General features: G+C 53.5%; 362 protein-coding genes, 3 tRNA genes, 1 pseudogene and 1 riboswitch. Of the genes and pseudogenes, 183 read left to right on the top strand and 183 right to left on the bottom strand.

Features of this window, described 5'->3' with window-relative positions:
• From CRO05_RS08055 to CRO05_RS07970, 18 genes and pseudogenes are all read right to left on the bottom strand, one after another.
• Positions 1-1,146: bifunctional DNA primase/polymerase (locus tag CRO05_RS08055; protein WP_143860898.1), on the bottom strand; the 1,146-nt coding region annotated here is incomplete at its 3' end.
• Positions 1,133-1,369 carry a hypothetical protein gene (locus CRO05_RS08050; RefSeq protein WP_097066561.1) on the bottom strand — a complete coding sequence of 79 codons (237 nt, stop codon included), beginning with the start codon at positions 1,367-1,369 and terminating at the stop codon, positions 1,133-1,135. The genes CRO05_RS08050 and CRO05_RS08055, both read right to left, overlap by 14 nt.
• Positions 1,370-1,371: 2 nt before the next feature.
• Entirely contained in the window at positions 1,372-1,503 is a 132-nt protein-coding gene (locus CRO05_RS16000) for a hypothetical protein (protein WP_255405866.1), read from the bottom strand.
• Entirely contained in the window at positions 1,500-3,560 is a 2,061-nt protein-coding gene (locus CRO05_RS08045) for a DNA polymerase (RefSeq protein ID WP_097066560.1), read from the bottom strand. The genes CRO05_RS16000 and CRO05_RS08045 overlap by 4 nt, the downstream gene beginning before the upstream one ends.
• A complete protein-coding gene (locus CRO05_RS08040) occupies positions 3,557-3,889 on the bottom strand; it encodes a hypothetical protein (RefSeq protein WP_097066559.1) in 333 nt (110 codons plus the stop codon). The genes CRO05_RS08045 and CRO05_RS08040 overlap by 4 nt, the downstream gene beginning before the upstream one ends.
• A 73-nt stretch (positions 3,890-3,962) precedes the next feature.
• Complete coding sequence (locus CRO05_RS08035) at positions 3,963-4,556, bottom strand: ssDNA-binding protein (RefSeq protein ID WP_097066558.1); 594 nt, start codon at positions 4,554-4,556, stop codon at positions 3,963-3,965.
• A gap of 39 nt (positions 4,557-4,595) precedes the next feature.
• Positions 4,596-5,684, bottom strand: coding sequence for a DUF2800 domain-containing protein (locus CRO05_RS08030; RefSeq protein WP_097066557.1), 1,089 nt, complete (start codon positions 5,682-5,684; stop codon positions 4,596-4,598).
• Complete coding sequence (locus CRO05_RS08025; protein ID WP_097066556.1) at positions 5,681-5,923, bottom strand: hypothetical protein; 243 nt, start codon at positions 5,921-5,923, stop codon at positions 5,681-5,683. The genes CRO05_RS08030 and CRO05_RS08025 overlap by 4 nt, the downstream gene beginning before the upstream one ends.
• The gene (locus tag CRO05_RS08020) at positions 5,920-6,219 is read right to left on the bottom strand and encodes a hypothetical protein (RefSeq protein ID WP_097066555.1); all 300 of its coding nucleotides are present in this window, start codon (positions 6,217-6,219) and stop codon (positions 5,920-5,922) included. Before CRO05_RS08020 ends, CRO05_RS08025 begins: the two co-directional genes overlap by 4 nt.
• A complete protein-coding gene (locus tag CRO05_RS08015) occupies positions 6,216-6,827 on the bottom strand; it encodes a hypothetical protein (RefSeq protein WP_097066554.1) in 612 nt (203 codons plus the stop codon). The genes CRO05_RS08020 and CRO05_RS08015 overlap by 4 nt, the downstream gene beginning before the upstream one ends.
• 62 nt (positions 6,828-6,889) lie before the next feature.
• Positions 6,890-8,230: a DEAD/DEAH box helicase gene (locus CRO05_RS08010; protein WP_219909423.1), complete on the bottom strand. Its 1,341-nt coding sequence runs from the start codon at positions 8,228-8,230 to the stop codon at positions 6,890-6,892.
• A 190-nt stretch (positions 8,231-8,420) separates the two neighbouring features.
• A pseudogene (locus CRO05_RS15815) lies at positions 8,421-8,723 on the bottom strand (dATP/dGTP diphosphohydrolase domain-containing protein); the annotation flags it as partial.
• A 174-nt stretch (positions 8,724-8,897) separates the two neighbouring features.
• Positions 8,898-9,152 carry a hypothetical protein gene (locus tag CRO05_RS07995; protein WP_097066550.1) on the bottom strand — a complete coding sequence of 85 codons (255 nt, stop codon included), beginning with the start codon at positions 9,150-9,152 and terminating at the stop codon, positions 8,898-8,900.
• Complete coding sequence (locus CRO05_RS07990; protein WP_143860897.1) at positions 9,149-9,760, bottom strand: hypothetical protein; 612 nt, start codon at positions 9,758-9,760, stop codon at positions 9,149-9,151. The genes CRO05_RS07995 and CRO05_RS07990 overlap by 4 nt, the downstream gene beginning before the upstream one ends.
• Positions 9,688-10,179, bottom strand: a complete 492-nt coding sequence (locus CRO05_RS07985) for a hypothetical protein (RefSeq protein WP_097066548.1) — start codon at positions 10,177-10,179, stop codon at positions 9,688-9,690. Before CRO05_RS07985 ends, CRO05_RS07990 begins: the two co-directional genes overlap by 73 nt.
• A gap of 115 nt (positions 10,180-10,294) precedes the next feature.
• Positions 10,295-10,573 carry a hypothetical protein gene (locus CRO05_RS07980; RefSeq protein ID WP_097066547.1) on the bottom strand — a complete coding sequence of 93 codons (279 nt, stop codon included), beginning with the start codon at positions 10,571-10,573 and terminating at the stop codon, positions 10,295-10,297.
• A 24-nt stretch (positions 10,574-10,597) separates the two neighbouring features.
• On the bottom strand, positions 10,598-10,852 hold the full coding sequence (locus tag CRO05_RS07975) for a hypothetical protein (protein ID WP_097066546.1): 255 nt from the start codon (positions 10,850-10,852) through the stop codon (positions 10,598-10,600).
• Complete coding sequence (locus CRO05_RS07970; protein WP_143860896.1) at positions 10,849-11,112, bottom strand: hypothetical protein; 264 nt, start codon at positions 11,110-11,112, stop codon at positions 10,849-10,851. The genes CRO05_RS07975 and CRO05_RS07970 overlap by 4 nt, the downstream gene beginning before the upstream one ends.
• Before the next feature lie 209 nt (positions 11,113-11,321).
• Between CRO05_RS07970 and CRO05_RS07965 the strand changes: the two genes are divergently transcribed.
• Positions 11,322-11,912 (top strand): helix-turn-helix transcriptional regulator, encoded by a 591-nt coding sequence (locus tag CRO05_RS07965; RefSeq protein WP_097066544.1) that lies wholly within the window; start codon positions 11,322-11,324, stop codon positions 11,910-11,912.
• A 58-nt stretch (positions 11,913-11,970) separates the two neighbouring features.
• On the opposite strand, the gene CRO05_RS07960 is transcribed toward CRO05_RS07965, so the two are convergent.
• The 4 genes from CRO05_RS07960 to CRO05_RS15495 form a co-directional block, all read right to left on the bottom strand.
• Positions 11,971-12,408 (bottom strand): hypothetical protein, encoded by a 438-nt coding sequence (locus tag CRO05_RS07960; protein ID WP_097066543.1) that lies wholly within the window; start codon positions 12,406-12,408, stop codon positions 11,971-11,973.
• A 382-nt stretch (positions 12,409-12,790) separates the two neighbouring features.
• Positions 12,791-12,994, bottom strand: a complete 204-nt coding sequence (locus tag CRO05_RS15300; RefSeq protein ID WP_143860895.1) for a hypothetical protein — start codon at positions 12,992-12,994, stop codon at positions 12,791-12,793.
• Positions 12,995-13,329: 335 nt separating this feature from the next.
• Positions 13,330-13,611, bottom strand: coding sequence for a hypothetical protein (locus CRO05_RS07950; protein WP_097066541.1), 282 nt, complete (start codon positions 13,609-13,611; stop codon positions 13,330-13,332).
• Between the two features lie 397 nt (positions 13,612-14,008).
• Positions 14,009-14,182: a hypothetical protein gene (locus CRO05_RS15495; protein WP_159462707.1), complete on the bottom strand. Its 174-nt coding sequence runs from the start codon at positions 14,180-14,182 to the stop codon at positions 14,009-14,011.
• A 124-nt stretch (positions 14,183-14,306) separates the two neighbouring features.
• On the opposite strand from CRO05_RS15495, the gene CRO05_RS07940 reads away from it, so the two are divergent.
• From CRO05_RS07940 to CRO05_RS07795, 29 genes are all read left to right on the top strand, one after another.
• A complete protein-coding gene (locus tag CRO05_RS07940; protein WP_097066539.1) occupies positions 14,307-14,807 on the top strand; it encodes a hypothetical protein in 501 nt (166 codons plus the stop codon).
• Between the two features lie 257 nt (positions 14,808-15,064).
• Positions 15,065-16,516 carry a terminase gene (locus CRO05_RS07935; protein ID WP_143860894.1) on the top strand — a complete coding sequence of 484 codons (1,452 nt, stop codon included), beginning with the start codon at positions 15,065-15,067 and terminating at the stop codon, positions 16,514-16,516.
• 470 nt (positions 16,517-16,986) lie between these two features.
• Positions 16,987-17,193 (top strand): hypothetical protein, encoded by a 207-nt coding sequence (locus CRO05_RS07920; RefSeq protein ID WP_143860893.1) that lies wholly within the window; start codon positions 16,987-16,989, stop codon positions 17,191-17,193.
• The gene (locus CRO05_RS07915; protein WP_097066534.1) at positions 17,193-18,842 is read left to right on the top strand and encodes a portal protein; all 1,650 of its coding nucleotides are present in this window, start codon (positions 17,193-17,195) and stop codon (positions 18,840-18,842) included. The genes CRO05_RS07920 and CRO05_RS07915 overlap by 1 nt, the downstream gene beginning before the upstream one ends.
• Positions 18,842-19,129: a hypothetical protein gene (locus CRO05_RS07910; RefSeq protein ID WP_097066533.1), complete on the top strand. Its 288-nt coding sequence runs from the start codon at positions 18,842-18,844 to the stop codon at positions 19,127-19,129. The genes CRO05_RS07915 and CRO05_RS07910 overlap by 1 nt, the downstream gene beginning before the upstream one ends.
• On the top strand, positions 19,122-19,997 hold the full coding sequence (locus tag CRO05_RS07905; RefSeq protein ID WP_097066532.1) for a hypothetical protein: 876 nt from the start codon (positions 19,122-19,124) through the stop codon (positions 19,995-19,997). The genes CRO05_RS07910 and CRO05_RS07905 overlap by 8 nt, the downstream gene beginning before the upstream one ends.
• 31 nt (positions 19,998-20,028) lie before the next feature.
• Positions 20,029-20,208 (top strand): hypothetical protein, encoded by a 180-nt coding sequence (locus CRO05_RS07900; protein WP_097066531.1) that lies wholly within the window; start codon positions 20,029-20,031, stop codon positions 20,206-20,208.
• A 123-nt stretch (positions 20,209-20,331) separates the two neighbouring features.
• A complete protein-coding gene (locus CRO05_RS07895) occupies positions 20,332-21,228 on the top strand; it encodes a phage capsid protein (protein WP_143860892.1) in 897 nt (298 codons plus the stop codon).
• Positions 21,229-21,284: 56 nt separating this feature from the next.
• On the top strand, positions 21,285-21,797 hold the full coding sequence (locus CRO05_RS07890; protein WP_097066529.1) for a hypothetical protein: 513 nt from the start codon (positions 21,285-21,287) through the stop codon (positions 21,795-21,797).
• 48 nt (positions 21,798-21,845) lie between these two features.
• Positions 21,846-22,043: a hypothetical protein gene (locus CRO05_RS07885; RefSeq protein ID WP_097066528.1), complete on the top strand. Its 198-nt coding sequence runs from the start codon at positions 21,846-21,848 to the stop codon at positions 22,041-22,043.
• A gap of 13 nt (positions 22,044-22,056) precedes the next feature.
• Positions 22,057-22,404 carry a hypothetical protein gene (locus CRO05_RS07880; RefSeq protein WP_097066527.1) on the top strand — a complete coding sequence of 116 codons (348 nt, stop codon included), beginning with the start codon at positions 22,057-22,059 and terminating at the stop codon, positions 22,402-22,404.
• Positions 22,401-22,868 (top strand): hypothetical protein, encoded by a 468-nt coding sequence (locus tag CRO05_RS07875; RefSeq protein ID WP_097066526.1) that lies wholly within the window; start codon positions 22,401-22,403, stop codon positions 22,866-22,868. Before CRO05_RS07880 ends, CRO05_RS07875 begins: the two co-directional genes overlap by 4 nt.
• Positions 22,868-23,173 carry a hypothetical protein gene (locus tag CRO05_RS07870; protein WP_097066525.1) on the top strand — a complete coding sequence of 102 codons (306 nt, stop codon included), beginning with the start codon at positions 22,868-22,870 and terminating at the stop codon, positions 23,171-23,173. Before CRO05_RS07875 ends, CRO05_RS07870 begins: the two co-directional genes overlap by 1 nt.
• Positions 23,173-23,559, top strand: coding sequence for a hypothetical protein (locus tag CRO05_RS07865; RefSeq protein WP_097066524.1), 387 nt, complete (start codon positions 23,173-23,175; stop codon positions 23,557-23,559). Before CRO05_RS07870 ends, CRO05_RS07865 begins: the two co-directional genes overlap by 1 nt.
• A 1-nt stretch (position 23,560) precedes the next feature.
• Positions 23,561-24,325: a LamG domain-containing protein gene (locus tag CRO05_RS07860; RefSeq protein WP_097066523.1), complete on the top strand. Its 765-nt coding sequence runs from the start codon at positions 23,561-23,563 to the stop codon at positions 24,323-24,325.
• A complete protein-coding gene (locus CRO05_RS07855) occupies positions 24,322-25,029 on the top strand; it encodes a hypothetical protein (RefSeq protein ID WP_097066522.1) in 708 nt (235 codons plus the stop codon). The genes CRO05_RS07860 and CRO05_RS07855 overlap by 4 nt, the downstream gene beginning before the upstream one ends.
• Before the next feature lie 207 nt (positions 25,030-25,236).
• A complete protein-coding gene (locus CRO05_RS07850) occupies positions 25,237-25,812 on the top strand; it encodes a hypothetical protein (RefSeq protein ID WP_097066521.1) in 576 nt (191 codons plus the stop codon).
• Positions 25,812-28,076, top strand: coding sequence for a hypothetical protein (locus tag CRO05_RS07845; RefSeq protein ID WP_097066520.1), 2,265 nt, complete (start codon positions 25,812-25,814; stop codon positions 28,074-28,076). The genes CRO05_RS07850 and CRO05_RS07845 overlap by 1 nt, the downstream gene beginning before the upstream one ends.
• The gene (locus CRO05_RS07840; protein WP_097066519.1) at positions 28,073-28,504 is read left to right on the top strand and encodes a hypothetical protein; all 432 of its coding nucleotides are present in this window, start codon (positions 28,073-28,075) and stop codon (positions 28,502-28,504) included. The genes CRO05_RS07845 and CRO05_RS07840 overlap by 4 nt, the downstream gene beginning before the upstream one ends.
• 1 nt (position 28,505) lies before the next feature.
• Positions 28,506-28,994: a hypothetical protein gene (locus tag CRO05_RS07835; RefSeq protein ID WP_097066518.1), complete on the top strand. Its 489-nt coding sequence runs from the start codon at positions 28,506-28,508 to the stop codon at positions 28,992-28,994.
• The gene (locus tag CRO05_RS07830; RefSeq protein ID WP_097066517.1) at positions 28,995-30,527 is read left to right on the top strand and encodes a hypothetical protein; all 1,533 of its coding nucleotides are present in this window, start codon (positions 28,995-28,997) and stop codon (positions 30,525-30,527) included.
• On the top strand, positions 30,524-34,240 hold the full coding sequence (locus tag CRO05_RS07825; RefSeq protein WP_097066516.1) for an LPD38 domain-containing protein: 3,717 nt from the start codon (positions 30,524-30,526) through the stop codon (positions 34,238-34,240). Before CRO05_RS07830 ends, CRO05_RS07825 begins: the two co-directional genes overlap by 4 nt.
• 36 nt (positions 34,241-34,276) lie before the next feature.
• Entirely contained in the window at positions 34,277-35,317 is a 1,041-nt protein-coding gene (locus tag CRO05_RS07820; protein WP_097066515.1) for a hypothetical protein, read from the top strand.
• Complete coding sequence (locus CRO05_RS07815) at positions 35,318-36,475, top strand: glycosyl hydrolase family 28-related protein (RefSeq protein ID WP_097066514.1); 1,158 nt, start codon at positions 35,318-35,320, stop codon at positions 36,473-36,475. It begins immediately after the preceding gene.
• Positions 36,476-36,482: 7 nt separating this feature from the next.
• Entirely contained in the window at positions 36,483-36,659 is a 177-nt protein-coding gene (locus tag CRO05_RS15490; RefSeq protein ID WP_159462706.1) for a hypothetical protein, read from the top strand.
• Positions 36,652-37,149 carry a glycoside hydrolase family 24 gene (locus tag CRO05_RS07810; RefSeq protein WP_097066513.1) on the top strand — a complete coding sequence of 166 codons (498 nt, stop codon included), beginning with the start codon at positions 36,652-36,654 and terminating at the stop codon, positions 37,147-37,149. The genes CRO05_RS15490 and CRO05_RS07810 overlap by 8 nt, the downstream gene beginning before the upstream one ends.
• Positions 37,134-37,454: a hypothetical protein gene (locus CRO05_RS07805; protein ID WP_097066512.1), complete on the top strand. Its 321-nt coding sequence runs from the start codon at positions 37,134-37,136 to the stop codon at positions 37,452-37,454. The genes CRO05_RS07810 and CRO05_RS07805 overlap by 16 nt, the downstream gene beginning before the upstream one ends.
• Positions 37,455-37,580: 126 nt before the next feature.
• Positions 37,581-38,471: a hypothetical protein gene (locus CRO05_RS07800; protein WP_097066511.1), complete on the top strand. Its 891-nt coding sequence runs from the start codon at positions 37,581-37,583 to the stop codon at positions 38,469-38,471.
• A gap of 11 nt (positions 38,472-38,482) precedes the next feature.
• Positions 38,483-38,857 (top strand): hypothetical protein, encoded by a 375-nt coding sequence (locus tag CRO05_RS07795; protein ID WP_097066510.1) that lies wholly within the window; start codon positions 38,483-38,485, stop codon positions 38,855-38,857.
• A gap of 77 nt (positions 38,858-38,934) precedes the next feature.
• Here the strand turns inward: CRO05_RS07795 and CRO05_RS07790 are convergent, their stop codons facing one another.
• Entirely contained in the window at positions 38,935-40,083 is a 1,149-nt protein-coding gene (locus CRO05_RS07790) for an integrase family protein (protein ID WP_097066509.1), read from the bottom strand.
• 300 nt (positions 40,084-40,383) lie between these two features.
• On the opposite strand from CRO05_RS07790, the gene CRO05_RS07785 reads away from it, so the two are divergent.
• The 4 genes from CRO05_RS07785 (at position 40,384) to CRO05_RS15485 (ending at position 43,078) form a co-directional block, all read left to right on the top strand.
• Entirely contained in the window at positions 40,384-41,499 is a 1,116-nt protein-coding gene (locus tag CRO05_RS07785; protein ID WP_097066508.1) for a cupin domain-containing protein, read from the top strand.
• Positions 41,500-41,855: 356 nt separating this feature from the next.
• Positions 41,856-42,089 carry a hypothetical protein gene (locus CRO05_RS07780; RefSeq protein WP_090877269.1) on the top strand — a complete coding sequence of 78 codons (234 nt, stop codon included), beginning with the start codon at positions 41,856-41,858 and terminating at the stop codon, positions 42,087-42,089.
• A gap of 154 nt (positions 42,090-42,243) precedes the next feature.
• The gene (locus CRO05_RS07775) at positions 42,244-42,456 is read left to right on the top strand and encodes a hypothetical protein (protein ID WP_097066507.1); all 213 of its coding nucleotides are present in this window, start codon (positions 42,244-42,246) and stop codon (positions 42,454-42,456) included.
• A 382-nt stretch (positions 42,457-42,838) separates the two neighbouring features.
• Entirely contained in the window at positions 42,839-43,078 is a 240-nt protein-coding gene (locus tag CRO05_RS15485) for a hypothetical protein (RefSeq protein ID WP_159462705.1), read from the top strand.
• 346 nt (positions 43,079-43,424) lie between these two features.
• Here the strand turns inward: CRO05_RS15485 and CRO05_RS07760 are convergent, their stop codons facing one another.
• Positions 43,425-44,192 (bottom strand): MBL fold metallo-hydrolase, encoded by a 768-nt coding sequence (locus tag CRO05_RS07760; RefSeq protein ID WP_097066752.1) that lies wholly within the window; start codon positions 44,190-44,192, stop codon positions 43,425-43,427.
• Positions 44,193-44,568: 376 nt separating this feature from the next.
• Positions 44,569-46,824, bottom strand: coding sequence for an EAL domain-containing protein (locus CRO05_RS07755; RefSeq protein WP_097066505.1), 2,256 nt, complete (start codon positions 46,822-46,824; stop codon positions 44,569-44,571).
• Between the two features lie 608 nt (positions 46,825-47,432).
• On the opposite strand from CRO05_RS07755, the gene CRO05_RS07745 reads away from it, so the two are divergent.
• Positions 47,433-47,837 carry a phage holin family protein gene (locus CRO05_RS07745; RefSeq protein ID WP_097066503.1) on the top strand — a complete coding sequence of 135 codons (405 nt, stop codon included), beginning with the start codon at positions 47,433-47,435 and terminating at the stop codon, positions 47,835-47,837.
• 57 nt (positions 47,838-47,894) lie between these two features.
• Here the strand turns inward: CRO05_RS07745 and bioD are convergent, their stop codons facing one another.
• From bioD to bioB, 5 genes are all read right to left on the bottom strand, one after another.
• Positions 47,895-48,593 (bottom strand): dethiobiotin synthase, encoded by a 699-nt coding sequence (gene bioD / locus CRO05_RS07740; RefSeq protein WP_097066502.1) that lies wholly within the window; start codon positions 48,591-48,593, stop codon positions 47,895-47,897.
• A gap of 19 nt (positions 48,594-48,612) precedes the next feature.
• Positions 48,613-49,503, bottom strand: coding sequence for a malonyl-ACP O-methyltransferase BioC (gene bioC / locus CRO05_RS07735; protein ID WP_097066501.1), 891 nt, complete (start codon positions 49,501-49,503; stop codon positions 48,613-48,615).
• Complete coding sequence (locus tag CRO05_RS07730; protein WP_097066500.1) at positions 49,504-50,331, bottom strand: alpha/beta fold hydrolase; 828 nt, start codon at positions 50,329-50,331, stop codon at positions 49,504-49,506.
• 20 nt (positions 50,332-50,351) lie between these two features.
• Positions 50,352-51,509 carry an 8-amino-7-oxononanoate synthase gene (gene bioF / locus CRO05_RS07725; protein ID WP_097066499.1) on the bottom strand — a complete coding sequence of 386 codons (1,158 nt, stop codon included), beginning with the start codon at positions 51,507-51,509 and terminating at the stop codon, positions 50,352-50,354.
• Positions 51,510-51,570: 61 nt separating this feature from the next.
• Positions 51,571-52,608 (bottom strand): biotin synthase BioB, encoded by a 1,038-nt coding sequence (gene bioB, locus CRO05_RS07720; RefSeq protein WP_097066751.1) that lies wholly within the window; start codon positions 52,606-52,608, stop codon positions 51,571-51,573.
• Between the two features lie 178 nt (positions 52,609-52,786).
• Between bioB and CRO05_RS07715 the strand changes: the two genes are divergently transcribed.
• Both CRO05_RS07715 and trmL read left to right on the top strand, forming a co-directional pair.
• Entirely contained in the window at positions 52,787-53,503 is a 717-nt protein-coding gene (locus CRO05_RS07715; protein ID WP_097066498.1) for a ComF family protein, read from the top strand.
• A 26-nt stretch (positions 53,504-53,529) separates the two neighbouring features.
• Positions 53,530-53,994, top strand: a complete 465-nt coding sequence (gene trmL, locus CRO05_RS07710; RefSeq protein ID WP_097066497.1) for a tRNA (uridine(34)/cytosine(34)/5-carboxymethylaminomethyluridine(34)-2'-O)-methyltransferase TrmL — start codon at positions 53,530-53,532, stop codon at positions 53,992-53,994.
• A 25-nt stretch (positions 53,995-54,019) separates the two neighbouring features.
• Here trmL and CRO05_RS07705 read toward each other — a convergent pair whose 3' ends face one another.
• The 5 genes from CRO05_RS07705 to CRO05_RS07685 all read right to left on the bottom strand — a co-directional run bounded on the left by CRO05_RS07705 (position 54,020) and on the right by CRO05_RS07685 (position 57,321).
• Positions 54,020-55,021, bottom strand: a complete 1,002-nt coding sequence (locus CRO05_RS07705) for an NAD(P)H-dependent glycerol-3-phosphate dehydrogenase (protein WP_097066496.1) — start codon at positions 55,019-55,021, stop codon at positions 54,020-54,022.
• A complete protein-coding gene (locus tag CRO05_RS07700; protein ID WP_097066495.1) occupies positions 55,018-55,503 on the bottom strand; it encodes an SH3 domain-containing protein in 486 nt (161 codons plus the stop codon). The genes CRO05_RS07705 and CRO05_RS07700 overlap by 4 nt, the downstream gene beginning before the upstream one ends.
• A 384-nt stretch (positions 55,504-55,887) precedes the next feature.
• Entirely contained in the window at positions 55,888-56,391 is a 504-nt protein-coding gene (gene secB / locus CRO05_RS07695) for a protein-export chaperone SecB (protein ID WP_097066494.1), read from the bottom strand.
• Positions 56,392-56,643: 252 nt separating this feature from the next.
• On the bottom strand, positions 56,644-56,901 hold the full coding sequence (gene grxC, locus CRO05_RS07690) for a glutaredoxin 3 (RefSeq protein ID WP_097066493.1): 258 nt from the start codon (positions 56,899-56,901) through the stop codon (positions 56,644-56,646).
• Positions 56,902-57,321, bottom strand: a complete 420-nt coding sequence (locus CRO05_RS07685) for a rhodanese-like domain-containing protein (RefSeq protein ID WP_235001329.1) — start codon at positions 57,319-57,321, stop codon at positions 56,902-56,904. It abuts the gene before it with no gap.
• A 333-nt stretch (positions 57,322-57,654) separates the two neighbouring features.
• On the opposite strand from CRO05_RS07685, the gene gpmA reads away from it, so the two are divergent.
• The 4 genes from gpmA (at position 57,655) to CRO05_RS07660 (ending at position 62,342) form a co-directional block, all read left to right on the top strand.
• On the top strand, positions 57,655-58,413 hold the full coding sequence (gene gpmA / locus CRO05_RS07680) for a 2,3-diphosphoglycerate-dependent phosphoglycerate mutase (RefSeq protein ID WP_097066492.1): 759 nt from the start codon (positions 57,655-57,657) through the stop codon (positions 58,411-58,413).
• A 145-nt stretch (positions 58,414-58,558) separates the two neighbouring features.
• Entirely contained in the window at positions 58,559-59,803 is a 1,245-nt protein-coding gene (locus CRO05_RS07675) for a murein hydrolase activator EnvC (protein ID WP_235001328.1), read from the top strand.
• A gap of 38 nt (positions 59,804-59,841) precedes the next feature.
• On the top strand, positions 59,842-61,290 hold the full coding sequence (locus CRO05_RS07670) for a S41 family peptidase (RefSeq protein WP_097066491.1): 1,449 nt from the start codon (positions 59,842-59,844) through the stop codon (positions 61,288-61,290).
• A gap of 299 nt (positions 61,291-61,589) precedes the next feature.
• The gene (locus tag CRO05_RS07660) at positions 61,590-62,342 is read left to right on the top strand and encodes a HesA/MoeB/ThiF family protein (protein WP_097066489.1); all 753 of its coding nucleotides are present in this window, start codon (positions 61,590-61,592) and stop codon (positions 62,340-62,342) included.
• Between the two features lie 37 nt (positions 62,343-62,379).
• Here the strand turns inward: CRO05_RS07660 and slmA are convergent, their stop codons facing one another.
• The 6 genes from slmA to CRO05_RS07630 form a co-directional block, all read right to left on the bottom strand.
• Positions 62,380-62,991: a nucleoid occlusion factor SlmA gene (slmA, locus tag CRO05_RS07655; RefSeq protein WP_097066488.1), complete on the bottom strand. Its 612-nt coding sequence runs from the start codon at positions 62,989-62,991 to the stop codon at positions 62,380-62,382.
• 125 nt (positions 62,992-63,116) lie between these two features.
• The gene (gene argB, locus CRO05_RS07650; protein WP_097066487.1) at positions 63,117-64,004 is read right to left on the bottom strand and encodes an acetylglutamate kinase; all 888 of its coding nucleotides are present in this window, start codon (positions 64,002-64,004) and stop codon (positions 63,117-63,119) included.
• A 123-nt stretch (positions 64,005-64,127) separates the two neighbouring features.
• On the bottom strand, positions 64,128-64,454 hold the full coding sequence (locus CRO05_RS07645) for a P-II family nitrogen regulator (protein ID WP_097066486.1): 327 nt from the start codon (positions 64,452-64,454) through the stop codon (positions 64,128-64,130).
• Positions 64,455-64,464: 10 nt separating this feature from the next.
• Positions 64,465-67,590, bottom strand: coding sequence for an efflux RND transporter permease subunit (locus CRO05_RS07640; protein ID WP_097066485.1), 3,126 nt, complete (start codon positions 67,588-67,590; stop codon positions 64,465-64,467).
• 4 nt (positions 67,591-67,594) lie between these two features.
• Positions 67,595-68,767: an efflux RND transporter periplasmic adaptor subunit gene (locus tag CRO05_RS07635; RefSeq protein WP_097066484.1), complete on the bottom strand. Its 1,173-nt coding sequence runs from the start codon at positions 68,765-68,767 to the stop codon at positions 67,595-67,597.
• Entirely contained in the window at positions 68,764-70,299 is a 1,536-nt protein-coding gene (locus tag CRO05_RS07630) for a TolC family protein (RefSeq protein WP_097066483.1), read from the bottom strand. Before CRO05_RS07630 ends, CRO05_RS07635 begins: the two co-directional genes overlap by 4 nt.
• 274 nt (positions 70,300-70,573) lie before the next feature.
• Between CRO05_RS07630 and nhaR the strand changes: the two genes are divergently transcribed.
• On the top strand, positions 70,574-71,506 hold the full coding sequence (gene nhaR / locus CRO05_RS07625) for a transcriptional activator NhaR (protein ID WP_097066482.1): 933 nt from the start codon (positions 70,574-70,576) through the stop codon (positions 71,504-71,506).
• 34 nt (positions 71,507-71,540) lie between these two features.
• On the opposite strand, the gene htpG is transcribed toward nhaR, so the two are convergent.
• On the bottom strand, positions 71,541-73,460 hold the full coding sequence (gene htpG / locus CRO05_RS07620; RefSeq protein ID WP_097066481.1) for a molecular chaperone HtpG: 1,920 nt from the start codon (positions 73,458-73,460) through the stop codon (positions 71,541-71,543).
• 156 nt (positions 73,461-73,616) lie between these two features.
• Here htpG and CRO05_RS07615 point away from each other — a divergent pair, with 156 nt between their 5' ends.
• Complete coding sequence (locus tag CRO05_RS07615; RefSeq protein WP_097066480.1) at positions 73,617-74,732, top strand: sorbosone dehydrogenase family protein; 1,116 nt, start codon at positions 73,617-73,619, stop codon at positions 74,730-74,732.
• 65 nt (positions 74,733-74,797) lie between these two features.
• Here CRO05_RS07615 and CRO05_RS07610 read toward each other — a convergent pair whose 3' ends face one another.
• From CRO05_RS07610 to CRO05_RS07425, 38 genes are all read right to left on the bottom strand, one after another.
• Positions 74,798-75,358, bottom strand: a complete 561-nt coding sequence (locus CRO05_RS07610; protein WP_097066479.1) for a nuclease — start codon at positions 75,356-75,358, stop codon at positions 74,798-74,800.
• Positions 75,359-75,475: 117 nt separating this feature from the next.
• A complete protein-coding gene (nuoN, locus tag CRO05_RS07605) occupies positions 75,476-76,918 on the bottom strand; it encodes an NADH-quinone oxidoreductase subunit NuoN (protein WP_097066478.1) in 1,443 nt (480 codons plus the stop codon).
• A gap of 36 nt (positions 76,919-76,954) precedes the next feature.
• On the bottom strand, positions 76,955-78,439 hold the full coding sequence (locus CRO05_RS07600) for an NADH-quinone oxidoreductase subunit M (protein WP_097066477.1): 1,485 nt from the start codon (positions 78,437-78,439) through the stop codon (positions 76,955-76,957).
• A gap of 78 nt (positions 78,440-78,517) precedes the next feature.
• The gene (gene nuoL / locus CRO05_RS07595; protein ID WP_097066476.1) at positions 78,518-80,473 is read right to left on the bottom strand and encodes an NADH-quinone oxidoreductase subunit L; all 1,956 of its coding nucleotides are present in this window, start codon (positions 80,471-80,473) and stop codon (positions 78,518-78,520) included.
• 71 nt (positions 80,474-80,544) lie between these two features.
• On the bottom strand, positions 80,545-80,850 hold the full coding sequence (nuoK, locus tag CRO05_RS07590; protein ID WP_090877190.1) for an NADH-quinone oxidoreductase subunit NuoK: 306 nt from the start codon (positions 80,848-80,850) through the stop codon (positions 80,545-80,547).
• A 54-nt stretch (positions 80,851-80,904) separates the two neighbouring features.
• Complete coding sequence (locus tag CRO05_RS07585; RefSeq protein ID WP_097066475.1) at positions 80,905-81,510, bottom strand: NADH-quinone oxidoreductase subunit J; 606 nt, start codon at positions 81,508-81,510, stop codon at positions 80,905-80,907.
• 191 nt (positions 81,511-81,701) lie between these two features.
• Complete coding sequence (gene nuoI, locus CRO05_RS07580; protein ID WP_090877185.1) at positions 81,702-82,190, bottom strand: NADH-quinone oxidoreductase subunit NuoI; 489 nt, start codon at positions 82,188-82,190, stop codon at positions 81,702-81,704.
• Between the two features lie 14 nt (positions 82,191-82,204).
• Positions 82,205-83,305 (bottom strand): NADH-quinone oxidoreductase subunit NuoH, encoded by a 1,101-nt coding sequence (gene nuoH / locus CRO05_RS07575; RefSeq protein WP_097066474.1) that lies wholly within the window; start codon positions 83,303-83,305, stop codon positions 82,205-82,207.
• 22 nt (positions 83,306-83,327) lie between these two features.
• A complete protein-coding gene (nuoG, locus tag CRO05_RS07570) occupies positions 83,328-85,754 on the bottom strand; it encodes an NADH-quinone oxidoreductase subunit NuoG (protein ID WP_097066473.1) in 2,427 nt (808 codons plus the stop codon).
• A 95-nt stretch (positions 85,755-85,849) separates the two neighbouring features.
• Complete coding sequence (gene nuoF / locus CRO05_RS07565) at positions 85,850-87,127, bottom strand: NADH-quinone oxidoreductase subunit NuoF (RefSeq protein WP_097066472.1); 1,278 nt, start codon at positions 87,125-87,127, stop codon at positions 85,850-85,852.
• On the bottom strand, positions 87,124-87,600 hold the full coding sequence (gene nuoE / locus CRO05_RS07560) for an NADH-quinone oxidoreductase subunit NuoE (RefSeq protein WP_097066471.1): 477 nt from the start codon (positions 87,598-87,600) through the stop codon (positions 87,124-87,126). Before nuoE ends, nuoF begins: the two co-directional genes overlap by 4 nt.
• 28 nt (positions 87,601-87,628) lie before the next feature.
• Complete coding sequence (locus CRO05_RS07555; protein ID WP_097066470.1) at positions 87,629-88,882, bottom strand: NADH-quinone oxidoreductase subunit D; 1,254 nt, start codon at positions 88,880-88,882, stop codon at positions 87,629-87,631.
• 27 nt (positions 88,883-88,909) lie between these two features.
• Positions 88,910-89,527, bottom strand: coding sequence for an NADH-quinone oxidoreductase subunit C (locus CRO05_RS07550; protein WP_097066469.1), 618 nt, complete (start codon positions 89,525-89,527; stop codon positions 88,910-88,912).
• Positions 89,528-89,535: 8 nt separating this feature from the next.
• Entirely contained in the window at positions 89,536-90,012 is a 477-nt protein-coding gene (locus tag CRO05_RS07545) for an NADH-quinone oxidoreductase subunit B family protein (protein WP_097066468.1), read from the bottom strand.
• A 4-nt stretch (positions 90,013-90,016) separates the two neighbouring features.
• Positions 90,017-90,373, bottom strand: coding sequence for an NADH-quinone oxidoreductase subunit A (locus tag CRO05_RS07540; protein ID WP_090877169.1), 357 nt, complete (start codon positions 90,371-90,373; stop codon positions 90,017-90,019).
• 83 nt (positions 90,374-90,456) lie between these two features.
• Positions 90,457-90,541: transfer RNA gene (locus CRO05_RS07535), tRNA-Leu, on the bottom strand.
• 104 nt (positions 90,542-90,645) lie between these two features.
• Positions 90,646-91,026 (bottom strand): preprotein translocase subunit SecG, encoded by a 381-nt coding sequence (gene secG, locus CRO05_RS07530; RefSeq protein WP_097066467.1) that lies wholly within the window; start codon positions 91,024-91,026, stop codon positions 90,646-90,648.
• Positions 91,027-91,044: 18 nt separating this feature from the next.
• Positions 91,045-91,800 (bottom strand): triose-phosphate isomerase, encoded by a 756-nt coding sequence (gene tpiA / locus CRO05_RS07525; RefSeq protein ID WP_097066748.1) that lies wholly within the window; start codon positions 91,798-91,800, stop codon positions 91,045-91,047.
• A gap of 248 nt (positions 91,801-92,048) precedes the next feature.
• Positions 92,049-92,858 (bottom strand): phosphate ABC transporter ATP-binding protein PstB, encoded by an 810-nt coding sequence (gene pstB / locus CRO05_RS07520; RefSeq protein ID WP_097066466.1) that lies wholly within the window; start codon positions 92,856-92,858, stop codon positions 92,049-92,051.
• On the bottom strand, positions 92,852-93,775 hold the full coding sequence (pstA, locus tag CRO05_RS07515; RefSeq protein WP_097066465.1) for a phosphate ABC transporter permease PstA: 924 nt from the start codon (positions 93,773-93,775) through the stop codon (positions 92,852-92,854). Before pstA ends, pstB begins: the two co-directional genes overlap by 7 nt.
• 106 nt (positions 93,776-93,881) lie before the next feature.
• Positions 93,882-94,790, bottom strand: coding sequence for a phosphate ABC transporter permease subunit PstC (gene pstC / locus CRO05_RS07510; RefSeq protein ID WP_097066464.1), 909 nt, complete (start codon positions 94,788-94,790; stop codon positions 93,882-93,884).
• 506 nt (positions 94,791-95,296) lie between these two features.
• Positions 95,297-95,908 carry a NapC/NirT family cytochrome c gene (locus tag CRO05_RS07505; protein ID WP_097066463.1) on the bottom strand — a complete coding sequence of 204 codons (612 nt, stop codon included), beginning with the start codon at positions 95,906-95,908 and terminating at the stop codon, positions 95,297-95,299.
• Entirely contained in the window at positions 95,908-96,615 is a 708-nt protein-coding gene (gene cycA, locus CRO05_RS07500; protein WP_097065777.1) for a cytochrome c-550 CycA, read from the bottom strand. The genes CRO05_RS07505 and cycA (CRO05_RS07500) overlap by 1 nt, the downstream gene beginning before the upstream one ends.
• Positions 96,616-96,922: 307 nt before the next feature.
• On the bottom strand, positions 96,923-98,038 hold the full coding sequence (gene haoB / locus CRO05_RS07495; protein ID WP_097065776.1) for a hydroxylamine oxidation protein HaoB: 1,116 nt from the start codon (positions 98,036-98,038) through the stop codon (positions 96,923-96,925).
• A 15-nt stretch (positions 98,039-98,053) separates the two neighbouring features.
• On the bottom strand, positions 98,054-99,769 hold the full coding sequence (locus tag CRO05_RS07490; protein ID WP_097066462.1) for a multiheme c-type cytochrome: 1,716 nt from the start codon (positions 99,767-99,769) through the stop codon (positions 98,054-98,056).
• A 515-nt stretch (positions 99,770-100,284) separates the two neighbouring features.
• Complete coding sequence (locus tag CRO05_RS07485; protein ID WP_097066461.1) at positions 100,285-100,665, bottom strand: hypothetical protein; 381 nt, start codon at positions 100,663-100,665, stop codon at positions 100,285-100,287.
• A 70-nt stretch (positions 100,666-100,735) separates the two neighbouring features.
• The gene (sucD, locus tag CRO05_RS07480) at positions 100,736-101,623 is read right to left on the bottom strand and encodes a succinate--CoA ligase subunit alpha (protein ID WP_097066460.1); all 888 of its coding nucleotides are present in this window, start codon (positions 101,621-101,623) and stop codon (positions 100,736-100,738) included.
• Positions 101,607-102,815 (bottom strand): malate--CoA ligase subunit beta, encoded by a 1,209-nt coding sequence (locus tag CRO05_RS07475; RefSeq protein ID WP_097066459.1) that lies wholly within the window; start codon positions 102,813-102,815, stop codon positions 101,607-101,609. The genes sucD and CRO05_RS07475 overlap by 17 nt, the downstream gene beginning before the upstream one ends.
• Before the next feature lie 426 nt (positions 102,816-103,241).
• Positions 103,242-104,192 carry a CoA ester lyase gene (locus tag CRO05_RS07470; RefSeq protein ID WP_097066458.1) on the bottom strand — a complete coding sequence of 317 codons (951 nt, stop codon included), beginning with the start codon at positions 104,190-104,192 and terminating at the stop codon, positions 103,242-103,244.
• A gap of 315 nt (positions 104,193-104,507) precedes the next feature.
• A complete protein-coding gene (gene mltG, locus CRO05_RS07465; protein ID WP_097066457.1) occupies positions 104,508-105,497 on the bottom strand; it encodes an endolytic transglycosylase MltG in 990 nt (329 codons plus the stop codon).
• A gap of 18 nt (positions 105,498-105,515) precedes the next feature.
• Complete coding sequence (gene fabF / locus CRO05_RS07460) at positions 105,516-106,763, bottom strand: beta-ketoacyl-ACP synthase II (RefSeq protein ID WP_097066456.1); 1,248 nt, start codon at positions 106,761-106,763, stop codon at positions 105,516-105,518.
• A gap of 32 nt (positions 106,764-106,795) precedes the next feature.
• Positions 106,796-107,032, bottom strand: a complete 237-nt coding sequence (acpP, locus tag CRO05_RS07455) for an acyl carrier protein (protein ID WP_074793778.1) — start codon at positions 107,030-107,032, stop codon at positions 106,796-106,798.
• A gap of 182 nt (positions 107,033-107,214) precedes the next feature.
• The gene (gene fabG / locus CRO05_RS07450; RefSeq protein ID WP_097066747.1) at positions 107,215-107,958 is read right to left on the bottom strand and encodes a 3-oxoacyl-ACP reductase FabG; all 744 of its coding nucleotides are present in this window, start codon (positions 107,956-107,958) and stop codon (positions 107,215-107,217) included.
• A 91-nt stretch (positions 107,959-108,049) separates the two neighbouring features.
• Complete coding sequence (fabD, locus tag CRO05_RS07445; RefSeq protein WP_097066746.1) at positions 108,050-109,000, bottom strand: ACP S-malonyltransferase; 951 nt, start codon at positions 108,998-109,000, stop codon at positions 108,050-108,052.
• Positions 109,001-109,218: 218 nt separating this feature from the next.
• A complete protein-coding gene (locus CRO05_RS07440) occupies positions 109,219-110,178 on the bottom strand; it encodes a beta-ketoacyl-ACP synthase III (protein ID WP_097066455.1) in 960 nt (319 codons plus the stop codon).
• On the bottom strand, positions 110,175-111,236 hold the full coding sequence (plsX, locus tag CRO05_RS07435; RefSeq protein ID WP_097066454.1) for a phosphate acyltransferase PlsX: 1,062 nt from the start codon (positions 111,234-111,236) through the stop codon (positions 110,175-110,177). The genes CRO05_RS07440 and plsX overlap by 4 nt, the downstream gene beginning before the upstream one ends.
• Positions 111,237-111,295: 59 nt before the next feature.
• On the bottom strand, positions 111,296-111,475 hold the full coding sequence (gene rpmF / locus CRO05_RS07430) for a 50S ribosomal protein L32 (RefSeq protein WP_097066453.1): 180 nt from the start codon (positions 111,473-111,475) through the stop codon (positions 111,296-111,298).
• 25 nt (positions 111,476-111,500) lie between these two features.
• Complete coding sequence (locus CRO05_RS07425; RefSeq protein ID WP_097066452.1) at positions 111,501-112,001, bottom strand: DUF177 domain-containing protein; 501 nt, start codon at positions 111,999-112,001, stop codon at positions 111,501-111,503.
• 261 nt (positions 112,002-112,262) lie between these two features.
• Here CRO05_RS07425 and CRO05_RS07420 point away from each other — a divergent pair, with 261 nt between their 5' ends.
• The gene (locus tag CRO05_RS07420) at positions 112,263-112,859 is read left to right on the top strand and encodes a Maf family nucleotide pyrophosphatase (protein WP_181319823.1); all 597 of its coding nucleotides are present in this window, start codon (positions 112,263-112,265) and stop codon (positions 112,857-112,859) included.
• Entirely contained in the window at positions 112,856-113,563 is a 708-nt protein-coding gene (locus CRO05_RS07415; protein ID WP_097066451.1) for an SAM-dependent methyltransferase, read from the top strand. The genes CRO05_RS07420 and CRO05_RS07415 overlap by 4 nt, the downstream gene beginning before the upstream one ends.
• A gap of 14 nt (positions 113,564-113,577) precedes the next feature.
• Here the strand turns inward: CRO05_RS07415 and CRO05_RS07410 are convergent, their stop codons facing one another.
• Positions 113,578-114,528: a S49 family peptidase gene (locus CRO05_RS07410; protein ID WP_097066450.1), complete on the bottom strand. Its 951-nt coding sequence runs from the start codon at positions 114,526-114,528 to the stop codon at positions 113,578-113,580.
• A gap of 186 nt (positions 114,529-114,714) precedes the next feature.
• Positions 114,715-115,734 (bottom strand): RluA family pseudouridine synthase, encoded by a 1,020-nt coding sequence (locus CRO05_RS07405; protein ID WP_369831615.1) that lies wholly within the window; start codon positions 115,732-115,734, stop codon positions 114,715-114,717.
• Positions 115,735-116,158: 424 nt separating this feature from the next.
• On the opposite strand from CRO05_RS07405, the gene CRO05_RS07400 reads away from it, so the two are divergent.
• Entirely contained in the window at positions 116,159-119,059 is a 2,901-nt protein-coding gene (locus CRO05_RS07400; protein WP_097066448.1) for an Rne/Rng family ribonuclease, read from the top strand.
• 86 nt (positions 119,060-119,145) lie between these two features.
• Here the strand turns inward: CRO05_RS07400 and CRO05_RS07395 are convergent, their stop codons facing one another.
• The 5 genes from CRO05_RS07395 to glnE form a co-directional block, all read right to left on the bottom strand.
• Positions 119,146-119,646, bottom strand: a complete 501-nt coding sequence (locus tag CRO05_RS07395) for a low molecular weight protein-tyrosine-phosphatase (protein WP_097066447.1) — start codon at positions 119,644-119,646, stop codon at positions 119,146-119,148.
• A gap of 108 nt (positions 119,647-119,754) precedes the next feature.
• A complete protein-coding gene (locus CRO05_RS07390; protein ID WP_097066446.1) occupies positions 119,755-121,131 on the bottom strand; it encodes a phosphomannomutase/phosphoglucomutase in 1,377 nt (458 codons plus the stop codon).
• Positions 121,132-121,250: 119 nt separating this feature from the next.
• Positions 121,251-121,457: a zinc-finger domain-containing protein gene (locus CRO05_RS07385; RefSeq protein WP_097066445.1), complete on the bottom strand. Its 207-nt coding sequence runs from the start codon at positions 121,455-121,457 to the stop codon at positions 121,251-121,253.
• Between the two features lie 61 nt (positions 121,458-121,518).
• A complete protein-coding gene (locus CRO05_RS07380; protein ID WP_097066444.1) occupies positions 121,519-122,439 on the bottom strand; it encodes a branched-chain amino acid transaminase in 921 nt (306 codons plus the stop codon).
• Between the two features lie 155 nt (positions 122,440-122,594).
• Positions 122,595-125,417 carry a bifunctional [glutamate--ammonia ligase]-adenylyl-L-tyrosine phosphorylase/[glutamate--ammonia-ligase] adenylyltransferase gene (gene glnE / locus CRO05_RS07375; RefSeq protein ID WP_097066443.1) on the bottom strand — a complete coding sequence of 941 codons (2,823 nt, stop codon included), beginning with the start codon at positions 125,415-125,417 and terminating at the stop codon, positions 122,595-122,597.
• A 230-nt stretch (positions 125,418-125,647) separates the two neighbouring features.
• Here glnE and CRO05_RS07370 point away from each other — a divergent pair, with 230 nt between their 5' ends.
• The 3 genes from CRO05_RS07370 (at position 125,648) to tldD (ending at position 132,127) form a co-directional block, all read left to right on the top strand.
• Positions 125,648-129,502 (top strand): YhdP family protein, encoded by a 3,855-nt coding sequence (locus CRO05_RS07370; protein WP_235001327.1) that lies wholly within the window; start codon positions 125,648-125,650, stop codon positions 129,500-129,502.
• Positions 129,503-129,787: 285 nt separating this feature from the next.
• Complete coding sequence (locus CRO05_RS07365) at positions 129,788-130,633, top strand: carbon-nitrogen hydrolase family protein (RefSeq protein ID WP_097066743.1); 846 nt, start codon at positions 129,788-129,790, stop codon at positions 130,631-130,633.
• 33 nt (positions 130,634-130,666) lie between these two features.
• On the top strand, positions 130,667-132,127 hold the full coding sequence (gene tldD / locus CRO05_RS07360) for a metalloprotease TldD (protein ID WP_097066442.1): 1,461 nt from the start codon (positions 130,667-130,669) through the stop codon (positions 132,125-132,127).
• Between the two features lie 159 nt (positions 132,128-132,286).
• Here tldD and CRO05_RS07355 read toward each other — a convergent pair whose 3' ends face one another.
• From CRO05_RS07355 to CRO05_RS07340, 4 genes are all read right to left on the bottom strand, one after another.
• Positions 132,287-132,706 (bottom strand): RDD family protein, encoded by a 420-nt coding sequence (locus CRO05_RS07355; RefSeq protein ID WP_097066441.1) that lies wholly within the window; start codon positions 132,704-132,706, stop codon positions 132,287-132,289.
• Positions 132,707-132,840: 134 nt separating this feature from the next.
• The gene (locus tag CRO05_RS07350) at positions 132,841-133,224 is read right to left on the bottom strand and encodes a DUF3106 domain-containing protein (protein ID WP_097066440.1); all 384 of its coding nucleotides are present in this window, start codon (positions 133,222-133,224) and stop codon (positions 132,841-132,843) included.
• Positions 133,206-133,589 (bottom strand): DUF3619 family protein, encoded by a 384-nt coding sequence (locus CRO05_RS07345; protein ID WP_097066439.1) that lies wholly within the window; start codon positions 133,587-133,589, stop codon positions 133,206-133,208. Before CRO05_RS07345 ends, CRO05_RS07350 begins: the two co-directional genes overlap by 19 nt.
• Entirely contained in the window at positions 133,586-134,158 is a 573-nt protein-coding gene (locus CRO05_RS07340; RefSeq protein ID WP_097066438.1) for an RNA polymerase sigma factor, read from the bottom strand. The genes CRO05_RS07345 and CRO05_RS07340 overlap by 4 nt, the downstream gene beginning before the upstream one ends.
• Positions 134,159-134,933: 775 nt before the next feature.
• On the opposite strand from CRO05_RS07340, the gene CRO05_RS07335 reads away from it, so the two are divergent.
• The 6 genes from CRO05_RS07335 to CRO05_RS07310 all read left to right on the top strand — a co-directional run bounded on the left by CRO05_RS07335 (position 134,934) and on the right by CRO05_RS07310 (position 138,772).
• The gene (locus CRO05_RS07335) at positions 134,934-135,419 is read left to right on the top strand and encodes a redoxin domain-containing protein (RefSeq protein ID WP_097066742.1); all 486 of its coding nucleotides are present in this window, start codon (positions 134,934-134,936) and stop codon (positions 135,417-135,419) included.
• Between the two features lie 16 nt (positions 135,420-135,435).
• Positions 135,436-136,080 carry an energy transducer TonB gene (locus CRO05_RS07330; RefSeq protein ID WP_097066741.1) on the top strand — a complete coding sequence of 215 codons (645 nt, stop codon included), beginning with the start codon at positions 135,436-135,438 and terminating at the stop codon, positions 136,078-136,080.
• Positions 136,081-136,085: 5 nt separating this feature from the next.
• Positions 136,086-136,850: a MotA/TolQ/ExbB proton channel family protein gene (locus tag CRO05_RS07325; protein ID WP_090881220.1), complete on the top strand. Its 765-nt coding sequence runs from the start codon at positions 136,086-136,088 to the stop codon at positions 136,848-136,850.
• Complete coding sequence (locus CRO05_RS07320; RefSeq protein WP_097066437.1) at positions 136,850-137,269, top strand: biopolymer transporter ExbD; 420 nt, start codon at positions 136,850-136,852, stop codon at positions 137,267-137,269. The genes CRO05_RS07325 and CRO05_RS07320 overlap by 1 nt, the downstream gene beginning before the upstream one ends.
• A gap of 107 nt (positions 137,270-137,376) precedes the next feature.
• Entirely contained in the window at positions 137,377-137,895 is a 519-nt protein-coding gene (locus CRO05_RS07315; protein WP_090881226.1) for a FecR domain-containing protein, read from the top strand.
• A 169-nt stretch (positions 137,896-138,064) separates the two neighbouring features.
• On the top strand, positions 138,065-138,772 hold the full coding sequence (locus tag CRO05_RS07310) for a type 1 glutamine amidotransferase (RefSeq protein WP_097066436.1): 708 nt from the start codon (positions 138,065-138,067) through the stop codon (positions 138,770-138,772).
• Between the two features lie 30 nt (positions 138,773-138,802).
• Here CRO05_RS07310 and CRO05_RS07305 read toward each other — a convergent pair whose 3' ends face one another.
• From CRO05_RS07305 to CRO05_RS07280, 5 genes are all read right to left on the bottom strand, one after another.
• The gene (locus CRO05_RS07305; protein ID WP_097066435.1) at positions 138,803-139,288 is read right to left on the bottom strand and encodes a YajQ family cyclic di-GMP-binding protein; all 486 of its coding nucleotides are present in this window, start codon (positions 139,286-139,288) and stop codon (positions 138,803-138,805) included.
• 94 nt (positions 139,289-139,382) lie between these two features.
• Complete coding sequence (locus CRO05_RS07300; protein ID WP_369831603.1) at positions 139,383-140,624, bottom strand: argininosuccinate synthase; 1,242 nt, start codon at positions 140,622-140,624, stop codon at positions 139,383-139,385.
• Between the two features lie 171 nt (positions 140,625-140,795).
• Positions 140,796-141,719 carry an ornithine carbamoyltransferase gene (gene argF / locus CRO05_RS07295; protein ID WP_181319821.1) on the bottom strand — a complete coding sequence of 308 codons (924 nt, stop codon included), beginning with the start codon at positions 141,717-141,719 and terminating at the stop codon, positions 140,796-140,798.
• A gap of 90 nt (positions 141,720-141,809) precedes the next feature.
• On the bottom strand, positions 141,810-142,982 hold the full coding sequence (locus CRO05_RS07290; protein WP_097066433.1) for an aspartate aminotransferase family protein: 1,173 nt from the start codon (positions 142,980-142,982) through the stop codon (positions 141,810-141,812).
• Between the two features lie 329 nt (positions 142,983-143,311).
• Entirely contained in the window at positions 143,312-145,291 is a 1,980-nt protein-coding gene (locus CRO05_RS07280) for an aminotransferase class I/II-fold pyridoxal phosphate-dependent enzyme (protein ID WP_097066431.1), read from the bottom strand.
• Positions 145,292-145,436: 145 nt separating this feature from the next.
• Here CRO05_RS07280 and CRO05_RS07275 point away from each other — a divergent pair, with 145 nt between their 5' ends.
• Both CRO05_RS07275 and CRO05_RS07270 read left to right on the top strand, forming a co-directional pair.
• Positions 145,437-146,840 (top strand): nodulation protein NfeD, encoded by a 1,404-nt coding sequence (locus CRO05_RS07275; protein WP_097066430.1) that lies wholly within the window; start codon positions 145,437-145,439, stop codon positions 146,838-146,840.
• A gap of 15 nt (positions 146,841-146,855) precedes the next feature.
• Positions 146,856-147,623, top strand: a complete 768-nt coding sequence (locus CRO05_RS07270; protein ID WP_097066429.1) for a slipin family protein — start codon at positions 146,856-146,858, stop codon at positions 147,621-147,623.
• A gap of 96 nt (positions 147,624-147,719) precedes the next feature.
• Here the strand turns inward: CRO05_RS07270 and rpsT are convergent, their stop codons facing one another.
• Positions 147,720-147,983, bottom strand: coding sequence for a 30S ribosomal protein S20 (gene rpsT / locus CRO05_RS07265; RefSeq protein WP_097066739.1), 264 nt, complete (start codon positions 147,981-147,983; stop codon positions 147,720-147,722).
• Between the two features lie 323 nt (positions 147,984-148,306).
• On the opposite strand from rpsT, the gene murJ reads away from it, so the two are divergent.
• Entirely contained in the window at positions 148,307-149,845 is a 1,539-nt protein-coding gene (gene murJ / locus CRO05_RS07260; protein ID WP_097066738.1) for a murein biosynthesis integral membrane protein MurJ, read from the top strand.
• Positions 149,846-150,142: 297 nt separating this feature from the next.
• Here the strand turns inward: murJ and CRO05_RS07250 are convergent, their stop codons facing one another.
• Positions 150,143-150,397: a hypothetical protein gene (locus tag CRO05_RS07250; RefSeq protein ID WP_143860890.1), complete on the bottom strand. Its 255-nt coding sequence runs from the start codon at positions 150,395-150,397 to the stop codon at positions 150,143-150,145.
• On the opposite strand from CRO05_RS07250, the gene CRO05_RS07245 reads away from it, so the two are divergent.
• Complete coding sequence (locus tag CRO05_RS07245) at positions 150,381-151,175, top strand: VacJ family lipoprotein (protein ID WP_097066426.1); 795 nt, start codon at positions 150,381-150,383, stop codon at positions 151,173-151,175. The genes CRO05_RS07250 and CRO05_RS07245 overlap by 17 nt on opposite strands.
• Positions 151,176-151,337: 162 nt before the next feature.
• On the opposite strand, the gene htpX is transcribed toward CRO05_RS07245, so the two are convergent.
• From htpX to xseA, 5 genes are all read right to left on the bottom strand, one after another.
• The gene (gene htpX, locus CRO05_RS07240) at positions 151,338-152,216 is read right to left on the bottom strand and encodes a protease HtpX (RefSeq protein WP_097066425.1); all 879 of its coding nucleotides are present in this window, start codon (positions 152,214-152,216) and stop codon (positions 151,338-151,340) included.
• Between the two features lie 157 nt (positions 152,217-152,373).
• On the bottom strand, positions 152,374-152,880 hold the full coding sequence (locus CRO05_RS07235) for a disulfide bond formation protein B (protein ID WP_097066424.1): 507 nt from the start codon (positions 152,878-152,880) through the stop codon (positions 152,374-152,376).
• Positions 152,873-154,087: a class I SAM-dependent RNA methyltransferase gene (locus tag CRO05_RS07230; RefSeq protein ID WP_097066423.1), complete on the bottom strand. Its 1,215-nt coding sequence runs from the start codon at positions 154,085-154,087 to the stop codon at positions 152,873-152,875. Before CRO05_RS07230 ends, CRO05_RS07235 begins: the two co-directional genes overlap by 8 nt.
• A gap of 40 nt (positions 154,088-154,127) precedes the next feature.
• A complete protein-coding gene (locus tag CRO05_RS07225; RefSeq protein WP_097066422.1) occupies positions 154,128-154,502 on the bottom strand; it encodes a DUF423 domain-containing protein in 375 nt (124 codons plus the stop codon).
• 232 nt (positions 154,503-154,734) lie between these two features.
• Positions 154,735-156,078 (bottom strand): exodeoxyribonuclease VII large subunit, encoded by a 1,344-nt coding sequence (gene xseA / locus CRO05_RS07220; RefSeq protein WP_235001326.1) that lies wholly within the window; start codon positions 156,076-156,078, stop codon positions 154,735-154,737.
• 293 nt (positions 156,079-156,371) lie between these two features.
• Between xseA and CRO05_RS07215 the strand changes: the two genes are divergently transcribed.
• The 4 genes from CRO05_RS07215 to CRO05_RS07200 all read left to right on the top strand — a co-directional run bounded on the left by CRO05_RS07215 (position 156,372) and on the right by CRO05_RS07200 (position 159,065).
• Positions 156,372-157,007 (top strand): MotA/TolQ/ExbB proton channel family protein, encoded by a 636-nt coding sequence (locus CRO05_RS07215; protein ID WP_097066736.1) that lies wholly within the window; start codon positions 156,372-156,374, stop codon positions 157,005-157,007.
• 184 nt (positions 157,008-157,191) lie between these two features.
• A complete protein-coding gene (locus CRO05_RS07210) occupies positions 157,192-157,608 on the top strand; it encodes a biopolymer transporter ExbD (RefSeq protein WP_097066421.1) in 417 nt (138 codons plus the stop codon).
• 240 nt (positions 157,609-157,848) lie between these two features.
• Complete coding sequence (locus CRO05_RS07205; RefSeq protein ID WP_090881284.1) at positions 157,849-158,028, top strand: Trm112 family protein; 180 nt, start codon at positions 157,849-157,851, stop codon at positions 158,026-158,028.
• Between the two features lie 83 nt (positions 158,029-158,111).
• Entirely contained in the window at positions 158,112-159,065 is a 954-nt protein-coding gene (locus tag CRO05_RS07200; RefSeq protein ID WP_097066420.1) for an ADP-ribosylglycohydrolase family protein, read from the top strand.
• A gap of 166 nt (positions 159,066-159,231) precedes the next feature.
• Here the strand turns inward: CRO05_RS07200 and CRO05_RS07195 are convergent, their stop codons facing one another.
• Positions 159,232-159,459 (bottom strand): sulfurtransferase TusA family protein, encoded by a 228-nt coding sequence (locus tag CRO05_RS07195; protein WP_090881291.1) that lies wholly within the window; start codon positions 159,457-159,459, stop codon positions 159,232-159,234.
• Between the two features lie 355 nt (positions 159,460-159,814).
• Here CRO05_RS07195 and argJ point away from each other — a divergent pair, with 355 nt between their 5' ends.
• Complete coding sequence (gene argJ / locus CRO05_RS07190; protein ID WP_097066419.1) at positions 159,815-161,053, top strand: bifunctional glutamate N-acetyltransferase/amino-acid acetyltransferase ArgJ; 1,239 nt, start codon at positions 159,815-159,817, stop codon at positions 161,051-161,053.
• A 183-nt stretch (positions 161,054-161,236) separates the two neighbouring features.
• Here the strand turns inward: argJ and CRO05_RS07185 are convergent, their stop codons facing one another.
• The gene (locus tag CRO05_RS07185) at positions 161,237-161,767 is read right to left on the bottom strand and encodes a hypothetical protein (protein WP_235001325.1); all 531 of its coding nucleotides are present in this window, start codon (positions 161,765-161,767) and stop codon (positions 161,237-161,239) included.
• Positions 161,768-162,172: 405 nt separating this feature from the next.
• On the opposite strand from CRO05_RS07185, the gene CRO05_RS07180 reads away from it, so the two are divergent.
• A complete protein-coding gene (locus CRO05_RS07180; RefSeq protein ID WP_097066418.1) occupies positions 162,173-163,072 on the top strand; it encodes an ATP-binding protein in 900 nt (299 codons plus the stop codon).
• Positions 163,073-163,083: 11 nt separating this feature from the next.
• Positions 163,084-164,034 carry a Nudix family hydrolase gene (locus tag CRO05_RS07175; RefSeq protein WP_097066417.1) on the top strand — a complete coding sequence of 317 codons (951 nt, stop codon included), beginning with the start codon at positions 163,084-163,086 and terminating at the stop codon, positions 164,032-164,034.
• Between the two features lie 20 nt (positions 164,035-164,054).
• Here CRO05_RS07175 and yacG read toward each other — a convergent pair whose 3' ends face one another.
• Positions 164,055-164,249, bottom strand: a complete 195-nt coding sequence (gene yacG, locus CRO05_RS07170) for a DNA gyrase inhibitor YacG (protein ID WP_181319817.1) — start codon at positions 164,247-164,249, stop codon at positions 164,055-164,057.
• A gap of 461 nt (positions 164,250-164,710) precedes the next feature.
• Here yacG and petA point away from each other — a divergent pair, with 461 nt between their 5' ends.
• The 6 genes from petA (at position 164,711) to CRO05_RS07140 (ending at position 168,495) form a co-directional block, all read left to right on the top strand.
• Positions 164,711-165,289, top strand: a complete 579-nt coding sequence (petA, locus tag CRO05_RS07165; RefSeq protein WP_369831602.1) for a ubiquinol-cytochrome c reductase iron-sulfur subunit — start codon at positions 164,711-164,713, stop codon at positions 165,287-165,289.
• On the top strand, positions 165,290-166,537 hold the full coding sequence (locus CRO05_RS07160; protein WP_097066415.1) for a cytochrome bc complex cytochrome b subunit: 1,248 nt from the start codon (positions 165,290-165,292) through the stop codon (positions 166,535-166,537).
• Positions 166,534-167,271, top strand: a complete 738-nt coding sequence (locus tag CRO05_RS07155; protein WP_097066414.1) for a cytochrome c1 — start codon at positions 166,534-166,536, stop codon at positions 167,269-167,271. Before CRO05_RS07160 ends, CRO05_RS07155 begins: the two co-directional genes overlap by 4 nt.
• Positions 167,272-167,326: 55 nt before the next feature.
• The gene (locus CRO05_RS07150; protein WP_090881315.1) at positions 167,327-167,926 is read left to right on the top strand and encodes a glutathione S-transferase N-terminal domain-containing protein; all 600 of its coding nucleotides are present in this window, start codon (positions 167,327-167,329) and stop codon (positions 167,924-167,926) included.
• Positions 167,923-168,348: a ClpXP protease specificity-enhancing factor gene (locus CRO05_RS07145; protein ID WP_097066413.1), complete on the top strand. Its 426-nt coding sequence runs from the start codon at positions 167,923-167,925 to the stop codon at positions 168,346-168,348. The genes CRO05_RS07150 and CRO05_RS07145 overlap by 4 nt, the downstream gene beginning before the upstream one ends.
• A gap of 71 nt (positions 168,349-168,419) precedes the next feature.
• A tRNA-Thr gene (locus tag CRO05_RS07140) sits at positions 168,420-168,495 on the top strand.
• A 256-nt stretch (positions 168,496-168,751) separates the two neighbouring features.
• Here the strand turns inward: CRO05_RS07140 and CRO05_RS07135 are convergent.
• From CRO05_RS07135 to ppsA, 9 genes are all read right to left on the bottom strand, one after another.
• Positions 168,752-169,729 (bottom strand): putative phage abortive infection protein, encoded by a 978-nt coding sequence (locus tag CRO05_RS07135; protein WP_097066412.1) that lies wholly within the window; start codon positions 169,727-169,729, stop codon positions 168,752-168,754.
• Positions 169,730-169,861: 132 nt separating this feature from the next.
• Positions 169,862-170,422, bottom strand: a complete 561-nt coding sequence (locus CRO05_RS07130; RefSeq protein WP_097066411.1) for a hypothetical protein — start codon at positions 170,420-170,422, stop codon at positions 169,862-169,864.
• A gap of 410 nt (positions 170,423-170,832) precedes the next feature.
• Complete coding sequence (locus CRO05_RS07125) at positions 170,833-172,026, bottom strand: reverse transcriptase/maturase family protein (RefSeq protein WP_097066410.1); 1,194 nt, start codon at positions 172,024-172,026, stop codon at positions 170,833-170,835.
• Complete coding sequence (locus CRO05_RS07120; protein WP_097066409.1) at positions 172,019-172,273, bottom strand: hypothetical protein; 255 nt, start codon at positions 172,271-172,273, stop codon at positions 172,019-172,021. Before CRO05_RS07120 ends, CRO05_RS07125 begins: the two co-directional genes overlap by 8 nt.
• A 662-nt stretch (positions 172,274-172,935) precedes the next feature.
• The gene (locus CRO05_RS07115) at positions 172,936-173,643 is read right to left on the bottom strand and encodes a transposase (RefSeq protein WP_097066408.1); all 708 of its coding nucleotides are present in this window, start codon (positions 173,641-173,643) and stop codon (positions 172,936-172,938) included.
• Positions 173,644-173,884: 241 nt separating this feature from the next.
• Positions 173,885-174,064 carry a hypothetical protein gene (locus CRO05_RS07110; RefSeq protein ID WP_097066407.1) on the bottom strand — a complete coding sequence of 60 codons (180 nt, stop codon included), beginning with the start codon at positions 174,062-174,064 and terminating at the stop codon, positions 173,885-173,887.
• A gap of 71 nt (positions 174,065-174,135) precedes the next feature.
• Positions 174,136-175,647, bottom strand: coding sequence for an amidase (locus CRO05_RS07105; protein WP_097066734.1), 1,512 nt, complete (start codon positions 175,645-175,647; stop codon positions 174,136-174,138).
• 134 nt (positions 175,648-175,781) lie between these two features.
• Positions 175,782-176,396: an undecaprenyl diphosphate synthase family protein gene (locus CRO05_RS07100; protein ID WP_097066406.1), complete on the bottom strand. Its 615-nt coding sequence runs from the start codon at positions 176,394-176,396 to the stop codon at positions 175,782-175,784.
• A gap of 48 nt (positions 176,397-176,444) precedes the next feature.
• Entirely contained in the window at positions 176,445-178,835 is a 2,391-nt protein-coding gene (ppsA, locus tag CRO05_RS07095) for a phosphoenolpyruvate synthase (protein WP_097066405.1), read from the bottom strand.
• 126 nt (positions 178,836-178,961) lie between these two features.
• Here ppsA and CRO05_RS07090 point away from each other — a divergent pair, with 126 nt between their 5' ends.
• Entirely contained in the window at positions 178,962-179,846 is an 885-nt protein-coding gene (locus tag CRO05_RS07090) for a pyruvate, water dikinase regulatory protein (RefSeq protein ID WP_339390086.1), read from the top strand.
• 64 nt (positions 179,847-179,910) lie between these two features.
• Here CRO05_RS07090 and CRO05_RS07085 read toward each other — a convergent pair whose 3' ends face one another.
• Positions 179,911-180,528, bottom strand: coding sequence for a hypothetical protein (locus tag CRO05_RS07085; protein WP_097066404.1), 618 nt, complete (start codon positions 180,526-180,528; stop codon positions 179,911-179,913).
• A 329-nt stretch (positions 180,529-180,857) separates the two neighbouring features.
• Here CRO05_RS07085 and CRO05_RS07080 point away from each other — a divergent pair, with 329 nt between their 5' ends.
• Positions 180,858-182,183 carry an aminotransferase class V-fold PLP-dependent enzyme gene (locus CRO05_RS07080; RefSeq protein WP_181319816.1) on the top strand — a complete coding sequence of 442 codons (1,326 nt, stop codon included), beginning with the start codon at positions 180,858-180,860 and terminating at the stop codon, positions 182,181-182,183.
• On the opposite strand, the gene CRO05_RS07075 is transcribed toward CRO05_RS07080, so the two are convergent.
• The 3 genes from CRO05_RS07075 to CRO05_RS07065 all read right to left on the bottom strand — a co-directional run bounded on the left by CRO05_RS07075 (position 182,168) and on the right by CRO05_RS07065 (position 186,805).
• A complete protein-coding gene (locus tag CRO05_RS07075) occupies positions 182,168-184,630 on the bottom strand; it encodes a phosphoketolase (RefSeq protein ID WP_097066403.1) in 2,463 nt (820 codons plus the stop codon). The genes CRO05_RS07080 and CRO05_RS07075 overlap by 16 nt on opposite strands.
• Before the next feature lie 26 nt (positions 184,631-184,656).
• The gene (locus tag CRO05_RS07070) at positions 184,657-185,766 is read right to left on the bottom strand and encodes an acetate/propionate family kinase (protein WP_097066402.1); all 1,110 of its coding nucleotides are present in this window, start codon (positions 185,764-185,766) and stop codon (positions 184,657-184,659) included.
• 142 nt (positions 185,767-185,908) lie between these two features.
• On the bottom strand, positions 185,909-186,805 hold the full coding sequence (locus CRO05_RS07065) for a universal stress protein (RefSeq protein WP_097066401.1): 897 nt from the start codon (positions 186,803-186,805) through the stop codon (positions 185,909-185,911).
• A 456-nt stretch (positions 186,806-187,261) separates the two neighbouring features.
• Between CRO05_RS07065 and CRO05_RS07060 the strand changes: the two genes are divergently transcribed.
• The 9 genes from CRO05_RS07060 to CRO05_RS07020 all read left to right on the top strand — a co-directional run bounded on the left by CRO05_RS07060 (position 187,262) and on the right by CRO05_RS07020 (position 195,727).
• Positions 187,262-188,161, top strand: a complete 900-nt coding sequence (locus tag CRO05_RS07060; RefSeq protein ID WP_097066400.1) for a Tim44 domain-containing protein — start codon at positions 187,262-187,264, stop codon at positions 188,159-188,161.
• Positions 188,162-188,174: 13 nt separating this feature from the next.
• Positions 188,175-188,756 carry an SCP2 domain-containing protein gene (locus tag CRO05_RS07055; RefSeq protein ID WP_097066399.1) on the top strand — a complete coding sequence of 194 codons (582 nt, stop codon included), beginning with the start codon at positions 188,175-188,177 and terminating at the stop codon, positions 188,754-188,756.
• Between the two features lie 65 nt (positions 188,757-188,821).
• The gene (ubiB, locus tag CRO05_RS07050) at positions 188,822-190,336 is read left to right on the top strand and encodes a ubiquinone biosynthesis regulatory protein kinase UbiB (protein WP_097066398.1); all 1,515 of its coding nucleotides are present in this window, start codon (positions 188,822-188,824) and stop codon (positions 190,334-190,336) included.
• Between the two features lie 283 nt (positions 190,337-190,619).
• A complete protein-coding gene (locus CRO05_RS07045; protein WP_097066397.1) occupies positions 190,620-191,705 on the top strand; it encodes an ABC transporter ATP-binding protein in 1,086 nt (361 codons plus the stop codon).
• Positions 191,698-192,609, top strand: coding sequence for an ABC transporter permease (locus CRO05_RS07040; protein WP_097066396.1), 912 nt, complete (start codon positions 191,698-191,700; stop codon positions 192,607-192,609). The genes CRO05_RS07045 and CRO05_RS07040 overlap by 8 nt, the downstream gene beginning before the upstream one ends.
• Before the next feature lies 1 nt (position 192,610).
• On the top strand, positions 192,611-193,411 hold the full coding sequence (locus CRO05_RS07035) for an ABC transporter permease (protein WP_097066395.1): 801 nt from the start codon (positions 192,611-192,613) through the stop codon (positions 193,409-193,411).
• Entirely contained in the window at positions 193,408-194,526 is a 1,119-nt protein-coding gene (locus CRO05_RS07030; protein ID WP_235001324.1) for a PotD/PotF family extracellular solute-binding protein, read from the top strand. Before CRO05_RS07035 ends, CRO05_RS07030 begins: the two co-directional genes overlap by 4 nt.
• 152 nt (positions 194,527-194,678) lie before the next feature.
• Complete coding sequence (locus CRO05_RS07025; protein ID WP_097066393.1) at positions 194,679-194,990, top strand: ferredoxin; 312 nt, start codon at positions 194,679-194,681, stop codon at positions 194,988-194,990.
• A gap of 47 nt (positions 194,991-195,037) precedes the next feature.
• The gene (locus CRO05_RS07020; protein WP_181319814.1) at positions 195,038-195,727 is read left to right on the top strand and encodes an alpha/beta hydrolase; all 690 of its coding nucleotides are present in this window, start codon (positions 195,038-195,040) and stop codon (positions 195,725-195,727) included.
• Positions 195,728-196,105: 378 nt separating this feature from the next.
• Here CRO05_RS07020 and CRO05_RS07015 read toward each other — a convergent pair whose 3' ends face one another.
• The 4 genes from CRO05_RS07015 to CRO05_RS07000 all read right to left on the bottom strand — a co-directional run bounded on the left by CRO05_RS07015 (position 196,106) and on the right by CRO05_RS07000 (position 200,592).
• Positions 196,106-196,630, bottom strand: coding sequence for a beta/gamma crystallin domain-containing protein (locus CRO05_RS07015; RefSeq protein WP_097066392.1), 525 nt, complete (start codon positions 196,628-196,630; stop codon positions 196,106-196,108).
• A 320-nt stretch (positions 196,631-196,950) separates the two neighbouring features.
• Positions 196,951-198,222 carry a glucoamylase family protein gene (locus tag CRO05_RS07010; protein WP_097066730.1) on the bottom strand — a complete coding sequence of 424 codons (1,272 nt, stop codon included), beginning with the start codon at positions 198,220-198,222 and terminating at the stop codon, positions 196,951-196,953.
• 102 nt (positions 198,223-198,324) lie between these two features.
• Positions 198,325-199,785, bottom strand: a complete 1,461-nt coding sequence (locus CRO05_RS07005) for a beta-xylosidase (RefSeq protein WP_097066391.1) — start codon at positions 199,783-199,785, stop codon at positions 198,325-198,327.
• Positions 199,786-199,962: 177 nt separating this feature from the next.
• A complete protein-coding gene (locus CRO05_RS07000; protein WP_159462704.1) occupies positions 199,963-200,592 on the bottom strand; it encodes a pentapeptide repeat-containing protein in 630 nt (209 codons plus the stop codon).
• A gap of 270 nt (positions 200,593-200,862) precedes the next feature.
• Between CRO05_RS07000 and CRO05_RS06995 the strand changes: the two genes are divergently transcribed.
• Positions 200,863-201,066: a DUF2905 domain-containing protein gene (locus tag CRO05_RS06995; RefSeq protein ID WP_097066389.1), complete on the top strand. Its 204-nt coding sequence runs from the start codon at positions 200,863-200,865 to the stop codon at positions 201,064-201,066.
• Between the two features lie 170 nt (positions 201,067-201,236).
• On the opposite strand, the gene CRO05_RS06990 is transcribed toward CRO05_RS06995, so the two are convergent.
• Positions 201,237-204,353, bottom strand: coding sequence for a transglycosylase domain-containing protein (locus CRO05_RS06990; RefSeq protein WP_235001323.1), 3,117 nt, complete (start codon positions 204,351-204,353; stop codon positions 201,237-201,239).
• Positions 204,354-204,862: 509 nt separating this feature from the next.
• Here CRO05_RS06990 and CRO05_RS06985 point away from each other — a divergent pair.
• The 9 genes from CRO05_RS06985 to CRO05_RS06945 all read left to right on the top strand — a co-directional run bounded on the left by CRO05_RS06985 (position 204,863) and on the right by CRO05_RS06945 (position 216,578).
• Complete coding sequence (locus CRO05_RS06985) at positions 204,863-205,675, top strand: carotenoid biosynthesis protein (protein ID WP_097066729.1); 813 nt, start codon at positions 204,863-204,865, stop codon at positions 205,673-205,675.
• 513 nt (positions 205,676-206,188) lie between these two features.
• On the top strand, positions 206,189-208,063 hold the full coding sequence (locus tag CRO05_RS06980) for a TonB-dependent receptor (RefSeq protein WP_235001322.1): 1,875 nt from the start codon (positions 206,189-206,191) through the stop codon (positions 208,061-208,063).
• Between the two features lie 127 nt (positions 208,064-208,190).
• Positions 208,191-209,360, top strand: a complete 1,170-nt coding sequence (moeB, locus tag CRO05_RS06975) for a molybdopterin-synthase adenylyltransferase MoeB (RefSeq protein WP_097066386.1) — start codon at positions 208,191-208,193, stop codon at positions 209,358-209,360.
• 204 nt (positions 209,361-209,564) lie between these two features.
• Positions 209,565-210,008: a Mov34/MPN/PAD-1 family protein gene (locus CRO05_RS06970; protein WP_097066385.1), complete on the top strand. Its 444-nt coding sequence runs from the start codon at positions 209,565-209,567 to the stop codon at positions 210,006-210,008.
• A gap of 131 nt (positions 210,009-210,139) precedes the next feature.
• A complete protein-coding gene (locus CRO05_RS06965) occupies positions 210,140-210,412 on the top strand; it encodes a MoaD family protein (protein ID WP_097066384.1) in 273 nt (90 codons plus the stop codon).
• A 51-nt stretch (positions 210,413-210,463) separates the two neighbouring features.
• The gene (locus CRO05_RS06960; protein WP_097066728.1) at positions 210,464-212,383 is read left to right on the top strand and encodes a CoA transferase; all 1,920 of its coding nucleotides are present in this window, start codon (positions 210,464-210,466) and stop codon (positions 212,381-212,383) included.
• On the top strand, positions 212,380-214,044 hold the full coding sequence (locus CRO05_RS06955; RefSeq protein WP_097066383.1) for a class I adenylate-forming enzyme family protein: 1,665 nt from the start codon (positions 212,380-212,382) through the stop codon (positions 214,042-214,044). The genes CRO05_RS06960 and CRO05_RS06955 overlap by 4 nt, the downstream gene beginning before the upstream one ends.
• Positions 214,044-215,252, top strand: a complete 1,209-nt coding sequence (locus tag CRO05_RS06950; protein WP_097066382.1) for an acyl-CoA dehydrogenase family protein — start codon at positions 214,044-214,046, stop codon at positions 215,250-215,252. Before CRO05_RS06955 ends, CRO05_RS06950 begins: the two co-directional genes overlap by 1 nt.
• A gap of 48 nt (positions 215,253-215,300) precedes the next feature.
• The gene (locus tag CRO05_RS06945) at positions 215,301-216,578 is read left to right on the top strand and encodes a CynX/NimT family MFS transporter (RefSeq protein ID WP_235001321.1); all 1,278 of its coding nucleotides are present in this window, start codon (positions 215,301-215,303) and stop codon (positions 216,576-216,578) included.
• On the opposite strand, the gene CRO05_RS06940 is transcribed toward CRO05_RS06945, so the two are convergent.
• Positions 216,501-217,322, bottom strand: coding sequence for an alpha/beta fold hydrolase (locus tag CRO05_RS06940; RefSeq protein WP_097066380.1), 822 nt, complete (start codon positions 217,320-217,322; stop codon positions 216,501-216,503). The two genes, CRO05_RS06945 and CRO05_RS06940, sit on opposite strands and share 78 nt — an antisense overlap.
• A 191-nt stretch (positions 217,323-217,513) precedes the next feature.
• Here CRO05_RS06940 and CRO05_RS06935 point away from each other — a divergent pair, with 191 nt between their 5' ends.
• The 7 genes from CRO05_RS06935 (at position 217,514) to CRO05_RS06910 (ending at position 225,134) form a co-directional block, all read left to right on the top strand.
• Positions 217,514-218,911, top strand: a complete 1,398-nt coding sequence (locus tag CRO05_RS06935) for an alginate export family protein (protein ID WP_235001320.1) — start codon at positions 217,514-217,516, stop codon at positions 218,909-218,911.
• A gap of 12 nt (positions 218,912-218,923) precedes the next feature.
• Positions 218,924-220,105, top strand: a complete 1,182-nt coding sequence (locus CRO05_RS06930; protein WP_235001319.1) for a glucuronyl hydrolase — start codon at positions 218,924-218,926, stop codon at positions 220,103-220,105.
• Between the two features lie 59 nt (positions 220,106-220,164).
• Entirely contained in the window at positions 220,165-221,475 is a 1,311-nt protein-coding gene (locus CRO05_RS06925) for an amidohydrolase family protein (RefSeq protein ID WP_097066378.1), read from the top strand.
• 141 nt (positions 221,476-221,616) lie between these two features.
• Positions 221,617-221,925, top strand: a complete 309-nt coding sequence (locus CRO05_RS06920; protein ID WP_097066377.1) for a cytochrome c — start codon at positions 221,617-221,619, stop codon at positions 221,923-221,925.
• Between the two features lie 41 nt (positions 221,926-221,966).
• Positions 221,967-222,107, top strand: a complete 141-nt coding sequence (locus tag CRO05_RS15480) for a hypothetical protein (protein ID WP_159462703.1) — start codon at positions 221,967-221,969, stop codon at positions 222,105-222,107.
• Positions 222,108-222,122: 15 nt separating this feature from the next.
• A complete protein-coding gene (locus tag CRO05_RS06915) occupies positions 222,123-222,611 on the top strand; it encodes a DUF1499 domain-containing protein (protein WP_097066376.1) in 489 nt (162 codons plus the stop codon).
• Positions 222,612-222,722: 111 nt separating this feature from the next.
• Positions 222,723-225,134 (top strand): penicillin acylase family protein, encoded by a 2,412-nt coding sequence (locus CRO05_RS06910; RefSeq protein WP_097066375.1) that lies wholly within the window; start codon positions 222,723-222,725, stop codon positions 225,132-225,134.
• 33 nt (positions 225,135-225,167) lie between these two features.
• Here the strand turns inward: CRO05_RS06910 and CRO05_RS06905 are convergent, their stop codons facing one another.
• Positions 225,168-225,686, bottom strand: coding sequence for a macro domain-containing protein (locus tag CRO05_RS06905; RefSeq protein ID WP_097066726.1), 519 nt, complete (start codon positions 225,684-225,686; stop codon positions 225,168-225,170).
• Positions 225,687-226,002: 316 nt separating this feature from the next.
• On the opposite strand from CRO05_RS06905, the gene CRO05_RS06900 reads away from it, so the two are divergent.
• Positions 226,003-227,256, top strand: a complete 1,254-nt coding sequence (locus CRO05_RS06900) for a PQQ-dependent sugar dehydrogenase (protein WP_097066374.1) — start codon at positions 226,003-226,005, stop codon at positions 227,254-227,256.
• Positions 227,257-227,562: 306 nt separating this feature from the next.
• On the opposite strand, the gene CRO05_RS06895 is transcribed toward CRO05_RS06900, so the two are convergent.
• Both CRO05_RS06895 and CRO05_RS06890 read right to left on the bottom strand, forming a co-directional pair.
• Positions 227,563-228,033 carry an ArsI/CadI family heavy metal resistance metalloenzyme gene (locus CRO05_RS06895; protein ID WP_097066373.1) on the bottom strand — a complete coding sequence of 157 codons (471 nt, stop codon included), beginning with the start codon at positions 228,031-228,033 and terminating at the stop codon, positions 227,563-227,565.
• Positions 228,030-228,407, bottom strand: coding sequence for a helix-turn-helix transcriptional regulator (locus CRO05_RS06890; protein WP_097066372.1), 378 nt, complete (start codon positions 228,405-228,407; stop codon positions 228,030-228,032). Before CRO05_RS06890 ends, CRO05_RS06895 begins: the two co-directional genes overlap by 4 nt.
• 311 nt (positions 228,408-228,718) lie before the next feature.
• Between CRO05_RS06890 and CRO05_RS06885 the strand changes: the two genes are divergently transcribed.
• From CRO05_RS06885 to CRO05_RS06875, 3 genes are all read left to right on the top strand, one after another.
• A complete protein-coding gene (locus CRO05_RS06885; protein WP_097066371.1) occupies positions 228,719-229,759 on the top strand; it encodes a phytoene/squalene synthase family protein in 1,041 nt (346 codons plus the stop codon).
• A 119-nt stretch (positions 229,760-229,878) separates the two neighbouring features.
• Entirely contained in the window at positions 229,879-231,561 is a 1,683-nt protein-coding gene (locus CRO05_RS06880) for a hypothetical protein (protein ID WP_097066370.1), read from the top strand.
• A 237-nt stretch (positions 231,562-231,798) separates the two neighbouring features.
• Complete coding sequence (locus CRO05_RS06875; protein ID WP_235001318.1) at positions 231,799-232,089, top strand: hypothetical protein; 291 nt, start codon at positions 231,799-231,801, stop codon at positions 232,087-232,089.
• Between the two features lie 170 nt (positions 232,090-232,259).
• Here the strand turns inward: CRO05_RS06875 and CRO05_RS06870 are convergent, their stop codons facing one another.
• The 8 genes from CRO05_RS06870 to CRO05_RS06835 all read right to left on the bottom strand — a co-directional run bounded on the left by CRO05_RS06870 (position 232,260) and on the right by CRO05_RS06835 (position 241,718).
• Entirely contained in the window at positions 232,260-233,459 is a 1,200-nt protein-coding gene (locus tag CRO05_RS06870) for an ABC transporter permease (protein WP_097066368.1), read from the bottom strand.
• A gap of 39 nt (positions 233,460-233,498) precedes the next feature.
• On the bottom strand, positions 233,499-234,719 hold the full coding sequence (locus CRO05_RS06865) for an ABC transporter permease (RefSeq protein ID WP_097066367.1): 1,221 nt from the start codon (positions 234,717-234,719) through the stop codon (positions 233,499-233,501).
• Positions 234,720-234,773: 54 nt separating this feature from the next.
• Positions 234,774-235,244, bottom strand: coding sequence for a thermonuclease family protein (locus CRO05_RS06860; protein WP_097066366.1), 471 nt, complete (start codon positions 235,242-235,244; stop codon positions 234,774-234,776).
• Between the two features lie 250 nt (positions 235,245-235,494).
• Positions 235,495-236,166 (bottom strand): ABC transporter ATP-binding protein, encoded by a 672-nt coding sequence (locus CRO05_RS06855; RefSeq protein WP_097066365.1) that lies wholly within the window; start codon positions 236,164-236,166, stop codon positions 235,495-235,497.
• 100 nt (positions 236,167-236,266) lie between these two features.
• Positions 236,267-237,421 carry an efflux RND transporter periplasmic adaptor subunit gene (locus CRO05_RS06850; protein WP_097066725.1) on the bottom strand — a complete coding sequence of 385 codons (1,155 nt, stop codon included), beginning with the start codon at positions 237,419-237,421 and terminating at the stop codon, positions 236,267-236,269.
• A 137-nt stretch (positions 237,422-237,558) separates the two neighbouring features.
• Positions 237,559-238,719, bottom strand: a complete 1,161-nt coding sequence (dinB, locus tag CRO05_RS06845; RefSeq protein ID WP_097066364.1) for a DNA polymerase IV — start codon at positions 238,717-238,719, stop codon at positions 237,559-237,561.
• Between the two features lie 50 nt (positions 238,720-238,769).
• Positions 238,770-241,271: an ABC transporter permease gene (locus CRO05_RS06840; RefSeq protein ID WP_097066363.1), complete on the bottom strand. Its 2,502-nt coding sequence runs from the start codon at positions 241,269-241,271 to the stop codon at positions 238,770-238,772.
• 72 nt (positions 241,272-241,343) lie between these two features.
• A complete protein-coding gene (locus CRO05_RS06835; RefSeq protein ID WP_097066362.1) occupies positions 241,344-241,718 on the bottom strand; it encodes a helix-turn-helix domain-containing protein in 375 nt (124 codons plus the stop codon).
• 153 nt (positions 241,719-241,871) lie between these two features.
• Between CRO05_RS06835 and CRO05_RS06830 the strand changes: the two genes are divergently transcribed.
• Positions 241,872-242,582: a glutathione S-transferase family protein gene (locus CRO05_RS06830; RefSeq protein WP_097066361.1), complete on the top strand. Its 711-nt coding sequence runs from the start codon at positions 241,872-241,874 to the stop codon at positions 242,580-242,582.
• Between the two features lie 505 nt (positions 242,583-243,087).
• Here the strand turns inward: CRO05_RS06830 and CRO05_RS06825 are convergent.
• The 7 genes from CRO05_RS06825 to CRO05_RS06790 all read right to left on the bottom strand — a co-directional run bounded on the left by CRO05_RS06825 (position 243,088) and on the right by CRO05_RS06790 (position 254,639).
• Entirely contained in the window at positions 243,088-244,710 is a 1,623-nt protein-coding gene (locus tag CRO05_RS06825; RefSeq protein ID WP_097066360.1) for a dihydroxyacetone kinase subunit DhaK, read from the bottom strand.
• 44 nt (positions 244,711-244,754) lie between these two features.
• The gene (atzF, locus tag CRO05_RS06820) at positions 244,755-246,638 is read right to left on the bottom strand and encodes an allophanate hydrolase (protein ID WP_097066359.1); all 1,884 of its coding nucleotides are present in this window, start codon (positions 246,636-246,638) and stop codon (positions 244,755-244,757) included.
• A 2-nt stretch (positions 246,639-246,640) separates the two neighbouring features.
• Positions 246,641-250,300: an urea carboxylase gene (uca, locus tag CRO05_RS06815; RefSeq protein WP_097066358.1), complete on the bottom strand. Its 3,660-nt coding sequence runs from the start codon at positions 250,298-250,300 to the stop codon at positions 246,641-246,643.
• A gap of 89 nt (positions 250,301-250,389) precedes the next feature.
• Positions 250,390-251,079 (bottom strand): urea amidolyase associated protein UAAP2, encoded by a 690-nt coding sequence (locus tag CRO05_RS06810; RefSeq protein ID WP_097066357.1) that lies wholly within the window; start codon positions 251,077-251,079, stop codon positions 250,390-250,392.
• Positions 251,076-251,807: an urea amidolyase associated protein UAAP1 gene (locus CRO05_RS06805; protein WP_097066724.1), complete on the bottom strand. Its 732-nt coding sequence runs from the start codon at positions 251,805-251,807 to the stop codon at positions 251,076-251,078. The genes CRO05_RS06810 and CRO05_RS06805 overlap by 4 nt, the downstream gene beginning before the upstream one ends.
• A gap of 66 nt (positions 251,808-251,873) precedes the next feature.
• Positions 251,874-253,367 carry an APC family permease gene (locus tag CRO05_RS06800; protein WP_097066356.1) on the bottom strand — a complete coding sequence of 498 codons (1,494 nt, stop codon included), beginning with the start codon at positions 253,365-253,367 and terminating at the stop codon, positions 251,874-251,876.
• A gap of 252 nt (positions 253,368-253,619) precedes the next feature.
• Positions 253,620-253,738, bottom strand: a riboswitch (guanidine-I (ykkC/yxkD leader).
• 223 nt (positions 253,739-253,961) lie between these two features.
• On the bottom strand, positions 253,962-254,639 hold the full coding sequence (locus tag CRO05_RS06790; RefSeq protein WP_097066354.1) for an O-methyltransferase: 678 nt from the start codon (positions 254,637-254,639) through the stop codon (positions 253,962-253,964).
• Between the two features lie 401 nt (positions 254,640-255,040).
• Between CRO05_RS06790 and rnk the strand changes: the two genes are divergently transcribed.
• Together rnk and CRO05_RS06780 are read left to right on the top strand one after the other, a co-directional pair.
• Positions 255,041-255,454 (top strand): nucleoside diphosphate kinase regulator, encoded by a 414-nt coding sequence (gene rnk / locus CRO05_RS06785; RefSeq protein ID WP_097066353.1) that lies wholly within the window; start codon positions 255,041-255,043, stop codon positions 255,452-255,454.
• Positions 255,455-255,867: 413 nt separating this feature from the next.
• Positions 255,868-257,403 (top strand): alginate export family protein, encoded by a 1,536-nt coding sequence (locus CRO05_RS06780; protein ID WP_235001317.1) that lies wholly within the window; start codon positions 255,868-255,870, stop codon positions 257,401-257,403.
• 130 nt (positions 257,404-257,533) lie between these two features.
• Here CRO05_RS06780 and CRO05_RS06775 read toward each other — a convergent pair whose 3' ends face one another.
• Entirely contained in the window at positions 257,534-258,061 is a 528-nt protein-coding gene (locus CRO05_RS06775; protein WP_097066351.1) for an adenine phosphoribosyltransferase, read from the bottom strand.
• A 163-nt stretch (positions 258,062-258,224) separates the two neighbouring features.
• Here CRO05_RS06775 and CRO05_RS06770 point away from each other — a divergent pair.
• The 19 genes from CRO05_RS06770 (at position 258,225) to dnaJ (ending at position 285,847) form a co-directional block, all read left to right on the top strand.
• Positions 258,225-258,316, top strand: a tRNA-Ser gene (locus CRO05_RS06770).
• Between the two features lie 456 nt (positions 258,317-258,772).
• Complete coding sequence (locus CRO05_RS06765; protein WP_235001316.1) at positions 258,773-259,249, top strand: chemotaxis protein CheW; 477 nt, start codon at positions 258,773-258,775, stop codon at positions 259,247-259,249.
• Between the two features lie 8 nt (positions 259,250-259,257).
• The gene (locus CRO05_RS06760) at positions 259,258-260,757 is read left to right on the top strand and encodes a CheR family methyltransferase (protein ID WP_097066350.1); all 1,500 of its coding nucleotides are present in this window, start codon (positions 259,258-259,260) and stop codon (positions 260,755-260,757) included.
• Positions 260,750-261,394, top strand: coding sequence for a chemotaxis protein CheW (locus tag CRO05_RS06755; protein WP_200814308.1), 645 nt, complete (start codon positions 260,750-260,752; stop codon positions 261,392-261,394). The genes CRO05_RS06760 and CRO05_RS06755 overlap by 8 nt, the downstream gene beginning before the upstream one ends.
• Positions 261,395-261,492: 98 nt before the next feature.
• Positions 261,493-262,968: a methyl-accepting chemotaxis protein gene (locus tag CRO05_RS06750; protein WP_097066349.1), complete on the top strand. Its 1,476-nt coding sequence runs from the start codon at positions 261,493-261,495 to the stop codon at positions 262,966-262,968.
• A gap of 5 nt (positions 262,969-262,973) precedes the next feature.
• Complete coding sequence (locus tag CRO05_RS06745; RefSeq protein WP_097066348.1) at positions 262,974-265,325, top strand: response regulator; 2,352 nt, start codon at positions 262,974-262,976, stop codon at positions 265,323-265,325.
• Between the two features lie 10 nt (positions 265,326-265,335).
• Entirely contained in the window at positions 265,336-266,403 is a 1,068-nt protein-coding gene (cheB, locus tag CRO05_RS06740; protein WP_097066347.1) for a chemotaxis-specific protein-glutamate methyltransferase CheB, read from the top strand.
• Positions 266,393-269,365, top strand: coding sequence for an EAL domain-containing protein (locus CRO05_RS06735; RefSeq protein ID WP_097066346.1), 2,973 nt, complete (start codon positions 266,393-266,395; stop codon positions 269,363-269,365). The genes cheB and CRO05_RS06735 overlap by 11 nt, the downstream gene beginning before the upstream one ends.
• A gap of 506 nt (positions 269,366-269,871) precedes the next feature.
• Entirely contained in the window at positions 269,872-271,578 is a 1,707-nt protein-coding gene (locus CRO05_RS06730; RefSeq protein WP_097066345.1) for a tyrosinase family protein, read from the top strand.
• 83 nt (positions 271,579-271,661) lie between these two features.
• Positions 271,662-272,021 (top strand): hypothetical protein, encoded by a 360-nt coding sequence (locus CRO05_RS06725; RefSeq protein WP_143860889.1) that lies wholly within the window; start codon positions 271,662-271,664, stop codon positions 272,019-272,021.
• Between the two features lie 76 nt (positions 272,022-272,097).
• Entirely contained in the window at positions 272,098-274,077 is a 1,980-nt protein-coding gene (locus CRO05_RS06720; RefSeq protein WP_181319808.1) for a multicopper oxidase family protein, read from the top strand.
• 328 nt (positions 274,078-274,405) lie between these two features.
• Positions 274,406-275,362 (top strand): DHH family phosphoesterase, encoded by a 957-nt coding sequence (locus tag CRO05_RS06715; protein ID WP_097066343.1) that lies wholly within the window; start codon positions 274,406-274,408, stop codon positions 275,360-275,362.
• Positions 275,363-275,476: 114 nt separating this feature from the next.
• Positions 275,477-277,105: a bifunctional aminoglycoside phosphotransferase/ATP-binding protein gene (locus CRO05_RS06710; protein WP_097066342.1), complete on the top strand. Its 1,629-nt coding sequence runs from the start codon at positions 275,477-275,479 to the stop codon at positions 277,103-277,105.
• Between the two features lie 236 nt (positions 277,106-277,341).
• Positions 277,342-278,067 (top strand): hypothetical protein, encoded by a 726-nt coding sequence (locus CRO05_RS06705; RefSeq protein WP_097066341.1) that lies wholly within the window; start codon positions 277,342-277,344, stop codon positions 278,065-278,067.
• Positions 278,064-279,305 carry a glutamate-cysteine ligase family protein gene (locus CRO05_RS06700; RefSeq protein WP_097066340.1) on the top strand — a complete coding sequence of 414 codons (1,242 nt, stop codon included), beginning with the start codon at positions 278,064-278,066 and terminating at the stop codon, positions 279,303-279,305. The genes CRO05_RS06705 and CRO05_RS06700 overlap by 4 nt, the downstream gene beginning before the upstream one ends.
• A gap of 58 nt (positions 279,306-279,363) precedes the next feature.
• Positions 279,364-280,086: an N-formylglutamate amidohydrolase gene (locus CRO05_RS06695; RefSeq protein ID WP_200814307.1), complete on the top strand. Its 723-nt coding sequence runs from the start codon at positions 279,364-279,366 to the stop codon at positions 280,084-280,086.
• Positions 280,087-280,160: 74 nt separating this feature from the next.
• Positions 280,161-282,062, top strand: coding sequence for a molecular chaperone DnaK (dnaK, locus tag CRO05_RS06690; protein ID WP_097066338.1), 1,902 nt, complete (start codon positions 280,161-280,163; stop codon positions 282,060-282,062).
• Positions 282,063-282,119: 57 nt separating this feature from the next.
• Positions 282,120-284,543 carry a Lon protease family protein gene (locus CRO05_RS06685; RefSeq protein WP_097066337.1) on the top strand — a complete coding sequence of 808 codons (2,424 nt, stop codon included), beginning with the start codon at positions 282,120-282,122 and terminating at the stop codon, positions 284,541-284,543.
• A 215-nt stretch (positions 284,544-284,758) separates the two neighbouring features.
• Positions 284,759-285,847: a molecular chaperone DnaJ gene (gene dnaJ / locus CRO05_RS06680; RefSeq protein WP_339390145.1), complete on the top strand. Its 1,089-nt coding sequence runs from the start codon at positions 284,759-284,761 to the stop codon at positions 285,845-285,847.
• A 166-nt stretch (positions 285,848-286,013) separates the two neighbouring features.
• Here the strand turns inward: dnaJ and CRO05_RS06675 are convergent, their stop codons facing one another.
• From CRO05_RS06675 to CRO05_RS06650, 6 genes are all read right to left on the bottom strand, one after another.
• The gene (locus CRO05_RS06675) at positions 286,014-287,378 is read right to left on the bottom strand and encodes a nicotinate phosphoribosyltransferase (RefSeq protein WP_097066335.1); all 1,365 of its coding nucleotides are present in this window, start codon (positions 287,376-287,378) and stop codon (positions 286,014-286,016) included.
• Positions 287,375-287,950: a nicotinamidase gene (locus CRO05_RS06670; protein WP_097066334.1), complete on the bottom strand. Its 576-nt coding sequence runs from the start codon at positions 287,948-287,950 to the stop codon at positions 287,375-287,377. The genes CRO05_RS06675 and CRO05_RS06670 overlap by 4 nt, the downstream gene beginning before the upstream one ends.
• A gap of 37 nt (positions 287,951-287,987) precedes the next feature.
• Positions 287,988-288,575, bottom strand: coding sequence for an HPF/RaiA family ribosome-associated protein (locus tag CRO05_RS06665; protein ID WP_097066333.1), 588 nt, complete (start codon positions 288,573-288,575; stop codon positions 287,988-287,990).
• Between the two features lie 100 nt (positions 288,576-288,675).
• On the bottom strand, positions 288,676-289,116 hold the full coding sequence (locus CRO05_RS06660; protein ID WP_097066332.1) for a universal stress protein: 441 nt from the start codon (positions 289,114-289,116) through the stop codon (positions 288,676-288,678).
• 17 nt (positions 289,117-289,133) lie between these two features.
• Positions 289,134-290,561, bottom strand: coding sequence for an RtcB family protein (locus CRO05_RS06655; protein ID WP_097066331.1), 1,428 nt, complete (start codon positions 290,559-290,561; stop codon positions 289,134-289,136).
• A 1-nt stretch (position 290,562) separates the two neighbouring features.
• Positions 290,563-290,979 (bottom strand): archease, encoded by a 417-nt coding sequence (locus tag CRO05_RS06650; RefSeq protein ID WP_097066330.1) that lies wholly within the window; start codon positions 290,977-290,979, stop codon positions 290,563-290,565.
• 245 nt (positions 290,980-291,224) lie between these two features.
• Here CRO05_RS06650 and polX point away from each other — a divergent pair, with 245 nt between their 5' ends.
• The 3 genes from polX to CRO05_RS06635 all read left to right on the top strand — a co-directional run bounded on the left by polX (position 291,225) and on the right by CRO05_RS06635 (position 294,625).
• On the top strand, positions 291,225-292,979 hold the full coding sequence (gene polX / locus CRO05_RS06645) for a DNA polymerase/3'-5' exonuclease PolX (RefSeq protein WP_097066329.1): 1,755 nt from the start codon (positions 291,225-291,227) through the stop codon (positions 292,977-292,979).
• Positions 292,980-293,124: 145 nt separating this feature from the next.
• The gene (locus CRO05_RS06640; protein WP_097066328.1) at positions 293,125-293,754 is read left to right on the top strand and encodes a phosphoribosyltransferase; all 630 of its coding nucleotides are present in this window, start codon (positions 293,125-293,127) and stop codon (positions 293,752-293,754) included.
• Positions 293,755-294,124: 370 nt separating this feature from the next.
• The gene (locus CRO05_RS06635) at positions 294,125-294,625 is read left to right on the top strand and encodes a hypothetical protein (protein WP_097066327.1); all 501 of its coding nucleotides are present in this window, start codon (positions 294,125-294,127) and stop codon (positions 294,623-294,625) included.
• A gap of 75 nt (positions 294,626-294,700) precedes the next feature.
• Here the strand turns inward: CRO05_RS06635 and nrtS are convergent, their stop codons facing one another.
• Entirely contained in the window at positions 294,701-294,928 is a 228-nt protein-coding gene (nrtS, locus tag CRO05_RS16110) for a nitrate/nitrite transporter NrtS (protein WP_097066326.1), read from the bottom strand.
• Between the two features lie 264 nt (positions 294,929-295,192).
• On the opposite strand from nrtS, the gene CRO05_RS06625 reads away from it, so the two are divergent.
• The 3 genes from CRO05_RS06625 to CRO05_RS06615 are packed head-to-tail and all read left to right on the top strand — an operon-like array spanning position 295,193 to position 299,651.
• Positions 295,193-295,903, top strand: a complete 711-nt coding sequence (locus tag CRO05_RS06625) for an ABC transporter ATP-binding protein (RefSeq protein WP_097066325.1) — start codon at positions 295,193-295,195, stop codon at positions 295,901-295,903.
• Complete coding sequence (locus CRO05_RS06620; RefSeq protein ID WP_097066324.1) at positions 295,900-298,485, top strand: FtsX-like permease family protein; 2,586 nt, start codon at positions 295,900-295,902, stop codon at positions 298,483-298,485. The genes CRO05_RS06625 and CRO05_RS06620 overlap by 4 nt, the downstream gene beginning before the upstream one ends.
• Complete coding sequence (locus CRO05_RS06615) at positions 298,485-299,651, top strand: lipocalin-like domain-containing protein (RefSeq protein WP_097066323.1); 1,167 nt, start codon at positions 298,485-298,487, stop codon at positions 299,649-299,651. The genes CRO05_RS06620 and CRO05_RS06615 overlap by 1 nt, the downstream gene beginning before the upstream one ends.
• A 425-nt stretch (positions 299,652-300,076) precedes the next feature.
• Here the strand turns inward: CRO05_RS06615 and CRO05_RS06610 are convergent, their stop codons facing one another.
• Positions 300,077-300,982, bottom strand: coding sequence for a LysR family transcriptional regulator (locus CRO05_RS06610; RefSeq protein WP_097066322.1), 906 nt, complete (start codon positions 300,980-300,982; stop codon positions 300,077-300,079).
• A gap of 185 nt (positions 300,983-301,167) precedes the next feature.
• On the opposite strand from CRO05_RS06610, the gene CRO05_RS15475 reads away from it, so the two are divergent.
• From CRO05_RS15475 to CRO05_RS06590, 5 genes are all read left to right on the top strand, one after another.
• Complete coding sequence (locus tag CRO05_RS15475) at positions 301,168-301,323, top strand: hypothetical protein (protein WP_159462702.1); 156 nt, start codon at positions 301,168-301,170, stop codon at positions 301,321-301,323.
• A 123-nt stretch (positions 301,324-301,446) separates the two neighbouring features.
• Complete coding sequence (locus CRO05_RS06605; protein ID WP_097066321.1) at positions 301,447-302,262, top strand: methane monooxygenase/ammonia monooxygenase subunit C; 816 nt, start codon at positions 301,447-301,449, stop codon at positions 302,260-302,262.
• Positions 302,263-302,412: 150 nt separating this feature from the next.
• Complete coding sequence (locus CRO05_RS06600) at positions 302,413-302,985, top strand: hypothetical protein (protein WP_097066320.1); 573 nt, start codon at positions 302,413-302,415, stop codon at positions 302,983-302,985.
• A gap of 97 nt (positions 302,986-303,082) precedes the next feature.
• Complete coding sequence (locus CRO05_RS06595) at positions 303,083-303,556, top strand: helix-turn-helix domain-containing protein (protein ID WP_235001315.1); 474 nt, start codon at positions 303,083-303,085, stop codon at positions 303,554-303,556.
• A gap of 149 nt (positions 303,557-303,705) precedes the next feature.
• A complete protein-coding gene (locus CRO05_RS06590) occupies positions 303,706-304,521 on the top strand; it encodes a glutathione S-transferase family protein (RefSeq protein WP_159462701.1) in 816 nt (271 codons plus the stop codon).
• A 169-nt stretch (positions 304,522-304,690) separates the two neighbouring features.
• Here the strand turns inward: CRO05_RS06590 and djlA are convergent, their stop codons facing one another.
• Positions 304,691-305,464 (bottom strand): co-chaperone DjlA, encoded by a 774-nt coding sequence (gene djlA, locus CRO05_RS06585; protein WP_097066317.1) that lies wholly within the window; start codon positions 305,462-305,464, stop codon positions 304,691-304,693.
• A 358-nt stretch (positions 305,465-305,822) separates the two neighbouring features.
• Between djlA and CRO05_RS06580 the strand changes: the two genes are divergently transcribed.
• The 3 genes from CRO05_RS06580 to ettA all read left to right on the top strand — a co-directional run bounded on the left by CRO05_RS06580 (position 305,823) and on the right by ettA (position 310,158).
• The gene (locus CRO05_RS06580) at positions 305,823-306,560 is read left to right on the top strand and encodes a glutathione S-transferase N-terminal domain-containing protein (protein WP_097066316.1); all 738 of its coding nucleotides are present in this window, start codon (positions 305,823-305,825) and stop codon (positions 306,558-306,560) included.
• Positions 306,561-307,432: 872 nt separating this feature from the next.
• Positions 307,433-308,338: a class I SAM-dependent methyltransferase gene (locus CRO05_RS06575; RefSeq protein ID WP_200814304.1), complete on the top strand. Its 906-nt coding sequence runs from the start codon at positions 307,433-307,435 to the stop codon at positions 308,336-308,338.
• A gap of 155 nt (positions 308,339-308,493) precedes the next feature.
• Complete coding sequence (gene ettA, locus CRO05_RS06570) at positions 308,494-310,158, top strand: energy-dependent translational throttle protein EttA (protein ID WP_097066315.1); 1,665 nt, start codon at positions 308,494-308,496, stop codon at positions 310,156-310,158.
• 98 nt (positions 310,159-310,256) lie between these two features.
• Here ettA and CRO05_RS06565 read toward each other — a convergent pair whose 3' ends face one another.
• Positions 310,257-310,565 (bottom strand): hypothetical protein, encoded by a 309-nt coding sequence (locus CRO05_RS06565; RefSeq protein WP_097066314.1) that lies wholly within the window; start codon positions 310,563-310,565, stop codon positions 310,257-310,259.
• Between the two features lie 205 nt (positions 310,566-310,770).
• Positions 310,771-311,994: an FAD-dependent oxidoreductase gene (locus tag CRO05_RS06555; protein WP_097066312.1), complete on the bottom strand. Its 1,224-nt coding sequence runs from the start codon at positions 311,992-311,994 to the stop codon at positions 310,771-310,773.
• Positions 311,995-312,180: 186 nt separating this feature from the next.
• Between CRO05_RS06555 and CRO05_RS06550 the strand changes: the two genes are divergently transcribed.
• Positions 312,181-313,140: a formylglycine-generating enzyme family protein gene (locus tag CRO05_RS06550; protein ID WP_097066311.1), complete on the top strand. Its 960-nt coding sequence runs from the start codon at positions 312,181-312,183 to the stop codon at positions 313,138-313,140.
• A 55-nt stretch (positions 313,141-313,195) separates the two neighbouring features.
• On the opposite strand, the gene murA is transcribed toward CRO05_RS06550, so the two are convergent.
• Positions 313,196-314,446, bottom strand: a complete 1,251-nt coding sequence (gene murA, locus CRO05_RS06545) for a UDP-N-acetylglucosamine 1-carboxyvinyltransferase (protein ID WP_097066310.1) — start codon at positions 314,444-314,446, stop codon at positions 313,196-313,198.
• 345 nt (positions 314,447-314,791) lie between these two features.
• Here murA and CRO05_RS06540 point away from each other — a divergent pair, with 345 nt between their 5' ends.
• The 8 genes from CRO05_RS06540 (at position 314,792) to panC (ending at position 322,686) form a co-directional block, all read left to right on the top strand.
• Positions 314,792-315,181 (top strand): RidA family protein, encoded by a 390-nt coding sequence (locus CRO05_RS06540; protein WP_097066719.1) that lies wholly within the window; start codon positions 314,792-314,794, stop codon positions 315,179-315,181.
• A 26-nt stretch (positions 315,182-315,207) separates the two neighbouring features.
• Positions 315,208-317,292 carry an ATP-dependent DNA helicase RecG gene (gene recG / locus CRO05_RS06535; protein WP_097066718.1) on the top strand — a complete coding sequence of 695 codons (2,085 nt, stop codon included), beginning with the start codon at positions 315,208-315,210 and terminating at the stop codon, positions 317,290-317,292.
• Positions 317,293-317,329: 37 nt separating this feature from the next.
• On the top strand, positions 317,330-318,115 hold the full coding sequence (locus tag CRO05_RS06530) for an ABC transporter ATP-binding protein (RefSeq protein WP_097066309.1): 786 nt from the start codon (positions 317,330-317,332) through the stop codon (positions 318,113-318,115).
• Between the two features lie 165 nt (positions 318,116-318,280).
• A complete protein-coding gene (gene pcnB / locus CRO05_RS06525) occupies positions 318,281-319,687 on the top strand; it encodes a polynucleotide adenylyltransferase PcnB (RefSeq protein WP_097066308.1) in 1,407 nt (468 codons plus the stop codon).
• 4 nt (positions 319,688-319,691) lie between these two features.
• A complete protein-coding gene (folK, locus tag CRO05_RS06520; protein WP_235001314.1) occupies positions 319,692-320,210 on the top strand; it encodes a 2-amino-4-hydroxy-6-hydroxymethyldihydropteridine diphosphokinase in 519 nt (172 codons plus the stop codon).
• On the top strand, positions 320,207-320,848 hold the full coding sequence (locus tag CRO05_RS06515; RefSeq protein WP_097066306.1) for a deoxynucleoside kinase: 642 nt from the start codon (positions 320,207-320,209) through the stop codon (positions 320,846-320,848). The genes folK and CRO05_RS06515 overlap by 4 nt, the downstream gene beginning before the upstream one ends.
• A gap of 192 nt (positions 320,849-321,040) precedes the next feature.
• On the top strand, positions 321,041-321,832 hold the full coding sequence (panB, locus tag CRO05_RS06510) for a 3-methyl-2-oxobutanoate hydroxymethyltransferase (RefSeq protein ID WP_097066305.1): 792 nt from the start codon (positions 321,041-321,043) through the stop codon (positions 321,830-321,832).
• A 14-nt stretch (positions 321,833-321,846) separates the two neighbouring features.
• Positions 321,847-322,686: a pantoate--beta-alanine ligase gene (panC, locus tag CRO05_RS06505; RefSeq protein ID WP_097066304.1), complete on the top strand. Its 840-nt coding sequence runs from the start codon at positions 321,847-321,849 to the stop codon at positions 322,684-322,686.
• 180 nt (positions 322,687-322,866) lie between these two features.
• Here the strand turns inward: panC and CRO05_RS06500 are convergent, their stop codons facing one another.
• On the bottom strand, positions 322,867-323,502 hold the full coding sequence (locus tag CRO05_RS06500) for a hypothetical protein (protein WP_097066303.1): 636 nt from the start codon (positions 323,500-323,502) through the stop codon (positions 322,867-322,869).
• 459 nt (positions 323,503-323,961) lie between these two features.
• Here CRO05_RS06500 and CRO05_RS06495 point away from each other — a divergent pair, with 459 nt between their 5' ends.
• Entirely contained in the window at positions 323,962-324,738 is a 777-nt protein-coding gene (locus CRO05_RS06495) for a Crp/Fnr family transcriptional regulator (RefSeq protein WP_097066302.1), read from the top strand.
• Between the two features lie 102 nt (positions 324,739-324,840).
• Here CRO05_RS06495 and CRO05_RS06490 read toward each other — a convergent pair whose 3' ends face one another.
• Both CRO05_RS06490 and CRO05_RS06485 read right to left on the bottom strand, forming a co-directional pair.
• On the bottom strand, positions 324,841-327,699 hold the full coding sequence (locus tag CRO05_RS06490; protein WP_097066301.1) for an aconitate hydratase: 2,859 nt from the start codon (positions 327,697-327,699) through the stop codon (positions 324,841-324,843).
• Positions 327,700-327,859: 160 nt separating this feature from the next.
• Positions 327,860-328,624: an SDR family oxidoreductase gene (locus CRO05_RS06485; protein WP_200814303.1), complete on the bottom strand. Its 765-nt coding sequence runs from the start codon at positions 328,622-328,624 to the stop codon at positions 327,860-327,862.
• 420 nt (positions 328,625-329,044) lie between these two features.
• Between CRO05_RS06485 and CRO05_RS06480 the strand changes: the two genes are divergently transcribed.
• Together CRO05_RS06480 and CRO05_RS06475 are read left to right on the top strand one after the other, a co-directional pair.
• Entirely contained in the window at positions 329,045-329,773 is a 729-nt protein-coding gene (locus CRO05_RS06480; protein WP_097066300.1) for a triacylglycerol lipase, read from the top strand.
• A gap of 12 nt (positions 329,774-329,785) precedes the next feature.
• Positions 329,786-331,255 carry a hypothetical protein gene (locus CRO05_RS06475; RefSeq protein ID WP_097066299.1) on the top strand — a complete coding sequence of 490 codons (1,470 nt, stop codon included), beginning with the start codon at positions 329,786-329,788 and terminating at the stop codon, positions 331,253-331,255.
• 42 nt (positions 331,256-331,297) lie between these two features.
• Here the strand turns inward: CRO05_RS06475 and CRO05_RS06470 are convergent, their stop codons facing one another.
• The 5 genes from CRO05_RS06470 to CRO05_RS06450 form a co-directional block, all read right to left on the bottom strand.
• Positions 331,298-332,749 carry a bifunctional 2-methylcitrate dehydratase/aconitate hydratase gene (locus tag CRO05_RS06470; RefSeq protein WP_097066298.1) on the bottom strand — a complete coding sequence of 484 codons (1,452 nt, stop codon included), beginning with the start codon at positions 332,747-332,749 and terminating at the stop codon, positions 331,298-331,300.
• Between the two features lie 183 nt (positions 332,750-332,932).
• Positions 332,933-333,304, bottom strand: coding sequence for an MliC family protein (locus tag CRO05_RS06465; protein WP_097066297.1), 372 nt, complete (start codon positions 333,302-333,304; stop codon positions 332,933-332,935).
• A gap of 130 nt (positions 333,305-333,434) precedes the next feature.
• Positions 333,435-334,592 (bottom strand): 2-methylcitrate synthase, encoded by a 1,158-nt coding sequence (gene prpC / locus CRO05_RS06460; RefSeq protein ID WP_097066296.1) that lies wholly within the window; start codon positions 334,590-334,592, stop codon positions 333,435-333,437.
• Positions 334,589-335,479, bottom strand: coding sequence for a methylisocitrate lyase (gene prpB, locus CRO05_RS06455; RefSeq protein WP_097066716.1), 891 nt, complete (start codon positions 335,477-335,479; stop codon positions 334,589-334,591). Before prpB ends, prpC begins: the two co-directional genes overlap by 4 nt.
• Before the next feature lie 16 nt (positions 335,480-335,495).
• Positions 335,496-336,491 (bottom strand): malate dehydrogenase, encoded by a 996-nt coding sequence (locus CRO05_RS06450; protein ID WP_097066295.1) that lies wholly within the window; start codon positions 336,489-336,491, stop codon positions 335,496-335,498.
• 366 nt (positions 336,492-336,857) lie between these two features.
• Here CRO05_RS06450 and sdhC point away from each other — a divergent pair, with 366 nt between their 5' ends.
• The 23 genes from sdhC (at position 336,858) to tatC (ending at position 359,653) form a co-directional block, all read left to right on the top strand.
• Positions 336,858-337,235: a succinate dehydrogenase, cytochrome b556 subunit gene (gene sdhC / locus CRO05_RS06445; RefSeq protein WP_097066294.1), complete on the top strand. Its 378-nt coding sequence runs from the start codon at positions 336,858-336,860 to the stop codon at positions 337,233-337,235.
• Positions 337,229-337,576: a succinate dehydrogenase, hydrophobic membrane anchor protein gene (gene sdhD / locus CRO05_RS06440; protein ID WP_097066293.1), complete on the top strand. Its 348-nt coding sequence runs from the start codon at positions 337,229-337,231 to the stop codon at positions 337,574-337,576. Before sdhC ends, sdhD begins: the two co-directional genes overlap by 7 nt.
• Before the next feature lie 40 nt (positions 337,577-337,616).
• Complete coding sequence (gene sdhA, locus CRO05_RS06435; RefSeq protein WP_097066292.1) at positions 337,617-339,380, top strand: succinate dehydrogenase flavoprotein subunit; 1,764 nt, start codon at positions 337,617-337,619, stop codon at positions 339,378-339,380.
• A 208-nt stretch (positions 339,381-339,588) separates the two neighbouring features.
• On the top strand, positions 339,589-342,114 hold the full coding sequence (locus CRO05_RS06430) for a glycogen/starch/alpha-glucan phosphorylase (protein WP_097066291.1): 2,526 nt from the start codon (positions 339,589-339,591) through the stop codon (positions 342,112-342,114).
• A gap of 146 nt (positions 342,115-342,260) precedes the next feature.
• A complete protein-coding gene (locus tag CRO05_RS06425; protein WP_097066290.1) occupies positions 342,261-342,956 on the top strand; it encodes a succinate dehydrogenase iron-sulfur subunit in 696 nt (231 codons plus the stop codon).
• On the top strand, positions 342,953-343,183 hold the full coding sequence (locus tag CRO05_RS06420; protein ID WP_097066289.1) for a succinate dehydrogenase assembly factor 2: 231 nt from the start codon (positions 342,953-342,955) through the stop codon (positions 343,181-343,183). The genes CRO05_RS06425 and CRO05_RS06420 overlap by 4 nt, the downstream gene beginning before the upstream one ends.
• 44 nt (positions 343,184-343,227) lie before the next feature.
• Positions 343,228-344,529: a citrate synthase gene (gltA, locus tag CRO05_RS06415; protein WP_097066715.1), complete on the top strand. Its 1,302-nt coding sequence runs from the start codon at positions 343,228-343,230 to the stop codon at positions 344,527-344,529.
• 31 nt (positions 344,530-344,560) lie between these two features.
• Entirely contained in the window at positions 344,561-347,428 is a 2,868-nt protein-coding gene (locus CRO05_RS06410) for a 2-oxoglutarate dehydrogenase E1 component (protein ID WP_097066288.1), read from the top strand.
• A gap of 17 nt (positions 347,429-347,445) precedes the next feature.
• Positions 347,446-348,762, top strand: a complete 1,317-nt coding sequence (gene odhB / locus CRO05_RS06405; protein WP_097066287.1) for a 2-oxoglutarate dehydrogenase complex dihydrolipoyllysine-residue succinyltransferase — start codon at positions 347,446-347,448, stop codon at positions 348,760-348,762.
• Between the two features lie 78 nt (positions 348,763-348,840).
• Entirely contained in the window at positions 348,841-350,301 is a 1,461-nt protein-coding gene (gene lpdA / locus CRO05_RS06400; RefSeq protein WP_097066286.1) for a dihydrolipoyl dehydrogenase, read from the top strand.
• Positions 350,302-350,506: 205 nt separating this feature from the next.
• Complete coding sequence (gene hisG / locus CRO05_RS06395) at positions 350,507-351,151, top strand: ATP phosphoribosyltransferase (protein WP_097066714.1); 645 nt, start codon at positions 350,507-350,509, stop codon at positions 351,149-351,151.
• 58 nt (positions 351,152-351,209) lie between these two features.
• Positions 351,210-352,523 (top strand): histidinol dehydrogenase, encoded by a 1,314-nt coding sequence (gene hisD / locus CRO05_RS06390; RefSeq protein ID WP_181319880.1) that lies wholly within the window; start codon positions 351,210-351,212, stop codon positions 352,521-352,523.
• A gap of 87 nt (positions 352,524-352,610) precedes the next feature.
• On the top strand, positions 352,611-353,702 hold the full coding sequence (gene hisC / locus CRO05_RS06385; RefSeq protein WP_097066285.1) for a histidinol-phosphate transaminase: 1,092 nt from the start codon (positions 352,611-352,613) through the stop codon (positions 353,700-353,702).
• Between the two features lie 12 nt (positions 353,703-353,714).
• Positions 353,715-354,302 (top strand): imidazoleglycerol-phosphate dehydratase HisB, encoded by a 588-nt coding sequence (gene hisB / locus CRO05_RS06380; RefSeq protein WP_097066284.1) that lies wholly within the window; start codon positions 353,715-353,717, stop codon positions 354,300-354,302.
• A 26-nt stretch (positions 354,303-354,328) separates the two neighbouring features.
• Complete coding sequence (gene hisH, locus CRO05_RS06375; RefSeq protein ID WP_097066283.1) at positions 354,329-355,039, top strand: imidazole glycerol phosphate synthase subunit HisH; 711 nt, start codon at positions 354,329-354,331, stop codon at positions 355,037-355,039.
• A gap of 32 nt (positions 355,040-355,071) precedes the next feature.
• Positions 355,072-355,842, top strand: a complete 771-nt coding sequence (gene hisA, locus CRO05_RS06370; protein WP_097066282.1) for a 1-(5-phosphoribosyl)-5-[(5-phosphoribosylamino)methylideneamino]imidazole-4-carboxamide isomerase — start codon at positions 355,072-355,074, stop codon at positions 355,840-355,842.
• 246 nt (positions 355,843-356,088) lie between these two features.
• Positions 356,089-356,847: an imidazole glycerol phosphate synthase subunit HisF gene (gene hisF / locus CRO05_RS06365; protein WP_097066281.1), complete on the top strand. Its 759-nt coding sequence runs from the start codon at positions 356,089-356,091 to the stop codon at positions 356,845-356,847.
• 47 nt (positions 356,848-356,894) lie between these two features.
• Positions 356,895-357,284, top strand: coding sequence for a phosphoribosyl-AMP cyclohydrolase (gene hisI, locus CRO05_RS06360; RefSeq protein WP_097066280.1), 390 nt, complete (start codon positions 356,895-356,897; stop codon positions 357,282-357,284).
• The gene (locus tag CRO05_RS06355) at positions 357,281-357,607 is read left to right on the top strand and encodes a phosphoribosyl-ATP diphosphatase (RefSeq protein WP_097066279.1); all 327 of its coding nucleotides are present in this window, start codon (positions 357,281-357,283) and stop codon (positions 357,605-357,607) included. The genes hisI and CRO05_RS06355 overlap by 4 nt, the downstream gene beginning before the upstream one ends.
• A gap of 9 nt (positions 357,608-357,616) precedes the next feature.
• The gene (locus CRO05_RS06350) at positions 357,617-357,970 is read left to right on the top strand and encodes a histidine triad nucleotide-binding protein (RefSeq protein WP_097066278.1); all 354 of its coding nucleotides are present in this window, start codon (positions 357,617-357,619) and stop codon (positions 357,968-357,970) included.
• 11 nt (positions 357,971-357,981) lie between these two features.
• Positions 357,982-358,200, top strand: a complete 219-nt coding sequence (gene tatA / locus CRO05_RS06345; protein ID WP_097066277.1) for a Sec-independent protein translocase subunit TatA — start codon at positions 357,982-357,984, stop codon at positions 358,198-358,200.
• Between the two features lie 122 nt (positions 358,201-358,322).
• Positions 358,323-358,769, top strand: a complete 447-nt coding sequence (tatB, locus tag CRO05_RS06340) for a Sec-independent protein translocase protein TatB (protein ID WP_097066276.1) — start codon at positions 358,323-358,325, stop codon at positions 358,767-358,769.
• A gap of 86 nt (positions 358,770-358,855) precedes the next feature.
• Positions 358,856-359,653: a twin-arginine translocase subunit TatC gene (gene tatC, locus CRO05_RS06335; protein ID WP_097066275.1), complete on the top strand. Its 798-nt coding sequence runs from the start codon at positions 358,856-358,858 to the stop codon at positions 359,651-359,653.
• Positions 359,654-359,784: 131 nt separating this feature from the next.
• On the opposite strand, the gene CRO05_RS06330 is transcribed toward tatC, so the two are convergent.
• Positions 359,785-360,978, bottom strand: coding sequence for a Do family serine endopeptidase (locus CRO05_RS06330; protein WP_097066274.1), 1,194 nt, complete (start codon positions 360,976-360,978; stop codon positions 359,785-359,787).
• A 56-nt stretch (positions 360,979-361,034) separates the two neighbouring features.
• Between CRO05_RS06330 and CRO05_RS06325 the strand changes: the two genes are divergently transcribed.
• The 6 genes from CRO05_RS06325 (at position 361,035) to CRO05_RS06300 (ending at position 368,323) form a co-directional block, all read left to right on the top strand.
• On the top strand, positions 361,035-361,784 hold the full coding sequence (locus CRO05_RS06325; RefSeq protein ID WP_097066273.1) for a Nif3-like dinuclear metal center hexameric protein: 750 nt from the start codon (positions 361,035-361,037) through the stop codon (positions 361,782-361,784).
• Between the two features lie 358 nt (positions 361,785-362,142).
• Positions 362,143-363,858: a multiheme c-type cytochrome gene (locus CRO05_RS06320; protein ID WP_097065775.1), complete on the top strand. Its 1,716-nt coding sequence runs from the start codon at positions 362,143-362,145 to the stop codon at positions 363,856-363,858.
• Positions 363,859-363,873: 15 nt separating this feature from the next.
• A complete protein-coding gene (haoB, locus tag CRO05_RS06315; protein ID WP_097065776.1) occupies positions 363,874-364,989 on the top strand; it encodes a hydroxylamine oxidation protein HaoB in 1,116 nt (371 codons plus the stop codon).
• A gap of 307 nt (positions 364,990-365,296) precedes the next feature.
• Positions 365,297-366,004, top strand: coding sequence for a cytochrome c-550 CycA (cycA, locus tag CRO05_RS06310; protein ID WP_097065777.1), 708 nt, complete (start codon positions 365,297-365,299; stop codon positions 366,002-366,004).
• Entirely contained in the window at positions 366,004-366,618 is a 615-nt protein-coding gene (locus tag CRO05_RS06305) for a NapC/NirT family cytochrome c (RefSeq protein WP_097066272.1), read from the top strand. The genes cycA (CRO05_RS06310) and CRO05_RS06305 overlap by 1 nt, the downstream gene beginning before the upstream one ends.
• A 178-nt stretch (positions 366,619-366,796) precedes the next feature.
• Positions 366,797-368,323 carry a PLP-dependent aminotransferase family protein gene (locus CRO05_RS06300; protein WP_097066271.1) on the top strand — a complete coding sequence of 509 codons (1,527 nt, stop codon included), beginning with the start codon at positions 366,797-366,799 and terminating at the stop codon, positions 368,321-368,323.
• Between the two features lie 255 nt (positions 368,324-368,578).
• Here CRO05_RS06300 and CRO05_RS06295 read toward each other — a convergent pair whose 3' ends face one another.
• The 3 genes from CRO05_RS06295 to CRO05_RS06280 form a co-directional block, all read right to left on the bottom strand.
• Positions 368,579-369,856: a methane monooxygenase/ammonia monooxygenase subunit B gene (locus CRO05_RS06295; protein WP_097066270.1), complete on the bottom strand. Its 1,278-nt coding sequence runs from the start codon at positions 369,854-369,856 to the stop codon at positions 368,579-368,581.
• The gene (locus tag CRO05_RS06290; protein WP_097065283.1) at positions 369,857-370,681 is read right to left on the bottom strand and encodes a methane monooxygenase/ammonia monooxygenase subunit A; all 825 of its coding nucleotides are present in this window, start codon (positions 370,679-370,681) and stop codon (positions 369,857-369,859) included.
• A 268-nt stretch (positions 370,682-370,949) separates the two neighbouring features.
• A complete protein-coding gene (locus CRO05_RS06280) occupies positions 370,950-371,759 on the bottom strand; it encodes a methane monooxygenase/ammonia monooxygenase subunit C (protein ID WP_097065285.1) in 810 nt (269 codons plus the stop codon).
• Positions 371,760-372,531: 772 nt separating this feature from the next.
• Here CRO05_RS06280 and gluQRS point away from each other — a divergent pair.
• A complete protein-coding gene (gene gluQRS, locus CRO05_RS06275; RefSeq protein ID WP_097066268.1) occupies positions 372,532-373,443 on the top strand; it encodes a tRNA glutamyl-Q(34) synthetase GluQRS in 912 nt (303 codons plus the stop codon).
• Positions 373,444-373,643: 200 nt separating this feature from the next.
• On the top strand, positions 373,644-374,801 hold the full coding sequence (locus CRO05_RS06270) for an NAD(P)/FAD-dependent oxidoreductase (protein WP_097066267.1): 1,158 nt from the start codon (positions 373,644-373,646) through the stop codon (positions 374,799-374,801).
• Between the two features lie 94 nt (positions 374,802-374,895).
• On the opposite strand, the gene CRO05_RS06265 is transcribed toward CRO05_RS06270, so the two are convergent.
• From CRO05_RS06265 to rplF, 15 genes are all read right to left on the bottom strand, one after another.
• Positions 374,896-375,345, bottom strand: a complete 450-nt coding sequence (locus tag CRO05_RS06265) for a DUF2806 domain-containing protein (protein WP_097066266.1) — start codon at positions 375,343-375,345, stop codon at positions 374,896-374,898.
• Positions 375,346-375,434: 89 nt separating this feature from the next.
• Positions 375,435-375,749, bottom strand: coding sequence for a hypothetical protein (locus tag CRO05_RS06260; RefSeq protein WP_097066265.1), 315 nt, complete (start codon positions 375,747-375,749; stop codon positions 375,435-375,437).
• A 245-nt stretch (positions 375,750-375,994) separates the two neighbouring features.
• On the bottom strand, positions 375,995-376,393 hold the full coding sequence (rplQ, locus tag CRO05_RS06255; protein ID WP_097066264.1) for a 50S ribosomal protein L17: 399 nt from the start codon (positions 376,391-376,393) through the stop codon (positions 375,995-375,997).
• Positions 376,380-377,384 carry a DNA-directed RNA polymerase subunit alpha gene (rpoA, locus tag CRO05_RS06250; protein WP_097066263.1) on the bottom strand — a complete coding sequence of 335 codons (1,005 nt, stop codon included), beginning with the start codon at positions 377,382-377,384 and terminating at the stop codon, positions 376,380-376,382. The genes rplQ and rpoA overlap by 14 nt, the downstream gene beginning before the upstream one ends.
• A 34-nt stretch (positions 377,385-377,418) precedes the next feature.
• Positions 377,419-378,045, bottom strand: a complete 627-nt coding sequence (rpsD, locus tag CRO05_RS06245) for a 30S ribosomal protein S4 (RefSeq protein WP_097066262.1) — start codon at positions 378,043-378,045, stop codon at positions 377,419-377,421.
• 11 nt (positions 378,046-378,056) lie between these two features.
• Positions 378,057-378,446 carry a 30S ribosomal protein S11 gene (gene rpsK / locus CRO05_RS06240; RefSeq protein WP_004181016.1) on the bottom strand — a complete coding sequence of 130 codons (390 nt, stop codon included), beginning with the start codon at positions 378,444-378,446 and terminating at the stop codon, positions 378,057-378,059.
• 46 nt (positions 378,447-378,492) lie between these two features.
• Positions 378,493-378,873 carry a 30S ribosomal protein S13 gene (gene rpsM / locus CRO05_RS06235; RefSeq protein WP_090882122.1) on the bottom strand — a complete coding sequence of 127 codons (381 nt, stop codon included), beginning with the start codon at positions 378,871-378,873 and terminating at the stop codon, positions 378,493-378,495.
• A gap of 53 nt (positions 378,874-378,926) precedes the next feature.
• Positions 378,927-379,040: a 50S ribosomal protein L36 gene (gene rpmJ, locus CRO05_RS06230; protein WP_074633734.1), complete on the bottom strand. Its 114-nt coding sequence runs from the start codon at positions 379,038-379,040 to the stop codon at positions 378,927-378,929.
• Between the two features lie 16 nt (positions 379,041-379,056).
• On the bottom strand, positions 379,057-379,275 hold the full coding sequence (gene infA / locus CRO05_RS06225; RefSeq protein ID WP_011380144.1) for a translation initiation factor IF-1: 219 nt from the start codon (positions 379,273-379,275) through the stop codon (positions 379,057-379,059).
• A gap of 17 nt (positions 379,276-379,292) precedes the next feature.
• Entirely contained in the window at positions 379,293-380,621 is a 1,329-nt protein-coding gene (gene secY, locus CRO05_RS06220) for a preprotein translocase subunit SecY (protein ID WP_090882124.1), read from the bottom strand.
• A gap of 17 nt (positions 380,622-380,638) precedes the next feature.
• Positions 380,639-381,070, bottom strand: coding sequence for a 50S ribosomal protein L15 (gene rplO, locus CRO05_RS06215; RefSeq protein ID WP_097066261.1), 432 nt, complete (start codon positions 381,068-381,070; stop codon positions 380,639-380,641).
• Positions 381,071-381,259, bottom strand: a complete 189-nt coding sequence (rpmD, locus tag CRO05_RS06210) for a 50S ribosomal protein L30 (RefSeq protein ID WP_097066260.1) — start codon at positions 381,257-381,259, stop codon at positions 381,071-381,073. It abuts the gene before it with no gap.
• Positions 381,256-381,798, bottom strand: a complete 543-nt coding sequence (rpsE, locus tag CRO05_RS06205; RefSeq protein ID WP_097066259.1) for a 30S ribosomal protein S5 — start codon at positions 381,796-381,798, stop codon at positions 381,256-381,258. Before rpsE ends, rpmD begins: the two co-directional genes overlap by 4 nt.
• 13 nt (positions 381,799-381,811) lie before the next feature.
• Positions 381,812-382,168: a 50S ribosomal protein L18 gene (rplR, locus tag CRO05_RS06200; protein ID WP_097066258.1), complete on the bottom strand. Its 357-nt coding sequence runs from the start codon at positions 382,166-382,168 to the stop codon at positions 381,812-381,814.
• A gap of 11 nt (positions 382,169-382,179) precedes the next feature.
• Complete coding sequence (gene rplF, locus CRO05_RS06195; RefSeq protein WP_097066257.1) at positions 382,180-382,713, bottom strand: 50S ribosomal protein L6; 534 nt, start codon at positions 382,711-382,713, stop codon at positions 382,180-382,182.
• Positions 382,714-382,721: the final 8 nt, after the last annotated feature.

The raw sequence follows: 382,721 nt of genomic DNA, 5'->3' as shown, positions 1-382,721 counted from the left end.
CCATAAGTTATAAAAGCGATCCGGAGCTTGTTGCCCCGGCATAAACACGATTCCCGCGTAGCTGCGGCGGCCCTTCGACTCAAGCCAAAGCTGCGAGATTGATTGTTCTTTCTTCCCGACGACCATCTTTTTGTTGGCGAAGTCGGCGTGGAACGCCCCGAGCGATAGGTGATCGAGCTTGTATTTCCCGTTCGCGTCGGTCGTTTCCCAAAGCACCTGCGCCCCGCCGCCCGCCAGCACGAAAGCGTAACGGTCGTTCAAGGCTTCGATGGGGTCCTTCAGTTGGGGCGCACCTGGCGGGGTGGGAACCGGTTTAAACTCGGCTTCGGGCGCGGCTATCCCTTGCGGCTCGTGGCCGTACTCGTACGCGTTGCGCACCTTGACGAGAAGCGCGACATACGCCCACGGTGGGGAGCAGCGCTCGTTCCAGTGGTCATACATTAACTGCGCGCAACCACTCTCGTTTATTCCCAAGTCCTTGCAGCGCGCAGCAACCCGGTACGCTGTCTCGTCGCCACCCTGCCCTTCGATGGACAATGGCGCTTCGGTTTCCAAATACTTGATTACTCGGGTGGCGGCGCGATCATGATCCACGCCTTCCACGATTGATGCTTCGACGGTGGATTTTTCCTTTACTGCCCGGCACCGCTCAATGAGCCAGTCGGGGGCGTCAGCGATTGGGGTGTCGTCAATTGTGTACGCTCCGCTTCCGATAACACTTCCTGCGCCGACAATGTAAGATCCCCCGCTTCGGATATCGAGGCCTTTACCAAGTACATTCGCGCCTGGGCGGACGGGTGCGTCGCTCGCAAATATAAGGTGTCTACCTCCATTTGCAGTCCTTTGAGCGAGGGTTTCTGGTAGTTCAAATCCCTCGAGTTCGAGCTTGAGTAATGTTTGTTCTCCATTTTTTCCATCCTTTACGTCAACATCGACAACGATAAGCGCCTTATCGTCGCCGAACTTTTCGGTGAATATTCCTATGTTCGCGTCAGTGTTATCGAACCAACCAACCAGCGCCGTAACACTCCGTGTCGCGCTCTCCTTGAAGTGCATGCCCTTGGGCGGCGTCTTGCGGTCGGACAGCAAAGGGAAAATGTGAAAGCCCATCTTCGCCAGCTTTACGGCGTAATCAATACTCTTCATCGTCGTCACACCTCGCTATTTGCTTCGCCTGCCATTGCGCTTTCTGGTAGTCGTCCCTGCACGCGGCGTCGCACCACCGCCGATCGTCGTCAATATCCGTCTCGCAACTCAGGCACATGCCTATTCCCTTTGGTGTGGAAACGTCCTGTTGTTGCTGTTTCCTCAACGCAAGGTCCAGGAAAAATTCGGCGGTTTCGTTGCCTTGATCTATTTCGTCAGCCATGATTATTTCCCACTGGCAATCGCGAAAGCCGCGACACCGAATAGCACACAAACCACAATGGCCGCGATATCGTTCACCCCGTAAGATGCGGCCAACCAGATATTCCCCACCACAAACCAAGTTTCTTTGCTCATTTTCTATACCTCTTTCCTCTCCATCCTTCGACTGCAACCGGCAGCCCTTCGGCCCATGATGGGGTTTTCGCCATGTGTTCGTTCACTGCGTCCAGCATCCCGTCCGTTGCATACTCGTCCGGTATCTCGATGACGGCCTCATCATGAACATGTAAAATTACTGGCAGGTTCGTTTCTTCCAACCGCACAATCGCTTCGGCCAACACGTCGCGGGCTAGAGCCTGCGTAACATTTTCCGAAATTTTTCCGCCGTAGGTGTGTGTCTCAACCCACTTGTTTGTTGTGCCATCCACGGTCATGTAGTGAACGCATTCTTTCATCGCGCCCCAGGGCGTTTCCTTCGGCTTCAGCTTCGGGTACGGGTAGGTGAGAACACGCTTGCTCGGCAATTGGCAGAACAGGAACGAGCCTTTGACCTTGAACTTGATCTCGCGGCCCTTCGGCCCTGCGGTAAGCGTGTGGCCGGGATTCATTACCGCGTCGGTGGCTGCGTTTTCCAGGTCGTACCAATACTGCTTGATACGTGGGTGGGCTTCACGCCATCTGTTCTTGATGTCGTCCACTTCGTCGTCGCTCATCTTCGGGGGGTTGTAGGCTTTCTCCATCGTCCGCCAGGCACCGACGCCGCCGCCGAAACCGAACGCGAGCTCTTCCACCTTACCCACTTGCCTGCGCGGGTCCTTCTTGTTGATAGTCTTGTGGTCGAGGCCGAACGATTTTGCATACGTGAGAATGTAAAGATCCGGCCCAATACCCGCGTCGTATTCACGGAAGGCGTTCAGCTTCCACTCTTCCCCGGCGAGCCATGCCAATACGCGGCCTTCGATGTTTGCAAAGTCGGCGGCTATAAGCTCATGGCCTGGCGCTGCGGTAATCATTCCCCGCAGGCAATCGGATATAACCGACATGGCGGGGCCGTAGAGTAGTTCGATTCTTTGTATTGCGGCTTCAGGATTCAGACGCGGCAGGAATTCAAGCACTTCATCGATCTCTTCCTGGGATAGCTTCGGGCGGGGCATATTCTGCGGCTGGATTCGGCGGCCCGCCCACCGGCCTGTACCGGCACCGTGATATTGCAGAATGTTCTTGACGCGGCCATCGTGGGAAATGGCGGAAAGCATGGATTTCAGCTTTGCCGTGGATGACTTGGCGTATTCCTGCCTTATCGATAGTGCCTTACGTACTTTTTCAGGCAGAGTGTCCAAGGCGAGTAAATCCAATATATCCGCTTTCGCAAGAGATCCAACTTCCACACCGTTAGCCGCAACCCACCGCGTAAGCGCCGCGACTTCTGATGGGACGGATACCGCGTTGCCAGTAGTTTCGCGTATTGCCACGGCCAAACGTTTTTGCTCGTACTCAACCACTCTAATCGCCGCTTCGATTGCTGGCTTATCAACATAGACCCCCCTGTTGTTTATCTTGTAGTCAAGCGCCCAAAGCTTTTGCTCGGAATCGGAAAGCTGCAACACCCGCTTTTCAAGTTCGCGCTCCACTCGCACGTCCTGCTTGCAATAAGCGTAAAGGGTTTCCAGCTTTTCCGGCTCGTCCCACCAATGGATTTTTTCGTGCGCCCACGTGCCGCCCTGCCCTTTCGGATCTTCAGGCATTTGGCGCGGGCGGCACATTTGCATCATGAGCCGCGAGCCCTTCATATCCTTTTGCTCGCTGATACCGACGGCGGCCGCCGCTTTTTCGAGGCTGCCGGGTAGCGCCATGCTGTATGCCATAGCCATCGTGCAACGCACTTGCTCGGGCTTGAGTTCCGGCCACCCGTAGCGGGGAACCATTATGTTGTTCCAGATCGCAAGCTCGAAGGCGGCGTTGTGGGCCATAACGATACCGCCGCTTTGAACGTGCATAGCCACAAAGCCGGTAAAGTTAGCGAACTCGCCGAATGGTTCGCCCATCCGCCAGATTTGCACATCACCGGCGCCCAAGCAGTAAGCCATGCACCAAACATCGGTGTCGGGGTGGCGCGAGTAGATATCAATTCCTACGGCTGGCAGTTCGATCGTGCTGCGCGTTTCAAAATCGACGTGAAGGGCTTCGCTCATATCGGCAGCCTCAACATGTAGAAGCTATCCCGATCGTTTACCAATAGGACGTCCCGCTCTGGCTTGTTCCCAAGCACAGCGTCTTTATAGTCCTTCTCGCTCCACTGGTTTCCGCCAGACCAATGACTGCCCTCTTCTTCGTAGCCGCAGGACAAACATATTCGCAGGGGGTTCAGGCCCCCACTGAAAGCCAGTGACTTCCAAGGCGTCTCAGCTACTCGATGGTGTTTGCACTTCGCCTGAACCTCAGTTTTCACTGCGGCCAACCGCTTTTTCGCTCCGCGAAGGCCCGACATCGCCGCCGCGATTCTAATATTCAGTTTTTGCATTTCTACTCCATCAAAAAGAGGAACGCTTTACAGCGTCCCTCATTACCTCAATATGTTGAGAATATCACAACGCCTAGTCGTCGAAAACGCCTGCGCTGGTCTTTACCTCACCAACAGGGGTGAAGTCTTGCGATGGAGCAGTGCGCCCACCCAACGGTTCGCCTTCGCGCATCTTCTGTATGTTGCCCAGGCCGAACGACGCGCCGCGGTTGCCCTTCTGGTCGTAGCCGAACGCACGAACCGAAGCGCGAGCGTAGCAGCCGGAATAGAAGTGTTGCGGTTCGATGATGTCCTGGACCTGATTGTCCACCAGGCCGGGCTTGCCCTTGTCAGCGTTCTGCTTAAAAGTCATGAACACTGCGTCGGGATCTTCGTAGCCAGCCGGGATAACCTGCTTGCCGTCCTTAAAGCTCCACCGCTCTTTGCACTTACGGAAGGGGCTTTTCAGGGTGGCGGGCCAGTTGGCTTTATTTGCGCCGAACTTTTCCATCAGTGCATCTTCTGCGGCGGATTTCAACGCCGACAGGTCCGCGCCCTTATCGAAAATGGCGACGACGGAATATTCCATGTTGCCGTTAAGATCGTTTTTCTGCGGTTTGAAAACGTGTGCGTAGGAGACACGGAATTCAGGGGTTAAAACGTTTGCCATACATACCTCTTCAATCATTTACAACAGTTTGCCCGGAAAGCGTCCGGGTATCGCTTGTTACCCTTCAACTACCGAAAACTCTTCTTTGGCGTTCGGCTTGACCGACGGGCGTTTGTCGCTTTCCGGCGCGAGTGTGTGGCCGCTGGATTCCGCTACCACCAACTCGTCTATAAACCCTTTGCCTAACAGCTTTTCCAACTGCGCGGGGGATTTAATGGCGGTTTCCATAAAAGCGGAAGTCGCCACCCCTTTGCCCTGCAACGCGGTCATGGCGTCGCCTTCATTCCGCCATTTGCGTGTCGCTCGCTTCGCCACCAGCTTGTAACCGGGCGGCGTGCGCCCTGCTTCAGCTTCAGCGTAGGCAAACTCATCGACTGCTTTCAGCCACGCCTTGACAACTTCGCGGGAGTCAAGGGCCAGTTTCAGCTTCGCGGGGTCGTACGATAGAACGGGGCTGAACTCCATCTTCGCCACGGCTTGAGCTTTGTTCTGAAGCGAGGGGCAAGTACCCGCCGCGGGGCAGAATCCACACCAGCTACCCGGCACAAGCGGCGCGTCGGGTTTTTCGGTGGCGAGTGCGTAGTCCTTCAGGTCGGTTTTGAAGTCCAACAAGTCGATAGCATCAATCACCTGCGAACGAATCGGGCCGTCCGGATGGGCACAACGCGGTTGAACGATTACCATCTCAACCGTCATCGGGCTGAAGCCGCACGTCACGAGAGCACCCAGGGCGTAATACATTAGCTGCGGGTTATCCGTAACCTCGACCTGGATACCAGCGCCATACTTGAAATCAATTACCATCAAGCGTTTAGTCGCGGGTTTCCAGATAACTGCATCGGCGGTCCCGAAGCAACCGGCGTGTATCTTCGTCAGGTCGAATTGATGCTCAACGAGCAACGTATCGCCCGGATCGACGTGATCGCGCACGAAGTAGCCATATTCAAGCACCGCTTCGTGCATTACCTCGTCGTCAGCGGCTACCCCCTTGCCTTCCAGAAAATCGGCGGCCATGTCGTGCGCTTTGGTGCCCTCTTCCGCGTACTTCGATGAGCGTGATTCAATGCCTTCGGAAGCTTTAACGCTTCCAGGGCACATGCTCCACCGGTACATCGAGCTTGCGCCTATTTTGGAATGGGCCGTCATGCCGGCACCTGCCCGTGGCGTTTCATGTCTTTGTACATCGCACGGGCGCAGTTATCTTGCAGCTTGATCGTGCCTGTTTTCAGAAAGCGGCGGAAAACCGGCTTGCCGTCCTTGCCGAGTTCACCTGTGGGTTGCGCAACTTCACGCATCCCGCCCGGCATTTCGTAGCTCGCGCCTTGCACGCCGATATTGTTGCGGCGTAGAAACTGGCGTATCTTTTTGGCTGCGCGGTGGCTCATACTTCCACCTCGACCCAGTTGGTTAACCAGCGGACGAAGGTGGCGCATCCCTCTACAACCACTGCCCCATCATCGTTGCTTACAACGCCGGTGAAGAAGCCTCCAAAGTGAATTTGTTTGTGTAGCGCCACCCGGTACCGAAGGGTTTCCGGCTTGACGCGGTACTCCATAGCGGGTACCCAATGAGGGGCGCTATCAATTCGATAGTCAACCCACTTACCGCGTTCTTTAATTTGTATCTGCGCCCCGTCGGCCCAAGCTTTGATTACCACTGCATGTACGTGCGGCGTTCTCATGACAGCGCCTTTTCGCACAGTGCCACGGCTTCAGCGAACTTATCTTCCGGCACTTCTTTGATCTTGCGCGCGCCGAATTTACCTATGATTTCGCTCACGTGGGCGAGCCCTTCATCGCCGCCGATCTTCGCGGCTACGGCTTGCAGCTTCGCCTTCATGTCGTCAAAGGTAACGACAGAGGCGGCAGGCGCGGACATTGGCGTGCCCGTTGTGTCGCCCGCCGCCTCTTCCGGCGATTTCATCTCAGGAGGAGTGCCTGAGACTTCGCTGGCGCTGTTGTCCACCTGCGCCTGGGAATCCGTAACTGATACCGCTTGCGCCACGGGATCAGGCGCCTGTGTAACCTTGCGTGTTCGTTTTTGTTTCGGTGCTTCGGGTGCTGCGGCTTCGGCGGTTGTCGTGATCGTGACTTCCGGTTGCTCGCGCACGGGGAGAACTTGTGAGAGTGATTCTTGGATTGAACCCGTTGGGGCCGTTCCTTCAGGTATATGGATGGCTATCGGCGCCATTGTCTGTACGGGCAGAGGCTCCAATCCGCGGCCGAATGCCTTAAGAAGTGCTTCCAAGTCCGGCCCGTTATCTGCTTTTATGGTTACTTCGTATGTCATCTTTTTGCCTTTTCGTTTTGTATGAGGTTGAGATAATACTACTGTGTTGAGAAAATCACAATCTAATCTTCAAAAGGATTGATAACTTCTTTTTTCGTATCCTCATCGAATAGCCGTGTGGTATCCCGGGTCTTGCGTTTTAGCACTTGTTGCACTTTTTCGTCGGTCGAGTTCGCCAGCGCGAAGAACCGGCAACGCACCGGTTTGGTCTGCCCTATGCGATGTACCCGCATGGCAGCCTGGGCGTTATCCGCCGGCACCCAACTCGACTCGACAAACCCCACTTCATGCGCGGCAGTCAAGGTAATTGCAATGCCCGCCGCGCGTATGTTGCCGATGAAAACACGGCATTTGGGGTCCTTCTGGAATTTCTTTATGTTCTTGTCCCGGCGATCGGGATCCGTGCCGCCGAACAGCGTAACGGGCTTGAAGTCCTTCAATCGCTCCTGCAAATCGACGATTACATCGCGGTGCCAGGCAAACAAGACAATCTTGTCGTACGCTTTGGCCGCGAGTTCGGCCTTGATGATTTCCGCAATTGCCGGGGTTTTCTGTAGCCCGACGTAGCGGCGAGATTTTTGCACGCGGTCTTGTAAAGCCCCGAGCGCCGTTATCAGGTCCGTGCCCATCTGCGCGACTTTCGCAATGGAATCGACAGCGGCTTGCTGTTCGGCTATGTCCTGGCGCATCTTGGCCTCGGGCGTCACGCCCGCCGCGACTTCAGGATACCAGCGCATGAAATCGACCTCGGCCGCCTCGACAACCACGTTTGTATAGAGTATTGGGGGTAAATCTTTCAGCACTTGGTCTTTCCTTCTTCGCAGGATGAACGGGGCGATGAGCGCCTTGAGTTCATCAATATTTTTCGATCCCTTGATAGCATCCCGCCAAATGCAATGACCGCCCGGCGTACGTACGGCGACACGTTCAACGATGCAATATCTTTCCAGAAAAGACTCGTAAGAGAGCTTTGTGAGCCCAAACACGTAGCACATGATCCACAACTCGCCATTGTGGTTTGGGGCGGGCGTCCCGGACACAAGCCAGGTTCGCCGCGCCTTATGGACGAGCCCGTCCGTTCCAAGGACAATTTTGGAGCGGGCGGCGTCAGTGGCTTTAAGGTAGTGGCTTTCATCAAGAATCAGTACGTCCCAACTCACGCTCAATAGCGCGGAACTTATCTTTTTGTTCAGGAGTAAGTCGTATGAACAACTCAACCCATTTATAAAATTGGTCGTTGCCGCCCCGGACTCCACCACTCCAATACTCAGCTTTCGCGTCGAGAACTTCGCGAACTCGCGGATCCAGTTCACTCGAGCTACCGCCGGACACAGCACCAGTATTTTCAACGCCTGTATGTGATCGCAAGCTGTTATCGCTTGTGCCGATTTCCCCAGGCCCATTTCGTCCGCCAGCAGCGCGTATCTCTTCTCCGATAGCCAGTTCGCCCCGTAAATCTGGTAGGGGAATAGAGTCGTCGATTGTGTAGTGTCTTGGGTCATGGTCTTTAAAGAGGTCCTTCAGGTGCTTGACGGTCTTCTCTGCTTGTTCGATCAACGCGCCGATGGGCGCCCGAGGCGGCCGGTCGTCCGTGAGCTTCCCGCACAGTTCAGCGTCAAGCAGTATTCCGGCGCACGCTATTACACTGGCAAGGTGCTTTACCCGTGTGGTCTGGTCGTAGTCCTCGCCGTTCCACCATTTCATCAAATGGCGTTCCGCAGCCGCTTTATAAATGCTTGCACGGACCCCGGCGATTCGCCAGTTATAGCGCCCGTATTTCAAGGCGCCTTCTAGGTGGGCAAGCGCTACCTCGGCTTTAATCGTATCGGGCGCGAGGTCCAGGGGCAGCTTTGAACTGCCCACTATATCTTTGGGGTTTGTGGGTTTAGTTTCCATTGGCGGCATCGTCATTCAGTGCGTCACTAATAGCTTGAATTAGCGTGACATTATCCATGCGGTTAATTTCTTGATCCGCGTATTCATCCGGGTACGCAAAACCTCCTCGCTCGCAAAGGCCGTGTTTCCTGGCCGCGTGTACGTATGGCGCTCGTATCATTTCCAAAAGATCCATTATTTCCTCCCCATAAATTTATTGTGTACCCACATACTAGCGACGATACCGAAAGGCCCGCCGAGCAGGTACGCGGCTATTTCAAGATGCGCTTCAGTACCCGGCACAAGTTTCAGAATCGCCAGGTTTCCGGTGCCTATCAGGAAACTGGTAAAGAACGCCGCCTTCGGGTGCCCTTTATTAACATTGAGGCTTTGAAAACCCAATGCGAAAACAGCAACGAAGGTGGCGATAAAAAGCAGGAGGGCGTTCACTTGTTCAGTTCGGCGCGGAGGTTTTCTAAATCCCTGCGCCGCTCATCTGCATTTCCGTGATCGCACGATTTCAGGTATTGCCGCGCCGCATTCCTCAGTCCGTCGTTGGCGGGGTGGTGCGCGTAACCAGCATCAAATCCTGCGTTAAAGAACGCTTCATCTCGGCCATAAAATTCACCGCCGTTGTTATATTGCTTAAATGCAGCACGTTTCACATGCCACGCTACCGGCTCAACCTCTGGCGCATCTTTTGCGTAGTTATCCGCTATGGATTGGTATACAGCCATATCTTCAGGCGATGCGGGCTTATGGTGGAAAGGCTCAACCTCTGGCGCTGGCGGTGTCGGGGCGGCAGCAATCATCGCCTGGTGAATTTTCTTGATGACGGTCCACGGCACGTTAACCTTGCGAATATGTTCGTTCCCGTCTTCGTCCAACTCAGGAAAGGGAACGTGGAACTCACCTATCAATGCGGCCTTCATTCCATTCTCGGCTGTTAACTTTGTTGGCACTAATTTCCATCCTTCCGGTATCTTCATCTCATTTTGCTCCTGTATAAAGCCAGTAGAACCGCCTCGGCTCTCCCATCCTGTTTTTTTAATGCCCACTTATCGCTGTGCTGCGGAAATACCATCGACGCGCGGCGGCGGGATATATCCTTGTCTGCTGTCAATTTCATTTCCCGTTTCCAGGTGGCGGGGCGCACAAGTGTCATGGGTATCAAGGCGCTGGCCACTATGGTTTGCGCCACTCCGCAGCCAAACCCAAAATTAAATGAGCTTGATACCCCTTGCCCTGGCATGGCGTGCGGATCTTCGATAATCGCTTCCCGTATCCGGCTCGCGTTTACGTCTATCCACCGGGCGAGCGCGTACAGGTCCAGGGTTTTCTTTTTCTTGCCGTTCACGGTTACGTTGTGTATCGGCATGTCCAGCACTTCAATGTCTGAAGTTTCCGGATCGAACAGGGCAAGCGCTCCGGACAAGCCGGGGTCTATGCCAAGAATATATTGGGGTTTTATATGCATGATGTGATAAACCCAACCACGAAGGCAAAGGAAAACCAGACGATGGCTAAAAAACCCCAGGCAAGCGCTTTCTGCCCCATTGGAATTCGCGTTTGCCTGCGCCAGTATGGGGCGTTCACGCCGTAACCTTGATACCTTCGAAACGACGAGCCCTAACTGCGGGCGCCGTATCGACGAAAACAGGTACGAGAACCGGATCGAGTTCGCTTTCTTCGGCCACAAAGGGTTTGGTTCCAAGGCCATCGATTACGATGTGATAGCCGGAAACCATTAACCCGCGCTCAGTTTTAAATTTGTCCGGGGTGGAAAGAACAGTGGCCTTGCGGCCCACCATGCTTTCACCCCCGATAGGCCTAGATATGACCACCCGCTGCCCTACTTGATATTTGCTCACTTTCCGGTTCTCCTGTTGCTGCGGTTAATAAGGCTTGACCGGGTTGATGGAATTGCCGTAAATATCCCGGTGGTTCCTTTCGATCTGGTCAAGCTGTTGTTGATATCTCAAGTCTGACTCGACACGATTCAGTCGGCGGCTTTGCTCCCGCTGGCGAAACTCTGCCTCGTTGCGGTCCGCTTCCTGTTGGTACCTTGTTGAGTCGTCCGGGTAATTGTAGTCATAGGCTGATGCGCTTGACGCCACGATTAAGGCGATTAAAAGGGCTGTGTTTTTCATTTCAAATCTCCGTACAGGTCATCCGCGGTTATAAGTATGCCTTCCAGTCGCGCGGCCCGGATAACTGCGTCCAGGGCGCTTGACGGAATCTTACCACCAGTGCCGCCGCGAGTCTTCGGATATGTCCAGCGATAGATAACCGCCGGGGATCTGAGTTGATGTGTATCGCCGAGAGCTTGAAGCGCCCGTGCAAGACCGCGAGCGCCGCCAAACTTGGCTATAATCCTGTCTGCTTGAGTCTTCGCCGCTTGCGTCATCATTTCATAAACCTTTATGTTACGTGTTTCGCAAGATGTTACGAAAATCACAACTAATTGTCAAGCAGTATCGGTGAAACGATAGTCCAAACGGACTAGTTGACGCCTTCACGGTTTCTGTGTATCATCCGCTCATGTTTCGAAAATCGAAACATATTAACAAAAAGAATTGATAAATCAACAACTAATAACACCTGCCAGGAGTGCATATAATGCCACAACCCATTGATACCACTTGGTTTAGACACAGAATTGAGGATAAGAAAATATCTCAACGGAAACTGGCCGTGAAGCTGGACCTCGATCCTGCCGCTGTAAGTTTGATGATTCGCGGCAAGCGCAAGATGTCGCTTGAGGAAGCCGCACGGCTATCGGAAGTTTTCGGCGTACCCGTGGAAGAGGTTATGGAGCGTGGCGGCATTGAGCCACCTAAAGCTTTGGAGGGGAAGGTGCCTGTAGTGGGATGGGCGGATAATCAGGGCTTGGTGCATATCGAGCAGATCGAAGGGCCGTTGTTCGTGCCTTCGCCACCTGGCGTGGGTGATAACGCCTCTGCGCTGCGCTTGCTGGACGGGTGGGTAGTCTATTACACTCGGAGCGACAGGTTAGAACCGGAGGCCGTAGGACGGCTTGCAGTGATTCAAACGGCAGAGGGTGGTCCAAGGTACATGCGGATTTTAAATCGCGGCTACGAGCCTGGAAAGTGGAATCTGACGCCATTCCGGACGCCTCGGGGAGATGCTGAGAAAGTGGACGGGGTCAGGATCGATTGGGCGGCCCCTGTTTCATGGATCCGGACTTGATTCGGTTATGGGTCGGGAAAGACGAGGGCGCCTTGAGCGCCCTTTGTTTTGTGTGATGCTACAACGGCAAACCTTTACGAAGCGACACGGCTAACGCGCTGGCCTGGTACCCACCTGGCGCGCCATTAGAGCCGCCTACCCGATGCGCGAGTCCCAACCCTTTTAGCCTCTTTATGTGAACGCCCAGGTTTGGCGTCTCCGCGAGCCGCGCCAGATCCACCGCAAAAACCCTGCGCTCATGCCTGGCCAGCAAGACCTCAAACACTCGGGCGGTGACAGGCCATTTTGTATGTAGCTCCTGTATCGGGTTGGGCTCCGCACCGCCTTTGCGTTGATAAACACCGCGGCACACGCGGTGCAGATACCCATCGCGGTCGAGTAGCCGCGCTTGCTGACTTACCAGTTGCGGGCCTAGCTTCAGTTTGTATCTGGCTTCGAACCGTTCTCTAACGTCCGTCAACCGGATAACGCCTTCATCCTGTAGCGTGGAAAGCATGAAATCGCGTAGCTTTACGGATCGTATACGTGGATTCTCCCTTATGTTCCGTACCAAAGAGGAACTTCGCTGCATTTCGCTTACCTCAACATGTTGTTTAAATCAACAATATATCCTGAAATTCCTATTCAGTCCATTATTAATGGGGTTCAGTCCGGCAGGAAAAACAGACGCAATAGCCACCGGGCTGCGGCCATAAGGTAATAACCTATTATATCTATTCTTATTTTAACTATTTAAAATAAGAAATACAGGAACAGAGATACAACTCCTTGAAAATTAAAGCCGATTTTTGTACCAAAATGTTCCCCTTGTTCCAGCAAAGGGCAAAGAAAAAGCCCGGTGGCTATTAACCGTCCGGGCTGAGTTCGTGGCGCTGTTGTTATAAGGTGTGCGCTTTTCGGGAAAACGCCATCCACGCGATAACGCCGCCGCACTGGCAGCGAATCAAACCTCTTGTTTCGCGTGTTACGGTGTAACCTGCCTTCCGCCAGGATTTGATTAATTGCGCCGCCCATTGTACGTTCATTTTAGCGTCTGCCGCCATCGGCGCGCTACCGTAGGCCCATTTAAAGTTTCTTGACATTTCCGTTTCCCCTTTTGTTTATTTGTTGAATACGAATTCAACAGATTTTAGATTGTTGAGCCTGTCAAACGCAGCAATATACCGTGATGGGCTACTCGTCCATCTAGTGGGTATATTCGCCATTGTGCGGGTATCTCGTCGCTGCCTTGTGTACGGTATCTCGCTTTTGCGCGGTACTGTTCCGCTTGCTACGTGTTGCTGATAATTTGCGACCTTAGCCGGGTCGATCTCTTCGCCGTAAAAATCAATCAAGATTTAACCTCCGTTTTTAGTCAATGATAAAACCGCATCTCATTGAGGCCGCCGCATCGCGGCAGCCGCAACAAGCTACGGTTTCACAACCGGACGTGATTTAGCGGCTCACCACCTGGGCGCAAAGCTTCACCTAGCCCTCGCACAATGTCAGTGGTCAAGGTGGCTTGGATAGCGCCGTCCGCGTCTAACGACGCGTCTATCGCTTGCGCTACCTGGTAAGTAATATCCTGGATTTTCCCATCCACCACCACAAACGCGGAAACATGCTTGACCTTCACGCCGGCGTAACGCAACACGGTATAAACTGTATCGCCCGGCTTAATAATCAATCTCAACGCTGCGAGTGCTTCAGATTTAGTCATTTTATTTTCCTCTAGTTTATCGATGTGAAAGCCACATCCTGTTGCGCCCATCTCAATCTGATAGGCGCAACAAGCTGCGGTTTTACAAATCTTTTTTACGGTCCACGTCCACCACTGTGTAAAGCGCACCCAAGTCCTCCCTAACCCATCGCGTCCCGGACTCTAGGTAGCCACCGTTACCGTGGCGCGTTCTGGGCGGAATCAATCCCGCGTCCGCCATAGCTGATAAGGCTGTTTCTAAGCATTGATCCCCGTAGCCGTAGCTGAACGGGACGGTTAAAATCTGCGCACCGTCTTTGTGGACTCTGACGCTGTGGTACGTATTGCCATACGTTTTTTGGAACCAGCGCCGACACTCAATGTGGTAAGGCATGTTGTTTTATCCTAATGTTGTGTATTAATCAATTGCAGGCGCGAGACTAATGGCCTTTTTGCTGTAGAGATCATATTTACCGTTGGCGAAATCTATCTGGTAAAATGTTTTATTTGAAACACGATCCTTTATAACGTGAGCGATAACCCCGCGTTGGCCGGTCTTGTTGATCACTACCTTGTCGCCTGATTTCAGCATATTGTTTTCTCCGTTTGGTTAGTTAGCGATTCGAATTATACACAATGTTTCGATTATTGCAACATATTTCTTTAATCTCATTATTCTATTGCCAAAACCCCAATATATTGATAGATTTACAAGAATGAACCGCACAGATCAAGCCAAACTTGTATTGCAGACTTTCATGGAAGGCGGCACGTTGAAAGCCGCGTTAATCCAACACGGTATGAATTCAGGTGATTTCCACCGTCAATTAGTAACCCATTCTGACCTGGCGGCTCAATACACACGCGCAAAAGAGATTCTTAGCGATTTAATGGCGTCTGAGACCCTGAAAATAGCTGACGACACATCTATAAACCCGCAGCACGCCAGGAATCAGATCGACGCGCGCAAATGGCTTGCAAGTAAATGGCACCGCAATACTTATGGTGAGCGTGTCGAGGTTGATATCAAGCAAACCGTGGATATATCCGGCGCCCTAATAGAAGCTAAACGCCGGGCACAGCGACTCAGTAGCGACTCAACGGATGTAGAAGATATACAAGCTATTGATTCTACTGCGCTATTGACTGATAAAACCTCTGATGTAATATCAGTCGAGCCGATCAAGACACCGATTGCCAACCCTTTCGATGACTGACGGGGGGTGCCACCAGGGGGTGGGGGCTGTCCCTCGCTGCCGCTCGGGAATTCTCGGGACCCATTGACACCGGCAAAATAAAATTTTAAAAATTTACGGACATTTAAGACAATGACATTATTTCTCCTGGGCGTGGCCGTGGGGTTCCTGTTCTTCCTGGCGCTGGACAGCGAATGAAATACTCAGCCAAAGACGAACAGTCCCTTATGACAGAATTATGGGACCCCCAACTGGCCGATGACCCTGAAGCCTTCGTGATGTTCGCGTACCCGTGGGGTAAGGAAGGCACACCGCTCGAGCACATCAAGGGGCCGCGAACGTGGCAACGCGAAGACTTGCAGGAAATTGGGGAGCACATAAGGAACCAGAAGCTCACCAAGGATATTGGCAACATACCCGCCATGTTCCGCAAGGCCACGGCGTCGGGGCGCGGATCGGGCAAGTCGGCTTTCCTCTCGTGGCTGTGCGACTGGATGATGACAACCCGCATCGGCTCCACGTCGATCGTAACCGCGAACACCGAGGCGCAGCTTGAGTCCCGCACGTTCGCCGAGATTGGCAAGTGGACGACACTACTCATCAACGAGCACTGGTTCGAGCAGGGCAAGCGGTACTTCCGGCCGGCGGAATGGTTCAAGAAACTGCTGCACGACCAACTGAAGATCGACACGAATTACTATTACTGCCAGGGTCAAACCTGGTCGGCTGAAAAGCCCGACGCATTTGCCGGGGTGCACAACCACAACGGGGTGCTTCTCCTGATGGACGAAGGCAGCGGTATCGATTCTTCCATCTGGAAAGTGTCGGAAGGATTCTTTACCGAACCGATCATCGACCGCTACTGGATGGCGTATAGCAACCCACGGGCCAACAGCGGCGCGTTCTTCGATTGCTTCCATTCAGCCAAGAATTTTTGGAGACTGCGGCAACTCGACAGCCGGACAGTCGATGGCGTTGACCCCAAGGCGTATGAAGGGATTATCAATCAGTACGGTGTGGATTCCGATGAAGCCCGCGTCGAAGTCTACGGCCAGTTCCCGATACAGGGTAACAACCAATTCATATCAAACGCACTGGTGCAGGCGTCGCAGGAGCGGGAGATACCCTACGACCAAGGCGCGCCCCTAATCATGGGGGTGGATATTGCGCGCTATGGCAACGACTCGACCGTTATCCGTTTCAGGCAAGGACGTGATGGCCGCAGCATACCGGCGGTGCGGATGAAGAACATGGATCTTGTGTATCAGACAAATGAAATCGCGCACTGGATCGACAAGACAAACCCCGATGCGGTAAACATTGACGCTGGTAATGCCGGGGCCGGGATCATCGATATGCTCCGCTCACGGAAGTACCGAGTGAATGAGGTATGGTTTGGCTCGTCGGCGTCAAGCAAAGAGTGGGCGAACAAGCGCACCGAAATGTACGCCAGCATCAAGGCATGGCTGCCGGGTGGGGCGCTTGATACGGACAGCGCCCTCTTCCGCGACCTGACTGCGCCTGAGTACCACTTCCACGGGAAATCACAGGATGCGGTAATGCTTGAATCGAAAGACTCAATGAAGGCGCGCGGGCTCCCTAGCCCGGACGATGGCGACGCCTTTGCGCTCACCTTCGCGGTGAACGTGGCGCGGCGGGATATTCGGGCGTCGAGGTACGCGTCCCGTGGCCGCCAGGCACAAGACGTTGACTACAATCTGTTTGGCTGATATCATGCGATTTACACTATATGTTTGGAATTACACATGCACCACAAACGCGGCAAACCTAAGAATGCGCGGGCGGGTTGTCTTATGTGTAAACCCCACAAGATGAATGGATACCACAGGGGCCGGGGATTGGAGCAGCAAGGGAAGACAGGCTTCAGCAACCAGCGTAAAGAATATTTGGCGGGGACGGATATGCGCGACACCTGGGATTTTTAGATGGGCGGCTTGTTCAGCAGCCCAAAGCTACCGGCGCCCGAGCCCGTACCCGATCCGCCTGATCTTGAAGATAAAGCGGCGCAGGCTGCTTCCGATGAGGAGCGACGACGCCGGGGTAATTCCGGTCGCGCGTCCAACATTTTCACAAATCCACTAGGGGAAGAAGACGGCCCCGCTAAAAAATTCCTGGGGGCTTGATGGGCGCAATGTTACGGCAGTCAGTGTCGAACCCTCTCGGGCATATCGGAAAGAGCGTGCCACAGTCTATCTCGAACGGCCTTTTCAGTCACATAACAGGGGATCGCCAGCCGACGCAAGCCGCGCAACCCCAAACAGTTTCGGCGGTTGAGGGATTGACGCCCGAGCCGCCCGGAGAAGAGCGCCGGGGCAAGGCGTCCACCATTCTTGCCGGGTTCCTCGGCGACACATTGAATTCATCCCGCAGGTTCCTGGGAAGGTAATGTCAAAGCTCAGCGACGATGAAATAGCCGACGAAATCATTCGCCGTCACGAAAAGGCGATAAACGAACGCGGCACGCTTGACTCACATTGCGAGGAAATAGCCGAGCGCATATTGCCTAATTACGCCGGTTCGTTCGTCAATCGCGGCATGACTCGTATTGAAGGCCAGAAACGCACCGAGACGATGGCGGACGCCACTGGCGGCCTTGCCCTGGGGCGATTCGCGTCGGCGATGGAGTCTATGCTGACTCCACGCAATTCGACGTGGCACCGGGCGATCCCGAGCAACGACGACCTGTTGAAAGACCGGCGTGTGCGGTTGTGGTTCGAGAACCTGACCCGTGCGTTGTTCAAATACCGGTACGCGCCCAAAGCCAATTTTGCATCGCAGAAGCGCGCGGACTACCTGGCGCTTGGCGCTTTCGGCACGGGCTGCCTGTACGTTGACCGGCTGGTTGACCGTGTTGAAAAAGGATTGAGGTACAAATACATCCACCTGGGAGAAATCTTCTTTATGGAGAACCACCAGGGGATAGTGGATACCGCTTACCGGAAGTTCGAACTCACGGCAAGGCAGGCATTGCAGCAGTTCGGTGAATCAAAACTTCCTGAAGAGATTGTCAGGCACGCAAAAGATACCAACAAATGCGACCAGAAATACTGGTTTATCCATTGCGTGCAGCCGCGCAGTGATGCAGAGGGATACGACCCCGAGCGCAAGGACGAACGCGGTTTTCCGTTCACGGATTACTACGTTTCCCTGACACGGAAGAAGCTGGTACAGAACGGCGGGCACACGACTTTCCCATACGCGATAAGCCGCTACGATGTGGCTCCTGGCGAGATATACGGCCGCAGCCCCGCAATGTCAGCGCTACCTTCGCTGAAAGTGCTTAACGAGCAGAAGAAAACGGTGCTCAAGCAAGGCCACCGCGCGGTGGATCCTGTGTTGCTCGCCCACGACGACGGTGTGCTTGATACGTTCTCGATGAAGCCCGGCGCGGTCAACTTCGGCGGCGTCAGCGCGGAAGGCCGGGCACTGGTGCAGACATTGCCGGTGGGCAATCTGTCCCTTGCAAAAGAGATGATGGAAGCAGAGCGTGCCGTCATCAACGATTTTTTCCTCGTCACGCTGTTCCAGATTCTTGTTGACACGCCGCAGATGACGGCGACGGAAGTATTAGAGCGGGCGCGTGAGAAAGGCGCGCTGCTGTCCCCGACAATGGGGCGGCAGCAGTCCGAATCATTAGGCCCAATGATCGAACGCGAGATCGACTTGCTGGCTATGCAGGGCCTTCTTGAGCCGATGCCCGATGCGCTGCGGGAAGCAGCGGGGGAGTTCTCCATTGAATACGACAGCCCGTTGTCCCGTGCGCAGAAAGCCGAAGAGGCGGCGGGCCTGTTCCGCACCGTGGACTGGATGGCGGGCGTAATCAATATCACCCAAAACCCGGAACCACTGGACCACATCAATTGGGATGTGGCGGTGCCTGAGATACTGGATATACAGGCCGTGCCCGAGCGGTGGAAGCGGTCGATGGATGAGGTATTACAAATGCGCCAAGGGCGCGCCCAGGCTGCGCAGGAACAGCAGATGGTGGACGCGGCGCCAGCACTGGCGTCTGTTGCGAAGGGAGTAGCGCCTTAATGCTGGCGGAACAACTTGAAAGACTGAAAGATTTTTTGAAAGGACGCGCTGGTAGTTACCGGCGCGTGTTCAATAAAGAAAGCGTAGATGTAGACGCAGTGCTTACCGACCTGGCTAAGTTCTGCCGGGCCAATGCGTCTACCGCCCATCCGGACCCGCACATGGCGGCAAGGCTGGACGGGCGGCGCGAAGTGTGGCTGCGCATATCCGAGCACCTGAATTTGTCCACTGAGGACTTGTACCGCCGCTACAGCGGCTCAACTTTGAAAGGCCCTAACAATGACTGATGTAACTCCTGTTGCACCCGCCGCCGACCCCGTTGCTACCATTGCCACGGCCCCGACGGGCGCCACGCCGCCGGTAACAACCGCAGCGCCGGCACCCGCTACCGATTGGACTTCAAGCATTGCCGACGAGTCCGTTCGCTCCTGGGTGACGGCCAAGGGTTTCAAGGACCCGGCGGCGCTGGCGCAAAGCGCGCTCAATCTGGAAAAACTGACAGGCGCCCCGGCTGATCGGATCATCAAGCTGCCGACTGACGCCAATGCTGCCGAGTGGGACCAGGTGTACAACAAACTCGGACGCCCCGAGACAGCCGACAAGTACGACATTCCCGTGCCTGAAGGCGACAACGGTGAGTTCGCCAAGACAGCGAAAGAGTGGTTTCACAAAGCCGGATTATCCGCAAGCCAGGCCCGCACGCTCGCCGAGATGAACAACAATTACATCGCCGAACTGAACAAAGCCCACACGGAAAAAACGCAACAGGCGCACGAAGCCGAGATGGGGCGGCTCAAGACTGAATGGGGCGGCGAGTATCAGTCCCGCGTGGAACTGGTGGACCGTGCGGCTGAGTCCTTTGGCATGTCCAAGGATCAACTGCTTGCGCTCAAGCAGACAATGGGGCCAGCGGCCGCGATGAAGTTTCTGCATAACATCGGCGCGAAGGTTGCCGTGCCTGCCAACGGACTTGTCAGCGGCGAAGGCGGCGGCAGTTTTGGCGGCGCGACACCCGAACAGGCGCAAGCCCGTATTTCTCAACTGCGGCAGGATAAGGCGTTCATATCGCAGTTCAACAGCAAGGACGACAAGACACGCTTCGATGCGCGGGCCGAGATGGATCGCCTGCACCGCATAGCCTATCCGCAAGGTTAATTTATTGACGTTCTCACAATATGGTGCGATAATGCCATCATTAGAAGAAGTAAGAATTGAATGTTTGAAGCTGGCTCATGCACATAGCAGGGAAGCAACACAAGTCATTGAGCGGGCAAAGATTTACGAAGGATACGTGGTAGGGGCGGCGGCCAAGGGCAAAACCCTTGGGCTGCCGGGCAAAACCGGAAACTCACAATCACCCAAGTGAGCCGGTGGACAGGCGGGGAAAGACCCGCCGCAGCCTGCGGTAAGGCAAGAAGTCGGCCCCGTCTTTGATGGGCAAGCCCTTCGAAAAACAATTTTCCATTAATCGTTTTTTGTAGAGGTTATCGTGTCCATAAATATCCCGTCTCACTATGTAATGCAGTTTGGCACCAATGTCAATTTGCTGTTGCAGCAAAAGGGCAGCAAGCTCCGCAGCCTGGTTACTTCCGGCTCTTATGTAGGCAAGCAAGCTTCGCCTGTCGATCAGATCGACAAGATCGAGGCACAACGCGTCACCAGCCGATTCGCCCCTATGGGCCGTGTCGATGCAGGCGTCGATCGCCGGTGGGTTTATCCGGTTGATTACGACCTGCCGCAAATGATCGACACGTTCGATAAATTGCGCCTCATTACCGATCCAGAATCCTTCTACGTCACCAACGCGGTATACGCGATGGGCCGTAAGATGGATTACGAAATCATCACCGCTTTTCAAGGCGCAGCCAAAACCGGCGAGCAAGGCGCTACCAGCACTTCGTTCGATAGCGGCAATGAAATCGACGTTGCGGTCGGCGGCTCCAACTCCCGTTTGAATGTGCAGAAGCTCCTGGCCGTTCGAGAAGTGGCCCGCAGCAAGCACATAGACTTCGACGAAGATCCGCTCTTCTGCGGACTTACCGCCAAAGACGAGAGTGCGTTGTTGCAGGAAATACAAATTACTTCGGGCGAATTCAATGGCAACGACAAGCCAGTGCTGCGCGATGGCAAGCTCGAAAGGTTCCTCGGCATCAACTTCGTGTACTGCGAACTGGTGGAAACCCACGCCGCGGGAACCAACGAAGTCAACGTGCCGGTTTGGGCGAAGAGCGGTATGCATTTGGGCGTGTGGCAAGAAGTGCAAGCCTCAGTGTCAAAGCGTAACGACATTCAAGGTGAACCGATGCAAGCGTATGTTATCGGCACCTTCGGTGCTACCCGCCTCGACGAAGACAAAGTTTTCAATATCAAATCGTATCGCGCATAAGAATGAGCGCCGGGGGGAACCTGGCGCGCGTCCTTGTCAAACTCTAAGAGGTAATCATGGCTATTGATCTAACTTTGAAGTCCACGGCGATAACCAACCGTCAAGCAACACCCCCGGTGTTGAATAACCCTGGCATCGGCGGACCTGGAATCGCCAAGGAAGTGAACGGGTACCTGGCTTCGCTGCCGGCGTCTCTGAGCGTCACGTCCGTTATCCGCATGGTGCAAGTGCCTTCAAACGCGGTTGTGTCGTCCGTGCGGTTGTTCTCGGCCGCGCAAACTGCCGGTGCGTTCGACATCGGCGTGTACCGCACGAACAGCGACGGCGGCGCGGTGGTTGACGTTGACTTGTTTGGTTCGGCGGTATCGGTGGCCGCGGCGGTGGACGGCACGGAAGTATCGAACGAATCCACCAACTACACAATCGCGAAGCGGAATCAACAACTGTGGGAAGCCGCGGGGTTGACAGAAGATCCCAAGTGCGACTTCGATATCGCGCTGACCTGCGCCACTACGGCAGTTACAACCGGCTTGGGCGCTATAGGTCTGAACGCCCGCTACGTATTGTAAACCAAGAGGTAAGGGGCTTCGGCCCCTGCCTAAGTTAAGAGGCATCAAATGGCAGATCGTTATTACAGCGTGGTGCTCGGTGAGCACACAATCGACAAGGTAACGGAAGGTGCGGCTTCCGTGGCGGGTGACGCGATTGAAGTTCGCGTGACTTACGACGCTACCGGGATGTCCAAGCAGGCCGCCCTCTTCGGACTGCGCGCAATCGAGGACTACATCAAGAAAGACGCATTCCCGCCCGCCTAAAAGGGGTTGACCAATGGCTGAAAAAGCATTAACCCGTGACGATTCGGGTAACACTTCAACGATAACCTGGACGGGGCTTGCCAATGGCGACACGGGCGCGCCTCTGGTTTCTTTCGACCACGCCGATATGTCAGCGCAAGTGGACGGCACTTTCGGCGTCGGCGGATCTGTGACCTTGCAGGGCTCAAACGACGGCGCAAACTGGTACGCCCTTACCGATCCCCAAGGGAACGCGATTACCAAAACAGCGGCGGGGCTTGAGCAAGCGACGGAGATCGTCAAGTACGTGCGCCCGAGTGTCACAGCGGGCGACGGAACGACGAGCCTTACCGTTGTGCTCTTTATGAGGCGCGGACGATGAGTGAATTGAATACCGCGCTGGTGGAAATCCAGCGCATGACGAAAGTATTCAAGGCGTTCCAGGAAGCTGAAAACGCCTTAAAGGTTTTGGCCGGGTACGAGCAAAACGTGATGGAACTCAAAGCCCACGTGGCTTCACTGCACGAACAGGCGACTCGGGTTCAGGCCGAAACGAACAAAGCGGAAGGTAACCTACTGGCGGTGAGAGCCGACGCAAGAAAGATTATCGCCGACGCCAAAGCCAAAGCCGACGCATTGATTAAGAAAGCCGACGCCGAGCTTGTGCAACGGCGCGAGAAGGCCGATGCGGTTTTCCTGGATACACGCGACCGCACGGCGGAACTGGAAAAGAACAACGCAGAGTTGAGAGACAGTATTGAGGTTAAGAAAGTGGAACTCGACTCTCTGGAAGCGAAAATCGCCAAAGCGCGTGCGGCGATCAATGAACTCGCGGCCGGGATCTGATGGCTACTTACGACGAACTTCTCTCCGCTTCCGGAAATACAGCGCTGATCAACAAAGTGCGTGTCGCTGTGGTTGTGGCGGCGACAGACATAATGCTTGAAGCGGAGACGGTCGCGAACCATGTAAACCGCTTGGCCTGGGCTAAGACGGTATTCGGGGACCCTGCGGCCGCCGGATTGAAAATGATGTGGCCGGTACTGGCTCAGAACAAGTCTGCAACCCTGGCTGTTATTACCGGGGCTGATGACGCAACGGTACAAACGGCGGTTAACAGCGCGGTAAACGTGTTTGCGCAGGGGGCTTAATGGCATTAACGAAAAACGCTCGAACACTAGTCGCATCGGCAAGCAACGCAGCCGGAGCAACAACGAGAGGAAGGGTTGATCTTAACGCGGCTCAAGGCGGGGGCATCCTCACAATCAAGATAACAAACGGCGGGACGGGGCCAACCGTTCAGTGTTTGTGCAATATCCTGATAGCGCATAACTCAACCCTTCCGGCCGCCGCGTCTGCGGGCGCCGATTGGAAAACAATAGCGTCTTACGGCGGGGGAACAAAGGCAAGCGAGGTTACTGAAATTGGTATGCCGATTGACCCGGCTGTTATGTGCCTTGAGGTTGAATTCACCGGCAACACCGGCCAAGCGGTAACAGTTGAGGCTTTCTTGAGCGAGCTAACAACGGCGGTCTAAAATGGGCGTGATCCAACTACAACAGAGGCATATAACGCAGCCGCAGTACTCTCCGCCGCCCTCCCCGGAGTACGCCGACGCGGTGATACTTTCTCCGCTTCAGATTGATGGGCGGAATATTGCCAACAGCAACCACTTTAGCCCCTTCCTCTCTGGAATTACCTCTATAGTCCGGGATCATGGTCGCGCCACGAATTTTTCGAGTACGGGCTACTACCGAAGCGACAAAGCGATTGACCCGATTGGGAAGAAGTTCACGATATTTGCGTGGGTTCGCCCTTCGAAAGTTCACAATTCCTACTTTCGGTTTCTTTCTACCGGTTACACCGGAGGCATTTATCTAGGCTCTGATTCTTCCGGAAAATACATGTTCACGGTGAACAGTTCGGCGCTTGACGTGAACGTGGGTGGGCAACAGGTAGTCGGTAAACGGGATTTTGTTCTCGGTGTGTTCGACGGGTCCAGCGCAATACTCTATGTCAACGGTAGGGAGGTAAGCAGGCAGGCCGCTACTGCCGCCACTACCTCACAGTATCTTGGTGTGGGAGCAGACTATGACGGAGATAGTAACTGGTCGGGAGATGTAGACACGATAGGGCTCTTCTATCGAGCTTTCTCTGCCGGAGAAGTTCTGGCTCTATACGTAGACCCTTGGCAGATATTCAAAGCGCCGGCGAGAAGGTTATGGGCAACCAGCGCTGCGCCATCAAGTTTCAATCCGGCATGGGCGCGCAATAGCAACGTAATGATAGGCATGACACGATGAAGAAGAATGTTGCTTCCCAGGTTATTGATGCTCAGATGTGCAGCGCAACGGATGGTAGCGACTTCACCGGCACGGTGACCGTATCGGTAAAAGGGGATGGAGGCACGCTGACAGCGGGCGGCGGCACGGTTACTCACAAGGGTAGCGGTCTGCATCAATACCAGCCAACACAGGCGGAAACGAATTACGATCATGTCTCCTTTCAATTCAAGGGAACGGGTGCGCTAACAGCAGCCGTGCAGGCATTCCCAACTTTCCCGCAAACCGGCGACAGTTTTGGTCTAATCGGAGCCACGGGCTCGGGTTTAACCTCACTAGCCACGCAGGCCAGCGTCAACATTATTGACGATTTTCTCGATACCGAAATAGCCGCTATCAAAGCAAAAACCGACAGCCTTACATTCACTGACGCGGGCAAGGTAGACGCCACGCTACAGACAGCCGCCGACTTGAAAGCGGTTGTAGCGAACCGCGTAGCCGACCACATAATTCGCCGCAGCTTGACAACCGCGCTAGCCTCGGCCGATGGCGATGCAAAAGGTTTCCGGTCCCTGGGCGGAGCGGTCGCTAAACTTGTGAACAAAGTGGCTATCAGCGGCGCGAACCTAGTCACGTACGAGCCCGACGATCTGACGACTCTTGGCACTCAGGCGATTACTACGGACGCCGCAGCGGAGCCAATAACTTCAGTGGACACCGCATGATATGGCGGGCGGCTTTAGAAGCGTACTCGAGTTGTCGGGCGTGTGGCTATCAAAGCGCACTACCGCAGCACCGGGTGGGTTTAGGAGTGTGCTTGAGTTGTCTGGTGTGTGGGTAACAGGTTCGAACGGGGTAGCCCCCGAGCCTGAGCCGACTCCAACGGTATCGGAATGGATTGTTAGTGCTCGTCGCAGAAGTAGGAGATAGAGATGGCGGTATCCGACGTATCAATAGCGAACCTCGCGCTACAGAAATTGGGCGCGGCCCGCATCACGTCTTTGACAGAGGACAGCCGCAATGCGCGGTCGATAAACAACTGCTATGAACTGGTGCGCGATCGGGAGCTACGCGCGCACAAATGGAATTTCGCTGTCAAACGCACAACGCTTGCGCCGGATGCGACGGCGCCTGATTTCGATTTTGGCTATGCGTTCACGCTGCCGTCGGATTGCTTGCGCATCCTGCCCCCGTCGCGTCACGGCCTCGACTGGAAAATAGAGAATCACGGCGGTTCCGCGGCCATACTCACAAACGACGGCGACACCCTGGAAATACTCTATATATCCAGTGTGGAAGATCCTACAGTATTCGACCCGCTGTTCGTTGACGCTTTCGCGGCAAAGCTGGCTTGGCATATCTGCGAAGAACTGACGCAATCGAACCAGAAAAAAGCAGACGCATTTAACGAGTACAAGATGGCGATACGGGAAGCGCGGCAGGCCAACGCCTTCGAGAACATTTCCGAAGACGCGCCTGAAGATCCTTGGTTGGCGGTGAGGCGGTAATGCCGAAGGTCAGCCCGATCCAGAGCAGTTTTAACGGTGGGGAAGTGTCCCCTTTGTTGTTGGGCCGTGTCGATTTCGACGCGTACAAGAACTCGCTGGCGCGGTGCCTGAACCATGTGCCTTACGTCCAGGGCGGACTCACGCGCCGTCCCGCTACCTATTTCAGCGACGAGGTCAAGGATTCGAGCAAGGCCACCCGTGTTGTGGCCTTCAAGTTCTCGACCACCCAAGCGTACATAATCGAGTTTGGTGACATGTATGTGCGCTTCAAGCGCAACAATGGGCCTGTCACGGAAACAGGTTTGACGATAACCGGAATAACGCGTGCGAACCCCGCCGTGCTGACTTACACAGGTACAGACCCAGCCAACGGCAACCACATGGATCTGGCGGGTATCGTAGGCATGACCGAACTTAACGGGCGCCGCGCGACCGTGGCGAATGTCAACGCTGCGGCTAATACGTTTGAGTTGTCCGGTGTAGACTCCACTGCGTTCACCGCGTACAGCAGCGGCGGGACGGCGTCAAGGGTTTATACAGTAGCAACGCCATACGCCGAAGCGGACCTGTTCCAGTTGAAGTTTACGCAGTCCGCTGACGTGCTCTACATCACGCACCCAAGCTACGCACCCCGCAAGCTGACGCGCACCGGGCATACGGCCTGGACGCTGACAGCCATTACATTTCTTGACGGGCCTTATCTTACGACCAACCCGACGGCGACGACGATAACCCCGAGTGCAACAACAGGTGCTATCACCCTCACTGCGAGCGCAGCAATTTTCACTGCGTTAACCGATGTGGGCAGGGTTGTCCGCATCAAGCACGGCGGCACGTGGGGCTACGCCCGTATAACTTTTGTGGGGTCCCCGACGTTTGTAAATGCCGACGTGGTGAACGCATTCGGCGCTACGACCGCCAGCGCTTCATGGCGCCTGGGGCTCTACTCAGACACCACCGGCTACCCTTCCTGCGTGACGTTCTTCGAGGACCGTTTGTTCTTCGGTGGCAGCAGTTCAGACCCGCAGCGCGTTGACGGGTCCAAGTCGGGCGACTATGAGAACTTCGCGCCGACCGCAACCGATGGCGTGGTGGCTGCCGACAACGCCGTGGCCGCGACAATGAATAGCGACGACGTGCAGGTTATACGCTGGATGAAGGGCGACGAAAAGGCGCTGCTGGTAGGGACGGCAGAAGGGGAGTGGATTATTCGGCCCTCATCGCAAAGCGAGGCGTTATCACCCACGAATATAACCGCCAAGCAGTCAACGGCGCACGGCAGCACAAACACACAGGCCGTGCGCGCCGGTAAAGCCGTCTTGTTCATACAGAAGTCAGGGCGCAAAATTCGTGAACTTGCGTACGTGTATGAGGTTGACGGGTTCCGCGCTCCGGACATGACGATATTATCCGAGCACATAACACGCACGGGTTTGAAGGAACTTGCTTACCAGCAAGATCCGCAGTCAATTGTGTGGGCCGCGCGTAACGACGGCGTGCTCGCAGGCATGACCTACGAACGCGACCAGAAAGTTCTCGGCTGGCACAAGCATGAACTCGGCGGGTATTCGGACGCAGGGCATACCGAAACGGCGCTTGTGGAATCTGTCGCGGTTATCCCCGCAGCAGACGGCACACGCGACGAATTGTGGATGGTGGTTAAACGCTACATCAACGGCGGGGTCAAGCGGTACGTTGAGTACATGACGAAGCTGTGGGAGCAGGACGATACTCAGGCCAACGCCTTTTATGTAGATTGCGGGCTCACTTATAACGGTTCGGCCACCACGTCGATTAGTGGATTGCACCACCTGGCGGGCGAAACAATTCAATGCCTGGTGGACGGGGCAACGCACCCCGATGTTACAGTGACTGCAAACGGGGGTGTTACACTTGCCCGCGCTGGAAGCGTCGTGCAATTAGGATATAATTACAACAGCGACGGGCAAATGTTGAGACTCGAAGCGGGAGCGGCGGACGGCACGGCGCAAGGAAAAACGCAACGGACGCACAAGGTTGTTATCCGTGTGCTTGATAGCCTGGGCCTGAAAGTCGGCCCGAGCTTCGACAATCTAACCCGGTTGGTGTTTCGCACATCGGCCAACAACGCGGGCCAGGCCGTGCCTTTATTTACCGGCGACGTTGGGGATTTCACATGGGAAGGCGATTATAGCAACGAGAATTACATCTGCTGGCGATGGGACCAGCCGCTACCAGGCACCGTGCTCGCGATCATGCCGCAGTTGCACACTCAGGACAGATGATATCGTTTCTACCGTTCAAGGCTGAGCACATCGCACGGCTGAACCTGCAACCGGCACAAGAGCATTTACGGCCCTACATAAAGATCGACGAGCTTAAATCTTTGGAAGGCGACACCGCGTTCACACTGTTAAAGGAGGGTAAACCGGTGTTGTGCGGCGGGGTGACGCCTCTGTGGGAACAGCGGGGATTGATGTGGTCATTTGTCGGTGACGATATGACTAAACGGGACTTCGTCGAAATACACTACTTGGTAAAATATTACATAAACACGCTTGAATACAAAAGGTTGGAAATGTATGTTGATGTGGATTTCAAAAATGGGCACCGATGGGCGAAGGCGCTCGGGTTTGAAGTGGAGGCGCCTTGTATGGCAGCCTTCCACCCGAACGGAACCGCGAGTGCGATGTATTCAAGAGTGAGGGCCTGATATGGGATTGATTGCCGTAGGTGTGGTGGCTGCACTGGCGGGTGCGGGCATGTCGGCCATGGGCGCAATGAGCCAGGCCAAGGCGCAAAAGGACGTGGCGCTGTACAACGCGCAGATCGCGCAACGCAACGCTACCATATCCCGCCAGCAGGCGTCGAGGGATGCGGCCGCGCATAACCGAAATGCGCGAAGGCAGATAGGCGCGATGCGAGCGGCGTATGGCGCTTCGGGAATAGCGATGGAAGGTTCACCGCTGGACGTACTCGCGTCAAGCGCCGCGGAAGCCAAGCTGGATGAAATGAACATCAAGTACAAGGGTGAACTCAAGGCGATAGGTTTTCAGGACGAAGCCACGCTCGAACGTTTCAGCGGCGAGAACGCCATGAAGCAGGGTAGGATGGAAGCCGCGTCGGCTATCATCGGCGGGATAGGTAGTGCGATCAACATGGGCGCGAAGGGCGCGTCAATGGGCGCCGGGGGAGTAGCTTAGATGCCACGGATTAAAGAATACGAGACAAGCGTTTCGGCGGCTGCGGACATACCCGGCCGCCGTGCAAGGGAGAGTGACTTCGGCGGACCCGGAATGTTCCGGCTCGGCCAGGCTGTCCAAGGCGCGGGGCGGGATATAGGCAGTGCCGGCCTCATGATAAAGGAGCGCGAATCACAGGAGGAAGTGACAAACGCGCATGTCGCAGCGGCGGAAATAAACGCTGAATGGACAGCCAAGCTGACTGAGCTCGGCAACACGGCGCAGCCGGGGGACGATGGTTGGGCGGATAAGTTTCTGGAAGAGTTTGACGCGCACATAGGTGCGCAGGAAGCGAACTACACGACGGCAAACGGCAGGCGCACGTTCCGGCAGGCTGCGGGGCAGCTTAAAGGCCATTTCACTAAGCAGGCAATGGCGGTTCGGGGCGAGCTTGCGGGCATACACGCCAAGCAGCAATACCAGAGCACCCTTGATTCGCACCGTAACGTACTGGTCAACGACCCTACCCAATTCGACAGGTTGCTTGCGTCCGCACTGGGCTCACTGAACGACCCTGATGGCTCGTACTCGCGGATACCCTCGGCGCAACGGGAACCGCTGCTTCGGTTGACCAAAGAGCAGATGGCCATGTCCGCCGTGCAGGGCGTCATAAATTTGTCGCCGCAACTTGCGCTGAAGCAATTAAGCGACGGCCGGTGGGATCAATTTCTTGACGCCGACAAGCGCGTGATTCTTGAGCGACACGCAAATGTCGCGCTGAATGCGGAAGAGGTCGAGGCCCGCCGTGTTGAGGCGCTTGAAATAAAGGCGCGCAAGGAAGAGGAGATCGCGACGCAAGAGGAAATTGTACAGGCAATGGCGAACGGCACATTGACCACCAAGATGATTCTCAACTCCAAGCTGGCGCCCACGGGCGGCGGCAGTAAAGAGCACTTCCTGAATGTGCTGCGCACGCGAAATAAAGAAGTGGTGGAAGCACCTATAAAGACCGTCCCGTCTGTCATGCTCGACTTGTTCAGCCGTGTTCATGCGCCGACTGACGACCCGCGCAAAATTACCGACGAGGCCGAACTGAACAATGCATACATTAAAAAGCAATTGTCCTTCGAGGATTTCACACGACTGCGGAAGGAAGTCGCCGACGCGCGAACACCGGAGGGGGAAAAGCTCGGGAAGCGGCGCAACGATTTCATGAGCGGTATATCCCCGCAGATCGACAAGTCCAACCCAATGATGGGCAAGATCGACGCGAGCGGCAAGCAACAGGTTTATGAGTTCGGATTCTACGTTGACCAGCAAGTAGAGGCGTACCGGAAAGCGGGCAAGAATCCTTACGACCTGTTCGACCCGTCTAAGCCTGACTTTCTCGGGAAGCCGCAGGTGTTGTCCGGTTTCCAGAAAACCATGCAACAGTCGATGGCTGAGTATTCAAACAGACTGCGAAGCAAGCCCACAGCGCTCATGGCGGAAGACCGCGCCCGCAAGCCGGGTGAAACACCGGAGCAGTACCTAGCCCGCATGGGGTCTAAATGACAGCCACGGCACGAATAGACGAACTGAAAGCCGCAGGATTTTCCGATGAAGAAGTGGGCGATTGGGCGGTGGGTAAGCGCAAGGAACTGTCTCAGGCGGGATTTAACGACGGCGAGATCGACACCTATTTCGGCAAACCGCCCTTCGATCCAAAGCCGCTCGTCAAGATGTTTAACGACAATCACGTGGAAGCGAAGAAACCGGCAGCCGAAGGCGGCGAACCCAAGCCCGTTACCTCTTTCACGGAAGCCATCGAAGCGGGCTGGCAAATGTCCGTCACGGGGCTTGTAGCGCGCGGCGAGGCACCGGACAAAGCATTGGCCGCCGACGCGCCCAGGGCGTCCCGTATTGCTTCCGGCGCGGCAACGCTGGCGGGTGATCTCCCCGCAATGATCGGTGGCGCGGCGTTGGCGGCAGGTGGTGGCCCGGTGATAGGCGCTGCCGGTGCGTTCGCCCTGCCCGCCGGTTTGCGCGCGACACTGATGGATGCTTACACCAAAGGCGAATTCAATACCTTCGGGGAGTTTTGGGACCGTGCCTCGGGCATATTCATTGATACCGCCAAAGGATGGTTAACTGGTGCGGCCACCGGCGGCGCCGGCGCTGTGGCGGGCAAGGCACTGGCGGCTGCGGCTCCTACCGCGCGAGCGGCGGGTACATTCGGGGCTGAAGTTACAACGATGGTATCGGTCGGCAGCGCGCTTGAAGGCCATGTGCCGAACGCGAATGACTTTATTGACGCGGCGATCATGGTTGGTGGGCTAAAGGGGTCGATGAAAATGTCGGCCAAGCTGCGCGACGTTTACCGCGAAACAGGCCGGAAACCGGACGAAGTCTTGGCCGATGTGCAAAAAGATCCGACCGTGGCGCAAGACCTGGCGGCGACGAATGTAGCGGTGCCCCGGTCGTACGCAAAGCAAGCCCCCGATTTTCCGGCAAAAGCCGGCGTAACCGACTTGAAAGTCGCTGGTTCAGAGTTGGCGGTAAAAGATGTAGTGGAGCAAGGGCGAGGGTCGAGTGGTTTCAAAGGCAAGCAACAAGGCGTCGAGGACGTGGATTATGCTTCTGACTCAACGGCAAAAGCCCGTGATGACGTGCTCGGCAAGATAAGCGTCGGGGGGCACAACCCAAAAGACCCGCTATCTTTTGAACGGCTTTACACGATGGTAATTGACGATCTCAACCCCATAAGGGAAGCGGTCAAAGAGGCATCCAACGGGAAGCTACCAACAAGTCAGGATCCGTACCAACTCGCCAGGCTTACGCGGGGCACGTTTGGCAAGGCAGATCAGATGTTGGAACACGGGACATTTCGTTTTGATAGCTACCGCAATAACGGCGAGTCATTAAAAGCCATACTAGACCCTGTGAAGGACGACCTCAATGCTGTCCGGGCCTACGCCGCAGCGAAGAGGTCGCTCGAACTGGACGGCAGGGGAATCAAGTCGGGCATTGATCTAGCTGCGGCCAAAGAGGTAGTTAATTCTGCGGGCGTAAAGTACGAGCCGATATTAAAAGGTATGGTGGACTACCAAAACCGACTCGCCGAGTATCTTAAAGACTCGGGCGTTATATCCGACAAAGCGCTTGAAGCAATGAAAGCGGCGAATAAAGATTACGTACCATTCTTCCGCGTGCTAGACGGCGGGGAGGTTGGCGGCACCACGTCCGGCAGGGGCTTGACGACGAAGGACCCGGTTAAGAAAATTAAGGGGTCGGAACGGGTCATAGTTGACCCCATCGAATCGATAATAAAAAACACGTATTTATACATATCCCTCGCCGAAAGGAACGCGGTAGGCGCTAAGTTTATTGAGATGGCGAATAAATCGGGCAGGCCTGAAGATTTTTATGTGCCGTCCGAAAGCTCCGAAAGCACCGTCCTAGCCACCGCCCCCGGAACTTCTATCGCGCTGAAGGCTACCACACCGGTAGACCACGCGACCGCAGAATTTCTAAGACAACACGGCTTGTCTGAGGCTGCGCCTGAACTCGGGGAGTTCGTGAGCGCCGCGAAGTCCGTCACCGGCGCGGATGAAATAGCGGTGTTCACGAACGGAAAACGGAAGTTATACAAAGTTGATCCCGAAGTGGCGAAGGCGTTCAAGGCTGCGGACAGTGAAACCGTGGGGATTCTCACGAAGATACTGGCAGTACCGGCGCAAACGCTTCGGGCCGGATCAGTGCTATCCCCCGACTTCATGATGCGCAATCTTGTGCGAGATCAGTCTTCCGCGTTTGTCCTATCCAAAGCCGGGTACCTACCGGTGTTCGATATGGTGAAGGGCGCCATGTCGATTGCGAAGAGGGACGAGCATTTCCAGAACTGGCTTAAATCCGGTGGCGCAAACTCGGCACTCGTGGCTGTCGATAGGCGTTATCTGCAAGAGCATATATTCAAGTTGTCAGGCGATACCGGTTTAGCGTCGCGCGCATGGAACGTGGCGAAGTCGCCCCTTGAGATCCTGCGCATCAGTTCAGAGCTTATCGAGGATTCCACGCGGCTCGGGGAGTTCAGAAGGGCCGCCGGAACCGACACGTCCAAGGCGAACATACAGGCCGCAGGCATGGCGTCAAGGGAAGTAACCCTTGACTTCGCCCGCATCGGTTCGAAGATGCGGGCCATGAATATGATTAGCGCCTTCCTGAATGCCCATGTCCAAGGGCTTGACAGGACGGTGCGCGCCTTCAAGGAAAACCCCGTCGCCAGTACGGTGAAGACGGGTGCGAGCATCACCCTGCCCTCGATCCTGCTCTACATGGCGAACAAGGACGACCACCGCTGGAACGAGATACCCCGTTGGCAGAAGGACCTATTCTGGATCATCATGACTGACGAGCATGTATACCGGATACCGAAGCCGTTTGAATTGGGGATCATTTTTGGCAGCATACCTGAACGGGTCATGGAGTCGTATTTCAACGACAACCCCGACGCGTTCAAGGATATGGAGAATACGATAAGCCAGGCGTTTTTGCCCAATATGATACCCACGGCGGCCGCCCCTGTCATCGAACAGTTCTCGAACCGCAGCCTGTTCTCGGGCAACCCGCTCATTCCGTCGCACATGGAGGGCATTCTGCCTGAGTATCAGTACAACGACTACACGACAGAAACCACCAAGGCGCTCGGCGCGTTGATTGGGTCGTTCCCCGGCCTCAAGAAGAAATCAATATCCGACGAAGACACGCTCATCGGCGGCACGGCCCGTGCGCTGACAACGCCTGTGCTTATTGAGAACTATCTCCGCGCATGGTCCGGTGGCCTGGGTGTATACGCATTGCAGATTGCGGATAAAGGTCTGCGTGAATCAGGTGTGTTACCTGATCCTGAAAAACCTGCCGCCACGCTTGCGGATATTCCCGTCATAAAGGCTTTCGTGGTTCGCTACCCTTCAGGCACAGCGCAGTCGATACAGGACTTCTACGACACATACAGCGAGCGCAAGAAGTCTTTCGAGACAATCCGGCGCAAGGCCGCCGAAGGCGATGTTGAAGCTGTCGAAAAGACAATGGCGTTCGATAAGAATGCAATGGTGCAACTTGACGGTGTGAAGGAGACGCTAACCGAGCATTCGAAACTCATAAGGCTTATCCACAAGAACCCCGATATACCCGGCGATGAGAAGCGCCAGATCATTGACACGCTTTATTTCCGCATGATCGAACTATCGAAAGCCGCAAATGAAGAGTTGAATTCTTTACCCAACTAGGTTGCGATATTCAGACCATAATGGGATAATCACATCATGACTATCACATCAACGACCAACCGGAAAGAGTACACGGGGAACGGAGCGACAACGTCGTTCTCGTTTCCGTATTACGTTTTGGCTGCGGCGGATCTCAAGGTCTATCAGAACGGCGTACTCAAGACGCTTACCACGCATTACACGCTTTCAGGCACGGCGCCATACACCAGTGGCACTAACGTTCAATTCGTGACGGCGCCCGCGAGCGCAGACGAGATTGTGATTCTTCGGGATCCGGCTATAACGCAGCCACTCGACCTGGTGGAGAACGACCCACTTCCGGCCGAAGAACTCGAAAAGGGTTACGACCGCCTTACGATGGTGGCGCAACGGCTTTCCGAGCGCACAGATAGATCGTTTCACCTATCCGACACCGATGTTTCCGGCGCGTCCCTTGAACTCCCGGAGCCAGTGGCGGGGCGCGTTATTGGCTGGAACTCGGCAGCGGACGGGTTGGAGAATAAAGTGTCTGTCGGCGCGGTAGAAGTGACAACGTTCATGGAAACCCTGCTTGACGACGCGGACGCTGCGACGGCACGGGCCACTATCGGCGCGGTCGGGTTAACCGGTAACGAAACTATCGGCGGGAATAAAACATTTTCAGGGGTTACGGAGATAGGCGGCACCACCACCAACGACAACGCGGCAGCGGGGCAAGTCGGAGAATATCTAAGCTCAGTGGTGCTAACACCCGGCGTCAGCCTCACTTCCGCAGTGGACAAAAACGTAACCAGCTTGACGCTCACCCCCGGCGATTGGGACTTGAGCGGCGTTATTGTTTTCCTCACGTCGGCTTTAACATCGATTACCACGTTGGTGGCTTCTTCCAGTACGACAACAAACACAACCGACGTGAACCATTCCGATTCACACGCGACCAGCGCATTTGTCCCAGGCTTGATAAACCTCGGCGTGTCCGTCCCGGTTCGGCGCGTTTCAATCGCAGCACCGACAACGTATTACCTGGTGGCCTCGGCGGCCTTCAGCGCAGACACACTTACCGCTTTCGGGCGCATACAAGCAAGGAGAGTTAGATAGATGAAGCTCGGGTTGATTGACATACCGGCTGCGAACGCAGCGAACAACGCCGCCATTCAGGTAGCAATCGAAAACACGCTATCCAGGGATGGCACAGGACCTAACCAGATGGGCGCGAACCTGGACATGGGCGGTTTTGCGATTTTGAACTGCCCAAGCCTGACTCCATCTTCAGGAGGCGCCACAGTCAGCGTGAAGGACGCGGCGTTTGGCGCGGTGGGCGATGGCGTGACAGACGATGCAGCAGCGATTAACGCGGCGATCGCGCACGTCAAGTCCACTGGCGGCGGGGAAGTGTTTATTCCCCGAGGCACCTACCGGATAGGCGCGACGATAAGGTATCTGGCCGGGGTAAGCATTATCGGCGAGAGCATGGCGTCCACCACCTTACTATGGTTTCCGTCTGATTCGGCGGGTGGCGTAATGCTCGACACATCGAACGAATCGCTCCACCGGGTTACGTTCCGCGAGCTGCATTTCACCAAAGACGTGTCCGTGACCACCCCTGTTACCGGAATACTCGGCGGCTCCACCTTGACGAACTACAACTCGGCGGTGGGTTTCTTCGAGAACCTGCTGTTCGCTAAATTGAAATACGGCATACGCGGAAACGCAGAACCTACCGGCGTTGGGATTTTCGACTGCCACTTCAGGAACATATGGTGTACGTCCTGCTTCTATGGCTTGCAGTTATTCGGCTCGGGGAATCGGATAGAACAGCCCCGCATGACCTACTGCGACACGGGTATCGTGCTGGACTACCTGAACCCCGAATCGTACGACGGGCACACGATATCAGGCGGCGTGTTCGTCAAGAACAACTACGACTTCGGAATTCCCACCGCTTCGGGGATTCGCCCCACCGTTATCACGGGCACGTGGTTTGAGCAATCGACTTACGGAATCATCAACATTATCAACATGGATACCCGCGTAATGAATTTGAGCTTCATCGGGTGCCAACTGTCCACAAGCTGCGTTGATAGCCTGTTCAATGTTTGGGGCGCCCTGGGAACAATCTCGGTGGATAAATGCACCCTTATTTCCGGCGGCGTAGGGACGGCTCAAAACTTCGTAGCCCCTTCGTCTGCAAACGGGCGCCTCCTTGTTACCAACTGCCAGAAATACGACTCGGCAGGCGTCGGCTCTTTTCTGTAATTCAGTCATGAACGACAACGTCCACCCATCTGTAAAACTGGCCGTCCTTTGGGTCGTCGCCCTTTTCGAGAAAGTACAGGCGTTGTTGCCGAGCATAATACTTTGGGGCACGGCGATATATACGGTGTTGCAGGTGGCGTGGATGTTCAAGAAGTTTTGGGACAAGTTCAAAGGCGATGACTAAGTTCCGCGCAGCCGTAGCAGTCCTGGCGTTTTCAGCGGCCGGCGCCGTTGGGCTGGCGTTGGATGAGTACTACACCAGCGAGGCCATCATCCCCGTCCCTGGCGACGTTCCCACTCTGGGATTCGGCAGCACGAAAGGCGTCAGGATGGGCGACACAACCACCCCGCCAAAAGCTCTGCGCCGGTTCATATCCGAGATCAAGACGGATTACGAAGGACCCCTCAAGAAATGCCTCACCGGGCAGTTGTCGCAATCGGAATACGACACGCTGGTAAAGGAGTCGTACAACGCTGGCGCTGGTGCGATATGCCGGGAGATCGCCCCGAAGTTCAACGCAGCCAAAACCGAAGAAGATTACGCCGCAGCCTGTGATTCATTCATCGGGTGGCGTGAGACGGTCAAAGGCAAGAGTTGCCGGGTCCGTGCGAACGATTGCTACGGGCTGGTCGTTCGGCGCAAAGCTGCAAGTGAGTCATGCAAGAAGTCCTGAAGCCCATCGAGTTCGCCTTCCGCGATGCGGAGCTAACGCTTCAATGGGCCGAACCCACCAGCCGAGTGGGTTATATCCGCGTCCATCGAGACGCAAATAATATCCCCGGCCCGACGCTCTACACATTGGCGGTCGAGCTTTATGCCGATGGCACATACGAATTCAAGCTGCTTGAGAAATTCCTGCGCGGTCCGTTCGGCGAGGAAATGAAGCGGTTTAATGCCTATATGGAATCTCTCGGGTACGTTGGGCGGTGGCGCAGATTCAAAGAAGGTAAGCCGCCCAAGATCGTAGAAATTGCCTAAAAACCGAGCGATTGTAAGCCCCTACAATCGATTATTTTTACCCCGCTGGTACCTAACCCTATGCGCGCTGCCTGTTCTGAAGAAGAATTTATAGCACTCTGGCATAAACACCCTTCCATTTCCGAGATGGCGAAAGTCCTGGACGTGAGCGAGCGAAATCTGCACGCCCGCCGTCGCCGCATAGAAAACAAACGCAAGATAAAGCTCGGCAGTGACAAGCCGCAGAGTCCCGACATGAAAATAACCATGCCCGCGGATAGCGTGCGGGTCCAGGTGGAAATGGAGAACGGCGTAATCATCGTGGGATCTGACAAGCACTATTGGCCGGGGCTTGTTTCGACAGCGCACCGGGCCGCCGTGTCCGCGATCAAAGGCATGAAGCCCAACATGTACATCACCAATGGCGATGCATTCGACGGGCCTACGGCCGGAAGGCATGGGCGCATCATGTGGGAAGCCCGGCCATCGGTTAAGCAGGAACTCGAAGCTGTACAGGACAGGCTCGCCGAGATAGAGAAAGCGATGGGTAACGGCGCGCTACATTGGAATTGGGGCAACCACGATCAGCGATTCAACACGAAGCTATCAGCCATGGTCCCGGAATTCGAGGGCGTGCCAGGCTTTAACCTGAAGGACCATTTCCCCAGGTGGAAGTTTGGCATGTCGCTCATGGTCAACGGCCACACGATGGTTAAGCATCGGTGGCACAACGGTATCCACGCCGCTTACAACAACGTGTTGAAGTCTGGCACGTCCGTAGTCACGGGCCACCTGCACGCGCTGCAAGTCCGGCCATACACTGATTACAACGGGACGAGATACGCGGTGGACACTGGAACGCTGGCCCACCCGTTCGGGCCGCAGTTCACCTACGCTGAAGACAGCCCGGCCAATCACCGATCGGGCTTTGCGGTGTTGACGTTTCACAAAGGCAAGCTCATGCCGCCCGAGTTGTTGGAAGTGATCGACGAGGAAGCGGGTCTTGTCTTTTTCCGTGGCGTTGCATTCACAGTATAGGAGATTGGCGTATGCCACTTTTAGCGTGGTATGGACTGGTCGCGGCCCTGATATTCGGGGCTGGCGCTGCGGCCAGTTGGAAAGTTACATCGGACCACTACGAGGCAAGAGCGGCGAAGGATGACCGGGTGGCGCTTGAGGATTTTGAAACGGCCGTCCTGGGCATGAACCAATTATCGGCAGCGTTGGAGGTATCTAAAGGTGAAAGCAAAATCGTTTACAAAACCATTGAAAAAAGAATCCCGCGGCTTGTTGAGCGCGCTGTGTATCTGCGTGAGTGTGTTGACGATGACGGGTTGCGCCTCATCAACGAAGCCATCGCGGGCAAACTACATACCGGCGAACCTGTTAAGCCCCTGCCCGCCCCTGACGCCACTGGAAAATAAAACTGGCGCAGCCATTGTAAGGAAGTTCGTTGAGGTCGGCGAACTGTACAACAACTGCGCCATGGGGAAGGCGGCTCTTATTGAGGCTGTGAAGAAGTAAGCAGCTTCTCCATCCGGTCAGCGATCCGGGCACTGGAAGCCATAGCGGGATCCTCCATCAGCTTCGCGTATATCTTCGTGGTCTGCGCGGACTGGTGCCCAAGCAACTCCCCAACCATGCCCGCATTCTCCCCCGCTGAAAATCCAACGGTGGCGAATGTGCGCCGCAGGTCCCGCGCCCACAAATCTTCGCAACCCGCAGCCTTACGTATCCGAGCCCACAACGCCGTAGGCGCCGCCGCAAGGCCTGTGATGGTTCCGAGGTTCTTAGGTAGCTTGTCTATCACGCGCATGGCCTGCGGGGGCAGGAACACCACCCTGTCGTGGCCTGTGCTGTCCGATGTTTTACCGTGCAGCCGCAGGATACCGTGGACAGACCCATCCTTCTCTATGCGCTCGATCTGCGACGGCAACGCTTTTGCGATCTCGGAAGGCCGAGCGCCTGAGAACATGATCAAATATATGAACGCGACCGACCGCAGGTTTCTTTCGGATTCTGCATCAAGCAGCCTGGATATTGCGACAAGTTCCGCTGGCGTTGCGTAGCGGCGTCTCTTTCGCTCGGGGAATCTCTCAACCAGGGTACACGGGTTGGACCCGGCAGCGCGCCAGCCCAAGCGCTCGGCCGTGCTCAACATTTTGGATATGAAGGTGACGATCCGATTCGCCGCGTATGGTGACTTCTTCATTGTGTTGCGAAGGTTTAACACGTCTTGGTAGCCCACCGCCCGCACACGCATTTTGCCCAGGCGTGATCGAACATGGGCATTGTAAGCCCACCCTATCTGTTTGTCCCAAGCGCGCCCTTTGTTCCACACTTCTTTCATGCAGTAATCAAACAGGGCGTCCATGGTGGGCTCACCCTTCTCACGGTCCCTCGCCGCTTTAGGGTCGTTGCCCAAGGCTACTTCCGCCAAGATGTCACGGCCCATATCCCGCGCCTGCGCGAGTGTTATAATCCCATACACGCCGAGCTTTGGCCGCCGCTCGTCGCCGAGCTTTGTCCGGTAGTACATATAAAAGCCCTTGCTGCCGTTCTTGTTGATAACATGCAGCCCTTTTACCGCGTCGTCTCGTATGGTTTTTCCGGCATCCAATGCGTCGATTGCAGTGTTCGTGAGTTTCATTTCAAGTCGCTCCTGAGTCGTGTTTTTCGAGAATCAATATTGTGCGAATCGCATCATAGTGTTACTGATACATCACTGTCAACCCCTGCACCACCTGAAATTGTTAAGTGATTGTAAAATCACAACATGTTAAGTGGTTCGAAATCAGCCTCACGGATCTCGACAAGATGTTCATGCGAGGCAGATAAGCTGAACGGCTGATCTGCGCCTGATCTTGCGCTTGAGCTTTCCAATCTGGCACGTTGATTTGGCAGGCAAGGCCGGTTTTAACGATAGCGCTTGCAGCGCCTGGAATCTGCTATGAAAACCAAGCTGCTGGGGAATATTTCCCCCAGGAATTTTCTCCGAGATTACTGGCAGAAAAAGCCTCTGCTCATACGTGGAGCCCTACCGGGATTTCAGGGGCTTCTGACTCCCACGGACCTTATCGGTCTCGCCTGCCGCGACGATGCGCAATCGCGGCTGATTACGCAAAAGAATGGAAAATGGGAGGTCAGACATGGTCCTTTCACATCTCGCATTTTTTCGCGTCTGCCAAAGAAAAACTGGACACTGCTGGTACAGGATGTCAACCACTTTCTGCCCGAAGCCCGCGAATTGCTGCTGAAATTCAATTTTATCCCGCATGCTCGGCTCGATGATCTAATGGTGAGCTATGCGCCCGAGGAGGGAGGGGTAGGGCCCCATTTCGATTCATACGATGTGTTTTTACTGCAGGGTATGGGGAGCAGGTATTGGCAGATATCAGCCCAGCAGGATAAGACCCTGATCAAGGATGAACCATTAAAAATCTTGTGTGATTTCAGGCCGGAGCAGGAATGGATGTTGGAACCGGGCGATATGCTGTATCTACCGCCGGGCTACGCACACAACGGTGTGGCGGCAGATCGCTGCATGACCTATTCCATTGGCTTTCGGGCTCCTGCATATCAGGAGCTCGCTACTCAGTTTCTCATTTATCTGCAAGACAATAGCGTGATTGAAGGCATGTATCACGACCCCGACATCAGCTTTCAATCCCGCCCTGGTCGCATTAGTCCGGACATGTTGCGCCAGGTGGGCGCCGCGCTTGATAAAATCAAATGGAGTTGTGCTGATATAGAATGTTTTCTGGGAATCTATCTCACCGAACCTAAACCTCATGTTTTTTTTACACCGCCATCACAACCCATGACGCAACAAGCGTTCGTATATCAGGTTAGAGACGGAAAACTACAACTGGATCTTAAAAGCAGGATGCTATGCAGCGGAAAAAGTATTTTTCTGAATGGCGACGCCTATACGGTTGGCTTCCAGGCACGCCGATTATTGGGAAAATTAGCTGATTGCCTTGCGTTGCCAACTGCAGAAGATCTCGATGACGAGTCTCTTGCCCTTCTTTATCAATGGTATCTTTATGGTTATGTTGAAATATGAACGTATGGGAGTGATACCTGCAGCAGATTTCGTCAATTCTGCTTTTCTCAGTTACAGGGTGAGAAGTCCGGATGGTTTTTGCCAGGGTCTTTAAATTTTCATAGAGGCCTATTTCCAGAGACACAATTCGTAGCGACAAATGTTTAGCCGCGGTTCTGAATGAGTTGACAGCGGCCGGTTTCAGGAGAATTACTGTTATTAATTTCGGCTCCGGGATACAACGACTAGACAACATTTATTAATTCTGCTATTAAGATAGTGGCTATATAGAATAGGTGGTCTCTCAAAATTTGAATGGCCGAAATGTTTGATAATTACTTGTTGTTCGTTATAAATCTATAAAGGAGATTAAAAAAATGAAGTACTCGCTCCTCGCTGCCGCCCTGATAACACTATCATTAACCGCGTGTGACCAAATGAGAGAGAAAAAACCTGGTGAAGGGAAACCGGGGCAATACCCTCCCAGCCTCTGGGAAAAACGTGAAGGACAGCTTAGTGATGCAGATATTGAAGCAGCACAGAAAGAATCTGAAGCTGCTGGGACGGAGGCAAAGAAAAATGAACCGCCGAAAGAAGAACCCAAGTACTAATGTCAACAAGCATGCTTTAAAAAACGCCGTCCTTCGGGGCGGCTTTTTTTTCGGATCTTTCCGGAGGAAGTCGTTCAACGTATCCTCGATTTGAATGACACAAACGCTTTTGTTACACTATGGAACTTCTCTGAAACGATAGGATGGCTAAATAATGAAATACTCTCTCCTTGCTGTTGCCGTGATGGCATTGACGCTGACCGCTTGTGAATACAAAAAACATCCTATGGACAAGCCGCCCCCCTCTGCTTCGGTTGAACGTGAATCGGCACCAAATTTTGACGATCTTGATAAACCTGGCGATGAGGCGGCAGGTACTCAGGATGCAGGCAGTGCTGGAGTCAAGAAAGAAGCACCCGGTACGTAATTGACAGCGATAGCTAGTTTTTATTGCTCTTTTTTATTGACCGATTAAACCCGATAAATTGCCGAACTCAACGACAAGTTTCGCAAATTTCGATTGGTCAGGGTTATTTTTGCTATATAATATGACCCGTCACAACCTATTTCCATTTTATTTAAGGACGCCCCTATAATGAAACTTTCACTCCTTGCCGCCGCTTTGATGGCACTTGCCCTCACGGCATGCGACAGACCAAAACAAGCACTGCCCGAGAATTCGACGACTTACGGAACCAGAACCGAAGAAGGTACAACCTTGGATCAAGAACGTGGTCCCGCCGGTGCAGAAGCACCAGCCACTAAGGCTCCGGACGATAAGGTTTCCGCCGCACCGGCTGCAGAGGAAGATGAATACTCCGGGCAAGCTGTTCTTCCTGGACACGCGCTTGATGGCAATGGCAATCCCCTCCCGCCGGGACAAAGCGCCATCCCCGCAGGTCATTAATAAAAAAATAGTACGTGGCAAAAAAGCCATCCTCAGGGATGGCTTTTTTTATTGCTTTAAAGGCTTTAAAGAATGCAATAACTTCGGCATCAACCTCATTCTCAAGCTTGCAGTTGAACGACGCGGGCGTTTCATTATATAATTAACGCTTTGTTACAAATAACTTAGAGGTAATAGATAATGAAACGCACGCTCCTCGCTGCTATCTTGGCTGCCATAACGGTGACTGCCTGTGGTAAGCCGAACCAGGCGCTTCCCGAACAGGAAAAAGGGAACTTCGCAAAAATTACTTCGCCATCCGGTGCCTCGGATAAGCCTGCTGCCCCATCAGATGAGACTGCCCCCGCTGAGGCCAAAGAATAATAAGACGGACGTTCTCAAACCGAATTTCAGTAACAGCCCCGGATTTCAGCGGGGAAGGGGCTGAAAATAATCCCGGAATGCCAAAAAAGCCGCCCCGCAGGGCGGCTTTTTTGTGCCGGTGCGAATCAGATCAGCTGACGCCAGCCGAAACCATCACTCTGGTCGGCAACACCGATCCAGTCTATTCCACAGTTTAACGCACGGCTCAACATAGTCTGAGCAAGCAGTGGAGTATTGTTTTTCTGGCTCAGATGAGCGGCAATTACGTGCTGAAGACGGCTGCAATCGAGACTTGCTAGAAGATTCGCTGAGGCAGAGTTCTCAAGGTGACCAAAACGCCCTCCAACACGTTGCTTGAGGCTGTGGGGATAATTGCTGTTCGCGAGCATCTGCGCATCATGATTGCATTCCAGCACAAGTGCGTGGCAGTGACTCAGGATCGATTCGATGTGGGGTGTCGAACAACCGGTATCGGTCAATACGCCCAGTCGCAACGCGCCATCACCGAATACAAATTGTGCCGGTTCCTGGGCATCATGCGGAACCGGATAAGGCTCGATCTCGATATCTCCAATGGAAAATCGCTGGTACCCCCCTATAATGTTAAGCATGGGTAACAGATCAAACTTCTTCTCCACGCTGCGCAACGTACCGTGGGTCAACCATACCGGAGTACCGAATTTGCGCGCGAACCGCGCTACCCCGCAGATATGATCGCTATGCTCGTGAGTCACCACGATTGCGTCGATCATGCCGGGCTCTAGGCCGAGCCGGGAGAGACGAATAATGGTTTCCTTGAGCGTAAATCCACAATCCAGTAGTAATCGGGTATCCGCCACCTCGACGACAAGACCGTTACCCTGTGAACCGCTACCTAAACAGGCAAAGCGCATGCTTGGTGAAAAAGAGAAATTTTTGAGAGGCGCTCTGGAGCGTATGAAGGTATATTCTATCCGATTCTGCCTCAACAGCGCATTGCTCTTCCTGGCAGCCTGTCGGACTTGAAGAATCGAAGCGAAAAAGTGACTGGGTGAGGACAGATTTTGAGGGTTTTGAAGGCCAATAGTTATTCTATTGGAAAAAGCGGCGAAATATGGACCAGCCATATGCTTTTGCAGCCGATTTCCTTTAAGTCCGACAGGCTGCAAGCTAACCGCACGCTTTTTGAATACTGGCTGTCCAGCCTGCCCTGCCTTACTCGATCATATGACAATATATTAACCGGGCCTTATGCAGGGTTATCGTATCAATCAAATAGTCTGGCATCCATTACAGGATGAGAGATTGCGCCGGCTTGAGAAACCTGTTTCCATGCAAAAATAATTCGGAAATCTCATTCGCGGGAAGCGGACGCGCAAAATAGTAACCCTGAATTTCGTCACATCCTCGTTCGCGTAGAAAATCAAGTTGTTCAACTGTTTCTACACCCTCGGCAACCACCCTGACATCAAGACTATGCGCCATTTCGATGATCGCTGTCGTAATTGCAGCGTCTGCGGGATTCGTGGTGATTTCCGCGATGAAAGAACGGTCAATTTTCAGCACGTCGATTGGAAACCGCTTTACGTAGGCGAGGCTCGAGTAGCCAGTCCCAAAATCATCAATTGAAATTTGAATCCCCAACACCTTAAGCCTCTGTAGAACACCGGTCGTTTTTTTTGCATGCGTCATCAAAGAACTTTCAGTCAGTTCCAGTTCCAGCAAATCAGAATCGATGCTGTTCTCTCTAAGCGCCCTTTCGGTTTGCAATTCAAATTCGAGCAATTCCGGATGCACATCGTTTTGCCGGGTGGCGCGAATAACGTCCTCGCTTAGTGTACCTTGTGAAAACTGCCTGCCGGATACGTTGACGGACACGGGAATTTCTCCAACCCCCAAAAGCCGCCATTCGGCGATCTGTTTACACGCGCTCTCGATAACCCAGGCCCCCACCCGATTGATCAATCCGGTTTGTTCGAGGACCGATATGAACTCCAGGGGAGCGATGAATCCGTGTCCTGGCCGCTTCCATCTTATCAGTGCCTCGACGCCTGTAATCCTGCCCGTCGAGAGATCCACCTTCGGCTGATAATGTAAAACAAACTCATTTCGATCGAGTGCATGCCGCAAGGCATTTTCCTGATTAAGCTTTTCGATCGCTCGCGCGTTCATTTCGGCCGTAAAAAAGCGGTAGGTATCCCTGCCCGCTTCTTTTGACCGATACATGGCTATGTCGCTATTTTTGGCAAGTGTATCCGCATCAAGGGAATCTGTCGGATAAACACTGATTCCAATACTCGCGGTTACGATGATTTCATGGCCTTGCAAACTGAAAGGCCGGCGTAATGCTTCTCTGATTTTACTTGCAACGACTCCCGCGTTCCCTGAATTGTCAGGAGTTACCAGAATGCACCCGAACTCATCGCCACCCACCCGGGCGATCATATCGGTAACACGTAGACATTCCAATAAACGAAGACTGAACTGACGCAGCAGCTCATCCCCGATTGCATGTCCCAGGGTGTCATTTATATTCTTGAAATTATCAATATCAAGAAATAGTACCGAAATGATCCGGTTATTCATTTCTGCTTGCTTGATAAGCTTCCGGAGCGACTCGTCAAACAGATTACGGTTGGGAAGATTGGTGAGCGCGTCATAATGCGCGAGCTGCAGTAGCCGCTGATCAGCTTCTTTGCTATGCGTGATGTCATCCATAATCCCCACAACGCGGTGCACACCCGCCAAATCCTTTATCGGAAAGGTACGTGTACGCACCCAGCGTATTGTATTGTCCGAAAGCAGCAACCGGTAATCATGGTCCACGCCCCCATGCGATAACTCACCTGTTTCGCGGATAACACGCTGCACATCTTCAGGGTGAACCGCCTCAAAAAATTTCGCCAGTTTGTCGCCACGAGCGACACGCAGCCCAGTCATTTTTTCCCATGCGGGATTAATATAGCGAAACGTTTCGTCATGGATATCCCAAACCCAGAAGACTTGAGGAAGATTACCGGCAAGCTGATCGAACAGCTCTTCCGTTTCGCGCAAGGGGGCGGTCCGTTCGCTGAGCGTGGTTTCCAGACCTGCAACAAATTGCTGCAACTCTTTCTGCAACAACCGGATCTCCAGAACGTCTCGGATATGCGTTAATACCTCGAGCCGATCAAAGGGCTTGGTTATGAAACCTTTAGCTCCGGCCTGCAACGCACGCTCTTTATGCTCTGGCTGGGCAGTGATCACCAGAACCGGAAGGCAACCACTGGATTCAATTTGCGGCCCGGTTTTCCCTTCGATTTCCGATTCGATCAACTTGAGACCTTCCATTACCTCGAATCCATCCATTTTTGGCATCATCAAATCGAGCAGGATGAGATCGTATCGGTTGGTGCGATGGAGATTGCAAACCTCAAGCGGATTCACTGTAGAGGTGACCGACGCGTAGCCCGCGCTGGACAACATGCCGCGGATCAGTTCGACATTACCCTTCCTGTCGTCGACGATCAAAATGCTGGCATTAAAAATATCCGAAGAAGTGGTCATTGAATTCCGGTTGAAAAATTAATTAAAACTGCGAATAAATGCTTTAACCCTTTACTGTCCATCCTATTTGGGAGATTCCCTTCTCGCTCAACACCATGGCCCATGCGATGTATGGCATCACATTCCCTGTAGTAACCTTTATCCGCCCCAGACAGAAAAATGATATCGATTCCCCTTTCCCTGGCGACGAGATAAACAATTGCTCGAACGCATCATAGTCCTGTTCAGGCGGAGCAACAATTCTTGTTACAAAGCCATCATTCACAATCTGCAAGCCAGAGATCAGTCATAGAAGACGCTATTCAAGATAAGTAAAGATAAGCAGAATTCGTGCCAGTATTTAAAGCACTGTTTTTTGGTCATGTAGCGGTTTTTGCGGGCAGATGAGAATATCTATTGTAAAATTTGCCGATAAGAAGGCCGACGGTTGTGTCATGTCTACCGGCAATCTTTCAGGTAACCTTCGGTATCCTCAAATAGCCAAGAACCAGGTACAAGAATAATGATAAATGGAAATCCCGCGGCGTGAATATCAGATCTATCCGCGCCGGTTATTTAATAATAACGTGTTCGACATTCGGTGGATTGAATAAATCCGGGACTGGGCAATGCTGGACAACGTAATGGCGTTTTTGGCCCATTGGGGAATAACTGCGCTCTCGCTTTGGGTGGCGAGCTTCATTTTTCACGGTATTTCGTTTGCCAATAAAAAATCCCTGCTGATATCGGCGCTCCTGCTAGGTTTTGCTAATGCTGTAATCAGGCCGGTCATCATCATACTGACGATTCCGCTGACACTGATCAGTTTCGGGTTCTTTTTGCTGGTTATTAATGCCCTGATGCTGCTTCTGGTATCGACGCTCGTTCCAGGGTTCAGGATTTCGGGGTTCTGGACAGCATTTTTTGCGAGTATCGTCATAACCATTCTTGGCATATTCGTAGGTATGCTCATATTTCAATCAGAAGAAAATTTGCTCAACACTCCCCCTGCGCACCAAGGTGTAATGGTCTGAATACCCGATTATGCTGCATGGTTATGAGAGCGGTTCTCCGACTCCGCATGAGGCGGATTAATGGGAAGATGAGTTGATACAAAAGCCATCTGGTTCCATTTTCGCAATATCCAGCAACGCCGACAATTTCCTGGCGTCGGGATTTTGTTCGAATGGCAGCACCCCCAGCAATGGGCAATCCAGCCGCTGTTCCAACGCAAGTACATTCTCAGCGAACACGGCCATTTGCGGTTCGATACAGTTCGCCACCCATCCAGCAAGCAGCAGCCCGGTTGCCCGCACAGCCTGGGCGGTCAGCAGCGCATCGCTAAGACAGCCAAGTTGCATCCCTACCACCACTATAACCGGCAGACCCAAAGCCTGTGCCATGTCAGCGCCGTCCTGACGGTCATTCAACGGTACGAGAAAACCGCCAGCGCCCTCAACAATCACGACATCGGCGACTTTTTGCAATTCCAGGTAGGCTTGGCGGACGACGTTGATGTCGATGTTGACGCCTGCCAGGCTTGCCGCGATATGCGGCGCAATCGGCGGATTTAGCGCATAAGGATTCACCTGTTCTCGCGGAGCGGCGACCGTGCTTGCCGCTGCGAGCGATTCCACATCATTCCATTTTCCATTCTCGCGGCCGGCCGCAACTGGCTTCATCCCCACGGTAGTCTTGCCGCGCGCACTCAAGGCATGGAGCAAGGCGCAGCTGGTCAGGGTCTTGCCCACCCCCGTGCCGGTACCGGTGACGAAATAACCTTTCGTCATAAGATGCGTGTCGAATCTCTCATAGCAGGCCGAGCTGCCGTCTTGTCTCGGGCGTGAGTATGTCTTTGCGTGACTGTACCTTCCAGGCATGGCCGTAAACCACTTCAAAAGTCGCGGGCAGTTTTCCTTCCAACCGCAGGGTTTCGTAATGGCTTATCGCCTTCTGCCATGCAGTCCTGCCGGTAAGCCCTCGCCGCCTCCCCTGAGTAACATTATGAGCGCCGATGGCTTTTAGGTCCTGCATCACACCCATCACATCGTCATAGGTCAGCGTGATATATTCCATATCCATGACAGGTGTAGCGAAGCCGTTATGCACCAGCATGTCGCCGATGTCGTGCATGTCGGTGAAACGATTGACGTGACTGTAACCATCCATGCTGCGGAATGCCTGGCGCAATTCTTTCAAGGTATCGGGCCCAAAAGTGCTGAACATGAACAAACCGCCGGTTTTCAGGACCCTGTGCACCTCGGCAAATGTCTGCTTGAGGTCATTGCACCATTGCAGCGTCAGATTGGACCATACAAGACCCACGCAGGAATCTATAAGGGGCATCTGCTCTATGTCCCCGCCTATGTAGCTGGTCTGATTGCCCGCTTGATTCCCCCAAATCGCCAAAAATTTCCGCCACCCCGAGACTGCAGGGCGCGCCTGGATGTGCATTGCCGGGGCGATATCGATTGCCAGCATCCGGGCAGCCGGGTAGCGCGTGAGCAGCTTGCGTGTACCGTAACCCGTGCCGCTCCCGGCATCGAGAATGACATCAGGGACATATTTGATGTAATCGAGACGCGACAGCATTCGGTCGCACACTTCGCGTTGCAGGATTGCCGCCTGGTCGTAAGTCGCCGCTGCCCGCCCGAAAGCGCTGCGCACCAGGCGCTTGTCGATAGTATGATCGTAGGTCACTTAATTGCCCAACCGTGACAGCCGAACCAGACTGTCCGCAAATTGATCAGGATAAGATAAAAAAGGAACGTGGCCGCAGTTCGGCAGCATGATGAGTTCTGAATTTCGCAATTGCTGATGCATCCATCTTGCTGCATCAGGATGGGTGATAGCATCGTTCTCGCCATGAAAAATTAAAACCCTCTGATTGATATTCTTTATTTTCTCCCGCAGATCGCTAGATAACAGAACCTGTAATCCCGCCTCCAGCGCGGTCGTATCCGGGTCCCCTCGTTCCAATAAGTTCTTGCGTAGCTGCGCTAACACACGGGTATCGCTGCCACCGCTCACTTGCAAGGTAAGAAACCTTTTCATAGTCGTTCTGTAATCCCGCTTCAGATTCTGCGTGAATAACTGTAGCGTCGCGGCATCCATCCCCCCATCCCAGTCGTGTTGCGAGCTTTCATGTGGATCTTTGCATTTGACAAAGCAGGGTGTCGTGGAAATCAATGCGATTTCCTTGACACGCAAAGGTTCGCGCAGTGCAAGTTCGATTGCGATCTGCCCACCCAGCGACCATCCGCAAACAATACAGTTCGCCGGTAAAACACCTGCGATCATATCAACAATGTGCTTCAGCGCGCCGCCTTGCAAACCCGATACGCGAGCCGGAATGAACCCCGGACCGAACCCCGAGCTGAAACCGTGCCCAGGCAAATCCACGAGATGCAGGCGGAAATGCTGCGCCAGATCATCGCGTACGTCCCGCCAGACGCCGCTGTGCATGGCCCAGCCATGCAGCATAACGAGATCGGGACCGACGCCAATGGATTCAACATGAAGGCTCATCGTTTATATGCACAAGCTCATCAAATTTGGCTGTCCAGCTCTTTCAGAGCGGTTGCGAGGCGTGCGATGTCTTCCATCTTATGCGTCGCGGACAGCGAAATCCGCAGCCGCGATCCGCCTTGCGGAACCGTAGGCGAGCGGATTGCCGGAACCAGGATTCCTCTCTCCCGCAACGCGTCACTGATCCGCAACGCTTTTTCATTCTCGCCAATGATCAAAGGCTGGATGGGAGTAGCCGATGGCAGCAGCTTCCAGCGCAAAGGATGCAATTCCTGTTTTAGCGTTGCGATAAGTTGTGCCAGCTTTTCTCGCCGCCATTCCTCGCTTTCGATCAACTCCAGGCTTTTCAGCAAGGCGTGAGACAATAACGGCGGCGTTGCTGTGGTATAGATGTAGCTTCGTGCCTGCTGAATCAGGGTTTCGATAACCTCTGCTTGTGCAGCAACGAAAGCCCCGAATACGCCTGCCGCCTTGCCAAGGGTTGCCATGTAGATGATGCGTGGCGAACTGACATTAAAATGGGCCAGAATTCCCCTCCCCTGCGGTCCAAGCAAGCCAAAGCCGTGCGCATCATCAAGCATCAGCCACGCATCGTATTTTTCGCACAATGACAGCAGGTCGGGAACTGGCGCAATATCCCCATCCATGCTGAACACGGCGTCGGTTATCACCAGTTTTCTTTTGGCAGGTGACACGGAAAGCTGACGTTCCAACGCATTCATGTCGAGGTGCGGATAGCGGCTAAACTTCGCACGGGAAACAAGTACGGCATCGTTGAGTGAGGCATGGTTGAGCTTGTCGCCAAATACTGCATCGCCACGGCCCGCCAGCGCCGTCACCACCCCTGCATTTGCCATATATCCCGTCGAGAATAATAACGCGCGGGGAAGCCCCGTAAGGCTCGCCAGCGCTTCCTCCAGCGCGTGGTGCGCCAACGAATGCCCACTGATAAGATGGGAAGCCCCTGCTCCGACTCCATATCGGCGGACGCCTTCGCAGGCTGCTGCGATTAAACGGGGATGGTTGGCGAGACCGAGATAATCGTTGCTGCAAAACGCGATATATTCCCGCCCATCCACCGAGACCCGCGTATTCTGGGCGCTTTCCAGCGTCAGACGACGGCGATACAGCTTTTTCCTTTCCCGGCTGCGCAGGTATTCAGTGAGATCGTTGAGCATTCCGGTGTTAACCCGATGGGGGCCGGGCGAAACGGATGGATAACACGGATGGGGCGTGGGATTATATCGAACGGAGCCCCAGTTTATGGAACAACGCCTTGTCCCTTTCAGCTTCCGGGTTGCCGGTGGTAAGCAATTTATCACCGTAGAAAATGGAATTGGCTCCAGCCAGAAAACACAGTGCCTGCACCGCATCCGACATTTCCTGCCTGCCGGCCGAAAGCCTTACCATTGCTTTGGGCATGGTGATGCGCGCGGCAGCAATAGTGCGCACAAATTCCAGCGGATCGAGCGCCGCAGTGCCATGAAGCGGCGTGCCTTCCACCTGCACCAGATGGTTGATGGGAACGGATTCGGGATAAGGATCGAGATTGGCCAGTTGGCCGATCAGGCCAGCACGGGCACGCCGCGTTTCGCCCATGCCGACAATGCCGCCGCAGCAAACGTGAATTCCCGCGCTGCGAACTTTCTCCAGGGTATCCAGCCGATCCTCGTAATTGCGGGTGGTAATGATTTCATCGTAAAATTCCGGCGCTGTGTCGAGGTTATGGTTGTAATAATCGAGCCCGGCTTGCCTGAGTTGCTCTGCCTGGCCTGACTTCAACATGCCTAAGGTGGCACAGGTTTCAAGCCCCAGCGCTTTTACGGCGCTAACCATTTCCACCATTTTTTCGATGTCGCGCTGCTTGGGCCCACGCCACGCTGCGCCCATGCAAAAACGCGACGCCCCCTGCGCTTTTGCGGCGGCAGCCGTTGTCACGACCTCATCGAGGGACAACATATCCTGATTTTCCACACTCGTGTGGTAGCGCGCCGCCTGAGGGCAGTAGCCGCAGTCTTCTGGGCAGCCGCCAGTCTTCACTGAAATCAATGTGGAAAGCTGCACTGCATTGGCATCGTGATATTGGCGATGAACCAATTGCGCGCGATGAATCAGGTCGCTGAACGGCAAATCCAGCAGTGCCTCAATGCGGGAAACATCCCAGCGCAGCGGTTCGGCAACCGTACCGGGCGGTTCAGCGAGTCTATCGGTAAGTGTGTCAGCTGCACCCGAACCTGTTTCCAAAGCGGCAGTTATGTCGGAAGTAAGTTGGCTCATACCGTATTTATGATGCTTTATGTTTTGCTCAATGATTAACTGAGTGATTAACTGAGCCATCGACTGAGCGATTGACTGAGTACCTGCGCTACAATGAACGAAAAAGAAGGGAGCAGGAAAAGCGCCGAGTCAATCTCATCCTGGAGAATCGCACCTATCATCACGGATTGCATCGTCGTTGTCAATTTTTTGCAGGAAATTTTTGAACAGTCGATTAAATATTAAGCAGGCGCTATTAAGCAAAAGTTGCCTGCTCTGCGGCGGTGCCGCTCAAAGTGACTTTTGCTCGCCGTGCGGGGACAGCCTGCCTCATTTACCGCCACATTATTGCCCTGTCTGTGCATTACCTGCGACGGAATCGCGCGTGTGTGGCGCTTGCCTGGCTAATCCACCCGCGTTCCATCTTGGTCTGGCAGCAGTGAATTATGCTTTTCCGGTAGACGCGTTACTTCACTCCCTCAAATACCAGAAAAATCTTGCCATAGCACCCGTGCTGGCTGATTTGCTGGTAAGGCGGATAGACGCCGGCGCATTGCCGGATTTCATCGTGCCGATGCCACTCCATCCTGTGAGGTTGCGTGAACGGGGTTTCAATCAGGCGCTCGAGATTGCCCGGCGCGTATCGAAAAGGTTGGACATTCCGCTACTGCCCGCCATCTGCCGCCGTGTCAAGGATACTCCCTCCCAGACGGGACTGCCATGGAAGGAACGCGGGAAAAATATCCGGGATGCATTCGCCTGCGAGACTGATCTTTCAGGCAAGCGCATCGCTATGTTGGATGACGTGATGACTACCGGTTCAACCCTGAATGAACTGGCAAAGATACTGCGCAAATGCGGCGCTGCTCACATAAGCGGATGGGTAGTGGCGAGAACGCTTTCCGGTGATTCGTAAAAGCGCTTTGAGAATCCAGACCGGCCATGCTCGATGTAATCCTCTACCAGCCTGAAATCCCGCCCAACACCGGTAATATCATCCGTCTGTGTGCCAATACGGGTTCAAAGCTGCATCTCATCAAGCCGTTGGGCTTTATCCTGGAAGATAAACAATTAATTCGCGCCGGACTTGATTACCATGAGTTCGCCAGCGTGATGGTTCACGCAAGCTGGACCGAATGCGTCGAGCACCTGCACGGGCACCGCCTTTTTGCGGTCTCTACCAAGGGAAAACGACGCTATGATCTGGCTGCCTATGCGAGCGGCGATGCATTTCTTTTCGGGGCGGAAAGCCGCGGATTGCCAGCGGAAATATTGGACAGTTTCCCGGAACAACGCAGAATCCGCGTACCCATGGTATCTGATAGCCGTAGCCTCAATTTATCCAATACGGTTGCAGTCGTGGTCTACGAAGCGTGGCGGCAAATGAGATTCGAGAAAGGCATATAGAATCTTAAAAAAAACCGTTCCCGGTTCAGTAATTTTCTGTCTTCGGTTCGCGGTTGAGCAGCGTTTCCACCGCCACTCTTGCCGGCACGCCATCATCGAGTATGCTGCATACAGCCTTCGTAATTGGCATCTCCACTTTCAGTTCCTGACTAAGCCGCAACACTTCCCGCGCCGTGTGAACGCCTTCGGCAGTGTGTCCCAATTCCAGCAGTATGTCTGGTAACGGATGGCCTGCTGCAAGCGCCAGCCCCACCCGGCGATTGCGGGACAGATCTCCGGTGCAGGTGAGTATCAGATCTCCCACTCCGGTTAACCCCATAAAGGTTTCCATGCAACCGCCCAGCTTCAGGCCCAACCGGGTTATTTCCGCCAGACCTCGCGTAATCAATGCTGCCCGGGCGTTGTGACCAAACTCCATGCCATCACAAATGCCTGCGGCAATCGATATGACATTCTTGACCGCACCGCCCGTTTCTACGCCCACGACATCCTTGGACGAATAAACCCGCAGCCGGTGGGTGTGCAATTGGGCAGCAACGTTTCGCGCAAATTCCTCGTCATGAGATGCCACAGTCAGAGCCGTAGGAAGCCCCTGCGCCACTTCATGGGCAAAACTGGGACCTGACAATACCCCGTAAGGCGCTACGCCGGCATATTCCTCTTCCGCCACCTGATGGGGTAACCTCGCAGATTGTGCCTCGAATCCCTTGCATCCCCACACCACCGGAACGGTTTTTCCGCTGGCGGCAACCCCCTGCAATGTCTCGCGTAACCCGGAAACCGGAACAACGATCAGAGCAAGTTCCGCGACCTCAAGGGCCGCACCGAGGTCTGAGGTCAATCGCAGTGAATCAGGCAAAGGGAAAGCGGGAAAATAGCGCCGGTTAACGCGCTGGGAAGCAAGCTCGGCAATATGACGTGGATTTCGCGACCATAAAGTCACCTGATGGGAAGCGTTGGAGTTGACGCTTAGACTGATGGCCAGCGCCGTGCCCCACGCCCCCGCGCCCAGGACGGTTATTCTCACGAACCCCAGACCTGATTGGTCCTGATGTAGCCCTGCTGCCCGTCGGGGTGACGTACCCTGACCCAGCCATTTACCGCGGGCTCAAGCAATTCCATGATGACGTTTTGCTGCGCCTTGAATACAAGCGCGGAATTTACATTCGCAGTGTGATAAGCCTCTGCCAGCGGTACGTTAACAATAACATAGCGCTGTTCGCTCAAGACTTTTTCTTCCACCCAGGCAAGAGTGCCTTCACTATCGCGAATCTTGACCCAGCCTTCGACTTTTACAACCGCCTCTACTGGCAGGTTGCGGCTCGCGACGTACAATTTGACCGCCTTGAGAGACGGCGCGTCATACATGATTGCAGCGTTATCGTTTATCGAAAAAAAATCGAACGCCGCGACGGCATGCGCCGAAAACATCAACGCCACCATTCCCGGCACTGCGCGGCCCAGGCTCTGCGGCAATCGTTTCAGCAATGCGGCACACACAAACTTCATGTTTAACCTAAATCCGGTAGTTGGACGGGGTGGAGTGTGCGATTTTTGGGGTGCGGGGCAAGGCGCAATGACGCGGAATGGTGCGACCGCGCAGGGCGGAGCAGTGCCTTCCGCAGGAAGGTGCGACTCCGTAGCGGAATGCGGACGCCATGAAACGCGGTCGCGGCATCCCCTGCGCTGCCCGATCCCCGCTTTGCGGGGCCCCTCGTGCGACGCTTCGAGGCGCCCCATTCCAAGGAGTTGCAACGCAGCCATGTGCCGCAAAAACCGTGCAATCCGCCCCGTAGCGGACACGTCCAAAAGATGAAGATCAAGTGATACAAAAAGCTTTTGTGGATCATAACCCTAAACTGAAAAATGAGCGGTCAACTGCCGGATTTAGGTTTAATGCGTCACTTTTTGTGTTTCTTCCGCCTTTTCCGGTGTTGCAGCCTTCTGCTCAGCCTGCTGTTTTCCCTGATAGTAAAGCGCTTCGAAATTCACCGGGTTTAAAATGACAGCATGAAATCCGGCACGGGTCACAGTATCAGAAACGGCTTCACGCAAGTATGGAAAAAGTATATTGGGGCACGCAATGCCCAACACGGGGTCCATGTCAGCTTCCGGCACATGGCGAATCTGAAAAATACCCGCCTGCTTTACTTCCACCAGAAACATTGTTTTCTCCTTGACCTTCGCGGTGACGGTTATTGTCAGCAATACTTCATACATGCCTTCGTCGATACGTTCACCTTTGGTATGCAATTGTATATTTACCTCTGGTGTCTCGCGCTCAAGAAAAATTCCAGGCGCATTGGGTATCTCCAGGGAAAGGTCTTTGACATAGAGTTTTTCAATGGTGAAAACCGGCTGCTGCTGCTGATTATTTGTATTTGTATTGGGTTCCATAAGGGTAATCCGGAAAAGGAGTAATCAAAAATACAGCGTAAAGTATCTGCATCGCAGAGGTAAAAACTATCCCGAAACCGAAACAGCCGGCACGCTATGCAGGCTGCACATTGTATTCAGGTCGTACAAGGCATGAACGGCATAAATTTAACGGCGTTTCGGAGAGCACCTGGAAAGTAACATGGGCGAGTATTGTATTCGCCGCACTGATGCTGCCAACCAGCGTATCCTGCTTCTTCGCAAGCGGTGCCATCAAGTGGTCAGGAGCTTTACCAATCCATTGCTGCGATCGAGCTTTGCCAGATCGTCATAACCCCCTACATGGGTCTCGCCTATGTAGATTTGGGGCACCGTACGGCGCCCGGTTTTTTTTATCATCTCGTCACGTCGCGCAGGTTCCAGGTCAACACGAATTTTTTCTATTTCCTTCACTCCCCTGGCACGCAACATTCGCTCCGCCATTATGCAATATGGACAAAAAGCGGTGGAATACATGACTACCCTAGTCATTTAACCCCCTCTTTTGTTTTTCACTATCGGTAAATTCGCCTGTCGCCATACATCGATACCACCCGCCAGGGTGCGCACATGGGCAAACCCATTACTGCGCAGGAGCGCGCCGGCTTTGCCGGTAGAGCTCACGCCGCTTCGATGTATCAATATAATGGGCTTATCCTTGAACTTCTCAAGTTCCTGAAGGCGCTGTTCGAGTTTGTCTCCGGGGATATGTCTTGAGTTGGGGATGTGGCCCGCTTCATATTCACTGGCTTCGCGAACGTCCAATACCAGCGCGTCCTTGTAATTGATGAGTTGAACCGCGACCATTGTATCCACCTCCTTACCGGAGCGGCGCAACAACGGCCATAACAGCATGCCGCCGCTCGCCAGGGCAGCTATGATCAGGGCAATATTACTCTGCAGGAATGACACGTACACGCTCCTTTATATACTTAACCGGGGATTTTATCAGAGACGGGAACGTTGCGGAATTCTCGTTCCGGGCGAAGACGGGAATATAACCTTCGTGAGCCCTTCGTCAACCGTCCGACGGCGGGACTCATCCGATGACCGGATTTGCGAGCGACATTAAACACGTTAAAACAATCTATTACTGCATATAGGAGTTTGGGGGAAACTTTCACTGCCGCCCCCGCCCAGCCCTTCTCCACTTTTCCGTGCTGCATCCGCATCCAAAATACTTTAAAATACACGATATTTCAAATTGCTTCGCGAAAAATCTCATCCTTTTTATAAAAGAAAAACATGATAAAACTCGTTCTCCTGCGGCACGGAGAAAGCACATGGAATAAGGAAAACCGTTTCACCGGCTGGACAGACGTGGATTTAACTCCGAAAGGCCTGGATGAAGCCAAAAATTCCGGACGCCTATTGCGCGAAAACGGGTTTACGTTTGATATTGCCTACACTTCGGTATTGAAGCGGGCTATTCGTACCTTGTGGATCGTGCAGGATGAAATGGATCTGATGTGGATCCCGGTTAATTTGACATGGCGGTTGAATGAACGGCACTATGGCGCACTGCAAGGCTTGAACAAGCTTGAGACAGCACTCAAGTATGGTGAAGAGCAGGTCCTTATCTGGCGGCGCAGCTATGACACCCGTCCGCCCGCGCTAACGCCGGAGGATGACCGCTATCCGGGATTCGATCCCCGCTATGGGAATCTGTCAAGTCACGATATCCCATTGACCGAATGCCTCGAGGATACCGTGGCAAGGTTCCTGCCCTATTGGAACGAAATCATCGCGCCCCAGGTCAAATCCGGGCAACGTGTGCTCATTACCGCTCATGGCAATTCGCTACGGGCCCTTGTGATGTATCTGGACAATCTTTCAGAGCAGGATGTCATGGAGCTCAATATCCCTACCGGTGTTCCGCTTGTGTATGAGCTTGACAACGACAGCCTGAAACCTTTCCGAAGCTATTATCTCGGTGACCAGGCAAAGATTGAACAAGCGATGCGGGTTGTCGCAAATCAAGGAAAAATATTACCTCAGCCATGAGTTTTTCGCTCATCCATTGCTTTACACTCGTCCATTGCTATTGATACACACGTTACGTACGATAGCCTTCATTGTAGTTCGTCAGTTTTCCCAAGGTGAATCTATATCGCTTCGGCGTGTATGATTTCTTTTGGTAAAGATACGTTTGAAAATCTCATTCCTGACCGGTATTAATCTTTGGCTGAATATGATTCGCAAGTTGATGCTTGCCTGCGCATTGATCCTGTCGCACACGCTTTATGCCGCGCCCAAGGACGCCCCCAAGGTTGATAAGGAAGAACTGAGACAATTACGCGATCGAATCAAAACCTTACAGAAAGAACTGGCAGATACGGAAGAATCGAAATCGGAAGCGGCGGACGCACTTCGCGAATCGGAACAGGCCATCAGTGCCGCCAATCGAAAATTGGCGGCACTCAAGCAAGAGCAGGATGAGGCCAATGACAAGCTCGGTCAATTAAAGGCACAATCCGGGCAGGTCGCCAAAGACATTGAGGCGCAACAATCGCGATTAAGCAAATTACTTTACCGTCGCTATGTCGATGGGGGCGGACAGAAGGAGTACCTGGGCCTCTTGCTTAATCAGCAAGACCCCGATGAAATCGCGCGTAATCTGCATTACTACGGTTATCTGTCTCGCGCCCGCATGGAAGATATAGATGCTCTCCGCATAAATCTTCAACGGCTTGATGAGCTTGCCAGCCAGAGTCGTGAAAAAACAGCTGAAATCGCGGCGATTCAGGCTAAGCAGGCAGGGCACAAGAAACACCTTGAACAACAAAAAACCGGGCACGCAAAACTGCTCCTGCGAATTTCGTCGCAGGTGGATCAGCAGCGGCGGGAAATCAGCAAACTCAAGCGCGACGAAGATCGTCTCGCCCGGCTGGTGGACAAAATCGCCAAAATGCTGGCACGCAAAAAACGTTCCCCCCGCCCTGGCCCTGCTCCCCTTAGCAATGACAGATTACCGGATGCATCGACACAAGGAAGTTTATTCTCATCATTGAAAGGCCGCTTGAGTTTGCCCGTACGCGGGGAACTTGTGAACCGCTTTGGCAGTCCACGTGCTGATGGCGGAATTACCTGGAAAGGGCTGTTCATCCGTTCGACTACCGGTGAGAACGTCAAGGCCATTGCAGGGGGTCGCGTAGTTTTTGCCGATTGGCTGAGAGGTTTTGGTAATCTGATGATTGTGGATCATGGTGGTAGTTACATGAGTCTATACGGCAATAACGAAACCATCTATAAGCAGGTAGGAGATTCTGTTCGCAGCGGCGATACCATTGCGACGGTCGGAAACAGCGGTGGCAATCCGGATTCCGGCTTATACTTTGAATTGCGTCATCAGGGTAAACCGTTTGACCCTTTGAACTGGGTCAGAATAAAATGAGCAATGCAACACTTTGACAATCAATGGAGAAACGTTTAATGGGTGACAAGATGCGACAATTCGGCTTGGTTGTTTCCGGGGCGATCGTCGGCGTGATGCTCAGTCTCAATTTTTCTGCGGTCGCCAATAAGGAAACTCCGGAAGTCGCGCACCCGCTTCCGGTCGAAGAGCTCCGGGCGTTTACCGAGGTATTCGGCCGTATCAAAAGCGATTACGTCGAGCCGGTGGGAGACAAGAAACTGATCACAGAGGCGATCAACGGCATGTTAACCGGCCTCGATCCCCATTCAGCCTATCTGGATACCGATGCCTTCAAGGAACTGCAAATCGGCACACAGGGCGAGTTTGGCGGCTTGGGTATTGAGGTCAGCATGGAGGATGGGTTTGTTAAAGTCATTTCCCCGATAGAAGATACGCCAGCCTTCCGCGCAGGCATCAAGCCGGGTGACCTTATCATCAAGCTGGACGATACTGCGGTCAAGGGACTCTCGCTTACCGATGCAATCAAGCGCATGCGTGGCAAACCGGATACCCCTATTACCCTTACCGTGTTGCGCAAGGGTGAGACCAAGCCGCTGGTGTTCCCCATTGTACGAGCGGTCATCAAAATCCAGAGCGTCAAGTCGAAGCTGATCGAACCAGGCTATGGATATATCCGTATCACGCAATTTCAGGAGCAAACTGGCGAAAACCTGATCAAGGCCATCGACAAATTGTTCAAGGAGAGTTCCGTGCCAATGAAAGGGCTGGTGCTGGACCTGCGTAACGACCCCGGTGGATTACTTAACGGCGCCGTCGCGGTGTCTGCCGCCTTTCTGCCGCCCGATTCGCTGGTAGTGTATACCGACGGTCGTACCGATGATGCCAAGATGAAGCTCAAAGCCAGTCCGGAATTCTATCTGCGCGATAAAAGAAACGATTATCTGAAGCAATTGCCGCGGGAAATCAAGACTGTGCCAATGGTTACCCTGGTAAATGGCGGCTCGGCCTCTGCTTCGGAGATTGTCGCGGGTGCTTTGCAGGATCACAAGCGTTCCGTCGTCATGGGCACTCAGACTTTCGGGAAAGGATCGGTCCAAACCATCCTGCCGCTTGGCAACAACACGGCTATCAAGCTTACCACTGCACGTTACTATACGCCCAACGGACAATCCATCCAGGCCAAAGGGATTACCCCCGATATCCTTGACGAGGCGGCGAAGGATGAAACCGAGCGTTTGCGCGAAGCTGATCTGGATCGCCATCTATCCAACGGAAAACCGGAGGCCAAGGAAGAAGCCAAATCCGAGACCGAGGCTGCAAAGGCCGCACCCAAGCCTGCAGCAAAAATACAAAAACCCGAGAACGGAGAGGTCAAAGACAAGAAACAGGAGCCACCGGCGGAATTTGGTTCCAGCGGTGACTTACTGCTGACACAGGCTATGAACTATTTCAAAGATGGCGCAACAGCCAAGAACTCGGCAAACTCGGCAAAAATCGTGAATTGATTTCAATCTGTGATTATTTTGACGCGAAAAGCAATCTGGATTTTTGCGAGGGGAGAGTGTGATACCTCTCTAAGCAGGTTTGCAGGTTTGCAAGTTTGTTGAGGAGCGGTTTCTGGCAAAATTTCAGGACGGGTTAGAAGCCATCGGAGAAGCTTAACTATGGAATTCTCATGCGGCGCATTGCGCGGCATGAGAATTCCATCTCCGTCAATATCATTCCATACCCCCGAGTATTCCGCATACTGCCTCACAAGCCGCCGTTCCCCCTGCCGTCAAAATCGTGAACTTGCTCAGACATAATGAATGATGACCAGCTGCTGCGCTACAGCCGTCACATCCTGTTGCCGCAGATTGGCATATCGGGGCAAGAAGCCTTAACCCGATCCCATGTGCTTATCGTTGGCGCGGGCGGATTGGGCTCGCCTGTCGCGCTATACCTTGCTGCCAGCGGTGTCGGAACACTGACGATCTGTGACAGCGACACGGTTGATCTGACCAATCTTCAGCGGCAAATCGTTCATAGCACTGATCGCATCGGAGCTCCCAAGACCCATTCCGCCAAACAGACGCTTTCCGAAATCAATCCGGAAGTCAAAGTGATTGCGCTGAACGAGCGTATGGATGAGAAGAGGCTGCTGCAACTGGTCGAGGATGCCGATGTCGTTGTCGACGCTTGCGATAATTTCCCCACTCGCCATGCCATCAATCGTGTCTGTACGATCAGCAAAAAACCGCTTGTATCAGGGGCCGTGGTACGTTTTGATGGCCAAGTCGCGGTATTCGATCTGCGCCATGCGCGCAGCCCGTGCTACCACTGCCTGTTTCCGGCGAGGGGTGACAATGAGGATATGCGGTGCGCAGTGATGGGCGTATTTGCGCCCCTGGCAGGTGTCATCGGTAGTGTGCAGGCAGCGGAAACGCTAAAAATCCTGCTCGATATTGGACAAACCCTGGATGGCCGATTGCTGTTACTCAACGGCTTGTCAATGGAATGGCGCTCCATCAAGTTGAATAAAGACGCCGCCTGCAAAGTTTGTGGCACCGGCGAATGATCTGGCATAACGGACGTCCGTCCATTACACCAGAATTTCAACCACCCGCCGGAATCTCAAACCTGAACATCTCGCTTGAAAGTATCATCTTGCATTGATCCTCCCAAAACTCCATGGGATCGCGCTTGAAGCCGCTTTTAGCAAATTGGTGCCAACGCCCTGCTACATAACACATCAGCATGTTTGCTTGAGCCGATACGTCCAGATCCGCCACAATTTCCCGCTCTCCGGCAGCGAAGCGCAGCGCCTGTTTCAGCGTCGCTTCCAGCCGGTCGTGAAGTTGATTGATGCGGGTTTGCAACCGGTCATTCTCGTTTATCAGCGCATCGCCGATCAATACCCGCGTCATGCCCGGATTCTTCTTCGCGAAGCCGAGCAATAGTGCGATGATTCCTTCAACTTGCCTGATGCCGCTTTTCTCTTCCTCTGTCAGCTTATTGATAAGGCTGAACAGGGTTTTCTCGATGAACTCGATCAAGCCGTCGAACATCTGGGCCTTACTCGCGAAGTGACGATAGAGCGCCGCCTCGGAAACATCAAGTTTGGCCGCCAGCGCTGCTGTGGTGATTTTTCCGGCACGGGGCTCTTCCAGCATCCGAGCCAGAACCTGCAAGATCTGATCTTTTCTTTCGCCAGGCTTGGCTGCCATAAATCCTCGCTTCGCTTCGATAATTTTAATTTCAATATAACTTCAGGACCCACCCCCTTCTGATTCACCCCTTCTGTCAGCAGTCGCCGCGGTGCCTTTTGGAAGGGGGTGCGTAATATTGAAACTCATACAGCCGCCCTTATGAGCGTACCCACGCCTTCATCCGTCATCACTTCCAGTAATAACCCATGCTCCACACGCCCGTCAATGATGTGACAGGATTTGACCCCCTTTTTCACTGCATCCAGTGCAGACCTGATTTTCGGTATCATGCCACCCGAGATGGTCCCGTTGGCAAATAACTCATCCACTCTCTGCGCAGTCAACCCGGTCAGCAAATTGCCGTCCTTGTCCAGCACGCCGCGCGTGTTGGTGAGTAGTATCAGCTTTTCAGCGTTCAAGACTCTGGCAAGCTCCCCCGCAACCAGATCGGCGTTGATATTATAGGATTCGCCATTTTTGCCTACGCCGATGGGGGCAATCACAGGGATGAAATCACGTGTTTCTAGTAGTTCAATCAGAGCAGGATTTATGTTTTCGATTTCCCCAACCTGGCCGAGATCGATCCACTCATGCACTTTCTCTTTGTCCTGCATAAGCATTTTTTTTGCACGAATGAAGCTGCCATCCTTGCCTGTCAGACCGACTGCAAGACCACCGTGCTGATTGATAAGATTGACAATCCCCTTATTGATCAATCCAAGTACCATTTCCACCACATCCATCGTTTCAGCGTCGGTCACGCGCATTCCCTGGATGAATGCGCCTTGCTTGCCGACCCGCTTCAACATATCGTTGATCTGAGGCCCTCCCCCATGAACGATCACGGGATTCATGCCTACGAGTTTCAGCAGCACTACATCGCGAGCGAAACCCTGTTTAAGATTTTCCTCGACCATCGCGTTACCGCCATACTTAATGACAATGGTCTTACCGTGGAAGCGCTGGATATACGGCAGCGCCTCGGCCAGGATTTTAGCTTTATCTTTTGCGGACGACTGGGATAGCGACATGTTTCTTATCCATAAAACTGTATTTTAATTTCTACTTGAGGTATTTCGGTAAACAGGTGGGGCGCGAATAGGTGGCGATTTTACTTCCTGCTGCCGGCATCGTGCATAAAAGTGTCAGGGAATTTAGAGGGGGCTGCCGTCACGAATGCGGCGAGCTGTTTCAACGGGCAGTGACCAGACGATGCCGTCCCCGATAAGACCGGTTTGACACTCGCGCACCACCACATCAATGATCGAATCCACCATGTCATCGGTGGCAACCGTATAAATCATGACTTTCCCCGCGAAGTCGGTCAGTTCTTCCTGCAGTGTGGGATTATTAATGAGGGCCGGCGCAGTGAAGCCTTTCACCTCAATCACAGTCAGACCGGGAAAACCTGGAATCTCACGCAATGCCCGGCGTAAGGCATGCAGACGATCAGGGCGGAATACAGCACGAATCTCTTTCATATTGTTCTCCTCAGACTTCCATTGGCTTCTCGTCGAACCAGCGGTACAGGGTTGGCAGCACCACCAGCGTCAATAAAGTCGAGGTGATCAGTCCACCGATTACCACGACGGCAAGTGGACGTTGCACTTCGGAGCCTGGACCTGTGGCAAAGAGAAATGGCACCAGACCCAGCATAGCAACAGTAGCAGTCATAAGTACCGGGCGAAAGCGCTGCTCGCACCCCTTGATCACCGCGTCCACTACGCTGGCACCTTCATTACGCAGTTTTCGGATATACGAGATCAATACTACGCCGTTCAACACGGCAATGCCCCAGAGCGCGATAAAGCCCACCGACGCTGGCACCGAGAGATACTCACCCGTGACAAAAAGCCCGATGACGCCGCCAATGGAAGCAAATGGTAGTACCAGAATGATGAGCGCGGCAAGCTTGACCGAGTTGAACAGCACAAATAGCAAAAAGAAAATTGCCGCGATAGTAAGCGGAACTATTACGGAGAGCGTCGCCATGGCACGTTCCATATTCTCAAACTGTCCACCCCAGACAAAGTAGTAGCCTTCGGGTAGTTTCATTTCCTTGGCGGTACGATCCTGTAGTTCGGCAACAAAGCCGGCAATGTCGCGGTCATGTACATTAACACCAATAACCACCCGCCGTTTTGCGTACTCACGCGAGACTATCGCCGGACCGTCGACCACTTTTATATCAGCGACAGAACTTAGTGGAACCAATGCGCCACCCCTGGCCATCCGGCCGCTAGGCCCCGCCTCTCCTCTGGGGCGAAGCAAGAGATCACGAATGGCCTCAACGTCGCCGCGAAAATGCTCGGGGAAGCGCAACAGAAGCACAAAGCGCCGCTCACCCTCGAAAACTTTGGTGACCGCCTTGCCCCCGATTGCTGTTGCGATCAACTCATTCACGTCGGCTACATTGAGACCGTGGCGGGCAATTGCACGGCGGTCGATGTCGATCGTTAATTCCTGCTGACCCGACAAGCGTTCGATGCGGATGTCACGTGCCCCGCGCGTTGACTTGATGATGCGTGCTACCTGCTCCGACAACCTGCGCAACTCTTCCAGATCGTCGCCAAATATTTTAATCGCCATCTGCGAACGCACTCCGGTCACCATCTCATCCACCCGCTGCGCGATTGGCTGCGACAGGGCGATATTCACACCGGGCAACACCTTCAGGGCCTTGCGAATGTCCTCCTCGATCTCATGCTGGGTGCGGCCGGAACCCTCCAGGTCCAGTGCCGCGATCGGATCAGACTCGTTCTGAGACGCGGGATCAGCAGGGGATTCACCACGGCCAAGCTTGGACACTACGCTCTTCACTCCAGGCACCGCTGCGATCAGTTTCATCGCCTCCATCTCCACCTCGATCGCTTTCGGTAGCGAAATCGAAGGGACACGAATAATAACGGGCGTCACCGCACCTTCCTGCATGATTGGGATGAAGGATTTACCCAAAAGCGGAAAAAGCGAAAAAGACATGACGAGCAAACCCACGGCTATAAGAATAGTGGTTTTCTCATGGGCTAACGCCGAGTCCAGCAGGGCATGATAACGCGCCTTGAGGAACGCAATGACTCTGGTATCTTTATCGGCCCCGCCCTTGAGGATGTAGGCGCAGAGTACCGGTGAAAGCGTCAGCGAAACGATAAGCGACACCGCCAGTGCAATGGCGATAGTGAATGCAAGCGGGCTGAAAGTCTTGCCCTCCATGCCTTGCAGCGCCATCAGCGGCAGGAATACGAGAATAATGATGCAGATGCCGAAGATAACCGGTGTACCGACCTCGACCACAGCGTCTACAATAGTCAGGAGCTTGGATTCGCGCGTGTCGCCAGCATGACCCAGACGGTGGTAGACGTTTTCCACCACAACCACAGTAGAATCCACCATCAGTCCGATGGCGATAGCCAGCCCCCCCAGCGACATTAAGTTGGCTGTTATCCCCTGGTCGTTCATTACCATAAAGGTAATCAACGGCGTAATAATGAGGGTGGCCACTACGATCAGGCTGGAACGGACATCTCCCAGGAAGATGAACAATATTACAATCACCAGCAAAATGCCTTCGATCAGTACCTTGCTCACTGTCCATAAAGCGTCATTGACGAGGTCGGTTCGGTCGTAGAATGGCACGATCTGGAGCCCGCCCGGCAATACACCACCCTCATTGATATCGGCAACTTTTGCCTTTAGCCGCCCGACAATCTCCTTGGCATTCCCGCCGGCCAGCATCATTACAATACCAGCCACGGATTCGGTGTAGCCGCCCTTGATACTCGCTCCCTGGCGCACCTCCTCCCCGAATTTCACCTCGGCCACGTCACGCACATATACCGGCACGCCATCCCGTTCCTTAAGCACGATATTGCGGATGTCGTCCAGTGTGCGGATCAGGCCAACACCGCGGATGAGGTACTGTTCCGCATGCAGCGGCAGTATGTTGCCGCTGGCGTTTGCATTGTTGCTCGCGACGGCCTGGTCGACTTGCGTCAGTGTCAAATCGTAGTGGCGCAGCCGGTTCGGATCGACCAGCACGTGGTATTGCTTGACGTAGCCCCCGATGGAATTGATTTCTGCCACACCCGGGGTCGCCCGCAGCAGCGGCCGCACCACCCAATCCTGGATCGTCCGCCGTTCCGTCAGCTCTTCGACAGACAGCGCGCGCTTGCCGTCGTCGGGATGCTCGAGCGTATATTGGTATACCTCGCCCAGGCCGGTCGTTACTGGCCCCAGTACCGGATTGATGCCCGGCAGCAGCGTGGGCGATACTTCGATCAGCCGTTCCATCACCAGTTGGCGCGCAAAATAAACGTCGGTCTTATCGGTAAACACCAGAGTAATTAGCGACAGCCCGCTCTTGTTTATAGAGCGCATTTCAACCAACCCCGGCAGACCGATCATTGCGAGTTCCACGGGGACCGTGACGAGCCGCTCGATCTCCTCGGGACTGCGGCCGACCGACACGGTAGCGACCATTACCTGAATATTGGTCACATCAGGGAAGGCGTCGACCGACAGGCTCTTCGTAGAATAGAGGCCCGCGCCGCACAGGGCTAGCGCGACCACTACGACCAGCAGTCGCTGCTTAAGCATAGCGCGCACTATTGAGGCAAGCATAGGCTTATTCCAATTCGGCGAGCTTGCGCTCGTTGTCTAAATGAAAAGCACCGTCCACCACAATGTTCTGCTCCGCGGTAAGGCCGCTTAGCACAGGGCGCATGTCAGCCACTTCAGGTCCCAGTTCGACTGGAACGCGGAGGAACCGATTGTCGCCTTGAGCGAGAAACACATAATCTTTATTGGCCTCTCGCACCACGGCTGTTTCGGGTACCACCATGCTTTCATGCGGGTTGTCTACAATGTGCATGCTAGCCAGCATGTCGGGCTTCAGCCTGCGCCGCGGGTTCTCGACGATTGTGCGCACCATTACCGTGCGGGTCATAGGGTTTACGGTATCGGCGACGAATATGATCAGGCCGTCGAAGCTGACATCCCCCAGCGCGGGCACCTTGATCTCGACATGTTGGCCGACTTGCACATTACGAGCTATCTGCTCCGGCACGTCGCCTACCACCCAGACAGAGGATAGATCGGCCACCGCAAATAGTAGATCGGCCGGTTGCACTACTTGGCCGGTGATGACATTCCGCGCAATAACGATGCCGCTCTTCGGTGTATCGATGGTAACGGATGGCAGAATATGCCCTTCCTTTGCCAGTTCTTTCAGCGCACCGCTGTCCACACCCAGCAGTCGCAATCGATCAGTGGCTGCGCCCAGTTCCGCACGCGCGACCTCAAGTTCTGACTCGCGCCGTTCCACTTCGGCGATGGGGATCACGTCTGCGGCCAGCAAAAGATGCGCACGCTCGGCCGCTTTTTGAGTCAGTGCAGTTCGCGAAAACGCGCGCAAATAAGCCAGTTGTGCCTCGGTCAATTCCGGGCTGGAAATACGCGCAAGAGGATCACCGGTATTAACACTTTCACCCAGCATTACGTATAGGTTGATGATGCGCCCTGTCACGTAGGACCCGATACGAACGAGCCTGTCCTCGTCCACCTCGACCTGGCTTGGAACCTGCATCTTATCGGCGAGAGCGACCATCGCGGGCTTGCCGATCGTGATACGTGGCACCATTTCCGGCCTGATCGTAATAGCGTTGATGTCCTCCTTCTCCTGCTCCTGCTGCTGCGCAGCTTCTTTGCCGGGGGAAGCAGCCTTCTCGCCACCGCCACATCCCCCAGCAAGCAACATGGCAATTACAATGGCGCCGGTGACCCGGATTGTAGTTTTCATTCGAGGACTTGCTCCCTAGGATAATAAGCTCGCAACCGGTCAATTTCAGCGGCGGCGGCCTGTAAATCAAAGCGTGCCTGCAACGACTCCGCTAATATTCCTCGCAACACGCGCTGGGTATCGAGCACTTCGATCAGGGGTCGCTCGCCCAAACGGTAAGCCGCCTGGGCAACGCGCAAGGCCGCCTCCGCTTCCTTGATTATTCCTCCTTCGAACATCTCCACTCTGCGCTGCGCAATTTGCAGGGCCTGCCAAGCGGATTCGAGTAGCTGACCGATCTCGAAACGGCGGTATTCCAGCGTTTCCCGCACCCGCGCGGAGTCTGCCACAGCCGCATCGATTTCGCCGCGCCGACGGTATAACAGGGGAACCGTCACCCTTAGTCCGCCCCTGTTGTCGGTGTATTGAGCATCCTGATAATTGCTGTATACGACATCCACCGAGGGCAGCACCATGGCGCGTTCCTGATCGATTCGGCGGCGGCTCCGTTCCGACTCCGCCAGCAAACGCAACACATCCGGATTGACCGCTGGCACTTCCTCACGCAGTTCAGCCAAGGGGGGCAGATTGACTGGATCGAACAAGGATGCGTCTATTGTAAAATCAGGCTTCAATGCGCCTGCGGTTAATTGCAGAAGCGCAATGCGCGCGCGCTGCGCATTCAATACCGCCGCTTCTTGACGGCTGGCGGCATTCAACACTTCAGCATCGGCTCTGATCAGCTCGAAGCGCGCCGTTTCGCCCACATCCACGCCCACTTTGATTCGCCGCCGCACCTCCTCCATCAGATTGTGAATACTTGCCTCCATCCGCGCTATTTCCTGACGGAGCAGCAGTTCATATGCGCGCACCCTCAATTGCGCCGCCAGGTCTGCGCGGACCTGGTCAAAGCTCGCACGGCTGGCCTCCACACCCGCCTCGGCCGAATCGATGCGCGCACTACGCACAAATGGATTTTCAATGGGCTGACTGATGGTCACCTGCCGCGTGTTCGTTCCCGGATTCGCCGCCGGGATTCGCGGATCTTGAGGCCCGCCTATCACGCTTACTTGCGGATTAGGGTAGGCAGCGGCGCCGACGACACCCGCACCAGCCATGTCTACTTGAAATGCTGCCGCGCGAACCAGACCGTTGGCTTGCAACCCCAGCCTTTGCAAGGCCTCGATGGAGAGCGAACCCTCAGGCACGGCAGAAGCCGGTACGGAAGGGACGACGACGGTAGGTGTCCTGGCAGAAGGTTCGGTAGAAGGTACGCCAGTGGACGGCACAGTCGGTATGGATCCGGACGGCAGGGATGGCGCCGGCGGATAAGGTACGGTTGCGGGTATAGCGGTACCAGGCACGGGCGGGAGTACCGGGGTAGGGGCAGGCGCGGGTGCAAATACAGGTGCGGGTGGCGAAGGTGCGGGTGCGGATGGACGCGCAGGTACGGTAATCTCAGGTATGGTTGCAGATCCTTGAGCTGAGGCGGGCGTAAATGGTAAAACAAGGATGAGACCTGGCAAAATACAATAAAAAGGTGTTATACGCATTTACTACCTTTGGTTGTTCTAAAGCAATGCTTGCTTCAATCGCCTTGAATGAGCCGAAAACTCCTCAAACACGATGACCCGAATCTCGGCAGCAAGCATTTCGGCATCAATCACAAAATTTCCAACTGCAAAAAAATAATGTCCAGCTTCTATTAATAGAGGAGATAGAGTTTTAGTCTAAATGAGAATTTGCATCAAGAAAAGTAGTATCTCGCTGATGGTATAATCGGTTTTTACGAAGTATGTAATTGCCAAATCACTGAGTCCAGTCCTGATGCTCAACTACAAGCAGCTGCATTATTTCTGGGCCGTCGCAAAGGCAGGCAGCATTGTCCGGGCGAGCGAACGCTTGAATCTTACCCCCCAAACCCTGAGCGGCCAAATCGGATTATTGGAAGAGACGCTGGGGGTAGCGCTTTTTTTGCGCGTCGGCAGGCGCCTTGAATTAACTGAAACAGGCAGACTCGCGCTTTCCCACGCTGATGAAATCTTTCAGATCGGAAACGAGCTGGAAGAGGCTTTGCGCAGCCGCCCGGAAAGCCACGCTATTCCATTGCGCGTTGGGGTCGATGATGCGGTTCCAAAGACCATTGCCTATAAGTTGTTAACTCCGGCAATGGCGCTCGCCGAGCCGGTGCGCATCGTTTGCCGGGAAGACAAACTGGTGCGTCTGCTGGTGGAACTGGCGATCCAGCGTCTGGATCTGGTCCTTGCTGACCGGCCCATGCCGGCTGGGACTAATGTAAAAGGCTACAGTCATAAGCTGGGCGACTGTGGTATCACGTTCTTTGCCGAGCCACGGCTAGCAGCACAGTTCAGGCAAAAATGGCCCCGTATTCTTGATGCGGCCCCTTTGCTCATTCCCGGCAAGGAGGCCGCCGTGCGAATACCGCTGATGCGCTGGTTCGATGTTCGCCAACTCCGGCCGCGTATCGTGGGGGAATTTGACGATAGCGCGCTCATGCAGGCCTTCGGCCAGGCCGGCATCGGCATTTTCATCGCGCCATCAGTGATAGCCGACGAGGTGCAGCGCGAACATGGCGTTACCATTATCGGTCAGACAGACGAGGTCACCGAGCAGTTCTACGCCATTTCTATGGAGCGTCGCCTTACGCACCCCGCCGTCGTCGCCATCAATGATACTGCCCACAGAGAACTATTCGCGAATCTGTATCCCCGCTCGGATCCGATACATTCCACAAAATAGGCTCAGCAGAGAAAGCCCTTCATTCTCACCAGCGCTATTTTCCATTTGCCGTGCTTAGAAACAGCTCGTTGATCCGCTTCACGAAACCCGCTGGGTCATCGAGTTGGCCGCCTTCGGCCAGCAATGCCTGATCGAATAAAATATGGCTCCAGTCAGCGAAGTGGGTTTCCTCCGATTTCAAACGTTGTATCATCACATGATAAGGGTTGATTTCCAGGATGGGCTTGGCATGGTTCACTTTCTGTCCGGCCGACTTCAGCAGTCGCTCCAGGTTTCCCCCCATGTCGTGGCTATCCGCCACGAGACAGGCAGGAGACTCGGTCAGGCGTAATGTCACACGGACATCCTTCACCTGGTCGCCGAGAGCGCCCTTTATTTTCTCGGTAAGCTCCTTGTATTCATCCGCTTCTTTCTCCTGTTCCTTCTTTTCCGCTTCGTCTTCCAGTTTACCGAGGTCTAGGCTGCCTTTGGCTACGGATTGCAACTGCTTACCCTCAAACTCCGTCAGGTTAGCAACCAGCCACTCATCCACGCGATCGGACAGCAATAAGACCTCAATGCCTTTCTTGCGAAAAACCTCCAGGTGCGGGCTGCTTCTGGCTGCCTTGAGACTTTCAGCCGTAACATAATAAATTTTTTCCTGCCCTTCCTTCATACGCGCAATATAGTCGCTAAACGACACTGCTTGCTCGTCAGAGTCGATATGAGTGGAGACGAAGCGCAGCAGCTTGGCGATACGTTCACGGTTAGCGTAGTCTTCCGCGACGCCCTCTTTGATAACCTGCCCGAATTCTTTCCAGAAGGTCTTGAATTTTTCCTTTTCACTTTCCTGCTCGCTTTGAGCCAGGTCTTCAAGCAGGCCCAGCACTTTTTTTACCGCCCCGGCACGTATGGCCTCAATGTCCTTGGATTCCTGCAATATCTCGCGCGAAACATTCAGCGGCAAATCGTTGGAGTCGATCACCCCGCGCACGAAGCGCAAATAATTTGGCAGCAACTGTTTCGCATCATCCATGATGAACACCCGCCTGACATAAAGCTTGATGCCATGGCGGGAGTCACGATCATACAAATCAAAAGGAGCCCGTGAGGGAATGTACAGCAGCTGCGTATATTCCTGCTTGCCCTCTACCCTTGCATGAAGATAGGCAAGCGGCGGCTCGAAATCATGCGCCACATGCTTGTAGAATTCGTCGTACTGCTCCGCCGTGATCTCGCTTTTGGGGCGCGCCCACAGCGCATTTGCCTGATTGACGGTTTCGTCTTCATCAGTCATTACATTTGCACTTTTTTCCTGAGACCACTCCTCTTTTTTCATCACGATGGGCAGCGTGATATGGTCTGAATACTTGCGGATGATAGAGCGCAGCCGCCACCCATTGAGCAAATCATCCTCACCCTCGCGCAAATGCAGGATGACTTCCGTGCCACGATCTGCCTTCTCCACTGTCTCAAGCGTATAATCCCCTTCACCGCCGGATTCCCACCGTACACCGTGTTCGGACGTCAAGCCGGCACGGCGCGTGATAAGCGTCACCTTGTCCGAAACGATAAATGCGGAATAAAAACCGACACCGAACTGGCCAATCAAGTGTGCGTCCTTGGCCTGATCACCGCTTAATGAACTGAAGAATTCGCGAGTCCCGGATTTGGCGATAGTACCTATATGGTCTATCACCTCTTGTCGCGACATGCCAATACCATTATCCGCGATGGTGATAGTGCGAGATGCTGCATCAAAGCTTACGCGGATCTTCAGCTCTGAGTCAGACTCGTACAATGCGCCATCGGTTAATCCTTCGAAGCGTAGCTTATCAGCGGCATCCGATGCATTGGAAATCAGTTCGCGCAAAAAAATTTCCTTGTTACTATACAAGGAATGAATCATCAGCTTGAGCAACTGCTTTACTTCCGTCTGAAAACTTAAATGTTCTTTTGTAGCTGTGGCTTCCATGGTTTCCTCTCTTAAAAAAATGCAAGTATATAATTGAGGGCAGATTAAGAATTTTCAAGGTGCTCAGCATCAACAAGCAATTCGTCGTTCATTGTTTTCCATTCTGTTCCCTGCCATTCTGTTCCCTGGATGGCCATATAAATCGGAGTCTGATCTATGCCCGTCGTGAAAGCTCTTACCTGTTTCATAACCATGTGTATGCTCTGTTTTGTCTTGCCTGCGGCCGCACAAGACCAATCCCGTGAATTGCCGCTGGACAAGATAAAGCTGCCTCCCGGTTTTTCCATTGAAGTGTGGGCGGAAGCACCCAACGCGCGCGGACTGGCAATCGGAAAAAATGGCACAGTATTCGCAGGCTCGATGGCGGAGGGCAAGGTATACGCCATTACCGAAACTGGCGGAGCACGCCAGGTCAAAACCATCGCCAACAGGCTCAACCTCCCGGTAGGAGTAGCATTTCGCGATGGTTCACTATACGTTTCCGCAGTCGATCGCATTCTGCGCTTTGACGACATCGAACAAAAACTCGATCAACCCGGCAAACCGCACGTGGTGACAACCAGATTTCCCCGCGAGAAACACCATGGAGGCCGATACATTGGTTTTGGACCTGATGATCTGCTATATGTGGCGGTCGGCGCGCCCTGCAATGCCTGTGAAACGGATCCGGATGAGTTTTCGCTGATTTCACGTATCAAGCCCGACGGCACCGATTATGAGGCCTTCGCATATGGGGTGCGGAATTCGTTGGGGTTCGATTGGCATCCTGAAACAAAGGAATTATGGTTCACCGACAATGGCCGTGACTGGATGGGCGATAACATACCGCCTGACGAACTCAACCGGGCACCAAGTAAAGGCATGCATTTCGGATATCCCTACTGCCATGGCGACGATATTTTAGATCCTAAATATGGCGCGAAGCGCGATTGCCGCAAACTTGTTCCGCCCGTAGCCAAATTCGGAGCGCATGTAGCAACGTTAGGGATGCGCTTCTATACAGGCAAAATGTTCCCCTCGGAATACCGCAACAGCATTTTTGTTGCCGAACACGGGTCGTGGAATCGCCGCAATAAAACTGGTTATCGCCTCAACCTTGTACGGATAAAAAACAACAAGGTGGTAAAACAGGAAGTGTTCGCTGAAGGCTGGCTGGAAAAGGAAAACGCGTGGGGAAGGCCAGTGGATGTGCTGGTCATGCCCGACGGCGCGCTGCTCGTTTCTGACGATTATGCTGGGGTGATTTATCGCATCAGCTATAAGAAACTTTAAGGAACCATGAATAAGCACTCAGGAAGCGACTTGCTGCAGGCTGGGAGGTTTACTCAATGAAAGGATTAGGCGACTTGCGGGTGGCCTACAAATGTTTCGAGGTCAAGCTCATAAGTCTTCGCCTTGTATTGCTGGCCGTACTTGGCTAGATACACAATTCCCACATCCGCTTCGAGAATAGATTTTATCTGCGCCAAGCAGGTCAGCTGCGCAGGCGCGACATTATCACCTTCCTTCTTGATTTCAAGGAACAGGGTCGGGCCGGATTCCATGTAGAGGAACAAGTCGGGTTCGCCTTTGCCGCCGGCATACCCAGATAGGGCACGCTGGCGCCTAAACTCTGCAAGCTTTTGTTTTGCGAATATTTCTTCTATCTTCTTGCGTCCCTCTAGGACCTTCGGGTTATTTGGCTCCCATTCACCAAGCGCATAGAAACGATAGCCTAACCATCGCGCCTTCATAAAGTAATTCAGTACGAAGTACTCACCAAAGTGGTATGTAGGCTGATTGAAGACATCTCCTGGTGGGATGTGCCCTTCAAGCAGCTTCTTCTTCTCTCCTATCTTCCAGGCAGTGAGATCCCCACCGGGATATTCGATGACCGTCTCAGTTATCCCTATCTTCATCGCGTAGTCCAGATTGCTTAGCTTTGTGAGTAAGGTAGTTTTGTACCCCTAACTTTGTCTCTCGCTTCCTAACTTGACGTCATGAATCGAAAGCACATCAGTCTCAACCTTGGCGCATTACATTGACTGTTGAATAGCATAAGCACACAACGCAATCAATGCCTGGGGAAAAAGCCCAAACCCGAGCATCGCCAACCCATTCGCGCTGAGCAATACTTTGACGTCAACCTGCGGCACTATGGGCACATCTGTTTCAGGTTCGTCGAAGTACATCAGCTTCACGATTCGCAGGTAATAAAACACGCCGATCAGCGAAAGAAGTACCGCCACCACCGCCAGCCAGACATAGCCGACGCTCAGCACCGCTTGCAATACCGACAACTTGGCATAAATACCCACCGTTGGGGGAATGCCGGCCATTGAAAACATCAGCAGCAACATGATAAACGCATACCATGGATTGCGCCGGTTGAGCCCTTTGAAGTCGTCGAGCTTTTCAGCCTCGAATCCCTCGCGCGATAAAAGAATGATCATGCCGAATGTGCCCAGCGTCATCAGCACGTACACCACAACATAGAACATTGCTGCACTGTAGCCATTCCCATCCGCGCCGATAATGCCGAGCAACATGAATCCCATATGCGAGATGGTGGAATACGCCAGCATGCGCTTGATATTGGTCTGGGCAATGGCGGCAAGATTGCCGATCACCATGGACATAACCGCCAGAATGATGAGCATTCCCTGCCAATCCGCCGCCATTCCCCCCAGACCTTCCGCCAGCAGACGCATGACAAAGCCGAACGCCGCCAGCTTGGGCGCAGAACCGACAAACAGGACAACCGCTGTTGGTGCTCCCTCGTAAACATCCGGAACCCACATGTGAAACGGCGCCGCACTCAACTTGAAACTGATACCGGCAACAATGAATACAAGACCGACCACCAGTACCGCATGGTTGATTGAGCCGGTCTGAATCACTTCGACGATGCGGGGAATATCAAGCGATCCGGTCGAACCGTATATCATGGACATGCCATACAGCAAAAAGCCGGAAGCCAGCGCGCCAAGGACGAAAAATTTTATCGCCGCTTCGGTTGCGCCAACCGAGCGTCTCAACGCCACCATCGCGTATAGCGACAATGACAGGAGTTCCAGTCCCAGGTAGAGAGTCAGGAAATGACTTGCAGAAATCATCACCATCATACCCAGTGTTGCGAAGAGGGCCAGACCGAAAAACTCGCCGCTGAGCATACCCCTCAGAGAAATATAATTGCGCGAATACACCAACACGGTGGACACCGTTATGTACACGAGCATCTTCAGTATGTCGGCCATGGCATCGTCGACGAACATTCCGGAAAACGTATATACGACGCCAGGCGCAGAAGTGGCAAAAGTGATAAACATGCAACCGAGCAACGATATCTGCGACAACAGGTACGCGACCGAGGATTTTTTCTCGCCCCAGGCAAGATCGGCCAGTAACACCACGCATACCATGACCAGCAGGAATATCTCCGCATAGGCAGGCGCGAAATCAGGCTGGGTAAAATTCATTATCATCCTCGAACAAGCAGGGCCATCTTATTTAAACTACAACTTGCTGCGACTGACGTGCGCAAGCAAATCATCTACGGTGGTATGCATCACTTCCATCAACGGTAACGGGTAGAGGCCCATCCCCAGCACAGCTGCCGCCAGAACCGCGAGTATCAGAATCTCGCGCCTGCCGATATCCTGCATCCCTTCCACAGCCGGATGTACCACCGCACCGAATATTACGCGCTTGTACATCCAGAGCGTGTACGCCGCTCCGGTTATAAGCGTGGTGGCGGCGAAGAACGCGTACCAGAAATTGACCTTCACGGCAGCCATGATGACAATGAATTCGCCGACAAAACCACTGGTGCCGGGCAACCCGGAATTAGCCATGGCAAACAGCATGAAGAATGCAGCGAATATCGGCATTCTGCTGGCGAGCCCCCCGTAGTCGGCTATCTGGCGCGAATGGAGCCGGTCATACATCACTCCAACGCATAGAAACATGGCGGCGGATATAAACCCATGCGAAATCATCTGCACCATCGCACCCTCGATCCCGTAAGAATTGAACAGGAAAAAACCAAGCGTGACAAATCCCATATGCGCTACCGATGAATAGGCAATGAGCTTTTTCATATCTGCCTGCACCAATGCAACAAGACCGATATAAACGACCGCAATCAGTGACAACGCAATCATCATGCCTGAAAGGGACTGGCTCGCATCCGGCACGATCGGCAGTGAAAAGCGCAAGAAACCATAACCACCCATCTTCAGCAGTATTGCTGCCAGCACTACCGACCCACCCGTGGGTGCTTCCACGTGGGCATCCGGCAGCCAGGTATGAACCGGCCACATCGGCACCTTGACCGCGAATGCCAGCAGGAAAGCGACAAATATCAGAATTTGCGGCGCCAGTGGTAGTGGGAGCTTGTGGTAATCAAGTATCGAAAAACTGCCGCCGGAAACCTGATAGAGATAAATGAATGCCACCAGCATCAGCAGGGAACCCAGGAGCGTGTAAAGAAAAAACTTGATTGCGGCATACACGCGGTTGGGGCCGCCCCACACGCCAATGATGAGAAACATCGGGATCAGCGAAGCTTCCCAGAAGACATAGAACAAAATCGCATCGAGTGATGAAAACACCCCGTTGACAATACCTGACATGATAAGAAACGCGGCCATATATTGAGACACGCGTTTGCTTATCACCTGCCATCCGGCCATTATCACCAGCGGGGTAGTGAAGCAATTCAGCAGGATCAGCGGCATGGCAATTCCATCCACGCCAAGATGATAATGAATATTGAAGCGCTCGATCCAGAGGTTATATTCGACGAACTGCATGGCATTTGTTAACGGATCGAACTGCGTATAAAGCGGGATTGCAACCAGAAAACCCGCTACCGCACCGATGAGCGCGATCCACCTTGCCAAGTGGGCATTGCGATCGCCGCCCGTCGCAAGCACACCAATGCCGGCAAGAATAGGCAGCCAGATGACAAGACTTAACAGGGGAAGACCAAACAACATGTTTATTCCATTTTATTCATTAGCGTGCAGCGGATGCGGCTAAAGACCGCAATAATATTTTTATTGTATTTTGTTGCCCTATGATACGAACAACCACAAGCTCATCAGTATAAAAACACCAACGATCATGGTGAACGCATAGTGATAGATATAGCCGGACTGGAAGCGGCGCACCAGCATGGCGGTTCCGGCGACCACTCGCGCTGTCCCATTAACGAAGAATCCGTCAATCACTTTTGCATCGCCGAATTTCCACAATCCCCTGCCGAGTGCACGGGCACCTCCCGCGAAGAGCCAGGAATAAAATTCGTCGATGAAATATTTACGGTCGAGCAGTGTGAAAAGAGGTCCGGCAGCCTGCTTTATTTTTCCCGGCAAATCGGTTTTCACCATATATAGATACCAGGCAGTGAAAATTCCACCGATGGAGAACCAGAATGGCAAGGTAGACACCGCGTGAGTCATCATCCCGAATATGCCACGAAATTCCGCTGACATTCTCGCCATGGCCTCATGCTGAGGCATGATTTGTATGGTGCTGCCAAAATAATCTCCAAACAACATCGGCCCGATAAGCCAGCCCGCACCGATCGAGGGTATTGCCAGGGCAACGAGCGGCAGCGTCACCACCCAAGGCGATTCATGCAGATGTTCTTCAGTATGATGGTCCATCCGAGGCTTGCCATGAAACGTCATGAACAGCAGGCGAAAGGTGTAAAACGCAGTAACGAATACAGTGGTGACCGCGCAGAAGTAAGCGAAGCCGGCACCGGGAATATCGGCAAAGTGTGTCGCTTCGATGATGGCGTCCTTGGAGAAGAAACCCGAAAAACCAGGTACTCCGGCGCTGGCCAATGCAGCGATGAACATTGTCCAATATGTGATTGGCATATACTTCCTGAGTCCGCCCATTTTCCGCATGTCCTGCTCGTGATGCATGGCGATAATGACGGAGCCTGCGCCCAGAAACAGCACCGCCTTGAAAAAAGCATGGGTCATGAGATGAAAAATGCCGGCGGAATAAGCCGATGCGCCGAGGGCTATCGTCATGTAACCCAGTTGTGACAATGTCGAATACGCCACCACGCGCTTGATGTCGTTCTGAACAATCGCCACCAGCGCCATGAATAGCGTGGTGATGCCACCGATCACCAGCATGAACGATAGCGCCGTTTCGGTTAACTCAAACAGCGGCGACATGCGCGCCACCATGAAAATACCCGCGGTCACCATCGTAGCGGCATGGATCAGCGCGGAAATCGGCGTTGGACCCTCCATTGAATCAGGCAGCCATACATGTAACGGAAATTGCGCTGATTTACCCATTGCACCGACGAAGAGCAAAATACAGATCGCGGACAAGAGCTCCCACTGCGAGCCGGGAATGATTTCGATCGTCTGCGTCACGATCTGCGGCGCCTGGGCGAATACGGACGCATAATCGAGCGTGCCGAAATATATCAGTACCAGACCGATGCCGAGGAGAAAGCCAAAATCGCCGACGCGATTGACCAGGAACGCTTTCAGGTTGGCATAAATTGCGGTGGGACGCGTATACCAGAATCCGATAAGCAGATAGGAAACCAGTCCCACCGCCTCCCAGCCAAAGAAAAGCTGGAGAAAATTATTGGACATCACCAGCATCAGCATGGAGAAGGTGAATAGCGAGATATAGCTGAAAAAGCGCTGGTAGCCAGGATCCTCGTGCATATATCCGATCGTGTAGATATGCACCATTAAAGAAACAAAGCTCACCACAATCATCATTGTGGCCGAGAGTTGATCGATCAGAAATCCAACCTCGAAACGGGTGTCGCCGGAGGTCAGCCAAGTGTAAACACTACCGTTATAGATGTTTCCCTTCAGCACATCCAGAAAAACGGTGACGGACGCGGCCACGCAAACGAGCATCAACAAGATGGTAATGCGATGACTCCATGCGGGACCGATCAGGCGCCCGAGTAGCCCGGCAACAAGCGCCCCGGCCAGAGGCGCCAACGGCACCAATAGATATAGTTTTTGCATCTCAGTCATGAAATTCAGTTTTTGTTGTTTGAATCGCCAATACCCGACCCTGGGACGTCCCTGGGTTCTCGCCCTGAAAGCTATCCTTTAAGTTTATCCAGGTCATCTACATTGATGGTGTGCAGGTTGCGAAACAGCACCACCAATATCGCCAGGCCAATGGCGGATTCTGCCGCGGCCACGGTAAGAATGAAAAACACGAAAATTTGCCCCGCTGTATCCTGCAGATAGTGGGAGAAGGCGACAAAATTCATGTTTACCGCCAACAGCATCAGTTCAATTGCCATCAAGAGGATAATCACATTTTTCCTGTTGAGGAATATCCCCACAATACTGATGGCGAACAGAATCGCACCGAGAACCAGGTAATGGGATAATGAAACCAAACTGCGCCCCCTTTTAGGACAATGTCAAAATACGCCTGACTATGTAATTACTTTTTATTCTTTCTTTTCGGATGGCATCGTCACCATACGGATCCGGTCTTCGCGCTTCACCGCAACCTGCTTTGCCACATCCATCGCTTTGTTGCCGGTACGGCGCCGCAGCGTCAGCGCTATGGCGGCTACTATCGCCACGAGCAGAATGACAGCCGCCAGCTCAAAGGCGTAAACATATTCGGTATAAATCAGGCGCCCTAGCTCTTTGGTATTGCTGTAATCAGCAGCGCGCGATGGCGGAGCCGGCATTTCATCAATGCCGAACTGCTTGCCCATCAGCACCATGGCCATCTCAGCCGACATCAGCAAGGCGAGCAACGCTCCAAACGGAAACCATTTCCAGAATCCTTCACGTAATTGATCAAGATTGATATCCAGCATCATCACCACGAACAGGAACAACACCATCACGGCGCCCACATATACCAGTACCAGCGTAATCGCGAGAAATTCCGCCTGCAGCAGCAGCCATAATCCTGCAGAGGTAAAAAAAGCCAGCACCAGCAACAATGCGGAATGCACCGGATTGCGCGCAGTAATGACACCGAGAGCTGACGCCACCAGCACTGCCGAGAAAAAATAGAAAATTATATCCGCAAAACTCATGTGGGTACTTCTATAAGTTCGATGTTCCAGGAGTCGGGTTAACGTAGCGTAACCCGACGGGGCCGCTCATTTGCCAACGCATTTTGTAGGTCGGGCCAGTTCTGTAGGCCGGGTAGCGTAACCCGACGAAACCTCTGATACTCGCAAATCCGAATTCAGAGAGCATGACCGTGTGCAATTAACCAGAAGATTCATCGGTAGCCGGCATCTGCCGCCCTATCCTTTGCTATCTGTTCCTCATACCGGTCTCCCACCGCCAGCAGCATCTCCTTGGTATAGATCAAATCACCGCGTTTCTCGCCGTGGTATTCCAGGATGCGAGTCTCAACGATCGAATCGACGGGACAAGACTCTTCACAGAAGCCGCAAAATATGCATTTTGTCAGGTCTATGTCGTAACGCGTGGTACGCCGGGTTCCGTCATCGCGCTGCTCGGATTCAATGGTGATTGCCAATGCCGGACACACCGCTTCGCACAGCTTGCAAGCGATACAGCGCTCTTCACCGTTCGGATACCGGCGTAACGCATGGAGCCCGCGAAAGCGCGGCGACTGAGGCGTTTTTTCTTCGGGAAAATGCACGGTGATTTTACGTGCAAACATGTATCGCCCGGTTAGCATCATCCCTTTGAGCAGTTCAAATAACAGGAAAGTACGGAAAAAATCCTTGATACGGTTCATGGCTTTCTCCTGTCTCAGTGGAACCACAAATTAAGCGGGAATGCGCTCAGGATCGACGATGGGAGCTGCATCACCAGACCTAAGAGCAGTATCCAGACCAACGTGATAGGAATGAACACCTTCCAGCCAAGACGCATGATTTGATCATAGCGGTAGCGTGGAAAAGTGGCGCGGAACCAGAGAAAACAAAACAGTAAAAATGCTATTTTTAAAACCAGCCAGATAAAACCGGGAATCAGCGTAAATGGTGCGATGTTGACCGGCGGCAGCCATCCTCCCAGGAATATGATACTGGCAAGCGTAGCCACCAGGATCATGTTGGAATATTCCGCCAGAAAGAATACTGTAAAGGCCATGCCGGAATACTCGACGTGGAATCCGGCTACGATTTCCGATTCACCCTCGGCCACATCGAACGGCGCGCGGTTCGTTTCCGCGACGCCGGAAATGAAGTACACCAGAAACATGGGAAATAACGGAAGGAGATACCAGTTAAGGAAGCTCCCGCCCTGCTGACCCATGACGATATCTCCCAGATTCAAACTCTGCGACATCATCAGCACACATACCAGGGCAAAACCCATTGCCAGCTCGTACGAAACCACCTGCGCGGCGGAACGCATCGCGCCGAGGAACGCATACTTGGAGTTGGACGCCCAGCCAGCGATGATAACCCCGTAGACGCCCATGGAAGTCATGGCCAGAATATAAAGCAGAGCCGCGTTGATATCGGCCAATACCACTTCAGGAGAAAATGGCACGACCGCCCAAGCCGCAAGTGCGGGGGCGAATGTCAATATCGGCGCAAGCACAAACAGGAATTTATTCGCGCCGCTGGGGACGATGATTTCTTTCATCACCGCCTTGACCGCATCTGCAATGGGTTGCGCCCAGCCTCCCAGCCATGGAATGCCAAAGAACGTCACCCGGTTGGGCCCCACGCGCATCTGCATGAAGGCGATGATCTTGCGTTCAGCAAACGTGAGATAGGCCACAGCCAGCATTAAGGGCAACACGATGGCGAAGATCAACAGCACGTTCTTGGTCACAACGAACAGGGCCGGGCCCCACTCGGCGCCGAAAAAATCTCCGAATAATTGTTGCGCGTATTCCATCAGATTATCCTGGTTTCTTCCGTCACAGTCTTTCCACCACGATTTCACCGAACATTCCACCCAGGGCCGCTGTCAGCGGATGTGCGGAAGCCACGCGCACGCAATTGGCGGGCAGCTTATCGTCCTGCGCGGCCGCCAGTTGCACTTCGCCTTCTCCCTGCTTCAACCGGACGTTGTCGCCAGTTTGTATACCAAGCTTGTCCATAAGATCACCGGGCATCCAGGCCTTCGGCACACCTGCGTCACTCGTGCGCTGCAGCGATTCAGCACGGCGCACGATAGGATCGGCCTGATAAATCGGCACTTCGCCGATTCGCTGGATTTCAATGCCCTTCGGCCCGACGTCCCCGACGACGAAACCGCTGAGATTATTATTCAGACGAACGCCGACATCGGTTCCGGCCGGCAGGATATCCGCACGCACCTGCTCCGGCGTTTCGTAATCAAAGCCATCCAGTTGCAGCATGTTGCCCAGCACTCGTACAACCTTCCATGCTGGACGCGTTTCTCCGAGGGGCGCCACAACCCCATTGAAACTTTGCACGCGGCCTTCAGTATTGATGAAAGTGCCGGAGGTCTCGGTGAATGGCGCGACAGGCAGCAATACATCGGCGTAATCGCCTTGAAGGACGGCATGGTTTTTGTATGCGGCCATCACAACAACAAGCTCGGCCGCACCCAGGGCGTTCATTGTCTGGCGGGGGTCGTAGCTATCCAATTCCGGTTCCATATTCATCAGAATATACGCCTGGCATGACTCCCCCGCAGTAGCCGCCGCTCCGGCAGTGCGCATCCCGAGCATTTGCGAAGTATTGAGGCTTTCTGATCGCGGCTGACTGCCGGTTGAGTCGCCCAAGGCAACCCGGTCAGGAATTGCCCCGGCAATATAGGCGCCGACGCTGTTGGCGGCCTCGCCTAACATACCGAATTGCGCGTCGGCAATTTGCGCGATATGCTGCGCCAGCGCGTGAATATCCGTGTATTGCGGATGATGTTGAGCCAGGTTGCCGAGGAAAACAGCAGCAGGTTTATTATCGATGAGGCTGGCTGCGATCGAACGCGCAGTATCACTCACGTTAACCGTGCTTAACGCATTCTTTGCGTCGTCAGGGATTTCCACATTCTTTGACTCGGCGACGGCTTTCAGAACCTGGGCAAGCATGGCTGCCATGTCGGCAGGTGCGACAATGGCGCGATTCGCCAGCTTGGTAAACAGATCATCATCTACTGGATTGATCAAGTTCAATCGTGCGCCATGTTTTACCGCCTGGCGTAAACGCTGTGCAAGGAGAGGATGATCCTTGCGCAAGGTGCTGCCAATAACCAGCGCTGACTCAAGGCGGGAAACATCCGCGATGCTCATTCCCAGCCATGGCGTACCTTGCATATGATCATCCGCACGAAAATCGGATTGCCGCAGACGATGATCAATATTTCCGCTACCGAATCCTCGCACGAATTTTTGTAGCAGATAGAGTTCCTCCAGCGTGCTATGAGGAGAAACCAATGCGCCGATACTTTGCGCGCCATGTTTTTCCTTTACGGCTTTCAATCCGTTGGCGACGAATTCAAGCGCCGTTTGCCAGTCGCATTCCTGCCACTGGCCCTCGCGCTTTATCATCGGCTTGCTCAGGCGCTCTTCCGAGTTTAATCCCTCGTACGAGAAACGATCTTTATCCGACAACCAGCACTCGTTGATTTCCTCGTTCTCACGTGGCAAGACCCGCATTACACGGTTCTGTTTCACCTGGACCACCAGATTGGAGCCGAGACCGCAGTGAGGACTCACGGATTTTCTGCGTGATAATTCCCATGTGCGCGCTGAATAGCGGAATGGCTTACTGACGAGCGCCCCTACCGGACAGAGATCAATCATGTTGCCCGACAGCTCAGAGTCCACCGTACGGCCGACAAATGACAGGATTTCAGCGTGCTCGCCGCGGCCCGCCATGCCGAGCTCCATGATACCGGCAATCTCCTGCCCAAAGCGTATGCAACGCGTGCAATGGATGCAGCGAGTCATGTCGGTGGAAATCAGCGGCCCCAGATTTTTATTCGCCACCACCCGCTTGGCTTCCGTATAACGTGATGAACTTGCGCCGTAACCCACCGCCAGATCCTGCAGTTGGCATTCCCCGCCCTGGTCGCAAATGGGGCAATCCAGCGGATGATTAATCAGCAGAAATTCCATCACGCCTTTCTGTGCTGTCACCGCCTGTCCGGAATGGGTCGATACCTTCATGCCTTCCATGGCGGGAGTCGCACAGGCGGGCAAGGGCTTGGGCGCTTTTTCCACCTGTACCAGGCACATGCGGCAATTGGCGGCGATGGAGAGCTTCTTGTGATAGCAGAAATGAGGAATGTATATGCCCAGCTGATTGGCGCCGTCCATGACGGTGCCATTCTTGGGCACAGACACCGGTTTACCGTCGATTTCGAAATTGATCATTGGATAAATACTCTCGGCTTAACGAATCGGCTTAGCGAGTAAACACAGACAGGAAAAAAATATATCGGCTTCGCCCATGCTATTCGCCACCCACGCTATACCAGGCATTTCTTGTGCTCGATATGGTATGCAAACTCGTCACGAAAATGCTGAATCATGGCGCGCACCGGCATTGCCGCTGCATCGCCCAACGCGCAGATGGTGCGCCCCTGAATATTGTCGGCAACATTGTTGAGCAGATCCAAATCCTCCATTCGCCCCTTGCCGGTTTCGATGCGATGCACAACACGGTAGAGCCACCCGGTTCCTTCCCGGCATGGCGTGCATTGACCACACGATTCTTCATAATAAAAATAGGACAGCCGTTCCAGCGCCCTCACCATGCAGGTGGTGTCATCCATAATGATTACCGCGCCTGAACCCAGCATGGATCCCGCTTTGGCAATGGAATCATAATCCATGTCTGTCTGCATCATCACGTCCCCCGGTAGTACCGGCATGGATGAGCCACCAGGAATGCAACCTTTCAGTTTTCGCCCCCCCCGCATACCGCCCGCCATCTCCAGCAGCGTGGCGAACGGCGTACCCAGCGGCACCTCATAGTTGCCCGGCTTGTTGACATGGCCGGAAACGGAGAAAAGCTTCGTCCCACCATTGTTGGGCTTGCCCAGTTGCAGAAATTTGTCGCCACCATTGCGAATGATCCAGGGCACGGAGGCGAATGTTTCAGTGTTGTTGATGGTGGTAGGCTTGCCATAGAGGCCGAAGCTTGCAGGGAAAGGTGGCTTGAAGCGCGGTTGGCCTTTCTTGCCTTCCAGCGATTCCAGCAGCGCGGTTTCCTCGCCACAGATATAGGCGCCGTAACCATGATGATTGTATAACTGGAAACTGAAATCGGAACCCAGAATGTTATTTCCAAGCAATCCCGCCTCTCGTGCTTCGTCTACCGCTTCTTCCATGCGCTCATAAGTATCCCAGATTTCGCCATGAACATAGTTGTAGCCGGTCCTGATGCCCATTGCATAAGCGCCGATCATCATGCCTTCGATCAGGATGTGCGGGTTGTGCTGCATGATGTCGCGGTCCTTGAAGGTGCCGGGTTCGCCTTCGTCCGAATTGCACACCAGGTACTTGTCGCCTTCGTACTGCTTGGGCATGAAACTCCATTTCAGCCCAGTGGGAAAACCCGCACCACCGCGACCCCGCAATGCGGATTTCTTGACTTCCTCGATGACCTTTTCCGGCGGGATCTTTTCGTTCAGAATTTTTCTAATCGCGGCATAACCCTCGCGCTGCTCATAATTTTTGAGGCGCCAATTGTCCGGATCCGATGGATTCACTCCGGCCAGCAGTACCTGTGTAGGCTGGGTCATTTGCTCAACTCCTCCAGCAATTGGTCAATCGAGCCGTTGGACATGAAACTGCACATGCGTTTGTTGTTGACCAGGAGTACAGGCGCGTCACCGCACGCCCCCATACACTCGCCTTCTTTCAAGGTGAATTTACCGTCAGCAGTCGTCTCGTTGAAATTGATACCCAATTTTTGCCGGAAATGCGCCACGGCCTCATTCGCGCCGGATAACGCGCAAGGCAGATTCGTACAGATAGTGATCTTGAATTTGCCCAGCGGCTGCAAATTGTACATATTGTAGAAGGCCGCCACCTCATATACCGCGATTGGCGGCATTTCAAGGTAATGGGCGACAAAATCCATTATTTCGGTGGTCAGCCACCCTTTCTCATCCTGAGCGATGGCGAGCGCCGACATTACCGCTGATTGCTTTTGATCGGCGGGATATTTGGCGATTTCACGGTCGATTTTTTTGATGGACTCGGCGCTTAACATCTTGATAACTGTTTAACTGTCAATGACGTCATCTGTCTATTTCACCGAACACAATATCCTGCGTACCGATAATGGCTACAACATCGGCAATCATATGTCCGCGCGACATTTCATCCAGCGCCGCCAGATGAGCAAAGCCTGGCGCACGGATTTTCAGGCGATAAGGCATATTGGCGCCGTCCGATACCAGATAAATGCCGAATTCCCCTTTGGGATGCTCAATCGCGGCATAGGTTTCACCAGGGGGCACGTGAAAACCCTCGGTAAAAAGTTTGAAATGATGAATTAACTCTTCCATATTCTGTTTCATTTCAACTCGTGGAGGCGGTGCAATCTTATGGTTATCTGTTATGACCGGACCGGGATTCTTTCGCAGCCAATCGACACACTGCCTGATGATGCGGTTGGACTGACGGAATTCCTCAATGCGGACCAGGTAGCGATCATAGCAATCGCCATTGACGCCCACGGGTATGTCGAAATCCATTTGATCGTAAACTTCGTAAGGCTGTTTTCTCCGCAAATCCCATTCCACCCCTGAACCGCGCAGCATGGGACCGGTGAAGCCAAGCGCCTTGGCCCGTTCCGGCGAGACCACACCAATGCCGACAAGACGCTGTTTCCAGATACGGTTGTCGGTAAGCAGGGTTTCATACTCATCTACATAGGTAGGAAACCGGTTGGTAAAATCTTCGATAAAATCCAGCAGCGAACCGCTACGATTTTCGTTGAGTACCCTGGTGCTTTTTTCGTTATGGATTTTCGACGCCTGATATTGCGGCATCGATTCCGGAAGATCCCGATAGACCCCGCCAGGACGGTAATAAGCAGCGTGCATTCTGGCCCCAGACACCGCTTCATAAACATCCATCAGGTCTTCCCGGTCGCGGAACGCATACAGAAATACCGTCATCGCGCCCACATCCAGCGCATGGGCACCCAGCCATAAAAGATGATTGAGTATCCGTGTGATTTCGTCGAACATCACGCGGATATATTGCGCACGCATCGGCACCTCGAGTTGAAGCAGCTTCTCGATGGCCATTACATAAGCATGCTCATTACACATCATGGAAACATAGTCCAACCGGTCCATGTACGGAACCGATTGAATGTAGGTCTTGTATTCGGCCAACTTTTCGGTCGCGCGATGCAGCAACCCGATATGCGGGTCAGCGCGCTGAATGACTTCACCGTCAAGCTCCAGCACCAGGCGCAGCACACCGTGCGCCGCCGGATGCTGCGGACCGAAGTTCATGGTGTAGTTGCGTATCTCAGCCATGTTTAAGCAACCTATGCCACAGTGACTTCATTCACTATCCCCATAATGCTCTTCCCGAATAACACGCGGTGTTATCTGGCGCGGTTCGATACTGACCGGCTGATAGATTACCCGTTGCTGATCGGGGTCATAACGCATCTCGACGTTACCGCTTAATGGAAAGTCCTTTCGAAACGGACTGCCAATAAAACCATAATCGGTAAGAATACGGCGTAAATCCGGATGGCCGGTGAAAACGATACCGTAAAGATCGAATGCCTCGCGCTCGAACCAGTTAGCGGACGGCCAAATGTCTATCACCGAATCCAGAACCGGGAATTCATCATCATCCGCAAACGCCTTGACCCGGACCCTGTGGTTATGGTTGATGGAGAGCAGGTGATATACAACGGCAAAGCGCTTGCCCGTCCGCTCGTTATCGCCGACAAACTCGGCGCCATAGCCCAAATAATCCAGACCACATAAATCGATGAGCATTTCAAAACCCAGTTCGGCATGATCGCGCAGGGTTTTCATCGCTCCCGATAAATCAGCAGGAAGCACAGATATGGTGAGCTCGCCCAGTTGTTCACTGGCATTGACAAGTTTATCTGCCAACACATTCTGAAGGCAAAGGGAGAGCGTTTCCAGACGAGGCGACGACATATGATGACTCAACGGGCGATGGTATTGGTGCGGTGGATTTTATTCTGCAACTGAATAATCCCATAGAGTAACGCTTCCGCCGTGGGTGGACAGCCGGGGACGTAGATGTCGACCGGCACGATGCGGTCGCAGCCACGTACAACAGAATACGAGTAATGATAATAACCGCCGCCGTTGGCGCAGGAACCCATGGATATTACCCAGCGCGGCTCAGCCATCTGGTCGTATACCTTACGCAGTGCTGGGGCCATTTTATTGCACAAAGTGCCGGCAACAATCATCACGTCCGATTGGCGCGGACTTGGGCGGAATACGATTCCAAAACGGTCGAGGTCGTAACGCGACGCGCCAGCCTGCATCATCTCCACTGCACAGCAGGCGAGACCAAAAGTCATGGGCCACATGGACCCGGTACGTCCCCAGTTGATAACCGAATCCAGGCTCGTGGTGACAAAACCTTTTTCCATTGTACCGTTAGCACTCATGACCTTAATCCCATTCCAGGGCGCCCTTGGTCCACTCGTAGATAAAACCCACGACGAGGATGCCGAGAAAAACCATCATTGCGATAAAACCGAAGAGACCAATCTCGCTCAATACAACCGCCCATGGAAACAGGAACGCAATCTCCAGATCGAATAGAATGAACAGGATGGCTACCAGGTAATAGCGTACGTCAAATTTCATGCGCGCATCTTCGAACGCTTCGAAACCGCACTCGTACGGGGATAATTTCTCGCTGTCGGGACGGTTTGGACCAAATAACCAGCCAAACCCCATGGCCAAGGCGCCTACGGCAAGACCAAGCAAAATGAACAGCAGAATGGGAAAGTAATTTTCGAGCATATGCAATCAAAAGTATAGAGCTGGAGAAGCAGGCACACCTCTACTCATGTGTGTGACCTGATTCTCCGCTTATTCCATTTCAATGGTGCCGACGGCGAGAGTCGAACTCGCACAGCTTTCGCCACCGCCCCCTCAAGACGGCGTGTCTACCAATTTCACCACGTCGGCGGCTTAATTCGAGTTCCGGTCAGAAGCATAATCTTGATTAGAACGCAGCTTTAATTGATTGTTCAATCAACTCATCATTAAAGCTCGATTAACTCATCATTAAACTATTCCGGTATTTCTGTAGCTTTGGAAGCTCCTCCATCCGCGGGAATTTCAGGGGCAGCCTGTGAGGACTCCGCGGGCTGCTGAGTCGGCTGAACGGGCTTGTCCGACTGCACGGGCACTTCTTTATCCATGACTCCCCCGTCTTCCGTCTTGTGGCTGGAAAGATAGGTTAGCCCCAGACTGGTCATAAAAAATACTGCGGCCAGCACACCGGTGGTCCTGCTCAGGAAATTTGCCGAGCCGCTGGCGCCAAACAGGCTTCCTGAAGAACCGCTGCCGAAGGCGGCGCCCATATCAGCCCCTTTACCGTGTTGCAGCAGAACCAGAACAATTACGCTCACGGCCGACAAGAGGTGTAGTACCCAGATGACTGTTTCCAAAACCTACTCCAAAATGATTTAGTTTTTAGCCGCGCGACAGATGGTGATGAATTCATCGGCAACAAGTGAAGCACCGCCAATCAGACCCCCATCAATGTCGGGCATGGCAAATAGTTCCGCAGCATTGCTCGCTTTGACGCTGCCGCCATAAAGAATTTGCAGTTCAGTAGCAACCCCGCGATTATTAGCGGCGATTCTGCTGCGAATGAATCCATGTACGTCCTGGGCCTGCTGCGGTGTAGCGGTTTTACCGGTACCGATAGCCCATACAGGCTCATAAGCAAGTACAGACCTCGCCAGTGCATCTATCCCCATCAGGTCAATTACCGCGTCCAGTTGCTCTGCCACCACCTGCTCGGTAACCGCGGCCTCGCGCTGATCAAGGGTTTCGCCAATGCACAGAACAGGTATCAGGCCGGCTGTCTGCGCCGCCTTGAATTTCAGCGCTACGGTATGATTATCCTCACCATACAATGCGCGGCGTTCCGAGTGACCGACAATGACGTAGCGACAGCCGAAATCCGTTAACATGGCCGCCGAAACTTCGCCCGTATAAGCGCCTTTGTCATGCTGACTCAAGTTCTGAGCGCCCCAGGAAACAGCGGAATGCTGCAATACCGACTGCGCCTGCGAAAGATAGGGATAAGGCACACAGACGGTTAGACCAACCCCGCTCAGCCCTTCCGTTCCGGCAACAATCGCATCAAGCAGCTCCCGATTCTGTATCGTTCCGCCGTGCATTTTCCAGTTACCCGCAACCAGCTTCGAACGCATAGCCATAAAGGAGCCGCCTTTGACTTGAAAGCTGCGAATGTTACCCGTGAATGAATACGGGGTCAATCACGACTAACAACATCGCCCGAGAACAAAAGCCCCGAAGAAAATAAAACGACGTGGGCGAAGACAAGCAGACAAAAATGGTGTAGGGATAGCCGTGGGTATGGAAGAGCCGACGGAAGAGCCAGCGGAGCGCGTCGGTCAACACGGCAAAAAGAAACTTATCGATAGATCGGTATATGAATCTATCCGAAACGTCCGGTAATGTAATCTTCCGTCTGTTTATTTTTGGGTTTGATGAAAATCGTGTCAGTAACATCAAACTCAATAATCTCACCAAGATACATATAAGCGGTGTAATCCGAAACACGTGCCGCCTGCTGCATATTGTGGGTAACGATGAGAATCGTAACCTTATCTTTCAGGTCAGTGATGAGTTCCTCAATGCTGGCTGTAGCAATCGGGTCAAGCGCGGAAGTAGGTTCGTCGAACAACAGGATTTCTGGATCGGTTGCAAGCGCCCGTGCGATGCACAGGCGTTGCTGCTGACCACCGGAAAGATTATAGGCAGGTTGATTCAGGCGATCTTTCGCTTCGTCCCATAGCGCTGCGCCGCGCAGCGCTTCCTCCACTTTCTCGTCCAGTACGGCACGCTGTCTGACGCCCCGCACCCGCAAACCATAAGCAACATTCTCGTAAATGGACTTCGGGAAAGGATTCGGCTTCTGAAATACCATGCTGATGCGCATCCGTACTTCAATCGGATCGACATCACGGGAAAGTATATTGATATTGTCGGGATGCAAAATGATTTCGCCCACGTAACGATTCCCGGGGTAAAGGTCGTGCATACGGTTGAAGCAGCGTAGAAACGTGGATTTGCCGCATCCGGATGGGCCGATTAGTGCCGTCACCTTTTTTTCATGCAACATCATATTGACGTTTTTAAGCGCGGAGAAGGCGCCATAATAAAAACTCAGGTTTCTGACTTCTGACTTGTACTGAGCATGCGGGGCATCGACAGTAGAATTTTCGCCGGCCAAATTCTCTACCATTTGAGATTCTTGCGCATACGGTAGCGTAAATAGATGGCAATTGCATTCATGGCAAGGGTCATCACTACCAGCACCAACCCTGCCGCCGCGGCATTAATCTGAAACGCTTCTTCGGGCCGCGATACCCAGTTGAACATCTGGATTGGCATTACGGTGAATGGCGCCATCAGCCACTCGAAGGATACAAAAGGAAACTCGGCTTTCACTGGCGACGGCGGCAAAAAAGCGATAAAAGTCAGCGCGCCAATAGTGATGATCGGCGCTGTTTCGCCAATAGCGCGAGCCAGGCCAATAATAACGCCAGTTAAAATACCGGCCGCGGAATAAGGAAGCAGATGATCCGAAACGGTCTGCCATTTGGTCGCGCCAAGTGCGTAGGCGCCCTCGCGGATGACCACGGGAATGGCGCGTATCGCCTCTCGGGTCGCCACGATCACCACTGGCAGGATCAATAATGCCAACGCCAGGCCGGCCGAAAGAATACTTTGACCAAACCCGAATTGATGTACAAAGAGGCTTAACGCCAGCAGTCCGTAGATAATGGATGGAACGCCAGCAAGATTGGTAACATTGATTTCGATGATTTCGGTAATGATATTTTTGGACGCATATTCTTCCAGATAAATCCCCGCGCCGATGCCCATTGGCACGGCCGCCGCGGCTGTTACCAGCATGACCAGAGTTGTACCCACCCAGGCGGAAAGTATGCCTGCTGACCCGGGGCGACGCGATGGAAAGGACGTAAAAAAATCCCAGGACAAACGCGGGAGCCCGTCGATAAGCATGTGAGCGAATAAAGCCATGAATGTCAGTACCGCAATCATCAGCGCAAATATGCCGACGATCATGAAAATCAAGTCCCACAACTTATGGCGTGCAATGATGGCACGGATCTCGCCCAGGTTTTTATCCCTCATCAACTGGCCCGGGGAAAGAGATAAACCTGCTCATCGGCAAGTCAGGAATACAAGGAAAGCACATGGGGCTAATTGTGAGTACAAGTAACGATCTTGGTTGATAATTTTAATATACTTCACGGTAACGTTTACGCAGAACATGGCCGATGATATTGAATATCAACGTTAACAGCAGTAGCGTAAGCCCAGCGGCAAAAATAGTCTGATAACCAATGCTACCATGGGGCAGATCGCCTAGACTTACCTGAACGATATAAGCGGTAATGGTAGCTGCTGGCTCCATCGGATTCCAGGTAAGATTTGGCTGCATGCCAGCGGCGATAGCCACCACCATCGTCTCGCCCACCGCCCGGGAAATTCCGAGAATGTAGGCAGCGGCTATGCCCGAAAACGCGCCGGGCATCACTACCCTGATAGCCGTCTGGAATCGGGTCGCGCCCATCGCATAAGAACCTTCACGCAAGTGCATGGGTACGGCACGCATCGCGTCTTCAGCCATGGAACTCACATAGGGAATGATCATGATGCCCATCACCAACCCTGCGGAAAGAAGACTGAAGCCAGGCAATTCGGGAAATATTTTCTGCAGTAGGGGTGTCACAAACAATAATGCGAAATAACCGTACACGACAGTCGGGACACCGCCCAACAACTCGAGAAATGGCTTGGCCATTTCTCGAACAGCGAAAGGCGCAAATTCCGAAAGATATATCGCAGTAATCGTGCCCAGGGGAATGGCAACCAGAAGCGCGACGGAAGAACTTACTACCGTACCGGAAATCAGAGGGAGTATGCCGTAGTGTGCGTTATCGAACAACGGCGTCCACTCGGTATCGGTGAAAAATTCCCAAAGCGAAACGTGTTCAAAAAACACAATCGACTCTTTAACCAGCATCGCGACGATAGCAATGGTGATCGCCACCGAGACAAACGCCATCAGGAACAGCAACGCTTCAATAAAACGCTCACCCAGATGACGGCGATAGCTATATCCGAGTCTTTTAGGCTGAGTCATTTCGTCGGACTGTGCTGTTGCCGGCAATGCATTTTAAAAGGAACGTTCCCTGAGCAGGTTACATATTACGCGGGGTATATTACAGTTTTGTGACATTGAAATGGCATAAAGGCCGGGATAAGCCCTTGGCCTATTCAAGGATTGACAAACGGAGGGTCAATAATGAGAGGATCTTCGTTTAAAACATTCCGATTGGCGCTTATTCAGCTTCGAAAAGTCCGCCTGCAGACAAGTTTACAATCTGACGCCCGATTATCGGGCAGAACTCCCGCAGCACCGTAATCAGCGCTATTTCGGTGGGTTTCCCTTAATCAAGTGGTCGTAGGCAGAATCCAAAAAATAGATAATAGCGGTTTATTACGATAGCAGTCAGACCTAAAGCTGGACTTGCTGGCGGCGAATCCAGCTTTAGGTACCGTTAATTGATGTGACGCGAATTTATCTGCAGATCACCAAAACACTGATTCTGAACGAACAGCGGGATGGGTCAGACTCCATCTATCAACTCACTCCTCCTCATCCTCATCCTCTTCATCCTCCTCGTCCTCATCCTTCGATGCGGTTTTGAGGACCAGCTTGCCCTGCTTGATGCTCTCGTTGAGGTCGGTTTCGGGGGCTTCCTTGTGCACCAGGTTCTGATGGCAGTCGATGCAGGTAGCACCTTCGGTCTCCATCTTCTTGTGCGCCGCCTTGGCGTCGGACCCCGGCGGCTGCGGATTCCTGTGGCATTCGCGGCAGGTGCGGCTATCCCATTTCTTCAGGTTCATGCGCGCATCGTGCGCCATGATCAGCCTGCGCTCGTTGAATTTCTCTACTGTGGAATAGTCCTCGGCAAACTCCATGTACAACTCACGCGCCCCATCCACCACATGGGTCGCCACCGCCAGGTGGAAGTTCTTGAAGCCCTGCGGGATGTGGCAATCCTTGCAGCCCGGGTTTGCCCCCAGGGCGCCATAGTGCGAGGAGCTTCTCAGCTCCTCCGCCGGATAGGTCATGGAATGACAGCTCGTGCAGAATTCGGTGGTGGAGACGGCGGCCTCGCCGCCGAATACCACCGCCACCATGACGATCCCAAGTATTGCACCCGTGAGCAGGGTGCCGCCTGCCTTTATGCCCATTAGTCTTCCGAGCCTTTCTCGCCAACCTTCGCCTTGGACTGGAACTCGTCATGATACTTGAACTTCGGATCCCCCGTGAAGGTGCCGTCCAGCTTGTAGTGCTCGTGCATGGCCTTGGTGTCCTTCACGTATTTGTCGAAGTCGAAGGTGTATTTCTTGTCCACCGCCGGGGTGAAAGGCGTGTAGGGCTTCTTCGCACCCTTCCATGGGCTGCCTTCGTAGTTCAGGTGGCAGGCATTGCAGCTCTCTTCAAAGGCGAAGTCCTGTCCGGCGTCGGCCAGGGTCTGGCGCGGGGCGGTCTTCTTCGATTTCTCGAAGGCGGCCCCGGCCTTGCGGTGGATGCCGCGATACTTGGAGCCGGGACCGTGGCAGGATTCGCAGCCCACGCCGGTGGTGAATTTGCTCGGGTCATCAAGCGTGTAGCCGCCTTCCTTGCCCCAGCCGTCAACATGGCAGCCGACGCAATCCTTGTCCTTGGTGTAGTCCTTGGCGGGATCGAGCTTGGCCTTCTTCTTGGCCTCGGCCTTGGTGTTGGGCTTTAACGATTCCATGGCCTTGGCGTGCGCCGTATCACCCCATGATTGCGCCTGGCTCTTGTGACAGGAACTGCATTTCTTGCGGCCTTCAAACGACTGGGCGCTCGCGCTCCCGGATATAACCGCAAACATGGCTGCTGCGGCTAGGGCTAGTGTCATGCGATAGCTCATGGTTTCTCCTTTTTCTTTCGGGCAAGTATATCCGTTGGTTATCCGCGATGTCCGCTGGATCCGTTATATCCGCGGCAGGCGTTGTGATATTACAACAAACTGGTGCAAACTGCTTACGGAAACGTGATTTATAGCCAACCCTTTTGTATTGAAACGTGATGTTACGGCAAACCTGTTATTCCCATACTGTATCTCCGGTTTATATAAACGGGTAGCACCAGTACCATGACTCTTTCTGGTACCACTGGTACCGCACAGGGACGACCGGGGAACGGTCAGGGGATGCTTAGGGGACGCTAGGGAACATTCAGCCGCCGGCGGGAGACGGGGATTCGCTGCTTGCGGGTGGGATCTTGTAGACCCAGTAGCCGCCCTGCTGGTAGATGAGTTGCACGGCGGTCAGGTCAAGCGGCTGGGATTCGGTGAAGGGCAGCATCTGGGCGATCAGCGTGTTGAGGCTTTTGACATCGCGCAGGAAGTAGCCGCGCACCAGTTTGTCGGACAACGATTGCAGGGTGTAGGTCTTGAACTCGTTTTCCAGCATCCAGTTCTTGAGGTAGCCGATCATGCCGTGCATGTTGCCTTCCATGGGGAAGTTCTTGTAGGCCATGTCGAACTGCTCCGGGCGCATGATGCCCAGCTTGTAGAGGTCGGTGACGTGGATGGCGATGTAGGCTTCACGCGCGGTGGTTGCATCGCCTCCGGCTTTATCGGCCTTGTCAGACTTGGCGGATTTAGCGGCTTCGGCGGCAAGTTCGCGCAGGATGGCAGCACCCGCTTGCGGTTCGGCCAGGAGGGCGTCGGCAAAGCGCTGGAATCGGCGCTGCTCGTCCGCACTGGCGGTCGCATCCCAGAATGCCTGTTCGTATTTCTGGATGGCGTCAATGCGGTTGCGCCAGTGGGCGGGTACGATCAGCGGCTCGCCCACGCGCTGGGTGAACAAGGTGTCGCGTCCGGCCAAGAGATTGATCTGGCGGGAGGTGTCCCACCAGGCCAGGATGAGTGCGTCCTTGGCGGCATATTTGTTGATGGCGCCCGCCAGGGCGGTCAGTTCACTGAGTTTGCTGTCAGTGGTCAGGAGCAGTTCGCTGGTGCGGTTTTCCCAGTCGAGCCGCACAGGTGCGCTGTTGCCCTGCCGGGCAATATGGGTCACCGCCAGTGGCTGGTCGACCTCTTCGGCATAGACTTCATATTGGGCGATGGTGAGATCGGGCCAGGCTTCCAGTCCCAGCTGGCTGAATTTGTCGATGCTGCCTTCTTCCACCAGTTGGTAGCGATAAGGGGCGGGACCGGGGTTGAACCAGAGCCAGGCAAACCAGAGGAGCAAAAGAATTCCTCCCGTCACCAGGAGGATGCCCAGTGAGGGGAGGAGTTTACTGTTGCGCCGCGCCGGGTGGGCGCGGCTGGTGGATGAGGCGATCAAACTTGTTATCGAACCTTACTCGCGCTCGTTCTTTTCACGACGGCGCCAGCCTGCCAGGGCGAGCGTGCCGGCCAGGAGCATGCCGCCACCCAGGCCGCCGAGCGAGATCTTGTCATCGGCGCTGTTGAGGTCGAAGAGTCCGGCGCTGCGCTTGGATTCCATCTTGGCCACCCGTGCCTGCAGGGCCGCCATTTCACGGATCTTGGTGTTCTCGTCCATGACTTCGACGTAGTCGCGGTTCATCGGTCCCCAGCCTTCGGTGTAGGTCCAGCCGCCCGGGTTGACGTGCGCCAGTCCTACGTGCAGTTTAGGCAGGTTGTTCTCGCCCATCTCCAGCACTTTGAGTTCGATGGCGGCCGGGTTGTTGTCCTTGGACCAGTAGAGCTGGGTGAAGCCGGCAAACATTTCCTTGTCAGGCGGCAGCGGGGTCGGACGGTTGGTCTTCTGTCCGGTCAGCAGGCCTTCCTTGTAGAGCTTCTCGGTCACGGCGTGCGCTTCCTTGTACTTGGCCAGGCCATGCAGCGTGCCCTTGTCCATGAATTCCAGGTAGGAGCGGGCAAAGCGCTCGGAGTGGCACTGGGTACAGGTCTTGACCCAGGAGTCCAGCCGCTCTTCGGACCATTCGCTGGTGATGTTCTCGGCAATGCCAGGTACCGCGGGGTAGTTGGCCCAGCGGATCTTGCGCACGACGTTGTGGGCGTATTTGCCTTCATATTCGAAGTGGCAGCCGGCACAGGTCGGGGCGGTCTGGCCGCCCTTGGCGTAGGCGTCCTTCAGCGGTACGTTCCAGTTCCACTTGTTGCCCATGATGGCCACGGTCTTGCCGTGCTTGCTCATGGAGTAGGCTTCCCAGTTGTTGTGGTCTACCCCGCTGTGGCAGGTGGCGCAGGTCTCCGGCTGGCGCGATTCGGCCGCGGAGAATTCATGCCGGGTGTGGCAGGAGTCGCACTTGTTCTGGTTGGTGTGGCACATGCTGCAGCCTTCGGCTATCTCGCGTTGCGGCATGGAGGCAAATACCGCGACTTCTACGTTGGCCTTCCAGTCCAGCGCATGCGAGGGACGTCCCTGCGGCCATTGCTTGTTCGGCCAGATGAGGGTGTCGCGCTCGGATTCGCGTTCGGCAAATTCCTGCAGGTGACACGTGCCGCATACGTCAGCCGTGGGCATGCGCAGGTCTTTCATGTGATCGGCTTTCTTGGTGGTGTTGATGTCGACGTGACAGTCGATGCAGCCCACTTCCTTCAGCTTCTCGTTCGCGCCCAGCCGACCCATGGAGCGCAGGTTCTTCTCCACGTCTTCCAGCTTGGCTTTCTTGTAGTAGATCGGGTCTTCCGGCTTTAAGTTGCGAACCTTGTCCAGGTTGGCGTGCGTGCTCTTCTTCCAGGCGTTCACCCACACCGGGGATTCGTCCGTGTGGCATTTGACGCATTCGTCCCGCGCCGCCACTTCTTTCATCGAGGTCGGCGGTTTGTAAAAAGAGGCAGGGTCAAAGTACATGCTCATGGGAATCGGCTCCCAGTATTTGGCCAGCGTCCCGCGTCCCGCACCTTGCGCCGGGTCCTTGTAGCGCTTCACCAGCGCTTGATGCAGCTCTTTGGGCGAGGCCGATTGCTCCAGCTTCAGCGCTTTGTACGTCTCTTTGGGAACGCTGGGAAAGTCCGCATATGCCGACGCCGCCATTAGCGCGCCGCATGTGAGCGTGACCAGCCTCAGCCAAGGCTTGACTACCATTTTGCTCTCCTTTACTCCGTAATAATTGTTGTGCTTCGGTATCTCTGGCTATAGCCCGTCTGCCCCTTGCTACCCGCAAATGCAGGCCATCCCTCGCCACGATACCGTTTTGTCTGTTAAATCCCCAGGGCAATCCCCAGGCCCTCCCTGAAACACCGCGTAGCCTAAACTCATGACTACTTCGTGTCAAGAAAAATGAGGCGTGATGTAGAGAACAAATAAGCCGTGCGGCTGCCCGGATCTGTCAAAAATACGATCTGCCGGCTATGTGTCCGCTGATGAAGAGATAGAGAGGGTATAAAAAATATATATGGGCTACGACGACACAAAGAGATGCGCAGGGCGAGATTTAAAGACCTGCAATTAGGGGGTATACGATGGCCGATGATGGCCGATGTTATTACCTGCGGCTGATGGCCGCAGGAATGGGGAAGACAGCCGATAAAGCTGGGGCGAATCTTTGGGCTATTGTCTGCTCATGCCTGACATTTGATGAAATACTGTATTGGCCTTGATCAAGTTGTCGCCAGCCAGAATACGACGCCTGCAAGCAGGCAGACCAGTGAAATACAAGCAACAAGCAGAATTTTTACTCGAACTCGAAAAACTTCGATGGCTTGGATGATAAGTGCGTTTTGTTCAGCAAGCGATTTGATCAGCTCAGCGGATGATCTTTGTTCATCACTCAATTCAACGATTTTTGCTTCTAGCAGACGAATCCGTTTATCCAGATTAATCGACCCGTCGCTTGCCGACCAATTGGGAGTTGCTGAAAAATCACTTTTGTCAGTCTTTGTTTCCGCAAAAAGATGCTTTGCTGCTTTGACAATTTGCGGCGCGGATTCCAGTACGCTTCCCCATGGAATGATCTTTAACGCGGTCATCCAGATTGCCATGTCTCAGCCTCCATTCAATCACATCTGATAAATATCATGAGCCGCATAAGACTCCCATACACTCATAGGCTTACATCCTGGCCAATACCTCTGCAACGGTGTCGCCAATAGCCGAAGGCGTGGGGCAGATTGTGACACCAAGATCTCTTAACACAGAAACTTTCTCCGCGGCACTTTCGCCTGCCGACGAGATGATCGCCCCTGCATGCCCCATCCGACGACCTTCCGGTGCAGTTAAACCTGCGATATAGGCAATGACCGGTTTGCTCATGTAATTTTTGGCAAAAATACCGGCTTGAACTTCCTGCGATCCGCCGATTTCGCCGATCATTACCACTACCCTCGTTTCAGCATCCTCCTCGAACCTCTCCAGAATATCACGATGGGAACTGCCGATAATCGGATCTCCACCAATACCTACTGATGTTGATATGCCGATGCCCAGCATCCTCATCTGATCAGCTGCTTCGTAGCCTAGAGTCCCGGAACGGCCGACAATTCCGACATCACCTTTCATAAAGATATGTCCCGGCATTATCCCCAGCATTGCCCGGCCCGGACTAATCGTACCTGCACAGTTCGGACCGGTCAGCACCATTCGTTCTTCGATAGGAAAACGACGCAAGAAGTTCTTGACAGTCATCATGTCTTGCGTAGGAATACCATCAGTAATCGCTACACAGTATTTAATGCCCGCATCGGCCGCTTCCATGATTGAGTCCGCGGCAAATGCCGGCGGCACAAATACAATACTGGCATCCGCACCGACTTGTTGCACAGCTTCTTTCACTGTATTGAAGACGGGTCTGGCCAGGTGTTGCTGACCCCCTTTGCCGGGAGTTACCCCCCCTACTACATTGGAACCATAGTTGATCATGTCCTGCGCGTGGAAAGTACCAATTTTGCCGGTAAAGCCCTGGACTATGATACGTGTACTCTCATTAATCAAGATCGCCATTTGTTTTCCCTTCGCGTTCTTTCGCAATTACTTCATTACGAGCCCGGACAACTTTGCCCGCCGCTTCCGCTAACGTTCCTGCCGTGATAATGGGCAAACAACTGTCAGCAATGATCCGCTGGCCCTCTTCAACATTTGTGCCTGATAGACGGACAACCAGCGGGACTTTGATATCAATGTTCTTTACTGCGTGCACGACGCCTTCCGCGATCCAGTCACAGCGGTTAATTCCGGCAAATATATTGACTAATATAGCTTTAACGCCTTTATCAGCCAATACAAGACGAAACGCTTTTTCCGTACGATCAGCAGATGCACCGCCACCCACGTCAAGAAAATTCGCAGGTTCGCCGCCGGCCAGTTTAATCATATCCATGGTCGCCATCGCCAAACCGGCGCCATTGATCATGCAGCCGATGTCCCCATCCAGGCCGATATAACTCAAGCCATGATCGGTAGCTGCCATTTCACGTGGATCTCCCTGGGTTTTATCGCGCAACTCGGCAATCTCATGACGACGAAACAGAGCGTTGTCATCAAAACTCAGTTTTGCGTCAAGTGCGATGAGTTCACCGTTGCCGGTAATAACCAGCGGATTAATTTCCAGCATGTTCGCATCAAGATCTCGCAATGCGCGATAGCAACCTCTTATGGTTTTTACGGCATGACTTAATTGTGTGGCTTCCAACCCTAAAGCAAAAGCCATCTCCCGTGCCTGGAAATCCTGGAGGCCGACCGCGGGTTCAATGTAAATTTTTTTAATTGCATCAGGATCTGTTTTAGCCAATTCCTCAATTTCCATTCCGCCCTGGGCGGAACCCACCATGACGATGCCTTCAGAGCTCCGATCAATCAGAAAGCAAAGGTACATTTCCTTGACAATTTGCGTCCCTGATTCAACATAAACCCTGGAACAGACTTTACCCGTCGGGCCGGTTTGATGAGTTACCAGTTGTTTTCCCAACAGTTCTTCCGCGGCCGCTTTAACTTCGTCATGCGTTTTGCAGACCTTGATACCCCCGGCCTTACCGCGCGCGCCTGAATGAATCTGTGCTTTTACTACCCAGACATTTCCGTCGATTTCCCTGGCCCGCTGCACACTTTCCTCAGCACTGTAGGCCAAACCACCTTCCGCGATCTTAACGCCATATTTCGTCAAAATCTCCTTCGCCTGATACTCGTGTATATCCAACGCATCACCTTATTTTGTTTATAAAATAGTTTATCCGGATCTCTCTCGAGGACCGCTGAGCCTGGAAACAGATCAAGTCACCTCAATCGAGAAATCCGGTCATCTCAACTGGCGGAGCGCCGAACTGAAAAAATGCGATTATGTTGCGGGGCTGGAGCCTGCGTCATAATGCTGACCTCAGCTGAAAACAGATAGAAACGTCTGATAGGCGCCAGCTTCTTCTTTCAGGCTGAACGCCCCACGGTTGGGAAGCGGCTGTGTATTTCATGGAATGCCGCGATGCAGTTGAATTTTCCGCAGATATTGTTTCCTGCATTTTCCGTGAGTATTCCGACGACTATCCCCTTATCTGCCCCTTTATCTATCTCTGAGCCATTCCGATGAGTCAAGAAACAAAAGGCCGCTGACGCGGCCACGAGAAGCGAACTATGCGCCTTTTGCGCACATCGCTTCCGCCATTTTAACCACATTATTGGCCATTCTTGCCGAAGCGGCGTCGATCAACCGGCCGTCCAGTGCTGCCGCGCCTTTACCTTGAGACGCCGCTTCTTTCAGGGCAGCCAGAATGCGTTGTGCTTTCTCGATTTCCGCAGCAGGTGGCGTGAATATTTCATTTGCAAGTGCGATTTGTGATGGATGGATAGCCCATTTACCTTCGCAGCCTAAAGCGGCGGCTCTTCTAGCTGCCAGTTTAAAGCCATCGGGATCCTTGATATCCCCAAAAGGGCCATCAATGGGACGTAAACCATACGCACGGCAGGCTACGGTCATGCGACTGATGGCAGCATGCCACTGATCGCCTGGATAGTCAGGATTGAGCCCACCTATATTGGTTGTTCTGGCCCGATTACTCGCGGCGTAATCGGCTACACCGAAATGTAGCGCTTCAAGTCGGCCCGATGCGCCATTTCGGGCGATATCTTCCACATTTGCCATACCTAAAGCTGTTTCGATCAATGCTTCAACACCGATTCTTTTTTTCAATCCCTGTTGCATTTCCAATTGATTCAACATGGCTTCAACCATATAGACATCAGCATAAACACCTACTTTCGGAATCAATATTGTGTCGATCCCATGACCAGCCTTTTCGACCAGATCCACTACATCACGAACCATGAATTGTGTATCCAACCCGTTTATACGTACAGAGATTGTTATACCATGGCCTCTCCAATCCAGATCGTTGAGCGCTTCGATAACATTTTTGCGTGCCGTCAGTTTGTCGTCGGGCGCAACCGCATCTTCAAGATCGAGAAAGATGAAGTCTGCGCCGCTTTTCAGCGCTTTCTCAAACATCCCCGGATTCGAACCCGGAACAGCTAGTTCGCAGCGTTGCACGCGTAAAACTGACGCTTCATATAGAGTGTGGCTCATTCGTTTTCCTGATTGAATTATTAAATTGGGGGCTAGCTAGTGTAGCTGGCTCGGTTTGGAGGCGGCGGGGATCTACGATATATCCAGCCTCGGCTGAGCAAAGGAGCAACCCGGCCGGTTTTTTTATTTATTCGATAACACTATTCTACTTTTGAAGACGTGAATGTTCAATTTTTACTTTTACCGGACGGAAAAGGTGGACAGCAGGACGGGAATTTGCGCTATTGAATGGGTAAACACGATCTACCGGGCGCGAATTTTTTTAACAGTCGCGAGCCAGCTATTCATTACGCATAAACACCCAGCCCATGCGTACTATCGCTTCTGGTATTTGGATACCGCGCGATTGTGATCGATTAAATGACGGGAAAAGTGTGATTCCCCATTCCCTTTCGCAACAAAATATAGCGCATCGGTCTTGGCGGGGTTGAGTACCGCCAGTATGGAGGCGAGTCCTGGCAAAGCAATGGGGGTTGGCGGCAGGCCGCGGCGGGTGTAGGTATTGTATTCCTGATCGGCTAAAAGATCTTTTTTGCGAAGATTGCCATCAAACTTGTCACCAAGCCCATAAATGACTGTGGGATCAGTTTGCAGCAACATGCTGGATCGCAACCGATTGACAAATACGCCTGCGACCATGCTGCGGTCGCTCTCCCTGCCAGTTTCTTTTTCAACGATTGAAGCAAGAATCAAGGCCTGATATGGGTCCGCCAACGGCAAATCTGTGGCTCGCTCGGCCCAGGCGCTGTCAAGATGGTTCCGCATCGCATGATAGGCGCGTTTCAATATTGCCGCATCACTGCTGCCCCGCGCGAAAAAATAAGTATCGGGGAAAAACAATCCTTCTGCTGCTGTTTCGGTTGCGCCGATCAGCCGCAGAATCTCCAGATTAGTCAAATTGACGGTATCGTGCCGGAGGGCTGGGTGCTCATCCAGGGTTTGCCTGAGCTGGGAAAAAGTCCATCCTTCTGTGAATCTGATCTCGCTTTGGTTTATGTCGCCCTTGGTAATGCGCTCAAGCAACTGCAGGGGCGAAATGTTCGCAGCAATCTCATAATCGCCCGCCTTGACTGACGATGCAACCCCCGTTATCCGCGACAGCAGGACGAATGACCAGGCGTCACGCAAAATGCCAGCGTCGGTTAGTTGCGTTGCAATGCTTTTTAAGCTGCTGCCCGGTTTGATGGAAAATTCATAAGGAACGACGGGAAGCTGAACGGCGGTATTGACATGATAAACAAGCCATCCACCGAACAGAAAAAACCCGGCAAGGGCGAGATGAGTCAGACGTTTTAGCGTGCGCATGCGCTATAACGGCAAAAATCAGGTTTTACGAAAAATCAGTGTACCATTCGTGCCGCCAAAGCCAAACGAATTCGACATCGCGACGTCGATTTTCATTTTCCGCGCCTTATTGGGAACATAATCCAGATCACATTGCGAATCCTGATCGAAAATATTGATAGTAGGCGGTGAAATCTGATGATATATGGCGAGAGCACTGAATATGGCTTCTATCCCCCCCGCAGCGCCAAGCAAATGACCGGTCATGGATTTGGTGGAGTTCACTACGAGCTTTTTGGCATGCTCACCAAAGCAGCGCTTCACGGCCACCGTTTCTGAAATATCCCCCAGCGGTGTGGACGTGCCGTGAGCGTTAATATAATCCACCTCATCGGCATTCATCCCCGCATTTCTAAGGGCATTGGTCATGCAACGTGCGGCGCCCTCCCCGTCTTCCAGAGGTGCGGTCATATGATAGGCATCCGCGCTCATGCCGAAGCCTGCCAGTTCAGCATAAATCTTGGCGCCGCGGCGTTTGGCGTGCTCCATTTCTTCCAGCACCAGAATTCCGGCGCCTTCACCCAGAACAAAGCCGTCCCGGCCCTCGTCCCACGGCCGGCTGGCAGTCGCCGGGTCGTCATTGCGGGTTGACAGGGCTCGCGCCGAGGCAAAGCCGCCAATGGCGAGTGGCGTTACGCAGGACTCTGCGCCGCCGGCGACCATCACATCCACATCTCCATATTCAATCAGGCGAGCTGAATCGCCTATGCAATGTGTGGCGGTGGTACAGGCTGTGACGATAGCGAGATTTGGGCCCCTGAAACCAAACATAATCGACAGATTGCCTGCAATCATGTTAATGATGGTACTAGGAATAAAGAATGGAGAGATTTTGCGCGGGCCGCCCGCATGATAAGCGTCATACGTATTCTCGATCATCGGCAGACCGCCGATGCCGGAACCGATGTTGACACCGATACGTTCGGAGTCAAGAGAGGTGCCAGCTAAATCCCCCAGGCCCGCGTCCCTGACCGCCTGAATACCTGCCGCCATGCCATAGTGGATGAAGACATCCATCCGGCGTGCGTCTTTAGCAGAAAGATAATGCGTAACGTCAAAATCCTTGACTTCCCCAGCTATCTGGGAAGCAAACGCGGAAGCGTCGAAACGGGTTATTCGGGTAACGCCCGATTTCCCGGCGAGAACGTTGTCCCACGCATCTGGAACGGTGTTACCGACAGGCGAAATCATGCCCAGTCCGGTGATGACTACCCTACGCTTGGACAAGATGGCTCCGATATTGGATTGCTTGAAGCAAATCAGTTGGTGTGAGAATTAATGTAGTCTATAGCCTGTTGAACGGTATTGATTTTTTCTGCCTGTTCGTCGGGAATTTCGCACTCGAATTCTTCTTCCAACGCCATTACCAGCTCTACGGTATCAAGTGAATCCGCACCCAGATCATCGACAAAAGACGACTCGCTCTTGACGTCGGCCTCATTCACACCAAGCTGCTCAGCCACGATTTTTTTTATACGCTGTTCTACATTTTCCATCTAGGGACCTCTTCTCCGGTAAGAAAAACGCCGCCATTCTAGCAAGTTTTCGGTATTAATAAAATCCGAACGCTTGGAAGCTCAAAAGCAAACAAACTGGCCTGTGAACTTCCTCCGTCGATTTATATTCGACAGATTGAATGGCGCAAGAAATTTATGAAAGTTATGACAATATTTTTCCATTAATCCATATACATTCCGCCATTGACGTGAAGCGTCGCACCAGTAATATACCCTGCGGCTGGCGAGGCAATAAAGGCGACTGCCGAAGCTATCTCCTCCGGGCGCCCCAATCTGCCCAGTGGCACCTGCTGGAGCAAGAGTTGCTGTTGTTTCTCGGTAAGCGAACGGGTCATGTCCGTCGCCACGAAACCAGGCGCAATGCAATTGACCGTGATATTGCGGCTGCCCACCTCGCGTGCCAACGATTTACTAAAACCGAATATTCCGGCTTTGGCGGCCGCATAATTGGTCTGGCCCATATTACCGGTGGCGCCCACCACCGAGGAGATATTGATTATGCGCCCATAACGGGCCCTCATCATCGCTCTCAGTACAGCACGGCTTAAACGGAATACGGATTTGAGATCAGTTTCCATGATTTCATCCCATTCCTCATCTTTCATGCGGAGAAGCAAATTGTCACGGGTAATGCCGGCATTATTCACCAATATCGCGATATCCCCGAATTCCTCCTCCACCCCTTTAAGAACACTTTCAATCTGAGCGGTATTATTTACGTTCAGGGTCACGCCAGTACCTTTGAGGCCCGCCTCTTTCAGGTAGCGACTAATAAATTGAGTGCCACCCTCAGTGGTTGCAGTACCAATCACGGTAACGCCCTGCCTGCCCAACTCAAGCGTGATGGCCCGTCCAATGCCGCGGCTGGCCCCGGTTACGAATGCTATTTGATCTTGCAGCATCATCTTCCAGTTCGTTCGATCACGATCAACACGGATAAACTCTGCGCACCAGATGCCGCCAAGCCATATCCATCCCATATCCTCATATATGCAATTACCCTACTATGCTTTTAGCATGATGAAGCGCTGCGCCGTCCGCCAGTGCCAGACTCTGCAAATTTGCATCTATTCGCTTGTTGAGCCCAGTCAACACTTTGCCGGGCCCGCATTCCACCACATGGGTAACGCCAGCAGCGGCAAAAGAACGAATGATTTCCGTCCAGCGGACCGGACTGGACAGTTGCCGTATCAGAATTTTTTTTATGAATTCCGGGTCTTCGTGTTGTTGCACATCCGCATTGTGCAACAACGGGATTTTTGGCGGCCGAAGCGCGACAAGTTTTAACCGCTGTTGCATTCTGCCGGCCGCTTCGCTCATTAAAGAACAATGCGAAGGTATGCTCACAGGCAACATTAGCGTTCGTTTCGCGCCCTTTGACCTGGCCAGTTCCATCCCTTTCAGTACCGCGTTTTTGTGACCCGCGATCACCATCTGCCCGGGTGAATTAAAATTGGCCGGTTCCAGCAATTCGCCATTTGAATAATTTGTCACTTCATCGCAGACTGATCGCAACACCTCATCGTCAAGTCCCAGAATTGCCGCCATCGCACCGACGCCTTCCGGTACTGCCTGTTGCATTACCTCGCCCCGAAAACGCACCAGTGGCAGTGCATCGGCAAAGGTCAGGGCTTCGGAGGCAACCAGTGCGGTATATTCGCCCAAACTGTGGCCAGCCATGAATACCGGTTTCATATCCCCAAGGCTTTGCCAGGCACGATATACCGCCATGCCGGCGATCAGCATCAACGGTTGGGTATTGACCGTCAGATTAAGTTTATCTGTCGCGCCCTCATTAACCATCGCCCAGAAATCCTGCCCGAGAATATCAGATGCTTCGGTGAAGGTTTCACGCACAATGGGAAAATCGGCATATCCGTCCATCATGCCTGCCGCCTGCGATCCCTGGCCAGGAAAAACGCAGGCAAATTTTACGGAAGGACGCATTGTTGATTGCATATTCTATTGACTGGAACCGACCGGTAATTCGCCAGCGTTATTCAGCGTTATTAAGGGAGGGTGAAAACGGGATAATAATGCCGCACCGGATTTAAAAGAAACTTGACAGACATTTGGCATGCGTATGACGGCAAAATATATGGGAGAGCTGATCAGACCGCAAGATGGAGCGCGCTTGCGGGATTCTCCCAGGGACAGGATGTTGTTTACCAGCAAACTAATACCGCTCCCCAGGTAAATCCTCCTCCCACACCTTCCATAAGCACGTGCTGACCGGGTTTGATGCGCCCATCGCGTACGGCCGTATCCAGCGCCAGTGGAATGGACGCAGCGGAAGTATTGCCATGCTTCTCTAAGGTAGCGACCACCTTTTCCATCGGTATGCCCAGTTTTTTTGCCGTGGAAATAATGATGCGGATATTGGCCTGATGAGGAATCAGCCAATCGATATCGGACGCCTTTAAATTATTTTCAGCCAGAGCCTCGTGCACGACTTCTTCCAGAACTTTTACCGCAAATTTGAAGACCGTATTCCCTTCCATCATGACGAACGGCCTGCCTTGAACCGTGCCACCGCAGACGCCGCCGGGCGCCGTCAGGATATTCTTATAGCTGCCATCAGCGTGCAAATGGCTTGAGATTATTCCCGGACGATCACTGCGGGAAAGTACTACGGCACCCGCGCCGTCGCCAAACAACACGCAAGTGCTGCGATCGCTCCAGTCCAATATGCGTGAATAAACTTCCGTTCCAACCACCAGCGCCGTCCGGTATTTACCAGCACGAATAAACATATCCGCGGTGGCCAGCGCATAGACAAAACCACTGCATACCGCCTGTACGTCAAATGCCGCACAGTCCTTCACGCCGAGCTTATCCTGCAAAATACAAGCGGTGCTGGGGAAGATCACGTCCGGGGTGGTAGTGGCGACAATAATCAGATCGATCTCTTCGGCGGAGACGCTCGCCGCTTTCATCGCCTCGCGGCTGGCGTTGAGTGCCATATCACTCGCCATTTCGTTGTCCGCAGCGATGTGACGCTGTGCAATACCGGTGCGACTGCGTATCCACTCGTCGCTGGTATCCACCATCCGCTCGAGATCCTGATTAGTGAGAATTTTTTCCGGTAAATAGCTGCCCGTCCCGATGATCCTGGAGTAAATCATGCGGGGCTCTCTTCCGTCAGGGGTGGAGAATATTTGTCCGGGTTTTTACCGTGATACGGCAACTGCGCCACGCGCTCGCTTATATGACGCAACATTCCGCCGCGAACCTCATCCACAGCCCGCGCGATGGCGAAACCGAACGCGTGGCTATCAGCCGAGCCATGGCTTTTGATGACGATGCCGCGCAACCCCAGCAAACTGGCGCCATTGTATCGGCGGTGATCCACCCGCCGCTTGAATGCATTAATGACCGGCAAGGCGACCAGTCCCGCAAATTTAGTGAGAAGATTGCGTCCGAATTCTTCGCGCAGGTAAGTGGAAAGCATCTGTGCCACTCCTTCAGAAGTTTTCAATGCTACATTTCCAACGAAGCCATCACACACAACCACGTCCGTCGTTCCTTTATAGATATCGTTACCCTCGATATTGCCGTAGAAATTCAGTCCGCTGCCGCGCAGCAGTTCCGCCGCCTGTTTCACCACTTCGTTACCTTTGATCTCTTCCTCGCCTATATTCAGCAAGCCGATGCTGGGCTTCTCCTTGTTGTCCACTGTGGAAACCAGAGTTGCCCCCATGACAGCGAATTGAAGCAGATGCTCCGCGCTACAATCCACGTTTGCGCCGAGATCAAGGACATAGGTGTGTCCCTTTATTGTCGGTAATACCACCGCAAGAGCCGGCCGGTCGATCCCGGGAAGCGTTTTCAGCACAAACCGTGAAGCGGCTATCAATGCGCCGGTATTACCCGCGCTGATGCAGGCCTGGGCGTCGCCGCTTTTTACCAGGTTGAGAGCAACACGCATTGAAGAATTTTTCTTGCCGCGTAATGCCAGGGCGGGCGACTCGTCCATACCCACGACTTCGCTTGCGGCATGAACGCTCAACCGGGACCCGGGCGCAACCTTGACGGCCCGCAATTCCGATTCGATGACATCGGGCAGCCCTACCAGAATGATATCGATTCCGGGGTTACGATGAAGATAATCGACGACTGCAGGAACTGTCACATGAGGGCCGTAATCGCCACCCATGCAGTCTACAGCTACGGTAATATTCAATTTTTGAGGCCCTTGAGGCCGGGATCAACTTCGGTACCCCCAGAAAGATGGGGCGAAATTTAATCTCCTTTTGTTTTGACGACCTTTCTGCCGCGGTAATAACCGTTAGGACTGATGTGGTGACGCAAATGCACTTCGCCGCTGCTGGAGTCCAGCATCAACGGCGGATTGGTCAAAAAATCGTGCGAACGGTGCATGCCGCGCTTTGACGGGGATTTCTTGTTTTGTTGGACTGCCATAACATTCAGCTCCTTAAATTATTTTTCAATGCAGGTTTTTCAACGCTGCCAATGCGGCAAAGAGAGGTTTTTCCCCTGCTGCATCATTGCTACGGGTCTTATCGATCGAGCATTGATTTTCTCCATGACGTGGAGAAATTGGCAAGCTCAGGATTATTTCATCCTCAATCAGTGACAGAACATCCATATCCGATATCGCTAGAATACAGTCAACCGATTCATCCTCATCAAGGCGGGACAGCTCATTTTCATTTTGTGCCAGAAGCAGATCCGTTTGCAGATCCAGCGCATGTCCAAATTCGCCCAGGCAACGCTGGCACTGGAGGTTTATCGATCCGTGAACTACGATTTGCAGGACCGGTCTGGCATCTCTGTTCAGAGTACCCGTAACCGCATACTGTAACTCGCCGTCATTACCAATCAGATAATCCTGCAAACGCTCGAGTTCGGAAAGCGCAATTTTACCATGATGCGCGCCAGCATTTCTGGCAAAATCAAGAGGGTCTATGATGAGCCGTACCGGCATAAGGTGGAAGTCTTTTTTATAAAATCAAAGCAAGGTTGAGGGTATGCGCTTTGCGCATGCCTCGCTGTTCACTCATATTGTTTTTATCGCATACTGCAGGATTCAATTATTAATGGTTCGCCCTCGGCATCCCTTTCGTTTCGCTCAATTAACACTCAATTGATAAAAGTGCGCTTTTGGTATTAAAATCCCGGGGGCACGTATACGGCGCGCATAATATATTTTTTGCCCCTCGGTGTCAAAAACCTCCAAGAATAAACCTTGAAAACACAACAAATTGGCCAGCAGCTTGTATTGGGATCCAGTTCCGTTTATCGTCACGAACTACTTCAGCGCCTGCAAATTCCTTTTGAAGTCTGTAACCCGAAAGTAGACGAAACCCCGCTGGCTGGAGAGACGCCTGATGTTACCGCTCTCCGACTGGCCGCAGCAAAGACTCACGCGGTTGCGGTCACCCATCCCGATGCCCTGATTATCGGCGCTGATCAGGTAGCGGTGCTGGAAGGCATACAGTTCGGCAAACCGTTAACCCGCACGAACGCGGTGCGCCAGCTCCGTGCCGTTCGGGGAAAGGAGGTTGTGTTTCATACGGCGTTGAGCCTTTTTAACAGCCGCACAGGCGATATGCAGACCAGGCTCGTCCCTTCTCGTGTCAAATTTCGCAATTTAAGCAATCAACAGATCGATAATTATCTCGATAGGGAACAGCCCTATCACTGCGCAGGAAGCGCCAAGGCCGAGGGATTGGGAATTGCCTTGATCGAACGCATCGTCAGCGATGACCCAAGTGCGCTGATCGGGTTACCGCTGATCGCGCTAGTGGAAATGCTATCGCGGGCAGGTGTCGAGATAGTGTGAGTTCGGGCATTCTCTATCTCATTCCCGCTCCCTTGGGCAAAGGTGATATTGCCTGGACAATTCCCGCCGCCGTCCGGCAATGTGTGGCAGGGCTTGATCGTTATATAGTAGAGCATCCAAAAACCGCGAGGCAATTTTTAAAACAGATCGATTGCGTCCTGCCGTTACAGAGGATCAGCATGCAGGTACTGGATGAACATACCCAAGCCAAGGAATTTGAAAATCTGCTCTCGCCCCTCCTCGAAGGGAGCGACATTGGGCTATTATCGGAAGCCGGTTGCCCGGCAGTAGCAGACCCGGGGGCGGGACTGATCCGTCTTGCTCACCAAAAAAAAATTCGGGTGGTCCCATTGGTGGGACCATCCTCAATACTGCTGGCACTGATGGCCTCTGGGTTGAACGGTCAGCGCTTCGTGTTCCACGGTTATCTACCTGTGGAAACCAGCAAACGTGCCAAAAAAATCATTGAGCTGGAAAAAGACTCGATAGTACGTGATCAAACACAGATATTTATCGAAACCCCATACCGCAACCAGAAACTGCTGGAGTCGATTACTTCTTGCTGCCGCGATGACACCAGTCTCTGTATTGCCTGCAACCTCACCCTGGCGGACGAATACATTTCAACCAAGGCAATCAGGGAATGGAAACATGCCTTGCCTGATATCCATAATAAGCCCGCTATTTTTTTACTCCAGGGCTAACTACCAAATCGCAATCACCGCAAACCCCAGCCGATTCCCGCGCTGATCAATGCCTCTGCTGTTACCGCGCCAAAACGCCGCGCGAAGCGCTCGGCAAATCCTTCCCGCGTCGTGTAATCAACAATGGTTTCCGCCTTGATGACTTCCCGCGCGACGTAGTCCGCGCTACCCGTGGCGTCGGCAAGCCCCAGTTCTATACTTTTCTGACCGGTCCAGACCATGCCGCTGAAAATCTCCGACTCTTCCTTCAAGCGTTCACCTCTACCTTCCTGCACTACCTGAATAAATTGCTTGTGGATATCATCCAGCATTTTTTTGGCATATTTCTCCTGTTCGGTATTGGTTGGAGAGAACGGATCAAGAAAAGCCTTGTTTTCCCCCGCCGTGAGTAACCGACGCTCGACGCCAAGCTTTTCCATTGCGCCGGTAAAACCGAAGCCATTCATCAGCACCCCGATAGAACCGACAATGCTGGCCTTGTCCACATAAATCCTGTCGGCAGCGGCGGCAACATAATAACCACCTGAAGCACAGACGTCCTCTATTACGGCATAAAGAGGGATTTCAGGATACTCGGCACGAAGACGGCGAATTTCGTCGTTGATATAGCCCGCCTGAACCGGACTGCCGCCGGGACTGTTGATGCGCAGAATCACACCCTGTGTTTTTTCGTCCTTGAATGCCTGCTGCAGGCCTGCATTGATATTATCAGCACTGCTAAGGCTGTCCGGGGAAATTACGCCCCGCAGGTCGACCAGGGCTGTGTGTTTGCGGGACATGGAGATTTCGTCGCCACCAAGCCAGCCCAAACCAAAAAATAGAAGAATAAACAAGTAGATAAAAGCAAGTGACTTGAAAAATATGCCCCACTGACGCGCTCTGCGTTGTTCCTGCAAGGAAGAGAGAGCCAATTTTTCAAGTACCTGCTTCTCCCAGCCCTCATTACGACTTTCCGAATCAGCCATGTTGTTTCAATCCTTCAAGTGAAGTAAAGCAGAAAAGCGCATGGTGCGCCGCATCAGCAACACGGCGCTCCTCATCTATTTTCTCATACTGTGCGCTTTTCTCTTGCATGAGTCAGCGATGGAAACCGGTCCCTTCGGGTATCCCGGGCGGCGCAGGAGTCAGGCACACGACTACCATTATTGACATTATGAACGCAACCGCTTGTCAACAGCATCCAAACCAAGCAGAAATTCCGATAAGTCGTTCGCTAGCGGCGCTTCAAGATGAAGCTTCTTACCAGTAACGGGATGAGTCACCTCGACCTGGAACGCGTGCAGGAACATGCGTCCCAGAACTGGGCGGTGAACGCCTTTGGCAAGTTCCTTGTTCAATGCGAAGTCGCCATACTTATCATCGCCCGCTATGGGGAAACCGAGATGAGCGAGATGCACGCGAATTTGATGAGTACGGCCAGTTTTCAGTTCCGCTTCCAGCAGGCTGAAGTCCTGCCAGGATTTCTTCAGATTGAAAACGGTATGAGCTGTTACTCCTTCCTTTTTTTCCCTGGCATCGGCAATCACGGCTACGCGCCGCTCCCCTGTGGATGTTACGTATTTATTGAGAGACAGCTTCACACTTTGTCGTACATTGCGCCACTTGCCTTTGACGAGCGTCAGGTAACGCTTTTCCATCATGCCTTCGCGGATCTGCCGATGCAACTCAACCAGCGCGGCCCGGCTTTTGGCAAGGAGCAGGATTCCCGAGGTTTCCCTATCGAGACGATGGACCAGTTCCAGAAATTTCCAGTCGGGGTGCTGGGCACGCAATTGTTCGATGACACCAAAGCTTACGCCGCTTCCACCGTGCACCGCAACACCAGCGGGCTTATTGATGACGATAAGAACTTCGTCCTCAAATAATATGTCGAACGGAATAAATCGGCTCTTACTCAGTTTCTTTCGAGGCGGAAAACTTCTTTCCACCGTCCTCACCGGCGGTATTCGTACAGCGTCACCCGGTTGAAGATGATAGTCTGCGCCAATGCGTTTGCTGTTAAGCCGGACCTGCCCACTGCGCAATAGCTGGTAGATATGACTTTTGGGCACATCTTTCAGGCGCTTGATCAGGAAATTGTCAATGCGCTGACCTTCGCTGTCCTCACCTATAATTTCGGTAACCGCAGCACTTAGAGGAAATTCTTTGCCTAAATGCTTAATTCTACTTATACTTACCAATTGGGGTTCCAGCCTATCCTTTATCCGGTGCGTAAAGCGGCGCTGTTGATGGGATTTTTGTCCGAGGGATAAGGGCACAACCCCGAATCTGGTTAACGTCGCTCACCAATAAAGTAGCGATAGTAATGGATACGCGCTCAAAGCACACGTCGATTTCAGTTTTCAGTTTCGTAGCGCCTGCTCGCGGGCAGCCATAGTCGAAGCCTGATTGAAACTTAATTTTCTGGTTCTGCTTGCCAAAAAAAGCAGGACCATAGTGACAAGCCAGAGAAATAGTCATCTTAAAGTCATTCTAGACAAAGCATTCCGACACCATGACCAAGTTACCTGACTAAAAGCTCTCGTATACGTGCGCAGGACGCCTTGTCCTCGCACGTAGGCTGTCTACCCGTGACCAGAGCGCGGGAGGCATAAAATGAAACGCATGTTATTTAATGCGACACAGCCGGAAGAACTGCGTGTCGCCATTGTCGATGGTCAAAAACTTATTGATCTCGACATTGAATCCGCCGGCAAGGAACAACGCAAGAGCAACATCTACAAAGCTGTTATAACCCGTCTCGAGCCTAGCCTCGAAGCCGCTTTCGTCGAGTACGGCGGCGAGCGGCATGGCTTTCTGCCATTCAAGGAAATTTCCCGCTCTTATTTCAAGGAAAGTCCGGACTCAGCCCGTGTCCGCGTTCAGGACGCGCTTCATGAAGGCCAGGAACTCATTGTTCAGGTCGACAAAGATGAACGTGGGACGAAGGGAGCCGCACTCACGACCTATATTTCCCTGGCCGGCCGTTATCTGGTTCTAATGCCCAACAACCCACGCGGCGGCGGTGTATCACGCCGCATAGAGGGTGAAGACCGTGCGGAACTGCGTGACGTCATGTCGCAACTGACCATTCCGCCTGGCATGAGTATTATAGCCCGCACCGCCGGAATAGGGCGTAGCGAAGAAGAGTTGCAGTGGGATTTGAATTATTTGCTGCAACTGTGGCGTGCCATTGAAGATGCTTCCAGCAGTCAAAGTGGCGCTTTCCTGATTTATCAGGAAAGCAGCCTGGTAATACGCGCCATACGCGATTATTTTCATCAGGAGATTGGCGAAATCCTGATTGATACTGAAAGCATCTACGAACAGGCATGCCAGTTCATGAGTCACGTGATGCCGGCTAACGTCGGCCGCGTCAAGCTCTACCGCGACGATGTGCCACTATTCTCACGTTTTCAGATCGAGCATCAGATTGAGACTGCTTATTCGCGCCAGGTAACGCTGCCTTCCGGCGGCGCCATCGTTATTGATCACACCGAAGCACTGGTGTCAGTTGATGTGAACTCGGCACGTGCCACTCGTGGTACCGATATCGAGCAAACCGCGCTGAACACGAACCTGGAAGCCGCCGAGGAAATCGCGCGGCAACTACGCCTGCGTGACCTGGGTGGACTCGTTGTGATTGACTTTATCGATATGGAAATCGCTCGCAATCAGCGTGAGGTAGAGAACCGTCTGCATGACGCATTGCGTTACGACCGCGCACGTGTGCAAATGGGTAAGATCTCCCGGTTTGGTTTGCTGGAATTATCCCGTCAGCGCTTGCGCCCTTCGTTGGGCGAGAGCAGTTACATTTCCTGCCCACGTTGCCATGGTACCGGTCACATTCGCGGCACTGATTCCTCAGCGTTGCATATCCTCAGGATTATTCAGGAGGAAGCGATGAAAGAGAATACAGCCGTACTTCATGTCCAGGTACCGGTTGATGTGGCCACCTACTTATTAAATGAAAAACGTGCGGAAATTCATGCGATTGAAGCTCGGTTGAAGGTAAGCGTAGTACTGATTCCGAACGTCCATCTCGAAACGCCAAACTACAACATTACCCGCCTGCGCCATGATGACGTGAAACTTGGCGAAATTCAGACCAGCTACCAGTTGGTTGAAAAGCCAGTACAGGAAATTTCATTGCCGTCAACTTCACAGGAAATCAAACCGGCCCGGCAACAAGCCGCAGTACGAGGCATTACGCCATCACAGCCCGCTCCGATACGTGAGCGAATCGCGCAGCATGAACCCGAGCAGGTCCCCCTTCTGGACAGGATTTTTAACTGGTTCAAACAGATGGGAGCAGCAGAAAAAAACCGGCCGGAACAGATAACGGCCACCCCACAGCGTCCGGAGCGGGTACGCGGACGAAGGGATCGTGGACGGGAAGGACGCGACAGTGAACATGAAAAAACACCACGTGTTGCCCAGCCTGGCCGCGACGACCGGGTGGAGCGTCGCGGTGAAGTCGGTGGTACTACCACTACCGCCGGCGTTGCCGTCGGGGCTTTGAAACAGGCTCGGGAAGCTGCGCCTCAACGCCCGGAACGTGGCGAAGCAAAGCCACAGGGTGAACGCTCCGCTCAAAAAAAGCACCTGCGGCCACCGCGCGAAGAGAAAATCCGGACCGAACTCAAGCTATCGCCAGAAGAGCAGCCTGCGGCTGAAGATATCCCGCAGCAGCAAGGTGAAGACAGCGGACGCCGCCGCCGCCGTGGTGGAAGGCAGCGTGACCGGGGGGAACGTTCAGAGCGGCCTGCTCGTGAAAATAAGCAGGGAATATCGAAAGACGCCCGTCCCCAGCAGGAAGCTGACCAGGTAATGCGTGACGAAAGCTCCTTATCGGAGGCGCCTTCCACCCCGATACAGGAAACGTCGGCGCTTATCCTTACTCTCCCTCCGCTGCAGGGGGTAGAGGCATCTTTGGAAGCAGCCGGCAAGCCACATTCCGAATCGCACGTAGATGAAACCGAGCCGGTTACTGCACGGCCGTCAACCGCTAAAGCACCGGTAGTGCCGATATTAACTGAGCCGGAAACTGAGCCACTTGAGCAGCAACCGGTTCAGAAGCCCATTCAGGAACCTATCCAGGAGCGCCCTCGGGAGCACAATGAGGAACCCGCCGAGGAACCTGACGAGGAATCTCGTGAGGAACCCAAAGAGGAACCAGCGGCAGCAAACCTGCCCCCCGCTATTACAAACGTACCGGGGCCGTCCGAGGACGAAATTGATAAAACAAAAAGCGGGATCGCCGTGGCTGAAATCGAAGCAGGCGTTTCTGTGCCCGAGCAGCTGGAAGCCCAGCCGTCTCGGCCTATGCCTGTGATCGAACCGCTGAACTTGGCTGCAAGCGGTCTTATCATGATTGAAACCTTACCGGAAAAAGTAAAACCGGCGGAAACCGGTGCAGGGGGAGAACCCACACCGCAGCGGCGGCGGAAAAGAACTCCCCCTCCGGCGGTAATGGAGCAGGATGAGCCGCTGGTGCAGGTCGAAACACATAAGTAAAATCAGCATCCTTAAAAAAGGGCGGGATAATACCCGCCCTTTTTTAATATCACCATGGCCGCTCATCCACAGTGGTATAAGTCCCGCTATTTTTCGTTACAAATCCGGTTGAGCAATCCTCGCCCCGCTTCCTCCACCATGTTCAGCACGTGCTCGAAACCCTGACTTCCTCCAAAGTAAGGATCAGGTACTTCTTCCACACCCTTGGAAAACCTTTCACTGTACTGCATCAGCAATCCCAGTTTATGGCTGTACTGAGGTGGGCATTCCCGTTCAAGTACGGCAAGATTGGCTCTATCCATCGCCAGGATGTAATGAAAAACCTCGAAATCCTTTTCGTGTACCTGGCGCGCGCGCAACTCCTTCGTATCATACCCTCGCCGCCCCGCCGCTTTCTGAGCCCTCTCATCCGGCGGTTGGCCAACGTGATAATCATGAGTACCCGCAGAATCGATGTAAATTGCTTTTTCAAAGCCTGCGGTCTTGACCTGTTGCCGGAACACAGCCTCCGCAGTGGGAGAACGACAGATGTTGCCCATGCAGACAAACAGAACGCTGGTTTTAGTATTTTCTCCCCAATTCATCATGATATTAATAAAGTCTCATTTTTCAACGTATATACCCAACCTTCCAGAATACTCGATTTGATACTGCGCGACCTACTGACAGGCCGAAGCAGGACCTCCACGGTCTATCTAGTATGGCAGTTTCGCATCCGGTTTGATCTGTAAAATAACCCGGCAAAAATCCCGCTGTATTCGTTTTAACGCTGCCTCATTGTCTGCTTCGAAGCGTAGCACAATCACCGGCATCGTATTGGATGAGCGCGCCAAGCCGAAGCCATCTTTGTATTCGACCCGCAACCCATCGGTGGTGATGACGCGTTCCGGACCATCAAAGCGCGCGGTTTTCAATAATTCTGCGATAACCGCGTAGTTTTCCCCCTCTTCCAATTTGATCTGCAGCTCCGGTGTGCTAAGCGCGTCGGGAATTTCGTTTAGCGCAACGTTGATATCGGCTTTGGAACTGAGCAGCTCCAGCAGACGTGCGCCTGCATAAAGCCCATCATCGAATCCGAGCCAGCGTTCGTTGAAAAATATGTGACCGCTCATCTCCCCGGCAAGTAACGCACCGGTTTCTTTCAATTTTCCCTTGATAAAGGAATGTCCTGTTTTCCACATGATAGGCTCGCCGCCGTGCTGCTCGATCCAGGGCGCCAGGTTGCGGGTACACTTCACATCGAAAATAACCCGTCCTCCCGGATTTCGGGCCAATACATCGGCAGCAAACAGCATCAACTGGCGATCGGGATAGATAATAGTGCCGCTCTTGGTAACCACGCCTACACGATCGCCATCACCGTCGAACGCAAGCCCTATTTCCGCATCGGTGGTTTTAAGGGCCTGGATCAGGTCTCGCAGGTTTTCAGGTACGGAGGGATCGGGATGATGATGGGGAAAGGTCCCGTCGACTTCGCAAAACAATTCAGTGACCTCGCATCCCAGTCTACGGTACAAGCTTGGCGCATAAGCACCGGGGACACCGTTACCACAGTCGACAATAATCTTCATGGGGCGCATCAGCTTGACATCGCTGGTGATGCGCTGAAGATATGTTTCGGCAATATCATGCTTTTGGTAATCGCCATTCCCGTAAACGAAGTCATCATTTTCGAGACGCTGACGCAAGGCCTGGATGGATTCCGCCGCAAGGGTTTCGCCGCCCAGCACCATTTTCAACCCGTTATATTCAGGCGGATTGTGGCTTCCGGTCACCATCACACCGGAATAATTGCACAGTGTATGAGCAGCAAAGTAGAGCATGGGGGTGGCCACCATCCCCACATCTATTACATTAATGCCGCTTTTTTGCAAACCCCTCCCCAGTGCCTGCGCCAGTTCCAAACCCGACAATCTGCCGTCGCGGCCTATCGCTATCGCTGCAAGCCCGCGGGCCCGTGCTTCGGATCCGATAGCCTGACCAATGGCTTCGACGATATCCGCGGTCAGTGTTTTTCCGAAAATACCTCTGATATCGTAGGCCTTGAAAATTTCGTGCGGGAGTTTTTGCATGAGATAAGCGTGAGGTTGGTACAATAATCCGGCGTAGCTCAATCAATATCAATAACGAGCAAGCAGCAACTACGGCTCGTTTCGGCTTCCTTAAGTTCTGGTATTCAAATAATTGCTGGTCAGTGATGACCTGCCACTGCACCACCCTGAAGCGTGTAACGTGTTCCGCAGTAGGGGCACAGTGCCTCGCCTGTATCTTCTATCGGCAGGAATACGCGGGGATGCGAATTCCATAACAGCATGGACGGCATCGGGCAATGAAGGGGCAAATCATCAGCAGTAATTTCGATTTGACGCTGTTTGTTATTGTTAGCCTGGTTCTGCATCAGCTGTTTCCTCAGTGGTAATACCGGATATGGATCAGATGTCGATATGATCAGCCGCAGATCAGACGTAAGTAAGCCAGTCGGCATGATTCGCGGTCTTGCCGCTGACACAGTCGAAAAACATGGCTTGCAGCCTAGCCGTGACCGGACCGCGCCTCCCCTCGCCTATCCTGCGGTTATCAAGTTCACGAATCGGGGTCACTTCCGCTGCGGTACCGGTGAAAAACGCCTCGTCAGCACAATAAACCTCATCACGGGTGATTCTTTTTTCGATTACGGGAATTCCGATTTCTCCCGCAAACTCTATGATGGAAGCGCGCGTAATACCTTCCAGACAGGAAGTCATGTCGGGGGTATAAAGCTTGCCGCGCTTGACGATGAATATGTTTTCGCCAGCCCCTTCAGCCACGTAGCCGTCCACATCCAGTAACAACGCTTCGTCATAGCCGTCATTGGCAACCTCCTGGTGGGCTAATATTGAATTAGCATAGGTGGTGACCGACTTGGCGCGACACATGTTAACGTTGACGTGATGACGCGAAAATGAGGATGTTTTGACGCGAATGCCGTTTTCCAGGCCTTCGATACCCAGGTAGGCCCCCCATGACCAGGCAGCGATAGCCACATGCACCGAAAGCGTTCTGGCTGAAATTCCCATGGCTTCCGATCCATAAAAAACAATCGGCCGGATATAACACGATTCCAGCTTGTTCTGCCTGACCATATCACGCTGGGCTTGCATCAGCGTCGCCTTGTCATAAGGCATTTTAATCATGAAAATATGTGCCGAATTGAACAGTCTATCGGTATGTTCCTGCAGACGGAAGATCGCGGGGCCCCGAGGGGTCTGGTAGGCGCGCAGGCCCTCGAATACACCCAGGCCGTAGTGAAGGGTGTGGGTAAGCACATGTGTGGTTGCGTCGCGCCACGGGATTATTTTTCCATCGCTCCAGATTACGCCGTCGCGGTCAGCCATTGACATTCAGAAGACTCCGGAGAGAATTTAGATTCGCATATTCTAACCCATTTTCATGTGAAAAATGGGGCGCAGGTGGCACTTCATACAAGTGAGGTGACCCCAGGCATCTCTGTTGCGCAACAAAAAACCCGGCGAGGGTAGACGGGATTAACGAGTGACTAAAAATGGGCTGTGCCAAACACCTCATCCCATAACCGCAACACTGCTGTAAAGCCCTCTCTCACATAATCTGTTTCAACCCGCGCAAACTTTTGTGATTTGCTGTCCGGTGGGGGTATTCCCGTCAGACCCGAATCCCCGCTCAATCGTAGCCGATGCTGCACGCGCCGGAATTCCCGATAGGCGCTGAGCGCATGTTCGGCGGTGTCCATCTGGATAAGTCCCAGTTTTCCCGCGAGTTTCAACAGCGCAATGTTACCAAGATTGCTGGTCAATTCCGGGTACTTGGAAGCGTGGCCGAGAATCAGATATTGCACGATGAACTCAACATCAATAATGCCGCCACGATCATGCTTGACGTCGAACAGTCCGCTCGAATTCGGGTGGGCGTCGAGAATTTTTTGCCGCATCGCCAGGACCTCGCTCTTCAGTACCGCCAGTTCTCGCCGTTGGCAAAGAACTTCCTTGCGAATACGCTCGAAAGCTTCTCCTACATGAATATCCCCGACCACAAACCGGGCCCGTGTCAGCGCCTGATGCTCCCAAACCCAGGCCTGGTTTCGCTGATATTGCTCAAAAGCCTGGAGGGAGCTTACCAGCAATCCGCTACTGCCGTTAGGGCGCAAACGCAGGTCGGTTTCATACAACAGTCCAGCCGAGGTGTAACTGGTAAGCCAGGAATTGATGCGCTGACTCAGTCTGGCATATATCTCCGGTGCATCGGGATGAGTATCGTCATACAGAAAAATGATGTCGAGATCCGATGCATAACCCAACTCCTTGCCGCCGAGCTTGCCATAGCCAATGATGCCGAAAGCGGGCTTATCCCGATGCTTCCTTCTCAATCCGGACCAGGCGAGATGCAATACGTTGTCAAGTACCAAATCTGCCAACTCGGTTAAATGATCGCTCAAGGTTTCCAGCGGTAGCAATCCTTCTACATCCCTGGCCAGCAATTGAAATACCTGGGCGTGGTGAAAATGTCGCAGCACATCCATCTGCTGCTCGGTGTCATTGCCTCTGATACCGGCAGCATCATTTAATTGCTGAATTAATCTTGCTCTGGATCGGGGCCAGTCGGGCATACTTTGAAAATCGTCGGGATTAAGCAACTCGTCCAGCAAAATTGGATGCTGGCTCAGATATTCACTGGCCCATTCACTTGCGCTGGCAAGTTTGGCCACCCGTTCCAAGGCCTTGGGATACTCTCGCAGCAGCGCGAGATAGGCCGCGCGCCGGCTCACGTTTTCCAGCAATTGCAGTAAACGCTCCAGCGTGACATCCGCGGGCATAAACTTGGCCGACACTTCGATCAAGGCTGGTATAAGTGCATCGACTCGCTTTTTGCTGGATTCCGGCAATTGCCGATAGCGCGCGCCGTTACGAAACTCCTGCAAACGTCCAAGAATTGTCTGGGGACTGGAGAATCCCATTGAAATCAGTTGTGCGGCGGCTGCTCCGGATTCGATCCCGTCATCGTCCCCTGCGTCCTCGCCGCCTCCACCGTCCCCGCTGTCCCTATCCTGCCACAACCACGCAAGCCCATTAGGGGTTTGCGATTCCCCCGGAGCAGCAAATACCCTCTCAAAATGGCGGGCGGCATTGCCGCGATGGCTATCGAGTTGCTCCAGAAACTCGTCATAGCAGGAAAAACCCATGGAAGCGGCTATCGATGACTGATCCGCCGGAATTTCCGGCAGCATCTGCGTTTGTTGATCGTCCAGATACTGTATGCGATGTTCCAGTTTGCGCAGGAAGCAATAAGCTTCCGAGAGTTCTGTTACCGCCTTTTCCGATAACTGCTGTTTTTCCCGCAGCCGGCCCAATACATCAAGTGTGGAGCGGATGCGTAAATCGGGGTCACGTCCGCCGCGGATCAATTGAAATAACTGGGCAATGAACTCGATTTCACGAATGCCGCCTGGTCCGAGCTTGATATTCCCGGACATCTCGCGGCGATTTACCTCCTTGCGTATTTGCGCGTGCAGACCCCGCATGGATTCGTAGGCGCCGAAGTCGAGATATTTCCGGAATACAAACGGTTGCGTTATCTGTTCCATGAGGACGAGTCTTTCCGCATGCGGACCGGCTATTACACGGCTTTTGATCCAGGCGTAGCGCTCCCATTCGCGCCCCTGGGTAATGAAGTACTCTTCCAGCATGGAGAAGTTCATTGCCAACGGGCCACTTTCGCCATAGGGGCGCAACCGCATATCCACGCGAAAAACATAACCGTCCGGCGTAATGTCGTTGAGACTGGCAATCAGCTTGCGCCCGAGGCGAGCAAAAAAATCATGATTGGAAACAGATCTGTATCCTGTGGTATCGCCATCTTCCGGATATACGAAAATCAAGTCCACATCCGAGGAAACGTTGAGCTCGGCACCGCCCAGCTTGCCCATGGCGACTACCAGCATTTCCTGAACCGTGTTTTCCGCACTCCTCGGCTGGCCGTAACGGGCGGGATCGGTCAACCAGGTCTGAAGATGCTCGAGCGCAAAGCTGATAGCGAGCTCTGCCAGGTCGGTCATAGTGGTCACAACCTCGACAAGACTGGCCAATCCGCCGAGATCCCGTGTGGCCAGGCGCAGCATTACCCGCTTGCGCAAGCGGCGCAAAACGCGATGAAGGCATTCTTCGTCATTGGCGATATTGCAGGCCGCATTCAGAAAGGCCTCCATTTCCGCCCGCAGAAACGGCCGCTGCAAACCTTCCTTGAGCTCAGCGAGTAACTCGGGCTCGCTCTCCACCAGACGCTGGATGTAACGGCTGAATGGCAGGATTGACTCGATTATTGCTTCGGCTGGATGATCGCCATGCATGGTTGAGAATTCGGGTTACAATAAACTGAAAAACCGGTATTCGAGTGGCATGTTTCTGCCTATCCGCTGTCCGCTATCCGGCCTGTCCGAAGGATTGAACAAAGACCGGGTGCCTGTATCTAAGCGTTTTATCACTGCCGCTCGCTGTTTCATATCCAGGCTTTGAACGACTGCGCCGTCCGCAATGATAGAAGTCGCAGCGTCCGAAGTCTATAAACCGGAACTATTTATTGAACCCATCAGTAACTTCACCTCTTGCACGACGGGGCAGCTTTTTGTTCCGGTTGTTGACGTGGGTGCTGATCGCTGTTGCGGCCTGTTTTTCCCTGTTACTGTTATCACTACGCTACTGGCTCCTGCCCGACATAGAGCAGTACCGTGAAAACATCGCTTCCGCCATCAGCCAGGCTTCCGGCCAGCACATCACCATAGGTGAGATCAGTGCAAACTGGGATGGATTTCGCCCTCATATGATGCTGGGTGCCGTAAAGGTACATGATCGAGAGGGCGATATTACGCTGCTGCTGCACCGTCTGGAAGGCACAGTTTCGTGGCGTTCAGTATTACACGGCGAGTTGCTCTTTCGCGAAGTCGCGATCGAACAACCCGACCTGATCGTGCGTCGCGATGCCGCAGGTGTGATCCATGTTGCAGGATTCGCACTCGACAAGGAACTGACTGCAAGCGAAGACGGTTTTTCTGATTGGCTCCTGAATCAGAGACGAGTCACGATCAATAACGCCAGCATCCTCTGGCAGGACGACCAGCGCGGCGCAGCCGAACTGGAACTGCTAGTCAATTTGCGCCTGGAGAACCGTGGCGATCGCCATCGGTTTGGTATGCATGCCACCCCTCCCGCCGAGCTTGCCGCACGACTGGACATGCGCGGTGATTTTACCGGCGAGTCCTTAATTAACTCGGAATTATGGCGAGGCCGACTGTTCATGCAAATAAATCGTGCCGATATTGCCGCCTGGCGTATCTGGCTGCCCTTTCCCCCGGAAATCAAGTTGAATCACGGCGTCGGGGCGCTCCGTCTGTGGGCTGGAATTGACGGCGAAGGCATGACGAAATTGACAGTTGATATGCGCCTGCATGATGTTCAAGCCCAGTTGGCCCCGGATCTCCCCGAATTGAACCTTGTCCGTTTGCAAGGTAGAGTCGGGTGGAAAAAAATAAACGAAGGAACGAAAAAAGGCGCAGAATTTTTCGCACAAAAATTGCGAACTTCCGTGTCCGGAAGGCGGGAACAGGAATTACAGCCCGTAAGTTTTTTGCTGCAAACGATTCCTGCTTATGGCGAAAAATCGGGTAGCGGAAAACTGATTATCGATGACTCAAAATTGGAAATTCTTGCAGGCCTGGCTCAATACCTGCCAATCAATGCATCGTTGCGCGAGCAACTTGGCAGAGTCTCCCCTCGCGGAGATATTCATTATATGCGCGCGCAATGGAACGGTGAGTTGCCAAGGCCTTCATATTTCAGCACAAAAGGGAGTTTTACCAACCTGAGCCTGAGGAAATTGGAACCCCTGCCTGCATTCAGCGGTATTACCGGTAGTATCGATATTACCGAGCGAGGCGGCACACTGAATCTAAACTCTCAAAATGCCATACTGGAACTGCCTGATGCATTTCGCGAGCCGCTGGCGTTGGATACCTTCACCGGGCAGGCGAACTGGAAGATCCTGGCAGATAAAGATTCGACCGCGTTCACGTTCAATAATATATCGTTTTCCAATGCCCGCGCTGCCGGGCTAGTCTACGGAAATTACCGTACCACGCCTGATGGCCCGGGTATCATTGACCTGACTGGCCATTTGACGCGGGCGGATGCACGATATTTACTGGATTACATGCCGGTGGGAGCAAATCGTTACTCTCGCGACTGGCTTGAGGAATCGATTGTCGAGGGGAAGTTTCTTGATTCACGGCTCAATCTCAAGGGCGACCTGGCGCGGTTTCCTTTCGCCGGTGATGATAATGGAGTTTTCAGGCTGCATGCGAAAGCATCAGGAGTGACGCTCGATTACATCCCCGGATGGCCACAGATAGAAAACATATCGGGAGACTTGCATTTTCACGGCAGCCGCATGGAATTCGATGCGTCACAAGCAGATATCTTCGGCACGACATTAAGCAAAGCGAAGTTGCGTATTGCCGACATGACTGCCGCCGATGCAATGCTGAGAAGCGAAATTGAAGCAAATGGCCCTACCCGGCAATTCCTGAAATTCGCCGCGGCGAGCACGGCCGACAACTACGACAACAGCCTTGTTGACAAGATCGGCATTACTGGAAATGGAAGGTTGCTGCTCAAGCTTGATATTCCCCTGCATCGCCCAGAGGCAACCACCACGGCAGGTAATTATCAATTCATCGATAATCAGATTGATGCTGGCCCGAATATACCCAATCTGGATGGTATTAATGGCGTACTGACTTTTAACAGCGCTGGGATAAAGGTTGAAAATATAACCGCCCGACTCCTCGGTGGACCCGTGCTCATCAGTTCCATCGATAAGCCAGATGGAAGCATGCAGTTATCAGCCATTGGCAGGATTAACCTGGACAATCTATCTCAGCCGCCACAGGGAAGGATTACGGGCGCCGCGCCATTATGGAGGCGTCATTTGCGCGGCAGCACGGATTGGCGAGCCACTGCCCATATGCGCGACAAGTTGGTGAACGTATCCCTCGAATCATCGTTGCATGGCATTATGTCGGAGTTACCCGCGCCTTTCTCCAAGGCCGCCGGCGATGCTGTACCTCTGCGTTTCGAAAGAAAAGCCAGCGGCCCGGATATGGATGAACTGAATCTGAGTGTTGGCAACCTGGTTGCTGCAGCAATCAAACGTGTCCGGGACGATACCGGCGAATATCATGCTGAGCGGGGTACAGTGAATTTCGGTCCCCCCCCTGTTGCTTTGTCCGAAAATTCCGGCATATCGATGACCGGCACGGTACCGCTGCTGAATGTGGATCGCTGGCGTCGTTTGCTGAAGGAGTTCAATAATGAACCGGGACCTTCTTTCGGCCTGACCGGCATCAACCTTCACATTGGCGCACTCGACTTTCTGGGCAGGCGCCTGAATGATGTCACGCTGAAAGCCGACAAGGAGGACATGTTCTGGTATTCCACCATAGCAAGCAATGAGATCAACGGTGGTGTCACCTGGAACCCGTCCGGTAATGGCAAGATCGTGGCCCGACTGAACAGGCTGATCGTCCCCTCGGCCTCTCCTCGTCACGATCCGGGCGTGACGGCACAAGCGCAGCAGGTAAAAAACCTGCCCGCGCTTGATGTCACGGTAGATAATTTTCTAGTCGACGAGATGCAACTGGGCAAACTTGAACTGATAGCTGATCAGCATGGCCGGAATTGGCACATTGAGAAATTGCACATAACGAATCCGGACAGTTCAATAATGGTGCGGGGCGTATGGCGGAACCGAACGGTACCATCCCGCGTAGAGGCTACTCTCACGTTGCAAGCCGACGATATCGGCAAGTTCTTGACGCGCCTCGGCCATCCTGATCGCGTAAAACGCGGCAGCGGTAGCCTTGAGGGCATGTTGTCGTGGCATGGCGGCCCTCAGTCAATAGATTACGCTACCTTGTCCGGGAACTTCAAGCTGAACGCCAGACGAGGACAGTTCCCCAAATTCGAGCCCGGGATTGGCAGATTATTTGGCATTTTCAGCCTCCGGGCGCTGCCGCGAAGGATCACATTGGACTTTCATGATGTGTTCAGCGAGGGTTTCGGGTTTGACGACATCTCCGGGGATGTAAAAATTACCCGAGGCGTGGCATTTACCGAGGATCTCCGAATCGAAGGGCCAGCTGCAAAGGTCATCATGAACGGCGAGATGAACCTTGAAGCGGAAACGCAAAAATTGCATATCAGAGTCACGCCGTCATTCGGCTTGGCCACTCCGGTTGTCGGAATGGCAACCGTGATTGCAAGCACGGCATTGCAAAACCCGACTACCTCCAACGAATATAATATTACCGGTACCTGGGCCGATCCGGTCGTCACCAAAATCCCACGGCATGCGCATGAGTCGATCGAACACGCCCCATAATGTTTACAGCCTCGCACCAGCACAATTGGATGAGGTTCTGGGGAGAGGTACTGAAAGGGCTCGAAATAGGGATTCATCTGCCACGGACATCCAGGCAAAAACAACGGGAGTCAAAAATGATGGTGCGTGATCAACGCCATAACGTTTTAAGGGTTTATATGAGCGTCATTTTAAGTTACTCTGTTTTCCTGCAGTCAGGGCACCTTTTTACGTGGCGCCGAGTACCGGAGTACAAATGGCCTGGTGCTTATTATCGCTGCCCATGAATTAATTTATGTCATAAATATGCTTGAGAACCCAAATACTTGTCAGGCGCCCGACGGTTCTATTCGTGTTGCCGCCATTCAGATGTCAGCGGGGCCAAATATACTCGGCAATTTGGAGGAAGCCGGCCGACTGCTTGCCATCGCCGCCGCGCAGGGGGCAAAGCTGGCGGCACTGCCGGAATATTTTTGCATCATGGGCATGAAAGATGCCGATAGGGTAGCGGCGCGCGAGCAGGTTAATAGTGGGCCCATACAGCAATTCCTGAGCAATATCGCGAAGCGGCTCGGCATCTGGCTGGTGGGCGGTTCCGTACCCCTGGAGTCCTCGAATCCGGACAAGGTACGAAATAGCTGCCTGGTGTATGATGACAAAGGACAGCAGGTCGCGCGCTACGACAAGATACATCTATTCGGCCTGGAGCTTGGGAACGAACGCTACGCGGAGGAAGAAACGATCGAAGCGGGTTGCTGCGTCGTTGCCCTGGACTCGCCTTTTGGCCGCATCGGCCTTTCCATTTGTTACGATCTGCGGTTTCCCGAGCTCTACCGATCCATGGGTAAAGTGGATATTATTTTCGCTCCAGCGGCTTTCACCGCAACTACGGGCAAGGCTCACTGGGAAACCCTGATTCGTGCCCGCGCTATTGAAAATCTTGCCTATGTCGTTGCGCCCGCTCAAGGGGGTTATCATATCAATGGACGGGAAACCCACGGAGACAGCATGATCGTCGATCCATGGGGCGTCGTGCTCAATCGCCTTCCGCGCGGATCAGGAGTCGTGATCGCGGATATCAATCCGGAATACCAGGCCAGCTTGCGCAATAGCTTGCCGGCATTGAGTCACCGTACCTTGCATCACTGTTGAATCTATCGCCGTTTTTTTTGTCTACCGGATATCATGATTACAGAATCCCTCATCCAGCCCAACGATCTCTTCGCCACCGCCAATAATTGTTTACTCGCGCCTCACCAGATAGATGCGGCCGGGTTACAAAAAGTATTTGGCCAGATGCTTACGCACCATGTCGAGTACGCCGATCTGTATTTTCAATATAGCCGTGCCGAAGGCTGGTCGCTGGAAGAAGGCATAGTCAAATCCGGCAGCTTTAATATTGATCAGGGCGTTGGCGTCCGCGCCGTAAGTGGGGACAAGACAGCGTTCGCCTATTCGGACGATATCAGCATGCCTGCCCTTGCCTCGGCAGCCCAGGCCACCCGGGCCATTGCCCGTCAGGGTATAGAACAATCGGTACAAGCGGTCAGACACAGCAAAGGACGTGAACTTTACCTTCCAGAGGACCCCATCGCGAGCCTTAAAGACACGGACAAGGTGGCATTGCTCGAAAAGCTGGAGGGTTATGCCCGCGCCATTGACAAGCGTGTTATCCAGGTTATGGCATCTCTGGCGGGAGAATACGAAGTGGTGCTGGTGGCGCGCAGTGATGGCCTCCTGGCGGCTGATGTGCGACCTCTTGTGCGAATCTCGGTGCAAGTGATCGCCGAAGAAAACGGCAATCGTGAGCAAGGGGTGGCAGGTGGTGGCGGACGTTTCGACTACGCCTATTTTACCGACGACGTGCTGCGCGACTATGCTGCCAAGGCAGTGCATCAGGCTATTGTCAATCTGGACGCAAAACCCGCGCCCGCCGGAACCATGACCGTAGTACTTGGCGCCGGCTGGCCCGGCATACTGTTGCATGAGGCGATCGGTCATGGACTTGAAGGGGATTTCAACCGCAAGGGAAGTTCCGCATTCGCTGGACGTATCGGCGAACGCGTTGCTGCAACAGGCGTTACGGTGGTGGATGACGGCACGATTGCGCGACGGCGCGGGTCGCTTAATATTGATGACGAAGGAAATCCCACGCAATGTACGGTATTGATCGAAAACGGGATACTCAAGGGTTATTTGCAGGATAGCCTTAATGCGCGGCTCATGAATGTGCCCGTGACGGGTAACGCAAGACGGGAGTCGTTTGCTCATATCCCCATGCCGCGTATGACCAACACCTATATGCTGAACGGCGACAAAAGCCCTGAAGAGATCATTTCTTCAGTGAAACATGGTTTATATGCGGTGAATTTTGGCGGTGGCCAGGTGGATATCACCAGTGGAAAATTCGTGTTTTCCGCAGCGGAAGCATACATGATAGAAAACGGAAAGATCTCCTATCCGGTAAAGGGCGCGACCCTCATAGGCAACGGTCCCGATGTGCTTACGCGCGTTTCGATGATTGGCAATGATATGTCGCTCGACCCCGGCGTCGGTACCTGCGGTAAAGAAGGCCAGAGCGTGCCAGTGGGAGTTGGTCAGCCAACGCTGCGCATAGATGGGCTAACGGTAGGAGGAACTGCTTAAGGAACGTTTGAATAAGTCCGGATTTACTGCCAGTTCGTTGCCAAGCGAGTGCTCCGGACTTGTTCGGAATGTCAAGAAAGGCTATCTGCGCTATCTCCAGGCCAGCCGGGACGGCGGGAACCCTGAACTCCAGTTTCCCGGCACTCATCCGATTCCACCTCATTCCTCAATTCTCACGATCCTCGTGCCTGCGAGCCGGTCGTGCAGGAATAGGCCATCCCGATCGAATAATGCCCAGATTATCCCGCTGCCGAAGAAAAAAATCCCGATTACTGCAAATAAATAACGCGCAAGCGCCTGCTTCAGATAAAGCCGTTCCCCAGCAGCGGTGACCACACGGAGCTTCCATGTCTGCATGGGCAGTGTTTGTCCGCCATGGGTCCAGAACCAGGTGAAATAAATACCGGCTACCAGCAGGAGGTAAAGCTGGAATGCAGGGCGAAAAAAAATAGAACCGGTATCCCGGAATACAAGATGAAAAGCGAAACTGGCAATAAATAGAACCGCAACCAGAATCAGTAATTCATAAAGCATGCTCAGCAACCGCCGCCCCAATCCAGGTGCGGAAGTTTTTACCATTGTGGGACACTCATTCAGAAGCGCTTTCGTCTTATCTTATTTATGGTGATCAAATGACAGAGAACGGCGGGAAGACACAAAGGAACCGCGCTGCTCGCCAGCTATTGTCCCTCCAGCCTATGGACCTTTTCGGCCTATTGCCCCTTTCCGACTTCAGGCAGCTGCTCATATTCGCGCCATTTCTGCTTTATTTCACGACGCTTGTCTGGCGGCATTTTTTTGATCGTCTTATACTTTTCACGCACCAGTTCGCGCTGCTCAGGAGTTAGCGAATACCAGTCGCGCATCCGTAATTGGGCACGCTGCTGCTCTGAAGGTGTCATTTCCGGATAGCGTTTAGCAATGCCTAGCCACTTCTTCTTTTTTGCAGAGTCCATGTCGTTCCACTCTTGGGCAAGCGGAGCCAGAACTTCCCGTTGCTGAGGCTTCAGCTTCTCCCATGAAGGCTGGCCAGCTTCAGACAGGGCAGATAATGACAAGCATAGCCAGAACGCTGCTGCTAGTAATGATCTAGCCATGTATCGAACTCATCGTCGAGATAAGCGTTTATAGGCAGATCATCGACAAGTAGCATTATGTCAATATCCTCATTTTCATCGCTCTGCTGGAGAGTCTGCCAATAGGCGATACTTGCCAGGGCAAACAGCAGCGCGATCGCCGATAGCAGCTTGGCAGTTCTGGAATACCAATCGTGCCCACTTCTGGCAGAAGCGCCCTGCCCGCTATGCCCGTGGTCGACACCAACCACTGTCTCCCTTATATGGTAATTCTCAAGGGAAGCTCTGCGCGCAGATTCAAGGCGGTTTAAGGTGCCCTGCTTCATGTCATCCAGACCGCGATCCAAAAGTCGCGCTATTTTTGTCCCTATTTCCGGCTCATTCATAGCTCAATTCCATCTTTTTTCAGCAGGGTAGCAAGAGCATGGGCTGCGCGCGAGCAGTGAGTCTTTACGCTTCCTTCAGAACATCCCATAATCTTTGCCGTTTCTGTAACATTCATCTCCTCCCAGTAACGCAGGAGAAAAGCTTCTCGTTGACGCGCCGGAAGGGTTTTAATTGCCTTCTCCAGCAGACCAATAAGTTGTGATTGTTCTAATTGTTCATGCGGTTTGCCAAAATTGGACGCCCCGTCCGACTGCAAAGTTTCGAGTAGATCGTATTCGTCATTCTCTGTTTCGCGATTGCGAGGCATGAACGATGAAAACAGGGTAGTCCATAAGGAGCGAGTTTTCTGCCGCCGGTAAAAGTCGCGTATGGTATTTTGCAGAATCCGCTGAAACAGGAGGGGCAGTTCTTCCAATGACTTGGCGGCATACTTCTCGACGAGCTTAGTCATGGAATCCTGAACAATATCCAGCGCCAGATGTTCGTCTCGTACCGCGAACAATGCCTGCTTATAGGCGCGCCGTTCGATTTCAGCCAGAAAATTGGACAATTCCTGTTGAGTAGCCAGGACAATTTGCCTATGGGAAGATAAAAAAGCAGAGGCTTCACGCCCCGCCGCAATGTTAGCAAATTTTTTTCGATTTGCCGGAACAGTTTGCCAAAAAAAGTAGAGTTGTATGCTTCTGGTATGCCGGTAACAGAGGACCGAATTACCAGTCGACTCCAGCCGATACGGCTAGTTTGGCGCCTCTTCAGCGACCTCATTTATTCGGGAACGAATTCAGCGTAAGAGGACTAATGATTTATTAGCGGCTTCATGAGGCTGGAGGTTAGACTGAATCTGTAATCAGGCGATTCTGTAACCGGACTTTGCAACACAGCTACGAGCACGAACCAAGTGCCTGAATTCCCAGTTGTAGCATTGTCTCCGGCGCTTTATGCCATTAGACCCTGCGACAATTTGTCGCATTGTTATGACAACTTGTCGCATCTATCATGGTAGTGTAAATGGGGGACAAATGAGGATATGGTCAGGGAAAAAAACCACAGCATAACAATATTACTATACGTAGATTTGCGGGTTAGTGGTAAAATTTTAACGTGGATTGCGACTGATTCTTAATTAGATTTACATTACTAGTGTTCTGTATTTTCAAATCCAGGTTCCGGCTGTTCGCCAGAAGCAACAGGAAGCGAGACAACGCGGCCGGAATGGTTCGGTATCGCTATTCCTTTAACTACTGGACTGGAAGCCGATCATGAAACATGCAGCCTTTTTACCATTTATTCCAGGCCGACGCGGAGATACCATTTTGCATATTCAATTCGGCGGAGGCCGTCCTATGATACGTCGTTTAGCCTTTGTGCTGATGCTGATTTTCATGAATGCCGCCGGCGCAGCCGAGAGCGTTCGTCCTTTTACGGCAGGAAGCCTGCAGCAGGTGCTTGCCCCTCGTGAAGGCAAGCCTTTCGTTCTCGTTTTGTGGTCGCTCGAATGTCAATATTGCCCGACCGAACTTAAAATGCTGAGCGAACTCAAACGCACGCATCCCAAGCTGGACGTCGTACTGGTCGCCACCGATGCGGTAAGTGATACGCCGCAACTCGCCGCTCGAACGGAAAGCTACGGGATGAGCAAGGCCGAGCAATGGGTCTTTGCAGAGGAGATGCCGGAACGTTTGCGTCTTGAAATTGACAGTCGCTGGTACGGGGAGGTGCCGCGGACTTATTTTTATGACCGAAAACACCAGCGCGAGGTCAAGACCGGCTTGGTCAACAGGAAATATGTCGAAGAATGGCTGGCTCGCAATGCCGTACCTGGCTCGTGACATTGAACACAAAGCAATGAAGTACAATCCCGCCTTTTTGCCCGGCCTGATTTTCGTCCTTGCAATTCATGGGGCGCTACTTTACTACTTGTTCAAGCAGGAGATAATTCCCCCGCCAAAACAACTGGTGACACTGATGGTCGATTTCATTCCTTCATCCAGGCCGAAGGAAGAATCCAAACCTGAGCCGCCTCCTCCCGTACCCAAGCCTCAACCGGTGAAGAAGCCGAAATCACGCCAATTGGTGGCGGAAACACCAGTATTGTCCAAGAGTGAGCCAGTGGCGCCTCCTCCTCCGGCAGAACCAGAGCCAGAGCCGATGGTGGAAGCGCCTCCGGCGCCTCCTGCCCCACAGATGCCGGCAGGACCCGTCACATTGTCCTCCGAATTATCTGTCGGATGCCCGCAACTAAACGCACCTGCTTATCCCGCGCTTTCCCGCCGGCTTGGCGAAGAGGGAAAGCTGGTGTTACGAGTGGAACTGGATGAAAAAGGTCATGTTAGCGTAGCACAGGTAGCCAATAGCAGTGGTTTCAAACGTCTCGATGAGGCTGCCATGGCCGCAGTGAAAACCTGGCGCTGCAATCCGCCCATGCGCAATGGCCAGCCGGTCCGCGCCATTGCGCTGCAACCCTTCAACTTTGTACTCCAAGGAGATTGATTCAAATGGAAAAAGGTCTCGGTTTCTCAAATTTTCTCGCCCAGCTCGATGGCGTGGGCATCAGTGTACTTTTACTGCTGCTTGCGCTATCGGTAGCGAGCTGGTACCTCATACTCACCAAAGGCATTTCCAATTTTCTGGCGGGAAGGCGCGCAGACGCCTTTCTCAAGCGTTTCTGGAGCGCGAGTTCTCTACAGGAGGTGAACTCTACGCTGAAGGAAGGGTCCGACGATAACGCGTTTGCTCAACTCGCCCAACAGGCGATGGACGCGGCGGTCGACTCTGAAAAGCACGGGTTGCAGAAACTGGCCGCCGCGGGTGGCGCCAGCGAGTTCATCACGCGCGTATTACGCAACGGGCTCGACCAGGAAGCGACCCGCGTGGAAAATGGACTCACAGTGATTGCCTCAGCCGGTTCGGCCGCACCGTATATCGGCTTGTTCGGGACGGTATGGGGTATTTACCACGCGCTTGTGCAGATCGGACTGTCCGGCCAGGGAACACTGGACAAAGTAGCCGGTCCGGTAGGTGAAGCACTAATAATGACGGCGCTGGGACTGGCTGTTGCGATTCCGGCGGTATTGGCATATAACACATTTGTGCGGCGTAATCGAATATGGCTGGCGCGTCTTGATGCATTTGCACATGATCTTTTCGTCTTGATCGCAGTCGGGACCAAAACCAACAGCTCTGCCGGGGATGAACGGTCCTTGCGGGTAGTTGCACCTATAGTTTCCCCCGCAGTTGCTCCCACTGAACGGAGGTCGTAATGGCATTTGGCAGCATGAACAGCAGCAATCGTCAGGCACCAATGTCCGAAATCAACGTGGTGCCGCTGGTTGACGTAATGCTGGTATTGCTGGTGATCTTCATCATCACGGCGCCATTGCTGACGCACTCGGTTAAAGTCGATTTACCGAAAGCATCCAGCAGTCCGAATATCACGCAACCAGACCATATCGAATTCGCGCTTCGCGAAGATGCCAGCCTTTACTGGAATGGTGAAACGATTACCGTCGACCAATTGGCGCCGCGCTTTACCGAAGCGGCGCAACAGAATCCCAATATTGAACTGCATATTCGCGCCGACGGGCGCGTAGACTACGAACATGTGGCACGGGTGATGTCTACTGCAGCAAAAGCCGGCTTAGTACGAATCGGGTTTGTTACCGATCCCTCAAAACAGTAACGCTGGCCGGAGTATGGCGAGAATTGGAGCATGATGTCAGCCGCGAGAAACTCAAGCATTGGCATACGATGTGACAAGCGCCTTGTGACCTCAAGGGCAAGGATTATATGGCTCTAGCCGCTCGCACCCGATGGCGAAGCTTCCTGCTGCATGGTTCCATTGCCACCACGGCTCTCGGTCTGGGTTTAATGTCATGGTTCATTGCCAAACCATTGGCAACCCGCATCCACCAGACCATACCAGGAGAACGGTTGACCGTTACCGCCACGCCGGGGATCGACATCAGTCTGGATGCCGACAGCAGCGTTACTGTCAGCAATGCCGAGCCTCCCCAGATCGAATTGCTGCGAGGCAATGCTTATTTTGACGCCAAGGGCCAGGGTGCCGGTAAGTTGCAGCTGAAAGTGGGCACAACGTACATCAGGGATATCGGAACCCGCTTCAGTGTCCGCAAATCCGCGAACGGCGGCACTGTTGCCGTGGCTAATGGACAGGTAGAGATCCTGGTAGAGAGCGGAACATACCTGATTGGGGCTCACGAAGGAGCGGACTTTGATGGCGTACGCGTTACCGGTCAACGCATGATTGCGGATGCAGATGTGGCGCCATGGAAGCCTGGCCTATAGTATCCTGCATTCGCTGGTCCGCTGACCCAGACAATTTTCTCGATCCTCCCTATCCGTTGTTGACATGCGCTCAGTCCTGGACAAGCCCCATCCCTATGGCCTACTTCTGCCGACGTCGAGAATCAGAGGGCTGTCAGCAAGTGCGTAAACTGAAAGCCGGCGCATTTCAATGAAACCCGTTGCAATTTTCAGGCATTTTCCCATCGAAGGTCCGGGCTATCTGGCCACTTTCCTCGATTCTCATTCTATCCCTTGGCAGCTCGTCAAGGTCGATGCCGGCGAGTTGCCCCCTGCCAGTACCGATCATTTTAGCGGACTGGTATTCATGGGCGGCCCCATGAGCGTCAACGATGATTTGCCATGGGTCGAGCCGGCGCTTGCATTAATTCAGCAGGCCGTGACGAATGATATTCCTGTGTTAGGCCATTGTCTTGGCGGGCAATTGATGTCGAAGGCCTTGGGAGGGATCGTCAGGAGAAGCGCGGTCAAGGAAATCGGCTGGGGTGAGGTTAGCGTCGCCGATAATCCTGTCGCACGCTTGTGGTTTGGAGAGTTGCCTGTATTTGAGGCGTTCCATTGGCATGGCGAAGAGTTTACCGTTCCGGAGAACGCCACCCTTCTGCTTTCCAGCCCCTATTGCGAAAACCAGGCATTCGCTATGGATGGCCATCTGGCGCTGCAATGCCATGTGGAAATGACTGAAGAGATGGTGAAAGCGTGGTGTAAAACAGGTGCCGCGGAAATCGCCGCTAATTCGGGACCATCGGTAGAATCGACAGAAGCAATCCAGATGGACCTGGTTGAGCGAGTATCGGCACTGAATCGGGTCGCTCGTCGCTTGTATGAGAAATGGATTTCAGGTCTGGGGGTGACGTGACAGAACTCGCTGCGAGCGAAATGTAGACCGTCATTCGCGGAAATTCTGGAATTGAAGCGGAAATTCAGTAACGGATTTCTTGACCAGCTGTATTGCTTCCTGCAACGTGTCGCGCTTGGCGCCCGAGACGCGTACCGCCTCTCCCTGAATGCTGCCCTGCACCTTGAGCTTGCTGTCCTTGATGAGCCTGATGATTTTTTTTGCCAGCTCGCTTTCCACTCCCGTTTTAACGGTGACCTGCTGTTTGACTTTGTTACCGCTGATTTTTTCCGACTGCGCTTTGTCCAGACAGCGGACATCAACATTGCGCTTGGCGAGCTTGGCCGTCAGAATATCCAGCACCTGGCTCAGTTTGAATTCATCATCGGCAAAGACAGTAAGTATGTAATCAGCCTGTTCCACACGCGCATCCGATCCCTTGAAGTCGAACCGGGTGCTGACTTCCTTATTCGTCTGGTCGACTGCGTTTCTGATTTCCTGCTTGTCAACTTCGGAAACAATGTCAAATGATGGCATGCGTACTCTCCTTGATTGGCTGAAGACATGCTTGGCTTAATTCCTTGCGAATGCGAAAAAAGGTTATCCGGTTATCCCATTCGCGGTCCGGTGATCATTTGCTATTTTTCAAATTTGCGGCAATACGCATCCGCAGCGCATTCAGCTTGATGAACCCCGCCGCATCCGTCTGGTTGTAAGCACCCTGGTCGTCCTCAAAGGTAGCGATGTGGGGGTCGAACAGTGAATCGGTCTTGGAGTCCCGTCCCACCACTATCACATTTCCTTTGTAGAGTTTCACCCGTACCCAGCCGTTTACATGAGCCTGGGATGCATCAATCATTGTTTGCATCATTTTACGCTCCGGGCTCCACCAGTAACCGTTGTAAATAAGCTCGGCGTAGCGGGGCATCAGCTCGTCTTTCAGATGAGCCACTTCCCGGTCGAGGGTAATAGATTCTATTGCACGATGGGCCCTCAGCATAATGGCGCCGCCAGGGGTCTCGTAACACCCGCGGGACTTCATGCCAACGTAGCGGTTCTCGACCAGATCCAGGCGGCCGATGCCATGCTTGCCGCCCAGCTGGTTCAGTTTGGCAAGTACGCAAGCCGGGGAGAGGTCTTCACCGTTCAAGGCCACGATATCGCCCTGCCTGAACTCCAGATCGACGTATTCCGCCTTGTCTGGCGCATTTTCAGGCGATACGCTCCAGCGCCACATGGACTCCTCAGGTTCCTGCGCTGGGTCTTCCAGGATACGGCCTTCATAGGAAATATGAAGCAGATTGGCGTCCATGCTGTATGGAGAGCCGCCCTTTTTTTTCATCTCCACCGGGATGCCGTGCTCTTCGGCATAACTCAGCAGCTTTTCGCGCGACGTGAGATCCCATTCGCGCCATGGCGCGATCACACGGATACTGGGTTCAAGTGCGTAATAGCCGAGCTCAAAACGCACTTGGTCATTGCCTTTTCCCGTGGCACCATGAGAAACCGCGTTTGCACCGGTTTGCTGGGCGATTTCAATCTGCCGCTTGGCAATCAGCGGACGTGCGATACTGGTGCCAAGCAGATACTCACCCTCATAAACCGCATTGGCGCGAAACATGGGGAAAACGAAATCACGCACAAACTCTTCACGCAGATCCTCGATGAAAATTTCCTTCACCCCCAGTTGCCGGGCCTTTGCGCGAGCAGGCTCCACTTCTTCACCTTGTCCAATATCCGCGGTGAAGGTGACAACCTCGCACTGATAGGTATCCTGTAGCCACTTCAAAATCACCGACGTATCCAGCCCACCGGAGAACGCCAGGACAACCTTGTTAATTTCTGGCACATCAGCTTTGTTCATTTTTTCCATGCTTGGCTCGTAGATATAAATTCGAAGAGGATGACGGGTGACCCGTCGTTTTGCCGCCTCCAAAATGAAGTTTGCGGAGAATCCATGTTCCTTTGAATCTGTTTGGTCCGGGTTGACTGCTTACTCTGCGGAGAAGAAAGTGAAATGTAAACTGCTGGAAATTTTGAGAGATCAGGTTTCTTCCAATCTTCCCAGCAACAAGTATTCAATCAGCGCCTTTTGGGTATGCAGCCTGTTCTCAGCCTCTTCCCATACTATCGACTGCGGGCCATCGATGACCTCCGCCGCCACCTCTTCACCGCGGTGAGCAGGCAGGCAGTGCATGAACAGTGTATCTTTCCTGGTGCAGGACATCATTTCCGCATCCACCCGAAACTCTGCAAAATCTTTCTTCCGCTCCTCGGTTTCCGCCTCGAATCCCATGCTGGTCCAGACATCCGTGGTAACGAGATCAGCCTCTCTCACCGCGTCATGCGGATCGGCGAACTCCTCATAGTGGTCGGTGCCGTACAGCCCGGCACGTTCCGGTTCCACTTCGTAGCCTCGGGGAGTCGAGACGTGCACGTTGAAACCGAATACCTCAGCCGCCTGAAGCCACGTATTGCAAACGTTGTTCGAATCTCCTATCCATGCCACGGTCTTGCCGGAGATACTGCCACGCTGCTCAATAAAAGTAAAAATATCGCCCATGATCTGGCATGGGTGATATTCATCCGTCAGGCCATTAATTACGGGGACCCGTGAATGCGCCGCGAAGCGCCGGATAATGTCGTGCTCATAGGTACGAATCATGACGATATCGACCATGCGCGAAATTACCCGCGCGGCATCTTCTACGGGCTCGCCCCTGCCCAACTGGGTGTCCCGCGTGGAGAGATAGATTGCCGCACCGCCCAGCTGATGCATACCCGCCTCAAACGAAAGCCGTGTGCGGGTCGAATGCTTGTCGAAAATCATTGCCAGCGTACGATCCTGCAATGGCCAATACCGCTGGTATTGCTTGAACTCATGCTTGATCCAGCGCGTACGCTCGAACAGATACTCGAATTCCTCAAGGGAAAAATCGTTGAACTGTAGAAAATGCTTGATCTGCATAATGTTCTAAACCGTAAAGTGAATCGAATCGCCGAAAACATAAACCCGAGGTGCCTTTCACGGCTCACTTTCGGGGTTTGCAAATTGTTGTCAAGCCACCAGGAATTCCTTCATGATACCGGACAAAATTGCTACCACCTCCTCCGCCTCGCTCCGTTGGATTACCAAGGGCGGTAGCAGACGCACTACCTTATCTGAGGTCACGTTGATGAGCAGTCCTTTTTTCAACGCTTCTTTTACGAGATCGCCACACGGTCTGGAAAGTTCGATGCCGATCATCAATCCCTGGCCGCGTATTTGCACCACATCGGGCAGGCCGGCTAATTGCGCTTTGAACATGCTGCGCATGAAGTCGCCCTGCTCCATCGCGTTTCCCAGCAAATCCTGTTCTTCGATGACTTTGAGCGTGGTCAGCGCAGCCGCACAGGCTAGCGGATTGCCCCCGAAAGTGGATGCGTGATTGCCAGGCTTGAATACTTTCGCCGCAGTGCCTTTGGCGAGGCAAGCGCCGATGGGTACACCCGACCCCAAGCCCTTGGCGAGCGTTATCACATCAGGAGTAATGCCGCTGTGCTGAAACGCGAACCAGTTGCCGCTTCGGCCGATCCCGCATTGCACTTCGTCCAGCATCAGCAGCCAGCCGTTTTGATCGCAGAGATGGCGCAGGCCTTGCAGATAGTTCGCCTGCGGCACATTGACGCCCCCTTCTCCCTGGTAGGGTTCAACCAGTATGGCTACAACATTCTTGTTATGCACGCCTGCTTGCGCCACCGCTTCCAGGTCGTTGTATGGCACTCGCGCAAAACCGGTGAGCAGCGGTTCAAAACCCGCCTGTACCTTGCGGTTACCACTTGCTGTCAGGGTTGCCATGGTGCGTCCGTGAAAGGATTTTTCCATCACGACAATGGTGGGCAAATCTATATTTTTGCCATGTCCATATAATCTTGCCAGCTTGATCGCGGCTTCGTTTGCTTCGGCGCCCGAATTGCAGAAAAAACCGCTATCCATGCCGGACAGCAGGGCCAGCCTGCTGGCTAGCTGTTCCTGTCTCCCAATATGGTAAAGATTGGACGTATGGATAAGCATACCGGCCTGGTTGCAAATTGCTTTCACAAGCTCCGGATGACAATGTCCCAGTCCGCATACCGCCACACCGGCAAGCGCGTCCAGATAGCGCCTGCCCTCTTCGTCCCACAGCCAGACGCCTTCCCCTCTTACGAATGTAACAGGTAGCTGCAGATAAGTGTTCATCAAATTGGACATATAAGAAGTCTCTGAATGAATGCTCTGTGGAGCGAGTAATTAAAAGTCGAGTTGCCCGTGGAACTGACAACTGAGTTGAAAAATCGGCAAAATTACGCCGGTCAAAGGGCAGTCGGCGAAGATCGTAGCGCGATCCACAATGCCAGAGCGTGTAATGTGGCGAATGTCCGGTTTTGCCGTAGCCCGCACGGGATGATACTGTGTCCGAGGGGACTTGTTCAGAGGATCCATAGGTAATGCCCGCGTTTGCCAGGGGTCGGAAAGCGGCACGGCGGCATAAGCCGCCGTGCGCATGATGGATAGCTTGTCGTGCAACTCGTTATATTTACCTATTTAACCAGCTTTTTCAAGCCTTTTTCCTCAGCGGCGGTTAGGAGCCTCAAACAAGGCAGATAGCCGTCGTAAACAATTCCGTGCACTTCCACGCGTTTTTGAGAGCGCAACATGCTAACCAGGTACTGCACGATCTCGTGCGTAATGATCTGCCCTGGCACCAGAACTGGAATACCCGGTGGATAGGGAGTAATCTGGTCTGCACAAATCCTCCCTTTCAAATCATCATTTATGCGCTCCTGTTCATCCAGTAGCGGCACCCGTTCGCCCCCGGAATAAAATGCGTCGCGCGGCAGGTATTTGAGATCGGTAAAAACGGGGATCTCCGGGATCTGGTAGAGACGTCTAGGCGCACGACCTTCGCGTGCAATGCGCATCAGCGCATCATAAAGACGCGACACCTTGCTACGGGTAGTGCCAATAGTAAGAAGCAGAGTGAGGGTATTAAAGGTGGATTTCTCCACTTGAATATTGTATCGCTCGAACAATTCCCGGATTAAGTCCTCCACAGTGAAGCCGCAACGGGAAATATCGACGGTAACCTTGGTGGAATCGAGCTGAATATTGTCTTGCTTCACCTCATCAGGCAGTAGATCAGCAAGTTCCAGCACCCGAAATACGCCGGTTGAATTGATCTGAGCTCGCACTTCCTTCGCCAGTTCCAGGGTGCGCGACAGCAGCTTGTAACCTTCCAGCGTCGCTTGTTTGCGCGCTACGTCAAGGCTTGCAATCATGCTGTACTGCGGACTGGTAGAAGTATGCATGTTGAAATTTTCGCGAAACAGATGCTCGTTGAACTCAGGGTCATTGATGTGGATCATGCTGGACTGAGAGAAAGCCGATAGCACTTTATGTGTGCTTTGGGTGGCGTAGTCCGCGCCCGCCTCCAGCGCGGTCGGACGGAAAGCGGGATGAAAACGGGCGAATCCATACCAGGCTTCGTCGATGATTACCTTGATGCCCTTGGCGTGGGCTGCCTCGATAATGGGGGGCAAATCATAACGCAGGCCATCGTAAGTACAACTGGTGAGTATCAGGGCTTGTGCATCGGCATGTTCTTCGATTGCATTGAACAGGGTCTGTTTGGGTACCGGACCGTAAACGCCGAATTTCTTGTTTACCGACGAGTCGAGATAGATCGGATTAGCGCCCGATAATACGACTCCGTGATGCACGGATTTGTGGCAATTCCGGTCCAGCAACAGTTTTTCGCCAGGGGCGAGCAGCGTCTGGAATATCACCTTGTTGGCGGTGGAAGTACCGTTGGTGGCAAAGAATGTGCGACGCGCCCCGAATGCCTTTGCTGCGATCTTCTGCGCTTCCGCGATGACGCCGGTTGGTTCCATTAGTGAATCGAGCATCGGCACCGACACAGACAGGTCGGCGCGGAAAATATGCTCACCGATAAACTCGTAAAAATCGCTGGCCCAGGGACTGTCGCGCAGCGAATCGCCCGAGGAATGTCCCGGCGTGTGCCAGGCATCCTTTGCCATCAATACATAATTTTTGAGCTGGTCATAAAAAGGAGTGCGCGCTTTTTCCTGAAGCTGGGCGTTGAGAATACGATACATACCTCGATAGTCACGTTCCTCGCGGTAAAAATAGCCATCGACGGTTTCCGAAAAGAGCGCATCCACCACTTCATCCTCTTTCTCCTGCGCGATCAGGATGTAGATATCAAGTTCGGGACGAAAACGGGTAATTTCCTGCACCAGCTTCAAGGCTGTCATTTGCAGGTTACGGGAACCCTTTTCTCCGTTTTTCAGGGTATAAAGCGTATCGTCCACCAATACCGACTGAATGTCGCCGTCATCCTCAATGGCTTGCAGCGCTTCGCGCGCAGTGGTAACGCCAGAAAAAGTAATGCCTAATGGGTTTTCGAGGGATTTGGCAGCAGCATTCAGGCCCTTGATCAGTTCCTTCAGTATCAGTTTCTCGTCATTGATAATGAGAATTCGGCTTATTGGTCGCTTCATGAACGCTACTTCTTGATAGAAAAATCGCTTTATGCGCTAAAACAACGTTGATTGCAAGTTTCGGAACCACGAATAAGTCAATAAACCTGTAGATCGTATTGTTTAGCCAAACGCAGGCGAGACGGAAACCGTCTATAGTAAAATCATGAAACCATTCGTCCCTACTCTGCCTGATGGCGTGGTAGCGTTTCTGCTTCTGTTGCCGACGCTGGTTCTGGCTGCCCCGGTAGTGGTACTGAAAGTAGACGGTCCAATTGCTCCGGCCAGCGCGGACTTCATTCAACGCGGGCTCCAACGCGCTGCCGACGAGCGAGCGTCACTCATTGTATTGCAGCTCGATACACCAGGCGGTCTCGATACTTCAATGCGGCAGATCATACGCGGCATACTCGCTTCATCCGTGCCCGTGGTGGTTTTCATCGCGCCGAGCGGAGCTCGGGCAGCGAGTGCCGGAACCTATATCCTGTATGCCAGCCACATTGCTGCGATGGCGCCGGGCACCAATCTGGGTGCGGCCACACCGGTACAGATCGGGGGCTTGCCCGAGCCGCAGCCTGAGCCTGAGCCTGAAGCTAGGCCAAAGTCATCACCCGGCTCGCCTGCAACGCAGCCAGACGAGCATCCCGGGCAGAATGTAGCAAAAGACGAGAAGGCATCAAAAAAAGATGCAATGTCGCGCAAAATTATTCAGGACGCTGCCGCATACATCCGCTCGCTTGCGCAGATGCGCGGGCGCAATGCGGAATGGGCTGAACGCGCTGTGCATGAAGCAGTAAGTCTATCAGCAACAGAAGCGCTGAATCTCAAGGTCATCGATTATGTCGCCGCCGATGTGCCGGATTTGCTAAAGCAGATGAACGGCAGGCAAGTGAATGTACTTGGTCAGACCCTTGTTCTCGATACAGTTTCAGCCACAGTGGAGATCGTCGAGCCGGACTGGCGGACACAGCTCCTGGCTATCATCACCAATCCGAGCGTGGCATATATACTGATGCTAATCGGTATTTACGGATTGTTCTTCGAATTTTCCAATCCCGGCTTCGTGTTGCCCGGCGTGGCAGGCGCCATCTGCCTGCTCATTGCCATGTATGCCTTCCAGTTGCTGCCGGTGAGCTATGCCGGCCTTGCCCTGATCCTGCTCGGTATCGCATTCATGGTGGCGGAAGCCTTTCTACCCAGCTTCGGCGCGCTCGGCATCGGCGGCGTTATTGCTTTCGCCGTCGGTTCGCTGATGCTGATCAACAGCGATACGCCTGGCTATGGCATTCCCTGGCCCTTGATTGCCGGAATATCCATAGCCAGTGCATTATTCCTGATTTCTGTCATTGGTATGGCGCTGAAGTCACGGCACAAACCCATTGTCAGCGGACGAGAAGAGTTGATCGGCGCCGTGGGAGAGATGCTGGAGGATACGCCGAATCAAGGTATGGCGCGTATCCGCGGCGAACTGTGGAGCGTGCGGTGTGCCCGGCCTCTGGTCCGCGGACAGAAAGTGCGTGTAACAGGAATCGAGGGTCTGGTTTTACACGTAACCTTGGCAGAGAATTAACCAAAGGAGATGATCATGCTCAATTTAGGTTTTGGCACCCTCGTCATTATCCTACTGGCATTGTTTACGATATTTCGCATCCTGCGTGAATATGAGCGCGGCGTGGTGTTCCTGCTCGGTCGCTTCTACAAGGTAAAAGGTCCAGGTCTGATCGTGATAATTCCGGGCATTCAGAAAATGGTGCGCGTTGACCTGCGCACGGTGGTTATGGATGTGCCCAGCCAGGATGTTATTTCACGTGACAATGTCTCGGTGAAAGTGAATGCCGTAGTGTACTTTCGCGTGGTCGATCCGCAAAAAGCCATTATTCAAGTGGAGAACTTTCTTGCCGCGACCAGCCAATTTGCGCAAACCACTCTGCGCTCGGTATTGGGCAAGCATGAGCTTGATGAAATGCTGGCGGAACGTGAGAAACTCAATATGGACATTCAAAAGGCCCTTGACATTCAGACCGATGCATGGGGTATCAAGATCTCCAACGTCGAGATCAAGCATGTGGATATTGATGAATCGATGATCCGGGCCATCGCCCGCCAGGCGGAGGCAGAACGCGAGCGGCGCGCAAAGGTGATTCATGCCGAAGGCGAATTGCAGGCATCGGACAAATTGATGCAGGCAGCGCAGATTCTGTCCCAGCAAACGGGAGCAATGCAACTGCGCTACCTTCAGACGCTCACGTCTATCTCTAGCGACAAATCCAATACCATCATTTTTCCAATCCCGATGGATTTGGTAGTGGCGCTAACGGATGCCGTCAAGAATCGCAATCCCAGCGCGCCCTGACGTTGTTGTGCGACCTTACCGGATATTATATGAAGAGTTCAGGAGTAATAAAAAAGCCCGGGGAGCGCCCGGGCTTTTTTATTGAGATGTAGATGATCAGGCCATCGCCTTGATCGCGGCCGACAGCCGGCTTTTATGGCGGGCAGCCTTGTTCTTGTGGATGATCCCCTTGTCGGCGATGCAATCTATGGTACCGACGGATGCCTGAAATGCAGCTTGTGCAATGGCTTTGTCGGTAGATTCGATACCCTTTCTTACATGCTTGATCGCTGTTCGCAACTGGGAGCGCAAACTCGTGTTACGGTCGCGTTGACTGACGTTCTGTCTTGCACGTTTTCTGGCTTGTGCACTATTGGCCATGAAAATTCCTCGAATTAACTGTTTCGCAAATTTTTCGAATGATACGGATGTTCCCGGCATATTGCAAGGATAACCAGGAGTATTCTGCATCCTTGACGATTCGGAAACACCTGCCGGAGCGCCAGGGATAAGTAATGCAGGCTTTCATGCCACTAACTCAGCCATCGGTCTCAGTCATTGATGCGCCTCCTTATAATCATCCCGATTTTCGAGCAATGCGCTCCAAGGAGAATTTATTCAAGTCCTCAAGTACTTATGGCAACTGTTCGAATTTTCACCTGTTAAGCAAACCAATAGCGCTATTCAGGTTAACATACTCATCCATGAATCTGCTTAACGCCCTCGCTACTGTCAGCGGAATGACGCTGATTTCCCGTATCCTGGGATTCGTGCGGGATGTGCTTATCGCCCGCATCTTTGGCGCAGGCATCGCAACCGATGCCTTTTTTGTGGCCTTCCGCATTCCGAACCTGCTGCGTCGCCTTTTTGCCGAGGGTGCGTTTTCCCAGGCATTCGTGCCCATACTTGCCGAATATAAAAACCGCCGCACGTTCGAGGAAACACGGGAGCTGATCAACCACGTTACGACATTGCTTTCGATCGCTTTATTTTTGGTTACGCTGATCGGAGTCCTTGCTGCACCGCTGGTAATTTACGTGAGTGCGCCGGGGTTTACGGGCAACCCCCAGAAATTTGCACTGACAGTCGAACTGCTGCGCATCATATTTCCCTACATTCTGTTCATCTCGCTTGTATCGCTGGCAGGAGGCATACTCAACACCTACGGCAAATTTTCCATACCCGCGTTAACCCCCGCATTGCTGAATCTGTCATTCATCGGTTGTTCGCTGTGGCTTGCCCCGCTACTGGACCCGCCGGTACTGGCGCTTGCATGGGCAGTATTCATTGGCGGCGTGCTCCAGCTCGCCTTCCAGGCGCCATTCCTCATGCGTCTCAAGTTAATGCCGCGCCCGCGCCTCAAATCCCCAGATACCGGCGCATGGCGAGTTATCAGGCAAATGGGGCCGGCGGTGTTCGGCGTATCGATCGGCCAGATCAGTTTACTGATCAACACGATATTCGCGTCCTTTCTCGTCACCGGCAGCGTGTCCTGGCTCTACTATGCGGACCGGTTGATGGAATTTCCTGCCGGCCTGTTAGGCGTGGCGCTCGGGACGATATTGCTGCCGTCACTGTCCCGGCATTATGCGGATAACAGCACTGAGGAATATTCCCGCCTGCTGGACTGGGGTCTACGTCTGACCGTGCTGCTAACCCTGCCCGCTGCATTGGCATTGGCACTACTTGCGACTCCGCTTATCACCACCCTCTTTTATCACGGTGAATTTTCCGTCAACGATGTGTGGATGACGCGCAATGCATTAGTGGCTTATAGTTTGGGGCTGCTGGGGCTGATTCTGGTAAAAGTGTTGGCCCCTGGATTTTATGCGCGGCAAAACATCCGCACACCGGTGAAAATCGCGGCGATCACGCTTGTCGCCACCCAGTTGATGAACCTCGCGTTCATTATACCGCTGCGCCACGCCGGACTGGCGCTTGCCATCGGTCTGGGCGCATGCCTTAACGCCGGATTGCTCTACTACAAGTTGCGCAGCCATAAGATTTACCAGCCACAGCCGGGCTGGCTCATTTTCATGACAAAAATATTGATGGCGCTGGCAACGATGGGTGGCGCCCTGTGGTTTGCCTCGGGCAGCGACGCATCATGGCTCACAGACTCTGCTTTCGAACGCGCAACGCGACTGACAGGGGTGGTGGCCATCGGCGCGATAAGTTATTTCGGCATGTTATGGCTACTTGGTTTCCGCTTGAAGAATTTTGCACGACGCGGCGAACTTTAACGGGGAACCGGCGAATTTGAGCATAAATGCTGGAACCACGTCTTTTACTCATGGCAGCTCCGTCGGCGTTCATCCAGATTGCCGTGCCCGCTTCCCGCGCTTACGCCCCATTCAATCAGGGCAAAAACCTCGTTTAACAGATTCATGCGCACGGTAGTTACGGTTTTTAAGGACCGACGATTAGTGAAAAGAAACATAAGAGAAACAATGTTTCCTGCTAGAAAAAATTTGCGCGCCCAGCCGGGATTAGCCATATAATGGCGCTCACCTTATTCACACCATCAACTGCAAAACCATTTATCTCTCGACCATGGCTCGCTTCCTCAGACCTTCATTATCACTGATACTCCTGGGATTTTTTCTTAACGGCTGCGCTACGACCAACAAAAACACCACGACTGATACAAACACGGCAGCGAATACCAGCACGAGTGAAAACCCGAGTACTTCGGTTGACAAGAACACTACGACCGACACCACGACGACCACGACCACTACTACGGCGAGCGCAAGCGCCGCAGCTGAGACAAGCCCCATGGTCAGCACGAGCACGAGCGCTCCTGCTGATCCGGTCGCGTCGGTCAGCAATAGCGGTCCAACCAATGATGGAAAAGAAGCACGGGAATCGTTTAACGGGCCAGTATTCAAGAATGCAGCCCCGCCCGCTACTTATCCGGCTTATAGTAAACAAGATCCGTGGGAACCAATGAATCGCTCGGTATTCAAGTTCAACGAGTCGGTTGATGACTATGTGTTCAGACCAATAGCGAAAGGTTACAGGTGGGTGATGCCGGATCCGCTCCAAATCGCAGTAGGGAATGTCTTTTCCAATTTGAACGATATTCCCGTTACCATCAATAACCTCCTGCAACTCAAGTTCAGCAATGCCATGACGAGCAGTACGCGGCTGCTGCTCAACAGCACTTTCGGCCTTGCGGGCATCGTCGATCTGGCCAGCGACATCGGTTTTGAAAAGCATGATGAAGATTTTGGACAAACGTTAGGGCATTACGGAGTCGCGAGCGGACCTTATGTAGTACTGCCTTTTCTTGGCCCCAGTTCGACCAGAGATGCGGGTGGACGTGTCCTGGACATAGCCACCGATCCTGTTTTTGTAGGCAGCTTCTTCGTCGCCCCTTTTATAGGCCCGATAGTTGGAAGCAGCAGAGCTGCCGATACACGCGCGGGTTTGCTTAAATCCGAGAAAACGCTGGATGAAGCTGCATTGGATAAATACGAGTTCATACGCGATGCCTACCTCCAGCGGCGGCGCAACCTGGTGTATGACGGCAATCCGCCCAAGAGCGAAGAGGATGAAGATATCAACTGATTCGAGGCTGAGCGATTGATAGTTCTCTCTTCGATAAATCCGGTCAAGTTTGCAGTTTGCACTGAGTATAACGGGCCGGGAAATTAGCACGAAAAAAAGGCGGGAGCATATACTGCTCCCGCCTTTTTGACTTACAGAATCCCGATACCACCTGATACCCGATCAGGTCATCTCACGCAACGCAGCGATACGTACCTCAAGTGGCGGATGCGACATGAATAGGCTTTTGACGCCACCGCCTCCTCCCGAAATTCCAAATGCCGCCAGCCGATCCGGCAACTGTGTGGGTTCATGCCGTTGTTTAAGGCGCTCCAGCGCGGCAATCATCTTGTTACGGCCGGCCAATTGCGCCCCGCCTGCATCCGCGCGGAACTCACGCTGCCGGCTGAACCACATGACTATCATGCTGGCAAGTATTCCCAGCACCATCTGGGCCACCAGGGTTGTGATCAGGAAAGCCGGACCATGTTCCCTTTCGGTTTTGAATACCACCCTATCCACAAAATGCCCGATTACCCTGGACAGAAAAATCACAAAGGTATTGACCACGCCTTGAATCAAAGCAAGCGTCACCATATCGCCGTTAGCGACATGACTTATTTCATGTGCCAGTACACCTTCAATTTCATCCTTGTGCATGTTCTGCAGCAGGCCGGTGCTTACTGCCACCAAAGCCTCATTGCGGTTCATCCCGGTAGCAAAGGCATTGACGTCGGGCGCGTCATAAATCGCCACCTCCGGCATGCCAATACCGACAAGCTCAGCCTGGCGCCGAACGGTCTCAACTAACCAGCGCTCGGTCGGATCGGAAGGGTGCTCGATCACTACCGCGCCGGTCATCCGTTTCGCGCTCCATTTGGACATGGCGAGCGAAATCAACGAGCCACCAAAACCAATCACAGCAGACATGATCAGCAATGAATTGAAATCTATACCGCCCTCTGCGTCGAGCATGCGGTCCACGCCCAATATCCGCAGGGTAATACTCAGAACCAGCAAAATTGCCAGGTTGGTTACTATAAATAGAAAAATCCGTTTCATGGGTTAATTCCGCTCTCTCGTATCAAAGGTAGATCATAAGTATGGGCGGGATGTTCAATTTTCAAGCCCGGGCAATCTCATCCGAGCAAATAGCTCTCCATTCGCGTTTTCCGGCACTTATTGTCAAATTCCCGATGTAGTATTTCCAGTCACGTCATTAGCGCCTATTGCGGCTGGCAAGCAAAACGTAAATCGCAAGACCACCAAAGACCATGAGAAAAATTGCCGACCAATCCGGAAGAGTGAGTGACGCGAACTTCCAGGTTACGTCCGCGCAATCCCCATTCGCTTCAAACATGCCTGGCCACCATTGCGCAAGCGGCAAGGCGTTCAAAAATGCTTCTTCCGGGCTGATACCACATTCGAATGCCTCCGGATAGCGAACCAGCCACGCATGACGCAATGCAACTGCCGCGCCGGCGAATGCAAAGACCGCCATCAGGCCGCTGTAAATCCGTCGTCCTATTGCATCGGGGGAGTGGAAAAACGCCAATAGCGCAGTTAAACCCACCAGCCAGTAGGCGATGCGTTGCACGACGCAAAGCGGGCAGGGCAAAAGATTTTTTACTAACTGAAGATAAAGGGCATAACCGACCAGGCCTGTACAGCCCAGAAATATCAATAGAAATATTACCCTTGTTCCTGACTTTGTCGGATTAACCATGCCTGCTTTTGACAGTCTGATCCAGGGGCGTCATTATGTCCTTCGTAACGTCGGCTTTTCTCACTCTGCGCATTCCGCCCGCAACCATTTTATATTCCAGCAAGCGGCATTCCAGCGCGCCATTGAACAGAGGGATGCGGCGCGCAGGTGTTAAACGGATGGATTTTGGCAGAAGCGGATCCGCAGTGACGATATAAACAGTCCATCCGCTGAATTTTTTCTTCAGCGCATCCCCCAGTTTCGGGTAAAACTCCATAAGCTGTTGGTGTTCCCCTATGCGTACACCATAAGGGGGATTGGTCACAAGAAAACCGGAAGACGCAGGAGCAGAAATTTCCAGCACGTTCGCCTGCTTGAGGGTAACCAGTTCAGCAAACCCCGCATCGGATAAATTTGCGCGGGCAGTAGCCAAAACATCACCGTACAAGTCGCTGCCGAATATTGGCTGGGGTATTCTCGGCTTTTGCCGAGCTATCGCGGCTTCCTTAAGCTGGTCCCACCGATCTTTATCAAATTTCGTCAGCTTTTCAAAAGCAAAACTGCGCCCCGCTCCTGGCGCGATATTCAATGCGATCTGTGCGGCTTCAAGCAGGAACGTGCCACTGCCACACATCGGGTCAAGCAGCGGAATGTCGGGCTGCCAACCTGTCAGCGACAAAATCCCGGCGGCGAGATTTTCTCTTATCGGAGCCTCCCCAGCGTTTTTTCGAAGACCACGCTTGAATAAAGCGTCGCCGGAGGTGTCAAGATACAAAGAAAATCTTTGGGCATTCAGAAAGCCGTGAATGCGGATATCCGGCTGCACCGTATTCACGCTGGGGCGGCAACCCGCCGTCTCGCGGAATTTATCGCAAACCGCATCCTTGATCTTGAGCGTGACAAACTCCAGACTGCGCAATGGGCATTTGATGGCCGCGACCTTAACGCGGATGGTAAGCGCCGGATCGAACCATTCTTTCCAGGGTAATGCGTGAGTTGTTTCGTACACATCGGCTTCGCTGGAATACAGTTCGCTCGCAACCTGCCAGAGAATGCGGCTGGCAATGCGGCTTTCCAGATTAGCCCGGTAGCAGATCGTCCAGTCGCCCTGGAACTGCACCCCGCCATCGTGTCCGGTTACGAAAGAGGCGCCAAGCCGCTCCAGCTCGGAGACGAGCGCGGACTCCAGCCCGCGCGGACAGGGAGCGAAGAAATAGTGGAGCGTCACAACGGTCCAGGTATGACAACAATGACCACTGAGCCGGGAGTTATTTCGCGGTCCATGCTCCATAGGCGAGCAACGCCCAACCGCTCAGGAATGCAACCCCGCCCAACGGCGTGATGGCGCCAAGTCCGCGTATTCCCGTCAGACTCAGGGCGTAAAGACTCACGGAAAATAGAACAATTCCCGCAAGCATCAGCCAGCCCGACAATACTATCGGTTTGGATGCTGGAAAGTGCAACAGCATGAGACCAACCAAGACAAGACCCAACGCGTGATAAAAATGATACTGCACGCCCGTTTGATATACTGCAAGCATGTCGGCAGCGAGTCTTTGTTTCAAACCATGCGCGCCGAACGCGCCGAAAGCGACACATAGAAACGCGTTGATAGCGCCTAGCATGATGAAGGTTCTTGACATTGGAGGTAAACGTTCCTGATGAGAGGGAGCTAAATAAAACTCGATGAACCCGCAAGGGCCGCATGAGCTTAACGGACTTAACGGACGCGAGCATGAAAGGCGGCTTATGCCAGCGAGCCGTGATCCATATGGTACTTGAGAAGCTATACAGATGGTCTGGCGAATTCCAAGTCTGCATCACCGTTGTCAAAATGTCCACAATGATCGCAGGTTTTTTGGGATCAATCAGGAGCTACTCACCTTTCTCTGTCACGGACGCCTTGCTCCATCCTTTGGCAAACACCACCTGGATGGTATCACCAGCATTGATCTCATCGCTTTTTCGGAGCACCGCCCCGTCAGCCGCATAGGTAATACTGTAACCGCGCTCTAACACCGATTTCGGGTTAAGGTGGGCAAGGTCTGCCTGCCGGCGCTGCAAGCTCATCATGAGCGTTTCCATTCGAACGGCAACGGCCCGGCGCAAGCGCAGGCTGAGCTCGCGCTGGCGTTCATCCAGACGCGATATGTCCGGCCCGGCTGCAATAATGCGCTGTTCAAGCTCACGCAAACGCCACTTTCTGCTCTCGGAAATCCGCAGCCAGGAGCCAGCAAGTCGCTTGTGTAAACGCTGAAGATGCGCAATCCGGTCATCAATTCGCCTTCCTGGGTGTATCAGGCGGCATTCGAGCATATCCATATACTGCATGCGGCCTTCAATATCACGCTGGGCAGCGCGATGCATGCGACCCCCAAGAATTTCGCCAAGGCGGATCAATTCTTCACGATCCGGACAGACGAGCTGAGATGCGCCGGTAGGCGTGGGTGCACGAATGTCAGCCACAAAATCAGCAATGGTGAAATCCGTCTCGTGACCTACTCCACTGATGATGGGAACGAGACAAGCGGCGATTGCGCGTGCCACTACCTCCTCATTAAACGCCCACAAATCTTCGATAGAGCCGCCGCCGCGGCATAGAATCAGAACATCGCATTCAGCGCGGTTTGCAGCGTTTTGAATAGCCGCGGCTATTTTTACGGAAGCGCCCGTGCCTTGTACCGGTGTAGGGTAAACGATCACGGGCACGGAAGGCATACGCCGCTGCAGGGTGGATAGCACATCATGCAGTGCAGCGGCGGCTGGAGATGTAACGACACCGATCTGCTTCGGGAATAGCGGGAGCGGTTTTTTGCGGTCGGAGTCGAACAGTCCCTCGTTTCCGAGTTTGGCCTTGAGTTGCTCGAAAGCTTCGAACAAAGCGCCTTGTCCGGCGCGGCGAATGTGCTCGACACTCAGCTGAAAATCCCCGCGCGCAGGATATAACGTCACCAGCGCGCGCACCTCCACTCGCATGCCGTCCCTGGGCTGCCAGTCGAGGTACTGATTTTTATCCCTGAACATGACGCAGCGCACCTGGGCGTCCGCGTCCTTGAGCGAAAAATACCAATGGCCCGAACCGTAGCGTTTGATATTCGAAATTTCGCCGGCAACCCATAACAGCGGGAAAGCCTGCTCCAGCAAGTCTTTGGCGCTACGATTTAATTCGCTCACGCTCAGAATCGTCCGGGCAAGCTCCATTTCCATAATGAAATTCATCTTGACATTCTACAATAATCCACACTTGTCACGAAAAATGCATAATTGCAGCGGGCAAACCCGCATGAACGCTAGGGTTGAGATTAAGTACTTGTTTTTTAACGGTTTTACTTAAGTTCAAAAATTAATCTAATCAGAAAAAGTTGTTATGGCAGGGCGACTTAATGCTTCTATTTGCAAATTACCCACAAACTTATCCACAGCTATTGTGGAAAAGAAAAAACGACCCCATCCTTGCCGAAATCATGGAGGCAAGCTACATTACGGCTCTGATTTGTGCTGAGAGGTAATTGGTGTTCGCTTTGATTCAAGCTGCCGGTTGGCCGATCTGGCCGATCATTTTGGCTTCCATCGTCGCTGTCGGCATTATTGGCGAACGCATGTGGGCTTTGCGCCTGAGTATGGTAACACCGAGAGATCTGTTGTCCAAAGTCGTACAAGAGTATCGGAAAAGCGGCGTCAGTACCGATATGCTGGCGCGTCTGCAGAAACACTCTCCTCTGGGCCAGATTTTTGCCGCAGGGTTGAGGAATGACAAAAGCACGCGCGAAGTCATGAAAGAATCCATTGAAGAAGCCGGTCGCGCTGTCGCTCACGATCTTGAACGATATCTCACCACGTTAGGAACCATTGCCTCCCTGAGCCCGCTGATGGGTCTGTTTGGGACGCTGGTTGGCATGATTGAAATCTTTGGCGCGAATTCCCCTACTAGCGGCAGCAATCCGGCACAACTCGCTCACGGTATTTCCGTGGCACTCTACAACGCCGCATTCGGCATTTTGGTAGCCATCCCCAGCATCATGTTTTACCGTTATTTCCGTGCTAAAGTGGATGCGCTGGTGATAGAAATGGAATTGCAGGCGTTGAAACTGGTAGAAATCGTTCATGGCGAGCGCCAAGTGGATTTCCGGCCCGGCAAGGAAAGTTAACGCTGCGGCACTGTTTACAGGACAAGCATTTTTATCAATATCTCATCCGGGGACGAACGGGTTAATTTGCACAACTGCAAAAGGACAACTGCAAAACCGAAGCAGAACTGGCAGTTCAACTTTCGGTTTTCAGATATAGCCTTATTTTCGTTTACGTTCATCTATCGCGATACGGCTAAACAGCATGAATTTCCAGCGTGGCAGGCAAAAAGAAGAACCGGAAATCAATTTGGTGCCAATGATCGACGTATTGCTGGTAATTCTGATTTTTCTCATGATTACCACCACTTACTCGAAATTCTCCGAACTGGAAATCAGTCTGCCGCAGGCTACCTCCGACAAACCCAGTGAGCGTCCGAATGTCATTGATATCTCGATAAGCGCGGCCGGGAACTATACGGTCAACCGTACAGCCATTGAACACTCCAGTACCGAACGGCTCAGTGAGGAATTACGTGCAGCCGCAGGCGATCGTCCCGACCCGGTGATTGTCATCAATGCGGATGCCCAGGCCACACATCAGTCCGTTATAACAGTGATGGAGGCCGCGCGACTGGCGGGATACAATCACATCACGTTCACGACCGAGAATCCCAGATAGCCCCGCTGGTAATATTGGGCATACCATTTCATCCAGATAAGGGATCAGGCGGTGCGAGGGCAAAGTACAACAATTCTGCAATCGCGGGACACAACCGATAGAATGAAAGCGGCCAGTACAGATTCTTCGCTGATGGGGGTTGCGTCAGTGTTCAGTGCGTGGCCTCATGTGGCTACTGCGGGTCTGCATGAAGCAGGAGCGTATGGATTGACGTAATCGTATTAAAGTTGAGGAAAACTTATGGATTCGAAATTGCTCGATATTTTAGTATGCCCTTTGTGCAAGGCGCCGCTGCTATACAGGAAATCCGAAAATGAGCTGATCTGCAAGGGGGACCGGCTGGCTTTCCCAATCCGGGATGGCATTCCTGTAATGCTGGAAGATGAGGCGCGAAGGCTGCCGGTGGAAGAAGAAATTTAGCCTCAAAAGTAGCTTCATAAAAGTATCTGACCAGGTAATGTAAAACCAACTGACGTGTGCTGGGGCAGAAAAGGAATTTTAAAATGAAGAACGCTAATACCGCTGCCGTTCTTGGCGCACTTGTTGCGGATTCCGCGGCGCTGGGTCTGCATTGGCTTTACGACCAAGCGCGCATTGCAGAGATTGAAGCAGTCAAAGGATTGACTTTTCTTCAACCCGAAGCAATCAACTATGCTGGAAAAAAAGGTTACCTCGCGCATGGTCGAAAAGCGCCCGGCGAGTCCACCGGCTATGGTGAGGTTTGTTTATTGATGCTGAAGCACCTGGCAAAGCACGGTAACTTCAACCGCATTGAGTATCAGACCGAATACCGCGCACACTTTGGGCCTGGCGGAGAATTTGTCGGTTACATCGACTCCCCTACCCGCATGACATTGCGCAAACTGCTGTTCCTTGAACCCGCTGAGTTTCCAGCGGTATCAGGCGCGGATGACGACCAGCACCCGGCTCTGGCAGCGCTTCCGGCACTCGTCGCCACGCATGACGGGACCTTGGAAGACCTCATGAAACGTGCCGAGGAAGTGGTACGCGTGACAAATAACAATGAACTGGCGGTCGCCGCTGCACGGTGTTCCTCCGCCGCATTGTTCAGCCTATTGCACGGCATGCCCATGACGCAAGCTTTGACGGACGCATTGCCGTTTGCAGGAGCCGCGCTTCGACCGCTGCTGGAGCAGGCATTGGCTATGCCAAAGCTGGATGGCGTTGCGGCTGCCGAGCGCTTTGGCCTTGCTTGCCACGTCACGGAAGGCTTGCCGGTTATTTTTCATATTGCGCAACAAGCAACTGACTATCGTACGGCAGTCGAGTCCAATATACGTGCCGGGGGAGACAGCTGCGGCCGTGCAATCATGCTAGGCGCGATGGTCGCCGCACATAGAGCGATGCAGGACAATTCTGAATTTCCTGTTCCGCTATCGTTGCTGGCGCGATACCGGAATCTGGCCGCAGCTGCCGATGCATGCGCGGCGCTTTGATTATATCCTCGTCTACCAGAGCGCCGCGGTTTCAGCCCTGGAAGAAAGTCCTCAACAATCTGCTCGATAACTTTCTTTGGATAGCTTTGCTCCTGCTCCAATCTTCGGCATACTTGCATCCGCAGATTCGATCACTTTAAGTATCGCGGCCAGAGACCATGATCCATCATTTCTTCTTCATATAAAACGTGAATTCTCCAGCTGCTTCCAACAAAGAGAGCAACTCATTGCCCGTCTGATCGGCAAAGACCTGAAAGTCGATTACCGAACCGGGATCGGTCGCCATGATTTTCAATACCTGCCCGGTCGTCATGTCCATCAGGGATTTTTTGGTGCGCAGAATAGGCAAGGGACAGTTCAAGCCCCGCACGTCCAGCTCTTTATCGCAATTCACGGGTTTTCCTCCCATTCCTGAGCAATGGGCAGTTATCATGTCTGCCAGGAATGCGGCAAGTGAATTTCCAGAATGGATTTATATCCCACAGGAAACTCAAACAGGAAACTGACAAGCAACTACTTGTTGCAGAGCGAAGAATTGTGTCTGTTACGTTAATGTTGATAGTCATTGGGCCTAAAGAATGAGGAAAATCGGGCGGAGGATATTAAAGATGAGTTAGCATACTGTGCTATTTCTATTTCCATCGCATGTCCTTTCGAGTCGAGTTCAAGGCAACGGTGAAAGATAATACCATCATGCTATTTTGATTGAGACCGTTACAGGTCCTTAAATTATTACCGGTTGCATTATTATGCCAGTCAACTTCACACCTCCACTACCCGAGCAACTGCTGCCAATAAAAGGCGTCGCCCTGGGCGCTGCCGAAGCCGGCATAAAAAAACCCGGCCGCAGGGACCTGCTCGTGATCACTTTGGATGAAGGCGCAACGGTCGCCGGCGTTTTTACACAAAACGATTTCTGTGCCGCGCCAGTAATAGTCGCTAAAGAACATCTTTCGAATCTGAACCCGTCATGCTCAGTGCGTGCATTAGTGGTGAATACCGGTAACGCCAACGCAGGCACAGGGGACGCGGGAATTGTGAACGCCCGTGCTACTTGCGCCGAACTGGCGCGATTGCTCGATTGCGACAGCCGCCAGGTACTGCCATTTTCCACCGGGGTGATTATGGAACGGCTACCGTTGGAAAGGATTATTGCCGGATTACCCGCAGCGGTAGCCGACCTCAAGACGGATAACTGGTTTGCTGCCTCGCAGGCAATCATGACAACCGATATCGTATCCAAGGCGGCATCGAAGCAGGTTTCTCTCAATGGCACACCCGCGACCATTACCGGCATTGCCAAGGGCTCGGGGATGATTCATCCAAACATGGCGACAATGTTGAGTTATATCGCAACCGATGCCGCCTTGAGCCAGCCGCTGCTGGAAGAAATCGTGCGATACGCAGCAGAAAACTCTTTTAACCGCATCACGGTGGACGGCGACACGTCAACGAATGACGCTTTCATTCTGATCGGGACCGGCCGTGCCGCCAATTCAGCAATCACGGATAACAAAAGCGCTGATTTTGCCCAGCTGCGAGATGCAATAACCGAGGTTGCGACGCAGCTTGCGCAAGCTATCATACGCGACGGGGAAGGCGCCACCAAGTTCATCACTATACAGGTCGATGGCGGCAAGACGATGGATGAATGCCTTAAAGCTGGGTACGCCATTGCACATTCACCGCTGGTTAAAACAGCTTTTTTCGCATCTGATCCAAATCTTGGCCGAATACTCGCAGCCATTGGCTATGCGGGCATAGAGAAGCTTGATATCAGCAAATTGCAACTCTATCTGGATAATGTGCTGGTCGCGGAAAAGGGCGGCAGGGCCGAGGGCTACCTCGAACAGGATGGCCAGCGTGTGATGAAGCAATCTGAAATCACCGTGCGTGTCGTGCTGAACAGAGGACAGGCATCGGCAACCGTCTGGACGTGCGATCTGTCCTATGATTACGTAAAGATCAACGCGGATTATCGAAGCTAACCTGGGGGAGCATTAACCCGGAGCATTACCCGAAACCGGAAGCATACAGGAGCAAACAAACGGCTGCTCGTTGCGCACATCGGTTGCGCGCAACGAGCCTGACTCAATAGGGGCTATTTCAAGTTGCTCGATAGACCGCTAACCTGAGCAGAGCGATGCAACCGCTATCCGGCGCCCTTTCTCTTACTGACCCATGGGCCTCATGTGAGGCAGGTCGCGATCTACTGTTTCGCCCGCTCCGTATTCGCGCTCACGATACACGTCCACGCCGCCACGATCACCACGGTCGCCGGAACCATACCTGTCACCGGACCGATGCCGGTCGCCGTGACCATGCTTCTTTCTCATCTTGCTTGCTTCATCCTTATCGATATACCCATCCATATTGGTATCCATCCGTTCGAACATTGTTTCAGCATGGCGCGCATGTTCATCCTTGCTGACTCGGCCATCATTGTCGGTATCCGCCATAGACATTCCACATCGGCCCTCACCATACTTCTTATCGCCCTTCTTTTCGCCGTACCCATCCTTCTTGTCGCCATATGGGTCCTTGTCGTGATAATGAGACTCGGCCACCATGTAACCTTTATCCAGGGATTGCGCAGTGAAAGGGTTCTCGGCCGCGGACGCAATCGATGCGGTACCGAAGGTTGCGGCAACAGCGGATCCTATGGCGAGAGAAATAATTGATTTTTTACTGGGCATATTCATGATGTCTTCTCCTAAATGTTTTGCTTCATTTAAAGGAAACCTCCGGGAAAGCACGCACTAACCAATCGCCGCGTCCCAACAAAGATTCTATCTTCCTTGTTTCTATTTATTACAGTCTGTTACGATAGGAACCCAAACCGCAGCACCTCGCATACGCTTAACGTAACACGCCAAATCATGACGTTTTCAGCTGAGCGGTTCCGTTCGATAGCACACATATGACGCGCACCCAGGTGCGCTGCCGCTCCGTGCTCTTTAGTCATCGCCGGTGATGGTATCAAGGATCGAAAAGCGAAACATCGATATGCTACGAAATATGCTGTATTGCCGGGGCGATGTGACTGCTGGCGCAGACCTTTATGGTCGACCTCCGTTTGCTGCAATACGATATTAGGATGGATACTCATGAAAGATTGGGACAAGCTATACGATCGGACCGAAACATTACTTTCCCGTATGGAGGGGTTGCTTGCGGTTGGCCAGCCCGAGCCTGACTGGAACGCCGCCATGGCTTTCCGCTGGCGAAAAAGCGGCGGTGCTGGCTTTATTCAACCTGTTACCCACGCTCATCACATTGCGTTCGACGCCTTGCAGGGTATCGAACGGCAGAAAAAACTCATAGACCAGAATACGCATCAGTTCGTACGAGGCCATCCCGCCAACAACGTGCTACTTACGGGTGCGCGTGGAACAGGAAAGTCATCGTTAGTGAAGGCAATGCTGAGCAAGTATGCGGCAACGGGATTACGTTTAATTGAAGTGGAAAAGCATCATCTCACCGATCTGCACGATATCGTCGAAAAAATACATCGGCGCCCGGAACGCTTCATCCTGTATTGTGACGACCTCTCGTTCGAGGCTGGCGAGCCTGGCTACAAGGCATTAAAGGTAGTACTCGACGGTTCCATCGCCACGGCTTCTGAAAACGTCCTTGTCTACGCGACTTCCAATCGCCGCCATCTGATGCCCGAATCCATGCAGGACAATCTGGACGCAAGGCATATAGGAGAAGAAATCCACCCCAGTGAAGCGGTCGAGGAAAAAATTTCGTTATCGGAACGTTTCGGACTGTGGGTATCGTTCCACCCGTTCGATCAGGAGCAATACCTGACCGTACTCGAATATTGGCTCACCTATTTCGGTGTGGAAAAAACGGCTCCTTCAATACGTGAAGCGGCACTGCAATGGGCGCTGGGACGCGGATCCCGAAGCGGACGCGTAGCGTGGCAGTTTGCGCGTGACTGGGCGGGAAAACAGAAAACAGATGGAACAAGTGGAACAGAGACAACGGGGGGCCGTAAATAATTCCGTTCGGCATGTTTCATCCCTCTGATATCGTTGAAGTCGCTGCTGGGGTCATCACCCGACCCGATGGCGCTTTCCTTCTGGCGCGCCGACCCCAAGGCAAGCCTTACGCGGGCTACTGGGAGTTCCCCGGCGGCAAGGTGAACCCCGACGAGCCGCTGCTGCACGCGCTCAGGCGCGAGTTGCTGGAAGAACTGGGTATATATGTCGAGCATGCCTATCCCTGGATCACCCGCACGTTTACCTATCCGCACGCTACCGTACACCTCTGCTTTTATCGTGTCGTAAAATGGCGTGGCGATCCGCAGCCCTGTGAAGACCAAGAGTTGTCATGGCAGTTTGCCAACAATACCCGGGTTGAACCGATGCTGCCGGCCAACGCACCTGTCTTGCGCGCACTCGACCTGCCGCCGATCTACGGAATTACCAATGCCGCGGAATGGGGAGCGAACGTTGCATTAGCCCGGATTGAATGCGCATTGCAAAAAGGGCTACGCCTGGTGCAGATACGTGAGAAAGAGATGGCAAGGAAAGCATTGCACGATTTTACAAGTGAAGCAATTTCCCTTGCTCATCGTCATGGTGCCAGGGTATTGTTGAACGGCGACGTTGCCAACGTTGACTTCTGCCGCGAAGCAGGCGCGGACGGAATACATTTTCCGTCAAAACAGCTGATGAATCTGGTAAAGCGCCCGGATATCGAATGGTGCGGTGCATCCTGTCACAATGCGGAAGAGCTTTTTCGAGCCCAGCAGTTGTGCATGGATTTTGTCGTGCTGGCTCCCGTACTGCCGACATTGAGCCATTCCGGATCTACCCCGCTAGGCTGGCAGAAATTTGCCGCGCTCACTCATGGCTGCCCCATACCCGTATATGCGCTAGGCGGGCTGCACCCATGTGATTTAACCACAGCATGGGACCACGGCGGACACGGCATAGCAGTGATGCGAAGTATTACCTGATGAATGTCTGGACAGGCCGCCTACTTCTCATCTTTTAATGGATCGTTCTCCTGGTTTTCCGTATTCTTTTCCGTAGGGATGCGGTAGGATTCCGCGGCCCATTGTCCGAGGTCGATCAGCTTGCAGCGCTCGGAACAAAAAGGGCGGTACCGATTGCTGATATCCCAGATGATAATCTTGCCGCATTGCGGGCAGTTAACGAGCGGTTTCTTCATAGTTATGAACTCAAAACATGTATTTATTGGACCAGCCGCACGCAATAGTGTTCATCCGACGTTTGCTTGTGAGCCCGATCAGCTACATCAGCGGGTAGCTACCTTACCTTATTTCTGATATCCGTTCGGCGATCTATTCTAAATGGCCGTGGCGGCCGCCATGCGGTTCTCCCTCAGTAGAAATAATATAAATGGTATATGGACAAGCCAGGCCAAAACGCCCATCGCGAAAAAAACGACCAAACCCGACGATGCGCCGAGAAAATGCGTTCGCAGCGCGTTGATGAATAAAGAGTGATGTATAGCGGTTTTTACCGTCCAATCAACAAGTTTTTACAATGCATATTTATTTTCCAATACGTACTATGGTAAAATGGTTAAGTTTTTTATGAGTTTTTTTAGAGGTCCGAACTGAAAAACGGGACTGCAAAAATATGGCAGATATTGGGAAAAAACAAGAAATGAACAGCAGGAGGCGCTTTCTCCTCGTCGCAACTTCGATTGCGGGGGGGATCGCAACTGCTGCGGTGGCAACTCCTTTTGTGTTGAGTATGATGCCCAGTGAACGCGCAAAAGCGGCTGGCGCACCGGTTGAGGTCGACATCACCAAGCTTGAGCCAGGGATGCTGCTTCTGGTGGAATGGCGCGGCAAGGTAGTGTGGGTATTGAACCGTACCCCGGATATGCTGGCTAACCTGAAGAAGCTTGACGGTCAGGTAGCTGATCCCAAATCGGAAAAGGCCCAGCAACCCCAATATGCGCAAAATGAAACACGCTCCATCAAGCCGGCAATTCTCGTAGTGGAAGGCGTCTGCACCCACCTGGGATGCTCTCCCGTATACCGCAAGGATATCGCTCCCGCGGATCTCGGCGCCGACTGGCTGGGCGGTTTTTTCTGCCCCTGTCACGGTTCCAAGTTCGATCTGGCCGGCCGCGTCTACAAAAGCGTTCCGGCGCCAACGAATCTGGTCGTCCCTCCCCATACGTATTTAAGCGATACCAGCCTGTTGATCGGGTCTGATCGTAAGGAGACCGCATAAATGAGCAAACGATTGGAATCCATGGTCGGCTGGATAGACGCGCGTTTTCCGTTAACCGCCAACTGGAGGGCTCATCTTAGCGAGTATTACGCACCGAAGAATTTCAATTTCTGGTATTACTTCGGCTCGCTGGCCATGCTTGTCCTGGTGAATCAACTTCTCACCGGTATTTTTCTCACCATGAACTATAAGCCGGACGCGAGCATGGCATTCGCGTCCGTGGAATACATCATGCGGGATGTGAATTTCGGCTGGCTGATCCGCTATATGCATTCCACTGGCGCATCCATGTTCTTTGTGGTCGTCTACCTGCATATGTTCCGCGGCATGATGTACGGCTCATATCGCAAGCCACGCGAACTTCTCTGGCTGATCGGCATGGGCATCTTTTTCGTCCTGATGATGCTGGCGTTTACCGGTTATATCCTGCCTTGGGGGCAAATGTCCTATTGGGGCGCGCAGGTGATCATAAGCATGATCGGTGCAATTCCGGTAGTAGGCGAAACGCTCTCGAACTGGCTGCTCGGCGACTTCATGCTGTCGGACGCCGCGCTCAACCGCTTTTTTGCCTATCACGTCGTGACTCTGCCCGTTTTGCTGGTGGTGCTGGTGGTAGTGCATATATTGGCATTGCATGAAGTCGGCTCGAATAACCCGGATGGGATTGAAATCAAGGCAAACAAGGATCCTGTGACGCATATTCCGGTGGATGGCATCCCTTTCCATCCCTACTATTCCGTGAAGGATATTTTTGGCGTGATCGTGTTCCTGATTCTGTTCACCGGGATCATATTTTTCGCCCCGGAAATGGGTGGGTACTTCCTTGAGTACAACAATTTCGTTCCCGCCAATACGCTGCAAACGCCCGACCATATCGCTCCGGTATGGTACTTCACTCCGTACTACTCGATGCTGCGGGCGGTCACCGTTAATTTTCTCTGGATAGATGCAAAACTCTGGGGTATCGTGCTGATGGGTGGTTCGGTCGCAATCTTCGCCCTGCTGCCCTGGCTGGACCGCAGTCCCGTTAAATCGATCCGCTACAAGGGGCCAATTTTCAAGTTTGCCCTCACACTCTTTGTCATTAGTGTCTTTGTGCTTGGCTACCTCGGCACGAAATCGCCTACCCCTCTCTACACGTTACTCGCGCAGATATTCACGGTGGTCTACTTTGCCTTCTTCATTCTCATGCCGTGGTACAGCAAGATAGACAAAACCAAGCCTGAACCAACCAGGGTGACAGAATGAGAAAAATAACAAGTATTTTATTGGTCTTTTGCCTGGCTCCGCTTGTCGCGTTTGCCAGCGGCTCGGATGTGAAGTTGGACCGCGCCCAGATCCATGCCAGCGACAAGCTTTCGCTGCAACGCGGTGCACAGACCTTTGTCAACTATTGCCTGTCGTGCCATAGCGCGGAATATATGCGCTATAACCGGCTAAGAGATATCGGACTCACGGAGAACCAGGTCAGCGATAACCTGATATTCACCGGACAGAAGGTGGGTGAACTGATGACTGTCGCCATGAAGGCTAAAGACGCCAAGCAATGGTTGGGTGTAGCCCCCCCTGATCTGTCGGTAATCGCGCGTTCGCGCGGTCCCGACTGGCTCTACACATATCTCAGGAAGTTTTATCGTGATGAATCCACCGCTACCGGCTGGAATAATCTCGTATTTGACAAAGCTGCCATGCCCCATGTGCTATATCAGTTGCAGGGCGAGCAATCACTCATGGTGAAGAATGTCGACGATGGCCATGGCGGCACACATGAGGTAAAGGAACTGAAACTCGACAAGCCCGGTACGCTCTCAAAAACAGAGTATGACGCATATGTTACTGATCTTGTTAACTTCCTGGTCTATCTGGGTGAGCCGGCTGCCACTAAACGGGTACAATTGGGAATTATTGTAATGCTTTTCCTGTTTGCCATGCTGGGACTGACCTATGCACTGAAACAGGAATACTGGAAGGACGTCCATTGATTATTTCTCATCTGTTACAAAGTATTCCGCCCATATACGCTGAAAATAACAAGTCATGATGACATTGTATTCAGCCACTACCTGTCCGTTCAGCCACCGCTGTCGTATCGTGCTGTATGAGAAAGGTATGGATTTTCAGATCATCGATGTGGATTTGCATAACAGGCCGGAAGACCTTGCGGTAATGAGTCCGTATGGCAGGGTGCCAGTGCTGGTAGAGCGTGATCTTATCCTCTACGAGTCCAACATCATCAATGAATATATCGATGACCGCTTTCCTCATCCGCAGTTGATGCCTGCGGACCCGGTGATGCGTGCCCGTGCGCGTCTATTTCTGCATCGCTTTGAGCAGGAGCTTTTTTGCCATATTGATGCGGTCGAGCATGGAAATCAGAAGGCTGCAGATAAGGCACGCGCAGCCATACGCGATAACCTGACAGTGATTGCGCCGGTATTCGTCAAGCAGAAATATATGCTGGGGGATGAATTTTCCATGCTCGATGTGGCAATTGCGCCCCTGCTGTGGCGACTGGATCACTATGGCATTCAGCTACCCAAACAGGCCGCACCGCTATTGAAATTCGCCGAACGGCTGTTCAGCAGGCCGGCATTCATCGATGCACTCACCGCCTCCGAGAAGGCGATGCGCAAATGAAAGAGCTTTCCACCAAGCCGTATATGATTCGCGCCATCTACGAATGGTGTTCCGATAGCGGCTTAACGCCCTACCTGTCCGTTAAGGTAGATGCCCAGACTCGTGTACCCGATGAATTTGTAAAAGATGGCGAGATTGTGCTTAACATCAGCCATGATGCCGCACATCATCTTACGCTCGGTAATGATGTGATTCAGTTTTCCGCCCGATTTAGCGGCGTCTCGCGCGAAATTTCGGTGCCGGTTGGCGCAATCCAGGGAATATTCGCCAAGGAAACGACTCAAGGCATACTCTTCACACTTGAGGGTGAAAGCGATAAAGCCCAGGCTGAAAACAGCATCGAGGAGTCTGACAAATCAGAGCCGACACGGCAAAATTCATCGTCCGCCGGTGTAAAACGCCGCTTTCAGGTCATCAAGTAGATTTCTGCTCACTTTTGCAGCACCTTCACAAGTTTGCTCCCCCGCTTCCCAACCTCTATAATTGCACCCGCGCCGGCATAGCTCAGTTGGTAGAGCAGCTGATTTGTAATCAGAAGGTCCCGAGTTCGACTCTTGGTGTCGGCACCAATAATAACAATGGTTTATAGAATTAATCTATAAGCCATTGTTATTCGTGTAGACGATATGTAGACACTATCGATATGAACCCTTAATCCGCGGGTTCAAATCCGACACGTCCCCCTGTGACCAAAGTCGCACACCACATTTCAAACAATTATTTTTCCTGATAACGGACGCTCAATGTTTGAGGTAAGTGGCGCGCGGAGGCAGCACGCCGGCGCGTCCGTAAATTAATAACTTAGGATGATCAACTTGAGAGCCTTCAATTCTTGAAGACACTATTTAATTCACGTTCGATCTCTTCATCCCCTGGGCTATCAATCATCAGAGACTGGCAGTCAATCGTTCGTAGTCGATTTAGCAGGCCAAGTTTATGAAAGTTGATTGCGCCGGGAATCGATTCTTCGCCGCCCGCGATCATATAGAAAATTATTACAATCTCGTAGCGGGTTAGCTGTGCATTGATGAACTTAACATATGAGTCCCTGTTGCTGGTATTTTCAGCAAGTTCTACAACGAAGAGAAGATTTCTGAAGTATCCATCGAGAAATTCCCCGTGATCGCGCATGATCTGCCGGAGAGCATTTGCATAATGACGCTGTCGTTCTTCGAAAGGAATCTTGTAGAAGTTCATACGACCTGTGGCGAGTAGTGCTTCGCGGACTTTCTCGGGTTCCTCGCCGCGTGATCCAATGTACGCCTTTAGGCGTTCCCATCGCCTGTTGAATTCACCTTGCGCGGTGATATCGGCTATGAAGGCGTTTCGATCTTCCACCAGAGTTTCAGAGAAGCGCGAGCCGTTCAATGCCTCGAATATTTTCGAGTAGTGGATGTTTGAGACAGTCTCAGGCGTCTTGCAAAGCAGCATTCGTGCGATCTCCACCGATTCTGTTGACAGTTCGGAATAAAATCTCTCTGCAATATGCTTCAGGCTTTTGGGCGCCGAAGACCCCGAGTCGCCAACTGTGATAGTGCTGTGTTCGATTCGGTTCTGGAGAGACTCAAAGAGTTTGAAGAAGACGCTATCCTCATTTTGACGTTTGAACTGATCCCGAGTTAGGCGCGTTGTGTACGCCAGTATAATAAGCGCTAAGCTACCATATACTCCGCTTAAGTATGAGCCAAACTCTCCCCAGCGACCATGTTCGGTGGACAGGTCTCCGTGAAACTGGCGGATGTAAAAAACGATCGGAACTAGGAATCCGATGGCGACAATTACTAAGCTGTGGGACTTCTTCACTGGGGCGTGCTGTTATGGGCGGCCTTCTGAAGCCTAACGCTTGAGTAACCATCCGCCAAGGTGTTAATCAGCGTGCAAAACGTGGAGGAGACCTGCAAGCGCCGCTTGCAGGTGGTCCGGTTGACTGAGAGGTTAGCCCCCAATTTTGCCAGCCAGCCCGCCGATTATTGCGGCCACGACAGGATGAGCAAGGAACTCAGCCAATTTCGATTTGGCGGCTTCTTTCTCAGGCGCCTCGACATTTGACGCTTCAATCTTCGTGAGAATATCGGCGAGCGAAAGTGACATGGTCTGCGCGGTGATTGAGTAGCCCGCGACATTGATGTTTCCCGTGACCGAGCCATTGAATGTGATATTAGACACTGACTTCTCCTGATGCAGTTTGGCGTACAAGGGGCAATCTGAGAAATGGAGTGGTTCGACGTAGCTCCACAACCAGCGCCAGTCTTTTCCTTCCGACGCCGGATTTTCTGCGATAAGCTGCTCAGCGAGTTGCCTATCAATGTCGTCCCCTATCCGAATGAGCGTACTGCTAAACAGTCTGAATGTATCGTAGGCAACCTCGGGACAGAAATTCGAATAGCAACTCGGGTTCTTGCCGCCGGAGATCGATGCTTCTGTCTCGGTTGTCACAGAGGCGAGTTCGTGGGCGCGCCACTTGGCGAGAGTGGCACCATACAACTCCTTTGACATTCGTGTAGTGATTCCCGCGTCCGAGAGAAGTGCCGTGCTCTCAAAGTAGCGAGGGCAACGATGGATGCTCGCATGCGGGCAACGGCCTGGGAGCCGTTTCCGCTTGCTCTGCGACGAGTACCAAGCAAGATCGGGATAGATGAGCGGCACGGATACCTATTGGGGGCTAACGTAAAGTAGGCGACAAAAATGACGCATAATCTGGCACGGAGAATTACTAATATAGGGTTCTTTATCACGTTTATTCACAGGATATGAATTTAATGATCCACTTTGGCTTTTTGGACTCAAGGGAGAGTTACTTTTGGGCGCCGTGAAAGTGATCCGATATGCTTAGGATTGTTAGATTTTGTGTGGTTGCATTGTGTCGAAAGCAATTTGAATCTAACAGTCAATGTTAGATCAAACCTCTAAAGGCTCAAAAACGTCTTTGCCTCTACAGGAAGTTTCCGTAAATCCATTTTTAGCTCACCAACGTATATTTTCTTCAATATCTTCTGTTGAATATCCTTCATACAATTTTCGAATTCGCGGAAATTGATGCAATCTCCATAGGCATGAAGATAACCATTTTTTCTTGATTCTATGGCCCTTCCTAGGGTTGCTAGGGTAATTCTTCGCGAGAGCAATTCCTTAATTGATGTCATTTGAGAAAAAGTTTCTCGAATCCTTTCCAATTGTTTTGGCATCAAGCGAAGCACATACTTGCTTTTATCCAAACAAAGTCCGAGCCCCAGAAACTCTGCTGGTGTTTCTGGATCATGAATAGTTGATTTAGAATCTAATTCAATCCTAGGGATAGCCAATCCTAAGTTTCCCAGCTCTTCACTACAAAACGCCGCAATCTCCTTACATTCATTTTCATTTTTTGCAAAAAAAATTAAATCATCGGCATAACGCACACATGCGTATTTTTTCTTTTGTACTGTTTCGTCAAACTTGAGAAGTAATAAATTGGCAAAGAAAGGCGATAAAGGCATTCCTTGTCTTATTCCTAGCCCTTCTTTTATACCGAGTTTTTTTATACGAGTTTTATCTCTGGATGATGTATGTTGGATTTCGCAGGCCGACGCTTCTATTAATAATTTGTGCAATGACGTTTCTCTAATATTTTTAGTGATAGCGCCAGCAAGGATTTTGCGATCTACAGAATCAAAGAAGGAAGTAATATCAGTTTTAAATACCCAAGGATTTTTTTTTCGTTGAACACAAGCGACTGAGACTGCTTCACCAACGCCTCGGTTTTTTATAAAACCGAAGCTGATCCTATTAGCAAGCCGCTCATAATATTTGGTCGATAATTCTTCTAGCAGCGCTCGTTGAACAATTCTATCAATTACCGTCGGCACACATATTAACCGGTCCTTTCCGTTCGCTTTAGGTATTAGATGAGGCCGAAGCTTTTCATAACCGAATTTACCTTTCCTAAAACTCAGGCAAAGTTTATTTAGATTACCCTTCTCATCACGCGCAAAATCATTTATTGAAACACCATCGATACCAACTGTATTTCTGGAGGAAGGACGGGATTTTTTCTTTAGGACTTGCCAACTAGCATTCATTGAATTCCAGCTAGTGACGGATAGAAAAGCGCTCTTAGACATTTTCAGACTCAGCACTGGTGTCGGTCCCCCCGAACCAGTGCAGAAAAGTCATAACGGAACCCGCGATGCTGAGCGCCTCGTAAGAGGACCCGGGCGTGCTGCGTTTTCCCGCTCTGATGCTTACGCGATTGCTCGCCTTTGCGCCATTTTGCCGCTTTGTAACGTGCAGCGCAACCAGCAGAGATGCATGATGGGCGCTACTTATTACCTCCACAGCAGCCGAGCTGCGATAATATGACATTGACATAAATGCGTCTCCTATACACGTCTTTGTTTGTAAGGCTAAGAGAACTGACACAACTAGCCCTTTCACAAGTACGCGAACAAGTGAGCTTCGAGTAAACATCCCGCAACTCAACCTTGATTGCGCGCCCCCAACCCTGCCACACTGTCCCCCTACACGTTTATTGGTCGCCTTCCCGACATTTCCGGGGGTAGAAGACGATTCAAAGCTGACGGAACCCGCGATGCTGATCGCCTCGTAAGAGGACCCGGGCGTGCTGCGTTTTCCCGCTCTGACGCTTAAGCGATTGCTCGCCTTTGCGCCATTGAGCCGCTTTGTAACGTGCAGCGCAACCAGCAGAGATGCATGATGGGCGCTACAATCTGCTCATACTGTACCATATTCTTCCCTTTATAAATACCATATATGGTGGCGTTAGCTATGAAAGAATCTATATGCGCGGGGAAAAGGGATCAGTGCCTTCTTTGGAAGTTTAACGCGTACAGTTATTGACAGTACTCCAAGGGGGCAGGACCAATCGGATAAGGCAATTATTGCCGCGCTTTCATTCATAAGCTCGTAAAGCTCAACCGGCTTTTTGATCTTGTTGAGCTCGCATTTGTGCTTAATGGTCCACTGATGAATTCGGGTAGGAAAAATAATCCTTTCCCTTGAAGGAAATGGGGTCAAACATCATTATCACTTTTTCTCGGCCTGCCCACCCCCTTGGATGCGGCACGGCGCTGACTAACTGCCTCAACCTGTTTTCTGAACCTCTCCCCTCCCAAGGCCCAGCCCTTGTGTGTGCATTCGCGAATTTCTGTCAGGTTATCGATAGAAATGGCCGACCTGAATAATTGGCGGTACGCGCTTTGTCTATCCGCCTCATCGCGTCCTAATCGCAAATACTCCTCATGCGGCGTCAACCAGTCCGCGTTTAACCCCTGCTCACCTCGTGCATTGTAGCAATAGCTCGACCAGGGATAATCCTCAGGATAAGCAACGATACCTGCCCGCACCGGGTTGAGCTCGATGTACCGCATCAGGGTCAGCAGGTATTGTTCACTATCCACGATTGTCGCCCGGTAGCGCCCTTCCCATAGCGTGCCACTGCGCTGGTAAGTGTAATTGAAGTACTGTACATAACGTCTACCAACTGACTGGAAGACTTTGCTGATGCTATCGTCGAATTCTGGCGACGCTAATAGATGGATATGGTTGGTCATCCAGACATATGCGTGGATGCTCAGGCCGTGCTTCCTGGCCGCTTCTACCAAGGCATTTCGAAAAAACTGATAGTCTGCTTTAACAACAAAGATTGCCTGCCGGTTGTTGCCGCGCTGGATTATATGCTGCGGTTGGCCGGGAATGGTGTAACGGGGAAGGCAGGCCATGGCGGTTCATCCTGAACTAAATGAGCGGAGTTAGCAGGAATAATAATGTTTGACCCTATTTCCTTTGGAAACAAAAAAGCCCAGACGGACTAACCGTGGCTGGGCATGGGTCAATATCGGAGAGGACGGACCCAAGATGTTTACAGAAGGGGTAAATGTAAACACCGGAAATGATCTTCTCATAACAATATGTCGAATCTATGACGCGCAAACACTTTAACCGATAAATTTGCGGCAAAATTCAATGCCGCTTCTCCAGTTGCTGCTTGATTTGCTCCAAGTCCTGCTGGATCTGCTCAACGGACGCTACCAGATAAATAAGGCCGAGATAAAGGTTATATTTTTCAGGCTGGCTTTTTTGGTCGCCGAAGGCATTGAGGTTTTCGACGAACATTCTTTTCGCATCCGAGGCTGCTGACATGTTTTATCTCCTTTACGCCAAAAAATTGATACGCTGTTGCGGAATGCCGTCCAGGAAACATTGCGAGGCCGCTACATCTTTCGCCAATCCTTAGTCGCTTCAAAGGCAGCTGCTGCCTGGTATATCGTGCTTTCGTCCCAGTACTTACCGACCAGCATCATTCCAACTGGTAGTCCGTCGCGCATTCCACAAGGGACGGACATTGCGGGATGACCTGTGGCGTCAAAGGGGGCCGTATTAGGAATCATCTCGAAAGCTCGCTGGATCATAATTGCCAGAGGCGCGTTTGCTGGGGGAATCGGTTTGGCCTTGATGGGTAGGGTCGGCATAACAAGAAGGTCAACATCCGACAGGGCGTCGTCATATGCATTGCGTAGCCGCCGGCTCAGGTTCTGCGCTTTGGCGTAGTAACACCCTCCATGTTGGCGAATAAAATATTCGCCGATGAGCATGGATATCTTGAGTGATGGTGACAATTCGTCTACCCGAGTCCGCCAGTTCGAGTGAAAGCTCATCAAATCGGGTAGATACAATCCTTTCCAGTTGAAGCCGAATCCGTTACCGGACATCATCTGCGCCTGCAGACCCTCAAGGGCTATAGGTGTCCATATGGCAGCGCCGTCAAGGTGCATGGGGATAGATATTTCCCGTACCTCTGCACCTGATGTTTCAAATTTTTTTGCTGCAATTCGCACTGCTTCGTCTACATCGGCCTCACTATTTGGGTGACCAAACCCTTCCTTGACGATCCCGATCCTTAGCCTGGAAACACCCTTGGAGAGAGAATCAGTGTACTTCGCTGTCGTTACATGACATTGCCTCGGATCCAATCCATCCTCTCCGGCAATAACCTCAAGCAGTAGCGCGTTATCGGCCACAGTCGCGGTAATTGGGCCAACATGATCAATTGTGCTTTCAATGGGAAAAACTCCACTGTACGGCACCAGGCCATGTGTCGGTTTCATTCCATAAGCCCCTGAGAATGAGGATGGAATACGAATGGACCCGCCTTGATCGCCGCCAATTGCCATTGGGATTTCCCCGGTGGCAATCAGGGCAGCGCAACCAGAGGAGGAACCACCCGCCATATATCCATGCTTGTGGGGGTTATGGACCGGCCCATGGGCCGAAGTATGACTACCGCCCGAGAGGCAGAAATATTCGCAATGAGCCTTACCTGCAATCGTTCCTCCCGCATCCAGGATTCGCGTTACAAGCGTGGCATCAACATTTGGAACGTACCCCTCGAGTGTTGAGGCACCGTTCATCATCGGAACACCTGCCAGACATATATTGTCTTTAAGCACGATCTTCCGCCCTTGGAGAACACCTTTATCTGCTCCTCTGATGTCGGTCTTCACATACCAGGCATTGAGGGTATTTTCGGACGGAGAGGGGTGATGCCCTGCGGTGCGTGGATAAGTGACTACCGGAAGATTGTCGGGGAGCTCGTCGACCCGGTCATAGGCTTGAAATGTAGCCTCCATAAGCTCCATATAATCCCGAATTTCTTGCTCAGACATGTGCATGTGCAGACTGCCAGCCAAGTCTCGCATCTGTTCGAAAGTGGGCCGCTTTATCATTCTGGTTTTATCTCCGCTCATATGTCGGCAAAACCTAATCCTCTGCGATGTACTCTCTCCTGACACGTCACGGGGTATCCCTGCACTCGGATTCTCGATATGGACTCCTCCGACGGGCCGCTACTGCGGCGGATCTACCCGCCAAATGTCCGGTCCTGCCGCTTGAACCAGGACAAGGCATGTTCAAAATGCTGGGGCTCGAAATCCGGCCAGTATTCATCCCTGACATAAAAATCCGCATACACCGATTGCACCGGGAGAAAACCGCTCAGGCGGCGCCCTCCTCCCCACCGCACAATGAGGTCAAGACGCGAAACATCATTTGAGCGCAAACCCCCATTTTTAAGGCCATCCAGGTCCCATTCCCATCCATAGTTAATGAGTAGATTCACCTTCATGCCGGTGCCCTGGCGCGTTCTGAATGATTCCAGAACCTTGGGAAACTGCGCGGAAGTCTCATCGCCCAGAACAAGCAGGGCCGCGCCGCGGCGAGCAATTTCAAAAGCAAATGCTACGGATGCATCGGTAAAGGCAAGCTTCTGAGCGTTGGGCCGCTTGGTATTGTCTTGCGTAAAACAGTAAATGGAAGCTTCGGCTATTCCGCGTTTTTTGCATATTTCGTAGAGTGATAAACCCGGCCCGATACCTGATACATATCCCTCCTCTTTAGGCAGGCCGCGGTTCATGGCCCAGCGGCGATTCCCGTCTGGAATGAAGCCGACATGGCGCGGAGTGCTATTTTTTGCCATTTGCATCCTTATCGAAGCATGATTCGGAGTGACACCGCGGCTTTAGAACTATACCTTTTTTTTTGCCTCCCCTGCGAGATACAACCAGGTATCCACTACAGTGTCGGGATTAAGCGAAAGGCTTTCGATTCCTTCCTCCATAAGCCATAGCGCCAGATCCGGATGATCGGATGGCCCCTGACCACAAATCCCGACATATTTGCCGGCTTTACGGCATGCCTGGATAGCCAGCCGCAGCAGGGTCTTTACTGCGGGGTCGCGTTCATCAAAGGCTTCGGCAACGAGGGCTGAATCGCGATCCAGTCCAAGGGTGAGCTGTGTAAGATCATTGGATCCAATGGAGAAACCATCGAAGTATTCCAGAAATTGATCAGCCAGCAGTGCGTTGGAAGGAATTTCACACATCATGATCAACCGCAGTCCGTTCTCACCGCGCTTCAAGCCGTTCTCTTCCAGCAGCTCTATTACGTGCCGGGCCTCGACCAGCGTTCGCACAAAGGGGATCATGATTTCCAGATTGGTAAGTCCCATTTCATCGCGTACTTTCTTCAGCGCCCGGCATTCCAGTTCGAAACAATCGCGGAAATCGTCTGCTACATAGCGCGACGCGCCCCGAAAGCCCAGCATCGGATTTTCTTCCCTGGGCTCATATTGCTGCCCGCCGATGAGGCTGGAATACTCGTTCGATTTGAAATCCGACATGCGTACGATGACAGGTTTGGGGAAGAAAGCAGCGCACAGAGTGGCGATGCCTTCGGTCAGTTTTTCTACATAAAAGCTGACCGGATCGGGGTAACCTGCACTTTGGCTTTCCACCTGCTGTTTCAGGTCGGCGGAAAGATTGGAATATTGCAGTGCGGCTTTGGGATGGATTCCGATCATACGTGCAATGATGAACTCCAACCGCGCAAGCCCTACGCCATCATTGGGCATGCGCTGAAACCCGAACGCCAGCTCCGGATTGCCAACATTCATACTGATTTTGACTGGCGGCTTTGGCATACTTTCAAGTGCGAGATCGTTAACTTCAACTTCCAGCACCCCGCGATAAATGTTGCCGGTATCGCCCTCGGTGCAGGATACCGTCACCATTTGATTCTCAGCCAGCAAATCGGTAGCGTTACCGCAGCCCACCACTGCCGGAATCCCCAGCTCACGCGCAACGATTGCAGCATGGCAGGTGCGGCCGCCGCGATTGGTGACAATGGCGGAAGCACGTTTCATGACAGGCTCCCAATCGGGATCGGTCATGTCAGTCACCAGCACATCGCCTTCGCGCACGCGCGACATTTCGCTGGCATTCAAGATCGGCCGCACCGGCCCTGTGCCTATTTTCTGGCCGATTGCGCGCCCGGAGACCAATATTTCCGATTTTCCCTTCAAGCGATAGCGCCGCAATGTATCCATCCCGGCCCGCGCCTGCACCGTCTCGGGTCGGGCTTGCAGGATATAGAGCTTGCCGTCCACGCCATCCTTGCCCCACTCGATATCCATCGGTCTTTGATAATGCCGCTCGATGACGAGTGCATGACGAGCCAGCTCCTCGGCTTCCCCGTCGCTGATGGAAAACCGCTTGCGCTCGGCCTCCTCCACATCCACCGTTTCGACTGGACGGGCCGTTTCACGGCTTGCAGAAAATTGCATCTTGATGAGCTTGGACCCGAGATTTCGCCGCAGAATTGCGGGCTTTCCCTGAGTCAACGCAGGTTTATAAACGTAGAACTCGTCGGGATTCACCGCACCTTTGACCACGGTTTCGCCAAGACCATAGGAAGACGTGATAAAAACCACCTTATCAAAACCGGATTCGGTATCCAGGGTGAACACTACTCCGGCGGCCCCGATGTCGCTGCGAACCATTCGTTGGATTCCCGCGGATAGCGCCACTTCGGAATGAATGAAACCCTTGTGCACGCGATAGGAAATAGCACGGTCATTGTAGAGTGATGCGAACACATCCTTGACCGCCTTCAGCAGATTTTCCGCCCCATGTACATTAAGAAAGGTTTCCTGCTGCCCCGCAAATGAAGCATCTGCCAAATCCTCGGCGGTTGCCGAGGAACGCACCGCTACCGAGATATCGCCTGCTTCCGCTTCACGCAACATCTTTTCGTAAGCATCGGAAATTTCTTTTTCCAATCGCGGCGGCAATGGTGTTTCTATTATCCAGCCGCGAATCTGGGCGCCAGCCGTTGCCAATGCGGCGACGTCTCCAGTATCCAGGTTTGCAAGTCGCTCTTCGATGCGTTGCGCGAGTCCACCATCAGCCAGAAAATCACGATAGGCATCGGCTGTCGTAGCAAAACCACCGGGAACCCTGACTCCTGCCTGGGTAAGCTGACTGATCATTTCACCCAGCGAAGCATTCTTGCCCCCGACACTGCTCACATCGGTCATACGCAACTCGTCGAACCAGATCACATATCGTGAATCGCTCATTTCTGCTCCTGTTCGCAAGTGGGGTGCGGTAGGTGATTAAAGAGGATTGTATTACATCCCTAAACGCGATATTTTGCCCTAAGTCGCATAAATCAACGTGTCAACATTACTGGCGAGCCGGATCAAATGTCAACCATGACGAAGCTGCCCATGTCGGAGCTGTCCATGTCGAAGCTGTCCATGTCGGAGCCTCCGCAGCGAACCGCGTTCTTCCTGTCGGACCGCACTGGCATTACTGTCGAAATGCTGGGGCATAGTCTGCTCAGCCAGTTTGAAAACGTGGCTTTTGAAGAAATCACCCTGCCCTACCTCAATACCAGGGAAAAAGCCGTGGCCGTTGTGGGGCAAATCAATGAGCGCGCCAGCACGGGACGGTCGCGTCCACTGGTATTCAGTACATTCGTAAATCCCGAAATACGGCTTGTTCTTGACTCTGCCAATGCATTGCATCTCGACTGTTTCAGTATTTTTATTGCCCCGATGGAAATCGAACTTGGCATACGTTCGTCGCATACCGTTGGGCTTTCCCACCGGGTCGAAAACCCGATCGATCACCGCCAGCGAATTGAGGCAATAAGGTACACGTTGGAACATGATGACGGTATTTCACAAAAGAACTGGCGCCAGGCCGACATTACGCTGATCGGCGTATCCCGCACGGGCAAGACTCCCACCTGCCTCTATCTCGCGCTGCAATACGGTATTCATGCCGCCAATTATCCTCTCGTCCCTGAGGACTTCGATCGCGCGACGCTCCCGGCCCAGCTCAGGAATGTGCACAGCAAGCTGTTTGGCTTTACCATCGATCCTCTACGGCTGCATCGAATGCGAAACGAACGCAAACCGGACAGCAAATATGCATCGATCAAGAACTGTCAGTATGAAGTGCGCGAAGCGGAAATGCTGATGCGCCGTGAAGGTATTCCGTATCTCGACGCAACCAGCAAATCCATCGAGGAACTGGCAACAGCTGTAATGCATGAGGCGAAACTGGAGCGAAAGATCTATTAGGGAAAATCATTAATGGCGAGAGAGCGGATGAACCCAGAAGGCCCGCAATAACGGGCACTGGATTCTAGGCAACGCATCCGAACCCGTGGTCATGACGATATTTCGCCAGCAGCAGCTGCACGTCACTGTCCTCTGAAATCTTGTTTGCTGATTCCTTCAGTGGCCGATCATCCGGGTATAAATCAGAAAATGCAACAATCGACATGGCCGCCAGTTCCCATTCTTTTCTCGCGAATTCGCTATCACTGCCATCCCTGAAATCCGAATTGGCATAAACCGACCTCGGTCTGTCCACCCTCAGGCTCATTTGATAGAGTACATATCCCACCACGCACAGGAAGAGCCCAGCTGCGAACATTTCCCTGAGTAGATATACGAAACCCAGGAAGAACGATGTCAGGTACAGGATGACACTGTTAAGCTGCTTTTTCCAGGAAGTGGTCGGATAGGCGAGCGCCATCCAGTACTTCACGATATAGGCGGTCAGATCGTCGGCATTGTCCCACTTCTCGGCAAGAATCCTGGTTATCGTTGCGGGTGGCATATCCGGTCTGCCGATCAATACATGAGGCGCCACGGCAATCGCATAAAACACCGGCAAAACCGCGCCCCAGTAGACCGCGAGCATCTGGTTCAGCGAAAATGAAGCATAGAGCGCGACTGCATTGATGATGAATATCATCAACCTTCCCCCTTCCGGATCAGCGGGTTTGAATTTACGGGTTTCCAGTTTAATGACGACATAATTTAACTTCGCGACTCGACGAAAAACAAGGGCAGGCGTCAAATCACTGTAGCAAGCTCGCTATAGTCGGCCCGCTGTAGTAAGCCATAAGGTCGCCATGAGGGCTGTTTGGTCGTAAGGTAGGTCTAGGGGCGATGTTGATGCAATTCTGCAATCGTGGCAAGATGCTTGCGAGGTGTTTTCTATCGCTTCTTCGGACGCGTTGAGCATGACTCGCGGCGCGGATAGATCCGTCCGTTATGTGTTCTCAAGCAAGGAGAAAGGCTATGTCCATGACACGCCGTAATTTTCTGTTGAGCACTGGATGGGCTGCTGTCGCCGGCGCTGCGGTTCCAGCGACCGGGTTGTCCGCCGACCCTGCGACAACTACGTTCAAACCTGATGATTGGCGCTCGGTGCGCACTCAGTTCAACTTGTCGCCCGATTACGTGCACTTGGCAGGCTTCTATATCGTCTCGCATCCGCGGCCAGTGCGCGAAGCCATTGAGCGATACCGCAAAGCGATAGACGAAAATCCGTTCCTGACTGTTGACCGCGGCATGTTCGGGAAGCCTGAAGACCGGATGGCCACAAGGGTTTGCGAAGCGGCGGCAGCGTACTCGGGCGGCAAAGCCGGGGAATACGCCATTACCCCGAATACCACTACCGGCCTCGCGCTTATTTATAACGGGCTGATGATCAGGCATGGCCAGGAAATCCTGACCTCCGAACATGACCACTACTCGCATCACGAATCCATTCGCCTCGCGACACAAAAGAACGGGGCCTCGTGGCGGCGCATTGCATTGTTCGAGCAATCGTCTACCGCAACGGAGGATGAGATCGTCGGCCGTCTGATAGAGGCCATTCAACCGAACACTCGTGTCATTGGCGTCACCTGGGTGCATTCCAGCTCCGGTATTCGTCTGCCGGTACGCAAAATTGCGGATGCGATCCGCGAGATCAATCGCAAGCGAGATGAACCCGACCGGATCCTCCTGGTGGTTGACGGCGTGCATGGCTACGGCGCTGTGGACGAAGCCTTGCCGGACCTGGGCTGCGATTTTTTCGCGGCTGGCACCCACAAATGGATACTCGCGCCCCGCGGCACCGGAATTGTGTGGGCGCGCGATTATGTCTGGGCACAGATTCGTCCGACCGTACCGAGCTTTATTTCCCCTGACCCGTACGAGGCCTGGTTGAAAGGTGATGCGCCCCGAGGCCCAACGCAGGCGGATTGGGTTTCACCCGGCGGATTCTTCGCCTATGAATATCAGTGGGCGATGGCGGATGCCTTTCACTTTCAAAAGCAGATCGGCCGCCGCCGTGCCGCCGAGCGCATCGCCGAACTCAACGGGCTATGCAAGGAAGGGCTTGTGAAGATACCGCATGTGACGCTGCATACACCCCCCGATGGCAGGCTTTCGGCCGGCATCATCTGCTTTGAAATCGCGGGCCTGACGGCGCAGGCGGTGGTCGATAAGCTTTTAAGGCGGGATATTATTGCAAGCGCATCGCCCTATGCCAAATCTTACGCACGGGTTTCCTTTAGCATCATGAATTCGCACGAGGAGGTAGAGGTAGCCTTGAGAGCCATTCATGACCTGGTCTGAGATTCGGATTGTGAATTGGAATCAGGCCAACGCCACTCGCGGATCTCTGGCATATCCTCACCATGGATCGTGATATAACGCTTATGGTCGATTAGTTTATCGCGCATCAATTGCTTGAGGTAAGCGCCTTTGGAGGCCAGCTTTGGTACGCGGTCGACGACGTCCATCACCAGGTGAAAACGGTCCAGGTCGTTGAGCACCGTCATGTCGAATGGAGTCGTGGTGGTGCCCTCCTCCTTGTAGCCGCGCACATGCAGATTGTCATGATTGGTGCGGCGATAGGTCAGGCGGTGTATGAGCCACGGATAACCATGATAAGCAAAAATGATCGGCTTGCCGGTAGTGAATAACGTATCAAAGTCACGGTCCGATAGCCCATCCGGATGTTCGTGTTGCGGCTGCAAAGTCATCAGGTCCACTACATTGATAACTCGTATCTTGAGTTGAGGAACATGGCACCGCAGCAGATTGACGGCCGCCAGCGTTTCGAGAGTCGGCACGTCGCCGGCGCAGACCATCACCACGTCGGGTTCGCCGTCCTGGTCATTGCTCGCCCAATCCCAAATGCCGATCCCGGCCGTGCTGTGCTTGACAGCCGCATCCATATCCAGCCACTGCAGCGCCGGTTGTTTACCCGCTACGATAACGTTGATGAAATTGCGCGAACGAAGGCACTTGTCGGTAATAAACAGCAACGTGTTCGCATCCGGGGGGAGATAAACGCGAATGATATCGGCTTTTTTATTGACCACGTGATCGATGAAACCAGGATCCTGGTGCGAAAAACCGTTGTGATCCTGGCGCCACACATGCGATGTCAGCAGATAATTAAGCGAGGCGATAGGGCTGCGCCAAGGAATTTCCTTACTGCTTACCTTGAGCCACTTCGCGTGCTGATTGAACATGGAGTCAACAATATGGATGAATGCCTCATAGCAGGAAAAGAGACCGTGGCGTCCCGTGAGCAGATAACCTTCCAGCCAGCCCTGGCATGTGTGCTCGGAAAGAATTTCCATCACCCTTCCATCGGGGGAAAGATGCGCATCCTCAGGCAAGGTTTGCGCGACCCAGGTTCGACCGGTCACCTCAAACAGGGCGTGGAGCCGGTTGGAGCTGGTCTCGTCCGGCGCCATCACCCGGAAATTTCTGCTTTCCAGATTAAGCTTCATTACATCGCGCAAAAACTTGCCCATTTCCCGCGTGGCCTCGCCCACTAGAGATCCCGGTGCGGGCACATCGACAGCATAGTCCCGGAAATCGGGCATTTCCAGTTCCTTCAGCAATTGGCCGCCATTGGCATGGGGATTTGCGCCCATGCGCCGCTCCCCCTCAGGTGCCAGCGCCGCCAGCTCCGGCATGAGAGCGCCCTTGTCATCAAACAATTCTTCCGGCTTGTAGCTCTTCATCCAGTCTTCCAATTGTTTCAGATGCTGCGGGTTTGAACCGATCTTCGCGAGCGGCACCTGATGCGAACGCCAGTAACCTTCCACTTTTTTGCCGTCAACCTCTTCCGGGCCAGTCCATCCCTTGGGGCTGCGTAGAATGATCAGAGGCCAGCGCGGGTATATCGCAATTCCGGCGCTTGCTCCGGGGCTTGTTTCCCTGGTACGGGCTTCTTGCTGAATGGTTCGAATCCGGTCAACTGCGACATCGAGCGCGGCCGCCATGGCCTGATGCATAAGTTCCGGATCAGATCCTTCGACAAAGTAAGGCTGATACCCATAGCCTGTGAACAGGTTCTCCAATTCTTCATGGCTGATACGCGCGAGTAGCGTCGGATTTGCTATCTTGTAGCCATTGAGATGCAGAATCGGCAACACCGCGCCATCATTGGCAGGATTGAGAAATTTGTTCGAGTGCCAGGCAGTGGCAAGCGGCCCGGTTTCAGCCTCGCCATCGCCAACCACGCACGCCACGATCAAATCCGGATTATCAAAAGCCGCGCCAAAAGCGTGCGACAACGAGTAACCCAGTTCCCCACCTTCGTTAATGGAACCGGGCGTTTCCGGGGCCGCGTGACTGGGAACGCCGCCGGGGAAGGAGAACTGTTTAAACAGTCGCTGCATGCCTGTGCCGTCCCGTGAAATGTGCGGATAAAACTCGCTGTAGCTGCCCTCAAGCCAGGTGTTCGCCACCATTGCCGGTCCCCCGTGACCGGGACCGGCAATGTAGAACATATTCAGATCAAATTTTTTGATGATGCGGTTCAGGTGCACGTAGATGAAATTAAGTCCGGGCGTGGTGCCCCAATGACCAAGCAAGCGGGGCTTGATGTGCGCAAGGGTGAGCGGCTCCTTGAGCAACGGATTGCCAAGGAGATAGATTTGCCCGATCGAAAGGTAATTTGCCGCGCGCCAGTATGCGTTCGTCTTGCGCAACTCGTCTGGCGAAAGAGGGGCATTAAGAGGGCCATCTCCAGTTGTGGTTGCCGGATCGGCATCATTCATGTGGATCTCCTTCAAATTTTATTCTCTTATGCTGCCATCACAACGTCTGCTTCTCGCGCCAGGATTGTTGCCTCGTTTACGGGAATTACCCACACTTCAACCCTGCTCGTCTGGCTGCTGATTAACGACGTTCCATTGGAGCCGTGATTTCTTTCCAGATCGATTTCAACTCCGCACCACTGCATGCCGGTCAGAATTTTTTCTCTCACAGCGGGAACATTCTCGCCGACACCGCCACCAAAAACGATGGCTTGGGCGCCCCCGAGCACGGCCAAGTAGGCGCCAACATATTTGCGCACCCGGTAGCAATATAAATCCACCGCAAGGCGCGCGCGCTCATCATCCGATTTCAGCAGTTCACGTATATCGCCGCTGATCCCGGATACTCCCAGCAGGCCCGAGCGCTGGTTAAGCAGCTGGTCCAGTTGCTCGGGTGTCAGGTTCTCCTGGCGTTGCAAAAACGTGATCAGACCCGGATCTATATCCCCTGAGCGCACAGCCATCATGAGCCCCTCCAGCGGCGAAAATCCCATTGACGTGTCGCGGGGCAATCCGTCCTCAATCGCTGTGATCGAGCAGCCTGCGCCCAACTGCACTGAAATAACCCTTGATCCCCTCTCTCCACGCGAATGGGCTGATTGTAATTCCTGCCACCTCCGCCACATTGCCTGATGCGCCAGCCCATGAAATCCGTAACGTCGCAGCTCATGCTTTTCAGCAAGTGCGTAGGGAATGGCATAAGTCCGGGCTGGCTCCGGCAGAGTTGCAAAAAAGGCGGTATCAAACACCGCGACCTGGGCAACGCCGGCCAGCACCTCTCGTGCTGCGCGTATCCAGCGCAGTGCAACCGGATTGTGCAATGGCGCCAATGGCGCCAAATGCTCAATCTCTCTTTCAACTTCCCGGTCGAGCCGACGCGAGGCGATGAGCTTCGCGCCACCATGAACCACTCGATGCGCAGCCACACTTATTTCCTCGAGCCCATGCGTCTGCATGAATTCTTTCAGCGTGATCTGCGGTTCGCAGCCAGAGAGGTCATGACGTGTGCCCGCAAGCTCCGTCAACATGTCGCCATTGCGGACGAATGCACCCAGACGAACCGATGAGCTGCCGGTGTTAATGGTTAAAATAGTCATGGAAAAAGAAGAATTTGTTGGAGAATCAGGGTGCTGCCCTATATGCTGATTACGCGGTAATTAGGCGCCGGCACGGGCGGAGCATAAAGCTGACCATAAGGCTGACTGCGGGTCCTGACCACAAAACTGACTACGAGCCTGACTACGAGCCAGCCACAGGACTAACCACGAGCACGTCGCATGGCGTCTCATAGAGAACGTGCTTTGTCACAGATCCGAATAGCGCCTCGTCCAACTCTGTTTCGCCACGCTTGCCCATGACAATCAGATCAATCTCAAGAGACTGTGTTTTCTCCCGAATCACTGTCGGTGCGTGGCCATACTCGATGAGGGACGTCACGCGAGTATCGCCGCGCGCGTGATCGGCCACAATCTTCTCCATTCCTTCACGCGCATGACTCAGCATCTTGTTACGGTAGAGATCGATCCATTTCGCGTTAAAGCCGGCCTGCTTCATTTTCCGTCCAAGCGGCATCTCGATTGCGTGCAGCACATGAACCGATGCCTGTGTCGCAACCTTCAGCGCCATGGTCAATGCGTCCAGAGAAGGACGTGAAAAATCCACCGGCACCAGCACATGCTTGTATTGCCCTGTCGGTTCCTGTTTTACGACCAGCAGCGGATGATGTCCCGTCCGAAGGGTTTTGGATGCGGTAGTACCCAGAAAGAGTTCCTTGACAAATGTCTCGCCCTGGTCTCCGACCACTATCAGATCGGCATGATGAGACTCTGCATAACGATTTATCTCAACATGCGCTCTGCCAATCGCGACGTGATGCCTGGGCCTTATCCCATCCCTGGTTAATGTTTCCACCTTATTTTGCAGTGCCAGCTTGGCACGATTGTAGAGTCGCTGCTCCGTTTCCAGCGGAGTCTCGGCGATCAAATGCTTGAACGATTCCAGCGGAAACGTGGGAAGAACGTGCAGCAGATCCAGTTCTGCTTCGTGCTCCACCGCCAGTTGCGCGGCACGTTGCACGGCCCTGTCGGCACGCGGCGAAAAATCGGTAGCGACGAGAATGCGTTGAATTTTTTCCACGTGCAGTTCCTCGCAATAAGCCTGGGCTGATTGAACTGTTCTGTTTATTAAACGCACGGTTTTAGATGGTAGTCTGTGCGGAAACTATCATATGACGGTATTACCCCTACGACCCTACGGCATCTCAAGAGACTACCGATAAGCTCTCCCATTTGAGCGTGCCGGCAAGGACTCCAGGTTTCGGCTCGCAGCGAGCTCATGCCCCGCAAATATACGACCTCTCGCGTTTGAATCTGCTATCTGAATCTGCCTATCGGAATCGGAAGTATTTCCAGTTCAAGGACAATAAAGACCGGATCCAGGTAAGCACCGCGTTTCGATATTTCGACCTTGTCCCGCGCTGATAAGAGTATTCGGAAATGGCTTGAAAATAAGATATTCGGCCTAATTTAGGAGACATCGCGATGATTTGATAATGCTATACTCTTTACTTTCACCGTATCTGAGGAGACCTTCATGAAGAAAATATTGACCCTGTTGACCTTGGCCATTTTAAGCTTCGGATTGGCCGCCTTTGATGCGGAAGCAAGGCGCTTTGGCGGCGGTAAAAGCATTGGCAAACAACGTGAAGCGATAAACCAGCAAGCGGCTCCCAAACCCGCGCAAACGCCAGCGGCCGCGCCCGGCTCCGCCGCTGCGGGCGGCAGTAAATGGATGGGCCCACTGGCCGGCTTGGCTGCGGGCGGATTGTTGGCGGCACTTTTCATGGGTGGCGCATTCGAAGGCATCAATATGATGGACGTGTTGATGCTGGCTGCACTGATGGCCGCGGTTTTCTTTGTCGTGCGCATGCTGCGCAGGCCTCGCCAGGAGCATTCGGCAAGGCCAATGCAATATTCAGGTATGGGAACTGACGCCGGTAGCGCCGCCCCGTCGGCAAAAAACGCAGCAGCAGGACCTGCAACCGGGGCGGCAACAGGAGCATCCGCGGGGGCGTCAGCGCCCAGAATGGCAGCGCCGGTTACCGGCAATGCAAATATTCCTGCAGACTTCCAGGTCGAGCCGTTTCTGCGCAATGCCAAAACTTCATTCATCCGCCTTCAGGCAGCCAATGACGCCCGTGACCTGAGCGACATTCGGGAATACACCACTCCGGAAATGTTTGCCGAGATCAGCATGCAGATAAACGAGCGCGGCAATGAAGCTCAAAGAACCGAGGTGATGGCCATCAATGCGGAACTACTTGAAGTAGTTACCGAGAAGGACGCAGCCATTGCCAGCGTACGGTTCAACGGTCAATTGCGTGAATCCGGCGCCTCGTCTCCGGAAGCATTTGATGAAATATGGCATGTACAGAAGAATCTTAAAGACCCTGAATCAGTCTGGCTGCTGGCAGGAATTCAGCAAGTCTCCTAGATCCTGACCCGCCATGCTGGCATCCGTTGCGATAGCCCCGCTTAACCACTTGCTGCGTGGGGAAAGCTGGGCGCGCAAGCGGCTTCAGTCCTGTGCCGGCAAGACAGCGCGTTTTTGCATTCCGCCATTCCTTGACCTTACCCTGACCGTCCAGGCCAGCGGCGAGGTATCCACAGCGGCGAGGAATGCTCCCACTGATGCTATCTTTACCGTTGTCCCCGGCCTGGTGCCGCGTTTGCTGGCTCATGACGAAGATGCGTACAGTGAAATCCGGATTTCGGGTGACGATGCCTTCGCTGAAGAAATCCTCGATATCGGGAAAAATCTGCACTGGGATGTGGAGCAGGACTTAAGCGGTGTGATGGGCGATATTCTCGCACATCGCGTAACGAAAGCTGGCCAAGGTCTGTTGCATTGGCATACCGGAACCGTTCAAAACTTATCGCGGACATTGGTGGAATACCTGACAGAAGAGCAGCCGCTGCTTGCCAAGCCTTTGGATATGCACGAATTTATCCATGAAGTAAACGCATTACGGGAACATGCCGAAAACCTGGAAACGCGCGTGCAAGCACTGACAAAAAAGCGCCTGTAAACGAGCCGAGAAGATTATCCAAGGAACCTCTGAATAAGTCGGGCGAACTGTCGTTCATAGAATAAATGCGTTTCTTTCGTCTTCTCAAAATACTCGCTGTCGCATTTCGTTTCGGCCTTGATGAATTCGTTCTGGGCCACGAGCGATTGCGTCTGCTGCGACCCGTCGTCAAGGCGGCTACATTCTGGCGTCGGCTGGAAAGAGCGCGAGGCGAACGCCTTCGCCTCGCGCTGGAAGCGCTGGGCCCCATCTTTGTCAAATTTGGCCAGATGCTTTCCACGCGCCGCGACCTTCTGCCGCAGGATATTGCCGATGAGCTGGCAAAACTGCAAGATCAGGTTCCGCCGTTTCCCTCCAGCGTGGCCCTTGCAACACTGGAACAAATCTATGGGAAGTCCGTCAACGAAGTCTTCCTGGCGTTTGATGTCGAACCGGTAGCCAGTGCATCAATTGCCCAGGTTCACCTGGCTGTGCTGCATGACGGTACAGAGGTTGCAGTGAAAGTACTGCGCCCTGGCATCGCGCCGATAATCGCCCATGATGTGGCATTGATGGATTCCGGCGCGATGCTGCTTGAGGCGCTGTGGCCTGACGCAAAGCGGCTGAAGCCTCGCGAAGTGGTGACCGAATTCGCCCGCCATCTGGATGATGAACTGGATCTCATGCGCGAGGCTTCCAATTGCAGTCAGTTACGCCGCAATTTTCTGGATTCCCCGTTGTTGTTGGTGCCGGAAGTTTATTGGGACTACTGCTATTCGGGCGTCATGGTGATGCAGCGCGTGAAAGGCACGCCTATCAGTCACGTGGGCAAGCTACGCGAACTGGGCGTGGACATTCCCAGGCTTGCTCGCGTCGGGGTGGAAATTTTCTTCACTCAGGTATTCCGCGACGGTTATTTTCATGCCGACATGCATCCGGGGAATATTTTTGTTGGCAGGGACGGCCGTTACATTGCAGTTGATTTCGGCATAATGGGCACCCTCACCGATGAGGACAAAAATTATCTGGCACAAAACTTTCTGGCATTTTTTCGGCGCGACTACAAGCGTGTGGCGGAGGCTCACGTGGAGGCGGGTTGGGCGCCGAAGGAAACGCGGGTTGATGATTTCGAAACCGCAATCCGTGCCGTATGCGAGCCGATTTTTGACAAACCACTGAGGGAGATTTCGTTCGGCCGGGTACTGCTCCGGCTGTTTCAGACGTCGCGCCAATTCAACGTGGAAATCCAGCCGCAATTGGTAATGTTGCAAAAAACTCTCTTGAATATCGAAGGACTAGGACGCGACCTCGATCCCGATCTCGACCTCTGGACAACTGCAAAGCCGTATCTGGAAAACTGGATGGCGGACCAGCTGGGCTGGCGTGGATTCAGTCGTCGCTTGCACAAGGAAGCGACCAGCTGGGCGGTAATCATGCCACAGTTTCCGCGCTTGATGCATCATGCCTTGACGGAAATTCGTACAAGTGCGCTGGAAGAAAAGATGAATCAGTTTATCCTCGAAAAAAAGCGCCAGAACCTCTTGTTCTCCATTCTTATAGTGTTGCTAGCGGTGGCAATGCTGTGGCACCTGTGGCTATAAGGTTTGATAATTCATTTTGTTTTACATTCTCTTCCGCCGGTACTACTTCAGCTTTGGGAAACAATGACTAGCGAACGTATTTTACTCCTGAGTGCTCCTGGGCCAATTCCGGCAATATCCGCATCTTTCTGACGAAACGATAATTCCGCCCACCCATCTCCTTCCCCGAGAAGCCCTTCAGGGCAATGATCCAAGCGGCGGCAAATGATCCAAGGGAGTGCTAGTCAATCCATAAACGAATTTTGGTAAAATTTCAGCTTTTTTACTTTAATTTGGGACGACAATGGCGCTCCTGGAAATCCGTAATGTGACACGGCGCTTTAGCAACTACACGGCGGTCGATAATGTCAGCGTCAGCGTGAAGGCCGGCGAATTCTTCACCTTGCTCGGACCATCCGGCTGTGGCAAAACGACGCTCCTGCGCATGATAGCGGGATTCGATCTCCCTGATTCGGGTCAAATTCTGCTGGACGGCACGGATATGGTCGGCACTCCACCCGAAAAACGACCTGTCCATACTGTATTCCAGACCTATGCATTGTTTCCGCATATGACGGTAGCGGACAATATCGCTTTTCCACTCAAGATGGCAGGCAAGACACCCCAGGAAATAAAAGCCAGAGTCGGAGAGGCTCTGGACAGTGTGCGCTTGCCGAATTTTGGCAGCCGTTTTCCTCACGAATTGTCAGGCGGGCAGAAACAGCGCGTGGCGTTCGCGAGAGGACTCGTCAATCGCCCCCGTCTGCTGTTGCTGGACGAACCGCTGGGCGCGCTCGACGCAAAGCTGCGTGAGGAGATGCAGATCGAACTCATTAATCTTCAGAAGGAGCTGGGGATTACGTTCGTTTTTGTCACGCATGCGCAAGATGAAGCGCTGGCGCTGTCGCATCGCATCGCAGTGATGAATCGCGGCAATGTTGAACAAATTGACGAGCCCTCCAGAATCTATAGTTTTCCGAGAAATCGTTTCGTCGCGGATTTCATCGGCAAGATCAGCATGATGAACGCACATGTGGTGGAAGCGGCGCCTTCGTATTTAAAGCTCGATGTGAAAGATTTAGGCGAAGTGATGGCTGCGGGTAACGCGGGCGTAAAAGTCGGTGATAACGGCGTTATGGCAATTCGCCCTGAACAGGTTCGTATTTCCCATCCTTCGGGCGAGCCGCATCTAAAGAATCATTTCCTCGGCAAGGTGCACGATTTTCTGTACGTGGGGGATGTCACCACTTATATCGTGGAGCTTTCCAATGGAACTTATATCGAGGCTTTGCTTCCCAATTCGGCGCCGGGACGAGCCACCTTTTTCGAGGTGGGGGATCAAGTAGGCGTCTCCTGGCGCCATGACGCAGGTATTTTTCTCAATGATTAACAAGGGCGCCGGAGATGCGCGCCTCGCCAGATTTTTGGTAGGTGGACCACCGCTGTTGTTCCTGGTGATATTCTTCGTCGCTCCCAGTCTGATCATGATCCTGACCTCGTTCCGTTTCCCGGGTGAGTTCGGAGGGCTGGCTCCTGTCACCCCGCCCGGGGATACAGTCGCCGGCGAGCACGGCCTTACGGCCGAGGCCTATCAGTTCTTTTTCGGCGACATTCTTTACGCTGAGATTTTCCTCAAATCCTTCGTTGTTGCGTCAGCTACCACGCTGATTTGTCTCATCATGGCTTATCCGCTGGCGATACTGATCGCGCGCAGCAAGAAACGTTTCCGCAATCTGATGGTACTGCTGGTGGTGCTGCCGTTCGCCAGCAATTTTCTTATCCGCATTTATGCCTGGATGATCATTCTTGGACCGGAATCCGGACTTAGCCATTTTATCAACGCTATTCTCGGCGCCTTGGGTATCCCCCCGGTAACGCTGTTGTTCTCGTCTTTCGCAGTATTGGTAGGCATGGTCTATGTACACCTGCCGTTCATGGTGCTGCCTCTTTATACAAATCTTGAAAAGCATGATCCCTCGCTCCTGGATGCGGCACAGGATCTGGGCGCGAACAGCTGGCAGCGCTTTTGGCGCGTCACCTGGCCGCTTTCTTTACCGGGCGTATTTTCGGGTTCGGCACTGGTATTCATCCCTGTACTCGGCATGTTCGCGGTGCCGGAAATACTTGGCGGCACGGGGGATATTCTTATCGGCAACCTCATCAAGGATCAATTCCTCGGCACCCGCGATTGGCCTTTTGGTTCAGTGCTGTCGATCATGCTGACACTGGCGGTGCTATCCGTCGCAGGACTGGCCACATGGTTCTCGCGTTTCGCTGCCGGGCAGAGAGCGTAGCATGAGCCGCAGCAATATCTGGCTGTGGTCCGCGGCTGTGCTGACTTACGCCTTTCTGTACATTCCGCTCGCTATCGTGGTTCTGTATTCGTTCAACGATTCCAAACTGAATGCAGAGTGGGTCGGCTTTACATTGTCCTGGTATAAAGCGCTGCTCAACAATACTGAAATGCTCGCTGCCGCGCGTAATTCCCTGATTATCGCATTGAGCGCGAGTTTCAGCGCCACCCTGCTCGGCACCATGGCTGGCCTGGCGATACACCGGTACAAGCTCAAGGTATTGCCGGTATTGGTATTCACACCGGTGGCAATGCCCGAAATCCTGCTGGGTGTATCGTTACTACTATTCTTTTTGCAGGTCCTGAATTTAACGCTCGGCATGGTATCCATCATCATCGCGCATACCACATTCTGCATCGGATTCGTCGCGATCATTGTGCGGGCGCGACTCCAGGGCATGGACGAGAGCATCTTTGAGGCTGCGCGCGATCTGGGCGCATCCCCGTGGCAGACTTTCCGTCTTGTCACATTGCCGCTTATCATGCCGGCGGTAGTCGCGGGCGCCTTGATGTCGTTTACCTTGTCCATTGATGACTTTGTCATTACCTTCTTTACCAAAGGGGTTGGCGAACCCATTCTGCCCATCCAGATATATACCATGATAAAAGTCGCCGTGACACCCGAAGTAAATGCCATCTCCACATTACTGATGCTGCTCACGCTGGTCATGATCATTTTCGCGTTCCGGCTGGAAGCACGCGCTTCAGCCAGAACGATGTCTCTTGACGAAGCGGGAAAATGAACGGGCTGCGTACCATGGGATCTCCGGTATCGCTTGTGTTCTTGCTCGCCTGGCTGGTCCTGTTTTCGACAGGCTGCGCCAGACACGATCAACACACGATCGATGGCGCGAAAAACGTTCTGCATCTGTTCAACTGGAATAATTACATCGCGCCGGAAACGATGGATCGCTTCGAAGCATTCTGCAATTGCGAACTCTCGCAGGATTATTATTCCGATAATGAGGAAATGCTGGCGAAGCTGGCGGCGGGAGCGACAGGATATGATCTCATCGTCCCCACCGGAAATGCGATGGATGCCCTGATCCGTCAGGGTGCGCTGAAGCCGCTCGATAAATCGCTATTGCCCAATCTCGAGAATATCAATCCCGCATATCTCGACACCGCATTCGATCCCGGCAACAAATATTCCGTACCTTACGCCTATACGCTGACCCTGCTCGGCTTCAACCAGGAGAAGATAAGCGAACTCGGCCTGCCTGTCGACACCTGGGCAATTATTTTCGAACCGGAATACCTCGAAAAAATCAGGGGCCGCGTCACAGTGCTTGATAGCCAGCGCGAGTTAATGGCCGCGGCGCTGAAGTATCTGGGCTATTCAGTTAACGATGTCGATGAGAACCACTGGCAGGAAGCGGCCGACCTTATTGTTCGCGCCAAGCCTTACTGGGCAGCCTTCAGCAATACCAGTTATGTCAAGGAACTGGCGGTAGGCAATCTTTGGGTTGCGCACGGCTATTCCAACGACATGTTTCAGGCGGCGTTCGATGCAAAAAAAACCGGGCGAAGATTCACCATCGGCTACTCGACGCCGAAGGAAGGGGCAGTTCTGGCACTCGATAGCATGGTACTGCATCGAAGCGGAAGCCGGCCTGATCTCGCCCATCAATTCATCAATTTCATGCTGGATGGCAAGAATTCCGCTGAGCTCACCAACCTTATAGGCTCCGGCAATCCCAACATGGATGCGATGCAATATATCCGGCCGGAAATCGCGCGTAACGAAGCGATATTTCCGGATCCGGAACTGCTCACTCGACTGGAAATGCTGCGCGACCTGGACCGCAAACAACGGCGGCTGTTGAGCCGCCTGTGGACCGAAATAAAATTGAGATAGCAGGGGAAATTGAAAAAAAGTCGCGGAGTATCGTCACAATCTCTGCACAAGCAGGTAAAGCCCGGTGATGTTCGGGCGGTAAACTGATCAGCCTGAGAAGACAACACGGTTCCGGTATAATCCTTATTCATCCAATTTCCTCGAACATTCTCATGAGCTACTATCTACGACATGTATTTTTCTGCGTAAACCAGCGCGAAGCGGGAGCATTATGTTGTAATAATTTTGGGGCTCAGGCCATGCGCGATTACGCCAAGGCGCGCATCAAAGCGCTAAAACTCGACGGCAAGAGCAGGAGAGTGAGGATTAACAATGCTGGCTGCCTCGACCGTTGCAATGAAGGCCCGGTTATCGTGGTGTATCCCGAAGACGTCTGGTATACCTATGTGGATAAGGAAGATATTGATGAGATCATCGAGGAGCATTTGAAAAACGGACGCGTGGTCGAGCGATTGCGAATTTAGAATTAACGGAACTGTTCAGAGATTCCCCGTATCCTTTCAATTACTGTATGGCTGGGTCCTTTTTGAATCCCCGCGCTCCCCAGAAATTTTTCATTAATGGTCCGGCAGGAAAGCTGGAAACAGATATTGCCGAGCCTGATTCAAGCCCCCCGCGCGGGATTGCTGTAGTCGCGCACCCTCATCCGTTGTATGGCGGGACCATGAACAACAAGGTGGTGCACACCTTGTTCAAATCTTTTCTTGAGTCGGGATTTATAACGGTCAAGTTCAATTTTCGCGGCGTGGAACAAAGCGAAGGCGCACGTAATTCTGGCGAAGACCATGGCGAAGGAGAAACGGAGGATGTGCTTGCGGTAGTGGAAACTGTCAATAGTCAGTTCGCAGCGCGCCTGGATATGTCCATGCCACTGTTGCTGGCGGGCTTTTCTTTCGGCGGAGCCATCCAGGCCTACGCAGCCCAACGGATCAAGCCACAGAAAGTAGTATTGGTAGCGCCAGCGGTTCAGCGATTGAACGCCCCCCATATCGCCTACCCAGGCACTAAAAACGACATTGAGCATGCACCCGGGGTTCTGATCATTCACGGCGACCAGGACGAAACAGTCCCTCTGAAAACCGTGCTGGACTGGGCTGCCCCTCAGGAATTACCGGTCGTCGTGGTACCCGGCGCAGAACATTTTTTTCACCGCCGCTTGCACATTCTCAAACGCGTTGTTCTCGATTTCTGCCGACCTTGATGCGCCAAGGTACGACCCGCAGCGGAATTGTAGGCGTCCTGCGGCCGCCACGCCCCAACGCTGCCCGATCCCCGCTCCGCGGAGCCCCCTCGGACGAGGCTTTGGGGCCAGCCGCGAAGGGCGAAGCAGTGCCTTCCGAAGGAAGGTGCGATCCCGTAGCGGATGTAGGCGCCCTACGGTCGCCGCGCCCTGACGCTGCCCGATCCCCGCTCCGCGGAGCCCCTCGGACGAGGCTTTGGGGCCAGCCGCGAGGGGCGAAGCAGTGCCTTCCGAAGGAAGGTGCGATCCCGTAGCGGATGTAGGCGCCCTACGGTCGCCGCGCCCTGACGCTGCCCGATCCCCGCTTCGCGGGGCCCCTCGGACGACGCTTTAGGGCGCCTATTTACAACTCAACATCATTGAACGGAAATCATCGAAAAATCCCATCTTTTCCGACATGTCCGGAACGCTTCCGTTTGCCTCGATAAATTTATTCTGGTCTCTGAAGTCTCGATTGTCATAAATGGTGACGCCGGCCCTGGGCCCGGTTTTGAGGCTGCGAACCTTGTTCTCCCAATCACTTCCGAAGGGGCCGATCAGCCGTGGCAAATTCAGCGGACCTGCGAGCGTCAAGCTGTCGCCTTCATAATTTTTCTTTTCATAAAACTTCACCCAGCATCCTTTTCTTTCCAGATCGGTCGAAACCTCAACCGGGACTAGCATCAATATCGGCACCTGAACAGTCGTCGGGCCATCCCTGGTTCCGGACCGTGGTTTGCTCTTGTCCGTGGGCTCCGGCTTTTTATTCATTATTGGTCTATCAGGCAGCTCTTGCGCGCCAACGCCAGTTGCGGCGCATACGCCAAACACCACTGCGAGGGCAGCCAAAAAATCGCGGGAGTTCTTCTGTATCGAAATATTCATGTTATCCTCCTAACAATCGTGAAAGGGGTTATGGCACTGGATCCGCTCAATCCAACTGAAACAGCAGGTCAAGCATGTTCCATTAACAATCTTCTTCCAAACTCCGTACCTGACCTTCCTGAATTTTAAACACTTCCCAGAGCCGCTCCGTTCGCTGACATACATATTCCTTATTCATATTGCGTCTCGGGTTGAACGAGCCATCGGATAAGTTAAACAGATGACACTTGGTCACACTGAGTGTCCGCAGCTTCGCAATGCAGAAAGGTTGACTGCACTAGCCAGTATGATGATTCAACGCTCGGAAGGGCAGTTCCTCTCTAACCCTCCAGCCAGCCTCCACGAAATCCTGCACGGCGCAAACCAGTCACCAGATAAGGGCATTGCCGCATCAGCGACCACAACAATCCAGAGCGATAATTTTCAATCATCATGACGATAGGTCCCTGGTTCAAACCAAAGTGATAGGGCGATACCCATCCGAATTCGTGGTACGGCTCAACCGGGAAGGTGGGGTTGAACGTGGCCTTGTAGCCATACTTCTGGGCTTCTCTCAGGTTCATGCGTTCGTAGTTCTCGATGGTCGGGAGCACAATATCGGGCGCGAACGGGAGCGAAGCGACCACCGCCCACGGTGCTAATGTGCCATCATCCGGGCCATAGGGGGCGCCGCGTCCGATGTAATCATAAAAAACCCGAAGGATGCCGTCCACCTGCCTGGCAACAGGGCCGGGGCCGTCGCTGGAAGTTATACCCCAGCAATATTCATTGTAATGCTTGAACTCGAGCGGGTTACGCGCCGCGTACCGTTGCTGAACGAGCGTCGCGCAACGAGAATTTTCGAAGTAGTCGCTACCGCGCTCACGCATGAATGAATCCCGAATTCCGCGAAAATCGATCCATGCATGCGACAACTGATGAATGAATAACGGTCCCGCATAAAGAAACTCTATGTCATAGATCTTTTTCCATTTGTAGGTTGAAGTCCATGCCGCATAGCTTTCGTCAGATAATGGATGCGTGGGTGAGCCCAATCCCAGCAGGTAGAGGATCAACGCTTCGTCATAACCTGTCCACTGATAAGGCAGAAAACCTTTTTCGGGCGTCCAGCCATGGCTTACCGCAGCCTCTCCCTTCTGCATCCATTGCCAATCAACGCGCCTGTAAAGTTCATCTGCGAGTTTGCGGATTTCCCCTTCCTCCTCCGTCTCATGTTTATAGTAAGCCCTTGCAATGAGCATGCCGGCGATCAGGAAGGCAGTGTCGACGCTGGAGAGTTCGCAATTCCAGACGCGTTTTCCTGTATTCATGTCCAGGAAATGATAATAAAAACCCTTGTACCCGGTAGCATCGCGCTCGGGGCCATGGGGTGCGTTCGCGAAAAACTTCAACACGATGAGCGTACGCTTCACAGCCTCTTCCCGGGTCATGAAACCGCGTTCAACTCCAACCGGATAGGCCGCGAGCGCGAGGCCCACCGCGGCAATACTTGCTGGCCAATCAGAATGCGACTTGTCCAGGACGAGTCCATTCGCGGGGTTGATTTTGTGGACGAAATATGCGAACGAGTCCTGCTGCAGACTTATGAGCATCTCATCTTGCCTGGATTGTTCGGACGCTATGAGCTCAGGTATGCGCATGATCAAGTTTTACCGCTGGCATGGAATTTCAACCTCGCTTCTCGCGTCCCTCGTTCAGGACCGTTCAGGTGTGCTGCCGGGCGCACACTCAATTTTCATTGCTGCTACCGATTGCGGCGGCATCGAGATATTGAAATCTATGCGATTTTCCAGGACGCGCAATGGATACGGCTCAGGGTTCAGCACCGAGGCGGATTGCAGTGTCTCTACGTCACGCAGGTTCAGGTATTCAGGCTCGCCCATTTCCTGCCAGACGCGCTTCGGATTTACGTTGTCTTCATCAATGCGTATCAGGTGCGCCGACAACGGTCGCGGTGCGCCAGTTAGCTGCACGTGGACAGAAACCGGGCATATTTCATGGCGGGGCATGGCGTAATTGGTCATAAATACGGTAATGACGTTATCTCCTCCACTTATCCATACGCTGACTGTTTCATGCGAGCCTTCCACCTGATGGAGTTTGTCGCCTAAACCATGCAGCAGCTGAAACGCTCTATAGATTGGCTTGGGAATGCCGTGCAGATTCAGGAGACCGAAGCCGCCGTGAAAAGGGACGCTGGGAAAATAATTCTCCTCGAAAATATCAGTAAAGGTCCAGAAGCTGTAACCCTTGACAAACGGGTCAACCGATAGCGCGATATTCGCGGCGTACGCGGCGGCAAAGGACTCGTCGTGTAACGGATCGCGCGGATTCGAACTAACATTCCATTCAGTGTAATAGAGCGACAGGCCCCGGGCTTGTAAGCTCGCGGTTTCTGCCTTCTCTTTCATTACATCCCGTGGTGCGTGTTCGAGCTGGGTAAGTGTGTCGGCGCCAATTTGGCCAAAGGCGTCGGTGGGATAATAATGCGTGCTGACAAAATCAACCGGGAGCTTGTGTTGAGTACAATAATCAAGAAACTCTGGGATCCAGGCGCTCTGGGCGCTCGAGGGGCCACCCACTTTCAGCGCGGAATCTATATTTTTTATGGTTTCGACGGTAGTACGGTAAAGCGCGTAGTAACCTTTTTTACCGCCTGTCCAGAACGCCTTCAGGTTGGGTTCGTTCCATACCTCCAGGCACCATTCGCCAATTTCATCCGATCCATAGCGGTCAATCCAGTGACGTACCAGTCTGTCGATAAGCTTTCCCCATTGCCGGTAATTTTTGGGCGGAGTAATGTTGGCCCGATATTGAAACACGGTAGAGCGACCTGAAGACAGCATCGAAGGCATAAAGGAAAGCTCGACGAATGGCCTCATGCCGATAGACAGCAGATAGTCGTTGATTTGATCCGCGTTAAAAAAGGAGTAGAGGGCTTTCCCGGCGTGGCGGACCAACGTACCCATATCGTCATCAAGCAGGCCATGAAAGCGTACGTGACGAAATCCGAGCTCGGTATGTGCCCGCATCAATTGCGCCTGCCAGTCGGCGCGCAGCGCAAGCAACGCACGCCCGCTACCCACGGTATGTTCCCAGGAATGTTTAAGCGGAACCGAAGTTGAAGCAAGGTTGCTTTTGAACTCGATAGCCATAACAGTTCTTCACAGAATGTTATTTCTGCCCCGCGCTGGGGCGAAGCTGGTCTCCGCCTTATGCCTTCTGGGTATTAAATGTGAATACCGCCGCTTTTTTTACTTGTCGGCGCCAGTGGCTGGCGTCGAATTTCTGCGACCCGTCGGTAACACCATCAAATAACCGCGGCCATTTAACTACTTCGCTTCCGGGCAGCCCTGGCAGCCCTCAGTATTTACGCTGGAAAAATCAACTTCGTCGAGGATCGCGCCTCTAAAATCAGCCCCTTGCAACATTGCATTGTCCAGCTTCGCCCTAGTGAGGTCAGCACCGCGAAAATCAGCCTGTGTCATCACTGTGCCCGATAAATCCGCTCTTTGAAGCTGGGCATTGCGAAACAGAGCCCTGGTAAGATTCGCGCCACTTAAATTAGCGCCCTTGAGCAATGCGCCAGTGAGATTAGCGCCCGCCAAGTTGGCGCTTTTAAGATTCGTGTCTTTAAGCCGCGTGAGATTAAGCCTGGCATCAACCATTGTGGCATTTTTCAGATCGGCCTCATCCAATATTGCCCCACTGAGGTTGGCACCGGTGAGATCGACCATGTCCATGTTGGCATTGAATAAATTCGCACCCTGCAAGTCGGCGCCGTTTAAATGGGATTGGCGAAACCCAGCTCGAGCAAGATCCGCGCCATGCAAATCGGCGCCACGAAGATCCCACTCTACGCAGAGTGTGCCCGATCTGATAGGGCAACCATTTATCTCTGCAGCGACAGCAGTGTGTGCCGCGAACAAGGCGGCGAACAGAATCAGGCGATGAGTAATCATTTTTTTCCTCAACCTTGATGAGTCAAAAATAAATCTTATCTGACGCTGTGCCGTAACTCCGTGTGCTAGCACACTAAGGGACATGAACCGCCAGGAAATAGGGAAAGGAATTGCAGAAGCCGAGACTGGGAAAGTACTAACGATGAATTTATTGCTATAAAGATGACAGGGTGCGAAGAGCAAATTGATCTTTCCTGAAAAAACCGTTTACACTAAACCGCGTATTTTCCCGAAAATCTCAGCCCGCGATTGGCACCTTCAGAAACGCTTATGCAACGTCTACTCATCATACTGGGCATAGTGCTGTTGTTGGCTGGTTTGGCATGGCCATGGCTGTCGAGATTACCTTTCGGACGGCTGCCCGGAGATATTATTATCGAGCGCGAGAATTTCAGGCTCTACTTTCCCCTGACTACAGGCCTACTGGTATCCTTGTTGCTGTCGCTGCTGCTTTGGTGGTGGTTCCGGAAGTAATTCCATTTTTGAAGAGGACAAATAATTTGGATCTGTATGAATCTATGGTGTTCTGGTTCTTCAAGGAATTTATAAAAGCCGTCCTGGGTCTTGGGTTGATCCTGGGGATTATCGTCTTCTTGCGTTGGATCAACAGCGAAGACTGAACTATTTTATCTCCTCGTATTATTTCAGAATTTCGCTAGCCCGAATTCATCCTCTGGCTTTCGGTTTTCTTCAGGCCTAACCGGATCAACGGCAGATTCCGCTTCAACCGCGGATTCCGCCAGAGTTTGTACGGGCAATGGCCGAGTCCTGTCAACAAGCGGTTTCAATATGGGCAAGAGCTGTTTCATGACTTGCGTAGAGAGGGCCGAGGTAAATGCGTAGTTATCGGCATCCGTGCCGGGTACGAATGCAGTCATGGTCCCGAAAAAACGGTTCCCGATGAAAAAAACAAAGGTGGCAGAGCGGTTTACTGCTCTGGATTCCTTGATGACACCCGGCGAAGAAAACGTGATATGGCGATGATCGCCGGTTCCCGTCTTTCCGCCGATCAGAATTTCAGTGCCATCCTCTTCCACCATGACCCGTGCCAGCCGCGAAGCTGTACCTGTCTCCACCACATCGGTCAGTACACCGCGTACCGCTGCCGCCAGTTCGGAGGAGAACACTCTTTCGCCCTGGACGGGCGTTCGTTCGACAATGGCCTCAAAAGGGGTGTCCGCCGCAAAGCGAAGCCGTTCGATAAGCGTGGATGGCACCCGGACGCCATTGTTGAGGATGATACCCATCAGTTCCGCGAGCGCGGCGGGATGGTCAGCCGAGGTCCCGATAGCTGTGGCGAGCGACGGTACCAGCGAATCGAAAGGATAGCCTACGCGTTTCCAGTTGCGGTGAATTTCCAGGAATGCTTCAAGCTCCAGAAGACCGCGAATCCGGATATCCTGCGAGTTCTTGTTCACGGTCTTGAACAGCCAGTGATAGACGTCTATCCGCTCATCCTTGCTGGCCTCGATAATATCCTTGTGCCGGGCACCAGGGTGAGAGATCAGGTAGCGTACCAGCCACAATTCCAGAGGGTGCACGGTCACGATATAGCCCTGGTCGGCCAGAGAATATTTTCCGGGTGCATAGCTCTCATACAGCTCGTGAAGCATTGTCGGGGTCACGCCTTTAAAACCGGGCAGGTGTGGCGTCATGGATTTCTTGAACTCGACGAGCGTGGCATCAGGATAAATATAGCGATAAGCGGCCGCAAGACGACGCGGCGTATGCCGGAAGCTGGAAAAGAACGCCTCGCTAACCTCCTCCGGCCTCGCCGTTTTGCCCTTGTACTTGAGATAGAACCGGTTGATAAACTCCCTGCCTTCCTTGTCCGCAAAGCGTCTGAGATATTCTGCGCGGCCAGAACTCCCGACATCCTTTAGTATCCTGGCGGACGAGCCCCCGACCTGGAACATGTAATGGCGCACGATATCCCGCATCAAGCGGATGTATACCAGGTTGACCGAGTTCCTCGTCGCTTCACGCACACTCAGAATCTTATGGTCGTCTTCACGCATGAAATTATGAAAAATATGCGAGCCGCCACCGGTAAAGAACCGTTCTTCGGAATTGGCCGAATACTTACGCCCCAGAGCGGCGTCCAGCATGGATGCCAAACTCTTGTCCTTACTTTGCAAAAGATAACCGATCGCCCAGCGGCTAAGAATATCGCCGGGGTCAACCTCTTGCTTGCGGAGCGCTTTCGGTTCCATTGCCGAATATTTATTATGCAGGGCCTCGACAATCTCAAGATAGGTCACCAGCGTGCGTAATTTTGCGGTAGAACCCAAGTCCAGCTTGGTGCCTTTATTGATATCGAGCGGTTGTTCGAAATTGTCCGCGAGGATCCGGAACTTGGCGCCTTCCGGTGTCAACTCGGAAAGCGTGAAGCTGTAGATAATTTTCCCTGGATCTTCCGTGCCCAGCAGGCGGTGTCCGTATAGCCCGGCAGCGCGCGCATATTCAGGATCCTTGAGCCGACGCAGCAGATCGGTGGTTTTTTTCTGCAGTTCGACGTCGAGCGTGCTTTGCACGGATAAATCCAGGCGGTCCAGGTCATACATCCGCCGTAACCCAAGCTGAGAGGCAAGGCGCATACGCACCGCGTTAACAGCCTTCTGCTCGGAAAAATTCCTGATTTCCTCAGGCGCGGCAGCGGTGTCACGAAAACTGAGCGGCAGTTTGAGCGCGGCATCCCTGAGACGGGACGGGATCACACCTGCCTGAGCCAAGACCCGCAGATAGCTGTCGGTAAGCTCGGCAAGTTCTTCGCGTCCGCCAAGCAGATAGTAGGATGGCCTGCGCTGCGCGATCATCAGGCTTAGTATGTGTTTATAAAGGAATGCAGCTTCGATTAGGGCGTCGCCTTGTACGAATCGCGAATTCAGGATGTGGTTGGTTTCGTCGAATTTCAGGCCGTACCACGCCCAGAGCCCGTCTCCAATCCCGTTCGTCTCCCCGAAACCCGCAGCAGCCGAAAGCGGGACTGTATTAAGGTAATCCACTACAATCTGCTTGCGGGCCGGTAATGTGTTAGTGCCGTTCAGATAAGCGCGCACAGAGGCGGAGGCGATCTGTTGAAGCTTATCTTTTGCGCTCATGGTCATTCCATTGGGAGAGTGGCGATATTTTTCGATTTGTGTTGCGAGCGTACTACCTCCTGGTACGTCATGCTCGGTACGGAAAAGTTGAATTCCCTTGTCCAGCACCGCCCTGCCTAACCGGTTCCAATCGATAGCCGGATTCTTTTTCGGGTGAGCCAGATCGAGCAATTCGCGATTCTCGATAAATAGCAGACTGTCGGTCACCACGGACGGGATCGATTCAAAATTTTCATAGATGCGCGACGGAAACATAGCGCGATACAATGGCTGACCGTCCCCGGCAGTTATTTCCAGGCCCGCCTGAGACTTTTCACGATAAGGAATAAACAGGCCCTGCTCGACAAGCTCCTTCATGCGCGCGGAAACTCGTGCCTGAGAATGGACTTGAAAACCGTGTTTTGCCAAATGCTGAAACATTTCCGGTAAACGGCTATAGCCCAGACGAACGTCATATGGCCCTGCCTGCGAAAAATGCGAATCGCCATTTGGGCTGTTTTGCATGTCCCAACGCAGGTCATTGGCCAGCCTGGACAGTTCCCGCGCCTGAAACGTAGAAGTCTGGACTTCCACGTAAAAAACAAAGGCCGCAATAGCGAGTGCAGCAAGAAGCAGAATCAGAACAGCAAAAGCAAAAAACTTGAGCGCGCGCCTCACCATGGAAATCATCAAGAATAAAAATACGACATTACAGATTTATTGGTGGCAGGCAGGTCGCAAAATGCAGCATTTTTCTAGCCCTGTTCGGTTTTTGAAGTTTTAGCCGGGGTAACGGGGGGATTTTTCTCATCCTCGTTCTATTTGCTTCAGGTCAGCAACGCTTTCATCAAGCGGTCTTCGCGCAGGATAAACCAGGTGGACAACAATATGCAGCACCGCAAATTTCCGCTATAAGACGGTTACGCTGGCTGATGTAAAGAGACTATTTTCGCCAACGCTATTTCATCAACGGAAAGACTCCGTAGAGATCCTGTAGCTGGCGCCGGTAAAATTTTATTACGACCCAAATTCGGCAGGATATACTCTCGCCCCGCGCCCATAACAAAATCCGGCCTGCGCAGGCTATCAGGAAGAGGCCGCGAGATCGCGAAAAGGCGGTGTTTGCGGCGCGGGCATAAGCAATAAGTCCGAATTTCAGAGCTCAATTTACCGAATCGATGGAACGTCCGATGGAATTCCTTAGCCTCCTGCTAAAGACAATTATCCTGCGCCCCTACGTTTTCGTATTTCTCGCCGTGTTTCTGTTCCTGGCAAGCAGGCTGATCGGCTGGAGAAGAACAGGCTGTTTCATGGGAATCACGTTTGTTGTGGCATTTTTGTGCGAGTTCTCTTCTACTCGCACCGGGATTCCGTTCGGCTGGTATCACTATACCGGTTCCACGGTCGGCCAGGAATTGTATATCTCGAATGTCCCGTTTATGGATTCTCTCTCGTTTCCCTTTCTTCTTTATGCGAGCTATTGCATGGCCCTGGCTTTTCTTCTGCCTGCGAACAGCAGCAGCAACGCCGGTTCTGGTATCAACATGATACCGATGGGATTTCCACTTGCAACGAGAACCGGTTGGCCCGTGGTGGTGCTCACGATGATTTTTTTCACGTACCTCGATATCATTATTGATCCGGCCACGCTCCGCGGCGAACGGTGGTTTCTCGGGCAGATATATTACTATCCCGATCCTGGTACGCATTTCGGTGTACCGATCGCGAACTATATTGGCTGGGCTGTCGTAGCCTTCCTCTCGCTTCTTGCCTATCTTCCTCTGGATCGCAAACTTGCTCAGACCAGTCTCTCTCCTGCCCCGCTGATCACCAGACGCATACTCCTCGGCTGCGGTCTTTATTATGGGGTATTGATCTTCAATCTCGCTATCACTTTCTGGATTGGAGAGCACCTTTTAGGAATGACCGGTCTTTTCATTTATCTTCCCGTCACCGCACTGCTTGCCCTCCGGCTCCTCGGTCGTTTGCCGGCGCAGGGTTAGCACAGGGTTAGCGCAGGGTTAAAAAAGAAGAATCCTCAACACTTTATCTCAAGTGCGGGCTTTAGCGTAGCGATACAGGTAACGGCGACGCTATGACAATCGATTAAATTCCCGCCTTCGATCTGCTCACCCGCGATCGACGGAGGTGCGACAATATGTCACATGCGTCAATTTGTCACATGCGACAATATGTCACATTCCTAATCTCATCGATTTGATTTACATTCCATATCAGCAAGTATATGGGTGTTTGTAACCGCGTTTAAGCGGTTGTTTCAAGCTCCCGATTGCCGTCCTGCCATGGCAATTTATATTTGTCCATCATAAGAAACAAACTCATTGCGTCGGTCGTGTGCGGAAGCACATGGGATTCAGAAAACTATATGTCTTTGACATTAGTAGGTCTTCTCTTCCAGCACAGACAATTCAAAGAAAAGAATAAGAATGAGAATAAGAAAAACCGCAGTGGCCGTCATATCAATGGCCATAACAATGGTCTTTTCAAGGTTTGCAATGGCACAGAGTACAGCACCATCTCCGAGCACCAAACTATCTCCGGTTGTTGTGACGGCCAACCCGATCATTGATAGCGTCCGCATCGATCCGTTTTCAAGCACATCCGCGGTGGTGACCGAAAGCCAGTTGCGCGATCAGAATGCATTCGATCTTGCTACGGCACTACGCCGCACCCCCGGTGTGCAAATATCTCGCTACAACCCGGTGGGCGCCTTTGGCGGCGATCAGGGCGGCGCTGTTTATATCCGCGGAATGGGCGTGAGCCGGCCGGGTAGTGAAATCAAAACCTACATTGATGGCGTTCCGTTTTACATGGGTGTGTGGAGTCATCCACTGCTCGATTTGCTGCCCGTTAACGGCATGCAATCCATCACTGTCTATAAAAGCCCGCAACCACAGATCAACGGCAACAACTTTGCCTCGATCAACCTGGAAACGAAGCGCGCAGCCGAAGATGGTATCCAGGCCAGTGCAAGGATTTCCGGTGGCTACTTCAGCACCTTTATCGAACAGGCGGATCTGGTTGGCCGCTACGGAAGTGTAGATTTCATGCTGGCACAAGGCCATGCCCAGTCGAATGGGCATCGACTCAATGCCGGCGGCGAATTGAACAATGTCATGGGCCGCATTGGCATGCGGCTGACCGACAATTGGTCTGTTGGCACGAGCTTTCTTTATGTCGACAACCAGGCGCGTGATCCGGGTGACAACCGTCTTCCGGCGCCCGCCGTGGCGCCGCAGTACAACACTCAGGCCGGAATGGTTTCCGTTTTTGCATCGCATCGTCATGGTGATTGGCGCGGCGACCTGCGTTTTTACCACAACAGGGGAGAAGGCAACTGGCTGCATCAGTCCGGTCTGGAGGGGGATACGCCTACCAATTTTCAAATGACCGGTCTGCGCTGGAAGGAAGAGTTCTCTCTTTGGTCCGGGGGAACGATTGTTGCAGGACTGGACAGTGACTGGATCTCGGGTGACGTACGATTCAATCGTGTGGCGCCCGCCCCCCAGGGGAGTTTCAATGCGCCGACTTTCCGCGTCACATCGCCCTATGTTGCCCTAAGCCAGAAGATCGATCTAGGCAAGGGCTGGGCCCTGGTGCCCGCGGTGGGCATGCGAGTGTACGATCACAGCATGTTCCGGACAAGAACCTCGCCGCATGCCGGTCTGTCTCTGGTATCCGAGAAAATTACCCTGTTTGGTAATGTGTCGCGTGGCATCAACTATCCGGGTTTGGAAGCTCCCGTTCTCTCCTCCCTGATCCCCGCGCTGGGGCAAAGCTGGAAGCAGCTTGCGGCGGAAGAACTCAATCATGCGGAGGTCGGCGTGAAATTGAATCCGGTTGATGCCACACAAATCGATATCAGCGTGTTTGTTGATCAGGTAAAAAACCGTTATATCTTCGGTTTCCCGCCACATGTTCCGCCTCCTCCCCAATTCCTGAATCTCGGCACCTATGTGATGCGTGGCGCCGAAATTGCAGTCCGGCAAAATATTACCCCGAATTGGACGGTATTTGGCGGACTGACCTTGCTTGATCCCAGCATAGACAATTTGCCCTATACGCCCAAGAGAGCTGTCACCGCAGGGATAAATGGACGGATCGGCCCCTTTCGCTTGACAGTCGATACCCAATATCAGTCGAGTGTGCTGGCGCTTAACCGCGCTCGCACTGCGGGAACTGTCAATACCGAAAAAGTCGATTCATTTGTGATCATGAATGCACGTGTGTCTTACCAATTGCCGATGCTGGGAAAGAAAGGCGAAATTTTCGTAGCCATGGAGAATCTCCTGGATGCCAATTACGCCTATCGCCCAGGATATCCCATGCCGGGGCGCTGGGGCCAGATCGGTTTATCGGCGAGCTTCTGATTGAGCAAAATCTTGTAAACCGGAGCATCGTCTGTTTCATTTCCCGGATTCATCTTCGAACCGAACATTCAAGCTGAAACGCCTGGATCTAAATGTTGAATTCTATGATTTAAACATGGAGGTTTTGATGCAACTATTACCGCTAGTAGCACCTTCAGAAGCATTAACCCCGGAAGAAATCTCGCGGTACAGCCGCCATCTGCTGATTCCCGACGTTGGCATGGAAGGACAAAAGCGCCTCAAGAACAGTAAAGTCTTGGTGATAGGCGCTGGGGGCCTGGGATCCCCGGTCCTTCTCTATCTCGCGGCAGCCGGGGTTGGGACATTGGGAATCATTGACTTCGATATCGTCGATGAATCCAATCTGCAAAGACAAATTATCCATGGACAGTCGGATGTTGGCAGATTCAAGTCCAGAAGCGCGAAGGACTCGGTCAATGAGTTGAATCCCTATGTTCACGTTCAACTTCATAATGAACGTCTTGAAGCAACCAATGCTATTCAGATAATTTCGGGTTACGACCTGGTGATAGACGGTACGGATAATTTCGCCACGCGATATCTGGTCAATGATGCCTGCGTGCTCTCTGGAAAACCATATGTCTGGGGGTCCATTTTTCGGTTCGAAGGGCAGGCCTCTGTGTTTTGGGAAGATGCGCCGAACGGACGCGGCCTGAACTACCGCGATCTATATCCTGAACCACCGCCCGCGGAAATGGCGCCGTCATGCGCGGAGGGCGGGGTATTAGGCATCCTCTGCGCCTCGATCGGCGCGATCATGGCGACCGAGGCTGTCAAGTTGATCACTGGCTTAGGTGAAACCTTACTTGGCAGGCTTGCTGTCTACGATGCCCTGGATATGACGTTCAGGTTTATTCCGTTGCGACGCGCACCAACAAGAACTGCCATAACCGGACTGGCCGATTACCAGGAACTGTGCGGACTAAAGCAGCCGGCTGACGGTAAAACAAATGTTCCCACGATCAGTGCAAAGGAACTGAAAAATATGCGAGACAACGGTATGGATTTGCGGCTCATCGATATCCGTGGAATCGAAGAATGGAACCTCGTTCGCATAGAAGGTGCGAATCATATTCCCAAAAATAAAATGATGTCCAGTGAGGTCTTATCTCAACTCAACAAGGAAGACCTCATCGTGCTTCATTGCAAAATGGGCGTGCGCTCCAGGGATGCTCTCATTGAAATGCAAAAGCGGGGCTTCACGAACGTCAAAAGCCTGGATGGGGGAATTCTCGCGTGGATAAGAGATGTGGATCGCTCACTTCCCATTTATTGAGCCGCATCTCAAGGCGGCGAATGACAGTGCTTTCTCACCCTGACTGTTCACGTTTCAGCCACAGTTCAGTTTTTTGCGACTCGCTGACCAGATAGTAATAAACCCAACGATGTTTTTAAAAAACTACCTTTCCCCGGCAGCCTGGGAAATATTTTTCTTCAGTTCAGTTCGATACATGACCAACATTCAGGAGGTTGAAAAATTATGCTGACCATACACGCTAAATTAGTTGAAGCAATGTTTGCCCAAGCGCGTAAAGATCACCCTGTCGAAACCTGTGGCGTCATTGCCGGCCCCCACGGGTCCAATCTTCCGTTGCGCCTGATCCCGATGCGCAATGCCGCGCAATCGGAAACATTCTTTCAGTTTGACCCCAAAGAGCAGCTGCGGGTCTGGAGAGAAATGGAGGCGCGTAGCGAAGAACCAATCGTTATCTACCACTCGCATACCAATACACCAGCCTATCCTAGCGGAACCGATGTCAAGTATGCACGCGAGCCTCGATGCCACTACGTCATTATTCCGGCAGACTCCAGGTACGGGAAAGAGATTCGCAGTTTTCGCATTTGGGATGGGATGGTGACCGAAGAGCGGGTAAGGGTGCGGAATTCATATAAATCGGAATGGGAATTATCCATGGTGGCTTGAGGGGCGTCTTGCTTCGCAATGGCTTTCTTTAAATAAAGTCGAAAACGTTCGGCCTTCGCCTCTTCACCTCAAGAACTCTTGATTTTTCGCAATTGTATTTCTTCATAACCACCAATCCCAAGGGGACAAATATGCCAATTACCGTAAGTATCCCAACCATATTGAGACCGCTCACCAACAATCAAAAACGGATCGAAATTGACGGCTTCAATGTGCTTGAAGCTATCGAACAGATGGAGCAGCAATATCCCGGCATCAAGGAGAAACTGATAACTGGCGGAGAGGCGCGCCGCTTCATCAATATATACGTGAACGATGACGATATCCGTTTCAGTAATGGTCTTTCAACAAGACTGAATGATGGCGACTCGTTAACCATTCTGCCTGCCGTCGCCGGAGGATAAGCCAAACGAGCGCCAAACGTGGCCCTGCCCTATATAGGTAAGGTAAGAAATATGAGTACGAATCGCACATTAACGGGCTGTGTAATAACTGGCGCCTTAGAAAACCCAGCCCCTGATTTTGCCGCCATAGCTGCCTCGCTTCTTTATCAGACTACGGCGTTGGGTATAAAAACCGAGGCGCATGAGAATTGCTCAGGCAATGGGGCGCTTTCTTTTGAATTCAAGACGCCCCATACCACACCGGTGGTATGCGAGGTAACCCCATGGGACGATATCTCGGGACAAGCATCGGTGACAGAAAACGTAATGCAGGCGGCATGCGGGTTGATGTCGGTGCATGGCCGGGCAGACGGTAAATCCCGGCCTTTGGGATTGAACTACGTTTCGACATTGACTGCCGTGCTGGCGCTTCAGGGCGGAGTTGCCGCTTCGATTGGTCAACTACGGGGTCTTTCAGTGTCGAACAGCACTGTTTCAATGGCATCGGCAGCCCTGTTAAGCGTGGGACAGTATATCGCGGGGGCAACGGCTTCGGAATCTCCTGAAACACCTGAGACCCTGTTTCCTGAACCTATCTCACGTTCCGCTTGCCTTCCTTTTGTTTCATTGGACGGCGTCATCTTTGAACTCGAAACACTGGATGCCGGACCGTGGCAAAAATTCTGGACCGAGATCGGCGTAAGTTCAGCAGGGGCCGGAAAGGGATGGAAAGCTTTTTTGCTGAGATATGCCAAAGCTATATCCCCTCTGCCCGCTGAATTACCTGGCGCAATATCAAGATTGACTTACCACCGCATTTCACAAATATGCGCCAGAACCGGCATGGCTATTTGTCCAATCCGTTCCATTGATGACAGAGCCCAGGACGATGACAGCAGGCACGTATGGCGGCAAGGTCCGTGGGAGTTTTTGTTCGAGTCGAATCGCAACGGTAGAGGATCAAGCCGTGCGACAGGTGATCTGCCGTTAAGCGGACTCACCGTTATCGAATCGTGCCGGCGGATTCAGGGTCCTCTCGCCGGACACTTGCTCTCACTTCTGGGTGCGGAGGTCATCCGGATAGAACCCCCCGGCGGGGATCCTCTGCGAGGCATGCCTCCGATGGCCGAGGGTTGTTCCGCACGCTTCGATGCGCTGAACCGATATAAGACGGTTCGGGAAATCGATATCAAATCGTCAGCTGGACAAGCGGAAATCAAGAAGCTGGCGGAACATGCCGATGTGTTTCTGCACAACTGGGCGCCAGGCAAAGCCGTGCTGCTAAATCTTGACCACGAAGCGCTGACCGCGATAAATCCTTCCCTGGTTTATGTCTACGCCGGTGGTTGGGCAACCGACAGTGCGGCGAACGTCTCATCGAGTTCAATGCCGGGCACGGATTTCATGGCGCAGGCCTATTCCGGCGTTGCTAAAAAGATTGCCGAGGCCTCTGGTATTCGCGGCGGGTCCCTATTTACGGTACTTGATGTGCTTGGAGGCGTCGTTGCCGCACAAGGGATCACTATCGCGCTGCTCAACCGATGCATGAATAACGTGGGTGCGAAGGTCACTTCATCACTGATGAGTTCGGCAACCCTTTTGTGCGCGGATGATTTCCGGAACATATACAACCTGCCAAGCCCTGGTTCAAAAACCTCAACAAGCGAAACCTCAATGAGCCTCATCAACACTATCTATGTCACGAAGCAGGGAAAGATTGCGGTCGAATGCCCTGACTTCAAAACCTCGTTGCGGCTCTCCGAAGCGCTTGATGCCGCTATCGAGGTTGAAGAAGATGGTTTCCCGCATAGCTTGAGCGATTTATTCCTGTCAAGAACGGCGGATGAATGGGCCAGAATTTTTGAACAGGCGCAAATTCCGGCGGCCGTTGTTATTGAAGACCTCTCCGACTTGCAAACCATCGCGTACCTGCAACCAAGCCTGAGTCCTGGCCCTTATACCCAGGTTAATTCTCCGTGGAGATTTAAATGAATCATTCCGGAATCATAGACATCGTTCCTGCCGAGATTCGCAAACAGTGGTCCCAGAAGGGGCTCTATCCGGATAAATCACTGTACGAGTTGTTTTGCGAGCATGTGCGGCAACATCCCGATAGTCCCGCGGTTGCCTCACTTGACCAGACCATCACTTACAGGGGGCTATTGGACAAGGTTCATCGCCTGGCTGCCAGCCTCAGGAAATTGGGGATTGTTCCCGGAGATGTCGTTGCTTACCAGCTTCCCAACGGTTGGCATAGCTGCGCAATCGATCTCGCGGCTGCCGCGCTCGGCGCGATCGTGGCACCCTTTCCACCCGGACGCGGCCGCCTCGATATTCAGTCTTTACTGAGACGGTGTGATGCTCGCGTGATTATTGTCGAGCGGGAGCACGCAAAGACCGATCTATGCGAGCTTATTGAAGCAATACGGCCCACTTTGCTTTCATTGCGTGTCCTCATTGTTGACGGAAAAGCCGAAGAAGGCTGGTACGCACTGAACGACCTGTTTCAAGCTGAGCCAATTGAATCACGTCAGTTACCAAAAGTCTGCCCGGATTCACCCGTTCGCTTCCTGATCTCATCCGGAACAGAGTCCGAGCCAAAATGGGTTGCTTATTCCCACAACGCACTGGCTGGTGGCAGAGGGCGTTTTCTGCAACAAATACATCCTGATGGAAAGACTTTCCGGGGTCTTTACCTGATGCCGCTTGGCACAGCCTTTGGGTCAACTGCGGCATTCGGTGTCCTGTCATGGCTTGGCGGATTGCTTATCGTCCTGCGGCACTTTGACGTTGCAGCGGCCATTCAAACGATAGCAGAGCTGAAGCCGACTCACATCCTGGGCGTACCCACTATGTTTCAACGCATCGCCGCGGACCCGGCGTTAGCGAAAACCGATACTTCCAGCCTGATCGCCATCATTAGCGGCGGAGCGAAAATCGATGAAGCCTCGATTCGCCGATGCACGGAGGCATTCGGATGTGGATTTATCGGCTTATATGGTTCTGCGGATGGGGTTAATTGCCATACCGCGCTTGATGATGATGCGGAAACCATTTCCCGGAAGGCAGGCCGGCCTAATCCGGATATTTGTTGTATCCGGATAGTGGATGACCAGAAGCGGGAAGTACCTCGAGGTTGCGTCGGTGAAATAATAGCCAGGGGTCCGCTGAGCCCGATGCAGTATGTCAATGCGCCAGACCTCGATGCGCTATACCGTGATAAAGATGGATGGGTCTACACAGGAGACCTCGGTCTAATAGATGATGGCGGGCATCTGGTGCTGTCCGGGCGAAAGAAAGAAATCATTATCCGGGGTGGCGTCAATATCAGCCCCGCTCAAATAGAAAGTATTGCTGCTTCCCATCCCGCAGTCGTTAGCGCCGCCTGTGTACCGGTTGCCGATGCGGATCTGGGTCACCGCATTTGCCTCTGCCTGGCGTTGCGGGATGGAGTCGAACGTCCTTCGCTATCCCAATTCACCGACTATCTGCATCAACAGGGCCTGGAGACAAACAAGCTCCCTGAATACTTACGCTATTACCGGCAATTGCCGCTCAGCCCGGCGGGAAAGATCGATAAAAAACGATTGACTGCGGAGATAGAGTTTACGCAATCGATGGCTGAGCCAGTTCTCGCCCAACAGGCCCATTAATGCTGCGCATCAATAGAAAATCAGCACATACGGAACCGGCCATTTCACTTTCCCGCGAGGTGAGAAAATTTGTTGATGAAATGATTATTCCAAACGAGCTGCGGCTGGATGGGAATGGAGGTGGAGATTCATCATTTCGGCTGCAATCCGAACTAACCGAAAAAGCGCGATCCGCCGGACTATGGGGCTTGTTTTATCCTCTTTCTCACGGCGGAAAAATAGCTTCCCTTGAAGATTACCTGATTGTTGCTGAACAGGAAGGGCGTTCGGAGTTCTCGCCTGCGATTTTTGGCAGTCACTCCGCACTGGATGCGCATATGCTCCTCAAATTCGGCGGTGATGAAATCCGCAAAAACTTTCTGGATCCCATGATGACCGGGAAAGCGGTTCCGAGTTATGGCATGACAGAACCGGGACATGGCGGTTCGTTCCCTGCCTTGATAACCACATCCGCCCATTTGTCGGACGGAAGCTGGACCATAAACGGGAGAAAATGGTTTGTTGGCAATGTGGACCACGCGACCTTTGTCACCGTCCTGGCGCGTACTGCCGGGACAGATAGTATCCCTGGCAAGGCCCTGTCCATGATTCTGGTTCCGTCCGATATACCAGGATTCAAGATTGAACGTCGAATCACCATGATGGGACGCTCTCTCGGTCAGGGCGAAATTTCTTTCAATGGCGTGCAAGTGCCTGAGCACAACCTTCTCGGTTCCCCTGGTAGCGGCATCGACCTGATGGGCCAGCGGCTCGGCATTGGCCGATTGCTTCGCTCTATGAACTGGGTGGGTTTGGCACAGCGATGTTTCGATCTAATGGGCGCCCGGATCAATTCCGAGCGCGGCCAATCCGCCCGGTTATCCGAGAAACAGTTGGTGCGCCAGCACGTCGTCAATGCATATCAAGCGATTGCAAGTGCGCGGGAATTAATACGGGTAGCTGCAAGGGGCATCGATGCCCGGCGTCCAAGCGATGTCGAAATCAATGTCGCCAAAATAGCGGCGTCACAAGCGCTATGCACTGCTTCGGACTCGGCAGTGCAATTGTATGGAGCGGAAGGAATCAGCGATCTCACCCCGCTTTCGGGTATTTACAGGATAGCACGCACCTCACGCATTCTGGATGGCACGGACGAGTCGCTTATCAGCTCGGTGGGCCGCCGACTCATCAATTTTTTTAAAGACGAGGATGTGTATTACTTTGCCTGATCCATTCTTTCTGAATCTTCCGCACTTGTTCGGTGAAGTTCTGTCTCGATGCGGGAACGAACAAAGATGATGGCCAGCACCACGACAACTATTGCAAGCATCTGGTTTCGGATTGTTCTGGTATTTGCCATGGCCTTGCCCATGCTGGTTCTCTATGCCATTAGCACGCTTGGGCCCTTGCTTGGCCGTGACCTGCATTTCAAGCCCGAACTGCTGGGTTACCTGGTGATGAGCTCATTTGGCCTGGCGGCTGTTTTATCGCTCTGGGCAGGGGCTTTTGTAGATCGCATCGGTTCGCGTTATGCGTTAACGATACTTTTCTCCGCCATCGCGTTGGCTTTTGCGCTGATCGCAACGGTTGAAAATTATTATGGTTTAGTCGCAGCAACTGCCATCTGCGGAATCGCTCAGGCGCTCGCCAACCCGGTCACAAATTTACTGATCGCGCAGCAGGTTCCGCCGGAGAAGAAAGCAGCAGTTGTCGGACTCAAGCAATCAGGCGTTCAGCTCGCCGCTCTTTTCGCAGGTCTGATACTTCCCGGTATCGCATCTCAATATGGCTGGCATACGGCGTTCTGGATCATTGTTCCTGTAGCAATACTATTTGGACTAACAACGCATTTCGTCACACCCAGGCAACACAGCGGAAGTGGCAGGAGCTTCAGGATTTTGCTTCCGAATCCGCTGTTGCTGCGGTTGATGGTCATCCAGTTTTGCGTCGGCATATCCCTCTCTGCTTTCGTCACCTTCTTGCCGACCTTTGCCATCCGGCAAGGCATGCCGCTACCGCTGGCCGGTACCTTAATCGCTATCTTCGGCCTAATGGGAATGCTATCCAGGATCGTGTTGACACCCATGGGAGCAAGACTCAAGGACGAGTCGCTACTTCTGCTTTTTCTTATTGTTATAGCGGCTTGTGCAATGGCAGTGACGATGCAGGCAAGCCCGGACGCCCACTGGCGGTTGTGGGTGGGGGCCGTGGGCATGGGGCTTACCGCGGTGGGCACCAACGCAATAGCGATGAGCATGTTGATAAGAGAACCGGGATTTGGTCCGGTGACTACTGCGTCCGGCTTTGTTTCGGTTGCTTTCTTCGGCGGCTTCGCACTGGGCCCCCCGCTTTATGGGGCTTTATCGGATTATTCCCGTGGCTTGCTGCTTGGCTGGAGTGTGCTGATCGGTGTGCTTTTATGCGCCTGCCTGATGGCGCTGGCGCTGGCCTGCGCTCGTCGGCGTCGGGCGCAGGCGTTAGCGATGGCTGCTGGTCCCCTCCAGCGCGCGACCGCTGTGGATGTTCAAGAACGCTACAACTTCATGAACAAATAATTCAGGTGCGGTTCTCATCGCGCTGTGTTGTTGCCCCTGAAGCATATTGACCTCGCTGCCCGGCAGGACCTGGTGAAGCGTCTCGGCAATATGATGACGGCGCGGCGGACTCTCGCTGCCAAGGAGGAGCAAGGTAGGGATTCGCAAGGCACAGAACCGGGCAGGCTGGAAAACATAGCGGTCGATACCCTGCAATTCACGAAGAATCGTGTGAGCTGCAGCTATCCGCCCTGGCCAGTTTGATCCAGCTTGCATGGCGGCAATTTCATGGGGTGGCGTTTTGACCACGTCGCGGAAAAAAAGCAGCAGAGCTTCTTCCGGTTTGCCCGCATCAAGTAGCGCTTGCAGGCGTGCGCCGAGTTCGGCAGACCAGCTACTGCCAGTCAACGAAATGGATGGCTCATAGAGGATGAGCCGGTGAATGTTTGGAGTCAGCAATGCGGCCTCCAGGGCGCAGAGTCCTCCGAAAGAATGTCCCAGGACATTCACGGCGCCGCCGATAGCATCGGTAACCGCGGCGATATCTTCGCACTCGCGTTCGAGCGCATAAACGTCGGCATCGCCGCTGTCGCCGCGCCCCCGTCGGTCAATGGTCCAGACGCTGAAGTGACGTTCAAGCGCGGCCAATGACGATGCCCATGCGAAGTGATCGCCGGAGGTACCGTGCACGAGTAACAAGGGTTCGCCCGCGCCACTGCGCCAGCATGCGATTGGCACCCTATTCCTTGAGGAGATTATTTCCATGATTTTTCCGGTTCGGGACCTTTTGAAGCAAAAAATAAATTGGTAAACATCGGTAAGCGAAAGAATTCAAGCTCGTGCGTGTAAAGAGGCAAGTCAATTATCGGAAACGATCAAGGCTGTTAATTCTCTGCATCTTGATCGACGCCATATTGCGAATCAATGGTGCATGGGCTGCGGACGGAATCAAACCTGTGGGTCAAATTAACGAATACCTGCGCATGACCGGGGAACTGTACGGCAGCTACGAGGCGTGGGATTATTTTCGGCCAAGTCCGGCAATCAATAATAACAACGACTACGATTTATGGGCGCTACGCACAAGGTTCGGGGCACTGCTCACGACCCCATATATTGATGGCTACGCGCAAGCGCAATATGTCGGTTTATACGGTCTTCCCAATGATGCAGTCGCATCTCCCGGTGGTCCTTTAGGATTGGGCGGCGCTTATTTCCTGGCGAACCGGTCCACCAATGCCAGCAATATTTTTCTGAAACAGGCTTATCTCGACTTCAAATTCAACACCCTGGGATTACCGGGCGCATTCCTTAGGATCGGTCGATTCGAATTTATGGACGGCATGGAATACAAAACCGGAATTGCCAAGTTCGATGGTCTCAAAAGAGCACGCATTGCGCAACGTCTCATGGCGTCCAATGTCGTCCATGTGGGACGAAGCTTCGACGGTTTTACCGCCTCTTATGATCGGCCCGGTTTTAATATCACGGCAACCGGCGTACGTCCAACCCCGGGTGGATTTACCGTTCAGGGGCAAAATGAAATCAGCGACATCCATCTGTTTTATGCCGCGCTAACCAGCAAGAAGGACGTGTTGTTGCCAGGAACCGAAGGCCGGCTCTTCTATGTGAATTACGATGACAAGCGTAACACACAGGTGGTTGACAACCGCGCTGTCGCCGATCGACCCCGGCTTGACAGTCAGAATCTGAACCTTCACACCGTAGGCGCCCATCTGCTGACGCTTCAGCAACTGGGCTCGGGCAGCATCGACGCTTTATTGTGGGGAGCCTATCAGTTTGGCGACTGGACCAACCAGGACCACCGGGCTTGGGCAATCGCTGCCGAGGCGGGTTATCAATGGACCGACGTTGCCTTCAAGCCGTGGTTACGCGCGCTCTATTTTCTAAGCTCGGGCGACGACAGTGCAACGGACGGCAGGCATAAAACCTACTTTACGGTGCTTCCCAGCGGGCGTGCCTATGCCAAGCTTCCATTCTACAACTTGATGAACATGCAGGATGCATTTCTCCAGATGATCGTCTCACCCACCCCAAAGATCAAGGTAACCGTTGACCTGCATCATCTGTCGCTCAGTAATTCAAATGATCTGTTCTATGCTGGTTTGGGTCCCACGCTGGGCTCTGGGGCATTCGGCTATTCGGGGCGGCCTTCCCATGGCAAAAGCGACGTGGGTCAACTGGTAGACATCAGTTTCACGCATATGCTCACCAAGCAGTTGTCATGGAGATTCTATTATGGGCATGCGTTTGGCGGCAGCGTCGTCGAGGATGTTTATCAGGGCAAAAAGGACGCCGATATGGTCTACATAGATTTCAATCTGGTTTTTTGAAGGGATGGTGTTATGCATATTGTGGATAAAAAGTCATACCGCATTGATGAACAGATGCTGAACCCGCTGCTGAGTACGCTGCCGAGTCCGCTGCTGACTCATGGAGAAATGATGAGTGCAATTGACTTGATGATTCATCGCATGGATGCTATTGATTCAAGCTGCACGGACGCCTTCCCTCTTTATTCGCCGGGAACCACCGATCGCTGGGTTACCTCATCAGGCGGTTCCTGGGTCGGGGGATTCTGGAGCGGTTGCTGGTGGTTGCGATCACGAATAACAGGATCAGCATCGGATCAATGCAAAGCCTCTGATATTTGTCAGCGCCTCTCGCAAAAGGTAAGCAGCGATTCCATAAACCGCAGCCTGATTTTCTGGTATGGCGCAGCTCCAGGCGATCTCTGGTTTGGCGATGTAAACGCGCGCGAGCTTGCAGAAAAATCCGTTACCGCAATTGCAGCTTCCTATGATCCGGAAACGAATTGCATTCCCCTCGGTACAGACATGGGTGGTGGAAAAGAGGGGAATCAATTCATTACGATAGACACGCTTGCTTCCTTGATCCAGCTCCTTAACCGCAGCAAGCATGTCGTTTATCATCAAATCTCGCGTTGCCATGCGGATACCATAATAGCTGCATGCCGTGCCGATAATGGCGCTTTCCACGCAACTGCACACTTTGAGCAAGGGGCCTTTCGACCCATCGATCAAGCCGGCATCTGGTCTCGTGGTCAAGCCTGGGCCATGCTGGGGCTGAGCCAGGCAGCGGCGCAATGGGGGGAGCCTTACCTGGCCTATGCACGATCAGCTTGTGAATACTGGAAATATTCACGTCCAGGATCGTTACCGCTAAATCGACTGGACGATCCTTCAGGTCTCTCCGACCTTTCATCCGCCGCGATCGCGTCTCTGGCATTCCTCTCCCTGGCTGACCTGGTACCTGATGGAACGCAATGGCGCATTTATGCCCATCAACAGGTTACCGCGATCGTTCGAAGCCAATACTTCACCGGGTTTCCAGAAAATAGCGATGATAAAAAGAGTAGAGACGGGACCGCTTCGGGAATATTCTGGGGTTGCCATTACAAAACCAGCCACGATAAAGATGAACTGGTCGAGTCGGTTTGGGGCAGTTTTTTCCTCATGGCGGCGCTCTGTGTTCTCATTGGCGCCATCAAGCCCGGTGATTTTTAAAAATATCGATTATGCATTAACCGCAAGATTCTAAAACGCCTGTAAATCAAGGATACAAAATGATGAAAAGTACACGCTTTGGATTGATCAGACGTATCACGCTCTGCCTGTTTTTAATGCTGGCAGCATTGTCCTCCACCTCATCCACTGCTCAGCAATCAGCGCACGGCGCTGTTCTTCTCCATGCAGCACGGCTTTTCGATGGCAATAACATGAGAACGGATACTTCCGTCTTAATGATAAATGGGCGGGTAGCACAAATCGGCACGCGCGAGTCATTCAAATCCGGTAATGCGGATGTCATCGATTTGGGCGATGCGACCATACTGCCCGGCTTCATAGAGTTGCATGCACACCTGTCATTTCAAAAAATCCCGGCGGACACCGTGCTGAAGCATGGAATCACGACAATCCGAGATGTGGGCGGGCCCATACATAAGCCATATGGCGGGAATGGAAGCCTGCGTGTACTCACCTCCGGGCCGATTATTACAGCGCCTGGCGGTTATCCCATTTCAATCATGGGACACACAAATGTCGCAACCGAGGTGTCCACCGAAGAAGAAGCACGCACCACGGTTCGCAACCTCATCAATAAAGGTGCCGTCGTGATCAAGATTGCGCTGGAGCCTGGTGGTGAAGCAGGCGCCCCATGGTCATCCGGCCATGGTCATGGTCACGACCACGGTCACAGCCACGGCCATGATCACGGCGATGGTCATCATGATCAACCAGATGCAGCACAAGCGAATACCCATCACAAGCCTGCCAGCAGCGCCTCCCCCGCGAAACAACCCTGGCCGTTATTGCCGGAAAAAATTGTAAAGGCGATTGTGGATGAGGCACATGGCAATAAACGCAAGGTGACAGCGCACATTGCCGAGGTACAAGGTGCACAGATTGCTGTCAACGCAGGTATCGATGAATGGGCTCACGTGCCTTGCGACGTTATTCCCGAGCCGTTGTTAAAACAGGCAGTGGCGCAGAACGTAAAAATAGTCACAACGCTCGATACTTTATCGAAATGTTCGGGTGTCATTCACAATGCCGGCGCCTGGGCGGCACTGGGCGGCGAATTTTTATACGGCGCTGAAATTGCCCATCCGGACATTCCCCGCGGAATTGACGCGCAGGAGCTTATGTACATGATGCAAATGGGCAGAATGAAATTAATCGACGTCTTGCGTGCAGCGACATCGAAAGCGGGTGAACATCTGAATTTACCTCTTCTGGGTACCATTCAACGGGGTGCCCCTGCCGATATTATTGCCGTGAGGGGCGATCCCACTCATAACCTGAAAATTCTCGAATACCCCGATCTGGTTATTTCAGGTGGCAAAATCGTATTGAATCATTTTGAAAACCAATGACCGGTTTCACCCTGAACACATGAAAATCCCAGCGCCGTGCCAGTGCTATAAATACCTTTATTACCAGATAGAACGATATAATGCCCATCCTTGGCAGTTTAAAATGATGGAATTTCCATCCTGTAAAATCGGAGTACAAACATGAAGAGAATGGCCTTGTTGTTGACGGTTTCCGCATTGGTGAGCCTGGCAGGCTGCACAAAAACTGATAATTACACACCCCAGGAAAATGCCAGCGGAGAAGATATTTTTTATGCTAATTGCACAAAATGCCACAAGCCGGAGTCTGCCGGCAGCGTGATGACAATAGATGCCAAGATGGCAAACAAGGACGCAATCATTCAGAAGGTTCAGAAGGGAAGCATGGGGATGAGCGCGTTCCCCAATATTAAAGGCGAGCCAGCGCAACGCCTGGCGGAGTTCGTTCTGGCAAACAGCAAAACCAAGTAGTTTGCCGTATAGGTTGCAGTCGGACGGGTTGTTGGAGAAGGATGACTCCAGCAAAATCCGCCAGAATCGACGAAATGGAGGAGGATGAGAGCTGGGGGGCGGAGTGGTGTCGAATCCATGACTACGTCACCGGTGCGGGCGCAGATACCATTGCCCATTCATCCTCCATCACATCATTCTAGCAGCGAGGTACTGATGTGTTCATAGTCAAGTGGACGCTTGTCGTCATTGCCCTTGTCGCCATTGCCGGACTGATTGCCGGTCAACTCGGACTCCTCAAGGGAACACCGCCTGCCGATCTGGGCGTGCACGGCGGGAAGCTCAAGCCCCCCTCGCAAGCACCCAACAGCGTATCCAGCCAGGCCTCGCTCTACCCCGGTCATCCGCAGCGCACTTACGCGGATATAGCGCCACTGTCTTTGAAAGGCGATCCGGACGCCACGCTCGACCGCATTGCCGGCATTATCGAAGCCATGGATGGCGCGAATATAGTCAAAAGAGAACCAGGCTACATTTACGCACAGTTCACTACCCGCCTCATGAAGTATGTAGATGATGCCGAGTTCTGGTTCGATCCAGATGCGGAAGTCATTCAAGTCCGATCGGCGTCTCGCCTTGGAAAGTCAGATCTCGGCGTGAACCGCAAGCGCATCGAATTCATTAGGCAAAAGCTCAGTTCTTCTTGAGCTTGCTGGCCGACAGCTCGTGGATTTGTCGCGCCGCTTTGCTCATCGCTGAGGGCACCTTGATAAATCCTTCATGACGCGCCTTGCCCACGTTTCCCCATACCCGCTTTCATGACTGCTGCGCTCCGCCCGCTCTACCGTTTTCTGCTCGCATTTCTTATCCTGGCGCTGCTGCTAGCAGGCAGCAGCGGCTGGCTCATGCTGCACGGCAGCCTGCCGCAATATGGCGGGACGGTTAGCGTAACCGGCCTGTCTGCCCCGGTGTCTGTGGAACGCGATGCCCTTGGCAGCGCGACACTCCGCGCGCAGAATCGCCATGATCTGGCCTGGGCCCTCGGTTACGTCCATGCACAGGAACGCTTCTTCGAAATGGACTTGATGCGGCGAAAAGCAGCGGGCGAACTGGCCGAATTGTTCGGGGCAGCCGCTTTGCCAGTCGACCGCGAAGCGCGGAAACACCGCATGCGCGCACGGGCATCGGCAACACTGGCGAATCTGTCGGCCGAACAAAAGCAAATGCTCGACGTATATCGAGATGGGGTAAATCAAGGCCTGGATGCGCTTGCGACGCGTCCGTTCCCATATCTGCTGACACGAATGCAGCCCGTTGCGTGGCGCAGCGAAGACAGCATACTGGTCGTTCAAGCGATGTATTTCACGCTGAACGAGGCGAGCGATCTGCGCGAACTGGACTTCTCCACCATGCGCGCGTCACTCCCGGAAGCTGCCTACCGTTTTCTCACTTTCAGCGGCGGCGCCTGGGACGCGCCGCTCATCGGCACAGCGTTTCAATGGCCGGAGCCTCCTTCCGCCGACGAACTCGATCTGCGCAAGCTCGACCCCGGCATCATGCCGCGCATCGATGAGCGTAGCGCCGATGAGCCCATTGATGACTTCCCCGGCAGTAACAGCTTCGCTGTCTCCGGCCAACTGGCCGGAGGCGCCGCACTGATCGCCAACGACATACATCTGGAACTGCGTGTACCAAATATCTGGTTCCGAACTCGCCTGATTTATCCCAATTCACGCCATACCGGACAAATGAATGACGTCATCGGCGCCAGCCTGCCGGGCACACCGGCAATCGCCGTCGGCTCCAATCGCCAGATCGCGTGGAGCTTTACAAACAGTTATGGCGATTTCATCGACTGGGTAAGAGTCACGCCGGACCCCGCTGATGCTTTGCGCTACCGTAGCGCGACCGGGTGGAAATCCATTGCCGTTCACCGTGAAGTCTTGCATGTGCGCTATGCGCCGGATGAGATACTTGAAGTATACGAGACCGAGTGGGGTCCAATCCTGGCTGCCGACCACGATGGCGCGCCACTCGCGCTGGCCTGGACCGCGCACCGTCCCGACGCGGTAAATATGGAACTCGCTCGGCTTGATGAGGCGGAAACCGTAGATGAAGCAATTGTAATTGCACAAAATGCCGGGATTCCGGCGCAAAACTTTATCGTTGGCGACCGGAAAGGCAAGATTGCCTGGACCATCGCCGGCCGAATTCCAGCGCGAACGGGCAACTACGATCCAACACTCCCTGCGGATTGGAGTGCACCGGATACGGGATGGAACGGCTGGCTCTTACCCACGCAGTATCCGCTTATTGTTGATCCGCCAGGGCAGCGTCTTTGGACCGCTAATGCGCGTACCGTCGACGGCCTCATGCTCGACAGGCTAGGTGATGGCGGGTACGATCTTGGCGCGCGCGCAAAGCAGATCCGCGACGACTTATACGACCTCAAGCACTTCTCACCCGGCGACATGCTGGCGATTCAACTTGATGATCGCGCATTGTTCCTGGCGCGCTGGCGGCAACTTCTCGAACTGACACTAAACCAGGCGGAATCAGCGCCATGGCGCACCGAAATGGAGCTAGCGCTTCGCGATTGGGATGGGCATGCATCTACGGATTCAGTCGCCTACCGCTTAGTTCGTGCATTCCGCCAGGAGGTTATCCATAAGGTACTCGACGGTTTTGAAGTAGCAGTCCGACAAGATCATCCCGATTTTGCGCTCCCACCGTTAAGCCAGGCCGAACACGCAGTATGGACATTGATCGAGCGTCGCCCCCCGCACCTGTTGCTGCCGGTTTATAACGACTGGGAAGATTTGCTCGGCAGATGCGCGAAACATGTGGCTGAGCGTATGCAAAGCCGGCCGGGCGGTATCGCCGCTCGCACCTGGGGTGAACGTAATACCGCCCGCATCCGCCATCCGCTCAGCCGGGCTCTGCCGGCGTTTGCCGAAAACTGGCTGGATATGCCAAAGGATGCGCTACCCGGCGACAGCAAGATGCCGCGCGTGCAATCACCTCGCTTTGGCGCCTCGAATCGTTCTGCGGTCGCACCGGGCAGTGAAGAGCATGGATATTTCGAAATGCCCGGTGGACAGAGCGGGCACCCGCTCTCACCCTATTATGGCAGCGGTCACGGCGATTGGGTCGAGGGCAAACCGACGCCATTCCTTCCCGGCCCAGCCGAGCAGACGTTGTACTTGCGTCCGCTCACGAAAACCCGGTAGTTGTTGCATGGCGCAAAGTCCGACCAAGCCCCACTATTTCTTCTGCGTTCCGCCGTGAATGCTCAGTCCCGGTTCGTTCGCCTGGCGTCCTTTTTCGTAATGGGTATAAACGTAGACAGGCAACTCCAACTCACCGAGATGATGCTTGATCAGTGGCTGTACCACTTGCCAATCCAGTCCGCCCGCGCCGGTCGCAAGGCGTGGCAGGGCGACATTGGCAAACCTCCCACTTTCCAATAGATGCCGCAGTTCGCGCAGCGCGCGATCGACATATTCAGTCCGGGCACGTCCCGGCCTGCTCTCGCTGCTTTCCGGGGCTTCATTGGTGAGAAGGCTGACGACACGCTTGCTCATCGCGCCTGACCATACCCACGCCTCGCCGACCTTAGGTTGCCCAGTGTGACAGAAGTGGCGAAAATCCTTCACAAGAGCGGGCCATTGCTGACGCAGACTCAAGGCCAGACCTTGATCGAAATGGTCATGGGGGGCAACCGCATGGACGATAACTTGAGCGTGGCTCAACAGGATATCGCCCCTTACCTCATGGATCATGTAGCCTCCGGCGATAGGCATAAAGGAACGAGCATATATTCCAGTATAGCAATCCGATTTTTATTTACCCGGTCTCTGGAATTGCAAATTTCGGCTCACACACGCTGAATACCGAGTCCTCGAATACCAGTCCCAGGATTTACCAACTTAACAATAAAAAATTTGCTGCCATAACTTCACGCTCGATTTGACATCCCTTTTCGTATTACCTATATAAATAGATAAGAACTGGTCCAGTCTAAATAGATAAGAGCAGATCCAGTCCTTGTTTTAATTATGGACTCCGTGTAACTCAACTTGGTTCAAAGGAGCTATCATGATCAAACCTTTTTCCACCTTGTTCGCCGCGGTTCTTGCCGCTACCGTTGGGGCGCAACCGGCTTTTGCTCAACAACTGCAAACCCAAATCGTCGCAACCGGCCTTGACCGACCCTTGTTCGCCACCTCCCCCGCCGGAGATTCGCGACTATTCATTGTTGAGCAGGGCGGTTTGATCAAGGTGCTCCAAAATGGGGCGGTGCTGCCAACTCCGTTTCTGGATTTGTCTGATTCGGTCAATACCGAGGGCGAGCGCGGCCTCCTCGGGATGGCATTTGATCCAAATTTTGCGTCCAACCACCGCTTCTATGTCGATTATATCGATAAGACCACCCTCAATACGGTAGTCGCTACGTATCAGGTGGGCACGGCTCAACCAAACGTAGCAGATGCCGCAAGCGCCCAAACCATACTCACTGTCGCGCAACCCGAGTTCAACAATCACAAGGCCGGGTGGATCGGTTTTCGCCCCGGCGAAGCAAATAACCTCTACATCGCCACTGGCGACGGCGGGTTCCGCGATGATCCCGGAAATCGCGCACAAAATCTTTCCGAGAATCTCGGCAAGATTCTCCGCGTCGACGTGTCCACCGATCGTTCGCCTGGCGATCCTACCCAATACGGCTACGCGATACCGGAGGGCAATGTTACAGGCGGAAACCCTGAAATCTACGCTTATGGGCTGCGCAATCCGTTCCGCGACAGTTTCGACCGCGAAACCGGCACCTTCTACATTGGGGATGTCGGGCAAAACGCACGCGAAGAGATCAACAATGGCGTCGCTGGCGGCAATTATGGGTGGCGCAAGTTTGAAGGCACACTGTTGAATTTTCCTGACGACCCCGAGATTGCAAACCACACGCCACCAATCCATGAATATAGCCATAGCGACGAAGGCGGCTCGGTCATCGGCGGCTATGTCTATCGTGGATCAGAGATCGAAGGACTGGAAGGTACTTATTTCTTCGCCGACTTCGTAAACGACAAGGTGATGTCCTTCGATCCCGCAGACCCCAACATGACTCTCTCCGACCGCACTGAGGAACTGCTGTCCCCCACCGGGATTTCCGGTGGAATTACCTCATTCGGCGAGGATGCTGCCGGTAACCTGTATCTAGTAAGCATCAATGGCCAGGTGGGGATGATCGCGGCTATACCTGAACCACAGAGCTACGCCATGATGCTGGGGGGAATGCTTCTGGTTGGGCTATGGGCCAGGCGGAGGGAAAAAGCTGCATCTGCGCTCGCGTGATTTGCATAAATGTGAGGCAGTGGGCCTGTGCCTATGGCTGATAGCCCGTCAATCCGCGCCCGGTCTCCTACGTCCAGTATCAACACCAGTACGGCGCCGAACCCGAACATGACGCCCCAGCGATACCAAGCCCATGCGGCAGCCAGATGACCAGCACCAGGGTAAACATCAGCGCCGCATGCAGGTCAGCCTCTCTTAAATGAGTTTCCCTAAAATCTCAGAAAGAGCCGGGATGACGATGCGAAGTGAATACATCATCGTGCCCCGCATCACCGTCTCCGCTGTTTTACCCGAATCTTTTTGGCGCTAGCAGCACTTGGCGGCGGCTTTACGCTTCGCGGACTGAACAGTTGAGGGTGGCGCGCAGCACGCGTCCGCTTCATCCGTTTTCGTCCTAGTGTCCGCGCCGTATATCTCTGCCTTGTCCAGCGTGTGATAGGTCTCCCACGCAATCCCCTGCGGATCGGTAATCCAGTATTTGTCCGAGCGCGCATAGCAGCATGTCGCGTCCGGCTGATCGAGCATGGCGATTTCAGCAGCGGCCACTTGCCCGCGCAGGGCGCCGAGTTCTTTGTCCGTATCGACCTGGAGCCCGAGATGGTCCAGGCCTGCCTTTGCGCCCCTCTGTGAGATAGCAAAGTTGATGCGGGGATCTTCCATCATCCACTTTGCGTAGTCCGGTTTGTGCACCGAGGGCTCGGCTCCGAATACTGCCGAATAAAAGCGGATGTTTGCGTCGAGATCATCAACAGCGATATGCACGTGAAAACGTTTCATGATTTGCTCCTTTCAGGTTTGCGTTTAATTTGCGGTGGCGCACAGCATCCCTCGAGCGCCGTTTCCATCACTGCAAGGCACTCCTGCGGCATGCCCTTGCAGCAGTTCCGGGTAAGAAACGTCATCAGCGCCGCCATTTGCGTAAAGTCGGCCATGTAGTAGATAAATCGGCTTTTCTGGCGCGAGGTCACCAGACCCGCATGGCTGAGTTCCTTGAGGTGAAAGGACAGGGTCGCAGGTGCCACACCAAGTTTTTCACCAATGCTGCCCACTGCCATGCCTTCAGGGCCCGCCTCGACGAGCAAGCGAAAAACTGAAAGCCGCGTTTCCTGGGCGAGTGCCGCAAGGGCGTTTACTGCTATTTTAGTTTCCATGTTTCTAGATTAATAGAATTGTAGAAAAATGTCAAAGGAAATATATGGGTCGCGGGTCGCTACCCCACACCCCCTCGTTGGCACGGGGCAGAGTGCACAGGAGATCTGCGGTCAATCCTTATCTCCTGCACTCACCTTTCAGCATCCGTTGGCTGCAGCCTGCATCAAGGCCAAGACCGCTTTGGGGTGGCTTCAGTCAGCCTTGACCCTGCCAATCATAGCCGGACTAAAAACACAACGCCTTGACCTTCAGGCTCGGCAGCATGTAATGTTCGCCCCTTGTTGATGAGTCGTTCTTGGAATTCCTATCTTTGAGTAATCCCCCCGCTACAGACGAACTTCTTCACGGTATCCTCAAGCAGGTTTCCCGTTCGTTTTATCTCACGCTTAATGTGCTGCCGATTGGCGTGCGCGATCAGATGGGACTGTCGTATCTCTTTGCGCGCGCAGCCGACACCATTGCGGACACCGACCTCATCGACCGCGCGCAGCGGCTGAAATACCTTAATCAGTTCCGCGCGCAGTTCGCAACAGACCGTATTGACTGGAAAGCCATCCGTGAGATTCAAACCGTGCTGATTCCTCATCAGAAGGACTCCGGAGAAAGTATTCTTCTTCAGCGACTGGAAGACTGTTTCAGGCTGTATGAGGAATACTCCGCCGGCGATCGGGAACGAATCCAATGGCTGATGGAGGTGCTGCCCGAGGGGATGGAAATGGACCTGACCCGCTTTCCGGGGGAATCCAGCTCGCAGCTCACCGCATTGTCCACACTGGACGAGTTGGACCGGTACACTTACTATGTCGCTGGGTGTGTGGGAGAATTCTGGACCAGAATGATCTGTGCGCATCGGCCGACAATGAACCGGTGGAACGTCGAAGAGATGTCTGCCGTTGGGGTGAGATTCGGAAAGGGGCTGCAACTCACGAATATTGTCAAGGACATAGCGCGCGACCTGCATAATGGCCGCTGTTATGTGCCAGAGTCGCTCCTGGCCGAAGCTGGGTTGAAACCAGCCGATTTGCTGATTGAAACCAATCTGCCGAAATTCAGGCCGGTGCTGAACCGGCTCATCAGGCTCGCCATGGAGCACCTGGATCAAGGCTGGATTTATACCATGGCGATTCCTGTCTCCGAGATCCGCCAGCGGTTGGCTTGCATCTGGCCAATACTATTGGCGGGCGAGACATTGAAACGTGTCGCGATTGCGCCTGACTTGCTTGACCCGGCCGTTAATATCAAAGCGCCCCGCAGCGTTGTTTATCGTGTGGTGGCGCTGACGACCCTCACTTGTGCCAATGCCTATGTGGCGACTACTTATTGGGATAGCCTCAGAAAGCAAGTTGCCTGAGCCCTAGACTGGGGCCTGCATGAACCGACGATGAACGCCAGAGGTCAGAGGGTCTGAGGTTGAGGTCTGAGCAAGATAAAACAGGGCCGCACCCCAGGAATTTTTATCGTGCCGCATCCATGAATAAATCTCCAGAAAAACCCGGTTCTCTGACAACCGCACCTCCCGCCACCGGATTCATCTCTACCGCGGGTCGCTGGCTCGACGACAATATTCTTGCACTGGGGCGCGAAATGCGACTGTCCTATCTACCCCCGCTCATGGTTTATGCTGCAGCCGGGATTTCCGGCTTGACGGCTATCGTCGGCACGTTTTACGTCAAGGAGCGATTGGGGCTTTCGGCCGAGTTTCTGGCGGCGCTCGGGTTCTGGATGATGCTTCCGTGGGCCTTGAAGATGCCGCTCGGCCATCTGGTCGATCTTGTATGGCGATGGAAGAGCCTGCTCGTCTATCTGGGCGCGGGCCTGATTACGGTGAGCCTGGTGATCATGATCGGGTTGCTTGGGCACCTTGATGCGATGCGCGCTGTCGCCACGGTCGAAGCCTGGTACGTCACATCGGCGTTGCTCGCGCCCATCGGCTACGTGCTTCAGGATGTTGTGGCGGACGCCATGACAGTGGAAGCGGTTCCCAGGGTGGATGCAAACGGGCACCCCTTGACGCTTGAAAATCGCAAGTCCATGCATGTCACCATGCAAACGCTCGGGCGTGTTGCCATCATCACCGGGGGGATTCTCGTCTCCGTGGTGAATGTTTTTGTGCTGCAAGGCGTAGGCGAATTACCCGAGGCGCAGAAAGCGGCCGCTTATCTATTCGTCTATGAACTCGCCTTGATCATCCCGCTGGTTTCGGTTGCCGGTGTTTTATTCGCCTCCTGGCTGCGGCGGCGCGATGTGGCGTGGTTCGTTGCGCAAGGGCATAGCCGCCACGAAGCTGAAGCGCTGCTTGGCGCCTACGCGGATCCTCCTCCGGTCAACTGGTGGATTCTCGGCGGCGGACTGGCCTTTACCGCGATATCGCTGAGTGTCGGCCTAAGCCGTATTCCCGGCGGTGAAGAAATAATTTTTGTCGTTTCCATGGCAATCGTTTTATTTCTGATGTGGCGGCTGACCGGCGAACTGGAGCCCGAAGCGCGCAACGTGCTGGTGGGCACGGCGATTCTGATATTTGTTTTCCGCGCCATTCCCGGACCTGGCGCCGGCTCGACATGGTGGATGATCGACAGCCTGGGCTTCGATCAGCAGTTTCTCGCCGCATTATCGCTGATTGGCGCAACGCTTACGCTCGCGGGAATGTTCATCTTTCGCCGCTTTATGGCCGAACGTTCGATTGCTTACATCATCGGTGCGCTTACTATTGCCGGAACCTTACTATCGCTGCCGATAGTGGGCATGTATTTCGGTTTGCATGAATGGACCGCATCTGTTACTGGCGGTATCGTTGATGCGCGATTCATCGCCGTGATCGACACCGCGCTGGAGTCGCCTCTGGGCCAGATCGCCATGATCCCGATGCTTGCCTGGATCGCCAACTCGGCGCCCGAAAAGCTCAAGGCCACTTTCTTTGCTGTTATGGCATCGTTCACCAATCTTGCCTTGTCCGCTTCGCAGCTTGGTACGAAGTATATGAACCAGATTTTTGTGGTGACGCGCCAGGTAGAAGATCCTGACACTGGCAAGATCGTGATCCCCGCCGATTACAGTGAGCTCGGTCTGCTGTTGATCGCGGTAACCATGATCGGCTTTGCGCTGCCGCTACTGTCTATCGTGTTGCTCAAACGCACGCGCTTCCGCAATGCATGATCCGCTCGGACTATCGGACATTTTATACGTTCAGCATATCATTGCAGGCACCTGCCGCGGCTAAGTCAATGGCATTTCCAGCCGCCTGGTCGTCTACTTGACATTATCTCAACCGGAGGACATCATTCGGAGGGTGAGGTCGAGGAATTACTTATCGATTCAGTCACGATTCTGAGCATCGCGCAAAGCTGCTGATCTCCTCTCCTTTAACAATCCTCCTGGACCTGGAGAATACCCATGCTGCGACAAGAAGGCCGCGTAAACCTGTTTGCGCTGCTGCTGATCATTTTTGCGGCAGCGATGGCGTACTGGCTCTGGCGCGCCCATGCTCAGGTGACTCTGGAAATCGAGCTTGCTTGCCGTCTGCCTGCCGCCGAAGCCTGCGCTGCGGCAAAGGCACGTTATACGGATAGTTTTTTATCCGCATGGCTTTCGCAAATGTTCCCGTGGATTCTTCCATTCGTTCCAGCATTTATTTACGTGTTCTTTTTTCGCTGGCTGCGCAAAAACAAGCAGGCCGACGGTTAAAGGATGAGATCATTACCGCGATGATCCGGTTGATGGAAGCAACGAAATATCTGGCATATAAGGCTCACGATGTTCGGTAGGGCAATAGTTGCAGGATGTCGTGAATTCTCATACGGCAATAACGACAACTGCTGCAACTGCTTCATCCAGTCTTGATTGCAAACGCCCGATTACTCGGTTCGAAGCGCTTCAATTGGATTTAACCGTGCTGCCCGCATGGCTGGAACGACGCCGGCGGCAAGACCGATCAGTACCGAAATTCCCAGCGCCCCCAGTACATAATCCCATGGGGTGTGCACGGGCAGGCCAACCTCCAGGGACTTTATCAGCCAAGCGATCCCGGTGCCGATAGCCAAGCCGCCCAGCCCGCCCAATGTAGCGAGCAAGGTGGATTCCATCAGGAACAGAATGCGGATGCGCGCTCGCGTGGCCCCCAACGCAGTGAGCAGACCGATCTCGGCGACGCGTTCGGTCACGGCAATGTGCATCAGCGTGACCATGCCCACTGCCCCGACCAGCAAGGAAATTCCGCCAAGTGCGGCGACAGCAAAGAGCAGCACATCCAGCACGGTATTTAGCGTTTTCAGCATTTGCTGTTGTGGCGTGATGGTGAAATCCTCACGGCCATGCCTTGCAATCATCATGCGGCGGATATCGTCAACAACGGCTTTGAGGGGAGCGCCGGGCCGATAGGCAATATTGATTTCCATCACGCCCTCGCGATTGAAAATTTCCAGTGCGCGTGTGGTGGGAATGAACACGGTATCGTCAAGATCGAACCCCAACACCTGTCCTTTCGACTCCATTATGCCGATCACCCTGAAGCGTGATGTGCCCACCTGCAACGTGGCGCCCAGTGGATTGGCGTTGCCGAACAACTCAGTTCTAACCTTGGACCCGAGCACGGCATAAGCACGCGGGTTGCGGGGATCATCAGCGGGAAGGAACTGGCCTGCTGCCACCTTCATATTGAATGCGCGTGCAAAATCCGGCCCTTCACCGTAGACCGTAACTCGCCGGCTACGCCCACGGGCGCTGATTTCCGCGTTACCGATCACACCAGCATTGACGTATTGCGGATAACGCGAAGCCTTCAGTGCCAGCGCATCTTCAATTGTAAGTAGCCGCGCGCTCCCTATCGCGCCCAGCGATGCCCCATGCGTGCTGATTTTACCCGGCGTGATGGTTATGATGTTGGTGCCGAATTGAGTGAACTCCGACAGCACGAATTGGTGGATTCCTTCACCGATAGAGGTCAGCAGGATGACTGCGGCAATTCCGATCCCAATGCCCGTTGCCGACAGAAAAGTGCGCAGCCGGTGCGCGGTGAGCGAGCGCAGAGCAAAATGCAGCATATCGATAGCGCTCATTTTGCTTATTTTCCCCTCTTTTTTTTACTCATTTTCCACTCATTTTCCACTGAGCGCATTCACGGGATCAAGCCGTGCCGCCCGCGCGGCAGGCAAAAGACTGGCGAGCAGGCCTGTGACGAAGGCGACCGCAATTCCCGCAATACTGGCCCAGGTCGGCGGCCATGCGGGAAGCTGAGGATAGGCCAGGCGGATTAGCAGACTACCCAACTGGCCGAGTGCAAACCCGGTGATAGCACCCACTAGTGACAGCCAGAGCGCCTCCACCAGGAACAAACGGTGAATATCGGCTGATGGAGCGCCTATGGCTTTCAACAGCCCGATCTCCGATGTTCGCTGGCTGACTGCCACCAGCATCACATTCATCACCAGAATACCGGCCACGGCCAGACTGATGGCTGCGATTCCGGCCACACCGAGCGTAAGTGCCCGCAGAATGCGGTCGAAGGTGGCGAGCACGGCATCCTGGGTAATGACGGTAACATCTTCTTCACCGTCGTGGCGCTGTTTCAAAACTTCGCCTATCGCTTCTTTGGCGGACACGAGGCCACCGCGGCTTTTGGTTTCAACCAGTATACGAAAGAGCGACGAAGTGTTGAAAAGCGCCTGGGCATAATTGATGGGGATAACGACGATTTCATCGGAGTTGAAACCCATCGATTCCCCTTGGGGCACAAGCACGCCCGATACCAGAAAACGTCGATCGCCGAGTCTCACCCGCTTTCCGACAGCATTGCTCTGGGGAAAAAATTCCCGGGCAAGTTTTGCGCCGAGAAGAATCTGCGCGCTGCCCGTGGCTCCTTTTCCTTTTCCTTTTTCTTGTGCGAGAAAGCTGCCCTGCGCGAGCTTCATGTGCCGTATGGGCAGTATGTCCGCCGTGCTGCCCAGCACGGTAACTTCGCGCAGGCGGCCGGCGGCCACAAGTTCCGCAACGCCAACGTTGAGGGGCGCATAGCGCCTGACCTGGGGGAGATGGCCAAGTGCCCGGGCGTCTTCCAGCGTCAGATCGCGCGGCGTCTGTCCTAGTGCAGCACCAGGAAATCCACCCGACGTTTCCGCTCGTCCAGGCAAAACAGCAATCAGATTGGTACCGATTGAGGAAAACTGGCCAACCACATACCGCCGTGCCCCATCCCCCAAAGCAGTCAGCACTACCACTGCCGCCACACCCAATGCCATCGCCAGAACGATGAGCAGTGAACGGGTTCGATAACTCGCAACAGTTTTTAGAGAAAACTGCAAGGTGTCGCGCAGTTTCATGTGCCTTGGAACTTCAGTTGGAACATGGGTTATCTCTTTATGCCGGACTGCAGGCTAGTCCCACATTTCGCGCCATTTCCATGGTGGCCGCGCATGGGGATCGGCCCATAATCCCCGCTTGGCAACCTTGGCTTCTTCCTGCAGAGGATTGAGACTGGGATCTTTCACATACCGGTTGTATACCCAGGCCATGCCGCGTCTTAACTGTTCTTCGCCTGCATCGACATCTCGGCAGCGAACCTTGGCAAGCATGCGTCCATATTGATCTTTTCCTTTCGAAACTACTGTCACCTGTTCCCAAAAGCAAAGGTCGGAAAGCGACTGTCTTGAATCCGTGCCAAAGGGCTGGTTTTTTTCCGGCGCATCGATTCCAGCCAGCCGCACTCTTACCCATTGCTTGTCTATTACCACTACCAGGTTATCGCCATCAGTAATATTGATTACTTGGCCGGTCAGGTCAGCGTTGGCGAGATGGGGAAAGAAAAAGAATATGACCAGTGCAACGGCAACAACGGTGTGCTGCATTATGGATGCCTACTTCTGCTCGTGTTGTTCTAAAATTGTTCTCAATACCTTCAACGATGGTGGCCTCTATCAAGCTATGCCCCGTGCGCCGAGCTGCCGAATGTTTCGCTCGAGCCGTGCGGTATTATCAATTGAATTTTTCGGCTGTTCAATAGGGTCGAGGGCTCGAGCTTCGATCGTTTCAGTAATCAGGCCTCACACCAACCTGTCTCATATATCCGGTTTATCTCCGCAGTAATTTTTGGGCTGTTCATTTTTCGTCAGCCACAATTTCACCATCCCGCATGGCAATGTGACGAAGGGCCCGGGCGCCCAGCTCCCGATCATGAGTAACGACGATAAGTGTCGTTCCCGCCTCGTGCAGCCCTTCCAGCAGCGTCATCACTTCAGCGCCAATGCGGTGATCGAGATTGCCCGTGGGTTCATCCGCCAGCAAAGCTGTCGGCCGCAGGATGGTCGCGCGAGCAATGGCTACACGCTGGCGCTGACCCCCAGATAGTTCCGCCGGGCGGTGTGCGGCGCGATCGCCCAGATCGAATCCCAGCAGAGCTTCATTTACACGTAATTTCCGCTCAGCGGGAGCGATGCCTTCAAGTATCAATGGCAATTCAATATTTTCCGCCGCCGTCAACCGTGGCACAAGATGAAATGACTGAAACACGAATCCGATTTTCTCTCGCCGTACGCGCGCCTGCTCGGTCTCGGACAGGCCGGTGACATCCTCTCCGTCCAGCTCATAGCGGCCGCTGTCGGGCTGATCGAGCAATCCTATGATATTCAGCAGAGTGGACTTGCCGGAGCCAGAAGGTCCCATGATGGAAACATATTCACCGGATTCGATCTCGAGATCGACCCCGCCCAGCGCGCGCACATCCTGATCTCCCATATGAAACACGCGTGAGACGGCGGTAAGGCGAATCATTCTTCTGTTATCGGCAGGATAGGTGGAGTGAAGCGCAACCCACCGGAGCCGGCATGATGGGATCGGGGGTTGCAGCCTCTATTTATTCCACGATCGGAGATCATGACTCGGCTGCCTTTTCCCTGATTTGCACCCCGGCTTTCACGTCTTCCTCATCAGACGACAGCAGCACTCTATCGCCTTCCTTCAGGCCGCTGATAACCTCGGTAAAAGCCCAGTTGGCAAGACCGGTTTCCGGATCTCCCTCGGCCAAACGGTTCTCCTCATCAACCACCAGCACCTTGCCGTTTTGCCGGATTGCCTGTGTCGGCACACGCAGCACGTTGTCGCGCCGCTCTATGACAACCTCGACATCCGCGCTGTACCCCACCAGCAGTGCATGTTTCGGTATCTCTTCGAAATCCACTTCGACATCCACCGTGCGCGCCTGTTTCTCGACTTCTGTGACGTAGGGCGCGATGCGCCTCACTTGTCCGTCAAAAATCTGACCGGGGAGCGCATCCAGTGTAATGCGCGCAAATTGCCCGGTTTTCAGTTTGGGTGCATCAACCTCATCCATTGGCGCAGTAACGTACAAACAGGTGTCATCTATCAGGTCAACCGCTGGCGGCGTAGGGATACCCGGTGGCGAGGGTGTGGCGTATTCGCCAAGTTCACCGGTAACAAGCGCCACAATGCCGGGGAATGGCGCGGTCAGCACTGTGCGCTCCAGTCCGGCTTGTGTCACCCGGACCTGCGCCTGGGCACGTTTCACGTCTGACTCGGTTGCGTCGCAATTGGCCTGCCGGGCGCGCGCTTCCGCATCCGCATTCTCCCTGCCCTGGGGACTGACGAAACCTCTGTCGGCAAGCTGGCGAGTGCGCTCAGCTTCGCGGTGCGCATTTTCAGCCAATACACAGGCTTCGCGCCGGCGTCCCTCGGCTGTCGCCAGTTGCCGGTGGGCCAGGTCACGCTGGGCGGCAAGGTCAGTGTTCCACAGTTCCAGCAGCACCTGCCCCTTTTCCACGCGGTCCCCTTCTTTTACCAGGAGCTTGACAATCTGGCCACCCGATGCTGGTGCGAGCTTTGCGCGGCGGCAGGCTGTTATGGTTCCCGCTCGCGTATTGACCACAGTGGATTCCACAGTGCCGAGCTTGATTGTGGCAAGTTCAACTTCTATCGGTTCAGGACGTGTTGATAACCAGATTGCGTAGCCCGATACTGCCAGAATCACTACAACGATTAGAAGACGGACCAGTGTTTTTGTTGTTGGCATGACGAGCAGAATAAATTGCGTGGACGCAATGTAACATTTCAAACGACATACGGGACCGCCTCATCTGTAACTGAAGTCGTCACCGGCAAAATATTGCGATAGTTGGTTGGTTCGCTTCGCCGTAAAGCGGGCCAACCTTACCCAGCCTTCATGATGGTCAGCGGTAGTTCTCTCTGGTGCATCACGCTGGCGCTCTGTGAAACGCCGCCTGAAGATAATGAACTGGCGCGCACGCCCAGCAATCGCAATTTCCTTTTGAGCGGTGCCCGCCGCAAGCATTCTTCAGCCGCACGGCGGATCGCAACGGCATTTGCAGCAGGACAGGATAACGTAATATCGCGGGTTATGGTGCTGAAGTCCTCAAATCGCAACTTGATACCGATTGTGCGAGCCGTGTAACCCCTGCGCTGGAGGTCTTGTGCCAGATTTGTACACAGGGCGGTGAAAATTTCCGACAAAACAGGACGGTCACGGCGGACATGAAGGTTGCGCTCGAAAGTGGTTTCGCGGCTGATCGACTTGGGTTCGGAATTTGTAACTACCGGGCGTTCGTCTATACCATGCGATACATCTTGCAACCAGCGGCCGTAGCTGCGGCCGAAGTGCATCTGCAGAAAAGCAGCCTCAGCTCGCGCCAATTCGGCGATGGTAGTAATGCCAAGCGCCGCCAGCTTTTGGGTCGCTTTAGGACCGATTCCATTGATTTTTCGAACAGGGAGAGGCCAGATCCGGCTCGGGATATCCGCGAGCGCCAGGATCGTGAGGCCATCCGGTTTTTCCAGGTCTGAACAGATTTTCGATAACAGCTTGTTGGGTGTCACCCCAATGGAACACGAAAGGCCGGTACTTTCCCGCACAGCCTGCTTGATGCGACGTGCAAGCATCGCCGTCTCGCCCGGTAGCTCGGTCAGGTCGATATAAATCTCGTCAATACCGCGGTCTTCGATGTGGGGAGCAATATCGGCAACCGCTGCCTTGAACAGGTTCGAATAATGCCGGTAAGCAGCGAAATCGGCAGGCAGCAGGATGGCGTCGGGAGCCAGGTGTGCAGCCTTCATCAAACCCATGGCGGAGGAGACGCCAAAAACGCGGGCTTCGTAGGTGGCCGTGGTTACGACGCCTCGGCCGGCATAGTCCCGTAATCGCGCGAAGCGCTTGCGGCCGTCTTCGAGCAGTGTCGGTTGCTGATCGCTCCGTCCGCCGATAACGACCGGTAGTCCGCGCAATTCAGGGTAGCGAAGCAATTCGACCGACGCATAGAACGCATCCATATCAAGATGAGCAATACGTCGGCACATTTTGCAGCCTGCTGATCAGAATGGGACAAGTAAAATCTGACGATGTTTCATCAAATCTTGCGTAATGTCATGAGCGGCGGCGTTGAAAGCGCCGCGCGGGTTCCCATCAACCCCGCCGCAGTCACGCCTGCCATTCCAGTGAGCAAGCCGGTCAGCCATATCCATGGATTGAAAGTGTAAGCCAGATGCAACGCATATTCACCAATGACATACCCGAGTGCGCTGGCCCCTGCCGCGGCGAAAAGACCCGCAAGCCCACCTAATATCGCAAATTCAGCTGCCCAGGCGCGCGCAAGTTGACCGCGCCTTGCCCCCAGGGTGCGGAATATGGCAGCCTCATGAATGCGCTCATCCTGAGTGGAAACGATGGCGGCATACAATACCGCCAGTCCCGCCAGCAAAGTGAACAGAAAAACAAATTCAACTGCATTGGTTACTTGTTCAATTACCTTCTGGACCTGGCTGATAATATTTGCTACGTCCAGCACAAGCAGGTTGGGAAAAGCCTTGATCAATTCGTTCGTGACTTCTATCTGCTCAGGCGGCAGGTGAAAGCTGGTAACGTAGCTAGCGGGGTAGTTCTCCAGCACACCTGGCGGGGTAACCACAAAAAAGTTGACGCGGAACGAATCCCAGTTCACTTTTCGCAGGCTGGTAACCTTGGCGGAAAATGGGCTGCCTGCGACGTCGTAAGTCATCGTGTCACCCACTTCGATGCCAAGCGTCTTTGCGATGTCCTCTTCCAGCGACAACTCCGCTTTGCCTCTCTCCCCGCTTTTCCACCATCGGCCTTTGACAATCTCATTGTCGCTCTGCAATTCATCCGTCCAGGACAGATTAAACTCACGCTCCACCAGCCGCTTTGCGCGAATATCGGCATACTCGTCCGATGCCACGGGCTCTCCATTGATTTCTGTCAGACGTCCGCGCACCATGGGAAAGACCGGCGGCCGCTCCATGTCGTGCTGGTCGAAGAAAGCCGCCAACGGCCGTAATTGGTCTACCTGGATATTTATCAGAAAATGATTGGGAGCGTCAGGCGGCAGACTGCTACGCCAATTCTGCAACATATCATCTCGAATGAGTGTCAGCGCGAGGAGCGCCATCAGTCCCAATCCCAACGATACCGCCTGTACTACGCTGGAGGTCGCGCGCCGGCGGATGCTTGCCAACCCATAGCGCCACGCGCCCGCCGTCTGGCTGCGCATGTGCGATAGCGCTTTTAGCAGAAGGAATCCAAGCAAACCGAAAACCGCTATTGCCGCAACGAATCCGCCTATGACAGACGCCCCTAGGCGCACGTCACCGGCTTTCCACAAAAACAGCGCTGACAACGCTATCAGCCCCAGCGCGTAGCCTGTGATACTAAAAGAATTCGGCATGCCGATATCGCGGCGCAATACCCGCAATGCGGGCACGCTTCGCAGGTTGAGCAGAGGTGGCAATGCAAAACCCAGCAATAACACCATGCCCGTCAGCAAGCCGTGCACGGCGGGCCACACGCTGGGCCATGGCAATTCCGCTTCCACCAGTCCGGAAAGGAAAAAAGTCAAGGCTTCCTGTGCGGCAAAACCAAGCAGGCAGCCAAGCCCGCTGGCGATCAACCCCAGCGTAAGGAAATGATACAGGTACAGGCGCAACATCGCCCCCTGGCTTGCCCCCAGACAACGCATTACCGCGCAGCCGTCGAGATGGCGCTGGGTGAAGCGGCGTACGGCAAGCGCAGCCGCCGCTGCGGCCAGCACTACGCTTGCCAGCGCCGTCAGGCTTAGAAATTTTTCCGCCCGCTCCAGTGCCGCCTTGATCTCGGGGCGGGCATCGCGGATACCCTCGATTCTTTCTCCGAGCATCAAACGCGATTGGGCCCACTTCCTGAAATTCTCCACTTCACCGGATTCTCCCGAAACCAGAAGACGATAGCTGATCCGGCTGCCTTCCTGCACCAGCCCGGTCGCGGGCAGGTCGGCCGCGTTGATCAATACGCGCGGGCGCAGGTTGAGAAAACCAATGGAATAATCCGGCTCCTGCGTTATCAGAGCAGAAACGACAAGATTTGCCGCACCCACTTCAATTGCGTCGCCTCGCTTGAGATCGAGGCGGACCATGAGCTTCTCGTCAACCCATGCTGAGCCGGGCGAGGGAATCGAATTGGCGACTTGGGTAGTCTTGGGCGACACGTTGCTGAAATCCTCGCTGATACGCAACTCACCTCGCAAGGGATAACCTGCTGTAACCGCCTTGATTTCCGTCAACAGGCTGAATTCCCCCTTCGCAGTCATACTGGGGAATTTAAGGGCTGTTGACACGTTCAGCCCAAGCCGTTTCGCTTCGTCGGCATAATGAGCAGCCAGTGGATGGTCGGAAAAAATTATCAAATCCGCCCCAAGCAACTGGTTGCCCTGACGGGAAAGCGCCATTTGCACACGGTCGGCAAAAAATCCTACCGTGGTCATTCCGCCTACCGCGATGATCAATGCAATGACCAGTACGCGCAGTTCCCCTGCGCGCCAGTCGCGGCGGAGCATACGGAACGAAAGTTTCATAATATTCATGGGAGTGCTAAGAATCCAGTTCTCATTATGTACATTGAACTCATTTGTGATGTTCGTTATGCGCCAACTGCATTAGCCTTGCCCGACAGCGCGAAAGACCGACGTGCCGGGGTAATGCTTCGTTCCCCATCTGCTTATCGCCTCCAATACAGGCTTCAGGTCCTTACCCTTCTCTGTCAGCACGTATTCGTAACGTTCGGGTTTCTGCTGGTAGGCCCGGCGGGTAACAAGACCAGCAACTTCCAGCCGCTTCAGCCGATGCGCAAGTATGTTCGAAGCGATATTTTCCGGCGAAGATATCAACTCCTGATAGCGGCGCTTGCCCAATACCAGGTCGCGAATGATCAGCAGCGTCCATTTGTCACCGAAGATGTCCAGCCCATTCGTAATAGGACATTGTGATCGCTCAAACATCAGTTTGTTATCCATGTCTTGTACCTGAGTCATAGCCTATCTAGCCGGAGCTTGCATAATGTAATGCAGTAACTTGCATCTTGCAAGACAGTAAAGTAAGCTACGGCAACCTGCAATCCCGTCCGACTTGTGGATTGCAAGTTATAGTCCGATCGCATCCGCCGGACATGTCATAATGAGGCAGTCATGTTGATACTTTACCAATTCCAGCGTACCTGGGGTAATCCAAATCTCAGTCATTTCTGCTGTAAAACGGAAACATATCTGAGAATGGCGGAGATCGAGTATGACATAAAGACAACGCTTCCATTGTCTGCGCCAAAGGGAAAACTGCCTTATATCAAGGATGGCGATCTGAAACTTGCGGATTCCCGCTTCATCATACGACATCTTAAAACCAGATATAAAGATCTCGATAAAGGATTAAATCCGTCAGAGTCGGCACTGTCGTTGGCGATGCAGCGATTGATCGAAGAACATCTGTTCTGGGTCACGATGTATTCGCGGTGGCAGTATACGGATGCAAATTGGCAGGTCAACAAAAAAGCGGTATTCGGGGTTTTGCCGCCTGTCATCCGCGATGTGGCAGCCCTCGTCTACCGTTACAGGATCGGGCGGCAAATTTATGGTCACGGCATAGGCCGGCACAAACCCGAAGAGATTTTCGAGCTTGGCATGCTGGATATCGACGCGCTATCCGCATGCCTGGGGGACAAGAAATATTTTCTGGGCGATCAGCCGACCACCCTGGATGCCAGTGCCTTCGGATTCCTGATCAATACTATTGCTTGCCCGATCGAGTCGCCCGTCAAGGATCACGGCTTGTCGAAGAGCAATCTGAGAAATTACGTGGATCGGATCAAGACGGAATATTATGCCGATTTGCGGCAACCATAGTTCGAGTTAGCTGTTTTTCTGTTTTTGTCAGATCATGTCGCGCTAACCCGACTCAGCCGGCTATGCGGGCCCACAAACGACTATAGGAGTCATAACACAACGGACTTCCTGTACATCATGGCCAGCGATAGGGTCCGGCACCTCAACCACGAAACAGCGAGGGACGTAAATAACTCTGCACAGGCCACCCCGGGAAATGTTGGTCCTGTTCCACCGGATGGCGCAGCCAGAAATTTAGACCCAAGCTCGTGTCCGATACTTCCTGCGCCTAGCTCAGGCATAGCAGTTTCGGCTGGCCTGAGGACTCATTAATCTCATGGTTCACGAATAGGATCAGATGTGATTCACTTATGGCGGAGGTGCCGCCATGAGAGATCTGTTTTACCTGTCTAAAACACAGTTCAACCGTATAAAACCTTATTTTCCCTTGTCCCATGGAGTTCCCCCCATCGACAGCCGTCGATAAATAATGAGATTATTATTTGTTATAATTGATATTTAAAATCTAAAATTCGGCCAAGTGCTCGAACAGCCGCGCGACCGCCTCAGCACCTGGATCGGCGTGACCGACCAATTGCTTGGCATTTACATAGGAAGCGCGACCGGCATTCGCCTTGCTCATGTAGACAGTGCGACCGGCACCCGCACGCGCGGCTCTCGCTGCGTCGGGCAGGCTCTCTTCCAGGGCATCAAGAGCTGGCGCAAGGGCGTCGACCATGGTGCGGTCACCCGGACGTGCCCCGCCGATCTCCTGCATTCTCCGCAATCCGGCCTGCAACGCTCCCCGGATTGATAAGCCGCTTGAGGCCGCGTCGCCCGTTGCGGCGAAGAAGATCGCGAGGAGCACACCGAACGAGCCTCCCATGGTTCTGGAAAGCTCCAAGCCAATGGCGCGATAGAGCTGGGTATGGTCGGCAAGCGGCAAGCGGTCCATGGCGCTGATCAGGGCGCGTGCCGCGCCGGCCAGCGTGCTGCCGGTGTCGCCATCGCCTGACTTCGCGTCAAGCGCATTGAGGTCGTTCTCGGCGGCGATCAGAACCTCGCAGCATCTGGTCAGGAGCTCCCTGGTCGGCTTGTGCATCGAAGGCATCGGAACGACAGCCGTCAGGCCGTCCGGAAGCGCCTGAATCGCGACCTGGCCTAGCCGGGAGACCCGTGGCCATGCCGCCAGCGGCGTGTGCTGCTTGAGCAGGGCGATCTCGGCATCGTCGGCAGGATAGGCCGAAATCGAGAAGCCATGCATGTCGAGCGATGTCATCATGGCCGCCGGCCCGATGACGTGGGTTATCCGCTCGCCAATCGCTGACCGCCGGATTTCGTTGAGGATGATCGACATCTCGATGACCGACGTGCCGCCGAGATTGTTGACCATAGCGACATGCGGCTTTTCTTCCATTGCAGCTGACAGGCGCTCGACCATGGCAGCGACAGCTTCGCTCGCGTCCTTGAACTCGACCTGCTCAACCCCGGCTTCACCGTGGATGCCAAGCCCAAGCTCGGCCATGCCGGACGGGATGCGATCCTCCTTTGGCGAACCTGGGATGGTGCAGGTGTTTAGCGACATGCCGATGCTTTTTGTCTTTGACACGACCTTGCGCGCGGCCGCGGCGACGTGCGCCAAGTCGGCACCATTCTCGGCCAACGCGCCGGCTATCTTGTGCACGAAAAGCGTGCCGGCGACGCCGCGGGCTTGGGGCAAGTCGGGCAACGCCACATCATCGTCGACGATGACTATCTCGACATTCAAGCCAAACTGGCGAGCGCGTTCGGCCGCCAGCCCGAAATTCAATCGGTCACCGGTATAATTCTTGACGATGAGCAGGCAGCCGGACGATCCCGTCACGGCAAGGATACCTGCCAGTACCGCGTCGACTGTCGGCGAGGCGAAGATGTCGCCGCACACCGCAGCCGTCAGCATCCCTTCCCCGACGAAACCCGCATGTGCCGGTTCGTGGCCCGATCCGCCTCCCGAGATCAACGCGACCTTGGACTTATCCCAGTCATTGCGTACGACCACCCGTATATGCGGATAGCCGTCGAGCCGCGCCAGCTTACCGCCAGACGCCGCGACCAGACCATCGACGGCTTCGGTGACGATGCTTTCTTTGGTGTTGATGAACTGGGCCATAAGTATAAGTGAATCACATCTGATCCTATTCGTGAACCATGAGATCAATGAGTCCTGAGCCTAGACTTGCCAAGTTGTTGCAAGTACCCTCGCCAGCCTCCAAATCGGCTAATATCCTCGGCATCCGCAACCGCATAGCGCTCGCATAAAAAGCCTTGTACCGCTGTGCCGTCCGCCAGAGTAATGGTGCCGATGCCCAGTGGCGCGGGTATACCCGCCACAAAGCTGCCGAATTCACGCACTGGTAATTCCCAAACCTCGACTTCGATGGCTACTCCCTGCTCATTCCTGTCCACGCGCACCATTCCCGGACGCTTCGGGGGCTCTCCCGGCAGGGCGTAGAGTTTATAATCAGAGGAAGTGGTTGTGCTCGCCATTAGTCGCCCGTTGCGGCTGGTCAGTTGTCCATTCAACGGCAAGCCGGACAAATGCGCGCCGCAGACGGCCACCCGTACCTGGTCAGATGGGGCAGATGACGAACTGGACTGCAAGTCCTGTGTCGGGACTTGGGATGAAGCCTTTTCTGACGGATATTCGTTTCGCACGGGAACGCCGGCAGCGCCAAGAGATAACCCATAGGCTTGTTGAATACATCCGGCAAGATGCAGCAACCGCTCATCCTGATGGGCTGGCGCCGCCAGCGTTATGCCAAAAGGCAATCCATCGTTCTGGAATCCGGCGGGTACCGCCACTGCGGCATAATCCAGAAGATTCATGAAATTGGTGTAATAGCCAAGATTCGCATTAAGACGTACGGGGTCTTCCTGCATCGCCTCTATCGTATAGATGGTTCCGGCGGTTGGGGTCAACAGGCAATCCATGTCCGTCCAGATATAATCAGCCCGACGTTTAAGTGCATGCAACCGGTACAAGCCGTTGTATGCATCCGCAGCGAAATATCGGTGTGCGCCAGCAATTATTTCCCGCACGGGAGGAATCACCTGGTCGCTGTGCACGTCAAAAAACTGTTGAATCGCGGCATAACGTTCGGCCACCCAAGGGCCGTCATAGAGCAGGCGCGCTGCTTCCTGAAAGGGCGTAAAGTCTATCTCGATGGCCTCTCCGCCCAAAGCTTGCAGTTTTGCCACAGCCTCCGTGAACAGACGCTCACTCTCGTTATTGCCAAAGAATTGCAGTTGTTGCTGGCGAGGTACACCAAAGCGGAACCGTTGCAAGCTGAAATCGTTGTCACTGCCCTTTCTCTGGCGCGAATAAATATCTTCGGCATCGTAGCCGGCGGCTACTTCAAGAAGACGCTCCGCATCAGCAGCGGTAAGGGCAAAGATGGAAACACAATCCAGCGAGCGACAGGCGGGAACAACACCGCGCGTGGAAAGCCAGCCTCTCGTTGGCTTATACCCGATCAGATTATTGAACGCGGCGGGAACTCTGCCGGAACCCGCGGTATCGGTTCCCAGGCTGAAGCAAACCAGACCTTTTGCTAGCGCTACCGCCGAGCCCGAGCTCGAACCTCCCGAAATGTATTCGGGATTAAATGCGTTGCGGCAAGCGCCATAGGGAGAACGGGTGCCGTTCAACCCGGTGGCGAACTGATCCAGATTGGTCTTGCCAATGGGAATCGCACCGGCATCGATCAATCTCTGAACTACCGTTGCACTGCGTTGCGGGGTGTATGCAAACGCCGGGCAAGCCGCTGTGGTTGGTACGCCGGCCAAGTCGATATTGTCCTTGATGGCGAAGGGAATACCATACAGCGGCAATGCCGCCATCCCTTTTTCTTCCGCTGCAAGGGCATACTGCCTCAACGATTCCAGCGGTAGCGTGTAGATCCAGACATGATCGGAGTCCTCGCGAATTTCAGCATGAACCGCCTCTACCATCCGGCTTGGAGTCAACTCGCCGCTGGCATAGCATTGAAGCAGGGATGGGATGTCGTCCAGGCTTTCTAGTGATAGCAGCTTGTCCATATTCACTCTCCCTGAACGATAAGCAACATCTGCCCCGCGGCCACGTGTCCGCCTTGCTTGCAAAATAGCTTCCGCACCGTGCCACTGATGGGCGCCTCCACGGCGAATTCCATTTTCATGGATTCGACTACCACAACCGGGTTTCCCATTTCGATGCGCTGCCCTTCCTCTACCAGAAGCTTCCATACTGTACCGGTTACGTGTGCGCTTATGGCTTGTGCGCCTTCTGGCAGATCCAGTTCGCTTTGCGTATCCGCTTCCTCAAGCGTGGTCTCGCTCACGTACTCTGCCCTACCCTCAATTTTCCAGCGTTCGCGCTCGGCTTCAAAGGCGGCTTGCTGCCTGGCCTTGAAGGCACTTATTTCCACCCAGTTCTGTTGCAGGAACGCGTTGTACTGTTTCAAACTGAACGTAGTTTCCTCGATCCGCAGTTTGAAGTGCCCGGTTATAAAATCCCTGCGCAGCTTGAGCAATTCGCTCTCGCTAACCGGATAAAAACGAATTTGATCGAAGAAACGAAGTAGCCATGGCTTGCCTTCCTTGAAATCGGCCGTCTGGCGATACCGATTCCACATTTGTACGGTGCGACCGACAAACTGATAACCACCCGGACCTTCCATGCCATATATACACAGGTAAGCCCCGCCTATGCCTACAGCATTTTCAGGCGTCCATGTGCGCGCAGGGTTGTACTTGGTGGTGACGAGGCGATGACGAGGATCCACCGGCGTTGCCACGGGGGCGCCCAAATATACATCGCCTAGCCCCATCACCAGATAGCTCGCCTCGAACAGGATATTCTGCACCTCCTCGGTCTTCGCCAGTCCATTGATCCTGCGGATGAACTCGATATTGCTCGGGCACCAGGGCGCATCGCTGCGCACGGACTGGATGTATTTCTCGATTGCCAACCGCGTTGCGCCGTCGTCCCACGACAACGGGAGATATACGACGCGAGTGGGAACCTCCATTTGCTCGATATCCGGCAGATTCTTTTCCGCAGCAATCAGAACATCCAGCAGCTTGTCGCGCGAAAGCACGCGTGAATCGAAATGGATTTGCAAAGTGCGGATGCCTGGCGTCAGATCCAGAATGCCTTTGAGCCGGCCTGTATCAGTGGCGCGCCCGGACCGTTCCATGAGCCATTCCATGAGCGCGTGCGCGCGAAAGCGCAAATTGAGATCCAGTTCCAGCGGCCCATACTCGACCAGCAGATTTTTATCGCCCGCCTGGCGGTATACCACCTGAACCTGGCGGGCGCTTTGCGGAATGAAGTAGAGAACCGGCGTTGCCGCCGCCGATCTCCCTGGCTCAGGCATTGGCGGGATCACTTCTGGAACCCGAAGATGCTTTAGCGTTGCATCCTGCAATTTTTCCAGTGCAAGTGCGTGATCCATCGACAGCCGGCAAAAACGTACGCTGTCGCCCGGTTTAAGTTGCCCCATTTTCCATAATTCGGCCTGAACGATGGTGACCGGACAAACGAAACCGCCCAGACTGGGGCCGTCCGGACCCAGTATTACCGGCATGTCACCGGTAAAATCCACCGTGCCCAGCGCATACGCATTGTCGTGGATGTTGGAGGGATGCAACCCTGCTTCACCGCCGTCGCTGCGCGCCCAATGCGGTTTTGGGCCAATGAGACGCACACCGCTGCGGCTTGAGTTGTAATGCACTTTCCAGTCAACCGTGAAAAGTGTTTGAATATCGTCCTCGGTAAAAAAATCCGGCGCACCGTGCGGGCCATACAGCACACCGATTTCCCATTTATCGCTGTAATGGGGAATCAATTCCTCCACCAGCGTGCGTTGGGCACGGGCGCCCCGGACCTTCTTGCTCTCTTTGGCATCCACGATATGCAATACATCGCCGGTTACAAGAGTGCGCCCGGCGTGCCCCCCAAACTGGCCGAGAGTAAAAGTGGATTTGCTGCCTAGATAATCCGGAACCTGAAAACCGCCTTGAACCGCCAGATAAGCGCGGCAGCCATGATCCACGAGTTTACCGAACTGCAATAACGAGCCAGCCTTGACTGGATGCGATTGCCAATACGCCAGAGGCTCGCCGTCCAGCCGCACCTCCATAGGCGCGCCGCCTATTGCGATTACGCTGTCGCAGTTGAAGCGCAGGGTCGGGCCGGCGAGGGTGATTTCGAGCCCGGCCTTATCTTCGGTATTGTTAACCAGACGATTGGCCAGCCGGAACGCCAAGCTATCCATCGGGCCCGATGGCGGCACGCCAACACTCCAGTAGCCGGTCCGCCCAGGATAGTCCTGCACCGTGGTCTGCACACCGGGACTGATGACGTCGATAGTGTGGCCAATGTAATGAAAGCCATTCAGGAAGTTCGTTGTATGGCAGCCGCTGCGAAACATCTCGCCGTCCAGAATCTGTTTGAGATAGCCTGAATTGGTTTCAACTCCCTGCAACGCGGTTGCATCCAACGCAGCCAGGAGCTTGGCAATGGCCTGCTCCCGGTCGGCCGCATGCACGATAATTTTTGCCAGCATGGGATCATAGAACGGAGATATCTCGACGCCGCGTTCCACCCAGGTTTCGACTCTTGCCGCAGATGGCGGCGGAAACTCGGCTGCGGTGAGCGTGCCGCACGACGGTTGAAAATCCCTGGCCGGATTCTCGGCGTACACGCGGACCTGAATCGAGGCACCGCTCGGCTGTATGTCGAATGAATCCAATGGCGGCAGGTCTCCAGCGATTTGCCGCACCATCCATTCCACCAGGTCGATACCGGTTACCTCTTCAGTCACGCCGTGCTCCACCTGCAGGCGCGTGTTCACCTCAAGAAAATAGAATTCGCCAGTGGATGCGTCGAAGATGTATTCCACGGTACCAGCGCACTGATAGTCGACGGCTTTGCCCAAACGTACTGCGGCGTCCAGCAGAGCCTGGCGTAAATGGGGGGGCAGGTGGACCGCGGGTGTTTCCTCGATCACCTTCTGGTTGCGCCGTTGCATGGAACAATCGCGTTCGCCCAGCGCAATGACGCCGCCCTTGCCGTCGCCGAAAATTTGCACTTCGATATGGCGCGCATTCTCGACATATTTTTCCAGGAATAGGCCGGCGTCCTTGAAATTGTTTTGCGCGAGGTATTTCACCGATTCGTACGCCGCGCTCAACTCTTCTTTATTCCAGCACAAGCGCATTCCAATACCGCCGCCCCCCGCCGTACTCTTCAGCATGACGGGATAACCAATATGCGCCGCCTGACGGAGTGCGTCTTCCACGTCTTCCAGCAAGCCGGTTCCGGGCAGCAGCGGCACATCGTTCTGCAATGCCAGTTCGCGTGCCGTATGCTTCAGGCCGAAAGCACGCATCTGCTGTGGAGTGGGGCCGATGAAGCAAATACCTTCCAGCGCGCATTGCTCAGCGAATTCAGCCTGCTCGCTGAGGAAGCCGTATCCGGGATGAATGGCCTTTGCACCAGCCCGATTGGCGACTTCCAGGATCTTGTCTGCGCGCAGATAACTTTCCGCGGCAACGCCACTGCCGATGCAATATGCCTCATCCGCTTCGATCACGTGCCGGGACAGCGCATCGGCGTCGGTAAAGACCGCCACGCTTTTAACGTTCATGCGGCGCAGCGTGCGGATGATGCGGCAGGCGATGGCGCCGCGATTGGCTATTAATACTTTCTCGAACATAATCTATTCCCTGTTGGCGGTGAGTCGAACTGCGCTGGATGATTCCAGGAAAACACCAGGGCGAATTCAAGGGCTAATTCAAAAAATATCTAATCGAATGTCATGTCGTCGGGATCATCCCAGATCAGCAGGCGGATCGGCGTGGGGTTGTAGGCGTTGCATGGATTGTTCAATTGCGGGCAGTTCGAAATCAGCACCACCACGTCCATTTCAGCTTTCATCTCCACATACTTGCCCGGCGCGGATACGCCATCCACAAACTCCAGGCTGCCCTCTTCCGACACCGGCACATTCATGAAAAAATTGATGTTACTGGGGAGATCGCGCTTATTTATGCCGAGATGCTCGCAAACCGGTTCATGCGTCAGCGCATGCAGGAAGTTGTCGCGGCAACTGTGCATCGGAAATTTTTCCAGCGCATAGCGCACCGTGTTGCTTTCGGCCGCGCATGCGCCTCCCAGCGTGTCATGCCGTCCGCATGTATCCGCGACGATAGTGAGCATGACATTGCCGAAGTTGGAGTAAAGCTTGCTGCCGGTAGTCAGATAGAGTCTCTTCTGCCGGCGAATGGTATCGGTTGCGCTATATCGTTCAAAGGCATGGGATGCATTGAAGAACAACGTATCGACAGCCTGATTACCCTCCAGATCGACGATACGGAATACTTGCCCCTCCGTGACCAGCTTGGTCCATGGCTCCCCCGCGGCGCAGATCTCATCCACCACCGCAACTTCAGGATCGAGCCTGCTTTCCGCAAATCGCTTCGTATTCGTATTCATACGGCACCTCCATGACAGGCATATAAACGCTGGGTATTTTGCAGGGCGCGCAGATTCTCGGAAATGCGCGTGCATTGCGTAACCGCCGAGGATGGCGTCATGAAAGCCGCCATGTTGACTGCGCCGGGCTTATAAGCCTCTGCCGGATCAAGTGGATGCGGCGCTGCGGATAACACCATCAGCGTGTCCATTTCGAAACTCAAATCCACATAATCTCCGGCTTTGCTGTTGCCCGGATGAAATGTCAATTCGCCTGACGAGTTGGCGGTCACCTTGCTGAAGAAATTGATATTGGATACCACGTCACGCATGCCCAGACCCCACTTTGCCAATTCGATCAACATCCCATCCAGCCCGCTGCGAAACATTTCGTTACGAAGCTCCTGATACCGTCCCGTTCCGTACTTCCGGCGTATCAGGTCGGCATCGCTCATGCCGCAGACGGTATCGTTCCAGCCTGATGTATCCTCCGTAATGCAGCAGAAAATGCGCCCCATGTCCGAGTGGCAGGCATGCCCTTTGGTCAGGCGGAAGGTGTGCTGGGATTTAAGCGTATCCGCCATGTTGTAGCGTTCCAGTTTTTCTTCCTGGTTGAAAAATAGTACCGCGGCATTTGCTCCGCCTGTCATATCCACTAAACGCAGCGTCGTTCCCCGCCGCACGATGCCAGACCAGTGGCATCCGCCAGGGATATGTTGTTCCCAAATATATGCATCCGGTTGGTTCATATTTTTTCTCCTCATTGCGATAAATTTTTCACTTGAATCGAATTTCCAGATATATGCATAGCTCATTCACTGCGGCGCCACACTTTTTGAAGCAGCTTTTTTTCGAATTTTATTCGTCAGGATGTAGAGGGCCGTAATGCTCACGATACTGCCCAGCACCAGGGGCACGGCCCAGAGCTGCCACCAGGGTGCATCAGGCGCGGTGGCATAAGGGCGGGGCCAGGCGATATTGACGAGTTCAAATACCGACCAGATGAAAGCCACTGTATTGATCACCAGCCCCCGGACGCCCAGCTTCAACTCCCCCAGATCCGGGTTCCATCGGCCTGTAAGGCGGGTGTACAAGCCGACCCCGGTCGTCATGGAAAACATGGCGTAGAGCCCTCCCGTGCCAAAGGCAATCACGGTGGCCACCGCCCCATCGTTCAACCCGAACAGCAACCCCAGGCCAGCCAGCGATACGGTACATAAAACCGCATTGCGCGGCGTCCTGTCTGCCGCCAATCGGCTTAGCACAGCGGGCATATTGCCTTCGCGGGCCATTGAATAAACGATACGCGAGGTATATTTCACGACGGATGCCCCACAAGCGAGGAACGCAACCATGACGATGCCCAAAAAGGGTTTCTCGGCCCATTCTCCAAAGCTGCCGGCTATCACGGGAGTGATGGGGTCCGACGTGGCGCTGGCGCCAAGCAGCGTAGCGTGGTCGAATGCCAGCGTCAGCGCAGCGGAATTGAAGAGCACCACCGACCCCACTACGCACAAGGAAAAGAAGATGGCGCGCGGCACCATTCGCTTTGGCTCATGCGTTTCCTCAGCGATGGTGGAGCAGGCATCAAAACCAATGAATGCCCAGCCAGCGATGGCGAGCGCTGCCAAAAATGCCGAGGTCTCGCTGGGCGCCGTGCCAGTACCCAGATGCTGGAATAACTCGGAAAAAGGATGTTGCCGGAAGAATAAAAACAATAGAAGCGCCACGCCAAGCGATCCAACCACCTCCGCATATACCCCCAGTGTGATTACCAGCTTGAAGATATTGATGTGAGCGAGGTTGAGCAAGGCGCACAGCAGTAGAAACACCGCGCCCCATATCACCAGCGCGTGCCCGGTTTGGCTCTCGGCTCCAAAAAAAATGGAAAGCCAGACGCCGCCGGTGTAGGCGGTTGTGGTTAGCATTGCAATGGTGGAGCTGACGTAGATGACCCCGGCGAATTGTCCCGCCGCGACACCGCCGAGTTGGCGGGCCCACTTGTAAGCACCGCCTGCGATCGGGAATTGCGAGGACAGCTCCGCATAGACAGTAGCGACCAGCAACTGCATCACCAGACAGGTAGCCAGCGCGGCAAACCAACCGCCCCCCGTGACGACTGTCTGTACGCTAATGATGGCGTAGAGCCCAACCACTGGCGAAACAACGGCAAAACCGAGGGTAAAGCTGTTCCAGACGCTCATGCTGCGGTGGAGCTTATCGGCAGTGGCGGCCGTGGCGGCAGTGGCGGGCTTGGCGGGTGCCACGGCGGAGGTCGCAGGAGAATGCTTGTTCCCGTTTGCCTTCATCGGCCTGGCGCCTCTTTCGAAAAGAGCATAACCATTCCGCCGGGCGGATAATTCACGAGCCTGTTCGTGCTGGCAAAAACGCCATTCAGGGAAACTGAAAGTCTCTCCGTCCTCACGGTACCCGATGTACCCGAGATAGCCGAGATATGGCCGGTGATCGCAAAAAAGGAGAAAAATACGGAAGAGAAGTGCATGATCAAGTCTCCTTTATCAGCGGGTTAAATTCCAAGAGTCAATGTATTTGATTACATTATCTCCCGGGTTTTTATCCCTCCGTGGAGCCTCGTCATGACGAAGCCGGAAACTCTCGGACCAGACACTTCCAATCAGCTAATAAGGAAGAGGAAGCCGGAACCCTAGTTTCTCATCTACATCAGCCGTACCATTTGACGCCCTTTGACATAATGTCTTGGGAAAGAGCGCGTCAATATTGAAGCACAGCTATTACAACTACAACACTACAACTATTACTGAAATTAAATTCTACACACCTTATCCAGAAAAACAACAATAAGTTGTATTTTTTGATCTGTCCCACATCTGGCTTGAATCAACGCGAGCATGAGCCAGTACAGACAAACGTCGAAAACGTTGCTACGTTTTTTTTCGGGCTACGACAACACCATCACGCGTGGGATTGATAAAAGCGTCAAATTCGGGATCATTGAAAATGAGCATATTGTGCTCAAGAATGGCTTCGGTCCAGCCGGGAACAATATCGACATAATGTTCCACCGCCACTCTTCCATGCCAAAGCACATTATCCGCGATGTAAAGACCGCCGGGGCGAACCCGGTCTTTTGCCATATTCCAAATCTGGGGATAATCGCCCTTGTCGGCATCGTTGTAGCAAATGTCGAACAACCCTTCAGTCTGCGTGAATATCTCCTGGGCCATCCCTACGCAGAAATCGACTCTTTTCGATAAACCTGTAGACTTGAGATATTGCTCAGCCTTTTCCTTATTGAGAGGGTCCCCGTCAGTGCAAATCACTCGTCCATCCGGGCCAGCCGCCTTTGCGAACCAATAGGCGGAATAACCGTAGCCGCTGCCAAACTCGAATATGCGCTCAGCATTGATGGTCTTTGCCAGTGTCTCGAGAAAAATACCCACCAACCGGCCAACGATAGGAAAATTGTTTTTTGCCGCGACAGCCTCCATCTCGGCCAGAACGGGATGGTCCGTTTGACCCACCAGGCTGCGCATATATTTGTCAACTGCCGGATTGACCGGGTCGAGCAGGGAAGGATTCACAATGGTTGGGGATTGCATATTGTCATTACTCCTCGAAAAATAAACAGGAATTTAAACAGTGTGCTGAATTCGACTCCATGATTTGACTCTACGCTCAACACAAAGGTGGGTCAACGGCCACGGCGGGACCAGGGACTGACTGCCGGGGTCAAAAGGGCTGCCGGCAATTATTCAGGGCTAGCCGGACAATAAGGGCACGGTTTGGTGTACAATTGCATTCTCCCCCCAATTGGCTGTACGGATGGGACTCGCCACGTGCCGGGATTTGACGCTGAGCGCAGGTGAGTGATCCAGCGCGGCCGACGGGAAACCCAATCGCAACATATTGAACCTGGCGCGGGCTCACGAAATTCTCGCGGTACTCTCAGGCGATACTGTCCCCTGCCTGTAAATTTAATCAAACTTGAAACGAGGCTGAAATGACTAGCAGACCGCAAATTGTATTGACATCTCAGGACCTGGACAGGCTCGAAACCTTGCTTGAGTCGCTGCCTGCCAATGCCTTCCCTGGGAGCGCGGATCTGCGGGCAGAACTCGATCGCGCGGAAATTGTCGAGCCAGAGCAGATTCCGCCTTCCGTGGTAACCATGAATTCAACCGTGCGCTTCAGTATTGATTCGTCGGGAGAAGACTTCTGCCTGACCCTGGTCTATCCGAAAGATGTCGATGGCACCGGAGATAAAATTTCCATTCTCGCACCCGTTGGCGGCGCGCTCCTTGGTCTTTCCACCGGGGATGAGATAGAGTGGCCCCGCCCCGGCGGAGGCACGATAAAGGTACGGATAGTGGAAATCGTCTATCAACCGGAACGTGAAGGAAAATTCTATCGTTAGAGAAGCGCCTCAATCGAAACCAGCATAAATTGCAATCGGAGTAAGGGGGCCTGACGGTTCGATGGTTCGGCGTACAATGCAGGATGCAATAAGCAAAACGCGTTGCACATTGCATCTATTCAATCTTCATATTCACCACAGTACGATACAGGGTGCAATAAGCGAGGCGCATTGCACCGTATCTATCTTTCATATCCAGGCCCTGGGAACCTGTATAAAAACCGCTATCAATTGTTCAGCTGTTTAAAATTCAGCCCGGCTCTGCTATAGTTGCGGCCAATTTTTGACCTGAAAATCGCGACCTCCCCACCATGAGCCTGCCCAGTTGTCCGGCTTCTCAAGCCATAAGCATAAATCCCATCCGGCCGAATACGTTTTCTGCCACACCTGCAATACGCAGGCTTGAATCCTTTTTGAAATTCTGTCTTTTTGCAGGAATCCTGGGAATCGCCCTCCAGGTTCGCGCGGCGGAGCCGGAAAACGGCACCCGATTTGACTGGTCGAAAGTTCCTCCCGTAACGGCTCCATCCCGTCCGGGTATGTTTACGATAGCACCATCCGGGCCGGGTTACTACTCGCTGGGGGATCATATAACCAGGAACCAGCGTTCCGCTCCGCCTGTTTCGCCCTACGCGCCCTATGCGCTCATGACCACGCCGGCTTTTGACATCGATTTCCGCTACCTGGAAAAGCCGGAGCATGAAAAGAATATTTTTGATCCCCTCAAACGCATCCATCTCGGTGATGACTTCCTTTTGTCTTTCGGAGGCAACTTCTGGTATCGGTATGGGCGGGAATCCGACGCCCGGTTAACCACCACAAACGATAACTACCATTTGATCCGCAGCCGATTCCACGCGGACTTCTGGTATCAGGATCGGGTTCGCTTATTTGCCGAGTTTCTGGATGCGCGTACCTTTGGTCAGGGCTTGACGCCGCTTCCCACGGACGTCAATCACACCGACATGCTGAATCTTTTTGCGGATATCAAGATCGCCAACGTCAAAGATGGCCCGGCTTATCTGCGCGTAGGCCGTCAGGAGTTGCTCTATGGTTCGCAAAGGCTGATCTCCACTCTTGACTGGGTCAATACGCGGCGCACCTTCCAGGGCGTCAAAGGATTCTGGCGCACCCCGACATTTGATCTGGACGCATTCTGGGTACGTCCGATGAATACGGAAAGAGGCAGATTCGATAACTGGGATGAAAAGCGCGAATTCTTTGGTTTATGGGGAACGTACAAGCCCAGGAAGGGGCAGCTGGCCGATTTTTATTTCCTGAGCCTGGACGACAATCGGGGTATGGCTCTCGGCAGAAATAACATGAGGGGCGACTCGATTGTGCATACAGTCGGCAGCCGTCTTGCTGGCGACTACAACCAGTTCCTGTACGAACTGGAAGGCATGTATCAATTCGGCCAGTATTCCAATCAGAACATTTCGGCCTTCGCCGTCGCCTCAGGCGCCGGCTATCACTTCAAAGGAACGCCGATGAATCCCCAGTTTTGGCTCCGTTATGACTTCGCCTCGGGCGACAACAACCTGACCGACGGAAGCCGCAACACATTCAACCAGCTTTTCCCCTTTGGAAACTATTATCTGGGCTGGATCGATCGGGTAGGCAGACAGAACATTCACGATTTCAACGCCCAGATTAATCTTCATCCCCAGCCCTGGGCTACATTTACCGCCCAGTATCACCGGTTCTACCTCGCAAATAAGCGCGACTTTCTGTACAACGCCGCAGGCGCCACCACCTTGCGGGACGCGACAGGCCAGTCAGGCAGCTATGTCGGCGATGAGATCGACTTCCGTCTTAATATCCACGTCGACCGGCACGAGGACGTGCTCGTGGGATATTCGAAACTATTTGCCGGCGACTTTCTAAAGGCGCAAGCGCCGCGTGTTTCGCCAGATCTCTTCTATGTCCAGTACAACTTTCGGTTTTAAGACAAAATCATAAAATACAGGATTCAATAAGCAAAGCGCATTGCATCTTAGGAGTAGTAGGTTGGGTTAACAAAGCCTAAACTAACGGTAGCAACAAAAAAATAACGTTCAGCGATATGCCGAATGAAAATCAATCACCCTCGAATTCGCACAGCGCGAATACCTTAAGTCCCTTATCCTCCAACCGCGATCTTCCGCCGATATCCGGCAGATCGATGACGAAACAGCACTCCACAACCTCAGCCCCCATTTCCTGTATCAATGCAGCGGCGGCCTCTGCTGTTCCACCCGTTGCAATGAGATCATCCACCAGCAGCACACGATCCCCTTTCTGAATCGCATCCACATGGATTTCGATGCGATCGCTGCCGTATTCCAACTGGTAATCCCGCCCGCGCGTTTCGGCAGGCAGCTTACCCTTTTTGCGTATCGGCACGAAACCTATACCAAGCTCGTATGCGACGGGCGCGCCAATAATGAAACCACGTGATTCGATACCGGCAATCTTGTCAATCTTGGTGTCTTTATAGCGGCTGGCAATTTCCTGAATGGTAGCGCGCAATCCCACGGGATCTTTAAGCAACGTAGTGATGTCCCGGAACATGATGCCTTCATGGGGATAATGTGCGACGGTGCGGATGCGGGATTTGATTTGCATGACAAGTCCTGTTTCTGGTTTTTAATTTTGGAACGCTAAACACTCCGTCATACCTCTTTGGATGATTGCGCTTTTCCGCTATGGTACCGGAAAAGTTGCCGGAAACGCCGTTCTGGTTTATCCTTTGCGCCCCTGCCGGTTGCCGGCGGGAATTCCTTCAACAGGAGAGATGGCCGAGTGGTTTAAGGTACACGCCTGGAAAGCGTGCGTACGGCTTCAACCGTACCGAGGGTTCGAATCCCTCTCTCTCCGCCAACCTCGCCTGTCGATCCATTCCTATTCCTGTATCGCATCCAACGTTGACGGGCTCAGGCGAACGGATCGTTTCCTCCCTGGTCAAGGCCGCAAGCAGCCGCCCTGATCGAGCATTTCTACACCTGGTTTATCAACCCGGCGAATAGAGACAAGAGGATCTACGCAGACCTGATCAAGCATTAAGTCGGCCCTGAAAACCTGAATCAGTAATGCCGGTTTCGTACCTGTAAGATTCTACAGCTATTCATCTATTACTCTTTTGTGGTCTTATAACTGCTCTCGAAGAGAGAGCTGAATAATAGGCCTTTACTATCACAACAGCATCGCAATCGTTGGGTTGCAAAATTCTCGACCAAGGCTTCATGTCGTAACCTGGACAGATTCGGAGAAGTCAGTACAGCCAGTCTGAATTTCAAGCATTCCTTTCCTAGACCAAAGCGCAGAACTGGATTACATATGAAACCTGATGGCCGAGTGAGGATGGCCAATCAATACATCGTGTTTGTTTTGGATGGTCAGCGTTATGCCATGCATCTGTCTGCAGTAGACAGGGTGGTGCGTATGGTTCATATCACTCCACTATCGAGTGCGCCAGACATTCTGCTGGGGGTAGTCGATGTAGGCGGCCGGATCGTTCCCGTCATTGACGTCCGCCAGCGTTTTAACCTGCCTAAAAGGGATCTCTCTCTATCCGACCGGCTTATTTTTGCCCGAACGGAACGGCGTTCCGTAGCGCTCGTGGCAGATGCGGTTACGGATGTTGTCGAATGTTCTGAACATAGCCTGGTCCCGGCGGATCATATTGTCCGAGGCCTGAAACATATAGAGGGCATTATAAGGTGCGAGGATGGATTGATTCTTATCCACGATCTCGACACGTTTCTTTCTCTTGACGAAGAACAGTCTCTGGATTTGGCCTTGGGCACCAGCTGAAACAAAAAATGCAAACTGCTCTTCCTCATCCCTTGCTCCCCCAATTCAGCAAGCTGCTTGAGATGGCGATGGGATTGTATTACCCGGAAAAATGCTGGACCGATCTCGAGCACCGTATCGCGGCGGCCGCGCCTGCGCTTGGCATGGCAAATACGGAGGAATGCATCCGCAAACTCCTGTCCGCCTCTTCCTTGACGCAAGGACAGACCCAGATACTAGCAAGTCATCTGACCATTGGGGAAACCTACTTTTTCCGTGAAAAAGGATGCTTTGATGTGCTTGAAGGGCGCATTTTGCCAGAATTGATGCGCGTCGCCGCCCGAGAACACCGGCAGGTGCGCATCTGGAGCGCCGGCTGCTGTACAGGTGAAGAGCCCTACTCCATCGCTATACTTCTTGACCGGCTAAGCCAGCATACCGGGGAATCGAATGCCACAATACTGGCCACCGACATTAATCCAATATTCCTGAATAAAGCGGCGGACGGTGTGTACAACGAGTGGTCTTTTCGCGCCACGCCGGGCTGGATTAAAGAACGATATTTCAAACCAAGAAAAAACGGGCGGTTCGAGATACTGCCTCGAATTCGTAAACAGGTAAATTTTTCCTATCTTAACCTCGCAGAGGAAGTTTATCCCTCGATTATCAATGGTACCGATGCCCTGGACTTGATCGTTTGCCGCAATGTTTTTATTTACTTCAGTCCCGATAGCGTAATGAAGATTGGAAAGAGCTTCCACCGGTCGCTCGTGAAGGGTGGCTGGTTTGTTTTGAGTCCCGTGGAAGTCTCGGTCTCGAGCCAGCTGTTTCCACAGTTCGAGCTGACGGCCTTTCCCGACGCAACTCTCTACCGCAAGAGCGATAGCCTGGCGCCACGAGAGACCATGCCTGATGAGTATCCGATCCCACCCCTGGAATCTGTGAATGGGCCAGCGCGCGGTTTGGCATCACCTTCATGTCTTCAGGATGAGGAAATGCATGTTTCCCTTACCTGTGTGTCGGCAGAAACATCGAACAGAGGAACACCGGAGATATCCGCTCATGCAGCGGGGACGGACAATAATGTAGAGGTCCATGACGAATTTGAGGATCTCTGCCATATGGCACAATCTTATGCCAATCAAGGTGAACTCACCGAAGCTGCCCGGTGGTGTGGAAAAGCAATTGCGGTTAACAAACTGAACCCGGCAGCACATTACCTGCTGGCGACGATACGGCAAGAGCTGGGGCAAGCCCCAGCAGCGAAACAATCTTTGATCCGAACACTTTATCTCGATCCCGATTTTGTGCTCGCTCACTTCACGCTGGGCAACCTTTGCATGTTGGACGACCAACATCGCGAAGCGGAGCGCCATTTCGACAATGCTCTGGCACTGCTGGCTCTCCGGCCCCACGATGAGCTTCTGCCGGAATCCAACGGGCTAACCATGGGACGGCTTAAAGACGTTATCGAATCCGCACGGCTCGGCATCTTTGCTCGACTTGGGAAAGACAAGCACAGTGACTGACATTCCCGGCCTGCGGCCTCAAAAAGACAAGAAATTAGCATGTATTAATTTTCACGAGATCGCACAGCGACTCAAGAGCGCGCGTGAGGCCACGGAGCGGATCTGGACTCCGCCTGTTGAGAAGGAACAACAAATCCTTCAAACACGGGCCTATGCGCTGGCCCAGGTGTCATCGTCGGCAGTGGCCGACAATGACTCTATAGAGGTTCTCGAATTCATGCTTGCTAACGAGCATTATGCAGTCGAGACGCACTACGTCCTCCAGGTGACCCTCTTGGAGCATCTGACGCGTCTACCATGCACACCAGCCTTTGTGCTCGGTATCGTCAATTTAAGGGGTGCGATATTACCGGTAATAAGCATCAAGAATTTTTTCGAATTACCAGAACAGGGTTTAACGGATACCAACAAGATTATCGTACTGCAATTGGAAAAAATACGCTTCTGCATCCTGGTGGATGAGATCGTAAACGTACGCTATATCCTGCTCGCTGGCCTTCAACCGCCACTACCGACACTCACCAGTATTCAGAAGGATTACCTGAAGGGCGTGACAGCGGATCGTATGGCGCTTCTCGATGCGGAAAAACTTCTTAACGCCGAAAACATTGTCGTGCAGGAGCAAATAGCTGACTAGGAGAAATTTGGAGAAGGTGCGTGCTTCGACGTCGCCTCTAGAACATAGGATTGAGATTTCATGACCTTTGCTAGCAGATCGAGATTTTAGGAAAAATTATGACTATCAGCAGGAAGATAATTGGTGGCTATGTCGTCATACTGACGCTGCTCGTGCTTGTTACCAGCGTTGCTTATTATGCGCTTAGTCAGACCGAGGCGACCTATAACCGTTTTCTAAATGTAGACGAGAGACTGCTGGAAGGCGCCAATGAGTTGAGATCGCTCACTTTTGCTCAGCAGACTTACGTCCGGGGAATTCTGCTCTATCCGGAACTCCTGAAGGAGAATCAATCCCTTCTGCAAGTTAACGACCAAAAATTTAAACAGATCTTCGAGAAAATGCGCCAGTTGATGAGTACGGGCCAGGGAATTGATCAATTGGACGGACTGGAGACCCTACAGGAGCAACTGGAGCTTGCTCAGCAGCAGGCGGTCCGACTGGTGTTGGACCGCAGGCATGAGGAAGCACTCGCGCTTACCATCCGAGAGTTTCGTCCCAGGAGCTTGGCGCTCATAGAGAAGGCCAGGCGTTTCTATGAGCAGCAATCGAAGCAACTGGATAAAGGACGAACCGAACTCGCAGAGAACGTAAGCCTTTTTACGCACATATTGGCATTGGTTTCGTTATTTGCGGTTCTTGCCGGCCTGACGATCGGCGTCTACCTTAGCCGCATTATTACCAGCCAGCTTCGCGAAAGTATTGCGCAATTGTCGTCGTCGTCGGCAGAAATTCTGGCCACCACTACCCAGGTCGCGTCAGGCGCAGCTGAAACCGCAGCTGCAGTGAGCGAGACCTCCGCCACAGTGGAGGAAGTGAAACAGACTGCACAGCATGCGAGCCAGAAGGCGAAGTATGTTTCGGATAGTGCGCAGAAAGCTTCGAATGTGTCCCAAGCTGGCCGCAAGTCGGTGGAAGAAGCCATTTATGGAATGCATCGCATTCAAGAACAGATGGAATCCATCGCTGAGAGCATAGTGCAACTATCCGAGCAAAGCCATGCCATTGGCGAGATCATCGCCACGGTCAACGACTTAGCTGAACAATCAAACCTCCTGGCGGTAAACGCCGCCATTGAAGCCGCGCGGGCAGGAGAGCAAGGCAAGAGCTTCGGTGTTGTGGCACAGGAGATCAGAAGTCTTGCCGAACAATCCAAGCGGGCAACCGGACAAGTGCGCACGATTCTGGGCGATATCCAGAAGGCCACCAATATTGCGGTGCTCGCGACGGAGCAGGGCAATAAAGCTGTGGAGGCCGGAGTCAAACAATCCAACGAAACCGATGAAGCAATCCGGCTGTTATCGGCAAGCATCAACGAAGCGGCACAGGCGGCTACCCAGATCGCGGCTTCCAGCCACCAACAAATGGTCGGCATGGATCAGGTAGTCGTGGCCATGAACAATATCAAAGAGGCGAGCGAGCAGAACGTAGCCGGCACGAAGCAGGCGGAATTCGCAGCCCAAGGGCTGTATGAGATGGGGAGGAAGCTTAAACTATTGGTGGGTGGCAAAACTTCCGATAGCGATCAAAGATAATCCTTATGGTAGATAAGAATGATGAGTTTCTCGGAAAACTGCTTGCCACGTTTCGCATTGAAGCAGATGCGCATCTGCATGCCATGGCTTCCGGGCTGCTTGTGCTGGAAAAAACACCTGTGGCTGAACAAAGAGACACAATTGTTGAAATGATCTTTCGGGCAGCACATAGCTTGAAAGGCGCTGCCCGCGTCGTAAATCTGACGCAGGTCGAAGCAGTCTGCCGATCTTTGGAAAACGTGCTGTCAGCAATGAAAGACAAGCGCCTTGCCATCTCCTCTCAACTTGTCGACCTGCTACTTCGGGCAACAGATGTCTTAGCTGAACTCCTTGCCGTCGAGGGGAATTCAGCCGGAGTAAACAAACCGCTGCTGACCGCACTCGTCAGACAGCTCGATGGCGCCTTGACAAGGCCATTACCCCCGTCTGCTGCCCCTGCATCGGCAATTCAGACCGTGCCACCAGCGCTTTATGCAAGCGCCGCTGGCTCTGATGACCATTCCGCCGCGCACGTATCCGGGACCGTACCAAGCGCCGCTCCCACCCCGGCATCAGCGACTATCAGGGTTGCGGCAGACAAATTAGATGCAGTCATGGGCCAGGTTGAGGAACTATTGCTACCGCGCCTGGCCGCCGGGCAGCGCGTCCAGGAACTCAGCGAAGCGACAGCGATACTTGCGGCGTGGAAGAAACAGCAGCTTAAAATTCAACCGGTATTGCGAGCTATTGATCGCGAGTTGACACATAACCTCAAAATTAGCACTGGTTTCCGGCTAGCCCATGAGCTTACCAGATTGCTCAAATATCTGGATGCCGAGCAAACCCAGATGAAAGTGCTAGAGGATCAACTGGAAAAGCTCCAGTGTGCAGCCGATCAGGACCATCGCGCACTGGCCACCATAATCGACAGCCTGCGGCGGGACATCAAGGAAATGCAGTTATTGCCATTCTCGTCGTTGCTGAAGATTCTCCCGCGGTTTTCACGGGAACTGGCACGCGAACAGGGGAAGAGCCTGGAACTGATGATTCAGGGAGGCGAACTCGAAATCGACAGGCAGATCCTGGAGGAGATGAAAGACCCGCTTATTCACCTCGTGCGTAATTGCATTGATCACGGTATTGAGCAACCTGCCGTACGCGTAAGCAAGGGTAAACCCGCCAAGGGAACAATAACGCTGGCATGCTCGCAAAAGGATAGTAGCACGGCCGAGGTAATTGTGGCGGATGATGGGGCAGGCATTGACCTTTCCATGATTAAAGAGGCAGCTTGTAGGCTGGACGTCGTATCCACGGAAGAAGCGGAACAACTCGATGAAGTGGGCGCAACGGCGTTGGCGTTCCAGTCAGGTGTAAGCACCCGCTCCATCATTACGGACATTTCGGGACGCGGACTCGGACTTGCGATTGTCCGCGAGAAGGTCGAAAGCCTGGGTGGCCGTATCATCGCCAAATCAAGCCCCGATTCAGGAACATCGTTTCATATTTTGCTTCCGCTCACGCGGGCAAACTTCCGCGGAGTCCTTGTCCATGCGGGGGGGCAGCTTTTTGTAATTCCCTCGACAAGTATTGAACGAGTGGTCCGAATCGGCGTTACGGAGATTCGAACAGTGGAAAATAGTGCAACCATTTTGGTAGATGAACAAGCTGTTTCTCTGGTCTGGTTGAGTGACGTCCTGGAATTGCCACGTCAAACTGCAGAGGTCGGACCCATGAAGAGCGCGGCCGCGGTAGTGCTTGGGTCGGGGCTTGTTCGCCTCGCATTTCTTGTAGAAGAGATTCTTGGTGAACAGGAGGTACTGGTTAAAGCATTGGCCCGGCCATTGATCAGAATAAGGAATATTGCTGGCGCGAGCGTACTGGGTTCCGGCGAGGTGGCCCCTGTACTCAACGTCGCTGATTTACTCCGATCGGCCGTGAAGCGCCCGGCCGCAGCGGCGACCTTTGCAGCCCAGCTATCGGATAGAGCTGATGAAAGAATAAAAAAACTTTCTATTCTAGTAGTAGAGGACTCCATCACCTCACGGATCCTGCTCAAAAATATCCTGGAGTCGGCAGGCTATCGTGTGGGCACGGCCGTCGATGGGGCTGACGCTTACAGAACCGTCAAGACAGACACATTTGATCTGGTTGTCTCCGACGTCGAAATGCCGCGTATGAACGGCTTTGACCTCACCGCCCGAATACGCGCCGATGAACAGCTTACCGCGCTGCCAGTGGTGCTCGTAACAGCACTGGAATCCCGCGAGCACCGGGAACGCGGCATTGATGCTGGGGCTAATGCCTATATCGTAAAAAGCAGTTTCGATCAGAGCAATTTGCTGGAGGTCATCCAGCGTCTTATTGGCACACCGGCATGAGTTCCTTGACATGATCAAGGTGTTAGTCGTGGAGGACTCGCCCGTAGTGCGTGAATTTCTGATTCACATTCTCAGCTCGGATCCGGACATAACAGTTATCGCCACAGCGGGCGACGGTGCCGAAGCCCTCGCTGCCGTGCGCCGCCAAAAACCGGATGTAATCACGATGGATATCCACATGCCCAAACTGAACGGGCTGGAGGCCACACGCTTGATCATGGAAACCGACCCGATACCTGTTGTCATCGTAAGCGGCAGCGAGGACCCTTCAGAAATCGCCACCACATTCGATGCACTGGATGCCGGAGCATTGGCGGTACTGCGTCGTCCGGCGAGCATCGGCCATCCTGATCACACCGCGACGGCCATGGATATGATACAGACCGTAAGATTAATGTCCGAAGTGAAGGTGATACGACGCTGGCCCCGCATGAGGGCGATAACCGCGATTCCGCGTCGGCCAAGCCTAATGTCCGCACGCGAATCCGCAAAAATCAGCATTGTTGCCATCGGCGCCTCGACAGGCGGCCCTCCAGCACTTGAAGTTATTTTGGCTGCTCTTCCAAAAACGTTCCCCGTACCGGTTTTGATCGTCCAGCATATGTCAGCAGGTTTCATAACTGGATTTGCGCAATGGCTAAGGAATTCATCACGTCTACCAGTACATGTAGCCACACATGGGGAGTTACTGCTGCCCGGCCATGTCTATATCGCGCCTGATGAATACCAGATGAAAGTTGAGCGTGAGGGGACCATTGCCTTGGCCAGAGATGCGCGAGAGCACGGGTTACGGCCTTCGATCTCCTATCTCTTCCGTTCTGTTGCCGACGTCTATGGCTGCAATTCCGCAGCTGGTCTACTGACAGGAATGGGACGCGATGGGGCAAATGAATTGCGGCTACTCAAGGAACATGGTGCTGTTACTTTTGCACAGGACAAAGAAAGTTCTGTGGTGCACGGCATGCCAGGCGAAGCTATCAAACTGAATGCAGCGACGCTCGTCTTGCCGTTGGAGAAGATCGCTGCAGCACTAACAAATCTGGTGAACGACAGGGAGAGATTGAAGCGTGACGCGTGACATCGAAAGCAGGGCTAGCAAAGCGGAGATTCTGCTTGCGGAAGACAGTCCGACCCAACTGGCAAAACTTCGACACTTGCTTGAGGAGCACGGCTATTCCGTCACCGCCGTATCCAACGGCCAACAAGCCCTCACGGCGGCGCGAGCGCGAAAACCAGCACTTATCATCAGTGACGTAATGATGCCTGAGATGGATGGATTTATGCTATGCCGGGAAATAAAACGTGACGAGAAACTCAAGCTTGTACCGGTAATCCTGCTCACCTCCCTTTCGGATGTCAGAGATATTATGAAAGGATTGGAGTGCGGCGCGGACAATTTTATTCGCAAGCCCTATGATAATCAATATCTGCTCTCCCGCATCGGCTACCTGCTAATGAATCTTGCGTTACGCGAGAATCAGAAAATGCAGATGGGAATGGAAATTTACCTTGGGGGAAAAAAGCATTTCATAACTGCTGAACGTCAGCAAATCCTGGATCTGCTAATTTCAATTTATGAAGATGCCATCCGCCTTAACAATGAACTCCACGCACGGCAGTTGGAACTGGCTCACGCGAATCACCTGCTTAACGGCCTCTACCGGATCGCCGAGGGCCTGAATCAGGCGGTTACGGAACAAGAGGTATGCGAGAAAGCTCTCGAGTATGCAATGGAACTGCCTGGATTACAAGCAGGATGGCTCTACCTGGGCGACAATGCCACTATCCGAATGGCTGCCGCACGAAACGCATCGCCTTCATTAATGGCGTCGGTAGCTACGACGGGCGAGCCATGCGAATGCCAGCGCTTTTTTTTCGCTGGAAGTTCAACCCAGGCCATGAATATCGCTGGATGCAGCCGGCTCAAGCAAACGGGAGAATACACTGATGACATCTCTTGCCACGCCAGCGTGCCCTTGCGGATAGGCAACCAGAACCGCGGCATCATAAATTTGATGGGTACCGGCCCCGACGTGTTTACGGATAAGGAACTTGAGATGTTTTATGGCGTTGGGCACCAGGTCAGCATTGCGCTGGAGCGTGCATGGCTGCATGAAAACATGGAACAATTGGTCAAACAGCGTACTGCCGCACTCACGGCGGAAATCTCTCTGCGCAAGGATTACGAGGCCAGAGTTGTCCGGCTAAACCGGATTTACAGCGTACTGAGCGGGATTAACACTACTATCGTTCGCGTACGAGAAATACAAGAGCTCTTCGACGACGCGTGCCGCATCGCGGTGAATCAAGGCCAGTTTATGCTTGCCTGGATCGGTATGTTCGACGCAGATATAAAGAACGTCACGCCGAGGGCGAAAGCCGGCAGCGAGGACGGTTATCTGTCACAGCTCAATTTGGATAAGGTGGATGGATCTTCAGCAGATTCATGGTTAATAGCAGACGTGATAGCCCGGAGGGGGCCAGCAATTTGCAACAATCTTGCCAATGAGCGCCTGCATGCCAGGGCGCTGGAATATGGCTATGCTTCCATGGTGGTGCTGCCGTTAACCCTGGGCTCGCAACTGGTCGGCATATTTGCGCTCTATGCGTCGGAAACAGGATTCTTTGATGAAGAGGAAATGGCGCTGTTGATCGAGATGGCAGGCGATATTTCATTCGCTATGGATCACTTGAAGAAGGAGGAGCGCATCAATTACCTGGCTTTTTTCAATGCGGTAACGGAGCTTCCCAACCGCGCGCTCTTTCTTGATCGCGTCAACCAGCGGATCGCGACCATTGAGAACTATCATAGCGTGCTTTCTGTCATTATTCTCGACCTCGAACGATTTAGCAGTATCAATGAATCCCTCGGGCATCAGGCGGGTGACAGCATGCTACGTCAGTTCGCGCAAAGATTGGAGCAATTACTCGGGGAGACGGATATTCTGGCCCATCTTTCGGCGGATCATTTTGCTATCGCCATCGCCCATGCAGGAGAAAGTACGGACATTGTCCGTGTTCTGGATAAAGTTTTGCTCGGGATCCAGAGCCAGCCTTTTCTGGTAGGCGGACAGGAGTTGCACGTTTCTGCCCGAGCTGGCACGTCGTCTTATCCCGACGACGGGCGAGATACCGACACACTGTTACGGCATGCTGAAACAGCGCTTAAAAGAGCCAAGCTTTCTTATGACGGACACCTGTTTTACGCTCCCGAATTCAATGCCCGCATTACCGAGAAGCTGAAGCTTGAAACCAGGCTGCGCCAAGCCCTGGAACAGGAACAGCTGGTACTCCATTATCAGCCAAAAATTGATCTGAGAACTGGACACATCAGCGGACTTGAGGCGCTGATGCGCTGGCATGATCCGGAATTTGGCCTTATACCGCCATTGAATTTTATCCCTTTGCTCGAAGAAACGAGGATGATTCTTGAAGCGGGACGCTGGGCACTCAGCAAGGCAATATCGGATTGCGCAAAATGGCGAGCGCTAGGCCTTGATCCGATAAAGATCTCGGTCAACGTCTCGCCGGTTCAGTTACGGCAAAAAGACTTTGTCAGCATGGTTGCAAGTGTGCTGAACTCAACCGAAGGTGTCGAGATCGGACTGGAATTCGAGATTACCGAAAATGTGATCATGCAGGACATAGAAGCGAATATCCAGAAGCTCAAGAGCATAAGAGACATGAATATCGAGGTCGCGATAGATGACTTCGGGACAGGCTATTCCTCGCTTAGTTATATCGCGAAACTGCCTGTTAATGTCCTGAAGATTGACCGTGCCTTCATTGTCAACATGACTACCGACACGGATGATTTCAACATTGTTTCCGCCATTATATCTTTGGCGCGTTCGCTGCGTCTCAAAGTGGTTGCGGAGGGCGTTGAAACCCAGGAGCAAGCGACACTTTTACGGACGCTTGGATGTGATGAGATTCAAGGATATCTGTTCAGTCCGGGCGTTACAGCAGAGAAGATCGAAGAACTTCTGCGTCAAAAAAAATCACTTCTTTTGGACACCAGCCCCCCTGTGAAAAGCTAGTTTCACGGGAAGGTCCCCACCCCATCCTCCATGAATTATTTTGGCCAGGCTCCAGCAGATCCGATCTAAGGCATTGCTTGCATTAGCTGACGCCGATCACTGACCGGATTCTTAGTTCGCCCCTCGACTCCTTACTGCCACAGAATCCGGTATTTTTTAACCGCAACTGGATCTTGCACGGGTTGTGATCTCCATCATATAGCAGGACATTCATGGTATCACCCTTCCTTTACAGGACAACACCTGCCGAACCAACTGTCTTCGTTCATACCTGTAAGATCTTACAGCTATCTCGAAATCGCATTTGATTATCTAATTGTGTGCCCTTCGCCTTACATAATAGGCGTTTGGCTTCCCGGGAGCTGATAGAAATTTATTAAAAAAGAATAGATAACATTACCCTTCCCATCTCTTCCATGCTTTTGAGATCCCCTACCCCAACCAAATCAGGCTAACCAGCACGTAATGCTCGATCAATAATCAATAACCATAACGAGGTTTTTTCAATGCAAGACAAGAAATTGCAATCATCATCCATGTCACGCCGCACATTTTTAAAAGCGACAGCTGCGGCTGCTACTGCCGTGGGAGCGGCCACCCTTCCATTTGGCCAATCATATGCACAAGGGGCCACGAAGTACCGGCGCTTGAATCTTCTAAATCCGGAGGCGAAGCGAACCATCAATAGCTACAAAAAGGCGATCCACGCAATGCTCAGGCTGCCGCCGGAAGATCCGCGCAACTGGTACCGCATTGCCCTCACGCACACGATGGACTGTCCACACGGCAACTGGTGGTTTCTGGTTTGGCATCGCGGCTATATAGGATGGTTCGAGCAAATTTGCCGGGAACTCAGCGGCGATCCGAGTTTTGCACTTCCCTATTGGGACTGGACCGAAAACACGGACCCCAGGAGTCCGTTTCAACCGGGTGTTCCCGACGTCATGTTCGAGGATGTGCTCACACCAGCTCATCCCGCCTATATTGGGCAATCCAGAGAATTCCAGGCACGATTCCGCGAGGTTGTCGCGAAGGCGAGCTACTGGAAACGAATTTATAAGGACGGTCAATTTGACGACCAGACGCAATATGGCCAACTCCTCGCTCGCGGGATCCGATCTCCCGATGATCTCTGGTTCGATATTCTGGATGACCCGAGAGGCCTGTTCTTTTTCGATCAAGCCCATGCTCGCGGCTTGACGAGAGAGAAGCCTGGATTTGATGAGAAAACGACAAAGGCTGTTTCGCTGCAAACGCTGCTGGCTGCACTTTCACCCCGGGATTTCACCACCTTCAACAGCCCGAAAACCGCGGGTCATAGCGGTTTGACCGGGTTCGGCGTACTGGAAGGCCAACCGCACAACAGGGTTCATAATTGTGTTGGGGGTATCTTTACCGATCAAAGCGGCAAAACCACTGACAGCGGCGGTTTCATGCAGGCCAACCTGTCACCTGTCGACCCTCTCTTTTTCCTGCACCACGCCAACATCGACCGGCTTTGGGACGTGTGGACACGCAAGCAGCAGGCGCTTGGATATCCGGTGCTGCCGGAAGATCCGGATTACAAAGCATGGTCAGAAGAACCATTCATGTTCTTTGTCGATTCGAAAGGGCAGCCGGTAACCAAAAGGACCGCCGGCGACTATGCCACGATAGGAGATTTCAACTACAGTTATCAGCCCGGATCAGGCGAGCAGATCGTTCCAAAAGGTCTGGCCATCTCTGCTGCCAAGGCGGCCGCGACAGCCCGGATCGAGCGTTTCAGCGCGCAAATTACTGATCCGACAGTGAGCGCGGGAGATGCGGCTAGTGGCGCCGTGACGATTCCACCCGCGCTGCTCCAGGCAGGATCACGACCGGATGCGCCAACGCTGTTTGCGAAGGTTACGCTCTCCCTGCCTCCACTGGCGCATGGCCATGATTTCGCTGTTCTGGTGAATGCGCCCGACAATGCCGCGATTGATCCGTCAAGTCCTCACTACGTCGCCACTCTCTCGATGTTCGGTCACCACATCGTGCACGCACCTGTCACATTCACGGTACCCCTCTCCGGTGCACTTGCCGCGATTCGTGAGGGTAGTCAGCTCCAGGCAGGTGCGCCATTGAATATCCAGGTTGTTCCGGAAAAGATGGTGATGCCTGGACTACTGACGGCAAAGCACGGCGTGGAGACAAGGGCAGAAGTTCTTTCCATCGTGGTGGAGTCGCATTGACAGGGAAGATCATGTGCGGATTACGCGGATTTCGATCGGGCCTTGCGTCAGTCATTGTCGTACTGATGTGTTCCACTCTGTGTATGAGCAGCGCGATCGCAAAGGATGAAACTAAGCCGAATCTGATCGAATTGCCGATCACGCGCCCACCCGCCAATGGGGAAGCAGTTTGGGTTCAAATTCGGGCGGGCACGCTTCCTCGCGGCACGGAGATCAGGATCAGTACCCCTGATGGGGTACTGATCGGTACCGCCTCGTCTTTCCCTGCACTAAGCGGACAAGAAGAAGCCGTTACGCACACCATCCCTCTTCCCCGGAACGTCATCACAAGCGGACGCGTGCGGCTGCGCCTGGAAGTCGAAGCGCCGGGTGAGCCCGCTCGTGCTCCGCAGCCCCGAGAAATTGAAAGCATCGATTTGATTTATGTACCCATTAGCAAATGAGAGCAATTAAGAGCAACCGAGAGTAACTGAGTCTGCAATATTTCGTGTATCCATGTTGGTTCAATTGGAGAATTTCATGTCCCTGGTGTTTCGTACCCTCCCCGCCCTTGCACTGTCCGCAGTTGCGTTGTGCGCCTTTACATCCGTCGCAAATGCCCAATTGGAGCATTCGCGCGTGGTGGAAAATCCGCCTTTGCTGAACATCATCCGCCAAGCTCAACCGCGCGCCGTGCCCAAGGGCATGCCTGTGCCGGCAACCGAAACAGCGTTGGATCTGAACGTCACCTACACCGACGGCAAAATCTGGAATCCGGCTGAGCACCGCTACGATGCGGTGAAGCTGCGGAGCTATCAGGGCAAGGGAGTCAATCCTGATGCTCCTTATGTATCGCCTACCATCTCAATCTTTCCTGGTGAGACGATCCGGATGACATTGAACAATCAGTTGCCGCCGGATCCAAGTTGCTCGACGAAGATTGAGAACGTCAACACGCCTCACTGCTTCAACGGGACAAATCTGCATACGCATGGCCTATGGGTAAACCCTGCCGGAAACGGTGATAACGTGCTGATCTCCATCAACCCCGGCGTCAGCTTTCAGTATGAATACAAGGTGCCGTCAGACCACCCCGCAGGCACATTCTGGTATCACACGCATCGCCATGGATCCACTGCATTGCAAGTGGCCAGCGGCATGGCCGGAGCGCTTATCATCCGCGGTACACGCTTCCCGTCGCAGAACGCAAACGGCGATATCGATACATTGCTGACGCCCACCAACACCCAGTCTTTCACAGAGCGTCTACTGGTTATGCAGCAAATCCAGTACGCCTGCCGCGATGCCCAGGGAAAGATCAAGAAGAACCCGGACAAAAGCTATAAATGCGATCCCGGCGATGTTGGGGGTGTCGAAGGTTATGATCAGTTCGGTCCCGGATCTTGGCCCGCTTCGGGCAGGTATACCAGCATCAATGGCGAGGTCCTCCCCATTTTCAAAGGGGCGAAAACGGGTCAGATTGAACGCTGGCGCGTAATTCATGGCGGCGTTCGCGATACCATCAATCTGAAATTCCGCAAGCTTAAGGAAGGCAGCCGCAGTTCGGCCCGGTTGACGGCAGCCCAGCACGACGCGTACGTGCAAGAGAATTGCACCGGTCCGGCATTGCCCCAATATCTGATCGCAGCGGATGGACTCACCACAAAAGCCGTGATCAAGACAGATGTCACGGTTTATCAGCCCGCGTACCGCTGGGATACATTGATGGTGTTTCCGCAATCCGGTGTTTATTGCGTGGTTGATGACGCCGCTTCAGCATCTGCAAGTGTCGAACAGACTGCGCCGTCCCGTCAGCTGCTGGGTTTCGTCCGCGTCGATCAGGACCGGCCCGTTCCGGACGATGTCACTCGTTACCTGACTTCGGAACTCGTTACCGCAGCCAGGCTTAATATGCCGGGCCAGCTTCGGGGCAAGGTGGAAAGCGACCTGCGCGATGGGTTGAAGCTTACCAGGTTCGTGCCACATGCCGACATCGAGAATGGCGAAGTTACCGGCACGCAGGAAATGACGTTCAATATAGACGACAAGCAAAATCCGACGCAGTTCCAGGTGAACGGCAAACCCTACGATCCAGGTAGAATCGACCGGGTACTCAAACTGGGCGGGGTGGATGAGTGGACGCTGAAATCGGATTTCGTCAGCCATCCCTTCCATATCCACATCAACCCGTTCCAGATCGTCAAAATACTTGATCCAAACGGGAAGGACGTCAGTACCGCTGACGCCGTGGATTCGATGGATACTACAAATGGAATTCCCGATCCGCAGTATCGCGCCCTGAAGGGCGTGTGGAAGGATACGCTATGGGTGAAAAACCTTGTTCCCCCCGGCAATCCTCCCGGCCGATACACGCTGGTCGTCCGCACCCGCTATCAACGCTACATCGGTGACTTCGTGCTGCATTGCCACATCCTGGACCATGAGGATCAGGGGATGATGCAAAACGTTCGCATCGCCCTGCCTGACGGCGGAGGAAATACAAGCCAGGGTCATCACTAGCCGCTAGCGTACTGCCTCGTCCGGAGATGATGCAAGGTCATCTCCGGCGCCCCCGTAAGCTCAGCAGCTGAATATCAGGTATCCAGTGTTCGAAAAAAATCTGTGCAAGTCTACTTGAGCATCACTCAGGCTTGAATATTCCGGTCAGAAACCAATTGGTCTCTTCCCGCGAAGCCTTGTCAGCCGGTGAATCGTACGCAAGGGACAAGCTGAACCTGTAGCTCAGTAGGGTAGTTTGCCGGGGCGAAGGATTCGGCAAGGTATAATATCAATGCCTGATTTCATAAATACGGAGGCTGTCCCTCGTAATTTTCGGAAACAGACAAATATGAGCCGCTACTACGCATTCAACGGCGATGCCGACGGATTATGCGCTTTACATCAGCTTCGGCTGGCAGACCCGGCACCGGCAGAGCTGATCACCGGGGTCAAGCGGGATATCAGGCTGCTTGATCGGGTGCAGGCTGGGCCTGGCGATCAGGTAACGGTGCTCGATATTTCACTGGATAGCAATCGCACAGGACTCATGCGATTGCTCGACGCTGGCGCAACCGTCGAGTACTTCGATCATCATTATGCCGGCGAGATACCCGGGCACCATAATTTCGTCCCACACATTGACGTATCCGCAGACGCGTGTACCAGTATTCTGGTTGATCGCCATCTGGAGGGGCGGTATCGTTTATGGGCAATCGTTGCCGCCTTTGGCGACAACCTTGGGCAACGTGCCTGCGCGCTGGCGGAATCGGTGGGACTTACCGAACGGCAAATAGAAAAGCTGGCGCGCCTGGGCGAGTACCTGAACTACAACGGATATGGCGATACCGTGGAAGATCTGCATTACCCGCCGGTTGAGTTGTATGAAAAAATGAAGCCATATCCTGATCCATTTGTTTTTATCGCCGAATCGCCCGCCTTTACTCGGCTTGAAACGGGGTTTCGTGATGATATCGGTATGATCGATTCCTTGTCTCCCGTGCTGGAGGGCGTTTACCATGCAGCTTATCTGCTGCCGGATGCGCCTTGGGCGAGGCGGGTGAGTGGTATCTTTGCAAATAGACTTGCGAACAGTAACCCGTCGCGCGCTTATGCGGTGATCACACCCAACCGATACGGAGATTACTCGGTCAGCGTGCGTTCATCGAAGGCAAATCCGCAGGGCGCCGATATACTTTGCATGAAGTTTGAGACCGGAGGCGGTCGTAAGGCAGCCGCGGGAATAAACAGGCTGCCGACAGACTCGTTTGCCCGGTTTCTCACGTCTTTCGCGGAACAGTTCAGCTGAAAGGCCGGTTGAGTGTCCGCGCCATGTAACTTTATGGATCAAGCCTGCCTTGATCTTTTGGTATAACCCGTGAGTGCATTATTCTTATTTGCCTGAACAGCGTAATGACACGTAATGGATATTCCGCCCAAACAATCACAACCGCTTCCCCATACTCCACCAGCTGAAGGAGATATTCAAAACAGACTGATCAAAGCATTGATGGACTGTAACCGTTATCCTCATGCGGCCAGGAGCGTACGGCTGGCCGAGACGCACATTTCGTGGGTACTGCTAGCCGGGAGGTATGCATATAAGATAAAGAAACCAGTCGATTTGGGCTTTCTCAATTTTACCAGCCTGGCATCGCGCCGCTATTATTGCGATGAAGAAATTCGGCTCAACCGACGTCTTGCGCCAAAAATATATCTTGATGTCATTCCCATCGGTGGCACGCCGGAAAAACCCGAGTTAGGGGTACTGCCAGCTATAGAATATGCTGTCAGGATGCGACGTTTCGCCGCTTCCAGGCAGTTCGATCGGTTGGCGGCGCGCAACAGAATTTTGCCAGAGCATATGGACAGCCTGGCGTTCAAGATCGCAAATTTTCATAGCGGCCTGCCTGCAGTCGAAGCAGTATCCGCATTCGGTTCCGCCGCGGTCATCTATTCATCGGTAGCGCAAACTTTTGACCGGCTGCAAGCCGCGCTCAAGGGCAGCAAAGATGAAGTCGGCGTGGCCGCCTTGCGCCACCTCAACGAGAAGGAATATGCCGGATGCAAGGAACGCTTTGTACATCGCCGTGCCGAGGGTTTTATACGCGAATGTCATGGAGATCTGCATCTTGGCAATATTGCACTCATTGATGGGCAGCCCGTTCCCTTCGATGGTATCGAGTTCGATCCGGCGCTGCGCTGCATCGATGTGATGAGCGAAGTTGCCTTTACCGTCATGGATCTGCTGCATTACAAGCGCGCTGACCTGGCATACCGTTTTTTGAATGGCTATCTGGAGATCACCGGTGATTACATCGGCGTATCCATGTTGCGCTTCTATGTCGTCTACCGCGCCGTGGTTCGCGCCATGGTCAATGCTATCCGCGTCGGACAGACGGGCCTGTCCAAACGCGCCAAGGCCGAGGCTATGGCAAGGTGCCGCAGTTTTCTTGCTCTGGCTGTGGAACGCATCGGGTATTACCAGCCTGGGCTGGTCATCACTCACGGCTTGCCGGGGTCGGGCAAGACGACCTTTGCGCAGGCAGCGCTGGAGCAGCTTCAGGCAATCCGCATCCGCTCCGATGTGGAACGCAAACGTTTATTCGGACTGGCTCCGCTGGCGGATAGCAGCATGCATGCGAGCAGCATTTACGACGCGGAAGCGACACGGCGAACGTACGCACGACTCCTCGAACTGGCGCGGGGCCTGCTCACCGCTGGGATGCCGGTGATTGTGGACGCTGCTTTTCTCAAACGGAATGAGCGTGAACATTTTCGTCAGCTCGCACATGAATTGGCGGTGCCGTTTGCCATCGCGTCAATGAAATCCAGCACAGCGACACTGCGCACACGCATCACGCAGCGACAGAGTCAATCGAACGATGCATCTGAAGCCGATCTCGCCGTGCTGGAATTATTGCAGGAAAAACAGGAAGCGCTATCCGCGCAGGAGCGCACCGTTACGGTAGAGTTCGTCAACGAGAAAGCGGGTATCGCTGCCGATGAGCAGGCCTGGAAGAAACTGAAACAGCTGTTGGTCGCGCCATAAAAACAATTTGTTCGAACGTTGATTCGGGAATAAACCGGAACGAAATTGCATTCATATTAGACCTGATAGACCTGATCCGCACTCAACTCCCGCGGCGGAGAAATTGCGATGGGCCCGTTCTCAAGGAAACCGGATTCCTTTTCGGTCATCGCCGTGATAACCTTTACTTTGCTTAATCTTATCTGATTGCTACGCTTGAGCGCGCTAATTCCCAAGCAGTACTCGGATTTATTGCCATGCTCCGGACCACATTACGCTTGCCGGTCACAACACTGCCGCAGCCGGATGAAACGACATGCGGACCCACCTGCCTGCATACCATTTACAACTATTGGGGAAAAACCGAGCGGCTGGAGAGCGTCATTGCCCGCACCCGTAAACTGGAAAGCGGCAGTGGCACCTTTGCTGTTTTTCTGGCTTGCGATGCTCTGCGCAATGGCTTTCAGGCGACAATTTATACATATAACCTTACTGTATTCGATCCCACCTGGTTTGTCGCCGGAGTGAATATCGCCGATCGGCTCCGGCAGCAGCGCGAGGTAAAAGAGGATCTCAGGCTGCGGCACGCCACCGACGGCTATCTGGAATTTCTGCGCCTGGGCGGACGGCTGCGCCTGACCGACCTCTCTCAGTCACTCATTCACGGCCTCTTGCGTCGCGGTCTGCCCATCCTGACGGGATTGAGCTCCACCTTTCTTTATCGCGCCGCGCGGGAATACGGACCGCATGACATACCGGACGATGTGCGGGGCTATCCGGCGGGACATTTCGTTGTCATGGCCGGCTACAACCGCGACAAGCGTACGGTGCTGGTAGCCGATCCCTATGGGCCGTCCCAGGAGTACTGGAGTAATATCGATCGGGTTCTGGGCGCGGTAATGCTAGGCATCGTTACGCAGGACGCCAATTTGCTGGTCATCCACTCATATCGGCAGCCTGCCGAGCAGGCCGAGGGGCGATGAGGGCCTTACGGGCATTCTCCGGCTACGGTATCGAGCTGGAGTATATGATCGTCGATTGCCAGACCCTTTCGGTCTTGCCAGTGGCCGACGAGTTGCTGCAGAAGCTTTCGGGAACGCGTGCTTCCGAGGTGAGGCACGGTGCGCTGGCATGGTCCAATGAACTGGTGCTGCACCTGCTCGAACTCAAAAATGTAAATCCCGTCCCCGAAATGGAATCCCTCCCGGCGGCCTTTCAGGGCGAGGTTCAGCGAATCAATCGCCTGCTCGAACCCATGGGGGCCAGGCTCATGCCTGGGGGCATGCATCCGTGGATGAACCCTGGCACTGAGACACGGCTGTGGCCACATGACAACGCCGATATCTATCGTGCCTATGACCGGATCTTCAACTGCAAACGGCATGGCTGGGCCAATCTCCAGAGCATGCATCTCAACCTGCCGTTTGCCGATGACCACGAATTTGCGCGTCTTCACGCCGCCGTCCGGCTGCTGCTGCCTATCCTCCCGGCGCTGTCTGCCAGTTCGCCGATCGCGGATGGCGGCAACGCCGGGTTTCTCGATTTTCGCATGGAAAACTACTGCACGCATCAAATAAGGATACCCTCGACGATAGGCCGGGTAATCCCGGAAACGGCGACTAGCCGCGCCGCGTACGAGGCAGAAATTCTGGCGCCGATGTACGAGGACATTGCGGTGTTTGATGAAGAAGGAATTCTGGAGCATGAATGGCTCAATGCGCGCGGCGCAGTTCCCCGTTTCGACCGCAACGCCATTGAAATACGGGTGGTGGACACACAGGAATGCCCGGAGGCTAACCTCGCCATTGCCGCTGCCGCAGTTGATGTTGTGCGAACTCTCTACAATGAAACCTGTGCGCCACTTGCGAAACAGCAGGTCCTCGATACGGACGCACTGATCAAGATCATGCGGGCTTGCATACGCGATGCCGAGCGAGCGGTGATAACGGATCCCGTATATCTGCGGCTTTTGGGCTTTCCCGCTCAGCGTTGCGAGGCCCGCGAGCTGTGGCAGCATCTCATCGCGCCAATGACGGGGAGCCAGCCTGAACAGCGAAAAACCTGGCAGAACGGACTCCAAACCATTCTGGAGCACGGTCCACTGGCTCGCCGCATTCTGCTCGCCCTGGGCTCCGACTACAGCAGGACGCGGCTGATGGCCGTCTATCGGGAACTGTGCGAGTGCCTGGAAGAAGGGCGGATGTTTTTGGGGATGAGTTAGCGTATTTATCGGTTTGTTGTCAAACCGGCTGTTCATATAAGGGAGGTCATAAGGGAGGTTGAGTGATAAGGTAGCCTTGACTGATATATTCAATTTTTTGATTACCTGCGAACATGGCGGTAATCGAATTCCGCAATGCTACCAGCAATTCTTTGGCGGCTTCGAGTCTTTGCTGCGCAGTCATCGCGGCTATGACCGGGGCACCCTGCGCATGGCGAAGGAGCTTGCAAAGGCGCTTGACGCTCCTTTGTTTGCCGGTACTACAAGCCGTCTCCTAATCGATCTCAACCGCTCCCTTCGCCATCCGCAGCTTTATTCCAAAGCCATTCAATCTGCGCCGGTCGAGGTCCGCAGCGAGATTCTGGCGCGTCACTACATGCCTTATCGCACTGTAGCCGAGGCCAGTATTGCCGAGGCGATTGGACGCGGCGAAAAAATCATCCATATCTCATCACACAGTTTCACGCCGGAACTCAATGGACAAATCCGCAATGCCGATATCGGTCTGCTTTACGATCCATCTCGACCTCTGGAGCGGGATTTGTGCATGCGGTGGCAGGCAAACCTCAAGGCGCGCGCAGCCAACCTGACGGTACGCCGCAACTATCCCTATGCTGGCAGGGCTGACGGTTTTGTCACCTACCTGCGCCGCCGATTTTCTGCAGATACCTATGTAGGAATAGAGCTGGAAATCAACCAGAAACATGTTCTTGAGGGCGGTCCTCAATGGCGTGAATTGCGCAGCGTGGTACTTGAAACACTTCAGAAAGCCGTTGCATGAACTATCATGTAGCAAGAGCTTTCATATTCGCACTCGTTTATTTTATGTAGCGAATCAAAAATTTCGGGAGGTATATGGCTATCATCGGTATCGACCTCGGCACTTCCAACTCTGCAGCCGCGGTTCTACGCGGCGGACGGCCGGTTATTATTCCCAGCGCCGAGGGTATCAGCATCGGTGGCAAAGCGTTCCCCAGCTACGTCGCACTTACCGCCGACGGACAGATTCTGGTAGGCGAGCCGGCGCGGCGCCAGGCTGCGGCAAATCCGGAAGGAACCGCCAGCGCTTTCAAGCGCAGGATGGGCAAACGGGAAATCATCCGTCTAAGAGAACGCGAATACTCGCCGGAACAGCTCTCCGCTTTTCTGTTGCAGAAGATCAAGCGCGATGCCGAAGCCTTTCTGGGTGAAGCCGTGGCAAAAGTCGTGGTGACGGTGCCTGCTTATTTCGACGACAATCAGCGCGCCGCAACCAAGGACGCGTGCCGCATTGCCGGGCTTGAGGTTGTACGCCTCGTCAACGAACCGACGGCTGCTTCTCTGGCTTACGGGCTGGACCGGCTGGGCCAGGAATTGCGCATCGCAGTGATCGATCTGGGCGGCGGCACGCTGGACGTTACTATCATGGAATTTGGCAAGGGTGTGTTCGAGGTCAAGGCCACCAGCGGCGATACGCAGCTTGGCGGCACCGACATGAACCAGCGTATATTTGAACATCTGGTGGAGCGCTTCCATATGGCTGTAGGCGTGGATGTGCGTAATGACGCCAAGGCGGCGGCACGCCTGCTGGAAGCGGCGGAAGCAGCAAAGATCGAACTCACCGCCAACATCACTACCCACATCAGCCTGCCCTATCTTGCCGCCGTAAGCGGCGAGCCGCGTCATCTTGAACTGGATCTGAACCGCACCGAACTGGAACGTCTGGTGCGCCCGGTGATCGAGCGCTGCCGCGGCCCGGTTGAGCAGGCACTGCATGACGCTGGCATCGCTCCTCGAGATGTGGACCGCCTTGTATTCGTTGGCGGGCCGACACGCATGCCGGTCGTGCATGCCTACTTCGAGGAGCTCTTTGGGCGCAAGGCGGAGATGGGGGTAGACCCCATGGAATGCGTAGCCGCCGGCGCCGCAATTCAAGCCGGGGTGCTGGCGGGAGAGGTAAGCGGAATCGTGCTGGTGGATGTTACCCCGCTTACGCTGGGGGTGGAGACATTGGGCGGAATCGCAACTTCCCTGATTGGCCGTAATACCCCCATCCCGGTTAAACGCACTGAAACCTTTACCACCGCAGCCGATATGCAGACCAGTGTCACCGTACATGTCTTCCAGGGCGAGCGCCCAATGGCGGCAGACAATGTCAGTCTGGGCGAATTCAATCTGGATGGCCTGCCCCCGGCGCCCCGCGGCGTTCCCAAGATCGAGGTGACATTCGACATTGATTCCAATGGCATTCTCGGTGTTTCCGCACGTGATGTGGCAAGCGGCAAGTCGCAATCCATCAGCATATCCGGTTCTACCAGGCTTTCCGAAGATGACAAGAAACGCATGGTGGACGACGCGGCGCATTATGCCGAGGCTGACAAGAAACGGCGCGACGATGCGGAAAAGCTCAATGCCGCCGATGCAACATGTTACGAGGCTGAGAAAATGCTCGCCAACTTTACCGACAAGCTCACCGATGAGCTGAAAAGAAGGATTGAATCGGCGTTGCGCGAAACAAAGGAAGCATTGGTCAGAAAAGATGTTTCCCTTGCCACCGAGAGAGCCGAGGCATTAAAAAAGGTGCTGAAGGAGGCAGGGGCGACACTCTATGCGCAATCCGGCCAGGCCCAGAAAGGGGCGCCCTATGCGGAAACCCGCTGGGAAGGACCGGAACCGCCTCCCAATGTCGACACAGCAACAGGTGAACCGCGGCCGAGCGGATCTGGTCCGCGCGGCAAGGTTGTGGATGCCGAGTATCGTGATAACGAAAACAGATAAACTCCTTATCCTGTACAGCATAACTAATAAGACGGCGTTGCCGTTACCCCGGAAAAAATGACAGCTCTTTCTCCACTGGACCATCAACTGCTGCGCAGCTCGTGCGACCCCGATCAGTTTGGATTTCAAACCACGGCAGATCTGGAGGATCTGACGGAAATCATCGGGCAGGTACGCGCCATGGATGCAGTGCACTTCGGTGCAAGCATTCGTCATGAAGGTTACAATCTTTTCGTGCTCGGGCCATCGGGCATGGGAAAAAAGAGCTCGGTGCGGCAGTTCCTCGAAAAAAAAGCGAGCAACGAGCGAGAACCAGACGACTGGTGTTATATCAATAACTTTACCCAGCCGCACAAACCCCACGCGCTCCGAATGCCATCCGGCAGGGGAGAGGAGTTGCGCCAGCACATGGAGAAGCTGGTGGATTATATGCGCAGTGCAATCCCCGCACTGTTTGAAAGCGATGAGTACCGTGCCAAGACGGCGGCAATCCAGGAGGAGTTTCACAAGCGGCAGGAGGATATTTTCAAGGGATTGGGTGATGACGCCGAGAAGCAGGAGGTCACTCTGCTGCGTACACCTGAAGGATTTGCTTTTGCCCCGACTCGCAACAAGGAGGTAATCCCGCCGGACGAATACGAAAAACTGCCGGAAGAAGAAAGAAAGCGGATAGAAACCGCCATTGCCGAGTTGCAGGAACGTCTGGAAAAGATCCTGAGCCGCGTGCCGCAATGGCGGAGAGAACGCAGTGAACGGGTCAAGCAACTCAACCGTGAAATTGCGCTATCTGCGGTCGAGCATATGATAGATGAATTGCGCGCCATTTATGCCGATCTGCCCGAGGTGCTGAAATATCTCGATGCGGTACAACAGGATATGGTGGAGCATGTGGACGATTTCCGCAAACAGGAAGAGTCCGCCAATATTTCCGGCATGACTATCGTCACCCGCCAGACGTTCCACAACTATCAGGTAAATGTACTGGCAACGAACGGTAAAAAAGCTGGGGCGCCCGTCATCAGCGAGGATAATCCGACCTACAGCAATCTTATTGGACGAGTGGAGCATATTGCCCAGCTTGGTGCGCTCGTCACGGATTTTACCTTGATCAAGCCCGGCGCACTGCACCGGGCGAACGGCGGCTATCTGCTGCTGGACATTCGCAAAGTGCTGGTGCAGCCATTCGCCTGGGAAGGTCTTAAACGGGCACTGCAATCGCACGAGATCCACATTGAATCCCTGGGGCAGATGTACAGCCTGATCAGCACCGTTTCGCTGGAGCCGGAACCTATCCCGCTCGATGCCAAGATAGTTCTGTTCGGCGATCGTCTGTTCTATTACCTGCTGCAGGAATACGATCCGGAATTCAGCGAACTGTTCAAGGTGGCTGCGGACTTCGAGGAGCGCATCGAGCGCAGTGCAGATACGCTTTTGATATATGCACGCATGATATCCACGCTGACTCGCAAGGAAGCGTTGTTGCCTTTCGACCGCAGCGGAGTGGCAAGAGTCATCGAGCATAGCGCGCGCCTGGCTGGCGATGCGGAAAGGCTTTCCACACACATGCGCAGCGTAGCTGATTTACTACGCGAAGCTGATCACTGGGCCCGGGAAGCCGGTCATGAGGTGGTTGTCGCCAGTGACGTGCAGCAGGCTATTGATACGCAGATCCGCCGGCAGGATCGCCTGAAAGACCGTCTGCATGAAGAAATCCTGCGTGGCACCCTGATGATTGACACACAGGGTGCGGTAGCAGGCCAGGTCAATGGTCTCTCGGTGATGGTACTGGGTGATTTTGCCTTTGCCCAGCCGACCCGCATTACCGCCACCACCCGCTTTGGCGACGGTGAACTGATCAATATCGAACGGGAAGTGAAGCTCTCGGGCGCCATCCACTCCAAGGGTGTACTGATCCTCTCCTCTTTTCTGGCGGCGCGCTATGCCAGGAACCAGCCGCTTGCGCTCTCCGCCAGCCTGGTGTTCGAGCAGTCATATGGCATGGTCGAAGGCGATAGCGCATCCATGGCTGAATTGTGCGCACTGCTTTCCAATCTGGCGCATGCGCCGATCAATCAGGCATTCGCCGTGACCGGGTCGGTAAATCAGCTTGGGCAGGCGCAGGCAATCGGCGCCGTCAACGAAAAAATAGAGGGGTTCTTTGATATCTGCACGGCACGAGGATTAAGCGGTGAACAGGGTGTGCTGATCCCCTCGGCGAACGTCAAGCATCTGATGCTGCGCCAGGATGTGGTGACGGCTGCCAAGGCCGGGCAGTTCCATATATACCCCATCGAGAATGTCGATCAAGCTATTGGCATCCTGACCAATTTGCCGGCCGGGGAGCTTGGCGACAGCGGAGAATATCCCCAAGGCAGCCTCAATCAAAGGGTTGCGGCGCGACTGAGCGAGCTGACGGAAATCAGTAAATCATTCGTGCTGCAACTTGAAAAAAAACTGGGCGAAGAGAAAACCCCGGATTAATCCTTTTTATATCTGGATCAGATCCGGTTCCTGATAAGGGCGAGTTGGCTGGGGCTGGATTCAGGGTCAAGCCTGGAATGATGCGGTTCATTAGGTCACTGAGACTGGTTCCGGATCATGTCCGCGATGACGAAGTTCATTCACGATATCTTCTCGCAGAACAAATAAAATAAATCCCAGTATTTCTCGCTGAATAAATAAATTCAAGGTGAACTATTATTCCTGCCCAGCGTGACTACTACGATTTGCTAGGCATTGCCAGGGACGCCGACCAGAAGGTGATCAAGGATGCCTTCCGCAACCTCGCCTTGAAATACCATCCGGACCGCAATAAGGAACCGGGTGCCGAGGAACGCTTCAAGGAAATTGCCGAGGCTTATGCGGTATTGTCCGACCCCAAGAAGCGGGCCGAGTATGATGCGCGCGGGTTCGCAGGCGTGGCGGATTTCAGCCGGGAAGACTTGTTCAACGGTATCAATTTTGCAGATATTTTTGGCGGGCTCAATTTTGATTTTGGTGTTGAGAGTCCATTTGACAGTTTTTTTCGGCATCGTCGCAAAGGGCCGCTGCGTGGGGCGAATATCGAGGTGGATTTGTACGTTACGCTCGAACGGGTAGCCAGTGGGGGTGAGGAAAAGGTTCGCTTTACTCGGCCGGTAATCTGCAAAGCCTGTCATGGCACTGGAGGAGAAGGTGGCGTTGCACCCCGCAAGTGCGAAACCTGCGGCGGAACAGGACGCGTTGCGTACAGCCGGCGCAAGGAACAGGAGCATGTACTGATTCAGCAGATTACTCCATGCCCAGCATGCCATGGGCGGGGCGTAATCAATGAACATCCCTGTCCTGAATGTAATGGCAGTGGAACGGTGGAGCACGAGGAAACGCTTACCGTAAAAATCCCGGTGGGTGTCGAGGAAGGCATGGCGCTAAGGATTACCGGAAAAGGAATGCCGAGTCCCGCACCGGGTGGAATTTCCGGTGATCTGTTTGTGGTGGTGCGTTCGATACGCGACCCGCGCTTCGAGCGAGCTGGCGCCGACCTGTTGCGAACTGTAAGCATACCGATCACTGACGCGATACTCGGTACTGCACTGGAGGTACCCACATTGAACGGCTCCGCCAGCGTGACCGTGCCTGCGGGTACTCAGCCCGACGCGATATTGCGCCTGGAGGGAAAAGGCTTGCCGGAGTTTGGCAGCGACCGGCACGGAGACATGTATCTTCGTATTCGATTGGAGGTGCCGGAGCATCTTACTCGTGAAGAGCGGGAATTGTATGAGCGGCTGCGCGCTATCAAAACATAGGGCAATGAAATGGACTCTTCCCTCCTGCGGCATCGAAGTGTGCAGACTGTGGTTTCTATCCAGAGTCAACAGAAGGAGGAGTCCATTATTGCCCTACCACTAAAAATTGCCTCCATGGAGCTCGCTGTACAGTCCCCTGGGAGCGCGGAGCGTTGAGTTCGTCAAGCTATGACGTTCGGTCTCGGCGCGCAGACGCGCCTGAACCCTCATCCAGTTGCTTCGCTAACGCTCGCAATGATGTGGAAATTTCAACCGGGTAAGCTGGCGCCACTTCAAGCGTTGCCAGAGGCTCCGGTAACCTGGCATAGCTCGCCAATGTCCGACGACGCATTTCATCCAGGGGAATATTTTCGTCAATACGTCTGCCGGCCTGCATTACGGGCACGATAAGCGGTTCTCCCTCTTGAAAACCATCTTCCGCGAGCGCCACAACGTCGCCAGCCATGCAGCCATCAGAGCCAGCATATTTGCGATACACCTGCTTCCGTCCAGGCCAGGTGGCTTTCCCCTCCGAGCGTTTGCGCCGCGGCTTACCGGCGTACTCCTGTAGCTTGTAGGCACAATCGAGCGAAGGCGCGTCGCTTGATACATCCAGCGCAGTCCCTACACCAAAGCCATCTATAGGCGCGCCGGACGACAACAGCTTGTGCAGCCGGTATTCGTCCAGATTCCCACTCGCGAAAATGGTCGCTTTTTCCAGATCCCCTTCATTGAGTATCTGCCGCACGCACCGGGCATGCATTCCGAGATCGCCGCTGTCCAGTCGCACGCCCTTTACGCTGATACCATCATGCGAAAGCTTATGGGCCAGGACGACGACTTTGGCTGCACCGGCTTCTGTGTCATAGGTATCGATCAGCAAAATTACGTTGTCCGGATGGCTGCGTGCAAAGTGTTCAAAAGCCGTTGCTTCATCCTCGTGTACCTGGATGTATGAATGGGCAACGGTGCCAAACAGGGGAATGTGATACATTGCCCCAGCCAGAACGGTGGCAGTGCCGGAAAATCCCGCGAGATAGCTCGCCCGCGCCGCAAGCAGCCCAGCCTCCGCCCCATGTGCACGGCGCACGCCAAAATCCACCAGCAACTTGTCGGGTGCCGCCAAGACGCATCGAGCAGCCTTGGAGGCTATCAAAGTTTCGAAGTGCATCAGGTTCATGATGCGCGATTCGACCAGTTGCGCTTGCGGCAGTGGCGCGGTGACACGCAGTATAGGCTCATCCGGAAAAAAAAGAGTACCTTCCGGCATTGCATGAATGTCACCGGTAAAACGAAATTGCTCAAGGTAGGCAATCAGGGAATGCCCGAAACGCGGAGCAAGCCACGTCAGCTCCTCCGGTGAAAACTTCAGGTTTTCCAGGAAATCGAGGGCCTGATCCAGTCCGGCCGCAATCAGGAAATTTCGCCCCGGCGGCAGCTTACGAACAAAAAGCTCAAACACGGCGGTTTCCTGCATGTCCTGCTCAAGGTAGCTCTCCAGCATCATCAACTGATAATGATCAGTCAACAATGGACTGGAAAGCGGGTTCACGCGAGCACTTCAAAGTCGATGAGATTCGCGCCAAGGCGCGCCATTTCCTCTAGCGCCGACCTGCTTGAGTCGACATCTATTCCTCGCACCGCATCCCTCAGGACAAAAGTAGTGTACCGATATGCCAAGGCATCCCTGACGGTATTGAGGACGCAATATTCAGTGGCAAGACCACCGATGAACAAGCGAGAAATACCGGACGATTGCAGCAAAGCGTTCAACTCGGTCTCCGAGAAACCAGAGTAGGCGTCCTTCTCTCTGGAAGTAGCCTTGGAAATGATATGTGTATCGCAGGGAATTTCCAGATCCGCGGGGAATGCCGCGCCCTCCGTTTGCGCGACACAATGCGCAGGCCAGGGTCCTCCTTGCTGCTGAAAGGAGCAGTGATCGGGAGGATGCCAGTCGCGGGTAGCGAAAATGGGCAACTGGCGAAAAAGAAATGCTGCAATATAACGGTTGAGGCCGGGAATGACCTCATTTCCAAGGGGCACGGGAACGCTGCCACCCGGCAGAAAATCGTTTTGTACGTCGACTATGATAACGGCGTCACCGCCAACAAGATCAACCTTCATTGCAATCTCCGCATCACCCCTTACAGTTCTACATTCTCTAGCGAGCCGGACCTGTCAAGCGCGGCTCTGCCTCTTCCGGTTCTTCTACATGGTGCTTGCCGGTACTCACGCGTTTCGCCTGAAAGCCCTCGCTGCCGATATCTTCAAGAAACTGCACCTCGCTGCCTTCTTCCAATTGCTCAAAATTATTGTTGGCGAGATTTTCACGATGAAAGTACAGTTCTTGCCCGTCGGGCGTCGCGACAAAACCGTAACCTTCCTCTGGCATCAAACGTACCACCCTGCCGTGCAGGACAGGCGGATGCGCCTTGATTTCCCCACGCTGGCGCCGTCCGTAGTCCTCCAGCTGACGCTTGGCGGCGCCAAAGGCATCGCGCAGCGCAACGTACACATCTTCGTCCGGCTCACGGTTCACCACGAGTTCCTTCCCTGGCACCGTAATGTCGAGGCGCACATTAAACATGCGTCCCTGTTGTTTATGTTTGTGCGGAACCTCGATTACCACCCGGCACCCTATGATATTTGGATAAAATGTCTCGAGCTTTTCCGCTTTTTTCCGGATATGGCTTTCCAGTGCTTCAGAATGGGGAATATCGCGTGTGGTGATTTGCAGTTGCAATTTCATGATTTTGTCCTCTCAATGATTCATGTTGTGAGACCAGGCGGGGGCGGGCCGGCCTGTTTTCCAACAGAACATGTGCGACTCCGCGTTGCCCGAGTCTGATCTACGCGCCTCGAATCAACAGCACGGGGATATGCGCTGTTCGCACTACTCCTTCGGCGACGCTGCCAAAAAGAACGCGGCTGAAACCGGTGCGGCCGTGGGTGCCGATGACGATCAGGTCGGCTGGCCAACGCCTGGCTTCCTCCAAGATTGTGCTGGCGATACGCGCGCCGCCTGCTTCCAGCAGTTGCACGTCCGCCGCCACGCCTGCTTGCTGCACCGCCATTTGTGCTTGTGCCAGTATTTTTTTTCCCGTACTCGTTATTGTTTCCTTCATTTCGGCGTAATTGATATAACTGTTGGCATCCATGAGACGAATGTCCCCCAATACATGCACCAGCTCCAGCTGCGAGCTGTGCTGCCGGGCAAGCTGAAGCGCTTCCTGTAGCGCACGTTCGGACGTTGGACTGCCATCAACAGGAACCAGAATACGACGATACATAGTACACCTTTGTAAAGTTATCCCTTGACGCACACTTTGGGTCTAAGGAAAGCGACCCTGTGTGCGAGTCCCGCTTGTTCCGTCGCCTCCGCAACCAGATCAACATCCTTGTAAGCGCCTGGCGCTTCTTCCGCCACTCCCCGCATCGATCGTGTCCGAATCAGTATGCCTTGTTGAGCCAGCTCATCCACCAGTGCGCGGCCTTTCCAGCGCGCCAGTGCCTGGTGGCGGCTCATGGCGCGGCCTGCACCATGGCTTGCGGAGGCGAACGCCGGGTTTCCGCTGGCGCCGGCAAGAATGTATGAGCCGGTCCCCATGCTCCCGCCGATGACGACCGGTTGGCCTACCGCACGATAGCGTTCGGGTAATGCCGGATGACCCGGGGCAAATGCGCGCGTTGCACCCTTTCGGTGTACATGGAGCAATCTGGGCTTTCCGTCGATTTCATGCATTTCCGCCTTGCACGTGTTGTGCGAGACATCAAACAAGGTTTCAAGCTCGGCATGAGGATAAATTTCAGTGAAGGCAGTGCGCGCCAGATGCGTCAGGATTTGCCGATTGGCAAGTGCGCAGTTGATTGCGGCGTTCATCGCGCCAATATATTGCTGGCCTTCCGGTGATTTGATCGGCGCACAAGCCAGTTCGCGGTCAGGTAAACGGATGCCGGTGCGGCTGGCAGCTTTCGCCAGCAGGAGCAGATAATCCGTTCCGATTTGATGCCCGAGCCCGCGCGAACCGCAATGTATGGAAATCAGGACCTGTCCTTCATGCAGTCCGAAAGCCAGTGCGGCAGCCGTGTCGAAAATGCGATCCACCACCTGGATTTCAAGGTAATGATTGCCGGAACCGAGCGTGCCCATCTCCCCACGCTGGCGCTTTTTGGCCAGCTCAGAGACGTTATCGGGCACAGCGCCGGTGACACGGCCATGCTCTTCAATATATTCCAGGTCCGCGGCATTGCCATATCCGTGTTGTACAGCCCAGTGTGCGCCGTTGTGCATCACCTGGTCGAGCTGCTCGGGATTCAGCTTGATTTCGCCCTCTTCGCCAACGCCAGCGGGTATGACATGGAACAGAATATTCGCAAGTTTGGGAAAGTATGGCACAGCATCGTTCAAATTGAGATTGCTGCGCAGGCAACGTATACCGCAGGAAATATCGAAACCCACGCCGCCGGCAGAAATCACGCCACCCTGTTCAGCGTCGAACGCCGCGACACCACCTATGGGAAAACCATAGCCCCAGTGTGCGTCCGGCATGGTCATCGAGGCACCGACCAGACCTGGCAGAGAAGCAACATTGGCGGCTTGCTCCAGTACCTTATCGTCCATGCTGACAAGCAAGGGCTCTGTGCCATAAAGCAACACTTCTGCACGTTCCTCGCCGGATTTGCGCGGCAGGCTCCAAAGGTAGGGTTGCAGTTGGCGTAACAGTTGTATGTTCATCTCACACGTCCACTATGCAGCGCGCTTCCCACATTGTGCCGGCTTGTTTCACCGAAAGCATGGTGAGGGTTGCGCCTTTTACTTCGACGCCGCGCTCCAGGCCCGGATGCCATTTTTCCCCGAGCACTTCGGCACGCCAATGATTACCGTGGTGTTGCATATGGAAGCGGCTAAAAACCATGCCAAGTTCACGCGCCTTGCCCAACAACAGATTCAGCCACGTTACAAGGGCCAACTCAAAGTCCGCTTCTTCGAACTCCATTGTCACCGCAGTCTTTGGCTGCACCGTATCCAGTTGCGTGACAATGCCAAATACCGCTTGTGCTGCTGCCTCAAATGCCTGCTCAACAGTGGCGCCGCGCCCGATGATACCGATATCTGCATCGTGTTCGAAATAAGGTGGGGACTGGGCTAGCATGGTTAATCCCTTGGTCGTAATCCCGTCATTTAATCTCGGTCTGCCGTATCTACCCTCAATCCAAAAACCACACTCCATATAGTAGCTATAGGAGAACCTGTTAGCGGTGTCAAGTGCAATTCGGATAGGCCTCTGCTATTTCCGGCCCTGCCTGGAGTCTCTGGATATACTACACTTTGAATCAGGAAGGCGCTTTCTGTACCCAGCCAGCCGGGCTGAAAAGATCAAACCGGGGAAAATCTCGCATGCCGAGCCATAATGCTGACATCGCCGCCATCTTCGAGGAGATTGCCGATCTGCTTGAGATCGAGGGAGCGAACCCGTTTCGCATACGCGCTTATCGTAATGCTGCGCGCACGATTGGCGAGCTTTCTACAGAAGCATATGTGCTGGCGGAAAAGGACGAGGACCTGACGCAACTCCCTGGCATTGGTCACGACCTTTCCGCCAAGATAAAGGAAATTGTGACCACCGATCATTGCAGCTTATTGGATCGGCTGCACGCGGAGCTTTCCCCCGCCGTTACCGAGCTTCTGAAAGTCCCCGGCCTCGGCCCCAAGCGGGTCAGGCATCTCTATCACGATCTGGATGTTCAGACTGTCGAGCAACTCTACTGCGCTGCGCGCGATGGCCGCATTCGCGTCCTGCCGGGCTTCGGCGAAAAGACTGAACTCAACATCCTCCAGGCGGTTGAAGCACATGTCAATCAGATAAGGCGCTTCAAGCTGGCGGTCGCAGCGCAATATGCCGAAGCGTTACGATCGTACCTGGCGGCGGTGCCTGGCGTAATGAAGGTAACTGTCGCAGGCAGTTACAGACGCATGCGCGAAACCGTCGGCGATCTCGATATTGTGGTCGCGGCAACGCCTGGCAGCACTGTCATGCAGTATTTTATTGCTTATGACGAGGTTGCCGAAACGCTGGCGGCGGGCGGCACACGAGCCAGCGTTATTCTCAAGTGCGGCATGCAGGTCGACCTGCGGGTCGTACCCAGGGAAAGTTATGGCGCCGCCCTGCACTACTTTACCGGCTCCAAGGCGCACAACATTGCCGTTCGGTATATCGCTCAGAAACGAGGGCTGAAAATCAACGAATATGGCGTATACCAGGGTAAGAACCGCATCGCGGGAGACAGCGAGGAGTCTGTTTACCGTGCTGTCGGGCTATCTTATATCCCGCCGGAACTGCGTGAAAATCGGGGCGAGATTGCGAAGGCGCAGGCTGGACGACTACCACATCTGGTTGAATCCGGCGATCTTCGAGGCGACCTCCATGCCCACACCAAAGCAACCGATGGCCACAACACCCTCCGTGAAATGGCGCTTGCTGGGAAGTCGCGCGGCTGGGAATACCTTGCCATCACGGACCACTCACGCCGCCTTGCCTTCGCACGCGGCCTCGATCCGCTGCGACTGGCACGCCAATGCGAAGAAATCGATGCACTTAACGAAGAACTGGAGGGGATCACCTTGCTCAAGGGAATAGAGGTGGACATCCTGGAAGATGGCAACCTCGACCTGCCGGACCATGTCCTGGGACAACTCGACCTTGTTCTGGGCGCGATCCACAGCGAATTCGGGCTTTCGCGAGCGAGACAGACCGAACGTATCCTGCGCGCCATGGAACACCCCCATTTCACTATGCTTGCGCATCCTGGGGGCCGGCTCATCCAGCAGCGCGACCCATACGACGTCGACATGCCGCGTATTATCCGAGAAGCCGGACGCCGCGGCTGTTTCCTGGAACTTAATGCTCAGCCGGACCGCATGGATTTGTTCGACATTTATTGCCAGATGGCCAAGGAAGAGGGCGTGCTGGTCAGCATCAATTCGGACGCGCATAGTACTTTTGACTTCGACAACCTGCGTTTCGGGGTTGGGCAAGCCCGGCGTGGCTGGCTGGAAAAACAAAACGTACTTAACACTCGTCCGCTCAGCGAGCTTCAAGTACTTCTCAATCGAACAATGCGGCAACCAGCAAAGGCGCCGGTTCCGCAATGAACTGATTATTCAAATCGCTCCCATATCGCTTCAACGACCGGCCCGAGGAGCGCAACGAAAAACAACATGGTCAGGTTTGACAAGACTGCCTTTAAACTTTGCCCTATTGCGCAGGAATGCAAGATGGGCATGACTGGAGATAGCCATGATTTTTGAAAATCGCATTGCAGCAGCGAAACAGCTTGTCGCTGCTCTTTCTGAATACCAAGGCAAGCATCCGTTGATTCTGGCGATTCCAAGGGGTGCGGTGCCGATGGCGAAAGTCGTCGCCGATGAACTGGACGGCGAACTGGATGTGGTGCTTGTGCATAAGGTGGGCGCACCCGGTAATCCCGAATTCGCCATTGGCGCAGTCGATGAAAGCGGATGGACCTACCTTGCGGATTATGCCGGCGACGTGGGCGCGAGTGAGAAATACATCAGGAACGAAGTCGCCGCCCAACTGGAAACAATACGGCGGCGCCGGGCACAATACACTCCTGTGCGGGAACCGATCGATCCCTCGGGACGCGTGGTCATTGTGATCGATGACGGACTGGCTACCGGCTCGACCATGCTCGCGGCATTGCATGCGCTCAGGGCAAAGAAGCCTGCAGAGCTGATCTGCGCGGTGCCCGTGGCGCCGCCCGACACGCTGGAAAAGGTGCGCGGCAACGCGGATCGGGTGGTATGCCTTTCGGCACCCATCAATTTCCACGCGGTCGCACAGTTTTACGTGGATTTCCCGCAAGTAACGGACGAAGAGGTTATCGCCATCCTCTCCGCTTCGGGCTAGCAACCTGTCGGACTTGAAGAATCGAAGCGAAAAAGTGACTGGGTGAGGACAGATTTTGAGGATTTTGAAGGCCAATAGTTGTTCTATTGGCCGAAAAAGCGGCGAAATATGGACCAGCCAGACGCTTTTGCAGCCGATTTCCTTTAAGTCCGACAGGCTGCTAACTGTCCCCATCCAGCTCAGCCGCAGGTCTCGGATCCAACGGTTCTCGCTCCTGAATCGAACATTGACTTTTTTGTCATGAGACCTAAACTGAAGAACATGCCGTCGTACCAAACGATTGTGCGCTCCGGCAACGGATGAAAGGAGAATGCAACGCAGACTGTATGCATCATCAGCCGCCAGAGTACCTAATACCAGGAACAAAATCATGATCCGTTATCCTATTGATGTGGCCACTCGCGTCAGCCCCAACCTTTCAGCGCTTATCGAAAGCCAGGTCAACGATCCGGATGCGGAGCAACCTGTAACCCTAGCGTCGGTGCGCGCCTTTATCACCGGCTTGCTGCCCGCTTCATTGAACGAGGCGGAGCGGTTGCATCATTTCGATATCGACGTGTCGCTGCTTGACGAACTGGACGCGCTGATCGAGGAGTTTGGCGAAGATGCGCTTGCCATCGACTTTGCGCAGAGCAGTGCGAGTGAATCACTTTCCCGTTTGATTGACGTTGTGATGAATGACGAGAATCGGGAAAACCCGCCCACGCTGGAAACGATAAAAGAGGCGATTGTCTCCGGCCTGTCTGCAAGACTGGTCGGCGATGGCGTTCTGGAGGACGACGAAGACGACGCCCTGCTCGCGGAGATTGAAAGACTGATCAGGCGATACGGCGCTGACTCGCCCGCGGAGGAGTTCATACGTTACGAGTAGTTTTTTGCGTTACTTCCTACCGCAATACATGCATCACTGGTATTACACTGCAATGCGGATGCCGTGGGGAAATAATCATCCCTTTTTCCTCATCCCCTGGCCGTGACAGCTGACCAGGAACGGAACCACTGGAGTAATAAAAAACGAAATCCAGCGTCCAAATGTCATGGGCTCTCCCAGCAGCAACGGGATACCCTGATTTATAGCATCAAGGCATGCACCTACTACAACGGCAACCCAGATTGCGACTAATCGCGTATTTCGATCCTGTATTGAGGACTTAATCGCGTTTAAATGACGCATTGTCTCTCCTTTCCCTCTTCCTTTCGTCTCGAATTCAAATCAATCTCGCGTTCCGGCGCTCACAAATCACCCTCACACCGCATTACCACCCATTTGGGGCTGCCCTCAAGCGCTAACCCAGTTACAATAATAATATTTTTTCCGGATAACCGCATGCGCTGTCCTGTTATTGCCTTTTACCGCCGGCCAAGCCGGGCGGACGAAGCAATCCTTGTGAAATACAGCCCCATATCACGCTGCGCGCCGGTTGGAGTTTAATCAGTCATGCTGGAACTGCGCCATATTGGCAAAGCCTACGCGAGCGGACGACAGGTATTGGCCAATTTGTCTTACACTCTCGGCGCGGGGGAGTACGTGGCGATCATGGGCGAGTCCGGGGTCGGCAAATCGACACTGTTGAATCTGATCGCCGGTTTGGATGTTCCGGACACGGGCGAGATATTGATTAATGGAGTGGCCATGTCGTCATTGGATGACGATGCGGCAACGCGTTTGCGACGCAAGGAATTCGGCTTCATTTTTCAGGCATTTCACATCCTGCCACACTTGACGCTCAGCCAGAACATTGCGCTGCCCTTGCTGCTTAACGGCGCATCGATAGAGCGCGCTGAACCGATGCTGGACGCGGTTGGTCTGGGCGGCAGAGGACACCACTTCCCCCATCAACTGTCCGGCGGAGAGCTTCAGCGCATCGCCATTGCCAGGGCGCTGGTACATCGCCCGAAACTGGTACTCGCCGATGAACCGACCGGCAACCTCGACCCCGACACCGCGCGCGATATCCTCATGCTGATGCGCAGGGAGATCAAGGCAAATGGCGCATCCGGCATTATTGTCACCCATTCGCACGCTGCCGCCGCCACGGCGGATCGGGTACTGGCGCTGACGAAGGACGGCCTGCACCCCGTGGCCCCGGCAAAAGTGGCGAATGCGGCAGCTCCGGCGGTTTCAGCAGATTCGCATCACAGTGGATGACAAAGTCGCCGAACAAGGGGACGCTGTCCCGCTGGCTGTTGTCGGGCGAATGGCAGTCTCACAGAGTACAGGCCGCGGTCGCCGTCATTGCAATTGCGCTCGGAGTGGCGCTTGGGTTTGCGATTCATCTGATCAACGCCGCCGCATTCAGTGAATTTTCCGCTGCTGCCCGAAGTCTTTCGGGTCAGTCCGACCTGGAAGTGCGGAGCCCGCAAGCCACCTTCGACGAGTCAATCTATCCGGTCCTGGTGCAACGCGACAATGTTGAACTTGCCAATCCGGTATTGGAACTGGATGTTGCTATTCCAGGCAGTTCGCAGGAACGAAAAGATGGCACATTAAAAATTCTCGGACTGGATATTTTTCGCGCCTCGCTCATGGCGCCGGACCTGATAGGGATTCCGGGTGAGGACAAGCTATTCGATATCCTGGCTGATGACGCCATTTTTCTCTCCCCCGCGGCGATGGAATGGCTGGGGGTAAAGCAAGGCGATCCCTTGCCACTCCGCGTAGGAACTCAAACGATCACGCTAAGGATTGCGGGCAGCCTGACACGGGCCCGCACAGGACAGCGTATCGGAGTGATGGACATTGGCGCGGCGCAATGGCGCTTCCGCCGAATTGGCCAATTGTCGCGTATCGAGTTGAAGTTGGCGCCGGGTATCGATCGGGTGGCGTTCAAGACAGCACTGGAACAGCAGCTGGAACCACGCGGCCAATATCAGATCACGGAAACTGCTGATCAGGAAACCCGTGTTGCCAACATGTCGCGCGCCTATCGCGTCAACCTGAACATGCTCGCCATGGTAGCGCTATTCACCGGCACGTTCCTGGTATTCTCAACGCAGGCGCTATCGGTCGTCCGGCGGCGTCATCAATTCGCGTTGTTGCGGGTACTCGGACTAACGCGCCGGCAACTGCTGACGCAGGTTTTATTCGAGGGAGGCGCCCTCGGCGCTGTCGGCTCGCTGGCCGGGCTTGCCCTTGGCTATGCAACCGCCGCCACCGCACTGCATTATTTTGGTGGAGACCTTGGCGGTGGATTTTTTACGGGAGTAAAACCGACCGTGTATTTTGACCCGCTGGCAGCGGCGGTCTTTTTCATTCTGGGATTAGGCATTACCTTGTTGGGCAGCGCTGCGCCAGCCTGGGAAGCGGCAACCGCGAAGCCCGCGCAGGCACTCAAATCCGGAAGCGAAGATATCGCACTCTCGAAACTGGCCACGCCCTGGCCCGGCTTGCTTTGTCTGGCCTCGGGTGCCCTGTTTACGCAGTTGCCGCCGATTTTCGATTTGCCGGTCTTTGGCTATCTCGCTGTAGCACAATTACTGACTGGTGGCATCGTCCTCATGCCACGGTTTGCAGCATTGGTTTTCTCTGCCGTGTCTTCTGCGGTGGGCAACCGTACGTCCGGAACCGCCGGGGCCACGCCGGCACTGACGACATTGGCATTGGCACGGCTGGCCAATGCGCCCAATCAGGCAGCTATCGCTTTGGGCGGGGTGCTTGCGAGCTTCACCTTGATGGTCGCGATGGCGATCATGGTGGCAAGTTTTCGGGTGTCGGTCGACGACTGGCTGAAACATATTCTGCCCGCCGACATATATTTGCGGACCGCCATGAGCGGGGACACGAGAGGGCTGACGCCGGATGAAATAAAAGCGCTCGCTGCCATACCCGGGATCGCTCGCGCTGATTTTTTCCGCTCATCGAAGTTGACGCTCGACCCTGGCCGGCCCAGCATCGCGCTGATTGCGCGCCCCATCGACATGACCGATCCGGGAAATACCCTACCGATGACCGGTGAGGCAATTGCACCCGCCCTGCTTCCGAAAGATGCGATACCAATCTGGGTATCTGAAGCGATGGTTGATTTATATGGTTACACGCCGGGCAAGCAGGTTACGTTGCCAATAGCCAACCCGGCGCCCGGCTTCGTCATCGCGGGCGTGTGGCGCGACTACGGGCGGCAATTCGGCGCGGTACAGATGCAACTGGCGGATTATCAAAGACTGACGGGGGATCGATTGGTGAACGATGCCGCGCTCTGGCTGGAAAACGGCATAACCCCTGAGCAAGTGATTGCGTCCATGAGACGCCTGCCGTTCGGCGACGCGCTGGAGTTCTCCGAACCCGGTCAGATACGCGCATTAAGCCTGAATATTTTCGACCGCAGCTTTGCGGTAACCTACCTGCTGGAAGGCGTTGCAGTTATCATCGGGCTGCTTGGCGTGGCGGCAAGCTTTTCAGCACAAGCTTTCGCACGCACCAAAGAATTCGGAATGTTACGTCACATCGGTATGACGCGCCGGCAGATCCTCGGTATGCTTGCCGTGGAAGGCTGCCTGTTGACCGCGCTCGGGGCTGTGCTCGGTTTCGTGCTCGGCTGGTGTATCAGCCTGATTCTCGTCTTCATCGTGAATCCCCAGTCGTTCCACTGGACAATGCAGCTGAGCCTCCCGTGGAAAGGGCTGCTGGGAGTGGCACTGGTACTGATGGCATCGGCCGCCATGACCGCGCTCGCATCGGGACGCCATGCGGTGTCGGGCAATGCAATACGTGCAGTACGGGAGGATTGGTAATGCAACCTTTTAAATGCAACCCTGCCTATGTCGATCATTCCAACAGACAGCAGCACTCGGTATCCAGGGCCGCGAGAATATCATTTCAGCGGGCCAGTTTTCTTGCTGCGTTTTTCATCATTACCTGGTTCGGTGCTGCTATCGGTTTCGCTGCGTCACCTCAGCTTTCCCCCGTGATTCAGGGCGTACCGCTTGCCTTTCCCCACGACTTTGGCGCTCATCCTGACTTCCGCAACGAATGGTGGTATGCGACAGGCTGGTTGGAAACCCCGGAAAAAAAGTCGCTCGGCTTCCAGGTCACTTTTTTTCGCGTAGCGACCCAACACGATCGATCCAATCCGAGCCGCTTTGCCCCCCAGCAACTCATCATTGCGCACGCGGCATTGTCCGACCCCGCGGCAGGTAAGCTTCTTCACGATCAAAAAAGCGCGCGCGAAGGTTTCGGTCTGGCCTATACAAAAGAAGGCAACACGAATGTAAAGCTGAACGATTGGTACTTCGTGCGAGAGGAAAACGGGCGGTATGAGACAAGCATAACAGCGGATAACTTTATGCTGCAATTGTCACTAATACCCACGCAGGCGCCGATGCTGCAAGACCTCAATGGTTTTTCGCGAAAAGGACCGCGACCGGAACAAGCAAGCTATTACTACAGCGAGCCGCAGCTGCAAGTTACGGGAACCGTCACCCGCGATGGCAAGGAAATTGCTGTCAATGGCATTGCCTGGCTCGACCACGAGTGGTCGACCGCCTATCTCGATCCCGCGGCTGAAGGATGGGATTGGGTCGGCGCAAATCTCGACGACGGATCTTCCCTGATGGCGTTTCGAATCCGCAGCAAAGATGGCAGCAAAGTGTGGGCGTATGCCGGAATCCGCGACCCGTCCGGCCGCTTCACCAAATTCGAGCCGGAGCAGGTAACTTTCGAACCCCAGCGTAATTGGCGTTCGCCTCGTACGAATGCTACTTATCCTGTGGAAATGCGCATTCGGACCGGCTCGACCGAATGGCTGCTCACCCCTCTGCAAGACGACCAGGAACTCGACTCGCGGCAATCGACGGGCTCGGTCTATTGGGAAGGCGCCGTTACCATTACCCGCGATGGTAAACCCGCTGGCCGCGGCTATTATGAAATGACTGGATACGTTGAGCCTCTGACACTTTGACGGCTTGCGTCCAGCTTCCACATGTCCGCACGTCACTTTCCCTACCGCGGCAATTGCCTGGGGATAGCCCTTCACGTTTGATAGTGGCCCCGCTGACCCCTTGATCGTGTTGAATATCCGTCACACTCTGCCCTGTTTAGAGCGTCCATTTGCAAGTCCAGGTTCTGGTCGTTGGGCGAATACTTGTGATAGCCATTTTCATGAATATACTCTCTGTTTCGCCCTACCCTTATGCAGCAATGTGAATCGGCAAAAACAATGCGTTCATTGTTCGTTTTATTGTGGCGAAAAGGATCCCTTATGCAATTCAAAAACCGGGAGGCGAACCTTGGATCACCAAGGCATTCTGGATTATTACATTCGCCGCAGCACGGAGCTTATATCCTTACCCGATCTGGAGTCCCCGACAGCGCTTTTAAGCTAGCCTAGTCCTCATGCAGCATCTCGAAACGCTGCGCGAGAAAATCAATTAACGCCCGCACAGATGGCAGAAGACCGCGCCGGGACGGAAACACCGCATGAATGATTTCCCGACACGGCGCCCAGTCTGGCACCAGTCTAACCAATGAACCAGCCGTCAGCTGGTCCCGTGCCATGACCATCGGCAGCTGCACTACACCGACACCGGCCTCGGCGGCATCTCTTAGCGCGATCATGTCCGTCGTCACGAAGCGCGGCGTGTGATGAAGTGTGGCTTGTGCGCCATTCGGCCCATGCAGCGCCCAGCTATGGATTTGTTGTGCAGTCCCCAGGCCCAGGCTCGGCCAATTGCCCAAAGCGGCTGGTGCGGCAGGAAAGCCGAGTTGCTGGACAAGCGCGGGGCTGGCCACCAAACATTGGCTTCGATCAGCCAGGATGCGCATGACCAGATCACTGTCCTGCAGGGGCGGTGGCCGCACACGAAGGGCGATGTCCAGTGACTCGCTGATCAGATCGACACGTCGGTTGGTCGCCTCCATCTGCACTGTGACGCACGGATAGCGCACCATGAAATCAGCCAGCATCACTCCCACATAAGCATTCACCAGCGGTATGGGGCATGTCATCCGGATTACACCCCGGGGTTCGGCCTTTAAGGTGTCTATTGCTTCCTGGGCCCCCTCAGCTTCCACCAGCATCGCCTTGCAATGCGTGTAATAAGTCTCGCCGGCGTCGGTAACTGCAAAGTGACGTGTCGAGCGCTGGATCAGCCGCACACCCAAGCGCTCTTCCAGCTTGGCGATGCGGCGGCTAAGCTTCGATTTCGGCATGCCCAGGGCCCGGCCTGCCGGAGCAAAGCCGCCATGATCCACGGCCTGGACGTAGTAATAGAGGTCATTCAGGTCTTGCATAAGGGGGCCATCCATCGTTTCAAAAATAGAACTCTGATAACTGATTTAGCAGACTACACGCCTATCCGGCTCCAGGTCTATACTCTGACCACTTGCTTATTGCAAGCATAATACCTGGTAATTGCGTTAGCAAGAGGCTCCCTACAGGAAGAAGTGGTAGTCAGTTAACTAAAAGGAGTACTGAAATGGCAACAAGACATCGAAGGTTGCGGAGCTATCCGCAAGCAGGTGTTGGTGCTTCCAGCATGCCATCATTACACGAATCAAAGATGTACAAGTTTGGCGTGCTGGGTCTTCTGGGAATAGCACTACTCTGGAATGGGCTTCAAACCTTTGCCTGACAGGCAAAGTATTTTGCAAGGATGAATGATGTAACGACTTATTCACCATTTTGATATTTATGGAGAACCAAGTCAAATCCGCTCAGGCAGTTGCGGGTAATTAATCTAAAGGAGTATTGAAATATGGCAACAGCACTTAAAACGTCGAGCCCGGCGAAGTCGGAAGGTCGGGACTACGACATGTCGCTGTGGTACGACTCGAAGTGGTACAAATTCGGTCTCATCACCATGCTGGCGGTGGCGATATTCTGGATCTGGTATCAGCGCACGTTTGCCTACTCGCACGGGATGGACTCGATGGAGCCCGAGTTTGAGAAGGTATGGATGGGATTGTGGCGTGTACACATGATCGTGATGCCGATCTTTGCCCTGATCACCTGGGGCTGGATCTGGAAGACCCGGGATACGAAGGAGCAGTTGGACAATCTTGATCCCAAGCTTGAGATCAAGCGCTACTTCTATTTTATGATGTGGCTGGGCGTCTATCTGTTCGGCGTTTACTGGGGCGGCAGCTTCTTTACCGAGCAGGATGCCTCCTGGCACCAGGTCATCATTCGTGACACGAGCTTCACCCCAAGTCATGTGGTGGTGTTCTATGGCTCCTTCCCGATGTACATCGTCTGCGGCGTGGCCACCTATCTGTATGCCATGACGCGTCTGCCGCTGTATGCCCGGGGCACCTCGTTCCCGCTCGTCATGGCCATTGCCGGTCCGCTCATGATTCTGCCGAACGTAGGCTTGAACGAATGGGGCCATGCTTTCTGGTTCATGGAAGAACTCTTCAGCGCTCCGCTGCACTGGGGCTTTGTGGTACTGGGCTGGTCAGGCCTGTTTGCCGGCGGTGTTGTGGCACAGATCGTTACCCGCTACTCCAACCTGACCGACGTCGTGTGGAACGGCCAGAGCAAAACCATCCTCAACAACCGGATCGTACCGTAAGGGCTAGCTGAGGAATCCGAGCAGTGGCCTGAAGCCTGAATCGCCCCGCTCCCGCATTACAGAGGACGGGGCGATTTGCAATAAGCCATAGTAAAACAGCATGCAGAGGATAACGAAGATCAGTTGAACCATACATCGAGGAGCAATCAAATGATCAAGCAAGTGATGCGGTCCACTATTATTGTCGTTGCAGCGCTTTACTGTGGCATGGCTGGAGCGCATGGTAAGGTGTCGATGGAGGAAGATACATGCACTCGAAGGCTTGATGATGAGAGCATGGTGCATTTGAGTGCCTACCAGCCTCAACATGAACCCAGCAGTCAATACTGCACAGAAATACCCAGAGAAGGGAATACTTTATTGGTAATAGACCTTGCGGATCAGGCGTTGCGCGACATTCCCGTAGGGATACGAGTAGTACGGGGAACCAGCGAGGTTGATGATGAGACGGTGGCATACCTGCGTCCGAGTTATCATCCCGATGGGGTAATGAGGGGAGAGACCAGTCTGGATAAGGGGTTATACACGGTATTTATTACCGGCGAGGCGGTCCCTCCGGTACATTATGAGTATTCGTTGCGCGTACAGATGATCAACTACGCGAATATTTTTCGTGCTGCGATAGGTCCGTTGATCGCACTGCTGCTGCTTAGCCTGCTTGGTTACAAACTTATGAAATCCGAGCGGGTACAGGTTTGGCGGGCTTCGAGGCGCCAAGGATAATGCGGCATCGAGAACACCCGAACGCAGGAAAAGTGCTTCTTTACTTTATTACACTCATGGACCTACATTAATTGCAGAATGCAAGTATAATTCTTGGTTGCAAAAAGCAAGTCAATCTGCAGGCCAGCGCGAAGTTATGACGAAATCAAGCCAGATCAGCCGTTCCTCCTGTCCAGTCAGTTGCGCTCTGGACATATTGGGCGACAAATGGACGCTGCTTGTCGTTCGTGATCTCATTTTCTTCCGTAAGCGATACTTCGGGGATTTTCAAAATTCCCCGGAAAAAATCGCTACCAATATCCTTTCTGATCGCCTGAAAAAACTGGAGGAATGCCACCTTCTTTTGCGACGCCGCGATCCGGCTAATGCGCGCAAGATTATTTATATGCCTACTGAAAAATGCGTGGATCTGGCGCCTCCAATCATGGAGTTGGTACGTTGGGGTGCAAAATATGTTCCTGAAAGTGATGTACACGAGAATCTGGTTCAACGATTTGAGCAGGACCCATTGGAATTTATGGGGGAAATACGATTATCTCTACGTAAAGAGAATGAAGCGAATAAAGAATAGCGGGATTAGATGATGCAAAAGGAAATCAAGGCTGTGAGAGAAATGAAAGTTAATTTTTAACTGAACTTTACTGGAATGCTCTTGGCATTACTACCGGGCACATCAGTACCATGCCCCTAATAAGGCACCTACTTAACATTAAAACCGCAATGCAAAAGGAATTCTCCATGTCCGACCAATCAAATATCGAACGTACGCTGTACGGATTCTGGCTCTCACCTTATATGAGTCAGGTTGCCCACATGCTCTCGGAAACCGGTCTACCTTATCGTTATGAACGAGTGTCTCCGTTTCAGGGGGGCACGCTCACGCCAGAGCATATGGAACGAAATCCTCTTGGGAAAATTCCTACTCTCAGGGATGTCAATGGTGTTGATATTTCAGAAAGTCACGCGATCTGTCGATATCTCGCGAGAATCTACCCAGAAGCACGAAAGTTTTATCCTGTTGATGATCCGATGCTCTGTGCAGAGGTCGATGCCAAGAATGACTTCATCACTTTCTCCATTGCGGGTCCATTCTTCAACTGGTTTGTTGTCAGCGCATATTTTCCAAAAGCATGGAAACTCAAAATCGAAAAAGAAGGGCATATCTATAATCTTTGCTCTGTTCTGTTAAGCAAAATGTGGCTACCCAGATTGGTTAATGGCTCGAAAATGGGGCCATTCCTGCTTGGCAAAGAGCCTTTTTTGCCGGATTTCCAGTTGTTCTACACGCTCGAGCTTAGCCAGATGTTTTCCGAACTGTTCGAAATACCCGAGATGCATCTGTTTCGAGACGATCCTGCATTACAGACGTTTTACGATGCAATGTGCGAGCGTCCTTCTACTCGTGAAATACTGGCGGCTAAAGAATCAGAGCTGGGTGTTACGAAGAAGGAACTCTTCGGGGGGTTTGGGGCAGCCTATCTCAATAACCATATCGACAGAAAAATCCTTGGAGGGATATTCGGGCGTGAAGTCTGACCCATACATACTGCGGATCATCTGAATACGTCTTGAATCTACTGCATTTTCGCAAGGGATCAAGTGCCTCTTCTGGCGGTCTATTTTTCCCTTAATAACAGTCTTTATTGCGGATGCCCAACCTCCGTTTTATTGGGACCCATATCTGGGGATCGCAATCATTACAAACTTACATATTGCGGCTCTTTTTGATCAAATCATACGCAGTCTGCACTTCCTGAGCCTGCGCGGTGGCCATGGCAATCATATCTTCGGGTAGCCCCTGGCCCATCAGCTTGTCGGGATGATACTGGCTCATCAGTTTGCGATATGCACGTTTTATTTCCTGATCGCTACTTTCCCTGGTCACGCCCAAGGCTTTATAAGCATCGTCCAAAGCAGTGGGCGAGGTTGCCTGGCCTCCCGCAAAATGCGACTGATTTAATACCATGTCCAGCAATTGCCTGAAAGCAAGCTGGTCATAGCCCAAATGGAGGGCAACGTCACGCAGCAGGCCCTCCTCCGCCGCATCCAGGCGTCCATCGGCCAACGCCATGACGATGAGGTAAATCAGCAGCATCTGCTTGAGACTGTGCGTATGTCCACAAACAGACATGAATTCGTTCAGCTTGGGCTTGATATCAAAGTCCGGCGCGGATCCTTGCTTGAACAGGGCAATTGCGAGTTGCCGGTGCTCAGAGGACATTCCCAGCTTTTGCATGAAGTCTTCAACATGGGTAATCTCATCCTGGGAAATATGCCCATCTGCTTTCGCAAGTTTCCCCATTGAGATGAAAACGGTTTCGAGAAAAACTTTTTGGCGATGGGCGCTCGTGAGCGGATTGATTGCACCCGCACCATAAGCCCGATAACGGTCAATAAAGCTTCCGACGATATAACCGAGAAATGCTCCGAAAATACCGAAGAGGTAGTAGCCTAATAAAACTCCAATTATTTTGAACAAGGGCGAATTCCGGGATTAATGGAAAAGTGGACTATAACTTTGTGTAATTATTGCTTAAGCATTCAGTCGCGGAAAGTAATACGGGTAATAGCAATAAATGAATCCTTTGAACCATTCCCGCCTGTTGTTAATGCAGGATGGTAAAGTTTAGCGTAACTCATACAAACTCGCACACGATATGACGTGTCAAACATGGAGGATATTGAGGCAATTTGGCTAATGACAGTTTTCGCGAGAGGTAAATAACCCGATGATGGGATGGGTTGCGCTCGCTCCAGTCATCCTGCATAAAATTCCATAGAGACAAAATTCAACGATGCGAGTAAAACGATCAATACAATGACATAAAGGAGGAGCCATGATTGAACTGCATTCGAGCCCAACGCCTAATGGCCAGAAGGTAATGATCATGCTTGAGGAAACCGGAATCGAATGGAAGCACATCGACGTCAATATCAGTATTGGCGAACAGTTCAAGCCTGAACACCTGAAGCTCAATCCCAATAACAAGATTCCCGCAATCGTGGATACGGAAGGACCAGGAGATGGCCCGTACTCCATGATGGAATCCGGCGCCATTCTCGCGTATCTCGCGGAAAAAACCGGGAGGTTTCTACCACGGAATACGCGCAAGCGTTACGACACGTTCCAATGGCTATTTTTCCAGGTGGCCCATATTGGCCCCATGTTCGGCCAGGCCAATCACTTCAACAGACAGGCCAGCGACAATCAGTACGCGCGGGATAGATACAATAACGAGGTGCTGCGCCTGTACCACGTACTGGAGAATCGATTAGGTGAAAGCGCCTGGCTTGGCTGCGACGAATATACAATCGCCGATATCGCAACCTATCCATGGTGTAAAGGGCATGCGGATCACGGCATCGACAAAACGGCGTTCCCCAATTTCATGCGCTGGTTCGAGGCCATGGAAGCACGCCCGGCCGTGCAACGCAACAACGAAATGGCGGCGGAAATTCGTGCGCGCATGGAGAAGGCCGCAGAAGGCAGGCCGCCCATCGACATGTATGACATTAAGGATAACACCGAGCGACTCACCCGGGCTACGGGCATTATGGCTAAATTACGGAGGTAAGGATCGGGCAAGGATAGCTGTCTGCTGCACGCGTAAGTCTGCTGCACGCGTAAGTCAGCTGGCTTAATGTAAGGTGTAAGGCGCGCCTTGCAGGAGGCTAATTGCTTTGAACGAAACAGAGCGGCCATTAGCAAACGTGGATGATCAAAGGATAAACGCTAGGCGCCACGACACGCTGCAGTGGCGGTCTTCCGTCGTGAATCGGCCCAGGTCGGCCAGCAAACTCTTCAATCGACAGGCAAAGACGGTATAATAAGGAGTCGCCGCGCCTGTAGCCGGTACTGGAGATAGGCAGAACGAAATGTAAATGACTTGCCTCCGGCGAATATACCATTGCGGACATCGCTATTATCCTTGGTATAAAGGGCACGCGGAACTCCGCATGACAGGATCGCTTTCCCCCATTTCATGCGCTGTCGAGAGCATGAAAGCTTGTCAGGCCGTGAAAGCAGCAACGAAGCGATCCACGCGCATAAGTAGAGCGGCGGAGGATCAGCTGTCAATCAATATTTACGATACCAAAGATAGCACTGAACGACTCATTCGCACCAAGTGCACTGGGTCGCACTAAAACGCATGGTAAAAAGGTCAGGCTTATTTCCAGCTGAACCGTTTTCACCTTTCTCGGCTGACAGGTAGTACCACGTCTGATCCGGCATGCGTTTCAAATTAAGCCGCAATCAACCCGCATAGCTCAACAGTCTCTACCGGAAAATGGGGAGGTTGAAAAAGAGCGGCTCAATGACAACAAGGCTTTGAATCAGGAATCCGCGTGGTTTCCGCGGATTTTAGCAGGACAGACTTTTCATTCCAACGTCAAACGCAATGCATGGCGCGGCATACAGGACTACCACAACCTGGAATTAGGGGGGTTGGCCGACGGTGACGCCTTCCTCCTTCTAACCATGTCAGGCTTTTTTCAATGGAGAGGAGAAAAAATGAAGCATCAGCAATACAGTATAAAGTTTCCTATCGGAGAATCTCATCAGCTTGGTGAAGACGAGGTTTTTTTTTCTGTCCTCGAAAACGGACAGGACATCAAATTCCGTTTTCATGAATATGGTGAAATTTACAAACGTCCCGGTTTGTATGAACAGCTTTTTTATCATCGTCTCAAGTGCAATTCGCCGCAGAAAATCGGCGATATCCTGGCCAAAGTTCTGGAGGACAACCGCGTCGAAATGACAGAATTGCGGGCGCTCGATTTTGGAGCCGGAAACGGCATGTTTGGAGAGCAGCTGTGCAATATGGGAGTAGCGCGCGTTATCGGGGCTGATATCTCGGAAGAAGCCTATATTGCCTGTGAACGTGACAGGCCAAGCGTATACGATGCGTATTATGTCTGTGATTTCTCTAATCTCGAAACTTCCATGCAGCGAGAACTGGCTGCGTGGCAAATCGATTGCCTTACTTGTGTCGCCGCACTTGGTTTTGGCGATATTCCGGCAAAAGCCTTTGCCAATGCATTTAATCTTGTTGCACCGTCAGGATGGATTGCCTTTAATATCAAAGAGTCATTTCTACTTGAGAGCGATACTTCCGGATTCTCCCGCTTGATTAAATCGCTACTGGTAAGCGATGCGCTAGAGGTTCATCACCTGGAACGATACCGGCATCGTATATCCATTGATGGACGTCAGTTGTTCTATTACGCGCTGGTGGGAAAGAAAGGGTTCGATATACCGGATCACCTCTTGAATGGTGTGACCGAAGTCCAAAGCCGAGCACGCTCGCTGGAACGAGCAGCAGGAGAATTAGCAACTATCAAATGCGGATAATTTCGAACGGCATCAGAAGAATCGAAGCCTGAAAGATACAAGCGATAAGGCTGGTACCTGGAGGACTCCGGCGTTCTTTTAACTATTTGTTTAATCCCGGCAGAGCCTCTCCATAGGTTAAACTTGAAAAATTTTACTAACGTTGACACTTATCTATGGCTCAATACGTAATCACCATGAATCGCGTCGGCAAAGTCGTTCCGCCCAGACGCACGATTCTCAAGGATATTTCCATCAGCTTCTTCCCAGGCGCAAAGATAGGTCTGCTTGGCCTCAATGGTTCGGGCAAGTCCACTGTGCTGAAAATCATGGCGGGGGTGGACAAGGATATCGAAGGTGAGGTTACGGCGATGCCCAACCTCAATATCGGCTATCTTCCGCAGGAGCCGCAGCTCAATCCCGTGCAGACCGTGCGCGATGCTGTGCAGGAAGGACTGGGCGAAGTGTTCAGTGCGCAACAGAAACTGGAAGAGGTGTATGCCGCTTATGCCGAACCGGATGCCGATTTCGACGCGCTGGCATCCGAGCAGGTCCGGCTGGAAGCCATCCTTGCCGCCAGCGGTGCCAATGTCGATCAACAGATGGAAATTGCCGCCGATGCGCTACGTTTGCCCGAATGGGACGCCGTTATCGGGAATCTTTCCGGCGGAGAAAAACGCCGCGTGGCACTGTGCAAACTTCTGCTGTCAAAGCCGGACATGCTGTTGCTGGACGAACCCACCAATCACCTGGATGCCGAGTCAGTGGAATGGCTGGAGCAATTTCTCACCCGGTTCCCCGGCACGGTCGTGGCAGTGACGCATGACCGCTATTTTCTCGACAACGCCGCGGAGTGGATACTGGAGCTTGACCGTGGTCACGGCATTCCCTGGAAGGGCAACTACAGTTCCTGGCTGGAACAGAAGGAAACCCGGCTGAAGCAGGAAGAATCGGCCGAATCCGCGCGTCAGAAAGCGCTAAAAAAAGAGCTCGATTGGGTACGCCAGAACCCCAAGGGACGCCAGGCGAAATCCAAGGCGCGAATTGCCCGTTTCGATGAACTCAACTCCCAGGAGTACCAGAAACGCAACGAAACGCAGGAGATATTCATCCCCGTTGCCGACAGGCTCGGTAATGAAGTCATCGAGTTCAAGAACGTGTCCAAGGCCTATGGCGATCGCCTGCTGATCGACGATCTGAGCTTCAAGGTTCCGCCCGGGGCGATCGTCGGCATCATCGGTCCCAACGGGGCGGGAAAATCAACCCTGTTCCGCATGATCACGGGTAAGGAACACCCGGATTCCGGGGATATAGAAATCGGCTCAACCGTAAAAATAGCGCATGTGGACCAATCGCGCGATGCGCTCGAAGGCAGCAAAAGCGTGTTCGATACCATTTCAGGCGGCCATGACATCCTGAACGTTGGAAAATATGAAACGCCCGCGCGCGCTTACCTTGGCCGTTTCAACTTCAAGGGCGCCGATCAGCAGAAAATAGTCGGCAACCTTTCGGGCGGTGAGCGTGGAAGGCTACATCTGGCCAAAATGCTTATTTCCGGGGGCAATGTGCTCCTGCTGGACGAACCTTCCAACGATCTCGATGTGGAAACCTTGCGCGCACTGGAAGACGCGTTGCTGGAGTTTGCGGGGTGCGTGCTGGTCATCTCGCACGACCGCTGGTTCCTCGACCGTATTGCCACGCACATCCTGTCCTTCGAGGGCAATTCTCAGGTCGCGTTCTTCGACGGCAACTACCAGGAATACGAGGCCGACAAGCGTAAGCGCCTGGGTGAGGAAGGCGCCAAACCAAAACGGATCAGATATAAGCCGATCAACCGGTGACGTAACGCGCTACCCTTGACGTAACGCGCCACCCTTGACGTAACGCGCTAACACAGAGCCCGGATTTCAGCCGCCGACAGGTCGAGGTCCCTGTTTGCCTAGTAGCGGCCCTCGCGCTTGGGGCCTGTGCCGCTGTATTCTTCATCTTCATCATATCTTTCGATACCGTCCGTGCTGTATCTGGAATTGTCGCGCCTGGTGCTGGACGAACGGTTATTTTTCGGCTGCTTTTCCTTTTCAGCCCCATTCTGGTTCTCTTTATCCCTCACGGCAGGGGAATCCGCGGGCGCTATCTCAGCCGGCATATCGCGTTCGCCCGCGTGAACCATTCTCGTGCCAGCTGCGCTGAAGATCAATATGCTAGTCAGCCCGAGTAATCCCGCTGCCAATGTTGAAGAAAATTTCATGGTTGCCATCCTCCTCTATGAAAATACAGCAAATTGCCGCAATTGGAATGATATTCCAGTCGGCAGGAGATTCAGTACGCTAACACGCGGATTATCGCTGGCCACGACACTAAAATTGTCGAATCCACGGTGTGTTTTGATCCGCAGAGGCTCGTAATACGAAAGCGGCAACCGCGCTCGGTTACCGCTTACCTGAGTCATATCCTTAGTCACCCCATACATCGGGCGTATTCACATGCTCCGGACGAAATCCGATCCCGATCAGCCTGGCGGGAATCCACCTCAAGAAGGGAAAACGAGCGAGGAGACGGAGAAAAATGGGGGGCGAGAGAGGATCATTTCCACGCAGCACCCGGCCAATGACCTGATTCTGAAGCAAGCGCTGCAACCGTTGTGTCATCCGTGTCGGCCATTCGCGACGCAACTGAACCCGATCGAGATCTTTGGTGGTCATCCGGTTTTCGCGCAACGGCCCAGCGAGCAAATTCGACGCGGCGATTGCGTCCTGAATCGCGAGGTTGATTCCGACGCCGCCGACAGGCGACATCGCATGCGCTGCATCGCCTATGCAGAGAATACCCGGCCGATACCACCGGCGCAACCTGTCAACCTGAACAGTAAGCAGTTTGATTGCCTCCCAATCTTGCAGTTCGCCAACACGGTCGGCTGCGAAGGGGACCAATTCCGCAATGTTATTGCGCAATGATGGCAATCCCCGCTCCTGAACTTGCGCGTGCGACCCTTTCGGGATTACGAAACCGCACTGCCAGTAGGCGCCCCGGTTCAGCATGATGAAAATCCTGCCGGTATCGAAACGTCCGACGGGGTCTTCAGGATCATCCGGGCATCGAGACAGCCGGAACCATAATACATCCATTGGCGCACCGAGCTCCATTCCCTGTAAACCGGTGCGCCTACGTACAATGGAGCGGCGGCCATCCGCTCCTACGATCAGGCTTGCGCGCACGGTTAACGGGCCTTCCGGCGTTGCCGCCTGTAGCCCAACGACTTGCCCCGCCTCCTCGATAAGCCCGGTAACGTCGGCATTCATCCGCAGTTTGAACGTTGGATAATGCGTCGCACGATTGGCCAGGAGATTCAGGAAATCCCACTGCGGCATAAAGACGATAAATGGACAAAGGGTTTTCAGATAGGTGAAGTCAGCGATGGTAAGCGCCAGATCGCCGAACTGTCCGGTGATCCGCCGTGCTTTTTGGTGCGGCAATTTTAATAGCGGTTCGAGTAATCCCAGTTCATGCATGACTTCCAGTGTAGAAGGATGAATCGTGTCCCCTCGAAAATCACGCAAAAAATCCGCATGCTTTTCCAGAACCAGCACCTCGACACCGGCGCGGGCCAACAGCAGGCCCAGCATCATGCCCGCAGGACCTCCTCCAGCAATGCAGCACCGCACTGATATGGCGTCCATTTTTTCTGACGAATGAAGCGAAGACCAGGAACAGGGAGAGGCTACGCTGGAAAATGGAATTTAACAATATAAGGGTATTGTGATGAGTCTCCGCTCCAATGGTTTTCGAGGTCGGTGGCTTTTCTATACAATAGTCTGTAAATTTTGTGTTAAAACAAATCTTTCTCATCCGCTTTCAGAAAATTCATGAAATCAGTTTATCCTCGCTCTCAGCTCGTCTTGATATTTGTGGCATCTGCAATCTTTTTGGTATCTGCCGAAGTAAGTGCATTCGTGGCCAGTTCTGTCGCCGGACGCACTGACAGTGCCTTGCAGGCAACAACGTCGGTCAGCGAGAATTCCAGCAGCAAATTCGGATCATCTGTGGAAGCAGCTGTACTGCTCGCGAATCTGGACGTGTCCGAGAAAACCGGTGAGAACGATGATAAAGAGAAAAGAGAAGAAGTATTGGGAAAGGAAATCGGGATAGCAGACGGCCTGTTTCCCGAAAACGGAACACAACTGTTAGCCCAACTTGACAAAAAAGATCGGCAAGAAAATGAAGGGAACAAAGCCTGCGCCGAGTGCCCGGAAATGGTATCCATTCCCGGTCATAAATTCGCCATCGGCAAATATACCGTTACCTTCAATGAGTGGGATGCCTGCGTGTCCGGCGGCGGCTGTGGCGCTTATGTCCCATCGGATAACGGGTGGGGCCGCGGCAGCAGACCCGTGGTTAATGTGAGTTGGGACGATGCGCAAGCCTATATTCGATGGTTATCGGATAAAACCGGCAAACGCTACCGCCTGCCGACTGAAGAGGAATGGAAAACCGCCGCGTTGGCAGGCTCCACCACTGCATATTATTGGGGAAATGATGTCGGGCGCAATAATGCCAATTGCGATGGCTGCGGAAGCGAGTGGGACAACAGAAGAACCGCGCCCGTGGGCAGTTTCAAACCCAATGCATTCGGCCTTTACGATATGATGGGCAACGTATGGCAATGGACCGACACCTGTTGGCAAGGCAATTGCGCGAAGCGCCTGTTTTTTGGCGGCTCCTGGAATCACAGGCCGCAGGATATGCGCACGACGACGCGAAACTGGTTTAATACGAACAAACGCATGCGTTACCTGGGATTTCGGCTCGCCATGACATTGCCCTGAAATTATGCATTCAGGGATTTGTGATAATTCCCGGGCTTTGCTGTTCTGAAGTTCCTTAACTCGCTCGCCTGATTCTCGCCCCCAACCGGGACAACTTATCCTCGATATGCTCATAGCCGCGATCCAGATGATAAATGCGATCAATGATGGTTTCCCCCTTTGCGATCAGTCCCGCCAGCACGAGGCTGGCGGAGGCACGAAGGTCGGTAGCCATGACGTTTGCGCCATCGAGACTTGCAACGCCGCATACCACCGCGGTATTTCCCTCCACTTTGATATCCGCATTCATGCGTTTTAATTCCTGCACGTGCATGAACCGATTTTCGAATATGGTTTCGGTAATGATTGCGGTGCCGGTGGCGACGCTGTTCAAAACCATGAATTGCGCCTGCATATCCGTGGGAAAAGCCGGATAGGGTGCGGTGCGCAGATTTACAGACTTCAGTGGATTATTCATCTTCAAATGTATCCAGTCTTCGCCATGTTCGATCGCTGCGCCCGCTTCCATCAGCTTGTCGAGTACTGCGTCTAGCGTGTCGGAGCGTGTCTCCTTGAGGTGTATTTCGCCGCCGCTGGCCGCCGCCGCCACCAGGAACGTGCCTGTTTCGATACGATCGGCCATCACGCGATAGGTAGCGCCGTTCAGGGTTTCTACGCCTTCAATCGTGATGATATCGCTGCCGACTCCTTGAATTTTCGCACCCATTGCGATAAGACAGTTTGCCAGGTCCGTCACTTCCGGCTCTCGCGCCGCATTTTCAAGTACCGTTGTCCCATCGGCCAGTGTCGCCGCCATCATCAGGTTTTCGGTCCCGGTAACAGTGACGATGTCCATGACAATATGTGCGCCGTTAAGGCGTTTTGCTTTTGCGTTAATGTAGCCATGCTCGATATCGATCTCCGCACCCATCGCCTGCAATCCCTTGATGTGCTGATCAACCGGACGCAAACCGATGGCGCAGCCGCCGGGCAGGGACACCCGTGCCGCACCGGCGCGTGCGAGCATTGGGCCCAACACCAGAATGGCCGCGCGCATGGTTTTCACCATCTCATAAGGCGCAACAAAATGGGAAAGATGTGCGGCGCTCAGTTTCGTCCTCTTGCCATCTGCCGCAATACTGATGCCCATTTGCCGAAGAAGGCTCAGCATCGTGGTTACGTCATTCAGGTGCGGAACGTTCTCGATCGCGAGTGTTTCCGCGGTAAGCAAGGAAGCGCATAAAATAGGCAATGCGGCGTTTTTCGCGCCGGAAATATGGATTTCACCGGAAAGCGGCATGCCGCCCTGGATGATCAGTTTTTGCATAGGTTGTGGACATTATGTGCGAACATTCGCGCTCTACTTCTTATTGGATTTGGCGATAAGGATCTTTTCAAAATCGGGATATCATGACAATTATGGCGAACTAGGGAGCGAGTTGTATTGTTGAATGATCGAGCCATGCCGGCTCAATTTTTTTTCTTCGCGAGTGCAAGAGCTGTTGAATCTGTAGTCCCCTTGTTCCTCAAGCGATGGTGATTGAATGTCAGGACCTGGGTTTACGGTTGAAATGTGCTGAAGTTCCCTTCATCATATCGCAAAGACTGCATTCAAGGTTTCAAATTTGCGGGCTTTTATGCCGAGATGGTATTTACAACAAAGGAAAATCAGATGAATAAAAAGACGATACAAACCAACGATGCACCCCAGGCAATCGGCACCTATTCCCAGGCGATACGCGTGAGTGGGGGAGATACCGTTTATGTTTCCGGACAAATCGGCCTGGACCCCTCCACCATGGAGATGGTGGAAGGCATCGAGGAACAGATTCACCGGGTATTTTTAAACTTGAAGGCGGTGGCAGCGGCCAGCGGCGGCAGCCTCAGCGATATCGTCAAATTGAATGTCTATTTGATCGACCTTGCCCATTTCCAGAAAGTAAACGAAATCATGGCTGGCTATATCGATGCGCCCTACCCAGCGCGAGCTGCGATAGGCGTGGCGGCACTGCCGCGTGGAGCACAGGTGGAGATGGACGCGGTGCTGGTATTGCCGGGGTGACCGAACGGCTTGCACTTTCACGCGCCATGCCGTCTCCCGCCGTCATTCGCCCCGCCAGCAAAACAACACAGGAAAAACTCGACAGGCTGGGCATCACCGACGAATTCGATCTGGTGCTGCATTTGCCGCTGCGTTATGAAGATGAAACTCATCTCTATCCTATCCGTGATGTGCCTGCGGGCAAGACAGTTCAGGTTGAAGGCGTCATAACCCGTAATGAAATCATGTATCGCCCACGGCGCCAACTGGTATGCCAGGTGGAAGACGCCAGCGGCATACTGTTCATGCGCTTCCTCAATTTTTATGGCAGCCAGGTGAAAGCATATTCGACTGGTACGCGGGTGCGACTGCTGGGGGAAGCGCGCCCAGGTTTTTTTGGCGTTGAAATGGTGCATCCAAAATGCCGTATCGTGCGGGAACATGAACCGTTGTCCGACGCGCTGACTCCGATTTACCCGGTCACTGCCGGGCTCTCGTCAGAAACGATGCGCAAGCTGGTTCAGCAAGCGCTGCGGCAGACGCCGGATAGTGGCGATGAGCAAAGCCATCTCTCGGAAACGCTGCCTGATGCGGTATTAAGCCGCAACCGCCTCCGAAGTTTCAGGGACAGCATAATATTTCTACATCAGCCACCACCGGATGCGTCGTCCGCTCTATTGCAGGAACGCACTCATCCTGCCTGGCGCCGGATCAAATTCGACGAATTGCTGGCGCAACAGCTTTCCATGCGCTTGCATTATCGGCAGCGCCGCAGCGGCAGCGCGCCTGCTCTGCCCGCAAAAAACCGGTTGACCAAAGCGCTGCTGGAATCACTGCCCTTCGAACTCACCAGCGAACAAAAGAAAGCTTTTTCTGAAATCAGCCACGATCTGGCTGCGGCCCATCCAATGCAGCGGCTGTTGCAAGGAGACGTGGGCAGCGGCAAAACTGTTGTTGCCGCATTGGCCGTGTTACAGGCAATTGAAAATAATTGCCAGGCGGCATTGATGGCCCCGACCGAAATCCTTGCCGAGCAGCATTATCAGAAGCTTTCCACGTGGCTCGGCCCGCTGTTGGCGCCGCTGGGCGTGACAATCGGCTGGTTATCCGGCAATCAGAAAAAAAAGCAGCGGAAAACCATGCTCGCCAATATCGCCCAGGGGAGCGCCATGTTTGCGATCGGTACCCACGCGTTATTTCAGGAGCACGTGGAATTCAACCGGCTGGGCCTTGTGATCATCGACGAGCAGCACCGCTTTGGAGTGCAGCAGCGATTGGCATTGAGAGAGAAAGGTGCTGGAGCCAGCTCAATGCCCCATCAACTGATGATGAGCGCCACACCCATTCCCCGAACACTTTCGATGAGCTACTATGCCGATCTGGATGTGTCGGTAATAGATGGGTTGCCGCCCGGCAGAACCCGTATTGTGACCAAGCTGGTTGAGGATAGTCGCCGCGACGAAGTGACCGCACGCGTGCGTGAGGCTTGCCGTACCGGGAAACAGGCCTACTGGGTCTGTCCGCTGATTGAAGAATCGGAGGCTTTGCAACTCAAAACGGCCTTGGAGACTTATGAAATATTGAGCCTGACTTTCCCGGAATTGAAAATCGGCCTCGTGCATGGACGCCTTCCGTCCCAGGAAAAATTGGCAGTAATGGAATCGTTCGCGCGAGGCGAGATTCAATTGCTCGTCGCGACCACGGTTATCGAGGTAGGCGTGGATGTGCCCAACGCCTCGCTGATGGTGATTGAGCATGCCGAACGCATGGGACTGGCGCAGCTGCATCAGCTGCGAGGCCGGGTAGGGCGAGGCGCAACGGGCAGTATATGCATATTGCTGTATCAGAAACCCCTCTCGGCAATTGCTCGAGAGCGGCTCAAAATCATTTTCGAACAAACCGACGGTTTTGAAATCGCGCGGCAGGATTTACGTCTCCGTGGCCCCGGGGAATTCCTGGGCGCCCGCCAAAGCGGCGTCCCCATGCTGCGCTTTGCCGATCTGGAACAAGACGGGGATTTACTCGATGCGGCCCGCATCGTTGCAGAGGAAATGCTGCGCGACTATCCGGAAGCTGCGAAACGCCATCTTCAGCGGTGGCTTGGAAGAAAAAGTGAATATCTTAGAGCATAAGAACTGCAACATTACACCTTGATTTTCAAACTGATGAATGATCCTGCAAACCAGAAATCTGACGCTGCAATATCCTGGCAAGATGTTATGCCGCAACTTGAATTTAGCCGTCAATCCAGGCGAATGCTGGGCCATACTTGGCCAAAACGGTTGCGGCAAGACTACTTTGATACACGCGCTGGGTGGCTTGCGTCCACCGGATGATGGGAATGAAGCGCGGATAACCGTGGCTGGGAAACCACCGCAAGCCTGGCCCCGGCGCGAACTCGCCCGCAATCTCGGTATTATGTTGCAGGAAGAACCGGGCGAATTCTGGGGCAGCGTACATGAATATGTATTGCTGGGGCGCTATCCCTATGTCAAAAACATGTTTGGCTGGCAGACCATCGACCATGAAATCGCTACTCAGGCCATTGAGCGAATGGAATTGACCGACCTCGCCCATCGCTCGCTTGCGACACTTTCCGGTGGCGAGCGTCAGCGCGCGCGTATTGCCTTATTACTTGCGCAGTCCCCACAATGCTACTTGCTCGATGAGCCGCTGCAACATCTCGATCTGCGCCATCAATTGAGCGCCATGACGCTATTTAGTACGTTGGCCAGGCAAGGTAAGGCGCTTGTGATGGTGCTTCACGATGTCGGCTGGGCAAACCGCTTCTGCGATCATGTGCTTATGCTGTTCGACAATGGCCGCATCCTCACGGGTAGCGCGAAGGAAGTACTCAACCGGGACAATCTCGAAGCGCTTTATCAGTGTAATATGACCGAATTCGTTGTCGGACTCGCGCGCCATTTCGCTCCGGAAACCATGCCGCGTGTATAATTCCGAATACGATGGCTGATGCTCTGGCTGACGCTCATTTCTCAGCTTGTTTTTCAGCTCATTTTTTTGGAGCGCAATCAGCCGCAGTTTGGGCATTGTCTCACTTGACCTTCACCTTGGATGAGTTCGCCCGCTTGGGATTTAACTTATTCACCTAATTCTGTAATGATTCGTAAACTTCTCCACCGCGTCTTCAACCGCAGCGCGCCTGCTTCCACCTCCTCGACACGCTCTTCTTCTGCTGTGCCACATGTCATCCGGCGTGAGCAACATGGCATTACACGCGACCACATCAACACCTGTGCGCTGAAAGTAACTTCGGCCTTGCAAGAAGCGGGATATTCCGCTTTCATAGTGGGCGGTGCGGCGCGCGACCTGCTGCTGGAATTGGAGCCAAAAGATTTTGATGTCGCCACGAATGCCACGCCGGAGGAGGTGCGCGCCATTTTCCGCCGCTCGCGCATTATCGGCCGTCGTTTTCGACTGGTGCACGTGATGTGCGGAGCCGAGACGGTGGAAGTTTCCACTTTCCGCGGGAGCACGTCCGTCGGCGAGGATGACGGAATTGCGGCGGACACGCATGCCGACGAGCATGGGCGCCTGCTGCGAGATAATATATTCGGCAGCCAGGAAGAGGACGCCAGGCGACGCGATTTCACTGTCAACGCATTATTCTTCGATCCTGTCCATGAAGAAATCTGGGATTATCTGAACGGCTACGAGGACATCAAGGCACGGCGCTTGCGGGTCATCGGCGATCCGGTACGACGGTATCGTGAAGATCCGATACGGATGCTTCGCGTAGTTCGGCTTGCCGCCAAGCTCGATATGCAGATCGACCCGGAATCCGCCGCGCCTATTGGCGACCTTGCTCCGCTATTGCGGAACGTGCCGCCGTCACGGTTATTTGATGAAATGCTGAAGCTGCTGTTGTCGGGTCACGCGCTAGCGTGTGTGATTGATTTGCGCAGTCGCGGATTGCATCACGGCTTGCTGCCGATGCTGGACGTTATACTCGAGCAACCGCTGGGTGAGCGCTTTATAACACTCGCACTCAAAAATACGGATGAGCGCGTGCGCCAGGAAAAGCCTGTATCGCCTGGTTTCCTGTTTGCGGCCCTTTTATGGCATGAGGTGATCGCGGCGTGGAATGTCCGTCAAACCGCAGGAGAGAAATTGATTCCCGCTTTGCATCAGGCGATGGATGATGTGCTGGCGATACAAAATGGCAATCTTGCGATCCCGCGCCGGTACGATGCTGTCATGAAGGAAATCTGGGCGATGCAGCCGCGTTTTACCGGTCGATCCGGACGCAGACCCTTTCGCCTGCTGGAACACCCGCGCTTTCGCGCCGCGTATGACTTCATGTTACTACGCTGTGAAAGCGGCGAGGTTGACGAGGAGCTGGGCAAGTGGTGGGAAGCGTTCCAGCACGCGAGCACCCGGGAACGTGAAGACATGCTGCTCAAAGATGAAACTCAAAAGAAGCGTAGAAGAAGCCGTGGCCGCCGCAGAACGGCCGCTACCGATACGGAGAGCACCAGCAATGCCGTTACGGACGAGCCGGAATAGATCAGTGTCATTGAATCGAACCTCGGACGATCAGACTGTTTCTCAGGCATACATCGGCCTAGGCAGCAATCTGAATGATCCGGTATCCCAGGTAAGGCGCGCATTTGACGAACTGGCCGGCCTTCCCTCAAGCCGTCTGCTGGCGTATTCCTCACTCTATCGCAGCGCGCCGCTGGGACGGATCGATCAGCCTGATTTCATTAATGCAGTGGCGCGGATCGAAACCGCTCTCCCGCCATATGACCTGCTCAAAGCCTTGCTGGACATTGAACATGGTCACGGACGCGTGCGTGACTATGTCAATGCGCCGAGAACCCTGGATCTGGACATACTGACGTATGGTGACCTGCGGTGTAACGGAGACTGCCTGATCCTGCCGCATCCACGCATGCATCAGCGAGCATTCGTATTGCAACCGCTATCGGAAATTGCGCCGGACTTCCGCATACCCGGACTGGGCGCTATCGCTGAGTTGCTGGCCACCTGTGAAGGACAGCAAGTTGAACGAGAAAAAAATAAGTGAAACTGGAAGAATATCGCTACATCGTGGTGGAAGGTCCGATAGGCGTAGGCAAAACGAGTCTGGCGCGGCGCATCGCGGGTCACCTGGATAGCGAACTCCTGCTCGAGAAACCCGACGAAAACCCATTCCTCGGAAGATTCTACGATGATATCCCGCGCTATGCGCTGCCAACACAATTGTTTTTTCTGTTCCAGCGCGCTGACCAGCTACAGGGCCTGACGCAAATTGATATGTTCAGCAAAACGACAGTGGCCGACTTCCTGCTCGACAAGGATCCGCTCTTCGCCAGACTCACGCTGAGCGATGCTGAATATGATCTGTACCGGAAAATTTATCATCACCTGCAACCTAAAGCGGCACTACCCGATCTGGTGATTTATTTGCAGGCTTCTCCCGCCACATTGATAGAACGAGTGAAACGGCGCGGCACCCCTTTTGAGAAAAGTATTTCTGCAGAATACCTTTGGCGCTTGACCGACAGTTACACCCGGTTCTTTCATCACTACGAAGATGCGCCACTCATGATAATCAACAGTGAAAATCTGAATTTTGTTGATAGCCAGGAGGATTTTGATCTATTGTTGAGGCAGGTAGAGCAGATGCGCGGCCCGCGGGAATATTTCAATCGGGGGATCTGATTCGGACGAGGAATTTTTTACACGGCAGTTTTAACGTACCAGGCAGAAGGGATATTAAAAATGATTGAATCGGCGCCGGCAAGGCATGAGAAAGCGCACTGTTATTCGTTCGCATGCGATGCTCGACAGCGCTGACAATCCAGTCATTTTAAGGCAGCAATTTTTTTGACGCATTAAACCGGGAGTTCAGCCATGCGCATCACACACGACGCTTTACAAAAAATGCGGGATGATGGGGAGAAGATCGCCATACTCACTTGTTACGATGCAAGTTTCGCGGCATTGCTGGAAGATGCCGGCGTCGATATTCTGCTTGTGGGCGATTCGCTGGGTAATGTGCTCCAGGGAGAAGAAAGCACCCTTCCCGTTACGCTGGATGACATGATCTATCATACCCGTTGCGTGGCCCGGGGTTCGAGCAAGGCATTCATTATGGCTGACATGCCTTTCGGTACGTCTCAGGTAAGCCCGGAGGACACCTTTGAGAATGCTGCCGAGCTAATGGCCGCGGGAGCCAATATGGTCAAGCTCGAAGGCGGGTCTGTCATGGCAGAAACGGTTGAATTCCTGACGCGGCGCGGTATCCCTGTTTGCGCCCATATCGGTTTAATGCCCCAATCGGTACATCAATTGGGCGGCTATAAAGTGCAAGGCAAGACCGACTACCAGGCAGAGCAGTTGCTGGAAGATGCGGTTTCCCTGGAAAAGGCCGGTGCCGGGATGCTCCTGATGGAAGTTGTCCCCGCAAAGCTCGCTAAACAGGTTACCAAAAAACTTTCTATTCCAACTATCGGTATCGGCGCCGGTATGGACTGCTCGGCGCAAGTGCTGGTACTTTATGACATGCTGGGTATTTATTCCGGCAAAAAGGCCAGATTCATGAAGAATTTCATGACCGGCGCGGGCAGCATCCATGAGGCAGTGGAAAATTATGTCAAGGCGGTCAAAGCCGGACAATTTCCAGGCCCGGAGCATGCATTCTAGTCGGCTGACCCATTATGGAGGTCATTACCGACATCTCATCCTTGCGTTTGCGCCTAAAGCATGAGCCCTCCATTGCGTTTGTTCCGACTATGGGGGGATTGCACGAAGGCCACTTGTCGCTGGTAGACATCGCTCTGCGTAAAGCGGGATGCGTCGTGGCAAGTATTTTTGTCAACCGCCTGCAGTTTGCACCAACCGAGGATTTCGACCAGTATCCACGCGATCTGACGGATGACTGTGAGCAATTGGAAAACAGGGGTGTCGATGTGGTATTCGCACCCGAGGAAAAGACTCTTTATCCAGTCGCACAAGAGTTTATGCTGGAGCCGCCTCCGGTAGCCGATACGCTGGAGGGAGAATTTCGTCCAGGATTTTTTCGCGGGGTGGCAACAGCAGTATTGAAACTTTTCAATATTGTACAACCCCAGGCAGCGGTATTCGGCAAGAAGGACTATCAGCAATTGCATATGATGCGTGAAATGGTGCGACAGTTGAATCTGCCAGTGGAAATTGTCGGAGGGGAAATCGTACGCACATCTGATCAGCTGGCATTGAGTTCTCGTAATCGCTATCTGTCAGACGGGGAACGCGCCGAAGCAACACGATTGCACCAGGTATTATCCCAAGTGAAGCAGGGAATAGCGAACGGCGATAGAAATTTTCATGAGCTGGAGGAAAATGCAAAAAGAATCCTTTGCGATCATGAATGGAAAGTCGATTACATCGCAATACAGCAACGCGATACATTGATGCCAGCACAGGCCGGCGATGAGAACCTGGTTATACTGGGAGCGGCCTGGCTGGGTAAAACCCGGCTGATCGATAATCTGGAAGTACCTGCAACCAGAGTATAGGATACTGGCATGAAATCTTCATGTACCGGGATCGTGGGCGTTTTTTCCTGAAATTCGAGATATGAAATGTAGGGGAGCGACCTACAACTCTACGCCTCACGCTTTGTCTGGCTCATTAATACCGCAATCACCGCATCGTAGCTAGGACACTGGATAATGGTGGACCCATCCACAATTATGTCAGGGGCAGTTCGCAATGCAACGTTCCTCCACAGTTTTCCTGCCGCCACAGCTCAAGAAACAGGCATCCTGAACCGACTGACACCCGCATTCGACCTCGCATTGCTCATAGCGCAACCGGTCAAACTCCCTGGTTCGACTCGGTCTGGCGGGAGGTGCAGGTTCATAATAAAAGGGATAGGAATAACCCAGGCCATAATGAGGTCCTCCCCATCCCCACGGTGAGCCGCCCCATCCCCACGGATAACCGCCCCAACCCCAGGCGGAGCGTCCCCAACCCAGCGTAGCGCGTCCCCAACCCAGGTATCTCGAATTCATCTGTCGGCGGTAAGTGTCGAGTTCATTTTCATACCGCTGCATAGCGTTCTTGTATCTCTCTTCCACAAGCGGCTCTATGCGTTTCAGGCATGCCTGATAGGTGGAGGTGCAACTTTGCTGGCAGGATTCCAGCCTTTGGGTGCACTTTTCCAGGCAAATGCCGGCTGCAGGATCGGTGGGAGGCTCATAACGATGGGTGATCTGATAGCGAGGGGCGAAGAAGGCGCAACCAGACAGACCACCTATCGAAATGATCAGGATGATCATGCGCTGAACTGAAATCCTGCTTATCTTTTTTTTAAACGTAAGGACCTTCATTACCGATTTCCGAAAATGCTAAAAATGAGTCAGGCTCATACCGAACCGTCAGAGACTATCGCCACCTGAGCACTGCCAGATGCGCCTTTTTTACTCATGTAATATATTGATTATATTATGTATTATTCTCGTCTCCATATGACGACAGGCAAAAAGGACTAATTCTCAAGGACTTATATTCAACTATCGCTATCATGTTGCCGGGTAGCAACAAGATGACAGGGTTAAATTCCATTTAATTGCCGGACTCCGCGCAAGTCACTGTTTATAACCATTTAATAAATAGTGGCATGATTAATGCTTATAGTTTATTTCAAGGCTGGCAATTCAGTTTCAGTCTGCTGAAAATGAGATGATCACTCTGACTGAATAGCGTCACCTTGGGGATCTGTAGCAATAACGTCATGAGCGAACGGTATACTTTTGCAACATAGCCCAACATAAAGGAGATACTTCATTATGTTTGCACAGCACAGTCCGAAGCAAAACAAAATTCTTGGCGCGCTTCCGGCGGAAGATTATGGGCGGCTGTTCGCATACCTTGAGTTTATACCACTGCCATTGGGACAGATAATTCATGAACCTGGTTCCTCCATTACCCACGCATATTTTCCCACTACAAGCACTGTTGCGCCTTTATACGGCGTGGAGAATGGCGCATCGGTACAGCTTTCAATAATAGGTAACGAGGGACTCACCGGTATCTCGTCCCTGTTAGGCAGCGGCAGCACGCCAACAGGAGTCGTGGTGCAAAGTGCGGGCAATGGTTACCGTATAAAAACAAACGCGCTGAAAAAAGAATTTGATTCCCGAGGAAAATTACAGCATCTGGTGTTGCGCTTCACTCAAGCGCTAATGACGCAAACAGCGCAGAACGCGGTATGCAATCGGCACCATAATATAGAGCAGCAGCTAGGCCGTTTCCTTTTAATGAGCCTGGATCGATTGGCAGGCGATGACTTGCAAATGACACACGAGCAGATTGCGATAATGTTGGGTGTGCGCAGGGAAAGTGTGACGCAGGCTGCTCTTAAACTGCAAACGATCGGAGCGATCCAATACAGTCGTGGACATATCACCGTAATGGACCGTGAAGAACTCGAAAATTCCGTGTGTGAATGTTATGCGGTAGTGAATAATGAATACGATCGCCTGCTATCGAATTACTCCGCTTCCCATCCTGCTCAGAGCCTCGCGGAGCGGAATGCTGACGAAGAGTTGTGGTCTGTAAATTGAGGAGAGCCCCGGACTACTCAGCGAAAACCAGCCCCTCCCCAACCCTGGTTGAGTTGAATAGTCCGGCTTGTCGTATGCCACTCAAAATGCAACCCTCTTCATTCATCCTGTCATGAGTTCTCTTAGCACATAAGGCAATATACCGCCGTCCAGATAATAGTCTACCTCAATGGCAGTATCAATCCTGCATCGCAAATCGATCTGGCTGCTTGAACCGTCTCCCCTGCGTATGACAAGTGTCACATCCTGCTGAGGGCGAATGTCGTCCATGCCCAGGAGGTCAAACTGTTCATCGCCGTGGATGTCCAGTGATTCCGTACTGTCGTTCCCTTTGAATTGCAGCGGCAATACACCCATGCCAACCAGGTTGCTGCGGTGTATGCGTTCGAAGCTCCTGGCAATGACTGCCTTGACTCCAAGTAACTGTGTTCCTTTCGCAGCCCAGTCACGGCTTGATCCAGCGCCGTACTCTTCTCCCCCGAATACGACTGTCGGTATGCCATCTGCGATATATTGCATGGCAGCGTCATAAATGCTCATTTGCTTGCCATCTGGCTGATGCACGGTGATGCCCCCTTCGCTACCGGGTATCATCAGATTTTTGATTCGTACATTGGCGAAGGTACCGCGCATCATCACATCGTGGTTACCTCGGCGCGCTCCGTAACTATTGAAATCCGGTTTGGACACCCCATTTGCAAGCAGGTATTTTCCCGCGGGCGATGTATCCTTGATGGAACCGGCAGGACTGATGTGATCGGTAGTCACGGAATCGCCGAATATGCCGAGAACGCGCGCATTGCGTATTCCGACGGGCCGCCCCGGTTCCATGGAAAAGTCCTGGAAGAATGGCGGCTCGGCTATATAGGTTGACTTTGGCCAGTCATATACCTTACCCGAAACCGATGACACGTCGTTCCACAACGGATGATCCTTGGTCAGATTGCTGTAGAGCCGGCGGAATGTTTCCGCATTCGCGGCGTATTTCATCAGCCCATGAATCTCGTCCTCGCTCGGCCAGATATCTGCCAGCCGGACGGGTGTACCGTCCTCCGCGATACCCACCGGCTCGGTCGTCAAATCCCTGAGCATGGTTCCTGCAATGGCATATGCCACCACCAGCGGCGGAGAAGCCAGGAAATTCGCGCGAATGCTGGGGTGAATTCTTGCTTCAAAATTGCGATTGCCGGAGAGTACGGCCGCACAAACCAGATCACTGGTCACTATTGCTTCCTCAATGGGCTCGGATAGCGGTCCCGAATTCCCGATACAAGTAGTACAGCCATAGCCCGCCAGGTTAAAGCCGAGTTTTTCCAGGTAACCCAGCAGGCCGGTAGCGCTAAGGTATTCCGTGACTACCCGCGAGCCAGGTGCGAGCGAAGTCTTGATATGGCGTTTCACGGACAACCCTTTTTCTACCGCCTTCTTTGCCAGCAGTCCCGCAGCGAGCAACACGCTCGGGTTGGAGGTATTTGTGCAGGATGTAATGGCAGCAATTACCACATCGCCGTGGCCCAGATCGATTGGACCGTTGGGTATGCACGCCGGTGCTTCGACTCCGTCAATTATCGGGCGATTGTTGACCATCTCCGTAATATGCCTTTCCGTGCCCGGCCTCACAGCAGCGGCATGGGCAACCTTAGGGGCAGCCGTCTGCTGGCTTGAGCCGGCAGGGACGCTCCTGCCGTCGTGGCGTTCGTCGCAACTGCGCACCGGATAGCGAAGGGTGAGATTCGCGGCATCTCTACCGTAACCGCTTTGAGCAACGGGTGCGGCGAAGAGTTCGGTAAACCTCGATTTAATGTTATCCATCTCGATGCGGTCCTGAGGACGCCGTGGCCCCGCCAGTGAGGAAGAGACAGTGCTCAGATCAAGCTCCAATTCACGTGAGTAATCAATGTCGCCCTTACGCGGAATGCCGTAAAGTTCCTGGGCCTTGAAGTAGGATTGAAACGCAGCGACTTCCTCGTCGGTTCGGCCCGTTTCCTTGAAATACTCGATGGTAGCGTCATCGACGGGGAAGAAACCGATGGTGGCTCCATATTCGGGCGACATATTGGCGATAGTGGCGCGGTCAGGCACCGTTAGCGATGCGGTACCTTCGCCGAAAAATTCCACGAAGTTGCCCACCACACTGGCTTTACGCAGCATCTCGGTGACAGTCAGCACCAGATCCGTGGCGGTAACACCGTTACGCAACCGGCCCGTCAGATTTACGCCGACAACATCGGGAGTCAGAAAGTAAACCGGCTGCCCCAGCATTCCAGCCTCCGCCTCGATACCCCCAACGCCCCAGCCCACTACGCCGATGCCATTGATCATCGTGGTATGCGAGTCGGTGCCAACCAGCGTATCCGGATACAACACGCCATCTTTCTCGTATACCCCTCGGGCGAGGTATTCCAGGTTGACCTGATGCACAATGCCGATTCCGGGGGGCACTACCTTGAACGTGTCAAACGCCTGCATTCCCCATTTTATGAACTGATAACGCTCATTGTTACGGCGAAATTCGATTTCCATGTTGAGATTTAGCGCCTGGTCGTTGCCGTAATGGTCGACCTGTACGGAGTGATCAACCACCAGATCAACCGGGACGAGTGGTTCGACGAGCTTGGGATCCTTGCCCATCTTTTTTGCCACACCGCGCATCGCGGCCAGATCGACCAGGAGTGGTACGCCGGTGAAATCCTGCAATACAATCCGCGATACCACAAAGGGAATCTCATCCGTCCTCGCGGCATTGGGTTCCCAGTTCGCCAGTCGCTTTACATGAGTCTCGGTGACTTTCTTACCATCGCAATTGCGCAGAACCGATTCCAGCACAATACGAATAGAAACCGGAAGTCGCGAAATTCCGCCCACGCCCGACGCTTCAAGGGCAGGCAAAGAATAAAACTTTGCGTTCCTGTTCGTGGAAAGGGAAAGTTCCTTCAATGTATTGAACAGGTTGTGAGTCATGGATGTACTCCTTGAAAAATGCTGAATCCAGTAAGTCCCGGGTTTGCCGAAATCCGCTCCCCAGTCGAACGGATCAGCGTCTACATTCTGCACACGGCAAAGCGGCGCGAATGACGCAATATCGCTCAGGCCGCTTAAACTATTTTCACATCAGTAATAACTAGTGTCTGTCCGTTTTATATTCTTCAATATCGACTTCGATTATGCTTTTGGAGAAGCTCTCGTAGGCACGCCCGATACGTTGGGCCATTGTGTCGGGAAAAAGGTGAAAATCCCCCGATTTCAACGCGGCGACGATACCCTCCGCAACAAGCGAGGGGGGTTCCGCAGCGCCGGCCAGGCCAGCATCACTCGCCATATCAGTCGCAATGAGGCCGGGGTGCACGCTGAGTACCGCTGTGCCTTGTTGGCCCAGCAATTCACGCAGTGCCTGTGTGATGGAGTAAGTGGCTGCTTTGGAAGCGGAGTGCGTCGCAAAATTGGAAGAGCACTTCAGTGATGCAATGGAGTTGAGTTGGACGAACGCTCCTCCCCCGTTCTCCCTGAGAACGGGGGCAAATGCCTGCGCCATGCGGACAAGGCCAAACACATTGATCTTCATTGCAAGCTCAAGCGCATCTATTGCGTCGCTGTCCAATGGAGTGGCAGCCTTATAGACAGCTGCATTGTTGACTATCACCTGGGCATCGTCGGTTCTGACCGCCATTGCGACGATAGTCTCCGGCTTGGCCAAATCCAATTGAACAGGTTCCACCATATCGCCATATTGCTCGATCAGGGGATCGGCAGAATCCAGGTTGCGCACGGCCGCGTAAACTTTTGTTGCTCCGTGATGCAGAAATGCATCGACTATCGCTCGGCCTATTCCCCGATTCGCGCCTGTGACAAGCGCTATCTTGCCATTTATGTCATAAGCCATTTTCATTTGAACTTCAATTTGACGGGATTAACATCGCGCGCGGATCGGTTTACTTAAGTACTGTTTAATAATATTTCGCCTAAACAGCATTCTTCTCTTTTCGCATGGAAAATAACTCGCTTAAGGATATACCCAATTACCGCGCTTATCGAGTGCCGTTTATCAAGCCCCGCTCCCCGCTTAGCCAGTCGCAAGTATGCATGACTTCAAGTTTATCATCGAAAACCTTCGGTGAAAGCGGCCTTTCGCCTCATCGGCTATCAGTTACTTGCGCCCTCACTCTGCGGGGTGCCAAAAACCAGCTAATATGAAATAGATGGCTAACGATCCGCTGTGCCAACCCTCCCCAATAGGATGCGGTATGCCGCAACTATATTGGCGCAAGGGTGAATGCGGTATGGCGGATACTTTAATAGAGCATTGTTTATGCCTCCACCCGCGCTGGCCCTGTTGCATGGTTTTCTTGGTTTCTCACACCTAGGACCTATCGAGTATTTTCGCGGGGTGAAAGAGACCCTGCGGCGAATGCGTATCGTCCCTCTCATACCCGAGGTGCCTCCCGCCGGCACTATAGCCGAGCGTGCGGAGGTACTCGCTCGGAAGCTTTTCAGCAGCGACTCTCGTGCCTTTGCTTTGGTTGGTCATAGCATGGGAGGGCTGGACGCAAGGTATCTGATCACCCACCTTGATCCGGACCACCGCGTAAAAAGCCTCCTTACTGTTTCCACGCCGCATCGCGGCTCGCCGTTGGCGCGATGGTTTCTCCAAGCCGAAGGTCCGATTCCAGCCTGTGTGCGACACATCGGGAACCCTGGTCTGCGGGAACTGACTCCCGAAGCGCTCGCAGAGATGCCCATTCCAGACCGCGAAGATGTGGATTATTCCTCCTACGGCAGTTTTCGTCCCGCTGATGAGTTGCCGTTCTGGCTCCGTCCATACGGGCATGTCTTCCCGGAAGACAATGACGGAATGGTGCCGGTCAGCTCCACCCACTGGGGAGGTTTTCGCGGAGCCGTCCACGCCGATCACCTGGAACTTCTGGGATGGAGTCTTGGCTTGCCGGATGCTCAAGCAGCGCGACCTTTCAATCACCTCCGTTTCTGGGCTCGGATCGCTGCCGAGGCTATGGCTGCGGCAGAGAGCAAAACAGACTGAGAAGGAGTGGCAATGGATCAGAACGATGGCAAGCAATGGCACATGCCGTGGTATGACTGGCTGATATTTCTGCTGCCCTCGCTCCTTATTATCAGCCTTGGGCTGGAGTCAGCCTTTGGCCCTCCCTTGCGCGCGGATGGGACTGAGTACAATGACTTCCGGGCCGTTGCGCACTGGTTTGACCCAGTGTTCTTTCAATATAATCTTGTCATGGCATTGCTGGTGGTGCTGGTCGTGCCATCGCTTGCGCTAAGCTACACATTAACCATGGCGAACCGAAAGGAACGCCGGTTGCAGCATGAAGTCCCGCCTGAGCGACGCGGCGAAATCCGCAGGAGAATGGGGCGGCGCGCTTCCTTCGGCACGTATCGGGGCAGTGTCTGGTTGACGACGACTGTCGTGATGCTCGGTGTTTCTATCCTGCTGCTGTTCAAACCGGTCTCATCACCGGACGGAGTTGGCGCCGATTTCAGCCTTGGCGCAAATATGCTGACAATGGGACCTTTCGCCGAATTATACGAAAAAAATCCGGAGGCATATTATTCCCATTTCATCCGAAACCAGATTGCTTTCCAATTCGGTTTTCTGGGTGCCTACGTCTATTTCATCGGCTCGGTTGTACGCGCGTACTTCACGATGGACCTGACTTCTCTCACTTTCGTCGACGGCGCCATCCGCATGATTGTGGCGAGCATACTGGCACTGGTGCTCTCCTTCGCTTTCGACTTTATCCTTCCTGGGGAGCTCACACCTGCATCTGCCGCTTCGTCCGCAACTGCTGCACGTGAAAATGATTCCGCTGAATCTTCTGCCACTGCCGAGTCTTCATCCGACACTGTGGCTTCAACAGCTAAAACAGCTAACGAGGATTCAAAGGCAGATTCCGACGACAACTCTAGCGAAACAGAGTCAACAATACCGGCAGGTTTGAGCCTCCTTCCCGTTGTTTCCTTTTTCTTTGGCTTCTACCCAAAACGGGCATCGCTGGTGATCGAGCGTGTTGCACTCAAGATAATGAGGAATATTGTTCCGGAAAGCAGTTACCGGGCGCTTCCGCTTTCCATGCTGGCTGGGATGAGCTATTCCCATGAGTTGAGGCTGGAACGGGAGGGTTTCGATAACATCGAAAATCTTAGCAATGCCGACGCTGTAGATCTGGCCGTGCGTACCTGCTTCAGCTACGGCCAGTTGAAGCAATGGATAGACCAGGCCTGGCTCGCGACTCACTTGCGGGAAGATTATCCCGATTTCGTCCGCCGCACCGGTATTGGCAGCAGTGACGAGTTACGGCGTTTTTTGTCCATTTGTGATTCCGCAAAGGTCGACGGTATTGAACAGCTGGTAGCAGGGTTATCGATTGACCCCGCGGCAAGCGAGTCGTGGAAGTTGCGGCTTACCACTCTTAAAATATTGCTGGATATCGGCCCCGCTCCGCCCGAAGATTGCAGAAATCTGGCCGAAATCGAGCATGAGCCTGGATGATATTGAGCCTACATATTGCCTTTCAGAAGGGAAAAAACCTTCTTAAACCACAAACATATCAACAAACTCACTCACCGGTGTTGCTTCCAGCTTCGCCTGATCGAGGCAGCGATCAATGATTGCCTTTTGTTGCGTTGGGGTAAATCGGCGGGCGAGGCTGATTCTGAATTTTTCTTCCAGTAATGGAATGCCCTCGTTGCGGCGGGACCTGTGCCCGATGGGATATTCCACCACGACTTCGTCCAGTTTTATGCCGTCCTTGAATTCCACAGTGACTCCGTTGGCGATGGAGCGCCTCTGGGGATCGTAATAAGCCTTGGTGAATTGGGGGTCCTCGATACATGTAATCTTCTCGCGAAGCTCGTCGATGCGTGGATCGGCGGCAATGGCGTCTTCATAATCGGCAGCGGTGAGTCGTCCAAAAATAAGCGGCACCGCGACGATGTATTGAATGCAATGATCCCGGTCGGCGGGGTTATTAAGCGGCCCCTTTTTGTCGATGATGCGAATGGCGGCCTCATGCGTGCGAATGGTAATTTTACTGATATCACTGAACCGCTCCTTTACTCGGGGATGCAGTTGCATCGCGCATTCTGCCGCGGTTTGTGAATGGAATTCGGCGGGAAAGGAAATCTTGAATAATACGTTTTCCATCACGTACGAATCCCATTGCTGAATCGGCCTCTGAAACCGAAACGGCTGTCCCTTGAACAGAACGTCGTAGAACCCCCAGGTTTTTGCGGTGAGCGCCGAAGGATAGCCTGTTTCTCCTTTAAGCGTTATTAACGCAAGCCATACCGCGCGGCTGGTGGCATCCCCCGCCGCCCAGGATTTACGCGACCCGGTGTTGGGGGCGTGACGGTAGGCGCGTAGCGATTGTCCGTCCACCCAGGCCTGCGAAAGGGCATCGACGATCTGGTCGCGGCTCCCCCCAAGCAAATGTGTCACAACCGCAACCGATGCCACCTTCACCAGCACGACATGATCCAGCCCCACCTTGTTGAAACTGTTCTCCAATGCGAGGCAGCCCTGAATTTCATGGGCCTTTATCATTGCCGTCAGTATGTCACGCATCGTGAATGATTTCGCCCCTCCAATGACGGCATTACGCGAGCACCAATCGGCCACCGCAAGTATGCCGCCCAGATTATCCGAAGGATGCCCCCATTCGGCGGCCAACCAGGTGTCGTTGAAATCAAGCCAGCGGATCATCGTACCGATATTGAACGCCGCCTGTACCGGGTCAAGCTGGAATCGGGTGCCGGGAATTTTTGCCCCATCCGGCACCATAGAGCCAGGAACGAGCGGCCCCAGCAACTTCGTGCAAGCCGGGTAAGCAAGCGCTTCCATTGCACAGCCCAGGGAATCCATCAGACAGTTACGCGCGGTGTCGTAAGCGAGGGTACTTTCAATATCGTGGTCAACAACGTAATCTGCGATATCCATCAGCACTTGATCGGGTTGGGGACGAATATTGGAGATGTGGGATGACATGGTTGCGTATTATAGAGCCAGCCATTAACCCCCAGAGCATGTCTTTCCCGCGAAAGCGGGAAACTGGCGATCTCCTCCAAACTATCTGATCGCAGACACGTAGCAAATGGGGCAATTGGCAAGCAGTTCCGTATTCTGAGCGGTTGATGGCGGAAGGTAGCCGCCATTATCTACGCCAAACCCTTACCTCGTACTCGTCACCTGAACGCACATCTCGATTATTTCTCCCGTCGTACCGTCATCCGCATGACGGAAAAGCGTGCCTTCCGAGCCCTGCCCCCTACCCTTCGTCCACCATTCCAGTCCACCGCCGACGTAGCGCGCACCGCTGCCCGAAACAGCCACCTTCATCTCCTGCATCCTGCCCTCGTACAGCACGTTGGCTGTGGTATGGGAGTGATAGGACGCATCCACCGTACGGCCACTTTTGCAGTGATATGCGATTGGCGAATCAGTACTGGACGTTCTTCCCACAGCAGGTGGGTTTGTAGGTGAGAAGTGGGTGCAGCCCGCAAAGGCGACGATAACAACGAGGAAAGTAATGCGCATCAACATGTTTGAGCTCTTGCATGTAAGTCACGAACGGTAAAATTACGAAAAATATGGGGTCAGACGCGATTATTATTTGGATCACCGAGTAATGATGATTAACCCCATCTTTGTTGTTTCTTCTTAATCTGCTCGATTATCTCCGCGCCGAAATCTCAATAAACTCCCGCTCCTCCGGCCCGATGTAATTTGCCGATGGCCGGATAATCTTGTTATCCACCCGCTGCTCAATGATGTGCGCAGCCCATCCGGCAGTACGTGCAATCGCAAAAAGCGGTGTAAACATGGCTGTTGGTACGCCCATCATGTGATAGCCCACAGCGGAGAACCAGTCGAGGTTGGGAAACATCTTCTTGATGTCCCACATTACCGTTTCCAACCTCTCCGCAATACTGAACATTTCCGTATCGCCAGCTTCCACTGAAAGTTTCCTCGCTACCTCCCGAATGATCCTGTTACGCGGATCGCCGGTGGTGTATACGGGGTGGCCGAATCCGATGATGATTTCCTTATTAGCGACACGGCGGCGGATGTCCGCCTCGGCCTCATCCGGGCTGTTATAACGCGTCTGGATATCGAATGCAGCCTCATTGGCGCCACCATGCTTTGGGCCGCGCAGCGCACCAATAGCACCGGTGATTGCCGAGTAGAAATCGGACCCGGTACCGGCAATGACGCGAGCCGCAAAAGTGGAAGCGTTGAACTCGTGCTCGGCGTACAGCGCCAGCGAAGTATGCATGGCCTTCGCCCACGACTGAGATGGCGGCTTTCCGTGCAGCAGATGCAGGAAATGTTCGCCTATGGAATCCTCGTCAGCTGTCAGCTCTATACGATGATTATTATGGGAGTAGTGGTACCAGTAAAGCAAAACGGAGCCGAGGCAGGCCAGAAGCCGGTCCGCCAGATCCCGCGCGCCTTCAACGGTATGTTTCTCCGCCTCCGGCAATACCGTGCCCAATGCAGAAACGCCGGTACGCATCACATCCATCGGATGAGCAGTTGCCGGAATCGCTTCGAGAATGGTTTTAACCCTGGCAGGCAGATCGCGCAGACTTTTGAGTTTCTCTTTATACGCAGCCAATTCGTCCAAGGTGGGCAGTTTCTCATGTACCAGCAGATAAGCGATTTCTTCGAATTCGCAAGTATCGGCAATGTCCAGAATGTCGTAGCCGCGATAATGCAGATCGTTGCCAGTTCTGCCGACGCTGCAGATAGCGGTATTGCCCGCCATCACACCCGACAAAACCACGGATTTCTTGCCTCTGGAGGGAGCGCTTTCGGTAGTCTTACTCATTTTTCAGGTTTTCTGGATTTGGAAAACAGGATGTCCAGTTTTTCCTCATATGCATGGTAATCGAGAAAGTCGTATAGCTCGGCGCGAGTCTGCATAGTAGCGGTCATACTTTTCTGGGAGCCTTCGTTGCGTATCGCTCGGTAAACATTCAGAGCGGCGGCACTCATGGCTCGAAATGCGGAGAGCGGATAAAGCACCAGGGAAACATCCGCCTTGGCCAATTCCTCGACTGTATAAAGAGGAGTTACGCCAAACTCGGTGATATTAGCGAGGATGGGTACTCGCACGGCAGCGGCGAACATTCGGTAGGTGCCCAGTTCGGTCACCGCTTCTGGAAAGATCATGTCCGCACCTGCTTCCACATAAGCGCATACCCGATCTGTGGCAGATTGCAGTCCTTCCACTGCCAGCGCGTCAGTGCGCGCCATGATGACAAACTCGGGATCGGTTCTGGCGTCTACCGCAGCCTTGATGCGATCAATCATTTCCGCCTTGCTCACAATCATCTTGCCGGGAAGCTGGCCGCAACGCTTGGCCTCAACCTGATCTTCGATGTGCAATGCCGCTGCGCCGGCTTTAATCATTGACTTCACGGTGCGGGCGACATTGAGGGCACCGCCGAAACCAGTATCCGCATCCACCAGTAGCGGCAGATCGGTAATGTCCGTGATGCGGCGCACATCGGTCAGCACGTCGTCCAGCGTCGAAATGGCAAGGTCGGGTACACCCAGCGATGCCGCCGCCACACCGCCACCGGAAAGATAGATAGCTTTGAAGCCGGTTCGGTCTGCCAGGCGCGCAGCATACGCATTGATGCAGCCCGCCACCTGCAAAGGCCTCTCCTCGGCAAGCGCGGCGCGAAAACGGGAACCAGCGGAATTGATCATAGGAACAGCGCAGGGCTTATGCAGCGGTTCCATTAAGCAAGTGCTTCACGGAATCCCGCTCACCCACCAACTCCTGGTAAGTAGCCTGCATTTTAGCTTTACTGAATTGACTGACCTCCAGATCACGGACAATATGGTAGGCGCCCTCCTTGCAGATTGCGGGAAAACCATAAATAACCCCCTCCGGAATACCATAGCTACCATCTGAAGGGATGCCCATCGATACCCAATCACCTTCCGGCGTGCCAGAAACCCAGTCACGGATATGGCTGATGGCTGCATTGGCAGCGCTTGCAGCGCTCGACAGGCCGCGCGCCTCAATGACCTCGGTACCGCGATTCTGTACGGCAGGAATGAAATAGTCTTCTACCCATGCGGGATCATTGACGAGACGAGCAACTTTCTCGCCATCGACCTCGGCGTGATTCAAGTCGGGATATTGTTTAGAGGAATGATTGCCCCAGACGATCATTTTTCTGATGCCGGCAACAGGTTGTCCAAGTTTCGCGGCAATCTGGGACAAGGCGCGGTTATGGTCCAGCCGCATCATGGACGAGAAATTACTCGGCTTCAGGCCCGGCGCATTTTTCATGGCAATGTAAGCATTGGTATTGGCGGGATTGCCCACTACCAGAATTTTCACGTCGCGACGGGCGACTTCATCCAGCGCTCTGCCCTGACTGATAAATATGGCTCCGTTTGCTTCCAGCAGATCCTTGCGCTCCATGCCCTTCCCCCGCGGTCTGGCACCTACCAGCATGGCGATATTCACGTCGCGAAAAGCAGTTTTGGGATCATCGGTAACCGTTACACCCGTCAACAGGGGAAATGCGCAATCTTCCAGTTCCATGACCACCCCTTTCAGCGAAGGCACCGATTGAGGGATATCCAGCAAATGCAGGATGACGGGTTGGTCTTTGCCGAGCATATCGCCAGCGGCAATGCGAAATACCAGACTGTAACCGATTTGGCCAGCTGCGCCAGTGACCGCGACGCGAACGGGAGTATTCATCTTGGCTCCTGAAGGAGATTATCGGTACAGAAAATTCGTTTGAATTATCTTCCAATGCGCACGATAGCTTATCTAAGGCCGAGCCAGAAGGACGAAACGAAGCCGGCTCGCAACAATCCATACGCGAATGTCCCGTACTCTATTTAACACCGCCCTTCATTTCATACCCTGCGGCGCCACGGTCGGTAGGAACAAATGAACCCGACTATAAAAACATTCACCTTGGCTGTCAAACTACCGACATCTAATGTTCTTTGGGAACCCTGTCGGATCGAGAGGGGCGTGCTTTTGGCCCCCTCGGTTGTATCGCTGAGTATAACGGTCTAAACTTAATCTGCCGCTGAATGCAACCGCAGGGAATAAGACTTGCAAAAAACACGCCCAAAGTATCTTGATCTGCTGGAAATCAGGCAGCCGCTCCCTGCCGTCGTTTCCTTCCTCCATCGCGTAAGTGGCGCGCTGCTGTTCTTTCCGGGCATCCCTCTCGTTCTTTGCACCCTTGATATGGTATTGAATTCTCCGCAGGGCTATGCTCAATTTCAATCTCTTCTAGCCAACCCACTGTTCAAAGCAGGATTATTACTATCGCTTTGGTTCTTCCTTCATCATCTCCTTGCGGGCATTCGTTTTCTCGCCCTGGATCTCCATTATGGCGGGGCCCTGCACCAAGCGCGTTTAACCAGCAAGGCCGTACTGGCGGCCGGAATCATTCTCACGTTGTTGATCGGTGTGGCGATATGGTAAAACGCGTGACAACCGGCGCCCACTACGGCCTGCGTGATTGGCTGGCGCAACGCGTAACCGCCGTTGTGATGGTGATCTTTATCCTGTGCCTGGTTACGGCACTCCTGATTTCGCCGCCACACGATGACAATGCGCTGAAAGCGATGTTCAGCAACCAATGGATGCGCATTGCTTCTTTCCTGTTTCTGGTCAGCCTGTTCTGGCATGCGTGGGTTGGCATGCGCAATATCCTGATGGATTATATTCACACCACCAGTATTCGTCTGACTTTACAGGTACTGGTCATATTGTCCCTGCTATTTTATACGATCTGGTCTGTTGAAATCTTATGGAATCTATGAGCTTAATTATGCGATCTGTGAGTTTAAGCATGAAATTAGCGTGGCAATAGTCAGGAGAAAATTCGATGCGGTAATCGTCGGTGCCGGCGGCGCGGGAATGCGCGCGGCACTGCAGTTGTCGGAAGCCGGACTTAAAGTGGCAGTATTGTCCAAGGTATTCCCAACCCGCTCACACACGGTAGCTGCGCAGGGCGGAATTGCCGCCGCGCTCGGAAACGTCACTGAGGATAACTGGCACTGGCACATGTACGACACGGTGAAAGGCTCTGATTATCTCGGAGATCAGGACGCCATCGAATTCATGTGCCGCCAGGCCAGTGAAGTGGTGTATGAACTGGAGCATTACGGCATGCCGTTCGACCGTTTGGAAAATGGGAAAATTTACCAGCGCCCTTTCGGCGGACAATCGCAGAATTTCGGCGGCGCACAGGCAACGCGCTCATGCGCGGCGGCTGACCGAACGGGACATGCCATGCTGCATACGCTGTATCAGCGCAATGTACAGGCCAACACCCAGTTTTTTGTTGAGTGGATGGCACTGGACTTGATCCGTGATGAAGAAGGCGATGTGTGCGGCGTGACGGCGCTGGACATTGAGACTGGTGAAGTCATGGCGCTGCAAGCAAGGGCAACGCTGTTCGCCACCGGCGGTGGCGCGCGCATATTCAGTGCCAGCACCAATGCATTCATCAATACGGGCGACGGCCTCGCAATGTCGGCTCGTGCCGGGGTTCCGCTGGAGGACATGGAATTCTGGCAATTTCATCCTACCGGTGTATATGGCGTTGGCGTATTAATCAGCGAAGCCGTGCGTGGCGAAGGCGGCTATCTGCTCAATAAGGATGGCGAGCGCTTTATGGAACGCTATGCGCCGAATGCCAAGGACCTGGCGAGCCGGGATGTGGTATCGCGGGCCCTGACCACGGAGTTAAAGGAAGGACGGGGCTGTGGCAGGGATGCCGATTATCTGCTGCTGAAGCTCGATCACCTGGGCGCAGATGTGATCAAGACGCGGCTGCCAGGCATTCGTGAAATCGCCATAAAGTTTGCCCATGCGGATCCGATCCATGATCCGATCCCGGTAGTGCCCACTGCACATTACATGATGGGGGGCATTCCCACCAATTTTTATGGGCAGGTGGTGGCGCCCTACAAAACCGGACCTGAGGAAGTGGTGCAAGGCTTCTACGCCGTGGGCGAGTGTGCTTGCGTGTCCGTACACGGCGGTAACCGCCTGGGCACCAATTCACTGCTCGATATTCTCGTGTTCGGCCGGGCCGCCGGCAATCGGATGATTGAGGATTTGAAAAAGAACCGGCATCACAAACACCTGCCTGCCGACGCCTCGGATAAAGCGCTGGCGCGGCTCTCCCGTTTGAATGATCAGAAGGATGGCGAGAGTGTAGCGCAAGTGGGCGACCTGCTACGCAAGACCATGCAGACGCATTGTGGCGTTTTCCGTTTCCCCGACATGCTCAAACAGGGCGTGGAAAAAATCGGCGAGGTGGCAGAACGCGCTATGCGCACTGAGATCAAGGACAAGAGCAGAGTATTCAATACCGCCCGGGTGGAAGCGCTGGAACTCGAAAATCTGGTGGAAGTGGCAGTCGCCACAATGGTTTCGGCAGAAGCACGCACCGAAAGCCGCGGCGCGCATGCGCGCGATGATTTTCCCAACCGGGATGACGACAGGTGGCTCAAACACACGCTGTATTTCAGGGAAGGCCAGCGGCTGGATTATAAGCCGGTCAGGTTGAAGCCACTGACGGTGGAATCGTTCCCGCCCAAGGCGAGAACGTATTAACGAGAATCGGTTTTATAAATCGCTACGACCCGGCAGTTGGCATAGTGCGGTACCTACCCTGTTCGATAGTGAAGATCATTCCAGCGTCATTCCCTGTTTCCGGAGGGCGTCGATTTAAAATCGTAGTGATCTGCGCACGCCATTTCTCGTTCGTGAATAGTGATACAAGACGCCGTTAATGATTAACGTCAATTTAATTGGATAAATCATGACTGATTCTGTAAAGAAATCTATTTTTGAACATGAAAAAGGCGGATTCGATACCGAATCGATCAAACAGTCTCTTGCCAACTGTTTGACCTATTCGGTAGGAAAAGGACCCATTACCGCCACGGATCGCGACAGATTCTTCGCTGCGGCTTATCTGGTTCGCAACCGCCTGATCGATCGCTGGATGGAAACCATGCGCAGCTATTACACTCATGACGTAAAACGGGTTTACTACTTTTCACTGGAATTTCTGATGGGGCGGGCACTGATGAATAGTGTGCATAACCTCGGTTTTGACAGGCAGTTCCGTGAGGCACTGGACGAATTGGGGATCAATCTGGACGATGTGCGTGAAATAGAGCCGGATGCGGCATTGGGAAATGGCGGACTGGGCCGATTGGCGGCCTGTTTTCTCGATTCCATGGCCACGCTAGACCTCCCCGGTTACGGCTACGGCATCCGTTATGAGTATGGCATGTTTGCCCAGCGCATAGAGGATGGAACGCAAGTCGAACACCCGGATAACTGGCTGCGTTATGGCAACCCCTGGGAGTTTCCCCGTCCGGAGGTGTTGCACCACGTTAAATTTCACGGCCGTGTGGTTCAATACGCCGATGAACAGAACGTGGCGCGCTATCACTGGATCGATACCGATGACGTGATGGCCATGGCTTTTGATACCCCTGTCCCCGGCTACGACACCCATACGGTCAACAACATGCGCTTATGGGCAGCCAAGGCGACGCGTGATTTCGAATTGCGCTATTTCAACGAGGGTAATTACGTCAAGGCGGTGGAGGATAAGAACGCCTCGGAAAATCTGTCCAAGGTACTCTACCCCGATGACACTACCGCAATGGGACGCGAGCTGCGGCTGAAACAACAATACTTCTTCGTGTGTGCTTCATTACATGACATCCTGCGCCGGTATCGCAAGCATCAGGATAATTTCGATGTCCTGCCCGATAAAGTCGCAATCCAGTTGAACGATACACATCCGGCAATTGCCATCCCCGAATTGATGCGTGTGCTGGTGGATTTGCATCATCTGGGGTGGGAAAAAGCGTGGAATATCACTACCCGCACTTTCGCCTATACCAATCATACCCTGATGCCCGAGGCGCTCGAAACATGGCCGGTTGCCCTGTTCGAAAATGTGTTGCCTCGCCATTTACAGATTATTTATGAAATCAACCATCGGTTTTTGAAAGACGTAATGCACCGATACCCAGGGGACACCGGAATTTTGCGGCGCATGTCCATCATTGACGAGTCGGGCGGAAGGCGAATCCGCATGGCGCATCTGGCGATTATTGGCAGCCACAAGGTAAACGGCGTAGCGCAAATTCATACCGAATTGATGAAGCAGACCATATTTTCGGACTTCGATCGCTTTTATCCCGGTAAGATCATCAATATAACCAATGGCATCACCCCTCGGCGCTGGCTGAACCAGGCCAATCGGCGCCTGACCGAACTCATTTCTTCGCGCATCGGCTCTGGCTGGGTGAAGGACCTGGGTCAGTTGAAGCGCTTGATGCCGCTGGTCGACGACGCAACTTTTCGCAACGAGTTTGCTGCTGCCAAGCATGTGGACAAGGAGCATTTTGTCGCCACGGTGGAACAAAAGCTCAACATTGATATTAATGTGGATTCGCTGTTTGACGTTCAGATCAAACGCATTCACGAATACAAACGGCAGCTGCTAAACGTGTTGCATGTCGTCACGCTATACAACCGCATTCGCCATAGCCCGGACACGGATCACATGCCGCGCACCGTAATCTTCGGAGGCAAGGCGGCGCCAGGTTATGCCATGGCGAAGCTCATCATCAAGCTTATTAACGATGTTGCCGACATAGTCAACAATGACCCAAAGGTGGCCAACCGTTTGAAAGTGGTGTTCATACCCAATTACGACGTATCGACCGCGGAAGAAATGATACCGGCTGCGGATCTCTCGGAACAGATTTCCACTGCGGGCACGGAGGCATCGGGAACTGGAAATATGAAACTGGCATTGAACGGAGCACTGACGATCGGCACTGCTGATGGCGCGAACATTGAAATCCGCGACGAAGTTGGAGAGGATAACATTTTCATATTCGGCCTCTCGGCAGCCGAGGTCGCCGAAATGAAAGCAAGCGGCTATCAACCCCGGGATTTCTACCGCGCCAACGCGGAATTGCAGGCTGTGCTCGACATGATCGGTTCAGGTTTTTTCTCGCCGGATGAGCTGGATCGCTTTAAACCAATTGTGGATTCGCTTTTACAACATGGCGACGAATATCTGCTGCTGGCGGATTATGCTTCCTATATCGCCTGTCAGAAAAAAGTTGAACTCGCGTACCAGGATCAGGAGCAATGGGTACGCAAGGCGATCCTGAACGTTGCCAATATGGGTAAATTTTCCAGCGACCGTACCATCACGCAATATGCCTCCCAGATATGGAATGCGGAGCCGGTAGCATCTGAAGCGAAGATTGATGAAAGTGATGAATCGCTTATATCCATGAATTCATAAATCCATGAAGGGCCGAATTAAGTTGCAGATTTGCAGTATTCCGGAGAAATGATGTTTCGATTATGTCGAAGCATTATGCTGATGGAGTTCGGTGTTCCTCGTAACAGTCGGCTAATTTAATTAATTAATATATCAAGGAATCGGCCATGAGATTCTCAATCTACCGCTTCGATCCGGACAAGGATGAGAAGCCTTACATGCAGGATTACGATATTGCACTGGAGCCGGCAGATAGAATGCTGCTGGATGCACTAGTGCGCATCAAGACAGTGGATGACAGCTTGAGTCTGCGGCGATCCTGCCGCGAAGGGGTTTGCGGATCGGACGGAATGAACATCAACGGGCGCAATGGACTGGCTTGCGTCACCCCAGTTGCGGGATTGAAAGAACCGGTGGAACTGCGCCCTTTGCCGGGACTGCCGGTGATACGCGACCTGATCGTGGATATGACGCAATTCTTCAAGCAATATCATTCGGTCAAACCTTATCTCATCAACAACGACCCACCGCCCGAAACCGAGCGGCTGCAATCGCCTGAGGAAAGGGCGCAGCTGGATGGACTGTATGAATGCATACTCTGCGCATGCTGCTCCACAGCGTGTCCTTCATTCTGGTGGAATCCCGATAAATTCGTGGGTCCCGCCGGACTGTTGCAGGCATACCGCTTTCTCGCGGATAGCCGCGACCAGGCAACTGCCGAACGGCTGGATTATCTGGAAGATCCGTATCGCCTGTTCCGCTGCCATTCCATCATGAACTGCGTGGATGTGTGCCCCAAGGATTTGAATCCAACCAGGGCCATCGGCCGGATCAAGGACATGATGGTGAAAAGAACCGTATGAAAAAACTGGAGCGTGCCCGCTGGCGCTGCCGGCGTGGTCTGCTGGAACTGGATATTGTGCTGCAAAGGTTTATGGACGAGTATTACGCTAAACTCGACGAAGCGGAGCTCGGGCAATTCGAAACCCTGCTGGACCTTCCAGATAATGACTTATGGGATATGATTACCCTGAAAGAAACAGGGAACGGAAACCTGCAACCTGTACTGCGTCTGCTGCAAAAAGTTTAAACGCATCGCAGCTTTTACCGGAAATGAAAACAATGGGGAACAACATGGAACACAAACGTAGCGCGACTCTCGATCTGGGTAATGGCGGCGAACCACTGGAATTTCCAATCCTGTCCGGCAGCATGGGGCCGGATGTGGTGGATTTTCGCAAGCTGCATGCCAGGGCCGGCGTGTTTACCTATGATCCCGGCTTCCTCTCCACTGCCAGCAGCAGTTCCGCGATAACTTTTATCGACGGCGACGAGGGCGTTCTGCTTTATCGAGGTTATCCGATTGAACAATTGGCAAAGCATTGCGATTTCATGGAAGTCTGTTATTTGCTGATGAATGGAGAACTGCCTAATAGCGCTCAAAAACGATCCTTCGACAACACCATCAAGGAGCATACGATGGTGCACGAGCAACTCGCCCGTTTTTATACCGGCTTTCGCCGCGATGCCCACCCCATGGCGGTAATGGTCGGTGTGGTAGGCGCGTTGTCGGCGTTTTATCACGATGCGATGGATATTTCGGACGCCGGGCACCGTGAGCTGTCCGCCTTCCGGCTGATAGCGAAATTACCGACGATTACCGCCATGACCTATAAATACAACATCGGCCAGCCTTTCATTTACCCGCGCAACAACCTTAACTACACAGAAAACTTCATGCATATGATGTTCGCCACGCCCGCCGAGGAATATCAATCGAACCGGGTATTGGCGCGGGCCCTGGACCGCATCCTGATTCTGCATGCCGATCACGAGCAGAATGCCTCCACTTCCACTGTGCGGCTCGCCGGATCCAGCGGCGCAAACCCGTTTGCCTGCATTTCCGCGGGTATTGCCTGCCTATGGGGCCCAGCGCATGGCGGAGCGAATGAAGCCTGTCTCAATATGCTGGAGGAAATCGGCGACGATTCGCGCATCGGCGAGTATATCGCCCGCGCAAAAGACAAGGACGATCCTTTCAGGTTGGTGGGATTCGGCCACCGCGTATACAAAAATTTCGACCCCCGCGCAACATTGATGCGCGAAACCTGCCACGAAGTGCTGGATGAACTGGGGCTGCACGATGATCCCTTGTTCAAGCTTGCGCTTAAGCTGGAAAAAATCGCACTGGAAGATGAATATTTCATTTCCCGGAAACTTTATCCCAATGTCGATTTTTATTCCGGCATCGTGCAGCGCGCACTGGGCATCCCGGTCTCCATGTTCACTGCCATATTCACCACCGCCCGCACTGTAGGCTGGATTGCGCAATGGAGTGAAATGATCGCCGATCCCGACTACAAGATCGGACGGCCGCGCCAGCTTTATACGGGCGCCGTTACCCGGGATGTGGTTCCGATTGCATCGCGAAAATAATCCGCTTTGCCAAACGTCGAGGTCTTTGGCCATGATGAAGCAGTTGTTCGAGAATTCTCTACTGTTCGGTGCGAATGCGCCCTTCGTTGAAGGGCTTTACGAACAATACCTCCAGAATCCAGGGTCTGTTCCATCGGAATGGCACAATTATTTCGATAAACTGCAACGGGCAAACGGAGGGACGGGGCCGGCTGGACCGGCTATCCGAGATGTGCCGCACGGGCCGGTGATCCAATCGTTCATCCGGCTGGCGAAAGAACACCCGCGCCGCGCTGGCCAGGTAGTAGATCAGGAAGCAGTTCAGGGCGAGCGCATTCTGACGACAGAACGCAAGCAGGTATCGGTGCTGCAGATGATAAACGCATACCGCTTTCTCGGCGTGCGCCATGCTGACCTCGACCCTCTGAAACATCAGGAGAAACCGCATGTTTCCGAACTCGATCCCGCGTTTTACGGCTTGACCGAGGCGGACATGAATACGGTTTTCGGAACCGGTTCCTTGATCGGCCCTCCTCGCGCACCGCTCGGGGATATTTTGCAGACCCTGCGGCAAACGTATTGCGGCAATATCGGCGTCGAATATATGTACATTACCGATACCGAGCAAAAACGCTGGATACAAAATCATATCGAAGGATCGCGCGCGCAGCCAAATTATCCCGCTGAATATAAACGCCACATTCTGGAACGTCTCAATGCGGCGGAAGGTCTGGAAAAATATCTGCATACACGCTATGTGGGGCAAAAACGCTTCTCCGGCGAAGGCGGCGAAAGCCTGATCCCGTTATTGGACAATCTGCTGCAGCGCGCCGGCCGGATGGGTGTGCAGCAGATGGTTATCGGCATGGCGCATCGCGGACGGCTTAACGTGCTGGTCAATACCTTGGGCAAGGTACCGGCCGATCTGTTCCAGGAATTTGAAGGCAAGCATGTGCACGAACTGACTGAAGGCGACGTCAAATACCATCAGGGCTTTTCCTCCGCGGTCTCCACAACTGGCGGGATAATGGGGCTCTCGCTGGCATTCAATCCATCGCATCTGGAAATTGTAGACCCGGTGGTTCAAGGCTCCGTACGCGCCCGCCAGCACCGTCTGCAGGACAGGGAAGGCGATCTGGTATTACCTGTGCTGCTGCATGGCGACGCCGCATACTCAGCCCAGGGCGTGGTAATGGAGACCCTGAATCTGTCGCAGACGCGCGGCTACGGGACTGGCGGTACGGTGCATATCATCATCAATAACCAGATCGGGTTCACAACGTCCGATCCACGCGATGCACGTTCCACACTTTATTGCACCGATGTGTCGAAAATGATTGAGGCGCCTATTTTCCATGTCAATGGTGACGATCCCGAAGCAGTCGTCATGGTGACTGAAATCGCGCTGGACTTCCGGATGAAGTTTCATAAGGATGTCGTCGTGGATATGGTTTGCTTCCGCACCCTTGGCCATAATGAGCAGGACGAACCGATGGTGACTCAGCCATTGATGTACAAGATTATTGCCCGCCATCCCGGCACCCGCAAACGCTATGCCGATAAGCTGGAAAGCGAAGGTGTTATCAGTGCCGGCCAGGCTGAGCAGATGATGAAAGCCTATCGTGACGACATGGACGCGGGCCGCAACCCCAACAAAACCATAATCTATGGTTATAAATCACCGAATGCCGTGGACTGGACTCCCTTCCTGGAGGATAACAAGTGGGATGCAAAGGTGCAGACCGGGCTGCCGATAACAGAATTAAAGAAACTGGCCCAGCGGCTGACGGATATTCCGGAAAAATTCAAACTGCACGCCCGGGTGGAAAAGATCATCGCCGACCGCCGCTCGATGGGCGAAGGAAAACTACCGCTTGATTGGGGAATGGCTGAAAATCTTGCGTATGCGGCGCTTCTGAAGGACGGCTATGCGGTGCGCGTCTCGGGACAGGATTCGGGACGAGGGACTTTTTTTCATCGCCATGCTGTACTGCATGATCAGAACCGGGAGCGATGGAACGAAGGCACATATGTTCCTCTGCGGCACATTGCACCGGCACAGGCTGATTTCGTGATAATCGATTCGGTATTGTCGGAAGAAGCCGTACTCGGCTTCGAATACGGCTATGCCACCGCGGAACCGAATGAACTGGTTGTTTGGGAGGCGCAGTTTGGCGATTTCGCCAATGGCGCCCAGGTGGTGATAGACCAGTTCATCGCGTCGGGCGAAGCCAAATGGGGCCGGCTATGCGGTCTGGTGATGATGCTTCCTCATGGCTATGAAGGCCAGGGGCCAGAACACTCTTCAGCGCGTCCGGAACGCTATCTGCAGTTATGTGCGGAATACAATATCCAGGTTTGTGTTCCATCCACGCCCGCACAGATGTTTCATCTGCTTCGGCGCCAAATGATCCGGCCGCTGCGCAAGCCTTTGATCATCATGAGCCCGAAAAGTCTGCTGCGGCACAAGGAATCAGTGTCGAGCCTCGAAGATCTCGCTAATGGCGGTTTTCAGAACGTCATTCCCGAAGTGGAAAAGCTTGATCCCGCAAATGTACGGCGCATGATTGCGTGCAGCGGGAGGGTATATTATGACCTGCTGGCCTATCGCCGGAAACATGAAATCAAGGACGTGGCGATTATCCGTGTCGAGCAATTGTATCCCTTTCCCCATGATGATTTCCAGATTGAAGTCGAGCGCTATCCCCAAGCCAAAGATATACTCTGGTGTCAGGAAGAGCCCGGCAATCAAGGGGCATGGCATCGCATCCAGCACTATCTGATGCGGCACAAGCGTCCCGATCAGGTTTTAGGCTGCGCATTCCGCCCCTCGTCGGCGTCTCCGGCGGTAGGGTATCTGGCGAAACACAACTTTCAGCAGAACGAGCTGATAGTGGCGGCGTTTCGCGAAGAAATTTAAGACAAAGGGGAAGGATTATGCTCGTCGATGTCAAAGTTCCCGTGCTATCCGAATCGGTAGCGGAAGCCACTCTACTTTCATGGCATAAAAAAGAGGGCGAACAGGTTGATCGTGATCAAAATCTGATCGATGTTGAAACCGATAAAGTCGTGCTCGAATTGCCGGCGCCCGCTACGGGAGTGCTGACAAAAATCATCAAGGGGGATGGAACGACAGTGGCAGGCGGCGAAATCATCGCCACCATAGACACCGAAGCTGCCGCAGCGGAGGCTGAAGTCGCTTCGGCTGAGGCCGAAGCCGTGCCAACTGGGGGCGAAGCAGCTCCAGCTGATACCAAAGCGGCCGCAGCGCCGGGTGTGGCCCCATCGGGTGCAGAATCCGTCTCGGCGCCACCCTCAGCCACCACGGAAGCCCCGGTGATGATGCCCGCCGCACAGAATATGGCGGCACAGGCAAATCTCACGGCAGAGGAAATCAGTTCCATCAAGGGCAGCGGACGGGACGGTCGCATCACCAAGGAAGATGTAGCGGCCCATGTGGAAAAAAAACGTGCTTCTTCTGTCCAGCCATCCTCCCCGGTCTCTCCGGCAGCCCCGCCCGTTTCCACAGCAGCCGCGCCTGCGCGTGCGGGCAATCGCACCGAACAAAGGGTGCCCATGTCGCGACTGCGGGCGCGCATCGCCGAGCGGCTCGTACAATCGCAATCCACCGCCGCGATACTCACCACTTTCAACGAAGTCAACATGCAGGCGGTCATGGATCTGCGTGCCCGCTACAAGGAAAAATTCGAGAAAGAGCATGGCGTCAAGCTCGGCATTATGTCTTTTTTTGTCAAGGCGGCGGTCGCAGCGCTGAAAAAATTCCCCATTGTCAATGCGTCGGTTGACGGAAACGATATCGTCTACCATGGCTATTACGACATAGGCATCGCCGTAAGCAGCCCGCGCGGATTGGTGGTTCCGATTATTCGCGACGCAGACTCTCTATCTCAAGCGGAAATTGAAAGGCAGATTGCTGATTTCGGCAAACGCGCTCTGAACGGTAAACTAACCATTGAAGAGTTGACCGGGGGGACCTTCTCGATCACCAATGGCGGAGTGTTCGGCTCGATGCTTTCAACCCCCATCATCAATCCGCCGCAGAGTGCGATTCTGGGCATTCATGCCACGAAAGAGCGTCCAGTGGCCGAGAATGGGCAAGTGGTGATCCGTCCTATGTGTTATCTCGCACTTTCTTATGATCACCGGATCGTGGACGGGCGCGAAGCAGTGCTTTCTTTAGTGGCAATGAAAGAGGCACTGGAATATCCAATGAGCCCGTTGCTGGAAGCCTGAAGCCATTAAGCGTAAATCACGGTTCCGGGAAACAGATTTGCTTAGGTCTGTTTCCCTGTTTTTGCATGAGTGAAAAATATGTCGAAATCTTTTGATGTCGCGGTAATCGGCGCGGGCCCCGGCGGCTATGTGGCGGCAATTCGTTGCGCCCAATTAGGGCTCACTACCGTTTGTATAGATGAGTGGAAAAATCCACAGGGCAAACCCAGCCTTGGCGGAACCTGCCTGAATGTCGGCTGCATTCCGTCAAAGGCGCTCCTTGAATCGTCCGAGAATTACGAACGTGCTGCGCATAAATTCTCTGCTCACGGAATCAAAATGGAAGGCCTCTCGGTGGACATCCCGGTAATGATGTCGCGCAAGGACAAAATTGTCGCGGGCTTCACCGGCGGCGTTGCCATGCTACTGAAAAAAAATAAAATCGCATCGATGCATGGGCATGGAACTTTGCTCAAGAGCAGCAAAGACGGGAGCGGCACTCATAATCTCTGGCAAATCGAAGTGAAAAACGGAGACAAGACCGACACCATCGAGGCAAAACACATCATCATCGCCACGGGCTCAATACCCCGGACATTGCCGTTCGCGCCTGTGGACAATGAGCGAATACTGGACAATACCGGCGCGCTGGCAATGACAGAGGCGCCTCAGCGGCTGGGTGTGATTGGGGCGGGCGTGATCGGCCTGGAAATGGGCAGCCTGTGGCGGAGACTCGGTTCGGAAGTCACCATTCTTGAAGCACTACCCGGATTTCTTTCGGCGGCCGATGAGCAAGTGGCAAAAGAGGCGCGAAAAATCTTCACCAGAGAATCAGGTCTGGTCATACAAACCGGTATCAAAATAAGCGGGATCAAAACCAACAAAAAAAGTATCACGGTTGAGTATACCGACGCCGAGAATACCGGAGGGAGCGCGCAAAAACTGGAAGTGGATAAACTGATTATCGCGGTCGGCCGCGTTCCGAACACCGCTGGACTGGGAGCGGAAGATATCGGGCTGAAATTGGATGATCGCGGTTACATTGAAGTAAACAGCAATTGCAGCACTAATCTGCCTGATGTATATGCCGTAGGAGACGTAGTGCGCGGACCCATGCTTGCGCATAAGGCTTCTGAGGAAGGCGTGGCGGTTGCCGAAACCATCGCTGGGCACGGGGGACACGTAAATTTAGGCACAATCCCATGGGTAATCTACACCTCGCCAGAAATTGCCTGGGTGGGCAAAAACGAGCAGGAGTTGAAAGCGGCAGGGGTTCAATATAAAGCGGGACAGTTTCCTTTCATGGCTAACGGCCGCGCACGCGCGCTCGGAGAGACGGGTGGCTTCGTCAAAGTACTGGCGGACGCGGAAACCGACCGAATTCTGGGTATCCACATGATCGGCCCCTACGTTTCCGAAATGATCGCCGAAGCGGTAGTGGCGATGGAATTTGCGGCCAGCAGTGAAGACATCGCCCGCATCGTTCACGCCCATCCCTCGCTTTCGGAAGTATTGCATGAGGCTGCGCTGGGAACGGATAAACGCGCAATCCACATATGACGCATTAGCGGGTTTGAATTCGCGCTGCCAGGCATTTTTGTCTTTCCCGATTTTCTCAGAATACAAACAAATACTTGGGCAACGAGAACGCAGCACCATCGATTTGTCCCGTATGGAACGATGGCGCGGTCATTCGTCTTTCCAGTGTTGCCCAACAAATCTCCACAGCTTGTTTGGAGTAAAATGCGGTTTTGAAGAATTCTCCATGACGAGCATCACCATCGCCCTTTCCAAGGGCCGCATTTTTGACGATACCGCACCGTTGTTGAAAGCGGCAGGTATTGTCGCGCTGGATGATCCGGAAACATCGCGCAAACTGATCCTTGCTACCAATTGCGATAACGTGCGGCTTATCATCGTCCGGGCATCGGATGTGCCGACCTATGTGCAATATGGCGCCGCGGATATGGGTATCGCCGGAAAGGACGTATTGCTGGAACACGGCGGTGCGGGGCTTTATCAGCCGCTGGACCTGAATATCGCTCGCTGCCGCATGATGGTGGCGGTACGCGATGATTTCGATTACGAATCCGCTGTTCGCCAGGGAGCAAGGGTACGCGTCGCGACCAAATATTTACAGACGGCGCGTGAACACTTTGCGGGCAAAGGCATGCATGTGGATCTCATCAAGCTCTACGGTTCTATGGAATTGGCGCCACTGGTTGGATTGGCGGATGCAATTGTGGATCTGGTTTCCAGCGGCAATACGCTGAAGGCCAATAATCTCAAGGCGGTCGAAGAGATCATGCCCATTTCGGCACGGTTGATCATCAACCAGGCAGCACTGAAATTGAAGCGGCATACAATTCAGCCAATGCTGGAAGCTTTCTCTGCCTCCATCGCGAAATAAATAATGAATCAGGAATAACGTCGCAAACTGCAAGCCAACGAAAACCGAACTTCTTCTCATGATACAAATTAAACGGCTGTCTTCAACCGATGCCATCTTCGATGAAGCGCTATCGAAACTGCTGGCCTTTGAAAACGCCCAGGATGCGAAACTGGACGCAACTATCGCGGACATTCTTGCCAATATAAAGAAGCGGGGAGATGAAGCCCTGCTGGAATATACGCGCCGTTTCGATCATCTGAATGCAGCCTCCGCGGCGGAGCTTGAATTACCACAGGATCGCTTGCAGGAAGCTCTGCGGAAGCTGCCCGCGGATCAGCGCGACGCCCTGGAGCAAGCGGCTCAACGGGTGCGCGTCTACCATGAAAAACAACAGGCGCAATCCTGGAGCTATACGGAGCCCGACGGTACGCTGCTCGGCCAGAAAATAACGCCGCTGGATCGTGTCGGCTTATATGTTCCCGGCGGCAAGGCATCCTATCCTTCATCGGTGCTGATGAATGCCATTCCCGCCAAGGTGGCGGGCGTGCGCGAACTCATCATGGTCACACCGGCTTCCGGCGGTGAGACAAACGATCTGGTGCTCGCTGCCGCAGCGATTTGCGAGGTTGACCGAGTCTTTACCATAGGCGGTGCCCAAGCCATTGCAGCGCTGGCCTACGGCACCAAGGCTGTGCCGCAGGTGGACAAGATTGTCGGCCCCGGCAACGCCTATGTGGCGGCCGCCAAGCGCAGCGTATTTGGAATCGTGGGTATCGATATGCTGGCAGGACCTTCGGAGATTCTGGTGATTTGCGATGGCAAGACAAATCCCGATTGGATCGCGATGGATTTATTTTCGCAAGCCGAGCACGATGAGATGGCACAGGCAATTCTGCTTTCTCCCGACCCCCATTTCATTAACGCGGTGGCGGCAAGTATTGATCGCCAGTTGGAAACCATGCCACGCAAGGCCGTAATAAAGGCTTCGCTCGAAAGCCGCGGCGCCTTGATCCAGGTACGCGACTTGGATGAAGCCTGCACCATCGCTAATCGTATCGCGCCGGAACATCTTGAATTATCGGTTGAGCAGCCGGAAAAATGGGCGGAGAAAATCAGGCACGCCGGCGCCATCTTTCTGGGACGTCATACTTCCGAAGCGCTTGGCGATTACTGCGCCGGCCCCAATCACGTCCTGCCCACGTCCCGTACCGCGCGCTTTTCATCACCGTTGGGCGTGTACGATTTCCAGAAACGCAGCAGCATTATTCAAGTGTCGGAGCAGGGTTCGGCAAGACTTGGTGCAATTGCTTCCATCCTGGCTCATGGGGAGGGTTTGCAGGCCCATGCGATGTCGGCGGAATATCGATACAAGAAAAAATTGGCGACGTAAGAGAATCGTATCTTTTCTATGAGTAAAGATACCATGTTGGCTACTGATGCCAAATGAATCATAAATAAAACCGTATAAAACGCCAAGATGCGCAGACCGCCCGACCAAATCATCCGCCCGGAGATTCTTGCACTCTCCGCCTATCACGTGCCGCCCGCAACGGGCATGGTGAAGCTGGATGCGATGGAGAACCCTTATTCCCTGCCAGCCAGATTGCGCGATGAAATCGCGCGGTTGGCGGGGGATGCGCCGATTAACCGATATCCTGATCCTAGTGCTGTTTCGCTCAAGGCCGCGTTGCGCGAAGCGCTGGCGGTCCCCGATGGCATGGATATCATGCTGGGCAATGGTTCGGACGAGATCATACAGATCATCGCGTTGGCCTGCGCAAGACCGGGCGCCGTGTTGATGAGTGTCGAGCCTGCGTTTGTCATGTTTCGCATGATCGCGACTTTCACCGGGATGACTTATGCGGGGGTGCCGTTAAACCCTGATTTCTCGCTTGATGTGGCAGGGACGCTCGATGCCATCGCGCGGCACCAGCCAGCGGTAATTTTCATTGCCTACCCCAATAACCCTACCGGCAACCTGTTTGACGCCGCCGGAATCTCACGTATTATTGACGCTGCTCCCGGTGTTGTAGTTGTGGATGAGGCTTACCATGCCTTCGCCGGTGCGAGCTTCATGGGCGAGTTGGTGCAGCACCCCAATCTGTTATTGATGCGCACGCTCTCCAAGTCGGGGCTGGCCGGTTTAAGGCTTGGGCTTCTGGCCGGACGGCCAGAGTGGCTTATACAGTTGGAAAAACTGCGTTTGCCGTATAATGTGGGAATCATTACTCAACTTGTCACGGAAAAGGTGTTGCAGCATGGCGATGTCCTGCTGCAACAGGCTGCGGCGATCAAGATTGAGCGGGCAGCGATGAGTGAAAACCTGGCGACGCTGGATGGCATTGAAGTTTTTCCGACGGATGCAAACTTTATTTTATTCCGCGTGAACCAGGGAAATAACGCTGGATTAGTGTTTCAGGAACTCAAGAATCGCGCTGTATTGATCAAGAATCTCGACGGCTCACACCCGCTACTGACAAATTGCCTGCGTGTAACGGTGGGAACTCCCGATGAAAACGCGCAATTCTTAGAGGCGCTGCAAACCTCGCTCAAGAAACCGAACGATTAAATTATTTCACTCATGCGTCAGGCTCAAGTCAACCGCAATACCCTGGAAACCCAGATCAGCCTCAAAGCCAATCTGGATGGAACCGGAAAAGCAATACTGGACACGGGCGTGCCATTTCTCGATCACATGCTGGATCAGATAGCGCGTCACGGCATGATTGACCTGGAGATTGCAGCCAAGGGAGATCTGCATATCGATGCCCATCATACCGTGGAGGATATCGGCATCACATTTGGACAGGCATTCACGCAAGCCGTCGGAGATAAAAAAGGTTTGCGCCGCTACGGTCACGCTTATGTACCGTTGGACGAAGCATTGTCGCGGGTGGTGGTGGATCTTTCGGGCCGTCCCGGCATGGAATTCAACGTCGAGTTTGTACGTGCCCGGATTGGCGAGTTTGATGTTGATTTGATCGCCGAGTTTTTCCAGGGGTTTGTCAACCATGCCATGGTGACATTGCATATTGATAACCTCTCCGGCCGCAACGCCCATCACCAGGCGGAAACGGTATTCAAGGCGTTTGGCCGTGCGTTGCGCATGGCAATGGAAACCGACCCCCGTGCAGATGGCACAATTCCGTCCACCAAAGGTTCCTTGTAAGCTTTATCACTTCTCATTTGCCCTGTATGACTGATATTGCAATTGTTGACTACGGCATGGGTAATTTGCGCTCAGTGTCTAAAGCGCTGGAGCATGTAGCTCCCACGGCCACCATCACTGTCACCGACGACCCCGAAGTGGTGCGAAAGGCTGACCGCGTTGTGGTTCCCGGTCAGGGGGCAATGCCGGACTGCCTGCGCGAACTGGATATGCGCGGATTGCGCGAAGCGGTGCTGGATGCTGCGATGAACAAGCCGTTTCTCGGCATCTGCATCGGCCTGCAAATGTTGTTCGACAGTAGCGAGGAAGGCAATGTAAAAGGCCTCGGCATTGTGCCCGGCAAGGTACGTCGTTTTCCTCCCGTGGCGATGGCGGACACCAATAAGGCCAGTGAGACTGGTGGAACCCCGGATACTCATGGGCAGAGGCTCAAGGTGCCCCACATGGGTTGGAACGAAGTTCATCAAACCACTGAGCATCCTCTGTGGGCAGGCATTCCCACCGATACGCGCTTCTATTTCGTGCACAGCTATTATGTGGAAACTGCCAATCCGGTACAGGTAGCGGCATTCAGTCTTTACCGTGCTCCGTTTACTTGCGCAGTGGCAAAGGATAATATTTTTGCTGTCCAGTTTCATCCGGAAAAAAGCCACGAAGCGGGACTGACGCTGCTAAGCAACTTTGTACGATGGAAACCTGCATCAAGAACAGATAAGCAATTCCAGGCGAGCTTATAACCCCTCTCATATCAAATTCAATCCCGACTGAAATGCTGATCATTCCTGCGATAGACCTGAAAGACGGTCACTGCGTACGCCTGAAACAAGGTGTCATGGAAAACGCTACTGTATTTTCGGAAGAACCTGGCGCCATGGCCAGGCATTGGCTGGATCAGGGCGCGCGCCGACTGCATTTGGTGGACCTCAACGGCGCGTTTGCCGGCAGGCCGAAGAACGAACCGGCCATTCGCGACATTGTTGAAGCCATCGGTGATGAAATTCCGACTCAACTCGGCGGCGGCATACGCGATCTCGAAACCATCGAACGTTATCTCGACGATGGCATTACTTATATTATTATCGGTACCGCGGCGGTAAAAACACCGGGGTTCCTGCACGATGCCTGCAACGCGTTCCCTGGTCATATCATGGTGGGACTGGATGCGAAGGATGGCAAGGTGGCTGTCAATGGCTGGTCTAAAGTGACCGGCCATGACGTAGTGGATCTCGCGAAAAAATTTGAGGATTACGGGGTCGAAGCGATCATCTATACCGATATCGGGCGCGATGGTATGTTAAGCGGCGTCAATATTCAGGCGACGATGGAACTGGCCCGGGCGCTGACCATCCCTGTCATTGCAAGCGGCGGTGTGAGCAATCTCGACGACGTCAAAGCCCTCTGCGAAATCGAGTGGGAAGGTATCACAGGCGCAATCACGGGGCGGGCAATTTACGAAGGCACCCTGGACTTCAAGTTGGCACAAGCACTTGCGGATGAGCTAAGCATGAAAAAGGGCATCCGGGATACAACCCTCTCCTGATGAAGAGGTTCATTATCCGTTCCGTTCAAAGGTAAAATCACGGCACTCTGTTTTCCGTTCACGGCCATCCTTTCTATAGCTGTGTTCCTTTTACGGCAGAGCACCCCTACTCTTGTTGATACCTGAATATAAATTAAATTGGAAGTTCCAAGGGAATTCATTGTCATCCGAGTTGCCAGCTTGAGTTGCAAAAGCGACGTAAGCAATTCGCAAAACGGATGCTCACTAGTTTTATAAAGGTATCTCATGGGTCTTGCCAAGCGTATCATCCCCTGTCTTGACGTTACAAATGGACGCGTTGTCAAGGGCGTCAATTTTGTGGGGCTTCAGGATGCAGGTGATCCCGTTGAAATATCGCGCCGCTACGATGATCAGGGAGCGGATGAACTGACCTTTCTCGACATCACGGCCAGTTCTGATAACAGGGATCTGATCTTGCAAATCATCGAAGAAGTCGCTGCCCAGGTGTTCATTCCTTTAACTGTCGGTGGCGGCGTTCGCAAGGTAGAGGACGTGCGCCGGCTACTGAATGCGGGGGCGGACAAAGTAAGCATCAACACGTCAGCGGTCGAGAATCCCAAACTGGTGGCGGACGCTGCAGACCGTTACGGCTCTCAGTGTATTGTGGTGGCGATAGACGCCAAGCGAGTGGGTAACGACTGGGAAGTATTTACTCACGGAGGACGCAAGGCTACCGGTCTGAATGCGGTCGAGTGGGCGAAGAAAATGCAATCCCTGGGTGCGGGCGAAATATTGCTGACCAGTATGGATAAAGATGGTACCCGTAACGGTTTTGATCTGGCGCTGACTCGCGCGGTATCGGATGCGGTGGATGTGCCGGTGATCGCCAGTGGCGGCGTAGGCAATTTGCACCACCTGGTGGAGGGAATCGTGGAGGGCCATGCTGATGCCGTGTTGGCAGCAAGTATTTTCCACTTCGGCGAATACACTATACGCCAGGCCAAAGAGTATATGGCGCAACACGGCATTGAAGTCCGGTTGTAGTGTACTAGAATTAATAAAATTTGATAATCTGATTCTCAAGCATATCTATGTCTGATATTTGGCTGAACAAGATAAACTGGTCCGACGATGGATTGGTGCAGGTCGTGACGCAAGAAGCCGCCAGCAATAAGGTACTGATGGTTGCCTGGATGAATCGAACGGCACTGAAGCTTACTGTGCAAACCAGCGAGGCCCATTACTGGTCCCGTTCCCGCAAGAAACTCTGGCACAAAGGCGAGGAATCCGGGCACGTACAGAAAGTAAAGGAAATCCGGCTGGATTGTGACGCTGACGTCCTTTTGTTGGCTGTGGAACAAGTTGGCGGCATCGCTTGTCATACCGGCAGACATAATTGTTTTTTTAACAAACTGGAAGATGGCCAATGGACCGTCGCTGCGCCGGTAATCAAGAGCCCTGAAGAGATCTACAGGAAATGACCGATCCGGCTATTCTTGACCGTGTGGCTCAGACTATCGAGGCCCGAAAGGATGCTGATCCCACCACTTCCTACGTGGCTAAACTGCTGCACGAAGGACAGGACAAGATACTGAAAAAAATTGCGGAAGAGTCGGCGGAGGTGTTGCTGGCCGCGAAAGACGGCGATAAATCGCACGTTGTCCGCGAGACTGCCGATCTGTGGTTTCACTGCCTGGTGTTATTGGCTCACCATGATCTGGGACCGCATGATGTACTGAATGAATTGCGGCGCCGTGAGGGAATTTCCGGAATCGATGAAAAGGCGGCGCGGAAAGCAGGATAAGATAAAAAAATGGACAATTGTGTTTTTTGCAAAATCGTGCGGGGAGATATTCCCAGTGAAAAAATATACGAGGATACTGAGGTTTTTGCGTTTCACGATATTCACCCCGCGGCGCCGGTACATTTCATGTTGATACCCAAGCTGCACATCGGTTCGCTGGCAGAGGTCGAAGACAAGCATCGCAGTTTGCTGGGTGAGATGATGGTGCTGATACCCAGGCTGGCGAGGGAACAGGGTTGCACTGATGGCTTTCGTACCGTTATCAACACCGGGCGCGTAGGGGGACAAGAGGTTTATCATTTGCATATTCATATCATAGGCGGCGGGGATCGCTTGCCGGTTATGATTCCTCATCCGAGATAAAGGAGAGAATAATGGGATCATTCAGTATTTGGCACTGGCTGGTCGTTCTGTTGATTGTTGTTCTGGTATTCGGCACCAAGAAGCTGCGTAATCTCGGCAGCGATCTGGGCGGTGCGGTGAAGGGCTTTCGGGAAGGCGTAAAGAGCGCTGATGAAGAGGAGATATCTTCTGCGCCTCATCAAACCGATGCCCGGATCATCGAAGCCGATGCCAAGAACAAGACCTATTGAAAATCTTGAGGCCGGCGAGTAAAGAGTGAAAAGCTCGGGCTGGTGAATGGGAGCCGTCCAATGAAGAATGGCTTCCCATTCACCTTTACTTTACTACGCTTCCTTAATGACTTTCGCAAAAAATGTTCGATATCAGTTTCACTGAAATTCTCGTCATAGCAGCCGTGGCGCTGGTCGTCATAGGACCTGAGCGGCTTCCCAAGGTGGCACGCACGCTAGGGCATTTGTTCGGACGAGCACAGCGTTACGTTAACGATGTCAAGAACGATATTCAGCGAGAAATGGAACTGGAAGAACTCAAAAACTGGAAAACTTCCGTGGAGGGAACTGGCCGTTCCATAGAGAATACGGTACGAACAGAGATAAATCAGTTCCAGGAAGGACTGAACGCAGAAACAAAATCTTCCACAGCCGCGCCTCCTGCGCCATCTTCCAGGACGGTGGAGGAAGCTGCTCCATCCCTGGATACGCCATCAGATTCTTCCGTCCCCCCAATCCAGGCAATCGCGCCGTTGGTCAAATCAAAATCCTACCCCAACGCAACCGGAGCAGAAGTATCCCGCGATTAATTCAGTGCGGATAACATATACTTCGCTGATGCAAAGTCAGTGAATGTATAACCACGTCTTTCGATATTCGGCCCCCTCTCGCGATTATGACTACCGACGAAACGTTTATTTCCCATCTTGTGGAGCTTCGTGCCAGGCTGATGCGTGCATGTGGAGTGCTGGTGCTCGGTTTTGTTCCCTGCGCCTTTTACGCGCGGGAACTTTACTCCTTGCTGGCACAGCCTCTGCTCGAAAAACTCCCGCAAGGCGGACAGATGATTGCCACCGAGGTGATTACGCCTTTTTTTGTGCCCATGAAAGTAGCCATGATGGCGGCGTTTATCATTACCTTGCCTCACACACTCTATCAAATATGGGCATTTGTCGCACCGGGATTATACTCCCACGAAAAACGTCTGGTACTTCCCCTGGTGTTCGCCAGCAGCTTTCTGTTCATCTGCGGTATGTCATTTGCTTATTTTGCCGCACTGCCGCTCGTATTTGAGTTCATCACCCATTTCGCGCCAGAGGGCGTGGCGGTCATGACGGATATTGGCCGGTATCTCGACTTTGTCCTGACCATGTTCATCGCTTTTGGCATAACGTTTGAAGTGCCCATATTCGTTGTGATACTGGTCCGCACCGGCATTGTCTCAATCGAGAAACTCAAGGCGGTACGTAGTTATGTTCTCGTGGGCGCCTTCGTCGTGGGTGCCATATTCACGCCCCCCGATGTGATTTCCCAATTCATGCTGGCGGTACCACTTTATTTGCTCTATGAACTGGGAATATTGGTGGCTGGGCTCGGTGGCAAAACCGCGGTAGCGCCGGTTTATCAACCGGCACACGGGAAAGATATGGAGCATGGACCGGAAAAAGCAGAAACCGGAGAGAAGAACAGCTGAAATTACTCCGTTGCCGCCGTGTCAGTTGCGTGCAACTCGGGTTCGCATGCAATGACGTAGTCGTGCATCATGTGGCCATCCCGATTTTGGCGTAGCGCGCACTGTGAGGAGCTGTCCAGAGATTCCTTGATTTATTCCAGCGCATCCGGATCTTCATACTGGTCCTGAGGCATGGTGGGCCTCGGACGCTTACCGACATTGACCTTGATGGGTTTTTCTGTCTGATTGCGCACTACCTTGATATTCGCTGCTTCTCCCGGTAACAATGCCGCGATCAGGTTAAGCATGCCGGATGAATCAATGACCGGACTTCCCTCTACCTCCACAATTATATCCCCCGGCTTTACCCCGGCCCGATCGGCGGGCCCGCCTTTGAGTACACCGGCGATCAACGCCCCGTTGGTATTCGGGCGCTTGAACGATTCCGCCAGTTCCGGTGTCAAGTCCTGCACTTCCACCCCAATCCAGCCGCGAGTTACGTCCCCTGTCTGAATAATCTGCTCCATGACCTGCTTGGCTACACTGGCTGTGATGGCGAAGCCGATGCCGAGTGATCCGCCGGTACGTGAGACGATCGCCGTATTGATGCCAATCAGGTTACCTGAGCTGTCTACCAATGCGCCCCCGGAATTTCCAGGGTTAATGGCGGCATCTGTCTGAATGAAATTTTCAAAAGTATTGATGCCCAGATGTGTTCGCCCCAGCGCGCTGATAATGCCCATGGTCACCGTCTGTCCCACACCGAAGGGATTTCCGATGGCAAGTACCATATCGCCGACCCGGGCACTATCGGAATGCCCGAAGGTCATTATCGGCAGTGCTTCCATATCCACTCTTACGACTGCGAGATCGGTCTCTGGATCGGAGCCAATGACGTGTGCCTTGATCTTTCTGCCATCAGCCAGTGCGACTTCTATCTCATCAGCAGCTTCGATTACATGATGATTGGTAAGAATATAACCTTCTGCGCTAACGATTACGCCGGAACCAAGGCTTGAGGCACGGCGGCTTTCCGGTGACTCGAAGCGATCGCCGAAGAAATGCCGGAACATGGGATCCCGCAGCAGCGGATGAGAAGATATTTTCACCTCTTTGCTGGTAAAAACATTTACCACCGATGGCATGGCTTTCTGCGCGGCCTCGCTAAAACTGCCCGGCCTGGGTTCCGCTCGGGCCGCGCCATCCGTAACGGCTTCCTTTATGGTTGCGATCGCGCCGCCCTGATTTCGCCATGGTAATAGTTCGGGCCGCAAGGTGGAAACCACAAACAAGGCTGCAAGAACTATTGTTGTTGTTTGTGCGAAGGTCAACCAGAGTTTGTGCATTTTGGATACGGTTTTTGAGGTTACAATTGGTTTGAGTATAGACTGGATAAATCTTGATGCCACTGAATGAGCTCGAAATCTACCTGAACCAGCTTCTGGACGTGGGCAACTTTCGCGATTATTGCCCAAATGGGCTGCAAGTGGAAGGCCGAAGTGCGGTGCATCAACTGATCAGTGGTGTCACTGCCTCATTTGATTTCCTTCAAACCGCGGTAGCGGCAGGTGCTGATGCGGTGCTCGTACATCATGGCTATTTCTGGCGAGGCGAGGACCAATGCATCGTCGGCATGAAGCACCGCCGTATTGCACTGCTGATGGCGCACGATGTCGGGTTGCTTTCCTATCATTTGCCGCTGGACGCCCATTCGAAACTGGGCAATAACGTTCAACTGGGCCAGAAAATGGGGTTTGCTGAAACCAGTCGTTTTGGCGATCAAAACATCGCTATGCAGGGAACGCTTCCTCCACATATAACAAATCTGAAGGACCTTCGCATCTGTATCGAACACGCCCTGTGTCGAACACCTCTGGTAATCGGCGAAGATGCGAAGACGGTAAGGCGTGTAGCATGGTGTACCGGCGCCGCTCAGGATTATTTCGATGAAGCTATTAGCCTGGGTGTCGATGTGTTTATCACTGGTGAAATTTCTGAGCGGAATGTCCACGCTGCGCGCGAATCCGGCGTCGCTTTTATTTCGGCGGGACACCATGCTACCGAGCGGTATGGAGTACAGGCACTGGGGGAACATCTATCCCAGAAATTCGGAATCGCACACCGCTTCATTGATATCGACAATCCGGTATGAGAGTATCCGCCGTGAAATAGGTAGGCAATGTTCATCCTGGTCTATGCTACTTGATGTTTTTCTCTGAAACCCGGCGTGCTCAATCCGGAGCCAACGTCCCGGGCAGGGTATGCCTCCAATATCCAAATTCATCCGCGCTGGCCGGGTTTGATTTATCGCTCCGGCTGAAGTGGTATCAGTGGTACCAGAAAGAGTCGTAGTACTGGCGCTACCCGTATACCTAAACCAGCGATACAGTTATGGTCATAATAAGGTGTTTAAGAAATTACGAGGGGTACTTTTGCCTGCAACGGTAAATCATGGGCAAGAGTCACGGATACCGAAGCACAACAATTATTACGGAGTAAAGGAGAGCAAAATGGTAGTCAAGCCTTGGCTGAGGCTGGTCACGCTCACATGCGGCGCGCTAATGGCGGCGTCGGCATATGCGGACTTTCCCAGCGTTCCCAAAGAGACGTACAAAGCGCTGAAGCTGGAGCAATCGGCCTCGCCCAAAGAGCTGCATCAAGCGCTGGTGAAGCGCTACAAGGACCCGGCGCAAGGTGCGGGACGCGGGACGCTGGCCAAATACTGGGAGCCGATTCCCATGAGCATGTACTTTGACCCTGCCTCTTTTTACAAACCGCCGACCTCGATGAAAGAAGTGGCGGCGCGGGACGAATGCGTCAAATGCCACACGGACGAATCCCCGGTGTGGGTGAACGCCTGGAAGAAGAGCACGCACGCCAACCTGGACAAGGTTCGCAACTTGAAACCGGAAGACCCGATCTACTACAAGAAAGCCAAGCTGGAAGACGTGGAGAAGAACCTGCGCTCCATGGGTCGGCTGGGCGCGAACGAGAAGCTGAAGGAAGTGGGCTGCATCGACTGTCACGTCGACATCAACACCACCAAGAAAGCCGATCACATGAAAGACCTGCGCATGCCCACGGCTGACGTATGCGGCACGTGTCACCTGCAGGAATTTGCCGAACGCGAATCCGAGCGCGACACCCTCATCTGGCCGAACAAGCAATGGCCGCAGGGACGTCCCTCGCATGCACTGGACTGGAAGGCCAACGTAGAAGTCGCGGTATTTGCCTCCATGCCGCAACGCGAGATAGCCGAAGGCTGCAGCATGTGCCACACCAACCAGAACAAGTGCGACTCCTGCCACACCCGGCATGAATTCTCCGCGGCCGAATCGCGCCAGCCGGAGACCTGCGCCACCTGCCACAGCGGGGTAGACCACAACAACTGGGAAGCCTACTCCATGAGCAAGCACGGCAAGACCGTGGCCATCATGGGCAACAAGTGGAACTGGAACGTACCGCTGAAGGACGCCTACGCCAAGGGCGGCCAGACCGCCCCGACCTGTGCCGGCTGCCACTTCGAATATGAAGGCAAATACGCCCACAACGTCGTGCGCAAGATCCGCTGGGCCAACTACCCTGCGGTACCCGGCATTGCCGAGAACATCACCAGCGAATGGTCCGAAGAGCGGCTGGACTCCTGGGTCAAGACCTGTACCTCCTGTCACTCCGAGCGCTTTGCCCGCTCCTACCTGGAATTCATGGACAAGGGCACGCTGCACGGCCTGGCCAAGTACAAGGAAGCGCACGCTGTGACCGAGAAGCTCTACAAGGAAGGCCTGCTGACCGGACAGAAGACCAACCGTCCGACCCCGCTGCCGCCTGACAAGGAAATGTTTGCCGGCTTCACCCAGCTCTACTGGTCCAAGGACAACAACCCGGCCGCCATCGAACTCAAAGTGCTGGAGATGGGCGAGAACAACCTGCCTAAACTGCACGTAGGACTGGCGCACGTCAACCCGGGCGGCTGGACCTACACCGAAGGCTGGGGACCGATGAACCGCGACTACGTCGAAGTCATGGACGAGAACACCAAGATCCGTGAAATGGCGGCCCTGCAGGCACGGGTGGCCAAGATGGAATCCAAGCGCAGCGCCGGACTCTTCGACCTCAACAGCGCCGATGACAAGATCTCGCTCGGCGGCCTGGGTGGCGGCATGCTCCTGGCCGGCACGCTCGCCCTGGCAGGCTGGCGCCGTCGTGAAAAGAACGAGCGCGAGTAAGGTTCGATAACAAGTTTGATCGCCTCATCCACCAGCCGCGCCCACCCGGCGCGGCGCAACAGTAAACTCCTCCCCTCACTGGGCATCCTCCTGGTGACGGGAGGAATTCTTTTGCTCCTCTGGTTTGCCTGGCTCTGGTTCAACCCCGGTCCCGCCCCTTATCGCTACCAACTGGTGGAAGAAGGCAGCATCGACAAATTCAGCCAGCTGGGACTGGAAGCCTGGCCCGATCTCACCATCGCCCAATATGAAGTCTATGCCGAAGAGGTCGACCAGCCACTGGCGGTGACCCATATTGCCCGGCAGGGCAACAGCGCACCTGTGCGGCTCGACTGGGAAAACCGCACCAGCGAACTGCTCCTGACCACTGACAGCAAACTCAGTGAACTGACCGCCCTGGCGGGCGCCATCAACAAATATGCCGCCAAGGACGCACTCATCCTGGCCTGGTGGGACACCTCCCGCCAGATCAATCTCTTGGCCGGACGCGACACCTTGTTCACCCAGCGCGTGGGCGAGCCGCTGATCGTACCCGCCCACTGGCGCAACCGCATTGACGCCATCCAGAAATACGAACAGGCATTCTGGGATGCGACCGCCAGTGCGGACGAGCAGCGCCGATTCCAGCGCTTTGCCGACGCCCTCCTGGCCGAACCGCAAGCGGGTGCTGCCATCCTGCGCGAACTTGCCGCCGAAGCCGCTAAATCCGCCAAGTCTGACAAGGCCGATAAAGCCGGAGGCGATGCAACCACCGCGCGTGAAGCCTACATCGCCATCCACGTCACCGACCTCTACAAGCTGGGCATCATGCGCCCGGAGCAGTTCGACATGGCCTACAAGAACTTCCCCATGGAAGGCAACATGCACGGCATGATCGGCTACCTCAAGAACTGGATGCTGGAAAACGAGTTCAAGACCTACACCCTGCAATCGTTGTCCGACAAACTGGTGCGCGGCTACTTCCTGCGCGATGTCAAAAGCCTCAACACGCTGATCGCCCAGATGCTGCCCTTCACCGAATCCCAGCCGCTTGACCTGACCGCCGTGCAACTCATCTACCAGCAGGGCGGCTACTGGGTCTACAAGATCCCACCCGCAAGCAGCGAATCCCCGTCTCCCGCCGGCGGCTGAATGTTCCCTAGCGTCCCCTAAGCATCCCCTGACCGTTCCCCGGTCGTCCCTGTGCGGTACCAGTGGTACCAGAAAGAGTCATGGTACTGGTGCTACCCGTTTATATAAACCGGAGATACAGTATGGGAATAACAGGTTTGCCGTAACATCACGTTTCAATACAAAAGGGTTGGCTATAAATCACGTTTCCGTAAGCAGTTTGCACCAGTTTGTTGTAATATCACAACGCCTGCCGCGGATATAACGGATCCAGCGGACATCGCGGATAACCAACGGATATACTTGCCCGAAAGAAAAAGGAGAAACCATGAGCTATCGCATGACACTAGCCCTAGCCGCAGCAGCCATGTTTGCGGTTATATCCGGGAGCGCGAGCGCCCAGTCGTTTGAAGGCCGCAAGAAATGCAGTTCCTGTCACAAGAGCCAGGCGCAATCATGGGGTGATACGGCGCACGCCAAGGCCATGGAATCGTTAAAGCCCAACACCAAGGCCGAGGCCAAGAAGAAGGCCAAGCTCGATCCCGCCAAGGACTACACCAAGGACAAGGATTGCGTCGGCTGCCATGTTGACGGCTGGGGCAAGGAAGGCGGCTACACGCTTGATGACCCGAGCAAATTCACCACCGGCGTGGGCTGCGAATCCTGCCACGGTCCCGGCTCCAAGTATCGCGGCATCCACCGCAAGGCCGGGGCCGCCTTCGAGAAATCGAAGAAGACCGCTCCGCGCCAGACCCTGGCCGACGCCGGACAGGACTTCGCCTTTGAAGAGAGCTGCAATGCCTGCCACCTGAACTACGAAGGCAGCCCGTGGAAGGGTGCGAAGAAGCCCTACACGCCTTTCACCCCGGCGGTGGACAAGAAATACACCTTCGACTTCGACAAATACGTGAAGGACACCAAGGCCATGCACGAGCACTACAAGCTGGACGGCACCTTCACGGGGGATCCGAAGTTCAAGTATCATGACGAGTTCCAGTCCAAGGCGAAGGTTGGCGAGAAAGGCTCGGAAGACTAATGGGCATAAAGGCAGGCGGCACCCTGCTCACGGGTGCAATACTTGGGATCGTCATGGTGGCGGTGGTATTCGGCGGCGAGGCCGCCGTCTCCACCACCGAATTCTGCACGAGCTGTCATTCCATGACCTATCCGGCGGAGGAGCTGAGAAGCTCCTCGCACTATGGCGCCCTGGGGGCAAACCCGGGCTGCAAGGATTGCCACATCCCGCAGGGCTTCAAGAACTTCCACCTGGCGGTGGCGACCCATGTGGTGGATGGGGCGCGTGAGTTGTACATGGAGTTTGCCGAGGACTATTCCACAGTAGAGAAATTCAACGAGCGCAGGCTGATCATGGCGCACGATGCGCGCATGAACCTGAAGAAATGGGATAGCCGCACCTGCCGCGAATGCCACAGGAATCCGCAGCCGCCGGGGTCCGATGCCAAGGCGGCGCACAAGAAGATGGAGACCGAAGGTGCTACCTGCATCGACTGCCATCAGAACCTGGTGCACAAGGAAGCCCCCGAAACCGACCTCAACGAGAGCATCAAGCAGGGCAAGCTGGTCCTCAAAACCGCATCGAAGGATGAGGACGAGGAGGATGAAGAGGATGAGGATGAGGATGAGGAGTGAGTTGAATCTTTCTTAGGTGACATAACACCGCCCGCCACTACTTAATACCTTATTGCTTAAAAGGTGGGCGGCGTTTCAGTATTAAGTGACAGGTTTACGTTAGCTCTGCGAATATGTCAGAATTGGACATTTATCTGAAACTGAAATCCGGCGCGCCTCCGCGCAGTCACAAAAAAATATGGCAATTCCCATTGAACTTGACCACAGCAGCCGCGAGTCGCTGCAAGGCCAGCTTTTCGAGCAGTTACGCAATCTCATCCTTGGCGGAAAGCTGAAACCGGGTACGCTCATCCCCGCTAGCCGAGTACTTGCAGAACAATTAGGTATTTCTCGAAATACCGTTTTGCTTGTCTATGACCGTTTAATTGCCGAGGGTTACCTTCAAGCCCGAAAGGCCATTGGAACGTATGTAAATCTCGAGTTACCGGAAACCTGCCTGGCCGCGACTCGCAGAACCTCCACTTTGGTTCCTGTTAGGGGAGAGACGGTAAAACGTCCCGTCATTCCCTTTATCGGCCAACCCCCGACTGTAAACCAAACTCAGCATCTGGACTTTGACTTTTGTCCAGACCGGATCGGCTTCGATTTATTTCCACACAAGATATGGCGTCGTTTTATTAACAGAACATTTACCTCGGCCAGCACGCATTTTACAGAGTGTTGCGATCCTGCTGGTTTATCGCAATTGCGAGAAGTAATTGCCGCCCATCTTGGGGTGGCGCGGGCAATCAGCGTTTCTCCTGAGCAGATAATTATTACCGCCGGCTCTCAGGAGGGGTTGAATCTGGCGGCCCGGCTACTTGTGAAAGAGGGAACGCTGGTCGCCACTGAAAACCCTTGTTACCATGGCGCTAAATCCCTTTTCGAAAGCTATTACGCGAAATTGATCCAGATACCCGTAGATGAAGAGGGGCTGGACGTCGCACAATTACCTAGGGAAGGCGTGTCACTTCTGTATGTGACCCCCTCTCATCAATTCCCCCTTGGCTTCACGCTACCGATTGAGCGTCGGCTGAAACTTCTGGACTGGGCCCGGCGTTGCGGCGCATTTATTATAGAGGATGACTACGACTCGGATTTCCGGTATCGCGGGTCACCCTTGACAGCCCTCATGGGCCTTGATGATCACGGTTGCGTCATGTATTTGGGAACATTCTCCAAATCCATGGGTGCAGGCCTGCGTCTTGGTTATCTGGTGGTACCCAAGTCATTGATCCCCGCAGCACGCACGGCCAAGGCGTTACTCAATAATGGAAATGCCTGGCTAGACCAGGCAACAATGGCTGATTTTATTCAGAGCGGCGCTTATGGCAATCATTTGAGACGCATGCGCAACATTTATTCGAAGCGCCATGATTGCCTTATAGAGGCATTACGCGAACATTTTGGTGAGGTCCAGCTTTCTGGACTGGAGAGCGGCCTCCACCTTGCCTGGCATCTCCCGGAAAGCTATCCTGATGCATCAGAGCTCCGGGCAATTGCACTGCGTCATGGGGTAGGTGTTTATTCTATTGGATCCGGCACCACTTTTGCTTTCGGCAAATGCGGCTACAGCGCACGCACGCTCGTGCTGGGCTTTTCTTCCCTTAATGAATACCAGATTCGAGCCGGCGTTCGGCGGATGGCTGATGTATTTTCAGGACTGCCAGCAGATTTCATTTTTTCAGGCACGGATGCTCGTGCTGAGCCTGCATCTATTCTCTAACGAAGGCCGTCGGCCTTTATTCGAACTACTCCCAGAGATCACTCTCATCGGGTGAGCGAATCTAATCGGGCAATCCTTGTTTACAAGCTGTCTTATCCATTTCCTGAAAGAGCTTGAAAAAATGGGGACCCTGATTTCAGATAAATATCTATAAAAAACACCGATCCACCTTTCCGTCTGGGACGGTGGCGGACCGGTGTCATGCCTTTGACAAGCCGCCCGGTGTTCGTCGAACCCGGGCAGCGTCTCTTTTGCCTAGAGCTTGGTAAAGACCGGTATGACTGCGCCGGCTATGCTGTTGATGTTGCGATCGCCAGCATCGTTCCAGGTCATGAGCAATCCGCCAAAGCGGCTTTCCGGGTCACCCAGGAGCGCCATCAGCCGTTGGACTTCCCACAGCGCATCTTTCGCTTCCATCTTGACTTCGCGCGTCTCACCCGGTTGAATCGGGGTGTCGTTGTCAAATGACAGGCCGGTCGCCACCAGTTCCTTCGGATAGCCGCGGTCCATGTGCTTCAGGCCCACCTTGTTGATGAAGCGCACGCCGGCCGTGGTGAATTCGCCAATGCGGTACGCGCTGTCGCCGCTGTTGGTGATCATCATGGTCACGCGCAGGGCGCGGCCCGGTACGTCATAGTTGGCGTGGGTCACTTTGATGGCGATGGGGTTGGGTTTCACCGGCAACGGCTGCACCTTGGATTCACCCGCCTGGATGGGCACGGTGTAGGGATGCTTGGTTTCGGTGTAGCGGTAGCCGCCCCAGACCAGGCCAAAGGTGAGTATCAGCACTACCCAGGCAACCTTCTTGTCCATCGGATCGAGCAGCAGGTCATCCCCGTAGGCCAGGAGTACGCGGCTGCGCGGCAGGAACATGGGCCGGGCAACGTAGTAGCCAATCCAGAAGATGCCAAGTCCCATCCACAGCGCGTGCCAGAAGATGCCGTTGCTGAAGTTGAAGGTCTCGGTATCAATGGTCTCGCCGGTCAGCAGTTTCACCGGGTTGGTGAAGTCATCCCAGCTGCCGGTGATGTTCATCCAGGCGGCAGGGCCTGCAATCGGGCCTGCATCCTTGATGTTGACCATGGCGTGCATGTGGTGGCGTCCCGGTATGCGCGCTTTGAGCTTGACTTCAAAGGCGTAGTCGCGGCCAATCTCGAGCGGGCCCGAGATCATGGTCGGCTCGCCGTTGAGTTTGGTGCTCAGGCGCACGAACACCGGGCTTGGGCTGCCGACGTTGAAGAAGGCGCGTCCCGGTTTGCCCACCGCCCGCGGCCAGTCCTCAGCCAGGTGGAATTTGCCGGACATGCTGGCAAGATCGTTGACCTTGGTGGTCTCGGGACCCCATTTCATGTCGTACCACTGGATGGTACGCATGCGCAGGAAGGGTTCCTGCGAGCGCTCACCATGTGCCGCGGCAGGCGTGATGTCCAGTCCCAGGGTCATGGCCAGGGTGGCCATGCCGTACAGGCCAAGCACGCCCAGCTTGCCCAGTGTGCCGAGCTTGCCCAGTTTGATCAGGTTCTTTGCGTTCATTTATTTGATCCCCTCTGGAAAGCCTTCTTCGCCAAATGCGGTAACGTCGTTCTTCATGGTGACGCGGCCGCGGTGGCCTTTCACGTAGAAGAATGCGGTGCAGTAGAGTTTGCCAAAGTACCACCAGATGCAGAACATGAGCATGGAGATGAACGCGGCAAAGAATGCGGCAATGACGGTGGTGTGACCTCCGAACGTGCGCAGCGAGCCTTGTTCGATGTTGCGGACATACTCAGGCGTGCCGGTACGGACATACAGGAAGCCCGTGTAGTCAGCGACCGACAGCAGTACGCCTTCCACTACCAGCGGCAGGTGGGTCGGGCCAAAAATGGGCCAGTTGCCAGGGTAGAACAATAACCCGAACGCGCCTCCGCCTACCAGCGCCGTGATCATCCAGTTGCGCGTCAGCAGCATGACTGTGTCCATCACCAGCGCACCAGGTATCATGGTGGAGGGAAACACGAAGCTCATGGGGTAGTGCGACCACCAGTAAAAGCCCCAGAAACGGGTCAGCCATTCACCCGCCAGCAGGCAGACGATGCACAGGGTGGCCCCAAACGGCAGCCGGTAGTTCACCCACAGGTAGTACATGATGGCGGCACAATAGGTGATCCCAACAATCGGGGTTACCACCGGCCACCATTGACGGTCTTTCCAGTCCAGCCAGAAGTCCCAGTCTCCCGCCAGCAGCATGAAGTGCATGTGGTAGGTCCCAACCAGCAGTATGCATAGAATCGGGAAATATACCGCATCTATCATCCTGGACATCTTTACTGCTTCCGGCGGCATCTTCGCCGCCTTTAGTATCTCATCTGTTCTGCTCATCGCGCCCTCCCCTCAAATGTGTCTACGATCTTGAAACATGAATAATGTGTTCGCGCTACTGCGGTGGGCATTTCGCGCGCCGCCGCTCTTTTATTGCTTGCTCGGCATCCCTGATGTACCGGGTTCCCCTTTGCCTTGGTTGCCCAGTTGATTGGGCCGTCCCGCTCCTCGGGATTTGCTTGCAGGAGCGGGACGGCCACGTTCAGCTTCCCATGGGCAACTTCAACTACTGATCAATCAATCGCCCATCAACCGATTGCGGTACCGGTTACGGTACGATGCGGTTGTTGAGGATGACTTTGCTCTGGCCATTCCAGACGACGTCGGTCAGGTTGGAGTAGCGCGTGATGATCTGCGCCGCTATGCCACCTGCAAACAGTCCCGACCAGCCCAGGATGACAAAGCCCCAGTGCAGCGGTGCGCTGAAGAGTTCTTCCATGAACCAGAAGGCATGGCCCCATTCGTTCAGACCCACGTTCGGCAGAATCATGAGCGGTCCGGCAATCGCCATGACCAGCGGGAACGAGGTGCCCCGGGCATACAGCGGCAGACGGGTCATGGCATACAGGTAGCTCGCCACGCCGCACACGATGTACATCGGGAAGGAGCCGTAGAACACCACCACGTGACTCGGGGTGAAGCTCGTGTCACGGATGATGACCTGGTGCCAGGAGGCATCCTGCTCGGTGAAGAAGCTGCCGCCCCAGTAAACGCCAAACAGATACACGCCCAGCCACATCATCCAGTAGAAGTAACGCTTGATTTCCAGCTTGGGGTCAAGATTGTCCAGGTTGGTGTCGCGCGTCTTCCAGATCCAGCCCCAGGTGACCAGGGCAAAGATCGGCATCACGATCATGTGCACACGCCACAGTCCCATCCAGACTTTCTCGAATTCCGGCTCCATCGAGTCCATCCCGTGCGAGTATGCAAATGTGCGTTGATACCAGATCCAGAATATCGCCACCGCCAGCATGGTGATCAGTCCAAACTTGTACCACCTTGAGTCATACCACAGCGACATGTCGTAATCACGACCGCCCGACTTCGCCTGGCTTGACGTTCCTAGTGTTGTTGCCATTATGTTTCCTCCTGCTTCTTTTGCGTTAATCAAGTACTGCGCCTGCCTACCCGGCGAGTTGCTTCCTCCCTTCTTCCCGCCGGCAGCAAGCTTCGCCCATCTCTCTACTGCTGTCTTGCTACTGCTGCAATCCTGTACCGCTTCGTACCGCCAGTATCCTGCTACCGCGGTTGCTGCCAAGTTTCCTGTTTCCTTGTACTGCTGAGTTGTTTCCAAATTGTTTCAAGTTGTTTCTGCAATATTGGTACTATCAGTAACAATATTGGTACCACCAATTTTGTTGCTACCAGTACTTTACATACCCACAACCCCGTAAAGACTATCCCCGAAGATTCTCCAAGTCAAGCAGTTTGTCGGGTAACAGACAGGGCAACTTCCGTGCCATGTCTGCCTCTCTTGTGCCTGTCAATGTCCCAACCTCTGATGAAATTCTTTAACCCGTTGACCCATTGCCTCTTCCGGCGAAAATTATTGTAATATAAAATCCATGCTGTTAAAAAGGTTATGTTAAACGAATATTCCAGCTATGGTGTCAAAATGGCCCGGCTAATTTGCATAGTGGCTTATCCTCACCCATTTTTCTGCTTCCATACGCTATCTCTTGCCGATCATGTACCCGTATTAATCCTTGAGGTTCACCAGATATCTCATTATTTGAATATACTAACGGCATCAGGTCAAATCCGATTGCAGTAACTGCGGCCTCGGTACGGAGAATATTGCGGACCAGGGCGACACCACAATACTTTGGGCAAACCCTTTATATTAACCGGTGACTAGTAGTCGATCTACTTCCTCGGCTTATCGTGGCCGCTTCGCTCCATCTCCGACCGGACCGCTGCATTTCGGCTCCCTTGTCGCTGCCGTAGGCAGCTATCTGGAAGCTAGATCGCGTCATGGCAAATGGTTCGTCAGGATCGAAAACCTGGATCCATTGCGCGAAGTTCCCGGGGCATCAGATGAAATCCTGAGCATGCTTGATGTCCTGGGGATGGAGTGGGATGGTGAGGTGGTCTATCAGAATCAGCGACACACATTATATAAGGCGGCTCTCACTACACTTGAAAGACAACATTTTATTTATGCCTGCACCTGCAGTCGTAAGGAAATTGCCGATTCCACAATTATGGGAATAGACGGCCCGGTTTATCCAGGCACTTGCCGCGGAGTTTCCCTCCATAAGGGACGTCCTGGAGCAAAGCGTCTGCGAACGGATAACCAACCAATTGAATTCAGTGATGCGTTGCAAGGCCGGTTTCGACAGCGACTGGACAGTGCCATCGGAGATTTCGTGTTGCAGCGCGCCGATGGGGTCTTTGCTTATCAATTGGCGGTGGTAGTGGACGATGCCGAGCAAGGGGTCACGCATGTGGTACGCGGTGAAGATTTGCTAAATTCTACTCCTCGTCAGATCTATCTGCAGCAATTGCTGGGTTACCCGATTCCGTCTTATTTGCATCTTCCGGTCGTGGTTAACGCCTCAGGTGAGAAACTCAGCAAACAGACTCGCGCCGCTCGGATTAATGTGTCTGATCCAGTGCGGCAATTGATAAAGGCCATACGATTTCTGGGTCAAAGACCCCCGTCGGAACTGATTAATGAGAACATTGCGTCATTTTGGAAATGGGCAACAGAAAATTGGAAGCAAGAGATGATTCCCCGGAAAACAGCGGAAATCTGCTGACGATATCGGATTTGAGCCAAATGTGGCGCCTGATTCAGACAATCGTATGCTACGCTGTTCCCCTGACTGTCATGACTCCATAATAAATGACAATCTCACGGCCTGTTAAGACGTAACATGTGTAGCCGCGCTGAAATCTCGAAAGGGATACCGATAATTGGCCGAATACCAGAACTGACCCGCATCGCGAAGGAAGTACCATGCCTTTTTTGCCATTTTATATACCCAGGCATAAGCAACTCAACATCGTCATTGTGGGCGGTGGTTATGCGGGAATCGCAGCACTGGTCACGCTTCTGCGCCATATGCCGGAAGCGCGCATCACCATAGTCGATCCCAGATCGCACCACCTCAAGATCACCCATCTACACGAAACGTTCAGGTATCCGCTAGAGGATTTTCTGATATCGTTTTCCTCTCTGGAAAACCGGTTTGGCTGCCGCCACGTCTGCGGGAAGTTGATCCTGGATGAATATATTCTCCAGCAATGCCAGAAGGACAGATTTCTTGCTGTCAACGATGAAATTCTGGAATTTGATTATCTCTTGATTGCCTCAGGTGCGCCGGTAGCGCGCATGGCTAAATCAGACAATATATTCGATCTCCATGATTTAATGACCACCCCGGGCTCCAGCCTTCTGGATGGTCGATTCAATACAACTGACGAAAGTGAGCGAACCATTTCGGTAATAGGCGGGGGTGCCACCGGAATTCAATTTCTTTTTGAAATTGCTCATTTTCTCCGACGGCAGAAAATCGAATGTAAATTGCGTTTAATTCATGGGGGGGATCGGGTACTTACACAGTTTCCGGCGGATTTTTCAACCTATACTCAGACGCGCATGGCTGATCTGGATATTGATTTCTACCCTAGTACCCGATACTGCAGCCAGCAAACGGAGGAGATTCTATTAGCGGAAAGTGAAACCGGCCGTCAATTCAACCTCCCATCAACGGTCTCGTTCCTGTTCGTCGGCAAAAAACCTGAAACGCTGTTTGAGGCGAATGCATTCGGCCAGGTTATGGTCGAGCGGAAGCCGCTGCAGAATATATTTACCGCGGGCGATTGTTCCATTTATAACGCTGCCGGTTCAAATACCATGACAGCGCAATCCGCTGTGCGCAAAGGAATGCTAACTGCAAGGAATATCCTGCGTCACTCGGGTGCTCTCAAATTGCTCGAGCCCTATTTTCATCGCGATTTAGGCTACGTTATCAGTCTCGGGCCAGCCGACGCCGTAGGCTGGCTGGCGCTGGAAGGTAACGTGGTTGGGGGTATGCCTGCGCTGGTAATCAAGGAACTGGTGGAAGCTCAATATGATTTATTGCTGACAGGGATCGACACCTACCTGGTTTAATACCATCCCCAAGAAAAAGGTATGCCCCGATCCGTTCAATGTTGCCCTTGTAGTTCAAAAAGCGATTTCAGTTAGTATCTTTTGAAACGAGACTTCAATACCTTTTGAGAATGGATGATACAACCAGCCCCTGCCGAGCCCATCTTTCGGTCACATATTCGTAGAATTCCTGATTACGCGTTGCATTGCAAACCGTAGCCAGTGCTTTTCCTTTGTCTGTCAGGAGGACGTGGCCAAGATCAAGCTGGTTGTGCGCTTCCTTGGGAAATTGAATTTTCGTCGGCCTGCCAAAGTAAAACAGGCGGGTGTGCTTGCCGAACTTTCTCTTCACGTACCCAGTTGCTTCCAGGGTAATCAGGCCGATCACCTGCAGGTATTCTAAAACAGGCAAATTGATGCCCTGCCTTGTGTAAATCGGATGTTGCACGTCATAAATCAACGGGAGCGGTTCCCCCTGAACCCATACAAACTGGCACAGGGGTGAAAAAAGCGCTGCATCGTTCTCATCAAAGGCAGGTGCTTCAATCTTTTTATCTGACACCATTCGGGAACCGAAATCAACCAGAATTAATTTCCGAGCTCAACTATTGACCTGCTGATAAATCTGCCAAGGCACGGGGCTAATGCCGTTACCTAGGATTTATCACGACGGCGAGAAATTTCCTGATCCAGTTTCTCAAGAAAACTTATATTCTTTTTCCGCTGCTTGTCACCCTTGTACCACGAAACGCATGCAAGAATTCCAACCACGACCAGGAGAACATTTGTAGCATTGGGCCCGCCAAAGAAAATATCGGTGAGACCCGTGAGAAATGCGAAAGCACCTACAAATCCGGTCCAATTCAGGAATTTATTTGCCCAGGTAGGCTCCTGACGTTTGACGCACCAGGTGTGAAGCTTCTCCCGTATCGAAATAAGTTCCGCATCAGTCCAATTTGCCAGATCCATCAGAATAGCCCCATTTGAACTAAAAGAGTTTCCCAAGCAGCGACCTGGCAGCCGCCAGAGTCGATCTTGGATAAATAAAGGTAATAAAGACTTTGAAAGCGGCCATGAATTATTTATGGCAAGCCAAGTTTTGTAACGCAGTGATTTTCTGCCAGCTACCACTATGAATTATAAACTTATCGGACAAGAAAAAGCCGGGATAACCCGGCCTTTTTTGCTTCCGCTTGCTTGTACAGCTACAACATCTAGGAATCCGCTTTCCCGGATCCGGCTGCAGTTGCTTGCTCGGGACGATCCAATAATTCTACCAGCGCCATTGGCGCATTATCGCCCCTTCGAAAGCCAAATTTAAGAATACGTAAATAACCACCATTGCGTGTTTGATAACGGGGGCCAAGTTCGCCGAATAATTTACCGACCATATCTCGGTCGCGCAAGCGGTTGAACGCGAGCCGCCTATTCGCCAGTGATGGCTTCTTGCCTAACGTTATCATTGGCTCAATTACGCGGCGTAACTCCTTCGCCTTGGGCAAGGTCGTTTTAATAACCTCATGCCGCAACAGCGAATTGGTCATATTACGCAACATGGCCAGCCGATGACTGCTAGTGCGATTGAGTTTTCTTAATCCATTATGGTGCCGCATGACTTGTTTCCTTTTTACCTTTATCAAGATTGGAAGGTGGCCAGCTTTCCAGCTTCATGCCCAGCGTCAATCCGCGCGATGCCAACACTTCCTTGATTTCATTCAGAGACTTTCTGCCCAAGTTAGGGGTTTTCAGCAATTCCGTTTCAGTGCGTTGGATCAAGTCACCAATATAATAGATATTTTCGGCCTTCAGACAGTTGGCAGAACGCACGGTAAGCTCAAGATCATCCACGGGTCGCAGTAATACTGGATCAATCTGAGGCAATTTTGGCTGTTCCACGGGTAACGGCGTGCCCTTGAGATCAGCAAATATAGAAAGTTGCTCCACCATTACTTTCGCGGCGTAACGAATCGCTTCCTCTGGATCGACAACACCGTTGGTCTCGATATCCATAACCAGCTTATCGAGATCGGTACGCTGTTCGACACGCGCACTCTCTACCGCATAACTTACGCGCCGCACTGGACTGAAAGAAGCATCCAGCAAAATACTGCCAATAGCACGGCCTTCATTTGCCAATTGCCGCACTGTTCCCGGTACGTAACCGCGTCCCAGTTCAACCTTGATCTGCATATCCAGTTTACCGCCCGCGGTAAGATGTGCGACCACATGCTCCGGATTAATAATCTCCACATCGTGTCCAACTTCGATATCGCCGGCGGTAACAGTACCCTCACCCTTCTTCTTGAGGACCAGGATGGCCTCGGTCCGATTATGCAGTTTCAGAACAATACCCTTGAGGTTAAGCAGGATATCGACTACATCCTCCTGTACGCCATCCAGGGCGGAATACTCGTGTACCACGCCGCTAATCTGGACTTCAGTTGGTGCAAATCCCGGCATTGACGATAGCAGAATCCTGCGCAGCGCGTTCCCCAGAGTGTGCCCGTAACCGCGTTCAAACGGTTCCATGGTGATCTTGGCGTGCAACGGGGAAATATTCTGAACGTCGATAATGCGCGGCGTAAGAAATGTGTTACTTGGCATAGCCTGATCCTTTTGCGGAAAGCTTGGCAGTTGATTACTTGGAATACAGTTCAATCACTAAAGATTCATTGATGCTTGACGGCAACTCGGATCTCTCCGGCTTGGCCTTGAATGTTCCCTTCAGGGCTTTGGCGTCCATCTCTATCCATTCTGGAAAGGTCCGCTGCTCCGCAGCTTCCACCGCCGCCTTGATGCGCAGATGCCCTTTCGCCTTCTCGGCAACCTCTATTACGTCACCTGGCTTGACTTGATAGGAAGGAATGTTGATTCTCCGGCCGTTTACCATAATGGCATTATGACGCACAATTTGACGCGCTTCTGAACGCGATGCACCAAAACCCATACGGTATGAAACGGTATCAAGGCGACATTCCAGCAATTGCAGTAAATTCTCGCCGGTAATGCCCCGCCGCTTGTCAGCCAGCTCGTAATTATTGCGAAACTGGCGCTCCAATATACCGTATATCCGGCGCAGCTTCTGCTTTTCACGCAGTTGCACCCCATAATCGGATAGTCGCGCGCTTTTCTGACCATGTTGACCGGGAGCATAATTTCTACGCTCAATCGCACATTTGTCAGTAAAACACTTCTCGCCTTTCAGGAACAACTTCTCCCCTTCGCGTCGGCATTGGCGACATTTAGGATCAAGATTTCTGGCCACTATCTACTCCCTTAAATACGGCGTTTCTTCGGTGGGCGGCAACCGTTATGCGGAACTGGCGTCACATCCGAAATACTGGTAATTTTAAAACCTGCTGCGTTCAATGCCCGCACTGCGGATTCCCGTCCTGGGCCAGGGCCTTTGATGCGCACTTCCAAATTCTTGACTCCACATTCCTGCGCGACTTTGCTCGCTTGCTCGGCCGCCACCTGAGCAGCGAATGGCGTACTTTTACGCGATCCTTTGAAACCCGCTCCCCCCGATGTCGCCCATGATAAGGCGTTGCCCTGCCGGTCCGTGATGGTCACAATAGTATTATTAAATGACGCATGAACGTGGGCAATGCCCTCCGCTACGTTCTTCTTGACTTTCTTGCGCACCCGCGTGGCTGCTTTAACCATATTGAATTATTCCTTTTCGCTACCGTTCAGTTGGCTTGAATACTATTTATCGTGCCGCTGCCTTTCCACTTGACGCCCGAACTGCCTTGCGAGGCCCTTTCCGCGTCCTGGCGTTGGTCCGGGTACGCTGGCCCCGCACCGGGAGCCCACGGCGGTGACGCAACCCGCGGTAACAGCCGAGGTCCATCAAACGCTTGATATTCATCGAAACTTCGCGCCGCAAATCGCCTTCGACCGCAAACTTTGCTACGTTATCCCGCAGCTTATCCATTTGAACGTCGGTGACATCCTTGATCTTGGTAGATGCGCCAATGCCAGATGCCGCACAAATCTCCCGCGCCCTGGCGCGACCTATGCCGTAAATCGAAGTCAATGCGATTTCGGCATGTTGATGATTTGGGATATTTACTCCAGCGATACGGGCCATACATTTTCCTACGAAAATTTTGAATTATAACATCGAAAGTAATGCTTATCCGATTATCCCTGGCGCTGCTTATGTCTCGGATCCGTGCAGATAACCCGCACTACACGGTTGCGCCTGATAATTTTGCAATTACGGCAAATCTTTTTTACTGAGGCCAATACTTTCATGTATGCTCCTTCCCCACTATTTAGCGCGAAACGTAATTCGTGCTCTACTTAAATCGTACGGCGTCAGATCTACGGTTACCTTGTCGCCTGGCAAAATCCGGATGTAATGCATGCGCATTTTGCCGGAAATATGGCCCAGCACTATATGGCCATTCTCCAGCTTGACACGGAACGTCGCGTTCGGCAGCGTTTCCAGTATCTCACCTTGCATTTGTATCGTTTCTTCCTTGGCCATCCTATCCTTGGTTACAACTATCTCGCCGGCAATCCACCGCCGCCTTTGAAGTTAGTTTTCTTCAGTAAACTCTCGTACTGGTGCGACATGATGTATGCCTGTACCTGCGCCATGAAATCCATGGTAACCACCACAATAATGAGCAGGGAAGTGCCGCCAAAGTAAAATGGCACGTTCCATTTCAGTATTAGAAACTCCGGTAGCAGGCACACGAGCGTCACATAAATCGCACCCGCCAAAGTAAGCCTTAACATGATGCGCTCAATATACCGGGCGGTCTGCTCCCCAGGTCGAATACCTGGAATGAAGGCCCCACTTTTCTTGAGATTCTCTGCAGTTTCCCTGGGGTTGAATACCAGCGCGGTATAAAAAAAACAGAAAAATATAATCATCGCCGCGTACATGATTACATAAATCGGCTGACCCGGAGATAGCGCTCCGCTCATATCCTTGAGCCAGCTCATCGATTCTCCCGTAGCAAACCATCCTGCAAGCGTAGCCGGAAATAATATGATGCTGGAAGCAAAGATAGGCGGAATCACGCCGGACATATTCAGTTTCAGCGGTAAATGCGAACTCTGCCCGCCATAAACTTTCCGTCCAACCTGACGCTTCGCATAATTTACCAGTATCTTGCGCTGGCCTCGCTCGACGAAGACGACGAAAGCTGTTACGGCCGTAGCCGCCACAAAGATTCCCAATGCCACCAGAAAATGCATCGCTCCGGTCCGCACCAACTCAAGCGTACCCCCAATTGCGCTCGGGAGGCCGGCGGCAATGCCGGCAAAAATAATCAGAGATATACCGTTGCCGATACCACGTTCAGTGATCTGCTCGCCAAGCCACATAAGAAATATCGTGCCGGTAACCAACGTTATTACCGTCGTCAACAGGAACATCGGCCCTGGTTCAATCACCAATCCAGCCTGGGCCTGCAAGGCTATGGATATGCCATAACCCTGTACCAGCGCCAACCCCAACGTGCCATATCTCGTGTACTGGGTAATCTTTCTGCGCCCCGATTCGCCTTCCTTCTTCAGCGCTTCCAGGGTGGGAAACGCCACCGTGCCTAACTGCATGATGATCGAAGCCGAAATATACGGCATGATGCCCAGGGCGAAAATCGAAAAGCGAGAGAGTGCGCCCCCGGAGAACATGTTGAACATACCAAGAATGCCCCCTTGCTGCGACTCGAACAAGTCTTTCAGCACCACTGGGTCAATACCTGGCACCGGCACATGCGCCCCAATGCGGTAGACAACTAATGCGAGCAGCAGAAACCACAGCCGGCGTTTCAGGTCGCCGAGCTTCCCGGAGAGTCCCCGCAGGGATTCACTAGCGGCCAATATATGTCCTCTTGAGCTTATTCAACACTGCCGCCAACAGCTTCGATAGCAGCTTTCGCGCCTTTTGTTACCGCGATACCCTGCAACTTTACAGCCCGCTCGATCTTTCCCGAAAGTATCACCTTCACGCTCAACGCAGAGCCGGGGACGATTCCCGCCTGCTTCAGTAGCAGTATATCGATGGCGTCTCCCTTCACCCGGTCCAAAGCCGACAACCGCACTTCCACGGTGTCTTTTCTGGTCAGGGAAACAAAACCGCGCTTGGGCAAGCGACGTTGCAAAGGCATCTGTCCACCTTCGAAACCTACTTTGTGAAAGCCGCCCGCACGGGATTTTTGTCCCTTGTGTCCCCGTCCGGCGGTCTTCCCCAGACCGGACCCGATGCCACGGCCCACGCGCCGCCTGGAAGGATTGGCGCCAGTCGCCGGTTTAATGGAATTTAGCCGCATCTACGCCTCACTTTTTACGAGGTAATAAATGTTATTGATCATGCCTCGCACGGATGGGGTGTCTTCCAACTCCACGCTACTGTTAATGCCGCGAAGTCCCAACCCACGCACGGTGGCTCGATGTGATTGTTTGGTACCGATCAGGCTTTTGATCAAGGTTACCTTGATCTTCTTGTCATTACTGGTCATTTTTCCAATCCCATGATTTCCTCCACGCTCTTGCCGCGCTTCGCTGCAATTTCCGATGGAGTATTCATCGTTTGCAAACCGTGCAACGTAGCCCGCACGACATTATAAGGATTGGTCGAACCGATACACTTGGCAAGAATATTATGAACACCCATCACTTCAAATATTGCACGCATCGGGCCGCCGGCAATGATGCCGGTACCTTCTGATGCGGGCTGCATATATACTTTGGCTGCGCCATGTCTGCCGATAACCGGATGGTGCAGTGTGCCATTCTTGAGATTTACCTTGATCATCTTGCGGCGCGCTTCATCCATCGCTTTTTGTACCGCGACCGGCACTTCACGGGACTTGCCCTTGCCCATCCCGACACTTCCATCTCCATTTCCAACCACTGTCAAAGCGGCAAAACCAAGGATGCGACCACCTTTGACTACCTTGGTAACACGATTTATCGCTACCATTTTTTCCTTGAGTCCGTCGCCGCGATCATCGCCCTGCGGTACCTTTCCCTGCATCCGTCCCTGCATCTTAGCCATTATCTTTCCTCACTCAGAATTTGAGGCCATTCTCACGAGCAGCGTCGGCCAGTGCCTTCACTCGCCCATGATATTTAAAACCTGAACGGTCGAACGCAACCGTCTCGATACCCAACCCTCTGGCCTTCTCCGCAACTCTCTTGCCCACTGCCGCCGCTGCGTCAATGGTGCCACCATTGGGTAAATCCTTGCGAACATCCGGTTCCAGTGTCGATGCGCTGGTCAATACCTTTGCGCCGGAACCGTCGATCAGTTGCGCATAAATATGGGAATTGCTCCGATGCACGGCCAAACGGACAACTTTCAACTCGACGATCTTCGCACGGGTTCGACGAGCACGGCGCAAACGGGATTCTGTTGGATTTGGCATATCTACCCTAATTATTTTTTCTTGGTTTCTTTCATGACGATTACTTCGTCGGAATAACGCACGCCCTTGCCCTTATAGGGTTCCGGCTTACGATATGCGCGTACGTCCGCCGCCACCTGACCAACCTGCTGCTTGTCCATTCCCTTGATAACAACTTCCGTTTGACTGGGAGTCTCAACTTTAACGCCCTCAGGCATTTTATGGCTGACCGGATGTGAGAATCCCAACGTCAGGTTCAGGACATCATTCGCCGCCTGCGCGCGATATCCTACGCCGACCAGCGTCAGTTTTTTTTCAAAACCGCTGGTTACCCCCTTGACCATGTTGGCAAGCAGCGCTCGCGTGGTTCCGGACATTGCATTCGCCTGCTTGGAATCGTTGGCGGTTTTTACCAGCAAATTATCACCCTCCCGCTCAACGGCGATATCTGAAACAAGATCACGTCGTAGCGTTCCCAGGGGTCCCTTAACAGACACCTCGGAAGCTGACAAAGTTACTTCTACATTTGCCGGGATTGGCACAGGATTTTTACCGACTCGAGACATTTTTATAC

It is taken from the genome of Nitrosovibrio sp. Nv4 (assembly GCF_900215485.1).
GTDB lineage: Bacteria > Pseudomonadota > Gammaproteobacteria > Burkholderiales > Nitrosomonadaceae > Nitrosospira.
Note: the sequence above shows the minus strand (reverse complement) of the source record. Positions and strands in the feature narration are given on the sequence as shown.

Coding starts and splice junctions, on each gene's coding strand:
- CRO05_RS08050 (WP_097066561.1), bottom strand. CDS start 1,369: ATGGCTGACGAAATAGATCAAGGCAACGAAACCGCCGAATTTTTCCTG.
- CRO05_RS16000 (WP_255405866.1), bottom strand. CDS start 1,503: ATGAGCAAAGAAACTTGGTTTGTGGTGGGGAATATCTGGTTGGCCGCA.
- CRO05_RS08045 (WP_097066560.1), bottom strand. CDS start 3,560: ATGAGCGAAGCCCTTCACGTCGATTTTGAAACGCGCAGCACGATCGAA.
- CRO05_RS08040 (WP_097066559.1), bottom strand. CDS start 3,889: ATGCAAAAACTGAATATTAGAATCGCGGCGGCGATGTCGGGCCTTCGC.
- CRO05_RS08035 (WP_097066558.1), bottom strand. CDS start 4,556: ATGATTGAAGAGGTATGTATGGCAAACGTTTTAACCCCTGAATTCCGT.
- CRO05_RS08030 (WP_097066557.1), bottom strand. CDS start 5,684: ATGACGGCCCATTCCAAAATAGGCGCAAGCTCGATGTACCGGTGGAGC.
- CRO05_RS08025 (WP_097066556.1), bottom strand. CDS start 5,923: ATGAGCCACCGCGCAGCCAAAAAGATACGCCAGTTTCTACGCCGCAAC.
- CRO05_RS08020 (WP_097066555.1), bottom strand. CDS start 6,219: ATGAGAACGCCGCACGTACATGCAGTGGTAATCAAAGCTTGGGCCGAC.
- CRO05_RS08015 (WP_097066554.1), bottom strand. CDS start 6,827: ATGACATACGAAGTAACCATAAAAGCAGATAACGGGCCGGACTTGGAA.
- CRO05_RS08010 (WP_219909423.1), bottom strand. CDS start 8,230: ATGGGCCTGGGGAAATCGGCACAAGCGATAACAGCTTGCGATCACATA.
- CRO05_RS07985 (WP_097066548.1), bottom strand. CDS start 10,179: ATGCATATAAAACCCCAATATATTCTTGGCATAGACCCCGGCTTGTCC.
- CRO05_RS07975 (WP_097066546.1), bottom strand. CDS start 10,852: ATGAAAAACACAGCCCTTTTAATCGCCTTAATCGTGGCGTCAAGCGCA.
- CRO05_RS07970 (WP_143860896.1), bottom strand. CDS start 11,112: ATGATGACGCAAGCGGCGAAGACTCAAGCAGACAGGATTATAGCCAAG.
- CRO05_RS07965 (WP_097066544.1), top strand. CDS start 11,322: ATGCCACAACCCATTGATACCACTTGGTTTAGACACAGAATTGAGGAT.
- CRO05_RS07960 (WP_097066543.1), bottom strand. CDS start 12,408: ATGCTTTCCACGCTACAGGATGAAGGCGTTATCCGGTTGACGGACGTT.
- CRO05_RS15300 (WP_143860895.1), bottom strand. CDS start 12,994: ATGTCAAGAAACTTTAAATGGGCCTACGGTAGCGCGCCGATGGCGGCA.
- CRO05_RS07950 (WP_097066541.1), bottom strand. CDS start 13,611: ATGACTAAATCTGAAGCACTCGCAGCGTTGAGATTGATTATTAAGCCG.
- CRO05_RS15495 (WP_159462707.1), bottom strand. CDS start 14,182: ATGCTGAAATCAGGCGACAAGGTAGTGATCAACAAGACCGGCCAACGC.
- CRO05_RS07940 (WP_097066539.1), top strand. CDS start 14,307: ATGAACCGCACAGATCAAGCCAAACTTGTATTGCAGACTTTCATGGAA.
- CRO05_RS07935 (WP_143860894.1), top strand. CDS start 15,065: ATGTTCGCGTACCCGTGGGGTAAGGAAGGCACACCGCTCGAGCACATC.
- CRO05_RS07915 (WP_097066534.1), top strand. CDS start 17,193: ATGTCAAAGCTCAGCGACGATGAAATAGCCGACGAAATCATTCGCCGT.
- CRO05_RS07910 (WP_097066533.1), top strand. CDS start 18,842: ATGCTGGCGGAACAACTTGAAAGACTGAAAGATTTTTTGAAAGGACGC.
- CRO05_RS07905 (WP_097066532.1), top strand. CDS start 19,122: ATGACTGATGTAACTCCTGTTGCACCCGCCGCCGACCCCGTTGCTACC.
- CRO05_RS07900 (WP_097066531.1), top strand. CDS start 20,029: ATGCCATCATTAGAAGAAGTAAGAATTGAATGTTTGAAGCTGGCTCAT.
- CRO05_RS07890 (WP_097066529.1), top strand. CDS start 21,285: ATGGCTATTGATCTAACTTTGAAGTCCACGGCGATAACCAACCGTCAA.
- CRO05_RS07885 (WP_097066528.1), top strand. CDS start 21,846: ATGGCAGATCGTTATTACAGCGTGGTGCTCGGTGAGCACACAATCGAC.
- CRO05_RS07880 (WP_097066527.1), top strand. CDS start 22,057: ATGGCTGAAAAAGCATTAACCCGTGACGATTCGGGTAACACTTCAACG.
- CRO05_RS07875 (WP_097066526.1), top strand. CDS start 22,401: ATGAGTGAATTGAATACCGCGCTGGTGGAAATCCAGCGCATGACGAAA.
- CRO05_RS07870 (WP_097066525.1), top strand. CDS start 22,868: ATGGCTACTTACGACGAACTTCTCTCCGCTTCCGGAAATACAGCGCTG.
- CRO05_RS07865 (WP_097066524.1), top strand. CDS start 23,173: ATGGCATTAACGAAAAACGCTCGAACACTAGTCGCATCGGCAAGCAAC.
- CRO05_RS07860 (WP_097066523.1), top strand. CDS start 23,561: ATGGGCGTGATCCAACTACAACAGAGGCATATAACGCAGCCGCAGTAC.
- CRO05_RS07855 (WP_097066522.1), top strand. CDS start 24,322: ATGAAGAAGAATGTTGCTTCCCAGGTTATTGATGCTCAGATGTGCAGC.
- CRO05_RS07850 (WP_097066521.1), top strand. CDS start 25,237: ATGGCGGTATCCGACGTATCAATAGCGAACCTCGCGCTACAGAAATTG.
- CRO05_RS07845 (WP_097066520.1), top strand. CDS start 25,812: ATGCCGAAGGTCAGCCCGATCCAGAGCAGTTTTAACGGTGGGGAAGTG.
- CRO05_RS07840 (WP_097066519.1), top strand. CDS start 28,073: ATGATATCGTTTCTACCGTTCAAGGCTGAGCACATCGCACGGCTGAAC.
- CRO05_RS07835 (WP_097066518.1), top strand. CDS start 28,506: ATGGGATTGATTGCCGTAGGTGTGGTGGCTGCACTGGCGGGTGCGGGC.
- CRO05_RS07830 (WP_097066517.1), top strand. CDS start 28,995: ATGCCACGGATTAAAGAATACGAGACAAGCGTTTCGGCGGCTGCGGAC.
- CRO05_RS07825 (WP_097066516.1), top strand. CDS start 30,524: ATGACAGCCACGGCACGAATAGACGAACTGAAAGCCGCAGGATTTTCC.
- CRO05_RS07820 (WP_097066515.1), top strand. CDS start 34,277: ATGACTATCACATCAACGACCAACCGGAAAGAGTACACGGGGAACGGA.
- CRO05_RS07815 (WP_097066514.1), top strand. CDS start 35,318: ATGAAGCTCGGGTTGATTGACATACCGGCTGCGAACGCAGCGAACAAC.
- CRO05_RS15490 (WP_159462706.1), top strand. CDS start 36,483: ATGAACGACAACGTCCACCCATCTGTAAAACTGGCCGTCCTTTGGGTC.
- CRO05_RS07810 (WP_097066513.1), top strand. CDS start 36,652: ATGACTAAGTTCCGCGCAGCCGTAGCAGTCCTGGCGTTTTCAGCGGCC.
- CRO05_RS07805 (WP_097066512.1), top strand. CDS start 37,134: ATGCAAGAAGTCCTGAAGCCCATCGAGTTCGCCTTCCGCGATGCGGAG.
- CRO05_RS07800 (WP_097066511.1), top strand. CDS start 37,581: ATGGCGAAAGTCCTGGACGTGAGCGAGCGAAATCTGCACGCCCGCCGT.
- CRO05_RS07795 (WP_097066510.1), top strand. CDS start 38,483: ATGCCACTTTTAGCGTGGTATGGACTGGTCGCGGCCCTGATATTCGGG.
- CRO05_RS07790 (WP_097066509.1), bottom strand. CDS start 40,083: ATGAAACTCACGAACACTGCAATCGACGCATTGGATGCCGGAAAAACC.
- CRO05_RS07785 (WP_097066508.1), top strand. CDS start 40,384: ATGAAAACCAAGCTGCTGGGGAATATTTCCCCCAGGAATTTTCTCCGA.
- CRO05_RS07780 (WP_090877269.1), top strand. CDS start 41,856: ATGAAGTACTCGCTCCTCGCTGCCGCCCTGATAACACTATCATTAACC.
- CRO05_RS07775 (WP_097066507.1), top strand. CDS start 42,244: ATGAAATACTCTCTCCTTGCTGTTGCCGTGATGGCATTGACGCTGACC.
- CRO05_RS15485 (WP_159462705.1), top strand. CDS start 42,839: ATGAATACTCCGGGCAAGCTGTTCTTCCTGGACACGCGCTTGATGGCA.
- CRO05_RS07760 (WP_097066752.1), bottom strand. CDS start 44,192: ATGCGCTTTGCCTGTTTAGGTAGCGGTTCACAGGGTAACGGTCTTGTC.
- CRO05_RS07755 (WP_097066505.1), bottom strand. CDS start 46,824: ATGACCACTTCTTCGGATATTTTTAATGCCAGCATTTTGATCGTCGAC.
- CRO05_RS07745 (WP_097066503.1), top strand. CDS start 47,433: ATGCTGGACAACGTAATGGCGTTTTTGGCCCATTGGGGAATAACTGCG.
- bioD (WP_097066502.1), bottom strand. CDS start 48,593: ATGACGAAAGGTTATTTCGTCACCGGTACCGGCACGGGGGTGGGCAAG.
- CRO05_RS07730 (WP_097066500.1), bottom strand. CDS start 50,331: ATGAGCCTTCATGTTGAATCCATTGGCGTCGGTCCCGATCTCGTTATG.
- bioF (WP_097066499.1), bottom strand. CDS start 51,509: ATGCTCAACGATCTCACTGAATACCTGCGCAGCCGGGAAAGGAAAAAG.
- bioB (WP_097066751.1), bottom strand. CDS start 52,608: ATGAGCCAACTTACTTCCGACATAACTGCCGCTTTGGAAACAGGTTCG.
- trmL (WP_097066497.1), top strand. CDS start 53,530: ATGCTCGATGTAATCCTCTACCAGCCTGAAATCCCGCCCAACACCGGT.
- CRO05_RS07700 (WP_097066495.1), bottom strand. CDS start 55,503: ATGAAGTTTGTGTGTGCCGCATTGCTGAAACGATTGCCGCAGAGCCTG.
- secB (WP_097066494.1), bottom strand. CDS start 56,391: ATGGAACCCAATACAAATACAAATAATCAGCAGCAGCAGCCGGTTTTC.
- grxC (WP_097066493.1), bottom strand. CDS start 56,901: ATGACTAGGGTAGTCATGTATTCCACCGCTTTTTGTCCATATTGCATA.
- gpmA (WP_097066492.1), top strand. CDS start 57,655: ATGATAAAACTCGTTCTCCTGCGGCACGGAGAAAGCACATGGAATAAG.
- CRO05_RS07670 (WP_097066491.1), top strand. CDS start 59,842: ATGGGTGACAAGATGCGACAATTCGGCTTGGTTGTTTCCGGGGCGATC.
- CRO05_RS07660 (WP_097066489.1), top strand. CDS start 61,590: ATGAATGATGACCAGCTGCTGCGCTACAGCCGTCACATCCTGTTGCCG.
- slmA (WP_097066488.1), bottom strand. CDS start 62,991: ATGGCAGCCAAGCCTGGCGAAAGAAAAGATCAGATCTTGCAGGTTCTG.
- argB (WP_097066487.1), bottom strand. CDS start 64,004: ATGTCGCTATCCCAGTCGTCCGCAAAAGATAAAGCTAAAATCCTGGCC.
- CRO05_RS07645 (WP_097066486.1), bottom strand. CDS start 64,454: ATGAAAGAGATTCGTGCTGTATTCCGCCCTGATCGTCTGCATGCCTTA.
- CRO05_RS07640 (WP_097066485.1), bottom strand. CDS start 67,590: ATGCTTGCCTCAATAGTGCGCGCTATGCTTAAGCAGCGACTGCTGGTC.
- CRO05_RS07635 (WP_097066484.1), bottom strand. CDS start 68,767: ATGAAAACTACAATCCGGGTCACCGGCGCCATTGTAATTGCCATGTTG.
- CRO05_RS07630 (WP_097066483.1), bottom strand. CDS start 70,299: ATGCGTATAACACCTTTTTATTGTATTTTGCCAGGTCTCATCCTTGTT.
- nhaR (WP_097066482.1), top strand. CDS start 70,574: ATGCTCAACTACAAGCAGCTGCATTATTTCTGGGCCGTCGCAAAGGCA.
- htpG (WP_097066481.1), bottom strand. CDS start 73,460: ATGGAAGCCACAGCTACAAAAGAACATTTAAGTTTTCAGACGGAAGTA.
- CRO05_RS07615 (WP_097066480.1), top strand. CDS start 73,617: ATGCCCGTCGTGAAAGCTCTTACCTGTTTCATAACCATGTGTATGCTC.
- CRO05_RS07610 (WP_097066479.1), bottom strand. CDS start 75,358: ATGAAGATAGGGATAACTGAGACGGTCATCGAATATCCCGGTGGGGAT.
- nuoN (WP_097066478.1), bottom strand. CDS start 76,918: ATGAATTTTACCCAGCCTGATTTCGCGCCTGCCTATGCGGAGATATTC.
- CRO05_RS07600 (WP_097066477.1), bottom strand. CDS start 78,439: ATGTTGTTTGGTCTTCCCCTGTTAAGTCTTGTCATCTGGCTGCCTATT.
- nuoL (WP_097066476.1), bottom strand. CDS start 80,473: ATGACTGAGATGCAAAAACTATATCTATTGGTGCCGTTGGCGCCTCTG.
- CRO05_RS07585 (WP_097066475.1), bottom strand. CDS start 81,510: ATGAGTTTTGCGGATATAATTTTCTATTTTTTCTCGGCAGTGCTGGTG.
- nuoI (WP_090877185.1), bottom strand. CDS start 82,190: ATGAACCGTATCAAGGATTTTTTCCGTACTTTCCTGTTATTTGAACTG.
- nuoH (WP_097066474.1), bottom strand. CDS start 83,305: ATGGAATACGCGCAACAATTATTCGGAGATTTTTTCGGCGCCGAGTGG.
- nuoG (WP_097066473.1), bottom strand. CDS start 85,754: ATGATCAATTTCGAAATCGACGGTAAACCGGTGTCTGTGCCCAAGAAT.
- nuoF (WP_097066472.1), bottom strand. CDS start 87,127: ATGACCCAGCCTACACAGGTACTGCTGGCCGGAGTGAATCCATCGGAT.
- nuoE (WP_097066471.1), bottom strand. CDS start 87,600: ATGTTAAGCGCCGAGTCCATCAAAAAAATCGACCGTGAAATCGCCAAA.
- CRO05_RS07555 (WP_097066470.1), bottom strand. CDS start 88,882: ATGGCTGAGATACGCAACTACACCATGAACTTCGGTCCGCAGCATCCG.
- CRO05_RS07550 (WP_097066469.1), bottom strand. CDS start 89,527: ATGTCGTCGCCTCGTCTGGAAACGCTCTCCCTTTGCCTTCAGAATGTG.
- CRO05_RS07545 (WP_097066468.1), bottom strand. CDS start 90,012: ATGAGTGCTAACGGTACAATGGAAAAAGGTTTTGTCACCACGAGCCTG.
- CRO05_RS07540 (WP_090877169.1), bottom strand. CDS start 90,373: ATGCTCGAAAATTACTTTCCCATTCTGCTGTTCATTTTGCTTGGTCTT.
- tpiA (WP_097066748.1), bottom strand. CDS start 91,800: ATGCGTTCGAAGCTGGTTGCGGGTAACTGGAAAATGCACGGCGGAACG.
- pstB (WP_097066466.1), bottom strand. CDS start 92,858: ATGGTAGAGAATTTGGCCGGCGAAAATTCTACTGTCGATGCCCCGCAT.
- pstA (WP_097066465.1), bottom strand. CDS start 93,775: ATGAGGGATAAAAACCTGGGCGAGATCCGTGCCATCATTGCACGCCAT.
- pstC (WP_097066464.1), bottom strand. CDS start 94,790: ATGACTCAGCCTAAAAGACTCGGATATAGCTATCGCCGTCATCTGGGT.
- CRO05_RS07505 (WP_097066463.1), bottom strand. CDS start 95,908: ATGGGCATAAAGGCAGGCGGCACCCTGCTCACGGGTGCAATACTTGGG.
- cycA (WP_097065777.1), bottom strand. CDS start 96,615: ATGAGCTATCGCATGACACTAGCCCTAGCCGCAGCAGCCATGTTTGCG.
- CRO05_RS07490 (WP_097066462.1), bottom strand. CDS start 99,769: ATGGTAGTCAAGCCTTGGCTGAGGCTGGTCACGCTCACATGCGGCGCG.
- CRO05_RS07485 (WP_097066461.1), bottom strand. CDS start 100,665: ATGGCAATCTGGATGACCGCGTTAAAGATCATTCCATGGGGAAGCGTA.
- sucD (WP_097066460.1), bottom strand. CDS start 101,623: ATGGCGATCTTGATTAATGAGAGTACACGTATCATAGTCCAGGGCTTT.
- CRO05_RS07470 (WP_097066458.1), bottom strand. CDS start 104,192: ATGAGCCACACTCTATATGAAGCGTCAGTTTTACGCGTGCAACGCTGC.
- mltG (WP_097066457.1), bottom strand. CDS start 105,497: ATGCGCACGCTAAAACGTCTGACTCATCTCGCCCTTGCCGGGTTTTTT.
- acpP (WP_074793778.1), bottom strand. CDS start 107,032: ATGGAAAATGTAGAACAGCGTATAAAAAAAATCGTGGCTGAGCAGCTT.
- fabG (WP_097066747.1), bottom strand. CDS start 107,958: ATGATGCTGCAAGATCAAATAGCATTCGTAACCGGGGCCAGCCGCGGC.
- fabD (WP_097066746.1), bottom strand. CDS start 109,000: ATGCGTCCTTCCGTAAAATTTGCCTGCGTTTTTCCTGGCCAGGGATCG.
- CRO05_RS07440 (WP_097066455.1), bottom strand. CDS start 110,178: ATGATTTACTCCAGGATCATCGGGACGGGCAGCTATTTACCGGAAAAA.
- rpmF (WP_097066453.1), bottom strand. CDS start 111,475: ATGGCAGTCCAACAAAACAAGAAATCCCCGTCAAAGCGCGGCATGCAC.
- CRO05_RS07425 (WP_097066452.1), bottom strand. CDS start 112,001: ATGCCGGTACGGCTCATCATAGACCCTCTTGATTTTGCCAGAAATGCT.
- CRO05_RS07410 (WP_097066450.1), bottom strand. CDS start 114,528: ATGGCTGATTCGGAAAGTCGTAATGAGGGCTGGGAGAAGCAGGTACTT.
- CRO05_RS07400 (WP_097066448.1), top strand. CDS start 116,159: ATGAAACGCATGTTATTTAATGCGACACAGCCGGAAGAACTGCGTGTC.
- CRO05_RS07395 (WP_097066447.1), bottom strand. CDS start 119,646: ATGATGAATTGGGGAGAAAATACTAAAACCAGCGTTCTGTTTGTCTGC.
- CRO05_RS07390 (WP_097066446.1), bottom strand. CDS start 121,131: ATGCAAAAACTCCCGCACGAAATTTTCAAGGCCTACGATATCAGAGGT.
- CRO05_RS07385 (WP_097066445.1), bottom strand. CDS start 121,457: ATGCAGAACCAGGCTAACAATAACAAACAGCGTCAAATCGAAATTACT.
- CRO05_RS07380 (WP_097066444.1), bottom strand. CDS start 122,439: ATGTCAATGGCTGACCGCGACGGCGTAATCTGGAGCGATGGAAAAATA.
- glnE (WP_097066443.1), bottom strand. CDS start 125,417: ATGCATGGCGATCATCCAGCCGAAGCAATAATCGAGTCAATCCTGCCA.
- CRO05_RS07365 (WP_097066743.1), top strand. CDS start 129,788: ATGCTTGAGAACCCAAATACTTGTCAGGCGCCCGACGGTTCTATTCGT.
- tldD (WP_097066442.1), top strand. CDS start 130,667: ATGATTACAGAATCCCTCATCCAGCCCAACGATCTCTTCGCCACCGCC.
- CRO05_RS07355 (WP_097066441.1), bottom strand. CDS start 132,706: ATGGTAAAAACTTCCGCACCTGGATTGGGGCGGCGGTTGCTGAGCATG.
- CRO05_RS07350 (WP_097066440.1), bottom strand. CDS start 133,224: ATGGCTAGATCATTACTAGCAGCAGCGTTCTGGCTATGCTTGTCATTA.
- CRO05_RS07345 (WP_097066439.1), bottom strand. CDS start 133,589: ATGAATGAGCCGGAAATAGGGACAAAAATAGCGCGACTTTTGGATCGC.
- CRO05_RS07335 (WP_097066742.1), top strand. CDS start 134,934: ATGATACGTCGTTTAGCCTTTGTGCTGATGCTGATTTTCATGAATGCC.
- CRO05_RS07330 (WP_097066741.1), top strand. CDS start 135,436: ATGAAGTACAATCCCGCCTTTTTGCCCGGCCTGATTTTCGTCCTTGCA.
- CRO05_RS07325 (WP_090881220.1), top strand. CDS start 136,086: ATGGAAAAAGGTCTCGGTTTCTCAAATTTTCTCGCCCAGCTCGATGGC.
- CRO05_RS07320 (WP_097066437.1), top strand. CDS start 136,850: ATGGCATTTGGCAGCATGAACAGCAGCAATCGTCAGGCACCAATGTCC.
- CRO05_RS07315 (WP_090881226.1), top strand. CDS start 137,377: ATGGCTCTAGCCGCTCGCACCCGATGGCGAAGCTTCCTGCTGCATGGT.
- CRO05_RS07310 (WP_097066436.1), top strand. CDS start 138,065: ATGAAACCCGTTGCAATTTTCAGGCATTTTCCCATCGAAGGTCCGGGC.
- CRO05_RS07305 (WP_097066435.1), bottom strand. CDS start 139,288: ATGCCATCATTTGACATTGTTTCCGAAGTTGACAAGCAGGAAATCAGA.
- CRO05_RS07300 (WP_369831603.1), bottom strand. CDS start 140,624: ATGGAAAAAATGAACAAAGCTGATGTGCCAGAAATTAACAAGGTTGTC.
- argF (WP_181319821.1), bottom strand. CDS start 141,719: ATGCAGATCAAGCATTTTCTACAGTTCAACGATTTTTCCCTTGAGGAA.
- CRO05_RS07290 (WP_097066433.1), bottom strand. CDS start 142,982: ATGTCCAATTTGATGAACACTTATCTGCAGCTACCTGTTACATTCGTA.
- CRO05_RS07280 (WP_097066431.1), bottom strand. CDS start 145,291: ATGAAGCGACCAATAAGCCGAATTCTCATTATCAATGACGAGAAACTG.
- CRO05_RS07275 (WP_097066430.1), top strand. CDS start 145,437: ATGAAACCATTCGTCCCTACTCTGCCTGATGGCGTGGTAGCGTTTCTG.
- CRO05_RS07270 (WP_097066429.1), top strand. CDS start 146,856: ATGCTCAATTTAGGTTTTGGCACCCTCGTCATTATCCTACTGGCATTG.
- rpsT (WP_097066739.1), bottom strand. CDS start 147,983: ATGGCCAATAGTGCACAAGCCAGAAAACGTGCAAGACAGAACGTCAGT.
- murJ (WP_097066738.1), top strand. CDS start 148,307: ATGAATCTGCTTAACGCCCTCGCTACTGTCAGCGGAATGACGCTGATT.
- CRO05_RS07245 (WP_097066426.1), top strand. CDS start 150,381: ATGGTCAGCACGAGCACGAGCGCTCCTGCTGATCCGGTCGCGTCGGTC.
- htpX (WP_097066425.1), bottom strand. CDS start 152,216: ATGAAACGGATTTTTCTATTTATAGTAACCAACCTGGCAATTTTGCTG.
- CRO05_RS07235 (WP_097066424.1), bottom strand. CDS start 152,880: ATGGTTAATCCGACAAAGTCAGGAACAAGGGTAATATTTCTATTGATA.
- CRO05_RS07225 (WP_097066422.1), bottom strand. CDS start 154,502: ATGTCAAGAACCTTCATCATGCTAGGCGCTATCAACGCGTTTCTATGT.
- xseA (WP_235001326.1), bottom strand. CDS start 156,078: ATGAATTTCATTATGGAAATGGAGCTTGCCCGGACGATTCTGAGCGTG.
- CRO05_RS07210 (WP_097066421.1), top strand. CDS start 157,192: ATGAATTTCCAGCGTGGCAGGCAAAAAGAAGAACCGGAAATCAATTTG.
- CRO05_RS07205 (WP_090881284.1), top strand. CDS start 157,849: ATGGATTCGAAATTGCTCGATATTTTAGTATGCCCTTTGTGCAAGGCG.
- CRO05_RS07200 (WP_097066420.1), top strand. CDS start 158,112: ATGAAGAACGCTAATACCGCTGCCGTTCTTGGCGCACTTGTTGCGGAT.
- argJ (WP_097066419.1), top strand. CDS start 159,815: ATGCCAGTCAACTTCACACCTCCACTACCCGAGCAACTGCTGCCAATA.
- CRO05_RS07185 (WP_235001325.1), bottom strand. CDS start 161,767: ATGAATATGCCCAGTAAAAAATCAATTATTTCTCTCGCCATAGGATCC.
- CRO05_RS07180 (WP_097066418.1), top strand. CDS start 162,173: ATGAAAGATTGGGACAAGCTATACGATCGGACCGAAACATTACTTTCC.
- CRO05_RS07175 (WP_097066417.1), top strand. CDS start 163,084: ATGTTTCATCCCTCTGATATCGTTGAAGTCGCTGCTGGGGTCATCACC.
- yacG (WP_181319817.1), bottom strand. CDS start 164,249: ATGAAGAAACCGCTCGTTAACTGCCCGCAATGCGGCAAGATTATCATC.
- petA (WP_369831602.1), top strand. CDS start 164,711: ATGAACAGCAGGAGGCGCTTTCTCCTCGTCGCAACTTCGATTGCGGGG.
- CRO05_RS07160 (WP_097066415.1), top strand. CDS start 165,290: ATGAGCAAACGATTGGAATCCATGGTCGGCTGGATAGACGCGCGTTTT.
- CRO05_RS07155 (WP_097066414.1), top strand. CDS start 166,534: ATGAGAAAAATAACAAGTATTTTATTGGTCTTTTGCCTGGCTCCGCTT.
- CRO05_RS07150 (WP_090881315.1), top strand. CDS start 167,327: ATGATGACATTGTATTCAGCCACTACCTGTCCGTTCAGCCACCGCTGT.
- CRO05_RS07145 (WP_097066413.1), top strand. CDS start 167,923: ATGAAAGAGCTTTCCACCAAGCCGTATATGATTCGCGCCATCTACGAA.
- CRO05_RS07130 (WP_097066411.1), bottom strand. CDS start 170,422: ATGTCAAAGGAGTTGTATGGTGCCACTCTCGCCAAGTGGCGCGCCCAC.
- CRO05_RS07125 (WP_097066410.1), bottom strand. CDS start 172,026: ATGTCTAAGAGCGCTTTTCTATCCGTCACTAGCTGGAATTCAATGAAT.
- CRO05_RS07120 (WP_097066409.1), bottom strand. CDS start 172,273: ATGTCAATGTCATATTATCGCAGCTCGGCTGCTGTGGAGGTAATAAGT.
- CRO05_RS07115 (WP_097066408.1), bottom strand. CDS start 173,643: ATGGCCTGCCTTCCCCGTTACACCATTCCCGGCCAACCGCAGCATATA.
- CRO05_RS07110 (WP_097066407.1), bottom strand. CDS start 174,064: ATGTCAGCAGCCTCGGATGCGAAAAGAATGTTCGTCGAAAACCTCAAT.
- CRO05_RS07105 (WP_097066734.1), bottom strand. CDS start 175,647: ATGATAAAGCGGCCCACTTTCGAACAGATGCGAGACTTGGCTGGCAGT.
- CRO05_RS07100 (WP_097066406.1), bottom strand. CDS start 176,396: ATGGCAAAAAATAGCACTCCGCGCCATGTCGGCTTCATTCCAGACGGG.
- ppsA (WP_097066405.1), bottom strand. CDS start 178,835: ATGAGCGATTCACGATATGTGATCTGGTTCGACGAGTTGCGTATGACC.
- CRO05_RS07090 (WP_339390086.1), top strand. CDS start 178,962: ATGTCAACCATGACGAAGCTGCCCATGTCGGAGCTGTCCATGTCGAAG.
- CRO05_RS07085 (WP_097066404.1), bottom strand. CDS start 180,528: ATGATATTCATCATCAATGCAGTCGCGCTCTATGCTTCATTTTCGCTG.
- CRO05_RS07080 (WP_181319816.1), top strand. CDS start 180,858: ATGTCCATGACACGCCGTAATTTTCTGTTGAGCACTGGATGGGCTGCT.
- CRO05_RS07075 (WP_097066403.1), bottom strand. CDS start 184,630: ATGAATGATGCCGATCCGGCAACCACAACTGGAGATGGCCCTCTTAAT.
- CRO05_RS07070 (WP_097066402.1), bottom strand. CDS start 185,766: ATGACTATTTTAACCATTAACACCGGCAGCTCATCGGTTCGTCTGGGT.
- CRO05_RS07060 (WP_097066400.1), top strand. CDS start 187,262: ATGAAGAAAATATTGACCCTGTTGACCTTGGCCATTTTAAGCTTCGGA.
- CRO05_RS07055 (WP_097066399.1), top strand. CDS start 188,175: ATGCTGGCATCCGTTGCGATAGCCCCGCTTAACCACTTGCTGCGTGGG.
- ubiB (WP_097066398.1), top strand. CDS start 188,822: ATGCGTTTCTTTCGTCTTCTCAAAATACTCGCTGTCGCATTTCGTTTC.
- CRO05_RS07045 (WP_097066397.1), top strand. CDS start 190,620: ATGGCGCTCCTGGAAATCCGTAATGTGACACGGCGCTTTAGCAACTAC.
- CRO05_RS07040 (WP_097066396.1), top strand. CDS start 191,698: ATGATTAACAAGGGCGCCGGAGATGCGCGCCTCGCCAGATTTTTGGTA.
- CRO05_RS07035 (WP_097066395.1), top strand. CDS start 192,611: ATGAGCCGCAGCAATATCTGGCTGTGGTCCGCGGCTGTGCTGACTTAC.
- CRO05_RS07030 (WP_235001324.1), top strand. CDS start 193,408: ATGAACGGGCTGCGTACCATGGGATCTCCGGTATCGCTTGTGTTCTTG.
- CRO05_RS07025 (WP_097066393.1), top strand. CDS start 194,679: ATGAGCTACTATCTACGACATGTATTTTTCTGCGTAAACCAGCGCGAA.
- CRO05_RS07020 (WP_181319814.1), top strand. CDS start 195,038: ATGGCTGGGTCCTTTTTGAATCCCCGCGCTCCCCAGAAATTTTTCATT.
- CRO05_RS07015 (WP_097066392.1), bottom strand. CDS start 196,630: ATGAATATTTCGATACAGAAGAACTCCCGCGATTTTTTGGCTGCCCTC.
- CRO05_RS07010 (WP_097066730.1), bottom strand. CDS start 198,222: ATGCTCATAAGTCTGCAGCAGGACTCGTTCGCATATTTCGTCCACAAA.
- CRO05_RS07005 (WP_097066391.1), bottom strand. CDS start 199,785: ATGGCTATCGAGTTCAAAAGCAACCTTGCTTCAACTTCGGTTCCGCTT.
- CRO05_RS07000 (WP_159462704.1), bottom strand. CDS start 200,592: ATGATTACTCATCGCCTGATTCTGTTCGCCGCCTTGTTCGCGGCACAC.
- CRO05_RS06995 (WP_097066389.1), top strand. CDS start 200,863: ATGCAACGTCTACTCATCATACTGGGCATAGTGCTGTTGTTGGCTGGT.
- CRO05_RS06990 (WP_235001323.1), bottom strand. CDS start 204,353: ATGGTGAGGCGCGCGCTCAAGTTTTTTGCTTTTGCTGTTCTGATTCTG.
- CRO05_RS06985 (WP_097066729.1), top strand. CDS start 204,863: ATGGAATTCCTTAGCCTCCTGCTAAAGACAATTATCCTGCGCCCCTAC.
- CRO05_RS06980 (WP_235001322.1), top strand. CDS start 206,189: ATGGCACAGAGTACAGCACCATCTCCGAGCACCAAACTATCTCCGGTT.
- moeB (WP_097066386.1), top strand. CDS start 208,191: ATGCAACTATTACCGCTAGTAGCACCTTCAGAAGCATTAACCCCGGAA.
- CRO05_RS06970 (WP_097066385.1), top strand. CDS start 209,565: ATGCTGACCATACACGCTAAATTAGTTGAAGCAATGTTTGCCCAAGCG.
- CRO05_RS06965 (WP_097066384.1), top strand. CDS start 210,140: ATGCCAATTACCGTAAGTATCCCAACCATATTGAGACCGCTCACCAAC.
- CRO05_RS06960 (WP_097066728.1), top strand. CDS start 210,464: ATGAGTACGAATCGCACATTAACGGGCTGTGTAATAACTGGCGCCTTA.
- CRO05_RS06955 (WP_097066383.1), top strand. CDS start 212,380: ATGAATCATTCCGGAATCATAGACATCGTTCCTGCCGAGATTCGCAAA.
- CRO05_RS06950 (WP_097066382.1), top strand. CDS start 214,044: ATGCTGCGCATCAATAGAAAATCAGCACATACGGAACCGGCCATTTCA.
- CRO05_RS06945 (WP_235001321.1), top strand. CDS start 215,301: ATGCGGGAACGAACAAAGATGATGGCCAGCACCACGACAACTATTGCA.
- CRO05_RS06940 (WP_097066380.1), bottom strand. CDS start 217,322: ATGGAAATAATCTCCTCAAGGAATAGGGTGCCAATCGCATGCTGGCGC.
- CRO05_RS06930 (WP_235001319.1), top strand. CDS start 218,924: ATGCATATTGTGGATAAAAAGTCATACCGCATTGATGAACAGATGCTG.
- CRO05_RS06925 (WP_097066378.1), top strand. CDS start 220,165: ATGATGAAAAGTACACGCTTTGGATTGATCAGACGTATCACGCTCTGC.
- CRO05_RS06920 (WP_097066377.1), top strand. CDS start 221,617: ATGAAGAGAATGGCCTTGTTGTTGACGGTTTCCGCATTGGTGAGCCTG.
- CRO05_RS15480 (WP_159462703.1), top strand. CDS start 221,967: ATGACTCCAGCAAAATCCGCCAGAATCGACGAAATGGAGGAGGATGAG.
- CRO05_RS06910 (WP_097066375.1), top strand. CDS start 222,723: ATGACTGCTGCGCTCCGCCCGCTCTACCGTTTTCTGCTCGCATTTCTT.
- CRO05_RS06905 (WP_097066726.1), bottom strand. CDS start 225,686: ATGATCCATGAGGTAAGGGGCGATATCCTGTTGAGCCACGCTCAAGTT.
- CRO05_RS06900 (WP_097066374.1), top strand. CDS start 226,003: ATGATCAAACCTTTTTCCACCTTGTTCGCCGCGGTTCTTGCCGCTACC.
- CRO05_RS06895 (WP_097066373.1), bottom strand. CDS start 228,033: ATGAAACGTTTTCACGTGCATATCGCTGTTGATGATCTCGACGCAAAC.
- CRO05_RS06890 (WP_097066372.1), bottom strand. CDS start 228,407: ATGGAAACTAAAATAGCAGTAAACGCCCTTGCGGCACTCGCCCAGGAA.
- CRO05_RS06880 (WP_097066370.1), top strand. CDS start 229,879: ATGAATAAATCTCCAGAAAAACCCGGTTCTCTGACAACCGCACCTCCC.
- CRO05_RS06875 (WP_235001318.1), top strand. CDS start 231,799: ATGCTGCGACAAGAAGGCCGCGTAAACCTGTTTGCGCTGCTGCTGATC.
- CRO05_RS06870 (WP_097066368.1), bottom strand. CDS start 233,459: ATGAGCGCTATCGATATGCTGCATTTTGCTCTGCGCTCGCTCACCGCG.
- CRO05_RS06865 (WP_097066367.1), bottom strand. CDS start 234,719: ATGAAACTGCGCGACACCTTGCAGTTTTCTCTAAAAACTGTTGCGAGT.
- CRO05_RS06860 (WP_097066366.1), bottom strand. CDS start 235,244: ATGCAGCACACCGTTGTTGCCGTTGCACTGGTCATATTCTTTTTCTTT.
- CRO05_RS06855 (WP_097066365.1), bottom strand. CDS start 236,166: ATGATTCGCCTTACCGCCGTCTCACGCGTGTTTCATATGGGAGATCAG.
- CRO05_RS06850 (WP_097066725.1), bottom strand. CDS start 237,421: ATGCCAACAACAAAAACACTGGTCCGTCTTCTAATCGTTGTAGTGATT.
- dinB (WP_097066364.1), bottom strand. CDS start 238,719: ATGTGCCGACGTATTGCTCATCTTGATATGGATGCGTTCTATGCGTCG.
- CRO05_RS06840 (WP_097066363.1), bottom strand. CDS start 241,271: ATGAATATTATGAAACTTTCGTTCCGTATGCTCCGCCGCGACTGGCGC.
- CRO05_RS06835 (WP_097066362.1), bottom strand. CDS start 241,718: ATGACTCAGGTACAAGACATGGATAACAAACTGATGTTTGAGCGATCA.
- CRO05_RS06830 (WP_097066361.1), top strand. CDS start 241,872: ATGTTGATACTTTACCAATTCCAGCGTACCTGGGGTAATCCAAATCTC.
- CRO05_RS06825 (WP_097066360.1), bottom strand. CDS start 244,710: ATGGCCCAGTTCATCAACACCAAAGAAAGCATCGTCACCGAAGCCGTC.
- atzF (WP_097066359.1), bottom strand. CDS start 246,638: ATGGACAAGCTGCTATCACTAGAAAGCCTGGACGACATCCCATCCCTG.
- uca (WP_097066358.1), bottom strand. CDS start 250,300: ATGTTCGAGAAAGTATTAATAGCCAATCGCGGCGCCATCGCCTGCCGC.
- CRO05_RS06810 (WP_097066357.1), bottom strand. CDS start 251,079: ATGAATACGAATACGAAGCGATTTGCGGAAAGCAGGCTCGATCCTGAA.
- CRO05_RS06805 (WP_097066724.1), bottom strand. CDS start 251,807: ATGAACCAACCGGATGCATATATTTGGGAACAACATATCCCTGGCGGA.
- CRO05_RS06800 (WP_097066356.1), bottom strand. CDS start 253,367: ATGAAGGCAAACGGGAACAAGCATTCTCCTGCGACCTCCGCCGTGGCA.
- CRO05_RS06790 (WP_097066354.1), bottom strand. CDS start 254,639: ATGCAATCCCCAACCATTGTGAATCCTTCCCTGCTCGACCCGGTCAAT.
- rnk (WP_097066353.1), top strand. CDS start 255,041: ATGACTAGCAGACCGCAAATTGTATTGACATCTCAGGACCTGGACAGG.
- CRO05_RS06775 (WP_097066351.1), bottom strand. CDS start 258,061: ATGCAAATCAAATCCCGCATCCGCACCGTCGCACATTATCCCCATGAA.
- CRO05_RS06765 (WP_235001316.1), top strand. CDS start 258,773: ATGAAACCTGATGGCCGAGTGAGGATGGCCAATCAATACATCGTGTTT.
- CRO05_RS06760 (WP_097066350.1), top strand. CDS start 259,258: ATGCAAACTGCTCTTCCTCATCCCTTGCTCCCCCAATTCAGCAAGCTG.
- CRO05_RS06750 (WP_097066349.1), top strand. CDS start 261,493: ATGACTATCAGCAGGAAGATAATTGGTGGCTATGTCGTCATACTGACG.
- CRO05_RS06745 (WP_097066348.1), top strand. CDS start 262,974: ATGGTAGATAAGAATGATGAGTTTCTCGGAAAACTGCTTGCCACGTTT.
- cheB (WP_097066347.1), top strand. CDS start 265,336: ATGATCAAGGTGTTAGTCGTGGAGGACTCGCCCGTAGTGCGTGAATTT.
- CRO05_RS06730 (WP_097066345.1), top strand. CDS start 269,872: ATGCAAGACAAGAAATTGCAATCATCATCCATGTCACGCCGCACATTT.
- CRO05_RS06725 (WP_143860889.1), top strand. CDS start 271,662: ATGAGCAGCGCGATCGCAAAGGATGAAACTAAGCCGAATCTGATCGAA.
- CRO05_RS06720 (WP_181319808.1), top strand. CDS start 272,098: ATGTCCCTGGTGTTTCGTACCCTCCCCGCCCTTGCACTGTCCGCAGTT.
- CRO05_RS06715 (WP_097066343.1), top strand. CDS start 274,406: ATGAGCCGCTACTACGCATTCAACGGCGATGCCGACGGATTATGCGCT.
- CRO05_RS06710 (WP_097066342.1), top strand. CDS start 275,477: ATGGATATTCCGCCCAAACAATCACAACCGCTTCCCCATACTCCACCA.
- CRO05_RS06705 (WP_097066341.1), top strand. CDS start 277,342: ATGCTCCGGACCACATTACGCTTGCCGGTCACAACACTGCCGCAGCCG.
- CRO05_RS06700 (WP_097066340.1), top strand. CDS start 278,064: ATGAGGGCCTTACGGGCATTCTCCGGCTACGGTATCGAGCTGGAGTAT.
- dnaK (WP_097066338.1), top strand. CDS start 280,161: ATGGCTATCATCGGTATCGACCTCGGCACTTCCAACTCTGCAGCCGCG.
- CRO05_RS06685 (WP_097066337.1), top strand. CDS start 282,120: ATGACAGCTCTTTCTCCACTGGACCATCAACTGCTGCGCAGCTCGTGC.
- CRO05_RS06670 (WP_097066334.1), bottom strand. CDS start 287,950: ATGAAGGTTGATCTTGTTGGCGGTGACGCCGTTATCATAGTCGACGTA.
- CRO05_RS06665 (WP_097066333.1), bottom strand. CDS start 288,575: ATGAAATTGCAACTGCAAATCACCACACGCGATATTCCCCATTCTGAA.
- CRO05_RS06660 (WP_097066332.1), bottom strand. CDS start 289,116: ATGTATCGTCGTATTCTGGTTCCTGTTGATGGCAGTCCAACGTCCGAA.
- CRO05_RS06655 (WP_097066331.1), bottom strand. CDS start 290,561: ATGAACATACAACTGTTACGCCAACTGCAACCCTACCTTTGGAGCCTG.
- CRO05_RS06650 (WP_097066330.1), bottom strand. CDS start 290,979: ATGCTAGCCCAGTCCCCACCTTATTTCGAACACGATGCAGATATCGGT.
- polX (WP_097066329.1), top strand. CDS start 291,225: ATGCCGAGCCATAATGCTGACATCGCCGCCATCTTCGAGGAGATTGCC.
- CRO05_RS06640 (WP_097066328.1), top strand. CDS start 293,125: ATGATTTTTGAAAATCGCATTGCAGCAGCGAAACAGCTTGTCGCTGCT.
- CRO05_RS06635 (WP_097066327.1), top strand. CDS start 294,125: ATGATCCGTTATCCTATTGATGTGGCCACTCGCGTCAGCCCCAACCTT.
- nrtS (WP_097066326.1), bottom strand. CDS start 294,928: ATGCGTCATTTAAACGCGATTAAGTCCTCAATACAGGATCGAAATACG.
- CRO05_RS06625 (WP_097066325.1), top strand. CDS start 295,193: ATGCTGGAACTGCGCCATATTGGCAAAGCCTACGCGAGCGGACGACAG.
- CRO05_RS06620 (WP_097066324.1), top strand. CDS start 295,900: ATGACAAAGTCGCCGAACAAGGGGACGCTGTCCCGCTGGCTGTTGTCG.
- CRO05_RS06615 (WP_097066323.1), top strand. CDS start 298,485: ATGCAACCTTTTAAATGCAACCCTGCCTATGTCGATCATTCCAACAGA.
- CRO05_RS06610 (WP_097066322.1), bottom strand. CDS start 300,982: ATGCAAGACCTGAATGACCTCTATTACTACGTCCAGGCCGTGGATCAT.
- CRO05_RS15475 (WP_159462702.1), top strand. CDS start 301,168: ATGGCAACAAGACATCGAAGGTTGCGGAGCTATCCGCAAGCAGGTGTT.
- CRO05_RS06605 (WP_097066321.1), top strand. CDS start 301,447: ATGGCAACAGCACTTAAAACGTCGAGCCCGGCGAAGTCGGAAGGTCGG.
- CRO05_RS06600 (WP_097066320.1), top strand. CDS start 302,413: ATGATCAAGCAAGTGATGCGGTCCACTATTATTGTCGTTGCAGCGCTT.
- CRO05_RS06590 (WP_159462701.1), top strand. CDS start 303,706: ATGCAAAAGGAATTCTCCATGTCCGACCAATCAAATATCGAACGTACG.
- CRO05_RS06580 (WP_097066316.1), top strand. CDS start 305,823: ATGATTGAACTGCATTCGAGCCCAACGCCTAATGGCCAGAAGGTAATG.
- ettA (WP_097066315.1), top strand. CDS start 308,494: ATGGCTCAATACGTAATCACCATGAATCGCGTCGGCAAAGTCGTTCCG.
- CRO05_RS06565 (WP_097066314.1), bottom strand. CDS start 310,565: ATGAAATTTTCTTCAACATTGGCAGCGGGATTACTCGGGCTGACTAGC.
- CRO05_RS06555 (WP_097066312.1), bottom strand. CDS start 311,994: ATGGACGCCATATCAGTGCGGTGCTGCATTGCTGGAGGAGGTCCTGCG.
- CRO05_RS06550 (WP_097066311.1), top strand. CDS start 312,181: ATGAAATCAGTTTATCCTCGCTCTCAGCTCGTCTTGATATTTGTGGCA.
- murA (WP_097066310.1), bottom strand. CDS start 314,446: ATGCAAAAACTGATCATCCAGGGCGGCATGCCGCTTTCCGGTGAAATC.
- CRO05_RS06540 (WP_097066719.1), top strand. CDS start 314,792: ATGAATAAAAAGACGATACAAACCAACGATGCACCCCAGGCAATCGGC.
- recG (WP_097066718.1), top strand. CDS start 315,208: ATGCCGTCTCCCGCCGTCATTCGCCCCGCCAGCAAAACAACACAGGAA.
- CRO05_RS06530 (WP_097066309.1), top strand. CDS start 317,330: ATGATCCTGCAAACCAGAAATCTGACGCTGCAATATCCTGGCAAGATG.
- pcnB (WP_097066308.1), top strand. CDS start 318,281: ATGATTCGTAAACTTCTCCACCGCGTCTTCAACCGCAGCGCGCCTGCT.
- panB (WP_097066305.1), top strand. CDS start 321,041: ATGCGCATCACACACGACGCTTTACAAAAAATGCGGGATGATGGGGAG.
- panC (WP_097066304.1), top strand. CDS start 321,847: ATGGAGGTCATTACCGACATCTCATCCTTGCGTTTGCGCCTAAAGCAT.
- CRO05_RS06500 (WP_097066303.1), bottom strand. CDS start 323,502: ATGAAGGTCCTTACGTTTAAAAAAAAGATAAGCAGGATTTCAGTTCAG.
- CRO05_RS06495 (WP_097066302.1), top strand. CDS start 323,962: ATGTTTGCACAGCACAGTCCGAAGCAAAACAAAATTCTTGGCGCGCTT.
- CRO05_RS06490 (WP_097066301.1), bottom strand. CDS start 327,699: ATGACTCACAACCTGTTCAATACATTGAAGGAACTTTCCCTTTCCACG.
- CRO05_RS06485 (WP_200814303.1), bottom strand. CDS start 328,624: ATGAAAATGGCTTATGACATAAATGGCAAGATAGCGCTTGTCACAGGC.
- CRO05_RS06480 (WP_097066300.1), top strand. CDS start 329,045: ATGCCTCCACCCGCGCTGGCCCTGTTGCATGGTTTTCTTGGTTTCTCA.
- CRO05_RS06475 (WP_097066299.1), top strand. CDS start 329,786: ATGGATCAGAACGATGGCAAGCAATGGCACATGCCGTGGTATGACTGG.
- CRO05_RS06470 (WP_097066298.1), bottom strand. CDS start 332,749: ATGTCATCCCACATCTCCAATATTCGTCCCCAACCCGATCAAGTGCTG.
- CRO05_RS06465 (WP_097066297.1), bottom strand. CDS start 333,304: ATGTTGATGCGCATTACTTTCCTCGTTGTTATCGTCGCCTTTGCGGGC.
- prpC (WP_097066296.1), bottom strand. CDS start 334,592: ATGAGTAAGACTACCGAAAGCGCTCCCTCCAGAGGCAAGAAATCCGTG.
- prpB (WP_097066716.1), bottom strand. CDS start 335,479: ATGATCAATTCCGCTGGTTCCCGTTTTCGCGCCGCGCTTGCCGAGGAG.
- CRO05_RS06450 (WP_097066295.1), bottom strand. CDS start 336,491: ATGAATACTCCCGTTCGCGTCGCGGTCACTGGCGCAGCTGGCCAAATC.
- sdhD (WP_097066293.1), top strand. CDS start 337,229: ATGGTAAAACGCGTGACAACCGGCGCCCACTACGGCCTGCGTGATTGG.
- CRO05_RS06430 (WP_097066291.1), top strand. CDS start 339,589: ATGACTGATTCTGTAAAGAAATCTATTTTTGAACATGAAAAAGGCGGA.
- CRO05_RS06425 (WP_097066290.1), top strand. CDS start 342,261: ATGAGATTCTCAATCTACCGCTTCGATCCGGACAAGGATGAGAAGCCT.
- CRO05_RS06420 (WP_097066289.1), top strand. CDS start 342,953: ATGAAAAAACTGGAGCGTGCCCGCTGGCGCTGCCGGCGTGGTCTGCTG.
- gltA (WP_097066715.1), top strand. CDS start 343,228: ATGGAACACAAACGTAGCGCGACTCTCGATCTGGGTAATGGCGGCGAA.
- CRO05_RS06410 (WP_097066288.1), top strand. CDS start 344,561: ATGATGAAGCAGTTGTTCGAGAATTCTCTACTGTTCGGTGCGAATGCG.
- odhB (WP_097066287.1), top strand. CDS start 347,446: ATGCTCGTCGATGTCAAAGTTCCCGTGCTATCCGAATCGGTAGCGGAA.
- lpdA (WP_097066286.1), top strand. CDS start 348,841: ATGTCGAAATCTTTTGATGTCGCGGTAATCGGCGCGGGCCCCGGCGGC.
- hisG (WP_097066714.1), top strand. CDS start 350,507: ATGACGAGCATCACCATCGCCCTTTCCAAGGGCCGCATTTTTGACGAT.
- hisD (WP_181319880.1), top strand. CDS start 351,210: ATGATACAAATTAAACGGCTGTCTTCAACCGATGCCATCTTCGATGAA.
- hisC (WP_097066285.1), top strand. CDS start 352,611: ATGCGCAGACCGCCCGACCAAATCATCCGCCCGGAGATTCTTGCACTC.
- hisB (WP_097066284.1), top strand. CDS start 353,715: ATGCGTCAGGCTCAAGTCAACCGCAATACCCTGGAAACCCAGATCAGC.
- hisH (WP_097066283.1), top strand. CDS start 354,329: ATGACTGATATTGCAATTGTTGACTACGGCATGGGTAATTTGCGCTCA.
- hisA (WP_097066282.1), top strand. CDS start 355,072: ATGCTGATCATTCCTGCGATAGACCTGAAAGACGGTCACTGCGTACGC.
- hisF (WP_097066281.1), top strand. CDS start 356,089: ATGGGTCTTGCCAAGCGTATCATCCCCTGTCTTGACGTTACAAATGGA.
- hisI (WP_097066280.1), top strand. CDS start 356,895: ATGTCTGATATTTGGCTGAACAAGATAAACTGGTCCGACGATGGATTG.
- CRO05_RS06355 (WP_097066279.1), top strand. CDS start 357,281: ATGACCGATCCGGCTATTCTTGACCGTGTGGCTCAGACTATCGAGGCC.
- CRO05_RS06350 (WP_097066278.1), top strand. CDS start 357,617: ATGGACAATTGTGTTTTTTGCAAAATCGTGCGGGGAGATATTCCCAGT.
- tatA (WP_097066277.1), top strand. CDS start 357,982: ATGGGATCATTCAGTATTTGGCACTGGCTGGTCGTTCTGTTGATTGTT.
- tatB (WP_097066276.1), top strand. CDS start 358,323: ATGTTCGATATCAGTTTCACTGAAATTCTCGTCATAGCAGCCGTGGCG.
- tatC (WP_097066275.1), top strand. CDS start 358,856: ATGACTACCGACGAAACGTTTATTTCCCATCTTGTGGAGCTTCGTGCC.
- CRO05_RS06330 (WP_097066274.1), bottom strand. CDS start 360,978: ATGCACAAACTCTGGTTGACCTTCGCACAAACAACAACAATAGTTCTT.
- CRO05_RS06325 (WP_097066273.1), top strand. CDS start 361,035: ATGCCACTGAATGAGCTCGAAATCTACCTGAACCAGCTTCTGGACGTG.
- CRO05_RS06320 (WP_097065775.1), top strand. CDS start 362,143: ATGGTAGTCAAGCCTTGGCTGAGGCTGGTCACGCTCACATGCGGCGCG.
- cycA (WP_097065777.1), top strand. CDS start 365,297: ATGAGCTATCGCATGACACTAGCCCTAGCCGCAGCAGCCATGTTTGCG.
- CRO05_RS06305 (WP_097066272.1), top strand. CDS start 366,004: ATGGGCATAAAGGCAGGCGGCACCCTGCTCACGGGTGCAATACTTGGG.
- CRO05_RS06300 (WP_097066271.1), top strand. CDS start 366,797: ATGGCAATTCCCATTGAACTTGACCACAGCAGCCGCGAGTCGCTGCAA.
- CRO05_RS06295 (WP_097066270.1), bottom strand. CDS start 369,856: ATGAACGCAAAGAACCTGATCAAACTGGGCAAGCTCGGCACACTGGGC.
- CRO05_RS06290 (WP_097065283.1), bottom strand. CDS start 370,681: ATGAGCAGAACAGATGAGATACTAAAGGCGGCGAAGATGCCGCCGGAA.
- CRO05_RS06280 (WP_097065285.1), bottom strand. CDS start 371,759: ATGGCAACAACACTAGGAACGTCAAGCCAGGCGAAGTCGGGCGGTCGT.
- CRO05_RS06270 (WP_097066267.1), top strand. CDS start 373,644: ATGCCTTTTTTGCCATTTTATATACCCAGGCATAAGCAACTCAACATC.
- CRO05_RS06265 (WP_097066266.1), bottom strand. CDS start 375,345: ATGGTGTCAGATAAAAAGATTGAAGCACCTGCCTTTGATGAGAACGAT.
- CRO05_RS06260 (WP_097066265.1), bottom strand. CDS start 375,749: ATGGATCTGGCAAATTGGACTGATGCGGAACTTATTTCGATACGGGAG.
- rplQ (WP_097066264.1), bottom strand. CDS start 376,393: ATGCGGCACCATAATGGATTAAGAAAACTCAATCGCACTAGCAGTCAT.
- rpoA (WP_097066263.1), bottom strand. CDS start 377,384: ATGCCAAGTAACACATTTCTTACGCCGCGCATTATCGACGTTCAGAAT.
- rpsK (WP_004181016.1), bottom strand. CDS start 378,446: ATGGTTAAAGCAGCCACGCGGGTGCGCAAGAAAGTCAAGAAGAACGTA.
- rpsM (WP_090882122.1), bottom strand. CDS start 378,873: ATGGCCCGTATCGCTGGAGTAAATATCCCAAATCATCAACATGCCGAA.
- rpmJ (WP_074633734.1), bottom strand. CDS start 379,040: ATGAAAGTATTGGCCTCAGTAAAAAAGATTTGCCGTAATTGCAAAATT.
- infA (WP_011380144.1), bottom strand. CDS start 379,275: ATGGCCAAGGAAGAAACGATACAAATGCAAGGTGAGATACTGGAAACG.
- rplO (WP_097066261.1), bottom strand. CDS start 381,070: ATGCGGCTAAATTCCATTAAACCGGCGACTGGCGCCAATCCTTCCAGG.
- rpmD (WP_097066260.1), bottom strand. CDS start 381,259: ATGACCAGTAATGACAAGAAGATCAAGGTAACCTTGATCAAAAGCCTG.
- rpsE (WP_097066259.1), bottom strand. CDS start 381,798: ATGGCTAAGATGCAGGGACGGATGCAGGGAAAGGTACCGCAGGGCGAT.
- rplR (WP_097066258.1), bottom strand. CDS start 382,168: ATGCCAAATCCAACAGAATCCCGTTTGCGCCGTGCTCGTCGAACCCGT.
- rplF (WP_097066257.1), bottom strand. CDS start 382,713: ATGTCTCGAGTCGGTAAAAATCCTGTGCCAATCCCGGCAAATGTAGAA.